A 461,373-nucleotide genomic window follows, 5' to 3' on the forward strand; every position below is an offset into this window, starting at 1 on the left:
GAGTGTCGCAACTATATCAATGGCTATTACAATGTAGTCAGAAGGCATGGGACTAATGGTGGATTGAGTCCCATGATGTACGAACTGAGAAATTAACCCCCGTGTCTACTTTACGGGGGTCATATCACTGCAGTTCCCAGTTCCCAGTTCCCAGTTCCCAGTTCCCGCTCTACTTCTGACTCGCGTACAAATGCAACAAATCCGTAGCAATAGTCGCGGCAGCCAAAGCGGTCATATCAGCATGATCATAAGCCGGGGCGACTTCGACTACATCCATACCCACCAGGTTGATACCTTGTAAGCCCCGGATGATCTTCAGCGCCTTGTCCGATGTTAGCCCGCCACAGACAGGGGTGCCGGTTCCCGGTGCAAACGCCGGATCCAAACAATCAATGTCGAAGGTCAGGTAAACTGGCATATCACCGACGGTATGCTTAATCTTCTCGACAATTTGTTCCACCGACCAGTCGTTGGCTGTTCCTGCATCCAGCACACTAAAGCCGAGTTTGTTGTCGTAGTCAGTACGGATCCCGATCTGAATTGAGTGCTCTGGGTCAATCAAGCCTTCGTTTGGGGCATGGTAGAACATAGTACCGTGGTCAAACTGGCTACCCATATCATAGGTATCGGTATGGGCATCGAAATGGATCAGTGCCATCTTGCCGAATTTCTTCGCATGGGCACGTAGCAGCGGCAGGGTGACAAAGTGGTCACCACCGAATGTCAGCAAGGTTTTGCCAACTTCAAGCAGTGACGTCGCGTGGTTTTCCAAGCGTTCGCACATTTGCCCAGCATCACCGCTGTCAAAAACCAAATCACCGCAATCGGCAATGGTTAGCTTGTCTTTGAGCGCAAATGACCAAGGCCAGCGTTTGCCTTCCCAAGCTAGGTGGGTTGATACTTGGCGGATTGCGTTCGGACCCATACGGCTGCCTGAGCGACCTGTTGTCGCCATATCGAACGGGACGCCGGTGATGATGACATCAGCGTTGGTGGAATGCGGGGCAAACTCTAACGGCCGGCGCAAGAAACCAAAGGCATTTGCCGTTAGCGAATAATCTGGATGAGTTGCAAGGGTTGCCATAAATGGGTCCTGTTAAAGGGCCACCAGTAAGTTGGTGGCCTCATTGTGTTAGTTTGTGTCGTTATGTATTAACGCTGGCTCTGGACATCTTCCAGGTAGGTATAACCATTTAGCCCTTCTTCAAGCTCGCTCAAGATTGCGCTGTGCTCGTGTTCAGGCAGGTGTTGTTTGACCATCTGCTCGTACTGGGCCAAGAAGTTGGCAGAATCAAGACGAACGCTGCGTAGGACGTCTTTGACGCTGTCGCCATGGTCTACACGCTCGATCTCATAGCCGCCTTCCGGCAAGGCACGAACAATCGCAGTATCAGTATCACCAAACAAGTTGTGCAAATCCCCCAAGATTTCTTGGTAGGCACCCACAAGGAAGAACCCCATGCGGTAAGGTGATTCATCACTCCAGGCAGGAACAGCCAATGTACTTTCTATTCCTTGGCCTTCAACATATTGCTCAATGGCACCGTCTGAATCGCAGGTGATGTCTAAGATCACAGCACGACGCTCTGGTTCCTTGTCGAGGTTGCTCAGCGGCAGAATTGGGAAAATCTGGTCGATTCCCCATGCGTCAGGCAATGACTGGAACAGCGAAAAGTTGACAAAGAACTTGTCAGCAAGGCGCTCGTGTAGTTCATCCAGAAGCGGGCGATGGGCCCGGTTCTTCTCTGACAACATTTTCTCAAGCTCATAACAGAGCCTGAGGCTGATTTGCTCGGCCCAGGCGCGTTCTGTAAAGCTCAGCATACCCATAGCAAATTGAGTATGTACTTCAGCCAGATCGCTCTGGTTGTCATGGTAAATCTCAATGAGCGAGCGAGAGTCGGTCAGTGTCATTAGTTCCTGCCACGAATGCCACATGTTATGCAGGATCTGCGGGGCAGTTGCCTCTGGTGGAGTGACAGACTCTTGTTTATACCTTTCTACACCGATGACGTCAGTGATCAGCACTGCATGGTGAGCGGTCAGGTTACGACCAGACTCCGAAATAATTCTTGGCATCGGGATATCGTATTCTTTACAGATATCACCCAAGGTGTAGACCACATTGTTGGCATACTCGCGCAGGCTGTAGTTCATTGAACAACTACTCTGGCTGCGGGTGCCTTCGTAGTCGATAGCCAAGCCACCGCCGACATCGACAGTCGTGATCCCTGCGCCCAGTTTCTTCAATTCGGCATACACCCGGCCAGCTTCACCGACACCATTGCGCACATCGCGGATATTGGCGATCTGCGAGCCAAGGTGGAAGTGGAGCAACTGCAGGCAGTCGAGCATATCGTTGTCACGTAATTGTTCGACAACAGACAGCACTTGGGATGCAGAAAGGCCAAACTTTGACTTCTCACCACCGCTAGCTTGCCATTTCCCCTTACCTTGTGATGACAGGCGAGCACGTAAGCCCAGGCGTGGACGTACACCTAGCTCGATGGCTTCCTGCATGACGGTCTTAAGTTCGGAAAGCTTTTCCAGCACGATGTAAACATCGTGGCCAAGCTTTTCACCGATCAGGGCTAGACGGATATACTCTTTGTCTTTATAGCCGTTACAGACAATCACAGAGCTCGCTTGCTGCGCCATTGCCAGCACAGCCATCAACTCTGGCTTGCTTCCGGCTTCTAAGCCCAATTGGCGTTGTTGTTTGGCATATTGGCTAGCCAAGATCTCGCTGACGACAGCCTCTTGCTGGTTTACCTTGATAGGGTAAACCGCTAGATATTCACCTTGGTACTGGTAGTGGTAAATAGCTTGGTTAAAGACTGTACACAAGGTATCGACCCGGTGATGGAGAATATCGGGAAAACGAACCAAAACCGGTAAAGATGCACCTTTGGCAATTAACTGATCCGCCAACAGTGACAGGGCTATGGTATTAAGCGGGTTCAGGCTGTCCGGCCTTGCCACGACTTCACCTTGTGGGTTGATATCAAAGTAGCCTTGTCCCCAATATGGGATGTTGTAAACGTCACGCGCATTTTTAGTCGTCCAATCACTCATTACATTTTCCTCGGATAGTGATTGGGTACTGACAGTCAATCGGCAGCTGTGGCAAGGCCCAGTCGCAAGACTGTAAGTACCAGGTTAGTTAATACTCATCAGGTAGATGTGCGGAGCGATGGGAATGCAATATGCCCCGCCAACATCCTAGGTGAACCAAATAGGGTTAGACGCTGCCAGCGAGCGTTCGTTGGGCCCGTCTTTGCGACATTCGTTTTTTACGGCGCTCAAGGTGAGGCGACGTGTTTAGCGGTCGGTCTTTCGGGTGGATAGTGGCTGCGATGTCGCACATGTGCAATAGGTTAAGTTCTACTTGCATATCATGCATTGCGATAGGTTTCATTGTCATTCCTAAACGGCCGTGCTGCAGACAGATTTCACGGTATGACAGAACAAGGTGAGGGCGTGTCCCTCGTATACACCTCGCTCGCTTTGTGCCTTTGGGTGCAGGGGGATTAAACAACCGAACGGGGGGTGTGGCAAATAAAATAATTTTGCGGTGATGATGAGGGATTTTTATCGAAAAGGTGGCAGTAGAACGCATAAGGTTTGATGGGGTTAGAAAAAATAAAACCCGGCGAGAGGCCGGGTTTTATTTGTATTCTGTAATCTTGTATAAGATTAACGGGCGCGGAAGACGATGCGGCCTTTGGTTAGGTCGTATGGAGTCAGTTCCACAGTTACCTTGTCACCAGTAAGAATACGGATGTAGTTTTTACGCATTTTGCCAGAAATGTGAGCGGTAACAACGTGACCGTTCTCAAGCTCTACGCGGAACATAGTGTTAGGTAGTGTGTCTAGCACAGTACCTTGCATTTCAATTACGTCTTCTTTTGCCATTGAATCCTCTTAGGCTACCAGCCATTCATCTGATCGGGCTGGATAATGCCTTGAAACTGTTTGAGTGTAAAGTTTAGGCCGCAATTTTACATCTGCGAATGTGCTTTGTCAGCTACTCTGATGCATTAATACGTATTTTATCGTATTTCCCTCAGACAGCGGTGAAAAATGCAGCTTAGTTTTCATCAAAATGTTGCCATCCATGCGCTGTCAGCCTCTCGTAGGGCTTGAAGCGAGTCTTGTAGTTCATCGCTTTGCACTGGTCAATTTGGTAGCCGGGATAGAGCCATCGCCGTCCTGAGCGTTGGCAATATTGGATTTGGTAGAGCACACAGAGCGTACCGAGCGAGAGCGAGCTGTCCGGGTCAAAGAAGCTATATACCGCGCTCATGGCATCATCGAAAACATCGGTAATGGCAATGGCGATAAGTACGTCTTCCTCATAGACATGGAGGAACAGGGTATCCATCCAGGGGGCGGTACAAAACTCGAAGAACTGGGCCTTGTTCGGTGGATACATACTGCCATCAGAATGGCGCTGGGTGATGTACCGCTCATATAGCGGGTACCAATCTGGGTCCAGATCTGTTTTGAACTCCCAACGTAGCTTGGCTATCTGGTTGAGTTGGCGTTTCTGGCTCTTTGATGGGCGAAAAGCAGGGCAGTCAACCCGTAGCGGAACACATGCCTGGCATTGCTGACACATGGGCTTGTAGACGGCACTGCCACTGCGACGGTAACCTGAGGCCAGTAGCACGCTATAGCCAGCCGGTGATAACCAGTGGTGGTCCATCACAACGCCAAGTTGCTCGTCTTGCCCAGGGAGATAGCTGCACGACGATTCCGGGGTCAAACCAATGCGTAAAGGAAGTTTGTTTAAACTGCTCATGATGTTGGGAACGTTAACTCCTGAGTCTGGTAGCACGCATCACTCAGTATGGCATCTCTTTGCAGTTGCAGGAAATGTGTGAACAGATCCCGTTCCATTTCTGCAGCGCCCAAAGAGGCAAGGTGGTCATTCATGATTTGGCAATCAATCAGTTGGCCGCCATGAGCGCTGAAGTGTTCACAAAATAGCCAGAGGGCAATTTTAGAGGCATTGTCAGCTAGCGAGAACATCGACTCGCCGCAGAACACACCGCCCACGCTGATCCCATATAGCCCGCCTACCAGTTTACCGTGCTGCCAGACCTCTACCGAATGACAGTAGCCAAGGTCATGCAGGTGCTGATAGGCTTGGATCATTTCAGGGGTGATCCACGTTTCTTCCGCTTTCCGGGTGCTGGCGCAAAGCTCAATAATATTGTGGCAAGCCTGGTTCAATGTGACTTGGTAGCCAGATTTTCGGTAGAATTTCCGTAAGCTTTTGCTTGGTTGGAATTGATCTGGCAGGAATACGGCCCGAGGGGCAGGGCTCCACCACAGCAAGGGTTCACCTTCGGAAAACCAGGGGAATATTCCCTGCCGGTAGGCACTGACCAGGCGTTCTGGTCGCAGATCACCCCCGAAGGCAAGCAGGCCGTTGGGATCTGCGAGTGCGGTTTCAGGGGCTGGGAAGTCAGTATTGACCGGATCAAGTTCCGGAAGATAAATTGCCATAATTACACTAAATGTAGCTTAATTTACTTGGGAATAAAGCATTTGCCCAAGTGCACAGGTTGCCGGGAAAGAGGATTATACATGATGAGAAAATGGTTAGTGTTATTGTTAATTTTACCTATGGCACTTTCTGCGGCACCGTACAATAGAAATCAGGCGAGAACGGTGAACCAAGTGGTGTTTGGGGCAGTCGATAGTGTCCGTTATATCACCCACCAAGAAGTCATAGAGTCGCAGAGGAATGGCTGGGAAACCTTGCTGGGAGGTGTGATCGGCGGTTTGATTGGTAACCAGTTTGGTGATGGAACTGGCCGTGAGGTTGCTACAGCAGTAGGAGCGGTTGCCGGTGCGGGCATTGCACATAATCGCCAGCCAACTCAACAGATTGTTCAATACCGATTAGTGGAGCTACTCATCAAGGCGGAGGATGGCACCTTGATTGATGTGATTCAAGATGTCGATTCCACCATGCTGTTCCAGCAACAAGACAAGGTCAGGATACTTTATTTTGATAATGGGGTGAGAGTCGATAAGACCTATCCATAAAAGAGGCAGGTATTAAAAAAGCGTGATGGTGTTAACCATCACGCTTTTTTCATTCAGGCTATAGATTACTCTACAGTTAGGATACGCATGTTGTTGGTGCTACCAACGGTATCCATCACGTCACCTTGGGTAACGATCACTAGGTCGCCTGTAGTTAGGAAACCTTTTTCTTTCAGATTTTCCACTGCGTGCTTAGCCGCTTCTAGGCCAGCATCGCTATCACGGTCGAAGTAAACCGGTGTTACACCACGGAATAGTGCTGCGCGGTTTAGTGTGTTTTCGTTACGTGACATAGCGAAAATTGGTTTGCCTGAAGAGATACGAGACATCATCAGTGGCGTACGGCCAGATTCTGTCATAGAGATCATTGCCTTAACGCCTTCCATGTGGTTTGCTGCATACATGGTCGACATGGCAATTGTTTCTTCCGCAGACTCGAAAGTACGTGCTAGGCGGTGGTTAGAAACGTTGATGCTTGGCTCTTTTTCCGCACCCATACAAACGTTAGCCATCGCTGTTACTGTCTCAACAGGGTAGCTACCGGCTGCTGTTTCAGCAGAAAGCATTACTGCATCCGTACCATCAAGAACGGCGTTAGCAACGTCCATGACTTCTGCGCGGGTAGGCATTGGGCTTGTGATCATAGTTTCCATCATCTGGGTTGCTGTGATCACAGTACGGTTAAGGCTACGAGCACGGCGGATCAGTTTCTTCTGAACGCCCACTAGCTCTGGGTCACCGATTTCAACACCAAGGTCACCACGGGCAACCATTACTGCATCAGAAGCCATGATGATGTCATCCATCGCTTCAGTTGTCGCTACAGCTTCAGCGCGCTCAACTTTAGCGACTAGCTTAGCTTCAAGACCTGCTTCCATCGCTAGGCGGCGAGCGTATTTCATGTCTTCGCCGTTACGTGGGAATGATACTGCTAGGTAATCAACGCCCATTTGTGCAGCGGTGATGATGTCAGCTTTGTCTTTGTCTGTTAGTGCTTCAGCAGAAAGGCCACCACCTTTCTTGTTGATGCCTTTGTTGTTTGATAGTGGACCGCCGACGGTAACTTCAGTGTGAACTTTGTTGCCTTCAACTGAAGTGACTTTTAGCTGAACGCGGCCATCGTCAAGAAGCAGGATGTCGCCTGTCTCAACGTCTTTAGGTAGCTCTTTGTAGTCAAGACCAACAGCTTGCTGATCGCCTTCACCTTTTGCTAGGTCGCTGTCTAGGGTGAACTTGTCGCCGATCGCCAATTGAATCTTGCCGTCTTTGAAAGTTGACACACGGATTTTCGGGCCTTGGAGATCGCCTAGGATAGCAACGTGCTTACCTAGTTTAGCGGCGATTTCACGTACAGTTTTAGTGCGTTGGATGTGATCCTCTGGGCTGCCGTGTGAGAAGTTCATTCGCACAACATTCGCACCCGCAGCGATAATCTTTTCTAGATTGTTATCGCGGTCGGTTGCAGGACCCAAAGTAGTAACGATTTTAGTACGTCTTAGCCTTTCAGACATCGGAAACTCCATCTGTATCATTGGTTACCAATGAAACGATTGCTTGTAGAAATCTGCTTCATTGAATTGCGTGAAATTTTACTACATATAAAGGTAGAAAGAAGCTGTTCTTTATCAACAAACTGTAAGAAAAAAACATATTGTCGGACTAGTTGTGGGTGTTTTTTCATCATACAGTGGAAAAATTGCAGATTTTTAATGGGCAACACTGCTCATACTGGCGGGTGTTTGCTTTGTTGGGTGGAGTAATTGTAGTTGATGGGTATGGCTTCAGAGCGACGAATCGGCAGGAGAAAAAAGAAAGGCACCGCCGAAGCGATGCCTTATCAGTCAAGTTTGATGCGATAGTTACAGAAGGTTAAATGATGCCTTCTTTCGTGAAACGAGAATCTTTCAGTGATTCTTTGACACGCTTTAGGTTTTCGCGAAATCCTGCGCCACGGCGGAGTGTGAAGCCTGTCGCCAGCACATCGATGACAGTCATCTGTACGACTCTGCTCGCCATTGGCATGTAGACATCGGTATCTTCAGGCACATCCAAGCAGATAGAGATAGAACACTCACGGTCAAGCGGAGAATCCTTGGCGGTAATGCCGATGACAGTGGCACCGTTTTCGCGGGCCATGCGGGCTACCTCAACCAAACTCTTGGTACGGCCAGTGTGGGAGATCATCACCACAACATCGCCGTCGCTGCAATTAATCACACTCATGCGCTGCATCACAATGTCATCAAAGCAGACAATTGGGATATTGAAGCGGAAGAATTTATTTTGGGCATCGTGAGCGACAGATGCCGATGCGCCTAGGCCAAAGAAAGAGATCTTCTTGGCCTGCGTTAATAGGTCAACAGAACGGTTAACCTGCATTGGATCTAGGCTGTTCTTCGCTACGTCCAAGCATGCCATGGTAGATTCAAAGATTTTAGAGGTGTAAGCATCTGGACCGTCATCTTCTTCGACGTTGCGGTTCACATACGGCGTACCATTGGCTAGGCTCTGGGCAAGGTGCAGTTTAAAATCTGGAAAGCCTTTGGTATCCAGACGACGACAGAAGCGGTTAACTGTAGGCTCACTGACATCCGCCATCTTAGCCAACGTTGCAATGCTCGAGTGAATGGCTGTTTGTGGTGATGCTAGGATAACTTCAGCTACTTTACGCTCTGACTTACTGAAGTTATCAAGATTCTTTTGAATTTTCTCTAGGGTATTCATGGCGGTTACCGCTCGTTACTGAATTTCGTTACTGGCTTACTCGTCGTAGAAAATGCTTTAAGCCGTTTTGATGAAACTATACTACTTTTCATGGATCTGCTCCTAGTAAATCCATGAATATCGCTTTCTCTTTTTATTATAGTTTGACAAAGATCGAGTTTTTTCTTTCAGAACTGAAAAGATTTTTAATCAAAATTACGGTTTGAAGGGCTGATATCGTGTTTTTCTGTAGCTAATTTTCAGTGTGCGGGAATTAATTTACAGGTTGAAATAAATCAAGTTGAAGTTTTGAGCAGCTATTTGAAAATGACTTTCAGGTGTTTGGTAACAGGGGAAAGGGATGAAGAAGGGACAAATTAACAAGGTCAGTATATGTGGTTGTGGCTGGCTTGGGCTACCTTTGGCCGAGCATCTAGCTCAACTAGGGATTGAAACATGGGGCAGCAAGCAAGCGCCAGAGCAAGCGGATAAGTTGGTAGAACAAGGTATTCATGGTGTGGCTCTTTCGCTTCCACAAACCTTAGCTCACCCGGAGACGCTTACACCGCAGATAACGCAGTTCTTTGATACCGACTTGCTTGTCATTAATGTCCCTCCCGGCCGGCATGAAGGGGCAGCGGACGAATTGGTTGCCAAAGTAAAACTACTTTCAGCGACGACTAAGCAGTTTGGTTGCGGTAGAATCGTCTTTATTAGCACGACAGCAGTCTATGGGGACTGTAGTGGTGTAGTTGATGAGTCAACAGTGCCCCGCCCCAATACTCCGTCAGGTAAAGCGCATTATGAGTTAGAGCAGTACCTGCTTGATGAGTGGGGAAGTGAGGCTGTGGTTTTGCGCTTATCTGGCCTCATTGGTCCTAATCGGCATCCGGTACGCTTCTTGTCGGGACGTCAGGGGATTGAAAATGGCAAAGACAAGGTCAACCTTATCCATCAACAAGACTGCATAGCCGCTATTGTGCAATTGGTTCATGGTTGGCCTCGTGAGCGGGTTTTGCATTTAGCATCGCCTGATCACCCGAGCAGGGAAGTTTATTATCGGCAAATGGCTAAGATGGCGGGTTTGCCGCTGCCAGAGTTCGTCGATTCCGTTGAGCGGAACAGCAAAGTGATTGATGCATCGAAAACGCTCGGTTGGCTGTCGTTAACACTACGCCGTGACCAACTACTGAAACTTGCACCAGAGTTGTGAATGCTACTAATCCATGGTATTGGATGGGTGAATCCTTATCAACTCAAGTTGGTAGCTTGAAGGTAAGCATATGTAGGAAATGTAAAAAAAAGCCCACTGAAATTCAGTGGGCGAAAGCTCTATATACACAATTAGGAGTTTAGCAGCAGTGGCATCACTGACTAAAGAAGGGCAGGACGTTCCTATTTCGCCATTAAGTGCTGAAATTCGCTTTTGAACCGCGTCTTTAATCATGAAACATGTAATATATGACTGACGTGTTTTCGATGAGTTCAAAAAAAAATAAAAATAATTTCTGATGACAAAAAAAAGCCCACTGAAACTCAGTGGGCAAAAGCTCTATATACACAATTAGGAGTTTAGCAGCAGTGGCATCACAAATTAAAGAAGGTCAGGACATTCCTATTTTGTCGTTAAGCAATTGATAATTAGCTTATGAACCGCATCTTTAATCATGAATCATGTAATATATGACTGACGTGTTTTCGATTAGTTCAAAAAAATTGAAAATAATTTCTGATGCTAAAAAAAAGCCCACTGAAATTCAGTGGGCGAAAGCTCTATATACACAATTAGGAGTTTAGCAGCAGTGGCATCATAAATTAAAGAAGCGTATCAAGTAGATGATTTATCTAAGTTCCGCGCCTTTAATGTGAATGTCACTATATATGACTAGCCCTAATTGAAATGGTTCAAAAAATTTCTCTTTTTTTATAAACCTGTGGAAAATGGCTACGGGCTACGGGCTACGGGCTACGGGCTACGGGCTACGGGCTACGGGCTACGGGCTATAGAGTGTCTGTTGAGTCGTCGTTCGGTTGGAACCCGCCAGTTGTTGGATAAAAAAAAGCCCACTTCAACTGAGTGGGCAACGCTCTATATACAATTAGGAGTTTAGCAGCAGTGGCATTGTTAGATTAAAGAGTAAATGCAATTTGCGGCCAGCAATTTGTGAAAGTCTTTAATCTGAATGTCACTATATAGGACTAGGTATTTTTCAGTTGGTTCATTAATTTTTTAAAAAATTGCCTGATTTACTTTTAACCCTATGATTTTAAATCATGAAGTAGGCGTGAGCCGTGAAAAAGTGGCACGTATAATAAAGAAAACCCATCTCCATTAGTGGGGACGGGTTTCGAAGAATGTCTTCTAAGAAAAAGCAGTGGCACTAGTTATGACCCGTAGATGTGGACTTTGTTCCAATTTTTTTTCACTTTCTCAGATTTTTTTTATTTGCTTTGTTCTCAACGCTTTTTCATGAGACGGGCTTAAGACAATTTTTATGGCTGCGGCAGGCGAACTCGCCGCCATGGAAAAGATTGATCACCTTCACGACTTTTGGATTAAACCGCGAAATTATCAATGTGTTACAACATGGTGTATATTTGCGACTTGTTAAAAATGTTTCTTAGATGTAAAGTTTAAACAAGTGTTTAATACGGGTGAATGAATATGGCTGGAAAGGGAGAAACCAAGGCACGTATCCTGGATGCTGCCGAGCTACTCTTTGCCGAACACGGCTTCAAAGACACGTCACTGCGAACCATCACCAGCAAAGCTGGGGTGAATCTGGCGTCCGTCAATTATCACTATGGCGATAAGAAAACCTTAGTCCGGGCGGTTCTTGGTCGCTACCTCGAGGCATTTATGCCTGCCTTGCAATCAGAGCTGGAAGTTCTGCTAACGCGTGACGATTTTTCAATGGAAGATGTTTTCCGTTGTATCAAAGATCCATTGCTATCACTGAATGAGTATCGAGCCAGTGGAGCGACCGTGTTTATGTCGCTAATTGGCAGGGGATACACCGATGTCCAGGGCCATTTGCGTTGGTTCATCATGACCCGCTACGAGCAGGTACTGACACTATTTACTACGGCGGTATGCCGCGCCAACCCCTCTTTAGACCCTGAAACCTTATTCTGGCGCTTGCATTTCACCCTCGGTGCATCGGTTTTCACCATGGCCTCATCTACCGCGCTGTGTGAGATTGCCGAAAATGATTTTTCCCGTCAGGTTAAACCAGAAGATTTGATCGAGCGTATGGTGCCATATCTGGCAGCAGGCGTTGCTGCACCCATAGAACAATCGCTTTCGCTTATTAGCGAACAGCCAACAGGAACAAGATAGAAGTATGTAATACCCAATAAAACCAAAAACGATAAAAGTGACAAAAGGACCTGAAACATGAGTACGTTAACCAAGCTAAGAAAACGCTATCTCAGTGATCCCGCATTCAAAATGTTCAAGAAAGTGTTGCCACCACTTTCCGACACAGAACGAGAGGCCATGGAGGCCGGTAGTGTCTGGTGGGATGGGGAGTTGTTTGGCGGAAATCCGAATTGGAACACTCTACTGACCTATCCGCAGCCTAAGTTGAGTGACGAGGAGCAGGCGTTCATCGACAACAAGCTTGAGCCGCTGTTGGATATGCTGAACGACTATCAGATTGTCCAGGAAGATAAGGATCTGCCACCAGAAGTGTGGGAGTATCTGCGCAAAGAGAAATTCTTCTCGCTGATTATCGGTAAAGAATACGGTGGTTTGGACTTTTCCGCCCATGCCAACTCCACCATCGTAACCCGTATTGCCACTAAGAGCCTGAGTGCTGCCGTATCGGTTATGGTGCCAAACTCGTTGGGCCCAGGTGAGCTATTGACCCATTATGGTACCCAGGAGCAGAAAGATTACTGGCTACCTCGCTTAGCCCATGGTGAAGACATTCCATGTTTCGCGTTGACAGGTCCTGAAGCAGGCTCAGATGCCGGCGGGATCCCGGATCAGGGCGTAGTGTGTTATGACGAATACCAAGGTGAAGAGGTACTGGGTATCCGTGTTAGCTGGAACAAGCGTTACATCACTTTGGCACCAGTGGCTACCGTGCTTGGCTTGGCATTCAAACTGCAAGATCCTGACGGCTTGATTGGTGACAAGAAAGAGCTAGGCATTACCTGTGCGTTGATCCCGGCGGATCACCCAGGTGTCGAAATCGGTGAGCGCCATGACCCACTCAACCTTGCATTCATGAATGGCCCGACCCGTGGTAAAGATGTCTTTATCCCGATGGATTGGGTCATTGGCGGACAGGATTATGTCGGTCGTGGTTGGCGAATGCTGGTGGAGTGTTTATCAGCTGGCCGTGGTATTTCACTGCCGGCACTCGGTACAGCGGTAGGTCACCTTACTGCAAGGACAACAGGTGCCTATGCCTATGTGCGTAAGCAGTTTGGGATGTCGATTGGTAACTTCGAAGGTGTTGCGCAGGCGATGGGGCGTATTGGTGGTTTCACCTATATGTTAGAAGCATCCCGGACCCTGACGACGACATCCCTCGATATGGATGAAACACCGGGAATCGTTACGGCGATTGCCAAGTACCACATGACAGAAATGGCCCGTACTATCCTCAATGACGCTATGGACGTCCACGCAGGCCGTGCAATCCAACTTGGGCCTATGAACTACATCGGCCACCACTACTTTGGTATGCCGGTTGCCATTACGGTAGAAGGGGCCAACATTCTGACCCGAAACCTGATGATCTTCGGCCAGGGGGCAACCCGATGCCATCCATACGTTTTGAGCGAGATGGAAGCGGCAGCCAACCCGGATAGCAGGGAAGGGGCCAAGGATTTCGATAAATTGTTGGCTAGCCATATTAGCTTTGCGGTAGGTAATGTAAGCAAATCACTACTCAACGCCTTCAGTGGTTCGCGCTTCAATAGCTCACCGGTCAGCGGTGAAACAGCGAAATACTATAAGCAGTTGTCACGTATGAGCCGGGCGCTGGCCGTCGCTGCTGATTTTGCCATGTTGAGCTTGGGTGGGGAGTTGAAGCGACGCGAGATGGTATCAGCACGCTTGGGTGATGTGTTGAGTCACCTGTACCTGGCGTCTGCAGTGCTTAAGCGTTATGAAGACGAAGGCCGACAGCAACAAGATCTGCCATTTGTCCATTATGGCTTGCAGCACTGCTTGCACCAGTGTGGCGTTGCATTTGACGAAGTACTAGCGAACTTCCCGCGTAAGGGTATTGGCCGTCTGCTGCGCACCTTGCTGTTCCCACTGGGTATTCACTATGCGGCACCAAAAGATGACGTGTCAGTGCAGATTGCCAAGCTATTAATGCGTCCTGGCAAGCAGCGTGACCGCCTGACTCATCTTTGCTATGTCGGCAAGCATGAGGACGACCCGGTAGGTCTGATGGAACGTGCCTTTGTGGCCATGTACGAGGTAAAAGATCTTGAGCGTAAGATTGCCAAGGCCGTCAAAGCTGGTGAGATCCCGCGCAAGGTTCCGTTAACAGAGAAGTTACAAATTGCTCTTGATGCGGGCATCGTCACAGAAGCCGAAGTGAAAAAGATGCAGAATGCTGAGCAACTCAGGCAGAGAGCGATTCAGGTCGACCATTTCTCTGCTGCACATTTCAAAAAAGGCAGCTTGCAACCGGGAAAAGCCGCCTAGGGCTTATAGCCTTTGAACAATAAACCTGGTGTCTCCCATGTGCCACGCAATCGCGTGGCACTTTTTTTGTTCTATTTCTGTGATTTTCCGCGCGGAACACCTCCAACCACTGCTCAATTTAGCGTTTTCGCTCATAAATTTAATGCGATTTTGTCATTTACCTTTTATCCTACTGTCAATTGTGTAAGGGAAGTTGAAAATGATCATCAAACCTAGAATTCGTGGATTTATTTGTACAACGACTCACCCAGTGGGTTGTGAGGAAAACGTCAAAGAGCAGATTGCATACACCAAGGCACAGGGCCCAATTGCCAATGCCCCTAAGCGTGTACTAGTGGTTGGTTCATCAAGCGGCTACGGTCTGTCTTCGCGTATTGCTGCTGCATTCGGTGGCGGTGCTGCAACTATTGGTGTGTTCTTCGAAAAGCCGGGTACTGAAAAGAAACCGGGTACAGCTGGCTGGTACAACTCTGCTGCATTCGACAAGTTTGCCAAAGAAGAAGGCCTGTATTCCAAGAGCTTGAATGGTGATGCGTTCTCTCACGAAGCAAAACAGAAAGTGATTGACCTGATCAAAGAAGATCTGGGTCAGATTGATATGGTGGTTTACTCACTGGCATCTCCAGTCCGTAAAATGCCGGATACAGGCGAAGTGATTCGCTCTACGCTTAAGCCGATGGGCGAAACCTACACGGCAACGGCTGTTGATACCAACAAAGATGTACTGATTGAAGCGAGCATTGAACCTGCGACTGAGCAGGAAGTGGCTGATACAGTTACCGTTATGGGGGGGCAGGATTGGGAACTGTGGATCAATGCCCTGTCTGAAGCTGGTGTGCTGGCTGATGGCTGTAAGACTGTTGCCTACAGCTACATCGGTACTGAAATCACTTGGCCAATTTACTGGCACGGTGCTCTGGGCCAGGCGAAAATGGATCTGGACCGCGCAGCTACCGAGCTGAACGACAAACTGTCTGCGACGGGCGGTTCTGCTAACGTTGCTGTACTGAAAAGTGTTGTGACCCAGGCGAGCTCGGCGATCCCTGTTATGCCTCTTTACATCGCGATGGTCTTTAAGAAGATGCGTGAAGAAGGTGTACACGAAGGTTGTATGGAGCAGATCCACCGTATGTTCACCCAGCGCTTGTTCAAAGAAGATGGCAGCGCACCTGAAGTAGATGGTGAAAACCGTCTGCGTTTGGATGACTGGGAACTGCGTGAAGACATCCAGAAACACTGTCGTGACCTGTGGCCAACCGTAACCAACGAGAACCTATTTGACGTTGCTGATTACCAGCAGTACAAAGATGAGTTCTTGAAGCTGTTTGGCTTTGGCATCGAAGCGGTTGATTACGACGCCGATGTGAACCCAGCCATTGAGTTTGATGTTCAAGACATTTAATGTTGGTTTGAACAGCAAGTAATAAAAAACCGCCAGAACTGGCGGTTTTTTTGTGCTTATGTTTTCAATTGCTTGGGCTGGGTATCAATCCTTTGGCAACTCAATCACAAAGGCAGCGCCTTCAATCGATGCAGTTTTGACATGGATGGTCCCTTTATAGCTCATCACGATCTCATGGCAGACTGATAGGCCAATCCCTTGTCCAGGGTTCAGCTGATCCGCACGCACTCCGCGCTGGAAAATCGCTTCGCGCATTTCTTCAGGTACACCGGGTCCGTCATCTTCAATAATGATGATGTAACGGTCTGGTTTTTCCTGAACAATGACTCTCACCTCAGCAATACAGAAGCGGTAGGCATTTTCCAGCAGGTTACCCAGCAACTCCATCAAATCGCTGCGGTTGACCGGTAGCGTTAACTTGTCGTTAAAGAAGCAGCGTAAAGCGACATCCTTTTCGGTATAGACCTTACTGAGCAAGCGGCTGAAACTGTCAGTCAACGGTTTTAACTCGGTTTTGTCCTTCTGCAGACCTTGCTGGCCTATCATGGCACGCTTTAGCTGGTATTGGACAAGTTCATCCATCTGGCTGATTTGCTCCATCACCCGCTGGTTCAGCTCGAAACGGGGGATCTCCTTGTCATCAAGCAAAGCATTGGTCGCCGCCAAGCGGGTTTTTAGGCTATGTGCCAAATCATCCATGGCATGGCGGTATCGGCCTTTTTGCGCATTACTGATCTCAATCAGGCGGTTGAGAGCCAAGGTCACATCCTGCAATTCCATCGGAAAATCGTCATCCAGCTTGTCACGCTTGGAATCTGTCATTTGATCCAGCTGCGATGCCATTTTACGCAGCGGCTGGAAGCTCCAGTGGAATGCGGCAATCAAGAAGGCAATCGCAATAAGCACAAACAGCCCGAGATAAAAAGTGGTGCGCTTGTGCAACTGGCCTAGGGAAGAGACATAGGAGTCACCTGAACGAAGGACAACTAACTGGTAGATGTTGCCTCCCTCGCGCTCCTGACTCATGTTGTAGGCGATGTAACTGTCGCCCTGATGGGTCTCAACGAGAGTAGGAACTGGTATGTTATCGGGTAGCTCGCTGCAGATATCACCAATATTGGCTTCTTTCGCTTCTTCTGATAGCCAAATAGTGTGATCGGTTTTATCACAGACAACGGACATATAGTCAGTATCCGAAGGATCGACCGAATCTATCCATTTATCGACATCTTTGATCAGGCCCGCGCGGTTAAGCTGGGCAACGACCATCGGCATCTGGGCAACCAGTTCAGACGAGTAGGCCGCCATGTAACTTTGGCTATACAGTTGGTTGATCACCCCGGCAAGGGCTGAGGTGATCAATACAATAATCGCGACCGAAGTGACAAGGACCCGGCGACGAAGCCTTGGTTGAATAATCCTCTTCATTACTGTGCTTGAAGTTCGAAAATATAACCTTGGCCACGGATAGTCGAAATTGGATTTTCCTGGCCGTTATTGGTGAACTTCTTACGCAGGCGGCTGATCATCACTTCAATAGTATTCGGATCACCTTCCTGATCTTCATAAAGCACATCTAGCAGGCGCTGTTTTGATACTACCTGGCGGCTGTGGCGCATTAGGTATTCCAATAGGTCGTATTCAAATGCAGTCAGCTCAAGTAGGTTTTCTTGGATGAAAACTTGTTTAGCAAGGAGATCGACACGAATGTCACCGGCGGTCATTTCAGGCTTCACAAAGCCTGCGCTGCGGCGGACCAGTGCACTGAGTCGAGCGACCATTTCTTCTTTTTGGAAAGGTTTGACGAGATAGTCATCGGCACCGGCTTCAAGCCCGGTCACTTTATCTTGCCAGTTAGAGCGGGCAGTCAAAATAAGAATGGGTAAGCGTAGGCCTTTCTCACGCATATCTTTGATTAGGCTAATACCATCACGATCGGGCAGGCCGATATCAACGATAGCCACATCATTTGGGTAATCTTGAGCAAAAAATAAGCCTTCTTCAGCGGTTCCGGCACACTGAACTTGGTGACCCATCTCACTCAGCTGAGATTTCAAGTGGTGGCTTAGAATCGGGTCGTCTTCAACAATAAGGATACGCATAGTTTTGATTACCAATAGTTTTTCTATCTATTCAATCAATATACTGAATAGAGAGTGAAGTGGCGAATATTTCCTAGCAATTTGTGGTGCTAATCAGGGATATAGGATGAGTTTTTACTCTCTATAGCTTAGATTAAAAGGACTGAATCTGTGCTGACTCGACTGAAGCATGCTGAGCAAAAAAATGCCCCCTGCAGTTTCTGCAGAGGGCACGTTGTTCGTGAAAGGGGGTCTGTTATCAGCTTAAGATAACATAGAGGGTACCGGCTATCGTCAACAAGACGTTGGCGATGGCATAGGTGCCGGCGTAACCCAGAGCAGGAATGGTACTGCGGGCATGCTCATTGATCATATCCATCGCTGGCGCACAGGTACGTGCACCGATAATAGCACCGAACAATAAAGCACGGTTCATCTTGAGTATGTAGGCACCGAATAGGTAAGCTAGCACGACAGGGATGACGCTTACCATCAAACTTGCCGAGAATACCGCTAAGCCAACTTGTGACAGGGAGTCGAACAGGTTCGAACCAGCACTCAGGCCGATACCCACCATAAAGACCATCAAGCCGAGATCTTTGGTCATGTTCAGCGCCCCTTGCGGTACATAGCCGAAGGTTGGGTGGTTGGCTCGTAGGAAGCCAAGCGTAATTCCCGCAACCAATAGGCCGGCAGCACTACCAAGGCCAAACGCGATCTGGCCGAAGGTCATAGTGATGGTGCCCACAAGCAAACCAATGATGAAGAAGCAGCAGAATGCCAGCAAGTCGGCAATCTGGCTGTGTACCGAGATGAAACCAATGCGCTCGGCAAGTCCCATGACACGGCTTTTTTCACCACTGACCTGGAGAATATCCCCCTTACTCAGCAGGATATTGTGATCCATCGGCATTTCAATCTGCGCGCGGACAACGCGGTTGAGGAAACAACCATATTCCGACAGGTTTAGCTCGGACAAGCGTTTGCCCGCGATACTGTCATTCTTTACAACGATCTCTTCTTCAACGATACGCAAATCGAGTAGGTCACGGTCGAATACTTCTTTACCGTTACGGAAACTCGGATCAAGGCGGGCATGGCTATCAGGGTAACCCACCAGTGCGATTTCATCGCCTTCCTGCAAAATCGCGTCACCATCTGGGTTAGCCAGAATACCGTTACGGCGGATACGTTCTATATAGCAGCCTGTTTGGCGGTAGATCCCCAGCTCACGTAGGTTGCGTCCGTCAATCCAGTTGATGAGTTCAGGGCCAACCCGGTAAGCACGGATGATCGGCAGGTATACCTTACGCTGGGCGCTTTCACCGATACCGCGTTCACGGGCAATTTGCTGTGATGATTCTGCCAGGTTCTGCTTCTGTAATTTGGGCATCAGTTTTGCCAGTACAATGACACTGACCAAACCAATCAAGTAGGACATAGCGTAGCCAACACTGATGCTGTCTATGATCTGCTGGATGCTGTCAGGATCGGAAATACTGGATAAGCCGCTTGCCAAGGCATCTTTAGCCCCTACCAGAACAGGAGTTGCCGTTAAAGAGCCGGCCATCAAACCGGTACTTAAACCCAAACCAAGCCCCAAATAGTTGCTCATGGTCACCGTGATGAATATCGCAGATAGAATAACGACCAGCGCCAGCATCAAGTAATGTTTACCGTCACGGAAAAAGATACCAAAGAAGTTGGGACCCGCTTCGATTCCGACACAGAAGATAAACAGCATAAAGCCGATGTTCAGTGCCTCGGCGTCAAAGGTAAAACCGGCGTTACCAAAAAGGAGGGCAGTAATCAGAACCCCGATAGAGTTCCCCAGTTGCATATTCGCAATGCGAATCTTTCCGGCCGAAAGGCCAACAGCAAGTACCACAAAGAGCAACAGAATATCATTCTGATGTAAGAGTGCGGCGACATCGATATTCACAACAGTTTTTTTCCGAGAAGAGTGACCAGCGACAAAGTGGTGAAATTCTAGCTGATTTTATGTTCTCGGCATACCGAAAATGATCACCATTAACAGAAAATTTTCGAATTAATTTGCTGGCAATTAAAGCAATAGATAATAAAAAAGGCTGATATTTCAGCCTTTTTAAGAAAATGTTACTAAACCTGTTGCCTAGTGCTTACTGGAACAGGCCTAGATTTTCTTTTGCGTATGCTTCGAAGTCGGTGTAACCGCCAACGTGCTCTTGATCAACGAAGATCTGTGGCACAGTTTCAACTGGCTTGCCTACTGTTTTTTCTAGATCAGCTTTGCTGATGCCTTCCGCGTGGATATCTACATAGCGGTAGTTAAAATCTTCGCGTTCTTCTTTTAGTTTGTCAGCAAGATCCTTTGCGCGGACACAGAATGGGCAACCCGGACGGCCAAAAATAACAACGAACATAACGACTCTCCTTAAATTTAATAGAGTTACTATATCGTGACTGGCGGTGATGAGAAAGAGGGATTTATCTCTTGCAGCGATAGACAAAACCGATTGAAGGGAAATGACGCAAAATAACAGGTATCAGGGTGACACTTTAAGCAAGGAAATGAAGTGTGACACCTCGCAGAGTATCGCGACGATACTGATATTCAATGGAAAAAAATTGCTCAGAATCAAAAACAGGAATGAGTAACGGGGCACACTCGATAATAATTAATCAAAAATACGGAATGGAGTGCCTATGTTTCAGTTTATGACGGCCACTCGAATTATTTTCGGGGAAGGCGCACTGAATAACTCGCTGTCAACACTCAATCAGTTTGGCTATAGCGTATTGTTGGTAACGGGGCGAGACAGTGCCCGGGCCGAACCATTAATCAGCTATTTCAAGCAACAAGGAATGCGCTATCAGCAAGTGGCTGTTCACGGTGAGCCATTGATAGCCATGGTGGAAGAGATGGCTGCTATGGGACGGAAATTTCGACCGGATATGGTGCTGGCCATTGGGGGCGGCAGTGTACTTGATACAGGCAAGGCTTTGGCTGCGCTGATCCCTAACCAAGGCAGTGTGTACGATTATGTTGAAGTTGTGGGGCGTAATGTTCCCCTGCAAGCCAAACCCATTCCGTTTATCGCAGTACCTACGACAGCGGGAACGGGGGCTGAAGTCAGTAAAAGTGCGGTTCTTCGTTCGGCGCAGGAAAATGTCAAAGTGGGCCTCCGAAGCCCAGATATGCTGCCTGATTTAGCGATTGTTGATCCGACTCTCACCTATGGCATGGATCCGATAATGTCAGGTTGTTGTGGGATGGATGCCTTTACCCACTTGATGGAATCCTATGTTTGTGGCGAACCCAACCCGTTAACCGATATGGTGTGTGAGGAAGGCCTGAGGCGCCTGTCTGGAGCAATTCTCGCAGCCTGTGAGGATGATGATCCTAGGGCCCGATCTGATATGGCTTTTGCCGCCATGCTCGGAGGTATGGCGTTGGCCAATGCCAAATTGGGGGCTGCCCATGGTCTGGCCTCATCACTTGGCGGTAGGCTTCATGCACCCCATGGCTTGATCACGGCCCAGTTAGCCCCTTACGTCATGCAGGAAAATGTCCTGGCTGCACGTGAAGCGGGGAGGGCGGACGTGCTCAATAGATACCGTCAGCTAGCATGTATTTTGACCGGTCGAATGAATGCCGAAATTGTCGATGGCATAGATTGGACTAAACGGACGTTGAAGCGACTGAATTTGCCTTCTGTTACTGAGTATGGATTTTGTGATGTGTTGTTTGACGAAGTGGCGGAAGATGCATTGCTATCAAATTCAATCAAAGGTAATCCGTTGCCCCTGAATAAAGACCGCCTGATGAGTATCCTTAACCAAATTTGCCAATGCAAAGTTAAAGATTCAAGATCACAAGACGATCTTTACAGTCAGGAAAATTAGTATTCGATCCCGGTTATTCCTTGTAACCATATAACAGTGGGGTGAAATAGGGGGGCTATGCTAGAGTGAATGACTCACCGTGAGGCTCACTGTTATAGGGATATGTATGAACCAGACGATCGAAACTATTTTACAGCACCGTTCTATCCGAAAATTTACGGACCAACCGATTGGCGATAGTCAGCGTCATACCATTTTAGATTGCGCAATAGCAGCATCTTCCTCGAGCTTCATTCAGTGTGTCAGCATCATTCGAGTTACCGATCCTGATATGAGAGTGCTGCTGGCTGAATATGCTGGTGGTCAGGAATATGTGGCCAGCGCTGCTGAGTTCTTTGTTTTCTGCGCCGATTACAACCGCCACCAACAAATCTACCCGGAAGCTAAACTGGGCTTTACCGAACAAACCCTTATTGGTGCGGTAGATGCCGCACTTATGGCACAAAATGGATTGCTTGCCGCTGAGTCCCTTGGGTTGGGGGGGGTGTACATTGGTGGGTTGAGAAATAATCCAGACAAAGTTGCGACATTACTGTCTTTGCCTCAGCATGTGTTACCGCTCTTTGGTCTTTGCCTAGGCCACCCAGCACAGTCTCCAGAGGTGAAGCCACGGCTACCACGTTCTATTGTGGTGCATGAAAACAGTTATTCCTCGTTGGATATGGATAAGCTTGCCAGTTACGACCAACACGTAAGGCTATATTACCAAAGCCGTACCGGTGGAAATAAAGATATGTCCTGGAGTGAACAAATCTCAGGCACGCTAAATAAAGAAGCTCGTCCGTTTATGAAGCAGTTTATTGAAGGAAGGGGATTTAGCCTGAAATAAAATGCGACGACATGATAGTTTTCACTTAACGTTATTTGGTAGATAAACGTTTTTGCCTAAATTGATGGGAAAAAACGCGAAAAAGTTGACCTTATGTCAAATTTCAATCAAAACCTGCCGAAAGTCATTGATGAACTTTTTATAAAACATTGAGTCAGATAGAATAGTATCGATAGAAAAGACAATAATAACCAGCCTGGCACATTCAGGCTGGAAAAGAACCGGAACACGAATCTATGAAGTATGTTGGGAAAGTAGCCAGCATGGTGTTGCTTGCTGCTTTGCTCGCTGGCTGCTCCAGCACGCCAGACAATGACAGCAGTTTACCATCGGAAGTAAATGTAGAAGGCGTACTTCAGTCTGCCACTAAAGTGCATCGTCACTGGCGCAATACTCTTGTCGACGCAGAAGATTTGAAGCTATATGCGCCGGAAAGATATGCCACCATGATGGAAAGTTGGCAACGAGCCGATAATCTGTTCAAAGATATCCAGTCTTCTCCTGAACTTGCCAACCAGAGCTATTCGTTATTTTCGTCAGTGACCTACCTGGATCGCTTTTATGGTGATATTGAGGTGGTAGAAAATAACCATACTGAATTAGCCGCTCTAAAGAAGATAGCCAACAAGGTACTTGAGCCTGCAATGGTCCAACTGGCTTATCTTAATTCAATTGATGCCAATGCCCATTACCGCAGTGAGTTTGTTAGGCTTAATCGGTTTTACGGCAACCTTTTTGCGTTTGTCGCTCGCGGCGACCTAAACCGTGCCCGAGAAGAACAGACTGAATTTCTCTCCCGAGCGAAGAGCCTGGAAGTCAGGGTCATCAAACGTATTTATATTACCCCACAAGAAGAAGCCTTACGCCAGTTGCGCCGCGAGGATGTGCGTTACTACGCACCGCTCAGTTACGCGAAGGTAGAAGAGGAAATCAAAGCGGGTAAAGATCTAATCGATAAAGATCCGCGTGCCTTTGATGCCATTAATCAAGTTGTCTCAGCCATTGAATTTGAGCTTGCCCATGCGGCCCACATTGCTGAGGAAGTCAAATACCTTCGTGATCGTAACCGTGATGAATATGAAAGCTATATTCTTGTCATGGAAGGGAAGCTGCTGGGTATCTCGAAAGCGCTGAATGATTCGGATCTACGTGACCGCCCGCTCGCTGAGCAAGCCAAACGTCTAAGTGTGCAAGCTGCTGAGACGCGTGAGCAGTATGAAATAGCCAGCCGTAATCAACAGCCTAACCAGCAACAGACCCAGCTAGAAACCTTAAAAGGGTTGATTCAGGCTCAAAACCAACAGATTGCGATACTTCAAGCTCAGTTATCAGCGGTCGCTCCACCGGTTCCATCCCCAGCGAAGATTTCAGCACAAGATAACTCTGACTTGGCAGAGTCACGACAGACTGATGAAAGCGAACTAGTGACTCACGGCAAGGTTGCTGCTGGTAACCCTGCTGGTGCAGAGGAACAAGCGTCTGAAATTGAGGGGTTAGAAAACAATAATAGTGCTGTCGCCACGAGTAGCAATATAGAGGGTGATGAGCTGGAGATTTAATACTGTCTTCGTATCATGAGTAATTATTGAGCAGTTATAAAAAAGCAGCAGTGATGCTGCTTTTTTTGTGCCTGTAATCTTATGAATTGAGGTAACCGGTGGTTGTGAGTGAGAAAAATCTGGTTTATGACAGATTATGACAAGCAGGTGGTTTTGATTTGATTTTAATTTGCTGATTTTTAATAATTTTCCTCTTTTGGGTGAAAAATTCAAATGCCTGTCAATTACATTTACTAACACTTAGTTGTATTTGAATATTAAAAATGACTTTACATAAAAGTAGAAAATTCCAATTTTTTTTGAGTTTGGTTAAGTTTCGCACGGGTTTTGGCTTGATTTGCCTGTCAGCGTCCTTTAGAATTCGCCGCGCATTGATTGATGCACCCAAATTTTAATCTTTATCATTTTTGTTGAATTACTCCTATTTGAGGAAAACATGTCTACGAAACTAGCTAACCCAGCACCACTAGGTCTTATGGGCTTTGGTATGACTACCATCCTTCTGAACATCCACAATGCGGGCTTTTTCCCTATTGATTCGATGATCCTAGCTATGGGTATTTTTTACGGTGGCTTGAGCCAAGTTATCGTAGGCATGATGTGCTTCAAGCGTGGTGACACGTTCGGTACTACTGCATTTACTTCTTACGGTCTATTCTGGCTGACACTGGTTGGCCTAATCGTAATGCCTTACATGGGTCTACCTGCTAGCCCTGCAAGTTTCATGGGTTGGTACCTACTGCTATGGGGTATCTTCACTGGCTTCATGTTCATTGGTTCACTGTGCTACCCACGTGCTAAGCAGTTCGTTTTCGGTTCACTGACTGTACTGTTCTTCCTACTGGCTGCGCGTGATTTCACTGGCAGCACCCTGATCGGTACTATCGCTGGTTTCGAAGGGATCATCTGTGGTGCAAGTGCTATCTACTTCGCAATGGCACAAGTACTGAACAACGAGTACGGTCGCACTATCTTGCCTGTAGGCGAGCTAAAGAAAGACAAAGCGCTAAAAGCCGCTGCTTAATTAACGCGTATCGCTGATTGTTAGAACCCGCCTTTATGGCGGGTTTTTTTATTCTTGTTCAGCCAGTTCACGGGAATGGGTATAAGCTTATTGCATTGCGTGTAGCTGATGATAAGGATAAGAAAATGGCACAACGTTATGCTGCCCTGATGGGGGCGCTGGTGGCTGATGCTGCCAGCATGGGCACCCACTGGATCTATTCTCCGGAGCGTATCCGGACCCTCCAATCTCTTCCGCATTTTCCTTTTATCGAGCCGGATGCCCACCACTATGAAGGGGTAGAGGGTTACTATGCCCACGACAAACTCACGGCAGGGGAGCTGACAATCTATGGAGAATGGCTAGCCCTCTATATCAGGTTACTGAGCGAGCCTGAGGTCGAGACCCACCGCGTGCAACAGGAAATCTTGGACTACTTTGGGCCCGGCGGCGAGTTTATCGGTTATGTTGATACCCCGACGAAAGCGCTGTTGTTGTCATTGTTCTCTTTACCGCCTGAAGATTGGCCGGAAGACTCCGGTAGCGATGATGATCAAAACCCGGCATTGTGCGCCGTGCCTGCTCTGGTCGCGTTGAAGATGCCATCAGAGAAGTTAGAAAATGAAATAGACCGTATTGTTGGTGTTACCCATCAAAATGAACAGGCACTGGCTTGTGCCAAGGCCTTTGCCAGCGCCCTCAATGAGGCATTGCGCTCCCGGCGGATGGAGCCTGTGCTCAATGTGCTGAAGGTCAAATGCCCCGAGCCGATCATGGAGAAAATTGAGCAGGCGAGAGGGCTCAGTGGTGATGTGAATGATCTCTCCCACGTACTTTCGATAGCCAATAGTGCCTGTCATTTAGCCGATAGCTTGCCAATGGCGGCTTGGATACTGCAGAACAGTTCAAGTTATACCGAGGCGATCCTCAACAACATTGCAGTAGGCGGAGACAGTTGTGGCAGGGGGATTCTAGTTGGAGCGATTGCGGGTGCTTGTTACGGCTTCGGGGATACGCAGGGGATTCCGATTTCGTGGGTGACAACATTGCAATGCGGTGAGGCGCTGGCAGAAGATATTGAGCAGTTGCTGCACAATGCAGGCGGTGCATTCTAAGTCGGGTGCCCTATCCGACAAACAAAAAAAGCTACCCGGGAGGGTAGCTTTTTCATAGTCAAAGCAGCAATTAGCAAATAACTTTAATTGCTAGGCCACCTTGTGAAGTTTCACGGTATTTCGCGTTCATGTCTTTACCGGTTTCAAGCATCGTTTCGATAACTTTGTCCAGAGAAACACGAGGCTCAGAAGAGCGGCGAAGTGCCATACGTGAAGCGTTGATCGCTTTAACTGCTGCGATACCGTTACGCTCGATACATGGAACCTGTACCTGACCTGCTACTGGGTCACAAGTTAGACCTAGATTGTGTTCCATCGCGATTTCAGCTGCCATACATACTTGCTCAGGGCTACCACCCATAAGCTCAGCAAGGCCTGCTGCTGCCATAGAACATGCCACACCAACTTCACCCTGACAGCCAACTTCAGCACCAGAGATTGACGCGTTACGCTTGTAAAGGCCGCCGATTGCGCCAGAAGCAGCAAAGTAACGAGTGTATTCTTTCGGGCCAACTGGCTGGATGAACTTGTCGTAGTAAGCCAATACCGCTGGAATGATACCGCAAGCACCATTAGTTGGTGCGGTAACCACACGGCCACCGGCTGCGTTTTCTTCGTTAACAGCGAAAGCGTACATGTTAACCCAGTCAACAACAGTCATTGGGTCGTTGCTTAGCTTTTCAGTTGTCATCAGCTGCTGGCGAAGCGCTGCTGCACGGCGTGGAACACGCAGTGGACCAGGCAAGATACCTTCTTCGCTCATACCGCGCTCCATACATTCACGCATGGTGCGCCAGATGTTAGCGAAGTAAGTGCTGATTTCATCTTCGGCGTTCATCGCACGCTCGTTGGCCATTACCATTGAGCTGATTGACAAGCCATTTTCCTTACACTGGTTTACTAGCTCTTCTGCCGTAGTAAACATGTAAGGTACTTTTACTGATGATTCACTTGATTTGCCGAAGTTCTCTTCATCAACGATGAAACCACCACCAATAGAGTAGTAAGTCTTGGTGTAAGCGAGTTCTTCACCAATAAAGGCGTTGATGGTCATGCCATTTTCGTGAAGAGGAAGGTTAGTGGTATGGAAGTTCATACCGCCTTCACGAGGGAAATCAACAGTGTGGCAGTGCATGCCAACTGGTAGGCGCTCTGTTTCTTCAACGCGTGCGATAAAGCCTGGGATGCTGTCGATGTCAACATGCTCAGGGCTGTTACCCGCTAGACCCATAATAATTGCGATATCAGTGTGGTGACCTTTACCGGTTAGAGAAAGTGAACCATAAACATCCACGGTAATTTTAGTCACGTCACGAAGCTTGCCCATGGCACGCAGGTCATCGATGAACTCTTTACCTGCTTTCATTGGGCCGACAGTGTGCGAACTGGAAGGACCCACACCGATTTTATAGATATCAAAAACACTGATCATTGCTAATACCTCAGTCAGGGTAACTGTCTAGTTACCGTGAGACTGTATAGTTTTTATCATTCTCGCCCCTTCCTTGGCGAGATAATCAAAACAAAAGAGCAGGGGCAAACGCGTCCTGCTCTTTAGTAGCTCTATTTTACGTAATTTGAGTCAGAAGACTATGCGTTGTAGCACATTTTCTTACAAATACGCTTAGCGCTGGTGAATTATCACTAAGTTGGTGATAACTCGCCTTATAGTGCACCGTAGATTACAGAAGTAATCGCTGCAATACCACATAGCGCTGTGAAAATCTGAGCAGGAGCAGAAGTTTTGTACTTAGCCATTGCTGGTACTTTCTGCATTGCAAAGATTGGCATTAGGAACAGGATAGCGGCAATCATTGGCGCGCCCATTGTTTCAATCATGCCCAGGATGCTTGGGTTTACTACTGCAACAATCCAAGTTGTTACTACGATGAAGCCTAGAGAGATTTTCTCGATCTTGCTCTTTGGCATATCAGAGCGAGACTTAACTAGACCAACTAGACCTTCGTGAGCACCTAGGAAGTGGCCGAAGTAGCTAGAAGTAATCGCCGCGAATGCAACCATAGGACCCATTAGAGAAATCATTGGAGATTCGTGGATGTTTGCTAGGTAAGACAGTACAGAGATGTTCTGTGCTTGTGCATCAGCTAACTGCTCTGGAGATAGAGAAAGTACTACAGAGAATACGAAGAACATTACAAAGCCCATCAGCATCATTGCTGCGCCACCTGTGATCATGTCAGTTTTCTGTACTGCATTTTCACCGTATACACGACGCTGTTCTTTAGAGAACTGAGAGATGATTGGGCTGTGGTTGAATGAGAACACGATGATTGGAATCGCTAGCCAGATGATAGAAGGCATTGAACCCCAGTCTGGGCTAACAGACATCATTGACGCGTTCCAGTCAGGAATCAGGTATACAGAGAGAGCTAGTAGAACGAATACTAGAGGGTAAACCATGGCTGAAGTGGCTTTCAGCATCAGTTCTTTACCGAATACAACACCAGCTGTCATCGCCATGATTAGGCCGCCAGATAGGATCCAGCGTGGAAGAGATTCCATGCCTAGCTGGTTAACCATGAAAGAGTCAACAGTATTGGTAATACCTACACCGTAGATAAGAACGATTGGGTAGATGGCGAAAAAGTAAGCAAAAGTGATGATGTTTGCGCCAGCTTTACCGAAGTGTTCTTCAACAGTATCAGTAATATCTGCGTCTGGGTTTTTAGCAGAAAGAACGAAACGAGCAAGGCTCTTGTGAGCAAACCAAGTCATTGGAAGAGCAAGCAGGGCAAGGATAACAAGAGGCCAGAAACCGCCAGCACCCGCTTTGATTGGCAGGAACAATACGCCCGCGCCAACAGCAGTACCGAATAGAGATAGTGCCCATGTTACGTCTTTATACGTCCATCCTGCTTTTGCAGCGCTAGTCGCTACGGTGCTTGTAGATGTTTGCATGATTATATATCCAAAGTTAATTACGGAACGGAAATTAGGAACGGAGCGCATTTTCGTTATTTATTGCAGGAAAACCTTGATCGAGATCTCGTTCTGTAACGGGGCGAAATTGCAATACAATTTAGTGTGATCTTGATCACACTGGGTGGCGGAGTAAAATTAGGGAAATTATCGTGTCAGATTAGTTTTGCTCATGCCAGAGCTGATCTGATAGTACTTTGAGCATCTGGGCAGTGGCACCCCAGATTGAATACTTGCTGAATGGAACTGAATAAATATTGTGTATTTTTCCATCAAGCGTAACTTTCTGTGTCCTGATATTCATCGGGTTTAATACGTGTTCGATAGGGGCCTCGAACAATTCATCAACTTCGTTTGGATCCAGTTCTGGCCTGTAATTAGGTGAGATAACTGATAAGTACGGTGTGACGATATAACCACTGATGGTCGGTAAGCTAGGCAGCTGTCCAATAATGCTATCACGGTTGCATAAAATACCAGTCTCCTCATGGGTCTCACGCAGAGCAGTATCAATCAAATCAAGATCTTGTGGCTCATAGCGGCCGCCAGGAAAAGAAACTTGGCCTGGATGGTGCTTTAAGTGGTCAGCTCGGCGGGTGAAAATCATACTGAAAGAGCTGTGACGCGGTACAAGGGGGATGAGTACGGCAGCAGGTTTTAAGCGATAGTCTTCGCTGATGTGTTGGCGAACACGTCGGGTATGGCTTTTATCGTAGCTAGCTTGCGGGGCTAGCATAAAGCGGGTGATGATCTGTTGCTGGCAATTCATAAACCTTCCGTGGTGTTACTGTTACGGCATACTTTTAACTATAGATGTTGAAACAGCAACTTAGCGAATTCATTTTTATCTAAGCCGTTTCATCGCTGCGGATCCTTGCAGCGTTAGTTTGATAAGATTATCGATAATTGAAGGCCAAGCCAATAAAAATATTGGCTTGGCCTTTACCTACTTGCAATAAAACATTTGGCTAGTTTTCAAGTACCGGGAGGATCCTGCTCAGTTTATCGAGGGTCTCCTGATACTCGCTGTCTGCCTGGCTATCGGCCACAATACCACCGCCTGCCCAGACATGAAGCTTCTGATCGTTAGCAACCAAGGTGCGGATAGTGATACTGGTGTCCATTTGCCCGCAGCGGCTGATGTAGCCGATACTGCCGCAATAGGCACTGCGGCGGTTCGGTTCCAGCTCTTCGATAATTTCCATTGCCCTGATCTTCGGGGCACCGGTAATAGAACCTCCTGGGAAGCAGGCTCGAAGTAGGTCGGCTGGCGTATATTGTTCATCTAATTCGCCAGTGACGGTACTAACAAGGTGGTGAACCGCCGGGAAGCTTTCTACATCAAACAATAGCGGCACCTTTACCGAGCCCGGCTTGGCTACCCGGCCAATATCATTGCGCAGCAGGTCGACGATCATCAAGTTCTCTGAACGATCCTTCTCTGTTGAACGCAGGTCATCAGCTAAGGCTTTGTCGCGCTCAGGATCGTTATCCCGTGGACGGGTACCTTTGATGGGTTTGGTTTCGATATAGCCTTCACGGTGCTGGAGGAACCTTTCTGGTGAAACGGAGAGGATCGCGCTGTCGCTGGTTCGCAGGAAGCCAGAGAATGGCGCCCCGTTACGTTCTTCCAACAAACGGTATGCCTGCCACTCATCACCTTGATAGTTGGCAGAAAAACGCTGCGTCAAATTGATTTGGTAGCAGTCACCTGATAGCAAATACTGCTGGATTCGATCGAATTTGTTGCAATATTCGTCTTTATCCATGTTGGCTTGCCATGGTGATGTTAACGCAAAAGCAGCAGGGTGTTGCGAACTCGTAGCAGCAGCGCTTTGCTCTGTGGCACTGCGGCTCTGTTGCAGCCACGTTTTACGGCCACTGCCTTCAGGTGACACCAAATAAAGCTGCTTAGTTTGATGGTCAGCAATTAATGCCCAGTCATAAATGCCAACGGCCATGTCTGCGGTCGCAATATCATGCTTGGCTGTGCTGGCGATTTTTTCGACCCTACGGCCAAGGTCATAGCTGAACAACCCGACAGCACCGCCGATAAAAGGCACATCTATCAAAGGGCTTGTCGAAGGAACCAACTGTTCTTGCAGCGACTGGATCAGAGCGAATGGGTCATCACTGCTCGTCTTTTCATCACCATTTGAAAATTTAATATGCGTTGTTTCACCATATGTCTCTAAAGTGGCTAAAGGATCAGCAACTAAAATGTCGAAGCGATTATCTGGGTGATCCGAAGCCGCCGAGCGTAATATCATAGCCCAAGGCTGGCCCGCAAACGATTCAAACCACGTTAGCGAGGCGTCTTTGTGGTAGTCGAGTTGTTCGATACTCAGTTCTGGATGTGATTTACAAATCATTTTCTTTTTTGTGACAGGTGTACGTTTGCCGCATGGCGCGAATTTATCCGCAAGAGTATCATAAACACAGAATTTAATCCGACGCCCAAGGACGTCCTGAGAGCATTATTTTTAGCTGGTAGCACTGAAATAGGCTTGATGGAGAAATGCCATGAGGATCATGGCCGCGTGGTTGCATTTTTCTACTGAGAATGTGAATCACACCCTACACTGGAAGCATAAAAATCGGGCGCCAGGGAATGATAAAAAATCAACGAGGGCAGATATGACCGTCATCCGTAAACAAGATGTAATTAGTAGTGTGGCCGATGCGCTGCAGTACATTTCTTACTACCATCCGCTCGACTTTGTTCAGGCTTTGGAAAAAGCTTACGACAAAGAGCAGAGCCAGGCTGCAAAAGACGCAATTGCTCAGATCCTGATCAACTCGCGTATGTCAGCTGAAGGTCGCCGCCCAATCTGTCAGGATACCGGCATCGTGACCTGCTTCGTCAAAATTGGCATGAATGTACAGTGGGATAGTGATCTGACTGTACAGGAAATGATTGACGAAGGTGTCCGCCAGGCTTATACCAACCCGGATAACCCGCTACGAGCCTCTGTCGTAGCAGACCCTGCCGGTAGCCGTAAAAATACCAAGGACAACGCCCCTGCAGTTGTCCATATTGATATGGTACCTGGCGATAAAGTTGAAATTCAGGTTGCGGCCAAAGGCGGCGGCTCTGAGAACAAGACTAAAATGGTCATGCTTAACCCGTCTGATGATGTCGCAGAATGGGTTGAAAAAACCGTACCTTTGATGGGCGCGGGTTGGTGTCCACCGGGTATGCTGGGTATTGGTATCGGTGGTACTGCTGAGAAAGCGGCGGTATTGGCGAAAGAATCCCTGATGGAATCTATTGATATCCATGAGCTGCAGGAACGCGGTGCACAAAACGCCGAAGAAGAGCTGCGCCTCGATATCTACAACCGTGTAAACAAACTGGGTATTGGTGCACAGGGCCTTGGCGGCCTGACAACTGTGCTTGATGTGAAAATCAAAACGGCCCCGACACATGCAGCTTCCAAGCCTGTTTGTATGATCCCTAACTGTGCGGCAACCCGTCACGTGCACTTTACCCTAGATGGCACAGGCCCAGCTGATCTTCAGCCACCAAAACTGGAAGATTGGCCGGAAGTGACTTGGGAAGTGGGTGACAATGTCCGCCGAGTCAACTTGGATGAAGTGACCAAAGAAGACGTTCAGCAATGGCGCTCTGGTGAAACCGTCCTGCTATCAGGCAAAATTCTGACGGGTCGTGATGCGGCGCACAAGCGTATCCAGGACATGCTGGCAAAAGGCGAAGACTTCCCGGTTGATTTCAAAAACCGCTTTATCTACTACGTTGGCCCTGTTGACGCAGTAGGTGATGAAGTAGTGGGCCCTGCAGGTCCAACAACCTCAACCCGTATGGATAAGTTCACCGACATGATGCTTGAGCAGGCTGGCCTGACCGGTATGATCGGTAAAGCTGAACGCGGCCCTGCAGCGATTGAGTCAATCAAGCAACACAAAGCCGTATACCTAATGGCGGTTGGCGGTGCTGCATACCTTGTAGCAAAAGCTATCAAACAAGCACGTGTCGTCGCGTTTGAAGACTTGGGTATGGAAGCTATCTACGAGTTTGAAGTGGAAGATATGCCTGTTACTGTTGCGGTGGATGCCGAAGGTGTCAACGCTCACCAGACTGGCCCGGATACTTGGAAAGTGAAAATCGCTGAGCTTGAAGGCTAATAGATAGCCTTAACAGGCTCACAAGCGGGTAATTATCAATGTGAAAGGAGCCGTCAGGCTCCTTTTTTATTGCCTGTTGATTGGGTTAGGTATCAGACCGCTTATTGAGTCATATAAAAATAGCTAAATTCACATCAAAAATTCACTCAATCTTACAGATTGAGATTTCTTCATCTGATTATTACTGACTTCTCCTGATTTCCTGCTGTGTCCTATCGTTGTGTCTTAGCTGCTTTGCTAACGTCAGTGCCTTTCTTAATAACCTGTTTTTTGTTGTTTTTCTGCGCTTTGTTTAATTATTGTAGCGACATGTGGACTATAGTATTAACAAGCATTTTGGTGTCATGAGGTATTGCCCTGTGCGATAGGCGCCATAAATAAATACAACAATAATGAAGAATTACAGAGGATCTTATGGGACGCTTGATGTGGGCCCCGGCCTTGTTAGCATTATTGGTACAAGGATGCGGGGATAAAGAAGTCGTCATTCCTGAACCAGACTCCCGGCCAGTGAAACTTGTAGCCGTATCGGTTGGCGACAATGAAACTTTCCGAACCTTTCCTGCGGTTGTTGAGGCCGGCGATAAAGCGGTGTTGGCTTTCCGGGTATCTGGGCAGTTAGACAAGGTACACAGTAATCCGGGAGACATCGTTAAACGTGGCCAGGTACTGGCTCATTTGAATACTGATGAGCTGAGCCTCTTGTTGGAGCAAGCCAAGGCTGACTATGAATTGGCCTACGTTCAATACAAGCGTGACAAAGAGCTGCTGAAAACCAATGTCGTTTCTGAGTTGGATTTCGACCGCTCGGAAGCTGAACTTAACCAAGCCAAGGCCGATCTCGACAAGGCTCAAGCCAACCTTAGTTATGCCAGTCTAGTTGCTCCCTATGATGGTACCTTGTCCTTGTCGCTGGTGGAAAACTACGAGTATATCGCTGCCAAGCAGCCGGTGATGCACATCCAGAGTGCAGGGGTCATCAATGTTACTTTCCAGTTGCCGGACCAACTTCTGGCCCGCTTCCAACATCAAGAGAACGTTGAGCGGGATCCTACCGTCACCTTCGATACCATTCCCGGGCAGACATTCTCTGCTGAATTTAAGGAAATCGATACCGAAGCAGATGAAAAGACCTCGAGCTATAAAGTGACTCTCTTTATGGAACGGCCTGAAGGCTTCAACTTGTTGCCTGGTATGGCAGGGCATGTTCGTGTTGCAATTCCCCATGTCTCAAGTGGCTCTTTACCATCTAGAGCTATTTTGACTGAGGGGGACACAACTTTTGTATGGCGAGTCGACGAGCAGGGGATCGTCAGTAAGGTTCCTGTCCAGCTTGATGAGCGACGTAGGGTCCTGAACGGATTGAACGACGGTGACTTGATTGCGACCTCTGGTGTCAATGAACTGCAGGAAGGGCAAAAAGTCCGTAAGTGGGTTAAGGAGCGGGGACTGTAGGATGAAGATGTTAACGCTAATACCTTGGGTGCTAGGCGGTACTATCCTGCTTGCGGGTTGTGAAAAAGCGACTGTAGAGCCACGCACCGTTGTTTCACCTGTTTCGGTCGCCGAGGTCAGAATGGCTGAGTCAGCACCTCAACTGACTTTTCCTGCTGTAGCCGCTGCTGCCGACAAATCGAGCTTGTCTTTCAGGGTACAGGGAGAAATCAGCTTTATTGCTGTTCGACCTGGTGATCAGGTGAAGAAAGGGCAGCTTTTGGCTCGTCTTGACCCGACTGACTATAAATTGGAAGTTGATGATGCCCAGGCTAAGTTCAATGTGGCCGATAGCCAATATCGTCGTTCGGCGAAACTGGTCAAGCAGGGCTTCTTGCCTCAGTCACAATTTGATGAGTTAAAGGCGGAACGCCGGATAGCTAAAGCCCGTTTGGATTACGCCAAGCTCAATTTAACTTTTACAGAACTGAAAGCCCCATTCTCAGGTGTGATTTCCCGTGTACCGGTTGAACAGTTTGAAAATGTTCAGGTAGGGCAACTGGTTATGAACCTCCACCTTGCTGATCAGGTCGATGTAATTATCCAAGCACCTGATATGATTTATTCGCAAAGCACGGCGGTAGAAGTTCAGGAATCCAAGCCTGGGGCGAAGATTTTGCTTGAGGATGGTGCGGCATACCAAGCATTTCTCAAGGAGTTTACCACTGAGCCGGATCCTGATTTGGGCTCGTTCCTCGTTACCCTAACCATGCCGATGCCTAAAGATCGCTTTATCCTCGATGGGATGGCCGTCGAGGTTAAAATTGATGCTCAGAAGCTTAAGGTTTACCGAAAAGGGGAGCCAGTTATCCCGCTCGAAGCCATTTTCAATGAAGATGGCGATGAATTGGCAATGGACAATAAATTTGTCTGGGTCGTCAATGATGACAATACAGTGAGTAAACGCAAAGTCGTCACCGATAAAGTGGTTCCGCAAGGTGTCAGGCTACTCGAAGGATTGGTGGCGGGTGAGCATATTGTTGTCGAAGGTGCGAATAGATTACGTGAAGGCCAGTCGGTCACCATAGTGGATAAGGAGGCGGGCTGATTATGAAGCAGGATATCGCGAGCTATTTTATTCGGAATAAAGTGATCAGCTGGATGCTGACATTGATCTTCTTGATTGGCGGTACCATGGCCTTTTTCGGGCTTGGGCGGTTGGAAGACCCGGCATTTACTATCAAAGATGCGATGGTGGTCACCGCTTATCCCGGTGCAACGCCGCTTCAGGTTGAAGAAGAGGTGACGTACCCGATAGAAAAAGAAATACAGCAATTGATCTATGTTGATGAGGTCAACTCGGTGTCTAGCCGTGGGCTATCCCAAATCACCGTGACCATGAAGAACAACTATGGGCCGGATGATCTCCCGCAGATTTGGGATGAAATGCGGCGTAAGGTGAACGATCTCAAGCCATCATTGCCGCCAGGGGTGCAGGAGCCGTCGGTTATCGATGATTTTGGTGATGTTTTTGGTATTTTGCTGGCGGTGACTGGCCAAGGTTATAGCTATAAGGAGCTTAGCGACTACGTTGATTACCTGCGCCGTGAAATAGAGTTGGTTGAAGGGGTCGGTAAGGTATCGGTTACTGGTACTCAGCAAGAGCAGGTTTTTATTGAAATCTCATTGCAGCGCTTAAGCAACTTAGGCATTTCACCACAAACCATTTACAGCACATTGGAGACTCAGAACCTGGTCACCAGTGCCGGGGCCGTGAGGATAGGAAGCGAATATATCCGAGTACACCCAACCGGCGAATTCCAAAGCGTTGATGAACTCGGTGATTTGATTATTACCGAGAGTGGCGCAGAAGGGCTGATCTACCTAAAAGATGTGGCAGAAATCAAGCGTGACTTTCAGGAAGTGCCAAGTAACCTGATCAGCTATAACGGCCAGCAAGCATTGCATGTCGGGATTTCCGCGATTGAAGGGGTCAACGTTGTCGATGTCGGTAAGCGTGTGGAAACTCGCTTGAGTGAACTTAAAGAGCAGCAACCAGTCGGTATTGATATAGGCGTGGTATACAGCCAGCCAACAGAGGTAGACAAATCGGTCAGCGGCTTTATCATCAGCCTAGGTCAAGCGGTAGCGATTGTTATTGTTGTCCTGTTGTTCTTTATGGGGCTGCGTTCAGGCTTGCTGATTGGTTTGATCCTCTTGCTTACAGTGTTGGGTACCTTCGTATTCATGAGCTGGCTCGCCATTGACTTGCAGCGGATTTCGCTCGGTGCTTTGGTTATTGCCTTGGGTATGTTGGTGGATAACGCGATAGTGGTGGTCGAAGGGGTGCTGATAGGCATGCAGAAGGGGAGGACCCGGATGCAAGCTGCCTCGGATATTGTAACCCAAACCAAGTGGCCGTTGCTTGGGGCCACTGTCATTGCAGTGATGGCATTTGCACCGATTGGCCTGTCGCAGGACTCGACCGGTGAGTACTGTCGTACGCTGTTTACCGTGCTGTTGGTTTCCTTGATGCTCAGCTGGTTTACCGCGATCTCCCTGACGCCTTTCTTCAGTGATATGTTCTTCAAAAGTGTTAAAACCGGCAATGCTGATCCGGATGCCGATCCTTATGCGGGCAAGATTTTCGTTTTGTACAAGGCATTCCTTGAGTTCTGTATGCGCCGCGCTTGGTTGACGGTGATTGTGCTGGTAGCAATGTTAGGAGCAAGCCTATACGGCTTTACCTTGCTTAAGCAATCTTTCTTCCCGTCATCGACCACGCCAATGTTTATGGTCGATGTCTGGTTACCAGAAGGGACGGATATCCGGGCAACCAATGCGACCTTGGAAGAGCTAGAAGGCATTGTTGCGCAGGATGAGCGGGTTGAATACATCAGCACCAGTGCTGGTAAGGGGTCACAGCGTTTTATGCTGACCTATACCCCGGAGAAGAGCTACTCCTCTTATGGAGAGTTAGTGATTAGGGTTAAGAGTTTTGAAGACGTGCTACCTGTCATGGGGATGATTGGGGGCCTTCTTGATACCAAACACCCAGAGCTTGAGTACAAGCTCAAGCAAATTATGCTAGGTCCATCATCAGGCTCAAAAATTGAAGCCCGCCTAGTCGGCCCAGACCCGACGGTTCTTCGTACGCTCGCTAAGCAGGTTGTGGATATCATGAATGCCGATCCTGGCGCGTTTAATATTCGCCATGATTGGCGTGAGCGGAACAAGGTGATAGAGCCGGTCTTTAATGAAAGTCAGGCCCGCCGTTACGGTATTACCAAGAAAGATGTCGATGACTTATTGCAGATGTCATTCTCTGGCCTAACGGTTGGGGTATACCGAGATGGCACTAATTTGATGCCGATTGTGGCCCGTTTACCTGACGAAGAGCGGGTGGATGTCAGCACCATCGAAGGGATGAAGATTTGGAGCCCGGCAACGCAAGGGTATATTCCCCTGCAACAGGTCATCAATGGCGTCAATATTATTTGGGAAGATCCGCTGATTGCTAGGAAAGACCGCAAGCGGATGCTGACGGTGATGGCCGACCCTGACCCATTGGGTGACGAAACAGCAGCGACCGTGCAGGCACGGATCCAACCTCTTATCGAAGGGCTGGATTATCCGCCGGGCTACTCGCTGGAGTGGGGCGGTGAGTACGAGTCTTCTGCCGATGCGAAAGCTTCGCTGTTCCAGACCATGCCGATGGGCTATTTGGTGATGTTCCTGATCACTATCTTCCTATTCAACAAGGTCAAGGAAGCCCTGATTGTGTGGGCCACGGTGCCACTGGCGGTTATCGGGGTAACGACCGGCTTGCTATTGCTCAATACTCCATTTGGCTTTATGGCATTGCTCGGTTTCCTCAGCTTGTCGGGCATGCTGGTGAAAAACGGTATCGTATTGCTTGATCAGATAGAGATCGAAATTGCCAGTGGTAAGGAGAAATATCAGGCTGTGGTTGATGCGGCGGTGAGTCGTGTGAGGCCGGTATGTATGGCGGCAATCACCACCGTGCTGGGTATGGTGCCGCTGCTACCCGATGTGTTCTTCAAGCCGATGGCGGTAACCATCATGTTTGGTTTGGGTTTTGCGACGGTACTGACCCTGATTGTAGTACCTGTACTATATCGCTTGTTCCACAATGTGGCACTGCCAGGCAGTAGTCCCGTGGCATCGCCGGAACCCGTACATAGCTAGTATCTCGCTGAGATAAAGCAAAGGGGCGCAATATGCGCCCCTTTATATTTGTATCGAGATACTGTGACAGGTTTTAAGCTGTTACTTTCCAGGTCATCTCTTCACCAGCACGGATTGGCACAACAACATCGTTACCGAAGGCCATAGTCTCTGGTACTGCCCAGTTTTCTTTGGTCAGGGTGATGGTATCTGCGTTGCGTGGCAAACCGTAGAAGTCTGGGCCATTGAAGCTTGCAAAAGCTTCAAGTTTGTCCAGTGCACCTGCTTGTTCGAACACTTCAGCGTAAAGCTCGATGGCTGCGTGTGCAGTGTAAGAACCAGCACAACCACAAGCAGATTCTTTGCGGCCTTGCGCGTGAGGGGCAGAGTCAGTGCCTAGGAAGAACTTAGGGCTACCGCTTGTTGCTGCTGCAACCAGTGCTGCCTGGTGAGTATTGCGCTTAAGAATAGGCAGGCAGTAGAAGTGTGGGCGGATACCGCCTACTAGCATGTGGTTACGGTTGAACATCAGGTGGTGGGCCGTGATGGTTGCCGCGACATTAGGGCCTGCGTTGTTAACAAACTCTACCGCATCTTTGGTCGTGATGTGCTCAACCACGATTTTCAGGTTTGGCATCTTCTCAACGATAGGGCCAAGTACTGTATCAAGGAACTGTTTTTCACGGTCGAAGATATCGACTTCGTGAGTCGTTACCTCACCATGGATCAGCAGCAGCATGCCTTCTTCCTGCATCGCTTCCAGCGTTGGGATCAGTTTGTCGATTGAAGTGACACCTGAATCTGAGTTGGTGGTCGCACCGGCTGGGTATAGCTTGGCGGCATAGATATGGCCAGTCGCTTTAGCTTTGCGGATTTCGTCAGGAGTGGTGTTGTCGGTGAGGTAAAGCGTCATTAGAGGAGAGAAATTGCCTTGAGGCTTTTCGGCAAGGATACGGTCACGGTAAGCAAGGGCTGCTTCAGTATCGGTTACCGGCGGGACCAAGTTTGGCATGATGATGGCTCGACCCATGTAGCGGCTGGTATCGCGAACAGTGTCATTGAGCACTTCGCCATCTCGCAAGTGCAAGTGCCAGTCATCAGGACGTGTAATCGTAATAGTCGTCATTGTTGCTTCCCTCCCAAAAAAAATCGACCGATTCTAAAACCTCAATCGGTGCTTGTAAAGCGGCATGTTCAAACTATTGAATTTATTGATGCAGATTGGAGCAAACGATTGCTTGTTTGGGCGATAAAACGGTGGTTTGCAATATTTCTATACTCCCATATGGCAAAAAAGCCAGCTATCAAAACTGGCTTTGGGGAAGGGGTGAAATCACTTTCTCGACTATAGCTTGAAGCGGTGCACCAAATCGTTTTGCTGGTGGGCAAGTTGATCGAGCTTGCTGCTGGCTTCGGCGACTTCTTCCATAGAGCGGTAGTTCGAGTCGGCAATGTGGCTGATATCTTCCAGCGAGCGGGCGATGGAACCGGTAGTGCTACGCTGCTCTTGTGCCGCTTGTGCTATTTGGGCACTCATTTGGCTGATTTCGAGGATAGTCGCCTGAATCTCTTCCATTGCGCTGTTGGCGTCTGAGGCTTGGCTAATGCTGTTATCCATTTCGCTGACGCAACTTTGCATTACTTCAACCGCTAGGCCGGAACTTGACTGCAGGCGCTGGATCATCTGTTCTATCTCGGCTGTAGAGTCCGTGGTTCGCTGGGCGAGCACCCTTACCTCATCGGCCACAACGGCAAAGCCACGGCCTTGGTCGCCGGCACGGGCAGCCTCAATGGCAGCATTCAGTGCCAGTAGGTTGGTCTGGTCGGCGATATTCCTGATCACGTCCAAGATTGAGCCGATATTGCTGCTCATTTGTTGCAAATCAGACACCGCATGGACAGATTTATCTAACCGGGTAGAGAGCTGGTGGGCAGTGTTGATGTTGCGGCTCATTACCTCGCGGCCTGTGGTTGAGGCCTTTTCAACGTCATGCACGCGTTCCATGGTGTTTTGGGCACTGTGGGAAACATCGGTAACCGACTGCTCCATTTCCGTCATGGCGGTAGCGACGGAAGCGGTTTGCTGCCGTTGCTCATGCAGACGGTTCTTCGCTTCTGTTGTCGTTGTCTGGTTCTCTTCTGCAACAGCGGTGAGGTCGCTGGAAGCTTGGCTAAGCCTGCCGAGGATTTCCTGCAGGTTATCAGCTAAGGTATTGATGTAGTTGCCAAGTTTGCTGAATTCCACAAACTGGTTAACTTGGCTACGTTTTGTCATGTCACCCTTTGCTAAGGCTTCCAGAGTAACCAAGGTGGCTTTCAACGGTTTACGAACACTTTGGGCAATGTACCAACCGATGAACAGGGCAAAAAGGGTGGTACCAACGCCGAGGATCGTAGCATTGCGATACCCTTGGCTGTAGGTGCTGTCGGCATTGTTGATTGCGGTTTGCATCTGGGTATTGGCCTGGGCACTGAAGCTACCGAGTAGATCCATGGCCTGATCTATCTCGTTGGCCAAGATGGCAATGTTGTCATAGAGGCGGTTGCGTGCCTCGATATATTGGAAGTGGGCATCCAGTACGCCGCCGGACTGGCCAATATCAATGGTGTACTGCTCAATTGACTTATCGAAAATGGGCTTTAGTTCCGGCATGATAGCCAATAGAGAGCGGTACGCGTTGTTTAGATGGCTGATATTGCGGCGGTTGCTTTTGATTGCCTCATCAATGACAGTGATGTTCTCGGTAGCGAGGGCATCGGAAGTGACAACCTCAGTTTCTTGCAGCTTGACGAAGTAATTCTTAGCAATCATTTTTACCGAGATACTTTCGTGATCATCCACATAGTCCTTCATGCGACTACTCAGGCTGCTGTGCAGTTGCTGGAAGCGCCGTGCTGATTGTTGGCGATCGGCCTGGGCTACCAGTTGGGTGCGGTAGTTGTCCATTGCTGTGCGGGCTTCCTGGAAGTAGCGGTTTTCCAGGGCTATCAAGGCCTCGAGCTGACCGCTCAAGGCTATGTTGTTTTGCGAGGCACTCACCAGTTGCTCGAAAGCGCGGAGAAATTGTTGGTGCGCCTGGCCAAAGTTTTCTTCGTAGGTATCCATCCTCTCTAGATTTTGGCTGGTGAGGAAATCTTTGTAGATTTTATCGGCAGCCAATAACCTGACGCTGACTTGGTTTGACAGTGATACCAAAGGTAAAGATTGGTTGGTGACAATTTGGAGTTGTTGATGGATCCGGTTGGTGCCATCTAGCATCATAACCAGTGTGGCAACAAAGAGTATTACCATTACGGCGATACCGGAGTACATACGTCGTATGACTGAGGTCTGTTTCGTTGTCTTCATAATATCCCTAAACAATACAAGTAAGCGACAGCAGAACTTACTTATGGCAATGTAATACGAAGTTAGAATTATGGTTTTTGTCTTCGTACAAAATGTGACGCCTCAAATTTTAGAAGCAAAAAAAGCGAACAAAATTGCGTCACTATTGACTCGCCACAACAATAAATCCTTGTTATGGCTATTGAGTATCGTGCCAAATAGTAAATGATTTGGCTTCATACATTCTTTGACCGCTGCATCAAAAAATAACTTTGTTATCCCGCAAAATAATGAACCCACTAGAGTTATAGCTCTGATAACGAGGAGCAATATTTCATAAAGAAATCACTTGGAAAGAAAAAAGACTGGAAATAAGATTAAAAACAATGTTCAATATTGCTCTTATCAACGTTGTCGAGCATACTGCAAGTGTAGATTTGATAACGATAAATGGAGCAAGACATGGCTGAAGAAACCATTTTCAGTAAGATTATTCGTAAGGAAATCCCTGCTGATATTCTTTATCAGGACGACTTGGTAACGGCTTTTCGCGACATTAATCCGCGTGCGCCAAGCCATATTTTGATCATCCCGAATAAATTGCTGCCGACCGTCAACGATGTAGAAGCAGAAGACGAGTTGATGATGGGGCGTTTGTTCACGGTTGCTCGCAAATTGGCAGAGCAAGAAGGGGTGGCTGAAGACGGTTACCGCTTGATCATGAACTGTAACCCACACGGTGGCCAAGAAGTGTACCACATTCATATGCACTTACTGGGTGGCCGTCCTCTAGGGCCAATGCTTGTGGGCTAACAAGCTCTTGGGCTAAAAAATACGGCTCGAGCTGATTGGGCCCTCTACCATGAGGGCCAATTTAATGAGTAGGGCTGTTCAATAGTGAACTTAATTCCCAAGATAAAGTCTGATGGCATGTATTTTTAGCATCATTGCTGTTGGTGCTAGGTATTCAGGTTTTGTATACCAAATAGATGGGGATGGTGTTTCTTGTTTTTATCTTTTTGGTAGTGATTAGGGTTAGCGTAAAGATGTTAAAACATGCCGTCGTAGCGGTGTTGTCTCTGGGGTTGGTCGCTTGTGCGAATTTGTCGACCCAGAGCTTATTTAGTCATTATAGTGCGGCAAACAGCAAGACCCATCAGGCAATGCAGCAGGGCTTGTACCAGCAAGCATTGGACGTATTGCCTGATGCGCCTGCTGGCGAAATTCTCGACGGGATGGAAAAAGGCCGGGTAGGCTTTGTGGCTGGTCAGTATCCACAAAGTTTTGGTGCACTGCAGTCAGCTGACAGTGCGGTCAAGGAGCAGCAGCGTCAGGCCAGCATCCAGATCTCCGAAGGGTTTAACCAAGCGGGTGCTCTGCTGACCAATGACAATATGATCACCTACCGTCCTGCCGATTATGAACTGGGCTTTTTACACTTGTACTTGGCACTTAACTACCTTCAGCAAAGTAACCTTGAAGGGGCTTTGGTCGAAGTACGCCGAGCCAACCAAGTGCAAGAAGCTGCTAAGCGGCAGCGAGAAGCGGAATTAAACAAAGCGGCGAAAGAAGCACGCCGCAAAGGAATGGATCAAAATCTCGGTGCAGTGTTGGCGCGTTACCCTGATGTGGGCAGCGAGCTGGGCAACATCCAGAACGGCTATTTGTTCTTTTTATCCGGTGTGCTGTATGAAGCTGATGGCGACCTGAACAGTGCTTATATTGACTATAAGCGGGCCTTGGCTGTCGCACCAAACAATCCATTTGTGGCCGAAACCGTGTTGCGTTTGGCAACGCGGATGAGAATGGACAACGACTTGCCTACTCTCGAAGCCCGCTACGGTAAATACCGAGCTCCTTCTGCAAATACTGGCCGGGTGATTGTCTTTGACGAGCAAGGTGTCGTGTCAGCGAGGGATGGTTGGCGCTTGCCTATCTGGTTGATGGATAGCCGGGGGGATGGGGTGATCTACAACCTTGCATTACCGTACTACCCGAACCCACCCAACAAAATGTATTCGCCCTTGCAGCTCAATGGCAAGCCGATGGTAGACAGCCAGGTTGCCAATGTTAATGGTATGGCCCGTTACAGCTTGCAAGAAGACCTGCCGGTTATTGTGCTACGACAGGCCCTACGGGTGGTAGCGAAAAACGAAGTACGTAAGACGGCAGCTAGTAAAGGTGATGATATTGGTAATGTGTTGACGAATATTTTCAATACCCTCACCGAACAACCAGATACTCGAAGCTGGCAAAGCTTGCCAGCATCAGTGGCGATTGCCCAGCAAGATGTCGCAGCAGGGCAGTATGATTTGGCTTGGAATGGCCATCAGATAGACGTAGACGTAAAAGCAGGCAGAACAACAATGGTTTGGGTGTCACGTCAGGGAAATCAACTGACCGGTTGGTCAGTGTTATTGGGGAATAACTGATGAGAATATTACTTGTATTGGGAATGATCTTGGGCTTGGCAGCTTGTTCAACGACGACGTCGGGGATCAGTATTGAGAGTAGTAACCAGAGTGTGGTGATTGGCAACCCGAATCTCGCTAACCGCCTATCTATAGAGCAAGCCAATGTCTCTGTGGTTAATGGTCTCCTGAAGGCAGGTGTCCCAGTGACCAGCCAGATTGATTCCGATCTCAACCTGCAATACCGCTTTTATTGGTACGACGCGCAGGGCCTTGAAGTGAGTGGCAGTGATAGCCCTTGGCGCCAAGTTGTGCTCCACGGCAAAGATACAATGACATTACAAGCGGTTGCCAGAAGCCCTCAGGCAACCCAATACCGGATTTATATCCGCAAAGCAGATTATTAATTTTGGGATTGGCACTGTAGCGGTGCTGTTTGACAGATAAAGGTAAGACGATGAAAAAAAGCGTAATCGCATTAATGGGTGTAGCAGCATTGATGGGCGGTTGTGCCCAGAAGGTAAGTTACGGCGATGCCCAGCAGGCAGAGACAACAACGATTGAGTTCGGCTCAACAGATTTGCAAAAGATTGCCGGAGAGATGACAGACAGCATGCTGACATCAGGCTCGGTAGCTTACATTACCGGCAATGGCCAACGTCCTATCATTATGGTCGACAGCATCAAGAACAAAACCAGTGAGCACATCGATACTGAGTCCATAACGGATTCGGTTAGCACTAAGTTGCTAAATTCAGGTAAATTCCGCTTCGTCGATATGACGCGCGTTGAAGATGTCCGCAAACAGCTGAACTTCCAAAACGACGATGAGCTGGTTAACCAGAGCACCGCAATTCAATTTGGCCAAATGGTTGGTGCCGAGTACATGCTTTACGGCAATCTGTCGAGCATCGTGAAATCAGCAGGCAGTGACAAAGATGTCTACTACAAAATGACCATGCGTTTGATGGATCTGAAAACAGGTCTTATCGAATGGGCTGATGAAACTGAAATTCGCAAGCAGGAATCAAAGAGCCTTCTAGGCTGGTAAGTGCCCTTAAAGCAAGCAACTAAAGACGATTTGGTGAATGAGTACTGAGACGTTACACGATTTATTTTCGTTCAGGCTACCGGATTATCATTTAGTCAGTGCCGAACCTCTCAGCGGCGGTCTTAGCAACCGCTGCTGGAAGGTGGTGCTTACACACAAGGCAACAGGCGAGCGCCATACGCTGGTATGGCGTCCGCATTCATTTTCCTCGCAAGCCTTCGGAGTCTCTAGGCAACATGAATATCAAGTGTTGCAGAGCACCCTCAAAACACCATGCTTTACTCTTGCGCCAAAACCCTTTGCCCTTTTCAATGAGGGACTGTTGGTTGATTGGGTAGCAGGGCAAACTGCTAGCATAGAGTTTTCCCTAACGACTTTGATGTCCTTGCAAGTGGCCATCCACCAACAACCTTTACCCTCTTGGCGTCTCAACCCTCAACAACGTGGTGCGCATTACTGGCGGTATATGGGTGATGCCACGGGTGATCCCCAGCTTGAACGTATCCATGCTTTCTTCCAAGCTCAGCCAGTGAAAAAGTGGTTCGAAGAGACGTGTTGTCACCATGATTTGGGCTGGTACAACATAATTGTTGCACCTGATGATCGGCATACAGTGATCGATTGGGAATATGCTGCCGCGGGCGATCCCTCATTGGACTTGGCATTGACGGTTGCTGCCAATCAGCTGGAAGCATCAGAAGCTGTCGATATATATTGCCAACAGGTTGGAGTACACGATGTGGTTGCCCAAAGTAGGTGGCATTCTGCGGTTGAATATTGGCATCCCTGGTGTGATTACCTTGCCATGTTATGGTTCTATGTTGGAGCCAATCAATTTGCCTGCGGTGAAAGGCTTGATGAAGACTACCTCCGTGAGGCGGAGTCGTTGAAAGCACTGCTGTGGAATGATCTGCAATTCTCTGATTAGTAATACCTTTTCAAATCTTCTCAACTACAATTAGTAACGCCCTCTAGTTTGTGCGAAATGCAAATGAGTTGGGTCTTTATACTTATATCGTTTTCATGTTTGGCATAACCTCGGCTGCGCCGCATCTAGGGGAGGCAGTTACAATGATCCCTTGTGTCGAACAGGTACGTAAATTGGAAGATGGAACCTAATCGTTGAGTGTGGTGAGGGGGTAGTGATGAGTAAGTTGCTTCCAAAGTGGGCTGGTGTGACTTTGGCAGTCGTCTTGGTTGGGGGGTGTACGACCCGGTTGGCTTACAACAACTTAGATGTCTGGCTGAACTATCGCCTTTCTTCTTATGTTTCCCTCAATTCATCGCAAGAATCCAGCTTTGACCAAGGCGTCGACCGCGCACATTCTCTCCATCGCCGGCAAGAACTCCCCAAAATCCACAGGGCTATCGACCGACTTCAGGGTGACCTCCTTGACCCGATGACATTTGGTCAGATGCAGGAATACTACAACGTGTTTACCCGCTTGGGGCAAGACTCGGCTGCTATTCTTGCTGATCCTATGGCCGATATGTTCGCCAGCTTGAATGATTCTCAGGTTGTCCAGTTCGAGGGGAGCCTGCGCCAGCGGTTTGCTGACTTTGACCGCGAAAGGGACAAGCTGAGCAAACCACAGCAACTGGCCAAGCGCTCGGAGCGGTTGCAGGATTTCACCCGGGACTGGGTTGGCTCTCTGACCAGCAGGCAAGAGGAGATGCTGACAGAACTTGCCGGATACCAGTTGGAGATGTCGCCGATTTTCCGTTCTCTGCGCAATGGCTATTTTGAACGTTGGCAGCAGTTGATGAAAAGCCGAAAACAACCAGCATTCAAAGGACAATTTACCCAATTGATGCGTGATATGGTTGCCTTAAACAGTCCCCAGTACCAATCAGAAATCCGGTTTTACCTCAACCGGCGTTTTGAACTCATGCGTCGGCTTAACCACTCGATGTCGCCACAGCAAAAAGCCTACTTGAACCGCAAGTTGGTCAACCTACGCAAGGATGTAGCACTACTGATTAATCAATAACTAGATGACTGTCTCACCTCTTGTGAAAGTAATGTCAACAAACCCTACAAAACGTGTTAGATTGATTTTACTGATAATCACAATAGGGAATAAAAATGATTATTTATCTGCATGGCTTTGACTCAACAAGCCCGGGCAATCATGAAAAAGTATTGCAGCTTCAGTTCATTGATCCTGATGTGCGTTTTGTGAATTACAGTACCCTACACCCTAAGCATGATATGCAGCATCTTTTGAAAGAAGTGCATAAGCTGAAGGAAGAGTCTGCTGATGAACAACCACTGATCTGTGGAGTGGGGCTTGGTGGATACTGGTCCGAACGGATTGGCTTCTTGTGTGGTATGAAGCAGGTGATTTTCAACCCTAATCTGTACCCAGAGCGCAATATGGAAGGCCGGATTGACCGTCCTGAAGAATACTCCGACATCTCCACTAAGTGTGTGAATGATTTTCGTAAGAAAAATGAAGGCAATTGCCTGTGTATTCTTTCTACCCAAGATGAAATTCTGGATAACAGCCACACCAAAGAGGTTCTAGGTGACTTTTACCAGATTATCTGGGACGAAAAAGAAACCCACAAATTCAAAAAAATCTCTCAGCACCTGCAGACGATAAAAGCATTCAAAGAAAACTCCTGATACGTCTATATCCAATTTCAAGCAGACGGCATATGTCCGTCTGCTCGATGCAATACGCCCATCCTTCCTCCGCGATATCTTGATAAACCCATAAAGGTTGAGTTGTTTTTTTGCCATTTTGGATAACAACACACCGAACATGGTTTTAGGTTTTGATCCTAATCAATTATTTCTTGCCTTGAAATAATATTGGCTTATAATGCAAATCTTAACTTTTTTTGAGATAAATCAAAAAAAGTTTAGTTAATTAAATGAAGAAGATGTTGTAAGCATCCCTCAGTATTCATATTTAAATCATTGAAAGTAAAGAATTATGTTGGCTGGAGCTAACTCGGGCCAGATTAGATTTCGAATTTTAAAATTATAAATTTGTGGAAGGAGTGTCGTGATGACTCGAATTATTGTTGTTGGCGGTGGTGCTGGCGGTCTGGAGCTTGCAACGAAGCTAGGCCGGACTCTTGGGCGTAAGGGACGTGCCAAGGTCACCTTGGTTGACCGTAAGGGAAGCCACCTATGGAAACCTTTGCTGCATGAAGTAGCAACAGGTTCGATGGACGCGGGGGTAGATGCACTTAGCTACCGTGCCCATGCCAAGAACCATTCTTTTGACTTCCAGATGGGCAGCCTCAAAGATATCGATCGTGAGCGTAAGGTGATCACCCTCGCGCCACTTTACGACAAGAAAGATGAGCTGTTGATGCCTGAGCGCGAGCTGGAATATGACATTCTGGTTATGGCCATCGGCTCTACTTCGAATGACTTCAACACTCCGGGTGTGCGTGAAAACTGTATCTTCCTAGACAGTCCTGAGCAGGCGCACCGTTTCCGTACCCAAATGAACAACCAGTTCTTGAAGCTTCACGCCAACAAAGAACAGAAAACGGTTGATATTGCGATTGTCGGTGCTGGTGCAACTGGTGTTGAACTATCTGCTGAGCTGCACAATGCGGTTAAAGAGCTGCAGAACTACGGTTTTGGCGACTTAGATAGCTCTCGCTTGAACGTGAACCTGGTTGAAGCCGGCGAGCGAATTCTCCCTGCGCTGCCTCCGCGTATCTCTTCTGCTGCCCACAGCGAGTTGACCAAACTGGGTGTGAATGTTCGTACCGCAACTATGGTTACCAAAGCCGACGAAACTGGCCTGACAACTAAAGATGGCGACCATATCCCGGCGCAGATCATGGTATGGGCTGCAGGTATCAAGGCACCAGATTTCATCAAGGACATTGCAGGTCTTGAAACTAACCGTATCAACCAGCTGGTTGTTAAGCCGACGCTGCAAACCACACGCGATGATGATATCTATGTGATTGGTGATTTGGCATCTTGTGCTCAGGAAGACGGTAGCTTTGTCCCACCGCGTGCCCAAGCTGCACACCAGATGGCAAGCCGCTGTTTCTCAAACATCGTTGCTAAAATTACGGACCGCGAGCAGAAACCATACGTCTACAGTGATCATGGTTCGCTAGTTTCTCTAAGCCGCTTCTCAACGGTAGGTAGCTTGATGGGTAACTTGACCAAAGGCTCGATGATGGTTGAAGGCCGTATTGCCCGCGTGGTATACATTTCTCTATACCGTATGCACCAGATCGCGTTGCACGGTGTGGTGAAAACCAGCCTGATGATGCTGGTTGGCCGAATTAACCGAGTACTACGCCCTAACTTGAAGCTTCACTAAGCAGCGTTGGGATACGGGCCAATAAAGGAGAGCAATGATGTTCCTGCTGTTTGATGTGTTTGGTACCAAGATGTCCGTACAACGAAAAGACGGCTTTTGGTTACTGTTCAAAGAGTCAGATACCGCAATGCGTGCCCGTGTCTATGATGTGGTGATCCCACCAGAGCTTGAGGAAGCCGATTTGGCGACCTACTTGGCAGATATTTACCATGAGAATGCAACGGCAACCCACTCGGACGTGCGCCGTTGTTAATCCTGTTAGCGATAGCTTACTAGCAACTAAATTGAAAACCGCCAGTTCTGGCGGTTTTTTTGTGCCTGTCGAAAAGTAATCTATTTATTAGCATTTGATAGCAGCGCTAGTCTTGCCCTGGCGGATTAACTGTTATTGCTCAGAAGCTACTAGGTGTTGAGGTGGTGCTATATTTAGTGTGTTGTGCTTCTCCCTGACCGTATACGAGATAGTCCTTCCATCAAGGGCTTAACAGCTTTCAGAAAACACCTACAACTCTGAACGTCAATGAAATGGGGACTGTTAATGATATCTCCAGAAGCAAAAATCAAAGTACAAAACTTTGGCCGATTCCTTTCTAACATGGTAATGCCCAATATCGGCGCGTTCATCGCTTGGGGCTTTATTACCGCACTTTTCATTCCTACGGGTTGGTTACCCAATGAAACGTTGGCCAAGTTGGTAGGGCCAATGATCACCTACCTTTTGCCGCTACTGATCGGCTACACCGGCGGTAAGCTAGTCGCCGGTGAACGTGGTGGGGTAGTTGGTGCCGTTACAACCATGGGGGTGATTGTCGGGACCGATATCCCTATGTTTATGGGGGCGATGATTGTAGGCCCGCTAGGCGGTTGGGCTATCAAGCATTTTGATAAAGCAGTGCACGGTAAGATCAAAAGTGGCTTTGAAATGCTGGTGAACAACTTTTCTGCCGGTATTATCGGGATGCTATGTGCAATCTTGGCCTATTTAATGATTGGCCCGTTTGTCAAAGCCCTTTCGACCGCATTAGCTGCCGGGGTCAACGCCTTGGTTAATGCCGGCCTGCTTCCACTGACCTCTATTTTTGTTGAGCCAGCGAAAGTCCTGTTCCTGAACAATGCGATTAACCATGGGATATTCTCACCACTTGGGATTCAACAGGCCAGTGAAGTTGGTCAGTCGATTTTTTTCTTGATTGAGGCAAACCCAGGTCCCGGGATGGGGTTGTTGCTTGCATATATGGTCTTTGGCCGTGGAGCTGCCAAGCGGTCGGCTGCGGGTGCATCTATTATCCATTTCTTCGGGGGGATACACGAAATATATTTCCCATATGTGTTGATGAACCCGCGCCTTATTCTGGCGGTTATCGCAGGGGGCATGACCGGTGTCTTTACCTTGACAGTGTTTCATGCCGGGTTGGTCTCGCCGGCTTCGCCCGGTTCAATTTTTGCTGTGATGGTGATGACACCCAAAGCCTCTTTCCTTGGTGTGATAGCCTCAATACTTGCGTCTATGGGCGTTTCATTTCTCGTTGCCAGCATCTTAATGAAAACTCAGCGCCTGCCGGATGAAGATGAAGGCGATACCGCGCTGGAAGAAGCCAGTGCCCGTATGCATGACATGAAAACTGAGGCAAAAGGCCATAGGGTGCCTGATACGCAAGCCGCTGATATGGATATGGCCGGGGTATCCAAAATTATTGTGGCTTGTGATGCCGGGATGGGGTCAAGTGCCATGGGGGCGAGTATGTTGCTTAAGAAAGTGGAAGCCGCCGGGCTTGATATTTCGGTAACCAATTGCGCCATTAATAGTTTGCCGGAAGATGTTGATATCGTGGTCACTCACCAAGACTTGACGGACCGCGCCCGCCAACATGCCGCCAAAGCGCATCATATTTCAATAGAAAACTTTTTAGATGCTGGCCTTTACGCCAAGTTGGTTGACAAGATTGTCGCTGACAAGGCCGCTCAGAATATTGATACGGCAGTGGCACCAATAAATAGCGGCCAAGCTGATAACGCTGAAGAAAAGCCTGTGTTTTGCCTCGTTGCCAGTGATATTTTTCTTGGCCTGAGTGCCGCTGATAAAGAAGAAGCGATTCGCTTTGTTGGCAATAAGCTAATAGCCGCAGGCTATGTGGAGCCTGGATACGTTGATGCCATGCTGGAGCGCGAGAAGCAGATATCCACTTACCTCGGGGAGTCGATTGCCATACCCCATGGCACGGTTGAGGCTAAAGATCAGGTACTCAAAACCGGTATTGTCGTTTGTCAGTATCCGGAGGGGATACTCTTTGGTGACGATGAAGATGATATCGCGCGCCTAGTGATTGGCATCGCGGCACAAAACGATGAACATATCCCAGTGATCACAGCAATTACCAATGCGCTGGATGAGTCAGATAATATTGAACGCTTGGCAAATACTCAATCAGTGCAGGATGTGCTTGATATTCTAGCTGTTCGTAAATAGGGGGCTAGCGACTTACATCATAAATGAGTGCCGATATTAACCATATATTATTGATTGGGTAATAACATGACTAGTCGAAATAAATCTTACCAACAGCCGGATCAACCTGTTCCTGCCACCACAATGACTTGGAATATGTATGGTGCTGGGTTGGAGAGCATCGGAAAAGATAATCAGCCTGAGTCATTTCCAGTTCTTGCCCCCTCTGATGATCAGCTACTTATTAGGGTTGATGCTGTCGGGTTATGTTTTTCTGATGTTAAGTTGATTAATCAGGGGGGTAAACACCCTAAGTTATACAATCGTGACCTGCAAAAGGAGCCAACCCGATTGGGGCACGAAGCTACTATTACCATTATGAAGGTTGGCAAAAACTTACAAGGCCAGTTTTCAAGCGGTGAGCGCTACGCGGTACAACCTGATATTTACCAGAACGGCAAGAGTACGGCATATGGCTATACCATTCCCGGCGGCTTGACTCAATTTCACTTAATTGGCCCAGAGATGTTGCACACAGATGCCGGAGCTTGTCTGCTAAAAGTTTCCGATAAGCTGGCATTTGGTGAGTCGGCCTTGCTTGAGCCTTGGGGGTGCGTGTGGGCATCCTATACCCAACGCCGCCGGCTAGAGCCCTTGCCGGGGGGAGTCATGTGGATAGTGGGGCAACCGGGCGATCTGCGCGAATACCAGTTTTCTGCCGGATTGGAATCACCTGAAACGGTTATTTTGACCCATGTACCTGATTCCTTACGTACTCTCGTCGAACAGCAAGCTAGCAAAGTCCTTATCCGAAATGATATTAGCTTCGAGCGTTTGCCTGCTGCCGTCGATGAGCTAACGGGTGGTGCAGGGTTTGATGATATCGTCGTACTGTCGCCAGGTTCGGCGCAGGCTCTGACGAGTATTGCCAAATATGTAGCTCGCCGAGGAACGATGAATATGGTTGGTGACCAGCCTGTAGATGGATTGGTCGATGCTGATGTCGGTCGCTTACATTATGACTATGTGGCTTTTATCGGGAATAGCGGAAGTGATATTGCGAGCTCTTATGGAGAGGCCCGAAATCGTTGCGATTTACGTGAAGGTGGATTAGCTGTGTTCGTTGGGGCGGGGGGCCCGATGGGGCAGATGCATGTCCAGCGTGCCATAGAATTAAAAGGTGGCCCTCGCGAGGTTATTGTGACAGATATCAATGACCAGCGTTTGGCCGAAATAGAGACCCGTTTTGCGAGCCTGACTGAAGCCAATAACTGCAAGCTGTTTACGTATAACCCTACCGCGAGTGATATCAGCTTGCCTGAGTTTGTTCGTACAAAAAGCCAAAACCAAGGGGCCGATGATGTGGTCGTTTGTGTTCCCAACGCAGGTATCATGGCTGAAGCGGCAACATTTATGAAAGACGACGGTATGCTGGTGTTATTTGCCGGGGTGCCCAATGGGACGCTGGCACCACTTGATTTTAGCTCTGTCTATTTGAGCAATGCCCAATATACGGGTACCTCGGGTTTGACCATCGAAGATCAGACTGTCGTGATGAATAACGCTTTATCAGGGAATATTGCCCCAGCCGTTTGTGTAGCTGCTATTGGTGGGATGAACGTAGCCAAGGAAGGGATTCAAGCCATGATTGATGCCCGCTACCCGGGTAAAATTTTGATCTTCCCCCAACTAGAAGAGCTGCCGTTGCTCGGGCTTGATGAATTGGCCATCAAGTTGCCAGAAGTGGCAAAAGCCCTTGGTAAAGGTAATACATGGAACTTTGCTGCAGAGCAGGCACTGTTTGAGTTTTACAACAAGGGGGCGGCATAGCCTGCAAAATACCCACACCCTGCGAAGGTTTCCCTTCGCAGAGGCGCAGGATAACTTTCCGGTCATGCAAAGTAACAGGAAGGTTTTGCTGCTTTAATTGATTTTAAACAGCTCAACATCAAAGATCAGCACCGAGCCCGGTGGGATCGAGCCAATGGCTCTGTTGCCGTAGGCCAGTTCAGCCGGGACAAAGAAGCGTGTCTTCTCGCCCTCAACCATCAGCTGTACACCTTCTGTCCAACCTTTGATTACCTGGTTCAGGCCAAATTGGATAGTCTCGCCGCGTTCAACTGAGCTGTCGAATACCGTGCCGTCTAGTAGCGTACCGTGGTAGTGGACGGTGACTTTGTCGCTCGCTTTCGGGTGTACCGTGCCTGTACCTTCTTGCAGTACCAAGTACTGTAGGCCAGATGCGGTGGTTTGCACTCCCTCTTTGTCCTTGTTCTCTGCCAGGAAGGTTGCACCGGCCTCGATATTTTCAGCGGCAGCTTGCTTGTTGCCTTGGGAGCGCTGCATAAAGAAGATGATAAGCGCAACAAGGGCGATACCCAGAATAATTTTAAACACGTAAGTTCCTCATATCGTGTTGATTCATTGGCTGATAGTAGCAGAGCTTATTGCTGGGTGAAAGGTGGGGGAGAAGAGGTAATATCACTGGGGATGAGCGAGAACAGTAAACCATCGACCGGACCGTCCTGGGTGATGATGCGGTTTCGGGCTGTGCACTCGAAATGGGCTTTGGTAGCGAGGGCTGTACGTTGACTAGCAAGGTTGCCGGTATGGGTCACAATTTCGATCCGTGTCAGGCCGACAGTCTCGAAGGCAAACTGGGCGATAGCTTGGCATGCTTCCTTGGCATAGCCTTGCCGCTGGGCGCTGGAGCGGATCCAGTAACCCATTTCAGCTGAGTTTGTCAGCTCGGATAAATTGCTCAGGGAGGTGCTACCAATAAACGTCTCCGTACTGCGTTCGAAGATAGCAAACTCATAACTGATGTCGTAAGCCCAATTCTGTTGACTGGCATAAATCCACTCATGGGCATCGTGTTGGCTATACTGGGCGTGGCACCAAGGTAGCCAAGGGGTAAGGCTTTGCTGGGAGTGGTGAATAGCCTCGAGCAAATCCAACAGGTCGGCATTTTTGTAGGGGCGAAGCAATAAGCGCTCGCTGGTAAGTTGGTAGTCTGTTTTCATCCTGTCCACAGTCTCCGTCAGTATCTATTGTTAGCATAAACGGGTAAGGCGGAATTGTCGCAGGCGTTGTTTGGATTGTGGCTGAAAATGTGAAAAGGGCTGCGTTTGCAGCCCTTTTTCAATCAGTACTTGCTCGTTGGCGGTTTTAACCGTCGATACGGCGAATTTGGATCACCATACCCATTAGCGGGTGATCAAGGTAGTGGGTTTCACCACTACGCATCTTACGCTGCTGCTCGAATTGGTAAGCCTTAAGGAATTCTTCCACTTTGACTTGCTTCTTCACTTCTTGCAGGTGGCCGATCTGAACATTACCTTCCGGCTCGATTGAGCCTTCCATCGGGTCAAGTGGCTCAGCACCAATAATCACTTCACGGCGGCTAGGCTCCCGAAGCGCAAAGTTGGCTTCGGTGAACAGGAAGTGCTGGACATATACACGTAATGTACCGTCTAGCTCGCGCAGGGACTGCGCTTCTTGCTCAATGTTGTCACTGTCCGTGAGGGACTCTTCGGCGAAGCCATCATTGAATGACTCATCAATAGGCTCACTCGACTGGGCAGATTTCAGGCTGCCATCAGGTAAAAACTGGGCGGAGAAGTCGTCACCTGCCGTAAAGTGAATACGTGGCGCAGCAGCACGGCTCAAATCACCTTGGCGCCAGCCAAAGTGTGCCAGTGGAGTAAAGCCGGCGTGTTGCTTGAGCTTGTTGTACTGTGAGTTGAGCTGAAACTGTGAGGACGGCATTTTGCGTATCCCCCTAGCCTGTAGGCGAGCAGTATCACCAAAGTCGATAGCGCCTTTGAGGTTGATAGGCTTTTGGCTATCAGGCCAAGACTCACTGACTTGCTCAGGCGCAATGTTGCGCTTGAACAGGATCACTTCGATATCAAACTGTCGGGCTGCAAGGCTCGGCCAGCTAATGGCGAACAGCAGCAAATAAATGAGATTTTTCAAGATAATACTCCGCACTTAAGTGCTATCTATTATAGAGCGTTTTCAGCCAACTTTGTTAGAAGACCGTCAACATACTTTATTCTGTCTTTTCTGTCACTCATCGGCGCCATGACTTTCAGCTTGGTCGGGCCTTCCATCCGGAAATGCTGTGGCTGTGATTGCAGCAGGCCAACCAGCAATCCAGGGTCAATATTGGCATTCGGGTTAAACTCGATAAAGCCACCTTTCTCACCAGCTTCAATCTTGCGCACGCCAATGCCTGCAGCTTTGAGCTTGATCTTGTTAAGCACCAAGAGGTTACTGGTTGGGTCCGGTAGCAAGCCAAAGCGGTCGATGAGCTCAACTTTGAGTTCATCCAACGCTTTTTCATCGTTGGCACTCGCTATGCGCTTGTACAAAGACAGTCGGGTATTGATATCTGGAATGAAGTCTTCAGGCAGCAAGGCTGGGAGGCGCAGTTCAACCTCAGTTTGCTGGCGTAGTAGATCATCGAGGGAAGGCTCTTTACCTTCTTTGAGGGCTTCGACAGCCTGCTCAAGCATTTCCATGTAAAGGGTGAAGCCAACCGATTGGATCTGGCCGCTTTGTTCATCACCAAGCAGTTCACCTGCACCACGGATTTCAAGATCATGGGTAGCAAGGGTAAAGCCTGCGCCCAAGTCTTCCAGTGAAGAAATGGCTTCGAGTCGCTTGACCGCATCTTTGGTCATGCGCTTAGGATGCGGTGTAAGCAGATAGGCGTACGCTTGGTGGTGTGAACGGCCGACGCGGCCACGAAGCTGGTGAAGCTGCGCCAAACCAAGGTGGTCGGCACGGTTGATCACTATGGTGTTGGCGGTTGGTACGTCGATACCGGTTTCGATGATGGTGGTACACACCAGCAGGTTGAATCGCTGGTGGTAGAAGTCACTCATGATCTTTTCGAGTTCACGTTCACGCATCTGGCCATGGGCAAAGGTGATACGTGCTTCCGGGATAAGCTTGGCCAAATCCTCGGCAGTTTTCTCTATGGAGTCGACATCATTGTGCAGGAAGTACACCTGGCCACCACGCATGACCTCACGCAATACCGCTTCCCTAACCAGGGCATCGTCCGATTCGCGGACAAAGGTCTTGATAGCCAGACGACGTGCTGGAGGCGTCGCAATAATCGATAGATCTCGCATCCCACTCATCGCCATATTCAGGGTACGAGGAATTGGGGTTGCGGTCAGGGTTAGGATATCGACATCGGCACGGATCGCCTTGAGTTTCTCTTTCTGGCGAACCCCGAAACGGTGTTCTTCATCAACAATCAGTAGGCCCAAATCGTGGTAATCCACCGAGGCATTGAGCAGCTTATGGGTGCCGATCAGGATATCGATTTTGCCCTCGGCCATATCGGCTAAGATCTGTTTCTGCTCCTTGACGGTTTTGAAGCGTGACAATACTTCAACCCGTACCGGTGTATTGGCAAAGCGGTCACGGAAGTTTTCAAAGTGCTGTTGGGCCAACAAGGTGGTCGGTACCAAAACCGTAACCTGCTTGTTGTTGTCGACGGCGACAAAGGCCGCTCGCATCGCCACTTCTGTTTTGCCGAAGCCTACATCACCACAGACCAAACGATCCATGGCTTTAGGCTGGCACATATCTGACAGTACTGCGTTGATAGCCAGCGCTTGGTCGTGGGTTTCCTCGAACGGGAAACCGGTACAGAAATCAGCGTAGGCTTCACGGTCAAGGTTGAACTTGTGGCCAGGCTTCATCTCGCGCTTGGCATAGACATCAAGCAACTCGGCAGCGACATCACGGACTTTCTCTGCCGCTTTCTTGCGGGCTTTGGCCCATGTTTCGCCACCTAGCTTGTGGATAGGGGCGCTATCTTCAGCACCACCGGAGTAGCGGCTTATAAGGTGCAGTGAGGCAACCGGGACATAGAGTTTGGCACCGCCTTGGTATTCCAAGGTGACGTATTCAGTTTTCATCCCGCCGGCTTCTAGGGTTTGTAGCCCTTGATAGCGACCGATGCCATGGTCGATATGGACAACCGGCTGACCGACTTTAAGCTCTGCTAGGTTGCGGATAATCGTGTCGGCATTGACGGATTTCTTCTCGTCGCGACGACGGCGCTGGACCACGCGCTCACCGAGAAGGTCGCTCTCACAGATCAGGGCAACTTCAGGCTGCTCCAAGACAAAGCCTTGCTCTGCTGCACCAATCACCAAGCTGAACTTGCCCGGGGCAGACAAGGCCTCTGTAAGCGTCGGGGCTACAACAGGGCGGAGTTTTATCCGGCCTAGCAGGTCAAGCAGGGCTTCGCGCCGGCCTTCAGAGGCGACTGAAAAGATAATCTTACCCGGGTAGCTTTCCGAGTAGCGGCGAAGCTCGGCCAGTGGCTCTTTGAGCTGGTGATTGATGGTTAGCTCAGGGATCGGCTGTACCGGTAGGTTATAGCGGCCCGCTTTTTCAGGTTCGCTGTCATGGCGAATGCGTACCTGTGGCAATGTTTTGAAATAGCTGAACATTTCATCTTTGGTCAGCCACAGCTCCTTGGGCTCAAGCAGAGGTCGCAAAGGGTCGACCCGGCGTTGGTCGAAGCGGTATTCGGCATCCGTTAGGAATTGGTCAACGGCAGGCTCTAGTGTACCGATAGTGATGAGCAGGCTGTTATCTGGCAGGTAATCGAATAGGGTTTCGGTCTGCTCAAAAAATAGTGGTTGCCAATATTCGATACCCGCAGGCCAGGTCTTTTTGCTGACTTGCTGGTAGATTGATTCCGGCTCGCGACGTGCCTCGAAGCGCTCGCGCCAGCGCATGCGGAAGTTTTCGATGGCAATTTCATCGGTCGGGAATTCGTGTGCAGGCAGTAATCGGATTTGCTCGATTTCACCGGTAGAGCGCTGGTTCTCTGGGTCAAACTGGCGGATTGAATCGACTTCATCATCAAAGAAGTCAATGCGGTAAGGCTGGTTGCTGCCCATCGGGAACAAGTCAATCAGTGAACCACGGCTGGCGTATTCACCATGTTCGATAACCTGATCGACATGGCGGTAGCCCGAGGCTTCAAGCTGCAAGCGCAGTTTATCCAGTGATAGCTTGTCGCCGTTTCGCACCATCAGCGCATGCTGGTGGATGAAGGCCCGTGGGGTCAAACGTTGTAGTAGGGTGCTGATAGGCACCAACACCACCCCGTTAGCCTGCTGCGGTAGGGAGTATAAGCGAGTCAGTCTGTCTGAAATAATATCTTGGTGCGGTGAGAAGTTATCGTAAGGCAAGGTTTCCCAGTCAGGGAACACGCTAACTTCTTGTGCAGTAAACTGGCTAACTTCCGGTTGAAGGCGTAATGCTGTTTGGGTGTCAGGCACCACAGCAAGTATCGGCCCCTGATGATCTTGGGCCAGTTCTGCGACGGAAAGGGCCAGCGCAGCACCAGACACATTACCGATAAATCGGCTGTCACCTGGTTTGGACGGTAATGGAAGAGAGAGAATAGACTGTGCTTTCATGATTAACTTTTATTGTCTGATCGCAGTTGGGCGCGTTGGCGCAGAATTTTTTGTTGAAAGTGCAGGGCGGCTCGGATCAGCAGATCCCTGTCATCTTCCATCAAGCATACGTATTTCAAGGCTACCTCGTAGTTACCATCCTGCTGAGGTTGGCATTGGGTTACTTCAGCATAGGCGTAAACAGCGGCGGCAGGGTTATCGAGGAACAGCTTGAGCCTGACTTTGCTCCCTTCTGCCAATGCTTGCGTTGAAAAGTAGGACAGTTGGCTGGCACCGAACGTATGGGTGACGAAACGCAGTTTGGCGTCATCTTGTTGAGCAAGCACAAAAGAGAGCAACAAGTTGATTTTGTTGTTTTGTGCTGTCAGGTAATTAGAGAGTGCTTTGAATTCATCTTTTTTGAGTTGGGATAGAGAATGCTCTAGCCCTTCATCTAGGCTGCTGCATTCACTGGCAATACGAAACAGGGGCGGGATTTCTTGCTGGAAAGCCAGCATATCGGGAACACTTTCACCGACTGGGAGCGGTTCTACATTGATGGTCAATCCGGCATGGACTGAAAAATACTCGTCCTGATTCATGTCGCACTCGATATAATTTAACTATCCTACGATTATCACTCAGCAATTGCATTGGGACAAGTGAAGCAGGCCTAAGAGCGGGGGTTTTAACCGCTGTTTTTACATTACTTTTACTGCGCTTAATGGTAATCGGAAGCTGCAACAGGTATGCTTTCGAACAGTTTTTATAAGGATGGTATCTTCTTAATCTATGTTTCATCCCGTATCGTTTTTTATCGGGCTGCGGTATCTCAGAGGACGCTCTGGAGATAGGTTCAGCCGTTTCGTTTCCTATATGTCGACCGCGGGTATTACCGTTGGGGTACTCTCCCTCGTGACCGTATTGTCTGTTATGAACGGTTTTGAGCAGCAACTCAAGGAGCGGATCCTAGGTGTGATGCCCCAAGCGGTAATCTCAAGCCAAGATGGCCACCTCTCCCGTACCGAGCAAACGCCAGAAGAGCTCAAGTCAATTCCCCATGTTGATATGGTCTCACCGCTAACCCGCAGTGAAGCCATTTTGCAAAGTGCTAAATCATTGTCTGCAGGTATGCTGCTTGGTGTTGACCCTGAAGCTTTTGAACCGGTGGGTTATTACGTCAACCAAGGCGATATCATGGATCTGGAAGCGGGTAGCTACAAGGTTATCTTGGGCCAGGCGCTTGCCAATCAACTGGGCGTGAAGGTAGGCGACAAGGTACGGCTAATGGTGACCAGTGCCAGCCAGTACACACCACTTGGCCGGATCCCAAGTCAGCGCAACTTTGAAGTCGCGGGTTTGTACAATACCGGCTCAGATGTAGACGGCCAGTTGATATTGACCCACATTGATGATGCCGGGCGCTTGCTAAGGTTTAAGCCGGGCCAAATCACCGGGTGGCGTCTGTTTGTTGATGACCCATTTGTCGTCGCAGAGCTTGCCAACCGACCGTTGCCTGAAGGTATGACTTGGTCGGATTGGCGTGAGCAACGCGGTGAACTGTTCCAGGCAGTCAAAATGGAAAAGAACATGATGGGTCTGATGCTCGGGCTGATTATTGGCGTGGCGGCTTTTAACATCATCTCGGCACTGATTATGGTGGTGATGGAGAAGCAGGCCGAAGTGGCTATTTTGAAAACTCAGGGTATGTCCAGCCGCCAGGTGTTAATGGTCTTCATGGTACAAGGGGCCAGTAGTGGTGTGATAGGTGCGATAATTGGCGGAATTTTAGGTACCTTACTGGCATTAAACCTCAATGCTTTACTGACTGTTCTTGGCGTGAATTTGATATCTGCTGGTGGGCAATTGCCAGTCGTGATCTCTCCACTTCAGATTATTTTAGTTATTGTCGGCGCTATTATTCTTAGTTTGCTGGCAACTGTTTTTCCTTCCTACCGGGCGGCATCGGTTCGTCCAGCTGAGGCACTTCGTTATGAGTAATGCATTATTGGTTTGTCAGGGCTTGAGAAAAGTTTATCGTGAAGCCCAGCTTGAAACAGAGGTGCTCAAAGGGGTGGGTTTCCATCTGGATGCTGGCGAGTTGGTCGGCATCGTTGGGGCATCGGGCTCTGGTAAGAGTACGCTATTGCATTTGCTCGGAGCATTGGATGACCCAAGTGAAGGTGATGTGTTTTTCAAAGGCAAAAAGCTCAATGCCATGAGTGCTAACAAGCAGGCGAAATTGCGCAACCAAGAGATTGGTTTTGTCTACCAGTTCCACCACCTGCTGGCCGATTTCAGTGCGGTGGAGAACGTGGCGATGCCTTTGCTTATCGGTGGAGTAACAGCGGGCAAGGCGCGTTCGCAGGCTCATAGTATCCTAGAGTTGGTTGGCTTGGGGCACAGGTTGGAACATCGCCCGTCCGAACTCAGTGGTGGTGAGCGCCAGCGTGTTGCTATAGCGCGAGCTCTGGTTAACAAGCCTTCGCTGGTACTGGCTGATGAACCAACAGGTAACTTGGATCATAAAACCGCCCTTGAGATTTATGATTTGATGCGCAAGCTCAACAAAGAGTCCGGAACGGCCTTTTTGGTGGTGACCCATGATAATGAGCTTGCAGGTAAGCTTGACCGTTGTATGCACATGCAAGACGGTGAGTTACAGCAGGTAGAGGTGGCTTGATGTTCCGACCACTTTCGCTATTTATTGGTAGCCGTTTCAGCCGTGCCAAACAAAGAAACCGGATGGTTTCTTTTATCTCGATCTCTTCGACTCTTGGTATTGCCGTAGGCGTGGCTGTGATCATCATCGGCCTTTCGGCAATGAATGGATTCGAACGCGAGCTGCAAAACCGCGTATTGTCGGTGATCCCTCATGGAGAGTTGGAGGCGGTCACTCCGCCTTTTGAGGACTGGCAGCCTGTGTTGGATTTGGTGGAGCAGCACCCTCGAGTGACTGCGGCAGCACCGTATGTTCAGTTCACGGCATTGCTTGAAAAAGGCAGCAGCCTCAAAGCGGTTGAAGTACGTGGCGTTGACCCTGAAAAACAGAAAGACGTCAGTGTGCTGCCACAGTTTGTCAAAGACAATGCTTGGGCGAACCTTGAAGCGGGCAAGCAGCAGGTTATTCTGGGCCAAGGGGTGGCAGATAAGCTGGGTATTGGGGTAGGGGACTGGATCACAGCGATGATCCCAAATCCGGACCCAAGCCTGAAGCTAAAAGCACCACACCGCATTCGCCTTCAAGTTGCAGGCCTACTTGCCCTAGCCGGGCAGATTGACCATAACTTTGCCTTGGTGCCTTTGAAAGATGCTCAGCAGTATCTATCGATGGGTGATGGGGTCACCGGTATTGAGCTGAATGTTGATAACGTGCTTGAGGCTCAGAGTATCGTACGGGAAGTCGGCTTTACGCTGCCTGTGTATGTGTACCTGAAAAGCTGGAACCAGAAATACGGTTATCTTTACCGTGACATCCAGATGGTGCGTACCATTATGTATTTGGTCATGGTACTGGTTATTGGGGTGGCTTGCTTTAACATTGTTTCAACCCTGATGATGGCTGTGAAAGACCGTGCCGCAGATATTGCCATTTTGCGTACCATGGGGGCCACTGACCGTTTGATTCGCTCAATATTTGTTTGGCATGGAGTGCTATCCGGTGTTGTGGGGAGCCTTGTGGGGTCATTGCTCGGCTCAATGGTTGCTGTGAACCTGACTACCTTGATTAAAGGCCTTGAAAGCCTGATTGGCCATCAATTCCTTTCTGGTGATATATACTTTGTCGATTTCCTCCCTACTTCATTGTCTATGCACGACGTGATGTTAGTGACAACGACCGCTGTAGTATTGAGCTTCTTGGCAACCTGGTATCCGGCTAAACGTGCTGGGGCTCTACAGCCAGCCACGGTACTGAGTGCTAAATAATGGCACCTTTCCTTCAAGGGAGTACTTTGGGGGAAAGGTAGAGCTTTTGGGTAAAATGTATGGGATGACTTTTATCATTTTGCCAACAGCTTCCAGTTCTGGTTAGAAATATTTGAGCCACCCCTAGCTTAGACTTAAAAATATTGGGCATAAAAAAACCTCGCATCAGCGAGGTTTTTTATTTCTAGGCGGTCAATCCTTGTGGAGGGTTAATACCCTGAACCGGCGTTTTTGCCAGCTTCTCACTACAGAGTAGCGCCACAGGCCGCGGATACCGAAGTAGCCAAGCGCGGAGAAAAAGACAGAACATACCGCACACCCCAATAGGAAAGGAGGCCCAATCTGGTTCATTTGGTGCAGCAGGAATTCCCAGGACAGCTCAAAATGGAACGCTTGGTGTGGGGTGTTCATCAGCCAGGCCCCCACTTTGTAGGCACCATAAAACATCACGGGCATAGTGATAGGGTTGCTGATCCATACCAAGCAAACGGAAAGGGGCAGGTTGACGCTGAAGAAAATGGCGGCGCCGGCAGCCATGATCATCTGGCTGGGAAGAGGTACGAACGCCATAAACAAACCGACCGCAAATGCGCCAGACGCCGAACGGCGGTTGAGGCACCACAAATTTGGGTTGTAAAGCACATTGCCAAATATCTTCAACGCTTTTTGGCGCTTGATGACATCGTGGCTTGGCATTATTCGTTTAATTACTTGTCTTGGCATTGTAATTCTATTGTTCACAGGCAGGCTTGAGATGAACAAAAGCGCTGCCGGGGTTGCACTTGGACTGCTATCGCTTCATTTCTGGCTGGCATTGCCAACCTATCATGGGTTTATTACAGCCTTAATGATAGGCAGTGTAGTGTGTTTCTATTTCCGATGGCGACTTTTGATCTATATCGCGATCGGCGCTTGTTTGGCGAATCTCGCCGCAACATCCTATCTAAAAAACGTCCAACTGACTTTTATTGAGCCGAGGAATATTACCATAGTTGGTGAAGTTAGTAGCCTATTAAATCATAAGAAATTAGATACTTTGTTTGATTTTGTAACGTCAGAATTACGTCAGCAAGGTAAACATTCGAGCAAAACACTGCGTCTAAGGCTCAGTTGGCAAGATCCAGACAATATGCCAGTAATGAAGCAAGGAGAGCGGTGGCAGTTACAGATCAGGCTAAGACCGCCCTCTGGCCGGGTCAATAGCGCTGGTTATGATCGGGAACGGCAATTTGTTGGCCAAGGTATCCATGCGACCGGTGTTGTGCAAAGTGGCCATCGCTTAGAAAATGGTCACAATAGCTTGGCATCATTACGCCAGTCAGCGTTTGACACTGTGGTGGGGTTGACCGAAGGGCTTGAACATCAACGCTACCTGCTGGCATTGGGCTTTGGTTTTCGAGGTGCTTTGCTTGATGAGGACTGGGCACTGCTGCGAGATAGTGGGCTGGCACACCTGATGGCAATATCTGGTTTGCATATAGGTCTTGCCATTATGTTGGGCTGGTGGTGCGGCAGTTTGTTGAGAAATGTATTCGGTGATTGTCCAAGAGGCATCTGGTTACCGCTATGGCTAGGGCTTTGCGCAGGGATGCTGTATGCGTGGCTTGCTGGGTTCACTTTGCCAACCCAGCGAGCTTTGCTGATGAGCCTTATTGCTCTGGTATTATTGCGGGTCCGTATTGTTTGGCCTGGGTGGCAGGTTTTGCTGTTGGTCTTTGCCTTGAGCCTCGCCATGGACCCGCTGGCCTCATACAGCGCCGGGTTTTGGCTGTCCTTTTCAGCTGTCGCAGTCATTGCCGCTGTCCATGCTGGGGGCGTGCGGGCTGATACCCATCGCAACACTTCATTTTTCCAACGTTGTTTGGGCCGGGTGAAGGTGTTGGTGTTGCTCCAATTTGCTTTGCTGGCACTAATGCTTCCGGTGCAATGGGTTTGGTTTGGTGGGTTTTCTCCTTGGGCGCCTGTTATTAACCTGCTGGCAGTCCCTTGGGTGAGTTTGTTCACTGTCCCTTTGGTTCTCGTTGCGATTATTTTCTCCCCGATTGAACCTATAGCCATAATATGTTGGCAACTCGCTGATTTGACACTCACTCCTGTACTAGGAGTGGCACAGTTGGCCCGGGGTGGATGGTGGACGATTGCAGAAAACCAAGAGGTATGGGTCTTGGCGGCTTCAGCCGTTGTTGTGTTGCTCTGGCTGTTACCGTTAAGGCGCTTTACTGCTCTCGTAGCAGTGTTAGTCATTGTCTCTGTGATATGGGATAAGCCAGTGCCGGAAAGCCAAGAAGGCCTAGTGCCATGGCAGGTGGATATGCTTGATGTCGGCCATGGTCTGGCCGTGCTGATATCATCCAACAACCGCAGTGTTCTTTATGACACGGGTAACCGCTGGCCGGGTGGGTCAATTGCTAGTTCAGTCATTGAACCGGTTCTCAAACAAAGGGGCCAAAGCCGATTGGATGGGCTGGTATTGAGCCACGCCGATAGTGACCACGCAGCAGGGGCTGACTATCTCGAGGAAAACTTTGCCCCGATTTGGAAACGGAGCAGTGACTTTCGTGAGGGTTACCAACCCTGTATCCGTGGTGAGCAGTGGCAATGGCAGAGCTTGGACTTTCGGGTATTGTGGCCCCCTAAGCAGGTGAAAAGGGCGGCAAACCCTCATTCGTGCGTGATTGAAATAAAACAGCGGCATAATGGGAATGGAGCGGATGGTCCCTCTTTACTGCTCACCGGGGATATAGATGCGGTTTCTGAATTATTGCTGGCAAGGATAGAGCCTGATTTGTCACCGGATATTCTTTTGGTTCCACATCATGGTAGCCGCAGTTCTTCGACAGCTACTTGGTTAGATCAAATGGGTTGGTTTAGCAAAATGACACCGAGATATGCATTGGTATCGGTGGCGCGGTATAACCCTTGGCAACTTCCTTCTGCTGATGTGCGGCAGCGTTATCGAGAAAGGGGGGCCTATTGGCTTTCGACTGCAGAGTCAGGACAAGTATCCCTGGAGATAAAGGGGGATAGCGTTGAAGTGATACGTTATCGCCAAGATCGAAAGCCAGCATGGTTCCGGCCTGTTTTTCACGATGAATAGAAAGCGCATCCTATTGCATCGATATGGAAAGTTGTTTGAAAAACAAGCGGTATGGTGCATTGGTCAATGAACTTATTTGGTCTCCGGCATTTATGCGAGTAGAATGGAAAAATTGTCTTTAAGAAAAAATGGTTTCCATGACTACTTCGAACGATCAAACCACTTGGGAGACGTTTAAGCGACTGTGGCCCTCAATTAGCCTTTATAAAGCAGGCTTGGCTGTCGCTGTTGTTGCTTTGATTATCAACGCCGCAAGTGATGCATTGATGCTCTCGATGATAAAGCCGCTGATGGATGAAAGTTTCGGTGGCATAGATGGTATTGAGTCGAATTTCCTGGCAATGATGCCAATTTACTTATTGGGTCTGATGATCCTGCGCGGGGTCAGCGGTTTTGTTTCCACCTATTGCCTTGCATGGGTATCTGGCAATGTGGTGATGAGTATGCGCCGCCAGATGTTTAATCACTTCATGAAAATGCCTGTGGGCTTTTTCGATAAAGAGTCCTCAGGCAAATTACTATCGCGCATTACCTATGACTCTGAGCAGGTCGCATCTGCAACGAGTGGTGCTCTGGTCAGCTTAGTCCGCGAAGGTGCAACGATTATCGCCCTGATGGCGATCATGTTTTATAACAGCTGGCAACTGTCGGCAATCCTTCTAGTTATCGCACCTGTTGTTGCTATCAGTATCCGGGTAGTGTCCAAGCGCTTCCGTCGTATTTCCAAAAATATGCAAGATGCGATGGGGTCTGTGACGTCATCTGCGGAGCAAATGCTTAAAGGTCACAAAGTAGTGTTGAGCTACGGTGGTCAGCAAGTTGAGCAGGACCGTTTCGAGAACGTGAGTAACCGTATGCGCCAGCAAACGATGAAACTGGTCTCTGCTCAGGCGATTGCCAATCCAGTTATTCAAGTTATTGCTTCATTAGCGTTGGTGGTTGTACTAATCCTTGCCAATACTGAAGCACTACGCGAGTCGTTGACTCCGGGTACCTTTGCCCTGATCTTTGGTTCTATGTTCGGTCTAATGCGCCCATTGAAGGCGCTGACCAACGTGACTTCTCAGTTCCAGCGCGGTATGGCCGCATGTCAAACCCTGTTTGGTTTGATGGAGTTGGAAACCGAAAAAGACAATGGTCAATATGAAGCCGAGCGCGTGAACGGTGATATCCAAGTCAAAGACGTTACTTTCACTTACCCGACCAAAGACACGCCGGCTCTGAGGAATGTTAACTTTGATTTGCCTGCAGGCCAGACGCTTGCCTTGGTAGGTCGCTCGGGTTCAGGTAAAAGTACCATTGCCAATTTGCTGACCCGTTTTTACGACATTGACTCGGGAAGTATTACCATTGATGGTCACGATATCTGCGATTACAAACTGGCTAACCTGCGTGAGCAGGTGGCGGTTGTTTCCCAGAATGTCCATCTGTTCAACGATACGATTGCCAATAACATTGCTTATGCCAGCGGTGATGCCTACAGCCGGGCAGATATCGAAAAAGCGGCAGAGCTTGCCTATGCCATGGACTTTATTAAAGACATGGATAACGGCCTGGACACTATGATTGGTGAGAACGGTGTTAGCTTGTCCGGTGGGCAGCGCCAGCGTCTAGCTATAGCCCGAGCCCTATTGCGTAATGCCCCAGTATTGATCCTTGATGAGGCCACCTCGGCGCTGGATACTGAGTCGGAGCGAGCAATCCAGTCAGCGCTGGACGAGTTGCAAAAAGACCGTACGGTTCTGGTGATTGCCCACCGATTGTCGACTATAGAAAATGCCGACCAAATTTTGGTGGTTGATGACGGTGAAATCATTGAGCGCGGTGTCCATGCTGAACTGCTGGCACAAGATGGTGCATATGCCCAGTTGCACCGAATCCAGTTTGGTGAATAATGGCTTCGGTAATCGAAAAGATCTGGTTTGAGGGCCACCCGGCAGGGAAGGTGCTAAAACCTTTGCTATGGCCGCTGAGTAAAGTGTTTGGCGCGGTGAGTCGTCGCCGTCGACAACAGTACCAATCGGGCCAGAAAACACCTTACCGCCCATCGGTGCCTGTGGTTATCGTCGGTAATATAACCGCTGGTGGCAATGGTAAAACGCCCGTTGTTGTTTGGTTGGTGGAGCAACTTAAGGCTGCGGGGCTTAAGCCGGGAGTCGTCTCCCGAGGTTATGGTGCAAAAGCACCACATTATCCCTATTTAGTCGATGGCCAGAGCACCACAGCCGAAGCGGGTGATGAGCCTGTTCTTATCTACCGCCGGACCGGAGTGCCGGTTGCCGTTTCCCCTAAACGAGCAGAAGCGGTTCAATTGATTGAGTCAGATGTCGATGTGATCATCACCGACGATGGCCTGCAGCACTATGCGCTGGCAAGGGATATCGAAATCGTGGTGATTGACGGTCAGCGTCGATTTGGTAACCAGCAACTCATTCCTATGGGGCCGTTGCGCGAAGGGTGTGACCGTTTGCAAGAAGTGGATTTCCTCATTTGTAATGGTGGTAACCCTCAAAACGGTGAGATCCCGATGCAATTAGTGCCTTCCGACTTTATCAATCTCGTGACGGGGGAACGTTGTGAAGCAACTCGGTTGCAGGGTGAAGTTGTTGCCATGGCAGGGATTGGTCACCCACCCCGATTTTTTAATACATTAAAACAACTCGGTATTAGCCCGGTGAAATGTCAGCCATTTGCTGATCACCAGGCGTTCGCCGAGCAGGAATTACAACAGCTGTCCGGACAAGGGCAGCACTTAGTCATGACAGAGAAAGATGCGGTGAAATGCCACACTTTCGCCCAGCCTAATTGGTGGTATTTACCGGTAGATGCCGAGATGCCGACCGAGCAGGCTGCAAGCGTGATTAACCGGATCATTGAGGTAAAGGAAGAGTATGGATCATCGTCTGCTTGAAATCGTTGCATGCCCAGTATGCAAAGGTAAATTGAACTTCGACAAAGACAAAAATGAGCTGATCTGCAAATTTGATCGTCTGGCATATCCTATTAAAGATGGTATCCCCGTGCTGCTTGAGCCAGAGGCGCGTACTCTGAGCTCTGAAGAGGTGAAATAATGTCTTTTACTGTGATTATTCCGGCCCGTTACCAGTCATCGCGTTTACCGGGTAAGCCGTTGGCTGATATTGCTGGCAAGCCAATGATCCAGTGGGTTTATGAGCAGGCGAGTAAAGCCTGTGCTGATCAGGTGATTGTAGCTACTGATGATCAGCGCATTGCTGATGCTGTGAAAGGGTTTGGTGGTGAAGTCTGCATGACCCGCAGTGATCATGAGTCGGGCACTGAACGTTTGGCCGAAGTGGTTGAGAAATACCAGTTGGCTGATGATCAAATTGTGGTTAATGTCCAAGGTGACGAGCCGCTGATCCCTGAGAGCATTATCCGACAGGTTGCGACGAACCTTGCAGGCAGCAAGGCACCTATGGCGACATTGGCTGTTGAAATCGACCATGCTGATGAAGTGTTCAATCCAAATGCGGTTAAAGTGGTAACCGATAAAGACGGCTACGCACTTTACTTCAGCCGTGCTTCTATTCCATGGGATCGCGATAACTTCGCTAAGCGTCCGCAGGAAATCCACCAGAACTTGATGCGTCATATAGGTATCTATGCTTATCGTGCAGGGTTTATCAATACCTACATCAACTGGGAGCCGAGCACGCTGGAGAAAATCGAAGCACTAGAGCAACTTCGTGTGTTGTGGTACGGCGAGAAAATCCACGTTGATGTGGCGATTGATGCGCCGCCGGCAGGGGTTGATACGCCTGAAGATCTGGAAAAAGTGCGCCAGCTGGTCGGGTAGCCTTACAGGTTTAATTCGTCCAAATTGATAAGCGGGAGGCAAATGCCTCCCGTTTTTATTATGGGATTAAGGCTCGCTAACTGCTGTGCGGGTTTTGCTTTTGAATATACGCTTCCAGTTGATTGGCATCATTGGCACCACGATCAGCAAGATCCCGAATACTGTCAGCAGATCAGGGATCTCATCAAACCACATCACCCCGAAGGCGGTGACAAACACCAGCCCCGAATACTCTGCCAGGGCAATTTGTCCCGCAGCAGCCTTCTTGTAGCCGATGACCACCAAGGCATGATATCCCAACACAAACAGGTTAATTGCCATGATCCAACCAATATGCCGCCACTCTATGTTGGTCCATTGAGGCAATGCCAACAGTAGCGATAGTGGCAGTGTCATCACGCCGGTCCAGAATAGTGTTGAAATCAGGTGCTGATCTTTTGGCAGTTTACGGATCAAGATATTGCCCAGTCCCATAGCCAAGGCACTACCAAGGCCAACAATCGCTGCCCAGTGGAAATGTTCAGGGCGTAATACTACCAACACACCTGCAAAGCCTATCGTCGTCGCAATAACCTTGGAACGCGGTGGCGTTTCCTTTAGTAAGAAGATGGAAAGCGGCAACATCAACAGAGGCCCGACGTAGAACATGGCATTGGCGGTCGCCAGCGGCAAGAAGGTAATCGCGACCATAGCACAGGCGCTACCCATCAAGATTAATTGGGCACGCCAGAAGGCGATTTTGCAGCACCCCTGCTGGCGTTTTGCCACAGGGAGTTTTAGCCAGAACGGCAGCAGCATGACCACACTGAGCAACTGGCGGATGAAGACATACTGGAAAGTGGGCACTTCACCATTGAGGATTTTCAGAGAAACATCCGAGAAGGAAGCGAGCAAATTTGCAGCAACGAGTAGAACGATGGCTTGGTTGACGGGGTTACGCATTGAAACTCAGTGTGTGAAATAGGGTAAGTAAAAAACTGTTAATGCCATATTGTATGGCAAGAGGCGTATTCTACCGATCGAAACCGAAATTTCACTGAGTATTTTATCTTTTGATTCTAAGAGGGGGGCTTTGATGAATTTTGAATACAAAAATGCCACCCGTCGTTATGAGGGTGGCATTTTTTAGTTCCTAGTTCCTAGTTCCTAGTTCCTACGCTTTCGCTGTTTGCTCTTCGATATCGTCTTCAGCTTCGAACAGGCTATCGTCAGCTTGGCCTAGTACGCGGGAGGTAATTGTACCCGCAGTCATCGCGCCGCTTACGTTGACCGCAGTACGGCCCATATCGATTAGAGGTTCGATAGAGATCAGGAGGCCAGCAAGTGCAACAGGCATATCCAGAGCAGATAGGACAATCAGGGCTGCGAAAGTCGCGCCACCACCAACACCGGCAATACCGAACGAGCTAATGGTTACAATCGCAATCAAGGTCAGCATAAAGCCCGGATCAAGAGGGTTAATACCAACAGTCGGGGCAATCATTACTGCCAGCATCGCTGGGTAAAGACCGGCACAGCCGTTTTGACCCATAGTGGCACCAAATGAAGCCGAGAAGTTCGATACTGCATCGCCATTACCCAGTTTCTTAACCTGAGTTTCAACGTTTAGCGGAATCGTACCGGCGCTCGAGCGCGAAGTGAACGCAAAAGTCAGTACTGGCAGGATTTTCTTCAGGTAACGGATTGGGTTAACGCCAACGAAGGTCACCAGCACAAGGTGCATCACGAGGATGAGCCCAAGGCCGACGTAAGAGGCAACCACAAAGTTAATCAGGCTAAGGATATCGTCATAGTTTGAACCTGCAACAACCTTGGTCATCAGGGCTAGAACACCATAAGGCGTCAGGCTCAGTACCATGCGGACCAGGGTACGGACGACCTCTTGGGCAACATTGATGAAGCGCTCGAAGCTCGCGCCCAGTTCTGGCTGGGTGCGGATCACCGTGAGTCCAGCAACCCCCACAAAGGCTGAGAAAATTACGACAGCAATAGTTGATGTTGGACGGCTACCGGCTAAGTCAGCAAATGGGTTCGCAGGGAAGAAAGAGATAATCATGTCAGCAAAAGACATGGCCTCTACTGACGTCAGGCGAGTTTCCAACATCTCACCACGGGCGATCTCGCGCGCACCCTGAACAATGCCTTCAGCACTTAGGCCAAACATGCTGCTGATAAGGATACCGATAAGGGCAGAAGCGGCTGTCGTTGCCAGCAGGATACCGATACTCAAGCCAGAGATTTTACCCAGTGAGCCAGAATCTTTTACTTTGATAATCGCGCCAATGATGGACACGGTGATCAACGGCATGATGATCATCTTCAACAGGCTCACATAACCGGCGCCAACAATGTTGACGTAGTCCAGCGTGCCAGCGATGACATCACTACCACCACCGTAAATAAGCTGTAGCGCACCACCGAAAAGTACACCTAAACCCAGAGCGGTAAATACTCGCTTGGATAGTGTTTGTTCTGATTTTTGTTGTTTTACCAACAGGGCAATAATAATGGCGAAGACCGCCAAGTTGAGTATCTGGAACATCGAACCTAATCCTACCGTTGTCATTAATTTGCAATTCCGATTTGCAAAGTCATCAATCACTAATTGGCTGCAATAGTATGATGCGACTCGTAAAAGCTGAATCAATTTCGATAGTTTTAGATATGAGTAATGGGTATTTAATAGATCTAAAAATCATATAGCTTAAACGTTAAGCATATTTGGTGAAATATGGGAGAAAAATAGGCTTGGAGCCTTAAGCTCTGGGCAGGAGTTGTCGCTTTGCTAAAGAGATAAGGTGGCTCAGGTGCAGGAAAGGTGACGCTATTAGAATTAGCCCGCCAGCTTATGCAGCCAGCGGGGCGATAATAGAAGGAAGGTATTATTGAGTAGCGATTTCTTCTTCACCTGCCATAGTGCGCAATTCTTGCCACCATTTACCCAGGGTTTCGTGCCAGTAACGTTCAGTCTGCTCGAGATATTTTGCCTGTGGGCGATAGCGTTCCCATGGTTGCTCGATTTTATTACTGGCAAGGAAGTTGGTTGGGGCCGCTGTCGGGCTCAATCCAACTTTATGGAATTCACCCATCGCCCTTGTCATATGGCTTGCCGAAGTCACAATAACGAGCTTGTCATCGCCAACGACAGAGGCGGCTTGGAATGCTTCCTCCCAGGTATCTTTGGCCGTTTCGAGCAGCAAAATGTCGTTTTTATTGACCCCCAACGCCAGGGCAACCTTGGCCATCATTCGGGCTTGACTGATATTGGTACCACCACCGTAGCCTGACAAAATCAGTTTTGAGCCAGGGAATAGGCGATGGATTCGCATCCCTTCGTTCAAACGCATTAGCGCTGTACGTGAAAGTTGTGAGGTGATTGGCATCGCATGATCAATCACATGACCGCTTCCTAGCACCATAACATAGTCCACCGTTTGACCTGAAGGCACGTAAGGCGGGTAGGCTTTTTCCAATGGGCGCAGTAGGCTTGTCGCGACGGGCTGGAAGGAAACGAGGAATATCCCCAAGAAAGCAAAGCTAATGAAAAAGCTTGCCAGTCCTTTGCGGCGGGTAAACCAGAGTATTAGTAGGCCAAACAAGCCAAGCATGAGCATAGCTGGTAGGGGCATAAGAAAAGCAGAGACAATTTTTTTTAGTTCAAACATGCAATGTAGTCCGAAAAATCAGCAGTTGAGCTCGAAAAAGCACCACAAGCCTTTATTCCTTTATCGCTTGTGAGAAAATAAGCCACATTTTTAGAACCGCTATCATAACGTAAAGCTGACGTGATCGAAGATCGAAATTTTGACGACTTAGCGCAAAAATTTGCAAAAAATATTTACGGAACTGGCAAAGGCCAAATCCGTCAAACGGTTGTTTGGGAAGATCTTGAGCAAATTTTAGCCCTATTGAAGAGCGATAAACCACTGCACCTGTTGGATGCGGGTGGGGGTGTTGGCCAACTGTCACAAAAGGTGGCAGAGCTAGGGCATCACGTTACTTTATGTGATCTTTCTAGCGAAATGCTTAAGCTTGCTGAGCAAGATATTGCTAAAAACGGCCTGCTTGAGCAGTATCGATTGGTTCATAGCCCGGTTCAGGAGATCGGGGAGCATCTCGATAGCCAGGTTGATCTGGTCCTGTTCCATGCCGTAATGGAGTGGTTGGCCGATCCGCAGGCAGCGCTAGAGTACCTTCTAGAGCAAGTTAGACCAGGCGGTATTATTTCCGTTATGTTCTACAACTATAATGGCCTGCTGTTTAAGAACTTAATTTGTGGCAACCTGACCCATATTGAAGAAGGGATGCCGCATAGGAAGCGTTTCAAGCTTCAACCACTTCATGGGATCAAACCTGATGAGGTCTACAGTTGGCTTGAAAGCGCAGGTTTTAACATTTTAGGTAAAACCGGAGTACGTACATTCCACGACTATATGCAAACAACCATGGTCGGGGATTACAGTTTTGAACAGGTACTGGCGATGGAGCAAAAACTTTGCCGTCAGGAACCTTATTTGTCTTTGGGCCGGTATATACATGTTTACGCGCAAAAGCCGTTATTAGGTTCAGAGACTGAGAAATACAAAAGCAATAAGGACAACGGATGAGTGAAGTAACCCAGACCGTTCCCGAGTTGGTCAACTGGGTTAAGCAGCATGAGTTTGAGCTTAACCTACCAACCGAACGACTGGCGTTTCTGTTGGCGATTGCCGTGTTGAGCGGCGATCGTTTTGATGAAGAATTAGGGGAAGGTGAATTGATCGATGCATTTCGCATTGTCAGCGATATGTTCGAACAGACACCGGAAACCGTGGCCTTCCGTGCCAACAACGCCATTAATGAGTTGGTTCGCCAACGCCTGATTTCCCGCTTTACCAGTGAGGTCACCGACGGTGCCAGTATTTACCGTTTGAGTCCATTGGCCCTCGGGATCACCGATTATTATGCCCGCCACCGCGAGTATTCAACGCTGAAACTTTCTATTCAGCTTGCTATGGTAGCCGATGAAATTAACAAGGCAGCCACGGCAGCGCAGGAAGGCGGCGACGAGAAACACTGGCGCCAAAACGTTCATGCGGTACTGAAATATTCAGTGGCCGAGATCTTTGACCGTATCGATCTCAACCAACGCACCATGGACGAGCAGCAGCAACAGGTGAAGCAAGATATTGCCGAGCTGCTGAACCAGGACTGGCGCGCAGCAATCAGTAGCTGTGAAACCCTGCTGAACGAAACCTCAAGCACCTTGCGAGAGCTGCAGGATACCTTGCAGGCGGCGGGTGACCAGTTGCAGACCCAGTTGTTGATTATCCAGGAAGAGATTCAGGGCAACCCGGATCTGGAGTTTGTTGATGCCATGGTATTTAACTTGCAAGCCAAGTTGGACCGCATCATCAACTGGGGGCAACAAGCGATTGACTTGTGGATTGGCTACGATCGCCACGTCCATAAATTTATTCGTACTGCTATCGACATGGACAAGAACCGCGCCTTCAGCCAGCGCTTGCGCCAGTCGGTAAAAGACTACTTCGACGCACCGTGGATGCTGACTTATGCCGATGCCGAGCGGTTGCTCGATATGCGTGATGAGGCGTTGGTCCTGCGTGATGATGAAGTGACCGGTATCGTGCCGGAAGAAATGGAATTTGAAGAGCTGGATCTGGTCAATGACCAACTGGCAGAACAAATTGCCGCGATGTTGCAAGCCCATAAAGAAACCGGCGCTGCAATTAACTTGAGTTTGCTTCTTAAAGATTATTTGGCTCAGCACCCACATGCGCAGCATTTCGATATGGCGCGTCTGGTGATTGATCAGGCTGTTCGACTGGGTTATTCCGAGTCGGACTTCAATGCCATCCAGCCTGATTGGGAAGCTATTAATGACTACGGAGCCAAGGTACAAGCAAATGTCATTGACAAATATTGAAGAATTTATGCCTGAAAAGCTGGCCAAGGCGATTGCCAACCCGCTTTTCCCGGCACTGGATAATGCCCTTCGCTCTGGTCGCCATATTTCCAGCGAAGATTTGGACAACCATGCCCTGCTGATTGAATTCGAGCAGGAGCTAGCGATGTTTTACAAGCGCTACAACGCCGAACTGGTTCGTGCACCGGAAGGTTTTTTCTACCTGCGCCCACGCTCGACCTCTTTGATCAGCCGTTCGGTATTGACCGAGCTCGATATGCTGGTGGGTAAGGTATTGTGTTTCCTTTACCTTAGCCCTGAGCGATTGGCGCACGAAGGTATTTTTACTAACCAAGAGCTTTTCGAAGAGCTGATGTCATTGGCTGACGAGAAGAAGCTGATGAAGATGGTAACCAACCGTGCGACAGGCTCTGATCTTGACCGAGAAAAGCTGTTCGATAAGACCAAGACTTCGCTGCGTCGTCTGCGCCGCCTTGGCATGATCATCCCAATTGGTGAAAACGGTAAGTTCCGTATCAGTGAAGCGGTATTCCGTTTCGGTGCTGATGTGCGTGTCGGTGACGATGTGCGTGAAGCGCAAATGCGCCTGATCCGCGACGGTGAAGCGGTTGTGGTGCATCAGCAGGAGCCAAGCCAGTCAAGCTTGCTGCAAACGGATGACACACAAGAACAAGAGTTAGACAAAGCCGGTTTGGAGGGTGAAGCCTAATGGAACGCGGTAAGTATCAATCGTTGACCATGGTCAACTGGAATGGCTTCTTTGCCCGTACATTTGATATCGATAACCTGGTAACTACGCTATCGGGTGGTAATGGTGCCGGTAAGTCGACCACCATGGCGGCATTTATCACATCCCTTATTCCGGATCAGAGCCTGCTCCATTTCCGTAATACCACCGAAGCGGGTAGCTCCAATGCATCCCGTGACAAGGGCCTGCACGGTAAGCTCAAGCCGGGTACCTGTTACTCGGCATTGGATGTGGTGAACTCAAAGAACCAGCGCATCATTTTTGCAGTAAAACTGCAGCAGGTTGCCGGACGTGACAAGAAAGTAGACATCAAGCCGTTCATTATCCAAGGCTTGCCGTCGCACGTTAAACCGACCGAAGTACTGGTAGAGACCCTGTCTGATAACCAGGCACGCGTTCGCCAAATCAACGAAGTTAAAGAGTTGGTAAGCAGTGAATACGAAGGCGTGGTGTTCAAAGCTTTCAACTCAGTGACGGACTACCATGTCCAGATGTTCGAGTTCGGCGTGCTGCCGAAGAAATTGCGTAACAGTACTGACCGCTCTAAATTCTACCGTTTGATCGAAGCCTCGTTATACGGTGGTATCTCCAGTGCGATTACCCGTTCATTGCGCGACTACTTGTTGCCACATAACAGCGGCGTGAAAAAAGCATTTCAGGATATGGAAGCGGCGCTGCGCGAAAACCGTATGACGCTAGAAGCGATCAAGTTGACTCAGAGTGACCGTGACCTGTTTAAGCACCTGATCACTGAAGCGACCAACTACGTGGCGGCTGACTACATGCGCCATGCCAACGAACGTCGCCAGAAGCTGGAAAAAACGCTGGGTTTACGCGGCGAACTAATGGGTTCGCGCAAGAGCTTGGATGATCAGCAGGCTTCTCTGACCAACATGACCGCTGAGTTGGATGAACTGACTGAGCGTGAAGGTGCGCTGGAGCAGGATCACCAAGCGGCTTCTGATCATCTTCAGCTAGTACAAACTGCAGTACGTCAGCAGGAGAAGATTGAACGTTACCGTGAAGATCTGGAAGAGCTGACAGAACGCCTTGAAGAGCAGGTGATGGTGGTTGAAGAAGCCGCCGAGCAACTTGCCATGGCTGAAGAGCAGGCACTACTGACGGAAGAAGAAGTCGATAGCCTGAAAACTCAACTGGCAGATTACCAGCAAGCGCTGGATATGCAGCAGACCCGTGCCCTGCAATACCAGCAAGCGGTACAGGCACTGGAAAAAGCGCGTGATATTACCGGTGAGCACCAGATGCTGGCCGATCAGGCTGTGCCTTACCTTGCCCAGTTGAAACAAGATCAGGAAACCCAAACAACGGCCCTGCTAGCCCTTAAGCACAAACTGGATATGTCGTCGGCAGCGGCGCAGCAGTTTGAAAAAGGCCTGCAGATTGTCACCACAATTGCGGGCTCAATCGAGCGTGCAGAAGCCGGTAGCAAAGCCCGTGAACTGATTGCCAAAGCCCGTCAGCTAGGTGCAATTACTGAGCGTAGCGATCAGCTCAAAGCCCAGTACCGCGACCTTGAGCGTGCAGTGCGTAATCAGCGTCAAGCAATTGAGTTGGCTGAAACCTATGCTAAGCGTTTTGCGGTTGAGCTTGACGGTGAACTGGCACTGGCTGAAGAGCAGGCTCGCCATGAAGCGACCTTGGAAGAGCTGGAGCAACAGCAGGAAGTCTTGGTGGAGCAGCGCAATGACATGCGCCGCCAGGAGCAGCAGCTCACTAGCCAGATCTCAACGCTAGAAGCGGCCGCACCGGCTTGGATTGCCGCTTCTGATGCATTGGAAAAGTTGTCTGAGCAATCAGAGCGTGAGCTTTACGATAGCCAGGCGGTGATGGAAGCGATGCAGCTGACACTGGACAAAGAGCGTGAAGCGTCTGCGACCCGTGACAAGCTGGCTGCCCGCAAGCAACAGATTGATTTGGATATCGAGCGTCTGGCCCAGCCGGGCGGTAGTGATGATTCACGCCTGCGTGCTCTTGCCGATACCTTGGGCGGTAGCCTGCTGTCTGAAATCTACGATGATATTACCCTGGCTGATGCCCCTTACTTCAGTGCCATGTATGGCCCGGCCCGTCACGCTATCGTGGTGCCGGATCTAAAAGGCATCAAAGAAAAGCTTGTTGCGCTGGATGACTGCCCGGATGACCTATACATCATCGAAGGTGATGCTGACTCATTCGACGACAGCGGTTTCGATGTCGATGAGCTAGAAGATGCGGTATGCGTCCACCTTAACGACCGCCAACTGCGTTACTCTCGCTTCCCGAAAGTGCCATTGTTTGGCCGTGCCGCCCGTGAGCAGCGCCTTGAGCACCTTCGTGAGGAGCGTGAACAGCTGGTTGAAGATCACGCTAAGGCGTCTTTCGACTCGCAGAAGCTTCAGCGCTTGTACCAGAGTTTCAACAGTTTTGTTGCTACTCATATGGCTGTTGCCTTTAGCGACGATCCGGAAGCGGCGCTAAAAGTTGCCCGCGATAAGCGTAATCAGGTAAGCCGCCAACTTTCTGAGTCTCAGGCGCAGGAGCAGCAGCAACGCAGCCAGCTAACGGCGGCCCGTGAAGCGCTTAGCCTATTGGGTAAAATCAACCCGTTGGTTAACCTGCTTGAAGATGACACTCTGCAAGCACGCTTTGACGAAGTGCAGCAGCAACTGTCACAGCTGGATGAAGCCCGCCAGTACCTTAACCGCCACGGTAAAGCGATTACTGAACTTGAATCGCTTGTTACGGCTCTCGATGCCGACCCGCAGCAGTTTGATGCCTTGCAGATCAGCTATGATGATGCCGACAAGCAGCTTCAGGCCCTGAAAGCGAAGATCTTCGCCGTTGCCGATTTGGCTGAGCGTCGCCACCACTTTGGCTACGCCGACTCTGTCGACATGCTCAACAAGAGTTCTGAGCTGAATGAGCAGTTAAAAGCCAAGCTAGCCTCGGCTGAGCGTGAGCGTAACCGCTGCCGTGATGCGCTGAAGCAGACGCGTTCACAAGCTAACCAGTACAACCAACTATTGGCGTCACTGAAGAGTTCGCACCAGGCGAAACTGGAAACGGTTCAGGAGTTCGAGCGTGAACTTCAGGAACTGGGGGTGCGCGCCGATGTAGAAGCCGAAGAACGTGCCCGCCTGCGTCGCGATGAGTTGAATGAGCGTTTGCACACTTCGCGTACCCGTCGTAGCCAGCTAGAGAAAGGTATCACCTCTGTTGAGCTGGAAATGAAGGGCTTGGTGAAGCGCCTGCGTAAAGTGGGCAAAGAGTACCAAGAGATCCGTAAGCTTGTGGTTACTGCCAAAGCCGGTTGGTGTGCGGTACTGCGTCTGGCGCGCGAGAGTGACGTTGAGCGTCGCCTGCATCGCCGCGAAATGGCTTACATGTCAGCTGATGAACTGCGCTCGCTATCGGATAAATCCCTAGGTGCATTGCGCTTGGCGGTTGCGGATAACGAGAACCTACGTGATGCACTGCGTGCTTCGGAAGATGTTTCCCGTCCAGAGCGCAAAGTCCTGTTCTATATTGCGGTTTACCAGCACCTACGTGAGCGCATTCGCCATGACATCATCCGTACTGATGATCCGGTTGAAGCGATCGAAGAGATGGAAGTGGAATTGGCGCGTCTTAGTGAGGAGCTAACCGCTCGTGAACAGCGTTTGGCGCTCAGCTCTGACTCGGTAGCAAATATTATTCGCAAGACCATCCAGCGTGAACAGAACCGTATCCGCATGCTCAACCAAGGCCTGCAGAATATCGGGTTTGGCCAGGTCAAAGGTGTGCGCCTGAATGTGAAAGTGCGCGAAACCCATGAGCAGTTGCTAGAAGGCTTGGCCGATCAGCAAGATCAGCACCAGGACTTGTTCGGTAACCACCGCTTGTCATTCTCTGAAGCGATTGCCAAGTTGTTCCAGCGCCTGAACCCGCACATCGATGTTGGTCAGCGCTCACCGCAGGTAATGGGTGAAGAGTTGCTGGACTACCGTAACTACCTAGAGCTGAGCATCGAAGTTAACCGTGGTACAGACGGTTGGCTACAGGCTGAGTCGGGTGCGTTGTCTACCGGTGAAGCGATTGGTACTGGCCAGGCAATCCTGCTGATGGTTGTACAAAGCTGGGAAGAAGAATCCCGTCGCCTGCGTGGCAAAGATATTATCCCATGTCGTCTATTGTTCCTCGATGAGGCCGCGCGATTGGATGGCAAGTCGATTGCAACGCTGTTTGAGCTTTGTGACCGCTTGGATATGCAGCTTCTTATCGCAGCGCCGGAAAATATCAGCCCTGAGAAAGGAACCACATACAAACTAGTGCGTAAGATCTTCAAAGATCGCGAGCACGTGCATGTGGTCGGTCTACGCGGCTTCGGTCAAGAGGCAAAAGCGCCTGCCGACATCCAGACCATGCTGGAGTTGGATCCGGTATAACCGCACTTCAGCTGATTTCAATATAGTAAAGCCGGTCTAATGACCGGCTTTTTTCGTCTTGAAGATAAGAACTTTTTCTCATTACTTAATTACCCTAACGATAAATTTTTTGCCCTTCCATATCCGCCTAAAATTTTAACTGTCAGATTCGGCCACTTGTCAGCCAGAACAAAACAGGGCTTTGCTAGCTGCTCAGTTTTGATCCGGCATGACACAAAAAATACATAGCCAAACACTAAGCGGCCAGCATGTTGGTTTGGTACAGGCCAGTTTTTATTTGTCGTAGGGGTGATGACATGAAAAAAATAATATTACCAGTGCTCGCCACGCTCATTGTGGCCGGGTGTAGTGATTCCGATGGGGCTGCTTCAACTATAGCGAACAATGATGCAGCACCAAACCAGGATGATTCAGTGCCAGTATCGGTGGATGTTTCTATGCCACCGAACGAGGTACCTAAGGGGGCAGATGACCTACAAGCATGTGTAGCCATTGATGCAGTACAAGTAACAGATCTTGCTGGAACCATCATTGAGTGGACAACAAAATCAATGACTGATCCATATGGGGTCAATTCGACACAATGTATCCCAGCAGATTCGGATATCCCAGTTGATAACGATGGCTATCCAAAGTTTATTGTCATCGACTTGTATGATGTCACTGGGGTGGATTTGGTCAATTTGATCTCCGAGCAACTGTTGCCTGTTGGTGAGTATACCGGCATGGCACTCTCTATCCTGCAGGGGAGCTACGGCGACTTCTTGGATACCCCTTATTCCTATGTTGGTAATCCAGTTGACAAGATGAAGATGGATATTGTTGATGACCTGAAGTTTGATGGTCTGGATATCAATATTGACGTACCGACAACCTTCACTATGACGTTTGATCTCAAGAGTATGATCCAATTAGTTGAGCAGGCGTACCAGTTAAAAAGTGAAGGCTTCAAGGTGGTAGACAACATCACTGCTGGTACCTTGTTCGGTGATATTGACGTATCGGCATGTAGCACTTCAGCAAAAGATGCCTATGTGTATCTCTATGAAGCCGATACCCCTGAGTATGGTGATTTAGGCTCAGACTATCCGCCAGTCAAGACAGCTCAAGTCGCTGACGACAACACTTATGAGATGCAGTATGTGCCAGAAGGCGAATACGATGTGGTGTTGGTGTGTGATGCACTGTTGGATCTGCCAAATGAAATTGACCTGGATATCGACCTAGATGGTGATACCTCTTACCACCAAGGCCAGTACATCAGTGCGGGTGAAAAGATCTACCGCAACCTGTAATGTGCTAACTGTTTAAAGTTAAAAGTAAAACCGGAAACAGCCAGATTGCTCTGGCTGTTTTTGTTTGTACAGGGCGATTTACCTGTCTCGATATATTCTTCTGCTATCAAGCTTTTATTCAGCAAATATCCGTATCTTGTAGTATATGTAAATCGGATCTATCTCTCATTTTTGATTTTTAGCTATATTTTTTTGTGAGCGTTAAGTTGCTGACAGGAATAATATTACGCCGAAATGTCATCCTTTCTAGTCTCTGCCGTCTACTATTTAGTGGTTGTTTTTTGACCTTTACTTCTTTAAATTTCATACCCAGAAACCGCAATCGCTTTGAAAGAGACTGAGATATGCCAGCTACTATGACCCTGAAAAACGTTGTATTCGGTGCCATCTTCGGCCTGGTCGCTTTAGGCGCAACAACAGCCAATGCTTCTGTAACCACTTCTCCTGAGCACCACCTGCTGTCTACCTTGAATTATGTAGAGCTTGAAGCTGAGCAGGGTGATAAAAATATGCAGCTGTTTTTGGGGCGTGCTTACCTTGAAGGTAGCAATGGCCTGAAAGCCGACCCGCTAAAAGGCATGTACTGGTTAGAAAAAGCGGCTGTCGATATGCCGGAAGTAAAAACCTTGATTGGCGACCTGTTCAAGAAGGGTGAGGTATTGCCACGCGATCACCAGCAAGCTGTTCATTGGTATACCGAAGCGGCTAACGAAGGCGATGTACCTGCAATGGTTGAGCTTGGTATGTACTATGCGTCAGGCGCGACGGGATCTGTCGACTGCGGCAATGCTATCAAGTGGTTCAACGAAGCGGCCAACGGCGGCTCATTGGAATCAAAGCGTAACTTGGTATGGTTGTATGCGACATGTTCTGACGAGCGTATGCGTGATGGCGAGCGTGCCCTGAAATTGGCTAAGCAAGTGCTAAACCGTAATGGCACAGGTGATGCGGGTGACTACGACAACCTTGCTGCTGCCTATGCTGCATGTGGAGAATTTCGCCGTGCAATCGAAGCACAGCAAACGGCTATCGGTAAGCTAGAAGAGCCAAACGGCCAGCGTTATGCTAACTTTGAGCAGCGTCTGAAGCTATACCAGCAGAATCAGACTATTTACAGCGCAGCATTGTAATTAGCTGATTAACATAGAACAAAAATAAAAAAAGGTGCCTTGTGGCACCTTTTTTTTGTGCTCTTTGAGACGCTGCTCACCAATCCCTTCTACCGGCTGACATTTCCTTAGCAATTCTGAGTCCAGATTCGATCCTTAACTATACTTACAGAAATTAGCTCTTAAGGATTAGGCAACTGCCTTGCTTGAGAGACAAAAAACAAGATAGGTAAAAGGAAAGAAGCAATGAGCAACCCTGAACCCGTCAGCGACAAAGAGAAAGCCAAGTACGAATGGCGCTCTTTTCTGTTTATTACCATTTTTCTATTTCCCATATTGGCCGTCGCTATTGTAGGTGGTTACGGTTTTATCGTGTGGGCAATGCAAGTGTTTTTCCTTGGGCCTCCTGGCCATGGGTGATTTTGATTGCCGAGATATGAGCGCCAGAGTAAAGCTGCAAAGGATATAGGTAGAACACTATGATGAATGCTTTGAAAAAACTGTGGGCGACATTTTGGCGTCCAGCAGTACATATCAGTTTGGGCGTACTGACGCTTGGCGGGTTCATTGCCGGGGTCATTTTTTGGGGGGGCTTCAATACTGCCCTTGAGATGACCAATACTGAGAAGTTCTGTATTGGTTGCCACGAGATGCGTGACAACGTTTACGAAGAGCTTCAAGGGACCGTGCATTGGTCGAATCATTCCGGTGTCAGGGCAACCTGCCCAGATTGCCATGTGCCCCACAATTGGACCGATAAGATCGCCCGGAAAATGCAAGCTAGTAAAGAGGTATACGGTGCAATTTTCGGAACGATCAACACCCGGGAAAAATTTTTGGAAAAACGTCTAGAGCTTGCTAACCACGAGTGGGAGCGTTTTGCTGCCAATGGTTCGTTGGAGTGTAAAAACTGCCACAACTACGACAGCATGAAATGGGATGAAATGTCAGATCTCGCCCGCACCCAAATGCAGCAAGCCGCAGAACGTGATCAGAGCTGTATGGATTGCCACAAAGGGATAGCCCATGAACTGCCTGGCAACATGGAACTCTCCGGCGGTATGGTACAGCAGCTCGTTCAGAAGGCGGGTAATACCTCTTTCAAAGAAGGCGAGAACTATTTTAGTGTCCGTTATCTCCCTATGTTTGAGGATGAAGCCCTGACTATTGATGGTGGCCAGCTCAATCCAGCATCAGAAGTTAAAGTGGTTCAAGTCAAAGACAATGCGGTGCAGGTTGAAATTGCTGGTTGGCGCAAAACCAAAGGTTTTGGCCGGGTGATCAACGAAGACTTCGGCCTCAATATCCCTACCGCAGCGCTGAGTAAGGATGCGGCTTTGAGTGACACCTTGGTGGAGAAATTTGAAGAGAAAGAAGATGAATTAACAGGTTTGGGCTGGCAACGGGTGACAGTGAAACTGTGGATGCCGAAAGAGTCTTTACTTGATGATGTAGAGGAAATCTGGGCTGAGGCAAGACCTGCCTATAACAACAACTGTAGTACTTGTCATACACAGCCTGCAGAAAATCACTTCGATGCGAATACATGGCCGGGTATGTTCAACGGTATGTTGGCGTTCGTCAACCTTGACCGTGATAGTGAAGCCTTAGTGCTGAAATACCTACAAAAACATTCATCAGATTTCTCTGATGGCGGCCATTAAAAGAAGCGAAGCGAGGTAAGAACATGTCTCTGAGTCGACGTCAATTTTTGTCAGGGCTGGTAACCACAAGCGCAGTTGGCGTTATTGGCCCAAGCTTACTCACCTCGGTAGCCCGTGCTGCTGAAGAGGTGTCGTCACCGTATTCGGCAGACGGCATTTGGAAAACCACCGGCTCCCATTGGGGGGCCTTCCGTGCCAAAATTTATAACGGTAAGGTCGTCGAGATAAAACCGCTGGAGCGGGATAAATACCCGACAGATATGATCAATGGAATCAAGGGGATTATCTATAACCCTTCCCGTGTCCGCTATCCAATGATCCGGCTGGATTGGCTCAAGAAGCACAAATACAGCGGTGACACCCGGGGTAACAACCGCTTTGTCCGGGTAACATGGGACGAAGCACTGGATATCTTCTACAACGAGTTGGAGCGGATCCAGAAAGATTACGGCCCATGGGCACTGCATGCCGGGATGACTGGTTGGCGTCAAACCGGCCAGTTCCACAGTTGTGGTAACCACATGCAAAGGGCTGTGGGGATGCATGGTAACTTCATGACCAAGGTGGGGGATTACTCGACTGGTGCAGGTCAAACCATCATGCCTTATGTGCTGGGCTCGACCGAAGTTTACGCCCAGGGGACGTCTTGGCCTGATATTCTGGAAAACAGTAAAACCGTGATCCTGTGGGCTAATGACCCTGTCAAGAATACTCAGGTAGGCTGGCAGTGTGAGACCCATGACTCTTACATGTACTATGAACAGCTCAAGGATAAGGTTGCCAAAGGCGAGATCAAAGTGATCTCGGTCGATCCGGTTAAATCAAAAAGCCAGAACTACTTGGGCTGTGATCAGTTGTACGTGAACCCTCAGACTGACGTACCTTTCATGTTGGCGATCGCCCATACCTTGTACAAGGAGGAGCTCTACGACAAAGCATTTATCGAAACCTATGCCTTGGGCTTTGATGAGTTCATTCCTTATGTGCTGGGTGAAACCAAAGACAACGTCGAGAAAACCCCTGAGTGGGCAGAACCTATCTGTGGTGTGAAGGCTGATGAGATCCGTGAATTCGCACGGTTATTGGCAAAAGACCGTACCCAGATAATCTTTGGCTGGGCGGTACAGCGTCAGCAACATGGTGAGCAGCCATACTGGATGGGGGCGGTTATTGCGACCATGCTGGGCCAGATTGGCTTGCCAGGTGGCGGTATCTCTTATTCCCACCATTACAGTGGGGTGGGGATCCCACCAACAGGGGCTGCAGGACCGGGCGGGTTCCCGCGCAATGTTGATGAGGGTAAGAAACCGAAGTGGGATAATAACGACTTCAAAGGCTACAGCCGGACTATCCCGGTTGCCCGTTGGATTGATGCTATCCTCGAGCCGGGTAAGGAAATTAATTACAACGGTTCAAAAGTGGTGTTACCGGATACCAAGATGCTGGTGGTCAGTGGCTGTAACCCATGGCACCACCACCAAGACCGTAACCGGATGAAAACGGCTTTCCAGAAACTGCAAACTGTGGTGACGATTGATTTTGCCTGGACAGCGACCTGCCGTTTCTCCGATATTGTGCTGCCTGCTTGTACCCAATTTGAGCGAAACGATATCGACTTGTATGGGGCTTATTCGGGTACCGGTGTACTAGCGATGCATAAGTTGGTGGATCCGCTTTACCAGTCACGCACCGACTTTGAGATCTTTACCGACTTCTGTCGCCGTTTTGGCCGCAACAAGGAATATACCCGTGGTATGGATGAAATGGAGTGGGTACGCTCGCTCTATGACGAATGCCGTGAGGCGAATAAAGCCAACTTTGAAATGCCGGAATTTGATGAGTTCTGGGAAGTAGGTGAGGCAGGCTGGGTCGACTTTGGTGAAGGTAAAAACTTTGTCCGTCATGCCGATTTCCGCGAAGACCCTGAGATCAACCCGCTCGGTACACCGTCAGGGTTTATTGAAATCTACAGTCGTAAGATAGCCAGTTATAACTACGAGCACTGTCAAGGCCACCCGATGTGGTTTGAAAAAGCCGAGCGTTCGCACGGTGGGCCGGGCTCAGACAAGTATCCGCTTTGGTTGCAATCTTGCCACCCTGACAAGCGTTTACACTCGCAGATGTGTGAATCGGATGAATACCGGGCCACCTATGCGGTTCAAGATCGTGAGCCGGTGTATATCAGCCCTGAAGATGCCAAAGCCCGTGGTATCAATGATGGTGATCTGGTCAGGGTATTTAACGACCGTGGCCAGTTATTGGCAGGGGCAGTGGTCTCCGATGATTACCCACCGGGTGTAATACGTATTCACGAGGGGGCATGGTATGGACCGCTTAGCGAGAAGTTGGGGGCGATTGATACCTATGGCGATCCTAACACCCTTACTATGGATGTCGGCTCGTCAGAATTAGCCCAGGCAACCAGTGCCAACACCGTAGTGGCAGATATCGAGAAATTCAAAGGTGAGGTACCGCCGGTAACCGCATTTGGTGGTCCGATCATTGAAACTTAAAGTTCTATCCCGCTCTAACCCGCCGCCTATGGCGGGTTAGTTTTACCTTTTTCCAGTCACTGCGAAGTCAGTTCCTGTCTTTTCCCGCTTTATCATCACAATGTACTTTGACACTGGTTTCTGAGATGTAACACAGCGCCGGACTGCAGATTTCCCGTATAATTGATAAATCTGAAAGTGTTAGCAGACAGTTGTAGTTGAACATGAAGCCATACAGACCCAATGATTACACAGTACAAGAGAGAACCGCGCCGGATTACACGGTAGCAGGAGTTGCCTTTGAAGCCGCTGGTGGTGAGGAGGGCGTCCGGGCTTTGGTCGAATCATTCTACCGCCACATGGATACCTTACCGCAGGCGAAGAAAGTGCGCGAGATGCACGATGACGACCTCAGCGAGTCTATTGAGAAGTTGACCACCTTTCTTGTTGGTTGGCTTGGCGGTCCAGCCCGCTACGAAGAGAAGTTCGGCATGATGAACCTACCCGGTGCCCATCGTCATCTTGCTATTGGGGTAGCAGAGAAAGAAGTGTGGTTGCACTGTATGCAAAAAGCGTTGGATGAGCAGGGCTATGACGAACTGTTTAAGCGCCATGTGATGGTCCAGTTGTCGTTCCCTGCCGAAATGTGCCGTAATAGAACCTAGATTCTAGATCCTGAAACCTAGAGTCAAGAACTAAGATCTAGAACCGTTCTTTCATTGCCATGTAGTGTTCACGAATGTGTTCAATCAGGGCTTGGATACGTTTGGGCGGTTGCTTGGTATAAGGGTAGACCGCATAGATCCCCACCACTTTGCCGGCATGTTCCGGCAACAACTCGACCAAATCCCCATTTTGTAGATCGTCATAGACCAAACAGGTCGGCAGGTAGGCGACACCGTTGCCGGCCAGTGCCGCCTTGCGAAGGCCTGCCGCATTGTCGCTGGAGAAGTTACCATTCACTTTCATGGTGTAGGTATCGTCGGTATTACGCAGGAATAGCCAGTCAAACGGCCCCGTACTTTGCTGGGTATAACCGAGGCAGTTATGGTGTTTGAGTGCCTTTGGTGACTCGGGGACGCCGAATTGCTCTAGGTAGCCTGGCGTTGCACAAATCACCCACCTTGAATTGAAAATATGGCGGGCGATCAGGCTGGAATCCTCAAGGTAGCCAGTCCTAATCACCAAGTCATAGTTTTGTGCGACCAAGTCGACAAACTGGTTGTCCATCGACATATCAATGGTTAGGCCGGGATGGTTTTGGCAAAAGTCAGACAGGGCTTTTGACAATAATAACTCGCCGGAGATGGTCGGTACGGAAACACGGATATGTCCCGACAGGGCTTCACTGTACCCGGTTACCGAGTCAAAGGCAGATTGCGCAACCTGACGAACTTCCTTGGCCCGCTGATATAAGATTGAACCCGGTTCGGTCAATGTCAGCCTGCGGGTGGTCCGGTACATCAACTGTACCCCTAACTCTTGCTCAAGTTTGCTGATCCGCTTGCTCACCACGGATTTGGTGATGTTGTTGAGCTCAGCAACCTTGCTGAAAGAGCCGTGCTCGATAACTTGGGCAAAAAGCACCAGATCATCAATCTGCGCCATGAATACCTACTTTTACTGTCTGTTATAGGTCATCAATAATGACATAGGTGGCATAGACTGGGCCATGAACGCCGACCACTTTGATCAGTTCGATATCTGCCGTCGAACTTGGTCCTGATATAAAGTTAACGCAGGACGGTAGCCGCTCCCCTTGCTGGGCTTTCTTGTGCAACTCGGCAGTGGCTTGGGTCAGGCGGGCAACCAATGCACTTTTGGGTACCACAAACACAGAAGCCTCAGGCAGCAAACTGATAGCTCGCCCTTGTGCCGGTTGGCTATACAGCACCATAGTGCCGGATTCAGCCAGCGCCTGCTCGGCATAGACGATACCGACCTTGGCCCGCTCAGCAATCTCGATATTCGGTCCGTAGCCAAGTTGGGTATTCCACACATGGACAACATGCTCTTCAGTATCTAGCTGCTCGGGGTCAAACAATTCGAGCAGGCGCGGATCGGCCGATACCAGCGTTTCGCTTGGCGCTGTTGATGGGTTATTCGTAGGGCTGGCAGCCGTTTCATCTAAACAGTAACCTGCACAAACTTGACGCAGAGTTTCCGTTAGCCCGGCCTGTGTGGTGACTAACGCATGTGCTCCCAGCGCCTTATGGGTGTAATCAATCAGGATTTGCTTGAGCTCATCGCGGCTTTTCCCGGCCATCACGTCGTGATGGCAGGTATAGCGGAGTGCTGGACGTTCAACAGGCGTTGTTTGCCGTGGTCGCCCCAGCTTGGCAGCGATGTTATCGAGAAATCGGTCGCGGTTGATGATATCGCTCATGTTCAAGACTCCGGGGTAGATTGTCTGTTTTTAAACCAGCTACGGAAGGATTGGCCATCTGGCTGGGGAAGATCTCTTGCTTCCGTCCATTCACCGATCGCACCGACCTGCAGGGGTAACTTACCGTTTCTTATCAGACCACTTGCTAGGGTAGCACCGACTTTCACGGTCTTATCCCATAGGATTGGCTTGGCATTGATGATATTGAATGCGGCTACACTCATCCGCTCAGAGAGCGGGGTCATGCCTTGTTCTGCCATTTTCTGCCGGTGCTTGAGCAATAGGTCCGACAGTGGAATTTTAACCGGGCAGACATCATGGCAAGCCTTGCAGAGGCTGCAGGCGTAAGGCAGCTCTTTGAAGTCCTCATAGCCACCGAGTAATGGCGACAATACCGCGCCTATTGGGCCTGAATAGATTGAACCGTATGACTGGCCACCAATATGGCGGTAGGCCGGGCAGGTGTTGACACAGGCGGCACAACGCACGCAGCGCAGGATATCTTTGAACTCCGATCCCAAAATATCAGAGCGACCATTATCAACGATGACTAAATGAAACTCTTCCGGCCCATCAAGTTGCCCCTCTTCCCTCGGGCCAGTCAGGGCGGTGACATAACCGGTCAATGGCAGTCCGACCGCACTGCGGCATAGCAGGCTGATCACTATATCCAACTCTTCGAAGGTCGGGACGATCCGCTCCATACCCATTACCGCAATATGGGTCTTTGGCAAGCTGGTGGCGAGGCGGGCATTCCCCTCGTTGGTCACCAGTGTCACTGTCCCCGATTCGGCTACCGCAAAGTTACACCCGGTTATGCCGATGTCAGCTTCGAGGAAGTCGTGCCGGATATAGTCTCGTACATAGCGGGTGAGGGCTTCTGGCTCCTCACTGCCTTGATAACCAATTTTGTCGCGGAAGATATCGCGGATTTGGTAGCGGTTTTTGTGCAGTGCCGGCACCACGATATGTGACGGGGCGTCGTAGTCATCCACTTGCAAGATATATTCGCCAAGGTCGGTTTCGACCACATCACAGCCATTGCGCTCAATCATCGCATTGAGGCTGATTTCCTCGGTCACCATGGATTTGGATTTGACCACTTTCTTGGCATTCTTTTCCTTGATGATGGATTCGATATAAGCGGTGGCCTCTTCGGCGGTTTGGGCAAAGAACACCTTGCCACCATTACGGCTGACACTTTCGCTCAGTTGGTGGAGGTAGTAATCCAGATGTTCGAGAACATGGTTGCGGATGTCCATACCCATCTCACGCCATTGCTCCCAGTTCCCCAGCTTATCGGCAGCAACCTGACGGTTGGTGAACATCCGGGTTTGCGCATTAGCGACTGATTCACGCATAAAGGTATCTTGCATCTGTACTTCGATACGCTGTTTGAAATGGGTGCTGCTGGTTTTCATCGACATTGTGCTTCCTCCCTCAGCGACTCATCAACACATCAACGATGTGCATGACTTTGATGGGCTTGCCTTCACGGCTGATACGGCCCCCGATATTCATCAGGCAGCTGATATCTGCGCCGATCAGGTAATCAGGTTCGACGGCACTGATATGGCTGACTTTCTCTTTGACCATCTCGCCGGAGATTTCAGACATCTTGACAGAGAAGGTGCCCCCGAAGCCGCAGCAGGTTTCCTGGTGGTTAATAGGAAGCAGGGTCAGCCCTTCTACTTGCTCAAGCAATTTGATGGGTTCTTCACGCACATTGAGCTTGCGGATCAGGCTGCACGAAGGGTGGTATACCGCGCGGCCGTCGAGTTTGGCGCCAAGCTGGGTCACGTCCAATTGGTTGACGATAAACTGGGTGAGTTCGAAAAAGCGGTCTGCAACTTGTTGCGCCCTTAAAGCCCATTCGGGCTCATCAGCTAAATACTCCGGGTAGCGCTTGATAGAGGCGACACAGGATCCGGCTGGAGAAACAATCGGATATTCATTGGCCTCAAAAGCTGTGATGAGGTTTTTCATGCCTTTTTTGCTGTCATTGATGTAGCCGGAGTTGAGTGAAGGTTGGCCACAACAGCCTTGCTGTTCTGGGAAAAGGACCTCACAGCCGAGCTGTTCCAGCAGTAACACACTTTTTTTGGCGACTTCCGCTTTGACGGTATCGCACAGGCAGGTGGCGAATAGATTGACCTTCATACTGGCTCCAGTGCTTGGGGTGAAGTGGCTAGCACGCTAACGCTTCACTCTTTGTAATTTTGTTTACAGGGTGTAACGAAATGTTGTTATAGGAAGAATATTGTAGGGAATCGGGGCCTTTGCGCTACGCTTTTTTGTGGCCATTAATGCGTAAATCAATATGAATTAGATCGAGGAAGTGAAACGGATGTTATTGCCTTAAAAGTTTTAACTTACATAAAACATGTACTTATGTATTTTGCTGTCAAGCTGATGAAAAATAATTAATCAACTTTTGGAAACAATGATTTTGTATCCCTGCACTAATACTGTGGTTAAATTTGCCCCGGCTTAGGCCTTTATCAACGAAGGGCTGAATCCTCTACCGCCGCACCAGTTAATCCATGTTCGTAAAATAACGACAAAATGGTTTATTCCTTTGTTGAAATGAAATTAATTTTCTATATAACTCTTCACTCGGGTCATTGGGGTAATGAGTCGACCTATTAAAAACAGGAATAGGTCGTTATCCGTATTTTCATTTTTCTTTTTATCGGCAATCCGTATTCTATCGTGCCTTTGGAGTGGGTGTGCTCCTAAGGCATTTGCCTGTTGCTGTGTTTTATTTTGTGTGTTGGAAGTTGTATGGAATTTTCTTGGGAAATTATCGGGGCTTTGTTTTTGGTTGCTAGCCTCGCCGGATTTATTGATGCCCTTGCCGGTGGAGGTGGGATGCTGACTGTGCCCGCTTTGTTAGCCGCGGGTCTTCCTCCCGCACAAGCATTGGCGACTAATAAACTACAAAGCTCATTTGGCAGTTTCTCCGCCTCGCTGTATTTTGTCCGCAATGGGTTGGTTAAGCTCAGTGAGATGCGCTTGGCGATTTTGTGTACCTTCATCGGATCTGCTGCGGGCGCGTTGCTTGTCCAGTATATGGACGCCGGCACGCTGACTAAAGTCATTCCGGCCCTGCTGGTGGTGATAGCACTCTATTTTCTGTTTGCCCCTGACGCCGGCGAAGGTGGTGGTAAACCCAAGCTAAGCCAAGCTGGATTTGCATTAACCGTTGGTACTGGGATTGGGTTTTATGACGGCTTTTTTGGTCCCGGTACGGGCTCGTTATTTGCCGTCTGCTTTGTGGTTATCGCTCAGTTGGGTATTGTCGAAGCAACGGCAAAAACCAAAGTCCTCAACTTTACTTCAAACTTTGCGGCCTTGTTGTTTTTTGTTGCTGCCGGCTTGCCGGTTTGGGAGATTGGCCTGGTCATGGCTCTTGGCGGTTTTATCGGGGCAAGATTGGGAGCGAAAGTAGTGGTGACCAAAGGGCGGAAGTTAATCCGCCCACTGGTTGTGACAGTATCCATGGTCATGGCGGTGAAGTTACTGGCTGAAGAACACCCCCAGTGGCTGGATACGATTGTTTCATTTGTCTAACTCTGATTACTTTGGTTGGCATTATGCCGGTCGTATAGCCAACAGACGTCTTTGTTCAAAGTTCAAGCTATTTTGCTTGTTCGCGCTGAGCGCGTTAAGCCACGAGCTCGGCAGAGTCAGCCATTGCCCAGTCAATGCAGGCTTTTGCCAAGATATTGAGTGAATCTAAGCATTGCTCTGGCTGATTAAACACGGTTTCAGCAAGGGCTACGGGGATTTCTGTGCAGCCTAGGATAACGGCGTCTGCGCCTTGTTCGAGCAGGGAATCAAATACCGGTTTCATTAAGCGGTGACCCTGTTCGACATCTCCTGCTTTAACGGCATAGATGCCATCCATCACGGCCTGTTGCTGGTCTTGCTCCGGGGCAACGGCAGCAATTTGTTTTTGGGCCAGTTTGGTCTCGTACATCCTCGTCGTCATCGTTGCTGTAGTGGCCATGATGCCCACTTTTGTGTAGCCACGCAGTTTAGCTTCATCCACCACACTATCGAGAATACTGATCATGTGTACCCGGCAGGTATTGCTCAGCCTCGGGTACCAATAATGGGCGGTATTGCATGGCATAACGATACATTCAGCCCCAGCCTGTTCGAGTTGCTCCATCCCTTGTTTCAGGGCTGGATAGGGATCATCGCCGTTGCTGATCAGGAAAGCGGTACGGTCAGGGATCTGCGGGTTATTACTAACCAGCATAGGAATATGTTGTTGGTCGCTGCAGGCTGGCGTCTGCGCGATGATTTTTTGCATGAACTCGACAGTGGCGAGTGGCCCCATTCCGCCCAATATACCTAATTTCCTGCTCATCTTATTGTTCCTACAGTATTTTCCACTGAGTTCACTATAGGTGAGTGAGGTGGTGGTGAGAAATGCCGTTGCTGAGCCAGTTATGCAGAATCGGTATGGGGAGATGATGGATTTGTGATCTGGCTGGCTTGAAATAACTCTGTATGTGCACTGGGGTTCGCTATACTGCCGCTGCTTGGTTAGGGAAAAACGTGTTGTACCGATATGAATATAGAAAGTAAGTGGTTAGAAGACTTTTTGGTGCTAGCTGAAGTGAGGAACTTCTCCCTAGCCGCAGAAAAACGTAATGTTACCCAGCCTGCATTCAGTCGCCGAATCAAGGCATTGGAGCAGACTGTCGGGGCGGAGTTGATTGATAGAAGCAAGACCCCAGTCGCATTGACCCCTAGTGGCAGGTTGTTCCGTATTACGGCGCGTACCTTGATCAACCAAATGATGGATGGAATAGGTCAGTTATCTGATCTTTCCAAGCTGGGCGGAAACAATGTCCGGGTGGCTGCAGCCCATTCGTTGGCGACCAGTTTGGTGCCGTCGATTCAAACAGAACTGATGGCAGGTAAGCATAAGCCGATATTGAGTGTCGAGGCGATCGATGTCGATGAAGCGATTGAAGAACTTCAAGAAGGTGGCTGTGATATTCTGCTTGCCTTCGATGATGAACTGTTGCGTCTACCACCTTACCAGTCATTGCAAGTAGGGCAGGCTGAGTTGTTGCCTGTCTGTGCCTGTGATGAAGCGGGCAAACCGCTTTATAGTATTACCGCAGAGACTGAAGTCCCTTGGCTAGCTTATAGCCCGAGCTCCTACATGGGGCGGCAGGTTGAAGTGGTCCGGGAGCAAGTGAATTTACAACCGGTGTTTTCATCTTCCATGACAGACTTGCTCAAGACGTTAGCGTTGCAGGGACTGGGCGTCGCCTGGTTGCCGGATTACGCCATTAAGCAGGATTTGGCAAATGGTAAGGTGGCAATACTGGGCGATGAGTCACTGCGCCTTCCTATCACCTATTATGCATACCGTTATCAGGCTCGCTTGCATCCTGCAGGCGAACAGGTGTGGCAGGCTTTGCGCCTCCATGCCCAAAAGCAGATTTAATTTCAGGCTATGAAAATGATAAAAGCGAAGCGCCAACTGGCGCTTCGCTTTTATTTGGGTGACCGGTTGTAACCCAGCTTGCCATTACACAATCATAGGTGCCAACAGGAAGCCGCATACCGTCGAGACCGCCACACCAATCAAGCCTGGCATCAAGAATGGGTGGTCGAAGATATTCTTGCCCATACGGGTTGAACCTGTTGAATCAAACTCAATAGCTGCTAATGATGTTGGGTAGGTCGGAAGGACAAACACACCGGTAACCGCGACGAATGAAGCTAGGATCGCCCAGTGTGGCACCTGCAAGCTCAGCGCCAATGGGATGATCAGAGGCGTTGTCGCTCCTTGCGAAAGTAATAGGGTGCAAGTGCCAAACAGTACCAGTGACAGTAGCATTGGGTAGGATTGCAACAAGGAGCCAGCAAACTCTTTAATTTCAGGTAGGTAGGCGTTCACCATGGTTGAGCCCATCGTCACAATACCTAGGATAACCGCCACTGAGCTCATGCCTGAACGGAAAGTCGTGGTGCGAATGATCTTCTCCGGATCAACTTTACACATAGGAACCATCAAGCAAGCAACCGCGAACATTGAAACAATAATGATATCGCGGGTCGACATCATGCTGCCGTCGGCAAAATGTGGGCGCAGTACAGGGAAAGCGGCATAGATAACAATGGCAATGGTCGCAAGAAGGAATAGCATAACAGAGTATTTGGCTTTCGGTTCAAGGGTGAGGCTTTGTTGTTGTTTCTGCTCCTGAGCCTGCTGTAGGCGGGTGAGGTAAACGGGATCATCTTTAAGCTCACAACCTTGGCGTGACGCAATGAAGGCACCGACCATCGCCGCGATGAATGATGCTGGCAGGCAGACAGCCATGATTTCCAGGAAGCTCACACCGATAGGCTCCATGATGGAAATCATTGCAGCCATCGCGGCAGAAATAGGGGAGCCGGAAATTGCGACTTGTGAAGCCACCACAGCCCCTGCCAGCGGCCGTGAAGGGCGTACGCCGATCTCTTTGGCGACTTCAGAAATCACGGGCAAGGTTGAAAATACCGTGTAACCGGTTCCTGCCATAATGGTCATCAGCCAAGTGATCATTGGTGCTAGGAAGCAGATGTATTTTGGGTTGCGGCGCATTAGGTTGCCGGCATGGTGGACCAGCCAATCCATACCGCCTGCAGCCTGCATGGTCGAGGCCGCAGTCACTACCGCCATGATGATCAGGATGACGTTGACGGCAGGGGCACTTGGCTCAAGGCCAAAGCCGAGGGTGAGAATTGCCAACCCCAATCCCCCTGCTAGCCCAACGCCGAGCCCGCCCATTTTGAGTCCCCAGTATATGCAGCCGAGTACGACCATCAGTTCTAATACTACTAACATTGTTTTCCTGTCCGTTTGAAATGATAAAACCTTGAATTATTTATGGGTATAGTGCGCAAACGAAAAACAGCTGTTAAATGCCGAATATTGCTTTTCAATACCGAATCGGCATAGGCGGAGCCGAGAAACTGGGACGGGGTTAACAGACGGCAATAGATTTCAGTAAATTTGGTCAAAATAGCAACGCGATGAGGTCGTTAACCAGGCAGAAGTTATTATGTTTTTTAACATTATGCATTGGACTTTTTGTGACCTTTGTTTGACCAATTCCAAACTGGAATGGGTTGTGGTCCATCGTTTCGCTGTTCGAGAGTGGGCACAAGTGCTATTTTTCAGCCCCAGAACTCAAGCACTTAACTAAAGAGAAATGTCTAAATGGAGTTGTCATTAGAAGTATTGGGGCTACTGTTTTTAGTAGCTGGACTGGCGGGTTTTATCGATGCGATTGCTGGGGGAGGCGGTTTGCTGACCGTGCCTGCCCTGCTTGCCGCAGGCGTACCACCAACCCAAGCGTTGGCGACGAATAAACTACAGGGTTCATTTGGGAGTTTCTCAGCCTCGCTGTATTTTGTCCGTAATGGTTTGGTGAGTTTGGGTGAAATGCGCAATGCGATCATCTTTACCTTCATCGGTGCAGCCACCGGTGCCGAACTTGTCCAGCGTATTGATGCTGGTGTGCTTACGCAGTTGATCCCCATTTTATTGGTTTGTATTTCGCTGTATTTCCTGTTTGCCCCTCAGGTCGGGCAGGGTGGCGGCCAACCAAAGCTATCTGAGAACCTTTTTGCGCTTTCCGTTGGCACCAGCATTGGCTTCTACGACGGTTTCTTCGGCCCGGGGGCCGGTGCCTTGTATACCATCTGCTTTGTTGCGATTGCCCAATTCGGATTGGTGGAGGCCACGGCACGAACCAAGATTTTGAATTTCACTTCTAACTTTGCCGCCTTACTGTTTTTTATCTTTGCAGGTCTACCGGTATGGGAGATTGGGATCATCATGGCTGTTGGTGGGTTCATCGGTGCGCGGATGGGGGCTAAAGTCGTGATCTCAAAAGGACGAAAACTGATCCGGCCTATGGTGGTGATCACATCAATGGGTATGGCAATCAAATTGCTAGTTGAACAGAATCCGCAATGGTTTCAATAAGCTTACGTGTCCGGGGGGCTTGGAGGCTACTTTGGCGATAGCAAAGCTGCACCGGGCGCGTTAGTTCATCAAGAAATGGAAAATGATGGCAGTGGTGAGGGGCAATTTTGAGTGTATTGACGATAGAAATTGGCACCAGCGCCGCAGCGACACCACTTAATGCCAACTGTGCAGCAGCCGTATAAGAGTCCATTTCCATGTAAGGGGCAATGGCCGCTTTCTGCAAAGAACTAACCTGGTTGGCGTTGGCTGGGTTTTTCAAGTCATTGACTAGCAACTGGCTCGGTTGTTGGTCAAGCGTTTCCCTGCTAACGACCGAAAACGGTTCGTCGAACAAATGGCTAACCGCCAACCCATGTTGAGGAGGTAGGTGGCCAGCGCAGAACCCGACAGCGGCATCGCCTGATTGCACTTTCTCAACAATGATGGGGGTATGGTGGGTGCTGATGGCAAGGTAAGGATCGTGCTGAATATAATCGCCCATTACTGGTGCCAGATAGCCTGCAACCAGAGTTTCTGAGCAGGCTAAATGGATCACGGTGCGATCATTGACATCGAGCTGATCAAATATCTGACCTTTCAGGGCCTTGAACCCCGGCTCGACCGCAGCAATGAGTTGTATTGCGTCGGCAGTCAACTTGATACGACGCCCATCGGGCTCAATCAGCTTCTTGCCAATCCGCTGCTCCAGTTTGGCAATGCGTTTGCTGACCGCACTCTGGCTGAGGTAAAGCCGGCTGCCTGCTTTGCTCATGGTACCTTCTTGGGCCAGTACCAATAGGGTTTCAATGCCTTCGAGTAGCAATCACAATCCCTCTTGAATCGGTGCCGATTAGCGATCGGTTTCTTGCTTGGTAATGCTTCCGACTTCTAGCATCGCGGCTACATCAAGGTGCTCGGCATTCATCATCGAAGAAATGCGCTGTACGGATGATAGCAGTAGCGATTGTTCCCATTCTTCCAAACGCTGGAAGCGGGCAACAAAGTCCTCTTGAAGAGGAGGCGGTGCTTTTGCCAATAATTCTTTACCTTCATCAGTGAGATAGGCGTGGACTTTGCGCTTGTCCAGTTTGCTACGCTCACGGATCACCAAACTACGCTTTTCCAAACGATCAAGGATCGTGGTCGCGGTCGCCTGGCTCATATTGGTGTTATTGGAAAGCTGACGGATAGTCACTTCGCCGGAATCGCGTATTGCGCGCATCAATACCAGCTGCGGGCCTGTCAAACCAGCCAGTTTATTCAATTTGCGCGAATGCAGATCGATGGCCCGGATGATTTGTCGCAGGGCAATCAAGACTTCTTCGTGCTTGTCCATATTACTCTCCTAAATAGTGCTCGGCGAAATTACAACAAACGGGCCAAAGTTGGAAGCCTTACTTTTCATAATGTTGTCTCGATCTGATTTGTCATTGCACACAGAAGCAATCTAATGCTTAGGAAGGGTGTTTACATTTCCTTACAATCTTAGTTATCATTATTGAAATAAAAATAATTCTCACTTTCGTTATCGTTAGTGGTTATAAAACAACTTTCACATGGATGAAATAATAATGAAGACTCAATTCCCTCGTAATTTGATTATGGCTGCATTTTTGGTAGCGCCGGCGATGGCCAGCGCTGCTACTGTTTCTAAAGAGCAGGTAGTCTCCCACTATGCCGATCTTGCCCACAGTGTATTCAGTGACTCGCTGACCACGGCGCAAGGCCTGGATAAGGCTATTGATGCCTTTATCGCATCTCCATCACAAGAGACTCTCGACAAAGCCCGTGCTGCGTGGAAGGCGTCCCGCGTTCCTTACCAGCAATCAGAAGTTTTCCGCTTTGGTAATGCGGTAGTTGATGACTGGGAGGGTCAACTTAATGCATGGCCGCTGGATGAAGGCTTGATCGACTATGTTGCTGATGACTACCAGTATGAACTGGGCAATGAAGGTGCCAAGGCGAATATTGTTGCCAACAAGTCAGTACAGGTAGGTAACCAGCAGGTTGATACGTCCAAAATCACACCGGAGCTATTGGCTGACTTGAATGAAATCGGCGGATCTGAAGCAAATGTAGCCACAGGTTACCATGCGATTGAATTTTTGCTGTGGGGGCAAGACCTGAACGGTACGGATGCTGGGGCTGGTCAGCGACAGTATACAGATTTCGCCTACGGTGAAGACTGTACCAATGGCAACTGTGAGCGCCGCCGTGACTATCTGAAAGCGGCATCTGTATTGCTACAGAATGATTTGAACTGGATGACCCAGCAGTGGTCTCCGGAAGTTAAAGATAACTACCGAGCTGAACTATTAGCTGGTTCAGCGGATAACGGCCTACGCAAAATGCTATTTGGAATGGGGTCACTGTCTTTGGGTGAACTGGCCGGTGAGCGGATGAAAGTAGCACTGGAAGCGAACTCGACGGAAGACGAGCATGATTGTTTCTCTGACAACACCCATAACTCTCATTATTACAACGAGCAGGGTATATACAACGTCTACACCGGCACCTACATGCGAGTGAATGGTACTTTGGTCTCTGGCCCAAGCATTCATGACCTCGTTGCGGATAAAGACAAGGAAGCGGCTAAAGTAATCCAAGCGGATTTCGACCGTGCTCGCAGTCAGGTTTACACCTTGGTTGAGTCTGCTGAAAAGCAAGATCAAGCTTTTGACCAATTGATTGCCGCTGGTAACAAAGAAGGTAATGCTTTGGTGAATAAGTCGATCATGGCATTGGTCCAGCAGACAGCCAGCATTGAGCAAGCTGCTTCCATCATTGGCATCAGCAACCTGAGCCCAGATACGGCTGATCACCAGTTTTAATTCTGGCCAATCCCTTCCTATGACTAAGGGCTCGGTCGAGCCCTTTCGTGATCATAATAATTACAGCTCGAGCGATGAATAATGAAGTTGCCTTTCACGTCTAAAGCAGCCGGATTGCTGCTATTAACATTGATTTCTGTCTCTTCAGCCCAAGCCAAAGACAGTCCATTTTCGGCAGAAGATATCCAGGCTATGAAGTCGGGTGGCGAGACGACCGTCAGAAAAAATGGTGCCAATGCCTTTTCCTTGCCGGCAGCTAACCTGCCGTTGAGCAAGCGTCTTGATTTTAGCGTTGGTAACAGCTTCTTTCGCAATCCATGGGTTCAGGCACCGGCTACCACAGATGCCCGTGATGGACTGGGCCCTCTATTTAATACCAATGGTTGCCAGAACTGCCATATCAAAGATGGCCGAGGCCACCCGCCACAGCAAGGGGACAGCAACGCCGTATCTATGCTGGTCCGTTTAAGTATCCCGGCGCAAACCGCAGAGCAGAAGCAAGCCATCATCAAAAACGGGGTGATCCCCGATCCCATTTATGGCGGACAATTACAAGACTTCTCACTCTCTGGCGCTAAGCCAGAAGGCCAAATTCATCTGACATACCAAGATGTACCGGTAACCATGGGGGATGGCGAAGTGATCACGCTGCGCAAGCCGCAATTGACCATCTCTGACTTGAACTATGGCCCGATGCACCCAGAGGTCATGATGTCTGCACGTGTAGCGCCACCCATGATTGGCTTGGGGTTGCTGGAGTTGATCCCGGAACAAACATTGGAACAGATTGCCAAGGAGCAGCAGGCCGGGGAGCAAGGGATCTCTGGCAAGTTAAACCGGGTGTGGGATGTGGAAGCGCAGGAATTTGCCGTTGGGCGCTTTGGCTGGAAAGCCGGACAGCCTAGTTTGATGCAGCAAAATGCCGCAGCTTTTAATGGCGATCTTGGGCTGACCAGTGAGTTGTTCCCGGTCGAGAACTGTTCTGACATGCAGTTGGTCTGTGAGCAACTGCCTAATGGTGGTGAGCCCGAGGTGAGTCGTAATGTACTGACTTTTGTTGAGTTTTATTCGCGCCACCTGGCTGTTCCCGCGCGGCGCAATGTTAACGATCCGCAAGTTGTTAAAGGTGAGGCATTGTTTGCCGAAGTGGGTTGCCAAAGCTGCCATGTTACCCAAATAAAAACAGCCAAAAGCACTGAAACTCCCGCTTTGTCTGAGCAGTTGATCAACCCTTATACCGATCTTTTACTTCATGACCTGGGTGAGGGGTTGGCGGATCACCGTGGTGAATATCTTGCCAATGGTCGGGAGTGGCGAACTGCTCCGCTATGGGGGCTGGGGTATACCGAGGAAGTTAACGGCCATACCAACCTGCTTCATGACGGCCGGGCACGCAATGTGATGGAAGCGATCCTATGGCATGGCGGCGAAGCGCAAATGAGCCGCGATAAGGTTGTCGCCCTTGCAAAAACAGACCGAGAGGCACTGGTCGCCTTTCTCCATTCGCTCTGAGAGCTAAGTCGATCGAAATAAGCTTGATAGGAGCAAGGTATCAATGAAAGAACGTGTGATTGTCGTGTCGATGTTGTCGGCAGTTGTTTTGGCTGGCTGCAATAGCGATGCCGTTGAGACGAGTAAGGTCATTCATCAGCAACACCTGAGCGCTGCAAACCAGTTTTATTCGGCATCGAGTGAATTGAATAACGCAATGGCCACACTCTGTGTGCAAGGGGATGACAAAAAACTAGAAACGGCTCAACAGGCGTGGACAAAGACCATGCAAAGCTGGATGTCGTTCCAAGGGCGCGAAAAGGGCAGCGAGGATGCGCTGGCACTTAGCTGGCAAATTCAGTTTTGGCCGGACAAGAAAAATACTACTGGGCGTAAGTTGAGCCAGTTATTGAAACAGGATACAGCATGGAGCGCCGAGGATCTTGCGAGCCAGAGTGTTGCGGTACAGGGGCTCGGAGCTGCCGAATGGTTCTTGTATGAACAACCACAGGCACTAAGCTCGCCTGAGGGGTGCCAGTTGGCGATGGCCGTAACAGGCTATATCAACCAGAGTGGTAAGGCCTTGGTGGGTGCTTGGCAAAATAACCCATGGCAAGCGATGACGCCTGAGCTAGCACTTGGTGAGTACCTCGGAGCGCTGAATAACCAGCTGGATTACAGCATTAAAAAAATGCAGCGACCAATGGGTAAACCGGGTCACCCTAAGCCGTATCAGGCTGAGTCCTGGCGCTCTGGCACCTCGATGGTCAACCTCAAGGCTAGCGTAGTGGCCATGCAGGGGCTGTATTTGGCTGAAGGGCATGGGCTGGATCAGTTGCTTCGCGATAAAGGGTATGCCGCGACAGCCGATCGCCTGACCGAGCAGTTTGCCAACCTAGTGACAAGTTGGCCAACAGAGCCGTCGATGACAGCCATGCTGAAAAGTCGGGAGGGATATCGCCAATTGATATCGATTTTTAATGGGTTGGAATATATAAAGTGGACGCTGCAGGATGAAGTCGCGCCGGAGCTAGGGATTGTTGTGGGGTTCAATGCAACCGATGGTGACTGATCAAACTCGGCGTCGGCTGTTGCTGGGCGCTTTGGGCAGCGTTGCGCTGCGCCCTCTGGCTGCCGTTATGGCTGGTGGTTCATTGACAACAGGTGCCCTCACCGGCTGTAGCCATGTTCAACCAGGTGCTTTGGACAATAAGGTGGGTTCATCGCAGGCAACGATTATCGGCTGTAGCCGTCAGTCAGATGGCCGTTTCGGTGTTGTGGTGGCAGATAACAATGGGCTACCGCTTTATCAATTGCCCCTGCCAGGCCGTGGCCATGGGGTAGCGTTGCAGCCAAACGGCAACTTGGCTGCAGCGTTTAGCCGCCGGCCGGGTAGCTATTTACAAGTCTTTGACTATCTAACCGGTCAGGCTTGGCCTATCTACACGGCACCTTCCAACCGGTATTTTTATGGCCATGGGGTGTTTTCAACCGATGGCAAACTGCTGTACACCACAGAAGGTGTTCGCCAAACCAGTGAGGGGATCATCGGTGTCTACGAGCTAGGGAATGCAGGAAGTAGCAAGCTGCAGAAAGTCGCAGAGTTCAGCGGGTTCGGGATCGGGCCCCATGAAGTTGTTCTGGCGGATGACCAAACGCTAGCGGTGGGTGTCGGAGGCGTGCACACTCGAGGACGAACACCGTTGAACCTAGATTCGATGCAACCTGCATTGGTCTATCTTGACCGGGTAACGGGAGAAATCGTCGATAAAGCCGTATTGGCTGACAAGCAACTCAGTATCCGCCACCTCAGTGTGACGGATACCGGGGAGATAGCCTGCGGACAACAGTATCGGGGATTGCCGGAAGATGCTGCGCCTTTGGTGGCGTTGCACCGACGTGGAGAGGGTGAGGTTCTCAAACCGTTACTGGCTGAAGAAGAGCAGTGGCTTAGGTTCAACCATTACATTGCTAGTATTGCTAGCTTGGATGGTTACCTGCTGGCGACATCGCCCCGGGGCAATTGTTACGGGATATGGCAGGAAGCTAGCCGTGAGCTGGTCGAACTAAGGCCTTTGGTGGATGCCTCGGGAGTCGGTGTCAAGGATGGAAAGTGGTTGGTAGGCTCGGGAGCCGGAAAAGTCCTATCAATTAGTCCACCAAGGCAGGTTGCGTCGGTTCAAAGCCCGGTGATGTGGGATAACCATTGGAATATTCTGTAAAATTTTTGAGGAAGCGTTCAAGCACCAAAATGGTGCTGGTAGATTGTTGTCCCAACAATAACAAAATATGTCAAAAATCCTGACAGGTGTCAGGATTTGAAACATTACCAACTGGCAATGGCGGCTAAATTTAGTCCGTTATACATCAAACTTGCCATAATTATGATAACGGCAATGAGGAGTCAGTTGGTAATGTTAAAGCTCAGTCGTCTGGGGCTTGTCCTGATGTGTGTCTTCTCTCAGGTGAACCATGCCGAAGAAGAAACCTGGCCGGTACAGCCTTTATCTGCACGCGATCAACTGGAGCAACAGTTTTCGGATGATATCCTGCAGCAAAAGAAAGCCCGTCAATGGGTTCATGAAGTCGCCAATGACATAGCGGCCATTCGCTATGTGGATGAGTTGGCGGATCTATACCAGAGTATTGGCTTTGTTCCGCTGTGGCAGGATACCTTCACTGCCAGTGATTTCGAGCAGCAGTTACGCATGGTGGTGCTGTCGAATGTCAGTAGTGATTTTAACCGCCGCTATTCTCTTCTCAAGCATTACAAACAAGCAAACGACTGGCGCCAATATGATTTGCTGGCGACTGATACCTTGTTTGCCTACATGAGTTATGTCGAAGGGATCCCAACCTACGGTAAAGGCTGGTTGTTTGGTGCCGGGGTTGATCCTCAGTTGCCAATGCCCTCCGAGGCGACCCTTTCAAGGCTGTATAACGCGATAGACACTGAGCGTTTGCGCTTCTACGTCAACAGCCTCAAACCCGATGATGAAAACTATACTCGGCTGTTGTTGGCGATTGATGCACTCGAGCCCGCAGCCAGTGATAGTTGGCCGGGTTTCTACCAACCTGGGATCATCCGGCTTGGTACCAGGCTGAGAGACCCAGATGCTTTGATCTCCATTCTGGAGCAACTTGGTGATCTGCGGGATTTCGAAGCAGATCAGATCCGTGCAGCGGGAGTGCGTACCTACAATATCGACCTCGCTAACGCGGTGAAAAGCTTCCAGCGCCGTCATGGCTTGAAGGAAGATGGGGTGATCGGCCCACAAACCCGGCAATGGCTGGCGATCTCTCCCCAGTCACGTATTCGGGTCCTGGCCCTCAATGCGCAGCGAACCCGGCTATGGCCATCTGACGCCTCATCACTGTTGGTAGTCAATATTCCAAATTACGAACTCAGCCTATGGCTCAATGATCGCCATGTGCTCGACAGTAAAGTCATTGTCGGTCGGCCAAGTCGCCGGACCCCTTTGATGACTACCAATGTCTCGTCTGTAGTGTTCAATCCATATTGGAATGTGCCGATGTCGATCATGCGCAAGGATATTCTGCCCAAAGCGCGGAGGGATAGGGGATACCTGCATCGCAATGGTTTTGCGGTGATTAGAAGTTGGCAAAGTTCGGAGCAGATCCCCATTCACACTATCGACTGGCGTATTGTCAATGCTAAGCAATTCCCTTATCGCTTGCGGCAGAAACCCGGTCGGAAAAATGCCTTGGGCCTGTATAAATTCAATATGCCTAACGACCAAGCAATCTACCTACATGACACTCCAGCCAAGAGCTTGTTTGCCAAAGAGAGCCGGGCATTTAGCTCGGGCTGCGTCAGGGTTGAGCAGGCTGATAACCTGGCGATGATACTCCTCAACCATTCGGGGGTCTCTGAGCAGCGGGTCAACCAACTTAAGGCACGTACGAAAACCAAGACAGTCGGCTTGTCAAATAAGGTCAAGGTCCAGGTGATTTACCAGACCGCATGGGTCGATAACGAGGGCTTGGTAAACTACCGCAATGATGTTTACGACTATGACAAGTTTGTCGCCATGTCGCAAAACCAAGAATTATTTACATCTCTTTACACTGAATAAAATGCTTTCACGTCAATAATTAGGCGACCTTTGGTTAAAAGGTCGCCAGTTTTTTGTCATTTCAACGTTTGACTGAACAATATCTGAACGTTATCTTGCTCCTCCATTAAGGGAGCCCGGTTGGGGTTGCGTTACTGTGCCTGGAGTAGGCCTGAAGTTAGTTGTTGTTGAGTTATGTCTGAAATTGATTACAAGCGTCGCCAGCTTCTGGCTGCTGGTGGGGTTGCGCTTGGGGCATGCTTACTGCCGAGTTGGGTAGTAGCAAGTCCGTATAAAGCAGGGAGTGCTCGCCAGATCTCGTTGCACAATATCCATACTAGTGAAAACCTTGAAAGCGAGTATTTCAATGGCAAGCTGTATGTGAAAGAAGAACTGCAGAAAATTAACCATATCTGCCGTGATTTCAGACGCAATGAAGTTGCCCATATGGATCGCCGTTTGTTCGATGCGATCACCGAGATCCAAGCAGGACTAGGCCATAAAGGCCAAGTACGTATTATCTCAGGCTACCGTTCGCCAGCGACCAACAAAGCGCTACAGAAGAATGGCGGAGTCGCGACAAAGAGCTATCATATGAAAGGTCAGGCGATTGACTTCAACCTAGAAGGTGTCTCTCTGTCACGAATTCGCAATGCCGCACTTGAACTTCGCCTAGGTGGTGTAGGATATTACCCGCGTAGCGGATTCGTGCATATTGATACGGGCCCTGTGCGTCGCTGGAACGGCTAATCGCTCTGTAGCGAGCGCTTATACAAACCGAATAATTACAAAGCCGACACTTCCTCCCTCTCTTGGTAGTTGTCGGCTTTGCTGTCTCTGCCCTTAGCCTTTTGCTCCCTTCGTCTTCCCACTGTTGTTGCCCTGCTGTTTTTGCTATCCTGCGGCAAGAACTGAAATCGCTAGGAATTATCAATGAGTCTTCAATTTGAAATTGTGCCGGTCACTCCGTTTCAGCAAAACTGCTCAATCATCTGGTGTGATGAAACCAAGGAAGCCGCAATGGTTGATCCGGGAGGTGATATTCACCTTCTGAAAGAAAAAGCGCAGCAATTGGGACTGACAGTGACCAAGCTGATCTTGACCCATGGCCATTTAGACCATGTCGGTGGTACTGAACCGTTGGCAAAAGAGTTGGGTATTCCAGTGGTTGGACCGCACAAGGAAGATGCCTTCTGGCTTCAAGGCCTGCCTCGCCAGAGTGAGATGTTCGGCTTCCCGATGACTGAAGCATTCGATCCAGACCAGTGGCTGGAAGAAGGTGATACGGTAACCGTGGGCAACCAGACGCTGTCTGTCTTGCATACCCCTGGCCATACACCGGGCCATGTGGTGCTATTTAGCAAAGACGCTAACGTAGCGTTTGTTGGTGATGTACTGTTCAAAGGCGGTATCGGCCGTACTGATTTCCCGAAAGGGGATTACCAGACTTTGATTGATTCCATCAAAGGCAAGCTGTGGCCACTTGGCAATGAAGTGACCTTTATCCCTGGCCATGGTCCGATTTCGACCTTTGGCAGCGAGCGTGTATCCAACCCGTTCGTTGCTGACGAGATGTCGCTTTACTAAGCTTTCTCAGTTACTTCTTCAAGGTGCTGGCTTAAGGTACTGTATTCCCAGCCCAGGTTATTCTGGGCTGTTTGCTTTCTGTCCCACAAGAGTTCTTTTTTTCCTTGGAATTTTTGTGACTACTTTCACGTTTCTTCCTCACTTTGGCTGGAATTAGGAAATATTCCTAACTTTCCTAAGTCCGTTTCTCAAGCCACTTTTTCTTTGTCTCCCTAAAATGCCTGGCAATGGTCTTCTTGCACTGTTGCTTATCTGGCGAGTAGGGGCTGTTGAAGCTTTATGGCTAAGTCGTTATTGAAGTTTCAACAGGCCCTATTCGGCAGAAAGAAGAACAGACCTTGCAGCTTTGCCTGCATATAACGTCGAAAAAGTATTGAGGGTGACACATGCTTAAACTTCTTGACCAGGTCAGAAAGCCAACCTTGGATCTGCCTGTAGAAGAGCGCCGTAAAATGTGGTTCAAGCCATTTATGCAATCTTACTTGGTTGTATTTATTGGCTATATGGCCATGTATCTGATCCGTAAAAACTTCAATGTTGCTCAGAACGACATGATCTCTACCTATGGTTTGTCGATGACAGATCTGGGTCTGATCGGTCTGGGTTTCTCCATTACCTACGGTATTGGTAAAACCGTTGTTTCATATTATGCCGATGGAAAGAATACCAAACAGTTTCTTCCTTTCATGTTGATTCTTTCCGGTATTGCGATGTTGGGCTTCAGCGCCAGTATGGGTGGCTCAAGTACCAGCCTGTTCATGATGGTGGCTTTCTATGCCATGAGCGGCTTTTTCCAGAGTACCGGTGGCCCATCAAGTTATTCGACCATCACCAAGTGGACCCCGCGTAACAAGCGTGGTACTTACCTAGGCTTGTGGAACATGTCCCACAACGTTGGTGGTGCCGGTGCGGCCGGTGTTGCCCTGTTTGGTGCCAACTACCTGTTCGACGGCCACGTGATCGGTATGTTCATCTTCCCGTCAATCATCGCATTGGTAGTAGGCTTCTTGGGTTTGCGCTTCGGTAGTGATTCGCCGGAAGCTTATGGCCTGGGTAAAGCTGAAGAGCTATTTGGTGAAGAGATCAGCGAAGAAGATATCAGCGCTGAAGAAAACCAGATGACCAAGCGTGAAATCTTCATGGAATATGTACTGAAGAATAAGATCATTTGGCTACTGTGTTTTGCCAATATCTTCTTGTACATCGTCCGTATCGGTATCGACCAGTGGTCAACGGTATATGCTTACCAAGAGCTTGGTCTGTCGAAAGAAACTGCGATCTCTGGTTTCACCCTGTTCGAAGTGGGTGCGCTAGTGGGTACGCTGATGTGGGGTTACCTATCAGACTTGGCAAACGGTCGCCGTGCATTGGTTGCTTGTGTGTCTTTGGTACTGATCATCTTCAGCCTTGAGTTCTACCAGCATGCTACCAATGAGTACATGTATCTGGGTTCACTGTTCGTGTTGGGCTTCCTGGTATTCGGTCCCCAACTTCTTATCGGTGTGGCGGCAGTTGGCTTCGTACCGAAGAAAGCCATCAGTGTTGCCGATGGTATCAAAGGTACCTTTGCTTACCTGATTGGTGATAGCTTCGCGAAATTGGGTCTAGGTATGATTGCCGATGGTACGCCAATCTTTGGCCTGACTGGCTGGAAAGGCACCTTTGCTGCGCTAGATACCTCTGCAGCGGTATGTATTGTGTTACTAGTCTTCGTTGCCATTGCGGAAGAGAAGAAAATCCGCCGCGAGAAGCGAATGCAGAAGCAGCTTGAGCTAGAAACGGCTTAATTCGGTTTCACGAGATGCTTTTAATGAAAACTGCCCACGGGCAGTTTTTTTATATCTGTAGGATATAAGTAATCAGTTGCATCCTTACTATTTTTGATTAATTACATTTCAGCCTTGTCTCGACTGGGCTGAACAGGTAGTTTATGCCTCTTTTTCGCCTTGGGGGACAAAAAATGATCAACGTTGCTTTGGTTGATGACCATATCATTGTGCGGTCTGGGTTTGCGCAGCTATTGATGTTGGAAGAAGACATCAATGTGGTGGGTGAATTCGGCTCGGCCAAAGATGCCCGCCAAGGCCTACCGGGTTGCCAGGCTAATGTCTGTATTCTTGATATCTCAATGCCAGATGAAAGTGGGTTGTCATTATTGGCGGATTTGCCAGAAGGGATAGCCTGTATCATGCTCAGCGTCCATGATAGCCCATCAGTGGTCGAAAAAGCGTTAGAAGTTGGCGCGAGGGGGTATCTGAGTAAACGCTGTAGCCCCGACGAACTCGTACAGGCAGTGAGGACTGCTGCGGCTGGTGGCTGCTATCTGACGCCGGATATTGCCATCAAGTTGGCGACAACCTCGAAAACGGCCCCATCAGTTTCTCAATTGACTAAGCGTGAACGTCAGGTCGGTGAGCTGCTGGCTACCGGCTTGGATGTCAAAGCGGTCGCCACTGAGCTTGGCCTCAGCCACAAGACTATTCACGTCCACCGCGCTAATGCGATGGACAAGCTGGGTGCCAAGAATAACGTTGAGCTTGCCAAGCATTTCGATACTGAGGTGTTGTAGTGCGCAACTTCGCCCTGACTACTTTGGGCGGGTGGCTGCTTATCACCTGTGCATGGTTTTGCCTTTGGGCCATCGCTTCCTATTTTACCCTCGACCCCGAGTTGGCCGTATTCCTGTTCCCTTTCGCCTTGCGAATGGGGATTGCTTTGCATTGCCCGAAAAAATATTGGGGTGCAGTGTATGGTGCCGAATGGGGGCTGATGCTGGCATTGGCACCGCAGGTAGGAAACCCGTTATGGGGGGCCGCATTGTGTGCCAGTGTCGCGAGTGTACCACTGCTGTGGTTCGCCCATGGTCAGTATTACGGCTCTCAACTCCGTCGCCTGTGTGTGATGGGAGCTGTGATAGGTTTAGCGGCGGTACTCAATGTCGCGATTTCCGGTTGGTTTAGTGAACATAGCTGGATGGTATTGCTGGTGAGTGTGACCGGTGGTTTGATGCTGGTCCCCAGTTGTTACTTGATCTGGAGCTACCTGTTCCAACAAGCTTGGATCCCCCTGACCGTGGATTTGGTATCCCGCCCGGTTGCTTTAAGGGTCCGGCACATCTTTTTATATGCTGGGTTGTTTGTCGCCAGCATCGTGCTACAACTTGGCCTGCCGGATGAAATGCGCCGTTTTGCCCCTTTCTGTTTGGCTATTCCGATCATTTTATTGGCATTCCGTTATGGCTGGCAGGGGGCCTTGCTAGGCACATTGCTCAACAGTGTGGCACTCATCGCTGCCCGCAGCACAGGTAGTAATCTGGAAGTGACAGACTTATTGCTGTCGCTGTCAGCACAGAGCTTGACCGGTATTTTGCTGGGGATGGGGATCCAGCGCCAGCGTGAACTCAACCAGCAGTTACGGTTGCAGCTCAACCGCAACCACAGCCTTTCCCGTCAGTTGGTCAAGGCCGAAGAGTCAGTACGTCGGGAAGTCGCCCGCGAACTGCATGATGAAATCGGCCAGAACATTACCGCAATCCGTACTCAGGCATCCATTATCCAAAGGGTCGAAACAACCCCAGTGGGTGCAAATTGCGCTGGGATGATTGAAAACCTGTCGTTGAATATCTATGACACCACCAAAGGTTTGCTAAGCCAGCTGCGGCCCAAATCCCTCGATGATATGGGGCTCGCTGACTCGCTTGAGCAATTGATTAGAGACTTGGAATGTGAGGCACAGGGTATCGATGCGACGATCACGTGGCATTGCCATGGGCAGCAGCCGGAAATGCTGAGTGATACCCTGAGCGTGACTTTGTATCGCCTTTGCCAGGAAGCGATGAACAATGTGGTCAAGTATGCGCGTGCCAGCCAGCTTGAGCTGACCTTTGTGCTTGGCACCGATACGGTGTCTTTAACCGTTCAGGACAATGGGCGTGGTTTCAGTGTTGATCAGGTGATGCAGATGTCTTCAAAAGGTTTTGGTCTTCAGGGAATGCGTGAACGAGTAGAGGCGCTTGGTGGCGAGATCCAGGTGGAAAGCCATACCTCTGGGTCGCAAACCGGAACCCGTATTGCTATTCAGTTGCCCGTGCTTTGATGAAGCACGGCTTCGCTGCTTAAAATAGATTGAAGTGAGAGTGTATTTGTGGAATCACCGATGTTAGGGGGGGTAAAAACGCCACCTGAACCAGAGGCTAAGTGCCAACCTGACAATGTCGATGCGCGCTATCGCTATTGGCGTTTGCATATCATGCTGACCATGTATGTGGGTTATGCGGTGTTCTACTTTACACGTAAAAACTTCAACTATGCCATGCCGACCATGCTGGTCGATCTTGGCTTGGACAAGTCTGATATCGGCATGATGGGGACGCTGTTCTACATCACCTATGGGGCCTCTAAGTTCCTTTCTGGGGTGATATCTGACCGCTCCAACCCGCGCTATTTCATGGGTATTGGCCTGATGGCAACCGGTGTGGTGAACATCATGTTCGGTTTTGCCGATTCACTGTGGTGGTTGATGACATTATGGGTCTGTAATGCTTGGTTCCAGGGGTGGGGATGGCCACCTTGCTCGAAGCTGATGACCACATGGTATTCCCGTTCGGAGCGTGGTTTTTGGTGGTCGATATGGAATACGGCCCATAATGTTGGCGGGGCCATGATCCCACTGCTGGTGGGTTACTTGACGTTGCACTATAGCTGGCGACTGGGCTTTATTGTACCGGGTGCCATCGCTGTGGTGATTGGTGCCATGCTGTGCTGGCGGCTTCGTGATAAGCCGAATACCCTTGGTTTGCCCACTGTCGGTGAGTGGCGCCAAGACAGGCTTGAACTGACTCATGAGCGTGAGGGGTTTGGCCTTAGCTCACGGGAGATCTTGCGTAAGTATGTCCTTAGCAACAAGTATATATGGCTGCTGGCCTTCAGCTATGTGCTGGTATACGTAGTACGGACTGCCATTAACGACTGGGGTAACCTGTACCTCAGTGAGCAGCAGGGCTATGGCTTGATCCAGGCCAACATGGCATTGTCATTGTTTGAAATCGGTGGCTTTGTTGGCTCGCTGGTTGCTGGCTGGGGATCTGACCGTTTGTTTGGCGGCAACCGGGGGCCGATGAATGTTATTTTTGCGATTGGGATCTTCCTGTCGGTGGCCGCGCTTTGGCTGATGCCGGTGAAGAATTTCGCATTGCTGTCAGGGTGTTTTTTCTCCGTGGGCTTTTTTGTCTTCGGCCCACAAATGCTCATTGGTATGGCTGCAGCAGAGTGCTCGCATAAAGATTCAGTAGGGGCTGCTACGGGTTTTGTCGGCTTATTTGCTTACATGGGGGCGGCGTTGGCTGGCTACCCGTTGGCATTGGTGATGGAATACTTCCATTGGACGGGCTTTTTCGTGGTGATTTCTATTGCGGCCGGGGTGATAGGTTTGTTGTTGATGCCATTTCTTAAAGCCCAGTCGGCATCGGATGCGGCGGTAGCTTAACTTCAAATTTGCTTAGCATAAGTTAGCTTGCCGCGAGGTAGCGCCTTGCCAAACCGGCAAAATCGGCAGCAGGGCGGTCGAGGAAGTCTTCCGAGATAAAAAAGTCGTAACCGATAAGTTCACGGTTATAGTGCATCCGGTTGGCAAGCATGGCTTGAAGCCCCTTGAGTGTATGACCTGTCATTGTGGTGTAGTGGTGATCGTCAAACATAATGTCTTCGATTTCATATGGCGGATTGTCGATGCCTTTGTGAGCCATGATAAGCAGGATCCGCTGATCGATGAGGAGCTTGGTAGCGACTCGTGGGCAAATTGAGTCAATGAACTCCTCGTAGTCTTTAAGCCTTACCCCAACCCAAGGCACGGGTTGGTGCCAGCCATCTTTGGCAATACTGGCTTGGGCGATGCTGTCGATATTTTTCCACCGCGCTAACCATCCCCCGTAATGGCTGTGAAATTGGATATGCATGAAGGTTAGGGTGAACGACAGTTCGGGGCCCTGGGAGTACTTATAGCCAACCAACATCATGATACAAGCACCAATCAATAAGATGGCGACAACTGGCGGGGCAACTGTGGGGAAAATTACGCCGATAAATGTAGCAACGACGAAGCCGGCAATCCCTGCAATAAACAGGTTCGCTTGGTAGGGGGTGATGCCGGTGGTGATATACCTAGTCTTTAAACTGTCACTCATTGCCATTACCGAGCTGGTTTTGATCATCTTAAGTATCGTTGAAATGGCAAAAACGATCACTCAAGAAGTGAAATTATCATGGCTTATGCATCTTTAATTGCATATGTGGATTTATCCAGATGTTTGGCGAAGATGGAGAAAAATCCCTGCAAAATTCCCTAACATCTTTTTATTTCAAGCTTTTTTCTGCCAGTTGGAAATAGTCAAAAATGAGAGGTAGTCGCTTATTTTTGAGTAAAATCATCTTTTGTTGAGGATGAAATAACCGTTCGCTGGCATTTCTCTGACATCCTTGGTATAACACGCGCTTACTTTTTCCCGCTGGAAGTATCAGCCTGTTCTGTTTTCAGGTTGATGAATGGTGGTGACTGAAAGTAGTGCAACGGAGTAGGAAATTTAATGAGAATCTCTCACAAACGTAAAGTTCAGCTGAAACTACAAAAACGCCTTAAGGGCATGGTAGTTGAAGCAAAACCAGCAGCAGTGAAAGCTGTTGTGAAAAAAGCACCAACTGCAGAAACAGTAAAAGCTGCTCCAGCGGCGAAACCTGTTGTTGAAGAGCAGAAGCCAGTAGAAGCGGCAGCCCCGGTTGCTGTAAAAGTGTCTTTGACTCCAAAACAGCAGCAAGTGCTGGATATTGTTGTTAAGAACGCAGAAGGTATCAATCCGAAAGGCATTGGTCTTGAAGCAGGCCAGGAAGACACCAAAGCGGCTTCTTGGGCGACTGGTGCGCTGAAAAAACTGACCGAAGAAGGTTTGGTTGAGCGCATCCAACTGGCGGGCAACAAGGTGCTTTACAAAGCACTTTAATTCCTCTGCTACGGAGCACACTGTGTGATGCAGAGTGATCCGAGCCGGCTTTGGAATTACAGCCAGGCCCGTTCCTGATGCTATCAGGGGCGGGTATTACCTCCCTTTTAAATCAATCCGACATTTCTTCTAAACAACGCTATTCTGCAACGTTTGTAATACTGTCTCAAAAATGCGTTATTTTGTATCTCAATGATAAACGTGTTGCATTCTCCTGTCGTTATGTCTCATCTCTGCTATAACTTATTATAAATAGACACCTATCAGTAACGTCTTGGTTTTCAAGATGTGTTATGCGGAGGCGAGTTTATGACAATGATAAGTGCTAGGGAGTTCTCCGACTGGTTGCGCGTTCGATTCGCTAACGAAGACCAAGGCGTGAGTTTAACTAGGGACGACATAAACCAGTTGACAGGACGTCAGAGCTTTTCGCTAGGATTTGTAAACGACATCCATTATGAACTCATGCAGCATGGTATGGCATTTGTCACTGATACATCACGAGAGACTTTCTATTTGATCCCTGTGACGAACAAACCTTGGCGCGAGCAGTTGGAACATCAATACGAAAGAGAGTTGTTCTGTAACGTGCTACCTCTAGACAAGTCTGGCTAACTATCAAAGCAGATATACGTTACAAAAAAACGGGCGCAGTGCGCCCGTTTTTAGTTTATCTGTTGTCATTGAGCAAAGGTTTATAGAACCGCTGCAATGCCTTTACATAGAGGCTGCATATTTGCTTTGGTCATACCCGCAACGCTGATACGGCCAGAGCCAACAATGTAGATACCGAATTCTTCTTTCAGGCGGTTAACCTGCTCTTTGCTCAGGCCAGAGAACGAGAACATACCGTTCTGGCGCTCGATAAAGCTGAAGTCAGCTTCTACACCCAGATCTTTTAGTGTCTGCACAAACAGAGTACGCATTTCCTGAATGCGGTCACGCATATCGGCGACTTCGATTTCCCATTCGGCACGAAGGGCTGCATCGTTCAGGATTTCAGTCACAATCGCTGCACCGTGTGCTGGTGGGTTTGAGTAGATCACGCGGGCAATGCTTTTCACTTGGCTGAATGCGGTTGTTGCTTCTGCATTATCTTTGGCGACAAGTGTAAATGCACCGACACGCTCGTTATACAGACCAAAGTTTTTCGAGAATGAGCTGGCGATAAGAAGTTCTTCACAAAGGTCAGCAAAAATGCGTAGGCCTTGGGCATCTTCTTCAACACCTTTGGCAAAGCCCTGATAGGCAAAGTCAAACATCGGCAGCAGTTGCTTTTCTTTACATAGATCAGCAAGTTGTTGCCACTGTGGTGCTTGAGGGTCAATACCGGTTGGGTTATGGCAGCAGCCATGTAGAAGTACGACATCACCTGGGGCTGCATTAGCTAGGTCCGCAAGCGCTGCGTCAAAGTCCATGTCTTTGCTCTGCGCATCGTAGTAGCTGTACTGGACGGTTTCAAGGCCAGCTGCGGTGAACACACCATTGTGGTTCGCCCAAGTCGGGTTGCTGATCCACACTTTTACATCACCAAGCTGGCGCTTGATAAACTCGGCCGCCAAACGTAATGCACCTGTACCGCCAGGGGCCTGTGCCGTCTGGGCGCGTTTTGAAGAGATGATTGGAGAGTCGTTGCCAAACAGCAGTTGCTGAACAGCTAGGCCGTATTCTGCCGTGCCAGGAATACTTAGGTAAGACTTGGTGGTTTCTTTTTCTAGCAAAATCGCTTCCGCTTTTTTTACTGTTGCTAGAACAGGGGTATTCCCTGATTCGTCTTTGTAGATACCGACACCAAGGTTAATTTTCTCTGGGCGGGTATCTTTTTTAAACTCTTCAGTTAAACCAAGAATTGGGTCGGCGGGTGCAGCAGAAATTTTCTCAAACATTGTCAATCATCCATGCTGGTAATGGTAAAGGGTCAATATGTTCTTTATACCTTTTATCACCGGGCATTGACAAGAAATTGTAACATCTTGGCCAAATAAAATATGACAGCAACGAAATGTTATTAGTTTTCACTAACATTTGCACAAAGCGTTCAAACTTTCATCATTATCGGCTGCAAGAAAATTACAACAAAAATCATGAATATGCCGATGTTTTGTGCGTCAAATCTCACCATTTTTGTATAAATTTCATCTAAAAACGTAATTAAATTATAAAGCCAGTATGTAAGTGTAACTGTATGTGAAACTGGTCACAGTTGGTAGGGGTGGGGTTGTCATAGCATTGCGTCCCGATGGAAATCGGTCAAATGTGATGATCTTGGTCTGAATTTACGATGTAAACATGGAAAAATCCTGTCTTCACTTCGAATAGCTCAGAAACATACTAAATAACATAAATATGATCATCAGCTTTGTCCGAATGTTGTAAATCTGCTGCAGTATCAATGTGTTTGCAGCAGGCATTATCGGGGAACACTCAATGGAAAAGCCACGCCTTACGTTTTGGCAGATATGGAATATGAGCTTCGGCTTCATGGGGATTCAATTTGGTTTTGGCTTGCAAAATGCCAACGTTAGCCGAATTTTTGAAACCTTGGGGGCAAGCATTGATCAAATCCCTATTCTTTGGATTGCAGCACCACTAACTGGCCTGTTGGTACAGCCTATTATCGGTTATTTCAGTGACCGTACCTGGACGGTATTAGGCCGTCGTAGACCTTATTTCCTCTGTGGAGCTATCGCTTCTTCCTTGGCGTTGATTATCATGCCTTATTCGCCATATTTGTGGGTAGCTGCCGGTATGCTGTGGATCCTAGATGCTTCTATCAACATTTCGATGGAGCCATTCCGGGCATTGGTGGCTGACAACCTGCCGTCGGAGCAGCGTACCCAAGGTTTTGCAGTGCAGACTTTCTTCATCGGTGTGGGGTCGGTAGTTGCTTCGGCAATGCCATACTTGCTGAGTAATGTGTTCGATGTTGCTAACACCGCACCATCAGGTGAAGTTCCGCCATCGGTTAAAATTTCTTTCCTTTGCGGGGCTCTGGTGTTTGTGGCCTCTATTCTTTGGACAGTGCTACGTACTAAAGAATACTCCCCGCAGGAGTTGGCAGCTTTCCATAATGAGGCGCCTGAACAAGAAGAAGAGAAAGCCAGCCTAAAAGCAATTTTTGCGGATATTAAGGCGATGCCAAAGACAATGATGCAATTGGCGGTGGTGCAATTCTTCTCTTGGTTTGCTTTGTTTGCAATGTGGATTTACACCACATCGGCAGTGACGTCACAAATTTTCGGTACCACGGATACTAGCTCTGCATTGTATAACGAAGGGGCGGACTGGGTAGGCCTATGCTTCGCAGCATATAATGGTATCTCAGCGTTAGCCGCGTTCGCCCTACCATGGTTGGCACAGCGTACTAGCCGTAAGTTTGTCCATTGTCTGTCACTGGTTATCGGTGGCCTTAGCTTGATGTCTATCTCGCTTATCCAAAACCCGGCCATGCTGATGGTAAGCATGGTGGGAATTGGTTTGGCATGGGCAAGTATCCTATGTATGCCTTACGCGATTTTGGCGGGCGCATTGCCGGCTAAAAAGATGGGCTTTTACATGGGCGTCTTTAATTTCTTTATCGTATTGCCGCAAATCCTAGCTGCAGGGATCTTGGGGTTTTTCACCCGATGGGCATTCGATGGCAACACCATGATGGCGATTGTTCTGGGTGGCGCCTCGATGATTTTCGCCGGTCTTGTGGTTTGTATTGTCAAAGATGAAGATGAACCCAACAAGGCAGAATTGGGCAGCCAAGCTGAAGTAGTTACTGTCTAAACCTTCCTATACAGGCCAGTGCTTCACTGGCCTGTATTATCTAAATTCGGTACGATTCCCTCAATTGCCAACCGCCTCAAGTTAACTAAATTTTGCAGGGCGCTTTTCCAAAAAGGCACTGACGGCTTCTTTGGCCTCGTCACTTCTGATCCGTTTAATTAGCTCTACGTTTTCGGTTTCAATGGTTTTAAGCAGCCGTTCTTTATCCTGCTGGCTGAGCATACGTTTACTGATCCGCATAGCCCTAGGAGGAAGTTGGCCGATTTGTTCAGCGCATTGGACAGCCAAGTCATCTGGGGTATCGCTGATCTGGTTGATGAAACCAAGAGCGAGCGCCTCATCGGCGGTCATTGGCGCACCGAGCAATAACATTTCTTTGGCTTTTCTCAGGCCGATGATTTTTGTGAACTCCGTGCTTGATGCCATCTCCGGGCATAGCCCTAAATGGACAAACGGCGTCTTGAACACGGCTGTTGGTGAGCAATAAACCACATCGACAAACTGCAGCATAGTAGTACCAATGCCAACCGCTGGGCCTGAAACCGACGCGACGATGGGTATTTCACACTCAACCAATGACTTCATGAAGCGTTCGCCATGAAAATCAGCCATACCCTGCGAGATAGCCACGAAATCTTGCATGTCATTACCGCCACAAAATATTTCTGGCAGGCCGCGTAAGACGATTACCCGTGTTTCCGGTGACTGATTCGCTTGAGTAATGGTATCAGCGAGGGTGTGGTACATGGCTTGGTTAAGGGCATTTTTGGCATCAGGTCGGGTGAGTTGGATATCAAGAATCGATCCATTGTGGGTAATGCGGATGTCCATGTCAGCTTTCCTTAAGTGGTAGGATGAGTTGTTTTTATCTATTAATCATGGACAAAGATAAAGTGGATGACAAAAAATGCGTGAAAAGTGAGATCTCCCCCCACCATTTTTCACCAAAGCTATAGTTACTCGCAGAAGAAAAAAGGGGGTATCTATGATTCATTTCAGGTGGGTAATGATTAGTGGGTTGCTTGTTCTGATGCTGGGAGGCTGTCAGTCCACGGATGAGGGATATGATTGGTCGCCGGGAGATGACATTCAGACCAATGCCAGCGGAGAGGTTGTGGTGCCTGATGCGATTGTCTTGCCAGAGGAAGATATTGAGGCAATTAACAAATTATAATTGTGTTTGTGTTGTATCAAGCCCAATGCCGGTGGCAACTTAGGTATAATCTATCGGTTTAAGAACATCGAATAAGGAATGCAGCCTTGAATACCGACACTGAGAACTTGATTCAGCATGTGTGTGATGCCCTGGCGAAGGTGCGTGAGAGCAAACCTTTGGTTGTTAATGTCACTAACTACGTTGTGATGAACAATACAGCAAACGCACTGCTTGCTGTGGGTGCATCACCAATCATGGCACATAGCCGTGAAGAAATGGCAGAGATGATGGGCTTTGCCGGAGCCTTGGTGATCAACATCGGTACGCTGGATAGCCAGTGGTTGCCGCGTATGATCTATGCGGTGGAGCAAGCTAATGCCAATGGCAAACCTGTTGTCCTTGATCCGGTCGGTTGCGGTGCAAGCCAGTTACGTACTGACGCATCCCGTCAACTGGCCAAACTGGCAGATAACTTGATCATCCGTGGCAATGCGTCGGAAATTATCGCACTGGCTGGTGAGTCTGCACAGAGTAAAGGTGTCGATGCGCTTGATAGCAGCGATGCGGCGGTGAATGCCGCTAAAGCCTTGGCTGAAAGCCATAACTGTACTGTCGTGATTTCCGGAGCCACAGATTATGTTGTCAGCACAGATGGTGTGGTTGCACTGGATAACGGCCACGAAATGATGCCTTTCGTTACAGGCATGGGGTGCTCACATACGGCATTGACCGGTGCGTTTGCTGCCGTTGGCTCCAATGAAGTTAGTGCGGGTATCTCGTCAACAGCAATTCTTGGTGTTGCCGGTGAAATCGCTGCAGCTAAGTCGGCAGGGCCGGGTAGTTTGCAGATGAACTTGTTGGATGCTATCTATCAGCTTGATGAAGATACGTTGAAGACCCGCCTAAAGATTAGCGTGCGATAAGGGGAAAGCCATGTACGATTACCGACTGTACTTGGTGACCGATGAGTATCAGGATATTGAGCAACTGGAGTTTGTGATCCGCGAGGCGATAGCCGGAGGGGTCACCATGGTTCAACTGCGTGAAAAGCATGGTGATATCCGGGCTTTTATCCAGCGGGCGGAAGCCATCAAGCCAATGTTGCAAGAGGCGGGGATCCCGTTGATCATCAATGATCGGGTTGATGTTGCCCTGGCTGTGGATGCTGACGGCGTTCACCTCGGCCAGTCAGATATGCCGGCGGACGTAGCCCGCCGCTTGATTGGCGATGATAAAATCTTGGGACTATCGGTAGAAAATGAACAGCAGCTTGAGGCTGCCCAGTCGCTGCCATTGGATTACCTTGGCTTGAGTGCGATATTTCCCACAACGACCAAAACCGATACCGTTTATGCATGGGGTTTGGAAGGCCTTGCAAAAGCGTCTGCATTTAGCCAGTTGCCGTTAGTCGCAATTGGTGGGATTAACGAGAGTAATATCAGAGCGGTGGTTGAAGCGGGCGCAGACGGTATCGCACTGGTATCTGCGATATGCCATGCTGACTCACCGAAAGACGCGAGCCAGCAGTTATTGGCGCTAATCGGCGGCAATTAAAGGAAGAAGGTGTCGAGATACAATTGCTCGACTTCTTTGCGTGCCCATTCGGTGCGGCGCAAGAACTTCAGGCTTGATTTGATGCTTGGGTCATTGTTGAAACAACGGACTTTGACAATTTGACCCAGCTCTTCCCAACCGTAATGGTCGACTAGCTCCTCGAGGATCCTTTGCAGGGTAAGGCCATGTAATGGGTTATTCGGTTGGTGGTCCATAATGTCTACTTCATTGTGTAATCTGGGGTGGCACTATACCAGCTTGGATTGCGTGAATGAATCTTCGACGTCGAATATCTGTTAGACTACGCATCCCAGCCCCCTCTAAGCAGTATTATGTTGTGGGGGGACCATACCGCAGCAAGCCATATTGGCAAGACTGCATTGATTTTAGGATTTACTGTGCTCAATAACGATATCTTGCGACGCCTTCGCTATACCTTTGATTTTAATGACTCAGCGATGATCAATATTTTTGCTGCTGCTGAGCATGAAGTGACGCGTGAGCAAGTTAGTGATTGGCTAAAAAAAGAGGATGATCCTGCATTTACTAAATGTACGGACCGCGAGCTAGCGATCTTCCTTAATGGCTTAATCAATGAAAAACGTGGCAAGAAAGAAGGGCCACAGCCTGAGCCAGAAGCTCGCTTAACCAACAACATGATATTCATGAAGCTACGCATTGCCCTGAATTACAAAGCGGAAGATATTTTGGAAATCATGAAGAGTGTTGATTTCAACATGAGCAAGCACGAGCTAAGTGCGTTTTTCAGAAAGCCTGACAACAAGCACTACCGCGAGTGTAAAGATCAGATCCTGCGCAACTTCCTGCTAGGGGTGCAATACAAATTCCGCCCGGAAGCAACAGAATAGCCCTGAACTTTAACACGAAAAAAAGGCTGCCCATGGGCAGCCTTTGTTGTTTTACCCAGCAATCTCATCTAGGTTGATTTCTCCCTCATGCTGGTTGAGCAACATCTTCTGGATGTTAAACCCACACAGCATCAAGATCAGGCACCAGTTCAAAAACGGCAGTGTGCCTTTTTCCATACTTTCGGCGAGCTGGGCTGGTTTCCATTGGAAAGCCTCACACAAACTGTCGATGGTGATACCGGTAAAGGTATTGTCACCGATGACTCGTTTGAACTCTTTTTCAGTCGGCATTTCAAAGGCTGTTTTGTTCTTGAACGCAGTTGGCTTGAACGCGCGCATGACTTTTCTTGCATCGACCTCAAGCGGCTGGCCGTTATTCTGGATGTTAGGGCGACCCGCCAAGGCGCAGAGGAAGCACCAGCAAGGGTAGGGGATATCTGAAATATTCTCAGGTTCACGCTTGTAGCGGGACATCCAATCAGAGAGTTTTTTCTCTTGCAGACCCGTTAATTTTGCAAGGGCTGCACCATCGTAGCCATACTCTTTGAGCAGGTTGATAATTTCAGCCACTTCGGAAACGAAGGGTTTTTTCCATTGGTTTGCCGGGGCTAGGGTGACATCTCTGATCATAATGGACTCATAAAGATTAGGGAGGCTTGAGAGGCTCAAGCAGATGGGCATAAGCTTATTCGAAGCTATAAGGGAAGTCTATCTAGCAAAGGCAGCAAGCTATTTTTGCCCTAGCAGTTGTATTAAATCTCACCAGCTAGCTTGTTGAAGGAACAGGGCCGACAGCTTTTTTGTGTTGGCGGCGAAATACAACAAAAGGTAAATAGAGCACCAGATTAAGCCCCAATGCCACCACAACACAGAACGCAATGCTGCTGACATCGAGTGGAATCCCGGGCGTGAAATGGACAAGTACCCGTTGAAGCTCATTGAATCTTGCCGGGTTAAACATATACAGGGTCTTATCGACGAGGTGGCCGTTGGCCAGTATTGCCATGCCTTGCTCCAGCGTGCCATGTTGCCGCAGTACTTTGAGCTTTTGTTCGGCATCGACCCGAACCACAGGGTTGTCTTCCTGAAGTAGCGAGGAAACCATACTTTCGGCACTGTCAAAGCCATGCTGTTGGGCATTGCTACGGTAGGCCTCAACTTGTTGGGTGGCCGCATCGTAAAACCCAGACAGGTACTGCAGATAGTGATCGGCCAGCATAGGGATTTGCAGGGTAGCAATCAACAGCCCACCGAAGACAAGCCTATCTAAAATCCGCTTTATCATATTACCTCCCGACAGCAAGTCACTGAATTCCATCTATATAACAATATATAGCGCATTGCCAAGGAGATATGTCCTAGCGAGGTCAAAAGTGCAGGTACGAAGCCAAGCTGGTATAGCCGGTTCAAAATTAGAAGGTAATGGGAATAAGGGGGGAGGGGAAAGCGAGTTGGAAATATCTATTGGGATGAGTGCCATAAAAAAACAGGACGAGCATAGCTCGTCCTGTGGGTATTTATCAGTGCTCTTCTAATCGAAATTAGAAGTTTGCAGAGCGTGGTGCACGTGGGAACGGGATCACGTCTCGGATGTTAGCCATACCTGTTACGTAAGTCACTAGACGCTCGAAGCCTAGACCGAAGCCTGAATGTGGTACTGTGCCGTAGCGGCGCAGGTCGCGGTACCAGCTCATGTGCTCAGGATCGATGTTCATCTCAACCATGCGCTTGTCCAGTAGCTCTAGGCGCTCTTCACGCTGGGAACCACCGATGATCTCACCGATACCTGGTGCTAGTACGTCCATCGCAGCAACAGTCTTGCCGTCGTCGTTCATACGCATGTAGAAAGCTTTGATGTCTTTCGGGTAGTTCTTAACAACAACCGGTGCTTTGAAGTGCTCTTCTGCTAGGTAGCGCTCGTGCTCAGAAGACATGTCGATGCCCCACTCAACGTCGAACTCGAAGTCACGGCCAGAATCTTTTAGGATCTGGATAGCATCGGTGTAGTCAACCTGTGCAAAGTCAGAGTTAACAAACTGCTCTAGACGCGTAATTGCATCTTTGTTGATACGCTGGGCAAAGAACTCAAGGTCGTCACGACGTTCTTCCAGTACCGCTTTGAACACGTACTTCAGCATGTCTTCAGCAAGCTTGGCAACATCGTCAAGCTCAGCGAATGCAACTTCAGGCTCAACCATCCAGAATTCCGCTAGGTGGCGGCTGGTGTTTGAGTTCTCGGCACGGAAAGTCGGGCCGAAAGTGTACACTTTGCTAAGGGCACAAGCGTAGGCTTCTGCGTTTAGCTGACCAGATACAGTTAGGAACGTTTCTTTGCCGAAGAAGTCTTTATCGAAATCGACTTCGCCAGCGTCTGTCATTGGTGTGTTCACCAAATCAAGCGTTGAAACGCGGAACATTTCACCAGCACCTTCAGCATCAGATGCAGTGATCAGTGGCGCAGACATCCAGAAGAAGCCTTGCTCGTGGTAGAAACGGTGGATAGCTTGAGATAGGCAGTTACGAACACGGGCTACTGCACCAATTACGTTGGTGCGTGGACGAAGGTGCGCGACTTCACGAAGGTACTCGATAGAGTGGCGAGTTTTCGCCATTGGGTAAGTGTCAGCATCTTCAACCCAACCAACAACTTTAACTTCAGTCGCTGCTAGTTCGAAATCCTGACCTTTCGCTGGTGATTCAACAATCTTACCAGTAACCTCAACAGAGCAACCAGTTGTCAGCTTAAGTACTTCTTCCTGGTAATTATTCAACTCATTAGGGACCACGGCCTGAATCGGGTCGAAACAAGAGCCGTCGTAAATGGCAAGGAAAGAGATTCCAGCTTTGGAATCACGACGTGAACGGATCCAGCCGCGAACAGTGACTTCACTGTCAACCGCTAGCTTACCGCTAAGTACGTCTGTTACAGGCGCGTAAGTCATGTGTAAATTATTCTCCGTTAAGGCACTTTATTTGTGTATTGCCAGGGTAGATTGCCCCAAATACACAGTCCAAGGAGACCATATTACCTTTCTTACGTTTAGCATCAACCCTTGTTATTGCCTGAAAGGGTAAATTGATGCAGTAATCGCTCTAATTGTTCTGCCAAGTGTTCAAGATTTACACTAATTTCTTTCGATGCCTGGGCATGGGTAGCGGTATCGTCTGCATGTTGGGTCATGATCCCGACTTTCGAACGGATACCACCCGCCAGTGAGGCCTGACTGGCGCTTTGATTGGCAAAGAGGCCTGTGGTAGCTGACCTCTTGATGTTTATTTACCGTTGAGCGTCATACTGTGCGGCGGTGAGGCCGTAGTAGACTTTGTCATCGAAGCCTTGTTCGAGTTTGTAATAGTCTTTCTGTCGGCCTTCAAGCTGATAGCCACATTTTTCCATTGCTCGGTATGAGCCAATGTTGGCACCGTAGCAATCAGCACTGATTTTGTGTGCACCTAGTTCTTTGAAGCCTAAGTCTGTCATCAATTGGCAAGCTTGAGTGCCGATACCCTGTCCCCATGCATGAGCAGGAAGTTGGTAGCCTACTTCATAGTTTCCTTGGCAGAACATCACCTGGGTAATGGCTGTCATGCCCATGTAACGGTCATGTTGGTCCCGGATGACAAACGTTGGATTATCAGGCCAGACACCGTTACTTATTGCTTCTTGGGTATTCTCAATAATTGGGCCGAAGAAGCCTTGGTATACACTTTCGTCGGCCGGTGCAAAGAACAGGTATTGAGTCACTCTGTCGTCACCGAGCATGGTGATGATGTCGCTTAAATCTGATGGCTGAATTAGGCGAATTGTCAGAGTGCTATGGAATGCGATAGCGTCGCCTTGTTTCAATGCCGAATATGGCACTGGATGTGTCGCTGAATTAGTCATAGTTACCTCGTTATCTGGCATCTATATTAGCGAAGGAACTTTATGAGCGATTGGACTTTTGCGACAAAATATAAAGAAGGCCGTGATTTATTCAAAGTCGCCATAAACGTCGATGGTCAGGTCCCGGTTCTGCAGGTAATTGGCAGGGGTACGCTTGAGCTGCTGTTTGAGCTGCCTGATCAAATGGGATTGGTCGCTAAAACCAAATTGCTGGGAAAATGCTGACCAATCAATGTCTTCATCTTGTTTATAGAGAGCAAGGATCATTAGCTCCAACTTGATCATCAATTGGTACTTTTTGATACTTAGTCCAGTGACCTGACGAAAACTGCGTTCCAGCGTGCGTCTCGAGCAGGCACATAAATCGGCCAGTTGATTGATATCGATGTTGTCCGCCGAAGATTCAGATTGATTGGCTTCCATCGCCGCTATGACTTTCTGTGCGGTGGTGAAGGTTTTATTTATTTGGCTCGAAAAGCATAGGCTTTCAACGTGTTGTTGAATAAAGCTAATAAGGTTTTGTTTCGAGTTGCACTGCCATATTTGCTGCTGGAATTGTCTATCGAAAAGCGGCGTGAGCCAGTCAAACCAGTCACACTGGTTGACTAATGCGTCATTGGACTTGTTAAGCAGGTAAAGCCCTTCTGGACGGAAAGTGATACCAATTCGCTTAAGCGGGGCGGTGTCTCTCAGGGTCAGTATCCGGTCGCTGGCAGTCAGCAAGTGACTCCCTTTGCCCGACAATTGGTCGCTGCCACTTTGATAACAATAAGCTTGCTCTGGCGGGGTAAACAACAAGTGTGCCCTAGGGTTGGGAATAAGCTGTGGTAGTTGTTCGATGGTGTCGCCGTTTTCCACCTCAAGATACCAGACCTGATGAATGAGCCATTCAAAACCATCAAGAGGGTTTTTCCACGTGATCATCTTTACTACCTGATTAGCGATAAATCTCTTTGCTGAATAGTTATTTTAATTTAATCGGGATGAAATGTGTTGTCGGTTTATATAGCGAAAGCCTAGGTCATGTTGAAATGACCTAGGCTTTGTCTTGGATTGGGAAAGAATTAAGGTGCTGGCTGTTCAGGTACCTCAAGGTAGGCACAGGTTTGTCCATCGTTGAGGATAGTCCCGGCTGGAGGGCCTGCTGGTTCTTCTTCTGCTGGTGGCTCTTCGCCTTCAGCAGGAGGGTTTTCACCTTCTGGCGGAGTTTCTTCCTCAGCAGGTGGCGGCGGCTCTACTGGTACCACATTCGGCACTTGGCTGGCATCAATCAGGGTGACGATGTCACTCCAGATCTCACCTTCATCACTGCCGTAGAGCAGAGTTTCGTCGGTTTGCCAACGGCTCTGGTGATTAAATGCTTTGATTGCCAGTTTCAAACCATCGGTATCGGTGATCTGGATCCGCTCATTCATTGAGCCGTCGACCGCTTCGTAATACAGGGTGCCATCATCTTCTATTTTCCATAGAATGTCGAAGTTGAAACCACAGCCACTTCCATCGACATAACTGCCCAAGAAAAAGTCACCTTGGAAGTCGTCACTTAATTTAAGATAACGTGCAGTGTCTGGGTTACTGTGATTACCACCTTCACCCCCTGTGTCACTGGCGAATATCAGGGCTTTATCATCGCTGTTATTCCCCGTTTGGCCAATCAGAAGGGCTTCGGTAAATACTGGATTTCGGCCAAACCAAATCTCCTTACACTGTTGTACCTGAGTGTTGTAGTTAGCCAAGGTTTCTTTGACAACAGGTGTGGTTGTCGCCGGGTCCCAGCCGGAATCACCATCTAGGCAAGCTGCCAACGAGCCAGCTAGGTATTCTTTGGCCATGGTACTGGAAATTTGTGCTTGTTGGCCTTGTTGGCTGAACACTTTAATAGCAAGCAAGTTTCGCTGATACTCATAAGCGTTTAGTGACCAGTAATCGAATTCATCTTCAATATTCGTGTCACCGATAAGCTTCAAGTAGCCCTCTTCGGTAAGAGACCAGTTACGTGAGCCTGTTTCTTCGAGGGTATTGCGGTAATGGTCCCAAGTATTATCAGCGCGTAATACATGGGCGGTAATTTCCCCCTCTTCACTGATCTGGACGAGGGTCTTATCGACAAGGTCATTCACTGATTGAGTGGTAAAGCGTTCATCGCCGCCACATTCGGTGACTGCATTGAGGAATAACCCTTCATTGGCAAAATCGGTGTTGCCGAAAATACATTCACCAAATGGTGGTAGGTTATCGCGGCTTGCTGCCGCAAAGATTTGCGCTTTGGCATCGTTATCAAAGCCTGAGAAATTGAACTCAGCCAACTCGAGCAACACCTCACCGATGTTCACGAAGCCTCGGTCTTCGACAAGAAATAGGTTGCGACCATTGTATGGGTAATCGTCGGCAATTTGTTTGATGATATCGGGCACATCGAACCGGATCACAGGCCTGCCTGATACTGTTGTAGGTGCCCAAACCCCGGTATCTTGGATCGTCCATTCATTGGCTGCAATCCGACTCCAGTAACGGACGGTGAAGAAATCATCGCCGATGAATTCGGCAACAATGTTATCGCTGAGTTTGAAGCCATTTACCTGATCGATAGTAATACCGATATCAAACAATGGTGTTTTGATATCGTCGAGGGAGGTATACCCAGCCTCAGGGGTCAGGATTGGATACGCACGACAGGTATCTTGGTCATTGGTGTTATCACACAATAGGTAGGTTTCACTCTCAGGGCGCCAGGTGAAGTAAAAACCGGAAGAGCCATCGGCGAACGTGGTGTCATCCGGAATATAGCGGGTCAGGTAATGATTCTCCCTGCTCGACAGAAAATCGTGCATTTTCTTCCCTGATAGAGGGTACACCTTAGCCTCTAAGGTTACGCCTCTTTCATCCGAGGTATTCAATGCCGCATCGGTAAGCAGTGCATTACGGTCAGTGGAAAATTGCACCTTGAGGTACTCAAACAGTCCAACCCAACCTTGATTAGTCAGCACTTGGGAGCGGATATCCTCAGAGCCAAAGGCAGTTGAGTTACTTAGGTAGGTGAATACTTCGCTCAGAGAGATATCTTCACTGCCGGATTTGTCCCAGCTGTATTCGGTAATGGTGGTTTCATTGCCGTCATAAGAGGTCGAGTCAGCAAAAATACCTTTGCCCTCATTGCTTTCCGTAGCACTGATCTCCCAGTAACCGTCATTTAGGATAGCCAGAATATTGGCAATGACTGCAGATTGCTCAGTGAAGTAGCGCTCAAGCCTGCCCTCCGTCATGGTCTGTACGATAGTCAGGCTCATTAAATCTTCAAGGGTTAGCCCCTGTACGCCAATTTTAGGGAACAGGGTATCGCGGATATCAATGGCGATCTTGTTGATGTCTTCAAGCGCTAATGCAACAGCACCTTGGGCGCCGGACTCAAATACATCAGTAAATACGCCCCAGCTGGCGTCAGTGGCTACCCGTTGAGCAAGCGCGTAGTAAGTCAAAGAGGATTCAAGAGAAATCGCCAAGCGCTCAGCAGCCAACGGAGTCATGTATAAGCCAGTTGGCAGGTTTTCACCTATGGTAAATTCAGGTACGCCATCTAAGTCGACTAATAGCACTGCGTTTATTCTGGGCCGGGTGCCTGCATCAAGAACATATTTGCCATCGCCTTGAGACTCGAGGCGTGTGATGTTAATTGAATCAAACACTTTCCCTTGGCCATCTAACCAAACGGCAGCAAAGTTCTGTTCGGTCAGGTCTTTTACCGCATTGGCATAGGCGGGCTGTATCAAAGAGAAGCTGGATTGATTGGCAAGGATTATACCGTCGGGTGCATCAACTGAAACTGTAAAGGTGGTGGAAACAGGTACTGGTGTGCCTGCTACAGGAGCGGCGGAACCACCGCTGTCTCCACAAGCAGTAAGCAGCAGACTGCTGATAAACAGCAGGGTATATCCCATATAACTGCGCATAATAAATTCCCCAATAGGTCATGAATCTTTATTGGTATTTGTTTTCTGCTCAGTATAGATAGGACAAAAAGGTGCAAAGTTAAGAAAGGAGATGTGTCTCGTATATAGAGCGGCTGTCCTGAAAATAAGACAGCCTCCCATATATTATATCTGTTTAGGTATCAGCCTATTAGGCGATAGCGAGGTATTTGTGGGTCTGGATGGATAAGCGCCAGTTACGTTTGATACAGGTCTCAATGCATAACTCTGTAGCTCGTGGCTTTTGGCTAATAGGTTGTAGTGCAATATTGACGTCAGATTTAAGATTTTTGCCGTCAATTAATTCATCCAATTGGTCGATATCTTTTTGTGTGCCGACAGGGTGCTTAATTTCATCGGCACGTTCCAGTGCACTTGCTAGTACTGGGAGTTTGGCTTTCATGTTGATTTTCGGCGACACCGTTACCCAGGTGTTTACTGTCGCGAGGACATCTGAAGTACCACTGGTTTCAATTTGGCATTGGAAGCCGGCTTGCTCCAAAGCGGTAGTCAATGGCAGCAAATCGTAGATACAAGGCTCACCCCCGGTGATAACAACGTGCTTGGCGGTGTACCCTTGCTTCTTGAGTAAATTAACGATGCCGTCGGCGTCTATCTCGGTCCAGATTGGAGAGTCTCCGGTTTTCGCCATCACGTCTTCGATAGAACCATGGTCTTGCGGTTCGGCATTCCATGTTTGTTTGGTATCACACCAAGCACAGCCAACAGGGCAGATCTGTAGCCTGACAAAAATGGCGGGTACTCCAGTGAACACACCTTCACCTTGGATTGTTTCAAAGACTTCGTTAATTTTGTACACCGTTAACCTCATGGCGGGGGGATTTTGCGACCGACAATTATCGCAAAATTGCGGGTGGCTGTCTTTATCAAGGTTAATTTTTGTAGTTAAAAAAAAGGCAATAGTTTTGCGATATAATGAGAGCTGGCACAAATATCGTCTTGTTTTTCATGAATCCCCGTGACCATTGTCACGGACTTAACATAATCGGCTTCACAATTAGTTCGCAAAGTAAAAAAATTCAATTTGTATTAAATGATGACAGATTTTATCGGGAGTTTAGGCATGTATGTCGCCCAGCCTGGTCACATCGACCACATCAAAAGAAATAATGCCGGCAGCGTATACAAGCTTATTGACTTGTTTGGCCCAATCTCCCGCATTGAGCTTTCCAAACGCAGCCAATTAGCGCCCGCGAGTATTACTAAAATTACTCGTGAGCTTATTGATGCGCACTTGATCAAAGAAACCGCTATTCAGGAATCTTCTAGCCGGGGGCGGCCTGCTGTCGGTCTGGTGCCTGCTAACGAAGGCTGGCAATTTATGTCCCTTCGCCTCGGGCGGGGGTACTTAACCATTGCCCTTCACGAACTAGGCGGTGATATTTTGGTGGAAGAGCGACAGGATATCGATGTGCTCCACCAAGATGAAGTACTGAAAAAGCTTATCTCTGAAATTCACACTTTCTTTGCCAATCATGTGAGTGAGCTTGATCGTATTACAGCAATTGCAGTCTCGCTGCCCGGTGTCGTCAATGCCGAGGCCGGTACGATTATCCAGATGCCGCACTACGAGGTGCATAACCTCGAACTGGGACCTGCCATTCACCAAGCGACAGGGTTACCCGTGTTTATTGGTAATGATACCCGTTCATGGGCACTGGCCGAAAAACTGTTTGGTAACTCACGTGATGTGGCCAATTCCATCTTGGTGTCGATTCACCACGGTGTTGGTGCCGGTATCGTACTCGATAATGTGGTGCTGCAAGGCCGCATTGGTAATGTCGGTGAGCTAGGCCATATCCAAATTAAACCTTATGGCAAACGTTGTTTTTGTGGCAATCATGGTTGTCTTGAAACCGTCGCCAGTGTGAAAGCCGTTATCGAACAAGTAGAGCAGCGACTTCGCGAAGGGCATCCATCTTCTTTGCATGGCAAAAGCCTGACGATAGAGCGGATCTGTGACGCGGCCATTGCGGGTGATACGTTGGCCCGTCAGGTCATTATCGAATTGGGACACCATTTGGGGCAGGCGATCGCGATCATGGTTAACTTGTTCAACCCGGAGAAGATCCTCATCGGCGGTGAATTCAACCGGGCAAAAGATATCTTGTATCCCGCTATTATGGAGTGTGTACGGAATCAGTCTTTGCCGGTGTATAACCGTGATTTGGTCATCGAACAGAGTTCGTTCTACACACAGGCAACCATGCCTGGGGCGGCTTTGGTGAAGCAGGCCATGTATGACGGCCATTTGCTGATGAAATTGATTGAAGGTTAGTCTTTATTGGTTTTATAAGTCAGCATGTCTTTGTAAAAATTCACATCCACAGACATGTGCTTTGATTGGGTTATATCTTAGCTGTCTCTTTTCAATTGCTCGTCAATGACATTGTGCAGGAACGACAACGCTGCACGGTGGTCATTGCGGCTCATAAACCATTGTTTTTGGTTTGTTTCCAGAGGCAATAACTCTAGCCATCGTTGGCAGACCCAGGTCATATCATTGTAATCGGGCAGGGGATAGTTTTCTGCGTGTTCGGGATATTCTTCAAACAAAGCTTTTAAACTGTTGGAGATGTCCCGGTCGACAAACTTAATTTGACTGGGTGTCCAATTAGACATCGGAGTGACATCGCCAAACCGCAGGCCATCATCTTCTTGCCAATGTTTGTTGATTAAAAACTTTTCAACGCCCCGGATAGTAATACCCAATAGGCCATCAGGAAGTTTTTCGAAATCCGTGATGATCACTCGAGTACCGAAGTGACACAGAGAATCTTCGTCTTTCATGCAGAGACCGAAGCCATTGCCATCACCCATAGCCAGTTTGACCAAACGGGTGTAGCGAGGTTCGAAAATCCGCAATTTACTTATCCCGCCTGGTAGCAGGTAAATCTGTAACGGAAATAGTGGTAATTGCATAGTTCTAGCCTTACTGACGTTATTCATTATAAATACGATCCAATCATAAGTTGGGATTGCTATAACGTTCAGGAAAAGTATAAGCAGACAACCATTAGACGTTGTCTGCTTTTCGATACTACTTAAGTGCTAACTGGATGGCAGATGTAAGAAGGCTAAGTTGTTGTTGGTTAATGATAAAAGGAGGCATTATGTAGACAAGTGTGCCAAAAGGGCGAATCCAGACGCCGCTGTCTACAAAAGTTTCTTGAATAAGGGCCATATCAACGGGTTCATACAGCTCGACAACACCGATGGCACCAAGCCAGCGAACGTCCTTGACCTTATCCAACTTTCCTATCTCGGGAAGTGACTCAGCTAGTTGTTTTTCAATTGATTTCACTTGATGTTGCCAGTGGCCTTGGGCGAGGATATCCAAGCTGGCATTGGCCACGGCGCAGGCCAAAGGGTTGCCCATAAAGGTAGGGCCATGCATAAAGCACCCCGCTTCGCCGCCACATACCGTATTTGCGACATGTGTACTGGTTAGAGTCGCTGAGAGGGTCATGTACCCGCCAGTGAGTGCCTTGCCCACACACATAATATCAGGACTGATACCCGCATGTTCGCAAGCAAATAATTTTCCTGTTCGGCCAAAACCGGTCGCAATTTCATCTGCGATGAGCAATATTCCGTATTCGTCGCATAGCTGACGCACCCTCCGAAGGAAGGTTGGATGGTAAATGCGCATCCCTCCAGCCCCTTGGACAATAGGCTCGATGATCACAGCGGCAACCTCTGTGTGGTGCTGCTCTAGTTGGTAGCGGAAGTCATCAATATCCGATTCCTGCCAGTCGTCAAAAAAGCCACATTCAGGCGATTGGGCGAAGATATGCTCCGGCAGGAACCCTTTATACAGACTGTGCATGGAGTTGTCTGGGTCAGTAACCGACATAGCGGCAAACGTATCACCATGGTAGCCATGTTTCATCGTCAAGAACTTCGGTCGGCGTTCACCTTTGGCATGCCAGTACTGCAAGGCCATCTTTAGGGAAACTTCCACCGCGACGGAACCTGAATCAGCCAGGAATACGTGCTGGAGGGGCTCTGGCGTGATACTAACCAGTTTACGACAAAGCTCAACGGCAGGCTGGTGGGTAATACCGCCGAACATGACATGTGACATTTTGTCGAGTTGCGCTTTGGCAGCCTCGGTCAGAGCGGGGTGGTTATAACCGTGGATGGTTGACCACCATGATGACATCCCATCAATAATTTCCCGTCCATCCTCAAGTTGCAAATACACCCCGTTGGCACTGACGACTGGGTAGCATGGCAGTGGGTTGAGTGTTGAGGTGTAAGGGTGCCAGACGTGCTTCTGGTCAAAATCCAAATCGACTTTATTGTGTGTTTTTTGCACAGTTGTAAACCTTGCTCCTTGTTGGTGGTTGACAGTCTACCGTCTGAAAGTAGACTAGCCAAGTAACAAGAAGCAATGAATGCAAAATCTCAACGGCTCAAATTAGAGCACGTTGAGCACATAATAAGAGGTGATTACACGTGGAAGTACGTCACGACTGGACAGTCGAGGAAGTTCAAGCGCTATTTGATAAGCCATTTATGGATTTGGTGTTTGAAGCCCAGCAGGTACACCGTCAGTACCATGATCCCAACAAGGTACAGGTGAGTACGTTGCTTTCAATCAAAACAGGCGCATGCCCTGAAGATTGCAAGTACTGTCCGCAAAGTGCGCATTACCGTACCGATGTAGAGCGAGAGCGCTTGCTAGAAGTTGAGCGTGTACTGGATGCTGCACAGAAAGCTAAAACCTCTGGCGCGACCCGTTTTTGTATGGGGGCTGCATGGAAAAACCCGAAAGAGCGCGATATGCCGTACCTACTGGATATGGTTCGCGGGGTGAAGTCCATGGGGCTGGAAACCTGTATGACCCTTGGCATGATCACCGGCGAACAAGCTAACGAGCTCGCTGAAGCCGGTTTGGATTATTACAACCATAACCTCGATACCTCGCCGGAATTCTACGGCAATATCATTACAACCCGCACGTATCAAGACCGCCTTGATACCTTGAGCCATGTGCGCGAAGCCGGCATGAAGATCTGCTCCGGCGGCATCATCGGTATGGGTGAAAGTTCCCGTGACAGGGCCGGCTTGCTGGTTGAGCTTGCTAATTTACCGACCCACCCAGAGAGCGTGCCAATTAACATGTTGGTGAAGGTGAAAGGGACACCGCTTGAGTCTGTTGATGATGTCGATCCGTTCGATTTCGTTCGTATCATCGCGGTAGCACGTATCATTATGCCTAAATCGGCGGTGCGTTTATCCGCTGGCCGGGAAGACATGAACGAACAGATGCAGGCATTGTGTTTTATGGCGGGTGCAAACTCGGTATTTTACGGCTGTAAGCTGCTAACGACACCTAATCCGGGTGAAGACAAAGACATGCAGTTGTTTGCCAAGCTAGGGATCAACCGCCAAGAGCAGGCTGCCAAGCCGGATGAGGTGCAGGCTCAGGAATTGTTGGGGCAGGTTGCCCAGCGAGTTGCCGCGCGACCAACCAAGGATGATTTGTTCTACGATGCATCGGTTTAATCAACGCATCGCTACAGCCCTGGGACAAAGGCAGGAACAAGGACTTTACCGTGCCGTGAACTGCCTCCGTCGCGGACGGGATATGTCCGTACAGTTTCGGGAACAGTCATTGCTGAATTTTTCCAGCAATGACTACCTAGGCCTTGCACAAGATCCAGAACTTGTTGCAGCCTGGCAAGACGGGCTATCTCGCTATGGTGCCGGAAGCGGTGCCAGTCCGTTGGTGACAGGTTTTTATTCGCCGCATCAGCATTTGCAATCGCAGTTAGCCGAGTGGTTGGGCTTTGAGCAAGCGCTGTTGTTCAGCAGTGGCTTCAGTGCTAACCAGGCGTTGCTATTTGCCCTGCTTCAGGAGGGCGATCACCTACTACAGGATAAGCTCAACCATGCATCTTTGATAGAAGCGGGGATGCTCTCACCTGCCTCGATGAGGCGCTTTGCCCATAATGACCCTTCTTCTCTCGCCCGTCTGTTGGCTCGTATTCCTGATAGTTCCCCGAAACTCGTTGTGACCGAGGGGGTATTCAGCATGGACGGGGACCTCTCACCGCTTGCCGAGATAGCCCATGTTTGCCAGCAATCCAGCAGTATGTTGGTAGTTGACGATGCCCATGGCTGTGGGGTGCTCGGTGAGTCTGGCCGGGGAAGCTGTGATTTTGCCGGTATCAAGCCCGATATTCTGGTGGTGACGTTCGGCAAAGCGTTTGGCTTGCAAGGCGCGGCAATACTGTGCAGCCATGATGTCGCCGAGTATTTGGTGCAATTTGCTCGCCATTTCATATATTCCACCGCCATGCCGCCCGCACAGGCACATGCTTTGTCAGCGGCGTGTGGCATTATCCAGCGTGATAATTGGCGCCGAGAGAAACTTGCTGAGCATAGCGACAGTTTGGCGCAATACCTATTACCAGACGTCGAGATAGTCAATACGCAAACCCCAATCAAGCCGTTGATGGTGGGGAGCAGTGAGCGGGCAGTCAAATTTGCTGACAAACTACGTCAGCGCGGGTTATGGGTCAGTGCCATCCGGCCACCAACGGTTCCCGCTAATTCTGCAAGATTGCGGATCACCCTGACCGCTGCGCATAAAGACACTGAGATACGTGCGTTAGCACAGGCAATCAATGAGGTATGGCATGAAGAATAATGCAGAAACTGCAGTCCCTTCTTTGGACGATGTCGTTGTTACCGATAAGCAAGCAATCGCCGATGCCTTCGGCAAAGCCGCAAAGCACTATGATCAATCAGCGGCATTCCAGCGGCAGGTAGGCCATCACCTCATGGCGAAATTACCGGCGCTCAATGTCGCGGGTAGCCAAGTTCTGGATCTCGGTTGTGGGACTGGGTATTTCAGCGAGCAGTTACAGCTAAGAGGAATGAGGGTTTGCGCGACGGATTTATCTTGCCAGATGCTTGAGCAGGCAAAGCAACGTTGTGGTGAAGGTGTTACCTATGTGGAGGGGGATGCAGAGCGACTGCCACTCCCAGATAACCAGTTTGATTTTGCCTTCACTAGCCTAGCCTTACAGTGGTGTGATGATCTGTCTGTGCCGCTAAGGGAGTTGCGCCGTGTGGTAAAGCCTGGTGGCCATATCGTCTTTTCTACGCTGGCGGAGGGATCACTGCATGAGCTTTCTTATGCATGGAAACAGGTTGATCAATATCAACATGTAAACCAGTTTCTTTCGCAAAAGGCCATAAAACTTGCGCTGGCGCAAGCGGGGTGTACAGAGGTTGACCTAGAATTCCTGCCAATCACCATGTATTACCGCTCGGCAGTTGACCTTATGAAAGATCTGAAAGGTATAGGGGCAACACATATTCATCAGGGGCGAAAAGCAGGCTTGGCCGGTCGAAAGACGTTTAAGGCATTAGAGAGCGCTTATGATGAGTTTCGACATGAGGATGATCGGCTGCCGGCAACATACCAAGTCTGTTTTGGAGTAATTATTAATGACTAACGCTTTCTTTGTAACAGGTACAGATACTGAAGTAGGTAAAACTGTAGCCTCTCGCGCCATTCTTCATGCTGCAGCTAGCGCGAATATCAAGATGGCGGGTTATAAGCCGGTCGCATCTGGTAGCGCACCGACTGCTAATGGTATGCGTAATTCAGATGCCTTGTATATCCAAGATGCATCGGTTGTAGAGCTAGAGTACGACGAAGTTAACCCATACGCGTTTGAAGCGGCCATTTCCCCGCATTTGGCGGCTGAGCAGGAAGACCGTGTTATCGAGTTTGATGTGCTGTCTAACGGTTTGCAGCACCTCAAACAAAAGTCTGACGTTGTTCTGGTTGAAGGTGCAGGTGGCTGGCGTGTCCCTGTTTCGTGGAACGACTACCTGTCTAGCTGGGTTAAGCAGGAAAAACTGCCAGTTATCTTGGTTGTGGGTGTCAAGCTAGGTTGCTTGAGCCATGCTATCTTGACTGCAGAAGCGATCAAGAACGATGGCTTGGAAGTGGTTGGCTGGGTGGCAAACCGCATTAATCCAGGCACCGAGAATTATGCTGATATCATTCGTATGCTGGAAGAAAACTTACCGGGTAAGAAACTGGGTGAGATTCCATATATGCCGGGTATCAAAAAGCGCAACCTGTCGAACTACATCGACCTGTCACCGCTTAGCCTATAAAGTTTTAGCTTGTGACTAGAGGTTTGATTCCTGAACCTAAATGACAAAAACCTGCCAAACGGCAGGTTTTTTCGTTTAGCTACTCTGTATTTTAGGCTGAGGTATTGTCATGCGATGTGGTGAGCTTCGGTAGGCAGTACCACGCAGCAGAGAACAGGATCAGACTGTACGCTAGCAGCTCAACACCTTCTTCAGCTAAGTTTTTTACACCGCGTATATAATGCTCTTGCATGATCCCCTGCCATAACCCGCCCATGCCGAAGATACGGGCAAACACAAGCAAGGTCACCATAGCACCAAGCATCAGGCTAAAGCTGTTATGCTTCATGTAATCCATAAGAGGCTTTACGGTGCTTTGACGGTGTAGGATAGCGTAACCAATTGCGCTTGAGGCCAGCAGCCAAGCTGGGTATTTCCAAAAACCATGGATAATTTGATCGAGTACGGAGTCCATCTCACGGATAAACATCACACCAAAGAAAGCGGAAACCAGAACGGCGAAACCCCGTTGCTGAGGGTGACGCACTGCAACAATAGCGAAAAGCCCTGATGTGATGAATAAATAGGTTTCTTGCAGAAATTCCGTCCATGAACTTTCACCAATATTATTTTGGATCTGTAGGACATCAAAATGGATGGTGAACGCAGATAGAGCGAGTAGTAGTGCCAGGACCAAGAACAGCGACAGGCTTTGATAAAGGGGTTGGTAAAGTGAGTTTGCCTGTGCCACTTGGGTGGCTGGGGTGGTGGTTGACGGCATAGCGTACCTGCATTCTGTAAGGAAATGTGAAGCGGGCAAGTTTATGCTTGATAGCTGAATCACAACTGAACCGTGATCTTGATCACTTTATAGCGGTATAAACGGCTACAGAGTATAGATAAGAAAAAACCTCTCTTTACAGAGAGGTTTTTAGAAAATCTGATTATAAAAGAAACCTTTAGTTGTTGCCAGTTAGGCCAATAAGGGCTTCTTGAGTCTCAGTAAGCTTTTTGTTATTTCCGTCTAACCCAAGCTCTTTACGCGCTTCTTCTGCAGACATACCAAGATGACAGCGTAGAATGTCAATTGCTACCTGGTAGTTTTCGTGATCGGCCATCATTCCTCCTTGATAATTAATTACCATGCATCATCACTAACTAAATACGACAATAGAATATCTCAGTCGTAGATACAATAAGACTAAAGTCTAAAACTGTCTAGTCCATCTATTGCTCAGTGTTTCATATTTGAATCTAGTATGCCATGTTGTCCATTCCTCACGCGATCTGGTAAGACCACTTCGGCTAGTACTTGATATCCGGCATAAGTGGTCAGGCATTTTCGAGTGATATCTCAAGATGCTCTTTGTTGATTGCACCATTGAGAAAGCCGCTTGTGAGTGCTTCGAAGGGAAAGGAAGCCGGAAGTGTTAACGTGTTGCTTAATCCATATCATCAATGCTCTACGAACCTGTGGATATTAATAGCACCCCGCAGAATGGAAGATTAGATAGCAATAGAGGGACAGTAAATGGAACAAGACAAAGCGTATTCAGTGCTTGAGGCATTGGCAAATGGCGTAGATCCCATAACTGGGGAATGTTTTGCTGATGATTCACCATACAACCAACCGGAAGTAATACGAGCACTGTTTTTTATCCTTCGTAATAAGCCGTTGAAGAAAAAGGCCAAGAAATCTTTGGAGGAGAAGCAGCAGGAGAACCTCGAGAAGGGTTTGCCGATGAACTATGGATTACCTTGGACGCAGGAAAGTGTCGACTCAGTTATCAAGGATTTTCAAGCTAATATAGCAATAGATACGATCGCGGAGAAAATGGCAAGAAAGCCAAACTCAATCATTGGCCTTTTGAAGAAGCAAGGGGTTATCACCGAAGAGCAAGCACTCGCTATGGGGTTGTTATACAGAGCGGTACATGCATGAATGAGTGCAGTAAGTGACGAAAGGCATGTTGCTATCTAATCTCAGCAGAAACGATAACGATACCCCTATAGTACTGGCGGGATGTTGGCGGAGACATATACTGCGTTAAGCCCCAATTAAAGGTGTTTCTATTACCATAAAAAAGATTGTTTAATAGTATTTGATTGTTTAATAACAAAAATGAAACGTAACAATTTTTCACTTTCACTTGTTTTCTGTTTCAACGACCATACTATACATATCAATAACAAATGGATGATGCTCTAGTCGTGTAGAAGGCTTTCACTACTGGGGCAGCAGCACCTTCTTTTCTGGAGAAAGAGTACAATATGAAGCGTATTGCATTGTTTTTGGCAACTAACCTAGCGGTAATGCTGGTTTTCAGTGTTGTCTTGAACGTCGTTTATGCGGTGACAGGCATGCAACCAGGTAGCCTTTCAGGGCTATTGGTTATGGCTGCTTTGTTTGGTTTTGGTGGCTCGTTGTTTTCACTGTTCATGTCGAAGTCTATGGCACTGCGTTCAGTGGGCGGCATGGTCATCGAGCACCCACGCAATGAAACCGAGCACTGGCTAATGGAAACCGTTGCCCGTCAGGCACAGCAGTCGGGCATTGGTATGCCAACCGTTGCGGTTTATGATTCTGCTGATATCAACGCATTTGCTACGGGTGCCAAGCGTGATGACTCACTGGTTGCAGTCTCAACGGGATTGCTTCACAGCATGACCCGTGACGAGGCTGAGGCTGTATTGGCCCACGAAGTTAGCCACATTGCCAATGGTGACATGGTAACCATGACCCTGATGCAGGGTGTGGTGAACACCTTCGTTATCTTTGTATCGCGCTTGGTTGCAGGTGTGATCAGTGGCGTGAACAACAACGATGAAGAAGGTGGAAGCGGTAGCTACATGACTTACTTCATTGTGTCTTCCATCATGGAAGTACTATTCGGCTTCTTGGCAAGTATCCTAACCATGTGGTACAGCCGCCACCGTGAGTTCAAAGCTGATGCTGGCTCGGCACATCTTGTGGGTAAAGAGAAGATGATTGCCGCGCTTGAGCGTTTGAAGATGAGCCACGAGTCGCAGCTTGAAGGTTCGATGATGGCGTTCGGTATTAACGGTAAGAAATCACTTTCTGAGCTGTTTATGACGCACCCACCACTAGACAAGCGTATCGATGCGCTTCGTCGCGGTGAGCACCTGTAATCGGAATTAAAATTCCTCGTAGCACTTGGCTGCGATTGGAATGAAAAAGCCCCCGGTCAACATCTGTGGCCGGGGGCTTTTTGTTTTTGGCTAACAGCCAAGCTAAGTGTTATGCCGCTGCAGGTTGGCGTACCACTGGCTTGTCATTGATTGGAATATGGATAAGCGCTGCAATCAAGGCAAGTACCACAGTAGACCACCAGATTGGCTCGTAGCTACCGTAGTAGTCGTAGATGCGGCCACCGAACCATGCCCCAAGGAAACTGCCGACTTGGTGGGTGAAGAACACCAGACCGTATAATGTCGATAGGTAGCGTGGGCCGAAAATTTGGCGAACCAAGCCAGATGTTAGAGGAACAGTACCCAGCCAACAGAAGCCGATTGCGCCACCGAACAAGGCTGCAGTTTCCGTTGTTACTGGTAAGGTCACAAAGCCTGCGATAACTAGAGTTCGCATCACATATAAGGCAGACATCACATAACGCTTATTGAACTTGTCGCCCATTACGCCCCAGAAGTAGCTGCCGAAGATATTAAAAATACCCACATAGGCTAGAGCCATTGCTGCAGTTGTGCCTGGCAGGCCTTTGTCAGCCAAGTAGCTTGGCAGGTGGGTGGCAATAAACATCACGTGAAAACCGCAGACGAAAAAGCCCATGTGGATCAGCCAGTAACCACGATGGCTGAATGCTTCTTTAAGTGCTTCTTTTAATGTCTGTTCTACTTCCGGTGTTGCAGTGGCGGCCGCTGACTTTTTGTTCGCTTTCATAAAGAAAGAGAACGCCATCATTAGCGCACACAGCATGGCGAATACTTGCAGCGCAGTCTGCCAGTTGAATTCGCTGAGCATGTACTGGGCACCCGGGATCACCGCAAACATACCGAATGACCCTGCGGCAGTGGTTAGGCCAAATGCTTTTGCTGTGTGTTCAGCAGGTACAACGCGTGCAACAGCACCCAGCACGATAACGTAGCTGGTGGCACTCAAACCAAGGCCGACCAAGGCACCTAGTGAGACATAAAGCCAATTTGGCTCAACGGCGATGGAAGTGAGGTAAAGCCCCAAACCATAGGCAATGGCCCCACTCCAAATGACTTTTTGTGCACCCCAGCGGTCAGCGGCCATACCGACAAACGGTTGGAAGACGCCGAACAGCAGGTTCTGAAGGGCGATAGCCAGACTAAAGAATTCACGGCCGGTATCAAAATGCATAGAGATTGGCATCATGAAGATACCGAAAGACTGCCTGATCCCTAGGCTGATAATTAGTGTTCCAATGCCCATCCACACAAGCAGTGGAAAGCGAAAAATACTCATGGTTATAGTCCGGTCAAAGTGTGGTCGTTTGAGTTTTGCTGATGGCAACCGCCGCTCATGGCATGTTCGGCTAGCGAGTCCAACAAAGGCTGGCAATGATGGACACCGACTAAAGTCAGGGCAAGCAGCAATACCATGCGCATCAGTTGGGCTGTCAGAGATTGTGAAAACATCAGAGCCTCAAAGTGCAAAAAAGAGCGGGGATAGTAGTGGAATTCATAACATGACTCAAATGAGAAAAGATCAAACACTCTATGCATAATATGCATGCTAAGCCGCTGCCGAAAATTGTGCTTTTTCAGCATCAAAGCGATTGTTTGGAAACACTTATTTGGTAATTATCCCGAGTGGGGGCGGAGGCGGTAAATTGCCCCTGAATCAGCAGAGAAGTAAAGCCATCCTTGGTGGTCAGTAACAAGTGCCCGGATACGTTCGTCTAACTCTTCAAGCAATCGTTCTTCACCCTTTATACTGCCATTAGCCGTCACAGTGACTCGATTCAAATGACGTAATTTAAGTGCGCCATTGAATAAATTCCCTTGCCAATTTGGAAAGGCGGCGCCTTTGTAAAGCAGTAGGCTACCGGGGGCGATTGAAGGGGTGTATACCTTAAGTGGTGAAACAATCCCCTCTTTTTCTTCCGCTTCCCCGACATCAATTGGCCCCCAGTATTCTTTACCATGTGAAGTCACCGGCCAGCCGTAGTTAGCCCCAGCTTTGACTAAATTGATTTCATCGCCACCACGCGGACCATGTTCGTTGGACCATAGCCGGTTGGTTTCTTGGTCAAACAATAATCCTTGCGGGTTGCGGTGGCCGTAACTCCAAATCTCCGGGAGGGCATTTTTAGTATTGCGGAAAGGGTTATCCTTAGGCACTGAACCATCAAGGTTGAGCCTGAGAATGCTACCAGCATGGGTGGATAGGTCTTGCCCATTGGGGCGGTGGGCCCTATCACCGATAGAAAAGAAGACATGGCCTTGGTTGTCAAAGGCGATGCGACTACCAAAGTGGCGAGAAGCATCACTCAAAGATTGAGTGACCAACAAATCTTGCCATTGGCTTAATTGATTGTTGCTAAGTTGAGCACGGGCAAGTGTGGTCGCCGCTAGCCCATCTATGGTTTTGCTATAAGTGAAATAGTACCAAGCTTGACTGTTCGTCACATCCAGCCGAGAAACATCCATTAGGCCGCCTTGACCATATTGGTTAATGGCAGGTTGGCCCGAGACGGATTGAGCCATGCCGGTTTCGGTATTTAATAGGCGAATTTGCCCATCACGGTAAGTAATGAGCAGTTCCTGTCCGGCGGTAAATGTCATCCCCCATGGGACACCATCCGTTTGTGCAATACGCTCGACCACAAAAGGCATGCCTGCACTGCTGCCCTCAATAACAGCCACCGGTGCAGATAGGGCTCGAGGGGATAATGCCAAGCTCAGTAGGCAAAACAAAGCGGTGAAGACCACTTTTACTTGAGTAGGTAGGTTGCATCCGGACATTCAAATAGCTCCTTGCTTATTGTCGCTTGCTAACAGTAGTTTAGCAGCTTGGAATGCCTTGTCTTTTCGACTTTATGATGATGGCGATGCATGGCTTGCAATGATGGCGGCAAACTGGGTTAACCCCCGCTGCCAATCCTTGGAGTCCCTGTAATTAGCGAAACTCAAACGAAGGCAGTGTGCATAGCGTTGGTTGGTACTGAACATACTTCCCGGAAGAACGCTGATACCATGCTCCAAGGCTTGCTGATAGATAGCCTGCCCATCGGTGTGCTCAGGTAACGTAAGCCAACATAAAAAACCTCCGCTCGGTTGGGTAAGGTGGTAGTGACCTTTTAGCTGTGGATGATGATCCAGTGCTTGGGTAAATAGCTTGTGAAACAGTTTTTGCTTTTTGGCATAACTGCGACGAATTTTACCGAGGTGCTGGCGGTATTTCCCGCTTTCGAGGAACTGTGCAACGGCAGAATGGATCAGGTTCGGGCTGCCCATATTGTCTGTGAGCAGGCGTTTCTCAATGACAGATTGATATTTGCCCGCAACAACCCAGCCGATGCGTAGCCTTGAGTCCAGAGTTTTCGATAAAGAGTTACAGTAGATAACCCGGTCTTCCTGATCGAGGGTTTTCAGGGGGAGTGGACGTTGCTGGTAGGCCAATCCGCCGAACACATCGTCTTCGATAATGGGAATACCGCGGGTCATGGCGAGAAAGCGGAGCCGATCAGCCGTCGACATGACATATCCCGTTGGGTTATTGAAGCTGGGGTTGATCAATATAGCTTTGACAGGCCAACGTTGCAGGGCTTGCTCAAGGGCATCGAGATGAATCCCCGACACAGGGCTGGCGGGGATTTCTATTACTTTTAGGTTCAGTGATTCGAGTAACATCAGGTTACCGAAGTAACTGGCAGATTCGACCAGTACAATATCGCCGTCGTTGGTGATCGCCTGCAGGCTCAAGCTTATAGCTTGTTGGGCGCCATGGGTGACCAATAACGACTGTTTGGATATCGTTACCCCAAGCTCCCTATTGATACCAACTAACTGTTGTAACAGCTTATCGTTGCCGGGTGGGAGTTGGTAGTGGCTGGGTATATGGCTTTGATACCGGCTGTGACGGCCTATCTCAGCGTAAAGGCTATTAATCGCCGGGAAGTCGGTGTCTGGGTGGGCTGATCCCATCGGGAGGATCTCTCGGGAAACAGGGAGCCCCATGATTGTTTTACTTAATGCCATTAAATCGACAAACCCTGGCTCAGGAATCGGCTTGGAACCGCTATGTGGCGTGTTGTTATGACTCACCCGATAGCCGGAGCGGGCAGAGGCTGAGATTTTTTGATTAGCCTCCAATTGTTGGTAGGCACGGATCACCGTGTTCTTGCTGACAGACAACTGTTGGCTCAATTCACGGATAGAGGGAAGGCGTTCTCCGGGCTGGAAACTCTGCTTATCAATTCGCTCCTCTATCCATTGATAGACATATTGGTACTTTTTCTTAAGCTGGTTGTTAGCGCGTGGCGCGATTGACTTGCCGTCTATGTTTAGCTCTTCATTCATACCATCTGTACCCTATAAAACTCCCCAATCTGTCCCTGTTAAGCTTTTTGTACCCGTTTTAAAGTAATCGTTATTGAGGCAAAAGAGAAGAGAGTAGGCCATGATGACGCGATTTATCCCATTCTTGTTTGTGGTGCTTTGGAGCTCCGGTTTTATCGGGGCACGACTGGGTTTACCTTACGCAGAGCCTGCGACTTTTCTCCTGATCCGAATGTTGGCGAACATTGCTGTATTCTTGTTGCTGGTTGTTATCCTGAAGTCTCGCCTCCCGACGGGAAAAGCGCTACTCCATTGCATGGTCGCGGGGCTATTAATCCATGGTTTTTATCTCGGCGGAACCTATATTGCGATTGGTCTAGGGATGCCGGCCGGGCTTTGCTCTTTGTTGGTAGGGTTGCAGCCAATTGTAACCGCTGTTGTGATGTTTGGTTGCGCGGGTGAGCGAATGCGGGTGTCACAGTGGCTGGGTCTGGTGATTGGATTTATCGGGATCAACCTAGTCCTGCAGGGCAATATGGCTTGGCATCAGGACGGTAGCCGGGAAGCTGCTTACCTGTTTACCATCCTTGCACTGATAGGTATTACATTCGGTACGCTCTACCAGAAGAAATTCTGTCAGGGTATAGATATGGTGGGAAGTGCAGTATGGCAATACAGCGCTGCAGCCTTGTTGTTCCTACCCGTTGCCTTGAGTACCGAAACCATGGTGGTTAACTGGACACCGACCTTTATCTTCGCCTTGAGTTGGTTGGTCTTGGTGCTGTCGGTTGTTGCGATTTTATTGCTGCTGTACATGGTTAAGCATGGCGAGTCATCCAAGGTCGCTTCGACATTTTACTTGGTCCCACCGATGACCGCGTTCCAAGCTTGGTTGATTTTTGGTGAAAGCTTTAATGAAGTTGGGGCTATCGGGTTTGTGCTGGCCGCAGTTGCCGTGTTCTTGGTGACCCGAAAGCCCAAATTACAGCCAAGCCTTATGGAGCAATCATCAAAGGTATAGCAGGTGAGGTTAAACAAAAAAGACCAGCACAGTGAGCTGGTCTTTGATGATTTAGGACGGTTATTTTGCCACGTTTCCGGCAACGTTCATGATGTCCCAGGTTCTGGCAAACGGCGGCGCATAGGCAAAGTCGAGCATGCCAAGTTGTTGGGTCGTTAAACCTGCGCTGATGGCAACGGCCATGGCATCGATACGGTGAACGGCCCCTTTTTTGCCTATCATCTGGGCTCCAAGTAGAACTTTGGTGTCAGCATGGTAAATCAACTTCATATGAATATCTGACTGACCATCGCAATAGTTGGTGTGGCACTTATCCTTGATAGTGATCGCTTTGTAATTGATGCCTGCAGCAATCGCCTCTGGCTCGGAAAGCCCAGTACGGCCTGCTTCAAGCGCCAGCACTTTGACACAGCTGGTACCCAGGGAACCGGGGAAAACCAGTGACTTACCGGCAATGTTCTCACCCACTAAGCGGCCAAGCTTATTTGCACCGGTGGCAAGCGGGATATAGACATTGCTCTCAAGCAAGCTGTGCCATATTGAGGCACAGTCTCCGGCTGCCCATACGTCAGTCAAAGATGTGCGACCTTGTTGATCGACGATCAAGGCGCCGTTATCCAGTGTTTCGATGCCTGTCTCACTCAAAAAGGCGGTATTAGGTTTGACACCGGTGCAAACCACCACCAGATCCGTAGAATAAAGTCCTTGGCTGGTTTTGACCGCAGAAACGGTATCGTCGCCCAGAATTTCCTGCAGTGATTCATTGAGGTGTACTTCGACACCGGCAGATTGCAACTCGGATAAAAAGTGTTCACTGATCTCCGGATCAAAGGCATCTGGAATAAGGCGTTCCGCCCGCTCTATCAAACGCACGGTTTTGCCTTGATGCACCATCGCCTCGACAACTTCAAGGCCAATAAAGCCAGAGCCTATCACTGTTACATGCTGGCAGGCAGGGTGATTGATAGCTGTTTTTAGCCTTAGGCCATCGTCCATACGACGTAAGCTGTGTACGCCTTGTTTTTCCAACCCCTTGACGGGTGGGAGTACCTCACTTGCCCCCGTAGCGATCATCAGTCGGTCGTAATGGGTGGTAAAGGTGCCGCTGCCATTATTGACTTCCAGTTTTTTATTTACCGCATCGACTTTTGTCACCCGGTGGCCGGTTTTAACGCTAATACCACGCTCGACAAATTGCTCAGGGGTGAATTCAGCCATGAAGTTATGGTCTTGGAATTCATCGCCAACGAAATAAGGCAGGCCACAGGCGCCGAAGGATATCACTTCCGAGGCTTCAAAAACGGTGATTTCAGCATCACGGTCGACACGGCGGGCCTTAGCGGCAGCGCTCATACCGGCTGCTTCGCCGCCAATAATGATTATTTTCATGGTTCTTACTCTATTGTTGTCCAAGCCAGATACCGACGGGGTAGCCAAGTGTCTGGAATAAAGGGAAACCACTGTTTCCCTCATGTTTTATTCAAGCTAATTGTTGTTTTCGGCTGGATTAGGCCGTGGCATCTTCGCCGTCTAGGTTGACTTCCTCGTCACTATTGAAGATGTCCATATCAGTTTGGCCAAGCACCTTACTGGTTACCGTACCGGCTGTCAGCGAGCCGGAAACGTTCAGCGCAGTTCGGCCCATATCAATCATTGGTTCGATAGAAATCAGCAGGCCTGCAAGGGCGACAGGGAAATCCAGCGCCGATAGGACAATCAGGGCTGCAAATGTTGCGCCGCCACCAATGCCTGCCACACCAAATGAACTTACCGTGATGATGGCTATTAGGGTGATTAGGAAGCCGAAATCCATTGGATTGACACCAACAGTAGGTGCAATCATCACCGCCAGCATGGCAGGGTAGATACCGGCACAACCGTTCTGGCCAATCGTGGAACCGAAAGAGGCCGAGAAGTTAGCGATACCACTTGGAATGCCTAGGTATTTCTCCTGGGTTTGGACATTCATTGGGATAGAACCGGCACTAGAACGGGAAGTGAAAGCGAACAGCAGCACTGGGATGACTTTCTTCAGGTGACGCATTGGGTTCAGGCCTACCATAGCAATAATCGCTAGGTGGATTGCAAACATTAGGAAAATAGCGCCGTAAGAAGCGATAACGAAGTTGGCTAGGTTGACGATATCGGCATAGTTAGAGCCAGAAATCACCTTGGTCATCAACGCAAGGACACCAAATGGCGTTAGGCGCAGTACCAGCGTGACCATTCGCATCACGATGGCTTGTGCAACACTGATAAACTGTTCAAAAGATGCAAACACATCAGGCTTTTTGCGGGCAATCCCCGTAGCAGCAATACCGATGAAGACTGAGAAAATAACGACGGCAATGGTTGAGGTACGGCGGGCACCCGTCATATCCAAAAATGGATTCGCTGGCAGGAATTCAATCATCAACTTGGCGAATGACATAGCTTCAACGGAATGCAGGCGATGCTCCAGAGCTTCACCGCGAGCTATTTCTGCAGCACCAGAGGTCAGGCCTTCGGCTGTCAGACCAAACAGGTTGGCCATAGCAATACCGACCACGGCTGAAATCATGGTAGTGACAATCAGAACGCCGATTGTGAGTCCACTGATTTTACCTAGCGATGTACCACCATTTAAGCGCAGGATGGCAGAAATTATCGAGACCATAACCAATGGAATGATGATCATTTGTAGTAGTTTGACATAGCCAACACCAACAATATCAAAATAGTCGATGCTGGTTTTGATGACATCCGAACCGGCGCCATAGAAAACCTGAAGTGCGCCACCGAAAATAATACCAAGCCCTAAACCTGCGAAGACCCGCTTGGTAAAGGTGACATATTTTGTTTGTAGGCGATATAAAAAGAGAATTAATGCGAGAAATATCGCTAAGTTTACAATAACACTTAATGTCATTTTTCATTCCTTAAAAAGATTAACTTACAAAGCATCATGTTATGTTGAGCATAACGGTGAATTAGTGACTTAAATTTTGTTAATTTCCTATCGGCGTAAAGTGTGGTGTTTTGTACTCATAAGCCCAAAACATATAATTTTTTTTAAAAAGGTAGTTACTGAGTATTTACTGTTTATGGTTTCTGATATGCAAATACACCGTATGTTTAGAGACCCCAAGCTTTTGTGCGACCAAAGTTGGTGACTCCTTTAATTCGAATATGCCACGATCATATAACTGACAAATAATCTCTTTGTTTCTTAGATTACTGGCTAGGTGCGGGTCACTATTCACTTGGGATATCACTTGGCTGATTAAATCCTCGACCGAGGTTGCAAATGTTTCACTATGAATAGGTACTTGGCTTTCTGTTGTGGTTGCCGGCAGGCTGAAGGCTTCAAGTAAACTGGCTATCGGCGCGTTTAAACTGCAGTTTATACACAGCATCCCTATTGGTTGGCCCCTTCGGTTGCAAATTGTAGTCGATGCCGACTTCATCATTTGACCATCTTTGGTACGGGTAAAATACGTACTCCACTTTAAACCGCATTTAGCGTTGAGTTTTTGTAGGGCGAAATCTGTCACAGGAGCTCCAGCTTGCCTACCAGTTACATGCCCATTGGCAATTTTAGTGACTGAGGACTGTAAGTTATTAAATGAATGGAGTACCACTTCACAACTGCTACCAAACAATGCCGCAATGGCATCGACAGCGGGCTCCCATGAGGCAATCAGCAATTCATCCTCGGTTAGTTCATCGGTATGTTGTGCAGTCTTCATATCCATATTCAACTCCTCACTCAACGAAAGGTAATTTACCTCTTTAGAAGTAAAAAAAAGTTGAGTCAGATCGGCTCATGAAGACCTGATTAACAGTAGGTATATATTAGTGCCTAAAATTAGTTGTTGTGCACAAAAATAATGTGCTGAAATATATTATCGCCAACCTATAATTAACAAAATATTAATTATTTGAATATTGCTCAAATAAAAATTCATAGATTATTCAATGATCATCGCTTGAGGTTATATAAAATTATTTTAAATATTAATTTAACTTATGCTTCATGGTTTGGGTTACAAAAAATTGTTTGAGGTTTATGGGCGATAAAAATAAAAGTGGAATTAAATATGATAAAAGTCGTACGTGGTTTATTGAGCATTTCGTTAATAACATTGAAGTTGGTTCGCTCAGCTACGAGGTGATTATTGGTTCAGTTGGCATTAATTGAACATCATTCAATTGTTTGTCATCATAGTGTCAACGATAAGGTATGAGGTTGCATGATGATGAAAAATCTTATGAAGACAGGTCTATTGGGTTTAGCGCTAGGCGGTTCATTGCTTGTTGTCAGCTTAGAGCAAGATGCACCTCATGCGGGAGAGAATGCGATAGGATATTTCGCTAAGGAAACGACCTCCCAAGAGGGAGTTCGCCAAAACCTACTGGTTGAATCCCAACAACTCTATATGACGGAACTGTACCGTGCCCGCGAAAAATTGCAGTTTTTGGGCGAAGAAAACTCAGAGCTGTATCTTTCTATTGAAAATGCGATAGCCCTTAATGAAGAACTCTTTGACGATGCTGGATACTGGCGGGCCCATTACATGAACCCGTCTTCGTAGTCATTACCCAAGCCAAGGTTTAGCTTTGGCTGGTTGTCAGCAGATATGGTGAGAATATCTCCCGGACATTGACCCTGGCCTTCAGCCTGGCGGCGAGCAGGTACAACCCACCAAGTTTGCGGTGGAAGAAGATCGCATCAGCGGGTGGGGTATGCCAATAATTCTCTTTCATACTAAGTGCTGTACCGGCATCACGGATCCGGCGTGCTAAATCTGTCTGGCCAAAATCAAAAACACCATCCGTCATTATTGGCTCACAGGCTTCCAAGCATAACTCAATGACAGCATCTTGCTGTGAGGAAGTTATGGGTTGGCTGAAAAAGCCTATCTGGCGCAGTGCCGTGTTCATCACTGTTTTGTCATGTTCTAGTGCTGCACTGAGTAACAGTTGATAGCCTTGTGAAACATGGGCAGGATAGGCTCGTGTAGCACCGAAATCGAGCAAGACAAGTTGTTGAGACTGGTCGTTGTAAAGGAAATTTGCGAAGTTCGGATCGGTCTGCACCAACCTGAAAGAAAACATCTCCTTGAACAATAATTCGAAAGCAAGCTCCATAACATGGTCGCGGATGTGCTGTGGTTGATTGGTCAGTGACTCAACCGGCAGTCCCTCAACAAATTGCATCGCCAGGATGTTTTCTGTGGTTAAATCATCAAAGACATCCGGTATTTGGTAACGTGAATCAGGCGAGAGTAGTTGCTTGTATTGCTTAAGGAGATCCGCTTCAAGTTTATAGTCTGCTTCGGCATGAAGTTGCTTTTTAGCTTCCTCTAGCAAGTCTTGGTAATCGACATCTTTGGGGAGAAGCCCAGAAACCCGAAGTAGCGTCGCAACATTGTCAACATCACTATCAATACTCTCTTTGATGCCTGGGTATTGGATCTTGAGCGCAATCTTTTCCCCGCTCCAATTGGTGGCAGAATGGACTTGGCCGATGGAAGCGGCTGCAACGGGGTAGAATGAAAAGGTTTGAAATCTGTCTTGCCAGTCGATGTCCCATTCATGCTGCAATACGGCGTTAAGTTGGCTGATAGGCATGGCTTTGGCTTCGGCGCGTAATCGAGCGAGAAGTTCGGTTAACTCTGGTGGCAGTAGATCTCCGGCATCCATTGACAGGAGCTGTCCTACTTTCATTGCGGCCCCGCGTAACTGGGCTAGCTGCTCGGCAACCCTTTTGGCATTACCAGGAGTGAGCAATAACTCACTGGCTTTGGGACGGTTACCTTGGGCAAGTTGCTTTACCCCCTCGGTGACCATACTGCCTGCCACCCGGGTTGCTAATGAGCCGAGCTGACCCAGTCTCGATAGCCTTCCTTTGGGCACCTTTGCATACTCTCTAGCTGTTCCTTGTTTGCCTTTATTGATGATTGTCTCCGTCTTCATATCTCGCTACCCATTAACCTCATTTACTGAGATTACGTGTTGCTGCCGAACTTAGTTCATATAGCAAGGTTAACCGGAACGACTAGGAAGTAAATATTATGTGAAGATTAGGCGGTGTGTAGTACTAGCGCCCAGAAATGGATAATAAAAAGGCCAGCATGTGTGATGCTAGCCTTTAGAGCATGTTTACTTGGCGTTCATACCAAACGTTAGAACGGGTACCAGAAAAGCTGCTCAGCGTGATAGCGGTTGGCGAAACCCAGCGCCAATATCACTGCGATAGTGAACAATACTGCGAAATCTGCTTTGGCCATCGGCTTAAGGCTGTACCAGCTCCGGCGCTTATGTTGGCCGAAACCACGTAATGTCATGGCATTTGAGATCACTTCTGCGCGGTCAAGGCTGGAGAAAATCAATGGCCCGAGGATTTTCGCTACGTTTTTGATACGTGTAAACACTGGGGCATTTTTAGAGATATCAACGCCACGCGCCTGCTGGGCATGCATGATGTTAATGAAGTCCTTGGTGACTTCTGGCAAATAGCGCAATGTTAGGCTAACTGCATAGGCGATACGGTAGGGGACGCCTAGCTTGTTTAAGCTCGCCGAAAACTCCGTTGGGTGGGTCGTAAATACAAACACCAAAGCAACGGGGAACATGCTGAAATATTTCAGTGTGACCGTGACTAAGTAAAACAGGGTTTCCTGAGTGAGTGAATAGTTACCTGGCAGGGTAAGCAACACTGTCTGGGTTCCCATGTACTCCTCGCCCTGTTGTGGCGCAATCAAGAACATAAACAGCGCGTTGAGCAATAGGACGGTGACCGTACCTGTCATGAGGGTTTTGTAGTTGGCAAATGGCACGCGCGAAAGTCGCAGCAATGCAAAGCCGACCAAAATCATGGCAATAATGATACGGACATCAAAGGTCATCAAGACCATGGAGACCCAGGCCATGAACAGGATGAACTTGGTGATCCCGTTTAGCGCATGTAGCGGTGAGCCGGTATTGATATAGCTAATACCGAATTTTATCTTATTGGTTTTCATTAGTTCGAGCCTGCCTCATGCTGGATGAAGCAACGGATAAAGTGATCAATACGTTCGATACCCAAGCAGGAAGCCAGTGTATACAAACTTGTGACGGTCAGGTTCGCTTGCTGGAGTAGAGCCGGTTGGCTAAACACTTCATTGACGGCGGAATCGGCCAACAGTTTGCTGTCAGCGATAACGATAGCGCGCTGGGTGTACTCCAGTACCAAATGCATGTCATGGGAGATGATCAAAATGGTGATCCCAAGCTTTTGGTTTAGCTCCTTGATAAAGCTCATCATCGCCGTGTAGTGGTGGTAGTCCTGACCTGCTGTTGGCTCATCAAGGATCAGCAACTTGGGTTCCAACACCAGAATCGTTGCGATGGTGACACGCTTTTTTTGGCCATAGCTCAACGCGTCGATTGGCCAGTGGCGATAGCGATCCAAGCCACATAGTTTCAGTGTTTCCAATACCTTGGTTTCAACTTCGGACTCAGCCACCCCACGGTTACGTAAGCCTGAGGCAACCTCGTCGAAAATCATATGATGGGAAATCATATGGTTCGGGTTCTGCAATACGATGCCAATATCCTGGCTTCGATCGAAGATAGAGCAGGTTGCTAGGTCTCGGCCTTCAAAGCTGATGCTGCCTGTGTCCGGCTCTAGGACCCCCATGATTAAGCGGGTTATGGTTGATTTCCCTGAACCGTTCTTACCTAAGATAGAGACAAACTCACCTTGGTTTATGGTAAAGCTGACATTATCGAGGGTCTGGCGATCGCCATCGTATGAATAACTGAGGTCTTTGACCTCGAGTAGGGGGGAGCCCTGAGTTTCAGTGGTGACTAGGTCACCTTGCTGAAACCAGTCCATAACCTGCGGCTTGAATCGCTCTATATCGAGTGTCGATAGGTAAGCGGGTTTGTCTGCTTCGTTGATCTCACAACCGGCCGCTTTCAAAGCAGAAAGGTAAAGGGGTTCGCGGATCCCGTGTTTTGCCAACAGTGGGCTGGCTAGCAGTTCGTCTGGTGTCAGGTTGGCAACGATCTCGCCACGCTCCATTAAGATGATGCGATCAGCCTGACAGTGCAGGACATCTTCAAGGCGGTGCTCGATAATGACTACAGTTTTGCCCGTTTCGCGGTGCAGGCGATCAATAATCTCGATGGTTGATTTGCCCGTCTTAGGGTCAAGGCTCGCGAGTGGCTCATCAAATAGCAGGATATCGACATCATCGACCATAACACCCGCAAGGGATACTCGTTGCTTTTGGCCACCACTGAGATCGAAAGGAGACAGATGAAGCATATCGTCTAGCTCCATCATTGTTGCCGTTTCTTCTACCACTTGACGCATTGGGCCTGGAGCCACCATTTGGTTCTCAAGAGCAAAGGCAATATCTTCGCCGATGCTCAAACCAACAAACTGACCATCGGTGTCTTGCAGTACCGTACCAACCATGCCAGTACACTGGTGAAGATCCATGTTCTGGGTTTCTTTGCCATTGATTTTCAGGCTGCCAGTAATATCACCCTTTACCGAGAATGGGATCAAACCATTTAGGCATTGGCCCAAGGTGGATTTGCCGCTACCGCTTGGTCCGACAATGACAACTTTCTCACCCTGATTAATGGTCAGGTTGATGTTTTTTAGGGTTGGCTTTTGTAGCGCCCAATATTTGAATGAGAAGTCTGTAAACTGGATGGACATCGTTTATTCGGCCTCGATCAAGTTGTAGCTTTGTTGCTTGCGTTTGGCGACGGCAGTCAGGATAAAGTGGCCGACAATTGCAATCAGCACGGTGTTACCGGCAGCAATGATAGTTAGCTGCGCCAAAACCTTGGTAAATGGTTCGGCATAGAGGACGGCGTCAAGAAAAGCAGAGCAGCCATAGCCGACGACATTACCGATGAAAGCAAGGATAACGAATAGGCAGAAGTCGAGCTTGGAGAACAGCCCTTTTTCGATTCGTTCTTTGGTGATTTTTGGATAAAAGCCAATAACTAGGCCCACAATACCTGAGCCGAGTACCCAGGTGACCCATACGCCCCAACCAGCAAAAAGGTCGGTCACCCAGTGGCCGATGAAACCGACAAGAAAGCCGACCAGAGGGCCGAAAAGCACCCCGAACAAGGCAAGTACTGCCATTGCGGGTTTGAGAGTGGTATTTGCGAAGACAGGAATACCAAACATAGGTAGACCACCAATACCATATAAGGCTGCACCGATTGCGATGAGCACAACTGTCTTGGCAGAGAGATTCATGACATAACCTTTTAAAGCTCTTGGGTATTTGCTTGTACATTGCCGGCCACAAGGCTGCTTCGCGATATCCAAAAGAAAACCCACATTACGTGTCGGGTTTGTACTGCAAAAATCCATATTTAAGCAAGAGCAGTTATGCCGGCAGGCATAAGGACGCGCCATAATACATGAACAAGGAACAGAAAGGAAACCTCTACATCTAGACGTCTAACTCTTAGCCAGATCTGCCTTTCCTGCTGTTGAGGTGAACATTGCCGAACATTATTACGTAGTAAAAAGGGTGTTGCATGAACAATGAGTTACAGCAACAGGTGCAGATGAGAGTTTTTCTACGGCTTGCCTTTTTAAATAGGCAGTGATGAGCAATACTTTATACAAGAGAGTCATTTTTATCTTGGCCTTCAAAATTGACTCCCCAACAGAAGGAGAGGTATCTCGAAAGGTAGAATATAGCGGTGCAGTTTTTTGCAAATGATTTTTGTAGCTTGCCGAAAAAACAGCAAATTGTAGTAAGTAATTGCTTTTTTTAAGCTTTGGTGAAAAAAATATAAATAGACACTACTTATGGATAGTTGATTTAACTTATTGATTGTCACAATATTATGACAGCTTAGAGCTATCTTTTTGAGATAAATCTAACTAATTGGATAACATGAATATTTCACTTTATTTTTTTCGAAATATAGTAAATACTGCTGTCCGAGCTATTTTATTTTGAAGCTTGTAAAAATTGACAAATCATTGTTTTGTCAAGTCTTAACTTACCGCGAAAACATGCGCTGTTACACAGAAACTGCATGAGATCCGATGGGAAGTTAAGGTAGAATTGGGTAATATCAGTAACAGCTATCCCGCCATCTCGGCTGGGTGCAGAGCCAAATCATATTGGAGATACAGCTTGATTAATGTATTCCTTGTAGATGATCACGAACTGGTTCGCACAGGGATCCGACGTCTGCTTGAAGACGTCCGTGGTATAAAAGTGGTAGGGGAAGCCGACAGTGGTGAAGAAGCCGTAAAGTGGTGCCGTAACTCGCATGCGGACATCATTCTTATGGATATGAACATGCCTGGTATCGGTGGCCTTGAAGCGACACGTAAAATTTTGCGCTTTAGTCCTGATGTCAAAATTATCGTTTTGACGATTCATACAGAAAACCCGTTCCCGACCAAGGTGATGCAGGCAGGCGCAGCAGGTTACCTAACCAAAGGTGCCGGCCCTGACGAAATGATTAATGCAATCCGTATGGTCAACAGCGGGCAGCGTTATATTTCACCAGAAATTGCGCAACAGATGGCATTGAGCCAGTTTGCTCCGGATTCAGAGAACCCTTTCAAAGATCTTTCTGAGCGTGAACTTCAGATTATGATGATGATCACCAAAGGCCAGAAAGTGACCGATATTTCAGAACAACTGAACCTGAGCCCGAAGACTGTAAACAGTTACCGTTACCGTCTATTTAACAAGCTGGACATCAATGGTGATGTTGAGTTGACCCACCTTGCAATTCGCCACGGAATGTTAGACACAGAGACGTTGTAGTGTCGGAACAGTTTGACGCAAAAAGTTTTCTAAAAACAGTAACTCATCAGCCAGGTGTATACCGAATGTATGACTTGGCCGATGAGGTTATCTATGTTGGAAAGGCCAAAGATCTTAAAAAGCGCCTTTCCAGTTACTTCCGGGCCAATGTGGCCGGGGAGAAAACCAGAGCACTGGTTAAAAATATCGCCAAGGTCGATGTCACCGTTACCCATACAGAAACGGAAGCGCTGATCCTTGAGCACAACTACATCAAGCTATACCTGCCTAAATATAATGTCCTGCTCCGGGACGATAAGTCATATCCCTATATTTTCCTCAGTGCTTCTGCTCATCCGCGCCTGTCGATGCACCGGGGTGCCAAGAAGCGCAAAGGTGAGTATTTCGGGCCATATCCAGATGGTGGGGCCGTTAGGGAAAGCTTGCACCTGCTCCAGAAAATCTTCCCAATCCGTCAGTGTGAAGACTCGGTATATGCTAACCGCAGTCGCCCTTGCCTGATGTATCAGATTGGCCGCTGCTTGGGGCCGTGTGTCAAAGGATTGGTGAGCGACGAAGATTACGAAGAGCAGGTTAATTATGTCCGGATGTTCCTAAAGGGCAAGGACCGGCAGGTGATCACGTCGATGGTCGAGAAAATGGAGCTGGCCAGCCAGCAACTAGCATTCGAGAAAGCGGCGACTTACCGTGATCAGATCCAGGCACTAAGGCGTGTGCAGGAGCAACAGTTCGTTAGCCATGATAGTGACGATGATCTTGATGTTGTTGGTATTGCCTATGAAAACGGCATGGCGTGTATCCATGCACTCTATATCCGGCAGGGTAAAATCCTCGGTAGCCGAAGCTATTTCCCGAAAATGCCGGTTGATGCTGAGATCACCGAGGTGCTATCGAGTTTTGTCTCCCAGTTCTACCTCAATCAGGCTGAGGGAAGGGTTATACCGAGTGAAATCCTATTGGGGGAAGCGCTTGGTGACGAACAGGCGGTGATTGCTGAGACGTTGACGGAGTTGGCAGGCCGCAAGATTGTTATTAAATCCAGCACGCGTGGTAATAAAGCCAAGTTCCAACGTTTGGCGCAAACCAATGCCAGAACAGCACTGACGAGTAAGCTGAGCCACCGGATGACTGTTCATCAACGTTTCACTGCCTTGCGCGAAGCGCTACAGCTTAATCGCCTTGAACGGATGGAATGTTTTGATATTAGCCACACCATGGGGGAAAAGACAGTTGCCTCTTGTGTTGTGTTTAACCAAGATGGGCCATTGAAGCAAGAGTATCGTCGCTATAACATTTCAGGTATTACCGGCGGTGATGATTATGCTGCTATGGCACAGGCTTTAGAGCGTAGGTATGGCTCACAAGTCGATCCGGATAGAATTCCTGATATTATTTTTATCGATGGGGGTAGAGGTCAGCTGTCAAGAGCGTATGATGTAGTTAACCCATTGATGGCTGAGTGGCCTAAGCGCTCGATCCTCGTGGGTGTAGCCAAGGGGACCACCCGTAAGCCGGGGTTGGAAACTTTGCTGCTGACAACAGGTGAAGAATTTTCGATGCCTGCAGACTCCCCAGCGTTGCATTTAATTCAACATATCAGGGATGAGAGTCACAATCATGCAATCAGTGGTCACCGTGCCCAGCGTGCAAAAGTGAGAAAACGTAGTGCCTTGGAAGACATCGAGGGGATTGGCCCGAAACGTCGCCAAGCATTGCTCAAGTATATGGGTGGCTTACAGGAACTGAAGAAAGCTAGCAGAGAAGAAATCGCTAAGGTGCCAGGCATCAGTCGTGCCATGGCAGAAAAAATTTATGACGCGCTGAATCATTAGGCCAGCGTGGTACATCTACACAATAAGAACGAACAATTATGCGTTTAACAATTCCGAACATCCTAAGCTTCATACGGTTAATTTTGATTCCATTTTTTGTGATCACCTTTTACCTACCGTATAGCTGGTCCCCATTTGCAACAGCTTTGATTTTCCTGGTAGCCGGTATTACTGATTGGTTTGATGGCTACCTGGCCCGAAAGTTGAACCAGACGACCCGCTTTGGTGCTTTTATCGACCCTGTGGCGGATAAAGTGATGGTTGCAGCGGCTATGGTGCTTGTCGTTGAACACTTCAATTCCGTATGGGTAACTATTCCTGCGATTACCATGATTGGTCGCGAGATCATCATTTCGGCCCTACGTGAGTGGATGGCCGAGCTTGGCAAGCGTTCCAGCGTTGCAGTGTCTTGGGTCGGCAAGGTGAAGACCGGTGCCCAGATGGTCGCATTGCTGCTCTTGCTATGGCATCCGAATGAGTGGTTGGTGTGGATTGGTTACATTGCACTGTATGTGGCGATGATCCTGACATACTGGTCGATGTATATTTATCTCAAAGCGGCCAAGCATGATTTGCTCAATTCGGAGCACCTGTAAGTTTCATCGCATTGGTTTGATGAAGAAAAGCGGCTACTAAGCCGCTTTTCTTTTATCTAAGGAATCTCAACCTCAGAGCATTTAGGCTCATCATTGCCCGATGTCCACGAATAGCCGGCCTTGGATAGGCTTGTTACGCAGAACTGGAAAGTACCAGAGCCTGAGCGGCTACGCCGGGAGTAGAATAATGCCGAACCCGTTTGATCTGTGACTTTTTCCCCGTCACCATCATTAACAATACCAGACCATTCACCGGTAATTGTAACGCCTTCTATTCGTTGCCCGTTGTTATCAGCGACTGTTACGGTTGCTGAAGCTTGGGTAGCTTTATTGTTAAGTGAGATATTGTGGGCAGAGATCGTTAGGCTGTTAGTCGGTGATGGAGGCGGTGGCTCTGGCGAATCAAAATTACAATCACTCCCTTCAGTAAAGCGGACATTCTTGAACTCCCCAAGTACCGGTATCATAGGGTAGGTAAATTCTCCGGCCCAGCCCGAAGCACTTGCATCCACGGGCCACATATTCATCATTATTTTGTGTGTACCGTCAGAGACTTTAGGGGTCGGGTCATTGGATGTACTGATAACGCTATACACCAACTGTTTGTTGATGTACCAATTGATACCTGTTTCACTCCAGTCAAAGGCATAATGGTTGAATGATTTCGATGCATCAAAGCCTAGCTCGATGATTTTTTCGTGGCCGTTGGCATACTGGTCATCATTAGTCCAGAAGTTGAATTGAACCACATTGGTATCATTACCGAGGAACTCTATGTCAATTTCATTGTGCTGGCCATTGCCTCCCCGAACGTTATCGTAAGGGCCCATAAAGGTAAAAAAGGCGCTGACAACACCACTGACGGCTGCAGGCCTCATCTCGACTTCATAACAGCCGTAGCCGTAAAAATTAGAGGTTCGCAGTTCACCTGAAGTGTAGTCATATCCCAGTAATGGGGCATCGCTGAGCACAATGCCCAACCCATCGCTGCTGAAATCCAAGGCTGCTGAAGACCACGCGTTTAAGAATGGAGAACCATTAGCCCATCCGTCAGCGGCCTGCCAATGGCCGGTATCAAACGATGTCAGCGCGTCACTGAAGCTTGGCGCTGAAGTGATTTCAGTGCTGTTTCCTTTACCTGGTGGAGGAGCAGCAAGGCTGATACTGGGGATTAGCAATAGCAAAGATGAAAATATAGAGTAATAACGCATGGAACCCTCATTAAACAACTTAAAAGGCGAGGAAAATATAGTTGAAGATGGTTGTTTCATAGTTGGTAATACTCTGAGAAATGAGAATATCTCATGAGACTTGATGAACTATTGGCCGCTTTGTGTTGTTTTTTAAGACGATTGGTTGAAAATGAATCGAACGATTTGGTTTTTATGATTTTTTTCGTGACACCAAATTTGAGATGTGTAAAATGGCTGCCATACCAACGGGGATGACCCGGAAGGTAACGGCGCGTTGGCAGAGTGGCTATGCAGCGGATTGCAAATCCGTGGACCTCGGTTCGACTCCGGGACGCGCCTCCATTTGCGACACTAGCTCAGTTGGTAGAGCGCAACCTTGCCAAGGTTGAGGTCACGAGTTCGAACCTCGTGTGTCGCTCCAAATTTAGGGAAGATGTGCTCACACGAGGAACCTCGTGTACCAGTCGGCCACGTCTCTCCAAATTTAAAGATGGTGTTTACTGTACTAAACGGCATCGCAAAGAATTGCGTGCCCTGGTGGTGGAATTGGTAGACACAAGGGATTTAAAATCCCTCGACGTTCGCGTTGTGCCGGTTCAAGTCCGGCCCGGGGCACCATCTCATTAGAGCCCACAAGCTTTGCTTGTGGGCTTTTTTGTATCTGCTTTCTAGCATCATTGCTAACCAACAGCCTTCATTTTACCTGCTACTTCACAGTGAATCTGCCTAGGCATCCCGCCGTTTGTTCACGCTATAGAGCCCCCAAATACCCTCATCCAACTTTTGTTCAATTCATGCCTAGCTGCCCATAATTTCTGCACAGCAATAATAACGATGAGAACCGGTTAGTTTGGGAAAGGAACAAAGTATTAGATGCGAACAAAGAAGGGAAGTATGAGTAACGTGCAGTTGAGACACCGGGAAAGAAAAAGCCGTCGTACAAAAAGGGTACGACGGTAAAAGAATGTAGAACTCTTGATAAGGCTTAAATCATCAAGATGGGCACATTATGGCATAATACGCCGTAGTATCAATAAAAATGATGTAAAGATTTGTTTGGATAAGAAAAAGTGCTTTTGTGCTAGCAAGCGTTTGATTGTCATGGTTATAATGAAAAACACCCTGCACTTACTGTTGATAATGTGATATTGGTTGAATAATTTACATGTATTTCGAATGAAAGTATAATTCCTTCACATTGAGAATGTTTTGTTCGTTTAAATCATTCTGCACCATATGGTGGCAATTAGTTACTTTCACTCGGAGCGTTTGAAAGTATTGAAAATAAATCGGTAAGGATAGATGCAACTTAATAACTATGAACCTGAGTTTCTAGCCCACAGAATTAAAACCCTTCGTGAGTTTCGTGGCAAAACACAAATTCAGGTCGCCAAATGTATTAATGTTTCGAGAAGGACCTATATAGACATAGAATCAAACAAATCAGATATTAAGCTGTCGACGCTTTATCGGATTTGTAATTGTCTAAAGTGCGAAATTACCGATGTACTGGGAATCTCAAAAAGAGACAATGATTCGGGTATGGGAAATCGAATTATTGAGATTTTTGAAAACAATGGCTTGATGGTTGTCAATAACTCCAAATAGCATACTCTGCGATAGCCAAGATAAGCGATTAAGACGTATGTCCTAAGCTCATCCTGGCTGCTTATCCTAAGCGACTCTACGCCTCACTCTTGGTGTCAATGAGTGAAATCCCACCTTCTGACAGCATATTTACTATCTTATCTCCTGATAGAAGAGGTTGGCTGGGTTCATGTAAAAGCTCAACAACGTTACAGCCGAGGCAATCTGCAATCTTGAGTAACGTCTTCACTTTCAAAGAGGTCTTGTTGGATTCAATGTCTAGAATTGTCTTTCTCGACACCCCGATACATTGGGCCATATCTGATTGAGTTAATCCTTTGATCTCACGGAGTTGCTTGATATTAAATGCGATTACTTCACAGTAGTAATCATAAGCTAGCATTGTAATAGTCCCTGCTAATTGCGGATGCTGACAAATTAAAATAATTCCGCAGTATTTGATTGTAGTATTTTTATTGTGTACGTTAATTATATTTTGTTACGGTAATTTGTATATTAAAAATAAAACAAATCTACAGTGAATTATTAGAATTGTAGGGGGAGTAACTCAATGTCATCAATTACCCACATGAAGTGATATTTATTGCACGCTTAATTGCACATTAATGAAGAGAAAATAAACCCCACATCAATGGTGGGGTTAGATAATACTATGGCTGTATGGCCTATCGGTGCAGGAGAGCGACAGCTTTGGTCGTTTTTTCGAGGTTATCCTCTACTTGCTCTGGGATTTTTCCAGCGATAGTGGCGTACAGACTATCAATCATTGCCAATTTGACTAAACGTGCCGTGCCGTTTTTGCCCAGCAGGGGTTCGGGAGAGGCTGGGGCATACAGCGGATAATCAGAAAGCTGGGAAAGCTCGGCGTGGTAGTTGTTGGTGATGGAAATAATTTTGGCGCCGGACTGCTTAGCTAAACGGACAGCATCCATCAAGTCAACGGTTTGGCCAGAGTGAGAAACAACCAATACAACATCGCTGCTGCTCAGTACGCTGGCAGACATTAGCATCAGGTGCCTATCGCGAGGAACTGACGCTCGCATACCGAAACGCAACAGCTTATGTTGGAAGTCTTCACAGATGATGGTTGAACCGCCAGCGGCATAAAGCTCGATGTTCTTGGCATTGACGATGGCATCAGCCGCTGCACTTACCATCTTGGCATCAACGAAGTTGAGGATCTCGGTCAGGGCGTTGATAGAGTTCTGCAGCACCTTGGTGATGATCTGCTCGCAAGAATCATCCGGCTCCAACTGCTCACTAGCTAAAAAGGTATCTGACTGGTGCTGGGCATTGAGAGCATCTTTCAATTGCTTGAAGCCGCTGAACCCAAGCTTTTTCGATACTTTCACGATTAAGGCAGTAGATACCCCCAGGCGTTCGGCGACTTCTTTTATAGACGTAGACTTTTGTAAAAAGTGCGGCTTTAAAAAGTTTTCCGCGATCGACTGCTCGGTGCGAGTGAGCGAGGGAAGGCGCATGCGAATATTTGGAATTACTTGGTTAAGATCCACAGACAGTATCATTCCTTTTGAAGCAATCGCATCATTATACATAGTGACCCTCGATTAGTCATGGAGGCTACTGGACGTAGCCTCCTTGGATTAGGCTGACAATTGCCAATGGGTGGCTGCTATCTCTTTGTTGCTTGAGAGCTCAAAGCCAATATTCATCTCTTCACCCAGCCCGAGACCGAAGAAGCGGGATGTCGATACTGCAACACCGCCATTGATAAATACTTCAATTGAAGAGTGATCACGGAGTAGGTGAAGTGAATTCACTGTTCCCTGCCAGATGATGGATTCCCATTCGGCTGTTTTAAGGTTTTTGCGCCAGGTGACGAGCCCATTTGGGTTGGATTCGATATAGAAATCATCAGCAATATCCAGCCTGATGTTGGCCCCCTCTAGTTGTTCAAGGATGAGTTCGGCAGATAGGCCGGAGAATTGCTGGTTAAGCCCAGTAAATTGCAACTGATCATGGCGAAGGGCTTCTAGTTCCTTAACCGGTTTTTGTACAAGGGTATTATCACGAATGGTCAGCTCCCGGGCACAGGTCATCTGGTGGATCCAACCTAGCTCGATAGTGGGTTGGTAGGGCTCAAACTCGTCGGGTTTGCCCATCCAGCCAAACAGAATACGGCGGCCTGCTTCATCTTCGAAAGTTTGCGGGGCATAGAAGTCAAAGCCATGATCCATCAAGACACCATTGCTGTGCTCGAAGCTTGCTGTCTGGTGGTCGAAGTTACCGATATGGTAAGTCACATCAAAGGTTTCAACTTTTTTGCCGCCTTTTTCAACCCAGTTTTTCGGACAGGTGATCAGGACATATTTATCATCAAGTGGTAACAAGTCGGGGCATTCGAGCATGAAATCATCAGATTGTTGGCTGCCAACGCCATCACCAAAGATCTCCCCGATCATTTCCCAGTTGTTGAGATCATCAGAGCGGTAAGTAATGACTTTGCCACGGTAGTTAAGATCTTCAGCACCGAGCACCATGTAAAAGGCATCTTGGTATTGCCAGACTTTAGGATCCCGAACATGGCCGCTGTATCCTTCGGGCAGGGGCAGCACGATCCCTTGCTTTTCAACCTGTTTGCCGGCCTCGAGAGTGGCCCGGCATTGGTATGCGGTCCTTCCGCCTTGTTCAAACTTCACATTACCGGTATAGAAAAGCTCTAGCTTACCGTCGACTACTAGGCCTGAGCCTGAATAACAACCGTGAGTTTCATACTCTTCTGTTGGCGCGAGGGCTAACGGTTGATGGGACCAGTTGATTAAATCTTTACTGGTTGCATGGCCCCAGGCTTTAGCTCCATGCTGGCAGGCTTTAGGGTTCCACTGGTAGAAAAGGTGGTACTCACCGTTGAAGTGGGCAAGACCGTTAGGATCGTTGAGTAAACCAAACTGCGGGGCGAAGTGCCAAGCCGGGCGGAACGGGTCATTAATTGACTGTGATGACTGGTTCATGGCGATGGCAAGTACGTCATTGATGTATCGCTGATCGGCGTTAGCGGTTGTTGTTTTCATTGGATCTCCAAAGCCCCCAGTTAGGGGGCTTTTAACAATTTTATTTATCAAGCATCTTGTCTGAATAACCGAACATCCAAGTCAGTGAGAATGCGGTTGCGATAGCGATAGCATTGACGGCTAGGTAACCGAGCATCTGGCCATTGAGGTAAAGCAGGGCACCCGGAATAACCGTGATTGCCATACCGGTTGCTTTGAGGCCGAACATGACAGCGAAGAAACCACCTACAGCACCACCAATCAATCCCATGATGAAGGGTTTAAAGAAGCGAAGGTTTACACCGTATAGCGCCGGTTCGGTAATACCTAGGAATGCTGATAGCGAAGAAGGCATAGCCAGCGCTTTGAGCTTCTTGTCTTGGGTTTTCAGGCCGACGGCCAAACAAGCTGCACCCTGCGCGGCAATGGCTGCGGTAATGATGGCGTTAAATTCATTGGCCCCAGTGTTTGTCAGCAACTGGATTTCAAGCAGGTTGAAGATGTGGTGGACACCGGTCATAACAACAATCTGCTGGAAGCCACCAATCAAAATACCGCTCAGGCCCAGAGGCAGATCAAGCATGAATTGTGTCGCAGACAGGATAATCAGTTCCAGCCAGTGGAAGATTGGACCGATAACAAACAGCGACGCGGTGATCATGATCAGCAGGGTCAAGAAAGGAGTAACCACCAAGTCCAGAGCTTCCGGTACGATATTGCGGATCCGGCGCTCGAGTTTTGCCCCGACCATACCTGCAATAAATGCTGGAATGACTGAACCTTGGTAGCCAAGTACCGGGATAAAACCGAAGAACATTAGCGGGTCTAGCTCCCCGGAGGCAACCAACCAGGCATTAGGCAGAGCAGGGGAGACCAGCATCATACCCAGTACCAAGCCAATCAGTGGCGTCCCCCCGAACACTCTCGCTGCTGACCAGGCAATAAGCGCTGGCAGGAAGATAAACGCAGTATCCGTTAGGATCTGGGTATAAAGTACAAAATTTTGCGGGATCGTTTCTGGTGTAAGGCCAAATAGCCCCAGAATTTCTTCTTGCATCAGCAAGCCGCGCAGACCCATGAACAGGCCTGTCGCCACAAGTGCAGGAATAATTGGAACGAATACATCACCAAAGGTACGGATAGCACGTTGGAAAGCCGTCCCCTGTTTCTCAGCAGCTTTTCGTTGTTGGTCTTTGTTCGCTACTGTTAATTTCAAACCTTCAATCGCTTCAAATACGCGGTTGACGGTACCGGTACCGAAAATAATTTGGTATTGGCCGCTGTTGAAGAAGGCCCCTTTTACCTTCTCAGTATCTTCAATGCGCTTTTTATCTATCTTGTTTTCATCTGCCACCATTACACGTAAACGTGTGGCGCAGTGCGCTACTGAAACAATATTATCTGCCCCGCCGAGGGAGCCGACAATCTCTTCGGCAATCATTGAATATGACATCTTGTCTACCCTTCACAGTCATTGGTTAACTCCCTATTAAATTATCAGCCAAAAGCCGCTTTAACATCGATCTAAGTCACAGAAAAAACAATTTCGTGAACTTTTTATATTGGTAAATTATTTTGTGAACTTTTATATTTTTTAAATTCAATGCGTTAGAGTTGTGAATGCTATTCTGTAAAATTTATAGTGTTTACAGTGGTAAATTTTTTTGTAAACTATAGCCAGGTTTAGTTATCAGTGAGAGCAAAAATGAAAATCGCTATCGGTTGTGACCACGTAGGCATTGAGCATAAAGATCTAGTAATCAGCCATTTAGAGAGTAAAGGGATTGAAGTTGAAGACTTTGGTGCGTTTACCACTGAACGGACGGATTACCCGCAATATGGTTTGGCAGTGGCTGAAGCTGTCGTGGGTAAGCAAGCTGATCTAGGTATTTTGATTTGTGGTACGGGTGTTGGCATTTCACTGTCAGCGAACAAAGTACCGGGTATTCGTGCAGTGGTATGTAGCGACCCTTACACAGCACAGCTTTCTAAAGAGCACAACAACACCAACATCTTGGCGTTTGGTTCACGGGTGATTGGTATTGAGCTGGCAAAGATGATCATTGATAACTGGCTGAATGCTGAATTTGAAGGTGGACGCCACCAAAACCGCATTAACCAAATCGCAGCGATTGAGGAGAAGTACCATGGCTAAGTTTTGTCCTTCTATGATGTGTGTGGATTTTTCTAAATTGGCTCAAGAGCTGAAAGAGCTAGAAAAAGCCAACGTTGATATGCTGCATATCGACGTGATGGACGGCCACTTTGTGCCAAACTTTGCGTTGGGTCCTGAAGATATCAAAGCGATCCGCGAACTAAGTGATATTGATTATGATGTCCACCTAATGCTTTCAAATCCGGATCAGTTTATCGACCTGTTTGCTTCGCTAGGCCCTAAGTTGATGTATGTTCACGCTGAAGCGCCACCACACCTTCACCGTACCCTAGGTAACATCCAGGCTAAAGGGATCCAGTCGGGTTTGGCGATTAACCCGGGCACACCACTTAGCACGATTGAAGACGTATTGGATGTAACCGATGTGGTATTGGTGATGTCGGTAAATCCTGGTTTCGCGGGTCAAGCATTTATTCCAAACGCCTATAGCCGTATCGAGCGTATTATTTCGATGATTGAAGAGCAGGGTGTAAATACTAAAATTGCCATTGATGGTGCAATTAGCCCTGAAGTGATTGAAAAGCTACAAGACAAGGTAGAGTACTTTGTTCTGGGCACCGCAGGCCTGTTCGGCAAAGAGAAAAGCTACGCCGAAACGATGGACGATCTGCGTACATTAGGTCAGCAAAGCGTAGCGGCTTAATCATAAGACCCAAAAATAATAGACCCGCTAGCCAACAACCTTGGCTAGCGGTTTTTTCATATTAGCCGTTAGCAAAGTGTTGCAGAGGTATACGTTCAGCCAGCAATTTGTTGTAAATGCGGTTACCGATAATTCCTCCTGCCAAACCAGCAATGGCTGCGGCAACAGTAGCCATGAGCAGGGTATGCGGTTCGTTGAAGGCGATCGAGGCGAGTAGGCCCGGTATCGGTGCGGCACTACCTGGAGCGTCATTAATGATACCGAAATAAGCGGCAATAACCCCAGCCAAAGCCCCTCCTATAAAATTAGACATAAAGATAGGTACTGGGTTTCTTGTCACTATATGGGCTTGGGTCAATGGCTCTAGCATGACACTGATCGTGTTACTGGATTTGCCAAGCTTGAGCGAGTGGAAAATATAGCCATTGGTGAATGAACCACCGACACACGCAATCGCCGCGATACCCATAGGTAATCCGGTCAATCCCAGCATGGCGGTCAATGCCATTGAACTCAATGGCGAGGTACATACCATTTTGATCAGGCCGCCGAGCAAGAAGCCCATAGCGATAGGCGACAGTAATGTGGCTTCAGTGATCATACTGGCTAAGGTGCCCATTAACACTTCGAGTCCCGGGCTGATAAAAATACCGACTAACCGGGCAAGTGGGGCAAGGGTCAGCACCCCTAAAATGACATCCACCCCTTCGGGCAGGTATTTTTTGAACAGCGGGGCAGCAAAGGAAAACAGATAGCCGACAATAAAGCCTTCTAGGATACCGAGGTTGGCCATTGCCAGCCCGGTTACGATGCCATACACAGGTTGTACGCCCATTCGCAGCATAACCAGTGTCGCCGCAGCGATACCGCCCATCCCGCCGACCATATTGCCAAAGTCAGCGAGGTAGCTAATACCCAGTAGGTTACCCATGACATATTTATGGATGGCTTCAACCAAAAAAGTCGCAATCGCCGCATCGGCAAGCCCACTCATAGCCGCGCTGCCGTTGGGGGCCTTGAAGCTAAACAACGAAAAAAGACACAGCGCGCCGAGTAGGGCGGCGACACCCATTAAGATTTCCATAATCATTCCTTGTTATTTCAAACGGGATTGGAGAGCTAAATGAGAAATCAGCTGGGGCCAGGATCGGGAATAGAAAGGAGTTGGTGGTGTTTGGCGGTAGAATAAAAGGCGCTGAACAGACCGTTAGCAGCAGCCTGAACTCAGGGTTGGGTTCCTGAGGGAGGGGAGAATCGAACAATGTGTCTCATAGGCATTCCTTAGTAACAGCAATATTCTGCTAAAACAGTAGCATATGAAACTGGTGAATTTGGTGAGCTGCTTCATGTTGTGCTAGTTTTTGCTAAATAATTAGGGGTTTTGTTCTGCTACTGTTAATTTATTGGTCAACGATCTCGAAGTTAGATTTTGACACATAATTCGATTAAATATTTCTGGTATACACATATCTGGTGTGTTACTTTTCAGCGCAATCTCAGATGGACATTCTGGGGCACACTGTATCAAGCGGTATTCGGGCTGATTGCCTCTTGGTACGCCGTAGGTACTAACCTGATTAGGGTTAGTAGAAGGGCATTGATAATGCAGACCTGTAAGAAGAACTCAGGCGCATATTGAAGGAACCCAACTGTGAATACTATTACGCTTAAAACTCTAATCAGCTTTGTCTTACCCAACTGCAGTATTATTACTGAGCCTTGATCTTCCTGATCACATTCACTGGTTTTTAACTTTCTGATCGCATGCTGTCGTTGTTGACGTGTGGCGTCTAGGCAAACGTTTGTCTGGCTAATCAGTTTGTTTTCGGTCACGCCGAGCGCGCAAGCAATCGGTTGTTTATAGTCAATGCATCTATGCAAGATGGCAAGATGCAACTGTGCCGAACCTTGATACCTTCCCAGTTCTCGCTAAATCCACTCCGTCTTTCGCGGGGTGTTTGTTGTGTTGAACAAAAATCATCTTTGACATTGTTATCAATGGGGAAAGGACAAGGGGTACAGTGTTTCAAATGGAAAAGAACATGAGTAATGTGTTTGACCTTGACGAGCTAAAACTCGCGTCGAATGTACCTGTTGTTAATGGTGTTTATGACCTAACACCTGACGAGTTGCTGCTTAGTCAAGAGCATTATGAATCCGAAGTGCGATCGTATCCACGTCGTTTGCCTCTGGCTATTGCCAAGGCTTCAGGTGCGCTAGTCGAAGACAGCCGTGGTCAACTGTTTCTGGACTGCCTTGCTGGTGCCGGTACTTTGGCAATGGGTTATAACCACCCTGAAATTAATCAGGCAATTGTTGATCAGTTGCAAGCCGGCCTGCCATACCAGACATTGGATATCACCACGCCGGTGAAAGATAAGTTCATCAAAGAGTTGATGAACTTCCTACCAGATGAGTTTGCGAAAAATGCACGCATCCAGTTCTGTGGCCCATCGGGTGCCGATGCCGTAGAAGCGGCGATCAAACTGGCTAAGCAAACGACTGGCCGTAATACCATGGCGGCTTTCCACGGCGCTTATCACGGTATGACCAACGGTACCATGGCGATGATGGGTAACCTAGGTACCAAGGCGCGCCGCCAAGGCCTGATGGCCGATGTTCATTTCCTACCTTTCCCATACAGCCTACGCTGCCCGTTTGGCATTCACGGTGATGAGGGTGCCAAGCAGACGCTGCGTTACATCGAGCGCATGCTTAATGACGATGAGAGCGGTGTGCAAAAGCCTGCGGCTATCATTGTTGAGCCAGTACAGGGCGAAGGTGGTGTAATCCCAGCCCCTGCATTCTGGCTACGTGAACTACGCCGTATTACACAAGAGCACGGCATCCTGCTGATCTTTGATGAGATCCAGTGTGGTATCGGTAAGACCGGCTCTAACTTTGCCTTTGAAGAGTCAGGTATCACGCCTGATATCCTATGTTTGTCAAAAGCCGTTGGTGGCGGCTTACCGATGTCTGTACTTATCTTTGATAAGTCAATTGATACTTGGAAGCCAGGCGAGCACACGGGTACCTTCCGTGGTAACCAGTTAGCAATGGCAACCGGTGCAAAAGCGCTTGAGATTATCCGTCGTGACAACCTAGTTGAACATGCTCACAAAGCAGGCCAATACCTACGCGAAGGTTTAGAGCGCATTGCCCAGTACACCGACTGTATTGCCGAAGTACGTGGTAAAGGTTTGATGCTGGGTATTGAAATCTGTAAGCCTGATGGTTCGAAGAACAAATTCGGTGAGCCAGAAGCTGATCCAGAACTGACGATTGCGATTCAGCGTGCAGCGCTTGAGCGTGGTCTGATCATCGAAAAAGGTGGTCGCCAGGGTTCAGTACTGCGTTTCCTACCGCCGCTGATCATCTCTTACGAGCAGCTTGATTTCGCCATTGATGCCCTGAGCAAGGCCATCATTGCGACTGCAGGCCCAGCGAAAGTTAAAGAGCCTGTGATTGCAGAAGCTGCGGATTGGCGCAACCACTTCATCCATACCGGTAAAGGCGGTGCGGATACTTTCGAAGCGGCCTTGAACCAGACTACGCAAGTGCTGAAAAACGTATTCGAAAATACCAAGACACCATACTCAGGTATGGATCCTCAGCAGCTAAAAACCATGATCAACAACATTGATCTGGATAACCAGCAAATGCCTTTGGACTTGGTGATCGAGCAAACTGGTGAGCTGATTGCCAAGAACTCCATCATGGTCCAGCATCCGCACTGTATTGCGCACTTGCACACACCACCATTGCTTCCGGCAGTGGCTGCAGAAGCTTTCATTGCTGCCCTTAACCAGTCGATGGACTCTTGGGATCAGGCAAGCGCGGCAACCTTTGTTGAGCAGAAAGTGGTGGACTGGCTATGTGAGCTTTACCAGCTGGGCAGTCAAGCAGACGGTGTTTTCACCAGTGGCGGTACGCAATCAAACCTAATGGGCTTGTTGCTGGCACGCGATTGGGCGGCAGATACTATTTCTGGTCACAATATCCAGAAGCAAGGTCTACCTGATTACGCAGGCAAAATGCGCATTTTGTGCTCGAAGAAATCACACTTCACCGTGCAGAAATCAGCGTCTCTGATGGGGCTGGGTGAAAATGCTGTGGTAACAGTGGATACCAACCCTGACGGTACTATCAAGCTAGCGTCTTTGGTTAACACCATTGAAACCCTGAAGAACGATGGTTTGCTGCCATTTGCAATGGTTGGTACGGCAGGAACGACTGACCACGGCGCAATTGATGATCTGACCGGTATGGCAGATGTTGCCCAGCAGCACAACCTATGGTTGCACGTCGACGGCGCTTACGGTGGTGCTTTGATTTTGAGCCGCCACAAGACCCGTCTGCACGGCATCGAGAAGGCCGACTCCGTGAGTGTTGACTTCCATAAACTGTTCTATCAGCCAATCAGCTGTGGTGCAGTGCTGATTAAAGATAAAGAAAACTTCAAATACCTTCTTCACCATGCAGATTACCTGAACCGTGAAGATGATTTGCTGCCAAACTTGGTAGACAAGTCAATCGCGACCACCAAACGTTTCGACGCTTTAAAAGTGTTGATGACAATGCAGTGTGTTGGCCCTCAGTCTCTAGGTGCGATGTACGATCACCTACTGAACCAGACACAGCAGGTCGCAGACATGATTAACCAGTCGGCAGAGTTTGAACTGCTGGCAGATCCGGCTCTATCGACAGTGTTGTTCCGTTACATCGGCAACAACGAAGAGTCGGCACTAGATGGAATTAACAAACAACTACGCATTGACGCACTTGTTGAAGGCAAGGCGGTACTGGGTGAAACCGTGGTAGATGGCAAAGTCGCCCTCAAGTTCACGATTTTGAACCCATGTCTGACCCTGTCTGACTTTGAATCATTACTAACAGAAATCAACCAGGTTGCAGCTCAAGCTGAGCGCAAACTAGGTTAATTAATTGGTACGGCACAGCGGGCTTAAACGCTGTGCCGAACACTCACTCATTAAGTTATGGAATAAATAGAAATGGCAATTCTACAGATTGGTGCTGGTGGTGTTGGCTGGGTAGTTGCACATAAAGCAGCTCAGAATAACGAAGTTCTTGGTGATATCACGATTGCTTCTCGCACAATCGGTAAGTGTGAGAAAATCATTGAGTCAATCAAGAAAAAGAACAACTTGAAAGACCCATCCAAGAAACTAGAAGCACGTGCGGTCAATGCCGACGACGTTGATGCACTAGTGGCACTAATCAAAGAAGTTCAGCCTGATCTTGTGATCAACGCTGGTCCTCCATGGGTGAACATGACCATCATGGAAGCCTGTTACCAAGCGAAAGTTTCTTACCTAGATACCTCTGTGGCAGTAGACCTATGTTCTGAAGGTCAGCAAGTACCACAAGCGTACGACTGGCAGTGGGGCTACCGCGAGAAGTTCGAAGAAGCTGGCATCACAGGTATCCTAGGCGCGGGCTTCGATCCGGGCGTAGTTTCTGTATTCGCTGCATACGCAGTGAAGCACCTGTTCGACGAAATCGACACCATTGACGTAATGGACGTTAACGCTGGTGACCACGGTAAGAAGTTCGCAACCAACTTCGACCCAGAAACCAACATGCTGGAAATCCAGGGTGATTCTTTTTACTGGGAAAACGAAGAGTGGAAACAAGTACCGTGTCACTCACGTATGCTTGAGTTCGATTTCCCGCTAGTGGGCTCGCACAAAGTTTACTCGATGGCGCACGATGAAGTTCGTTCAATGCAAGAGTTCATCCCAGCTAAGCGTATCGAATTCTGGATGGGCTTTGGTGACAAGTACCTGAACTACTTCAACTGCATGCGTGATATCGGCCTACTAAGCCCAGATCCGCTAACACTGCACGATGGCACTGTTGTTCAGCCGCTACACGTACTAAAAGCACTACTGCCAGATCCAACGTCTCTAGCTCCGGGCTACACAGGTAAAACCTGTATCGGTACTTGGGTGCAGGGTAAGAAAGACGGCAAAGAGCGCAGCGTGTTCATCTACAACAATGCCGACCACGAAGTTGCTTACGAAGACGTTGAGCACCAAGCGATCTCTTACACCACAGGTGTACCAGCGATCACGGCTGCACTACAGTACTTCCGTGGCAAGTGGGCTGACAAAGGCGTGTTCAACATGGAACAGCTTGACCCAGATCCGTTCCTAGAAACCATGCCTGAAATCGGCCTAGATTGGCATGTTCAGGAGCTGGAAGTTGGTCAGCCTGACATCAAAATCCTGAAATAAGGCCCTGAGCTGGCTGTTTCTCTCCATGGCGGTGTCGGAAGTACTCATTTATGCGTATAAACTCCGTGCTTCCTTCTAGTCCTGAAGAGAAACATCGGCGCTCAGAACCTTATTTTTCGTGAATCAGAGGTGACCTAGTGTTGTCTCAAATTCCGACGATTTGTAATTAAAACCCGAAAATAGGTGGTTAAAGTTAACTGCCTAATTTACTGGGTAATATCAGAAGGGAGCAGCTACTGCTCCCTTCTTGGTGCAATTGACTAGGTCAGATTCATTCGATTGTTTGTTGTTTGTGATATTTTTTTGCTTTGTCCTGTTTGAACACCGTGAGTTACAAAGTAAAAAAATATTACAGGCAACAATCAGGCTGATACGACCTGAGCACGGAAAATAGTAATGACTTTCAAGAAAGAAGAATTGAAAACACCTTACTTCATGATCAATGAAGACAAGTTGATTGCCAACTTGGAAAAAGCCAAGCTGCTCAAAGAGCTTTCAGGTGTAAAACTGGTGTTGGCCCTTAAGTGCTTCTCGACTTGGGGTGTGTTCGACATCATCAAGCCATACCTTGACGGCACAACCAGCAGCGGCCCGTTTGAAGTGAAACTTGGCTACGAAACCTTCGGCGGCGAAACCCATGCTTACAGCGTTGGTTACAGCGAAGATGACGTACGTGAAGTGGCAGATATTTGCGACAAGTTAATCTTCAATTCGCAAAGCCAACTTGCTGCTCACCGCCATATCGTAGAAGGTAAGGCTTCACTAGGCCTTCGCCTAAACCCTGGTGTCAGCTACGCAGGCCAAGACCTGGCAAACCCAGCGCGCCAATTCTCCCGTTTGGGCGTACAGGCTGATCACATCAAGCCGGAAGTATTCGAAAACCTTGATGGCGTAATGTTCCACATGAACTGTGAGAACAAAGATGTTGATGCGTTCATCGGCCTGCTAGATGCTATCTCAGAGCAATTCGGCAGCCATCTGGACAAGCTAGACTGGGTTAGCCTAGGCGGCGGTGTATTCTTCACATGGCCGGGCTATGACATCGAGAAACTGGCGCAAGCCCTGAAAGCTTTCTCCGAGAAACACGGCGTCCAGCTCTACCTTGAGCCGGGCGAAGCGATCATCACCAAAACCACAGACCTTGTTGTCACTGTGGTGGATATCGTCGAAAACGTGAAGAAGACCGCCATTGTCGATTCAGCGACAGAAGCCCACCGCCTAGATACGCTTATCTATGATGAACCTGCCTCTGTGCTGGAAGCCTCAGATAACGGTGAGCACGAATATGTGATTGGTTCATGTTCTTGCTTGGCTGGCGATCAGTTCTGTGTCGCAAACTTTGACCAACCGCTAGAGATCGGACAGAAACTTCACATTATGGATAGCGCCGGCTACACCATGGTGAAACTGAACTGGTTCAACGGCCTGAAAATGCCATCAATCTATTGCGAACGTAGCAATGGCGAGATCCAAATGCTGAACGAGTTCGGCTATGAAGATTTCAAACGTTCATTGTCGCAGTGGTCAGTATCTTAAGAAGATATAAACACCAAGTACCTGATGAAGCCGCCCATTTAGCCATTTAATGGACGGCTTTTTATTAAAACCGACACCGCAGAATATTCCCATCAGAGTCAAAAGAAACGTATAACGTCTGCCAGCTCACCCCGGTATGCTCGAATGTCGCCAGGCAAGTACTATGCTGGATATCGACATTGCTAACTTTCCCAGCACTAATAATCACATCTAATCCCTTAATTTGTCCGGTAATGTGTGAGCTGTACTGAGCATCATATTGGCTGAGTAAAACAATTTTGTTTCTGCCTTGGGTTGCCAGTCGGTCAACCGAGTGGGCAAGTACCGCCAAATCGTGGGCGAGGGGAGCATCATCCTCAGAGTGCGTCTGCTTGATGAGGGATAAGTAAGCAATGGACTCACTGTCTTCCTGTTGTTCAAACACATCTGCTCGAGCTTTGTTCGGGTTGTAGGCAAACACGTCGTTACCTGATTGAGTTATGCCGAAGTCGATATTGCTGGCAAGAATCGCTTGCTCACCCTGAACCCGTACCTCTGGGTTTGTATTTCTAGAGTGATCAGAAATGATGGCCGTGACATATGAGAAAGCCGGGCTGAGGATCGGCTTGTCATGTTGCTGATCTGAATAGAACGCAATATAAGCCGCGTTTTTGTCGGCAGCCTTTCTTGATGCCACACGGTATTGATGGTTTAACCAGTTTGCTGTTTTCTTCGGGGCATATTTTAGCGATTGAGTACCGCTGGGGTTTTGCAGGAGGTAATCAGGTGCTTGGGTGACAAAGCTGATCCCTGTCGTTATCGGTTGATGCTCCTTGGGGCTGCATGCCGTTAATAGGATGGCAGCGATGGCGATTGATCCGACTCGGAAAAGGGTAGTCATGGTCTATTGAAATGTTAAGTGTGACAAAGCTCACTATTTTCTAAGATAAACCTGAAATATACAAGCATTCAAGGATGACGGTAGTGTTTTCAATGAGGAGTTTTCAATGGTGGCGTTCTCATGGGTTCCTGTGTTGATTTATGCAATAACAGCGCTCTTCTTTGATGGAATTATAAACGACTCATGATGGAGTGGTGGCAAAGTGACCGCTTGGTGATATTTCACTAAATTTCTTGTTGACTCGATTAGCTCAATCCGTAGAATGCACCCCATACCGCAGCGGGGAACACCTCGCAGGTATTGAAGGCGCGTTGGCAGAGTGGCTATGCAGCGGATTGCAAATCCGTGGACCTCGGTTCGACTCCGGGACGCGCCTCCATTTGCGACACTAGCTCAGTTGGTAGAGCGCAACCTTGCCAAGGTTGAGGTCACGAGTTCGAACCTCGTGTGTCGCTCCAAATTTAAGAAAAAGCCCTAGCAGAAATGCTGGGGCTTTTTCGTATCTGGCCTTCCCAACCTTTCCTCATACTGCCCGCTTGTTATACTTACTTGAGTAGATTTAATATCAACCACTTAGTTTGAAAACGAACAAGCTAGCTTTGGTATAAGCAGGGAGCAGATATGAAACTCAATTGTGATATGGGTGAGAGCTTTGGCAGTTGGACGATGGGGAAGGATGCCGATGTTATGCCCTATATCGACATGGCCAACATTGCCTGTGGGTTCCACGCCTCAGACCCCGATCATATGGCTAAGACCATACAATTGGCGGTGGAAGATAATGTCGCCATTGGTGCCCATCCTGGCTACGACGACAAGAGTGGGTTCGGGCGTCGTTCCATTCCCCATAGCGCCGAAGAAATTACCCGGTTAGTGGCCTATCAAATTGGCGCGCTCGACGCACTGTGCCAGCTTTACGGTGGTGGTGTTAGCTATGTTAAACCCCATGGTGCCCTGTATAACGATATGATGGCACAGCAGTGGATCTTCGAAGCGATTCTCAGTGCCGTATCTGATTTAAACCAATACCGTACCCCACCGCTAAAACTGATGATCTTAGCCCGGCGTGATAACCAGCACTATACAGAACTCGCAGCACAGCGGAACGTCGAGCTACTGTTCGAAGGCTTTGCTGACAGGGCTTATGATAGCGAGGGCTTTTTGGTGCCAAGATCCCAAGCCGGCTCGGTTTACCATGACAGCCAACGCATCCGCCAGCAGGTTGCTGAGCTAGCCAAAGGGAGAATTACCACTATTGACGGTAAAACATTGACGCTTGATGTCGATACGGTTTGTGTCCACGGTGACAATGACGAATCGATAGCGGTGGTCCGGCAACTTGCTGAGGATCTGGCTAATGTTCAAGGTTGAAGCCGTTTCTGAGTGCAATGCGATTGTCTATTTCGGTGATCAAATTGATCTTTCGCTCACTCCTAAGATCAGCCGTTTTGTTGCCTACCTAGATTCCTTATCGCATCCCGCTCTGATAGAGGTGATCCCCTCATATACTTCGGTGTTGATCCAGTATCGTCCGGATTTATTGACTTACGAGCAGCTTGTCGGTGTTTTGACATCGTTTTCGGCAACATTAGAACAAACGGGCGAAGCGACAGGGGACGAATCTGCGCATAGCGATTATGAGCCAAAGCTGATCTCCCTGCCCGTTTATTACGGGGCAGAGGTAGGCCCTGACTTGGCAGTGTTAGCGCAAGCCAAAGGGCTAAGTGTTGATGAGGTGATAGAACGCCATAGCCAACAAGTTTATACGGTTTGCGCTATTGGGTTTGCGCCGGGGTTTGCCTTTCTCGCATCAGTTGATGAGTCTATCGCCGCCCCTCGGCATACTGAGCCACGTAAGTGGGTGCCAGCAGGTAGTGTGGGCATCGCCAGCCAGCAGACGGCGGTATATCCAAATGATTCACCGGGAGGGTGGCAAATTATTGGTAACTGTCCACAGATATTATTTCAGCCCGACAATTCACCGATGACGCCTTTTCAGGTCGGCGATCAGGTGACTTTTACCCCAATATCCAAAGACGCTTTTTTGGCTCAAGGAGGACAGATATGGTCACAATGGAAGTGATCCGCCCGGGCATGCTCACGCTAATCCAAGATATTGGCCGATACGGTGCTGGCGCTCAGGGTCTTAGCCAGGGAGGCGCAGTTGATTTGCACGCCTATTGCTGGGCCAACTACCTATTAGGTAATAGTGCTAATAGGGCGATGCTGGAAATTACCCTCGGCCAGGCTGAATTTCTGGTTCAGCAAGATTGCCACATCGCAGTGACAGGGGCGGATATGCAGCCGCTACTCGATGGCATGCCTATACCAATGTGGCAAAGCGTTGCAGTAAAAAAAGGGCAGAAACTTGTGTTTGGTTTTGCCCGCTCAGGCCTTAGGGCATACCTTGCTGTACAGGGTGGATTGGATGTTCCTAAGATACTTGGCAGTGCTTCCAGTGTACCGCGCAATCAATTAGGAGGCTTACACCAAGGGAAAGGTCTTGAAAAAGGAGATACCTTATCGGCAAGTCAGGTCGAAATGAGTCTTTTGCAAGAGCAAGAGGGGCAGTCAGTTAGCCGCCAAGCGTCTGCACGGTTTATACCAGACTACAGTAAACCCATTCAGTTGCGGGTGATTGAGTCCTATCAGCACACCAGTTTTCCAGAGAGCGAAAAGCAGCGTTTCTATACAGGTCGCTATACTGTGAGCCAGGAAACTGATCGTATGGGGTGCAAATTATTGGGAGAGCCAATCCATGCCGAAGTTGACGGCATTGTCTCTGAAGGGATAGCGTTGGGAGCGATTCAAATTCCACCTAATGGCCAGCCGATTGTATTGCTCAATGATAGGCAGACCCTTGGTGGGTATCCAAAACTAGGCTGCGTTGCCCGTATTGATTTACCAAGGCTGTCTCAAGCAAGACCGGGTACCGAAGTGATGTTTAAACGTGCTACATTGTCAGAAGTGATTGAGCAATGGCAGCAATTTTCACGCTTTTTCGGCTTATCCCTTTGAACGAGCTTTTGAGAGGTTTTGCAGGTCTATGTATATTTTTGGTTATGGTAGTTTGATTAACCACGCATCCCGCTTGTTAACCGGGCAGGCAAAAGAAGCCCAGCCTGTTACCGTGAATGGGTTACAGCGCCATTGGGGGAAAGTGGATGGCTCTTACCGTATTTCGCCCTTGGTCGCAGCACTGGGTGATGGCCGCTGCAATGGTGTGCTTGTCAGAGTCGATGAAAAGGCATTGAAGCAGTTTGATCACCGTGAAAGGGGCTATCGCCGGATAGAGCTTGATCCGACCCAAGTAGAAACGCACCGTCCATTAGGTGGGGACATACCGGTTTGGGTTTACACCAAGGATGATCATGAGCCCCCCTGCCATCAACAGCCGATCATGCAGACCTATGTCGATACGGTGTTAGCCGGTTGCCTTTCGATATCTGGCAGCTTTGCCAAAACATTTGTCGAGACGACCATTGGCTGGCATCATCCTCTGGAAAATGATCGTCACCAACCCAAATATGGCAACCATGCTGGCGTTCATGATGATCACCTCGAACATATCGATCAACTTCTGGCTCAGGTAAGAACAAAGCACCATCATGGCAAAACCAAATAAAAAAGGCCCAACCAAAACCGTTGAAATCTATTGCGCAGGGTGTAAAACCCAGTTGTATAAATACCGCAAGGGTGGCAAAGGGGCGTTGGTAAAATGCTTTAAGGAGCGGATCGTCAAGGACTTTACCTCGCAAGAAGGAGTCTGCCCTCATTGCGAACAAACTTTTGCCAGAGACACCTTGATACGTGGGACGCCAGCCCTGAAAATGATTGGCGGTAAGGTAACAATGAAATGATCAGCAAAGAGTAATCGTCTACTGATTTGATGTTGCTGTGGAGGAAAACTGATTGGTTGCAGGGCAGACTTGCTTATTGCTGAGTAAAACGGCTTTAAGGTCGAGAATTTTTCGTTTATAGGTAGCACGGACCAGTTGGTAGTCGACGTCTGGCGAAAACCACATGACAAATTTCCTGTCGCTCTTTCTGACTTGTTCAACCCTTATGGTGTTGACGCTACCAAAGTTGGAGTTGATACGCTCCCGACCCTTGACCTGAAAGTAATAGCGGTTTACATCGTCGGTGTCCTGTAGGTTGTATTCGAATTGGGTCTTTCCTTCTATCAAGCTAAGCCTCATCTGACTGCCGATGGCATCAGCATCGAGCAACGGCAGGCTATCACTAGTGAATGATGATACCTTGCCATCGACGGTGACTTTGGATGAACTGCCATCACCGTTGAATGAGACTTCTGTTTTGCCTCCTAGCAAACCTTTAACTTCACGGCGGAAACCTTTCGAGAGAAAGCTCTGCTGATCTTCAGACCAGAAAACTTGGCTTTGTTGGTTAAATCGGGTTTTGGTCGCTAGGACTTCAATATTGCTGTAGGAATTAATTTGGGCTTGTTTGTCTTGCCAGCGTAATACTCTCGTCATTTGGCCTATTTTGAGGTTATTGAAAAATAACTGGTATGTCAGGGTCTTGGTACACTGATGCAAGGCAGGAGAAGGTTCGGCATAGGTCTGAGCGGAGGCGACACTGCTTAGGAAAGCCAATAGGAACAAAAAAAGGTTAACCTGCACACTTACACCTTCGCTATTTAATACCTAGGATAATGTAATTAAGTTAGCAGGGCAGGCGGCAGTTTGCCAAATTGGCCTGCTGCTATAACAGGCCAACAGTTAGGTTATAGCCTCCTGAAAAAAGGACTATTTCAAAAGGCGCTTGAGGATTTTACCTGTTGCGGTCATCGGCAATTCTTCGGCGATGTCAATCAAGCGCGGATACTTGTAATCTGCAAGGCGCTCTTTCCCCCAAGCAACAAGCTCTTTCGCTGTGGTCGTTGCATTTTCCTTCAGGACAACAAAGGCTTTAGCCTCTTCACCGTAAGTCTTATGAGGGACACCAATAACGGCAATCATCTGAATATCTGGATGCGTCATGAAGGTTTCTTCAATATCACGTGGGTAAATGTTGAACCCACCACGGATGATCACTTCTTTCAGGCGGTCGACAACGTAGACATAGCCTTCATCATCCATACGCACGATATCACCGGTATGAAGCCAACCATTAACCACGGTTTTAGCAGTCTCTTCCGGTTTCTGGTAGTAACCTTTCATGACGTTATGGCCGCGGATGAGTAATTCACCTTCTTTGCCTCGGGGGACTTCTTCTCCCTTGTCATCGACAACCTTCATTGCAACGCCCGGCAACGGCTGGCCAATACTGCCTGGCTTGCGCTCATACTCAAGATGGTTAAAGGCGGCGACAGGAGAAGACTCAGACAATCCATAGCCTTCGATGACGGGCACTTTCAGCTTATCTTCGAATTGTTTGAGGATCTCGACTGGCATGGAAGCCCCACCAGAAATAGCGACTTTCAGGTTATCAGCAATTTCGTCTAGCTCAGCGCTGCCATGCTTCTCGGCAAAAGCAAGGAGTCCCATGAACATGGTGGGTACACCTGCCATATGGGTGACTTTATGCTTGTACATTTGCTGGAAAACATTTTTAGGTATGAAGCGAGGGATCAGAACTAATGCGCTACCAGACAATATGGATGTGTTCATGATCAGCGATTGCCCAAAAGTATGGAACAGCGGCAAGATAGCGATGCTGACATCAGAGCCTTTTTGGTTTGTAAGTGCTTGGCAGGCTTGGGCGTTACACAGCATGTTGCTCTGGCTCAGCTCTGCACCTTTGGCACGGCCAGTGGTCCCGGATGTGTACAAGATCACGCAGGTGTCTTCAGCCTTGCGGTAAACGGCCTCAAAATGCGTACTGCCTGAGGTTAGCCATTGGTTAAAGCTGTGGGCTCCCTCTGGTAAAGGGTCACCGCTACCAGACTCAATGGAAATAAAATGTTGGCAGAGAGGCGTTTGCTTGAACCCTTCGAAACAATACTCACCACTTGGCAGGGCACTGTTGCCTTGAAAGCTGATGATAGCAACAGCGTCGGAATCATTAAGGTGGTAGGCCACTTCTGGGCCTTTGAGCATAATATTGAGTGGGACGGTCACTGCGCCCACTTTTTGGATAGCATAATAACCAATCACGAAAGCGGGCATGTTTGGGCAAGATATTGCCACTTTGTCATCCGGCTTGATACCGATTTCACAAAGGTGGTAGGCAATAGCATTGACCATTTCATTTAGGGTTCGGAAATTTAATTTCTCGTCATTGAAAATTAAAGCGGTGTCATTGCCTCGAAAGTCGGCGTTACGTTCGAGGTTGGTGGCTAAGTTGTACATATAATAAGTTGTTGTTGTATTTGATTTTCATTTTAAAGTGTCCACTGGAATACTGCTACTTACCGGAAGTAAAAATATTGTGAGATTAGACATTACGCATATTATCCAGCGGTACTGTCAGATAAATGAGGCAGCTTTGTAAGAGAGATATCAGTCGCAAAATCGTGAATCTTTTTTGTACAAATAAAGAAATTTTAATGACATTTTTATCCTTTATATATCAGGGTCTTATGTTGCTATTGTGAATGTATCAAATAACAGGATAAAAACTGTGGGATTAACTCATTGAAATATATAGCTACGATATTTTCTCCGTAGTTGATATGTATGAACTTTATAAGTCTGTTATTTGACGATTTTCTTAACGCCTCCTATTTTTATTTGGGCCCAATCAACAGAGGTGTGGAAAGATGAAGAAAATGAACTCGGCTTACCGCTTGCAAATCATCAAAGAAGTAGCGACTCGGCGTCGTTTGACGACAGGTGGCGATCCGATGGCATGCCACATTTCTAAAATGATTGAATCCAACAAACAAGAAGCTAATGTTGTCGAGAAACACTACACCGGTTGTCATTATGATGATGCTGCTGGGGGGTGGGTGAGTAATCTGTGGGATCAGAAAAAATAGACACTCATTACACGGGTATATCGAGCGGTTTGTCTCCGCTCGATTGGTATAAACGATAGGGTAATTAGCGCGAAACCCAGATAACTACTGGCACAATAGGGCCGACTCAGGTACATTTCCACCGTCTTGAATTGTTAGGTCGTCCCATGAACTACGTAGAGTTAGATAACTATTCCCGCAAGTGGATTTTCACCCACGCATCAATGCCTGTTGCCGAATCAGACTTGGCCTTAATCAAACCGTTTACCCAAGCACGATCTTCCCAGATTTGGGGCGAGCATGTGAGCCGTCAAAGCCCTGACGCTGATCACTTTGAAAAAGGGGATTGGGCCCATAACGATAAGATCTGGTCTCAGCCTATTGATTGGCAAGCTGCTTGGGATAGTGACGAACCAGAATTGCCGGAAGAAATGGTAGACTTCCTTGATTGGGAAGATAACACGACGGTTTTCTTCTGTTACGAAAAGTACAACGTGATTGAAACTAAGTGGGATGTGTTCAAGCGTAACTGGAAGAACTTTCTCTTCTTTGATGATGGCCCAATGTTGCTAGGTCGCAAAAAATCTCAGGCCGTTTGGTTTAGCTCGAAAGGGACGTTCCGTCTAGCTAACCGTTAATCGCGATTCCATTCTATTTATGTCGCTACCGCTTTAGTTGAAAGTCGAGCGGTAGCGATATGCAATTAATCAAATCTATACCAACTGCTTTATCTTCTTCATTGAACGTAGATCGGATTTGATAATCACAGTTTGCTGGTTTGGGCTATAGGATTCATTGGTCCGCATGCTAGCGCTCTGTGACATCCTCAATGGCAAACAGGATTTGCTGTTGATGGCATAACGGGCGGCTCACTAATTGGAAAGTCCTTACCTCTTGAGAATGGGCCCGGCTCTCTATTGTCAGCTGCTCTATTTCCTTATTATTAACCAGTACATTTTCAAGTATTCGCTCAAAGGCGTCTCTTTCTGACGGCCTGAGTATATCGATAAGTGATTTACTGAAGAGCTGGAAAGAAGAGAGCTCGAACATGGATTGGCAAGCATGGTTGGTCAATGTGATCTTGCCTGATTTATCGACCACCACCAAGGCATGTTGAACGGTTTCAATAACCTCATCGACAAAAGATTTTTCTAATGCCAGTTTCTGCATTGCTGCTCGTAACTCTTTGTCCCGTTGCTGGATGGTTGTGACCAGATTGTTGAAACCCAGCGTGAGCTGGTAAAGTTCGGCGTTGGAAAATTGGTTGTACGGTATAGGTTGGTGTGTATCCCCTTGAATTAAGCGTTGAATACCTTTATTAAGCTCGGTAATAGGTGTAATCACCCAGCGTTGGATTTGGTTGATAAAGCAAAAACTACTGAAAACCAGTATGACTATGAGAAGAAGGCTGATTTCCAATTGAGTTTGGCGCATCTCGTTAAGCTGTTGCAGTGAGACCGCAAGATAAATTTGAGCAATTACTTCCCCGTCAATGGTAACAGGTACAGCAAGATAAAGGTTGTCTTTGCCAATGTGGTAGCCATGTTGGAGAGCTTTTTTTTGTTCAGTTTCGTCTGGTGCTGAGAAAGGCAGTGTTTTGTTTTCATATTCGGCAAACAAGCTGTGATCCGGTAATCTCAGCTTTGCTTTGACAATACGCTCATCAGCTTTGAGTGCGGATAGAATTTCTTTGGCGGCTAGGCGGTCATTGAACAATATAGGAGCCGAGAGGTTACTACCAACGCCTTTGGCGAGTATTTGGGTTCTCGAAATGAAGTTTTCACGCTCAATAGTCAAATAGCTCTGATAGCTAATAAACTGAAAGCCGAGCAATACCAGCAAATTGAATGTCAGAATCGGGAAAGACAAGCGCTGCTTGAGGGTGCGGTTTTTTAACCAATTATTCATTATCATTGCCGTGTTCCCCTTCTTGGTCGGAAACGAGAATAGCGATACGTAGCAGTTGTGAACTGACATTGAGTTGGGCGTTATTGATATTCTCTAGATGCAAAACGGGCTTTACTTGGTAATTCATCGTTCTTAGCTCAATCATTCCACCTTCCCCCATTGTGACTGGAGAGTCGCTGATCGTGAGCAGCCCTTTATATTGTGGGAGTGGGTTGAACTGAGTAATCACATCTTGAGTGACAAACACTAAATCGCACTGTAATGCTGCATCTGTTAACGAGTTGACCGCTTTGATATAGCCTTTAGCATGCTGCTGGCGAAAGAGGGTTTCCAAACTGCGAGTTGTACTGTCTTTTCCAAGGGTACATACCACAAGGTTATTCTTTTGTCCTTCGGGCCAGCGGATGAAGTTCGCTAACCGATACACATAGACAGCTTTTATATCGTGCTCAGCAAAGCTTTGTACGGGATGGTTTTTGCCATACACTGACCAACTAAAGGGCAGGGCAAAGAAAGCAATGGCCGAAGCGAGCGATAGGTAACAGCGTTGTAGCATCAATGTATCCCCCAACTTGCCATCAGGAAGATATTCTGGTCGATTTTGTGCATGAATGGCATGTCTTGGTAGGGAGCCTTACCAAGGGCATCGATGATCAACTCTATTCGAGGCCAGTCGGGTTGTTTTTGCCAGGCAATCCTAGCATCCAAAGTACTGACTGAAGGGGCGTCAAAATATTGATGTGAGCTGGAGATGGCGCTTTTGTGTTTGAACCACAGATCAAGCTGCCAGTTAGGGTTAATTTGCCATAGGCTCTGTACTGATAATAGGTGTGATGGCTGGTTGTTATATCTTAGCTTACTGCCGGAAACCGCATCAGGTTCACAGTTGACATGCCCTGTGCAGGAGGCTGAAGTCTGCATAAAACTATAGCTAGTGAATAGGCTGAGTTCTGGCAATGGCCGCCATTCAATGGCTGTTTCAAATCCATAATTGTCTACAGCTAAGTTATCGCTACTCGTTTGCACCATCACAAACATGTTATCAGGAAGCTGTTTGCCATCTTTACATAGGCCATACACGCAGCGCCATTGGCTGTCGCTCTCCATGAGTAGATTCTTGTATTGGCTGTAAAACAAAGTGCTATCAATCGTTAAGGCGTTAGATGCAAAGTACCGGTGCCCCATATCCAGAGTTAACACTGATTCTGTTTTTAGATCTTTATTCGCTGCCGTGTAGATAATTCCAGGGTGATGGTCTTGGCAATCTTCACTCACACAAACGGATGCCAGGAAATAGCTATCAGTTTTGGTGCTGAGAAATGATGGTGCCACCACAGCACGTGCGGCACCTAGCCAAAATTGTTGTTCGCGGTTTGGCTGGTATAACAATCTCGCTTGGGGTTGCAGTTCTGTGCTGTTATTGAGGCTAAAGTGCTCAACTTTGATCCCTATGGTGGATGTGACCGAATTAGATAGCTCGGACTCCAGTTGGGCATATGTATTTATGATGGTATCTGTACCGACAGGATCAAGGCTGTATCGTCCCCATGGTTCGACACGGTTATAATGACTGTCAGGGTAAGGTTCTGTTCGGCGGTGGATAACACGGGCCCCCCCACCGACAGTTAATTGCTGGCTTGGGCTCAACTGGTGATGGCTGAGTAAGTCAATATCTACAGTATGGAATTTTCCTGCAGCAGAAGGTTCATCTGTGGCGTTGGTATCAGCCCAAAGATTCACTTCATAATAATGAGTATCTTGCCGTTGTTTCCAACGGGTACTGATATAAGCACCTTCAGAGTAAGCATTGAGATCTGTTTGATAGTAATAGCTGTTGAGGTGCGAGGATAAGTCGGCATAAAGCCATTGGTGCTCAGACTTTGTTTGGTATCCACCTACTTGAAAGGTGAAATGCTGATTGTCACCTTTGTAGTCAGTGCGGAGTCCACCACGGATGTTACGCCAGGTATCATCATTATCAATGTAATACTTACCTTTAACGCCTTTCACGAAGCCCCTGGCAGTGAAGTTTTCATTGAATCGGGTACCGTACCGGTAGTTCAATTCCCGGTAGCCATATTCGCCACCCGCTATCTGCCCAAAGTGACCTTGCGTATTTTCGCTATCTTTTGTGATGATATTGATAACACCATTCGCCGCGTTAGCACCCCACATGGTACCTGCAGTGCCACGAATAATTTCAATACGGTCAATGTCTTCAAGCAACGTGTCGATAGTGTGCCAAAAGGTGCCGGACATCAGTGGGCTGTAGACACTCCGCCCATCGATCATCACCAGGAGTTTGTTAAACGACACGTCATTCAGCCCCCGCAATGACACTTGCCAGTTGTATTCGGAAATACGGGTAACTTGTACTCCAGGCGCGAGAGCAAGGGCTTCAGCGATAGAGCGAACCCCACTACGGCGGATTTGTTCATTGGAAATAACATAAACTGCAGTGGGTATATCTTTGAGTGATTGTGGCTTTTTTGCCGCAGACGTTACCTGAATATCCACTAAGCTTAACTCTTCTAAGCTCATAGCCATTAACTGTTCTAAGTCGCTGGCATACCCTTTTGTGACCCATAGGCAACTCAAAACGGGCAGCAATAATTTCTTGCGGTAGGGTAAAAGAAAACCAGAGTAGGTGAGAGTTAGGGGCATAAAGTAGCGACCAGTCAGGGAGCCGTGGATGTTTGGATGATAGATTAAACTGCTGAAATTTAAACACTTATTTATCTTCGATTATAGTTTGCATGATTCCACTGAGGAATAAATTCCGGTAGGCGTTGAAAGGTGAGTATTGGTTGTGGGTATCGTGGAGGGTAAAAAAGCGCTACTAAGATTGATAAGCTGAGAATAGATGAAACACTTGATTTATAAATCGCCTTGATGAGTCAAATTTAACCCGCAACGAACGGGCTTTTGTGGGTAAGGTATGCTCCACAGAAGTGTTTATTTTTGGGAGCAATATCACCAAATGTAAGGTTTGAGGGGCGAGGTTACTTTCTCGTTGTTAACAAACGGCCAATGTTTTGGGTCGCTTTTGACATGTTCTGCTGTGATGAATGAACGGAGTGATGGTTTGAGAACAAGGGTTGTTGCTGGGGTTTGCCAGTTACAATAAATATCCTAGCACCGAGTTTACTGGTTCTGACTTCAATGGGTAATGATGACGGGGTCAAAGTCGCCATCTGGTGTTTATGAAGTTGGCTACCGCTGATATACACGCTCCCTGAGCGTAGATAAACAAAACCTGTCAATTGTTCAGGATCGGGTTCGAAATACCAGCATCCGTATGGAGCGATCATGATATCGAGAAATGTCATTGGAATACTGTAAGTTGCCGGGCTGGCGACATTTTTATACTTCCCAATAATGACTTTGGTTGTTGAATCATGCTCTTCAATCAGGGGGAGTTGCTGGGCGTGTAAATTGATGCAGCTTGCCGGGGACATTTCTACTTTTCCCGCAGGTAGAATACTACCTAGGCAGAATGACTCAATTTGACCGTTTTGCGGGGTCATGATTTCTTTATGAATAATACCATCACCGGAAGTCATGATATGAACATCGCCGCTAGCAAGGGTGACATGGTTGCCGGTTGAGTCGTGATGGCTCAGTTTACCGATGACGGGGTAACTGACGGCATCGACCCCTGAGTGGCTCTCATAATCGAGCCGTTTGGAATGGATTATGGCTTTAGCGGTGAAATGATCCCACTGCACAAATGGATTTAGCTGCTCAAGCTCTGATTGCTTGATAAATGTTGTGTGGAGGCCACTCTTTTTGCCAAAACGGATTTTTTGTACGGTTCTTGTCTTTCTCATGGCATTGACCAATATCGTGATGCGACGTTGAGCATGGTATTCTGATTTATCACATAAAAGAAATATGCTGCAACCATGAAATTGATAAAATAAATCTTAGACCCAAGACAGGGGCTTCACCATGCTAATTCATGAAAAAAAACAAAAAAATGACAAAGTAGAGCTCAAGGAGCAGAAAATAAAACGGAAACCAATCTTGGCTTCCGTCTATATAAATTATTAATAGAATTATTGATTAAAAAGAACGACTATATTGTAAGCCAAACAAGATAGCATCTGCGCGAGTTGTCGCACCTGTGATCGAGGGCGCATCCAAATCAGGGCTCAAGTGTTCATCGAAGGTGACATCCTGGCCAATAAGGTAAGTGAAACCAAAATCGATAGTTTCTTTCGGGTTTAAATGGTAGCTAAAGCCTGCAGATAGCCACTGACGATCGGAGTCTGGAATTGAAATAGATTTCAGCTCGTCTGTTGCTGCAATGTCGTACATATAACCCGCACGCAGTGTCCAATCATTGTTTAGGTAGTAAGTACCGCCCACAGAAATATGGCCCGCATCTTTCCACTGATATTCTTTATCAATTGATTGAGATGGAACGAGGCCGAGCAACATATCTTGTGTCTGAATATTGATGGTATCAAACGTGCTCCACTGAACCCATTGTAGGCTGTAGTGGGCGGCAAATTTTTCATTCAGACGGTGGTAACCTGAAAATTCGGCAATGTCTGGCAAAGGTAACGAGATTTTATCTGTTGGATTGTCACCATCGGCATCGACCGTTGGGCTTGCACGGTAGCTCAGCCCCAAGCGATGATCTTTATTGAACTCGTAAACAACTCCGGCATTCCAACCGAAGGCAGTACCCGTAGCATCGATATCAACAGCAGTAATGCCTTTGTAGCTACGTTTTAGCTCGCCCTTACCATAAATCAGATCGAGTCCAGCCCCTACACTGAAATGCTCAGTAAACCGGTAAGAGAGGCTAGTCCCTAAATTCATGCTTTTTATACTGGTTTTCCCACCAAAAAGGTTGGCAGAAAAATCGTCGTCAAATTCGGTAGCTGTACCGAAGTTAGAATAGGCCGAAAGGCCCCAGGCCCACTTTTCATTGAGCGGCATGACCAAATGTAAATTGGGAACAAAAGAGGTGCCACCTATATCGTCAGTACCTGAGATATCCTCTTGGGTAATAGTAAAGTCAGGGATCTTGATATCGTTATAGGTACCGTTTTTGAGCCTGACGTCCGTGGCAATAACATTGAAACCAAGGGAGAAATTAGCTTCTTTGAACAGTGCCATGGCAGCGGGGTTCCGCGCTGCAACAGAGGCGTTGTCCGCAATCACAGCATCGCCAGCAAAAGCCCGGCCCAAGCCCGTAGCGGATTGGCTGTTTAATTGAAACCCTGCAGCGAAAGCGGGGGCGTTAGAAATCGCAATAGCCGAGACTATAGCACTCGTTAATAGACGCTTCTTGAACATGTGTATATATCTTTTAATTATTGAGTTTGGCACTTTTATGTAGCCATATATTTTGCTGCGATTCTAGAGTGATGATTAATTTAAACAACTCTGACCAGTATGAAATAAAATAGGTGTGTTGCCTTTGTTACGTGGGGTGTTAATAGTGTTGGGTTTATATATAAATAATTAAGTGATGTTGATTTTGATATTTGATTCTATAATGATTTTTTTGTGACATGCGGCAAATTTACTATTTATACTAGGTTGATATATCTAAATTAATTTATATTGATGATAGGATTGTGTTTACAACTCATGAAATAAAAAGATAGCAACATTCTATCTGTGTATGCTTTCATCTCTCGCATTCAGGTTTTTTTTAAAATTAACTTTTTTTTATCATTCTATTTTGTTTGTAAAAACGTCAGACCAGATCAAATTTTCATTTAATTTGAGAATGTTTTAATTATAATGAAAACATAAAAGCAGTTAGTTATTGGTAAATAGGTCTTACCTTTTTGCTCATTTCGCTTATTTTTAAAACAAGAAGCATATAAAGATTATAATTATGAAAAATTATTCCCGCTCTATTATTGCAACGGGCATCGCGTTGGCCTTGGTTGCTTGTAACAATGACTCATCAGTATCTGGCAAAGATAATTTAGAGCCATCGAATATTACAGTACAAATAGGTGACACTCAGGTTAAGGGACTGAATGAATATATTGGAATTACCAACCTGGATAACCAAGCGGAAACTGTTAGTATTGAGGCGTTCAAGGGCATTCGCTATGCAACCGCCAATCGCTTTGAACACAGCCAATTGGTTGAGCCGTCCCAAGGGGTGATAGACGCGACAGCATTTGGTGATATCTGCCCGCAAGCAGGCAGGGAAGGTATGCCTCAATCAGAAGATTGCCTGAGCTTGAATATATGGCGCCCTGCCGGTACTTCTGAGCAAGATACATTGCCTGTGTATGTTTTTATTCACGGTGGCTCATTCGAAAGTGGGGCGGGGTCATTGCCTTTAAACCAAGGTGATACCATTGTTGCACAAAGTGTTTCTGATGTGAGAAGTGATTTAGGTGGCAGAGACCAACCATTCATCGCCGTTACCCTAAATTACCGCCTTGGTCTTCTGGGAAGCTTGTGGGTGGATGGGAAGAAGTCAGAAAATCAAGCGGGTGGTAACTATGGTATCGGGGATCAGAAGCGCGCTTTAGAGTGGGTTAATAAGCACATTCAATCTTTTGGTGGCAATAGTAACAATGTGACAGTCTTTGGCGAAAGTGCCGGGGCGATGTCTATTGGCATTTTACAGCAGGACCCTGTTGTTGCAGGTGGTGAAGATCTCAATGATCCTGAACACAATGGTTATTACCAGCGCGCCATAATGCAAAGTAACCCCTATGGTATCCCATATAAGAGCTATTGTTCTGCAAAAAAAATAAATGATGACATAATTAATATTCTAGAAGAAAGAAGTATACATGATCTTTCAACGTCAGAAATCTTAGAACTTCAGGGGAAAGTAAAAGGCAATCTTCTGTCATACCTCAGAAGTTTTAGGCCTACACCATCTGGTTTTTTACCATTTGCACCTTATATAGAATCAAAAGCTAGAGGAACTTCTTGTCAAACAACGTCAAAAATTACTGGAGAGCATTTAAAAAGCCAGCCCATTGATACAAAATTTAATGTTCCTACAGTAGTTGGTTTTAATACTGATGAGTCTAATATCTTTACCTCTATGTTCGAAGCTCTGTTATATGCAAACATTAAAGATAACAATGGGAGTTATATCTTTGGTGAAGATATAGTTCTCGATAACGGGTTGGACGTTAGGAAGTTTATAGACTCAGAGTCTGTTGGTGGGTTCTATAGTCTATTAATTAAAGTATTTTTTGGCGGAACGGTGAATGTTAACGGTATTCCTTTCCCGATCAGTTGCGATATCCTCAATATTGGAAATTGTAAAGGTGATACTCTTCTTGAAGATTTTGATGCGTATCAGGCCTCGCCAGGTGATACCCTTCAAATGTCCAGTGAAAACGTGCGTAAGACCCGCATGCTGGCCAATGATATGTTATTTACTTGTCCGACGCGAAAAGCGCTGCAGGCCCAACAAGGCGGTGAGCATAATGTCGTTATGTACCAATTTGAGCATGAGTCGCAATTTAACTTCTGGCCATTTAGTGCTTCACCGTTGGCGGCATTGAGCTGCCAGAACCTTGATGGCACGGTGAAAGGCAAAGCCTGCCACGCCGCCGAGTTGCCGTATGTCTTCAACAAAGCCATGAACATTAAGGGCGAGAAGGTACTGACCAATGCGGCGGACAAAAAGCTAATGGCGCATATGTCGCGTAAATGGTTCAGCGACAGCTTGTTTAGCAATGACGTTTCTTGGGACAAGAATTCAGATAACAACGACAAGTTCATCAAGATAAACGCGAACGGCTTTGAGCTGAACAATTACTGGGATCAATCCTATAACGCAAGCCGCTGTGCGGAGTTGGAAGATAAAGGGATGCTTAATTTTTAATTGAGCAAAAAAAAGCGGAAGCCAATAAGGCTTCCGCTTTTTTGATCAGCCTTTACTAATTAGAAGGTACGGCTGTACTGCAGGCCGACCAAAATAGCATCGGAACGAGTAGTTGCAGAAACACCTGTTCCAATTTGTAGCCCACTATCAGTTTCAATGCCCATGAACTCATCGACTTGTGTGTCTTTACCAATCAGGTAAGTTGCACCGAAGCCGATATTCGAGCGTGAGTCAATGTGATAGGTAAAACCAGCTGAAAGCCACTGGCGATCAGAATCTGGGATGGAGATGGACTTAAGCTCGTCAGTGGCGGCAACGTCGTACATGTAACCAGCACGTAGTGTCCAGTCGTTGTTGAGGTAGTATGTACCACCGACCGAGACGTGCCCTGCATCTTTCCATGCATATTCTTTGTTGATATCGGCAATTTGCAGCGAATCGAACGCGCTCCATTGAACCCATTGTACACTGTAGTGCGCGGCAAATTTATTAGTTAAGCGGTGGTAACCAGAAAACTCGGCCATATCAGGCAGTGGCATATCCAGTTTGTTGCTGTTACCGGCTATGGTGTCCACATCGCCTTTGGCCGTAACAGTCGGGCTGTAGCGGTATGAAAGGCCGAAACGGTGATTGTCGTTTAGCTCGTATACCACACCGAAGTTACCACCAACTGCAAAACCAGAAGCATCAACATCAAGAACGTTGAATCTCTGCTCATCACATGACTGATTAGGTCCTATTCCTTGACAGGTTTCGAGGTCAAAATCGCGTTTTAGCTTACCCATGCCGTAGATAAGATCTAGGCCAGCGCCGAAACTCCATTGCTCGTTCAGGCGGTAAGATACACTGGCACCGAAGTTCATGCTCTGGATTTCTGTCGTACCACCAAATACAGAAGCCGCGAAGTCATCTTTGAATTCAGTGCCGGTACCAAAGTTAGAGTATGCAGAAACACCCCATGCCCACTGGTCATTGACCGGTACAACTAAATAAAAGTTAGGAACTACAGCAGTGCTACCGATACCATCAGTACCGGAAATATCAAACTCATTATTACCTGGAATAGGGCCGAAAATAGTATCAGAAATTTTAAATTGATTATAAGTACCGTCTTTGATTCGTACGTCGCTATCAATAACGGTAAAGCCCAATGACATGCTGGTTTCATTAAACATTGCCATGGTTGCTGGGTTTCGTGCCATCGCAGAGGCATTATCAGCGATAACCGCGTCACCGGCAAACGCACGGCCTAGGCCAGTTGCCGATTGGCTATTGAGTTGGAAACCGGCTGCCATAGTTTGTACAGACGTCACAGAAAGTGCAGTGAATACTGCACAGGTTAACAAACGCTTCTTGAACATAGAGAATTCTTTTGTATTTATGTAATTAGTTTTATAGCGAACAATGCCACTGCATATATTCGAGGCGGATTTTAGGTGGCGGGTTAAATACTACAAATCAGACCAGTTGAATTTATAATGTTGTCGATTTGTTGTTGGGCTTAAATATTAATTGGTCGAAAATAAAGATAATTTAATGGTTGTATTTCTACAGTGTTCTTTGCTATAAAATAAAGTAAATACTCTATAATTTTTAATTGGTTAGTACCCGTAAATATATAACTGGCATAAGCTTATGTTTTTTATGTAATGAGAGGCTCTCACCATAACTATAGTGGCGGTAAAGTGTGATTATGCTTTTTGTTTTTATTTTACCTTATTCAGTTGCTGATATTTACAGTGTCCCTTTCAAAATTGATTAATTAATGCCTAGGTATCTCTGCATATTCTTTACTTTGAAATGATCAATAATTGTTATTTATTGCATTATACCGCTTTTAGTTGTTGATTATTAGTACAAGTCAACCATGCCTTATTTATATCTTGTTACAGTTAAAGAGTGCTAAAGCTTAGCCCTAGCACCATTCAACGTACACCACTTTGGCTGCAATGCTATGTTGCTCAAACATCTTAAGCCATCGAATTTGGTTATTCTGCAAGGTATCCCCCGGGCCTTTTACTTCGGCAAGACAGTATTGACCATCTTTGAATAAGGCTAAATCGGGGAAGCCACTACGGTTGTTTCTTGGATCAAATAAGATGCGCTTGAAGATGGCTGTTAAAGCCAATACGGGAATGGCAGAGACTGCTTTTATCAAGATTTCTTCAGTGAACACGCCCCAATGAACCCAATCATTACTTAGCCCTTGCTTGGCGTTATACACCGCTAACCAGTTATCCCATTCTCCGCTTTCAAGATCATTTAGACGCTTATCAATGAGTTGTTTACGCTTTAGGTAGAAATCACTCGAAAACATATCTTTAGGTGAGCGCTGGAAAGGGTTGAGAAATGCACCTTGTTGGGCAGAAAAAATAATGTCCCACATGGCAAGGCCAAACAACCCGCAAAACAGGGTGTTTTCAAGATAATAGGCTTGCCAGCCCTGTTGTTGGTAGTAGGCCGCGACATCAAGTTCAACGCAAAGTTGTTGTTGAATCAACTTGAGTTTTTCACTGTCGAATTTGGGTTTTCTCCTCGGCGGCTGTTTGTCCCCTAACTTGTTGAGTAAACGGTGGTTGAGGACGTCGGCAACATCTGCCTCTTCCTCGTTTTGTGGTGTTGTCAGTACCCGTTTGACTAGATCCAATGCCTGCTTAGTTTCCCCCTGTTTGTCGAGGATCCTGATTTGCCTTTCTCTAGAAGGGGCACGTTCGCTTTGCTGGAAAAGTGTCAGGGCTTGGTCAAGGCGGTTTGAATCATGATTACCTAGTCTTTCAAGATCACGGGCAATATGATTGATAAGGCGTTGGCGTTTTCGCTCCAGTGGTTTCCAATCGAATGCACCGGGCAGATCAGATTGCATTTCAGCGATGGCTTGTGTCTCTTTTGCTTCTTTATGCTGCCAATAGATGTCTGCTTTTTCGGAGAGGGCTAACCAGTTATCAATGTGCTCCCTGTGTTGGAATAGGCGGAAGGCCGTATCAATTGGGTAGTGTTCAAATTGCTGGATACCAATATCAGCCAAGACAAACTGGCTGAGATCCTGATGGGTATTACCAAAAAAGAGTAAGCAGAAAACTGATAAGTGCTCCGCATAATGAACTTTCAGTATTTCACTACTATAGAATGTGAGATCAGGGTGATGCTGGATGACTTGTTCAACAATCTCTGCTTTCTTGGCTTGCTTGCTACCTGAAAGGAAATCGAAAGTGCTGAGAAGCTCAGGCTTAGTGAATAGCTGGCAAAAATCACTATGGGAAATATCGGCGGGTTGCAGTGATATCAGTCCAACATGGTCCAACTCTTCGAAGGCTGTTGCCAAAAGTTTGATTTCAGGATAGTGGATTTTATCGCGTCTAAACAAAGGCCCTTTGCGGGTAAGTAGCCTGATATAGAGGCACTGTGCGGGTTCAGTCAAGGCGAGATAAGTGTTGTACCAAAGTGTTTCTTGCGCAGTCAGCAAATCAGAGTATTGATCGGCAACAGTGCTCACCAAGCAATGGAAGTTATCTCGGTAATAGGTTTCTGGTAAATCTGGGGAGGTTGCTTGGGTATTCATACTGTTAAATAGGTCAGTTTGACGAAACTGATGATTGGGTGACTGAAAGAGCAAGGTAGCATTATGACATTAGAAAACGTACACCATCTATCTATTTCAATGGTTTGAGTATTTGATTATTGATAGCATCTTAGACACTACTCCTCAAATCTACCATTGGATTACCCAGTGAAATCAAAACCTATCCTCCAGTATGTTGTACTTATTTTTCTGGTTGCTATCAGTTTTAACGCTACCGCCGGAAACAGTGCGAGATATTCTGGTCAGCAACCAGACAACATCGTGGGGGCGGTTTGCGTGATACGCAATGGCGATAACTTGATTATGTTATTAGAAGCCATTACCAACAAGCTGTCACTACCTGGGGGGTATATCGATAGCGGGGATACCCCCCAAGAGGCAGCTGCGCGCGAGGCCCTCGAAGAGGCGGGGATTGAAGTAGAAGTCGAGCACCTGATCCAATATCGCGATAGGGCGGCCATCTATGCCTGCCGGGCTAAATCGCCTATTCCTGTTTCATCGTTTAGAGATAGCCGTGGATACCCTATTGTGGCGTCATGGTTTGCCGAGCATTTTGCAACAGAAGTCGAGCGAGTTTACCTCATCGACCCATTATTAACCGAGGCCCGAGAACACCGCTATTCTGAAGATGCAGCCCTTTTACCGCAATGGCTTGCGTCCACTCCTGATAGTGAAGTGAAGGTCTACGACCGTTTTGATTACGACATTAGCCCTTTGCACGAATACGAGCTGGGCTTGATAGGCCAGTTCCAACAAGTTATCTCGACGTGGTCGTCTTTTTCACAGTGGCTTTTTGTTGGTTTGATGCACGCTCTCGCTGTGCTGGGAGGGCCATGGTTTGTCTTCGTCGCACTGGCTTTAATGGCAGGGTATTACCGAACGCGGTTTTTCCTTGAGATTGCTTGCTTGATATTGGTGACCTTGTTTGGCGCATCCTTACTTAAACATGGCTTAATGATGCCCCGTCCGTTTTTCATTGTCCCTGACCTGCAAAAAGTCAATGCACCCGGTTTAGGTTTCCCTAGTGAACAGGTATTGATGACCTCCATGCTGTTTGGGGTATGGGGATACTTGTTGCAGCGCCAGATCAAAACTAAACAGCAAAAAGTGATGATAGCGTTGTTGGTTGTGTTAGTGGTTGCCGGGCAGGGTGTAGCTTGGATCTGGTTTGGCGTTCACTTTATCAGCGATGTGATTATGAGCGTGATGCTCGGCATTGTTATGGTTGCCATGTTTATCTTATGGCGGAGCGATACGTTTAAGGCTTACCGGCAGCTACTGACGAGCCGATGGTTTTGGCTCGGTTTGGGTATACTAACAGGAACTGTGGCGGGTATATCTTTGGTACCTACCCAAGCCTATTTGTGTTCACTTATGCTGGGTATCTTCTTCGGGATCAATTATGCCCTGAAAGTTGACCAGATAACGCCTCCGCTATCGGCCAAGCGACGCTTTGTCGCTTCTTTTGGTGTATTGCTCGGTGCGGTTGGTCTCTCGGGTGCAATGATGGCCATCGCTGCGGTGCAATCATCAACATTGATGGTATTGGGTATCAAGACAAGTGGCTATTTGCTACTGGGGGCTTGGTTAGTTTGCAGTTCGTCATGGCTTCGACAGCAGCTGAGCCGTTAGCCTGCCAGTTACGTAGTATATATGAACAGGGTAGTGGATTGAGCCCGATACTTTTTTTCCCGATCTTGCTGGGGTAAAGTGTGACAACAACCTAATTATAAAGCAATGGAGAGGCCAGTCGTCGTAGGATACGGCGTGATACTGGACAAGGAGAGCAATGTTACCAGCACTGACACACCAAAACGGTACTGAGGAATTGGTACTATCGTTCCTACAAGAACTGGAAAAAGCCGGTTTTAGTGGTGATATAGAAAGCTCGTATGCTAGCCGTCTTGCGGTGGCGACGGATAATAGCGTCTATCAACAACTGCCACAGGCTGTCATTTTTCCTACCAACAACCAAGATTTGGTTACATTGGGCCAACTGGCTCAGACTCAGTCTTTCACCAGTATTACGTTTTCGCCCCGTGGTGGCGGCACAGGCACTAATGGCCAGTCGCTGACCCCTGGTGTTGTGGTGGATTTATCACGGCATATGAATCAGGTGCTGGAAATCAATGCCGAAGAGGGATGGGCAAGGGTACAGACTGGCTTGGTGAAAGATCAGTTTAATGATGCTCTTCGGCCTCATGGTTTCTTTTTCTCTCCAGATCTCTCTACCAGTAACCGGGCAACTATCGGCGGTATGATCAATACCGATGCTTCAGGCCAAGGCTCTCTCAAGTATGGTAAAACCTCAGACCATGTCTTGGGTCTCAAAGCGGTCTTGGTTGATGGTTCAGTGCTGGATACTGAGCCGCTTCAAAGTGATGCTATTCAGTCGTCGCCTGTTGCAAAAGAGTTTGCCAGTCAGGCCCTAAAAGTGTCTGAGCAGGTATGCCGAGAAAAGCGCGAGCAAATTGTAGACAAGTTTCCACCGCTCAATCGTTTCCTGACCGGTTATGACTTAAAAAACGGTTTTGATGAATCACTGGGCCAGTTTGATATCACCCGTCTGCTGTGTGGTTCGGAAGGTTCGTTGGCCTTTATTACCGAAGCCAAGCTGAACCTTACACCGATCCCAGAATCACGTACCCTCGTTAATATCAAATACGATAGCTTTGACTCGGCGCTACGTAATGCCCCTATGATGGTCGAAGCGCAGGCACTGTCGGTAGAGACTGTCGACTCTCGGGTTTTGAATCTCGCGAAGCAAGATATTATCTGGCACACAGTTAGTGAGTTGATCACAGACGTGCCAAACCAAGAAATGCTAGGGATCAATATTGTTGAATATGCCAGTAATGACCCAGCGGAAAACCAGCAGCAAGTTGATGACTTGTGTTTGCGCCTTGATGAGATGCTAGCAAAAAAACAGCATGGCATTATTGGCTACCAAGTTTGTACTGAGCTTGCTGATATCCAGAAAATCTACAATATGCGTAAAAAGGCCGTGGGCTTACTAGGCGCGGCAAAAGGTAGCAAAAAGCCGGTCCCATTTGCTGAGGATACCTGTGTTCCACCGGAAAATTTGGCTGATTTCATTGCTGATTTCCGTCAACTTCTCGATGAGCACCAACTGGATTACGGCATGTTCGGTCACGTTGATGCGGGCGTGTTACATGTTCGTCCTGCGCTAGATATGTGCGATCCCCAGCAAGAGCGCTTGATGAAGCAGATCTCCGATCAGGTGGTTACTTTGGTAGCGAAATATGGCGGCTTGATGTGGGGGGAACACGGTAAAGGCTACCGCTCAGAGTACGGCCCTGACTTTTTTGGTGAAGAGCTATTTACCGAATTACGCCGAATCAAGGCAGCATTTGATCCCGATAACCGGATGAACCCCGGGAAGATTTGTACACCGCTGGAAAGTGACGCTGAGTTAGTCAAAGTGGACGGCGTAAAACGTGGCTACTTTGATCGTCAGATCCCTGTGAGAGTGCGCGATAGCTTTAAACAGGCGATGGAATGTAACGGCAACGGTTTGTGTTTTAACTACGACACGAGTTCGCCAATGTGCCCGTCAATGAAAATATCCGCCGATCGCCGCCATTCCCCGAAAGGGCGTGCAGGCTTGGTACGTGAGTGGCTTCGCCAACTCTCTGAGCAGGGTATTGATCCTGTCGAGCTTGAAAAATCCCTCATGGACAGTTCACCGTCCGTGAAGCAAATCATTGACCGTTTTAGGAATAGCTTTGGGTCTAAACGTAATGACTACGATTTTTCCCATGAAGTCATGGAAGCGATGAATGGTTGTTTGGCATGTAAAGCTTGTGCCAGCCAATGCCCAATCAAAGTCGATGTACCGAGCTTCCGTTCGCGGTTTATGAATATCTATTACAGCCGTTACCAGCGTCCGGCCAAAGATTACCTTGTCGCCTATGTTGAAAGTTACTTGCCTATTATGGCCAAGGCACCAGCAACATTTAATGCGATTATGCGTCCAAACTGGTCGAAAAACCTGACGGCAAAAGCGATTGGCTATGTGGATATGCCTTCGCTATCTGTGCCGACGCTGTTTGAAAGCTTGGATGGCCACCATTCAACGCGCTTTGACCTGCAGTGGCTGCAAGCACTATCGCAGCGTGAGCGTCAGGACTACGTGCTGATCGTCCAAGATCCGTTTACCAGCTACTATGATGCAGAAGTTGTTCGAGACTTGGTATTCCTTGCCGAAAGACTCGGTAAAAAGCCAATGCTGGTACCGTTTAAGCCAAATGGTAAAGCGCAGCATGTAAAAGGGTTCTTACGCCAGTTTGCTAAAACGGCCAAGAGCACAGCTGACTTTCTCAACCAGTTAGCTCAGTTGGGGATCCCTATGATGGGTGTCGATCCAGCCCTTGTCCTGTGTTATCGCGATGAATACAACGAAGTCTTGGGTGACAAGCGCGGAGATTTCGAAGTGCTGACAGCCCATGAATGGTTGCTCCCTTTACTGGCAGAGAAACTCGCAGCACCACAACTAGAAGGTGATGACTGGTATCTGTTTGCGCATTGCACTGAGAAAACAAAATTGCCGAATGCAGAAAAAGAGTGGGGAACCATCTTCCGTCACTTCGGCGCTAACTTGAAGCCAGTTTCAGTGGGTTGCTGTGGAATGGCAGGAACGTTTGGACATGAGAAAGACAAGTTAGAGACATCGAAAGGCGTCTTCGACCTTAGCTGGCAGCCAAATTTGGCCAAGCTGGATCCAGACAGGTGCTTAGCGACAGGTTACTCTTGCCGTAGTCAGGCTAAACGTTTTGAACACATAAAGATGAAGCATCCGGTCCAAGTACTCGTTCGGATATTAACGAGCCAATAGGGCTATATACTGGGTTATCCAACCAGCAATAAATAATGCGGCGCTTGGCCGCATTATCTATTTGTGGGGTTTATTCGTCATCAGGGGAAAGCCATCGGTATACTAACCCTGCGATAAGCGCCCCGAGTAATGGCGCTAACCAGAACAACCATAGCTGAGCCATTGCCCAGTCGCCGACCAACACAGCAGGGCCTGTACTGCGAGCTGGGTTTACTGAAGTGTTGGTGACTGGAATGCTAATCAGGTGGATCAGTGTGAGCGCCAAACCAATCGCTAAGCCTGCCATTGCAGGAGATGCCAACTTGTGGGTTGCGCCAAGAATGACTATCAGGAACATGAATGTCATAACAAACTCACTGATAAAGCCTGACATCATGGAGTAGTTACCGGGGGAGTGGTCGCCATAGCCATTGGACGCGAGTCCGCCTTCGAGGCTGAAGCCGGCCTGACCGCTAGCAATGATATAGAGAACGAATGCCCCAGCGATTGCCCCCAATACTTGAAAGACTATATAGGGGATGACTTCACTGGCAGGGAAGCGACCGCCTGACCACAAGCCGACAGTGACTGCAGGGTTAAGGTGACACCCTGAAATATGGCCAATGGCATAGGCCATTGTGACGACAGTAAGCCCGAAAGCGAGCGATACGCCCAGCAGACCAATTCCGACTTCAGGAAAAGCTGCCGATAAAACAGCACTGCCGCAACCACCGAGTACTAACCAAAAAGTCCCGATGAACTCGGCCACTAGTTTTTTTATCATTTAGGCCTACCTCTAATGAGCTACAACAAACAATTGTGTCCACTGAGTATAGAAACCTTACATTGAGACATAGGCTCAACACTGAAACTGAGGCAGTTGTACTGTAATTAACTAGGCTGGCTTCTATTACAAATCAGGCCACTTTTTCTTTTGATGCTTCAATAGCAGGGTTATCCGATACGATTTTAAGCGAATGATTGCGGGCGATTTCTTGATAGCTGTCTGTCCAACTGATTAATGATAATTCACCGTCAAAGGATTCGGCGATACAGGTGCAGTTTTCAATCCAGTCACCGTCATTGAGGTAGAGGATTTCCTTGTCTTGCACAATCGAGGGATGGTGGATGTGGCCACACACAATGGCATCGACATCTTGTTGGCGGGCATGGTTGATTGCCGCATGGGTAAAACGCTCAATAGCCTGATTGGCTTTATCAACTTTGGATTTCAGATAGCTTGCCAGTGACCAATAGGGCTTGTTACGCAACTTTTGGAAAAGGTGCCACCAACGATTGATAAACAGTAAGAAGTCGTAGCCAACATCGCCAATCATGGCATGGAAGCGGTTGTGGCATACCACACTATCAAATTGATCACCGTGGATAGCAAGGATACGCTTACCGTTTGCTGTGGTGTGTATATAAGCGTCATGTAATTCGACATGGCCGAAGTTGAACTGGACAAACTTCCTAACGGAACTGTCATGGTTCCCCGGGATATAAATAATTCTCGTACCAGCATTGGCTTGTTCTAGTAGCAAGCCAATGATTTGGTTATGGCTTTCCGGCCAGTAGTGTTTGTTTTTCAGAGACCATAAATCAATGATATCGCCGACCAAAATCAGTGTGTCGGCTTGGTTCTTGAGCAGGAAATCCAATAGATAATCGGTTTTGCAGTCTTTGTTGCCCAGATGGATGTCTGATAGCCAAATAGTGCGGTGATGTGTGACGGACATGTCTCAACCTTGAATATCTAGGGTTTATATAACGCTAGAGTGAAAACATGACCTTTTGTTTGAGCTATCGTGACATCCTTATGTCACTTGTATCTAGTTCGACTCCTTGTCTAGATAAGCCTCTAGCTGGGTTGATAGCCATCTTGAGACTTTACCTAACTGAATATGCTTGCCATAGATCACCCCATAAGGTTGCCAGCGCATCGACTGGTAATGGTTGAGTACTTTTATTGTGCCATCGCGCAAGTAGCTATTAATGAGCACGGATGGAACCGTAGACCAGCCGTTGCCATCGAGTACAGCATTACGCAGGTGTTCGTAAAAGGTTAGCGCAATATAGTTGCTTGACGTGGGTGAAACGGCGGTAAGGGTTTGATCTTTAATTGCTGCTAGCACAAATTCTGTCGCATGGGCCAAGTCATCGCTGAGCACTTCGTTAAGGTGGTTAAGGGGGTGATCAGCCCGTGCCACCGACATCATTCTAATCTGTCCCAATTGGGTATATTGGTTGTTTGGCAGGTTATCTGTCGTAGGCAATAAACAGAAAGCCATATCCACCATATTCTGCTCGACCATTTCATCAAGCTCAGGAGGCGGTGCGACATAGATAGAGATGCTGCTATTGGGGTATTTCACACTCAGGTCATGGACTAACTGACGCCAGAATGCCTCTGGGAGGGCATCGTCTCTGGCAATTCGCAACGCGGATTCAACGCCTTCGAGGTGCTGCTGGCACTTGGCTTGGATATCATTGGCGATCATCATGATCCGTTCGGCATCACTTCTTATTGAGTCGCCGATTTCCGTCAGTTGTACTTGGTTGCCGCTACGTTCAAGCAGCGATACACCCAATTCATCTTCGAGTGCACTAAGCGCCGAACTGACTGTCGTACGGTTTTTGCCGCACCGTTTTGCGGCCTCGGTAATCGAGCCTGTTTCGCAGGTATCTAGAAACAGCGCTAATTGACTGAGTTTCATCGCTATCCTGTGTCCTGATTAGGTTGAGAGAGTAAGGGTAATTATCCTTTAACTTCTAAGGAAAGTCAGTGTTAGCGTCAAAAAAGTTGACGCTCAGCGATTATCAGCTTTCGTGGGGCCTCGGTATGATTGCTAGTGAGAACAAAATTGGAAATCAAGCAGGGGTATAGCAACCCTGCACTGAGGTAGTTATGCAATGTAATGTGGCACTGGAGCGCAAGCTTTTACAATTTTCAACATTTTCTGCGCTGTTGTTTGCCGTTTTAGGGATAGGCTTTGGTCTATGGATGGGCTCACTGGTAATTATTTTCGACGGTGCTTATTCATTGGTCAGTTTGGCGTTGACCGTGTTATCCCTGATGGCAGCAGCGTATATCCGCTCGCCATCCCGAAAAGACTCTGAAGCGATCCAGAAGGTTGAGCCAATGGTTATCGCATTCAAAGGGTTAGTAATCACTTTCATGTGCTGTATTTCATTCAGCTCAGCCATTTTGGCAATAATGGATGGTGGTCGAGATATTGATACCGGTTTAGCACTTCTTTTTGGTGTGATTAACGTTGTGGGTTGCTTGGCAACGTATGTCGTGATGAGAAAGTATGGCCAAAAGTCAGGCTCTAACTTGGTGGTTGCAGAATCAAAACAATGGATGATGGATACAGTGATCAGTGGTGCAGTAATGGTCGGCTTTATCTTGGCAACCGTGATGCAGCATATCGGTTTGGCGGCATACTCTGTATATGCTGACCCTGTGATGGTCGTCGTCGCCTCGGTGTACTTTGTGATTGTACCGTTGAAGATGATGATTGGTGCCCTAAAGGAGTTGCGTGGCACCGAAGACTATAAAGCGCTAACTGAAATGCGTTAATAGTTGCAAGTTAACGAAGAGACTGTGGATCGTATTATTGGGTAGGAACTTGTTGGCTCCTACCTTTTTTGTCTCTAGCGTTTGAGCAGCAGGGTATCTTCAATCTCACGGAAAATATGGGCAGTGTTGATCAGTGACGCTGCGGTGAGTCCCGGAACGCCATAGATCTCAACGTCTATCCCGTATTTCGTTTGGACTTTATCAACCAATAGATCAAAGTCGCCATCACCAGATAACAAAATGATACGGTCAACGTCTGGTGCATGCTCCATTACATCGAGAGTGATACCGACGTCCCAATCGCCTTTGGCTGAGCCATCACTGCGTTGGATGAATGGCTTAAGCTTAACGTCGAAGCCAATACCTCGAAGAATATTCTGGAACTGCCGCTGTTTTTCATCACCGCGGTGAATGGCATACGCATAGGCCGCCACAACCTCTCTGCCTTGGGAGGCTTCAGCCCAAAAGGCATTGTAATCAAAGTTACACCCATAGGTGTCTTTGACGGTGTAATAGATGTTTTGTACATCGACAAAAATAGCGACTTTTTCCACGGTAACTCTTATTTGATTGGGCCAAGGGGTAGTATATACCTAAGTGATTGTAATATGTATTCTTCGCAAGGGATAAATTGCAGAGGGTGGCGGAATGGCGAGTCGCTATCTGCTGGCATTAGGCTGTCGTTTGGGTATAAAGTAGGGCAACAAAATCGGTAAGATTGAAGTTAGCTATGAAAAAAACAGTTATTGCCTTGTCCCTTCTTGCTTGCTCGGCTGGAAGTTTTGCCCAAAGTTGTCCGGTCAATGTACCCAATGATATTCATATTTCTGATGAACAAGTCTCGGTATATCAGGGCGGTGAACCTAAACTCTTGATCGATCAAGATAACCAGCTCTTTATTAATGGCGAGCAAGTAGCGCTTTCTGACCAACAGATGCAAGCCTTACAATCTTACAGTGAGCATGTGAAATCATACTTGCCAAAAATGGCAGAGCTAGCCGATCATGGCGCCAGTATTGCCCAAGAAGTCATCGATGAGCTTTCAGCGCATTTTGGAGAGGGTGATGCTTTTGCTGGTGCTGAGCAGTTAGTCGATGAGTACAGCATGAAGGCTAAACAGAAATTTTATCCTGAAGGCGAGTTTGTCATGCCGGCTGATGTGTTTGGGTCGATGGAGACAGATTGGAAGCAAGAGTTTGAAGATGCCCTGAAGCATATCAGTGTTGAATCGGTATCGGGTGTCATTGCTTCACTTTCTGAGGAAATGAAAAGCGGTGAACTGAGCTTTTCTGAATTTCAAACCCAGTTATCTGAGTTGAAAAAGAGTTTACAGGAAAAAATACGACAACGCTCTGGCGAAGTCGCCGAGCAGGCAGGCTCTGTGTGTGAGTCTATCGAAGGCTTGGCTGAAGAAGAGCAGCAACTGCAGAAAGTCATTCCTGAGCTGAAAGATTACCCAATGTTTTATATCTAAGCCTAATGTAAATGAAGCTCTTCTCGTTTAAAGCCCTGCCATGCAGGGCTTTTTCGTAACTAGAGATTCTGGTGAGCTGGGTATAATTGATGGAGAGGGGCTATTTTCTAATGTCGGTTTATTTTTCTCGTGCTTTTTTTCTTATGAACTCTTGTTTGTTGCGTATAAAGTAGGATTTTTCACCTCATCTTGCGAACTTTTGTGCAATAGATCACTAAATAGTGCTTTGATTTCTATAACTAAAAGCGCTTTTTCTCTACATATGGATAATGTTGCATTACACGCGGTCAAAATTTTGACCGGGTGACAAAAAATAAACTTCAAAGGTTATTGAAGTACATGAAAGTACAGCCCAGATTATTAATTTCGATTATATTTCCGCTGGTGATCTCTGTCTTAAGCTTATTAATTTATGTCGGTTACAGCGAATATAAAAATAACCAAAATGCAGCAATTAGCCAGGCAACCTCAAACGTACGCATTGCACGGGAGTATTTGGAGCACCATTTCCATTCGGCACAAAGCCACCTGTACCTTTTAGAGCAACTCTGGGAGGAGAAAAACAGTATTGATGGCCTAATGGGAGCGGCGCAAACGATAGTGAGTGAGAAAAGTAAATACCTCGAGGTGGGTTTGCTCGCTTATGGTAATTACTATGGCACCGACGGTTTTTACAGAGAAGCTGTAGCCCAAAAGGTTGCCAAGCGTCCTTGGTACATGCCCGCTAGAGCGGGGCAAAGTTATATTACGCCCATGTACCTAAGTGGCAGTACAGGAAAGTGGACGGTTGCCTTTGTTGCTGTGCTAGAAACTGTTAAGCAACAGGAAGTTCGGATTATTCTGGAAGTTGATGTCGAAAGCTTGTATGACAACCTGTCGCTGCTCAAAACATTGGATCATGGCTATGTTTATGCGGTTGAGCGGGGGACTGGGAATATAGTCATGCACCCTGATCCAAGTAGGATAGGAACGCCGTCTGTCAGTGTCAGCCGCGATTTGCTGGCTGTTATCGAGGAAGGTAAGGGGGCTGGCATTATTTCCTCTTATGAGTACAAGGATAAGGAAAAATTCAGTGTTTATGAGGTGAATGATTTACATAACTGGATTGTTTTATCTGGCGCGGCTAAGTCTGAAATCATTATGCATACCTTCAGTATCAGTGCCGTTACTCTGTCACTCTTGGTATTCATCCTAATCATTGGTTTGTCTTTCTATATCATTCACCGGGTGCATATTTATGGTAGGCAACTCAGTGAAGTCGAGAGCCTCCCCGAACTGCTCGATGCATTGAAGCAGATGGTTGAAGGGGTTATTGGCTGCCAGTCAATTCACCTATATATGCGAAATGTGTACTCGGGTGATTTTGAATCAGCACAGTGCAAGCATTGTATCTCTGAGAAAGAGTTACGATTGAACTTAGCGTCGAAACTGGGAAGGTTGGCAAAATTGCCAGAGAAGCAACCGGATATCCTATCGGCTTTTCTCGCGCCTGGAAAAGCATGTATTCGAGTGCCATTAACCAAGAATAAACAGTTAATCGGGTTGTTATACATCACTTCTCCTCGTTTGGAGTTGCCGTTCTTTATTAATATGCTTAGGACTTATGCCCAAGGGGCGTTAGGGCATGTCATGCTGGCGTTGAGGATTCAGCAAACCGATGCCATGACAGGTTTGAGGAATAAGAACTACCTGCAGGCTCAAATTGAAAAGCAGCTAAAAGCAGAGGCTAAGTGTTATGTAGCCATGATTGATATTGATGATTTCAAAATCATCAATGATTCCTATGGACATTTATTCGGTGATAAAGTCATCACATCTGTGGCAAATTGCTTGAGAGAGGAAAGTGATCGGCATGCTGTTGTGGCCCGTTATGGAGGTGAAGAGTTTGCTATCTTGTTGCCTGCCAAAGATTTACTGGCCGCTAAAGCAAAGCTGGAGTCCATTCGTTCTAGTGTTTCGGGTGTTGAGATTACTGATGGTCGTAAGTCCTGCCGGGTACATGTGAGTATCGGAGTGGCGGAAGTTAGCGATAACATGGAAAAATCTATAGCCAGAGCCGATCAGGCACTCTACCAAGCGAAGGCCAATGGCAAAAATCAGGTTGTGATTTATTGTTTAAACAGTATGTTACAAACGACTTTTGCCGAGTAGTGAAAATATGATTGGCTAGACAGATCAGGCATTACTGGTCTGATATGGTTGTTATATGAGTCAATATTCATTGTGGTGTTGAGATGCTGAAGCTTGCTGTGATCATTGTACTTTTGTTGCTGGGAGCACTAGTAACTAAGTATCTTGATGAGAAATCGCAACAGAAAATTTTGATTGGCTTCGGTGTGCTGGTGGCACTTGCCGTTGTAGGGCTGATGGCATCGGAGTTGATGCGATAAGCGATTGTAACATGCAGTATGTAAAAGAAAGCCCGCTATCAGCGGGCTTTGATGTTTATCGTGCGCGAGAACGGTTAGGTTTTCCACCGGAGCGTGATTGGCTAGGCTTGCCATTACGCGGTGTATTCCCTTTTCCATTTCCACCTTGTCTTGACTGAGGCTTCGAACCGTTACTCGGGCCTTTGGTGTTCTGGCCGTTTCTGGTATTCGAAGATGTACCGTTTCGGCTACCATTTGGCTTGCTGCCTTGCTTACCAGCTTGGTTGCTTCCTGAGTGGGCCCCATTCTTGCGCTGGCCTCCACGCTTACCATCTTTGCGGATATCAGGCTGGTTAGGGTGTTTGGTTGCAAAGCGCTTCGAACCATGACGGCCTGAGCCACGGCGTTGTGCCGGTGTCATTTCGGCTTCGCTGCCTTCTTCTGGTACTAAACAGTTAGGCCTGTCGCCAATCAAATGCTTTTTGCCCATGCTGATCAGAGCTTCACGGATCAACGGCCAGTTCAGTGGATCATGGTAACGCAACAGGGCCTTGTGCAAACGACGTTGGCGTTCACCTTTGGCAACAAACAAGTCTTCACGCTTTTTGTACTTAACACGCTTGAGCGGGTTCGTTTCCGAGTGATACATCGCTGTAGCATTACACATCGGCGATGGGTAGAAATTCTGTACCTGATCACACTGGAAATCGTTCTTCTTCAGCCATAGAGCCAAATTCAGCATATCTTCATCGGTAGAGCCTGGGTGGGCAGAGATGAAGTAAGGGATCAGGTACTGCTTCTTACCTGCTTCTTTGCTGAATTTCTCGAACATTTCCTTGAAGCGGTCATAGGTGCCCATGCCCGGCTTCATCATCAGATCCAGCGTGCCTTTCTCGGTATGCTCTGGTGCAATCTTCAAGTAGCCACCGACGTGGTGAGTCACCAATTCTTTGACATACTCTGGCGATTCAACCGCAAGGTCATAACGGACACCTGATGCAATCATGATCTTCTTGATGCCGTCGACGTTACGCGCTTTACGGTACAAGTCGATGGTGTGTTTGTGGTCGGTATCCAGCTTTTTACAGATCTCTGGGAAAATACATGACGGGCGGCGGCAGTTCTTCTCGGCACGAGGATCGGAACATCCTAAGCGGTACATGTTCGCCGTCGGGCCACCAAGATCAGAGATAGTACCGGTAAAGCCAGGTACCTTGTCGCGAATTTCTTCCAGCTCATTGAGGATCGATTCTTGAGAGCGGTTTTGGATAATACGGCCTTCGTGCTCAGTGATTGAGCAGAATGAACAACCTCCAAAACAGCCACGCATGATGTTGACACTGGTCTTGATCATGTCATAAGCAGGGATTTTCGCTTTGCCATATGCCGGGTGTGGTACTCGTGCATAAGGCAGGCCGAACACATAATCCATCTCTTCTGTCGTGAGCGGAATAGGCGGGCGGTTAATCCAAAGCTCACGATCTCCATGTTTCTGGACTAAAGCACGAGCAGAGTACGGGTTAGTTTCCAGGTGCATCACACGACTGGCGTGGGCATACAGGATACGGTCGTTACGCAACTTTTCGAAAGAAGGTAGTCGAATAACGGTCGTTTCGGCATCATGGCGAGAAGGTTGGATCTGAACGGGCTTAGCTTCAGGTTCTTGTGCTTTTTCACTTTTGTTAGTGGCACAGGTTTCTTCAGTCGCATACGGGTTAGGCATTGGCATGGCCTTGCCCGGCTTTTCGATGCGGCTAGAGTCGATTTCTTTATAGTGCTCTGGGCGCTCACGCATGATCACTGCAGTACCAGCAATATTGGTCAAATCAGCAATGTTTTCGCCATCAGCAAGGCGATGAGCGACCTCCACCAGTGCACGCTCTGCATTACCAAATAGCAGAATATCGCCTTTGGCATCAAACAGTACTGAGCGACGGACTTTATCGGACCAGTAATCATAGTGGGCTAAGCGGCGCAAACTTGCTTCAATACCACCCAGTACAATCGGGGTATCTTTGTATGCTTCGCGGCAACGCTGAGAATAAACAAGTACTGCACGATCAGGGCGCTTACCCCCTTCGTTATTTGGCGTGTAAGCATCATCATGGCGCAACTTACGATCGGCAGTATAGCGGTTGATCATCGAATCCATGTTACCGGCGGTGATGCCGAAGAACAGGTTAGGTTGCCCCAGTTCCATGAAGGCATCTTTATTGCCCCATTCAGGCTGGGCAATGATACCCACACGGAAGCCTTGTGCTTCAAGCAAACGTCCGATGACGGCCATACCAAAGCTAGGGTGGTCGACGTAGGCATCACCGGTAACGATAATAATGTCACAGCTGTCCCAGCCCAGCGCGTCCATTTCGGCACGGCTAGTCGGTAGGAAAGGTGCAGTACCGTAGCATTCTGCCCAGTACTTTGGATACTCGTTAATTTTGTCTGAAATCATTTGCTTACAGTTTATTTCTCAAAAATATGGCATAGCGGGATAACGTAATATCCTGCCTTTTTGATCATTTATGTCTTTATTACCTATACCAACAAAATAGCAGCGCTGAGGTCTTATCCAGCGCTAGAGAATAGTATAGGGCGTATAAAAGGGGAGCAGTTTACCACGTTCGCTGTGTATTACATCTTTTTTACTTCATTGCGAAACCGTAAGCCTTGAAGGCGCGATTACGTTGAAATATCCCCTTTATCCGTATGTTTATTTGTAGCATGTTGAATAAAGGCTTCACTGAGTGGAGTTTGATGTTTAAGTGGGGCTTTAACGATGTGCCAATTGGTTACGATAGGGAAACTGGCAATGGAGAGTTTTGCCAGTTCTGTACTCGGCTCATCTTCTAAAGCGTATTCCGACAAGATGGTTAGCCCCATACCTGCAATCACACAATGCTTGATGGCTTCGTTGCTTTCAATAACCAGCTTTGGTGTGAATTGGAGGTTGAGTTTTTCAAAATGGGCATCGATAGCGAAACGGGTACCTGAACCGGGTTCACGAGACAGCCAAGGGTAATTTAATAATTCTTTAGGCTCTATGTGCGACTGGCTGGCAAGTGGATGGTGTTTGGGGGCCACAGGATAGAGGCGGTTGGGCAGGAACTGGATAGAATGTGGCTCCATTTGCGGTTCTAAATGGCTAAATAGATAAATGTCATCTAACCCTTGATGATAGCGCTCCACCATTTCTTGCCTATTTCCTACCTTCAAGACGATATCAACTAACGGGTATGTTTGGCAGAAACTGCCTAATAGGTGTGGGATGAAATATTTGGCAGAGGTAACCACAGCAACCTTTAATGTCCCTGCTTTAATTTCTCTTAGGTTAGCCAAATCAATCTCTAGCCTATCCATGGTATCAAAGATCTCATTGGTGTATTTCGCCAAAGTATCAGCAGCTTGGGTAAAGATAAGTTTTTTGCCGACAACATGGTACAAGGGCATGCCGATTAAATCGGTGAGTTGGCGTAACTGAATAGAAACGGTTGGCTGGGTTAAGTTTAAAGCCTGAGCCGCCAAGGTGATTGAACCTAGCTCATAGACACTCAGGAACACACGTAAGTTCCTGATATTTACTATTCGTTGCCTGAGGTGTTGTTGGGACATATATAGATAAAATCCTATGAATGTCATGTCTAATATTAATTATACTTTGGGTATTGAATACTGCATATTTGTTTCAAGCAAGGCACCTATGAAGGTGTTCTGCACCTGAGGAGGCGGTATGAGTTTCAATCAACTTCTTATTCCTATTGCGCCAGAACAGCAACTTGATGACTCGTTTCATCAAGCATTCAAATTTGCCAATCAAATTTCATCCCAAGTGACACTGCTGACTGTTATCGAAGATTTGGCTGAGTTAAAGGAAATCTCACGCTTTTCCTGTACAACACTCGATCTTCTTGATAAATCGACGAAAATTTATCACGGTATCCTCAAGGAGTGGGTTCAGTCACTCAAGCAGGAATATAGCAACATTAAGTTCAAGACCAAGATCCGAATTGGTATCCCGTTCATTGAAATCATCAAAGAGGCGAATGATAGCCAAGCCACGATGGTGATTCTCGACACCCATAGAGAGGCAAAAGAAAAAGCCTGCCAGCGCGGTAGTACGACTCTACATATTATGCGTAAATCGGAAGTGCCTATTTGGTCGATAAGTACAGCACCACGACCGGTGAAAAACATTGTGGCTGCTTTAGACATTTCAAACCAAGACTACCGTGATTTTAACGAGCAGATCCTTGCGCTAGCCGTTGAGTTTTGTTCGATAACCGGCGCGAGTTTAACGGTTTGCCATGCATGGCGGTTGGACTCCGAAGGGTTCCTGAGGAAATGGAGTGGCTATGATGACCTGGACATTGCCCTTTTATCGAAAAAAATGCGCGAAGAAAGACTTGGGCGATTGCGGTCACTGCTTATGCCTTATGAAAACAGCCCGATCCATACCTCAATAAAAGTGCTTGAAGGGGAAACTCGCCAGATTCTTCCGAAATATGTCAATGAAGAAGGGACTGACTTGGTGATACTAGGTTCGTTGTCACGTACCGGCATTGCAGGCTTCTTAATGGGCAATACCGCTGAGTCACTACTTAATGAAATCGGTTGTTCTGTTATTACGCTTAAGCCTGATGACTTTACATCACCGGTATTGGAGGAAAGTGAATAAAGATTATCGCCTAGACATTTCCAAGTTGAGGAACCTCAATATGGCATAGTAGGAGCGGGCGGCGATAATGAGGAGGGAGAGTTATGAAAATTGACAGCAATGATGTGTTATCTGCAAAGCTCCAAGTGATTATCCATTGGGCCGTCAGAGCTCTCTCGATTATCATGGTATTCGTTATCGTCATGGGGGTGCTTGATGTTGCCTGGATACTCTATCAACGCCTGATAACGCCTCCTCAATATATCTTGACTATTTCCGATATGCTGGCGACGTTTGGTGCGTTTATGGCTGTACTCATTGCCATTGAAATATTCATCAATATAACTATTTACCTCCGAGAAAATGTCATTCATGTAAAAATAGTCATGGCAACTGCATTAATGGCCATTGCCCGAAAGGTCATTATTATCGATGTGGAAGAGATGGAAGTCGCCTATTTATATGGTATCGCTGCGGTAGTATTGAGCATGAGTATCGGTTATTGGTTGATTCATCAACTCCCGAGAAAGAGCCATCTCGAGGAGTAATTGAGAGATTGGGTTTATGCAAAATGTGAATATTTCAAACTTTAATGAAGTATTACCCACGCTTGTATTGAAATGTTTCCAGGTAGCTTATTTGTATTTTTAATGATTAGGATAGAAAAGATACGCCCATCATATTGACTAAAAAGTGCTTCGCCATTAAATTGACGCCCATTAGAGTTAATGCTCAAAGGGAATAACAATGAAGAAAAATGGCTTTACACTTATAGAGTTAGTCGTCGTGATCGTGATTTTGGGTATCTTAGCAGTTACTGCTGCGCCACGTTTCTTGAATTTACAGGTTGATGCGCGAAATTCAGCACTGGAAGGTTTGAAAGGTGCTGTGGAAACTGGTCTTGAGACGGGCTTTGGAAAGTTAGCGATAGTTGGCTTAGAAAGCCAATCTTATATAACGAGTAAAGATACAAATAGTAATAAGGGAGTAAGTATTCCAATTCAAGGTTGTGAAAGCAACTCACATCAGCTTTGTATTTTTAAGTACGGTTATCCTGAAGGTGGTTACTACACAATGACCACTTTGGTTGACGGTATTAATAAACACTATGAGCAAGAAAAAGATTGGAACATCACTAGAAAAGATGGTGCGATGATTATCACGGATAAAGAAAATTTGGATTATCCGACAGTTGAGGGTAAAGAACCTACGCTAAAGAATAATAACTGTTATCTACGGTATTTCGATGCAACAGATAAGAATAAAAGCTATCGCTTAGAGATAGTACCTTGCCAGTAGGTTTTACCGAGAAAGATAGCACCCGCTCCCTATAAAGAGCGGGTGTTTTTATATGGGAAGTTTAGCAACCGGAGTCTATGACTTGAGTCTGGAAATCTCCTGAGTTAGCCACGGCTAAAAAGCAGTTGCTGCGTAGTAAATCATCCTTGGATGTACTTGACCCATAAATCACCGCGTTGTTTGTTGGATTTTCAGGCTCTGTTGGCTCGCCCGGGCGAGGAAAACGGGGAATGCCAGGGCGACGTGGTAGATCATCCCAGTCTAAGTCATTGCTTGCAATTTCATTGTAAGTGACATCAAAACCAGTTAAGTCGGTTTTCCAGACCTTATTGAGATTATCAACTGAAGCAACAGGAAGGCCGTTGAAAACGTTGATTATTGAACCGTCTTCTAACGTAATGGCTGACTCTCCTTTTTCACTTCCATCAATGGCAGCTTTAGCAAAAGTGATAGCTGATGCACTTTCAATCGCACCTTGAGCGCCTTGGAGAACGGATTTTCTGGCATCGGACTGGATATCCATGAATTTCGGGGCTGCAGTTACAGCTAAAATGCCAAGTATCACGATGACAACGACAAGTTCGATTAAGGTAAAACCTTTATTATTATCCATTGTACATGTACCTCTATAAACGGACGACGGGTTATCAGGATGCTGTTCTGTTTATATGGTATGTTGTTCTATATATTTTGTATAGCTTTCTATCTATAGGTGTAAGTAATTTGACGCTGCATGTGACTGTGATCACAATTGCTGTATTGCAGTTGATATGTAAGTGATTGAAAGGCTTTGTATGCCAAAAGATGCAGATGTTAACGCAGTTGCAGTGAAATGCTTACATTGGTACCATGAATGAGCTAAAGCGTAACGATTTGGGATACTATGTACACGATTTTTTCGTTACTCAAATGGGTAGTTTTGATTTATTTGGTCAAGACTGGGCGTATCCAAGAATCCACTTTTTTGAAATGGAAGAAAATGACCTTGACTGCGGTCACAATGATCGTGCTGCACTCAACACTGGTCATCCATTTAGTTGAAGGGGTCGATTTACAGAGCAATGGAACTGGCGATGGGTATTACCTAAGAGAAACGTTTTCCGCATTACATAATAAGGAGGCTTAAGCCTCCTTATTTTTTATATCTTATCTTTTTTATAGTTCATATTTTATTTGTTATCTTGTTGATATAAAAAATAAATTTTGAATTGGTTTCGTCTTTCCTAAAACTGCACACTGTTTTCCAACAAATCATTCCGGGAAATATCCGAAGTAAGTTGGAGAACAATCGTATGAAAAAATCACTGTTTGTTATGGGTAGCCTATTGGCTTCTTTGAGCTTCTCGCCAATTGCAATGGCGGATTTGGAAGATTGGCACGAAGAGCGTGTTGAGGAGCGTAGGGAAGAGCGCCGTGAAGACAGACGTGAGGAAAGGCGTGAAGACCGTCAGGAAGAGCGACAAGAGGAACGCCAGGAAGAGCGTAGAGAGGAGCGTCGCGAAGAGAGAAGGGAAGAGCGCCGCGACGATTAATGTTTTTCTGAGTTTGTTGTAGATGCTGCTGAGTAACACAGGTTGTTACTCAGCAGAAATCTTATCAGCCTCAACCCTATTAGGTTTTTAGTTACTCCGGCTATTGAACGGGCTTGAGTCGATATAACTTTAGTTCATAGCCATTGTAGAAGCTGGTTAGCAGGCGGTTTTCACCTGGAATCAACCGCACTGAGCTGACAACGTTAGTGTTCTTATCAAGGTTGTCTTTCAAAGTCGGGTCGTCTGCATTGGCATCAATTTGACGGATCACAATTCGATCATCCACATCTTTCTGGTAGTGGCTGAGGTATTTCACCTCAAATTTCTGATCTTGCTTATCCTGTCCATAGACATTCATCCGGTTGCCATTGAGTTCGACATAAAAACGTAAGCCATTTTCAGCCGTGGTGTACCACATCCCCTCATGCTGGTTAAAGGTCGGCAAGATCCTTTCTTTGGCTGTAATTAACGCGGCAGAAAAAATCAGTATGGTAATGAAGAAGTGGATAATTACTGTTTTATTTTTGAACATACTAGATTCTCGTCGCAGCCATAAAGCGTTTCTTTTACCTTGTCGATGTACTGATAATTGTTTTGTTCCACTAAACGTTCTAGGACTTCAATTTCGCTATCATCAGGAATGAACAGGACGGTTGTATCACCCATACTGTAGGCGGTATCTGTGGGAAGGAACCAATGCAGCATGGCAACGATGACTAAACTGGCACACAAAGCAGAAAGATAGAACCGAACAGACTTTAGATGGGAAAGCGAGTTCCTGTCGTTCTCTACTATTTGGCCTGTATTTGATGGGCTCTGGCTTTGCTGGGAAAGGGTTTTTCCAGTACCTTCAATAGTGTCGTCCAGATTAGAGTTTGCCGCTTCGGGTGCAGGGCTCATGGAGCCAGGATGTTGAAAAGGCGTTGGGTCAGAGGATGCACTTTGCTCTTCACCGAGCGCTTGAGGAGCAACTGAATTTGTTGGCTCAGTTTCATGGTATTCCGGTTCAACAGTCAGCTTATAACCGCGCTTTGGGACCGTTACGATATACGCCTTGCCTAAATCAAACAGTTTGGATCGGAGGCCATTGACTGTTTGGTTGATGGTGAAATCAGAAGCGTAGGTGCCAGCCCAAATGGTATCGGCCAGTTCTTTGCGCAGGGTGACCTCTGGGTAGTTTTGGCAGAGGATTTTTAGCAACTCCATCTCTTTAATTCGGAGCTTATTTAACGCGCCGGTTTGAGTCTGCCGGATGGTCAACTCATTGACAGAGACTTCCAATGTCTGCAATGAGATATAGGGTGATGTAGGTGATTGGTTATTTTGCATATTGTTTGAGTAATAGCTGCGTAGTCAAAAGCCAATATAGAGGAAAAAAATAGTGCTACCGTTAGTTTTCTGTCAAAAACGACGATATTTCAAGCAAATAATTACTAGTATACTACGCATTTTCAAAGTTGATAAAACAGGGTGATAACAACCCTATATTCATCACTTTTTGCTATGAATATGGTTGGTGAGTTCGAGGCTTTTTACCGGAAGGCATGAAATTTAATAACAAGCTCAATGGATGATGTGAAGGCAGTTGAGTGAAATTTAAAAACAAAATTGTGGCGTAAAAAATCCCGATATAACCATGGTTATATCGGGATTTAATTAGCAAGCGAATTGAGTGAGTTAAACCGAATTAGCTGTACATTGGAACCAATGCAACAGTACCGATGATCACTGTCGCTAGGCCACATAGAACCGGCACAGAGGTACGTTTAACTACCTCAAATGGGCTTACGTTACCCATACCAGAGGTTGCCACGATTACACCAGATACTGGAGAAATGGTACGGCCTAGGTTTGATGCTTGTAGCATTGGGATGATAAGGAATGCTGGGCTAAGGCCCATTTTACCTGCTAGTGCTGGAGCAAGCTCTACGAAAGCGTAGAACGGTGCGTTACCAGAACCTGTTGCGATAGCGGCTGCAACAGTCAGGCCTGTTAGTAGTAGCATTAGGGCAAAACCACCGGCACCTGCAGCTTCTGCTAGCCCGATCAGGTTGTCGATAGCACCGATAGACATCAGACCCTGTGCAAATACACCTGCAGCAACCAACAGCATAACAACGCCTTTGAATGCGTCAGCCATACCTTGGTAACACGCTTCCAGATCTTCCAGTGTTTCTTTACCTTTAAAGCGCTTGGTAACGAAATCAACGATAGCACCGATAAAGATAGACATAACAACGATAGTGTAAATATCTAGCGTTAGGCCTGGGATAGTTTCACCGTTGAAAGCAAATACGCCGATGATAGGAAGGAATGGCAAGATAGCGTAGTAAGCGGGTGCTTTTACTTCGATCTCAGAAATATCGACCTTTTCCATGACGATATTTTCTTTCTTATCTAGGTACTTGTTCCAGAAAAATGCCGCTGCCGCCATAACGATGATGGCACAGATAGAAACAGGTAGTACGGTTTCTACCGCAAATACGTGCAATGGTAGGCCAGATTTCTCTGCTGCAACAATGACGTCACCAGAAGTTGGTGACAGGATGATTGCTGCCGGCGAGGCACAGATAGCCACTGCCGCAGGGCGCGAAATACCCATCGCTGTCATCATTGGGAACAGGGTAGCCATCAATAGTACACCCAGACCCGTTGCTGAACTTACCGCAAGAGACATCAAGCACGCTACGATGTAAGCCGCTACTAGCAATACATAAGGTGATTTAATAACAGAAAGTGGTTTCGAGAATTGTTTTACGACCACGTTGTTGGCACCGATGTGCGTCATGTAGGATGCAAAACCACAAAGAAGCATGATTTGCATACCCAGACCGCCCCCGCGGTACTGCAGCATGTATTTCACATATTCTAATGAATCGGTGACAAAGTTACCGGTAGCCTGAATCTTTTCAGGTAGTACGTTATATCCTAAAACGCCGGTAATGAGCAGCAACAAGAGACCTGCTGTTAGTAGAACGCCCGCAGGCTTGTATCCTTTGATGATGAAATAGCCAACAGCAACCGTGACTGCCAAGCCAATCAATAGCTCCAACATGGAAAAAATCCTCTTAAACCACAAAATTAAGAAACAATGTGTCAATTGATAAAATTTTCTTACACATTATTTTCGATAAATTTACCTAAAAAGTGGTGGAGGGACGACAATAATCGGACCAGTTTATGATCTGAAACAGAATTTTGAGTAATGTGTTAATTTTGCGCTACAGCCATGAAAAGATGCGCAACATCATATGTTTGAATGTCGTTAATGATTATATTTTGCTTGTCTTTTAAGCGGTGTAACCTAAACGTAGGTAATACATTGCCTATAGAGGTTAATAACTGATTTACCGTGTTACAAAATGTAAATTTAATTACATTTAGCGATTGTTCTTTACATACTCCATAAAAGCTTTGTCAGCCACTGATAAATAGCCATCTTTACGCCATGCAATAGCGATATTCAAAATGACAGGCTGCTCAAAAGGGATGGGGACAACACCGGACTCATTTTCTGTCACCATGTCCAATAGGGCCGTAACCGCAAAGTCGTTGCGGACAATCTTTAAGATCATCGGCAGTAAGTTCGTTTCAAATGCAATATTGGGTTCAAAGCGGTTTTCTTGGCAAATACGGTCAATGTATTCGCGGTGGAAATAGCCGGGTTTGAACATCACCAAGTCTTGTTCGAAGAAGGTTTTGAAGTCTATGGTGTCGAGGGTTGCCAAGTCATTTTCTGGGTGGACAGCCGCAACCATTTGGGTGGTCAGCAAGTGTTCTGTCGCAAGACGTTCTGGTATGTGGTCGCAATGGATAATGCCTAAATCGAGTTCTTTATCCAGCAGCATCTTACGGATAGTCTCGGTCCCTGCTTCGACGATAGTTAATTTTAGGTTGGGGTATTGGCTTTTGAAGCCCATCAAAATATCAGGTAAGTAATAAGATCCCAGTGAACTCGGTACCCCGAGTTTTACTTCACCTTTGGTCAGTCCTTTCAATTCTTCCATTGCAACGGTGGCGTCATGCACGCTCTGTAGGATCAAGCGAGCATGGCGAAGTAACACCTCACCTTCAGGGGTCAAGGTGACACGGCGTTCATTGCGATCGAATAGAACGATCCCAAGTTGTTCCTCAAATTTTTTCACCGCAATACTCAAAGCTGGCTGGGCAATATGAAGCTTGGCAGCTGCTCGTGTGAAGTTGGCTGTTTCGGCTAGGGTGACAAAGTAATTGAGCTGGCGAATATCCATGGGCTATATATTTTCCTTATAGCTTCAATATTTTTAATATATTTTCACTATTCCTAGTGAATTGCTACCGTTGGATCAGAATTCTTTTTGCTGACAACCGACATGATAGACATTCAAACCACTGAATATCGAAGAGCCAGCTTTGCCTTGTGTTTGGGCTCATTCCTTATTTTCTGCAATCTGTATTTATTTCAGCCAATGCTGCCTTTGATGGCAGAGAACTTCGCGGTATCGGCTACCCGAGTCAATTGGTTGGTGGCCGCTGCGACATTAGCTCTGGCTGTCACGCTTGTACCGTGGGCGGTTTGGTCAGAACGTATCGGCAGACGGCCTGTGATGTTAATCAGCCTCAGCCTGTTACCTGTGATTGGTTTTTTGATGCTAACAGCAGAAAGCTTACTGATGCTTAGTCTAAGCCGTGCCTTGATGGGAGCAGCATTGGCGGGCTTTGCCGCAGTGGCGGTGGCATACATGGCTGAGGAATTTACCTCTCGTGCCCTGATGCTGGCTGTGGGGGGGTATATTAGTGCCAACTCATTAGGCGGGATTGTCGGCAGGATTTCCGGTGGCTTTTTGTCTGAACGCTTTGGTTGGCAAGGTGCCGTGATATTCATGGCTATTTTTAGCTTGTTGGTGGCTATCGCGATTTATTTCCTGTTGCCAGAGCAGCGTAATTTCAAACCCGCTAAAGGCCAGTTGCGCCAGCAAACCTACAGTGTTTTGGTGCACCTTCGTACCCCTGAGTTGTGGCAGGCCATGCTGATTGGTGGCGTTAACTTTGCTTTGTTCGTGAACTTATACTCTGTGATGGGCTTCAGATTAGTTGCTGAACCGTATTCAGTACCAGTCAGTTGGGCATCGATGATTTTCTTGTGTTATCTCAGTGGTACGGTTTCGGCTAAATTAAGCGGGCGCTGGACCCAACGTTTTTCAACGGTACCGGGTATGGTATTGGGAACCTGTATCAGTGCGATGGGGATGTGGGTTGCTTGGTATGAATCTGTCTATGCCATGGTTCTGGGTTTATTGTTAATTAGCTCAGGCTCATTCTTTACCCACTCTTTGGCTTATGGTTGGGTCAGCCAACGAGCCAAAACCGCGAAGGCAACGGCAACAGCCTTGTACTTGGTCCATTATTATGCGGGCGGTAGTTTAGGGGGGTTTTACCTTATCGGTTGCTGGCAGTATTTCGGCTGGACTGGCGTCATCGCGGGCGGCTCTGTCCTCTATATCTTGATGGGCATGCTGTGTTATCGCTTGTACGTAAGAACGGAAGGGAGCTCAGATGCGCCGTTGCCCTCTGAGCCCCATTAAGCCGTTACTTGTATTTGAACTGACCGACAACCCCGTCTAACTGCTCTGCCATTTTGGCAACTTCTTGGCTGCTAGTGCTGGTTTGGCTAACAGCGGTTGCTGTATTAGTTGCTAGCTCCGCAATACGATGGATGTTCTGATCAATTTCTGCGGATACGGCAGCTTGCTGCTCAGAAGCAGACGCGATCTGTAAGCTTCTGTCTGAAATATCAGTGATAGCCTTGAGGATCAAATCCGCAGCTTCTTTCGCTTGCTTGGTATGAGCCACTGTACCTTCAGCCAAAGCTTGGCTGTGCTGCATAGCTGCAACACTTTGGCTGACTGTTTTGAGCAGTTGTTCGATGGTTTGCTCAATCTCTTGTGTCGAGCTGTGAGTGCGCTGAGCAAGCTGGCGCACCTCATCAGCCACCACAGCAAATCCACGACCATGTTCACCTGCTCGAGCGGCCTCAATTGCAGCATTGAGAGCCAATAGATTGGTTTGTTCAGTTATATCCCGGATAACAGATGTCACCTTGTTGATATTCTGGCTTTGCGCTTCCAGTGTTTGGATTTGCGCCTGTGCAGATTGGATTTCATTAGCTAACGCATCGATAGATACGGCGGCTTGCTGGCTGATTTCTTGGCTTTTTACTGCATTATCCTGCCCATTTTGCGCCGCTGTGGCGGTATCACTGATGTTGTTTGCAATTTCACTGCTTGCTGCCAGCAGTTCATTGACCGATGTGGCAACGTTGGCTGATTCACTTTGCTGTTGTTCAGCATTGGCCAAACTGCCTGATGCGGCAGATTTGGACTCGTTGGCCGCTTGGGAGAGTTGAGCGGAAATGTCGGCGATATTGTTGATAATGACTTGGAGCTTACTGGTGAAAAGATCAAAAGAGCGACTAAGCTGGGCAAGTTCATCATTGCCTTGGTCATTCATTCGTACGGTTAAATCGCCTTCACCCTGTGCGATATCTCTCATCATGCGGTTAACGGCATTTAGCCGCTTATTGATGGTTCGGCTGATCACAAACAGTACAAGGGTCATGACCAAAGTAATCACCCCGCCACCGACCAAGAGAATTATTTTTTCTTGGGTCTGCATGTCATGAATAGTATTGATGATTGTGTGTTCTAGTTGGTCAATTTGGCTTTCAACACGTTGAACATTCGTCCTCAACTCACCGTACAGTCCCTGGTTGTAAGTGAGGCCAATATCGGTATAACCCTGTACGAGTTCATCAAACATCATTTGATAGATAGTGATGCTTCTTTTTAGGGTTCTTTGCTCATTTGCTGAGAGGTCGCTAATGGCCAGTGTGGAAAGTAGGGTGTCGAGGTTGTTATTAAAAACCTCGACATGGCTGGGATCTTTGGTGATAAGAAAGTCTTTTTCGTTGCGGCGCAATGTTAACAGCAACCGATAGAGTTTTTCGTGGCCGTTGAGCAACAACAACTCTTCAGTGTCGTTAGCGGCAGAGCGGATATTGCCTCTTAGCCCTTCAGACGGTGTAAGGCCCAGCAGGATAGTTTGATCAGCGATGATATTAAACTGATTGGCATAGCTGTCGAGGGAGTCTTTAACCTGTTCAAACTCGGCATTGTGCTCTTCACCATACTCAGCCAGTAAGGCTTTTACGGTTGCCAATCGAGCATTGAGCTCGATTTGCTTTTGGTTGAATTTCTCAACGTATCCCGCATCAAGACGGGCTAGAAAGTCTTTTTCATGGCGACGTAAGGTCAGTAAGTCAGCATTACTGTGCGCCGTTTCTTGAGCTGCGACCTGGAGGTTATCCAGCTTAATAAATGAAAGAGACTCAACAACACCAAACGTCAGCATGGCGCTGACGAGAAAAAAGCTGGTGAGATAAAGCTTGGCTTTAATTGTTCTAAAGAAATGGGTTTGCATTCCACTCTCCCTGTTTGCTTATAACAACCCGTGCCAGACATACGAGCATGTGTCGGTTAAACGAGACACTGAAGTCTGCTTTGCTATATAACTATAGGATCAGAAATGAAAAAATCCCGAAATTTGCCCTTTATGTTGGGGAACAAGGGCAAGCTCCGGGATGAGGGTGAATGCAGTTTATTAAGCTAAAGCCATAGCCAGCAAGGAAACGGGATGGATAGTTTCTAAATCCGTGTTTTCTTCAATTTGCCATTTACAGGTTTCACAGTCGGTGATGGCGAAATCTGCTTTGGCACGTTTGATTTGATCAAACAGGTTGCTGCCAATGGCCATAGAAGTTTCATAATTTTCTGTTTTGAAGCCATAGGTACCCGCCAGGCCACAACATTGGCTGTCGAGGACTTCAACCTCTAGACCCGGGATCATCTTCAGCAGTTCGATGGTATACAAGCTACCGCCGGTCTTTTCGAGGTGGCATGGCGTATGGTAGACAACCTTTTTGTTGATAGGCTTCATCTTCGGTGCCCGACCGTTCATGAATTCTTTGAGCAAAAAGCGGGTCACATACTCAATCTTGTTGGCGACCTTACTGTTATCCACTTTCAGTACATTCGGGTACTCTTCTTTTAGTGTGAAAGAGCAGGTCGATGAGGTAGAGAGGATAGGTGCATCGTGCTTTTCTACAGCAGCAGAGAAGTTGTCGATATTCAATTTGGCATTTTTTTTCGCTTTGTCGAAAAAGCCGTTGGCAATCAAAGGCACACCACAACATTTTTCTTTGTCCATCAATTGGACGCCGATGCTCATCGCATTCATTACACTGACAAAGTCTTTACCCAGTTGCGGGTGGTTGTAATTGACATAGCAGCCATGGAAGTAATGCACTTGTTTCGGGTACAAAGCTTGGCTGGTGCAGTTCTGCTTGTACCAGCGGCGGAATGTACCGTGAGAATACTTGGGCAGACTCTTGTGGTCATGCACGCCAATTGTTTTGTGCATGATCTTCTTAACCGGCTTCAACCCAGTAATGGAATTGACGATAGGTGCGAAAGGAGTAGCTGCCGATCCCATCAAATCGGTATGGCTCAACACAAAGTCGCGGATAGTTTTAATGTTCATCGGCAACTTAGCATGTTCATCGCGGGCGACAGCAATCATATCGCCGATTTTTACCCCAGAAGGGCAGGCGGTTTCACAGCGCTTACAGTTGGTACACAGCTTCAATGTTTCATCGTAGAAATCTGGACTTTTTATACGCAGGCGTTCACCGTCAGGGCCGCATTGTTTTGGCCCTGGATATTGTGGGTTAGCTTTGGCAACCGGGCAGTAGACAGTACAAACCGTACATTTGATGCATTGGTCGAAGCTAGTATCTTTCTGGAGAAGGCTCATGCGATTGTCCTTTCTTGTTTTGCCTGTGTCTCTGTAACGTGTTCATGCTTGTGCTGATGGGCGGTAATCATCTGCTGGGCCACATAGTAGCCGGTAGAAATTGCCACCCCGGAGCCTGAGCCTTCCTGAACAGGATCATAGTGGGCCAAGATAGCGCCGGCACAGTAAAGGTTCTTGATAACCTGCTGATTGATAGTGGGGTTCAATTGTTTATTGCATTCAACGCCCATCTTCATAAATGGGTGACTTTGTGGCGAGAAAAACTGTGGTTGATACCAGTGGTCACGGTGTGTGCTGTCAGCCATGTCCAAACCAAAGATAGGCTCGCATACCGCATGGCGCTGTGCAGAAAGCCCTTTACTGAAAAAGCTGCCGCTTGCTAGTAGGAAGCTATCGGCTACCAATGGGATATCTTCATGGTTACGGGTGAAGATTTTTTCTAAACAGCCATTGTTAAATTCGCCCTTTAGTACTTCATCTCCAGAAAGTAGCAAACCACCTAAGCGCTTGTAGTGTGACTTCATGGCCTCTTCAAGGCGGATACCCAGCAATGAAGGCGGCATGGTGGGTAGTTCGCAAATCTTGAAGTCGGTCAGGCCTTCGAGCAACTTGATAGTGGCTGCCCCGTCTCCATTGCCAAAGATCGCGGGCAAGACAACGAGGTCTGCTTTACCGACTTGTTGGATCATTGACTTGGCAAAAGCATGCAATTTGGTTTCATCGCGCAGTACGCGTGAGATGTCTATTGAGCGGAATTCACAAGGATTACGCTGCATGTTTTCAAAATCAGGTAGCTCGACAGCTGCAGTTTTGATTTTTACCCCAGCAAAGGCTTGCAGTTTGGACAAGTTGTCAGCCGCCAATTGGGGTTGGAAATCCCGGAAACCATCAACAGTTACCAGGGCTATTTCGGCTAAACCCTCAGCCAATTGATGTTGCGGGAACTGATGGACAGTCTGTTGCGATAGCCAAGTAGAGCGGAAGGTGCCCATTGGAGTGACACGGTAATGGTTCTGCTCATCGGGCTGAGCGGTAAGGTAGACACCGCAGTGCTCCATCATGTCCTGATACCAGTTGATGGCTTCGCGACACTGTAGTTCACCCAACTTACTATAAGGATGGGATGGGCATTGGCTTTTTAATTCTTCAAAAGCAGGGAAAGGGGCGTTAACGGCTTCGCCATTAGGTAGGCGGCTGAGCACATCCACAGAGCCTGAGGAAAAGTGTAGGGCACTTTGTCCAGCAGCGATAACTGCAGTCTTTAGTCCCGCTTCGGCGCAGCGGATAGCGCAACTTAGGCCCGCGACACCGCCGCCGATGATGATGCTATCAAATTTCATTGTGTTACCTCGTCAGCAGGCGTTGATGGTGTTGTTGCGGTGTTTTTGTCTTTTTCTACAGGGGATTGCTGCTCTGGTAGGTCACTAACGCCAAACAGCCCTTCGTAAATCCAGTAGGTAAACTCCCCCTCACGCAGTGCATCGCCCCAGAAAACCGGTTTGATACCTTTCCAGCGCTCTTCAAGAAACTCTTCTAGTAAATGGCTCGCCTTATTGCCCGATGCTTTTCCGTATTCGGAGAACAGGCCAGCGGCACGGTAGGAGCAAAGCTCACCCTGGCAAGGACCCATCCCAATTCGGGTTCGACGGCGGAGATCTACGAGGTTATGAACATCCAGATCTTTGATGGCATATTCCACTTCGCCACAAGTCACCATTTCACATTCACAGATCACTGCCTGACTTTTCTTGTCATTGCTCAGGAACTTCTCGGCACGTTCGCCGTGGCGGTAGATAGCCGATTGATAGACAGGTTTGGCTAGGCTTGCTGCTGCCGGTTTTTTTGGCTCAGCGTGTTCGGAGCCAGGCAAAGGTTTTTCATGGGTGATACATGGAGCGGTGTTGCCCAGTTTTTTCGCCACCAAATCTGTGGTCCATTCCGCCATCATGCGGTAGGTCATCAGTTTGCCGCCGGTGATAGTGACAAAGCCGTCCAAACCGTCACGCTCAGCGTGATCAAGCAGTACGATTCCGCGACTGATATTACGGCCACTGGTATCGCCATCGACGGCAACCAAAGGCCTTACGCCAGCATAAGCACGCAATACACGGGTGTTGGCCATGATAGGGGCAAGTTTGGTTCCTTCCTCAAGCAGGATGTCGATTTCTTTACTGGTCACATGCAGATCATCGATCTTGTCGTAATCGATCCGTTCGGAAGTGGTACCGATAAGCGAAATGGTATCGCCGGGTACAAGAATGTCTGCATCTGACGGCTTGCGGCAGCGGTTGATCACCAAGTTATTGATACGGTAGTCAAGGATCAGTAGTGATCCTTTGGCTGGGAACATCTTGATAGAAAGATCGCCATATTCACAGATTTGCTGTCCCCAGATCCCTGCTGCGTTAATGACTTGCTTGGCACGGATTTCAAAAGATTGTCCGGTCTTCATGTCCAGGCAGTAAACACCACGAACGCTTGCTCCTTCTCTGATGAGGCCAGTGACATGAGTATGGTTGAATAAGCGGGCGCCATGTTCGACGGCATCAAGTACATTTGAAGCTGATAAGCGGAAAGGATCTAGCGTGCCGTCAGGTACTTTTACCGCGCCGATTAATGATGGATTACAATTTGGTTCAAGGCGTAGCGCATCTTTTGGAGAGAGTTGCTCAACATCGATATCAGCTGCCTGACAAGATGAAATAAAGGTCTTTTGAAAATCGAGATCATCGTCAGGTAGGGAAATAAATAGCCCCTGGGTATCTTCAACACAGTGGCGAGCGATGTTTTTCAGGATACGGTTTTCCTGAATACACTCTTTGGCCGATTCCTGATCGGTGACGGCGTATCGGGCGCCGGAGTGGAGCAGGCCATGGTTTCTTCCCGTTGTCCCCGATGCGAGATCATCTTTTTCAACCAGAATGCAGGAGATTCCGCGTAAGGCACAGTCGCGCATAATACCTGTACCGGTTGCGCCGCCGCCAATAATCACAACATCTGTTTCAAACCAACTATTCATGTTCGTTTTCGCTTATTGTTTTGGTTCGTGGATCAGGAAATGGATAATTCCTTCTATTCTATGCTGAGTAATATGCCACTTTTTGTAAGGGTAATATTTGATCGGTCACACAAATATGAGCGTTCGAGCATTCGAGCGCGCATAAATATGATTGTTTGGCTAAAAAGGAAACAAATTTTGCAGGTTGCAGCCATTCGAAAGCCTGAATAGAGGGAATTTCACAGACGGCACGATGAAACGAAAGTGTTTAACTCTTACAAGAGGATGGGGGCTTATGCGATGGCTTTGCGTCTTTCACATAAAATAGGCGTGTAATCGATAGGGTGGTAGCGGCTGCAGTCACGACCAGCATCTTTGCAGTCGTACAAGGCCCTGTCAGCCCGTTCAATTAAAGAGGAGAGGGAGTCGTTGTCACCATAACTGGAAATACCAATGCTGGTGGTAAAGCTAATGGCAGTGCTATCTATTCCGGTATCGACTTCCAGCGCTCGGATACGCATTAACATACGCTCAGCAATCCTTTCCGCGTCATAAGAGGCGCACTTGGGCAAGAAGAGAATGAACTCCTCACCGCCAAATCGACCGAACAAATCTGTTTTGCGAATATGTTGTTGCATGAAGTTGGCAAACTCTTTCAATACCTTGTCGCCAACACCATGGCCCCAGGTGTCATTGATCCGCTTAAACCGGTCGATATCAAAAAGCATAACGGAAAAAGGCTGTTGCTTCTGTATGCAATTGGCAAGTTGCTTGTCCGCTAATTGCAACAGCATACGGCGGTTATAAATGCCAGTCAGTGGATCGAGGGTGGCTTGCCGGTATAGTCGCATTAGCATGTGTAACTTAGAAAGTTGCGACCAAACAACCATCAGGGCCAAGACATTCTGTAGCCAGTAACTGGCAATGTTCTCGGGGCTGAATAAATGGCCTGAGAGATAGTCAACCAGAAGTTGGGTTATTGCCGTGAAGGCAAGCATGCACAGGCTTTCTTTCAAGGTAACCGGCAGGATAGTCAGGATAGCAACGTGAATGATCGGCAGCAGGGTATAGCCGTAAACGAAGCCGCTGTAGACCGTTGGGAAATCTAAAGCCCAAGCTGTATAGAGGTAGAACAAGTTAATGCTGACCACCATCAGGCCCATATACCACTGCGCCCGTTTCAACGTGGTGTGTTGGTGGTTCATCCAGGCAATAGCCAGGAGAAAACTGCCCAATAGCAAACGAGAGCCGGCAATATGCAGATGGGTTGGCTGGGCAAGAAACATTAAATCAAACGGTAGCCACAGAATCACTAATACTCCCCAAACCGAGGACAACATGGTGATTCTGCTGCGCAGATAGCCACTGCGAGTATTCTTGAAGCTAGTGGAATGGGCGCGTGCACTCCAAAGATCGGGAATATATAGCTTGAGAGAGTTAAACGCGTGGTGCAGTGATGACTTCATAGCGTTGGCCCTTGCTACTTCCTGTTAGTCATAGATCCAAACTGCTACTGATCTTTGGTGGTCATAAAGTGCTATTATTCCACAGCGGCATTTATCATTCAGTGATATTGATCCAAAAATCAAGCCACTATTGCCTAGTTTGGTTAGCATTAAAGAAAGTGAAATCACCACACAACAAGATGCATAGTGTGTTTTCCTTGTTGGTATAGAACAGGGTAATTGTTATCATCCACACACTTTGTTTTGCTACATCAAGATAATCCCATGAATGCTGCTTTAATTTTTCTGATCCCTGCCTTGTTGGGTGCCCAGTTGATTCTGACTTTGGTTTTGACCAAAGGAGAAATATGTCCGGGTCAGCGAGGGAGGGTACATAAGACCTTACCTGTTCTCCTTTTGGGTTGGCTAGTCGTCGCACTGGCTCAGCCGTATGCATTCTTACCATTGGCTGCTTTGGGTTATTTCACCTTGAAAGTAAAAACGGGCAAGACCCGTGATGCTGGGCCGCTAAACGTTTTCTATGCAGCGAATGTATTGGCATTTCTTGTTTGGTTTTCGTTGCTACCGACATTAACTCTACCGGTGGCCGTATTGAGTTTGGTCAGCATTGCACTGTTCGGTTCACTGGTTGCCCATATTTTATTGACTCAGGCTAAAACCCGTTTGCAAGCCTTCCACCGCTTGTTGCCATTCGCTGGCTTTATCAGTGCCATGGTGAGCGTCCTTTGCTTGTTGTGGTTATCTTCTCTGCTCGATGAGGGCCAACTGGCGTCGTTGACGACCAATGTGGTTGCGTCTTTGGTGTTGCTTGTTGCAGGCTTGCTTGTCTGGTCAATGCACTTGTTAACGGGAAAAACGGTTAACCGTTGGCAACTGGTGGCTGCTGCTGGCATCTTAGTGCTTTCAGTTAATATGCAGATCGCATTACTATAATTTTCAGGCTATTTAGCCACGGTGAGATTGGTGAAATGTGAGGCGGTCCTTTCTCTTTCCGCCTCATTCTGTCTATGCTTACTCATGAGTGAATACTTACCGAGGGGCAGGCAGTATGGAGATTAACAATCTTTTGAACATGGATGGCAACATCGTTCTAGGTATCGTGAATGAGCGATTACGCCTTGAGTGTTCGACGGTCGAAGAGTTGGTCAGCCGCTATGAGCTAGACTTCAACGAGTTAAACCAAAAAATGGAAGACTTGGGCTACCATTACGATCCTATCAATAACCAATTCAAATAACACCACTCTCTATTTTAGGCTGCATCGGTGAAGGTATTTTTCCGTGATCATGCAGCCTTGATACCTTCCAAATGTGTTTGGCACTGTTGTTTTGCCGTTGCGAAAAAGGCAGATAGATAATGGCGCTCCCGCTCTTGCGCCCTGATTGCAGCGAATAATCGTCGCCATAGGCCATCACCCAAAGGCTTGCTAATAATCAGCCCTTGGCGCGCAAAATCATAAACGGCCCAGTTCGGTAATGCTGCGACGCCGAGTCCAGCCGAGACCATCTGTATCAGCATGAGGGTGTTATCCGCTTGCTTCCAGTTAGCTGGCTCTACTCCTGCGGGTTGCATGAAGTGCTTCACGACATCAAGTCGGCTACGCTGAACCGGGTAGCTCAGCATGGTTTCTTGCGCGAGATCTTCTGGTGAAATAACACTTTTTGATGCGAGGGGAGATTGCGGCGAAACAATGAGGCGCATTTCAAAATCAAACAGAGGCTCGAAATGAATTTCGCTACGGGTTTGGATATCAGAAGTAATAACAAGATCAAGTTCGCCGGCGCTTAGTGCTGGCAGTGGCTCGAAACCAAAACCGGATGAAAAATCCAGGGTGACATTTGGCCAATGTGTTTGGTACTCCTTCAGTGCAGGCATCAACCATTGGAAGCAAGAGTGGCACTCAATCGCCATATGCAGGCGGCCATTAGTATCTTCTTTCAAGCTAGCGAGCTCATGCTCAGCCTTAGCGAGTCGCGGGAAGAGGTCATCGGCAAGCCGCAAAAGGATCTCGCCCTCAGCTGTAAACTTCACCGGGCGGGTTTTGCGCAGGAACAGTTGGCTACCCAGTCGTTGTTCCAAATCTTTTAGCTGGTGGGACAATGCTGACTGGGTCAGGCATAGTGTGTTGGCTGTCGCGGTTAACGATCCGGTGTCCCTCAACACTGTGAGTGTTTTTAAGTGCTTAATTTCAATCAAATCGCTTCCTCATGCTTTCCGCTTGCTGCTGTCCCTATAACGCTTTTTAATGTAACGGTAAACAACGGATGTGTAAACATCTAGACGGCTAAATGCTCTTTTATAGCGAAATAAACAAGCTTATTCATATGAATTTTATTCAAGATAAACATTAATCATAAGAAATTGCTCATAGTCAGGGCGTGAGTCATTGTTAATCCAACAACAGAAAACGAGCATGGACGGATTAATAATGACTGTAAAAACAACGACACACATTTTGGGCTACCCGCGAATTGGTAGCCAGCGTGAACTAAAATTTGCTCAGGAAAAGTACTGGCGGGGTGAGATTTCACAGGCTGAGCTTAAGGAAGTCGGTAGTCTGCTTCGACACCGTCATTGGGGGGAACAAACCGGTGCTGGGCTTGATGTCGTCACGGTAGGTGATTTTGCGTGGTACGACCATGTTTTGGGTACCAGTATGCTGCTGGGCCATTTGCCTAAACGCCACCGTAGTGGCTTTCCGGACCTTGATACGCTTTTCCGGGTTGCTAGGGGCAAAGCACCAACAGGTTGCGCTTGTGCAGCATCAGATATGACTAAGTGGTTCAATACTAACTATCACTATATCGTCCCCGAGTTCAGCGCTGACGATGAATTTAATGTTAGTTGGCCGCAGTTGTTCGAAGAAATCGCTGAAGCGAAACAAGCAGGGCATGCAGTAAAACCGGTTCTACTGGGGCCTGTCTCTTATCTATGGTTGGGTAAAGAAAAAGAGCAAGGTTTTGATAGGCTTTCGCTCTTGCCAAGGTTATTGGCGACGTATCAGCAAATCTTAACCAAACTGGCAAAGCTCGGTGTCGATTGGGTGCAGATTGATGAACCGGTATTGGCATTGGAACTCCCCAAAGAGTGGGCCGATTCATTCAAAATTGCCTATCAGGTGCTTCATGGTGCCCCCAAACTCTTACTGACAACGTATTTTGATAACATTACTCACCAACTGGACGCGATAGTAGGGCTTAAAGTAGATGGCCTTCATGTGGATATCACTGCAGCACCAGAACAACTGGATGAAGTTGTAAAGCGCTTGCCTGAACATTGGGTTCTCTCTGCAGGCGTCGTTAATGGACGAAATGTATGGCGGGCAGATCTCGCGGCTTTGGTTGAAAGGCTGAAGCCAGTTAAAAGGTTGCTGGGTGAGCGCTTATGGTTGGCCTCTTCGTGCTCGTTGCTGCACAGTCCAATGGATCTCGATTTGGAAACCGAAATTGACCCGGAGGTACGGCAGTGGTTAGCGTTTGCTAAGCAAAAATGTCGTGAGTTGACCCTTCTAGCTCAAGCCATTGATGGCAATGATATTGCCATTGATGAATGTGTCCGGTACAGCGCCCCGATCAAAGCGCGAGCAAGCAATGCATTGGTTAACAATGAACTAGTGCGACAGCGTAGTGAAGCTATCACGGACGGTTTGGCTCAAAGAACGTTGCCTTACCAGGAGCGTGCTCGCGTTCAGCGCCAATCGCTAGGGTTGCCGCTACTGCCGACAACAACCATTGGGTCTTTCCCACAAACTAATGAAATTCGTACTCAGCGTCGGGACTTCAAAGCCGGAAGGTTGAGTGAGCAAGATTATGTTACTGCCATGCAGGGGCACATTGGTGATGCGATTGAGCGTCAGATCAAGCTCGACCTAGATGTGTTGGTCCACGGTGAGGCCGAGCGTAATGATATGGTGGAGTACTTTGCCGAGTTGCTTGAAGGGTTTGCCGCCACCCGCTTTGGTTGGGTACAGAGTTACGGCTCACGTTGCGTCAAACCAGCAGTGATTGTGTCTGATATATATCGAGCAAAGCCATTGACCGTTTCTTGGGCGCAATATGCCCAATCATTAACGGATAAGCCTGTTAAAGGCATGCTGACTGGCCCTGTGACCATCTTAGGGTGGACATTCCCACGGGAAGATCTAAGCCGGGAAGCAATTGCTAACCAGATTGCTCTGGCTTTAAGGGATGAAGTGGCAGATCTGCAAGAAACGGGGATTAAGATCATTCAGATTGATGAGCCTGCGATTCGTGAGGGTATGCCTCTGAAGGCTAGCCAGTGGCAGGATTACCTAGACTGGGCAGTTAAAGCTTTCAAGATTTCTGCCGCAAGCGCTGAGCCGCAAACACAGATCCATACCCATATGTGTTATAGCGAGTTTAACGACATGATTGAGTCAGTCGCGGCTTTGGATGCAGATGTGATCACGATTGAGACCTCACGTTCTGATATGGAATTGCTACATGCTTTCGAAGAGTTTGAATACCCGAATGAAATTGGTCCAGGCGTGTATGATATCCACTCGCCGAATATTCCAACGGTTGAGCAGATCGTTGAGTTGATTGAGAAGGCAGAAGCTAAAATTCCAGCAGAGCGTTTGTGGATCAACCCTGATTGCGGTTTGAAAACAAGGAACTGGAATGAAACAGAGGCTGCGCTTACTAATCTGGTTGAAGCAGCGAAAGTGCTGCGGCAGCAGTATCATTTGAAGGCAGTATAGTATCAGGTATTTAAGTTTGAGATAAACACTGAGTAAGCCCCTGAAAACCTCAGGGGCTTTGCATTATTACGAGCGACCTTTAATATCTTCGAAGCTAGGTTTATAGTCCGATTTAGTATATTTAGTTTTTAGCTCAGGGAAATGAGTACGCTCATTTTGGCCCTGTAGCTCTTTACTATTGGGGACATAATTGGATGGTTGGTACTCGACTTTTTGAGGTGATACTTCACTGTTGTCATTGCGGCCTTGGAGCTCGTATGCGACAGCTGAATTAGCAATAAAAAGCCCAACAATAATTAACACGATATTTTTCATAACAGCCTACCTTAGCAAAATTGAAAGGTGTACCGATTTCCTGATTACCAATTACTTGGTACATAAAGCTTAGATGATAAAAAATCGTTATTGTGATGATTTACAAAACTTTAATTTAGTATCTCATCATTAAGTTGTTATTGATAACATATTATATAGTTTTGATGAGCTGATTAGTTAAAACTAACCCATTGAAAAAGTTTATAGTTTGATGGTTTTAGCTAGAGCGGAAGATAAATGAAATGATGGCACAACATAAAACATGAAAGTTTTGTGAATTAATATTAGTGCCATAAAGCGGTATGATACTCCTGCATGAAGCAGGAGTATTGAGTCAACCGTTGGATTGCTTATTCAGCTTCGGTACGAGTGAAGGTTAACGTATGCTCAGTACCGGCTAGCGTTAGCTGGTTACCCGCTACAGTCGCGGTACTCCAGTCCATTAGCGTTGCGCTCATCACGCGCTCTAGTTCCATGGCTGGCTCTGGGCAAGCCATCATGGTCATCCCCATTTTCTCGATGCGAAGCTTACCCTCGTTAAGCTGAGCTTGACCAAAGTAACGGTTACAGCCAGCATGGCCGTTGGCACCTAGATCAGATGATAGCTGAAGGTTAGGGGCCTTGAATGGTTCGGCAAGCTCAAGTGCGTTACCGTCAACCTTATTAAGTACCCAGTTGAAAGAAGCAAGGTCAGTATTCGTAATCATAGCGGTAGTCGGCTCACTTTCAGTGTTTGATGCACAAGCGGCAAGAATCACAGGTACGGCTAAAGCTGCAAGAAAACGTTTCTTCATCATTATAAATTCCCAGAAGTCCTAATAACTGTCCAGCCAAGTATTATTCCCCTGAATACATTAGCTAGAGAATTAATTGTACGTTGTTTTTTATCTTGTTTTACAATATATATCAGATTTTGGTGTGAGGGAATATAAAAAAATCACACTAAACCCTACAATATTCAGGTTTGGTTATGTTTTAGTCCATGAAGAAAACATAAACACTAAACAAGATAGTAGTTTATACGATACAAAAAGAAAAAATGTTAAGCCTGCGTCATTTAATCTTGTTCTTTTTTTATCATATGAAGATGTACATCTTGTTGTGGGAACGGAATGGATATGCCTTCCCTGTCAAAGCGCATTTTCACTTCCCGGGTGACATCCCAGTAGACATCCCAATAGTCTTCGGTTTTGACCCAAGGTCTGACAATGAAATCTACCGAAGAGGAGTTGAGCACATGCAGTTTGATGGTTGGCTCGGGTGAGCGAAGCACCATTGGGTGATCGGCGAGAATCGCCTCAAGGACTTTTTCTGTCTTCTCTACATCGTCGCCATAGCCGATGCCAAAGACCATATCGACACGGCGCACCCTTTCGTGGGTGATATTTTTGATGGTATCACCCCAAATTTTACTGTTCGGAACGATAAGGATTTGGTTATCAAAGGTCTTGATGGTGGTACTGACCAGACTCATATGGCTCACTTTACCGGATGTACCGCCAGCTTCGACAAAATCATCCACATCGAACGGGCGGTAGATCAGCAGCATCATACCGGATGCGAAGTTAGACAGGGTGTCCTGCAAAGCAAAACCGATAATTACACCGGCAACACCGAAACCGGTTAGAACAGGGGCTAGATTCAGCCCAATTTGAGAGAGGGCAATCAAGATACCAATGCACAACACAGTGTTGCCACTAATAGAAATGAAGAAGTCCTTCATCAGCTGCGACATGCGCAAGGTCGGTGAGGAGACCGCACGGGTGACAATCCGCCGGGTGATATTCTTGAAAATCTTGAAGATAAAGATAATGACCAAGAAAACAAACAACTTGAACAGCGCCGCAGGGGTGTTCTGGGCCAACCAGTCTCGGAAGTCTTTGAGGCCATCTGAAAGGAGTGACCACAGCACCTTGATATCTAAAATCTCATTGGTCAGGTTGCCTGAGACAACAAATAACTGTTTGGTATAGTCTGTCGTGTCGATCCCCATCTTGCTAGCAAGGTCGACGATAAACTGTAACCCTTCTATATCCCCGACCACTTGTCTCTGGGCAAGAATGTATTGTAGTTGTAAGGATGCCTTTTCCTCTTCTGCAGCAGATTTGATCTGGCCCGCTAGCATGTTTTCCTGCTGGTTATCAAAGGAGAGTTTGGCTGAAAGAAATTCCAGCCGTTGCTCGATCTCTTTGATGAGTTGGGCTTTTTGCTCATCATCAGGCTTGCCCAGTAATTCCAGCCAACCAAAGTTGGCCCATTGCTCACCGAGAATAGTGTGATAGAAAGCCGTCGTTTCGTGGAGTGTTTTTTGGATGATCAGCTTCTGCTCTTGGTCGGCACTGTCTAAATCGCTTTGTAGCTTGGTGACTTGCTCGGCGAGGAAATCAATGGCGAGGGTGAGGTATTCTATCTGGTCATTAACAAAGCCTATGACTCTCGGGGTGTTCTCTTCCGTGCGGTTGTTGATCAGTTTTTGTAGTTCTGCGCGGATATCTTCGTTCTTTTTCAGCATCTGCATATCAATGATGCTTTTGGCTGTGCCTGTTTTCCCTTGGGATTCCTTATAAAGTTCAGCCATTTCCGATTCCATTTGCTCTATCTTGGCAAATTCATCAGGTTTTGGCTCCGGGGCTGGTTCTGCCTCTTCGGCAAACGAAAACAAGGAGAAGAAAAGGGTGATGATAAGTAGCCAGCGCATACAGGTCGAACTCCGAGAGATACCTACGTAACAATAAACATAGAGAGCAAACGGGGTAGTGCTGGCTTAATTTCTGGAAAGTGAGAAAGAAAAATTGGAAGGGAAGCAGGCAAAAAAAGGCCCCCTACATGAGGGGGCAATATTTACCATCGCTAGTATTAGTGATTTTTTATAAGTTCAATAAAAACAGTAATATAGATCTTTTATCAATGACTTAGATAACCCCGGATTCTGCTATTTTCAGCAATTTACGACGTGTTTTTTCTTCTCTGTCGCCACTTTGTCGCCACTTTTATTATCAATAATTTGCTTAATTACAGGCAGTTAAGAGGGTTCTTAGTGACAGCATCTTGAAGGTGATCAGGCGAGAAATGGCTGTAAACCATAGTCTGTTTTATGTCGCGATGACCAAGGATTCGCTGCAGCACCAAGATGTTTCCTCCATTCATCATAAAGTGGCTGGCGAAGGTATGGCGGAGCACATGGGTAGCTTGTCCTTTAGGGAGTTCAGGAAAGCATTTGCGTAATCGCATATAAACAGGAAAGTAGTTAACAGAGAAAAGAGGGCCATTACCAGGCTTGTGGATAGCATCGTATAGTTCGGCTGAGATAGGCACGGTACGATTACGCTTCCCTTTGGTATTGGTGAAAGTGATTTTGTACTTGGAGAGTTGAGAGCCTTTGAGGTTCGCCGCCTCCATAATGCGAGCTCCGGTAGCCAGGCACACCTTTATTACGTTGGTCATGTCTTCCGGATTGTTCTGGGTACCGACGTAATCAAGCAGGGTACGAATTTCTTCGGGGGAAAGGAAAGCAAGTTCAGATTCATCAACCCTAATTTTCTTCACATCAGCAAACGGGTTAGGTAGCGGCCATTCTTTAATACGAATAAGCTCATTGAACACAGCCTTGAGTAAAGTCAGCTCCAGGTTCTGAGTTTGGGCTGCAATAGAACGTCCATCACCCATTAGGATGTTGGTACGGTTAGCCCGGTATTCGGTGTAATCCTTCGCTTTGCATTTGGCAGCAATAGGGTTGCCCATTTGCTGGCAGATGTTCTGTAGCATCTTGAGGTACATCTTACCGGTTTTTATATTCTTGCCGTGGTAGTGATACCAAAGATCGATAAGGTCAGACAGCCGGCGCTTGTCGTCAGCAGTGCCAAGCCAAGGCTTATCTTCAGCTTCACGTAACGTGTAGCGTTCAAAAGCAGTTGCTTCACCTTTAGTCGCGAACTTCTTTCTTACTCGTTTTCCTTGTCGGCCATGAGGGTAGCATTCGCACATCCAGCTCCCATCTTTTTGTTTTCTAACCGCCATTACCCTTTACCCTGTATGTTCATACAGTTATCATATATGCAATTCCATTCAAATCAATGTCTATTGGTGCAAATAGAAACAAGGGGACATTTCATGCAGTTAGATAAAGCTGTTTACCCTAACCTTGAAGAATCACATCTAAAGCGGTTGCAGTGGGCTGCAGATCATGCAGGCGAAATTGTTCCCTGGAGTGAGCTAAATCGTAAAGACTTCATGATTGCTATGATACCGAAAGGTATCTACAAGCCTGCTGAAAGTAAGTACGCGCTTTCTGTAAAGCAAATAATTAATGGTCCTTATGCTGATAGAACTCCGGTTGATCATGGAGATGGAACTTGGACCTATTACTACTTTCAAGAAGGTCATGAGCCAAGTGAGCGTGATAAGTTTGCAACAAATAGAGGTTTGTTGAAATGCATGGAAGATAAAGTACCTGTCGCTGTAGTGATACAGCAAACTAAGAAACCACAGAAAGTGACCTACTTGGTAAAAGGGGTAGGATTAATCAGTGAGTGGAAGGATGGGTATTTTAAAATTGATGGCTTTAGTGCCCAAGGAAAAGTTAATACAGCCTACACAGATGGCCAGTACCAAACTCAGTTGGAAGGTATTGACAATAAAACAGAAGGTTATGAACCAAGCTCGACAGAAGATGGGCGTGAGAAAACTTTCCAGAGTATCTGTAAGCGAAGAGGACAAAAGCGATTTAGGAACTCGCTAATTCGTGCCTATGGTGGTGCGTGTGCAATCACTGGAACAAACGTTGAAAGTGTATTGGAAGCCGCTCATATCACCCCTTACAACGGAGAGGAATCTAACCATATTACTAATGGAATATTGTTAAGGGCAGATATCCATACTCTATGGGATTTAGGCTTAATTGCTATAGATGAATCTAACTTTACAGTGATTGTTAATGACAGCCTTATGGGGACGGTTTATGAAGAGCTTTCAACCCAAAAAATTAAACTACCAAAAGATGCTAGTGAATGGCCATCAGTTAAATGTTTGTCATATCACAGAAATGAGTTTGATTTATAGATAAGGGATTAATAATGAAGGATGATTTTTATAAAAGGGACGACATGAAGATCCTTGCTTCAGGCTGGGCTATATATATACTCGCTCTAGTTGCAGGATTAAAATTTAATCAATTGGAAGTAATGTTAATCCTATTGGTTTTTAGTTTTACTCTTATTATTAAGTCAACAATATGGTTAAATCAGCCTCATATTAAAAAAGGCTTTATGATGCTACTCAACGGAGTGGCGTTTTCAACTATTTTAGCCGTATTTGTAGCCGAACAAAAAACTGATGTTCAGATTTCGGAATTGTTAGACCCATCATATAAATTGATAATTTTGTTATCGTCAACAGCTTTTGGTGGTGCCGCAGGTGGTCTAATTGCAAGCGAAGCAATGAAATATACACCAGATAAACATGAAAAAGCAGTTTATCAATCAAGTGTTGATGTAAGCAATTTAGAAAAGAAAGTACAGATGCTATCCATATCATTAGCAGTACTTTCTCTTTTAGTTGTAAGTGGATTTGGAGTAATAATTTACTTATTAACTAGATGAAGTTTGTTAATTGTGGAAGCCTGTTTGAGTTAGGCTTCCTCATCAATTCTAATCAGGCCATTAAAGCGCGTCGCCGCCACTTTGATTCCAAGATTTAGTAAAGCCAACAGCAGAAACATCAGCTTTGAAAGAGCGGTATTCAACTTGTACAGTATCTGGTGAGTTACTAAACGCATTCATCATGAACTCTACTCCCTTGTCAGATAAGGCTGTTGTTTGAATCAGAGCCATACCGTCCGCTAATTCACAAGCTTGGTGCATATTAATCGGTTGGCCGTTTACACGAACAACGACGTTGTCAGGCGTATTTTGAGGATCGCAAGAATTATCATTAGCTATTTCTATGAAGCTTAAGTAAAGGCGTTGAGTTCCTTGCTTAGAGTGTGAGATCTCTGCACCAACAACCTTAATAGTTTCAATGTCTTCACCTTTCATCATGAATGTAAGTGTGCTCAGCGGATTTTCTTCAGTCCAAGTTACAGTACGAGTATCCCAGTCAGAAGCAAAAGAAGAACTTGTAAAGGCGCATAATAATGCCGGTAGAAGCGCTCTTTTGTTCATAAAAATTCACCTTTGTCATGTTTTGGTGAATATTAACCCTTGTGATACTAAGGCTTCAATATGCAAAGCCATACAAGAAGCCTCTCTCTTTTATGTAATTCATATGCTTAAAGCTTTTTTATGCTGTGCAATATCACGCAAATCACATGAAATCATTACTAATTCTGGCATTTCACTGCTTCTATCAAGTTAGGCTAAGGGGGCAATTATGATCAGATGGATTTTGAAAATGCTTGGTAGAAATGAAGAATGGTTAGTGTCTGAGTGTGGGCTACTTCAGGTGAGTGTTGATGGACGAGCGATATTGGTGGCGTAATGATGAAGATGATATTTTTGCTGCTTTCCATCGTTCTTTCGGCCAGCGCGCATACTCAAGAAGTTGCCTGGACAGGCATGAAAACAGACAAGCTTATTGCTATTAGTGAGCAAGGGGATAGGGGTTTTCAATATGCAATGATCTATATCCTTGGTGTTGTTGATGGTATGGAAGGGCAAAGGGCTATATACCAAGAGGCAGCTTACAGGGTTGACAATGGCACAACTAATCAAGAGATTACTAGTAAAGTGCTTGAAACCTTAAAACAATTGGGACATCGACGAGAACCCGCAGGTAAGCTCGTGATTCATGCTTATATCAAATCGTATTGTGAAGACTTCATGTATGAGTGAAAAAAATTTGCGTAACAGACTTTATCAAACTAAAGTCACTAATGAGTAAGGTTTAGTATTGCTGAACCAGTCTTTCAAATGCTAAATATATTTTTATTAATAAAGAGTACATTGCATTCCTGCCTATTTCTCTTAAGGCCTTTTACTAGCTACATATAGCGGTACGATACTCTCCGCATGATAAACCAGTATAGATAATCGATGGTATTCTTTTCGTTTGCATAATGCGAGCGTTACCATGCTGCATGAATTTCATGTGGTTACCATTTGTTGCTTTTTAGCAATATCTAATACTGTAATTTATTAGGATTAACTATGCTTATAACTATTTTAATTAGCAAAATCACGGCTGACGTTATTACAGTCATATCAGGCCTTGCTATTGGGGCAACTACATACCATGTAGTTAAAGATGCGACTGATAAAGAAACAGCCCAAGAAATAGGTAAATATGCTAGGAGAAATCTACCTCACAAAGGAGGAGAGTGATATGAACTTTTTATTATTGTCTCTTGCAATAGTTGTCGGTTATGAAATCGCAGCTGAATTAGATAAAGATTAGTTTTACCTCTAAATAAATAAGCCGCTTTCGCGGCTTATTTTTCTATATGACTCAGCTTTTCAATCAGGCTATTGTTGTACTCAACGGCATCGATAGAGTAGTGGGCTCGGCGATGGCAGTTGGGGCAAACAGCAATAACGTTCTTAGGGTGATCGGGGCCACCGTCAGCTAGGCGATGAACATGGTGCGGTTCTAGGTAAGGACCTTTCTTTGATTTAAATGGTGCATCGTCGCCACAACCTTCACATTTACCACCAGATCTTGCTAGAACATAAGCTTTCAAAGCTTCCGAACGGTAGTAGTTAACAACTTTTCTCTCAGATTCCGTAGAAGTTTTAGGTGATGTTTGAAGCGCAGCTTCTCGCAGGTCTTCCAGCGATTTCAGCTTACGAAGCTTTTTCTTAACTTCCTTGGTTGCCTTATCACTTTCAACTTCAGACGTTAGGCTAGTTGGTTCTATAACTGCTTCATCTGAGCTATTCATCATAAGGTGGAAAACAAAAGCATTACGCATATTGCCTTCGCGGTCAGGCTTCTGTTCTTCGTGATAGCCTATGCATTCGGCTTTACCGTTGTAGCGAACGTAAGCTTTCTTTACGTACTCGAAAACATGAATAATGCGGCCAGTTTTCCCACTATCACGAATAGCCTTGTTACCGCGGACCATTTCCATATCACCGACTTGGCCTTCGCCGGTGTAATGAAAAATGCCTTCTTCAGTGAAGTGGTCAGCATAGCCATGCTGCTCACCACCATCACCAGTAAAGATGAAAATGACATCGAAATCAGATGGGGTAGAGATTCCACCCTGGGCTTGGCCTTTATAAGGTCCATGAATCTCAGATTTTCGGTGATAAATTTTACCAATTTCGAAATCAGCCATAATTGCACCTTAGAATATGAGCGTAAATACTTTCACAAAGCTCACTAAGTTGTGGTGTAAGTTCCCAGTCATCTCGTTCATTCATCATTCTGGTTGCAATACGGCAAAGTTTCACTTTATCTTTTATAGTTCCACTATTACTCTCGAAGAATTTACGATCACTTGGTTGTGAAGAAACAAAGGTTTCAAGATAAGCGCCAATTCCAGTCATATTAGCGTAATCATCTTGATTAATTGCATCTAGGTTGAATTTTGATTCACCTTTAGAGTTAAAGCTATTCCATAACTCATTACAAGCTAACTTTAATATAGCTTCTGGAATGTAGTTTTCTATTTCCTTGAAATCCAATAGTTTAAAGCTATCATTAAGATCTCTTTTTAGTTCTTCAACTCTTTTACCTTTAGCTTGTATATCACCATCTGCAAGTAAAAATGCTTTTGAGCAGAGTTTTCTTGCAGAGGTAGTTTCTTCTTCATAATTTTCATCTTCACCAAAATACCAGTGTGTAATATTGCTACCTTGATATTCTGTAAAAATATAATGAAGGTCTTCTTTTAGATTTTTAAGCTTGTTTTTTTTATCATTCTCCTGAAGTTTACAAATATACTTCTTCATATACTCTCGTAAGTATAATTTGTCAGTGATTCCTTCGACCCATATAGAACAATTTGCAAGAAAAACGGATGAAGGCCTTACGCCTAAGTCATATAGCAATTCTGCTTCTTTGGATAAACTATCAATGCATGTGATGTGTTTATCATCTTCTATTTTTTGAAAAACTCTTTGAATGGATATGTCATCACGCTCTTGTACGATATCAATAATGTGATTAGAGTGCGTTGAAATGAAAAATTTATGCTCAGTTTGTGACGCGAGTGTTTCAATAAGACCGCGCTGATAACCTGCGTGTAAATGTGTTTCTGGCTCTTCAATAAAAAATAATGTAGGCCTTGGGGCTGTAAATACAGGAAAGGTAATTATAATAACTGTTTGTAAACCATCACCAAGCTCATAAATAGGACGTTCATCAGCATTTCCAATTTTGATACTTACTACATCTTTGCCTTCTATTGGACTTAAAGTAACTTTTTCATTTTTAAAGAAGTTTTTTGATAGGTAGTATTCATAATTTTCTAGCTTACTACGTTTCTCATACCCTCCCATTAGCAGTTCAACTAAATCTGAGTATATAGAGTAACCTGTGAAAATGATATTTTTAATACGATTGTTTTTTATTATATTTGATATGAATTTATTTTTTTCATTATGGCTACAACTTAAATCATAATCATCGATTGTTCTCTTTAAGTTAAGATCAATATGCTCATCATCTTCTTTCAGATTGTTTAACGGCCTAAGTCCTCTTAATATTGGCAGGTAACATTTGTTAAAGATTATTTCTATTGGTTTAATAAATTCAAATTCAATGTGTTCATCTAAATCTTTAAATATTTCCTTATAGTATGTAGACTCATCCTTTCTATTAGAGAAGCTGAGGCCTTCTCCGGCAGTCATTATGAATTCATCAATTTCTTTTTTAATATTACAAAAATGGCCGCTATCAATTGATTCAGCTGTTGAAACTGCAAGTTCGTTCAGTGTATTATGCAAATAATCTTCCGGGTTTATATAACTCTCATCCTTTATTTTTTTAATATTTTCAACCACATGGCTTTTATAAGATTCAAGTTGCAATGAATCTGAATCAATAGATAATATTTTGTTTTTGTAGATATGTCTAATAAGTCTGCTCTTGCCACTATTATTTGCACCAACAAACAAATTAACTGTTTTTAGGTTTGTCAATGATTGACTGTTTAATGATTCGTTATTAAAGTTTTCTTCTTCAAATTTGTCTATGGTAATTGCATTAATGTACTGAGAATGTTCCATTTTTTTCATATTTTTAGTCATCAATATCAAAAATTTGGCCTAATATTTCAATATTATTAATTGAAATGTCAAAACTATTTTTATCAAAGTTAAATACTACTTTTTCCCCAGGAACTCTATGTAGCTCAAGGATCGTTTTTATTTTATCGAATTCGACGAGATACTTTCCACTAATTACCTTCGTATTGCTCGTATCCACAAACAGCTTCTTTCCTTCATGCTCGACCAGCATCAAGTGTTCAGCATCAGGCATTCCTTCCAGGAACTGCGGATCAAAGAACATCTTGCCTTTATCTAGCAATTCACCGTTATCTAGCAGGAAGTAGGGTAGCTCAACTTTGTCATTTGAAATGCTAGGTTTGCTCGAGTCATACATATCCCCCTCACCAAGTAATAGCCACTTAAGAGAAACACCTGAAGCAAGATGTACTCGTACAGCGATCTCAAACGGTGTTTGGTTACGTGTTCTCCATGTAGACATTGTTCCATTGGATACACCAATGATGTTTGAGAGATCCATCCTATGACTCACTGAATACACTTCTTTAAGTCTATTGATGAAGTCGGCGCCCCCTTGATAATCAAAAGGCTCAATTTTTTGTTGACTTAATTCCATTGACGATCCACCATATAGATATGAGTCAAATGAATTAAATGGTAAGCAATTGACTCAAGCTGAATGAGAACTAACAGATAAGGATACCACCATGGAATCAACTTCAATAGTCTTTAGTGCACCACTTGCCCCCTTTGTCACAGTACAAAAGTTCTCTGATATCACAGGGATAACAATTGGGCAGGTCAACAAAATGCTTCATGAAGGAAAGCTCCCTATCCGTCCTAAAACACCGGGCAAACCCAAAGAAAAACCGCTCATCAACATGGTTGCCCTAATGCGAGAAGCGGATTCATATGTGTTTTAACTAAGTCATTTGAATATAGCAATTGGGATAGGAGCCCACTATGTCTGCAAATGAATGTCCAAAACATACAGCGTTCCTCAACGCTTGCACCACCTTCAGCAACACGCATGTCATTAAGCATCTGGCTGCAAAGTTCGGTTTGGATGCTCAAATGCAGTGCAATAAGTTAGATGCCAACAAACCCCATAAGCTTTTCGCTGAAGAGCTGCTGCTACTCACCAAAGCAACCTATAACCCTGATACAGGGAAAATGGATACCAGCTTGGTCGATGGCCTATTAAGGGAACTCAACCTAACCGCGGTTCCATTGCCAGCTGCCACCGCAGAGCAAGCAACAACATCTTTAACTGATCGCATGTTAGAGATTTCTTCAGCCACCGGTGAGCTCAGTGCTCACACCTTGCAAATCAATGCCACCAATCGAGTTAATCGCCGCACCAAAGAACAAGTCGTGAAGCGCGCGCAATGCGCCGTTCGTGAACTTGTCATGCTAATGAATGAAGTCGAAGGCAAGTTTCAAGCTGTACCAGTGCTTTCCTGTGCGGTCGACGCGTTTGGTTCAATGGCACTACCGGGTCTTTCATAAGGAGATAACCATGGGAAACGCAGCACGAAAACTTGAACAGTCATACCCCAGGCCAGCATCAGAATCGCTAGCTCACTGTCATGAATTACTCAATTGCAAAAGCCTGGCGGGGCTGAGTTACGAGAACCTCGATGAGTCAGTAAAACGCACCTTATGTTTCTCGGCGGGGTTAAAGCAACGCCACATTCCAATGAAGCTCCATGAACTAACACCATTCGAGCGTAAGAAGCTTCACCAAGCCATCAACACATTGGCAGATGCCCTTAAGCCACTCGCTTATCGCTCATTAAAAGAGTTTCGATAATAGCCCGACAAGGGCAGTCATTTGGTTAGGAGAACACCATGAAGAAAGGAAACGGTAAAAGTGAATTAGCATTACAGGCCGAGAAACTAGCAAAAGACTGCACAGCCTTTGCAGAGCAGATGAGCCAAGAACGCGGTTGTTTAGATGTCATCAGCGAAATTACATCATTGGCTTTGAGCAACATTAAGTTCATCCATATACATTTGGGCTTCTATGCGCATACTTCTGCCTTTTGTGTTTCGGTCAATTCAAGAGAAGACAGTTATGAAGTAGCAGAGACAGTTCTCTTATATGGAAAGACTGTATACCTAGATAGGAATAGTTTTGAAGACGACGCCACTCCACTTCAGCAGTTATTAGAAATCGAAGACAAGCTGCTTGAGCTTATCGCTGAAGCAAAAGATAAGCTGGAGGCTGCAGCATGAGCCTCTGTCATATCATGGTGATGGCCGATGAACTCAATCAAACCTTAGATATGGTCGGCCTTGGTCCATCTCAGAAAGATGTATTCGTAAACATCTTCAACTACATCGAAGACGTCACTGGCGAGTGGTTTGCTTTGGATACGGCAAAAGCCCAATCACTCCATGTTGCGCATGATCCTGCATTAATAGACCAAGACGACATCTACGCTGGCTGGTTCGCGTTCTGGATGTGTGTATTCAACAACACAGAAAACGGTAGCGAACTTGAAACCCAAGCCTTGGGCGCGATTCGCGGTTTATTCTTTACCGCTGCCCACAACCGTCAGGTCACACTGCCATCAGCAATTGAAACCTGGTGGCAGCAAACCAACGAACTTCACTTCAATAATTCACTCAACGAGGTATCGGCATGATGACACAAGAGCAGATGTACCAAGAACTTATCGACCGCCTAAACGAGATGACTCAGTGCATGGTTTGCTTTGTTCCCATCCTAGAAGAGCATCGTTACTCATCTGCTGATGCCCTAAGGCAAATCGATATCAGCAACTCAGTTATTGCCGAAGCCAAAGCCATTCAGAAGGAGAACGCATGAACTACTTAGCGGTATTCCTATGTGCTGATGGCGGCATCATTCGAAATGATGAAACCGGCGAAGTGATGAACATGGAAGTGGGTGACTTAGACACTCAACAGCAAGCCATTGTTGAAGCATGCACCAAGTTCGATTGCGAGCACCTAAGAAACGGCGTGATCCGTAAGCGAAGCGGAGCAGGCGGTTTTCTAATTGTCGATGCACAGGAGTTTGTTGAGGTATGACATTTTTAGAAGAAATCAAAAATGCACTCAAGCCAACACAAGAGTGCATGAAATTGGTTGAGTCATATGTACAGCTTGTAGATAAGAAATATGACTCAACTGAATTACGAAGCATGTTACTGAAAGCTGCCGGGAAAGCTCTAAGTTCTGGCCAATATGAAGCTGTAGAGGAAGATGTTAAGACTTTTCTTTCATCACATAAATGGCTTCGTACCCCCTTACAGGAGCACTGTCTTTTAGTAAATCAACTAGACCAAAACTCGAAAGGTCATTCGATAGTTTGAATAGTCCATCAAGGCCGCTAACAGTAATGGTTCGATATGCATTGCCATCTGTACCAACAATAGCGGCTTTATAAGGAACGGAATCAATTCCTTTTTCGTTTAGCTGCAACCATTCAGAAAGTTGGTTATCAATAGCGAGCTTTGTTTCTGAGTTAATTAGTTCTGTTTTCATGAACAATCCTTGTAGGTGGCACATGTCAGACAATCTTATCACAGGGAGTGCAACTGATAGAGTATCAAGGCGACTAAGAGTTGATGTACTGGGTACCAAACGTGATGTCCTAGCTTGGGCTTCAGACAGTGGCAAAATGTAATGGAAGCGACCCACCCAGAACCAGCCAAAGCCTATATTGATTCCTGCCCAGGGCGCACAGCCTTGTGGCGGGATGATTCCACCTGGGCTCAAAACTTGGTTTCTACATTACCTGGTGATCTCGCCAGCTCCCTCTACAAGCAATACGTCTTTCGCTGGGAGAAATATGTAAAGCGCAACGGCCAAAGCCGAAGTGCCAATATCTGGCTACGCCGCCAGGTGCAAATGATCACCAGTGCCATCGCACAGTTTCCAACGTATATCGAAAACCTTCGTAATGAGGTAAAGCGTAGCAAACTAGCCAATGACCTTGCCGCTCAGTGCCACAACATTCTGTCTTCCGGTAGTGAGGCTGGCGCCTCTATGAAGTCGGTATTTGAAGAAATGATGAATATCCCCAATCAGTGGGGTTTCACTGTTGGCGTACCGATGCAGACGATATCCCCTGAAAAGGGAGAAACACCAGCTCAATATGGGCAACGTGTTCAAGAAGTCTTGATGGCAAGCCAAATGGCTCGATTGATTTCCGATGATTGGTGGGCTCGAAAACTAGAAATCGCTTACAAACGTTTTTGCGAACACTGCCGGATTATCGCCGGTAAGGTTCGCAAAGGTGTTTCAGCATATTTAAGCCGTATTGGCTTGCGTGATTACAAAGAACGCAAGCTTGCTAATAAGCGGGCTTTGGCACAAATGATTGCAAAGAACGAGATAACAGGTGAAGAGATTGCCTTGTTAGAAGCTGTTGAGGCATCTGTATCTAACCCTGAAATTCGCCGGCATGAGTTAATGGTAAGAATGCGCGGCTTTGAAGATATCGCGCAGGAACAAGGTTTAATGGGAGGGTTCTTTACTGCTACGGCTCCCAGTAAGTACCACGCCTTTATTAAAGACAAAAAAGGGAAGGCCCACAGCAATCGTAAGTATGCTGGTGCTAACCCAAAACAAACTAACCAATATCTAGGTAAGGTATGGTCACGTGCGCGTGCCAAGCTGAATCGCCTTCACCTTCCAATCATTGGCTTTCGAGTATGTGAACCACACCACGATGGCACACCGCATTGGCACATGTTGTTTTTCTTCCGCCCTGAGCACGAGCAGCTGATTCGCTTTGTGTTAGCAGACTACTTTACCCGTGAAGAGCGTTCTGAACTACGAGTGAGTCATTTCGATATTGGCTACTGGGCTAGCTGCTTTGTTAAAGAAACAGGCCAGCTCTCTCCGATTACTGACCATGACCTTATCGAGCAAACCGCGAAACGCATTAGCCCACGCTTTGACTACAAAGCTATCGACCCAGAAAAGGGGAGCGCCACCGGTTATATCGCCAAGTACATCGCTAAGAATGTCGATGGTTTTAAGGTGGAAGAAGATGAAGAAGCCGGTATGGCAGCCAACGTGACAGCAGAAGCTGTAACAGGGTGGGCGAGTGAGTGGGGGATTCGCCAGTTTCAACAGATAGGTGGGCCTCCGGTTTCTATCTGGCGTGAGTTGCGCCGGCTAGAACAAGATGAGGAAACCAAAGCGGGTATCTCAGCGGCCAAAGAGGCTGGTGTGAAGTATCAGCGGCCAGTGAAATCATTCTTAGAGCTGAAAGCTGAGAAACCCTTGCTGGAAGTCGCCCGAGTAGCGGCCGATTCCGGTAGCTGGAGCATGTTCATTGCAGCCATGGGCGGTTTGTTCTGTCCCCGTAAAGAACAGCCATTGCGCCTTATCTACAAACCACAGGAAAACAAATACGGGGAAGCCGTTGCCAAGTTAAAAGGTATCACCAACCACATCGATCTCACCATGATATCGCGCGCCGATGGTTGGGTAATTGCTAAGAAAGGTGCAGCGTCTGCAAAAAGCGGCGACAGCCGCGCCCCTTGGAGTTCTGTCAATAACTGTACGGAGGATCTCAATGATCCACTGAACGAAGTGAAACGGACTGTTTTCAACCATGTTCAACGGAATGGCATTGAGGTTGATATAGGTGGCGCAGCAGCTATCGCCAGGGGCGACAAGATTAGAACTAACAAAGGTGAGCAGGTATGGCTCGATAAAACGGATATCGGCCTGCAGCTTCGCATTTCGAAGGTAGTTGAAGAGTATGAGGATGGCTGGCCGGGTTGGGACTACGAAGAAATCCCAGAACCGGAACCAGAACGGACTTATGCCGACATCATTAAATCCATCCCAGTACATGCAGGCGGCTTTACCCCGCCAAGCAAGGAGTACTGGACTTCAAAGAAATAGGGAATACCTGATGTATGAGTTTATAGAAATGGCCGTACCTGAAGGCCGGCCAAGTGAAGCGACTCACTTTAACCCAAGGTACCGATTGTGCTGGGAAAAGCTTGTCGAGGATTCAAACAATGTGCAGGTTTATGATCATGTACATAAGAGTTGGGGCCAACCTGTATATCGGCCCGGTGGGCTGCTTATCCAATTACAACAATGAGGAGCGAACTCTATGTGTTTTGATGGTCTAGGGTTGAAGGCCCTTAAAGAACAAATCAAACAGAACGCGGAGAACGCTGCTTCGCAAAATCTCGGAAAGGCTGTCGTTCGTGAAAATCAGTGCACCTCTCACAAAGCCAAACAGGGTGTGGTTTGGGAGAAGAAGCCATCTTCCAAGGGGGAGGAGTGCTCATAACCTGGATGCAATATCGGTGGCTTCGACATCCATTACAGATCTCTAAACGCGGTGTTTTGATTAGAACTTCATCAAAATCAGGTGGTTGTGTCAATTTTTTGCCTATCAGTGCTGTAAACTGCTTACATAATACTGTATATTCATACAGTGCTTTACGCAAGGAGTTATGAAGATGGCGCACTCAATCAGTTGGCAAGCAGTTGATTTCATTGTTGAGGCTTTAGCTGCAAAGACATACGGCGAAGATCGTACCGAAGTGGCTTTGTACCTGATCAAGCTAGTAGTCGAAGACAAGAAAGGGCCGCTTGATGCGACCCAATTGGCGATGGTGCGGGAGCTGTTGGCTGATGCTAAATTGCATGATCTAAAGTGCTATTGATTAGCTTTATTGCATTTATATTAATTGTTTGAGTCAGTCCACCATGTTTCTTTTAACCAAAATTCAGTATCACCAAACTCACCATGTTTCTGCGGTGATTTTATGATCCCCTTTGCTGAATTTGCTTCATTTATTCCATAGATCTTAAAGTGCATTCTTTCAGCAATCTGCTTGTCCTTTGGAATTAGCTTTAAGGTTCTCTCCATTTTATCCCAACGGCCAGAACGTTTTCCTAAAATTGATTCGGGAGTTGTATACATCTCATCTATCCAAACTAGTAAGCTCCCACTTGGTAAAGCACCTTTCCATGTTACTTCTCTATTCTCATTTTCTGGGTGTAAACTTAAACTATAGAAATGAGTATTTGGATTATCTCGTAGATATGGCACTACAGATGTGAATAAGTTTTCAATTGAGTCTGCAGAGGCAAGGTGAATGATGTTTTTTATTTTAAGGTCATGTTTTATTGAAATTAATTTATTTACAACGATCGCCCCCATACTATGTCCAATCACTGTAACTTCTATTTCCTTATCTTTATAAAGTTTATTGTCATTTAAATGATCGGAGAGAAAGGTAATAAATTCTGTTAAAATGCCTCTCCCATTTCTAATATTTGGTTTTTTGTTACCAGCTGGTTTAATATTGCCAGTATTGTTGGAGTTAGAAGGGTTAATAATTTTAAATGATGTAAAATCACTTGGAGTTATGAATTGAGTGTTTGTTCTTCTTAACATCATATCCCAAGCGGGTTTAGGTAGTGTGTATGCAAAAGGAGTTGTAAATATTTTAATAGGGCTAGTTAGAAACCATAATGAACTCCTTCCGATTGAGCTAAACTCACTATCGTTGTTAGTATAGAAGACATACGGTTGTGATTCTTCTTTAGAGTCATCAGTTTCCGAATCTGGAGATTGGTATTTTGTATAGTTAGCACCTATGGTGGAATTAAAAGAGTTAGAACCTACGACTGCCCATGATTTAGGTGTATTAATAATTGAATTGGCCAAATCAGTTAGTAAGTATACAGGCGAGGTAAATATTGCACTATCTGATATTTCGCCTTGTCTTATTCTAGATAAATGATCGTTGTAAGTTGTAAATGGACCTGATTTCCAATTAATAAATATAGGGTAAATACAGCTTTTTTTTATATCTGCAGATTTAGTATAAGCTCTATTGATAGAATCTTTCGTGGTATTTAACCCTCCATGTATATATAAGAGTATTTCTAACTTCTTATTATCTTTACAAGTTATCTCTAAAGATTTTTTTTCGTCCTTACTTAAAGTGCTGAACTTATATATGCTTTCAGTTATATTGCAAAAGTACATACTTATCATATCGGTAATATATCTACCTTCATGTTCTTGTATATACTTTTTCTTGCAGATGGAATGCATACTATCAATAATATCTTTATTGGCTTCTTGATTATTTGAAATTATTATTTTTGTATTGGGTATTAGTTGTTTGCTGCCATGATTTTGTGAAAATCTACTGTCTAAAAGCTCACCATCTTTTGATATTGATATTGCATGAGTTCTTAATTCATTATTTGCTATGTATAACTTTTTATCATTTTCAAGTTCGATATAATTATTTGCGCATGAAGTTAATGTTAATAAGGAAAATACAAGTGAAAGCCTAATTTTCATAATTTATTATCTATTTTTATTATTATTCAATAATATTAATGTTAGACAATTTAGGCATTGGTGACGCTTTGATTTTGAGACAGTTAGGTTAAAGGAGTTTTAGAGTTTGTTTGTGATAGTCTATGACTAAACCCCAGACTCATCACAAACCTAAATCCACATTCTGGGTTACTACACGAACAGTACAAGTCAGCAGAAGTAGCTGAAAACCAGTTGGTCTTCTCGATCCTTGCTTTGCTCCCGCATTCTTTACAATGAATTCGCATAGCCATAGTTAGATATCCCTGTTGATGTTGGAGTACTCTAATACTAACTTATATACTGTTTTTATGTACAGTTAAGTATGTAAGTTTAGACAATGTTTTTTCGTAATATCAATATCTTGATTGATAGCTTCTACTAACTTTCTAGCTAATGGAATCGACTCATTTTTTCTATAAGCTTCATCGTTTTTCAATGGGTCACCAAAGCTAGAAGTACCAGCCGGAATAATGCCAGATAGCCCAGGTGGAAATCGGTGAGCAGCAAGCATGTCTTGAGAGGTGACTGACTTAATGTTGGTAAAGTCATCTTTCGTCGCGATGTCCCCAACAGGGATTATCTTGATACCGTCAGGCTTACCATCTGGGATGTTCACAAACAAAGAACGGAAGTTGCCCACGCCTTTACTGGCCGCCATCGACTCTTCTAACTCTTTCTGTTTGTCTGGGTCTAGGTTGGGGTCGGTAGCATAAAATATAAACCCACAGTGGGCGCCGTTCTTGTAATACTTGCGGCGGAATAAAGTAGCATCCGTATTCAGCTGGGCCGACTGTAAGCCGCCCATGTAATCTGGCACCCCATAGATTTGTTGGTATGGGTCGTACTGCTTTATGAAGATCACATCTTCTTTGCGATAGGTAAGGTGCTCGCCATTGCGCTGCAAGTAAGCAAAATCTCCATTCTTCTTTACCCTAATCCATACGCTGGAAAGCGTGACCAATCGAGTAACTTTGCCTAGCCGGTTACGGATTTTTAGTAGTGGGCAGTCACCAAATAAAAGAAAGTTGTATAACGCAGCTTCTAGGTCTTCACGGCTTAGAACTGATGAAAGTTGGATGAGTTCAGCCGCCATGTTTTTACGGCTAAAAATGATAGGTCCGTGATAAGGGTTCGACTTACTGATTTTTAGCAGCAAAGTTCGGTCGAGTGGGGGAATCCAAAACTCGTTATAGTCATCAAAGAAAATACCTCCGCTTTCATCCATACAGTGCAGAGCATCAAGGCCAGTGATAGTGTCCCAGGTTTCACCGATATTAAAGGCGATGGTCTGAGATGATTTGTTGGTTAGGCTGCGATTGTCTTCCATGACGACTTCCGTTTCGTATTGTGGTTAATAGGCTCATTGATGGCGGCGTGCGCAATGGCAAAGAATGCGTCGGCATGGCCGGTGCTTTCAGTTCGGTCAGCTTTAAATGTCATTTGGTTAGTGCTGCCAGTAACACCGCGCTTGATGGAAAGGAATGAAGCACCAATATCCTTGTGCTCGGCATCCCAGCAAATACGCTGGCTCTCAACCAAATCAATCATTTTGAGTACCAGGCGGTTTTTGCTGTCCACGCTGTAATGAATGGCTTTGGCCTCTCTGGGGAATAGGTTGTGCAGTAAATCAAATACCCCAGCTCCAATCCCTGTTATATCAACGCCGATGTAAGTAACGTGATAGCGCTGAGTGATACGTTTTATTTGCTCTACGTGGTGCTGAAAGTTGAGGCCACGCCAGTGGTGTTTTTCTAATACTCTAAACCTCTCACCATCAAACTGCGGTGGGGCGAGTACGATCAGAGTGGCGTTGTCACGCGTTCGGGCTGGGTCATAGCCTAGCCATACCTCTCGGGCGGCAAATGGTCGGGCGTTCTTCGGTTTGAAGTCTCGCCAGCTAGCGGTATCAACGCCGCAATCTTCCAGTTGTGAGAACTTGAAGACTGACTGCGAATCATCAACGAAGATGCACATGAACAAGTTTTTGAAGTCATCATCGCTGTATTCGTCGCGAAGTTCGTCGATGTCAAACAGGTCACAGCCACCGTTCGCCGCATCCTCGATGGTAACAACGTAACGCCATTGTCTATCTGGACATTGGCGGCCACCATCTCGCATCTCATCGAAGCTTGGAAATTCTTTGTTTTGACGATCTTTCTTTTCACCCTTCCAGGTGTCGCCAGTCCAGAACCCAAAGGCAGGGTGGCCCTTGGCTGATGGCGTACTGAAATAGGTTTTACGCCATTTCTTGTGGGTAGCCATGGCCGAAGCCAATTTGTTTAGGCGTTCAAACTGAGGTATCCAGAAATACTCATCAATGTAGACATGGCCGTGATAACTCTGAGCCGTATTGCTGTTGGTAGAGAGGAACCTGAGTTCGGCATCACCATGTGCGGTATGAAGTGTAATTGGGTTACCGGAAAGCTCAACCCCAAGGAACTGTTTGGCAATAGCGATGATGTAACTACGGAATACTTCCGCCTGGGCTCGTGAGGCCGACAGGAATATTTGAGGATCCCCCGTCAGCACGGCGTTTTCTAATGCTTCACCGGCAAAGTAGTAGGTGGCACCAATCTGGCGAGACTTAAGGATGTTGCGGATACGTTGATGCAGATTGTTCCGCATTTCATGTTGATAGGCAAAGAGGCTGTCGTGCCATGTTTTGAAGTCAGCCTCAGTGAGTTCGCTGACATCATTCTTTTTCTTACGGCCTTTCTTCTTAGTACTAGAGCTGCCCTTATTGGAGCTTTGCTCATTCTTCGCTGAATTGCTGCTATCACTTGGTGATGAGGCCTGTTTTTGTTGAAGTACTCGCTGTTTCTTCAGTTTCACATGCTTTTCAATCAGCATGTCGAGTTCTTTAAGTTGGTTAGGCGTCTTTTCTGCCAGGTCGGTTAACATGACGATACGACGGGCAATTGCTTCATCGACTTCCTCTTCACGAAGCATGTCTCGCCAGTTGTATTTATCAGCCCAATAGTAAATGACTCGGGTGTTTGGTAACCCAAGTTCTTCCCTTATTTCATCTGGTGTCCAACGTCGCAAATAGAGACGTTTGGCCGCTTCGCGGATTTCAGGAGAGTATGCCATGACGCAATCATACAGCTCGGAATCATTCAAATGACGCAGTTTCATTCGGATAAATTCGGATACTGGCTAAATCCGAAATTATCCGAATGAATCAAAATGCTTTTGACTATTTAAGTGCGTATTCTTGCCTTGATTAGATGTGCATTTGAATGAAATTTAGTCATGGATGACATATGGCAGGGAAGCTAAAAACCGGATGGATCCGGGTCGCCACGGAAGGCGACACCATTGATGGAAGGGAAATCAGCAGGCAAGACTTGCTTGATATGGCTGAGAACTATGACCCTGACGTTTATGGTGCAAGGATTTGGCCTGAGCATTGGCGCTGGTATGCCTGTGGTGACGTGTTAGAGGCGAAAGCGGAAGAGGTCGATGGATTGATGCGACTCTTTGCTGTGCTGGCACCAAACATGATGATGGTCGAATTCAATCAACAAGACCAAAAGGTTTATACCTCAATCGAGATTAAACCTAACTTTGCCAACACCGGAAAACCTTACCTAGCGGGTATGGCTATAACCGACCAACCAGCAAGCCTGGGTACTGATCGTATCCGGCTATTTTCCACTTCTAATGATTGCATGTATGCCCAGCCTGAACTGCTAGTTATGGATGAACTGCACGAGGAAGCAGGCGGCATCCGTCGTTTATTTAATTTGTTCTCTGACAAGAGTGCTAGCAACAAGAAGGAAGAACAACCCATGGACAAGGAGCAGTTCAACGCTCTGGCCGAAGCCATTAAACAAGTGGTGGAAGGTCAGGGGCAGCTTCAAGAAACATTGCAGTCTCATTTTGCTGCCAGTGGTGGAGCGCAAACGCCATCCGATGAACCCAAACAACCCGAGAAGCCGGAAGTAGGTATTACTGAAGAGCAGTTCAGCGAACTGACTTCAGCGGTGACCAAGCTAGCTGAAGGGCAAACGGCTATGCAACACCAGTTCAGCCAGTTACTGGAAGAAGACCACAGTAACACCCCTGATGTATCGGGTGGTGACGGCTTTGATTGCAATTCACTGGTTTAAGGAGAAGACATGCTGAATTCAACTGCTCTTAACTACCTAAACCAGTATGCCCAGCAGCTCGCCAAGGCTTACAACGTTTCGAGTGTCGATAACCTTTTCTCGATTACAGGCCCCAAAGAAACCCAGCTTCGAAAAGCGATTCTTGAGTCTGTTGCGTTCCTGAAGCGCATCACCATGAAAGATGTTGACCAAATCATCGGGCAAGCCGTTGAAGTGGGCGCATTGGGGCTGCATACCGGTCGAGTTAAAGATGGCCGTTTTCATAAGAAAGCCAATATTGATGGCACTACCTATGCGTTGGTCGAAACTGACTCTAACTGCTCAATTACTTGGGACACGCTGAGTGTGTGGGCAAACTCGGGTAATGCTGGCGAGTTCATGAAGTTGCTGAACGAGTCTACCAACGAGGCTTTTGCTTTGGATATTTTGCGCATCGGCTTCAACGGTACCAGTGTGGCCGAAGATACCGACCCTGCGCAGAACCCAAATGGCGAAGACGTCAATAAAGGTTGGCAGCAAATCATTAAAGATCAGGCGCCAGACCAAATTGTCGATGTTGATGTGTATCTCGATTACGAAGGTAAGGGGGATTACAAAACGTTGGATGCCATGGGCTCTGACCTTATCAACAACAAGCTTCCGCCACAGTATCGGAACAATCCGAATTTGGTAATTTTGGTTGGTGCTGACTTAGTGGCGGAAGAGTCTGCCCGAATTTATGACGAAGCAGGCACACCAAGTGAGAAGAAAGCGGCTGAACATCTACCGTTCTCTATTGCTGGGCGCCCTGCAGTCGTACCGCCTTTCTTCCCTGGTAAGCGTATGTCCGTAACTATGCTGCCAAACCTGCATGTTTATACCCAGAAAGGCACTCGTCATCGTAAGGCTGAACATGTTCAAGACCGAAAGGCTTATGAGAACAAGTATCTTCGCTGGGAAGGTTATGCCATTGGCAACATGAAGGCATACGCCTCTTTCGATGAAACCAAAGTACACATTGGCGCTAAGCCTGTGGCATAGGTGAAAGATGGCTCGTTACTCACCTTGTCTTCGCGATAACGAAATCAAACAAGCCCGCAGTGAATCGCTGCGGGCAAAGGATACGGGTATCGCGCCTGAAAACTCTAGCTTGCACCTTCAGTTGATTGCGCTTGAGGAAGATATTAAGCGCCTTAAACAGCTAAGCCGCATTGCCGACAAGGTTGCGATGAAGCGCAACGAGTTATTACCAAAGTACATGCCTTATGTTGAGCGCTATCTGGCTGAGGGCGATGTGTTTGCCAACCAGGTATTTGCTTATGTGGTGATCTGGCTGTTCGACACAGAACAGTTTGACCAGGCAATTGAATGGGCATTTTTGTGTATTGAGCAGGGGCAGCCAACCCCGGATAGCGTGAAGCGAGATTGGCCACATTTCGCTGCTGATGTAGTGTTGGCGTGGTGCGAGGTACAGGCCGAGCGGGGCAACAGTGTTGAGCCTTACTGTTCAACTGTTTTTAAGAAAGTCAGTAATGAATGGCGACTCAATGAAAAACTAACCGCTAAATGGTTCAAGTTCTGCGGCCTATTGCTATTGCGGGACATACACGGCAAAGCACTACCGAGTTCAGTAGAGAGCGCTGACAAGTTACAACAGGCCACTGAATTGCTGATGAAGGCACAGGAATTTAACCCTAAATGTGGCGTGAAAACTGTTTTAGACAAAATAGATATGCGCCTGCGGGCGTTGACCGACTCCTAACCCTCCAAGGGTTTCTGGCTGAGGTGTTGACCAGCAATGGAAAACAATAACCGTCGATGCCAGCTAACCCTTAATTATTCAACGGTTCATAAGGTGATAGGCGATGAGCTTTGGCGGTAAATCAAACACGGATGTGAATACCAACGTTCCCGGCAATGGATGGCCGGATTTATCGACCGAAGAGTTTCGTAGGGTTCGCCGTATCCCGACCGTATTTGATAACGACAGCATGGAAATGGCGATTCGTATTGCCTCGAAAGCGGTGAAAAAACAGTTGGTGTCGTTACTGGATGCCGAAGGCCAGCCGCCTCAACTTGATAACGATGACACCGCAATTTATAAGCGTGCGGTTTATGGCCGTGCCCATGGCGATTTGCTGCCAGAATTTGCCACTCAAGACCGCCGCAAAGAAGCCAATAACTTAGCCACCGATAGCCAAGAACAGCAGAATAATTTCATTGCCCAGAGCAATCGAGATACCCGGTTGCTGCTTGGATTGGGTCGTGCATCGGTAGGGGTGATCTGATGGTAGAGGTTTATACCAAAACCAAATTACAGCACCTCACTGAGTACATGCTTGCCCATATGAAAAGCGATGTGCTGGAAAACAAGATTGATGCCTGGCAGGAGTCGGCAACGATTCAGGTGGACGGGGAAGATAGGGGTAACGGTGGGTATGTGGCGGCCCAGTGGCGTTACACCGCAGTGATTTCTATTGAGGAATTTCCTCATCAAAAATGCGACCCAAGGAACATCTTTGCGTTGGTGTCTTGCTGGTTATCTGACTGTGATAGCGAGCGTTATGAATATGAACTTGGTGATCCGCAAGTCAGTGTAGATATGCTTTCGCAGGAAGTAGCGGATGTCGCCATCGAAATAGAAATGATGGAGCCCATTGAGTTGATTCCAGATTTAGACGGTTCAATCACATGGCGTGGGCAGAGCTATCGGGTTCAGACCGTGCCTATTAACTACGCAGAAGAAGCCGAGGTGGGGAATGACCCCGACGATTCAGCTCAATGAACGTGACCGGCTGAATTTTGAAGAGAAGCTAGCATTGCTGGCGATGCCGCCCAAAAAGCGGTTTTGGATACTGAAAACCCTTGGGCGATGGGAAAGAGCAAATGCTAGGCGGCGGATAAGCCAGCAGCGAGATGTCAAAGGTAGGGCATTAAAGCCGAGGCAGAATCGAAAGAAAGGCAAGATTTTGCGGCGAATGGGTAAGGGCTTGGAGCCTTATGTGAAGAACGCCAACCGCCTAGAACTGACTTGGAAGAACAAGCTAACAGGCCGAATTGCTGCCCGGCATCACGCAGGGCAGACACAAAAGGTAACGGCTGCCCAAATGCGAAAACGCTGGGGAAAGCCTAACTACAAGGCTTCATGTACTAAGGGACAAGCTAGGAAGTTACGGGAGCTAGGCTACACGGTACCAAGGAAAAGCGGCAAAGGCCGAAAGAAACCTTCTCTGCGGTACATCATGCAAAGTGTTAGCCATGGTCAGGCAGGGTTACTCATCAGGGAAATGACGAACCAGCCAAGTAAGCAGTCATGGAGCATCCCACTGGCTGAGCGCCAAATATTGGGAAGCCGAGAAAAGGATGTGAATCGCCAGCTTATCAAAATCATGGAGCAGGCACGCAGAAGGAACTGAAACAATGGGAATCGGTAAGGTAGAGGTAAACAACCTCAATTTAGGCCAAGGGACGCCGCCAGAGATTGAACGGCATTTGCTGTATATCGGCACCACCAGTAAGTCTGAACTTCAAGGTAAAGTGACTCGCATTAACGCCATGACCAATTTGGATGATGTGGTGGCTGATGATGCGTTTGGTGACAACGTTCGTGCAGCACAGCTTAACGGGAAACAGAACTGGACTGCTGCAATCTACGGATTGGCTGCAGGTGAAGATGCTGAAACGTGGGCTGAAGCGGTTGATAACGCCAACTTAACAGACAGTTTTGAAGGTATCGCAATTGTTGATCCTGTAACGGACAAAACTGATTTTGATGCGTTGCAGTCAAAGGCCGAAGAGTTGACCAGCAAGCTAGGTCGCTGGGTGTTCATACTTGCTGCATGTAAGGGCATTGATAAACAAGCGCAGACTTGGTCGGACTATGAAACCGCTATGTTGGCTTTGGTGAAAGATGTAGCTGCTCGTTGGGTAGTACCGGTTCCTTTGCTCAATGGAAATAACGTCGGGGTACTTGGTGGCCGGCTGTGCGATCGCTCTGTCACTGTTGCTGATTCACCTATGCGTGTAACGACGGGGTCAGTGCTTAGCCTGAGTGAGATGCCAGTTGATAGTGCGGGCAAAGTTTTAGAAATGTCTACTATCGCCACGTTAGCAGAAGCCCGGTATTCGGTACCGCAATGGTATGCCGATTACGAAGGTATCTATTGGTCTGATGCCATGACGTTGGAAACCAAGACCGGTGATTATCAATACCTGGAGTACGTTCGCCCAGTTCATAAGGCCAATCGTCGTATTCGCTTCAAGGCCATCGGCCGTATTGCAGACCGCATCCTCAACTCAACGCCGCCAAGCATTGAGCTGAACCGTAGCTATTTCCGCAGTGTGTTGTTTGACATGGCCTTCACGACTGAAATCGGCGGTATCACCTTCCCAGGTGAAATCATGACGCCACGTGATGAGGACGTGATGATTACTTGGGAGACCAAAACCAAAGTGATTATCAGCATCATGATCCGTCCGCATAACTGCCCGAAACACATCGTGGTGAATATTGCACTGGATTTGAGTAATGGAGCAGGGAGCTAAGTTATGTCGATGCGTTTATCTGGCAAGAACATGCATTTCACCTTGGGCGATATCAAGCTCAAGGCCCAGAAAGTGACCCTTTCAATTACTGATAACTCTGCAGTCAACAAAACCAGCGGTGTACCTGATGGCTATGTCGATGGCGATGTGGAGGCTTCTGGTGAGCTTGAGTTGACCACGGCGCAATTTAACTTACTCGGTAAAGCTGCCAAGAACGCCGGCGCATGGCGGGCGCTTCCGGCTTTTGATGCCATGTTCTACGGCAAGATTGATAAGGATGAGCTCAAGGTCGAAGCCTTTGGATGCCGTATTAAGCTGTCTGACCTACTTGATATTGATGGTACCGGTGGGAGCGCCTTAGTTCACAAGGTGCCATTTGAAGTATCGAGCCATAAGTTTGTTCGCATCAATGGAACGCCTTATCTGCGTGATGATGAAACCGAAGGCTTGGTTCAGTAAGGGGACGGAATGACAGATGTTATCGACCAAGGCTGCCGTTTCGAAGCCCAATTCACTGAAATGGCGATTGCCAAGCAACGGGCAAGGTATCACCCGATTGAACAACGGGAAAGCGCACATGAATGCGGCGAATGTGGCGAGCCGATTCCCGAAAAACGCCGCGAGAAAGTACCGGGGTGCAAGTACTGCACTTCATGCCAGGAACTAGCAGACAAAGGACGTCTATGAATATCGCGAAACGCTTTATTAACTATGTGATTAAGCCTGTGCTTGATCAGCTTGATGCAGCAGCAGGCGGTCACGGGAAGCTGAACACTGAGGCTGCGATTGCACTCATTATGATGATTGTGGCGCATGAGTCAGGAAAGCTGACTTACTCCAAACAGGTTCGTGGGCCAGCACTGGGTTTCACCCAAATGGAGCCAGCGACTTTCTTCTGGTTGATTGAATGGCTGGGGAAAACGAAACCACATCTACTGGATGCCATGAGTATGTTCGGGGCTATCGGTGAGCATGACCCGCTAATGATGGTGGTATGCCCACAATACGCAGTAGCAGCCGCAAGGATGAATTTACTCCGTTTCCCAGAGTCGCTACCTGCAGCAGATGATTTGGATGGTTTAGCGCGTTATGCCAAGAAGTATTGGAATACATCAGCTGGCAAGGCCACCGAAGCCGATTACAAAAACGCTTACTTACACATGATGGAACAGGAGTAAGGCATGAACTTTATCACTGGCGTTTTACTTAAAACTTTATTGGATGTTTTAAAGGGGCTGTTCTTTCAAATTGGCTGGAAAATCATTTTGGAACGGTTTGCCACTCGCGGTGTGGTTTGGGGGCTGGAAACCCTGAGAAACCTGACCACCAATGATGTTATGCAGGCAACGGTCGATGATGTGATCGCCTCTCTACAGGGTAAACGCCTTAAAGAAATTCCACAGAAGGAATAGGTATGGATCCAAATTGGCTAAATGCGCTGGTAGCTCTGGCATCACTTCTCACATTACTAACCAGCGTGTTAATCGGCTACCTCTTTAGGCTTTCGAAAGAGCTGTCCGATTACAAAACCTATGTGGCACAGCATCACGCCACCAAGGAAGAACTCAAAGATATGGCGGAGAGGTTAGAGCGCCACTTTGATACCGGTTTTGACCGGGTTGTAGAAATGCTTAAACAAGGGAAAGTAGCATGAATGAACAACTAATTACGTTAGTCATTGCCAGCAAGGAGCTAGCGTTTAAGCCATCGGAAGTGGAATACAACGATTATATGAATGAGCTAATGCCAGATAACAAGGTGGCGCCTGCTCATAATTTCTTGTTCAACACGGTTGATGATGGCTGCAAAGAGGCACTGCGAGAAATTACCAATGCAAACCCAGGTGCGGCAGTACAAATCACAGCTGCAGTAATGGCTGAGTATGCGCCGCAGTTGGAAATTTCGGTAAAAAAATAGATGGCCTTGTCGCGGCAATAGATCGTAACGATTACGGCAAGATGCTCGCCTGGCGGCGTAAGTGGTTACCAGGCGAGCCGGATACCGAAGCCAACTTGGCAAGGGCGATCTGGTTAGAGAAGAACTACTGGGAAAACATGCGAATGTCCACGGCGAACGGAGTTGCCAAAGCATTCAGCTCATAAGCAAGGAAGCTGTTATTCATGAGCCTACCGCAAGCATTGATGTTTCAGGTTGGGCTGATTGACAAAATCAGCAAGCCATTGGGAAACATTCAACGTCAATTTAATGATATGGGCCAGAGCTACCGCGATGGCACCCATACCATGATCGTAGGGGCGGCAGGCGTGGCCGGAGCAGGATTAGCATTAAAGGCCGCGCTGATGCCGGCCATTGAAATGGACCGCGTGTTGGGTGAGGTGAAATCACTTGGAGTAGCTGACGAGCAGCTGCAGCAGTTAAGTGACACCGCACTGAACTTTGCTGTGGATTATGGCAAGTCAGCGACGGAGTTCGTGGCGGCTTCTTATGATATTCAGTCTGCAATATCCGGTCTTGCAGGTAATGAGTTGGCTGAATTTACTAAGGCATCGGGTGTGCTGGCCGCAGCGACCAAAGCAGATACCGGCACGATTACCAACTATGTCGGCACCATGTACGGCATCTTTCAAAATACCGCGAACCAAATGGGTAAGGCTGATTGGGTGAATATGCTTGGCGGCCAAACAGCAAAAGCCGTTCAGATGTTCAAGACAACGGGTGATCAGATGTCGGCGGCATTCTCCTCTGTTGGAGCTTCAGCAACCTCGGTTGGCGTGGGTATGACAGAGCAGATGGCGATTCTGGGCACCTTGCAGGCCACTATGTCAGGCAGCGAGGCGGGTACTAAATACCGTTCTTTCCTTGCTGGCGCAGCAAAAGCTCAAGATGCGCTGAATATGTCGTTCACTGATTCCCAAGGCCAGCTACTTCCTATCGTCGATATCCTCAACCAGATCAAAGGTCGTTATGGGGAAACGCTTTCTGTTGCTGAAGGCGCTGAGCTAAGTAAGGCATTCGGAACGAAAGATGCGGTAGCCATGATCCAGCTGTTAATGCAAAACACTGACGGGTTGGCATCTTCCATAAATGACCTAGGTGATGTTAAAGGGTTAGATGTTGCAGAGCATATGGCCGGTGCCATGACCGATCAGTGGGAGCGCTTCGAGCAACTTATCTTCGCGATTCGTGCCTCGTTCGGTCAGGCATTGCTACCAGTGATTCTGCCCGTTGTTCAGGCCATTGCTGATGGCGGCAAAGAGGTTTTGCTCTGGACGAAGCTATTCCCGAACCTGACCAAGTACATCGGCCTTGCTGGCGTTGCCGTCCTGAGCTTAGTGGCAGCCGGAGGCTTGTTCACCATGATGGTCGGTATTGGCAAGCAGGCTATGGTGGCTTTCACCCTGACAATGAAAATTTGGGCGGGGATGAACTTGGTGATCACCAAAGGGTTAGCAGTATTAAAGGCGGCAATGTTGGCGGTCAATATTGTGATGGCAGCGAACCCAATCATTTTGGTAGTAGGTGCTGTAGTAGCGGCCATCGCTGCTGTGGGAGCCCTGATTTATTACTGGGATGATCTCAAAGCCAGCTTTGGTGACACCACTTGGTTCCAAGTGCTTGAGTCGGCAATCACTCTTCTTACCGCACCTTTCCAAGCATTGTTCCAGTTCCTGAAAGGTGGCTGGCAATGGGTAATGAGTGGTTTCACCGATACTAGTGGCTTTGATGGTTTGTTCGCCTTAGCTGATAGCTTGCGAAATATTTTCGGTTCGGTGTTCAGCTGGATAACCGAGCAACTGGGCGGGCTGTGGGATATGGCGAAGAAAGTCATGAATTGGATACCAGGCTTTGGTGGCGATGAGGCCGAAGTGAAATCCCAAGCAGTTCAGCAGGCCACGCCAAGAGCAGCTATCCAACCCGGCGGTGCAGCCAAGAACATAGCTTCGTACACAAGCAGCAGCACGAGTTATGGGCCAATCAGTATTCACGCCCAGCAGATGAACAACCCGCAAGACTTCGCTACAGAAATGGAGTTTATCGCCGGATGATTTATCAAGACCTACTAATCGAAAACGGTGACGTGGTGCTGGATGCAGGTCGTAACCCTGTATTAATTCAAGACCGTGCCGTCATCGCTCAAGACATCAAGCACGCCATTTTGGAAAGCAATTTGGCAGTTGAGCTGATAGCTGAGCGCAGCCCATCTAAAAAAGCAGATATTCGAACCCAGCTTGAGCTGTTGGTAGAAGAGGACGTGCGATTGGTGCCTGGTACCGTGCGACTAGAAGAACCTAAGGAAGGCCTCATTTTTGTTTTCGCCACGACTACAGACTTTGGTGACGTAACTTTGGATATCACAACTTCGGAGACAACCAATGTCTGATATTCCTAAGCCCGATTACGCCGAACTGGTGAAGCAATCCGGTATTCCCACTGATGAGGCGAGTTGGAAAAAAGTGCTGAAAGAAGAGATGGAAAAGGAAGAGTGCATTATCTCTAATGATTCGCCTTTCTCTCCTTTCTGGCGCTTGATTGAATCTGCTGTTGTGAAAGTCACCTTATGGCTCATCAATACACTATTGGTGAGTTATGTTCTGCCAAATATGTTTGTCGCGACTGCAGTAGACCAATGGTTAGATCTACTTGCTTGGCAGTGCAAACTGACTCGCAAAGGGGCAACCAAAGCTAAAGGTTTGATCGCCTTTCAACGTGCTGCCGCAAAAGGCCCAACGTTAGTAATTCCAAAAGATACTTGGATTCAGACCGAACCTATTAACGGCAATATCTACCGAGTTCGTGTGCTTGCTGATACCACGCTGCCAGAAAACGAAACAATGATCATAGCTGAAGTGGAAGCCGAAAATGAAGGCGCAGCCTACAACCTTGGTGAAGGTTACTACCACATTCTACCAACTGCGATACCAGGTGTTGCAGCTGCAACAAACCCAGCTGAATGGCTAACCGAGGCGGGTGCAGACAAAGAAAGCAATGATGAACTTCGATTGCGTATTCGCAACCAGTGGAGCGCGGTGGCGAAATGGCACATTGATGCAGCTTACCGTTCATTGCTAACGAGTCGCGCAGGTATTAACGACGATAACGTGTATTTCGAGCATAACGCACCACGTGGCCCAGGTACCGCCAATTCCTACATTTTGCTTGATACGGGTGAACCATCACCAGAAATGCTTGCTGATTTGAATGCCTATATTCGTGAGCAAGGGCAACACGGTCATGGTGATGATCTGCAGGTGATGGCGATGCCAGAAACGCCGGCCAATATTGTTTGCCGAGTGTGGCCGATTCGCTCACTCACAATGGATGAGCGTACTCAGTTAAAAGCTGCCGTTGAAAAGTTCATCGGGGCGGCTTTCCGCGAGAACACCGACTATTCACCAACCGTAACCAATCCGGTGTTGCGCTTTAGTTTCTCCAAATTAGGGCAAGAGCTACACGGCCAATTCTCTGAGATTGAATCACTCGAGTTCGACAATGCCGATATCATCAACAATCTGACGGTACCACGGATTCAGACGTTGGAGGTATCCATTGAAAATACCTGAGATAAACCTTCACTACTGGATGGGGAGAGGTGAGCTGGCGAAACTCGCTAGAGCCCTTCGCAATTACTGGGAGCATGTGAAAGCCGCATTTGAAATGCCACTGCAGCAACACGACCCACTAACCGCACCGATTGCGCTGGTCAACATACTTGCCTGGCAAAGGGATGTAGAACGACTCGGCCAAGAGCCTGAAGAACTGTTTCGTGTTCGTGTGGCCCATGCTTATGGTTTTGCCCGTGATGCAGGTTCGGTATCCGGCTGGGAAGACATGTTTGCAAAGCTTGGTTATCCGCACATTGCTCAAGATGAAAGGTTAGTGAACGTCGATTGGGATGTAATCAGCTTAAAGATTCGAGACGGTGATTTAACCAATGTCCCGAAGTTATTAGACACAGTAGTGCGTCAATACGGGCGCACCTGTCGTCGTTATCAATACACCAGTTATGTCGAAATGCCGTTGGCCGCGCGAAGCAAGAACGTCGAAGCGCAATACTCAATGTCACACGTTAAAACACGGATAAACGTTGCCGGGTTGCCGAACGTGCTCAATGTCGATTGTGAATATTACCAAGCCACAGTGAAAGGTTAAGGAACAACTAAAGATGGCAAATACCACTGACAAGTCAATTTTAACCGCCGCAGGTAAAGCACTGTTGGCACAGCTCAACGCAGAAGAAAAGCCGCTAATCATCGATAAGATGATTTTCGCCAACTTGCCAAACCGTCCAGAGTTTCCGCAACCTGATGATGTGGTATCCACTGATCATGTCGTTCATCAAGAAGCTGTGGAACAGCGTGGCCGACTCTCTGCAAACTCGGTAATTTACAGCACTACGCTAACCAGTGACGTTGGCCCATTCGACTTCAACTGGACTGGCGCTTACTGCTCTGAATATGGTGTGTTGGTCACAATTGACCACCATGCACTAACACCAAAGACCGCCGATGAACCAGGTGTTGCAGGTAACACACTGGTGCGTTCTGTCGTGTTGGAATACAAAGACATCGCGGAAATCACCAATATCACGGTGGATGCTTCAACTTGGCAATATAACGCCAGCGAGCGTATGAAGAAGATGGACAATGACGTAGCCCAAGCCATCATCGACCAGAACGGCAAAGATTGGTTTATTGAAGATGGTTTTCTGGTAACGCCACAATCCACTGCATTCAATATCAAAGCAGGCGCCGGCTATGTGTCGGGCAACCGTGTAAACCTCGAATTTGATCGCAATGTCCAAGCCCCTAACAAGCCATCATTCATCTACGTAGACGCACACCGCGAAGGAACGCCCATAGGTGAGCAAGTTACATTGTTTGATTTTGTTGTTACCCCAGAAGAGAAAGACGACTACACAGACGCAAATGGCGTGAAGCACTATGTTTGTAAGATTGCACAGGTGATGGCTGATGGAAGTGTTAGTGATTTGAGGCCTGAGGGTGAGAGTGCAGGTAAAAAGTGGGTAGAAACAAATGAAATCGAACAGACACAAATGCTGTCTGGTTCGCAAAAGATACTTGCAGGGAAAATTCAGGACATTGTTGGAAAGTCATTATCAGATGAAACAGCTCTTCAAGTACACGAAAATCAGCAACGCCAGCTTTATGAGTTTTACCCAAGGGGGGCGTTACCGGCAAAAATTATTGATGTAGATGTTGCGTCATCAAAACTAGTCACAGAGTTAGCAACATCATTTTTATTCGGAAGTACACCTTTTGGGCGGTCTAAGACCTTATATGTCAAGCCGACAGGTATTGATGATACAGAACTGTTAAAAGCTGCAATTGAACGTGGTGGAGTTATCGATTTAGGTGCTGAAGGTACTTATTATATCTCTGGTGAGGTTCGAGCAACGATTGATGCCGACGTGAAAATATTAACTCGCGGGGCAAGAATCAAATACAACGGACTGCAGGAAATAAATGATGTTAAGACATTAATCAATATTTCTGGTACTGGAACAGAGATTGTTCAAACCAACGTTACTATTGATGGAGGAATGATCAGTCAGAATAACTTTGTTCCAGTCTGTTTGACCGTCAGAAATGTATTAATGTGGTTAGAAGGTTCGACATGTAGTAATGCAGCTGCAGCAGCAAATCCTGTATCTGTTGGCATATATATGGCATCAAATGATGTTGTTTATACAAACATGTACCAAACAACAAAAGCCTCGTCGTTTGGAGGAACGTATGGCTACGGTGTTGTCTTAGTTGATGTTGAGCACGCTAAGTTGAGCGGAGGGGTTTATGGCAAAAAGGATCAGCCTATCCATCGTCATGCTGTATATGCTTCAACATTTTTAGATGGCTCTGGTGCTTGTGGTACCGTGATTTGCGAAGGTCTACAAACTGAACAAATCATGTATGACGATGAAAATATCGAACCGATCACACACTTTGAATATTGTTATAAAAGTATCGCGTCAAAACGATTTGTTGTTAATGGCACGGTTACAAATGGCGGACAGGGTTTTATTCTTGCAACAACAAGAAAAGGAGCAATTAACAAAGGTTATATCTCGTATGACAATAACACTGTACGAACTAGATCCGTTGGTGTTGCTTTTCACCCTGATTCTGATGAAAACGGGGCGACAGAAGAAAATCAACAGCCGTGGGCACGTTGTACCGGTGGTAGTGGCAATGTAATCATTTTGACGGGTCGTTACGCACGAGCAATGAGATTGCAAATGATCCACAGTGTACATGATCTCAGTACATATATTATTGAAGATACAGTCAATATCACAGCAGCATATAACGCTGAACAGGTTACACCTGAAAACCCAATAGCTCAGTTAGAAATAAACTCTACCATTTGGGATTTTCAGGGTGTTTTTGTTGGTGGTAATGTTGAGTATTTAGATGTTGATTGTTCACATTACAATCCGGTTAATCATCATCCGATTGGCTATACGGCCCCTGTGCTGAGAAAGAGCATAAAAATTGAGCAAAAAAACAAAACGGCAAAATATTATCAACTGGCAGGAAGTCAAGGGTTACAAGATGTCCGGTATTACGAACCTGATTTTGAAGGGGTGATACAGTGCATTGATGGTTCGAGTCAACTGTGGGTTGATGCTAATGGTGTGCTTGTTGCTGGTTTATCTGCTAATAGGCCAAGCTTTGTTAAAGTTTGTCATGCGTATTTTGAAACAGATAATAATCGCTTTGTGTATTGGTCTGGTTCTGAATGGAATACTCAAACGAAGACAAGTACATACCCCTCAGTTGCTACGGCTGATGAAATAAAAGCTCTAGATGACGCCATCCTTGGGTGGGGGGCACAAATTTACTGTACTACGCATCAGAAACCTTATTGGTACGATAAATACAGCAAAAATTTTAAAGATGCCATGAAGAATGAATTGTAATTATGCTAACCCTAAACGGCACTCAACTCCCATTAAAGAACCTACGCATTAGCATTCGTCAGCAATTGGCCGGACAGGATATGTCCGGCCAGACCTCGGCTACCGACCAAGCGGAGACGGGTAGCAAAGGTAAGATTCTGACCGTGAAGGGCGTGATCCCATTTATCAAAAAACAGCTATTAACCAACTTGTTCAGCATGGCAGAAGCGCAAGAGAACGATGCTCGCCAAATCTACCGCATTAGCAACAAAACGGCAGAAGCTTTGAAAATTCGCGAGGTTAAATTTCAAGGCGCTGTTCGTGCTGATGAGCAAGATTCTCACAGGCAATGGAGCGTTTCATTTGAACTGGTAGAGCATCTTTCGGTACCAGAGCGAGTCGAACAACGCCAACCGGATAAACCTGCGGCACAGCAAAAAGTACAAGGAGTGAATACTCCGATTGAAGCTGGTCAAACTGACGATGTTCCGCCAGGTACCGAAGTGGAATTGACAGGTGTTATGAAGGTGCTCAAAGCTGTCGATAATGCTTTGGCCTAACTGAAAGAAGGCGGTGACGTATGACAATAAACAACAAGTTTCTTTGCCGCGCTTACCTTGGTAAAGATAAAGCCAAGGCGAAAAGCCATCGCATTGTCTTTAGTGAAAACACACCAGGTCGCTGTGAACTCTCAGTTGAAGGGAATCCAGAGCCAAATACTATCATCGCCGTGGACTTAGGTTGGGGCGATGATATTACGCGAGTTTTTCTGGGTTACATCGAACGAGTTCAGCCAGCCGAAAAAGGTTGGTCGAAAGTTTTTTGCCGCGAATTAGCGGCAATACTTTACAAGCCACTTAACATCATCATGCGTCACCCAACACTCATGCAGCTTCTTAGCGAAGTGACTAACAAAACGGGCCTTCAATTTGTGGTACCAGAGAAGGCCTACAGCAAAACGGCCATTCCTTGTTTTTATAGTGATGGCAACGGCTATCGAGTCATAGACGAATTAGCCCAAGCGTTCAGCATTGATGGCTTATTCTGGCAGCAACAAGGTAACGGGCAAATCTATGTGGGTAGTTGGAAGGATTCATTCTGGGCAGATAAGCCCGTCACCATACCCACTAAACTTATGACCAACCACACGGCCAACAAATCTGTAAAGATACCGGCTATTCCAAAACTAAAGCCCGGTGTTGTTGTGAATGGCCTTCGGTTAATCGGTGTAGAGTTTGAAGGAACGGAGGCAAAGCTTACATGGATGTAAATGTTATTAAGCGCATTATCTTCCGCTTGTTCCCAGAGCTAACAGGCCAATGGCATTTGCCAAGGTGGGGCAAGGTGGTCGCATTGCCAGAACTGCCAGAAGAAGGTGACTTGTCTGATCGTTTTTATCCTCACTATGCCGTGAATGTTCAGCTACTCGATGAGAAGGGCATGGAATACGAAGATAAACCACCACTGCAGGCGGTAACACTTCCGGTGCCTGGTCTTGGTGATCATGCTGGCCGTTTGGAGCCACCCGCAATTGGTAGCATCGTAGAGTTAGGTTTTATGTTCGGACAACCGGACAAGCCTTTTATTCGTTGCGTTCTTCCGCTTGGCTTCAAGTTACCAGGTATCAAAGAAGGTGAAAGCCGATACCAACAACGCCAAGGTGTTTACCACCTAGTAGACCAAGAAGGAAATTTTGAGCGAAAGACAGATAAAGAAGACAAGCTGGAATGCCTTAACCAACGCATCAAAGTGCTGGAAAACCGTCTAGCCGAAATTGAAGGTGACCACACGGAAACCGTCAAAGGTAATAAGGCAACTAAGGCTAAGAATATCACCGAGGATGCAGACTCGATAAAGATGAATGGTGGTAAAGGAGTATGCACAGGTGCAAGCATTTGCCCGTTTATGGGGAAACCGCATGTAGACGTATCAACCACCGTATTTGCAGGTAAGTAAGATGGCACTAAGCAAAGCATCATTGAAACAGAAATTAGAAAATGAATTGGAAGAACAGGGCTTTGTTCTTGATGGTGAATTCGCTATGGCAGGTAAGATGGCGGAAGCCATTGCTAACGCATTAGTGGACGAAATTACTCAGAATGCCCAAGTGCCAGTCATAGGCGGCAGCTCAGCTGGAGACTACAAAGTAACCTAAGCTAAACGCATACCATATCATCACTAAGCGCCCACCACGGGCGCTTTTCTTATATCTAAAGCCCAATGGCATAGCTACAGCCTAACGCCACGGAATGGAGCAATCAGGTGACGGAATCCGCACTCCTCCTCCCCCTCCTGCGCATTTTGCGAGGAGAATTTTTTTCAGTTTTGTTTTTCCGCAGCTCCATAGGTTTAAGCTGCGTGGTAGTGAACGTTCAAACCGCTTGAATTCTGGGGAGTGAGTGATGTGGAGAGCTATAGAGAACAATAAAGGCGCGTATTTGAAATATCAAAGAATGATCAAAATTTCAGGTTGTTTCATTTTAACAATCTGCAGGAGTAGCACATCTATGATGTTAAGTTGTTGATTCCAATTGCTATTTTGTGTCTATTTGAAGGGTTTTAGATAATCTGGCAGATGATATCATAATCATTAGTTATTTTAAAACAACGTGTTAGTTGAAATCGGGTGCAAGAAAAAACCGAAATCTTCAACACAGGATGCTGTGTAGCCAATAAGTGCTTTCAAGGTAAAATAATACATGTATAATTTATGGTCGCATGATTTTTCAAGGACTTTTTGCTAGTGTCTACACAAATTAATTTAAGTATGATTGTCAGAAGTGTTTGTTGTCTGTTGATAATTAACACTCATACTGGCATGTTAAGTATTCCAATATTAGAGAAGTTTGCCAAAGGTGGTTTTGTTTTAAATGTAATATTTATTACGCTATCTGGTTATTTTCTTGCATTGGGCTTTAATCGGGTTATAACTTCTGAATATTCCTTATTGACATGGTATAAAAGAAGACTTCTTAAAATCATCCCCCCACTGATTACCTCTATCTTTCTTTTTTCATTTGTATTCTATGCTTTGAGTATAAATTTAAATTTAAAAGAAGTTCTATTGTCATTAACAGGGTTAGGTTATTTTTTTAATTCGATACCATTTGGTATCCACCTATGGTTTGTATCTGTAATTTTGATTTGCTATTTATTTTTCCCTTTATCTTACTGGTTGATTAAAAATAGCAAGATTATATCAGTTTTTATTTTGGTTGGAAGCCTTCTATTCTTATCATTACTACATCCTGATATATATAGTAAAATTTCGGGAGAGGTTTTTTTTAGGTTTATTTATCATTTTGTTGTTTTTCAATTTGCCGTTTATTTAGGGATTTACCATGATAGAATTGATTTATTATCAATTCTATCATTTGCATCTATAATCATTGCTGTTGAATACTTAACTGGTTATGCAGGTTTTAAGATAATAGTTCCTTTAGCTATTAGTACATTGATCGTGTTTTTTATTAATGTTACTTCAAATGTTAGGTTTAGTATGAGAGGTGTTGGTTTAATTAATTCAATCTCTTATGAAATATATATTGTACACTATCCTATTCTTCTAATTCTTGTGAAAACTAATTTTGTCGGAAAACCTATTGGGTACGGAATTGTTTTTATTATGTCAATTTTAATTGCATATATTGTCAAAAAGTTTAATGATAAGCTTTTTTTGGTTAATTCCCCATGGTTTAAAAAAGCACTTGCAAAGTGACCCAAGTCTGTAAGAGTCTGTAAGTGATGTACAAGGTCTACTAATGGTAGGCCTTTTTTTACTCCAATATGAGGGAGTAGTAGGATAGTAATATCATTCAGATAACAATACGCCGCCATTTTGTCGCCATCACTCTGATTATGCTAAAACTGAATGATTATAGATGGTTGTATTTAAACAAAAAAAGGCCCCCTACATGAGGGGGCAATATTTACCATCGCTATTATTATTCGTCAAAATACTGCATACGATTTGAGGAAGCGATTAAAAGGCTATTAACCAAAGTCACCGTTGACGTAACCGCGGGTACGGTCGTCTGCAGGCTGGCTGAATAGCACGTCTGTTGAATCGTGCTCAACCAGCTCACCCATCAAGAAGAAGGCAGTACGGTCAGAGATACGACGTGCCTGTTGCATTGAGTGGGTAACGATAACGATGGTGAAGTCTTTCTTCAGAGTCTCCATCAAATCTTCAATTTTCTTAGTCGCAATTGGGTCAAGTGCTGATGTTGGTTCGTCCATCAGGATCACTTCAGGCTCCATAGCGATAGTACGGGCAATACACAGACGTTGCTGCTGACCACCCGACAGGCCGAATGCGTGTGACTTCAAACGGTCTTTTACTTCATCCCAAAGGGCAGCACCGCGTAGAGAGCGCTCTACTACCTCGTCTAGGATTTTCTTGTCTTTAACGCCCTGAGCACGAAGACCGTAAGCAATGTTCTCGTAGATGCTCATTGGGAACGGGTTCGGCTTCTGGAATACCATACCGACTTTGATACGAAGCTGAGCAACGTCGATGTTGCCGTATACGTCTTCGCCATCCATCGATAGTTTGCCTTCGATTTTCACGCCTTCAATTAGGTCGTTCATACGGTTAAGGCAACGAAGTAAGGTTGACTTACCACAGCCAGACGGGCCGATAAGCGCAGTTACCTGACGGTTTGGAATTGGCAGGTTGATTTGCTTAAGTGCCTGATTTTCGCCGTAGTATAGGTCTAGATTTTCAATGCTAAATTTATTCATGGTTCTCTTCCTCAAAAATTAGTAAGTCGCAGTATTGAATCGGCTAGCGATAAGCTTCGTTAGCAAGTTAATAACAAGAACAACAATGATTAGAATGGTGGCGGTTGCATATGCCTGGTTCCATTCGTGAATTGTGTATAGCTCCTGCGTTAGTTTGTACAGGTGAACGGTTAGCGTACGGCCAGAGTCGAACATGCTCTCTGGGATACGGGCAACCATACCTGCAGTCATGAAGACCGGTGCGGATTCACCGATAACACGACCTACACTGAGGATGATGGAGGTAACAATACCCGGCATAGCGCTTGGTAGGATTAGTCTCCAGATGGTGTAAATCTTAGATGCACCCAGACCGTATGAACCTTCACGGTAAGTCTGAGGAACAGCCATTAGTGCTTCTTCAGTTGTACGGATGATAACTGGCAGAATCAGGATACTCAGGGTCAGGGCACCTGACAGGATAGAGTAACCAAAGCCCATTACGACAACGAAGAATGTCATACCGAATAGACCGTAGATAATCGACGGAATACCGGCCAGTGATTCAGTACAGAAACGAATCACTTTAACTAGCTTACTACCTACTTTTGCATATTCAGTCAGGTAGATAGCAGTCATGATACCTAGTGGTGCAGCAACACCGATTGAAGCGGCAACCATGTATAGGGTTGATACGATCATTGGCCAGATACCTGACTCTTGACCGATGGTGGTGTAGTTGCTGGTGATGAATGTCCAGTCAACGTAAGACAGGCCATTGCTTAGGATGTACCAAACTACCCACACTAGGAAGCCAACTGTGATAGAGGCTGCCGACCAGATAAGCGCCAGAGAAATTTTATCTTTCATCTGCTGCTTTTGTGTATTTGTACCTTTAAGAGCCATTGTGATTACCTCGCACGCTCACGGTTCAGATAAAGAAGCGCGCCGTTTAGTACCATGATGAAGACCAGAAGAACGATACCCGTTGCGTAAAGAGCACTTGCGTGCAGGCCAGTTGCGTATGACATTTCAATCGCAATGTTAGCCGTTAGGGTACGGGCTGAGTCCAGCAGGCCTTGTGGCATTGCAGGAGAGTTACCCATTACCATGATAATTGCCATGGTTTCACCCAGTGCACGAGCAACACCCAGGATAACGCCTGTCATGATGCCTGAGCGGGCAGCTGGTACTAGCAGCTTAAAGATAGTGAACATTTGCGATGCACCCAGAGCGTACGAACCTTCTTTGTAGGTACGCGGTACAGCGCGGATTGATGTTTCAGATACCGTGATTACTGTTGGCAGAATCATTACCGCAAGAACGATGATACCGGCCAAGATGGTGTTACCCGCAGGTACTGAGAATACATCTTGAATCAGGGGTACGATGATAACCAGGCCGAAGAAACCGTATACAACAGACGGGATACCAGCCAGTAGTTCAATCATCGGACGGATTGTATTGGCAAGGCGCTTCGGAGCAACCTCGGCAATAAAAATCGCAGTCAGTACGCCAATTGGCACACCCAGGACAACCGCACCTGCAGTAGACACTACAGAAGCTACGATCATCGGAGCGATACCGTAAAGCGCTGGTGGAAGCCAGTTGGTACCGAATACGATAGAACCAACACCGGCTTGGGCAAAGGCATCGTAGCCTTCACGGAAAATAAAGTAGCCAATTAAGATTAGCGATAGAATGCCAAGTGCAGCACTCGATAAAAATAGATATTTAAAAAACAGTTCGCGCCAGTCGACTTTATCTTTTGCTTTAAGCGAAGAGCCTTTAGCTGAACTTTCAATGTTATTTGCGATGGTCATAATTTTACTCCAGATATTGGCTAAACAAGGTTTATCCGAATACCGAGGAATCAACAAAACCCGGCCATCATCATCTGATGATGACCGGTAAATAAAGCGTTTACTTAGTTAACTGCGATGTAGCCTTTGTCAGCAACAATCTTCTGGCCTTCAGCACTCTTAATCCACTTCAGGAAGTCTAGAGCTTCAGCAGAAGGGCGACCTTCTTTGTAAAGTACTAGGAATGGACGCTGTACACCGTACTCACCAGCCTGGATAGCTTCAACAGAAGGCTCGTGGTTGTCGATTGATAGTGGGTTAACAGACTCGTCTACAGAACCTAGAGAGATGTAACCGATAGCAAATGGGTTGTTAGCAACGATAGTTTTCAGCTGGCCGTTACCGCTTGCAACTTGTGCACGCTGAGAGATAGCTGAAACAGAAACATCGTTAACTTTCATTTTTAGGTCCATGATGTCTTCGAAAGCACCACGAGTACCAGAAGCTGTATCACGAGTTGCAACTACGATTGGCTTGTCTTCGCCACCAACTTCTTTCCAGTTAGTGATTTCGCCTTTGTAGATCTTAGTTACTTCTTCTTTAGATAGGTCGTTCACTGGGTTGCTTGGGTGAGCAACAACTGCGATACCGTCGCGAGCAATAACAATTTCTTTAATGTTGTCTGCTTTTTCTGAATCTTTAAGGTCGCGAGAGCTCATACCTAGGTCAGAAGAACCGTCGTGGGCAGCACGAACACCAGCAGATGAACCAGGGCCCTGAACTTCGATTGTTACATCGTGAGATTGTGCGTAGGTCTCACCTAGAACTTCCATGATAGGTGTAACAGAGTTCGAACCTACAACAGAAACAGTTTCAGTTGCGATAGCTGGGTTGAATACCATTGAACCTGCTAGGGCTAGTGCGCCAATAACCTTTGTTTTCATTTTCCTAATCCTTAAAAAGCTGGCCGTATTGCCAATAGGTTTGAATGAACGAGGCCAAGATTAGGGAAGAAGTATGACAGTAATGTTTCAGTACTTTGAACACTCTATGACGGTCTTCATAAATGTTTAATAAGTGTCCAGTTTGATCTCTGTTCCACTTTTCGATGTCGTATGCCGTATTGAAACAAATAGGGCCTATGGGGAGTAAAGCATGCAGTATTGAAGTTTGAACTTTAATGCATTGGTTTTGATATGTCGATTCTGATGTATGGTTTAAAGTTGTGTTGACGATGGTTTTGTCATTACTTCTGTGGGTAAATATATCGCAATCTTGTCTAACCTCGGAGTTAATGTCTTCTTGGTTGGTTTTGTATCTATATTTGTGTGAGAGTATGTATTTATGACACTAATATTACAGTCTCAATAGGCAAGACAAATTCTGCATATCAGTACCATGAAAAAACTTTTTCTAATTTTTTTTCTAGAAAATGCTCGCTTTCATGATTTTGCTGTTTTTGTAACCTCAAAAGTGGCCTTTTCATACTCTTATATGACAGTGAAGGGTGGGGTTAAATGTGAAAGCGGCTTCTTTTATTGCGACAAGTACGCTGAAAGCGTAAATGTCCATGCCACTGTTTCTGCCTCTGTTACAATGTCTACCAGACTGAGCTTCAAGAAAAACATCCATAATGATCAAAAAAGCCCAACAGATGGTGGTGTTCAATGCGTTGACCAACCAGCGTAGCTTTACCAAAGCGGCACAGCTACTTGATATATCCCGTACTCAAGTCAGTAAGCAGGTTCAGCAACTCGAGCAGAGGCTAGGGGTACAGTTAGTACAGCGCACAACCCGTTCTTTTTCCCTCACCGAGGCTGGGGAGAAGTTTGCTGCGCATTGTGCCAGTATCGTCGCCGAGATTAATGAAGCGGAAAGTGAGCTAATCCAGAGCTCTGATAGTATGCAGGGGATCCTCAGGGTTGGCAGTGCCCAGTCTTTCGCCCGGCATCACATAGCGCCATACCTGGCGACGTTCCATCAGCAATTCCCCCAACTTGATGTTGAAATGAGCCTATTTGACCATAGGGTCGATCTTATTGCTGAGCAGTTGGACTTGTGGATTGGTATGACTGACTCACCACCGGAAGGTTTTGTTGCTCGGCATTTGGCCGACTGCCATTTTGTACTTGCTGCCAGCCCGGATTACCTTGCCCGTCAAGGTGTACCTTACCAGCCGAGCGATCTTGACCGTCACAACTGCATTACTTATTACAGCAGGGAGCGTAAGGATAACGTCTGGAGCTTTCAAAAGGATGGTGAGCAGCAAAATATCAAAGTCTCTGGTAATTACCGGGTTGATTCAGCGGATGCGATCCTTGATGCGACATTGGCTGGCCATGGGGTAGGGTATCTGGCGACTTACTTATTGGATAAAGAGTTCCAAGAAGGTCGGTTAGTGCGGCTGATGCCTGATTGGGATTTGTCCCAGCACATGCCTTTATATGCTGTTTACCCTCGTTACCAGTACCTGCCAAAGAAGGTCCAGGCGTTCCTCGATTTTATCCGTGAGCAAATAGGTACGCCTGTGTATTGGGATAAGGTGCTTTAATCGCCAACCTGATAACACAGACGTTATCGTTTTCGTCGCTTTTTCGCTTGGTTAGGGGATAGTATTGTCAACTATAGTGACAATACTATCCCCTATTTGCACCAATCATCCTCTTTAAGCATGATTTGTCTTATAAATAGCCAGATCCAAAGCAGTATGTGGCTAAAGTGTAAATGAGTGTAACAAGTTGATCCTTGTCACAGTTTTATTTCTGAATAGAATGCCTCCGCAATCGTTTACTAACAAATTTGTGGAGTTTGACCATGAGCTATCTGGTCAGTGCACTAGGCGTGATTACGCTTTTTGCGGTTGCAGTTCTATTTTCTGAAAATCGTCGTGAAATTAACTGGCGTACTGTGGGTGGTGCCTTTGCTATCCAGCTGGTTTTTGCAGGCTTTATCTTATATGTGCCTGTTGGCCGTGAGATCCTCAACTCTGTGTCATCGGCGGTTTCTGGAATCATCGACTACGGCCGTGTGGGCACTGAGTTCCTATTTGGTGAACTGGCTCAGTTCAAACTTGGTTTCATCTTCGCGGTCAATGTCCTGCCGACGATTGTCTTCTTCTCAGCACTGATCTCTGTATTGTACTACCTAGGCGTGATGGGCTTTATCATCCGTAGCATCGGTGGTTTGCTTCAGCGTCTACTGGGCACAAGCCGTACAGAATCCATGTCTGCTACTGCGAACATTTTCGTAGGCTCAGTGGAAGCGCCTTTGGTTGTTCGTCCTTACCTTGCCAAAATGAGCCGCTCTGAATTGTTTGCCGTGATGGTTGGCGGCTTGGCCTCAGTTGCTGGTGGTACCTTGGTGGGTTATGCGGGCCTTGGTGTCGATATCAGCTACCTTATTGCTGCTAGCTTTATGTCGGCACCAGCAGGTTTGATGATGGCTAAAATTCTGGTCCCACAAACTGAAATTATCAACGATGACAATGCAGCAGATGACGGTGCTGACGATGAGCCAGTTAACATTATTGATGCAGCAACTCAGGGTGCACTGAGCGGTTTGCAGATTGTTATGGCGGTGGGTGCAAGCTTGTTGGCAATTATCAGTTTGATTGCATTGATCAACGGTGGCCTCGCGCATGTTGGTGACTGGACGGGGATTGACAACCTGAGCCTTGAGCTAATCTTCGGTTACTTGTTTGCACCTGTTGCTTGGCTGATTGGTGTGCCATGGTCTGAAGCGACAGTGGCAGCTAGCCTGATCGGTAAGAAGATTGCAGTGAACGAATTTGTTGCGTTTGCCGATCTTATGGCGGTGAAAGATCAGCTAAGTAACCACTCTCAAGCTATTGTGACCTTTGCCCTTTGTGGTTTTGCTAACCTGACATCAATTGCAATGTTGATGGGTGGGCTAGGTGGCGTCGTGCCAAGCCGACGTCCTGATATTGCCCGTCTAGGCTTCAAAGCGATTTTTGCAGCGACTTTGGCTAACCTGATGAGTGCAACAATTGCCGGTGTGTTTTTGTCTTTCTGATCTGAAAGTTACCGATACATAAAAAGAAAACAGAGTGCGATGCACTCTGTTTTTGTATGTATCGATAGTGCATGCACACTATGATCACTTTGAACTGCAATATAAGACCTAAGGACCATTTGAGTATATGTAGCCAATCCGGTAGTGTCTGTCTCACAAGTGATATAAATCAGATAAAGGCCAAATGATGAAATCTGATGTTGATAAGCTGCTTAATCAACATAACGAACTTATCCACTCTGAAAACAAGAAGGTTGTATCCCATACCCAGCGAGAAGCTGGTGACTGGATCATGCACTCCTTGATGCTTGAAGGCTACGATGTGCCGTTTAAATTCAAGCGTAAGAAAAAGTACCAATCACTGGCTGGGGCAAAGGTGAACTTAACTTATTACCCAGCCACAGAGGTTGTGGCTGGTTTGAGTTTTGAGGTTATGAAAGTGGTCAGGATTAAACGTTCTTAACATAATCTTAGCGTCAGAGTGAACACGAACGTAAGGGTAAGTAACGGAAGTTCCTGTAATATGCAGTGAGATTTGTCTCTGGATCTTTGCTGAATTCCCCTGCCCAGTTTGAGATCCTTTCATCAGTGGCCCAAACGTTCATCATGATCCTCAGTTGGCTATCTCTGGCCGATGGGATGGGGTCACGCTTCGAGTTTTTAACAGTAAAAACGAGGCTCCCGTCCACAAACCACTGAATCGAGTTTTTGGTCCATTTTATGGCATAACGATGGAAGTCTTGCGAGGCATCGAAATCTAAATACACAAGCTGTTCATGGCTTTGGGCATAACGGTCGTCGTTAGTCCAAAAGTTAATTTGTAGCATGTTGGTGTCGTAGCCCAAAAACTCGATATCTATCTCGTTATGCATACCATTGCCACCCTTGGGTTTGTCGAAGGGGCCGGCAAACAGAAAGAAAGAACTGACAACGCCGGGTTCAGCGATAGGTTTCATTTCGACTTCATAACAACCGTAACCGTAAAACTCTTCGCTGCGTAGTTCCCCGGATTGAAAGTCAAACTCATCAATTTCATTGGGGGCGTAGCTTAAGGTGATGGCCATACCTTCATCTGAGTGGCTTATCGCTTCACTTTCCCAGCGTGTATATGATGGAAAACCGTTGCTCCAACCGTGAGACTTCCACCAAAAGGTAGAATCCAACTCTGTAAGGGGATCTTCAAGTGTTGCTTTTGCATTTATGAAGGGGGAAAAGGTGATCATAACGATAAATCCGGTCACTTGACTAAGAGAGCGCAACAGCATCAGTACTGAGTCCTTGTAAAAAAGAAGGTTAGCACTAAAACTAGCAGGATTTTTTTGCTCATTGTCGGCAAAACTGTATTGGTTTTGAGACGAAAATTAAAATATGAGACTCAGTTTGGAAAGCCATTTTCAAAATGCGAACTAGCTAGGGTTAATTAACGGTTGGAAATGACGTTTTTTATACCATAAGGCGCTTAATATCAATGAGTTAGTGTTAATGTTGTAAGCGCTGTTAGGACCACCATTCAAATACATGCCAGTGGGAACGGCTCTGTGAGTCAGGCTGCTGTTAATCACTTTTTCGGCTAATTGCTGGCTGAAATCATCACTCTCAAATAACACACTCAATCCGAAAGCGACTTTATTGCTGAATATCTGTGGATTTTCGACTGGCTTTCCTCCTGGGGCGATACTCAGCCACGGACTGCCGTATATATAAATATTGTTGTAAGAAAACCAAGGTGAACGGCTCATCGCATCTTCAGCAAATACCCAAAAATTCGATTCTGCGGTAGATTTCTTTTTCTGTAGCTGAAATAGGGCTTCCAACTGGTTCCACCATTGTGTTGTTGGGCCGATTTCAATGGCGTAGAGTACATAGGGATCAGTGGTGAAGTAGGGTAGGTTCCTCTTATCAATCAGCAGTTGTATGCCGTCCACAGTCACTTCGCCAATGTCCTCTTGCTTGTAGGCGGTATTGACATCAAAGCCGAAGAGGTCGAATCCTGATGCTGCATATTGTAAGTATCCCAACCGCCCTTCTTGGCGGTAATGGCGCTTTTGGGATGTTTTCAGTTCGCCGTATAAAGTCCCTTGGGAAACGGCTTTGTCCAAATCCCATTTATCTAGGATACGTTTAATATTTGGTGCCAGTTGGGGTTTATGGGCTTGGGCTATCTCAAGCCAAATTAATAGCCTACCAATATCTAATGCCGACCAACCATTGCCGTTTGAACTGCTGTTACTATAGCGTCCTGATGGCTTTGCGGTATGCGTATTGTATTCACGGTTTGGTAAAGCGTTGTCGTAAAGAGGGAGATTGCCAAGGGTATCTAAAGTCTTTTGTAGCTTATTATCTGCTTCTTCTGTTGTCATAAGCTCGAGCCCTTCGGCTGAGAGTATGGCTGCGATGCCACTAGCCACATCCCACATCGTGCTGTGATGGTAGCCTTGAACAGAATTTATGAGCCCAGTCTTTTCATTCCAGTTTTGTTCGAAATAGTAATAGGCTTTTTTAGCCAATAGGTTCTCGTTGCGGCTAAGTTCAATGGGAGCTAGTTGCTCTGAGGTTTTAGTTGTTAGTGATTCTGTTTCAACAGCAGCCGTTTTTAATTCTTCGCCTAAGGCAGATTGAGGCTCTTCTTTTAATATTGGTGGTGCAATAGTACGTCGCTGGAACTCTATATTAGCCTTGGTGACATTATCTTTGTTATGGGTGACGCTACGACCACCATAAAAACTAGGCTCCTGCTCTTCAGTTTCGGTATTGAATGCAGCATACACTGAAAACGACATTAGCCATGTTGTACACAGGACTGTTAAATGTCGTGCTTTCATCATTTTCAATGCTGCTTTGGGCATCCTGTCCGCTTTCCTTTTCGTGACTATCTAATAAGTTATATCGGTTTAACCCCTAGGTTGGGATAGTTTGCGTTGTGTGCAGAGTAAAAATGTGATGGTGGTCTCGTAGTTAACTGCCTGATGTTTAATTAATTATCTGTTATTTCTTTATTGTAATTTTTTTGCTTGTCCTATAATTCATATACCACCAGTGGCGTATGGGAAAAAGTTTTGCTTAAGGAAACGTTAGCAACAGCATTAGCTGCGTGTAAGAAGGATCTGTTTTTTGTCGCCTTGTTCAGCTTGGCGATTAATTTTCTGGTATTGACGCTGCCGGTATATAGCCTGCAATTGTTCGATAGGGTGTTGAGCAGTGCGAGTTTGGATACGTTGATGGCGCTGATGGTGGTTGCCATCGGCTTGTTGACAGCTCAAGCAGTCATAGAGCATGTAAGAACCTTGCTATTGCAGCGTTCAGGGTTGAAATTGGATGTGTCATTGAGCTCTTCACTGTTAGCTGACAGTATTCGCCGCTCGTCCAAAATGAATCGGATAGAAAAGCAGGGCCTACAAGATCTCACAGAGCTCCGTCAATTTCTGGTCACGCCTTCCACTTCAGCCATCTTTGATATCCCGTGGGTGCCACTGTTCTTGTTGATCTTGTTCGTATTGCACCCGTTACTCGGTATTATCGCGTTGGTTGGTTGCCTAGTGTTTTGTGTACTTGCCGTTGTCATGATGCTGTCGGCGAAGAAGCCGAGCGAGCAAGCTCAAGCGCTAAGTATCAAAACGAGCATGGAGCTGAACGACTTTCTAAGGAATGCTCCTACACTAAGGGCGATGGGCATGGCTGATAGTGTCGGTTCTCTGTGGAATCGGCGCAACTTCAAATTATTGGATCTACAGTGGCGGCTCAACGCACGAACTGGGCAATTACTTTCTATCAGCCGTTATTTCAGAACCTTGCTTCAGGCAATTATCCTGACTGCTGGGGTCGTGCTGGTGCTGCAAAATCAGTTGGGTGCCGGGGCGATTATTGCCAGTTCGATCATCATGGCCCGTGTCTTATCACCATTTGAACAGGCGGTGAGCGGTTGGAAAACGTGGTTCAGTGCCTTACAGGCTTATAAAAGATTGAACCAGTATGAAGACAGTCAGTTATCAGAGCCACAGACCGAGTTGCCTGAACCCAAAGGGGAGTTACTGCTCCATAATGTCGGGCTTAAATTCCAACACCAAGGCCAACCGGTACTGCAGAACATCAGTTTTAAGCTCGGAGCCGGGAATGCATTAGCCATTATGGGTAACAGCGGATCTGGCAAATCCACCCTAGCGGCATTGATCATGGGGATCCACAAACCCAGCATGGGCAGCATCAAGATCGATGGTGCTGCAATTGATCTTTGGCCGGAGGAGCAATTTGGCAAGCATATCGGTTATCTACCACAGGAGGTTGGCTTACTAGCAGGCACTGTGGCCGAAAATATCTGTCGTTTTTCCGATGCCCCCGCCGCCGATATTATCCATGCTGCCCGTTTGGCCTGTATCCACGAGCTGATCATCTCTCTGCCGCAAGGTTATGACACGTATTTAGGTGAAGGGGGAGTCCAACTTTCCGGCGGTCAGAAGCAAAGAATAGGACTGGCGAGGGCGATTTTTTCCAACCCCAGTGTGTTGGTTCTTGATGAGCCAAATTCAAACTTGGACCCAGAAGGCGAGGTGGCATTGGCCATCGTGCTGCAGTATTGCAAAGAGAACCAGATCACTGTGGTGATGATCAGCCACCGGCCCGGTTTCTTGCGGCAAATGGATTGGGTTATCGTCCTTAAAGACGGCAAGATAGAAAAAGCAGGCACATGCGATAAGTTCCTCGGGGCAATGTCCGGTGTAGACAATACGACCGAAGCACCTGCAGCAAGTTCCCAGTCGGCAGGCAAAGGAGTCAAGCATGGATGAACAGCGTTTTGATACCCGCAGCATTATTCTGTTTGGCTGTGCATTTTTGGTGGCTACCGTAGGTGGTTTCTTGGTATGGGCACTGACAGCCCCTTTGGACTCGGCCTCAATTGCACAAGGTACGCTGGTGGTTGAGTCCCAGCGCAAGAAAGTACAGCACTTGCAGGGCGGTTGGGTAAAGGCCATTTATGTACAGGAAGGGCAACATGTCGAGACTGGAGATGTGCTGTTGGAGCTCTCCAATACTAAGGCGGAATCAGATTACCGCCGCTTGGTGTTGCGTGCTGCAACTCTGAATGCCCGCCATGACAGGTTAAAAGCCGAGCTTTCCAAAGATCGCCAGATAACATGGACCTACCAAGATCAGCACGACGTCGAGGAGGCCGAGCTTGCCAATATCGTCAACACCCAGCAACTTCAGTTCCAGCAGTCAATACTGCGCCGCGATTTAGCTGAAGGCCAGTATCAACAGAAGAGTATGGTACTGGAAGAGCAGCTGCGAGGAGCGAGCTTCCAGTTGAATGCTATCAACCGGCAGTTGTCATTAGTCACCCAGGAAATCGCGATGACAGCAGGCTTGTTAGAGAAAGGATACGTGTCAAAAACCCGCATGCTCGAGTTACAGCGCTACCAAGCGGGCATTGAAGCGCAAGTTGCCGAATTAACGGCGCAAATTGATGTGTTTGAAGGCCAGCTCCGTACCCTTGAGCAAGACCACCAATCGCAACAGGTTGAGTGGGAGCAGCAGCGCGCTGCCGAGTTGGCAACTGTTGAGCGGGAATGGCGGGATGTGGTTCAGTCGTTAAATGCCGCCAGTGATATTCGCTCCCGAGTGACCATACGAAGTGAACACACAGGGACGGTCGTTGGGCTCAATGTGCACAGCATTGGCGGGGTGATTAACCCCGGCGATGTTATTTTAGAGATTGTTCCAGACAGCGATGAGCTGATTGTCGAAGCTTTGGTGAAGCCGGAAGATATTGATGTAGTGCACAATGGGTTGGAGGCGAGGGTCAGGCTGAGCGCCTACAATGTCAGGCGCACACCACCAGTCCATGGCGAAGTGATATATGTTGCTGCAGACCGATTGCAGCCCAAATCACAGCAGCAGCCGACTGGGTATTTAGTTCGGGTAAAACTAGATAAGGATGAAGTCGCATCTCTTAGCCACATCGAACTCTATCCGGGGATGCCGACAGAAGTCTTTATTTTGCTGGAAGCACAAACCATGTGGGATTACTTCACAGCGCCATTATTTAATTCGTATTACCGAGCATTCAGAGAATCATAATCAGTGGTGAACATATGGAATTTGGAATCGTTTTTTGGTTTCTCTTTTATTTAGCATTCTTCTGCCTGTCGACTTACATTGGCTACCAGAAGGGGAACTTAATCGCCGGTATATTGCTGGGATATGTCCTTGGGCCGATTGGCGCGCTGCTGATATATTTGAGCAAAGACAGAAAGCACATCACCTGCCCATCTTGTCATGCTGAAATCAATAAGCGGTCATACATTTGCCCTAAATGCCATGTAAAAGTCGGGGTCAGTGCAACAGCAGTTCAAGAGGGATGATATGAAAAGAAGAAAAAGTAGGGCAAAGGAATCCTCATCACCCTTGGTTCAGCATGAGCAGGTATCCATGTTTTCTCCGCGTCGGTTAGTCACGCTAGCGGGCATTATTATCGCGGTGCTTGTCGCACAAGTTGGGTACTTCTATTGGCAACTTAATCAAGGGCAGATGGATTCCCTCTCGGTACAAAAACAGCTTGATGAATACGAACAACAGCTATTGGATAAACAAGCGCTGATTGACGAGTTCCAGCAGCAATTATCATCCAAGCAAGCCCAGTTGGAGGAGCAGCAGTTGGTGATAGACGAACTGGACGAGCGGCTGATTGTACTTGATGAGCAGAGCGTTTTCTTCAAGCAGGAAATCAATGCGACCAGTACGCTGTTAGTGGATAAGAACAGTGAAATTGCCGATCTTGAGAAGCAATTTGCAGACTCTCAGAAAGCACTGAAGAAGAAGAGCTCTCAGCTCTACAGTTTACAGCGGCGTTTTGAAAAAGATTTAAATAGTGCAATTGCCAAAGAGCGGAGGAAATTGAATCACTCCCAATTGATGGTTGATCAAGAGCTCGCTCAGCTTAAATCACAAGAAGCAGAAATCAGTGCCAAGATATCCGACGTTGATGAGTGGGAGAGGAAGCGGGAGGAATTTGAGAAGCTATATGCCACTTCGGCTCTAGAAAAGCAGAATGAGGAGCGGGTGAGTAATTTGATGGATCAGTTCAATGAGCTGCGAGTTGATCTCGATGTTGTGAACGAGTGCGATAAAGACTACCTGTACCGCTACAATGAGGCAAAAAGCCTACTCAACCATATTCGAACTTTTATCCAGAAATATGAAATGAAGGAAGAGTTTTATTACTACGTCATTTCCAATGACAGTATGATTAATTCGCAAAATCGAAAACTATGTGTGGCTAACTAACGCCAATTTTATTACCACCTGAGGGCTGACATGAAAAAGTCGCAATGGGCCATTGTTATAGTCGCAATACTGGCGGGGCTATATACATTCAGCCCTAGGGTGGATACGTCCTACTCCTATCAAGAGTTATCGCTACCACAAGATATCGAAGGGTTTATTTCTGAACAGGAGCAGCGGTACCCGGATATTCAGCCTGGCACTGAGAAAAAGATCACTTGGGCTGGGGAGCCAAATCAACGAACGCCATATTCTGTCGTTTATTTACATGGCTTTTCATCCTCACGGCAGGATACTGCTCCGTTGGTACAGCGGGTCGCCAAACAGCTTGGGGCCAACCTCTATGAAACTCGCCTAAAGGGGCATGGCCGGCCAGCGGATACAATGAAATCCGTAACAGTGAATGATTGGCTTAACGATGCTCGCCATGCGTATGACATAGGAGCAAAGCTTGGCGATGAAGTGGTTGTTATCGGTCTCTCAACAGGGGGGACTTTAGCTTTGTGGTTGGCCGCTCAACCTGAGTTGTCCCAACTTGGTTTTACGGTACTCATTTCTCCGAATCTGGGGCCGGCAGATAGTAATGCTGAGCTGCTTTTGTTACCGCTGGGGGATGAGATAGCCAGGTTAGTTGTTGGTGATTACCGTGAATGGAAGCCAGTCAATAAGCAGCAAGCCCAGTTTTGGACAACGCGATATCCTGTTGAAGCGCTGGTGACTATGATGGGAGTTGTTGATGTGGCGCGTAATCAACCCGTGGAACATATTTTGACGCCAGTATTAACGCTTTATTCCGAACAAGACCGTATTGTTGATATTGCTAAAACACAAGCGATGCTGGAACGGTTACCTACATCAAACCGCCAAACAATCGTTATTGCTGATAGTGGTGATAAACTTCAGCATGTTCTCGCTGGGGATATCTTATCGCCAACAACAACGGACCAAGTTGCAAAATCGATTGTTGAATTTATCACAATTAAAAAATAGTTTTTTTGGTATGAAACTTAATCGAGCCTAAGCAGTTTATGTGCTACATGTACTGTATTTTTGTTATCTAAATCACAATGCTAAAGTAATTTATATCAAATAATCCAAATTTATTTGGAAGTATATTATCTATCCTAGAATTGATATGCACATATAATAATTTCAGGATGAAAACGTGTTTAGTCAGATTTGGAATAGGTTGCTTATAAAGCATAAGTTGTTTCTGTTGATCGCGATGCCACTGTGCCTATCGCTTTACTTAGTTAACCGGCAACTTTCACACATTAACCTGCAGGTCTCCTCGCTCGAAAGGGCCCAATATGCTGTTCAGTTTCTAGAAAATTTATCTCAGTACCATTTCTCAAATCGACTCGTTATTGTTGAGAATGAAGCTGTGGCTGATAACTCTTTGGCAAGCGATATACGCAATGATGTAGTGCGATTATTTGGCACTGGCGAAGACGCAAAAGCCGTTAATCTATTACTTGATAGTTATATCGCCAACCTTACTGAAATTAAAAGCGTTCAAGATGGTGATGAGCTGATTGACCTTATTGAGTGGCAAGTTGATATTTATCGCCAGCTTATCCTTGAAGTCGAAAAGATACATTACGCCGAATTGCTAGAATCGGTCGATAATCATTTACGCGCCCTCTACCAACTAGAATGGTTGATGTTCTGGTCACAGGAAGAAGGTTGGTTCAGCCAATGGCTACTTTCTGCAGACAGCCAAGATAGTGCAAGAAGTACCGAAGATATTCTAAATGAGATACGTTTGCTGGCCCAGAACCAGCAGTTGTTCCTCAACCGTTTTCTGGCAATTAATGCCGACCAAAACCAGGTGAAGCTGTTGCTGGATACTTTTTCTGATCCAGTGTTCCAGCAAAGTAACGCCTTCCGGGGACAGTTGTTGGCAAGTGAAAACCTAGCCGACTTTTCTCCCGATGAAATGGCTGCCGGTACCGATGCCCTCAATGCGCGCCTTGCAAGGCTCCAGACAGCGGGAAGGCAAATTGAAGACCAAGTTCGTTTAGAAATTGAACAGTCTATCGCGGCATTTAACAAGCAAAAGAATGTGTTCATTGCTGTTAGCTTGACCTTGTTTGTTGTTGTACTTCTTATCGGTATCAGCCTGACCATGCGCTTAACAGGCAACCTCAAACTGGTTTTGAAAATACTCAATGCCAAGGACAGTGCAGATTCAGACGTGAGTGTGAATGTCAGCGGTAAAGATGAGCTAAGCATTTTCGCCAAGGAAGTAAAACGCCTGACGGTAGAAAGGTTGGAGCAGCGCGAAAAGCTCATCGTTGCCAAAGAAGAGGCAGATGCGGCAAGGAATACTGCTGTTCAGGCCAGTAAGGCAAAAAGTAGCTTTCTTGCCAATATGTCCCATGAAATACGAACACCGCTCAACGGCGTCATTGGTATTTCAGAGGTATTGGCTGATACCAATCTGACTGCTACTCAAAAAGACTATGTCAATACGATTGAAACCTCATCCCACCTTTTATTGAGCTTGATAAATGACATCCTCGATTTTTCGAAGATTGAATCGGGCATGCTACATATCAGTGCGCACTCTACGGCAATCCGTGAAACCATCTACGATATTGCCTCTATTGTGGCCCCTAAGGTCAAAGAGAAGGGGATCAACCTCGATGTCAATATCGATCAGTATGTCCCGAATCGGGTAGCCATCGATGATCACCGTATCCGCCAGGTGTTGATGAACTTCATGTCCAATGCTGTGAAGTTTACCGACAAAGGGACTGTCTCAATTGGTATTAAATGCTTGGAAGAGAAAGACAATGTTGCCCAACTGTTGTTTGAAGTCTCCGATTCGGGCATCGGGATCGACGAGGAGCGCCAATCGAGCATTTTTGAACCTTTTACCCAAGAAGATGAGTCGACTACCCGCCAGTTCGGAGGTACCGGACTCGGCCTTGCAATCAGTGTCCAGTTGATTGAAATGATGGGCGGAAAGATTAGCCTGGATTCGACCAAAGGGGTGGGAAGCCGGTTTTACTTTACCTTGTCCCTGCCGGTTGATGAGAAGCAGATGGAACACCAGTCATCCTATCAAGACGCTGAAGTGATCTTGATAGGCGAAGATGCCTTGAAGTTATCGCGTATTACCAGAGAGCTAGCCTTCCTCGGGGTAAATGTCGATACTCGAGTGGCAGAACCTTCTGCAGTGCCTGCTGCTGGGGTTGGGCATAAGCAAGTCGTTATCATCAGTGAAAATACCCAGTCGACGTTGGCTGAGTTGAATGAAGTGATCGAACAGTTGAACAACGAGAACCGGGCATTGTGTCTGATCCGTAACATGAACAGTGAAGCGACTGATTTCGGCAACAAAATAGAGGCATTGTTGACTCACCCATTGCTGGGTAACCGGCTTCTGAAGGCGTTCCAGCATTGCTACCAAAAAGTCGCGGGAGATCAATCGCAAACCGAACTCTCCGGCCATGAGGTTCAAGCTCCGCATGTCTTGTTGGTGGAAGATAACTTGGTCAATCAAAAGGTGGCCTCTCTCCACCTGCAAAAAGCAGGGTGTACGTTTGATATTGCGAATAATGGCCAGGAAGCTGTTGACCTGTTTACCTGCGGCAACCATTACACCTTCGTGCTGATGGATTGTATGATGCCTGTTATGGATGGCATGCAAGCAACAGAAGAGATCCGAAGCTATGAAAAAGCCCACCAGTTAAGGCGAACGCCGATTATCGCGCTAACAGCAAGTGTGGTTGATGATGATATACAGCAGTGCTTTGACGTAGGGATGGACGATTATGTCCCCAAACCATTCAAAGCAAAGATTTTGCAAGAAAAAATAGCCGATATTGTTGCGCTACCACAGCAAGCAAGTACTGATGCCAGTAGTGGTGAGAAGGGCAGCGAGCCAGAGACGCCAAAGCGTATTTTGCTGGTGGAAGATAATCTGGTTAACCAGAAAGTCGCCTCGCTTCATTTGAAAAAGGCTGGATTTGAGTATGATATCGCCAATAATGGGCAGGAAGCGGTTGATATCTATTCATCCAACCAAGGATTCTCGCTCATCCTGATGGACTGCATGATGCCGGTGAAAGATGGTTTTGAAGCCACCAAGGAGATCCGGGAGTTTGAGAAGCAACAACAGTTAGCAAAAATCCCCATTATTGCCCTGACGGCAAGCGTGGTCGATGACGATATCCAAGCTTGCTTCGATGCCGGAATGGACGCCTATGTACCCAAGCCGGTCCGAAGAGAGAAACTACTCCATGAAATGGAGAATCTCATTTAGCTAGGTGTAATCTGCTAAATGTATTTATAAACCGACAATGGCCTGTGCCACTGTCGGTTTTTTCATTATTGCCACATCACCAAGATGGCAGCGAGGGAGAGCAGTAACAGGGCGGTGATTTCCTTGGTGCTGATACGTTGACCCAGCCAGAAATACGAAATAAAAATCATAAATACGATTTCTATTTGGCCGAGGGTTTTAACATAGGGAACGGCTTGTAGCGACATTGCGCTGAACCAACCAAGTGAGCCGAGAACACTGGTCAAACTGGTCATCACCACCAATTTCGGGCGAGCAAACATAGCTGTCAAGGTGTGACGTTCTTTGACTAACAAGTATGCGGTGATCAGTAGGGTTTGTAGTAGTATGACCAAAAACAGCACCCAGGCAGCACTGAAAGGAAAGGGTAGGCCCAAACTTAAACTGGCTTCGCGTATCCACAGTGACGTCAGGGCAAAGGCGGAGCTACAACTGAGACCTAGCAGGAAGGTTCTTATAGACAACTTACGCCAACCTGACGGGCTACTGAGCAACAATACGCCAACCGTTCCGAGGATGACACCGATCCACCCGGCAAAAGACAAGACGGTACCAAAAAAGAGTACACCAAGAACCGCTGATACGGGAGCCTCGCATTTAGCCAACCCTGCCCCGATTGCGTAGTTTTCTAACTTGAACAGCACCACCATTAGCCCCGTGGCCACAATCTGCATGACAGCAGCGCCAACGACGTAAAAGGTAAATTCACCGCTGAACTGCGGCATAGGGGCTGCCTGCCATTGATAAAGAATTATCAAATACATCAAGGCAAGGGGGCTGGCGAAAATAAAGCGGGCGAGGGTAGTGCCAGCCACGCTTAAATGGCTGCTTAATTTGCTTTGAAAGGCGTTGCGCCAAGACTGGCTCAAGGCTGCTAATAGAGTAAAAGCTATCCAGCTAAATGACATTACGGTTCCATCGTATTGAAAAGCGGCTGCCTAGTGTATCGGACAATATTTCAATATGGAAAGCAGTTTGCTATTGATTGGTGTTTGTTTACAAAAAAAGTCCCGGTATAACCGGGACTTTGATGGGGAGGGTTAAGATTAACGATGTGAGTTATAACTCTGAGCCGTTAAAGCTGATTTCATCGCTCTCGTTGTCACTCCAGATAGTGACCTCTTTGCCTTCGTTGTTAGAGAAGGTGTAACCCTGAAGGGATGTGGTATCGATGTTGCTGGCTTCGTAGGCCGCACGCAGGTCTGCCGACATTTCAGGGGCTTCCGTTGCCATCTCCCAGCCGTAACCTTCGAGATCCAGTTTGCCGGCCCCAGTACAGACAAATTGTCCGCTGCTGGCTTCATCTGCGGTGGTGTTATGAAGGATTTTATCCAAACCAACTTTCAGCTCGGCATCCGTTGCATCAATAACCACAGCTTCAAGCTCTTGGTAGGCGGTTGCTGTCATATCAATGATTTGACCATCACCGGCACTGCCAACCTGTAGCATATCGAAGCCTTCACCACCGCTGAAGTGGACGCTGACGCCATCAGTGCTATCGATGTCATCTTTGTCGAAGACCAAGATATCGTTGCCGCTGCCACCATAAAGTTGGTCCAAGCCGGTGCCACCATCGAGGACATCGTTCCCTTCCTGGCCAAACAAGATATCGTCGCCGGTACCACCATCGAGGTTGTCGTCGCCAATGCCACCGTCAAGGTTATCGTTGTTGCTTCCGCCTTGCAGGGTGTCGTTGCCTTCACCACCTGATAGAGTATCGTTACCGCCGTCACCGATAAGCTTGTCGTCACCCTCTGCGCCAAACAAGGTATCGTTACCACCATCGCCGTCGAGGGTATCGTTACCCGCTTCACCGAACAGGGTATCGTTGTTACCGCCACCCCTCAGGGTATCGTTGCCTTCACCACCGTAAAGGGTATCGTCACCGCTATCGCCTTTCATGAAGTCATTGCCGGCTTCACCACGTAGCAAGTCATTACCAGACCCACCGTACATTGAGTCGTTGCCTTCGCCCCCTTCGAGGGTATCGTTGCCCGATTCGCCATAAAGCTTATCGTTGTCGACCCCACCTTTGAGGACGTCATCGCCACTGCCTGCCTTGAGGGTGTCGTTACCATCACCGCCAACGAGGTTATCAACTCCCCCTCCTGTAGTAATGGTGTCGTTGCCTAGACCACCCACAACGGTATTGTCCCCATCGCCAGCATTGATAGTATCGTCACCGTCTCCACCATCAATGTTGTCGTTGCCTGTTCCAGTTGTGACGCTATCGTTGCCTGCTCCGGCAAGAATAGTATTGATACCGTTGCCGGCATTGATGGTATCGTTACCGTCGCCTGCATCAATTTGGTCATTGCCGCTGCCGGTAGTGATGCTGTCATTGCCTTCACCGGCAGCTACGGTGTTGTTACCGTTGCCAAGGGTAATCGTGTCATCACCGCCAGATAGTTCATTGACAGTGTTGTTACCGTCGCCTGCGACAATAACATCATCACCTTCGCCGCCGTCGATAATGTTGTTGCCCTCACCGGCGTCAATGGAGTCGTTACCCGTGTTGCCCTGGATATTGTCATCACCGGCAAAGGTCTCGATTTTATCGTCTCCCTCACCGCCATCGACGGTGTCATTGCCTGTACCGCCGTAGATAGTATCCTGGCCAGCACCACCTGATAGGGTATTGGTTCCAGCGGTACCGTGAAGTTCATCATCACCTTCGCCGCCGGACAAAGTATCGTCACCTTCACCAGCAAAGAGTTTGTCGTTGCCAAGGCCGCCACTTAACTGGTCATTACCTGCGCCGCCGACCAACGTATCAACGCCTTCGCCGCCAGATAAGATGTCATTGCCTTCGCCACCCTCGATAAGGTCATCGCCAGCACCGCCATCAAGGTTGTCATTACCGGCTGCGCCGTAGAGGGTATCGTTACCGCTACCGGCTGTTGCCGTATCGTTACCTGCACCACCGAATAGGGTGTTAGTACCTTCACCAAGAGAAATAGTGTTGTTGCCATCTTCACCGTAAACGATATCATCGCCTTCGCCGGCATCAACTTTGTCATTACCTTCACCTGCATACAGGGTATCAGCACCGCCGCCGCCTGTGATGGTATCATCGTCTGCACCACCATATAGGGTGTCGCTAGCATCGCTACCGATCAGGGTATCGTCACCCTCACCGCCATAAATTTTGTGGCTTCCCCCTGCGGCTGCAGTCAGCGTATCGTTACCGCCTTCACCCAGAACGGTGTCGGCTCCGTCATCGGTGATGGTGTCATCACCCTCACCACCAGCCAGGAAGTCAGCACCTGCACCACCGATTAGGGTGTCGTTACCCGCCCCGCCGAAGACAGTATCGTCACCTTCGCCGGCATCAATGATGTCATTTCCGGCCCCAGCATCGATATGGTCGGTACCGGTACCGGTGTTGATGGTGTCGGCCCCAGCGCCTGAGAATACCTGATCATCGCCTGTGCCCGTTGTGATTGTGTCGGCATCGGTACCACCGTAGACAGTATCGTTACCTTCGCCAGTGCTGATAGTGTTGTTGCCCGACTCACCATAGACGGTGTCATTACCCGCTCCGGCATCAATGGTGTCGCTACCGGCACCGGCGTAAATGGTGTCATCACCAGCATTGGCTGAAATGGTATCGTTACCTGCGCCGCCACCAAGGATGTCATTTTCATCACCGCTTATCAGCGTATCGTTGCCATCTTCACCATACAGTTCGGAAACGCCGGTTCCGCCGTCAAGGGTATCGTTACCGGTACCCCCAATCAGTACGTCTTTACCCGCACCACCGGAAATCATGTCGTCACCAGCATTACCCAAGACCACATCATCGCCTTCACCGGCCTTGATGGTATCTGAACCGCCGCCAGCCTCGACATAGTCATTACCTATGCCTGTATCTACTTGGTCAGCACCGTCTCCGGCCAGAACCGTATCGTTACCTTCACCGGTTGAGATATTGTCCTCATTGATACCGCCGTAGACGATGTCGTTACCTTCTCCGGTCGTGATGGTATTTTTGCCCGCATCACCAAAAACGGTGTCGTCACCGGTACCAGTGTCGATAACATCATCACCCAAGCCCGCAAAAACGGTGTCGTTACCGGCGTTGGAGGTAATGTTGTCATTACCTGCGCCGCCGCTTAATAGGTCGTTTTCGTCGGCACTGATTAGGGTATCGTCGCCGTCGTCACCGTAAAGCTCTGAGACTCCGGTCCCCCCGTCAAGCACATCATTGCCCGCACCACCAACCAGGATATCTTTACCTTCGCCACCCGATAGGGTGTCATTACCGGTCCCGCCAACTAGGGTATCATCGCCCAGTCCACCAGAGAGTTGGTCATCACCGGTACCGGCAAGTAACAGGTCATTACCTTCGCCACCAGATAGTTTATCGTCACCTGCCGCGCCTTCCAGAGTATCGTTACCCTTGTTGCCGACAAGCACGTCGTTGTCTTCACCGCCGTGTAGATAGTCGTTCTCGTCAGAGCCGGTCAGGGTATCTTCACCTTGTCCGCCGTAAAGGGTAGAAGCATTCAGTCCTGCATTGATGGTGTCATTGCCCGCCTCGCCGAAAAGCTCGTTATTGCCGCTAATACCCTCGATAACATCATCGCCTTCACCGGCGTAGACTTTGTCGTTGCCCGTACCGGCATCAATGCTATCGTTACCAGCACCGGTAAATACTTCATCATCACCTGCACCTGCGGTGATGGTATCGGCTCCTGAGCCTGCGAAAATATCGTCATCACCGCTACCGACTGTGACCGTATTGTCGCCGTCCCCAGCGTAAACGATGTTGTGACCTTCGCCTGCATCAATCTTGTCATTACCTGACTCGGCGTAAACTGTATCGTTGTCGGCACCTGTACTGATGACATTATCGCCTGCACCAGCGTAAACGATATCGTGGCCGTCGCCGGTATCGATTGTGTCGTTGCCAGCATCGGTATATACCGTGTCGTCGCCAGGGCCTGCAGTGATTTGGTTATTGCCGGTTTCACCGAAGATGGTATCGTTACCTTCACCACCATCGATGACATCATTGCCGTCACCGGCATAAACGAAGTCATCGCCAGCCCCAGCCTTGATAATGTCATCACCTTCGTTGGCGTGGAGGTTGTCACTGCCTACACCGCCATCGAGCACATCATTGCCTTCGCCGCCGAATAGGGTGTCATGGCCTTCGCCCCCAGAGAGAACGTCATTGCCTAGACCACCATAGACCTCGTCATCACCTAGGCCACCATCGACGTTGTCATCACCCACTTCACCGAACAGCATGTCGTTGCCTTCGCCGCCAGTGATGGTGTCGTTATCATCACCACCGAGGATAAGGTCATTGTCGGCACCACCGTCGATGATATCGTTACCGGTACCACCCATGATGAAGTCATCTCCGGCACCGCCATCTATTTTGTCGATGCCGGCATCGCCATGGATCTCGTCTTTGCCTTCTCCACCCGACAGGGTATCTTCACCGAGGCCACCGAATAGCTTGTCGTCGCCAGTTCCGCCAGACAAAACATCATTACCGTCATCACCGACTAGGATGTCAGCCCCAGCGCCGCCTTCGATAGTGTCATCGCCCAATTCACCAAGTAGGGTATCGTCGCCATCGCCCCCGTAAAGGGTGTCGTCGCCGTCACTACCAAGCAGGGTATCGTTGCCTTCATCACCATAAAGGATGTCATCACCATTACCGCCAATCAGAACATCATCGCCGGTTCCGCCATGCAGGGTATCGTCATTGATATCCCCATCGAGGAAGTCATTGCCTTCACCGCCATAAATCGTATCTGAGCCCTGCTGTCCGAAGACGGTGTCGTCTCCACTACCACCGTAAATAGTGTCGTCGTAGATGTTGTTGGCAATTACTTCGACGGAATCTATATCAGAAATCGGGTTGCTATCGGGATCGACAAGCTCAAAAGAAATCAGTTCATCAGAGCTAAACTTGTCACTGCTGTAGGTGTACTCAAGCACTATTTCGCCAGACTCGGTCACTGTTGCTGGTACCTTGTCAACAACGGCACCGTTGCTGTCTACAAGCTGTACGAATACTGCGTCATAGGCTTGGCTGGTAGTGAATTTGGCGTTGATCGAGCCAGTGTTATCGACCAGGTAGTTACCTAGACGAACACTGTGAGTTATGGATTCTTCAGGCTCTTGAGGAGCAGTGTATTGGTATACCGGTTGGGCATTACCCCAGTTGTCACCTGCGGCAGGTTCTGCCGGAGACTCTTCGCCGTACTGGACGTCACCGAAGATTGTGTCCGCCCCTTCGTTACCAGATAGCTTATCGCTACCTTCACCGCCAACAACAAAGTCATCGCCGCCTTTTGCTTCCACTTCATCACTACCAGAAAGTACGTCAATGCTATCGGCATTGTCTGTGCCGGTTACTTTGTCGTTGTATTTAGTCCCTTCCATATTGACCTCGCTGTGAAAATTGGTAACTCGATGATTGATATTGGATATACGGCATGATGCATGCCAACTTATTTGCTATAACCGTCCCGGTGATGCCTTTGAGTCTAAGGCGTTGTTTTTATTTGGCTATTTAGGCGAGCAAAAAACATACCTATGCATTAGTGTTTATATGGTGTTGTAAAATCAAGAATAGACGGATTTATAGGCATTGCTATATGGATTTTTGCAAATTGCAGACGCAAATTGCGAAATGTGAGTTAGAAGGAAAAAGAGTAGGCGATAGTGATAGACCCATCTTTAAAACGTCCGGTCCCGTCGGCACGGTCGGAAGAATTCCAGCGGTTTCCTGAGTAGTTATTGTACTGGATGGTAATAGTGCCGGGGCGCCAGTCAAAGTAACCGAAACCGTAGGTGTAGTCAGGGTTCCACGGCTGTTTCTGGGCGCTGTCGAAGTAGTAGAAAGCAGTGCCATTAACATACCAGTTGCCAAAAATAGAGTACTTACAACCTAGACTGAGGGTCTTGTGACCTGTCATATATGAGGTGGTGGCAAGATCGAAGTATTCCGGGGTGTAGTTGAAATCAATTTGACAGCCAATCGCCCCTTCATCGGTAAAGGTTAACCAGCTTTTCACCGGATCGACAACCGGAAACTTCCAGCCTAGCGACCAGGTACCTTGGTTAAAATTAGTGACAGGCTGTTCATCGGTAGCTTTGAACCGGTTACCACCATAGTTGGCGTACATTAGGCTAAAGGTGTAGGGACGCCAGTCGCTGTAGCCAAAAACATAGGTGAAGTCGGGGTTCCAAGGCTGCTGTTGATCAGCATCCCAGTAGTAATAAAGTGTACCGGACACAAACCAGTTGCCCAAAATGGTGTATTTGAGCGAAAGGGTTGTGGTCATATTGGTGTTGGACGGACCGTTAGTGGCATTGGCCGGGATATTGGCTGCTGGGGTTTCCAGTAGTGGATAACCAAAACCAAGGTTGCCGCTCAACCCGTGTAGGAAGGATTTGTCCTTGTTTTCTTCCCACTCTTCTATGGGTAGGTGAAAGGAACTGGATACCCCTTTCCAGATAAGATCAGCTTCACTGGGCTCTTCATCAGTTTCCACTGTCGATATCTTACTGGCTGGAGTCAGCGAGGGCGAGATAGGGGCGGGTGCATGTTTGCGTGTTTCACTCATATACTCATCGGCCATGCAGGGCATAGCGATCAATAGAGGAAATATCACAAAACAGAAGCAACGCAAGCCCATCATCCTTATGTGCCAGAGTGTAAACAGTCACTAGTAGTGGCTGTTTTCGTATACAAAGTAAATCAATTACAAGTAATTTTTTGAGGTAACAAACAGAAAAAGAACAATTTTTTGTTGTGTCTAATAAACCTTACTAGAATGTAGATGTACATAAAAGCGATTGCATATTGGTTGACGTAAAAAAAAATCTTGTGCAACAATGTGTTTATGCTTGGGTGGCATGGTTTACAGGTGATTGGATGAAGAAAATCTTACTGGTTGACGATAACAGAACCATGCTTCTATTTATGGAAAAAGTCCTATCTAAGCGTGGTTTTGACGTCATCACTGCTAGCGATGGTATGCATGCCTTGCAGGTCCTTGAGGAACGGCCAGACATCCAGTTCGTACTTAGCGATTGGATGATGCCAGAGATGGATGGCATTGAGTTGTGTTCCAGGGTGAAGTCGGCGGATTATGGCCGTTACCTGTTTTTCATGCTGCTCTCAGGAAAGGATGATAAGGAATCTATTGTTAGCGGCATCAATGCTGGAGCCGATGATTTTGTTGTTAAAGATACCCATGTTGATGAATTGGTAGCCCGAATTCAGGCCGGCTTCCGCACATTGGCGCTTCATAATGAAATTACAACTAAAAATGAAGCGCTTGATAGTGCCTATGCCACCATGAAGAAAGATTTGGAGTCGGCTGGGGAGTTACTCAAGCGTCTTCTTCCAACAGAAAAAAAGATGTCTGGGGTGGAGTTGAGCTATGTATCAATTCCCAGTGCCCAGATAGGTGGTGATATGCTGGGCTACATGAATCTCGATGAGGAGCATGTGGCTATCTATTTATTAGATGTCGCTGGGCATGGGGTGTCTTCGGCATTGCTGTCATTTTCAGTGCAGCAAAGTATTGCTGTGAGCTCAGGGCACAGTTCAATAGTGAAAACCGCTATTGAAGAGCCGCCGTATTATCGCATCACACCTCCTCATGAGGTCTTAAAGCGGCTTAACGAGCAATACCTTAGTGATGATCATAATTTGCTGTATTTCACTATGGTGTATGCCGTATTGAACATTAAAACAGGGAAAATGGCTTTCTCTATCGCAGGTCATCCACCACTGGTATGGCTGCACTCGAAGTTGGGGGACGCCGAATTTATTGGCCAAGAAAGCTTTGTTGTTGGGGCTTTTGATTTCGTTGATTACGAAACGTCTTACATCCAGCTAGAGCCTGGCGATAAAGTGTGGATGTATTCCGATGGGATCACTGAAGCGGAAAAAGGCAATGAAATGTTTTCGGAAGAGGGTTTCCGGAAAACGGTTGTTGATTTGAAAGATCAGCCAACCACGCTACAAACAGAGTTGTTAGTAAACAATGTAAGAGATTGGCAGCAGGCTGAGCAGTTTGATGATGACGTCAGCGTGCTTGTTGTTGAATGGAAAGGCAATCCAGAAAGGGAGCAGCTATGCAATATGAAACTATCAACCAAGGTCAATGCACAATTCTTCAAATAAAAGAAGAACGCTTTGACGCGAAGTTAGCACCTAGTTTCCGCGAAGAAGTCGAGAAATTGTCTGCAGATATTGGTAGTCATCTCGTGCTTGATTTATCGGAAGTCCGTTTTATGGATAGCAGTGGCCTAGGGGCTGTAATGGCTGTTTATAAAATGCTGCGCGGTAAAAAAATCAGTGTCGTGAATCCACAGCGTGCGGTTAAAGAGCTACTGAAATTAACCCGTATGGACAAGCTGATCACCAGCTTTGACACCATTGAAGATGCAGTCGCAACCATGGCATAAAGGAGTATGGCATGAAAGGAATGATCCTCGCCGCAGGGAAAGGAACACGAGTTAGGCCGATTACCCAAATAATTCCTAAACCGATGATTCCTATTTTGGGTAAGCCCGTGATGGAATCAATGATACAGCTTTTTGCATCACATGGTATTGATAAAATTGTGGTCAATACCAGCCACTTGGCTGAAGTTATCGAAAATTATTTTGGCGATGGCCATCATTTCAATGTCCAGTTGTCATTCTCCTACGAAGGTGAAATTGTTGACGGAAATTTTGTCAGCAAAGCGATGGGTTCTGCTGGAGGGATGAGAAAAATCCAAGATTTCTCAGGCTTTTTTGATGAGACTTTTGTTGTGGTATGCGGCGATGCTTGGATTGATTTGGACTTGACTGAAGCTGTGCGCCGCCACAAAAAAAATGGCGGTATAGCGACTATTGTTACTCGTGATGTCGCGCTGGAAGAAGTGTCAAAATACGGTGTCGTTGTCACTGATAGTTATGGAAAAGTCACTAGCTTCCAAGAAAAACCAGCAATGGAAGAGGCTCTTTCTACCCAAATCAATACTGGCATATATATTTTCGAGCCAGCTATCTTTGATTATATTCCTGCTGAACAGGAATATGATATTGGTAGTGAACTGTTCCCTAAGCTAGTTGAAAGTAATGTTGATTTCTATGCGACGAGTATGGATTTCCAATGGCTTGATGTGGGTAATATCAGTGATATCTGGACGGTGACCAGTGATATTATGAAAGGTAAAGTACCGGGATACCCCATCCCAGGCACTCAAGTGAAACCTGGTATTTGGGTGGGTATCAATACGGTTTTCGATATTGATAGTTGTGATATTACACCTCCTGTTATCGTAAGTAGTGGCTGTGAAATTCAACCCGGTGCGACTATTGAAGGCCCTGTAGTGATTGGTGCCAACAGTAAAGTGGAATCCGGTGCAGTCATTAAGCAAAGCTTGGTCAGTGAATATATCCACGTCGCTGCTTCTGCCTATGTAGAAGAAAAAACGGTGTTTGGAGATTATTTCATTAGCCATGATGGCTATACCCAGTCTCTAAGTGAACTTAAAGCGGTGAATATTCTTAATGACCGGCGTCAAGTGCAACCAATGATGGGTTCCTTGGGCAGTATTTCTACTTATATTCCCTCTGCAACTGGTGAAGAGGAAGACATTCTTAACTAAATAGGTAAGGGCTTACCAATGGATATAGTCACTGAGAGGTTTAGTAAGCAGTACAGTAGTTCTCCAGATGTATCGCGTGATATTGCTGAAGATATGCAGGGATATTTGCGAAACAACCAGGTTTCACAAGAGATTATTGATCAAATTGAATTATGTCTTGTAGAGGTGGTAAATAATGCGTATGAGCATGCCTATCAATATTCAGATGAATTACCGATAGAGTGTTCATGCTTTTTTAACTCCAATAACGAATTGGTCTTTGAAGTGTCAGACTATGGCCAGTCAATGAGCAAGGAGGAGTTTAACCGAGCGGTTAATGGTGAGTTTATTGAGCCCGATCCCGATGATCCTGAAACATGGACCACATCAGGTCGGGGGTTCATTATTGTCGTCCAGCTTACTGATAATCTTGAATATATTCAAAATGGCAATAAGAACACCTTTAAGCTTCTAAAGCGCGCAGAGTAACCATTCATAATAGGGAAAATATGAGAATAATATTATTGATGACGTTATTCTCATTATCTTCTTGTGCTTCTTTTTCGGATAGTAATGACTGGCATGTCAATAAGCAGTCGTTAAATGGAAACTGGCGCCTAGAGATAATTGATGAAAACGACAAATGGGCAGGACAGTACAATGTGACTGTGCCGGGCCATTGGAAAACGTCAGGCATCAATTATTCAGGCGCCGTTTATTATGACCGAAGTTTTCGAATAAATGACTTATCTGACACTAGCCGCTATTGGCTTGAGTTTGATGGCGTTGATTATGAATCGGCGGTAACTATTAATGGAAGGTATATTTCTCGCCAGACCGGTTACTTTATTCCGCATAATATGGAAGTAACAGGTTTGCTCCAATCAGGAGACAATACCCTCAACGTTTGGGTTAACAGCCCGAACGAAAAGCAAACCTCAGACTGGTCGTTACATAAAACCTTGATTAAAGGTGTCCTCAATCACCATGATACCCGCCCAGGTGGTGCTTGGTCAGACAAAGGCCAAGATTGGAACTCGGGGGGGATATGGGGAGAGGTCACTTTAAGGCAAACTGGCCCTGTCGCTGTGGACTCGCTAAAAGTTCGTCCTCGGGTATATCACACCGACAAGCAAATTACTTCAGCTGAGATAGAACTGTCCGTAGATTCCAACCGTGATGAAGTTGTAGCAATAGAGTTGGTGCTGACATCGCCTGATACCAGCAAGGCAGAAACTTATATCTTTGAAGAAATGATTCAAAAAGGGAAAACCAAGCTTGAGCTTTCTATTCCCCAGTCTACCCGCCAACTATGGTGGCCCTGGGATTGGGGCGAACCGGCACTTTATGATCTCACGGTTTCCCTGTCTGTAGGTGACCAACTGACGGATAAGAGAACAGTGGCAGTTGGTTTCCGTGAAGTGGCTTTAGACACAGAAAATAAACAGTTTCTAGTAAACGGCAAACCTTACTTTATTCGGGGGACCAATTACATCGCCAGCCAATGGCTGGGTGAGGTCTCAGATGGGCAGTATCAACAAGATCTTGAGTTGATGAAACAAGCCAACATCAATAGCGTTCGTGTCCATGCCCATGTGGCCGGTAAAGCTTTCTATGAACTGGCTGATAAAGCCGGTATGGTCGTCTGGCAAGATTTCCCTTTGCAGTGGGGCTACAGCGATTCTCCGAGCTTCGCTATAGAAGCTGCCCGCCAAGCTGAAGCCATGACAGATTTACTTTACAACCACCCTTCTATCGCATTCTGGTCCGGCCATAATGAGCCGCCGTGGGATGCTACCTGGATGAAGTATAAGTATCCATCATATCAGCCGAGCCAGAATCAGCTTCTTACTGAGAGTGTCTACCAAGCCTTGAATAAAGCAGGCGATAAAAGGGTAGTGCGCAAGGCTTCCTATACCCATGAGCACCCTTGGCTAGGCTGGTACTCGGGCTCCTACAAGGATTACCGGACTTACCAACCTTCAATGATTGTGAGCGAGTTTGGTGCTCAGGCCATGCCAAGCTGGGCTTTATTGCAGGAAATCCTCGATGGGGATGATGGGTGGCCATTGGTTGAGCAAGTTTTAAACACTCTCAACTACCACAATTATCAGCATCATGAAACAATGAATATTGCTGCTGTGCAACAAGGTGAATCTCTATCACACTTTTGGAATAATTCTCAAGAATATCAAAGGCTAGTGACCAAATACGCCGCTGAGCATCTAAGGTTGAATAAGGGTAAAGGGGTTGCCGCAATCTACCAGTTTATGCTGGTGGACAGTTGGCCTTCGGTCACTTGGTCTGTATTAGATGTCGAAAGGGTGGCAAAGCCGGGCTATTACGCCCTGAAACAGTCATACCAACCGGTATTGGCGATTGCACAAGCCGAACTGACCGCCTTGCAGCCCACACTGACGTTGAGTGTGATTAATGACTCCCTGGTCAGTTTTAATGATGCTTCTTTGGTTGTGACCAACAGCTACAACCAAAAAAGCTGGAAATACGAGGGGCTGAACATTGCTGCCAATTCATTGCTTGAAGTTGCAAATCAGCAACCAATAGATGGCTTGGCTTCCTATTTAACGCTGGAGCTCAGGGATAACAAGGGCGAAACAGTGAGTATTAACCGCTACCTTGCACAGGACTTGGAAGGCTAGATTATGACAAAGGGACTTAGCTATATCATAGGCGCGACGGTGGCGTTCTCAGCTCACAGCGCAGATATCATGGTAAACCAGTCAGGGTACCTCCCGTCAGGGGATAAATTTGCCTATGTATTGGCAGAGCAAGTTAATGATGTGCAATTGATATCGGTCTCTGATGGAAGTGTCGTTGCCGAATTGGCGCGTTCAGGTGAGGTCACCCTGCCTGATGAGCGTAAGGTGACAGCGGTTGATTTTTCAAAGGTAAACAGCAGTGGTTGGTATCAATTGGTAACGGGAAGCAGCCAATCAGTGCCTTTTCAAATCGGTGCAGATGCCTACCAGCCGCTTAACGAGCGTTTGGTCCATGCACTTTACCTCCAACGTTCAGGGATGCCTATCCAAGATATCTCAACGGGGATGAATCGTCCTGAAAGCCATATGCAGGATGGTTTAATGTTCCGGGACGATGCTTTTCACAAGGCCGGCACCAAGCTGGATGTTGTTGGTGGGTGGTATGACGCCGGTGATTTCGGCAAGTATGTCGCAACCACAACTATTACTGTTGCGAGGCTGCTCGAGGCCTATCGCCAAACGCCTCAGCTGTATGCCAAGTCAAAACTACCCGGCAGTGATATACCTGCCATTATCGACGAATCTATCTATGCACTGGATTGGCTGTTGAAGATGCAGCGTGAAGACGGTGCTGTATACCGCAAGGTCTCGGGCGCAAGATGGCCTGCGAAAATTGGCCCTTGGCAAGATAACCAGCCACGCTATATCTATGGTGTCAGCACCCCTGAAACGGCCAAATTTGCAGCGACAATGGCCTTTGCCGCTAGGATCATCAAGCCCTTCGATGCAGACCTATCCCGTCAATACCTCAGTGCTGCTATCCATGCCTCTAACTACCTTTCCGGGCAAGACGAACAATATTTCGACTGGAAAGAGGGGGATGACAGTGGTTCCGGCCCTTACATGAAGAATAAGTTTGATGCCGAAGCGTCTTTGGACACCGATGTAGATGACAGGCTTTGGGCCTATGCCGAGCTTTATATCACCACAGGGCAGGATAAGTTCAAACAAGCTTTCCAGGACAGTTATGACCCGCAATGGATTGATATTTTCGAATGGAAGAACCCTGCGGCGATGGGGGTTTGGCACCTGATTCTCTCTGAGGAAAAAGGGGAGTTCAGGGACCAACTTATCAACGACCTCGACAAGGTTGCTGCCCGTTATATCCAGCAAGCGCAACAGTCACCATTTAGGGTGGCGAACCAGCGTTTTATCTGGGGCTCGAACAAAATGACTGCAGAAGCTGGGATCTTGATTGCTTGGGCTGATTTTGCCAAAGGGCGCTTGGATAACCGGGCCTCAGTTCAGTCACAAATTGATTATTTGTTGGGGGCCAATGCCTTCGATATGAGTTTTGTCACTCACAGTGGCACCTATTCGGTACGCAACCTTCATCACCTGTACCGAATTGCGACAGGCGTCAGCTTACCCGGCTACTTGGTCGGTGGGCCGAATGAAATGGCGCAAGCTGGAGTCGCACCGAAAAATATGGGGATGCTGAGTTATGTCGATAGCGAGAAGTCTTATGCAGTTAATGAGTTCGCGATTGATTACAACGCCAGTCTGATTGGTTTGATTGCCGTGCATCACGCTTACTTTAATCATTATTAACCGGAGTGAGAGCTCATGGATTTTTATTTCAAGGAATTCGAACATCGTAAGCCACCGGAGCCGGTGCCTTACAGCATGTCGAGAGAATTACTCTATCAGTACCTTGCCACCTGTAATCTCACTTTGGGTATCTGGTATCTATGGTGGCGCTGGACCTATGCGCTGAACTATGACGCGATGTGGTTTTCCTTCCCACTTGTTTTTGCTGAGTCCTGTGCCTTTATTGGCTCTGTGCTATTCACATTCAATTTATGGAAGACCAAAGACGAGCCGAAGAAGGCTCCTCCGCATACCATCGATGAGTGTGTAGCAACAGATAGCCCTGAGGCCAATGAAACACGGCCAATCAGTATTGATGTGTTCTTCCCAAGTTATGATGAAGAGCCTGAACTAGTGCGCCTGAGTATCGAAGATGCGCAGAAGATTCGTTACCCGTACGATATTGATATTAAGATCTTTATCTTGGATGACGGTAAGCGCCCATCGATGAAGGCACTGGCTGATGAAATGGGTGTGGAGTACATCACACGGGAAAGCAATATCGGCTTTAAGGCTGGTAACCTGCGAAATGCCCTGGAACAGACTTACGGTGACTTCATTGTTATTTGTGATGCTGATACTCGTCCTTTCCCGACCATACTAGAGCACACCATGGGCTATTTCCGAGACCCTGATGTGGCTTGGGTTCAGACACCGCAATGGTTCTTTGATTTGCCGGAAGGGGAGCGACTACCAAACTGGCTAAACCGTAAACTGGGCAAGTGGGCAGCACCTATTGGCCGTGGGATTGAGAAGTTCTATGGGCCGGTGAAAATTGGCGAAGATCCGTATGTGAATGATCCACAGATGTTCTATGACGTGATCCAGCGCCGCCGTAATTGGGTGAATGCGTCTTTCTGTTGTGGTGCTGGCTCTATCCACCGCCGTGAAGCGGTCATGGAAGCGGCACTGCGTAGTTACAGTGAGCAGATCAGCAAAGAGCACACGGAAATCGAGAAGCAAATCCGCAAGATCACCAAAGAGAAAACGGTGGATCAGGATGTGTCGGATAACCTGCGCCAAGAGATCATTTTCGATACGGAATTTACCCCTTATAAGTTCCACGTATCAGAAGATATCTACACTTCGATTGTGCTCCATTCAGATACTGAGCGTAACTGGCGTTCGGTCCAGCACCCAGAAGTAGAGAGTAAGATGCTGTCGCCGCAGGATCTGCAAACCTGGACGGTTCAGCGCTTTAAGTATTCTGGTGGTTCGATCGATATCTTTATGAACGATAACCCCTTATTTAGAAAAGGGATGAACCTCAAGCAGAAAATGATGTACGGGGCCAGCTTCTGGTCAAACTTGTCGGCAATATGGAACATTATTTTCCTTACCTGTCCGATCATCTACTTCTTGACCAGTATCGCACCGGTAAGTGCCTACGATGTGACTTTCTATCTCCACTTTATCCCGTTTGTCCTGACTGCTGAACTTGCAATGATGGTTGGCACATGGGGAGTGGCTGGTTATAAAGGTAAGACCAACTTCTTGTCCTTCTTCCCTGTCAATATGCGGGCCCTATGGACGGTATTACGGGGCCGGAAAATCAGTTTCCCGGCAACCCCGAAAGAACGCCAGGATGGCACCTTTGGTCACTTGGTCATACCACAGAAGCTGGTATTTGGCCTGAGCCTAATTAGCATGTGCTTTGCTTGGTTTAGCTACTTTACAGGCATGTTCGGCAGTTATTCATTGGGCGGCCTGATATTCAATAGCTTCTGGACAATTAACAACATGATGGCGATGTGGGGAATGATTGCTGCCGCTTACTGGACGCCACCACCAGCGGATAAGACGCAGGAACAGGAATCTGAGGAATTAGAATATGGAATTTAAGCAAGCACTCGTGAATGCACGGCATCATATCGTGTTTTTATTTGGCCTTCTTACTGCGTTGGTGATCGCTTTTAGCATCGAGACCCGTGATCAAGGCCACGTACTTGGTAACATTACTTTTGAGTCTGAAGAAGTTATCCCGGTACGTGAAAGCCGGGTATTGACTGAAGAGGAATATGAGTGGGCAAACACCGCGTGGGTCTATTTTGAAAATAACTATCAGGAAAATACCGGGTTGGTGAATTCGGTAGACGGTTATCCGTCTACCACAATGTGGGATACTGCCTCTTACCTGATGGGCCTACTGGCAGCAGAAAAGCTCAATATTATCAGTAAGAATAAGTTTGAGCTGCGAATGGAGAAAGCGCTGAATACGCTGGCTCGCCTGCCGCTGATTGATGGCAAACTTCCGAACAAAGCCTACAACACCCAAACAGTCGAAATGGTGGATTACCAAAACCGTCCAGTTGAAAACGGAATTGGTTGGTCAGCCATCGATATCGGCCGTATTTTGGTACCGCTGAATATTTTGGTGTGGCAGTACCCGCACTTTAACACTCAGGTCAACGCAGTACTCAATCACTGGGATGTCGGTGTAATGATCAAAGACGGCTACCTTTACGGTTCAAGGCCGCTACAAGATGACGACACAGTGATGGAACTGGTTCAGGAAGGGCGTATCGGGTATGAGGAATATGCCTCAAAAGCGATGTCCCTGATGGGGCGCGACGTATTTAATGCGATGAAATATATCGACTACCTGGAACTGCGTAATATCGATGGTGTTGATATCCCAACCGATTTGCGTGACCCGGCTAAATACCATGCCCATAACTATGTGGTCAGTGAATCCTACATCCTTGATAGCTTGGAGTTTGGTGCCGACAGTGTGTCGAAGATCTTTGCCCACCGTGTCTATAAAGCGCAGGAAAACCGTTTTGAGCGTACCGGCATTCTAACTGCTGTCAGTGAAGATAACGTTGATGAAGCGCCTTACTTTGTTTACAACACCGTATTTTCCGATGGTAAAGAGTGGAATGCGATCACTGACCAAGGTGAAGATGCCTCTCATCTGAAAACACTTTCAACCAAGGCGGCATTTGGCTGGTATGCACTATACGATACGCCATATACCGACCTGCTGATAGAAGATGCAAAAGATTTATTCTCGCAAGAGAAAGGGTGGTATTCAGGCCGCTATGAAATCGATGGCCGAGTCAACAAAGCGATTACCGCCAATACTAACGGGATTGTGCTGGAGTCTCTGGCTTATATAGAAAATGGAGCCTTGCTGAGCGTAGGCGTGAAGTAAGCCGCAACTATGATAGGGAGTATCGAATGCGTTATATCATTGTTTGCCTTTTAGGGGTTTTGGCTACCGGTTGCGGTAACAAATACAATAGTTTTTCTGAAGATGTGGTGGAGCGGAAGAGTCACTGGAACACGCCGAAAGCCCGCCAGGGGAATCTGACGGAACAAGAAATGGATATGGCTCGTATCGCCTGGAAGTATTTTGAAAATAACTATCAGGAGTCGACGGGTTTGGTTAATGCGGTAAACAACTACCCCTCGGTAACATGGTGGGATGCGGCGTCATATATGGCGGGCATGGTAAGCGCATACGAACTAGGGATCATTGACAAAGAGGAATTCAACCGTCGTCTTGTTAGGATTTTGACAACACTTAATACGCTGGATTTGTTTCAGAATGAACTACCGAATAAAGCGTATAATACCCAAACAGCGGCTAAAGTGGACTACGGCAACCAGCCTGGAGAGATTGGCTATTCGGCGCTCGACCTTGGCCGCTTGTTGATTTGGCTACATATCATCAAACATCGTTATCCTGAATATGGCACCAGCATTGACTCGGCATTATTGCGCTGGAATTGGTGTAATGTCGTTGATGAAAACGGCACAATGTTCGGTGCCTTGCTTGAGAAAGACAAGCCGGTACAGTACCTGCAGGAAGGACGCTTGGGCTATGAAGAGTACGCAGCCAAAGGTTTCCAATTGTGGGGCTTTGACACCACCCAGGCATCAATGCCTGAGCCATACAGCACGATAAACCTGTATGGTTACGATGTGCCATATGACACCCGTGATCCGCGTAAACTCAAGGCCCACAGCTATGTGGTAACTGAGAGCTATGTCTTGGATGGTATCGAGCTAGGCTGGGATTTAGTCGATGACCGCACCCCGCACGATTACAAGTTCTCCAACCAGTGGATGGCTGAGTTTGCGTTGCAGATCTACCGTGTTCAGGAAGAGCGTTATAAGCAAACAGGTATTATCACAGCCCGTACCGAGCACCAACTAGCAGGTCCTCCATACTTCGTGTATGACACCATTTATACTGATGGATTTGCTTGGAACACTATCTCAGAAGTCGGTGAGTACTTGCCGCAATTCTCGGCGGTTGCAATAAAAGGGGCGATGGGGATGTGGGTGCTGTGGGATACACCATACACCGATCTATTGTTTGACCATATTTCACATTTGTATGACAGGGAGAAAGGCTTCTACGAAGGGATTTTTGAGAACGGCACCGGTTTGATCAATACCTTTACTTCGAACAATAACGGCATCACCTTGGAGATTTTGCTCTATAAGCAACAAGGTAAACTGCTGACTTATAAGGATGATGTTGCCCCAAGCCTGTGGGAGAAGGCACTGGAATCACCGTTCGGCTATGAAGGACAATGCCTGCCTCGTAAAGGGGCGTTCAACAGCAGGCTGTAATAGCTGTAGTAAGGGATTAGATGTTGAAAAAAGCGGTAATTGTTACCACCTTGCTCTGCCTGACGTCTTGTGGGGTGGTATATCAAGGCGTCCAAAGTGGAATGACCTCAGTAAATGAGTCGCAGATGTTGCGACAGGGACGCTATGGCTCACTTACCGAGCAGGAGCTTGAGTGGGCGCAAATTGCCTGGACGTATGTAGAGAACAACACCAACCTCACTACGGGGTTGGTGAATGCCATTGATAACTATCCTACGACGAACCTTTCTAATTTGGCTGATTACCTTATCGCGTTGATGGCAGCCCGTGAGTTTGAGTTCATTACCAGCAAAGAGCACGATGAACGACTGACCATGGTGCTGACCTTCCTTAACGAAATGCCATTGGGCTTAACTGGAGTTCCTAACAAGGTTTACAGTACCGTTCATGGTCAGATGGTTGATTATGGCGGCCAACCGGGTGAGCTTGGTTGGTCTTCTATCGATATTGGCCGGCTGCTAATTGCACTGGCTATGGTCAAGCAACGTAACCCTGAATTTTCAGAGTATGTCGATAAAGCGGTGCTGCGTTGGAATTTCTGTGAGTTGGTCACTGAGGAAGGAGAGCTTTACGGAGGGGCAATAAACAATGGCAATGTCTTCCGGTACAAGGAAGGCCGCTTGGGTATCGAAGAATACACGGCATACGGGTATTTGGACTGGCAGATAGTGCCTGAAAAAGCCATGCTGTTGGACCCCTATGAGGTTGTTACGATTAACGGTATCGACCTGTTGTTCGATGGCCGCGATCCTCGTGATTATGATGTGTTGCGCCCGGTCTATAGCACGCCTTATTTATTGCTTGGGTTGGAATTTAACTGGGACAAGATTGACGACAGGCAGTCATCGGATGCTAAGCATACCAATCAGGTCCTCTCTGCGATGGCCGATTCCGTCTACCGTATTCAGGAATCCCGCTGGGATATTGACCGTATCTATACTGCCCGTGGCGAGCACGTGGTAACAGGTGAACCGTACTTTGTTTACGACAGCATCTATGCGCTGGGCACGCCATGGATCACTGTGGCAGAGGATGGTAGTGATCATGATGAAAAGGCTCTTGTTTCAACCCGTGTCGCGTTCCAGATGTGGGTACTATGGAAAACGGACTACACCAACCGCCTGATGACATTGGTAAGGGAACTTTATGATCCCGACCGAGGTTGGTATGAGGGCCGTTACGAGCTCACCAGCAGTTACGAGAAAAGTATTTCCCTGCAAACCAATGCCGGGGTGTTGGAAGCATTGCTCTACAAGGCAAACGGTAAGTTATACCAGCCGACCAAAGAGCGTGAGTACCGCGACGTGCAATTTGACTCCCGCTTCTATCATCCGCAAAAGTGCATGGTGGAGACATTCCGATGAATAATGTTTACCGGTTAGTACTTGTTGTTTGCGCCCTTGCCTTAATGCCTTTGCGGGGAAACGCATCTGCCGTGGATGTAGAGCTGAACTACTACACCAAGGCGAATCACTTAGTGAATGCGGGGCGCTACCAGCAAGCATCTGAACAATGGCACCGGCTGACCATTTTATTTTTGAGCTCGGAAGCCAAGTTAGGCCGCAAAAGGATGTGGCAATTTGCCGGTTTGTCCGAAGCATTGGCAGCAATTTCGGCAGACAAAGCCAATGATGCCATGGCTTATCAATATTGGGCTGACAGCACTCGTTACCTTATGACTGGCGGTACCAATTGGAAGCAAATGAGGAAGAAGCTTCACCGTCGCTACGAGCATGCCAATACCTTGCTTTCAACGCAATTGCAGGTCGCTGATTTAGCCTCGAGTATTGATAGTGAGTGGGAAAATGAATTGGCAGTACTACAAAGTTGGGATGAAAAGCTCTCGTTATTTAGCTTTGAAAGCCCCAAACTGGGTTTGGCTGACAGGCAAGTGCAGGCTGCAGGTGTTCAGCCAGTGGCGGCCATACCTGCTGTAAATCCGGTATATCAACCACCGCAGGGAGGGAAGAAACTCAGCGGCTTAAATACCTCTTACAGCAAAGAGCAGCATGTCATTCCAACCGGGGTTCCAGCTGAAACTACAAATCTGGCTAATGGAGACAATAGCCAACCTGAAGACGCTTTAGAACCAGTTGAGCAACAACCCAAACAGGTCGAAGCCATCGCCCCTGAAAGTGAAAAGCCGATCCCCATTCCCACAGAATCATCAGTAAGTCGACATTTTGTCGTCTCTGATGCCGAGGTGAAACTACAAACGGCGCCTGTCATGAGCAAAGGGATTGTTATTTCCGGACCCGCTTCGGCAAAAGTCACTCAAACCGCGAATCCAGATTCGAAAGAGACGGCGACAGAACCTTCGCAAGCCACTGAGCCTGTGATAGACCTTGATTCAGGAAAAGAAGTCAACAAACAAAGCTTATCGGAAGATGTTTCTGAAACTAGGGAAAAAGTGCTGGTTACTCCACTTGAAGAAATTGAATACGAGGAGCAGGACTTGAAGCAATTGGTTACGCCGAAAAAACAAAGTCAGGCTAACTCGGTTGATAAAGGTGTAGAGCAAATGATTATCCCGACTGGTCACTTTGAACAGCCTGAAAAACAGGCTGTGGCCCCTTTGCAGCGTAGGAGCTTTGCGCCTGTCTCACAGTAACTGCCCTGAACTTGCCTTATACCTATCCCCATTATCATTTTTTTGCGCAGAACAAAGCAAATGTTCACTTTGTGACATAAAGCACCTCGAAATCATGCTTTTAGTGCAATTGGTTGCGTAAAAAATTTGTCATTCTTATCGCCATTACTAAGCTTAATTTAAGCCCTGTTGTCGTTGTGGGTGAGTACTTTAGGGAGTGACTAAGAGGGATAAGCAATGACAGCATCAGAAAAAATTGTTCAACAAGCTTTAAACAATGCCAGTGACGTTTTTGACTTGACGGAGTCCCAGCACCAGAAACGATTACTGCAACTTGCCAATACCTTATATTGTTTAACTGACATCACCACAAGCCATTATCAGCAGTTAGCCTCCTCAGAAAGTTGCCCCCTTGAGTTTCGTTTGGCGGTAAAACTTGTGGAGTCCAAACGTTATGTATTGAAGTTAAAGCGCCCATTGCTGGTCGGTGTCGTTTTCGCAATGTGGGGGGAGCATAACCGATTAAATGAAAAAACATCATTGAACCCCAATGGTGAAGACTCCTTACGGGTTAAGATTGAGCAACTCAACTGGATCACCCAAGGTTCGGTCGTAGACTGGCATTTATATCCAGTCGATGACGGCTGTCCCCATAATAGTGCCGGTATAGCTGAACAGATTCTCGCTGAACATCCAGACAAAGATAAAGTGTCTGTATTGAGGCTTGCTGATGAGCTTCCCGTTTCTGAAGGTCCGCTGCAGAACCTTGCGTCAGCAGATGATTCCCGAAAAGGCGGGGCTATTATTCTAGGCTGCCAGCAAGCAATGGCCGATAGAGCTGATTGTGTGATGTACACGGATGCAGATAACTCCGTACATCTCGGTCAGTTAGGATTATTACTAAAACCATATGTTTCTGAAGATGCCAAGGTGGTGCTGGGTAATCGCAAGCACCCTGACTCAATCTTGGTTAAGCAGGAAGAACGTTGGGGTATAGGTATTAAAACATTGCGCCATATGCAACGTATGATTGGGCGTGCAATTTTCAGTAATAACATCAAAGACACGCAAGCGGCGTTCAAGCTATATGATCGCGAGGTCATCAAATATATCCTGGCCAAGCCTTCTGTGTATGATTTTTCCTTTGATACCGACTGGATATTCGCGGCAATGAAAGGGGAGTTCCCCATGTTGACAGTGCCGTTTGCCTTTATTGACTCTGATGCGGAGTCAGCATCAATCACACAGGGTCCAATGACAACTTGGTATACTCTATTAAGTGGCTTGGCGACGGCAGCAAAAGCACGGGACATCGACCATAACCATGAGATGGTTAGGATCTTCGAAGAACATATCCATAGCCACAAAGATCTCGAGTTGATCATTGATACATTACCTGAACAACTTCAAGATATTAAAGATTCAGATATTGGCGATCCATTGATCTTCGCACCCCGGGAAATTGAACTTTGGCTGATGGAGCAAAAACAAGCTGAAGTGGAAAGTATTTCTTAAATTACCGTGTTCATCGAATGAAAAAGCCCAAACTGGATTGCCTAGTTTGGGCTTTGCTTTATTGGGTGGACAATCTGCGTTAGACCGCTGCTTCATCCACTAGGTAGAGAATAGACTGGTAAGGAATCCCACTGTGGTGGGACAAACCGATCTCACAAGTCCGGCTATTACTAAAACCTCGGGTGCAGTCTGCCGGGACTTGCTCTTTTAGTGGCGCGACAGCGGCTTCGTTCAACTCCGGTGTGGTAAAGCCTTTGTCACCCGCCCAGCCACAACACTGGATATGTTCAGGCAATATCACTTTATCGGCGCAAGCATTGGCCAGAGAAACCATGTCAGCTTCCAAGCCCATGCGGCGTGAACTGCAAGTCACGTGTAGCATCACTGTCTCCTGGATAGGGGAAAGAGACAGGTGAGGCAGCAAATAGCGCGACACAAAGCCAACAGGTTCAAGGACTTCTAAAGGCTGAGTAAAGTTTTCGATACTGCGTTTGGCACACGGACTGGTGTCCATTAACACTGGATATGTGCCTTCCTTACTCGCCTGCCAAAGCAATGACTCTAATTCTTTCGCCTTCTGCACAGCAATATCCTTCATCCCCTTGCTATCATAGGGCATACCGCAGCATTGGTTGCTGAGCTTTTCAGGGGTGATCACTTCAAAGCCTGCTTTTTTCAGCAGTGAAAGCGTGACTTCAGTCAGTGGGCGGCTGTCTTGGGCAGAATTCTGCTGGCCCATTGTCCGGCTAGCACAGGAAGGCATGTATACCACTTTCTTGTCTGGGCTTTCGGCTTGTGCCGAAGTGGTATGTAACTGATTAATCTTATGTGGGTTAGATTGCGGATATTCCGGCATCCAAACTGGAGTTGCACCTCCTGTCATTTTGCGCAGCCCATTAGTGATCGCCCCGACAGTTTTGTCTCCAACCAGTTTACGCGCAACCTGATTGCTCTTGAGGCCAACCTTGACCATGGTGGTCGTAGCAGCGAAATGATCCGCAGTCCAGCGTGCTATAGGGGTAAATCGTTGGTATTTTTCGACCCGGAGCTTCTTAACTAAATCGCCGGTATTAATGCCGACCGGGCAACGATCAGCACACAGGCCGGTTGCTGCACAGGTATCGACACCTTGATATTCAAACACTTCCTTGAGTTCATCTACCGGTGGACGCCGGCTGTTGCCTGCAAGGTATTCTCTCTCACGGTGCTGTAATTCACGGTAAAGGACAATGCGCTGACGAGGGGAGAGTGTGAGCGTCCTTGACGGGCAAACCGGTTCACAAAAGCCGCACTCAATACAGCGGTCAACGATTTCATCTGCTGCAGGCATCGGCTTGAGGTTGGAAATATGTGCTTTCTCATCATCATTGATGATCACCCCTGGGTTTAGCAAACCGTCAGGATCAAACAGGGCTTTGATTTGTTTCATCAGGCGATAGCCATCTTTGCCCCATTCAAGCTCGACATAAGGAGCCATATTACGGCCAGTACCGTGTTCGGCTTTTAGTGAGCCTTGATACTTGACGGCAACCAGTTCGGCAACGTCATCCATAAAGCTACCATAGCGGTTCACTTCTGACTCGGCTTCAAAACCTTGGGTAAAGACAAAGTGTAAGTTACCTTCGAGGGCATGGCCGAAGATGATCGCCTCGCGATAGTCATATTTATCAAATAACTGCTGAAGTTCACGTACACCCATTGCAAGGTGCTCGACGGGAAACGCCACATCTTCAATGATTACCGTTGTCCCCGTTTCGCGCACAGCACCTACTGCGGGGAACATGCCTTTTCGAATAGCCCAAAGGCTAGCGATGGTATTGGCATCGGTAGTAAATGGCGTCGAGTGGGTAATAGTAAAGTCTGTCAGAGCCGCCATAACGTCTAAACATTGCTTTTCAAGTTGGTGGCTGCAACTGGCGCGGGTCTCAACCAGTAGAGCGGCTGATTCAAGATCCAGCGCTTGGATATACTCAGGCATACCCGGTTTGTCCGCCACTGACCGCAATGCGCGGCCATCCATCATCTCGACGGCGGAGACGTTGGTTTTGGCTAGCACAGACACGGCTTGGCTAGCGGCTTCGATATCGTTGAATACCAATAGGGCAGAGGCTTTGTGTGGATGCTCGATCACTGTGTTGTAGGTGATGTCGGCGATAAAGCCCAAGGTGCCCTCTGAGCCAATCATCAAGTGTTCAATCACCTCGATGGGATCTTGGTAGTCAACCAAGGCATTTAGCGCATAACCGGTAGTATTTTTCAGCCGGTATTTGTGGCGGATTTTATCAGCCAGTTCAGTATTTTGCTGGGTTTCCTCAACTAAACGCGTGAGACCTTCCAGCAAATCAGGGCGCTTGTTTTTAAAAGCCTCAACGCTCGCTTCATTGGCAGTATCGAGTACGGTACCGTCAGTGAAGACAATAGTCATGCTATCAACGGTTTTGTAGGAGTTTTGGGCTGTACCACAGCACATTCCGCTGGCGTTGTTGGCGGCAATACCGCCGATTTTACAGGTGTTGATAGAAGCGGGATCTGGTCCGATTTTACGTTGGAAAGGCGCGAGGTAGCGGTTAGCATCGGCCCCGATAACACCGGGCTGCAGGCGAATTTTTTCACCTTGTTCAAGAATGCTGTGGCCACGCCATTGGTCGGTTAGGGTAATAAGAACAGAATCTGAAACGGCCTGTCCGGACAAACTTGTGCCTGCAGCACGGAATGTAAAAGGGATGTCCAGCTGGCGGCAGGATTGAATGGTGAAAATGACCTCATCAAGGTTATTAAGGCGCAAAACTACCTGAGGGATAAGGCGGTAGAAACTGGCATCAGTACCATAGGCAAGCCGCTTGGCTTCTTCGGTGATGATCCGTGCTTTATCAATCTGGGTAGCGAGTAGGGCTTCTAGCTGTTGGTATTTATTTTCCATTGCTCATCCTGCATCAGTCGGTATTACTGAACTGTTGAATGCTGTTTCCATCTTACTGATCTCAATCATTATTGTTGGAATGTTTGGCTTGTATTGAGAATCAGGACTACAAAAATTTTATTTGACTATATTGGCTTGGTTCTTGGTTCTTGGTACTTGGTTCTTGTTTCTGGGTCATGGAGGATAAGGCCAGCTATATTGCTGGCCTGTAGTTCTGCTTTGAGTGTTATTAACCCATCAGTACATCCGTGGTGTGTAGGCCATAGATGATAAAGAGGCCAATGATGCCGCTCATCACCAAGTAGTAGAACGTAGGGATAACCGTTTTACGCAAAGTCGCACCTTCACGGCCAAGTAATCCGACAGTGGCAGAGGCAGCAACAACGTTGTGGATAGCAATCATGTTGCCCGCAGCTGCACCAACCGCTTGTAGGGCAACAATGGCGGCACTCGATACTGTCAGTGTCTGGGCGACTTCAAACTGGAACTGGCTGAACATCATATTGGACACCGTATTCGATCCTGCAATGAAAGCGCCCAGTGCACCGATGGTTGCACTCAATGCCGGGAAGAAGTCACCGACGAGTTCAGAAGCAAAGTTAGCGGTGGTTACTGGCATACTGGCCAAGTCAGCGGCATTGACACCTGAGTTAATGAAAATACGCACCATAGGGATGGTGAACACCAAAACGAAGCCTGCACCAATCAGGGTTTTGCTCGATTCCTTGAAGGCTTCACCGAGTGGGCTGAGTTTGCGTGCCTGCATTAGTACAGCAACTATTGCCACGAAGACTAAGATACCGCCCGGCAGGTATAGCGGTTGGATAGAAGCACTGATACCCGTTTCACCGAGGATATTCGAGAACGAAAGGCTGACACTGACTAGAAGGGCTTTAAAGTCGGCGCTGACGCGGCTTGCAACCAGTACCACAGCAAGTAGGACATAAGGTGCCCAGGCTAGTGCAAGGTTCATTGGCTTGTCAGTGGCTTTTAGGTCGATTTTCAGTGAGCCCAACCATTCTGCCGGCCATTTGTCCTCACTTTCAAAGTCCCATTGCTTTTTCGGTACAAGGAAACCTTTCTTGGCTGCAGAGACCACAATAGCTAGACCCAACAAGCCACCAATTAGAGATGGGAACTCAGGACCAAGCAACATGCCAGTCAGGGCGTAAGGTACCGTGAAGGCAACACCAGCAAATAGGGCGAATGGCAAGATATCCAAGCCTTCAGTCCAACTCTTGTTTTTGCCGAAGAAGCGGGTCAGCATCATTGCCATCAGAACCGGCATCAAGGTGCCGATAGTGGCGTGGATCAATGCCACGTTGGTGGTGATTTGCTGCAGGTAGATGTCCCAGTTCGAGCCTTGGCTGAGCAGCGTTTCACCAATGTTGTGAGTATCCAGTCCTTTATTAACACCGACAATAATCGGTGTGCCAACCGCACCAAATGAGACCGGCGTGGATTGGATCATCATGCCCATCAATACAGCGGCAAGTGCAGGGAAACCGATAGCAACCAAAAGAGGGGCTGCAATTGCTGCTGGGGTACCGAAACCAGAGGCACCTTCGATAAAGGAGCCAAAGCACCAAGCAATGATGATAGCTTGTATTCGGCGGTCACTGGATATGTCAGTAAACCCATTACGGATTGTGGTAATTGCGCCGGTATGTTTCAGCGTATTAAGCAGGAATATTGCCCCAAATACGATCCACAATACCGAAACGGTAATGGTCAGCCCCTGTAGCGATGAGGCCAAGACGCGGGTTACCGACATATCCCAACAGAACAGGGCAATAGCCACTGTCAGTAAGAATGCCACAGGCATCGCTCTTTTGGCTGGCCAGTTCAGTCCGACCAGCAGAATAGCGGCAACCACTATTGGTGAAAATGCAACGAGTGCAAGTAGGGTGTCGTTCATGATTATCAGTCCTTCGGATTGCTGTTTTGTAATGCATAACCTATGCATCAATGAACATATTTTGTTGTTTTTGTAGTTGGTTTTGTTAATCGAGTGTGACGATATCGCTTTATTTTTATTTGGTATAGGGAAATAATGAAAAATATTTCTTCCAAAAATGGACTAATAATGGCGAAAGCAGATGACTTGATCTTGTTTGCTCAGGTAGTGGAACATGGCTCTTTCAGTAAAGTTGCGGAGTTGAATTCCCTTACAAACTCAGTGGTTAGTAAAAGAATAGCCCGTTTGGAAGATGATTTGGGGGTACAACTGCTATATCGAACCACCCGTAAACTCACGGTCAGTGAAGCCGGCAAAGTGTTATATTTGGGTTCCAAAAATGTGAAGCAGGCCGCTATGGAAGCTGTAGATGCCGTGAGTGGTTTTGGCGAAAAAGTCAGCGGCCATGTCAAAATGTCTGTACCTACCATATCAGGTGACCTGCTATTGGCTGATGCGGTGGCTGAATTTTGTACCGAGCATCCCGGTTTTACAGTCGATATGTCACTGGATAACCGCTTTGTGGATCTGATTGAAGATGGCTATGACTTGGTGATCCGCACCGGTTATCTGGAAGACTCCAGTTTGATAGCCCGGCATATACTCGATTCGCAGTGGGTGATTTGTGCGGCGCCCAATTACGTTAGCCGAAACGGTCGGCCTGAAAGGCCACAAGACTTGGTCGACCATAATTGCCTGCAATATGCCTACCAGACCACAGGTGCCTCGGAATGGCAGTTTATCGGCGAGCAGGGCAATTATATTCTTAGGGTTAGCGGTAACTTCTCTACCGATAATGCCGCCGCATTGAGAAAAGCGGCACTGGGTGGTTACGGTATCGCCTATGTACCTCGCTGCTTGGTATACCACGATATCATGGAAGGGAAGTTGGTTGATTTATTTCCTGATCAAGTTGGCAAGAAGTTGGGGATCTATGCGGTGTATCCTTACACCCGGCAACCATCTCAAAAGATAAAGTTACTCATAGAGCACATTCGTGCCCGCTATCTGGCGATTCAGCATTTCTTTTAAGAGAATCAGTTAAACAAGATGTTGGTATAGTCTTCCAACTGTTCGTCGGAAAATCGGTCAACGAAACATGCACGTTGCTCTGAGTCGCAATAGACCTTGTTGCTGAATGAGTAACGTGTAGTGTCAAAGTTCTTGCTACCCACCTTGTTGATTAACTCCATCATTTTGTCTTGGGCTTCTTGGCCCAGAAACTCTTTGGTGAATCCCATAGAAATGCCATAACTGTCGACACAAAAACCTGCTTGCCTATCACATATCACTCCTTTGTCAGGTGAAAAGAGGGGTTCATGTATCGTGTGGTTTTCGCTTAGTGCTGAATGGCTAGCGACTAAAAAGCTCAGCGGAAGTAGTAGCGATTTCATAACGCAAACCTGCCTTGATGGGTTTCAACTAGTATTGATCAGATGCGGATCTTTCCCAAGTCAGATGGGCTATTTCGCACCAAGCAATACAAAGCCATACAGGCAGTCACAATAAATTTGCGTAGGTTGGCAGAATGAAGGCATTGAACACAATACTATACTGTCATCAGTTGTAACTATCTGAACTAGGGGCTTTTATGAACTGGTATATCCATGTATTGAAAAATTACGCAGTCTTTAAGGGGCGGGCGCAAAGGCAAGAGTACTGGTACTTCTTTTTATTCAACATCATTATCAGTGTTGCTTTGTCGATGCTGGACTCTGCATTGGGAAACCCTGGAGCTGGTGAAGGCGCTGGAGCTATTGGTACTGTCTATTCGTTAGCAATCCTTATTCCAAGCATTGCTGTTGGTGTTCGTCGCTTGCATGATATCGGCAAAACCGGATGGTGGATGCTGATCGGTTTGATCCCCTTGGTTGGGGTGTTAGTGTTGTTATATTTCTTCGTACAGGACAGCCAACCTGCAGCCAATGAGTACGGGCCGAACCCGAAGGATCCTTCTTCAATTCACCTTACAATGTAATTGAGCGCGGTGGCCTCAACGCTTGTGAGGCTGCCGCTAACTTAGTGTCTGTATTATTTTTGAGAATTGATAAAGATTTCTCACTGCTAAAACACATCTTATTTTCGGCTAATTCTCTTATTTTTAAGGGATAAGTGCTTATCTGGCCATAATGCCACCCTCCGAGATAATCTTCTGCTTCATCTACACTAAAAGCCAGTGTCTAGTGATTTGGTCTAAATATTGCCTATTATCTAGACGTAATCATATAGATTGTTCAGATGGCTAATTAATCAAGAAGTACCACAGAATTACGTGGAGTTGCATGATGAAAATGAACAAAATCGCGCTCTCAATTTTGGCGGTTTGTGTTGGGTTCTCTGCGGGGAGCCTGGCCTCAGGAAAATATGACGACGATTATGATGATGACGATGATAAGTATTATTCGTCATATTCAGATTCTAAGTACGATGACAGTGATGACTCTTCGTCATATTCGGATTCGAAGTATGATGATAGCGATGACTCTTCATCATACTCAAATAAAGGGGATGATGACTCATACTCAGGCAGTTATAGCCACTCTTATTCTTCTACTTATCAGTCCAGCGGCGGCAAAGATTACTCTGGTGATGGTCATTCTGGAGGGGATGGTTATTCAAGCGGTGATGACTCCGATGGCTACAAAGACGATGATGATGGCGATAAGAAACGCTTAGCGCTGAATCTTGTCGGTACCGGTGAGATGTATCCAGATACTGTTCCTCCGTTGGAGAAATATGGGCCGCCTTTAGATGCGATTTGTTTTGATGTGGAGTTGAAGAATATCCATGATGGCGCACATTTAGGCTGGGCAACAGATTGTCTATCTGAAATCGAGGGGGAGCCAGAAAACGGACTTCAACTAATCGGCACGACCTTCTTTTATCTACCCGATGGGCTACTAATTACTAGGGGCCACACTACGGTGCAGCCTGTTCTTAAACCGACAGTTACAGCTGATGGCCAGTATATTTCTCATATTACCGGTGCTTCCAGTGATGAAAACGCGGTTGTTAAAGGTTACGGTGAATATCAATGGCATAAAGGGACTGTACGCCTCTCAGGTATGGTTGACTTAACTGAGTTCGATGGCGATGTAGGCGATCCGATGTTTTTTGACTGTTTGTTTGTGATCGATCTTCACGAGTACAAGCCTGAGTTAAAGACTTGGTATGACTGGTACCGTTACCGTTACTACCGTGATAGTTACTACGAGGAATACCATAGTGACAGCTATTACGGTAAACATGACGATAGCAATGATGGCAGTGACTATGATGATTCAGATGATAGCCATGACTCTTATGACGACAAAGATAAGAGCAATAATGGTAAAGGCTATTACAAGCGCAATAATAATGGCAAAGGAAACAATTATTATTAAGCGGTTATTGTGATTTAATATATAGCTTTAGAAAAACAAAGCCTGAGAAAATTTTCTCAGGCTTTTGAGGTTTAAGGTTAGTAGTTACTTATGTGCAAATGAGTAAGTACGATAACCACCGATAAGGTTTCGAGCCTTGAAGCCATTGTTCACCAACTGGCGGTAAGCGACGTTGCCACGAAGCCCCACGGCACAATAGATAACAATTTCTTTGTTATTCGGTAGTTCACCCATTCGCTGGCGTAACTGATCCACAGGAATATTGATAGCACCTTCCAAATAACCGTTACTCTTTAGTTCGCCAGGGTTGCGGACATCGAGAAGTAGTTGATCTTCAGCTAGGTTATCAATTTCATCATAATGGATAGGTGTCGCATCACCCTTGATGATGTTGTTGGCTACGAAGGCGGCTTGGTTAATGACATCTTTGGCACTGCCGTAAGGTGGTGCATAGGTCAACTCAAGGTGTTGTAGTTGTTCGACGGTCATACCTGCTCGCTGGGCAACAGCCAGTACATCAATACGTTTATCGACGCCATCTTTACCTACAGCTTGCGCGCCTAAAATCTTGCCCGATTTTGGTTCAAACAACAGCTTCAAAGAAACCGTTTCGGCACCTGGGTAGTAGCTAGCATGGCTTGCAGTGTGAACATAGACTTTCTCGTAGGTAGCACCGTCAGCCTGGAGCTGCTTTTCATTTTTACCAGTAGAAGCAACGGCAAGGTCAAACACCTTACAAATCGCCGTTCCTTGTGTGCCTTGGTAGCTTTCGTTTCGGCCCAACATATTGTCAGCAGCCATGCGGCCTTGACGGTTGGCAGGCCCCGCTAGCGGTACCAGGGTTTGCTTACCGGTAACAAAATCCTGATCTTCAATGGCATCACCAACGGCAAAGATACTTGGATCGCTGGTTTGCATTTGTGGCGTCACCCAAATGCCACCTAGCTCACCAATTTTCAGCCCTGCATCTTTGGCTAACTGCGTTTCAGGACGGACACCGATCGCCATAATCAAAATGCCTGTTTCGATGGTGTCGCCATTGTTGAGAGTCAACGTTAGGTTGCTCTGCTCTTCACTGTAGTTAACAGACTCCAGCGCAACACCCAAGCGTAGATCAATGCCTTTATCGCGGATCTCTTGGTGAACAAAGCCTGCCATTTCGCGATCCACAGGCGTCATCACTTGATCGGCCATCTCAACTAAGGTCGTATCGATGCCCAGTTGATGGAAAGCTTCCATCATTTCAAGGCCGATAAAGCCGCCGCCAACTACAGTTGCATGGCTTGGCTTATTGCCATTAAGTGTGGCAATGATCTTATCCATATCAGGGATATTGCGCAGCGAATGGGTCAGCGGGTTATTGATACCAGAAATCGGTGGTATGACAGGCGCAGCGCCAGGGCTGAGTAGCAAGAAGTCGTAACTCTCGATATATTCAGATCCATCGAGGACATTCTTCACTGTTACGGTTTTGGCTTCACGGTCAATGGCGATGACTTCATTCATGACCCTGACATCGACATTGAAGCGGGCAAGGAAGCTCTCCGGTGTCTGAAGAAGCAGTTTGCTGCGGTCTGTTATATCGCCCCCGATATGGTATGGCAGACCACAGTTGGCGAAAGAAACGAACTCCCCGCGTTCAAACATGATGATCTCAGCATCTTCACTTAATCGGCGTGCACGTGCAGCAGCTGATGCACCACCAGCAACACCGCCCACAATCAAAATCTTGGTCATTGCATTCTCCGTCTGCCCTAAAAATAGGGAACTACAGTATCTCGATTCATGATGGTAGCCAATATAAAACATTAAATTAGAAATTGCTAATTTATTTAATTCTAATTTAGTGTTGACTGAATTCTATACTTTAGTATTCTCTAATTAATAGAATGACTGAGTGAGTTTGGAGAAGATGATGGCATTTGAGATCCCATGGGATGCATTAGCTGGTGGGATACTGCTGGGCATATCTGCATCAGGTTTGTTATTGCTTAATGGCCGTATTGCCGGTATCAGCGGGATTGTGTCTGGCTTGTTGACACCCAAGCAAGGTGAAGTTTCATGGCGACTGCTGTTTGTCATTGGCATGTTGGCAAGTGGCCTGCTAGCCCCTGCTGTTGGGTTTACGTTACCAGAAACGTTACCTGTTTCCTCTTTCTTCTGGGTAGGGTTGGCTGGCTTGCTGGTTGGGATAGGTACCAAGGTAGGTAACGGATGTACAAGCGGCCATGGTATTTGCGGTATGGGTCGGTTATCCAAACGATCGATTGTCGCGACATGTATTTTCATGGCTGTTGCTATTGCGACTGTCTTTGTACGATTGCATGTACTTTAATCGGAGGTCACAGATGAAAGCAATGACTCAATGGGTGGCTCTGATGGCGGGCCTGCTTTTTGGCTTGGGGATGATGGTATCAGGTATGGTCGACCCTCATCGCGTTATCGGCTTTTTAGATGTAGCCGGTGCTTGGGACCCTAGTTTGATGTTTGTAATGGGCGGTGCGCTGGCGGTGTTTCTGCCTGTTTACCTGCTGGTGATAAAGAAACGTTCTGCCCCTGTTTGTTCCGAGAAATTCGAGGTTGCTAACAATCCATTGATAGACAAACGATTGGTCACTGGCGCGGCGTTGTTTGGTCTGGGTTGGGGTATTGCTGGTATTTGTCCTGGCCCTGCGGTTACATCGACCTTGGGACTGAATCCATCAATGCTAGTGTTTATAGTGACAATGCTGGTGGGGATGGGGATAGGTACAGCAATCGTTAAGCGATAGAAAAGAAAAGGGCACAGTGAAGTGCCCTTTGTCTTTCGTATCTCATCGTCATGCTAATGACAGCAGCTTACTTTTGATTGGGGTTCACTGATTGAACCACTGTAGATGCTCACTCAGTGAGGCAACACTGCCAACCACGATGAGTGCAGGGCTGACCGCGCCTTTGGCCAACTCTGGTAGCGTCGCCAGAGTGCCACTCAATACCCGTTGCTCTGGGCGGGTGCCGTTTTCGATGATGGCGCAAGGGGTGTCTGCAGCAAGACCGTGGGTGATCAGCTTATCGCAGATATGACCGCTTTGTTTCAGGCCCATATAGAACACCAGCGTGTTGTTGGATTGCGCCAACGATCCCCACTCAATTTCTCTGCCATCCTTTTGTACGTGACCTGTGATGAACTGGACACTCTGGGCATGGTCACGATGGGTGAGGGGGATCCCTGCATAAGCAGTTGCACCGGCTGCGGCTGTAATGCCCGGTACCACTTCGTATTTGATACCGAACTTTGCCAGTTCTTCAAGCTCTTCACCGCCACGACCGAAGATAAAAGAGTCTCCACCTTTCAGACGCACCACACGCTTACCTTGCTGTGCTTTTTGCACCAAAATCTGGTTGATTTGATCTTGCGGGACACAATGAAAGTCGAGCTTTTTGCCGACGTAGATCATCTCGGCGGCGGGATCTGCCATCGCCAAGATATCTTTTGATACCAGCCGGTCATAGACGAGAACATCTGCTGCTCGAATGACGCGTAACCCCTTTACGGTCAGCAAATCTGGGTCGCCCGGTCCTGCGCCGACCAGTGAAACAAAGCCGCTGTTTGATGGTGTGATGTTGGTGCTCATAGCAACGCCTTTCTAGAAATTTGGATATAAAAAGTAACACTCAATGCCTGAACTTAAGGTGTAGATTTAAGACCGAGATTTTTACCCTAAGGAGTTATTACTTTTTATAGCCAAAACAATACAATAGGCTTGTAAATTGGTGTTGGTCCCGAGCAATTGCCCGGGACCAAAATATCATGATTACTTAGTGCCAAATGCAGGTGCTGCATTTACCGCTGAATCACTTTCTACATCGATAGCAGGTGCTGTTTTCGCGTGGGTCAGGTAAAGAGGAACACACGTAAATAGCAGGCCACCGACTAGGTTACCAAGAATGGTTGGTACCAGGTTGAAGCTCAGCCAGGTTGAAATAGTGATATCAGCACCCAGCATCATACCTAGCGGGAACAGGAACATGTTCACAACAGCGTGTTCAAACACTAGCGCGAAGAAGATAAAGATTGGCAGCCACATTGCCGCAATTTTGCCTGCTACGCTTCGTGCTGTCATGTTGCCGATAACACCTAGGCAAACCATCAGGTTACACAGGATACCGCGGACAAAACAGGTGATCCAACCATTGGCACCTAGCTCCTCAAAGCCGACGGTACGTGCTGTTGCTGCCTTAATGAAAGTTTGACCGACAGCGCCAGGTTCTACGCTGAAGTTCATTGTGAAAGAAAGGGCGATAAGGAAAGCAACAAGCAGCGAACCAATCAGGTTACCTAGGCCAACAAGGCCCCAGCAGCGCAGTACTCGGCCCCAGGTAATACCCGGGCGATTTTCGAATTTGGCCAGTGGTGCAAGACCAAATACACCGGTTACCAAGTCATAGCCCATTAGGCTCAAGATACAGAAGCCAACAGGGAATACCAAGGCTCCCACAATACCAATGCCTGTCTGTGTGATGGTGGTGATCGCCACAACAACCGCCAACGAGAGGATAATCCCCGCCATCGTACCACGCAAAATCAGATCGCGTGTTGATGTGCGGATTTTAGCTTCACCCGTATCAATCATTGTTTGAACGAATTCCATCGGTTTTGAATAGGACATCATGTCACTCCAAAAAGTTAAATTAAAATTGAATAGTCAAAGGCTCTCACTCAAGTGATGGGCAAAGAGCCTTTTCGCTATTAAATCTTTGCTATTTAACCGGCTGTATAATTACGCCGCGATTTCGACTTTGCCGTTAGTTACACGGGCATTGAAGGCTTTGATGTTAAAGCGTTCATCTTCCATGCAAGCACCGGTCGACAAGTTGAAGCGTTGCTTCTTCAATGGGCTCGCCACCCAAAGTTCGTCTTGGTGTTGGCAAATCAGGCCGCGTGATAACACATTAGAGCGGGCAAACGGGTCCATATTGCTGATAGCGAACACTTCTTCAGCTTCGCTTGGACGAAAGATAGCAACCTGCTGGCCGTTGAACAGCGCACATACACCAGTACCCGGAGTGATATCTTGGATATCGCAAATTTGTTCAAAAGCCATGATTAGTTCTCCAATTCAACGTGCAGGATATCGCCAACCGCACCTGGGTGTTTTTCTGTGAATGTTGCTGGACGGTGCTGGTCACGCTCGGTGACGAATACTACGTTGTCATCACGCAAGTCAGAGTTGATGAAGTGAGCGAAGCGGGTCAGTTGAGACTCGTCGTTGATTGTCGCCGTCCACTCGCACTCGTACTCATCGACCAACTTGGCAACGTCAGCTTCAAGTTGGGCGTTGATACCCAGTTTGTCTTCCACAATCACTTCACGTAGGTAGTCGACACCACCTTCCATGTTTTCCATCCATACCGAGGTACGCTGAAGTGGTGCAGCAGTGCGGATGTAGAACATCATGAAGCGGTCGATATACTTAATAAGGGTTTCTTGGTCAAGGTCGCTGGCAAGTAGGTCGGCATGGCGAGGCTTCATACCACCGTTACCACATACATACATGTTCCAGCCGGCATCTGTTGCGATGATGCCAAGGTCTTTGCCCTGTGCTTCGGCACATTCACGGGTACAGCCAGAAACACCGAACTTCATCTTGTGCGGGGTACGGATACCCTTGTAGCGGTTTTCGATAAGTGAGCCTAGGCCAACAGAGTCCTGAACGCCGTAGCGACACCAAGTCGAGCCCACACAGGTCTTCGCCATTCGCAATGCTTTGGCGTACGCTTGACCCGTTTCGAATCCTGCATCAATCAGCTTGCGCCAGATTTCAGGAAGGTCATCTTTTTGTGCGCCGAACAGGCCGATACGCTGTGCACCGGTTACCTTGGTGTACAAGCTGTATTCTTCAGCCACGGCAGCAAGGGCACCGAGTGCTTGTGGTGTAACTTCGCCACCAGCCATACGCGGAATCACGGAATAGGTACCGTCTTTCTGGATATTACCCAGGAAGTTGTCGTTGGTGTCGTGCAGTTTAACCAGTTGAGGTTTGAGGATATGTTCACCCCAGCATGAAGCTAGGATAGAACCAACCAGCGGCTTACACACTTCACAGCCGTAGCCTTTACCGTACTTCTCTAGTAGTTCATCGAAGGTTTTGATTTCTTCGATACGGATCAGGTGGAATAGCTCCTGACGTGAATAGGCAAAGTGCTCACAGACATCGTTCTTTACTTCGATGCCGGACTTGGCCAACTCGGCATTTAGAACAGATGTCACAAGCGGAATACAACCGCCACAGCCAGTACCCGCACCTGTTACTGCTTTAACATCAGCCAGAGTGTGGTTGCCATCAGTTACGGCTTGGGCGATTTTTGCCTTGGTAACATCGAAACAAGAACAGATCACAGCGCTATCAGGCAGGGCATCTGCGCCAAGCGATGGCTTTTCGGCACCCGCATGGGCAGGGAGGATCAATGCATCAGGGTGCTCAGGCAGCTCCATTTCATTGAGCATTAGTTGCAGCAGGTCTCCATAGTCAGACGTATCGCCAACCAGTACAGCACCCAATAGCTTCTTGTTATCTTCAGAAACGATCAGGCGCTTATAAACTTCTTGCTCTTCGTTCTGGTAGACAAAGCTCTTGCAGCCAGGTGTACGGCCATTGGCGTCACCGATAGAGCCAACTTTTACGCCAAGCAGTTTTAGCTTGGCACTCATGTCAGCGCCTTCAAATCGGTTGTCTTCACCAATCAGGTGGCTCACTGCAACCTGCGCCATCTTGTAACCCGGGGCAACCAAACCGTAGAACATTTCGTTCCAAGAGGCACATTCACCTATGGCGTAGATGTTTTCGTCTGACGTCTGGCAGAAATCATTGATAGCCACACCACCGCGAGGGGCAACATCCAGCTCCATTTGACGGGCTAGTTTGTCCTGAGGGCGGATACCTGCAGAGAACACAATGAAGTCTGTTTCAAGCTCACTGCCATCTGCAAAGCGCATGACGTTGCGGGCATTAGTGCCTTCTGGCGCGATTTCCAACGTGTTTTTGCTGGTATGGACGTTCACACCCATACGTTCGATTTTCTGGCGTAGTTGGTTACCACCAGCCAGATCTAGCTGCTCTGCCATTAGTTTTGGTGCGAACTCAACAACGTGGGTTTCTACCCCGAGTGCTTTTAGTGCACCAGCGGCTTCAAGGCCAAGCAGGCCGCCACCGATAACAACACCGACTTTGCTTTTCTTGGCGTTGGCTTCGATAGCTTTGAGATCTTCGATAGTACGGTAAACAAAGCAGTCTTTGCTTTCGTGGCCTTTAATAGGTGGAACAAATGGGAATGAGCCAGTAGCGAGGATCAGCTTGTCGTATTGAACTTCACGACCCGTGCTGGAGTAGATGACGCGGTTTTCGCGATTGATGTTAATCGCACGTTCGCCAAGGAGGATGTTGATTGAGTGTTTCTGGTAGAAGCCTTCTTTAACGAGCGAAAGTTCTTCGGCGGTGTGGTGGGAGAAATACGATGACAGATGAACCCTGTCATAGGCGACACGAGGCTCTTCACAGAAGACGGTTACCTCGTAATTGTCCATATTGGCTTTATCGACCAACTCCTCGATAAAGCGATGGCCCACCATTCCGTTGCCGATGATGGCCAGTCTCACTCTGCTCATAAGATCCTCTACTACAAAGTCATAAATTCTGAATGGGATCTTAATGAGACAATGTGTGAATAAATATGACGTAAATCAATTACAGTTTTGAATAACTCTAAAGGGGTAGGCCATTTAAAATCAATGACTTAAAATACATAATATTGTATTACAAGAATAAATATGGAGAATTAATACAATAATTATGAAAGAGATAGCCTTTAAGATGTGTTCTTTTCTTACATATTATGAAGCTTATGTGACAGTCATGTATTTTGCTTCTAATGCCAGAAGGTTGGGTGGATGTCATTTGGGGTTGAAAGAATAAAAACATATAAAAAACATAAATAATATATTAAATCAATTATTTAAGAGAGAGTGGTCGTCGGGGTTTTGCTGCTTTTCATTTAGGATAGCCGAGCGTCTGAAAGCAGTTTAATAAACCGATGGAAATGACAATGATAAAAAATACACAACCTCTATGTCTGGCACTTGTCATTGCGGCTACGCTCACGGCCTGTGATGAAGAAAGTACTTCTGATGCTCGGATGTATGTACCGTACAATCTCGATTCTGTGACTTACCCTAATGACATATTGCTCACCGATGACGATGGCACTATTGAAATGAAGGTAGAGACCAGTGGCGAGGAGGTAGATTACCGAAATTATGAGAATGTATACGGTGCACTGGACGGCTGGTCTACTGGCTACCCTATCATCATTCCTTTAATGGGACCGGAGCATGACGTTGATCCTACGTCTTTGGCTTCAAGCGTGATTATTTTCAATGCAGAAGAGGGGAGCGAGCTGGTTTATGACAAGGATTTTACTGCTGAAATAAACGAAGATGGTGATTTAACGATCCTACCAATGACAGTATTGTCTGGCTCAACGACTTATGTATTAGCGCTGACAGACGGTCTGAAAAATAGCGCTGGAGAAAGTGTTCTTAAAGCTTCAATAAACTACCAAAAGCTTGAAGATGGGGACGACCTTGGGCATTTATTGGGTAATGAGGCCAGCAGTCAGATTCAAAATAACCACAACTTGGTTGCAGACGCGGCAGGTGGTCAGAATATTGTGTACAGTGCGCAATTCACGACCCAGAGTATTTATCCAGTGATGGATGAGGTGGTTAAGAATATAGACCCTAATATTGAGCTCAAAATACCAAGCCCTCTAAGCTCACAAACTGGTGACTCAAAAGCTAGAAAATTGATTAAGGCAAGCTTAACCGTTCCTTATTATTTGGAAATGCCTCAGGCAGATACGTGTATTGTTCCTGAGCTTTATAATGATGTGACCACCGATGCGGTAACCCAAGAGATAATTAAAACGATTGAAGCGAATAAAGTGGCATCTTGTCCGGAGTTATATAGCTGGTGGAAGGGGGCTAATGGTGAGTTTGTTACACGAGATAACCCGACTCCAGTAGCGACCACGACACAGGATGTTGAGGTTGATATTTACGCTCCAGGTGATTGGGATGGAGAGGAGCAATTGCCAGCTGTGATTTTTGTTCATGGTATTACCGGCCATAAAGGAAATGCAGGCTTGATGGCAAATAAGATTGTTGCTGACGGTCGTTTGGTGATAGCCATTGATAATCCACTACATGGTGATCGAGGGGTGAATCTTGATGATGATGCTGAGCCTGAAATAACAGCAACAGACGGCGAGATAAATCAAGATAAAGCCTCTTATCTGAATTTGTTAAGTCCGCTTACTTTACGTGACAATCAGCGCCAAGCGGTGGCTGATCAGCTCGCACTACGAAAAGCGTTAAACAACGCTGATTTTGTTAATAAAGATGATATAAGTTTGGTCGGTCAGTCTTTGGGAGGAATTATTGCGACTATGGTCAGTGATATGTCGCAACATTACCCTGATGATTTGAAGTTTAAGACTGTAAGTCTTGTTGTTCCTGGTATGCACTTAACTGATTTAGTGATGAACTCTCCTTTCCTCGGTGAGGAAGTGGAGGGCGAAATTCGAAACTCTACTGATATTCAGTTAGCCGTAGCAGGTATGGTTGGTGTGTATGATTCTGAGGTGCAAACTAAGGTAGAGGGCTTGAATGCATTAGCTGGATTTAAGGCCGAAAGTGGTGAAAATGCTGAGAAAGCCACTGGTATCGAGGATATGGTTTTCGATATGGTCGCTTCAGAGATGTATCCGGCAGTTCAAGTTGCGGTGGATAGTGGTGACCCTGCTAACTTTATTCAACGTCAACGTGATAACACTCAGCAACCACTTTTGATGATTGAGGCTGCTGGTACTTGTGACCCATATATTTTAGGGGATTGTGTTGTCGAGGGAGGCGATAATTATGACTATATCCCAGATGAAGTGGTCGTGAACTATGTTCCGGGTAAACCGCTAGTTGGCACAGAGCCATTGATTGAGCATTTGAAGTTGTCGGCAATTTCTGAAGGGACTTCGGATACTGAAGAAGGCGAAGTCATTCGTGGTGTGGTTCGTGCAATGCACGGCGGGCACGGTACTTACCTATTCCCATATGAAGGGCCAGCAGTTTGTGTGGAAACTAACCCAGAAGGTATCTGCGAACAATTTCGTCCTATGGGCGAAAAAGATGAAGGTTTCGGAGATTACTTTGTCGAAATTTCCAAATCAACCGGGATGCAGCAAGATGCAGTGGTTAGCTTTATTAACTCAGGTGGTACTTCAGTAACGGTTGAAGGCAGCCCCGTGCATTAATCACAAAAAACTCAATTACTGACGAGTAAATCGCCGAGGGGTAGTCACGAGAGTGATTACCCCTTGCAACTCGGCATGATTTTGGTAAAACAAAACTATCGTTGAGTGAAACAGAGAAACAGGGATGAACGAATCGGCCAAGTCAGTGGCAGAAAAGTTACTAAGTCCAGCAATTTTGGAACAAGTGAAAAAGCAAGGCGCCATCAACGCCCTCGAAGAGGTCTACAGTAAAGCGCGCTATGCACGTTTCACCCGTGTGAAGTGGAGTGGTAACTTCTACGACGGCCTAGTTTTTGACGATGGCAGCACCATCAGTGTTTACCCAGCCTCGTTCAACAAGTTGACGCTTATCGCGGCTAAATCCGGCGAGGTAGTATCAGCTTAAGCCCTATTTCTAAGTGACAACTAACCCTTTGAGCCAATGGCCAAAGGGTTTTTCTTTGCCTGAAATCTTAATTTTCATTATTGGAATATAAGATTTCATGTGCGAGTGTTGAAGTGCTTCTAATGACCATATAAGTTGCTAACTGACCAAACAAAACAAGGGTAATCAGTGGAAGGTTACCTTACTTATAGGGATTTATCGTTGTTGGAGTACGATTAATGAACAATAAAACTGCGGGGAAGATCCATCTATCCTCGGCCTCTTCTTTAGCGAACGCTTGCGCTTGCCTATCTCAACCTGCCAAACCTTCCGCAAACTTCCAGTTTTACGGCTATTTTGCCGCATTCCGATTTAGTCACTAATTCTCTATTGCTGCTTTTTCATCTGCAGCACATTGATAAATAGATTATTTCCCCATTTTTGTTTTCTGCCCTTTAGGTGGCGGAGACACATTATTACGAGACAAAATTGTGAATCTAAAACTGCTTGGTAGTTCTCTTATTATTGCGGGTACGGCACTGGGTGCCGGTATGTTGGCTATCCCTATGGTGTTGGCTCAGTTCGGGCTGGTATGGGGCACGTTGCTGATGCTGGTGATCTGGCTTGGTACAACATACGCTGCCCTTCTCTTGCTTGAAGCCAGTATTAAAGCGGGTGGTGGCCTTGGCATGAATACCATTGCCCGCAAAACGCTAGGTAAAGGTGGCCAACTGGTGACCAATGGCCTGTTGTATGCGCTGCTAGTTTGCCTGTTGATGGCTTACATCATTGGGGCAGGGGATCTGGTACAGAAGCTGCTATCGAGCATCGGCCTTGATCTCAGCCTGATGCAGAGTCAGATTGTCTTTACCTTGGTTGCTGGTGTGGTCGTCGCTGCAGGTACTGCTGTGATTGATAAGCTTAACCGTGCCCTGTTTGCTGTGATGGTCATTATGCTGGTGCTAACGCTACTTTCATTGGTGCCGACTATTTCAATTGAAAACCTGATGGTAGCAACCAGCGACAATAAGATTGACCTGATCAAAACCAGTTCGGTATTGTTCACCAGCTTCGGCTTTATGGTGGTTATCCCATCACTGGTAACTTACAACAAAGAAGCGACCCATAAGCAGCTACGAAACATGGTTGTGATCGGCTCGCTTGTCCCGCTGTTCAGCTACCTACTATGGCTATATGCGGCGATGGGTAACCTAAGTGCAGAGCAGATGGTTGATTTCAATAACGTTTCTGAACTGATTGCGGCACTGGGATCAAGCCACAGCATGATTAACCTGATTCTGTCAGTGTTCACAGGCCTTGCCCTGCTCACTTCTTTCCTTGGCGTGGCAATGGCCCTGTTTGACCAAAACGTGGATACGTTCCGCCAGAACCGAGCAGTGACTTACGTACTGACATTCATCCTACCGTTAGCGGGTGCATTGTTTGCTGCTGATCAGTTCCTTTCTGTACTAGGCTACGCCGGTATTATCTTGGTATTCCTGGCAGTATTTATCCCAATGGCGATGACGATGAAGCTGCGCAAAGAAGATGACAGTACATTTGAGGTCGATGCGTCGGGTGTGCTGTACCAAGCATCAGGTGGCCAGTTGGCGATGGGCTTGAGCTTCCTATTCGGTTGCTTCCTTCTGGCGGCAGAGTTGATTTAATATCGACGAAGTTTTGAAAAACAAATAGGTATAAGGGCGTTTACTGGGTAAACGCCCTTTTTGTTTCTACCTGAATGATGTAAAAGGCAAACAGGCTGGATAGGTAGGATGCGACCAAACAAAACTACCTGTTGAAGTTTTAGCGACCAAACAAAAACTTCTAACTGCTCTATGGAGTACTATTGGGAATAGGATAAAGCAGTGTTTTCCAATGGCATTGATAATACAAACTTTCGTGGTTTGCAGCTATATCTAGCCTTCATCCTGTATATGGCAAAAAAGGCTATCGTTGTAAACTAATGTGTACACTGCATTAGGTAACTTCAAGGGTTGTCTATATGGTTGAATAAAGCGTTTTGAAACAAACACCTTGGGCGCACTTGGGTATACAATGGTGAAAGAAGGATAGAGAGGAGGGACTTATGTCCGGTCAAACTGAAACGCTGTGGGAAAAAGCCAGCCAAGTTTCCGAGCAGGCGTTGGCAGACGGTAGCCTGATGCCGATAGTTACCGATGCCCAAGTGATAGAAGAGCAGGGTATCGCATTTTTAGGCCATGTCGTTACGCCCAATGCAACCAAGAAGTTCCGAGCGACCTCGACCCAAGGCAACCCCTTCCTTCCCTATGAAGAATCACTTTATGTTGCTGATGCCGGGCGAGAGCATGTTTGTTTGTTGAATAAGTTTCCGGTTCTGTCTCCCCATCTGCTTATTTGCTCGAAAGCTTTTGTCCCACAGCAGTCATGCTTAAGCCTCTGTGACTTTGAGGGCTGGTTAAAAGGATTTGATCACCCCGATGTGTTTGGCTTTTACAATAATGGCCCTATTGCTGGAGCAAGCCAAATTCACCGCCATATGCAGTTAGTCCGCTCACCCATCCCACTTGAGCAGGTCATTGCTTCTGGTCAATTGCCTTTTGAGCACCGACTGTTGCCACTGCAAGCGCTGGATGCCAAAGAGTTGTATGCAAACTACCTTTCGATGATGGCTAGCTTGGCATTGTTGCCAGCAACTGAAGGCGAGAATTGCTCTCCTTACAACCTTCTTTTGACGCAGCGTTGGATGTTATTGTTTCCTAGAAGCGCAAATAACATCGATGGTGTCTATGCCAACGGGATCAATTACTCAGGACGTTTTCTGGTCAAGCATGAAGAACAGTTGGCGTGGCTAAAGCAGTACGGGGTGATGAAATACCTTGCCGATTGCAGTCGGCAGGCTTGAGCCGAGACATTCAGTCAGTCCATTTGTCGTAATGGATGGCTTGCTCTAACGGGCGGCGAGACTGCCAACCTCGCTTTTCAAGTTCAGGCTCGTCATGAAAGAAACGGGTATAGCCGAGACAAAGATAGCCAATGATTTCGATATCTTCAGGGATATTGAGCGTGTCTCTAAGTACATTATCATGGAGGATACTGACCCAACCGAGCCCGAGGTTTTCTGCTCTTGCTGCCAACCATAGGTTTTGGACAGCACATACCGCACTATATAAATCCATTTCAGGCTTGATTGTTCTACCAAGTACCACCGGACCTACACGGTTTCTATCACAGGTTACGCAGATACCTACCGGTGCTTCTTCTATCCCTTCTAATTTCAAGGCTTGGTATTTCCCGCGTTTTTCTTGATCAAACATCTGTGCAGACTGCTGGTGAGCTGCGATAAAACCTTGTTTGATTTTGCTTTTGGTCTCAGGGTTGGTCACAACAATAAAGTCCCATGGCTGCATGAAACCGACACTTGGCGCATGGTGGGCAGCTCTAAGAACTCGCTTGAGCACTTTCACGGGGATGGGATTAGGCAAGAATTCACCACGGACATCGCGCCTTGAGAAAATCGTCTTGTATACCGCTTCACGTTCTTGTGGTGTTATTTCCATATGTCGTCGCTCAATCAAGTTAGTACTTTATCAATAGTCATAGCATGATAAGCGGTGCGAGCAAGAGGGGGAAGGGGTTAACGCTACTTGGTTGAAATGATTTCAAAAAGGCAAAAAAAACCCGATAGCTAGGCTATCGGGTTTTATCAGCAATTAAAGCTTACTTAGATAAGAATTACTTCTTAGCTTCGCGCTCTTTAACTTCTGCGATTACCTGCTCAGCAACGTTTGCTGGACATGGTGCGTAGTGTGCGAACTCCATAGAGAACTGACCACGGCCAGAAGTCATAGTACGTAGGTGACCGATGTAGCCGAACATTTCTGATAGAGGAACGTCTGCTTTAATACGAACACCAGTAGTACCAGCTTGCTGGTCTTTGATCATGCCGCGACGACGGTTAAGGTCACCGATTACGTCACCAACGTGGTCTTCTGGAGTGAACACGTCAACGTGCATGATTGGCTCAAGAAGCTGAGCACCAGCTTTAGGCATAGACTGACGGAATGCACCTTTCGCTGCGATTTCGAATGCTACTGCTGATGAGTCAACTGCGTGGAAACCACCGTCGAATAGCTCAACTTCAACGTCAAGAACTGGGAAGCCAGCTAGGACACCGTTGTCCATCATGCCTTCGAAGCCTTTCTCAACTGCAGGCCAGAATTCCTTAGGAACGTTACCGCCAACAACAGTTGAAGAGAACTTGAAGCCAGAACCAACTTCACCTGGCTTGATGCGGTAGTCGATCTTACCGAACTGACCAGAACCACCAGACTGCTTCTTGTGCGTGTAGCTATCTTCAATTGCTTGAGTGATAGTTTCACGGTAAGCAACCTGTGGCTGACCAACGATTAGGTCTACGCCGTAAGTACGCTTAAGGATATCAACCTTGATGTCTAGGTGAAGCTCACCCATACCTTTAAGGATGGTTTCGCCAGTTTCTTCGTCAGTTTCAACCTGGAATGATGGATCTTCTGCAACCATCTTACCGATAGCGATACCCATCTTCTCAGAACCGCCTTTGTCTTTAGGCGTTACTGCGATAGAGATTACTGGAGTTGGGAAGATCATTGGCTCAAGAGTACACTCGTGCTTAACATCACATAGAGTGTGACCAGTTTGAACGTTCTTCATACCAACAACAGCGATGATGTCACCAGCTTGTGCTTCAGTAAGCTCGTTACGGTCATCTGCCTGCATCTCAACCATACGGCCGATACGCTCAGTTTTACCAGTCGCAGAGTTAAGGATAGTGTCACCCTTCTTCATGCGGCCAGAGTAGATACGGATGAACGTTAGTGCACCGAAACGGTCGTCCATGATCTTGAACGCAAGCGCTTTTAGTGGCTCATCAGCAGAAACAGTTGCAACTTCACCAGTTGGCTCACCAGTTTCTTTGTCTGTTAGCGGCTGAGGATCAACTTCTGTTGGAGATGGTAGGTAATCTACAACAGCGTCAAGGATAAGCTGCATACCCTTGTTCTTGAACGCAGAACCACAGAAAGTTGGGAAGAACGCGATGTCACGAGTACCTTTACGGATACAACGCTTGATGTCTTCGATAGAAGGCTCTTCACCTTCCATGTAAGCTTCCATTAGGTCATCGTCCTGCTCAACAGCAGTTTCGATTAGCTCTTCACGGTAAGCTTCAACGTCGTCTACCATGTCAGCTGGAACGTCTTGGATTGTGTAGTTTTCTGGAAGACCAGTCTCATCCCAAACGTACGCTTTACGGCTTAGTAGGTCTACAACACCAACGAAGTCGTCTTCACGACCGATTGGAAGAACCATTACTAGCGGAGTAGCACCAAGAACGTTCTTAACCTGATCAACAACGTTGAAGAAGTCAGCGCCCATACGGTCTAGTTTGTTAACGAAGATCAGACGAGATACTTCTGATTCGTTCGCGTAACGCCAGTTAGTTTCTGACTGAGGCTCAACACCACCAGAACCACAGAATACACCGATACCACCGTCAAGAACTTTAAGAGAACGGTATACTTCAACTGTGAAGTCAACGTGTCCAGGAGTATCGATAACGTTTAGGCGGTGGCCGTTCCAGAAACAGCTAACTGCTGCAGACTGGATTGTAATACCACGCTCAGCTTCCTGCTCCATGAAGTCAGTAGTTGATTCGCCGTCGTGTACTTCACCAGTCTTGTGGATCTGACCAGTAAGCTTAAGGATACGCTCAGTAGTAGTGGTTTTACCCGCATCAACGTGCGCGAAAATACCAATGTTTCTGTATTTAGATAAATCTGCCATTGTTTTTCTCTATAAACAATTAGTGTCACTATTCGGTGGGGGAGTATATCACTGATTCCAACAAACATTACATAGCTCATTTAAGATAAAATGAACATTTGCTTGTTTTTGCTCCGTCTTTTCAGGTTTTCTGGCGTAAACGCTCAATAAACCCACAGGAGCTGCATGTAATAACACATTATGTTTCATCAATCACTGTCAAATTACGCTTTGACAACGGGCTTTTGAGACACACATTGTGATCATTTACCTGCTCATTGTTCACTGAATGTGAACGATGCTAATGCAAAAATGGCAGCCGACATGCCACCAAATCCGCTTAATTCTAGTAGTAAACGCTAAAAGCTACCAGTGGCTTAGGGTAAATTCCCTGACAGTCGAGCATAGGTTGTTACATTATGGTTGCTCGGAAAAATAGATAGCAATGTCTGCCAAATCTTGGTCAGTGAGAACGGAAAGTTGTTGCTTCATCATGTTGCCATATACGCCGGTACGCTCACCTTTTTGATACGCTTTCATGGAGTTATAAAGGTATAGGGCGTTTTGGTTGTTGATATGTGGGTAACCATTCTTTTTGGCCACACCCGTTTGGCCATGACAGAACTGACAGGAAAAAGATTTCATTTTACCGTCCTCATAGTTACCGGAAGGCATCGAGCCTGCAAAGGCGGCTGAGCTGGATAATGTACTTGCTATATAAAGGAAGGAAAAAAGGGTGTTACGTTTCATGGGGTGCTTAGACTTATGATAATTGACCACAAAATAATGCTACTTCCAACCTTTCGCAATAGCGTGGTTACAACCTTTTACTGAAAAAGACTGAGGTAAAGGGCTTGGGGTTATATCTAATGAAATTAGTTGCAATAATTTTGACCACAAGCCATTCGTTTCCCATACTCAAATCATGGGCAAAGGGAGATTAAGTCTATGAAAGGAATTATTTTTACCGAGTTTCTCGATATCGTTGAAAATCGCTTTGGTTTAGAGGTATGCCAGCAGATGCTTGATGATGCCGGGGTTGATGGGATCTACACGGCAGTGGGTAGTTATGATCACCGGGTTTTGGTGAAGATGATTGTCTGTTTGAGTAAAATTACAGGTGTATCTCCTGAAGCGCTACAAGAAGTCTATGGCGAGGCATTATTTACACGTTTGTTAACGACCATGCCACTCGGTAACGGTGATAAACCAACAGGTACTTTCAGCTTCATTGAAAGGGTAGAGCGACACATTCATATTGAAGTGAAAAAGCTTTATCCCAATGCCAATCCACCGCAGTTCGATTTCATATCACAAACCTCAGCCAAGATGGTGCTCGACTATATATCCGCACGTTGTTTTTCCCATGTCTGCCTAGGCTTGATCCGTGGTTGTGTCCAGCACTTCAACGAAGAGATGGATATCGAGATGGAGCCTGTCAACCAAGACCAGAGCCATGTCCGGTTTACGCTGACCCTTAATGCGGGGTAACTATGGGCCTTGAACGCATGGATTTGGAACGCCAAGTTGCTTTGATGCAAAAGAAAATTGACCGGGAGCGTGAAGCAAGGAAAATGGCTGAAACGTTACTGGAGTCAAAAAGTTTAGAGCTCTATCAGACCAAACAGTTGGTAGAGCAGAACCTCGAACAGATGCGAGATCAAGTCGCCAGCGGGTCGGATTTTCTTTCATACCAGCAGAAGATGGATAACTTACTGCTTCGCTTCGGGCATACGTTCCTTAAATACCAACCTTCCTTTGGCATTATCAAAGAATTGCTTGATGCTTTGATTTCCAGCCATGCGGTAAGTGCTTGCGCGGTTAAGATAAGCTGTCAATCAACGCCTGCTCTTAATATTACGTATTGCTCTGAAATCGATGAGAAATGCACGCCTCCCGCCAAGTTGGATACGATTGGTGAGCATTGGGACGAAGGGCATCAGCTACATTGGTTTTCTCTGAGTAACTCGGCGGTAACCGGTTATTTGGTTACCCGTATCGATGAGAGAAGGGAGTGGCATACCACTATCCGTAAGCATATGAACCTAATCGGTGAAATGCTGCGTACGTCGATTGACCGCCAGTTAAAGCTTGAAGATGCTATCCGGGCTAGAAAGTCTGCTGAGGAGTCGGAGAAATCAACCCGTGACTTTTTGGCAATGATAAACCATGAACTGCGAACGCCGTTGAATGGCTTGCTGGGTACTGCAGAGCTTTTATCTGATACCCAATTGGATAACCACCAGAGCGGTTTGTTGTCGACGCTTCATCACTCAGGAGAATTGCTACGGGCGATCATCAACGACTTGCTTGATTACAGCAAGATCAATGCAGGGATGATGGAGTTAGCCATTAAGCCTTTCGATAGTCGCTTGATGACCAATATGCTCAAAGATATTTTCCAGCATCCCGCCAATGAAAAGCAGTTAGATTTTTCGATTCATTTCATGCCGGATACGCCACAGTGGTTGCTGGGGGATGAAGACCGTATCAAGCAAATCTTCGTCAACTTAATTGGTAACGCCATAAAGTTCACCCAGCAGGGATACGTGTCGGTCACTATTGGGTGGCAAGATGAGGCGCTGAGGTTTATGGTGCGCGATTCAGGTTGTGGGATCCCCAAAGATAAAATCGCTACCTTATTCCAACCGTTTACCCAAGTGGATAACTCCAGTAACCGCCAACACGAGGGAACAGGGTTGGGCTTGGCTATTTGTAAAAAGCTGGCTGAGCAAATGAAAGGTTGGATCGACGTTGATAGCGAAGATGGCCGAGGCACAACCTTTACGGTGACTTTGCCGCTGGAAATCAATCAGGTCACGGTTGATGAAAATAAAGGTCAATTGGGCGGTGCAGCATCTATTGATGACCTGTCTATCTTGGTTGTAGAAGATTTGAAAACCAACCAGATGATCATCAAGTTGATGCTAGGTAAGTTCGGCATTACGCCGGCGATTGCCGATAACGGCCAGAAAGCACTAGAAATACTTGAGCAGCAGGATTTTGATATTGTCCTGATGGATTGTCGAATGCCGGTGCTTGATGGTTATGCAACAACTGAGCGTTTGCGCAGCACAGGATATAACAAACCTATCATTGCTTTAACTGCTGGGACCACTAAAGCAGAGCGGGAAGAGTGCTTTACAGCGGGAATGGACGATATTCTCTGCAAGCCTTACCAAAGCGCTGAGCTTAGGGAGATGATAGAAAAATGGGGCACAGAAACTGTCCCCCATTAATGTTCTAGCGTATCTAGGTCTCTGGCCTTAGTGGTTTGAGAACCCTTCACCTTTGGCCATACGGTCATAAAGGATGACATTGACCGCTGCGGCAAGGTTCATGCAACCATTCGTTGGGACATAAATGGTCTCACGGCAAAAGTTGGTAATTTCTTTCTTCAACGTACCGTCTTCAGGGCCAAAGATATAAAACGCGCGCTGGGGGTGCTTATACTCCGGAAGGGGCTTTGCGCCTTCAATCAAATCAACCGCCACTGGCACACAGTCATGAGGGATAATATCTTTCAGGTCTTCAACCCCGATCAGTGGAATATCACGAACTGTGTTTTTGGTGTCGGTGCAAAATTTCTTAGCAAGGTCATAGCGCGTACCTGTGTAAAACACACTATTGACGCCATAGCAGCCAGCGGCACGCATGACAGAACCAACATTTTCAGGGGTTTTGGGATTGAATAGCCCAACACAGGCGTAACCTTTGCTCATAACTTGTATCTTTCCGAAATTTTACAACAGCGCGAGATTATACGTTTTCTCGCAAAAAAGTCAGGGTTTAAGCTTAGCCGCAGCACTTCTTGTACTTTTTACCGCTTCCGCATGAACATGGGTCATTACGGTTTGGGGTTTTCTCAAATACTGTCGTCTTAGGTTTGTTGATCAATGTTTCCAGCTCAACCAGATTTTCTTCTGCTTCTGGATTAACCGTAATCGTGGCAACGATTTGGTGCTGTTCTAGCTGTGCTTCGACTTCAGCTTTTTTCTCATCGCTATTCACAATAAGTTCAAGCGGGTTGACTTCAGTGCCTAACTTCTTGGCTTGCTTGGTATTAAAGCCGTAGCTCTCGTGCTTTGGTTTTTTCTCAATGCGGCCTTTATAGAAGAACTTTGACATAGGGTGATCCTGACAAATGTAGATGAGATTGCGGTCCGTAAACCTGAAAGCGGGCGATATTAACGGCTTCAATAGCTTGTCGCAAGTGATCACAGGTTTTCATATTGGCTATTGAGTGGTTGTTCATTTGTCATTAGTGTCCTATCGTAAACATATACCACAAAATAATTTCATCTAATTCAACGAGTAAGATGGTGCCAGTAAGTATCGTCTGAAACAGATTTTTGCATGGAGGCCTAGATGTACAAAAGCGTCTCATCGTTGCTGGTGGCGATGGTCATTGCCGGTTCCGTATCGGCTGGTGAAGTAATTGAAAGCCGCTCTTTGGTCGGGTTTGGAGCAGCCAAGTATCCCGCTGACTTCACCCATTTTGACTACGTCAATCCTGATGCGCCCAAAGGTGGGCAGGTGACCTACGCTCAGGTCGGCACCTTTGACAGTTTCAACCGCTTTGCCTCTCGGGGTGTTTCGGCGGCGGGTAGTGAGGCAATTTATGACACCTTGTTTGTGTCCTCAGAAGATGAAATTGACAGCTATTATCCCCTCATTGCTGAAAAGGTTCGTTATCCGGAAGATTTCTCCTGGATGGAAGTGGACATTAACCCTAATGCCAAATTCCATGATGGTGAGCCGATCACCGCCGCTGATGTCGCATTTACCTTTGATAAATTCATGAAGGAAGGGGTCGCTCAATACAAGGTCTACTTCAAAGACGTCAAATCGGTGACAGCAAAATCGGAGCGAACGGCACGAATCGAAATGGCAGAGCCTAACCGGGAAGTGTTGTTGGCGTTAGTGCAGGGCATGAACGTATTGCCTGAGCATTACTGGAAAGATAAGAATTTAAGCGAACCGATTAACACCCCGCCTGTCGGCAGTAGTGCCTATAAGATTTCCGATTACAAGTCTGGCCAAAGTGTCACCTATACCTTGGTGAAAGATTATTGGGCGAAAGATTTGCCGGTTAATGTCGGCCGGAACAACTTCCAGACGATCAAGTACGATTATTACCGGGATGAAACCGTCACCTTGGAAGCGTTCAAAGCCGGTGAATATGATATACGCGAAGAGAACGTTGCCAAGTTCTGGGCAACGATGTACCAAGGCCCGAATTTTGATAAGGGATACATTATAAAGGAAGAGATCCCACACCAAATTCCCCAATCGATGCAGGCATTTGTGTTCAATACAGAGCGTAGCTATTTCAGCGACCCTAAAGTACGCGAAGCGCTGTCTTACGCCATGGACTTCGAGTGGATGAACAAGAGCCTGTTCTACAACCAGTACACCCGCAGTCGCAGCTATTTCCAAAATACCGATTATGAAGCCAAAGGCTTGCCTTCCGAAGATGAAGTGGCTGTTCTTGCCCCGGTGAAAGACAAAGTTCCAGCAAGGGTATTTACCGAAGAATACCAACCGCCAGTATCTGATGGCTCGGGCCGTATCCGGGTTCAACTTCGCAAAGCGCTCGCTTTGATGAAAGAAGCCGGATGGGAAGTGCAGAACAAGGTGATGACCAACGTCGAGACGGGGGAAGCCTTTACCTTTGAGTTGTTGATGTATAGCCCGACCACTGAGCGCTTGGCTATTCCCCTTCAGAAGAACCTGAAGTTACTGGGTATAGATATGCGTTTGCGAACTGTTGATACCACCCAGTACATCAAACGCCTGCGGGACAGGGATTTCGACATGGTGTCGGCAGGTTACGGGGCGAACCCTTACCCGAGCCCGAACTTGATGATTGCCTGGAACAGCAACTTTATCGACAGTACCTACAACACTGCAGGGGTTAAAGATCCTGCGATAGATTACCTGACCGAGCAAATTGCCGAAAACCAAGAAAACCCGGATAAGCTGCTAAGTCTTGGCCGGGCACTCGACAGGGTATTACAGTGGAATTTTTACGTGATCCCACAATGGCACATCAGTATGTTCCGGGTTTCCAGCTGGGATAAATTCTCTCGTCCGGATGTTCGTCCAAAATACTCTCTGGGCAGGGATACCTGGTGGATTGATAACGAAAAAGCGGCCAAGTTGCCTGAGAAGCGGCGGTAATTATGTCGGCATATATTATTCGGCGTTTGTTGTTGGTGATCCCCACGCTATGGGCGATCATCACCATCAACTTCTTTGTTATCCAGATTGCGCCAGGTGGCCCGGTTGAACAGGCCGTTGCTCAACTTGAAGGCCATAGCTCAGGTATTATGGAGCGTTTCACCGGAGGCGGCCAGGAGGTCGGTTCGTTGGAGCCCTCTGAAAATGGCTCCGGCTATCGGGGTTCACGCGGGTTAGATCCCGAAGTGGTTGAGGCGATCAAGAAGCAGTTCGGCTTCGATAAGCCGCTGCTAGAGCGTTATTTCGATATGCTCAAGGATTATGCCACCTTCAACTTTGGCGAGAGCCTGTTCAAAGGCGGCAATGTGATCGACTTGATCATTGATCGCTTGCCAGTCTCTATCTCACTAGGGCTTTGGAGCACCCTGATCATCTATCTGGTTTCGATTCCGCTCGGAATCGCCAAAGCCATCAAACACGGCTCGCGGTTCGATGTTTGGAGTAGTGCGGTGGTGATCGTTGGCTATGCGATTCCCGGGTTCTTGTTCGCAATTTTGTTGATTATCTTCTTTGCCAGTGGCAATTATTTCAGTTGGTTCCCATTGCGGGGATTGGTGTCGTCCAATTTTGACCAACTGAACTGGTACCAGCAGATTATTGATTATTTTTGGCACCTAACCTTGCCTATTCTGGCGATGGTGATTGGCGGTTTTGCCACTTTGACCATGCTAACCAAAAACGCCTTCCTCGATGAAATCAATAAGCAGTACGTAGTGACAGCTCGCGCCAAGGGGCTAGATGAGCGCAGCATTTTGTATCGCCATGTTTTTCGCAATGCCATGCTGATTATTATCGCGGGTTTCCCGGCGGCATTCATCAGTATCTTCTTTACCGGTGCGATGCTGATAGAGGTGATGTTCTCACTCGAAGGGATAGGATTGTTAGGGTTTGAGTCGACCATACAGCGAGATTACCCAGTGGTATTTAGCTCTTTGTACATCATGACGCTACTGGGGCTGTTGCTGAACATTATTTCGGATATTACCTATACATTGGTCGATCCACGGATAGATTTTGAGGCACGTTAGTGAAACTTAACCCATTAACCAAGGAACGTTGGGCGAGGTTCCGCGCTCATAAGCGGGGCTATTGGTCATTGTGGATCTTCTCGATCCTGTTTTTCTTCAGCTTGTTCGCCGAACTGGTTGCCAATGACAAACCGCTGGTGATCCAGTTTGAATCGCAGTGGTATTTCCCCATTGTCACCCCTTACTCAGAAACCGAGTTTGGTGGTGAGTTTGATGCTGAAGCCGATTATACCGACCCTTATGTGGCGGACTTGATTGAGGCTGACGGTTTTATGATTTGGCCGTTGATCCGCTTTAGTTACGATACCATTAACTACAACTTGTCTGGCCCGGCCCCGTCGCCGCCGGATAGTGTCAACTGGTTGGGTACCGATGATAAGGGGCGCGATGTGTTGGCCCGGATCATTTATGGTTTTCGAATATCGGTACTGTTTGGCTTTGCTTTGACGATTATTTCCACTGTGATTGGGGTTATTGTTGGGGCTAGTCAGGGCTACTACGGTGGCTGGGTTGATTTGTTTGGCCAGCGTTTTATCGAAGTATGGTCGGGTATGCCGACCCTGTTCCTGCTAATCATCCTCTCCAGTTTCGTTGAGCCTAATTTCTGGTGGCTGCTTGGCATTATGGTGCTGTTCAGTTGGATGGGGTTGGTCGGTGTGGTTCGCGCTGAGTTCCTTCGTTGCCGGAACCTCGATTATGTCAGGGCTGCGCAGGCAATGGGGGTCGGTGATGGGCGAATCATGCTGCGCCATATGTTGCCTAATGCCATGGTGGCGTCATTGACTATGATGCCGTTTATTCTTAGCGGTTCGGTTACCACTTTGACCTCACTGGATTTCCTTGGTTTCGGTTTACCGGCAGGCTCCCCGTCATTGGGTGAGCTATTGGCTCAGGGTAAAACTAACCTGCAAGCCCCATGGTTGGGTTTGTCTGCTTTCGTTGTCCTTTCAATCATGCTGAGCTTGCTGGTGTTTGTCGGTGAAGCTGTGCGTGATGCATTCGATCCCCACCATCAGAGGTAACCATGTCACAGCCTATTATTACTATCGAAAACCTCTCGGTGGGCTTTCAGAGCGGAAAATCAGTTAACCAAGTGACTTATAACGTCAGTTTGGATATTAAACGCGGGGAAACCCTTGCGCTGGTGGGGGAGAGTGGCTCGGGTAAGTCTGTTACGGCGAATGCGATATTGCGCCTGTTACCGAAATCGTCCACCCATTATCTCAGTGGGCACATTCATTATGACGGCATCGATATGATGCGCTGTAGTGAACGTGAAATGCGTGGCTTGCGAGGCAACCGTATCGGGATGATTTTCCAAGAGCCAATGATGTCCTTGAACCCACTGCATAAAATTGGCCGCCAACTTTGTGAAATTCTGGCTATCCACCGGGGTACGCGCCAGCGGGAGGCACAGAAAAAAGCGCTGGAGTGGTTGCAGAAAGTTGGGATAAGAAATCCTGAAAAAAGGTTGGAATCCTACCCCCATGAACTGTCCGGTGGTGAGCGCCAGCGGGTGATGATTGCAATGGCACTTATCAATGAGCCGGAACTGCTAATAGCCGATGAGCCGACAACGGCTTTAGATGTTTCGGTTCAGGCACAAATATTGGATTTGCTTAAAGATCTGCAACGCGAAATGGGCATGGCCATGCTGTTTATTACCCATGACTTGAGTATTGTGCGCAAAATTGCCGATCGTGTCGCGGTAATGCAGATGGGACGTTTGGTCGAAACCAACACCATGACCGAAGTGTTTGAGCGCCCACAAGATCCCTATACCATCAAGCTGATCAACTCCGATCCGAGCGGTGAGCCGGTTCCCGTTGATATGGCGGCGACACCGATGTTTGAGGTAAAAGATTTAAGAGTTTGGTTCCCGGTAAAAGGCGGCGTGTTAAAGCGAGTCAAAGATCATATCAAGGCAGTGACCGATGTGAGCTTTTTACTCCGTACAGGCCACAGTGTCGGTCTGGTGGGAGAGAGCGGTTCGGGCAAGTCGACAACGGGAATGGCAATTCTCAAACTACTGGAAAGTACGGGTGAAATTTTATATCGGGGTGAAGACATCTCGGCGTTTAATCGTAAACAAATGTTGCCCATACGCAGCAAGATGCAAGTTGTTTTCCAAGACCCGTTTTCAGCCTTGAACCCAAGAATGTCGGTGGCGCAAATTATTGGTGAGGGATTGAAAGTGCACCAAAACCTAACGCCAGAGCAAGAAGATAAGGTCATTTGTGATGTGATGCGCGATGTGGAACTCGACCCCGAAACTCGCCACCGTTACCCGAATGAATTCTCGGGAGGCCAGCGCCAGCGTATTGCTATTGCCCGCGCCCTTGTGCTCAAACCATCGTTTATCCTGTTGGATGAACCAACCTCTTCGTTAGATAGAACCGTTCAATTTCAGGTGCTTACATTGCTGAAAGACTTGCAGCAAAAGTATAACTTAACCTACCTCTTTATTAGCCATGACCTCCATGTTGTAAAGTCGCTTTGCCATTACACTCTGGTGCTTCGCCAAGGGCAGGTGGTAGAGCAGGGGGAAACCCAATCTTTGTTTAGTGAGCCGCAACAAGAGTATACAAAGCAATTAGTTGCCTTGTCATAGGTGGTATTACCAGACAAATGTAGCTGGGATGTTATGTGCTTCTCATACATAATGAGGCGCCCAAAAGGCACTGTTCTCATTATCGACTAAAATGTGACCAACTGAAGGTTTTACCTATCACTGCGATAGGCAAAACCTTCTGGTGCTTTTTAGCCGTGTTGATAACATCACAACACAATAAAATGAATAACTTGTCCTGATGGATTCAGGCGAGTGGGAAAGCATTATGGTTAAGCCTGAAAATAATTGTATCGTCATCTTCGGGGCGTCGGGTGACCTGACCCATCGTAAGTTGATCCCAGCCTTCTACCACCTATTCGCGAATGGATTGCTGTCTGAAGAATTCGCTATTTTGGGGGTAAGCCGAACTCACTATTCTGATGATGAGTTCCAGCAGAAATTGAAAGATTCGCTGACAGCCAACGAAAAAGTTGACCCTCAGGTGCTTGATGCTTTCTGTCAACGCCTTCACTACCAAGCTATTGATACCAAGAATGTAGAAGATTACGCCAAACTGAAATCTCGTTTGGATGACATTGAACAGAAGTATCAAACCAACGGTAATACGACCTTCTATTTGGCGACACCGCCGAGCCTCTACAGTGTTATTCCAGAGTGCCTTGCCGCTCATGGCCTCAACAGTGAAGAAAACGGCTGGAAACGCCTGATTGTCGAAAAACCATTCGGCTATGACTTGGCAACTGCCGAGCAGTTAGATAAAGATTTACACGCCCATTTCCAAGAACACCAAATCTACCGCATCGACCACTACCTAGGTAAAGAGACTGTCCAGAACCTACTGGTGTTCCGTTTTGCCAATGGTATGTTCGAGCCGCTTTGGAACCGTAATTTTATTGATTACGTTGAAATCACGGCAGCTGAATTCCTTGGTGTTGAAGAGCGTGGTGGATATTACGATGGTGCGGGTGCCGTTCGTGATATGTTCCAGAACCACTTGTTGCAAGTTTTGGCAATGGTAGGTATGGAGCCGCCGGCTGCTATTAATGCCGACTCAATGCGTGACGAAGTCATGAAGGTATTTAAGAGCCTTCAACCGCTATCTGAAAAAGACCTGCAGAACAACCTTGTATTGGGCCAGTACACAGAATCGGATGTACGTGGTTCCCACCTTAAAGGTTATCGCGAAGAACCGGGCGTGGCAGAAGATTCGCGAACTGAAACCTATGTTGGTTTGAAGATGTTTATCGACAACTGGCGCTGGAACGGTGTGCCATTCTATGTGCGTACTGGTAAACGCTTGCCAACCCGCGTGACTGAAGTGGTTATTCATTTCAAGAAGACGCCTCACCCTGTGTTTGGTGCTAACGCGCCTGAGAATAAACTCATCATTCGTATTCAGCCAGATGAAGGCATCTTGATGAGCTTCGGTCTTAAGCAACCGGGGGCGGGTTTTGAAGCCAAAGAAGTGAGCATGGACTTCCATTACGAGAGTTTGGAAGAGACCCATATGCTGACAGCTTATGAGCGATTGCTGCTAGATTCAATGAAAGGTGATGCAACCTTGTTTGCACGTACCGATGCGGTGAAAGCTTGCTGGCAGTTTGTTCAGCCGATTTTGGACTACAAGGAAAATCCAGAGCACCTATACGGTTACGCGGCAGGTACTTGGGGGCCGAAAGAAGCCGATGAGCTATTGTCACGCGACGATCGCGAATGGCGCTTCCCTTGTAAGAACCTGACAAATACCGACTACTGCGAGCTATAAGTCTCATGAATTACCACGTATTTGAAAATGCCGATCAGGTTGTTCATGCCTTGGCTAACGGCCTAAAGGAATACAGTGAGCTTGGGCGACCAGTTCATATCTCACTGTCCGGTGGTAGCACTCCGTCTCAGCTGTTCGCTTATTTGGCGGGCTCTGAGTTTGCCAAGTCTATCCAGTGGCAGAACCTCCACTTCTGGTGGGGCGACGAACGTTGTGTTGCACCGGAAGACGAGCAGAGTAATTATGGTCAGGCTAAAGCCTTGTTATTCGATCATATTGCAATCCCTGCTGAGAATATCCACCGTATTCGCGGTGAAGAGTTTGCCGCGATGGAAGCGATTCGCTTTGCCCAAGAGATGATTGCAGAAATCCCTGAAAAAGATGGGTTACCTGAATTCGATTGGATCTTGTTGGGTATGGGAACAGATGGTCATACTGCTTCACTGTTCCCGGGGCAAACAGACTACGACACAACAGAAATTGCAGCTATCGCTGCACATCCAGACACTCGCCAGATCCGCGTGACAAAAACCGCGCACCTGCTGGCAAACGCTAAACGTATTACTTACTTGGTTCTAGGTGCAAGTAAATCGGCTGTGATCAAACAGATCGCCGACAATGCACCGGCTGCAGAGGCATACCCTGCAGCTAAAGTCAGCTCAAAGGCTGGTACAACCGAGTGGTATTTAGATTCAGAAGCAGCCAAAGAGCTGGCATAAGGAGAGAAGTAAATGAAAGCTGATATTGGTGTTATCGGTTTGGCCGTGATGGGTCAGAACCTGATCCTAAACATGAACGATAACGGATTTAAAGTGGTTGCTTACAACCGTACTGTGGCGAAAGTTGATGAATTTTTGCAGGGTCCGGCTAAAGACACCAACATTGTCGGTGCGACTTCTCTTGAAGATCTGGTTAGCAAACTAGAATCACCACGTAAGGTGATGTTGATGGTTCGTGCTGGTGCGGTTGTTGATCAGTTCATCGACAACCTAGTCCCACTGCTGGACGAAGGCGATATCATCATTGATGGTGGTAACACTAACTACCCAGACACCAACCGCCGCGTGGCTGAACTACGTGAGAAAGGTATCCGTTATGTGGGTGCTGGTGTATCTGGTGGTGAAGAAGGTGCGCGTTTCGGGCCATCTATTATGCCAGGTGGTGATCCTGAAGCATGGCCACATGTTAAGCCAATCTTCCAGGCGATTGCTGCGAAAACCGACAAAGGTGAAGCGTGCTGTGACTGGGTTGGTAAAGAAGGTGCAGGCCACTTTGTGAAGATGGTTCACAACGGTATCGAATACGGTGACATGCAGCTGATCAGTGAAGCTTACCACTTCATGAAAGAGGGCCTTGGCATGTCACATGATGAGATGCAGGCGACTTTTGCTGAGTGGAACAAGACTGAGCTAGACAGCTACTTGATTGAAATCACAGCAGACATCCTAGGCTACCGTGATGAAGACGGTGAGCCACTGGTTGAGAAGATCCTTGATACTGCTGGCCAAAAAGGCACAGGTAAGTGGACTGGTATCAATGCACTTGACCACGGTATTCCGCTAACGCTGATCACTGATTCTGTATTTGCCCGTTGCCTATCATCACTGAAAGAGCAGCGTGAACATGCCGCTTCTTTGTTCAACAACCCAATCACTGCGGTTGAAGGTGATAAAGCACAGTGGTTGGATGCACTGCGTCAGGCACTGCTAGCGTCTAAGATCATCTCTTACGCTCAAGGCTTTATGTTGATCCGCGAAGCATCAGAATCTAACAACTGGGATCTGAACTACGGTAACGTTGCCCTGATGTGGCGTGGCGGTTGTATTATCCGCAGTGCATTCTTGGGTAATATTCGTGACGCTTTTGAAGCTAACCCTGAGCTTGCTTTCCTCGGTCTTGATAATTACTTCAAGGATATCCTAGAAGGTTGCCTACCAGCATGGCGTAAAGTAGTCGCTAAGTCATTTGAGACCGGTCTACCTATGCCTTGTATGTCTTCAGCGCTTACCTTCCTGAACGGTTACACGACTGCCCGCCTGCCAGCAAATATGCTTCAGGCACAGCGTGACTACTTTGGTGCCCACACTTATGAGCGCACTGATAAACCACGTGGCGAGTTTTACCACACCAACTGGACGGGTACCGGCGGTGATATTTCTTCAACAACCTATGATGTTTAATTAGGTTTCTAAGAAGAAAAGATAGTATTAAGACGCTGAAGTTCAGCGTCTTTTTTTATAAAATAAAAAGCGAAATAATGCTTTAGATGGTTCAAAATATTGGCGAATTAGCTGTCAAATAAAAGTCAAATAACAATTGATAAAATAAATGATAGATATTATGTGACTTGCATCAAAATCAAATAATAAATTGTTTATTAGCTGAATTTATCCTGCCTACGATATTTCTATAGGAAATATCAGGGGCGTGTAATGTGACATTTTTACTGCAAAGAACGTTTGGTTGTCTTTTTTTATTTTTTGTCGTTTTTTCTCCAACAACGTTGGCGGAAAGTTATGCCATTGTCACATCAACACCGACACCACCCGCAGAAAAACTTACCAAAACCAAAGCAAAACTGCTGTTTTCTGGCAAGGTTCACACTATTCCAGGGATTGGAAAAATAGAATTAATCGACTTCCCTTCTGGTAGTGAATACAGAAAGGAGTTTTATCAGAAAATCTTAAGGAAGAGTGAGGGGCAGATGAAAAGGATTTGGTCATCGATAGCTTTCTCTGGCAGAGCGAAACCACCAACCGAGATGAAGTCAGACGATATTGAGTTGGTGCATCAGTGGTTAGAACAAAAGCCATCAGCCATTGGGTATTTGCCTATCAGCGAAATAGGGGGGCTCAATGTACTGCTTGAAATACATTAGTACTGCGTTATTGCTGCTCTCTTCTTTAGCGGTAAAAGCGGTTGAGCTACCTGATTGGTTAGCTTTCTCCGGGTTTGCATCGGTAGCAGCTGCCAAAAGTGATAATGACACGCCATATTATTACACTCGCAATATTACCGATGACTGGTGTTTTGATTGCGACACGATAGTGGGTTTACAAGCTGATATTTTCCCAACAGATTGGCTTCACGCATCGGCACAACTTGTTAAACGTCCTTCTGATAACTTTAGTGATCCTGATCTGGAGTGGGCCTATATTTCCGTTGAACCTATTGCTGACTTGAAAATACGTGCAGGGCGATTACGTTCACCGACGTTTATGTATTCCCAAGTCGTGTTTGTTAACCAAGCTTACCCTTGGGTAAGGCTTCCTGCTGAGGTGTACGATACTACTGGCGGTTTCACCCGCTATGATGGTATCGATGGTTATTACACCTGGGTGCTCAATGATAGTTTGCTGCTTCAGGTACAACCTTATGCCGCATTTAAAACGTCAATTGATGATAATGAAATCAACAATACTTATTACGATGTTGACTTAAAAGAACTGTATGGTTTGCGGCTGGATCTAGAAAGCGATGTTTGGAGCGTCTATCTCAACTATTTTGAAGCTAGGCTCGATATTACCACCGTAGATGATGTGCCACTGGAGGTGAATGAGTTTGATGTGCCGATTAGGTTCGGTAAACGAACGGTGCCGATAGACAGTAAAACTTGGTCTTATGGTCTTAAGTATGACTGGGATGACTTTACGTTTGTTTTCGAGGGGACGACAAGCAAAGATAGCTATTGGGGTGGGTACCTTTCTGTTCTTTATCACTATGATGATTGGACGCCATATGTTGTTTATGGCAAACGGACCGGGGGCGAAGAAGGTAGTAAGGAGCACTCAGATAGCTTTAGTTTGGGAACAAGGTACGACATATTACCGAACCTGGCAGCGGTTGCTGAGTGGCATTATACCAAAGCCAAAGGTGACTCTAGGGGTAGTTTCACATACCCAAGAGGACAAGAACCTGACGACCGCTCGGCAAATATTTTTACCCTAGGTTTGAATTACAGCTTCAACCTTTAGACCATATGAAATACTCGAGTGAAAGGCACGCGATCAGCGTGCCTTTTCATCGTCTTTATGAATAGACTTGTGGAATATAGTCAGCCAAAAACTCAGTCGCGCACATTTTACCGTGGGAGTAATCTTCCAAGATATCATTACGGCTACTCAGCAAGGTTTTGCTTTTCAAACGGCGCTTGGGCGCAATGCGATAAATAAAGCTATCTTCAGGTGGTGAATCTAAAAAGTCATCTACAATGGCCTGGTTATCGAATAAGGTCACGAGTAACTCCAGCGCTTTGGTATTGGAAGGGTCGAAACCAAACCGTTTGGCATGAATCGAGACTAGGTGAAGTGTATCTTCAAGGTACGTTCCCCAACTCTGTTTCTCTTTTTGCTCGCTATCGGCCCCGTTCTGCGAACCTGATAAAGCTTTTATTCTTTGGTCGATAATTCCTTCAAGCCTGCGTTCAAAGTATTTTGCCTGCTGCCTTCGCTTCTTATATAGATGTTGGCAGTGGATATGTTCAAGGCTCTCTTGCAATAGTTTTCGAGAATGGAGTATTTGCTTTTCGTTAAGTTGCTTGTTATCACTTTCCAGCGGCGAGGTTTGAATGACCACGATACGCTTGTATCCATTTTTATATGCTTTAATAACAGGAGTGTTGGCAGCAATCGCACCGTCTATCCATGTTTTCCCATCTATTTCGACTTGTTGTTGGTACAGGATTGGAATGGCACAGGTTGCTCGAAGTACGTTGTACCAATTGTCGGTAAAAATAGGGTAGTAGGCGTCTTCAAGTGATTCTGCATCAGTCAAACAAGCTAATGCTTCTCTCGATTTAAGCTTTTGTTTGCCTTTTTCAATTTGCAAGCTGTCTTTGGTCTCCATCATGGCCTTAAATGCCCAGTCAAGATCCATCTGTTGTTTACGCTTGATAAACTGCTTGAGGTTGAAAAAGCGGGACTTGGTCGTGAAATTTAAAATAAAGTTCAGCCCAAAGCCGCTTTGCCCTGTGACATAAGGAGAAATATTCAGTGCACCGGCTGATGTACCGACATAAAATGAAAATGGATTGAAGTTATATTTCATAAACTGGTCAAGCACACCAGCGGCAAAACTGCCTTTTTGTCCTCCCCCTTGAACCACAAGGGCATAATTGCTCGGCTCATCAAACGCCATAGTTAAACCTATTCAAAACGATCCGTTACTGTTGGCAGCTAACACTGCAAAGTAAGCAAAATTGTAGAGTCTTGAATGGTGCGAGAGTCAAATGGAGCTGTTGGTATAAGCAGGTAAAAAATTCGGTAGAGTCTCTGTATATCAATTGCTTATGAATTGAAAATAGCTGAGATAGTGTTGTGCAAATAACGATATAGCGGGTGATTTCGGTTAGTCTGAAGGTAGCCGCCATAGATGGTAAACTCATTGAACTGGTGGCTCAACGGAGGGGCCGGATAATGGGTTACCCCCTTAAAGTTGTTCGCCGTGCTAATGCTCGAGAACATAATCGCATCAGTTTCTGATACCAATTGGCAAGCGGCCTGAATATTGTAAGAGCGCAACAGAACATGGGGAGTAAGATCCCTGCGTAAATACTCGACTTCGATACTTGTTAGTGGGGTATTCTGTACCGGAGGTGGCAGGATCACCAATGGAAGATCAGCTATTTCATCCCAGTCGTAACTTAAGCTCAGGATAGGATGGTTCTCCCTAGCAATCAGTACTGTTTTTTCGCTAAACAGCGGTTTGAGGTAGATGTCTTGTCCTAACTCCATCTCGTTATCGACAATGCAATAATCAAATTTGCCGCTGAGCATTTCCTCCTGGCTGCTTTCATCCCAGTTGAAAAAAGAAAATGAGGCATTAGGCAGCGCCTTATAGAGTTGGGATATCAGTTTGGCCCCTTGTTCTTCGTAGTAGACCGAATCAGCCACAATGGAAATGTTGCCGTTGAAATCATCACTAGAAAACTCGGCAAAGTCCTCCAGAACGTCCTGAATTGGGCTGAGCATATCATCAACAACGGCTGCCAGTTTGATTGCCATTGCTGATGGTTCGATGCCATGGGCCTTGCGAACAAAGAGCATTTCACCAAATACTTCTTTAAGGCTTGCTAGTCCTCGGCTTGCTGTTGCCTGGGACATACCTAGTTGTTCAGCAGCAAGTTTGGTGCTTTTTTTCTCTACCAGTGCTTTAAGTAGACGCATCAAGTTGAGGTTAAGTTCGTCTAGGCGAGGTTCCATAAATAGCCTTGAAGTTATTGAAATCGTTTTACTGTTATTAACAATAGCGGAAATCATAGCCACTTTCAGTAGCTAGTGGTTGTCTATCCCGCTAAGTTTTAAGAGAAAAACCGCAGCAAAGATGCTGCGGTCTTTAGTTTATTTTCTTTAACTCATCTTCTTTACAGAAGCTTGGTCTTGGTTAGCTCTTTGATGGCTGACAGGATGAAAGTCATCCCCCCCGAAGCAGCAACAATCATCATCAAGTGGCCAAATTCCAATGGACGGGTGTGGAATACCAGTTCGCCAAATGGGCTATACACCAATGCTAGCGACAAGCCACCGGATACGGCGATAGCCAACAGCAGGTACTTATTGGTAAACGGGTTCTTGCGGAACACCGTGGTGAAAGTACGGCTATCGAACAGGTGCCACAACTGCGAGAAAATCAACGTCAGGAAGGCAACTGTTTGTGCATAGTAGGCGCTGTATCCCGCATTTAGTGCCATCGCAAAGCCTGCGTAACTAAGTGCGCCAAGTGCGAGGCCGCGAGTTACGATGCGGTGACCAAGTCCTTCGGAGAAGAAGCCCTGGTTACGCTTGCGCGGCTTCCTTTCCATAAGGTCTTTCTCTTCCGGTTCAACACCTAGGGCAAGGGCTGGAAGACCATCTGAAACCAGATTGACCCAAAGGATCATCAGCGGTGTCAGTGGCAAAATAGCATCTGGCCCCATCAACAAGAACGCAAACAGGATAACCGATACTTCGCCAACGTTGGCGGTCAATGCCTGGCGGATAAACTTACGTAGGTTATCGAAAATCTGACGTCCTTGGCGGACGGCTTTAACGATGGTGCTGAAGTTATCATCCAGTAGGATTAGGTCACCCGAATCTTTGGCAACAGACGTACCGGTAATACCCATGGCAACACCAATATCAGCACGGCGAAGGGCGGGGGCGTCATTTACACCATCACCTGTCATCGAGGCAACCTCGTTGTTTTCTTGCTGCGCTTTTACGATACGTAGTTTGTGCTCAGGAGTCACTCGGGCAAAAACAGCAACCTGAGGACAGATCTGTTGCAGCTCTTTGTCATCGAGTTGGTCAAGCTCTGCGCCTGTTACAACCCTGTCCTTTTCGCTACGGATAATACCGATATCGCGGGCAATAGCTGCAGCGGTTGCAGCATGGTCGCCAGTGATCATCACGGTACGAACACCGGCCTGGTAACACTGTTCTACAGCATCGCGGACTTCCGGACGCGGTGGATCCATAATGCCATAGATACCAAGGATATTGATGTCTTTCTCAAGCTCTGGGTAATCGAGTTCCAGTTCAGCTTTTGACAGTTCACGGAAGCCGACAGCCAGGGTACGAAGGGCTTCGCTACCAAATTGGGCAATAGCCTGCTGGAAGTCAGCTTTGATTTCCATAGAAGCACTTAGGTCATACCCTAGGTTTCCTTCTGATGTAGTCGGAGCTAGCGGGATGTAACCTTTGTCAGTCATGAAGTTGGCTGACTTGTTCAGGACAACATCCGGTGCGCCCTTAAGTGCCAAGAAGTGGTTACCTTCTGGGTCACGAACGATAACTGATGCCATCTTACGGGCAGAGTCAAATGGGAACTTCTTGACGATCTTATAACCGGATGATTCAAGCAGCTCAGATTGTTTCAGGCCGGCTTTGGCTGCCGCCACAATCAGTGCACCCTCTGTAGGGTTACCACGGACTGTCCAGTTACCTTCGGCATTGATGTACTCGGCATCGTTACACAGCGTTGCAATCATCAGGCCTTTGATCATAGCAGGGCTGTCAGCCACATTCAGCTTATGGCCATCAGGGATAAACTCGCCTTTTGGAGCAAAGCCTTTACCAGACACGTTCCAATAGCGGCCAGATACATCGTAAGCCTTCATGACCTGCATCTGGTTCTGGGTCAGGGTACCGGTTTTATCCGAACAGATAACCGTTGTCGAACCCAGTGTTTCAATCGCCGATAGTTGCTTGGCAAGGGCGTTGTTTTTCACCATTTTGGTAGAACCCATCGTCAATACGATAGTCACCACCGTAGGCAGGCCTTCAGGAATAGCGGCAACAGACAAGGAAATACCGGTTGTCAGGATATCCAGCCATGGCATACCGTGGTACAAACCGATACCACAAACAAGGGCTACAACACCGAGGCCAACGAACAGCAGCATCATCGCAAGCGTATCCATACGGGCCTGCATCGGTGATTTGGTTTCTTCGGTTTGGTTCATCATATCAGCGATATGACCGACCTCAGTATCCATACCCGTGGCAGTAACCAGACCAAGACCAGTACCTGTGGTGACAATGGTGGTCATAAAACCCATGTTTTTCTGGTCGCCAATACCAACAGACGGGTCATCGATAGCTTCTATCGTTTTATTGACAGGTTCCGATTCACCGGTGAGGGCTGCTTCATCGATAGATAGGCGGTTTGCCTCAAGCAATCTGACATCAGCAGGTAAAATATCACCGGTATTGATCTTGATGATATCACCAGGCACTAGCTCTTTTGCTGCCACACTGATCCATTGGCTATCGCGAAAAACCTCAGCCTTTGGCGCGGCCATATCTTTGAGGGCTTCCATGCCTTTCTGGGCTTTGAATTCCTGCCAGAAAGAAATACCGGTATTGATGAGGATAATCACGGCGATGGCGATAGCATCAATAAAATGCCCGGTAACCCATGAAACAATGGCACCAATAGCAAGAATAAAGACCAGAGGGTTTTTATATTGCTCTAAATATATCTTCCACCCAGGTGTTGCCTGCTTATCAGATATTTCATTCGGACCGTAACGCTCTAAGCGCGATTGAGCTTCAGAGCTTGAAAGGCCAGTTTCTTTACTACTTTCAAGGATCTCCAGAGAATCAGAACTCTTGACAGAAAACCATTTAGTAATCATGTAATTGTCTCCCATTCGAGTGGTTACGTTGAGAGCAAGTATTTTTCTTCATGTGTTTTACTTATTGATAAGTGTGGGTGTAGCAGTGCTGCAATGCCTGAGAAGCTCCGGCAAAGTAGCACCAAGGTAATAAAGACTTTAAGGTTGCGGAATTAACTAATACCCAAGATGGCATTGACCACCGAGAAATAGATCCACATCCCCGAAATATCGACAATCGAAGCAAGCATAGGGCTTACCAGTACTGCAGGGTCGAGTTTGAACACCCTTGCAATAATTGGAAGTACGCCACCAAGTGTTGTCGACAAGACTATTTGGATAAATAAGGCCATTGCTATAGCCAGCGCGATATCCGAGATATAAAAGTCGCCAAGACTGGTAACATCGCTGAAAATCAAAATGCGTACGACAACCACTGAAGCTACCGCAATAGCCAACACGAGACCGACCCTAAATTCCTTCAGGGCGACCCGTAACCACTGCTTTTGTTGTACCTCACCGGTTGCCAGCGCCCGGATGACAAGCGTAGCGGCTTGAGAGCCTGTGTTGCCGCCTGCTGCGGCAATAACTGGCATATAAACAGCGAGCAATACAAGTTGGCTCAGCGTGTCTTCATACTGGGCAATAATTAATCCAGAGACGATCCCCAGCAGGGCAAGGGTGACAATCCATCCTATTCGCTGTAGTACGTGCTCGCTTACAGAGGTCGTAAGGTAATCACGGTTGGTTTCAGCCTCGGACAGAATAATTCCCAATTGAACCGCGATATGTCTGGCACGTTTGCTATGACCAATTAACTCTAATTGCTCGATTAAATGCTGTACCTGACCATGAGGACAGTGCTGTAAAACGTTGATGACGTGTTCAATGTCTCCCGTGACAAGGTACTCAATTTGTTGTTGGTCATCTAAATCTAGGAAGCGTATAGACTGAATATCAATGTGGTGTCTTGAATAAAGAGGCGTATCTATATCAGTATTCATTTGAGGCCATCAAGTTTTAGTAATGGTTTCAGCTTGCCGTTAAGGTATTAATTGCCAATAGCAAAATGTTTCGGTGAGCTATTTTCAATTTGGATCATATTTAATCGAACAACGTGATCAAAAAAATCACTTTTCCAAAATTGACATAGCTGATGGATACTAGCGTTACCAATGACATTTAAGGCCGTTTCGTTGGTAATTGTTGATAACCTTTTCAGTGATTGGCTAGCTAGGCAAACCTCTGCAATATAGGCACTTTCTTCAATTTGCTGATAGCCGATAACAGTATAAACATGCTCGTCTTTGGTTTTGAAAGCATTATAAGTTGTTGTGTCCGGACAGAACTTGCCGAATAAGTGATTTTGTTCGATATCAAAAACAAAATCTTTAATTTTCCTGTTTGTCATAATGTGATTTCTAGCTAACAACGTAAGTGTGAATACGGTGCCTAAAACAATAACATAAGCCATGGGACCTCAAATTTATTGAAAACAGATAATAATCAAAGAAATTAAAAATAAAAAAAAGACAAATAAAATAGAAGCGAAATTTGTGCATCTGCAAAAAAATCACTTTTAATCGATATTTTGTATCGTTGTCTATCGGACTGATGTCGATAATGCTAAGTGGAATAATTTCAAAGTGAAGGAAATTGAGATATTCAAAATTGAATATCACTGTTTGTTAGAAGTGGTTTTGATTGTTTATTTTGCCGTTTTGATAACTTTACTTTCCCTTTGAAATATTATGTAACACTTGTCGGTTTTTTTGCTTGTTGACTCTCGTGTCATTCGAGACTTTATCATGATCACCGAAATTTGAGAGGTAACTACCTCGCCATAAAGTAAGTGGCTATTTGTACCCCCCAAATCAGCTTGCTTTAATTACATTGCGATTTAGAGAGACTAACAATGAAGAACAATATCCAAGATATTTTTGATGTTCTGAATAACTACATTAGTACTAGAAAAGCTCAGGATTCAGACATGCTATCTCTGTATATCAATATTGATATGAAGAACCCAGCTAACCACAAAGAGCGTCCTGCTTGGCTTATCGAAGTTAGAAACCAGCTTAGCGAGCTAGCTGAGAAATACGGTGATGATATTCTCACTGAAATCGACTCGGAACTAACTTGGAAAGCTGTCGAAAACCGGATTATCGACAAGGTCGAGTCTTTGGACTTGAAAGGGCGTTCTATTGCAATTTTCACCGACTTTGAAGAAGACTTTGTGGTGCAGTTGCCATTGCCTGTGCAGACCAAGGCATACTACGGTATCCCACAGGTAAAGCAGCTACTCTCTCTTCTTCATCGTTACGGAAAGTATCTCGTTATCCTTTTCTCTGAGACTGAGCATCGGATTCTCTCTGTTGATTTGCCGGCAGAGTTGGAAGAGGGAGTATTGGAGTCAGGTATTGATGCCGGTGTCTTCCTAAGGCCAGGTGGCCGTAAGGCACGTACTCAGGCTTCCGAAAGACGAGCACTTGATGCCGAGCGCCGTGTGATCCGTGAGGCTGCCGAAGAGATCAATGCATATTTCTTGGAAACCAGTGAATTCGATCGCATTGTATTTGGCGGTAATTTGAAGATTGCTAACAGTGTTAGCCATGCATTGCACCACACTGTATCGGATAAGGTTGTTTCTATTGAGCCTATCCCGTTCGAAGCGACTCATAGCCAGATCCTAGAAACGGTGAAGATGATTGCTGAGGAATACGAGTCGTTGGAAGACGTGTATAAAATGAAGCAACTTATCATTCGCCGCGAAACATGCGGAAGGGCGGCAGTGGGTAAAGAGGCCGTTCTCGAAGCGCTGTCTTTGGGTCAGGTAAAAACGCTATATATTCCGTACCCGATCGAAAGTGATGAGTTTGACCCGTTACTGATCAAAGGGGTGCAGGCTGGTGCTGATATCGAGCTTGTCCATGGGGAAGCGGCGCAAACGTTGAATTACTTAGGTGGAGCAGGCGCCACTTTGTATTACACATTCGACTAAGTATCGGCTTTAGTTGTTAACTTCATATTGATTTATATTGTTTGAAATAAGGGTAGCCACATTAGACCCATTTAGCGGTTTATTGTGGCTATTATTTAAAATGTCAAAAGATTATTACAAGGCTTGTATCTCGTCTTTAACAGAAGAAGAGCTTTCTGCAATCATTTCTCTATATGCATTGGAATATCACCAAGGCGAAGCTGCTTATGTGGTTGATGAGAATATAGGTGTCTGGTTATCTGATTTAAACTTTGAAGAATTACCTTGCTATAAAAATACACTGGGTATCTACACGATCGAAGAGTCTGTGTTAAAGGCATTGATAAGCAAAGGTCTGTTGACGGCAAGAGAAACGGGCACCAGTGATAAAGGCTCATGTGGTCAGCTGTTTTCCAGTTATCAAATTATCCCAAAAGCAAAATCAAAAATTCGTTCTTGGCTGGCACTACATGAAGTCAAATTGCCGATATTGGTTGATTATAACTATTAATGCCTAACAGGCTTAAGGCATAGATTCATATGCAGGAACAAAGATTAATTATCATATCCATTGCAGTGACCTTCTTCTTTTCTGTGTTTGGTATTGTATGGGGAATATTGGCTGACTCCAGCATGATCACCTTTGATGGTACTTATTCCCTGATCAGCGTCGGCCTCAGCGGCCTATCTCTTATTGTTTTAAAGCTAGTTGCACAATCATCGGAATCGGTTAATTCTAAGTTTCCGTTCGGCAAAGCCCATTTCGAGCCCATGCTGATAGTGTTCAAGTCGCTTACCTTGATAGGAATGTGTGCCTACTCATCGGCAGGCGCAGTATCGGACATTATATCGGGGGGCGCACCAGTTGATCCCGGCCCCGCTATTTTATATGCCGGTATCAGCACAGTTGGCTGTGCAATTATTGCCTTCTTGTTGAGGGAGCGAAATAGGCAAATAGGCTCTGCTATTTTAGAGGCTGAGAAGAACCAATGGGTAGGCGACTTGCTGCTCAGCCTTGGTGTGCTGGCAGGATTTACTGCAGCACTCTTGCTGAAAAATACCCAATGGGGCGTGTTTGTCGATTATGCCGACCCGGTGATGGTACTGGTTGCCTCAAACCTGTTTATCTTTTTGCCGCTGAAAAGCATGCTGGCCGCCGGTAAGGAAATGATGCTGGTGAAAACCAACAACGAACTCCGAATTCCGATAGAGATTGTTGCCGCCGAGTATGCACAAAGACTCAATGCCACCTACAAGTTGAGGATGGTCTCAATAGGCAGGGAGCTGAACATTGAACTCAACTTTATAATGCCACCTAATGATGCGCTTACTGTTAAAGATATGGACACGATTCGCAGTGATATTGCTAAGGTTGCTGACACGCTCAAGAGCAAGCATTGGATTAATGTTAGCTTTACATCTGATCCTGCTTGGGCTTAGCAACGTGATTTGGTACATAGTTGCTACTGGGTAGTGGATAGCCTTTAATACAATTGACCAGCATGATAAGTGCTGGTTTTTTCTTTGGTTTTTGCATTCAATTAAGTTCATATTTCATATTCAATGCCTTTTCAAAACCGAGTTGGCGTAAGTCGAAATGAGGTTAGGCGGCAGCGTAAAATTGTGAGCAAACGGGAATTTTTGGGTTTGTTTGCTTGGTTTTTAAACAGCAAAATAACATTTCCGTAGCAATGGAATTAGATAAATCGACCCAGATCACGCTAACTGGTAGGAGCTTTCTCTGCCGTATGGCGATACTCTCCATTTTATGAGCTGTAGATCACGCTAAATTGCATGATGAAATAAAATATTTAACAATAGGGTTACAATGTGATTATTATACTGACGAAGCATTAACCAATCATACAGGGAGTTTTTTAATGCAGTCGTTAGTAGATTTTCTTAATGGAATAATTTGGAGCCCGGTGCTGATTTATCTGTGCCTGGGCGCAGGTCTGTTTTACTCCATTACCACTCGTTTTGTTCAGCTTCGTCACTTCCGTGAAATGTGGCGCCTACTGTTATCCGGTAAAAGTTCCGCTCAGGGTATTTCCTCTTTCCAGGCATTAGCCGTTTCCCTTTCTGGGCGTGTTGGTACAGGTAACATTGCAGGTGTTGCTGCGGCAATCGGCTTCGGTGGTCCTGGTGCGGTATTCTGGATGTGGGTTGTAGCTTTCCTTGGCGCGGCAACGGCATACAGCGAGTCGGCTCTGGCTCAGATTTACAAAGAAGAAGATGAAGACGGTCAGTTCCGTGGTGGTCCAGCTTACTACATCGAAAAAGCGATGGGCCAGAAGTGGTACGCGTGGATCTTCGCGATTGCGACCATCTTTGCCTGTGGTGTGCTTCTTCCTGGTGTCCAGTCAAACAGTATCGGTAACGCGGTTGAAGCAGCATTTGGCCCTGGTCAGATGATTGAAACCACTATTGGTACAATCAGCCTAGCGAAAATTGTAACCGGTACTTTCGTTTCAATTATCCTAGCCTTCATCATCTTCGGTGGTGTTAAGCGTATTGCGAGCTTCACTCAGGTTGTTGTTCCATTCATGGCGCTAGCCTACATCGTTATTGCTTTCATTATCATCCTACTTAATATCAACATGGTGCCAAGCATCTTCATGATGATTGTCGGTGATGCCTTCACGCCAATGGCAGGTGTTGGTGCTGCAATTGGTTGGGGTGTGAAACGTGGTGTTTACTCTAACGAAGCGGGTCAGGGTACAGGTCCTCACGCTGCAGCGGCTGCTGATGTACAGCACCCGGCGCAACAGGGTCTGGTACAGTCTTTCTCAATCTACATCGATACACTGCTAGTTTGTTCTGCTACTGCGTTCATGATTCTTATCACTGGTGCTTACAACGTACACGGTGGTGCAGAAGGTGCGTTCTTGGTCCAGAACCTAGCGGCAGACATTGGCGCTAACGGCCCAGTCTTTACCCAGATGGCGATTGAAAGCGCAATGCCTGGTATCGGTAAACCGTTCATTGCCTTTGCACTGTTCTTCTTTGCCTTTACTACCATCCTTGCTTACTACTACATTGCAGAAACCAACATTGCTTACATCCGCCGTACAGTGAAAGTCCCGGGTATGATGTTCGTGCTGAAAGTCATCCTAACGGTTGCTGTGTTCTACGGAACAGTGAAGACAGCCAACCTTGCTTGGGCGATGGGTGATGTGGGTGTTGGCCTGATGGCATGGCTGAACATTGTGGGTATCTTGATCATCTTCTTCCTATCGAAGCCAGCACTCAAAGCGCTGAAAGATTACGAAGAACAGCAGAAAGCTGGCGTGACAGAATTTACATTCGACCCTGTTAAGCTTGGTATCAAGAATGCTGATTTCTGGGAGAAGAAATTCCACGGTAAAGTATCTTCAGAGCAAACTGATGGAGATGCAGAGCCAGTGAAGACAACGGTTTAACCGGCGCATTTTCTCGAACTCAAAAATCTTAGTTAACGAAGGGCCATTGGGTATTACCCAGTGGCCCTTTTCTTTTCATCTAGTTACCAAGAAAGTTGTGAGCCAGTATGGGATACCTGATGAGGTATACAGAAATAATTGCTGGCACAATAATACCAAGCGTCAGAAGCTAACGTAACGACCTGCCATTTTGATGACATTATCTAATATAAGTGATTGAAAAATAGTGGTGTCAGGTGCCTGTCGTGTTGGTGTCGTTCTTTATTACCGTGAAGAATAGTACGGTTGATTCAAACAGCAGAAAGGATTCTACGATGATTGTCAGAAAGCTAAGGCTACAGCGAGGTTGGTCTCAGGAACATCTCTCCGAATTATCCGGTTTGAGTGTCCGGACTATCCAGCGTATCGAAAGGGGCCATAAGGCTGGGTTGGAATCGCTAAAATCATTGGCTGCTGTGTTTGAGATATCAGTTACCGATCTTCAGGGAGAGCCAACGATGAACGAGCAAACACACATAAGCGAAAATACACAAATCACCCAAGACGAAATGAAAGTTATCGAACAGGTCAGGGAGATAAAAGGGTTTTACTCCCACTTGATCACCTATGTATTGGTGATTGCCATGCTGTTCGTGATTAACTTTCTGACCGACCCGAGCTATATCTGGGCTTGGTGGCCTGCAATGGGGTGGGGGATAGGGATACTGTCACATGGCTTGAGCGCTTTCGAGGTATTCAACTTCTTTGGTGCTGAGTGGGAGAAACGTCAGATAGAGAAACGGCTAGGTCGAAAGCTATAGTTGCCGGTTGATGTCCGTTACAGGTATTAAAAGAGGCTGTTGGAAATCAGCCTCTTTTTCTTTAAGTAAGGTACGAACCTCAGTGATGTGTCGCTGAGTGCTGGGTACCTTTTTCCTTTTTGATACGAATCATACGGGTCAGCGTAATATCTTTGTCAATAAAGTGGTGCTTGAGCGCGCCTGCCACATGCAGGGCCAAGGTGATCATAACAACTCTTGAAGCATAGAAATGCAGGTTCTTGCCGAGGATATTGAGCCACTCGGTCTTTTCCCCGCCAGCAATCAGTTCGAATGAGAAAAAGGCAACGGGGTGGCCGCCACCGACACTCATAATAATGCCGGATATAGGCATCAAAAGGGTGCTAACGAGCAAGGTATAGTGAACCAGTGTGGCTGCTTTCTCCTGCCATGCCGGGCCTTTAGTTGCGCTTTGGATTGGTCCTTCTTTCAATCGCCAAATTACCCTTAACAAGGCAACAACCAGTACCGCTACCCCGAAAGACTTGTGTAGACCAAGTAATTCAAACTTTTCAGGGCTACGGGGTAGGTCGACCAAGTAAAAGCCTATCGCAAAAGTAGCGATAAAACTGAGTCCGGTCATCCAGTGGAACAGAATGGTTTGGGTAGATTGCGGTTGATTGCTTTTCATCGGGGTAATCCTTTACTTGTTGAGCACTATATTTTGTATATGTTATGGAGGTGTACTGGCGGTAACCGGACACCGAATTGTATATATCCATTATTACTCGGTGGTTATTCAAGTTTTGTTAACCGAAAGTAAAGCTAGGTAAAGGGGGGTAATGAGGGGTAAATGAATGGATCAACGGCTAAGGGCAGGGTAATTCTTGTTTTGGAGTATGCCATTAGATAGAGGAGGTTATAATGTGATGAATGTAAAATCGGTAAAAATAATCAAGTGAGAAACTATGAGCATTAATGTGAAGTGGAGTGGGGACTGTCGTTTTAAGGTTACTACGGAAAACGGCTTTGGTTTTGATGTTGATGCCACGAGTAAACAAGCACCCTGTCCAACAGAAGTTTTACTATCTGCATTAGGCTCTTGCAGTGCGACTGATGTGGTTTTGTTGCTTCAAGAACAAGGATTTGAAGTAGTAAGTTTAGAGAATAAAGTTACTTTTACATTAACGGAAACAGAACCTCGTTTATATAAAACGGCTAACCTTCATTTTGTTGTGGGTGGTAGTGGTTTTTCAGAATCTAATATATTACTAGCAGCTCAAGAAGCGGTCGCAAAGCATTGTCATGTATGTCTTATGTTGAGTCCTACAATAGAAATCACTTGTTCTGCGGAAGTCCGGTAAAGTTTTATTATAACGCTGCCGCGCGTAGCCAGTAATCAGGGCTAACAGAGGGGGCGTTAACGATATTTTGATATGAATAATAGTTGAGTGAGTAAAAAAAGGCCCCAAGTGCAAAGGAGTAACACATGGGGCAAATCAGTCATTACAGTGACATACTTAGGAAAAGTGATGGAAAATTACACTTGGCTTATTGACTTGCCAACAGATGAAGATAATAAAAACACCAATAATAGTGACTGGATGACACGGAGTCATAATTAAATAAAATTAACTATGAAATAACTTGGTGAAGTTAAACGCTCTTCAAATAAGTAATAAGCAAAACTGCAATGTAGGCAGTCTAATCTCTTGAACCATTCCAGAGTCAAGTGATAGAATAAATAAAAGTCCACTTTTTTGACAATGTGAAAATTTCATCATGAAATTTACACTTTGAAGTGTAAGTTGATGTTTTGTTTCGCAATCTAACCCTTAGATACTTTCAAGTTCAACCTTTGCCCGTTTAAACCCTGTTTCTGTACAGTTCCTGAAATATTTATCAACTCTACTATTCGTTTTAAATTTATATGGGTAGTTTAAGTTCACGAGACAGATAAACAATCACATTAAACATCATTAAAACTAAGGTTTTTAATAATCCATATTTATTAATTTCTTGGTTTTATTCCAAAAGATTTATATAGGTAACTACCATGAAAATTAAAACGGTAATTAAGGCGTTTGCATTGCTTTCTATTTCAAGTTCTGCTTTTGCTAGTGTTGTTGTTAATCAGGCAGTGACAGAAGATGAGGTGCTCGCTGCCCAGCATGGTTGGTGTCAGGCATTGGTAGATATCAGCACGACTTATACAGAAAATGGGCATGAAGCGGCTAAAACCTTGGCACAAGAGGTGCTCGAAGGTGCCTACGCATACCAAATGGGAACGGTGTTGTTCAAACCAACCCTGACGGTTAATCCGCAAACCTTCCGCACCACACCAGAAGGCGCACTGTCGTACTTTGTTGGTGGTGATGAAGCCTACCCACAAGATTCTGGTTTTGCACTAAAGAACTGGACGGCATGTGAAATTGAAAACGCGGGTGTCTTCATTACTGGAAACAGTGCGAGCACAATGGGTAAGGTTCATTTCACTGATGGTGAAGGCAACCAGACCAGCGTAGATAAAACGTGGAAATTTGTGAAAGATGATGCCGGTGCACTGCGTATTGCGCTGCATCACTCTTCACTGGAATACGCTGAGTAATATGCTCACTTAGCTTGTATTAACCTACGGGGAGTTACTTTCGTGTAGCTCCCTATTGTTCACCCACAGCGTGATATTAATTATTTAACGGTGCTCCTTTTCCGATAGCTTTAATACACCGTAGCTTTCTCGAGTGACAAGGCCTTTAGCTTCTAGCTTTTTCAATGAACGGATGATTTGATACCGGCTGGCACCCATGTAAGAAGCTAACTTTTCCTGAGTAATTTGTACGCACCGCGATGAGTCCGCTAACGTATTGAGTTGCGCCAATAGACGCTCTTCGAGAGTGTAAATTATCCGCTGTTTATAGACTCTGTGTGCTAGTTTAACTCTCTTCCCCAAGTTTCTGGCGAGAAACTCATATAATTCTGCTTTTGGTAACTTGCTTTGTCTTATCGCTGTGTATGCTAATTGCAACTCAGTAACTTCAGTGATTGACACAGAATATACACCAACCGATCCGGGTTCCATAAATTCGACTTCACCACGCCAGTTTCCAGCTCCTAGTTTAGCCATGGTATAGAGGGTTCCTTGTTGATCAACATAAGATACCTCAACAGTACCAGACAGCATGACACAGATATCTGTCATAGGAACGTTTTGCCCGACAATGATGCTGTCTTTTGGGTAAGTCGTAATGCGGCCAGATTCAAGAAATAGCTTGGTCAAGCCAGGATACTTTTTGGGATCTAGGTACTTAGCGAGTTGAGTTTGATATTCGTCAGGGATACTCATAGTGATTTAGTTTACGGAGATGTTGGTTAGCCAACTTTGTTACGTCCAGTCTAACACGCTTTTTATGGTGTTTGTGCGATTCGCACAGAATTGCGTTTTCTACTGTCCTATTGTTTGTGCGAATTAATAGACGTGTACAAAAGTAAGTATCCATATGAAACTGTATCGAATTGGTCAAATCAGCAAGCTGTATGATGTCAGCGTTGATACATTGCGCCACTATGAAAAAATTGGGCTGCTTGAGCCTGAATTTGTTAAAGACAATGGTTACCGATATTATTCCAACCGCCAGATATGGAAACTCAATGTTATCCGCACCTTGCGCCATTTGGATATTGGTTTACTGGATATCAAAGACCATTTAACAGATAGAACGCTTGGCAAGAGTGAGTCGTTGATTGAATTACAACTGGAAGCTATTGAGCAGCAGCAAGCCGAACTGCAAGGGTTGAAGCAAGATCTCCAGTTAAGACAGAAGCATTTAGTTACGACCAAGCAAACGCCGGGTAATATGGAGATAACACTGCGAACATTACCTGAGCGTAAGTGCTGGGTGAATAGGGTACAGGTTTCCTCTTTCTGGGATGTCGATCGAATGCACAAGGAAATTGAAGCCGATAAGTATGGTGAGGAAACACGCTATACCGGTTTAGGTAATGCCGGAGCACGGATTTCTCAGCGACATTTTGATGCCGGGAAATATGGTATATATAGTGAGAGCTTTATCTTAGATGATAATGGCGATCATACTTTGGAAAGCGGACAGTATATTTGTCTTGATTTCTGGGGACATGATGAAATGAAAGATATCATGCGGCACTACGACAGGGTAAATGCTTATATGGCTGAAAATGGATTGACGATGAACGGCCCTGCGATAGAGTTATACAAAATCGACATCCACGAAACAGATAACCCCGATGAGTTTTTGACTGAGTTGCAAGTGCCGGTGAGATTACAATAAAGCGGTATTCGCAACTTGAAAATAAGGCAGCCAGTTGGCTGCCTTATTCGTTTGTAAGGGAATTGAAAAGCGCTAAACCACGAACTTGTTCATGATTGAGTCTTGCTCTCGCACTTTGGCGATCTGCTCCTCAAGGGCCTGATCAGCAGCTGATGCAGCGTCAGAAACCTGTACGCTCAGCTCTTTGATGTTTAGGGTATTATTATTGATTTCCTCGGCCACCAAACTTTGCTCTTCAGCCGCCGAAGCAATTTGTAGGTTCATATCATTAATTTGCTGGATAGCCCCGCTGATCCTGACTAGAGCATCGTCTGCCTCTTGTGACTTCTCAACGGTAGAAGCGGCAGTCTCTTTACTCATACCCATTACACTCGCTGCCGAACTAGCCCCCGATTGCAGTTGCTCAATCATCTGCCGGATTTCAGTGGTGGACTCTTGTGTCCGTTGCGCAAGGGTACGTACTTCATCTGCAACAACAGCAAAGCCACGGCCTGACTCGCCAGCACGTGCTGCTTCAATAGCAGCATTGAGGGCAAGTAGGTTGGTTTGATCGGCAATTTCATTAATGACTTTTAGGATCGACTCAATGTTGCCAGTCGATACCTCAAGCTGCCTGACGACTTCGACAGCCTCATCAATTTGTGCGGATAAGTCAGAAATAGCATTGGCAGTATGGGAGACAATACGGCCGCCATCTTGTACCGCTTCATCGGCCTGTTGTGCGGCTGTTGCTGCGCCCTGGGCATTGTTGGCAACCTCTACCGATGTCGCCGCCATTTCGTGCATCGCTGTTGCCAGTTGATCCAGCTCTTTGAGTTGGTTGGACATGGCAGAAGCCGACTGCTGCGCACCTGCTGCCGTTTGCTCAGTACCCAATAGAATATCGGTACTGAGAGCTTTAGATTGTAGGATCAGGGTTTGTAGTTTCTCAGTAAATGCATTGAAGCCTTTAGCCAGTTCGGCAAACTCCTGATCGGTGCTGGTCTCAAGACGGCGGGTAAGATCACCCTGACCAGAAGCCACATCTTGAATAGCAGTATTTAGATCAGCAAGCGGTCGCATCAGTATCTTGATCAATAGTAGTAGGGCGATGATACCTGCAACCAAAGCTATAAGTGAGTAGATTATTGCATCGGTACGTAATTCATTAACGGCTGCAAAGGCAATACTTTCATCAAGTACTGCGCCGATATACCACTCTTGACCTGCAATTTGGCTAAATGACAATGTCACGGTCTGACCGTCTAGTTCTGCGTGAACGGCGTCAGACGAAATAGGGTGGTTGCCTATAAAGTTCGTCATTGGCTTGCCGTTATACTGCGCATCGGGGTGGGCGATAGTTGTGCCGTTAGCGTCCACGATGAACAGGTATCCTGCGTTGAATAAGGAAACTTGGTTAACCAGTTCGGCCAGACCCGACAGACTCATATCAAAGAAGATCGCGCCCTCGAACTGGCCATTAGCGATTAACGGACTCGCAATAGAGACCAAAATCTCATTGGTCACAGAGTCAGCGTAAGGAGCGGTGATAATGGTGTCTCGCTTTTGCTTGCTATCAATATACCAAGGGCGTGCTCGAGGCTCCCAAGATGCACCCGGATCCCAACTAGGATCGTTGCTGGTAAAGCTGCCATCTTTTTCGAATCCTAAACCGGTAAGCAAAAAAGTATTTTTGATAGTGGGTTGCTCAATAACGGAATGGATATGATCCAGTGACATATCACTGGTGACTAAGCCGGCGGTATAACTCGCTAATGACTTTTTGCTCTCCAGTTCGGCATTGACGGTATTGCTCATGCCGGAAATGATTTCCTCCATGCTTTGCATAACCAAAGACTGGATTTGATTTTTAGTATTGAAATATTGGTTGGCTGACAGTAGTGCGAGTGCCACCAATAGTATTGCCGATGATGATGCGACAATTTTATGGCTGAACTTCATTGGATCCCTCAACAAGCGCAGATAGTAGAATAGTTATAATGTCGGCATGGTAACGGAATTGTTAATGCAAATCGATGTGTTTTGTGATCTGAGGTTGATAATTTTTGCTGTATTGTTGTGATTTTAAAGAATTATATGCCACCAGATGATTACCTCAATATGGCAATTAAGTATGACTAAGGGGTGCATAATTGATCTTGTTAGTAGCATTACTCAGAAACACTGAGCTTGTTTGAAAATAGTGGAAAATGCTAGTGTAGTGAGAATATCCCAACAAGCTTCGTTATTTAATTTTCCCCCGAATATTTGGACTCATTGATGGCTTCTACGACAAAGTTACTCGCTTCTGATTATGACAAGACCTTCTTTTACAAAACGAATCCAGAGGCGTTAGCAGAAAACCTTGCCGCGGTGTCTCAATGGCAACAACGCGGAAATATCTTTGCGATTAGTACAGGACGAGATGCTGCAAGTATGCTGTATGAGCGTCAAAATAAGGATGTTCAATTTGATTATCTAGTATCGCTAAATGGTTCTCTCATCATAGATCATAATAATACTGTGATATTCAAACAGGCTTTTTCGTCATCATTAGCCTCTGCGCTAGTCGATGATATTCGTGAAGAATTTAACGATGAAATCATCATATCGAATGGATTTGATGGCTGTAATTTCACTCAACGTGAGATGAGCCAGAACGATCCTGTTGCAAGAGAAGTATATCAGCGTAATTTAGCTATTTACTCAAGAAGTATCGAGCAGTCTCTAGAGCATGAAGTGCTATTGGTCGGGTGTTTGGCTAAAGATCAACAACAAGCAAACGCGGTGCGAAGCCGGATTTTAGACAAACATAAAGCCGATGTTGAGGTATTCATAAACCTTAACTATATCAATATTGTTCCCAAAGGGATCTCTAAAGCAAGTGGGCTTGAACTCGTTATGCAGCATGCAAATATTTCTCGTTCAAATGTGACGGTCATTGGAGACGATTACAACGATATTCCAATGTTAGAAGCGTTTCGAGGGTTCGCTGTACCTAACGCCAAAGAAGAACTTATCGCGGTAGCAGAAGACACGGTTGAAAGTGTCGCTGCGCTTATAACTCGACTTAGCTAATACAATAAAGGCAGCCACTAGGCTGCCTTTTATCATTACGGGGAGACTAATGAATTAGTCAATCAAACCGTATTGCTCACGAAGCACTGCAACGATCTCAGCTTTCGGGTTTTCAGAAAGCACGATTTTCTCGCCAGTGACTTTCTCTGCGATATCGGTATATACCTTAGACAAGTTCATCAGTGCTTCCACTGGCAACTCGTTGTCGCGAGCAAGGGCGAAACGCTCATCCATACGGTCTTTGTTCAGTAGGATGTCCGGGTCAGGGAAGTGGTTCAACAGCATCTGGCGGAAACCTTCTTTCGAGTTTTCGATGATTTCGCCGTTGCGGTATGCTTCGCCGTCCCAGATACGTGATGAATCTGGTGTACCCACTTCATCCATATAGATCAGTTTTTCTTTACCTTCGGCATCGGTCACGTAGCCAAACTCAAACTTAGTATCGACAAAGATCTGATCCAAAGCTGCCAGCTCTTTGCTGATCACATCAAAGCCTTCTTCAAGCAACTGCTCGTAACGGCTGATATCGTCTGTGCTACGGAAATTGAATGCCTCGAAGTTGTTAACCAGATCGTCACGGGTTACGTTGACGTCATCAACTTCAGGCACGCCAGGAATACCGGTCAGGATCCCTTTAGTAGAAGGCGTCATCAGTAACTCAGGCAGTTTCTGATCTTTCTTAAGGCCTTCTGGTAGTTCGATACCACAGAAGTTGCGCTCGCCTTGGCTGTATGCACGCCACATTGAGCCTGTGATGTACTGACGGCAAATTGCTTCAACCATAACCGGCTTGGCTTTTTGTACAATCCATACAAACGGGTGGGGGATGTCTAGGATGTGGCTATCAGCTAAACCGTTTTCACGGAACAGTTTGAACCAATGGTTGGAAATTGCATTAAGTGCCGCACCTTTACCTGGGACGCCTTTCAGGCCGCCTTCAGCATGCCAGATGCAGTCGAAAGCAGAGATACGGTCGCTGATTACCATGATAGCCAGTGGTGCATCAGGCTGAACGTTGTAGCCTTTCTCTTGGATAAGGCGACGGCTATCTTCTTCGGTTAACCAGTAGACGGAGCGAACTTTACCGCTATGGACGGGTTTATCAGTTCGGATTGGCAGGTCATCATTTACAGCGAGAACTTGATCAGCAAGGCTCATGGCGAATTCCTATTTCAAAAGTTAAACGAAGGGAAGTAAGGCTAATGCCGGCGATAATAACAGAACTCGGCAGGCCTTTCAGCTAGAAAAGCAAACGTTTGCGCAAATTTATTTTGCATAGATTGAGTGAATTTGTGTGAACCGATTTCAAGTGGTCATATTTTATTCAAGCGGCAGGCTTGAACTGTGGCAAAATCAGGCTCCATTCTTTTGTGCAAGGCCCACTATGACCCGTTATACCAGTGAACAATCGGCATTTATACATCACCAGCACGGGAATGCCCTTTGTATTGCCGGGGCAGGGACGGGGAAGACAACCACCTTAGTGGGCTTGATTGAACAGAAATTGGCAGCAATTCCTGCCCAAGAGATGCTGGTGCTAATGTTCAACCGCGATATTAGGACTGATTTTCAGGCCAAGCTCCGTGATACGGGTATCCAAGCGCAGGTGCCTGTGCATACCTTCCACAGTTTCTGTTTGAAGTTCCTTAACCAGACGGGCTTTATCCGTAATACTGGTTATAAGGTTGACTACCAGAGCGGTGAAAGTGATAAATCGTTGGTTAAGGCCATCTTGCGTGAGCTATCCGGCCTTGAAAAGACCTACCAGCGCCAGCAGATGATCAAAGATCCTAAGACCATTGAGTTGCTGCTGAGCTTTATTGGGTTGGTGAAAGCCTACATGCTCTCGCCGCACGAAGTATTTAAGATTGCTGAAATAAACCGGGATTACCTGTTTATTCTCGATGCCTATGAGCAGTTTGAAAGCCTAAGAAAGAAACAGCGCCTATTGTTTTTTGATGATTGGCTGGTGGAGACCGTCAAACTGCTTGAAAGCGATGATGCTATCCGCGAGCACTTTCATCAGCACTGCAAGCTGGTGGTGGTTGATGAATTTCAGGATATCAACACCGCCCAATACCGATTGCTGAAACAATTGCTTGGTCCGCAAACCCAACTGCTAGCAGTGGGTGATGTCGATCAGTGTATCTATAAGTGGCGGGGTAGCGCACCGCAATTCATGCTCAATTTTGATCAGGATTTCGCCCCTGCAAAAACGTATACCCTGTCACAGACGTTTCGCTTTGGACATAGCCTTGCGCTGGCTGCAAGCCACCTAATTGCCAACAATAAGGAACGCTTCAGCGAGTTTCTGACTGTCTCCGGTGAAGGGATTTCTGATACCCAAGTTGTTGAATGTGGCTCCTCGAGGCAGGTCGGAGAAATTGCGAACACTATCGCGCAATATCTTGCTGATGGCGGGAAGCCGTCTGATGTGGCAATTTTAGTTCGCCGTTGGTCACAAACCCTGCTGTTTGAGCTGGCATTCCTTAGCAAGCAGTTACCCTATCAAATGCCCGTGCCGTCAGTGCTTGCGCATAGCCGAGAGGTAAAGCTGCTGATGGAGTTGGCGACGTTGGCGACACCGCGCTTTTCAGACTTGGCCGTTGCACAGAAGTCGGGCTTGTTGTTTAGCTTGATGTGTTTCCCGCACTGTTATGTGCCGAATAAATCCTTAAAACCGTTATGTGAACAATTGGCGGGAATGGAACCCTCCCAGTGGCTGACCTTTATTGGCCGCTATGAAAAAGCCAATGCCAACTTGAAGTTGGATAATCTCATTGAACGCCTCGATTTGCTGCAACGGTTAATGCGCAAGGGGAGCTTTAAGGCGTCGGACGTCTATAAGCAATACCGTAACGAAAGCGGGCTTGATAGCTGGATTTGGAAAACAGAGGCAACGGCTTCTGAAATCGAAGAAGCCATTGAGAGACTGGACAGTGTTGCCACAGTGCTTGAAGCGATGGATCAGAGCTGTGAAAAGGCTTTGCAGTATTTCGAATATTATACCCAGCAGTCTGGCCAGAAAAGCGCGAATAGCAATGCGGGAGCGAATGGGGCTGAAGAGCAAGACTCCATCCAGTTAACAACTATCTTCCGCGCCAAAGGCTGCGAATATAACCATGTCCATCTGCCGTTTTGGGATAAAGAAGCCTTTCCATATGTGAATAGGGCGTCGGGTACGGTAGGGGCTGATTTGGAAGAAGAACGCCGCTTGGCGTATGTGGCACTGACACGGGCGAAAGAAAAAGCCTTTGTCTATTACACCATGCCGGATAAGCCGTCGGCCAAAGCGACTAATGCCAGCCGGTTTGTACTGGAAGGGAAAATCAACCTGGCACAAGACTTAGGGGCCAAGCTTTACCAGCAAGGGAAGCTACCTTATTACTCTAGCCCGGTAGCAGAAGAGTACTGCCGCCGGATGGGGCGTGAACAGGATGTCGCTGAGCCACCTGTAAAAAAGGTAGTGAAAAGCTCGACAGCGAAGGCAGTCAGTCTTGGTGGCAGTAAACAAACAGATACTGTCGTCAGCATTGATGGCGAATACAGCTATAAGTGGGCGATGCAGCAACCATTGCCGGATAATGCTGAGAAAGTGATTCGAGCGATGGTGAAAACTAAAAATGCCAAATACTTAGATGGCGAGATAAACCGTATTATCAGGGAATTGCAGTCGGTATCGGAGACCAAGAAAAAGGTATTGGTCAATCGATTGATTGTTGCTGCTAATGCGAGAAGTATGGTTCGACGATAGTTTATTTAAGCAAAGATAATATTTAAGCCTCTACGCAAAGTAGAGGCTTAATAAAAATACCGAGGTTAAGTCAGCTTGACTTAGTAATACTCAATACCTTCGCCAGCTTTGATCAATGTGCCTGCTTCGTTTGTCAGGATTCTATCTAGATCGAACAATGAACCGATAGCGGCATTACCGCGTCCGCTGTTAACGAACTGGCAGACTGCATCCACTTTTGGCCCCATAGAGCCGGCAGGGAAGTTGAAGTGGGAAAGCCCTTCTGGTGTGGCGACTTTCATTTCTGCCTGATCGTCTTTACCGTAGTTACGGTAGATAGAGCCGTCAGTCAAAATCACAAATAGATCAGCATTGATTGTTTCTGCCAATAGCTCGGCAGTTAAGTCTTTGTCGATCACACACTCAACACCCACCATTTTGCCATCTTGACGGCAAACCGGTACGCCACCGCCACCGCAAGCTATAACGACATTACCGCTTTTCAGTAGGGTTTCAACTTGCTGCTGCTCAATAATGGCTTTAGGCATAGGCGATGGAACGACACGGCGGAAGTATTGGCCGTCAGCTTTGAATTCCTTGTCGCTCACAGCCATGATTTCTTTGGCGCGCTCTTCGGTGTAAACCGGGCCTACAAACTTGGTTGGGTTGGCAAAAGCCGGGTCGTCTTTGCTGACTTCGGTTTGGGTCACCAAGGTAGCAATCGAAAGGTTAGCATCAATATTACGAAGCTCTTGCTGCAGCATGTAACCAACCATGCCACAGGTCTGTGAGCCCAGTACATCCATTGGATACGGTGTAGTTTCAGGTGAGTATTCCTGATACGCGCTGTTTTGCTCCATCAACAAGCCAACCTGTGGGCCATTGCCGTGCACAATCACTACTTCGTGATCGTTAGCAATTGCAGCAATACTGGCTGCGGCTTTTTGGATATTTTCTCTTTGGTTTTCAGCTGTAAGGGCTTGGCCTCGGGCCAAAAGGGCATTTCCGCCTAGTGCTAAAACTATGCGCATGATCGTATCTCCATTTGTACACCCAAGCGTGTATTGATGACTTGGGAATATGGTTTATATGTATTTATTTGTATTTAATTGTTTTTAATCCAAACTTAGAAATTAGTTTGGTTACAGGTAGATTAAGAAAAAACATTGAGCGTGAATGTGATAATTCTCTAATAATAAATTTCTGTATATTTCACATAAATTCAAACTAGGGCTCAAAGAGTGCGTAAATATCCGAGGCTATGCAGTTTTCTATTTTGTTTCTAAATATTGGTGATATAGCTTAGCAAAAAAAGCGAATAGTTATTTTCGACAATAGAAAGTAAAAAATGTTAATAAGATCACATGAAAGCGTGCGTTATGCCTTGTCATCACCCTGCAGGAAAGTGCAGATGCCACCGATGCATAACTCACTTTACAATCGGATTTTGATAGTTGCATAAGTTTGCTGTATTTCTAACTCAAATTTTGTTAAAAATACTGTTCGATGGAACATGATTATGGAAGACGTTGATTTTTACTGCTTGTCATTCTATGCATATACCTTTTCCTCTTAGAGCGATAACTTTAGGGTTATTCTTCATTTTTTTGTGCGGTTTTATTTCACCTATGGCTCTGGCTGCGGGAAAAAAATCTGCACAACAGTGCTATCTATCCAGCAAAGTAGACAGTGCCGACAACCCCTTTCTCAAGTACTACAACTTATCGTGGGATAACCCTTCTCTGGCTAACAAGCAAAACGTGTATTTGAAACAGCGAATAGAGGATGGGGCTAGCTACAATGAGCAGGCTTTGTATTGGCTAGGGCGATACAACATTGAGCAGGCTGAAGATCTAGCTGATATTGATATCGTTTTTTTCATCGACCAATTGGAAAAAGTCGCCCAGCAATCAGGTGAAGCCTGGATGGAAGCTGAGGTCACGTTCCTCGATGCTTTGACGTTGATGGATCAGCGTGAATATGCCTTGGCACAAGTAAAGTTAGAATCGGTAAAACTGAACGCTGAACACCTCGGTTACCAGTTGTTGTTGGCAAGAAGTTTGAAATGGCTAGCCAACATTGATGTCGAGCGTTCCAATTACAATGATGCCTTGGATAGATACCAAGAGGCTTACGAGATCTTCTCTTCCCGGTCCGATAACCAGCAGTTGGCAAGGCTGCTCTCCAATATCGCCTCGGTGTATATCAATATGGAAGAGTGGGAGACCGCCTCACACTACAGCCAGCGTGCTTTTGAATGGTATGGCCGCAGTGGAATCAATAATGCCTATATTGAATCTATCCTGCATATCAATGCGGGTGTCATAGACAAATACCTTGGCAACGAACGGCAAAGAAAGTTTCATGTTGATAAGGCGTTGAAGCTATCGGCCAAAACCCGTTCGGTGCGTATAAAGACGATTGCATTGATTAACTTGTCAGCTTACTACTTGGATCATGGCGATGAGCCTGCTGCGATGACGGCGGCTGAACAATGCTTGGCTATGGCAAGAAGGCATGGCGGTAAAAACGGTATTTCGGTTGCAAATTGCCATGAGAGTTTGTCCGAAGCGTTTTATTCTTCAGAGCGAACCGAGCAGGCCCTCTACTATGCCAAACTGGCTTTGTCGGTCTACGAGTCGAACCGAATTCAGCACCGAATGATTTATGTCTATGAGTTGTTGGCAAAGATTTACGAAAGTGGGGATGACTATCAGCAAGCCTTGCATTACTTCAAGAAGTATTCTGAGTTAGGGCGAAGCTACCTGTTTGATATCCGCAGGAAAGAGCTATTTGACATGCAAGAACGCTATGACACGCATGTTAAAGAGAAAGAAATCCAGTTGCTTAAGGCAGAAAATGCACTGACCTCATCAAGGTTAGCTGAGAGAAAGGCCAGCGAAAACATGCTAAAACTCGGTACTGCACTGATTATCATCTTGTTGTACTGGTTATATCGCCGTTATTCCATGCTCAATAAAGATAAGCAGGTGCTTGAGCAATCCAATGCACAGCTTGAGACGCAATCAAACAAGGATCCGCTGACGACGCTACATAACCGTCGTTTTCTTGAGCGTTGGCTGAAAAATATGCCTGTTATTGACTACCGCCATGGTGGTTTGGTTGTGGTGATTGATATTGACCACTTCAAGAAATTCAATGATGACTATGGCCATAACGTCGGTGATGAGGTGCTGGTGGAAATGGCCAAGCGCCTCAAAGCGGTAGTGCGCCAACGGGACGTCGTGGTTCGATGGGGTGGTGAAGAGTTCATCATGATCGTATCGTGCCGTGAAAGTGAGAGCGAGCGCGTCCTTCAGCGAATCAAACAACAAATTTCTACCGCAGACTTTTCGCTAAGTTGCGGAGATTACTCGGTAACCGTTTCGATGGGCGCGATCTTTACCAAGAGCGCTACGCAACTCTGCCAAGAGTGGGTATCTTTGTTGCTAAAAGCGGATAGGGCCCTTTACCAAGTGAAGGCATCAGGGCGCAATAACTATAAGTTAGAAACCAGTTATCAGTTATCAACCAGCTCAACAGCAACATGATGTTTGCGCAGCAGGGCTAAGTCACTTTCATCAATGCCTTTATTGGTAACAAGTACCGAGAATTGGTCGAGCCTACCTATGCTGGTAGAGAAAATCTGGCCAAACTTACTGGCATCGGTCAGCACAATATTACGTTGGTTTTTGTTGAGGATGGCATTGGCGACATCAGCCCGCATCATATCCCGGCTGGTAAAGCCGGTATCTGGGTGGAAACCGTCAATGCCAAGGAAAGCTGTGCTGAAGTGGGTGTGCTCAATACACAATCGGGTAAGCGGCCCGACTAGGCTTTCACCCTGTGGTTGATAAATACCACCAAGCAAAATCACATCGCATTTGCTCTCGCGGATCATACCGGCAATATAGGCGCTGGGTGTGATAATCGTGACATCACCACGGTTGGCTAACTCACGGGCCAGCAGGGCGTTGGCGCTGCCACCTTCAATCATGACTGTTTCACCCGGTTGAACTAGTTCAGCGGCGCGTTGGGCAAGTTGCTGCTTGATATCAAACCGCACATTCAGCCTGTCATTCATATCATCGCTTTGCAGTGCAGTGGCTCCGCCATGTACGCGTTTCAAATAGCCCTGTTTTTCTAACTGGGTCAGATCTTGGCGTATCGTTACTTCCGATACGCCAGTATGGCTTGATAACTCGGCGACTAAGACTCTTCTGTTTTGGTTAACGAGTTGCAGGATTTCACTGTGGCGTGGGTTCATGAGGCTTTCAATGTCCTTGTCAGCAATCCCGAAAATGTTGAGGAATAATTTTGCGTTTATTGGAATATAAAGCTTTCGGATTGCTATTTCGATTCAGTTTCTAATGAAAGTTTACCGTTTTTTGCTGGTATTGTCATGGTCAGGGGGACAAGTTGGACCATAGCCCGCACAGGGGCGGGCTATGGTTGTTGCGGGTGATTTACAGGTTATGTTCTGTCCTTGCGATAATGTCATCCTGTGCTTCAGGAGACAGCGCAGTAAAGAACGCTGAATAGCCAGCGACCCTAACCACCAAATCTCGGTATTGGTCTGGGTTCTCTTTCGCTGCTAGCAAGGTATCACGGGAGACAATGTTATATTGCACATGCCAGCCCTTGTGATGGTTGAAGAAAGTACGCAGCAGCATACTCAGCTTGATCTTGTCACTTTCAGAAGCCACTGAAGCAGGGCTCAACTTCTGGTTAAGTAACACACCGCCAAGGATCTTGTCAGTTTTCAGCTTACCGAGTGAGTTGTAGACTGCGGTAGGGCCTTTGACATCAGTACCTGACGATGGGCTCGAGCCTTCTGCGAGCGGGGTTTTGGCACGGCGGCCATCTGGTGTTGCCATGGTTGCAGCACCAAAGGGAACGTTGGCAGAGATGCTTGATGTTCCGGCATAGTAACCACCACCGATAGGCCCTCGACCATGGCGGGTGTTTTTGAAACCTGACAAGGCATCAATATATGCTTGGTAGGCTTCGACCAGCATGTTGTCGACCATATCGTCATCGTTACCAAACTTCGGCGCGAAGTTTTGTAGGCGCAAGCGAAGTTGTTCGCCCTCGCTGCCGGTAAAGTCAGAGGCCAGTGCTTCAGCAAGTTCAGGCTGGCTGATTTGCGGGCTATCAAACACCATATGCTTGATAGCCGCCAAGCTGTTACCTAGGTTGGCAATGCCCACTTGTAGGCCAGATACCCAGTCATACTTGGCACCGCCTTCTTTAACGGTTTTGCCGCGCTCAAGACAGCTATCAACTAGCGATGAGCAGAAAATATCGTGTGCTTGTTGTTCAAGCACGGAGTCGACAATACAGTCAATCTCGATAGATTTGCGGGTGTAATAGGTGACCTGATCCCGCCACGCCTGCATGATATCGTCGAAACTGTCGAAATTACCTTTGGCTAAACTTTTCTCGTGTGGCAGGAAGGTTTGACCGGTTGTCGCATCACGGCCGCCATCAAGTGCTGCCAGCATGATACGGGCGAAGTTCATAAAGCTCATACCGGTACAGCGGTAGCCCCATTTACCCGGTACAGCGGTTTCAATACAACCGATAGCGGAATAGTTATACGCGTCTTCACGTTCAACACCGAGCTTGATGAACTCAGGAATAACGATTTCATCATTATTGAAAGCTGGCATACCGAAACCGCATTTAATGACTTCGATACAATCCATCAGGAAGGATTGATCGAGCCCTTCATGATAGCGCACGCTGAGGTTAGGCTGGGTAGAGCGCAGTTGGCCACAGGTTTCTAGGATTGCCAAAGATAGGGAGTTAACGGCATCTTCCGGTTCGCCTTGGTCATTAAGCTTCTGCCCGCCAATAGTCACGTTCTGGTACAACGGGCTGCCTGCAGACGCCTTTGAGTGGCTGCCTGAGCGGATCTTGTTAACTTCTAGCAGCTTCAACCAGCAACTTTGCAGAAGCTCCATAGCAAAATCACGGCTGATTTGACCTTCCTGCTCAACATCTTTGGCATAGAAAGGGTGCAGGTATTGGTCCATGCGACCAAATGATACTGAGTGACCGTTTGATTCGATCTGAAGCATCAATTGGACGAAATAACAAAGTTGCAGTGCTTGCCAGAAGCTGCGCGGTGGATTGCTGGCGATATGGCGGCAGTTGTTGGCAATCGTCAATAGCTCATCACGGCGCTGCTGGCGCGGATCTTCCTTCGACATGGTTTCAGCCAAGTCAGCGTATTTGTGAATATGCTCTTGGATAGCAGCCAGTACGATTTCGACGGACTTTAGGAATTGATCTTTGTTCAGGTCTTCCCAACGAGAGAGATCAAGTTGGCTGCGGTGATGGCGGGTCTCCTCCAATAGGCCACCTAAACCAATATTCAGCAGTTTCTCGTTATCTACGGCTAAGTGGGCGTCACCCGAAGTCATGTTGCCTTCAGCCTTGATCATGGTTGAGGCGAGGATGGCTTCTTGTTCTTCCGTGAACAGGCCATAGCAGCGATCCTGAACTGTTTTGCCGCGCCAATATGGCGTCAAACCGTGGATAGCTTGTTTGTCTTCTTCGGTTACGGCGAAACCGGCACCTGGGCGATCGGCAAGATCATCGATTTCTGCTTCTAGCCAGCGAACCGTATATTCAGGAAAGATAGGTGCCGCTCGCACCTTGCTGGCTTGGTTACCAATGATCAGTTCATCGTGTTTAATCCAGATACTACGCGTTCTCAAGTGTTCAGCCAGTGCTAATGCGCGTTGGACAACAACCGGTTTATCTTCGTTGTCTTGATAAGCGCGGGTATAGGCCTCGGCACGCTCGGTACAGATAGGCGGCGTTACAATGTTGATTAGCGCATGTTTATGGGCTTGGATGCGTTCAGGTAAGGTATTGAGTTTCATGGTTAACCTCTAATCGTAATCGTCATTGGTTTGAGCGGGTGGGATTCGCCGTAGGCTTTGGCCCGTTCAAGCAGTTTAGGGTTGTTCAATGGCTGGTCTGCACACAGGTAAGGCATATCCAGCAGGTTATATTTGTTAATACCCAGTGTGTGGTAAGGCAGCAGGTGCACAGCCTCACAGCTATCTAACTGGGCAGCAAAATCTATAATGTTGCGAAGTTGGTCATCGCTATCATTGAATCCAGGTACTACTGGTACTCGAATGATCATGCGCTTGGCACGTTCTCCGAGTTGAATAAGGTTTTTGTGGATTCGGCTCAGTGACCCATGGGCCCATGTTTTGAAAATCTCGCTATCGGTGTGCTTGAGATCGGTCAGCCAGCAATCAATAAATGGCAGGGCTTGTTCAACATGTTTCCAAGGGACATGAAGGCAGGTTTCAATCGCGGTGTTGACCCCTTCCTGCTGCAGCCGTTTGGCAATATCACTAACCAGTCCAGCTTGCATCAATGGCTCCCCGCCAGAGAATGTGACGCCGCCTTTGCTTTGTTCATAGAAGGGTTTATCCCTGAGCAGTTGCTGGCATAGTTGCTCTATATCTGACTCTTCACCAACCACGCTAAGGGCTTGGCTTGGGCAAACACCACGAAGAGTCTCGATCGTCTGTTGGCTTAGCTGATCACGTTGGATCTGAATCCTATTGTCTGAATCTCGGAAAATAATATTGCTGTCGCCTTTTGGGTGAGGCGATGCTTGCTGGATACATTGATCGCAATCAGCAAGGCACAGGCGTTCATCAAATAGCAGTGAGAGCTTTTCGCTGCGGCTTTCCGGGTTCTGGCACCATGGGCACGCCAGACTGCATCCCTTCAGGAAAAGGATCGTTCTGATCCCGTCGCCATCATGGGTTGAAAAATGCTGAATATTAAAGTGCATGGATACCTCATTCGTACTCACTCGATACGCAATTCAAACTGCAGTAATAGCCTGCTCATTGGTGTTGGCGTTTTCGAATTTTAGGATTTGCGCCTTTCGTTATTCGAAACAATATAACTTTCGAATAAAATTTAATTTGATTGCGATCAAATTTTATTCGGCTTGGCAGCGTTATAGTGTGCCCAACGAAACACATTGAGGATGACACCATGATTGAGTATTACTTGGACACTGCGGATCTTGCTGAAATTAAACGCTTTAGCCATTGCCTACCGTTACGGGGCATCACGACAAACCCGTCGATTCTTGCTAAAGAAGGTAAAGGACTGAATGAAGTGTTGGCTGGTGCGGCAGAAATCCTTGGTCCTAATGCAAGGTTTCATGCCCAAGTGGTAAGTACGACGGTTGAAGAAATGTTGGCCGAAGCGAAGGCATTAGATGCAATGCCATATGATGTTGTTGTGAAAGTACCTGCAACCGAAGTGGGTTTAGCGGCTATCCGTAAGATGAAAGCAGAGGGCATCCAAGTGCTAGCTACTGCAATTTATAGTGCTTATCAGGGCTTCCTTGCTGCTATGGCTGGCGCTGACTACCTTGCCCCTTACGTGAACCGTATTGATGGAATGGGTACGGATGGCATTGCTATCGTGGCTGACTTGCAGCAACTACTGGATGCTAACCAGTGCCAGAGCAAAATTTTAGCAGCGAGCTTTAAAAATACCCGTCAGGTAACAGAAGTCATGAAACTGGGTATTGGGGCAATTACGGTCCCGACAGATGTCATGGGGCAAATGCTGGCAAACCCAGCCGTACAGCCTGCGGTCAATCAATTCTCGCTTGATTGGCAAGGGCAGTTTGGGACCAAGCTTTCATACGAAAGTTAATTTGATAACAGGGCCTTTGGCCCTGTTTTTGATTTCTACGCCTACAAAGTGAAACCCCGCTCACAGAAGTTTGATTGCATCACCGTGATTTAAATAGGTTTTGATACACTCCGGTTTTGCAAAATCAAAGGGAGTGATCATGGAATCGTCTCATCATACATCTTCATCTATCCATTCCGACTCCTTGAATTTGGCATTATTGTCGAGTGCTGAACTGGCTATGCGTGGGCTTGTACCGGCACTGCCAAAGCCTGATTGGCAAGTTATCATTAAGCCTTTGTCTGAACTGACAACTGAGGTTGATTGTCTTGATGATGACTATCATCAGGTACAGGCGGTGATTGCTGATAACCAGTTGGCGACGTCCCATAATCGGCAGTCTGATCAGGCGAGTGATATTGCGCTGGAAGTGTATGCCGATGGTAAGGTAGCCGCTGTGGCGACATTTAGCCGTTATCTCGAAGACCCCCGCAACCCACGTAAATCTTCAGAGCTGTTTTATGAAGTTACGCTACATACTATTTACGTTAAAGAGGCGTTTCGCCAGCAAGGGCTTGCTGCCAGTTTGTGTGGGTTGATTATCAATATTGCCCGAACTGACTGTGATGGTTTATTCCGTACATTGGCGCAGCATTCCATCCAGTTAAAGCTTTGGTTTTCTGCATTGGCAATCACCCAAGGTGGGGAGGCGATTTGTGATCTGCTCAGTGAAGCCTTTGTTGAAATGGCCGATGATGTCATTGATGACTTGATTGAAGAAGGGGTACCAGTCCGCTATCAAGAACCGATGATATTTGTCGATTGCCTAGCTTGAATAAGCCCTGGAATAAAAGCAGCAGGAAGAAGCTCCCCTAAGCAAAATACTCGTTAGGGGAGAATTGGGTCTAGCTAGTGGTATGACGGCTTAGTCGACGCTTGGCGTTGGCACGCGAGACTAAGTTGTCAAACAATGGGGCAAACAGGTTGGCAAACAAGATTGCCAGCATGATGCCTTCTGGATAAGCAGGATTAACGACCCTGATAAATACCGCCATTACCCCAATAAGGATGCCGTAGGCCCATTTACCCTTGTTAGTAAATGCGGCGGACACGGGGTCTGTCGCCATAAACAACATACCGAAAGCAAACCCGCCCAAGACTAAATGCCACCAGAACGGCATTGAGAACATCGGATTAGAGTCAGAACCTATTAGGTTAAGCAGCGTTGAAGTGATTATCATCCCTGCCAATACACCGGTGACGATCCGCCATGAGGCGATACCCATGAGCATAATCATTAAGCCGCCGATGAGCAGGAACAGGGTTGATACTTCACCAATGGAGCCCGGAATGTTACCGACGAAGGCGTCCATCCATGTAATGGCTTCACCGGTAGCATTGTGCACCATTGCAGTTGAGCCATTTTCTGCCCATTGGCTCAGTGCCGTTGCCCCGGTATATCCGTCGGCGGCGGTCCAGACCATACCACCGGAGATTTCTGCCGGATAGGCAAAGTAAAGGAACGCACGGCCAGCAAGGGCCGGGTTGAGGAAGTTGCGCCCAGTGCCACCGAAGACCTCTTTGGCAACGACGATACCGAAAGTGATACCCAATGCAGCCTGCCACAGCGGGATAGTAGGCGGCAGTATCAACGCGAACAGGATGGATGATACGAAGAAGCCTTCATTTATCTCGTGCTTGCGGATAATCGCAAACAGTACTTCCCAGAAACCACCGACAATGAAAACGGTAATGTAAATAGGGAGGAAATAAAAGGCGCCGAGTAGCATTTTACTCGCCCAACTGGCTGATTCAGCCAAGCTCCCCCCAAGTGCCAGAGTCGCTGAGTATTGCCAGTTTTCACTGACCAACTGCTGGATTTCTTCGGGAGAATATAGGCTGTTTAGCGCGATAACCGTCTGGTGACCGACATTGTATAAGCCCCAGAACATCGCAGGGAAAACCGCTAACCACACCATAATCATGATGCGTTTCAGGTCAATACTATCCCTGACGTGGGTGATCTTATTGGTCACTTGTCCTGGGGTGTAGAGCAATGTCGCAAATGCTTCGTAGAGTGGAAACCACTTTTGGTACTTGCCTCCTGGCTCAAAGGCGTGTTCAAACTTTTCCAGTGTCGACTTTAGACTCATTGTTTAGCCCTCACGAAAAACTGGCAGGGGATTGCCAGCTGATTTATTGCTACTGCTACGGGCTGAGTGGGATTTTCGATTAGCAATGTTTTAACTATAACTCACCTTATGTACTCAGCAAGCTAGTCGAAAAATCTAGTTTCGTGTCTCTTCGCCATATCTTTGCAAGATGAACCATACTGTTAAGCAACGCGTACAAAGCACAGTAGGGGAAGTGTTGTTTTTATCTCAATACTAATCCAAGAAAAAGCGCGTCAGATTAGGTATTAAGGAGAAACCATGAATGAACTCGCGGTCGATCTTGCTAGATTCCAGTTTGCCTTCACTGTTTCTTTTCACATTATTTTTCCGGCTTTCACCATTGGGCTTGCAAGTTACTTAGCTGTTCTTGAAGGCTTGTATCTCAAGACCGGCAAGCATAAATACATCGAGCTCTATCAATACTGGATAAAAATATTTGCCATCAGTTTTGGTATGGGTGTGGTAAGCGGTATCGTGATGAGTTACCAGTTCGGGACCAACTGGAGTGTCTTTTCAGACAAAACGGGCCCGGTATTGGGGCCGTTGATGGGCTACGAGGTTTTCACGGCATTTTTCCTTGAAGCGGGCTTTTTGGGCGTGATGCTTTTTGGTATGAACAGAGTCGGGAAGAAACTTCACTTTATGTCCACCGTCATCGTTGCTATCGGTACTCTGATGTCAGCGTTCTGGATACTTTCGGTTAACAGTTGGATGCAGACTCCTGCGGGGTATTCGATGAATGAGCTAGGGCAGTTCATTCCTGAAGACTGGTGGGCTGTGGTATTCAATCCTTCCTTCCCTTACAGGTTGGTGCACATGGTGCTCGCCGCTTTCTTGACGACGGCGTTTGTTGTCGGGGCAGTAGGGGCCTTTCACTTGCTCAAGTCGCAAAATAACCACCTTGCCAGAACTATGTTCTCAATGGCGCTTTGGATGGCGGCAATTGTTACCCCAATACAGATCGTGGTCGGGGACATGCATGGTCTCAACACCCTTGAACACCAACCGGCAAAAGTGGCGGCAATGGAAGGACATTATGAAACCCAGCAAGGTGCGCCGTTGATATTGTTTGGTTTGCCCAACGAGGAAACCAAAGAAGTCGATTACAAAATCGCGATTCCTCATCTAGGCAGTCTGATCTTGACTCATGAATGGAATGGGGAAGTGAAAGGGCTGGATGCTTTTCCGGAAGAAGACCATCCGCCGGTCGCTATTGTGTTCTGGAGCTTTAGGATCATGGTTGGTATCGGTTTCTTGATGCTGGCTATTGGTCTCTACAGCCTATGGTTGCGTAAAAAAGGCCAGCTCTATCATAACGAATTGTTCCACCGCTGTTGTGTGGCAATGGGGCCGGCAGGCTTCATCGCAATCTTGTGTGGCTGGATCACCACAGAAGTAGGCCGACAACCGTTCACTGTCTATGGCTTGCTCCGCACTTCAGAGTCAATATCTCCAATTGACGCCGCTGCCGTCAGCGTTTCCCTTGCTGCATTTGTATTGGTGTATTTCACCGTGTTTGGTGCTGGTTTCTTCTACTTGCTTCGCCTCATGCGCAAGCCGCCAACAAAATATGTGTTACCACCAAGCCCAGGTGTACCTAAAGTGGGTGATGAAGACGAAGAAAAACAATCGCTGGCAACATCGAACAAATTGAGTATGTGAGGAACAGATATGGACTATGCATTGATATGGTACATCCTGATAGCCATTGCCGTTTTCGCCTATGTCATTCTCGATGGGTTTGACCTCGGGATTGGTATCCTGTTTATCTCGGCCGATTCCACCAAAGAGCGTGATTTGATGATGAATAGTATCGCCCCGGTGTGGGACGGCAACGAGACATGGTTGGTACTTGGTGGTGGCGGCCTGTTTGCCGTCTTCCCCTTGGCGTATGCCGTTGTTATGCCAGCACTGTATGCTCCAATCATGATCATGTTGTTGGGGCTGATATTCCGTGGTGTGGCATTTGAATATCGCTTCAGAACCAAACGCGGCCAGTTTCTTTGGGACAGCTCGTTTTTCATTGGCTCATTAATGGCGACGTTTACCCAGGGGATGATATTAGGCACCCTGTTGCAAGGTGTTACCGTGACCGACAGGGCTTACAGTGGAGGATGGTTCGACTGGTTCACTCCTTTTAGTCTTTACTGTGGTTTTGTTACTGTTGCAGCTTACATGACGCTCGGCGCTTGCTGGCTGTTGATCAAAATGCCCCATGGGATGCATGAGCGATTCTATGTGATAGCCAAGCGCTGCGCGCTAATCATGGTTGTGATGGTGGGTATCCTCAGCCTCTGGCTACCGCTTGGCAATGAGGTTATTGCAGACCGTTGGTTCTCATTCCCACAAGCATTTCTCTTTTTGCTAATACCCGGTTGTTCGGCATATCTGGTTTACCTGCTGTTTAAAGATTTGATGGAGCATAAGCCAGTGCAAGCCTATTTGGTCGTGCTGGGTTTGTTCTTCCTCGCATTCTTGGGGTTCGGGGTTAGTACTTATCCTTACATCGTGCCGCATGCGATTACTTATGCTGATGCCGCCGCGCCGGACACAAGCCTGAAGTTCTTGCTCAGTGGGGCGGTATTCTTATTGCCGCTAATTATTGCCTATACGGCATACTCCTACTGGGTATTCAGAGGCAAACTCAAGGAAGATGAGGGCTATCACTAATGGTTAATCCTTGTTTTAAAAGATGGCTATGGTTTGTTGCTCTCTACCTAGGCGGAATCTTGGCAGTCAGCCTGTTGGCTGTGGTGATAAAGTGGGCGTTAGGCTAACATAATCAACAATAAAAAAGCCGCCAAGTCAGGCGGCTTTATGGTGATGAGTCCGGACGTTACTTATCTCGCTCTACTTCACTAGGCGCTACGTCTGCTGGTGCGTTTGCCTGTGGCACAAACACCTTTCCTAATTGCTTCTCTACAACATCTTCCGGATCAACCAATTGAGTTTTTTCGCCTTTATTGGGCGGGGTCTCTAGGCTTTCATCGTACTGTTGAGGCTTAGGTTTGTGCTCATCAATCCGGTGTTTATGCTCCCGTCCTAGCATTAACAGGCATGGGGTCAATATCAGGGTCAGCAAGGTTGCAAACGCCAATCCGCCAGCAACAGCTGTTGCGAGTTGTGACCACCATTGGGTGCTTGGCGCCCCGAACTCAACTAACCGGTTGATGAGGTCGATATTCATCTCAAGTACCATCGGCAGCAGGCCCAAGATTGTGGTGATTGTGGTTAGCAGTACAGGGCGCAGACGTTGTGCGCCGGTATGCATGATAGCCGTCACTTTGTCCATCCCGCTATGGCGAAGCTGGTTATACGTATCGATCAATACGATGTTGTTGTTCACCACGATACCGGCCAGTGAAATAACCCCGATCCCGGACATGATGATGCCAAACGGCCGCTGGAATATGAGTAGCCCTAAGAACACACCGACAGTCGAGAAAAGTACTGCACTCAAGATCAGCAGCGCTTGGTAGAAGCTGTTGAATTGGGTGATCAAAATCAGTCCCATTACTGCAAGGGCTACCAAGAAGGCATTTTGCAAGAAGGCAGAAGATTTTTCCTGATCTTCATTTTGCCCGCGTACGTTAACCTGTGTTCCTCTGGCAAGAGGCATTTCAGCAATCGCGGCATTAATGACAGGAAGTTGCAGGCTCAGGTTAAAACCTGACGACATATCGGCCATGACTTCAATGACCCGCTTGCCATCGAGACGGTTAATAGTGCCTTGCTTCGGTGATGGGGTAATGCTGGCAAAGTTAGTGATAGGAACCATGCCATACAGGGTTTTTACCCTGAGCTCATCAAAGCGGCCAATATCCCTTTTGTCTTCGGGGTAGCGAACCAGAATGTCGACTTCTTCGTCGGTATCATCCGGCAGGAACTCACCAATCTTCAGCCCATTAGTTACGAATTGAACAGTATTGCCGACTAAGGTGGCATCGCCTCCGAAGCGGGCAGCATCATCGCGATTGATATTGATTTCCCAATCGATCCCTTCTTTATCTGCAGTATCTGAGATATTGGTGAAGGCCTGTTGCGATTCAAGCCAGTACCTAACTTGGCGCACTGCATCGTTCATGTCTTCGGTATTGTTACCTGAAACTTCAATGATGAGATCATGTTCGCTCGGAGGACCAGCTTGAGGGAACTTGAATTCGAGCTCGATTCCAGCAATGTCAGCCGTTTTCTCCCGCATCTCGGCGATGATGTCTTTGATTGGTCGTCTTTCTTGCCAATCCATAGGGTTGAGCTGGATCTGGCCGATTTCATCGCTGCCCCCTGTACGGGTATAGACACTTTTTATTCCATCGGTGCCCATGATGCGCTGCTCAATTTGCTGCATCAACTGGTCTTTCTCGAAGATGGATAAGTCACCATGTGAGCGTGCTTTGATCGTAAAGTGGGGTGGGTCGACTTCAGGGAAGAACACCACTCCGAGACCCGCTTTGCTGTAAGCAAAGCCAACCGCAATTGCGAAGACGAAAGCGGCGATCAAAATCTTAATCGGGTGCTTGATTGCTACTGCCAAGGTTGAAAGGTAAAGCTTGGTGATCCCTTTGGCTTGGCTGAAATCCCCTTTTTCCATCGCAATTTTACGTTCTTGCTCCCGCTTGGTGGTGTACTGCGGTTTACCCAGCACACTGCCGAGTACGGGGACAAACAATAGTGCCATTAATAATGAGGCGGATAAGGTTGCGATCAGGGTTAAGGGCAGGTAGCGCATGAACTCGCCAGTGGTATCCGGCCAAAACAACAATGGAGCGAACGCTGCAAGGGTAGTCGCTGTTGAAGCGGTGATTGGCCATGCCATGCGCTTGGCGGCTTCGCGGTATGCTTGTTTCCGGCCAGTCCCTTCCTGCATTTTCCGGTCGGCATATTCTGTGACAACTATAGCGCCATCTACCAGCATACCTACGGCCATAATCAGCGCAAAAAGCACGATCATATTGACCGTAATACCGCTAACGGCCAGCATCAGTAGGCCTGTAAGGAAAGCCCCGGGAATGGAGACGCCGACCAAGAAAGCGGTTCGGGTACCCAGTATGGCTAAGATGACTATCACAACTAAGATAATGGCCGACAGAATGTTGTTCTGAAGGTCATTGAGCATGGTCTCGACATCATCAGATTGATCGAGCGTATATTCGACTAATAGATTATCGGGCCACTCCTCTAGCTTTTGGGCCTCTTCAACAACGGCTTTGACAATGTTGACCGTTTCAATGATGTTCTCGCCTGCACGCTTTTTGACATCCAGCACCACAGCGGTATCGCCGTTTAGGCGGGCGAAGCTATCAGGGTCACGGTAAGCACGACGTATGGTAGCAACATCACTAAATGTCACGACTTTATTGCCATCGACCTTGATGGGGAGCTCGAGGATATCTTTTAAAGAGTCGAAAACTGAAGGGACCTTGACGGAGAAACGGCCATAGCCGGTATCGACGAAACCAGCTGCCACAACGCGGTTATTACGCGCAACTAGATTGAATACATCCTCTTGGTCAAGGCCGTAGCTTTCCATCAATAGTGGCTCAACGAGTACCTCGACGACATCTTCCCGGTCACCGGCAATATCTACTTCCAGTACTTGTTTGAAGCTCTCTAGTTTGTCTTGCAGCTCTCGGGCAATCTGGATAGTGGTACGCTCGGGTACGGTACCATAGAGAACAAGTGACAATACCGGCTCATAACTGGCGAGGGTGACCTCATGAACGGTTGGCTCATCGGCATCTTCGGGGAGCTTGGGTTTGGCAAGGTCAACGGCCTCACGTACATCGGTTAGGGCGGTATTGATATCAGAGCCGACAATGAACTCAAGCGTGACAGAGGCATGGCCTTCAGACGCAACAGCGCTCATTTCCTTGACGCCTTCGATGGAGCGAAGTTCTTTCTCTAACGGCCTGACTAATAACCGCTCGGCATCAATCGGGCTGATACCCTGATGGTTTACCGAAACATAAATCACTGGGATGGTGATATCCGGGTTAGACTCTTTGGGGATCACCCGATACGTAATAATGCCTGCCAGCAGGATCAGAACCAGCAAGGTGAGCATGGTACGAGAGCGGTTTATTGCCGCATCTATAATGGCAAACATTACTCACTCCCACTTTCTTGAACGGAATTAGGACGCACAGGAATCACGGTGTCACCATCTCTAACAAACCCTTGGCCTGTGGTGATGATATCGACTGTTTTTTCGGTACCGCCCAGCCAAACCCCATCAGGCTCGACGTTGACGATAGAGATAGGTACGAAATGAACTTTATCGTCTTTAGCCAAGGTCTTGATACCTAAGTTACCCGCTTCATCCAATGCCAGCATCGAAGGGGTAATTTTTATTGCAGGCTCAGTGGCTAAGATTAAATCGAGGTTGGCGCTGGTGCCTGCTGTGAGCCTCATCTCTGGATTACTGATTTCTACTTCAATAGGGTAGGTGTTGGTCGATTCGTTGGCGACGGCACCACGGAAGCTAAGCTGACCTGTGGTAGAAAACCCCGTAACCAAGCTGACTTCGGCAGGTTGGCTTTTGTAAATTTTGTCGATATGCCTCTCGCTGACGTCGGCACTGATGACCAGCGGGTCTAAATCAACAATAGAAATGATCGGGTCGCCAACACCTAGGTAATCACCTTTTTCAATATAGAGCAGCTCGATGATACCGTCGAAAGGGGCATAGATTTCGGTATTACCTAGGGCAAGCTCCAAACCTCTTACCTGTGCTTTTGCTTCAATCAGGTTTGCTTCGGCTTGGCTGAATGCCACCTCACCTTGAAGCCCCCTATTTTTTAACGATTTAGAAGCGTTGAATTCTTGGTTTCTGACTTTAAGCAACGCTTTGGCACGAGCAAGCTGCAACTCGCGATCAGCCTTATCGAGTTGGATCAATGGCTGGCCTGCTTTTACCTGTTGCCCTTTGCGCACCAATAAGTTTTCAACCTTACCTGCGACTTCTGCGCCGAGAGTGGCTTTGCGGTTAGGTGCGGTACGCCCATACAAGGAAAGTGTGCGGGTAACAGGTTGGACAGTGAACTGTTCGATAACCACTTTAGCCAGAGGGGGGGCCGTGGCGTTATCAGTACTATGTGTCGTAGAAACAGGTGTGTCAGATGTCGTTGATTGGTGGCCACTAAATAACCAAAGACCGATCCCAAGCAAAATAAATGCGGAGAGTATCCAAGGTTTACGTTGAAATAGTTCCTTGATTGAAATCATCTGTTACTGTCCCTAGTAAGCAAAATATCAGTATGCGTTGTTAATAACAAGTTATCAAAAATGCTTTAACAACAGCTAATTGCATACTAACAATAATCAGCTTGAATGTTAATTTTTAGAATTTGACGTGTCTCGCTTAATACAAATGGAATATTGGTCGCTTATAAATTAAGTGATTTATCAATAGCTAGTGTCAGTATGAAGGAACAAATCACGATATCGGTTTCCTCGATACATGGATCTAAGCACTTCCAGTTGAGCAACAAGGCTCAGCGTAATTTACGTTGGTTAGCAATATCCGCAGTGACGGTGACGCTAACTGCTGTAGGTTGGATGGTGTACCTAAAGTCTGAAGCCGATGACGCGAAATATAAACAAATGGAATTGGAAGCCCAGTCATCAACATTGACTGATGAGCTTGAAGAATTGAAGTCTTTGAAATTCGATCTAGAAGCCGATCTCGATGCTCGCGAAAATCGACTAAGTGGTGTATCGGACCGACTTCATGAGCTTGAAGCTTTATTAGGTGTTGATATTACTGGGGAAGTTGATGCCATCGAGCAGCGATTGGATGTCGCTGCGATTAACTCTGCCGTCCGTACTGCTATTTTGGCGAGCTTGCCAAATGGCGCTCCTGTGGTCAACGCAAGGCAGTCTTCGCAATTTGGCTATCGGATTCACCCGATAACAGGTAAACGGCGGCTACACCGAGGGTTGGATTTTGCCGTAAATACCGGAACGCCTGTGTATGCGCCGGCAGATGGTGTGGTGGAAACTGTTCGTCCTAGTAAAGAAGGTTCGGGTAACTTTTTGCGTCTGCAGCATACCTTTGGTTTTTCTTCTTCCTATTCCCATCTACACAAATTTGCGGTGAAAGCCGGGGACTTTGTTAACAAAGGCGATCTCATTGCCTATTCCGGTAACTCAGGTTTGTCTTCAGGACCTCATTTGCATTACGAGGTGCGTTTCGTGGGGCGGGCGTTGAATCCTCGGCCTTTCGTTGATTGGAGCTTGGACAATTTTGAACATATTTTTGAAGAAGAGAGAAATATTCAATGGGCATCTTTAATAAACAAAGTGGAGCAGCAAGTCAGCAAACAACTACAACTGTCATCGCAGCGGGATGTGATATCCAAGGCGAGCTCAAGCTAAGTTGTGACATGCAAGTTGATGGCAATATTGATGGAACGCTGAAGCTAGAAAAAGGATTGATTGTCAGCCGAAGCGGTTCAATCAAAGGGGAAATCTGGGCAGATAAAATCATCGTTAATGGTGAGATTGAAGGGGTATGCCGTGCCAATGCCATTGAGATCTTAGACAAAGGCGTGGTCTCAGGCAGTATCTATTGCGATAACCTGAGTATTGACCGTGGCGGCAAATTCTTTGGTACGACCTTCCCAGCCGAAACCCAGCATGTTGTTGAATTTACTCCCAAAGGCAAGGCGGAAGACAAAATGGTGAAGGACAAGAATGAGAGCAAAGCTGAGCAACAAAAGCTGAAAAAGGCGCAATAACAGCACCAGTAAAGCGGCTACCCTCTGTCTATACTTAAAACAGTTTCTATTAAGCCGCGTATTTTCATACTGTTATATCATTTTCTAATAGGGTGATGATTGAATTGCGCCGCTTGGTTTGGTTAAACATTCAGACTTTGGGGCGCAATGATTTCTATTAAGCAACTGAGCTATGCACTTGCCGTAGAAAGGACCTTACACTTCAAGAAAGCCGCTGATCTCTGCTGCGTGAGTCAGTCGGCGCTAAGTGCTGCGTTAAGTGAGTTGGAAAGACAGCTCGGACTGCAGATTTTTGAGCGAAATAATAAACAGGTTTTGGTAACACCTATCGGTCACGAAGTCCTCAAGCGGGCTAAAGACATCTTATTGCGGATTGAAGATTTGGAGCATTTGGCTGGTAGCAGAAGTGAACCGCTGAGTTTCCCAATGAGCGTTGGGGTGATCCCAACTGTTGCACCATATCTGCTGCCAAGGATTTTTCCTATTCTCAATGAGCGCTTTCCAGCAGCAGAAATCAATGTAGTGGAAGAGCAGTCCCAGCACTTGGTCGATATGGTCAGGAGCGGCGAAATTGATACCGCAATATTAGCATTGCCATTTTCCTGTGAAGGCTTGCTTAGCTTAGAGTTTTGGCAAGAAGATTTTTACTGGGTCACCCTGAAAGGTACGACGCACTCTCAGCAAACAGAAATCACCAGCGATGAAGTGACCCAAAGCCGTTTGATGTTGTTAAAAGAAGGCCACTGCCTTAAGGATCATGCGCTCGATGTGTGTAAATTGACAGAGCAGCGGGCTAACCATGGTTTCGGTGCGACTAGTTTGAATACGCTGATCCAGATGGTACAGGGGGATTTGGGAACGACCTTGATCCCCGCTATGGCTAAAGAACAGTTAACGGCAGCCAATGATCAATTGTCAGTGATCCACCTGAATGAGCCCAGTCCTCACCGGCGAATTGCGTTCGTTTTTCGCCCCAACTATACCTGCCTGTCGAGTATTGAAGCCTTGGCGGACATCTGCAGAACATCATTACAAACCACTTAACAGTTATCTGTAGTGACCTTTTTGACGTACAAGATATAGATATGTTTGGATAAATTGTGCAGTGAAGCAGTCTTCACGGCTATTGTCATTGCTGATAAGTCTGTTCAAGGTAATCAACAATATCGGTCGATTCAAACATTGATTGATGGGTATTGGGATCCATGAGAAAGGGCACTTGCACATTGCCATGTTGTTTGAAGAAGGCTTCACGCTTGGTGTTAGGCAATGGTTGATAAGGCTTCAGGCTCCAACGCATCGTCGCCGGCCCCATATCTGATACCTGCTGCTTGCCAAGGTTGATCAAAATATACGGCAGTTCCAATTCACACAGTTTTTCGCGTACCGGCCTTGCATATGGGCTGGACTCAAAACTGTACAGGATCAAAGGAAGTTCAGGTTGATTTGATGGTAGGGCATGACTACCAGCGTTCAACCTGACCGTTGCTGCTAGGGTTGAGCTTATCTCGTTAGTGGCTTTACTCAGTAAAGAGGTTGCTGAGCTAACCTGTCCATAATGTTGGTTGAGGTGTTTGAGGATAGCTTTCGCGCCCTGCATGGCTTTGGACTGGTTATTATCTACAAAGACAGGCGGCTGGATACCATCACCTTTGCCAGACTTGGCTTTTAGTGCCTCGAGGTTTTTGCCGCCTTTGGGGCAGGGCACAATCAGGATATCTAAGTTCAACTTGGTCAGCGCTTCGCGGACCTGTCTACATTCGGCATCATTCTCTTGGTCAAACAGCATAAGTGTTTGTTCTGGTTGCTCAGTTGTTTTATCCGCCACGGTGCCTTGCCAGCAGCGATAAGTAGAAGCAAGCAGTGAGGTGGTAACGTTTAGAAACTGATTCATTGTTAACCTAATTCCTTTTGGTAAGAACAACGCATTAAATTAGTAATTTGCTGGTGGGCATATCTATTCTAGTCGATGAAAGACAGAACATTCAGTGATTTAGCTTACATATTGAGTGTGGTGCATGCAGCTGATGCCAACACGAATCCTGCAAGGGCAGTTAACAGAAAGCAAAAAAGCCTGTTCCGAAGAACAGGCTTTTGTATGTGGTGGGCGATACCGGGCTCGAACCAGTGACCCCCTCCTTGTAAGGGAGGTGCTCTCCCAACTGAGCTAATCGCCCGAATAAACGCTTGGGAGCCTCAAAGAGGTAGTGCGTTTATTGGAATTTGGTGGGTCCGGGCGAACTCGAATCGCCGACCCCTACCATGTCAAGGTAGTACTCTAACCAACTGAGCTACGGACCCAAATTTATGTACTTCTTAGCGGTTAAGTAAGAAGTTGGTACGACCGAGTGGACTCGAACCACCGACCCCCACCATGTCAAGGTGGTGCTCTAACCAGCTGAGCTACGGTCGTACTGTCATTATCATGTTTAAGTGATAATGGTGCGTCTGAGTGGACTCGAACCACCGACCCCTACCATGTCAAGGTAGTACTCTAACCAGCTGAGCTACAGACGCATTTTGTGTTCTAAATTAAGCTAGAAATTGGTACGACCGAGTGGACTTGAACCACCGACCCCCACCATGTCAAGGTGGTGCTCTAACCAGCTGAGCTACGGTCGTACTGTCATTATCATGTTTAGGTGATAATGGTGCGTCTGAGTGGACTCGAACCACCGACCCCTACCATGTCAAGGTAGTACTCTAACCAGCTGAGCTACAGACGCATGTTGTGTTCTAGATTAAGCTAGAAATTGGTACGACCGAGTGGACTCGAACCACCGACCCCCACCATGTCAAGGTGGTGCTCTAACCAGCTGAGCTACGGTCGTACTGCGTTCCCGTGGGAACGAGGAGCATATTAGCGAGTGATGATCCCTCGTGCAAGTGTTTGAGTTGGCTTTTTTAAGTTATGGCGACTGTTTGCTTATGCTTTGAGCGCGGCGGATTATTTCTCACCGCCAACGGGGATAAAATTGTGATTTCAATCACTTTTATCAAGTGTCGCGTTCATCCAGTTAGGTCATTGAACTTGTGATAAAACAACACCAGCAGCCATTTTTAGGTGACTGCTGGTGTTCGCTAATAGTGAAAAAGCTATCTTGCTACTGTGGTTTAACTGACTTCAGCGCTTGCAGTTTGTTCAAGTGTTGCAAATAAATCGTTGAATGATTGGGTAAGCTTATGCGAAGGCAGTAAGTGGATCAGCGGTTGCTGGTGGTAGTGTGATTCTTTCATCTTGATAGATAGCGGCAAGTAAGGCTCGAGAATAGGTAAGCCAATATCTTTCAGATCTGCAATAATCTGCGCTGGGAACTTGGCTTGGGCGTTGAACATATTGACGATAACCCCTTCCACTTCAAGCTTAGGGTTATGATCATCACGCAGTTCAGCCACATTGTTGAGCAAGGTCATCAATGCCTGTTGCGAGAAGCTGTCGCAATCGAACGGAATTAACAGCTTATTTGCACCGATAAGCGCAGCTTTGCTGAAGAAATTCAAGTTGGGTGGGGTATCGATATAAATTCGGTCGTATTCCTTGTCTAGCTCATCAAGGGCATCGCGTAGTTTGTAGATTTTATAGCGGCGTTCTAGCTCCGATTCGATTTTTTCAAGTTTCGGGCTGGAAGGAATAATATCGAGGTTTTCAAATGGTGTGGCCTGAGGATAAGACTTGATTGGCGTCGACACCGAGAACCACCCGACAGTTTGGTTTAGCAGCTCAGCAATATTCTTGTTGTTGTCATTATTGATATCAAAGCCAAGGTAATGGCTGCTGTTACCTTGGACATCCAAGTCGATAAGAAGGGTTTTATAGCCTTTAGCGGCACTGATTGCGGCCAGGTTGGCTGTAATACTGGATTTACCAACACCGCCTTTTTGATTGAAGACAACACGACGCATAATGCTTGAACCTACCTTGGTAACTATGTGTAAATGTTTAAAACGAATAGGCTATCTTAGCCTAATATGAGCTGCAATGCTTATTGTAATAACTCGTGGTCGGGTGGCAGAAGCCGTGAAATCCACAAAATGAGTTTGTGTTTCATGTTCGGGCCGTCTTCTTTGTCTTCAGGGAGTGGGGTGATTTGCTTGAACTGCACCAATAAGCGGTAAATGCATTCCACTTTGTCTTTAGATGAAACGGACTTGTCCAAATCATCAAACCCTTGTTTTTGGGCAAAAGCCATGCCCAGTTCAAGTGCTTTTTTTAGCAGCTTTGCATCGTTCTTGTTTTTCTTCATTTCTGGCTCCGCCTAATGTTATTAGTTTTATCTTAGAGCCTGTTGCCACGCATTTATAGCAACATGGCGCATTTCTTTGCGCTGAGTCTTTGAAATTGTTAGCAGAACAGGAGTAACCGCTAGCGAGTTAGTGGATACCCACTTTGATATTGCAGCGTTTGAACGTCCTTTTCCAGAAGCTAACGTGCTTGAGTGTCGCTTGCCTGAAGTTGCGGTGTAATTCTCCGCTAAGATATCGGTCGAAGTAAGGGCCTATCGCTGGGTTTTGGTTTAGTTCCGGATCGAGCAGCTCGCTGAGGGCGGGGGAAATCTGTTGGTATTGCGAATCCAGCTCGGCAAGATAAGGCTGTAGTTCATTGACAAAGAATTTGTAGAAGACATTGCTTAGGTACTCGGCTTGTTGCTGGTTACGGTTTGGACCGCAAATCAGTGCGGATTCGTTATCTTCAAGCATGTTGGTTATGCTATCTAGCCACAAGGTTGAGAGGTGGATAGAAAAGATAAGCTGTCCGAAATAATGGTGTGCGTGAAGTTGTTCTTGGTGTTTGATAAGCCTATCGGCCTGTTTTTCTCCGACACTGCTTCCTGTCTGGATATGTTGCTGGATAAAGGCGAGATAGTTAAATGCGTTTAGGCTTTCATCGAAGCCATAAAATAGGCCCAGTTCGAAGGGTTGATGGTGTATGGTCAATTGCTGCCGCCACTCTTTTTCTGTCGTGAACATATTCCACAGGTGCTGGGCAAGTTGGGCCTGCTTTTGCAGTTTGAATCCTTCAAGCATTGGCAGCACTTCGGAATCTTCCGGCAATACTTCCTGGCAGTGATTGAGCCCATTTAACAGAATAAGCTCGTACCTAAGCTGCCGTGTTTTGTCCTGTACTTTACCGAGTATGGAGTTGCGCTCGGCGATGAGGTTAAACAGGCCGCACTTCCTCAATTCATAAGCATCAAGCAGATCTATACGAATATCTTCAATCGGCAATAAGAGTTCTCTCGGCTCAGGGAATGCCTCTATCTCATCGATATTGATCGTTGCTGGTGAGGTATCAAGGACATTTGCAAGCCTATCGTTATAAGTGTTGAAGCTGCGTTTGGCTGTATTGGGCTCACACCCCGTAAGAGCTAAGAGGAGAATAAGGATTGTGAGTAAATGATGGGGCTTTGTATACATTAATTAGAACTTGTCACTGGCAGTATGATAAGTATACGCAGCAAAACAAAAAGGCGACCATTGGCCGCCTTTAATTCTTGAACTTGCAAGGAAATTTAACTTAGCGCAAAGACATCTGCAGTTGCGCGTCATCATCTTGCTTCTGTACCCAGAACATCCTAGAGGCCAACATAAGTGCTGCAGCTGTTAGGCCGATAATGTTTCCGATCCAGAAGCCATGTGGGCCCATTGGGTCTACTATCCAATCTGTCATGCCGAGTATATAGCCAATCGGCAGGCCGAGGATCCAGTAGGCAATGAAGGTACGGATAAAGATGGCTCGCATGTCCTTGTAGCCCCTTAGTGCACCTGCAGCAACCACCTGGATCGCATCAGTACACTGGTAGATGGCTGCCAAGAACAATAATTGTCCAGCAATCATGATTACTTCACGGTTATTGGTATACATCTCGGCAATAGGTTCGCGGAGTACAACCGTCATTACCGCTGTCATTGCTGCCGTGACAAAAGCCACAATCAAACCACAACGACTAGCAATTTTGGCTTCATTGAAGTCTTGTCGGCCAAGAAGGTGGCCAACTCGAATACTTAGCGCAGCACCTAAACTCATCGGGATCATAAAGATCAGCGACGAGAAGTTACTGGCGACCTGGTGGGCAGCCACTATGGTCGAGCCTAAGGGGGAAATCAGCAATGCAATAGCGGCAAACAGTGAGACTTCAAAGAAGATTGAAGCGGCTACTGGAAAGCCAAGCCGGAACAGGCGGATGACGGCTTTAATCTGCGGCTTCTGCCAGTGGTCGAAAATACCAACGCTACGCAGTTTTTTATTGTAGCGGATGTATATCAACATCGAGAAGAACATCAGCCAGTAGACAATCGCGGTTGCGACACCACAGCCGACACCCCCTAGAGCGGGCGCACCAAACTTGCCGTAAACAAAGATCCAGTTAAGTGGGATATTGCAAGCTAGGCCAATAAAACCGATAACCATAGCAGGCACTGTCATTGAAACCCCTTCGGTGAAGCTTTTCAGGGTTTGGAAGAACAGGAAACCCGGAACGGCAAACAAGACCGCATACAAGTAGCCCGTAGTTTTCTCTGCCAAAGCTTCTTCGACATCCATCATGTCAATCAGGGTGCCAGCGTTATACAACACCAAGATGATAGGAACAGAGATTAATGCGGCAAGCAGAAAGCCGTGCTGGACTTCAAACGGGATTTGATCACGTTTGCCAGACCCATTCAGGGTAGCAACAATAGGCACAAGGGCGATAAGCAGGCCAACGCCAAACAGGATCGCAGGTAGCCAGATACTGGCAGCAACTGATACGGCAGCCATATCTGTTGCACTGACGCCCCCCGCCATAACAGTATCGACAAACCCCATAGATGTTTGAGCAACAGAAGCAATCAGAACAGGGATAGCCAATTTTAGAAGGTGGCGTGTTTCACGCCGGTAGTTGTGCACGAAAGCGCTCCTGATTGAAGTAAAAATAACGCGGGAATTATAACGATTAGATAAAGCGACACAATTCACATTGAGTAAAAAGAGGGTGTAGGGCGATCAATCGTCTAACTCAATCACTGCTCTGTTCTTACCACCTAGCTTCGCCTCATAGAGTAACTTGTCAGCTACCGCATAGGATTTTTGTGGGTTGGCAGTACAGCGGCTTGCGCCAATACTGGTTGAGATAACCACCGATATCCCATCATTCCTGTACGGGGTTTGAGTAAGTGCCGTCAACAACGTCTGGGTGATGGCTTCAACCTCTTTGCGAGATAAGTCTGCTAACCATAACGCAAATTCTTCACCGCCAATGCGACCGAATAGACACTTTTCAGGTAAAACCGCCAGACAGGTTGCCGTGAAATGCTTGAGGATATTGTCTCCCTCAAGGTGCCCATAAGCATCATTGATGTGCTTAAAGTTATCGATATCTAAAATGAGTAGCCAGCCCCTGTGATAAATACACTTCTCATCAAGCTGTTGCCAGAAGTAACGCCTGTTTGCGATGCCCGTTAACGCATCGAAATAGGCCATTTGCTGAAGCTTGGCATTGGCGGTACTGAGGGCTTGGGTACGCTCTTTGACTCGAGCTTCCAACTCTTGATTTTGCTGCGCCAATAGGGCGTTAAGGCGTTTGGTTTCTTGCTGCTGGCTATCAAGCTTGTGAATGGTGAGCTCAAGGTTGTGCTGCATTTTATTGAATGATTTGGCAAGAGTACCCAGATCGTCATCACGGGTAATGGCGATTTGGCTCCCCCAGCGTCCTTGACTGATTTGCTCTGCTGCCTGAGTCAGCGATTGAATCGGTGTGCGAATATGTCCTGCTGCTTTGCGGCCAAGTAAGATTGCAATGATCACCAAAATAATCGTGAGTAGAATAGCTACACGCTGCGCGGTCACCAATTCCGGGGCAAAGTCTGTCATCGGCGAATAAAAAGCAATTTTGACCAAATCACTTTTTGCTAGCGTGTAATCCGTGATAAAACCCGCCCATTCTTGCCCTTTGTGTTCGACCAGTAACAGGCTATTTCCCTTGTTATGATCTTCATTTATCAATTTATTAAGAATAGGGGCTGTACTGTGGCTTATTTTTGTTAGGGCTCCGCCTTTAGGCTGATGGGACTCAGAAGTGCTGGCCAGGATGACTTGGTTCTTGTAAAACAAAACAACATCGCCATGTTCACTGAGCTTACTCTTGCTCAATTCTTGAATAACGGTATTGAGGGTCAAGTCCAGGCCCCATACGCCCAATAGCTTGCCGTTATCATCACGCTGGGCTTTGGAGAGGGTAATACCAAGCAACGAAGGGTCAAAGGCACCGGCGTATATATTACTCCAGACAGGATAGGTCACCTTGGTTGCATTCTGGAACCATTGTTTGGTTCTGACATCGAAGTTAGCGGTTGAATTGATGAGCTCTCCCTTACTGCCGAAATGGTCCGACTCAAAGTGATTCAATTGTCCCGCTTTCCCATTTTCAGTCTCTATCAGGAAATAGCGCTGATTGCCTTGATGCCCTGCTGAAAGTAGTCCGCCTTCCATATTACCAAAGTAGAAATAATCTATTTCGTCGTGATGGTTGAGTACATTGGTAATATGATGAAGCAAGGCAGTTCGGTCCTTAACAACCTCACTCAACTCTGACTGGATGCGCTCTTGATGCTCATAGACTTTATTGGCATCGGTGAAGAATTCATCTAGGTGATTGATAACGGCTTGGCTTGCATGCTGGTAAATATTTTCGATTGTGTGGTGGACAATCCTAACGGCACTTTGGTGCCACAGGAAGCCAATCGGCATTGCGGTTAGGACAACTAACAATGCTAACAACACCTGTATGTGCCTGTTAAGATTATTTCTTAGGTGTGCAAGCATGTTGAGTCCAATACAGTACGGGCTTCAAGAAATGGGTAAATATGTGCTGAGGATATAGGGTTAAACCTAAGAGTGCAATTTGGCTTGCTTTTTACCGAGACAATTTATTGCTAACATGCTGAAAGTTAGCTTATCCGCAGGAGTTGTTATGTTTACCGGAATTGTACAGGGCACCGCAGAAGTTATTGCGATTGAGAAGAAACAAGCGTTCCAAACCCACGTTGTCCGTCTATTTGGCAAGATGCGCGAAGGTTTAGAAATTGGTGCCTCTGTGGCGCATAACGGCTGCTGTTTAACGGTGACCCAACTTGAGGGTGACAATGTTTCATTCGACTTGATGCAAGAGACCCTAGCTGTCACAAACTTAGGTGAGCTAAATGTTGGCGATAAGGTGAACATTGAGCGAGCTGCAAAGTTTGGTGATGAGATTGGTGGCCACTCTATGTCCGGTCATATCAATGCTGTCACGCAGATTGTTGATATCGAAGTCTCGCCAAATAATACGACGATTTGGTTCAACATCCCTGAATCATACAATAAATATATTTTGCGTAAGGGTTATATAGGTTTGGATGGTTGTTCACTGACCATTGGGACTGTGGAAAAAGAGCGTTTTTGTGTCCACCTAATTCCTGAAACTTTGCAAAGAACCTTATTTGGCGCTAAGCAAGTCGGCGCTCAAGTTAATATTGAAATCGACCCACAAACACAAGCCATTGTTGATACTGTTGAAAGGGTATTGGCAGAAAAGGGCCTAGAATAAACCAACAGATTTAGAGCGCAGTGATTCAAATAATGAAAACCCCTACATATTTGTAGGGGTTTTTGTTTTTTTGATGTTGGTGATAATTGAACATCAATATTCAGATATTAAAAAATTTGCTCATCATCAGCATCGACATACAAATTGATGGTTTTATGTAACTCATCAACTTGCATATTTAGATGAATGGCATGGCAACAGGCAGGGCAGTCATCATAAAACTCTTGGCTACCCGCACTGGCATCAAGGGTGATAGGGATGTTGTGGCCGCAATGTGGGCATACCACTATCTGCTCTGAAAAATTCTTCATAGTGTACTCCTTGCAAACTTATGACAAGAATTAGCATCCAATTTGCAATAATTCTCAAGAACACGACCGGTTCAGTTCAATGATTTAACTTTAGCGTTAAGCGTTCGTTTTCGCCTCAAATTAACTATAAAGTTTGAAGTGATAGAAAAAACTGAAAAAGAAGTCACAGTCAGCGATTAGAACCAGAAAAAAGGGTAGACGTTTAAATTTTTGTTTATATTAATAAATTAAAACGTAGGTCAAAGTTGGAACATTTTTGCTGTGAATGTGTGAGGTAAAAAGGTGCAAAAAATATGATGGTTTTATTGGCGCCTTTTTAAAAATATAACCTTACTCAGTAGATGCGAGAAGTTGCTTATTTACTTCGAGTAACGAGTTAAGTTTGTGATCAGCAATGGCCCAGATAAGGTGAATGATCGACAAGCTGTTCCATGGTTTGGGGGTAAAAACGCAAACCGGAGCTAGGTTGCTCCGGTATTGAAGGGTTCAATTTTCACATAAATGATGAGCGGCTGAAATACGCTTATTTCAGCCCGAGTTTGTCCATCATTTGCTCAGCTTGGGTGATGTAACTGCCACCAAATAAATTGCAATGATTAAGCACGTGGTAGAGGTTGTAGAGATCTTTACGTTCCTCGTAACCATCGTCCAGCGGCCAGACGGACTGGTAACCTTCATAGAAACTAGGTGGGAAACCACCAAACAGCTCGGTCATGGCGATATCACACTCGCGATCGCCCCAGTAACTGGCAGGATCAAAAATGATCGGCCCGGTTACAGTGAGGGCGGTATTGCCGTGCCAAAGATCACCGTGGAGCAATGATGGTTTAGGCTGGTGGTGGACAAGAAGATCGATAACCTTACCTGTGATCGTGTCAATGTTGCCAAAGTCGATCCCTTTTTCTGAGCAGAGCTGCAATTGCCATGCAATACGCTGCTCGGCAAAGAAACGGCACCATTTGCGCCGCCACTGGTTGGGTTGCGGGGTCCTGCCCACATAGTTGTCGAGATCAAACCCGTACTCACCTTGATCGCCCCAAGCGTGCATTCTTGCCAACTGTTCGCCAAGTGTATAAGCCGATTGGTTATCAATCACTTTGGTTGGTAAGTAGTTGAGTATGATAAAAGCACGGTCTTTGGTCGCACCAAGGTGGATGAACTGAGGCACCTGAATGCAGTCAGTTTCGTTGAGCATTCTCAAGCTTTCGGCTTCTGTTTCGAACATCACAAGCCGTTCGCGGTCATTGAGCTTGACGAAGTAGCGCTCGCTTTCGTCGCCGATGCAGTAGCATTCATTAATGTCACCGCCTTCAAGCACTTCCTTTTCGCTGATTTTGAATGGTCTATCCAATACCTCAGAAAGTTGGTGAGAAATTGCTTGCCACATAGCATCCTCCACGAAACATCAATATCCAGTTAGGCTCGTTGCCTCTCAACATAGTAGTCTATTTATTGAGCTAATAACTGGGTATTTATCAAGGTTTTAAAGTTTGATGGCTAAATCGAGACATATGAATCTTTGATTAATTTTCTTTTTCCCAAATTAAAAGACCAGTTTGTTGCCGTTGGAGGCAGCAAATGAGAAGCGCTTGATGGTACTTACTCTTGTATTACCTCTTATTCATTGAGGGATTGGCCTGTGTACATAAGGTACTCAACACAAAGGGAATAGAACGCATCAGCCTGGGGCGAAATGGTACGGTCAGCTAAGCGGAATATGCCGATGTCGCGCTTGAGTGGGGGATCGATCAATGGCCGCCATACCAACTTGGTTTCGTTGGTTGGAAAAGCTAATTTAGGCAGTGTGGTGATTCCTATCCCTAGCTCGAGTACCGAAAATAACGAGGTGATGTTTTCAACCGAATAGAGGGCTTTCTCACTGAGCACCCTTGCAGGCGTTGGTTCTAACAGGCTACAAGTCCCGTTGCGGATGAAGGGCTGCTTGAGCAGCGTTTCCCAGTTGACCCCCTGTTCGCACTCTGCCAAAGGATTATCTTGAAGGCAGACCACACCAAGGGGATCAGACAGTAGAGGAGTGAAAGAAATAGCATCGTCTTCAAGCTGTGAGCAATTGCCTAAGGCTAAATCCACTTCACCTGCTAGTAACCGGGCCTCAACGCCTGCGGCATTATCATCTATTAGGCTGACCTCTACCTTAGGATAGCGCTCGCAAAAGGCGGCTAATACGCTTGGAATGAGCTTAGCGGCTACCGAAGGGACACAGGCAATCCTCACTTTCCCTTGCTGGCCAGATGCGATGGCTCTCAAGTCATTATCCAAATCGTGATAAATACTGATAAATTGGGTGACTTTCGGGTAGCAGACTTTGCCAAATGGAGTGAGCTGCGCTTTATGCCCGGTTTCAAATAGCGCTTGCCCTAAAGTGCGTTCCAACTCTTTCACTGACGTTGACAGTGCAGCCTGTGAACGGTTCGCGCGTTTTGCCGCTGCTCTGAACCCACCTTCTTCGACCACCATCACAAAATGAATCATTTGCTGAAGCTTAATTGCCATTGCTACCTCCTTGTGAGCCCTTTATCCATCATGCCTGAACTCAAGTGTTAAATAAAATTTATCAATTGTAAAAAATTAACCGTTAGATATATCAGTACAGCTAGTGCATGATTTAACCAACTTGAAACATCTTGATTACAAAGTGGAGTTGAGCGTGAGCCTTCAAGAAAATAAGCAAGCTGTTAAAACCTCTCTATTTGCATCGAAAGCCCCTCTTGAGTGGGCAATCACCCATAACGGAACGCTTTACACCGCGCAGATCCCTATCGACCAAAACGGGGGGGTGGTGGAAGGCGGTATCGAAGCACAGACCCGCAAAACGTTGGACAACCTTGTTCATACCTTGGAATGCGCAGGTGAATCGCTGGATTCCGTCTTGCAGGTACTGATTTATGTCACCGATAGAGAGTACCTTGCTACCGTCAACAAGGTTTACGCTGAGTACTTCAATGCCCCATACCCAAATCGTGCTGCCATGGTAGTTGCGGGTTTAGCACGGGAAGAAATGTTAGTTGAGCTAGTGGTTTATGCCGCGGTGAAGGAATAAGGAAATGACAATGACAATTCAAGCAGAGCAGTCCCTTTATATCGCAGGTGAGTGGCAGTCAGGCCAGCGCACTGTTGCAAACATCAACCCCTCAGACATCAGCGAGAACTTGGGTGACTTTGCCCAAGCAAGCCAAGCTCAGGTTCAACAAGCGATTGATGCCGCCAATGCGGCGCAGCCTGAGTGGGAGAAAACGCCAATGGAGCGCAAGCTGGCAGCCCTTCAGGCCATTGGTGATGAGCTAATCGCCCGCTGTGACGAACTGGGGCGATTGCTATCTAGTGAGGAAGGTAAGCCGTTTGCGGAAGGCCGTGGCGAGATTTACCGCGCTGGTCAGTTTTTCCAATATTATGCCGCCGAAGTGCTACGTCAGGTTGGTGATACCGCCGCTTCTGTTCGCCCAGGTGTTTCTGTGGAAGTAACACGTGAAGCGGTAGGTACCGTTGCCATCATATCGCCTTGGAATTTCCCGACGGCGACAGCGGCATGGAAGATTGCCCCCGCACTGGCCTTTGGTAACAGCGTAATCTGGAAGCCTGCCAACCTAACACCAGCCAGTGCAGTTGCACTGACTGAAATCATTGCCCGCCAAGGCTTGCCTGCAGGTACGTTTAACCTGGTACTGGGCAGCGGTGCAGAAGTCGGGGATACGCTGATTAACTCACAGCAGATCCAAGCAGTGAGCTTCACCGGTTCGGTGGAAACTGGCCGTAAAGTGGCGGCGGCCACGGCGCCTAATTTTGTCCGCTGTCAGCTTGAAATGGGCAGCAAGAACGCTTTGATTATCGCTGATGATGCCGACATCCAAATCGCTGTTGAAGCAACTATTGCGGGTTCTTTCTCCGGGGCTGGGCAGAAGTGTACGGCTTCATCCCGTTTAGTTGTGATGGACGGTATACACGATGCCTATGTTGAAGCCTTAATCAAGCGTATGAGCGAGTTGAAAGTAGGCCATGCATTGGAAGATGGCATCTTCATGGGGCCGGTGGTTGATGGCAAGCAGCTTGAAGCTAACTTTGGTTGGGTAGAAAAAGCCCGCCAGAGTGGTGCTGAGCTAGCTTTTGGTGGCGAGCGCTTGAATCTGCAGCATGAGGGCTATTACATGTCGCCAACCCTGTTCTTAAACACCCAAAATAGCTGGGAAGTGAACCAAGAAGAGGTTTTCGCGCCTATGGCCTGTGTTATCAAAGTCTCTGATTTGGATGAAGCTATTGCCACTGCTAACGACACACGCTTTGGTCTTACTGGCGGCATTATCACCCAGAGTTTACGTACCAGCGCATTGTTTAAAGAGCAGATTCAAACCGGCTGCGCCATGGTCAACCTTCCCACGGCGGGGACGGATTACCACGTACCTTTTGGCGGCCGTAAAGAGTCGAGCTTTGGCCCTCGCGAGCAAGGTCAGTATGCCAAAGAGTTTTACACCGTAGTGAAAACTGCCTACCAGCGTCCTTACTAAGGAGTAGCCTATGTACCAGCAGGAAATTGTGATTGATGGTTTGCAGTACTGCCATTGGGACCGGGAATACTTCCAGACCTTAAAGGCCAGCGGTATCCATGCCGTCCACGCTACCTTGGTGTACCACGAGAATGCCCGTGAAACCTTGACCCGTTTTGCCGAATGGAACCTGTTGTTCGAACGCAATGCAGATTTGATCATGCCGGTGACTTCGATGGCTGATGTTGAACGCGCCAAGGCACAAGGCAAGGTCGGTATATTGTTCGGGGCACAGAACTGCTCACCAATTGATGACGAAATTGGATTGGTTGAAGTCATGAGGCGTCAGGGCCTTCTGATTATGCAGTTGACCTACAACAACCAAAGCCTGCTGGCGACAGGTTGCTACGAACAAAACGACAACGGTGTGACCCGCTTTGGTAAGCAGGTGATTGAGGAGATGAACCGTGTCGGCATGATCATCGACATGTCGCACAGTGCCGAACGTTCAACCCTTGAAGCGATAGACCTATCGTCACGCCCGATTTGTATCAGCCATGCTAATCCTACTTTCGCTCATGATGCGTTGAGGAATAAATCGGATACGGTCATCAAGGCGCTGACGGCTAGGGGTGGTTTATTGGGCTTTAGCCTCTATCCATTCCATTTACCCAATGGCAGCCAGTGTACCTTGGAAGACTTTTGCCTGATGGTTGCCCGTACCGCAGAAATGGTCGGGGTTGAGCATCTTGGTATCGGTAGTGATTTGTGCCTGAACCAACCGCAATCGGTGCTGGAGTGGATGCGAAACGGCCGTTGGTCGAAAGCGATGGATTACGGTGAAGGTTCAGCAAGCAATTCGGGCTGGCCTGATGCCTTGCCTTGGTTTAGCGGTAGCCGTGGGATGGAAAACATCTACAACGGTCTGATCAAGACAGGTTTCAGTAAAGCCGAAGCTGGCCAAGTCATTGGCGGTAACTGGTTCAACTTCCTGCAAAGCGGTATTGAGCCCGCCGAGCAGTAACACAAGTACATAAAAGGCCTGCCATTCCAATAACTCTAGCAGGCCACCTAATTATCTTTGCCCAGACAAATCCACCAACCGCTGGAGACAATTTATGTCTGACATTATGAACACGGCAAAGGCTGAAACCATTAATACTCAGCCTGCGCAGAATACCACACCCCCTACAACAGAAACCTTAACCGACAAACTCGGCGTCAATAACCCAGTGCTCTGGCTAAGTGGTGGTTTTATCGCTCTGTTTGTCACACTCGCACTCTATGACAATGAATTACTGTCTTCTTTTGTAAATACCGGGTTTGCCTGGTCGGTTAAATACTTTGGCCCTTACTGGCAAATTCTGCTGTTACTCACTTTTTTGATTGGCCTCGCTTTGGCAGCAGGTAGGACAGGGCACGTTAAACTTGGCAATATTGATAAGCCTGAAACCGATGCCTTCCGTTGGATTGCCGTTATGCTGTGTACCCTTCTCGCAGGGGGCGGCGTGTTCTGGGCTGCGGCTGAGCCGATTGCCCACTATGTTAGCGCTCCACCTCTTTACGGCGAGGCTGCAACCCCTTGGCAGCAGGCAATTAACAGCCTTTCGCAGTCATTCATGCATTGGGGTTTCCTTGCATGGGCGATCACAGGATGTCTAACCTCCATCGTGTTGATGCACCTGCACTATGATAAAGGGCTACCGCTAAAACCACGCACTTTGCTTTATCCTTTGCTCGGTGATCGCGCCCTCAAGGGAGCCATTGGCGCAACCATTGATGCTTGCTGCATTATTGCGGTGGCGGCAGGGACAATCGGCCCTATTGGCTTCCTTGGCCTACAAATTAGCTATGCATTGAACGCCCTGTTCGCTATTCCTGATGGTTTTAGTACTCAGCTAATCATTATTCTGTTTGCCATCGCAATCTATACCATCTCGGCCTTGAGCGGCCTTAATCGTGGGATCCAAATCCTCAGCCGCTGGAACATCATCTTAGCCGTTGGCCTTATGCTTTACATCCTGCTGGTCGGCCCGACAAACTTTGTGATTAATGGTTACCTGCAGGGTGTTGGCACCATGCTGGACAATTTCATACCAATGTCTACTTACCGTGGCGATGAAGGCTGGTTAAGCTGGTGGACGGTTTTCTTCTGGGGCTGGTTCCTAGGCTATGGCCCTATGATGGCTATCTTCATTTCGCGTATCTCCCGTGGCCGTACAATTCGCCAGTTAGTCATGACCCATAGTGTGATGGCGCCGCTCGTGACTTGCTTTTGGTTCACCATCGTAGGTGGTACTGGCGTGGCTTTTGAAGTGGCCGACCCTGGCTCAGTCAGTAAAGCGTTTGAAGGTTTCAATCTTCCGGGGGCATTACTGGCTATTACCCAGCAGTTACCGTTCCCGCTGATTGTGTCGATTTTGTTCTTGATCCTGACCACGATCTTCATCGTGACCACAGGTGACTCGATGACTTACACCATCAGTGTGGTGATCAGTGGTGAGACCGAGCCGAATGCTTTCATCCGTACCTTCTGGGGCGTGATGATGGGATTGACGGCACTTATCTTGATTTCCCTTGGCTCCGGCGGTGTATCGGCATTGCAGTCATTCATTGTGATCACCGCGGTACCGGTATCGCTCATACTGCTGCCGTCGCTATGGGATGCCCCTAAAATTGCGATGAAGATGGCAAAAGAGCAAGGGGTCTAACCCTATAGGCTCAAACGGATTGACACGTACTCTATCAACAACATTCCCGGGCGGTAGTTGGACGCCTTAAACCAGAAACATAATTATAAAATTGGTGGTGAGCAATATGGATGCACATCGTTCCCTGAAATCTAATAACACCTTACGCCTGCCAGAAGTGGTTATGGCTCCGGAAAGACTAGGTGCTATGCACCAAAACCGGATTAGTTTTGTCCGTTACTTTATTCGCCAGATGGCGCAGAAAAAGTGGCAGGTAAGCCAACACGATTGGCAACTGTCACCTGAAGGTTACGGTCATGCGATTTATCGGCTTGAAACCCAGCAACACCAGTACCACCTCGTGGTGTTCTGCGATGAAATCAGCGATGAAGAGCGTAATGACCGTGTCATTGCCGAAAAGTGGGATGTCACATTTGCCCTTATTCAGGGAGAGGTTGATACCTCGTTGCTAGAAAGGTTACGAGCTAATGTGCCGTTACAGGAAGCAGGCCGTAACCCTAACAGTGCCTTGGTACTCGCACGTGCCAATAAAAGCGTGCGGGTATTCGAACACCTTGTGTCAAACCTTGCTGAGGGCAATCAGCCAGACCCACAACAGTTGGCGAATGTCGGATATATTCTGCGCACCACTGCGGTATATGGTAACGGAAAGTTCGGGATTGCAGATTTCAAACTGCTGGAAGACAACCCGGATTTCCATCAGTCTTTCAGCGCCCAGATGTGTGCCGTTTATTTACTGCGTGAGTTCAGCCTTGATTGGATTCATTATCTAGCCAAGCAGCGAGGGGGTGAAAAAGCGACAACCTTGCACCGCTCACTGCAGCGCTATCTGGGGGTGGGCAATGCCACCGGATTGGGGATGGCTCCCTACCTGATCAACCACCCTTGTATTGTTGATCAGTGGATGACGACACGGGAGCAAGCCCTCGCTGAGATTTTAGGCCAGCCTTTTGACCGGGCTAAGTTACCTCAGTTAGACCATTTACTGGGACAGGCGGTTATTCACCTAAACCAAGTCGTGACGATTGATGATCACCAACGCTTATTGAACAAGCAAGCCAAAGAAGAGCTAACCACTTTCAGAAATGTTATTGCCAACTTAGCACCAGAGAGCACAACGGATTGGCATGCGCTTGTTGAGCATTCTCAAAGTAGTGGGCTGGAAGCCCAAGAAATCATTCTTTCTTGTTTAATGGAGCTTTACCCCGATATTGCAGACAGTTTTCAAGAGAAAATGAACTGTGATGAGACGTTGGCGCTGACCAGCGGTAAGAAAGTAAAAGATCTTATGTTGGTATTAGAAAGTCGCTACCGCTGGGCTATAGATACTGATTTCCAATTGCCTGAGAACAGCTATTGGTTCTGGTACCGTTCGCAAGACAAAGAAGAGCCGCGCCTTGGCGTTCGTGGTGAAGAGGCAGGTGAAGAGCGGGAATTGCCGCTCGATATTGGTCGTCAGGTATACCGCTTGTATAGCGCTTTACTGCAAAGTGAGCCGCAACAAACCTTGGCCGAGTTTTTGGTCCTGAACCCGCAGTACCGGGGGATTGCCAAGCGAGCATGGACTTTGGGTAACAAAGTCATGGGTGATATCCAGATGAATGTATTGCACAAAGGCTCGCTACCTATGCACTTGTTGCGTTGTAAGTTGGCAGTATTTGGTGCGACCAAGTTCGACCCGCGTTCCGACCGTTGGGTGCAAGTGACGTTTTTCCAAGGCGCTCCTTTGCTGGATGAAATTCACGATGGGGAGTGGCTCTTCCCAATCCTACCATCAAGCCAAGAGTTATCATTGCCCGGTTTAGCAGGAGAAGCAAAATGATTGTATCTCATAATGAGCTAGTGACTGCCGTAAACAAAGCATTCCTAGGGTTACGTCGCTGTTGTGGTGAAGCGGATGTGATAGCAAATATGGTCGCTGACTTGCAACTGGTTGGTCTCAACGGAGTCGGTCATTTCAATAAAGCCGTGCCTTTTTTGGCTAACGAAAAGGATAGCCCGGTTACCTTGGTAAAGCCTACACAGGACAAAATTGAAGTCGACATGGGTGGGGCAAGTTTGGTTTGCCATTTACCTAGTGTGATTGATTATGCGGTCGAACAGATGGTGAAGGTGAAAATACTGACGATCCATGTCAGCAATTGCCACAACCGCTGGCTTGCCTATAGTGAACTGGTAAAACTGTCAGCGAAAGGGTTGGCCTGTAAGGCGCAGTGGTCAAATGGCTCCGATAGGAGAAAGACGCTCTATGTGCTGAATAAAGGCTGTGTATTCCCTGAGTTATACCAGTCCGATGAGCGCTCTGAAGACCATGTTTCAGAAGCCTATGTAAATGTTCATGATATGACTATTGAATTGTCGGTTTCTAACTTCGCTTTTCCCTCTCCGAGTATTCTAGGGTATCAGCAAATCGATTCAGCCAGTTTACGAAATACCTACGTAAACGCTTGGCGTGAGGGGATACAGGTTGACGATGCAGAGTGGAAGAAACTCAAACAAGCTGCCACGGTATTCTTAGTTGAGAACAGTGAAGTTTCTGCCAAAGGGGCGGGGGAGCTCGTTGTCTAACAGCAAAAAATCAAATAGCAATTAACAAGAAATAAGCGCCCCATATTCAATTAATATGGGGCGCTTTTTTATATCCCTACATTATGGGTTGATCATCGCGACTTAAAAGCTAGGCAACAGTTGTGATGGCATTAGCGTGTTGTAATGGGCTTCCAGCAACAGTTCATTGGCTTTTTCGATATCCGGTGCGAAGTAGCGGTCTTTATCGTAGAAGCTCACGCGTGCACGCAGCATTTCCTTCGCTTGCTCCAAACGTTCCGAACTGCGGTTTGGCGAGCGGAAATCCAAGCCTTGTGCTGCTGCAAGCAGCTCAACCGCCAAGATCCCCCGGGTATTCTCCGACATGTCTTTGAGTCTGCGACCGGCAAAAGTGGCCATAGAGACATGGTCTTCTTGGTTTGCTGAAGTCGGCAGGCTATCGACAGAAGCGGGATGGGCGAGGGTCTTGTTCTCGCTGGCCAGTGCCGCTGAAGTCACCTGCGCAATCATAAAGCCGGAGTTCACGCCACCGTTATCGACCAAGAAAGGCGGTAGTTTGCTCAGCCCGCTATCGATTAACAGTGCCATGCGGCGCTCTGACAAGCTTCCAATTTCAGCAATGGCGAGGGCAAGGTTGTCCGCAGCCATGGCAACCGGTTCGGCATGGAAGTTACCCCCCGAAATGATGTCGCCATCTTCGGCAAACACCAATGGGTTGTCAGAAACCGCATTGGCTTCAATCTCGAGAATATCTGCAGAGTGGCGGATCTGCTGCAGGCAAGCCCCCATAACCTGAGGCTGACAACGGAGTGAGTAAGGGTCTTGGACTTTTTCGCACTGCTGGTGCGAAAGGCCAATTTCACTTTCCTTGTCCAGCAGGTGACGATAGGCCATCGCGGCATCAATCTGGCTACGGTGACCGCGTACGCGATGGATTCGCGGGTCAAACGGACGGCGGCTGCCAAGTGCAGCATCAACTGACATAGCACCACAAACGGTGCCCGAAGCATATAGGTCTTCGGCGGCAAACAAGCCTTCAAGCGCAAAAGCGGTAGAAGCTTGTGTACCATTGAGCAGCGCTAAGCCTTCTTTTGGTGCTAAGGTAATAGGTTCTAGGCCTGCTATTTTCAGTGCTGCTGCACCGCTGATAATTTCGCCATTGTGCCTAGCCTGTCCTTCACCTAAAAGCACCGTGCTCATATGAGCCAATGGCGCAAGATCGCCTGATGCTCCAACCGATCCTTTTTGTGGGATACAAGGGTAGACTTCAGCGTTTACTAGCGTGATTAGCGCATCAACCACTTTTGGTCGGATCCCCGAATAACCACGGGCAAGGCTGTTGATCTTCAAGGCCATCATCAGCCTGACGGTATGATCTTCCATGAACTCGCCAATGCCAGCGGCATGGGACAATACAATACTGCGTTGTAGGGTTTCTAGATCTTCTACGGCAATACGGGTGTTGGCAAGCAGGCCAAAACCTGTGTTGATGCCGTAAACGACCCTGTCTTCTGCGATCACCTGCTCAACGGCCTGGGTACTTGCTAACATGTCATCATAAGCTGTGTCGTTAAGTGACAGTGTCACCTTGTGGCGACTGATGTGTCGCAGCTGCTTGAGAGACAGTTTCCCCGGATTGATTTCAATTTGGTACATACAACGTCCTTTTGGTGATCTTATTATTTTTGGGTTGAAGGGATCATCGGTAAGTCTAGGCCTTGTTCTTCGGCACAGTTAACCGCTATGTCGTATCCGGCATCGGCGTGGCGCATTACACCGGTTGCTGGGTCATTGCGAAGTACACGGCCAACACGTTCGGTGGCCTCATCCGTTCCGTCACAGACAATAACCATGCCGGAGTGCTGTGAGAAGCCCATACCTACACCACCACCATGGTGTAGTGATACCCAGGTTGCGCCTGAAGCTGTGTTTAGCAATGCATTAAGTAGTGGCCAATCTGACACAGCGTCAGAACCATCCATCATGCCTTCGGTTTCACGGTTAGGGCTGGCGACCGAGCCGGAATCGAGGTGGTCACGACCAATGACAATCGGTGCTTTCAGCTCACCGCTCTTGACCATTTCATTGAACGCTTTGCCTAGGCGAGCACGATCTTTAAGGCCCACCCAACAGATTCGTGCTGGCAAACCTTGGAACTGGATACGATCACGGGCCATGTCGAGCCAATTGTGTAGGTGGGGATTATCAGGGATCAGCTCTTTCACTTTCTGGTCGGTTTTATAGATATCTTCTGGATCGCCAGAGAGGGCAGCCCAGCGGAAAGGCCCGACACCTTCGCAGAATAGCGGACGGATATAAGCCGGAACGAACCCCGGGAAGTCGAAGGCATTCTCTACACCGACCTCAAAAGCCATCTGGCGGATGTTATTGCCGTAATCTACGGTTGCAGAACCTGCTTTCTGAAGGGCGAGCATCGCTTCTACCTGCACGGCCATAGATGCCTTAGCGGCTTTTACGACCTCGGCTTCATCGCGCTGCCGCATCTCGGCAGCGTGCGCCATGGTCCAACCTTGTGGTAGGTAGCCATTCAATGGGTCATGGGCAGAGGTTTGGTCGGTAGTACAATCAGGCACAATGCCACGTTCTACAACTTCAGGGAAAACATCGGCCGCATTGCCAAGCAGGCCCACAGAAACAGGCTTACCGGTTTGTTTTGCTTCTTCGATAATAGCCAAGGCTTCATCAAGGGAAGTTGCCTTGCAATCAACGTAACCAGTACGTAGTCGGTAGTCGATACGGCTCTCATCACATTCAACGGCAAGCATTGAGAATCCAGCCATAGTGGCTGCAAGAGGCTGAGCACCACCCATACCACCAAGGCCACCGGTTAGGATCCAGCGACCAGAACTGTCACCATTGAAGTGCTGTTTTGCCATGGCAACAAAGGTTTCGTAGGTACCTTGTACGATGCCTTGGGAGCCGATATAGATCCAGCTACCAGCGGTCATTTGGCCGTACATCATCAAGCCTTCTTTATCGAGTTCGTTGAAGTGCTCCCAGTTAGCCCAGTGAGGGACCAAGTTTGAGTTAGCGATCAACACCCTAGGTGCATTGCTGTGGGTCTTGAATACACCAACAGGTTTACCTGATTGAACCAGTAAAGTTTCATCTTCTTCAAGGCGCTTTAGCACCTCAACGATTTTGTCATAGCACTGCCAGTTCCTTGCAGCACGGCCAATGCCGCCATATACCACCAAAGCATGTGGGTGTTCGGCCACGTCAGGATGGAGGTTGTTCATCAACATCCGAAGTGGGGCTTCGGTTAACCATGACTTGGCATTAAGCGTTGTGCCTGTTGGGGCAATAATGGTGCGGCTTTCATCCAAGCGAGGCTGGGTATCGTGTGTCATGTGGCTCTCCTTGCAATGCTGTCACTGTAATGGGTTATAAAGACAGCGGCGTTGATTAACGTAGGGCACGGGCGATGGTCCAGGCCAGTCGCGCTGCGAGTCGTGCAGTTTGGTTGTCGATATCAAATCTCGGGTTTAATTCAGCCATATCAGCAACCAGCACTTTCTTTTCTCCAGAAGGTGTTTCGGCTGCTAATACGGTATTTATTAATGGTTCAATGATGTCTTGCGGTACTCCTCGTGCTGCGGGCGCGCTGACCCCCGGTGCGGTGCTGGCTGGAAACACATCAATGTCGATGGTCAGGTAGAGGTAATCGCATTGGGCGATAAAGTGCTCCAATGACTCTATGATCAAAGGCAAGCGCTGGTGGGTGAGCTCACAGTCGTCGAAATAAAGCACGCCCAACTTGTCGGCTTTTTCATAAAGCGCCTGAGTATTGCCTGCGCGGCTCAAGCCAAGGCAGGCATAGTTGAATGGCCAGCCCTGCAGTTCGCAAAACCGTGCAATTTGCTGGAAAGGTGTCCCCGAACTGCCTTGTTCGGCAGAACCCCCAGAAGGCGGGTTACGCAAATCAAAATGGGCATCGAAATTGATAATGCCAATTTTGGGAACCGGGAGGGTTGTGGCCAAATCATCGGGCTCTATCACACCGTCTTGAGCGTGCTGTTTTTGCAGCAGGTAACTGCCTATACCTTGGAAAGTTCCCCAAGCCACTTCGTGGCCACCGCCGAATACGATCACTTTGTGCTTTTGGCGAAGTGCACGGCAGACATCGGCTCCCAAGCGTTGCTGGGCCTGTTCAAGGTTGCCATCATTGCAGCAAATATCGCCGCCATCATAAACGGGCTCGGTATGGTGCCAGGCTAGGTTTGCCAGCGCTTTTCTAATCGTGATAGGGGCATCATAAGCCCCGGTACGGCCTTTGTTACGGGAAACGCCTTCATCACAGGCAAAGCCGAGCAGCATAATGCCAGCATCGTTGACTTCATCCGCAGGCTTGATCACCTCATGCCAGCGTAATCCTAAGTTACCGTCTTCTGGGTCGCTGCGGCCTTGCCACACTGTCATATCTACTGACATGGGGGACTCCTCCTTATTGCCCTGAACGAGGTAAACTAGCTTGGTTGAACAGTTCACCATTGACTATTCGCGCCTTGAGATCAGGCACACCAAGGCGGTATGACAGCTCGGCTGGGTGCGATAACTGCCAAATGGCTAAATCAGCTTTCATACCCTGACAGATTTGTCCTCGCTGCTCTTGAAGCCCAAGTGCTTTGGCGGCATTGATTGTCACACCGCGTAAGCACTCTTCCGGTGTTAATCGGAACAAGGTGCATGCCATGTTCATCATGGTGCGGATAGAAGCGATGGGAGACGTACCTGGGTTGAAGTCAGTGGAAATTGCCATCGGCACATTCAGCTGACGTAGCTGATCGAGCGGTGGCATCTGGCTTTCACGAAGGAAATAAAATGCGCCGGGAAGCAAGGTCGCGACAGTGCTACAAGCGGCAAGGGCTGCTACACCTTCGTTATCAAGGTACTCAATATGATCAACCGACAAGGCGCCCATTCGAGCGGCCATGGCGCTGCCACCTAAGTTGGAGAGCTGCTCAGTATGCCCCTTAATAGCAAGGCCATGTTTTTGCGCGGCTTGGAAGACTTGCTGGCACTGGTTGGTACTAAAACCAATGCCTTCACAGAATACATCAACGGCATCAGCTAAGTTTTCATTTGCGGCAGCAGGAATGATCTCATCACAAATATATTGGATATAGCTGTCGGGATCACCTGCGTATTCAGGTGGCAGGGCATGGGCAGCGAGCAAGGTCGTCGAAACATTGATATCCGGCATTTCGCCGATGCGACGTGCCACCCGAAGCATTTTCAATTCATCCTCAAGGGTAAGGCCATAGCCCGATTTAATTTCGACTGTCGTTACGCCCTCATTTTTCAGGCCCTGCAGCCGTTCGCACGCCAGTTGGAAAAGGGTTTCTTCTGATGCTTCACGGGTAGCTCGAACGGTAGATAAAATCCCACCACCCGCTTTGGCAATTTGCTCGTAAGGCACGCCATTGAGGCGCTGTTCGAATTCTTCGGCACGGTTGCCGGCAAAGACTAGGTGAGTGTGACAATCTATCAAGCCCGGTGTAACCAGTGCGCCTTGGCAATCAATGACTTCAGGGTGTCCGTGGCAGTCAAAATGCTCTCGGTGCCCAGCATACATAATCATGCCATCCTGAATCCCGATCATCGCATCGCTGATGACTTGGTAGCCATCTTCGCCTGCTAGGGTGACCATATTGATGTTTGTCAGCACTCTATCCATTTCGTGGCCCTGAAGTTATGTCCTGTTACGAACCCATATTGCTCATTTCATGTTTCTAGCAAGGGGTTTAATATTCATAATGTATATACAAATAAATAGGCAATTTCAGAGCGAAATTCAAGGTGGGATGTAAATGAAATGTGATCGTAATTGTAATTAATTGCTGACAATCGTCGGGTTATGAGAGGGATCGCACGTTTGAGCGCTGAGAGGTAGAGGAAAATCGGGTGAGGCCAGAGGCCCTGGGTCATAGGTCCTAGGAAAAGAGGGTCCTTGGTGCTAGGACAAGCTCATTTTGAGAGTTAATTGGGACAAACACAAGATACAGAGGGGAGGGCTTAGCGAAGTCTAAGCTTGCTAGTTTTTGTGTAAATTACAAAGAGTTGATTTCATTAAACTGAGCGGTGGCTTTAACTTGCAGAAAAACATTTTGCATTCATTGATTTATGTAATCATCTTTGGAATGCTGACTATTCTGGAGTTGATATGGAGTATTTCAAATTACAGGTATGGCAAGAAAGCTACAAAATAGCTGCGTGTGTTTATCGTTTAATGAGAGGCTGCAAAGATTATGGCTTTAAAGATCAAATAAGTCGTTCTGCTGTTTCTATACCTTCCAATATTGCAAAAGGTTCCTGTGGTGAACTGCTAACACAACTAATGCTTGCTAGAGAGTTTGGATATATAGAGCCTAATAAAGCCAATGAAGTTATTGAAAACACCCAATTGTTAGGCAAAAAGCTAGCTAAACTCATACAGTACAGAAGCGGCCAAGTCAGAGAAGAGGTAGGGAATTACTCTGATTATTAATCGCTCATATCGTTCAGTACTGCTTTTTTGTTGTTTTTATGTAGGCCGAATTCAAAATTTAGGACCCAGGACCCAGGACCCCGCTTCACATTCCAACCTTCGTTCTTGAACTCAGCTTGTACTTATTGCCCGGATGATAAAGCAGGGCAGTGCTGATCAAATTATTGTTGCTCCAGGTTCGTCGATTCAGTAACAGGCAAGGAGACTGTGGGCTGACTTTAAGTAGCTCTGCAATCCTTGGAGGAGGCAAAAGCGCTTCGACGGTATGTTCAATATCACTGAGTGGGCAGGCTTTGACCAAATATTCATTGGGGGTTTGTTCTGTGAAGTTTTGTTCGATATAAGCCGGTGCATGTTCTGGGTTAACCCAACGCTCTTCGAGTTGTATCGGAGCGCTATTTTCGAAATGAACAATTTGGGTGAAATAGACTTCTGTGCCTTGTCGGACCCCAAGGCGTAGCGCAATATCCTCGGTAGCATGGATAATCGATTGAGAAATCACATCGGAAGAATAATGGTGTCCCCGACTTTTTACTTCTTCAGCAATGTTGCGGATTTCCATCAACGGTGATTCGGCTTTCTTGTTGCAGACAAATGTCCCAAGCCGCGGTGTCCTTTCAAGGAAGCCTTCTTTGACCAACTCTGTGATCGCTTTGTTGGACGTCATACGACTTACCGAGAACTGTTCAGACAACGCCATTTCCGTGGGAATCTTATGGCCCGGAGGCCATTGGCGAGAATGAATCTTTTCTAATAAGTAACTTTTGATCTGCTGATAACGAGGTGACTGAGCCATAACGCTTTTCCTAATTGCCTATACAAATCAAAGCAACAAATTATGTTCATTTCAAGTTTATGTGTGATTTTGCGTGAAGTAACTACAGTATTGGGAGGCTTTAGCAACCTGTGGCGGTATGTATGGCGATAAAAGAACTGCTGTTTCTATCCCGTTTTGAAGCGGATATCTTGGCTGGTAAGAAAATTATCACTATCCGTGATGAAGCCGATAGCCATTATGATGCCGGTAGCCGGGTGAATGGTGTGATTTATGAAGAGGGCAGAGTGTTTTGCCAGTTAGATATCGTCGGCGTTGAACCCGTCTCAATCGATACACTTAATCAGAGCCATGCTGTCCGCGAGAATATGCCGTTACAGCAGTTGCGAGATGTACTCGAAGAGATCTATCCCGGAACCAAAGAACTCTTCGTGGTGAGCTTTCAACTGGTAGCCAAGTGACCCAAAAGAGGCTTGGGCATATTAGAAAAATAAATTGTGGCCTAGCTTTGCAATCTGTCATAGGCCTTTGTTATAGTTGCGGCTTCGCTTAGCGGTTTTGGTCTGCTCAGTATTGCAGTGCCGGACCTCTGGGCTTTCTTTTATTTAGCTCTCATAGCTTTATATTTTTAATTCAACATGTCTTGCTTGGTGTGCAAGACCACTGTGAAAGGATATTTACATGCCTGTAATTACTCTTCCTGACGGCAGTCAGCGTCAATTTGACAACCCAGTTTCTACAATGGAAGTCGCGCAATCGATCGGTCCTGGTCTTGCGAAGGCTACTATTGCCGGTCGTGTTAACGGTAACCGCGTAGATGCGTGTGACCTTATCGAAGAAGATGCGAGCCTTGAAATCATCACGGTTAAAGATGAAGTAGACGGTCTTGAGATCGTTCGTCACTCGTGCGCTCACCTTCTTGGCCATGCTATCAAGCAGCTTTACCCTGAAGCGAAAATGGCGATTGGTCCTACTATCGACAACGGCTTCTACTACGACATCGACCTAGATGAGTCGCTTACGCAAGAAGATCTAGAAAAGATTGAAAAGCGTATGAAAGAGCTGGCGAAGACCAAGTACCAAGTTATCAAGAAAAAGGTAAGCTGGCAGGAAGCGCGTGATACATTCGAATCACGTGGCGAACCGTACAAAATGGAAATCCTAGACGAGAACGTATCTCGTGATGACCGTCCGGGCCTATACCACCACGAAGAATACATCGACATGTGTCGTGGTCCACACGTACCACACATGGGTTTCTGTCAGCACTTCACCCTGCTGAATGTTGCGGGTGCATACTGGCGTGGTAACAGCGACAACAAGATGCTTCAGCGTATCTACGGTACTGCTTTCCACGACAAGAAAGCACTTAAAGCACACCTTACTCGCCTAGAAGAAGCGGCTAAGCGTGACCACCGTAAAATCGGTAAGCAGCTAGACCTATTCCACATGCAGCAAGAAGCACCGGGTATGGTGTTCTGGCACCACAATGGTTGGTCTATCTTCCGTGACCTTGAAGTATTTATCCGTGAAAAACTGACTGAATACGGTTACCAGGAAGTGAAAGGTCCACTAATGATGGACCGCGTGCTTTGGGAACGCTCAGGTCACTGGGACAAGTACGCAGAAGCGATGTTCACGACTTCTTCAGAGAACCGTGAGTACGCTATCAAGCCAATGAACTGCCCAGGCCACGTTCAGATCTTCAACCAAGGTCTGAAATCTTACCGTGACCTACCGCTACGTATGGCTGAGTTCGGCTCATGTCACCGTAACGAGCCGTCAGGCGCACTACACGGCATTATGCGTGTACGTGGCTTTACTCAGGATGATGCCCATATCTTCTGTACAGAAGAGCAGGTACAGGCTGAAGTAACTAGCTGTATCGAAATGGTTTACGATACCTACAAGACATTCGGCTTCGACAACATCGTTGTTAAGCTGTCTACACGCCCTGAGAAGCGCGTAGGTTCTGATGAAATGTGGGATAAAGCTGAGTCAGATCTGAAACTTGCGCTAGAATCAATGGAGATCCCTTACGAGATCCAAGAGGGTGAAGGTGCGTTCTACGGTCCTAAGATTGAATTTACTTTGCACGATTGCCTAGATAGGGCTTGGCAGTGCGGTACAGTTCAGTTAGACTTCGCACTTCCTGAACGTCTAGGTGCAACTTACGTTGGTGAAAATAACGAGCGTCATACGCCAGTTATGATCCACCGTGCTATTCTTGGTTCACTAGAGCGTTTCATCGGTATCCTTATCGAAGAGTATGCTGGCTTCTTCCCAACTTGGTTGGCGCCTCAACAGGCGGTTGTGATGAATATCACTGATGGCCAGGCAGAATATGTTCAACAAGTAGTCGAAAAACTTCAAAAATCTGGAATTCGTGTCAATGCGGACTTGAGAAATGAGAAGATTGGCTTTAAAATTCGCGAACATACTTTGAAGCGAGTGCCTTACATGCTTGTTTGCGGCGACAAAGAAGTTGAAGCAGGCGAGATTGCAGTTCGTACTCGCAAGGGTAAAGATTTGGGTAAATTTAAGATTGACGATCTTGTTGCTTACTTGCAGCAAGAGATTAGCAGTCGCAAGCTCAATATTGTGGAGGAATAAGGTATTAAAGGCGGAAGAAGAACCCAAGCACCAGTTAAGCAGAATGCACATCGTCTGAATGGTGAAATTCGTGGCGTACGCGAAGTACGTCTTACTGGTCTTGACGGTGAGTCAATTGGTGTTGTTTCTATCGAAGAAGCAATGAATACTGCTAATGAAGCTGGTGTTGATCTAGTTGAAATCAGCCCTAATGCCGAGCCACCAGTCTGTCGTGTGATGGACTATGGCAAGTACCTGTTCGAAAAGAGCAAGGCTGCTAAAGAGCAAAAGAAAAAGCAGAAACAAATCCAGGTTAAGGAAGTTAAATTCCGTCCTGGTACAGACGAAGGCGATTATCAGGTAAAACTGCGCAACCTGACTCGCTTTTTAGAAGAGGGCAACAAGGGTAAAGTCACACTGCGTTTCCGCGGTCGTGAAATGGCCCACCAGAGTCTTGGTATCGATCTTCTTAACCGAATTAAAGAAGACCTAGGCGACCTAGCGGTTGTTGAGAGCTTCCCTAATAAGGTTGAAGGTCGTCAAATGACGATGATGCTTGCCCCTAAGAAGAAGTAATTACGGCATTCAAGTAGCAAAAGCGCTGCTTAACCGCAGCGCTTTTTGTTCGCCTGATTACTATGTTATTAACTATCAACAATGCGGAGTCTCATCATGCCTAAGATGAAATCCAACAAAGGTGCTGCTAAGCGTTTCAAGAAAACTGCTGGTGGCTTTAAGTTTAAGCACGCGACTAAGCGTCACATCCTTACTAAACGTACTACTAAGAACAAGCGTCAGCTTCGTCCAAACGCTATCCTTCCTGCATGTGAAGTAGCAGCTGTTGCACGTATGCTTCCGTTCGCTTAATCGTTTTTAGTTTTATATTTTAATTTTAGTTAGGAGTCTCCTATGCCTCGCGTAAAACGTGGTGTACAAGCACGTGCACGTCACAAGAAAGTTCTTAAACAAGCTAAAGGTTACTACGGTGCACGTTCACGTGTTTACCGCGTAGCTTTCCAAGCAGTTACTAAAGCTGGTCAGTACGCTTACCGTGACCGTCGCAACAAGAAACGTACTTTCCGTCAACTATGGATTGCACGTATCAACGCTGCTGCTCGTCAGAACGGTATGTCTTACAGCCGCTTCATCAACGGTCTTAAGAAAGCATCTATCGAGATCGATCGTAAGATCCTTGCTGACATCGCTGTATTCGACAAAGCTACTTTCACAGTACTAGTTGAAAAAGCAAAAGCTGCACTGTAATTTCAGTCAGTTTTGATGTGGAAAGGAGAGCTTCGGCTCTCCTTTTTTCTTTTCGGTTGGACGTAAAATAACACTGAAAAGGCATCGTTAGTCATACTGCCCCAGTAACAACTGGTTTTTTGCCAGCATGACATCCAATCCATTTTGTAATCTCTGATCCCCACCTCCTAGTTTGAGCGCCTTCATCGCGTTGGCTTTCAATATCAATACAGTTTCAATCCTTTTCTCTAATCGTGTGATTTGCTGCCTAAGGCGTAGGGCAGACGTGTGACACTTATCTATTGCTTGTTTTAACCGCCAGCTATGGCGTAGCAGGGACTTAAATGCATCGGTTTCACTCTTCTCTGTATTGTCAGATGAGTGAGAGATCATTGCCTCAATCTCCTGCTCGCAATTACTGTGCTGTGCCTCAAGTGCTTGTTGTTCAATCATAAGCTCTGAGAGCTGATCCTCTTTAGCTTTAAGTGATAGCTTGAGCTTTGGTATTTGCTCCACTAACTGGAGGCAAGTTGTGGTTAGCGAACTGTTGAAAATCATCATCTAGTCTTCAAGTTCATTGAGCAATTGGGCGGTTTTGGCTTCTTCCAGTTTCTGGAGAAGTTTTTTAGATTCAGCCTCGTCACGTACGGCTTTACTTAACGTTATAGTGGCACTGATAAGAAAAAGGCTGCAAATGCTGTAATAGCCCTTGATGAGCAGATCGCCCGGTAGCATCACAATACTAATAATCATTGCAGTAACAGCGATAACAAAAGTGAGTTTTGCATAGTTAACCCAGTATTTATCTTGTGAACCCATAGTTTCTATCCTTTAAATGCCAATCAATTGAACGGTGTTTTATTAAGTTAGTGCAGGTTGAAAAATTGTGCAATAAAAAAGCAGGAAAAATATATTTTGGCATTAACTCTGCGAGGGTCTTGGCACGAAATAGAAATATATGGCCATATCAATTACAAGAGGGTGATAATCTTCCTTGATTTTCCATCAAAAATTGAGATGTGGTATGACTCGAGTACTGGTTACAGGTTTTGAACCTTTTGGCGGACAGGCAATTAACCCAACGGCGTTGATAGTCGAGCAACTTCAAACTGGGGAAGTCCAGCAGAAGATGGAGCAGGGTGGTGTGGTGCTGCAGTCCTGCTTACTGCCCGTCGTACAGGGTGACTCGGTGAAGTCTTGTATTCAAGCAATTGAAGCCTTCAAGCCGGATATTGTGTTTATGCTAGGGCAGGCGTCGGGTAGGGAAAATATCAGCTTTGAAAAAGTAGCCATTAACCTTGATGACTTTCGTATTCCAGATAATGCGGGCAATCAACCCATTGACCAGCCCGTGGTAAGTAAAGGCCCTGCGGCTTATTTTACCCAGTTACCAATCAAGACGTTGATGCAGACCTTGAAACAACAAGGAATAGGGGCAGAGATTTCCTATAGCGCAGGCACTTTTGTATGTAACCACTTGTTTTATGGAATAAGCCATTACCTTATGACACAGGCTCATTCAAATACACAATGCGATTTCATCCACGTACCGTTACTGCCAGAGCAAGTTGAAGCCGAGCAGCAGATCACAGGTAACCAATCACTTCCTTCTATGCCATTAGATGCCATGGTTGAGGGCATCGTACATGCGATTATTACTGCAGCCAGTTTCCCTTCGGAGCAGCAAGTGTCGGCAGGAACCATCAATTAATCCAACCTTGAGAGGATTTGGTGTTTTTTTCACGCAATCCAACGGTTTTCTTACGATTGGGTTTGGATTTAGACGGATGTTTCTTTAGTATGTATCGTTACGCGAATTTATATCTCCCTAAAGGACGCCACCTGTAGGTGGATGAGGAAACGATGCAACATCTAGACGAGATTATTGCCAACGCAACGGCAGCTATCGAGCAGGCTGATTCATTAGTCGCTCTGGACGAAGTCCGTGTCCAGTATCTGGGCAAAAAGGGTGAATTGACCCTTCAACTTCAAGGTTTGGGTAAGCTTCCACCAGAAGAGCGTCGCTCTGCTGGTCAGGAAATCAACAAGGCTAAAGGTGCTGTTCAGCAAGCGATCGTCGCTCGCAAAGACGCACTTCAGCGCGCTGAGCTTGAAGCTAAGCTTGCGGCTGAAACTATCGATGTGACCCTACCGGGTCGTCGCATTGAAAATGGTGGCCTACACCCAGTAACGCGTACAGTTGAGCGTATTGAACAGTTCTTTGGTGAGCTAGGCTTTAACACTGAGTCTGGTCCAGAGATCGAAGATGCATTCCACAACTTCGATGCGCTGAACATTGCTGAGGATCACCCAGCACGTACCGACCACGATACATTCTTCTTCAACCCTGATCTAATGTTGCGTACTCACACGTCTGGCGTTCAGATCCGTACGATGGAAAATGGTAAGCCTCCTTTCCGTTTCATCGCTCCGGGCCGTGTATACCGTAACGACTACGATCAGACGCATACCCCAATGTTCCACCAGGTGGAAGGTATGTTGGTTGATGAGAACGTAAACTTCGCGCAGCTTAAAGGCATCCTTCACGACTTCCTATGCAACTTCTTCGAAGAAGAAGTGGAAGTGCGTTTCCGTCCTTCTTACTTCCCGTTTACAGAGCCTTCTGCTGAAGTTGACGTTAAAGGCAAGAACGGTAAATGGCTTGAGGTACTAGGTTGCGGTATGGTTCACCCGAACGTACTTCGCAGTGTAGGTATCGACCCTGAGAAATACTCTGGTTTTGCATTTGGTATGGGCGTTGAGCGTCTAACTATGCTTCGTTACGGCGTAAACGATCTTCGTGCGTTCTTCGAGAACGACCTTCGTTTCCTAAAACAATTCAAGTAATCCAGAGGTTCATACACTATGAAATTTAGCGAATCTTGGCTTCGTGAGTGGGTAAACCCTGCGGTTACAACTGACGAGCTAACTCACCAAATCACTATGGCTGGCCTAGAGGTAGACGACGTACTACCTGTAGCTGGTACTTTTACTGGCGTTAAAGTTGGTCAGGTTGTTGAGTGCGGCCAGCACCCAGACGCTGACAAACTGCGCGTAACCAAAGTTGATGTTGGTGAAGAAGAACTACTAGACATCGTTTGTGGTGCTTCTAACTGTCGTCAGGGCCTAAAAGTGGCTGTTGCGACTGTTGGCGCAGTACTACCGGGCGATTTCAAAATCAAGAAAGCTAAGCTACGCGGCCAGCCTTCTCACGGCATGCTATGTTCATTCACTGAACTGGGTATCGACGTTGAGTCTGACGGTATCATGGAGCTGGCAGAAGATGCGGTAAACGGTACTGATTTCCGTGAATTCCTAGGTCTAGACGACGTAACTGTTGACGTTGACCTAACGGCTAACCGTGCTGACTGTTTCAGCATCCGTGGTCTTGCGCGTGAAGTTGGCGTTTTGAACCGCGCTGACGTGACTGAGCCTTCTGTTGAAGCAGTTGCTCCGTCTATCGACGACACTGTATCTATCGAAGTTAAAGCACCTGCTGCGTGTCCACGTTACCTTGGCCGTGTGGTTAAGAACGTAAACGTTCAGGCAGAAACGCCACTTTGGATGCAAGAGAAGCTACGTCGTTGTGGTATCCGTTCAATCGATCCGGTTGTCGACATCACTAACTACGTTCTTCTTGAACAAGGCCAGCCAATGCACGCGTTCGATCTAGCGAAGATCGACGGTGGCATCGTGGTTCGTATGGCTGAGCAAGGCGAGAAGCTAACTCTGCTAGACGGTACAGAAGCTGAGCTAAACGCTGATACCCTAGTTGTTGCTGACCATAACAAAGCACTAGCTATCGCTGGTATCTTTGGTGGTGAAGAGTCTGGTGTAACAACCGAGACCAAAGACGTGCTACTAGAGTGTGCATTCTTCGCACCTGACCACATCCGTGGTCGCGCACGTAGCTACGGCCTACACACTGATTCTTCTATGCGTTTCGAGCGTGGTGTGGATTACGCACTACAGGTAAGCGCAATGGAGCGTGCTACTCAGCTTCTAGTTGAAATCTGTGGCGGTGAAGTTGCACCTGTTGTTGCTCAAGAGTCAGACGCTGATCTTCCTAAGCCAAACACAGTGGCACTACGCCGTACTAAGCTAGACAACCTGCTAGGTCACCACATTGCTGATGCTGAAGTGGTAGAAATCCTAGAGCGTCTAGGCCTGACTGTTGAAACAACAGAAGCCGGTTGGACAGCGACTGCACCAACATGGCGTTTCGACATCGCTATCGAGCAGGATCTGATTGAAGAAGTTGGCCGTATCTACGGTTACGACAACATTCCAAACCAGAACCCAGCTGCAGCACTTAAGATGCACGACCACGTTGAAGCGAACCTTCCACTTAAGCGTGTTCGTAACCTACTTGTTGACCGTGGTTACCAAGAAGCGATCACTTACAGCTTCGTTGAGCCAGAGCAGCAGAAACTGATTGTTCCTGGTGTTGAGCCGCTAGTCCTGCCATTCCCAATCTCTGCGGAAATGTCAGCGATGCGCCTTGGCCTAATTCAAGGTCTGCTTAACACGGTTGTTCACAACCAGAAGCGCCAGCAGCCACGTGTTCGCCTGTTCGAATACGGCCTACGTTTCATCCCATGTGAAACGGCTGAGAACGGCATGCGCCAAGAGCCAATGCTGGCTGGTGTTATTGCGGGTACTCGCAGCGAAGAGCACTGGGATATCGAAACCAACACTGTTGATTTCTTCGACCTGAAAGGTGATCTGGAAGCTATCCTTGAGCTTTCTGCTAACGAGAAGGCTTACAGCTTTGCGGCTGCTAAGCACCCAGCTCTTCACCCAGGTCAGTCTGCTGCGATCATCGTAGACGGCAAAGAAGTGGGTGTGATTGGTACGGTTCACCCAGAACTAGAGCGCAAGCTTGGCCTGAACGGCCGTACTATCGTATTCGAAATCGAATGGTCTGCGATCAACACTAAAGTGATCCCAGAAGCAGTAGCGCTTTCTAAGTTCCCTGCAAACCGTCGTGACATCGCGGTTGTTGTTGATGAAGCAGTAGCTTCTGGCGACATCGTTAACGCATGCCTAGAAGCGGGCGGTGAGTTTCTGACTGACGCTAAGCTGTTTGACGTTTACGTAGGTAAAGGCGTTGAAGAAGGCAAGAAGAGCTTGGCAATTGCCCTGACTCTGCAGTCTGTTGAGCGCACACTGGAAGACGCAGACATCGCTGGTTCTGTAGATGCTATCGTTGCTCACGTATCTGAGAAGTTCGGTGCGTCACTGCGTGACTAATCGACTTTCTTAATTGCTATGAAAGCCCTGCCATTTCGGCAGGGCTTTTTTTTGGCCCAAATTCACTGATTGCTAGTTACCTATGACGGTAAAACACATTTGGATTACCGCACATCATTAATGCCGTCAAATGCTAGCCCCCGGACATACTCAGTTGGCGTTAAACGCCGGTGTTTTTAAGTCATTGTTTTATAAAATTGTCTATAGCATTGTGATTTTTTTGATCTGAATCTAAATACGGTAACTTTCTGATAGATAGAGATAATTTCTAAGTTGGGGTGGATTGGTAGCAATTTGTGTTGAAAGTTGGGGGTTTTATAGTAATTTTTGCCGGAATTTATTCGAAATAAGCACAACTGGGTGCATGGAATGAGTCCATTTGTGCTAGTAAAAATCAATTATTTAAAGATAAGTTGACATAAAAAAGTTGGCGGAAATCAGCAAGTTGGCATAAACTTGTCTCTAGTTAGGATTGAGCTCAGTGAGGCTGGCTATTTAAGCGGTTTCTGGCTTCTGCCTGACTCGACTAATTCGCTGTGGGAATGGCCTATGTCTTCCTGCAATCCATTCAATATAGTCTTGAGGGAATTATCTATGGCGCTCACAAAAGCCGATTTGGCTGAGAACCTGTTTGAAAATGTTGGATTGAGCAAACGGGACGCCAAGGATACGGTGGAAGTCTTCTTTGAAGAAATCAGAAAAGCGCTTGAAAGTGGTGAACAGGTAAAGCTATCGGGTTTTGGTAACTTTGACCTTCGCGACAAGAACGAGCGTCCGGGAAGAAATCCAAAAACGGGTGAAGATATCCCAATCTCTGCTCGCCGTGTTGTGACTTTCCGTCCAGGTCAGAAACTTAAAGCTCGCGTAGAAAATATCGAAATCGAAAAGTAATCGCGAATTCAATGAAAAACAGAGCCCGGGTAAGGTGTGTAGAACTTACCCGGGCTTTTTTATGTCAGAAGGAAATTGTGTGTCTGATGTTAAATTTATGTTTTTGTATGGTTTCAAAGTGATTTGTGTAGCGGTAAAATGACTGCATTCCATTAGCTCTGGATTAGCTAATAACATGGAGGTGGTTGATGGGAATGCTACAGCAAATAAAGAAAGGGAAGTTTCTCGAGGCAACACTGGATATGGCTCTACCTGAAGAGTCGGGCTCCTGGGAGACGGAATCGGGCATATCTTGTGAGTTGCTGGGCAGGGGCATTCTAAAAATTTCACCGGTTAGCGGTGACCCTATTTCAGGTTCTTCATCAGCAAAAGATATTGTGCTGTCATCGGGGGTACATGGCGATGAAACCAGCCCTATAGAGCTGTTGCAGCGGTTAATTGAGCAAATTCTTTCTGGCGAAATTCAACCTGTACATCGCCTATTAGTGATAATTGGTCATCCTGAAGCCATTAATCTACATCGCCGTTTTGTCGATGAAAATATGAACCGGCTATTCAAGGTTGAAAATCCTGCAACTAACCCTGACTGCATTCGAGCTAACAGGCTTCAAATAGCGGTGAAGGACTTCTTCCTGCAAGGTGAAAAGGATGAGCAGTCTCGCTGGCATTTGGATTTGCACTGTGCCATTCGTGATTCTGCGCATTACACATTTGCCGTCAGTCCTTATTCTAGTCACCAGACACGCCAGCGCGATCTGTTTGCTTTTCTACAGCACAGTGAAATAGAAGCCGCATTGCTGTCAAACTCCCCATCGCCAACATTTAGTTGGTATAGCGCAGAGTACTTTGGGGCACAAGCCTTAACAATGGAATTGGGTAAAGTCGCTCCTTTCGGCCAGAATGATCTGCAACGCTTGTCCTCTTTTTATCAAGCGATGGTCGAATTGGTAACGCAATTATCGCCTAGCTATCAGTGGCAGGAAGAAAAACTCGCAGTGTATAAAGTGACACGCACGCTGATGAAGCAGAGCGAACACTTTATGCTTAACTTCCCAGATGACCAAGCTAACTTCACCATGTATCCACAGGGAACCCTATTAGGGCGCGATGAGGATATTGAATATTATGTGCTGGAAGAGGGCGAAGCGGTGGTTTTTCCAAATCCTAATGTGGCTATTGGCCAGCGAGCCTGCTTGATGGTCAAGAAGACTGATGTCAGCCCAGAAGGGCAGGTACAAGCGCTGGCATAATCTTTTTGTTACCCCGTTCACTAACAGTTGGCTTTTCATTTATGGAGTGAGGCGGTATGGTAAGGCGTTGTTACTTATTATGCCTTCTCACTCATGCTGTTAAATGATCTTCTTGCACGCCGGCAAGCGCGATGGCGCATTGGTTTTGTCTGCGCTTTTATCGCATTATCTGTTGCGTCTTTTCTCGCGCTTTCCGTGGGAGAAATCTTCATCTGGCCTTGGTCGGCTCAGAGCGGCCTTGAGCAGCAGTTGCTGATACAGCTAAGGATGCCCCGTTTATTAGCTGCAATAGCCGTAGGTGCGTCTTTAGCGGCTTCAGGCGCGGTGCTTCAAGTCTTGTTGGGTAACCCGTTGGCAGAGCCTGGTGTATTAGGTATCTCTGGCGGTGCCAGCCTTGCACTCGTCGTATTGTTATTTGTTCTGCCATTTTCACCCACACCTATTTTAATGATGGTAGCGGCAATGTGTGGGGCGTTTCTGTTTACCCTTATCCTTGTTGGCCTATCGCGGCGAAAACGGGTGTCGACAGCCCGCTTGCTGCTCATTGGCGTGGCGCTGGGCATTTTGTCGGGAGCCGCGGTCACCTGGGCCTTTTATTTTAGCGATGACCTTAACCTTCGCATGCTGATGTATTGGCTGATGGGAAGTGTCGCAGGGGTCAGTTGGGAGCAGCTAACACTTCTTTTGTTTGTTCTGCCTGTGCTGCTTTGGCTTTGTCTTCAGGGGCAGAAGTTGGACTTGTTGATGCTCGGCGAGCACCAGGCAAGACAATTAGGGCTCGATGTAGAAGCGAGTCGCTGGCGTTTAATTCTAGTTGTTTCCCTATTGGTTGGCGCCTCTGTCGCTTTGGCAGGTGTCATCGGCTTTATCGGTTTAGTCGTACCGCATTTATTGCGTTTAGCGTTAGGTACGGAAAACCGCTATCTACTGCCCCTTTCAGCGTTATGCGGTGCCTTGTTGTTGGCTCTTGCTGATACCCTTGCAAGGGTGATGTTACCTGCCGCTGAGTTACCGGTAGGGGTGGTGATTACCAGTTTGGGCGCACCGGTGTTTATTTGGATGCTGATGCGTTCACAGATTGATTAAGAGGTTGTGAATGGAAACAAAACAAGAACCACAACCTGTTGTGCTCTCCGCTAAAAACTTAGCTATGCCGCCAAGGTTGCTGCCTGTTTCATTCTTGGTGCGTCGGGGTGAAATTGTTCACCTGATTGGCCCCAATGGGAGTGGAAAAAGTAGCGCGATTTCTATGCTATCAGGCCTGGTTGAAGCCGAAGGGGAAGTGAGCCTCTCCGGTATAGCGCTCGAAAAACTCGATCTTCCCCGGTTGGCGAGAATGCGCAGTTATTTGTCGCAGCAAGACAAACCAGCCTTTGCCGTAGGGGTCTATCATTATCTGTCTCTATCTCTATCACCATTGGGAGAGCTCCCAACTGACGACGTTCAAGAGGCGATAGATGAAGTTTGCGGCGCGTTGAAGATCGTGGACAAGCTCAATCGTAATATCCAGCAGTTATCCGGTGGTGAATGGCAGCGAGTGAGGCTAGCCGCCGCCTGCCTTCAGGTTTGGCCGACATTGAACCCGGATGCCCAGTTACTGCTATTGGACGAGCCAGCCGCCGCATTGGATATTGGCCAAGAAGCAATCATGTACAAGATTATTCGCCGCTTAGCGGGCAAAGGCATAGCGGTGGTGATGGCTAATCATGATTTGAACCGCACTCTTCGAGAAGCGGATAAAGTCATTTTATTAAATAATGGTTCTTGTGTGGCAAAAGGAACGCCTCAGGACGTCATGACAGTGGACACGTTACAAGCTGTCTTTTCTACTCAAATACAGCGAATTGAACATGACGGTAAATCTTGCCTATTGTTTACAGATTAGTGCTGTTTATTGATTACTGCGTATTGCTTATCAAGGAGATTGAATGAACACACCAAGCTGGGATTTATCTATTGCTTATCAGGATCTCAATGATCCGAAAATCGAACAAGATCTCGCTTCCGTTGAGGCACTTTTTCCTGAGTTGGCAAAGTTGGACTCAACATCCTTGCAGGGGCTGGCTTCAGCGCTGGCAAAACAACAAGCCGAACGGGTCAAGGTCATGACTTTGAGCGCGTTTGTGAATTGTATTTTGTCGGTAGATGCTGCCGATGAGAGTGCCAAAAAACTACTAGGCAAAGTGAATGTCCTGCAATCTCAGCTAGATCAAGCTATGACGCCATTCATGCAAGCGATTGTGAAATTAAGCCTTAAAGAGTTTGATGCTTTGCTTGAAATGGGTGAGGGTGAAGAGGCGTTATCTTCATGGCGTTTCCTGCTCGAGCGTGAACGTTTGCTAAAGCCTCAACAGCTATCGGTGGCTGAAGAGCAGCTACTTACTGCGTTAGATGTTGATGGTAAGCTGGCATGGGGACGCCTCTACGACAATATTACCGGAAGCCTGAAGGTCACTCTGCAATTACCTGATGGCCAGCAAGAGCGGATGGGCTTATCCCAGGCGGCAAGTATTTTATATGGTGGCGATAGCTTGCGTAGGGAGCCTGCTTGGCGCGCTATTTCTACAGCGATGGAAGCACATCAAGAAAGCTTTGCCGCCATTTTGAATGCATTATCGGGGGCTCGCCTTACCGAATACGAGAAGCGTAGTCACTCACAACAAGTACATTTCCTTGACCCGAGCTTGCATACTAGTCGAATTGAAAAAGCGACGTTGGATGCGATGATGACGGTTGCTAAAGACAACCGCCATATCGGCCAAAAAGCGGGCTTGCAAATGGCGCGCTTGTTTGGCACCGATAAGCTTAAACCTTGGGATGAAATGGCTTCAATGCCTGACTTGTCTGGTGGTGATGGCTCCTCATATAGCTTTGCTGAAGGCATCGACATTATCCGTGATGCATTTGCTGAGGTTGACCAGGAAATGGCTGACTTCGTCGATATGATGGTGGAGAAAAAGCTAATCGATGCCGCTCCTCAGCCCAATAAACGCTTGGGTGCCTACTGCACAAAATTTGCCGATAGCAGAACCCCATTGGTCTTTATGACTTGGGGCGGCAGTATGTCGGATGTCCTGACCCTTGCCCATGAGTTAGGCCATGCTTTCCATAACTGGGTGATGAAAGACATGCCATTGGTGCAAACTCGTTACCCGATGACGCTTGCAGAAACGGCTTCGATTTTTGCCGAAAACGTCGTGCGTGATGCCTTGATGGCCAAAGCCGATAGCGAGCAGGAAAAGCTATTGATGCTATGGGAAGAGGCGCAGTCTGCTTTGGCACTGATGGTGAATATCCCGGTACGTTATGAGTTCGAGAAAGCTTATTACGAGCAGCGCAAGGACGGGGAGTTTACCCCTGACCAACTGAAGAAGCTTATGTCTGAAACTTGGCAAGAGTGGTACGGCGAGGCCATGGATGAAACGAACGAGATGTTCTGGGCTAGCAAGCTGCACTTTAGCATCGCTGAAATTAGTTTCTATAACTACCCATATCTGTTTGGTTACCTGTTTAGTAAAGGGGTATATGCACAGCGAGAGGCGAAAGGGGAGAGCTTCTACGGCGACTATAAAGCCTTGCTGTGTGATACGGGCTCAATGACTGCCGAAGAGGTAGTAGAGAAGCACCTTGGTATGGATATCCGTCAGCCTGAGTTCTGGCAGCAGAGCGTAGATATGGTTGCCAAACAGATCGAGGAATTCGCGTCGGTGATCGGCAAGTTCAATGGTTTCCGCAAATAGTATTTCCTTTTTTCTTGAGGGAATACGGATAAATAAAAAAACGGCCTGTATTAACAGGCCGTCGCTTTAACCTAGCAAAAGCAAATAACTCCGAAGAGGAATGTCTAGCGAGAACGTGGTGTTCTCTTAGAAGTTGTAGCGAGCACCAAGCTGGAAGTTGGTTTCTTTGTTGAAGTCGAAATCTAGGCGTGAAACATTCGCTTCTAGGCTAACGTGATCGGTAACTTGTACGTTATTACCAAGACGTAGTTCATACATGGTGTCGTCGTAAGCGGCAAAACGCACAGCAGGCTCTATCATCCACTTATCCATAACTTGGTAGCGTGCGCCCATTTCTCCAGTAAAACCAGAATCTTCAACACCTGCAGTGAAAGTAGTTCCATTGAATTTCGCATCGAATTCGTAGCGAGTTTTTGCGAAACCGGCCATTCCGTAAACGGTGAAATCTTCATTGATAGGCATGTAGTAACCAAGTCCCATTAGACCATTAGAAACCGTAATATCATCAGAAGCGACTGCATCGCCACGCATTTCAACAAAGAAGTTATCTGTAAAATTCCAGCTGCCACGTAGGTAAAGGCCTGCACCGCCATCGGTCATAGAGTTAAGGCCAGAAGGAAGGTCTTTGCTGAACTTACTGATTTGCAAACCACCAGAAATGTAATCGAAGTTCTGGGTCATTGGTTCTTGAGCGTTAGCAGTGAAAGAAGCACCGACAAGTGCAGCCAAAGGTAGTAGCATTAACTTTTTCATGATTTTCCTAAATGTGTCATAGAGGCTAAAAGCCAGATATCTTATGGGCTAGGTTTAACCTGCTCATTTATTGTTGCGGTGAATAGTAACGATCAATAAAACGCTGTTCAATAGCGTTTTTGTGATCCGTACATTTCAATACAATTGGCGTACAGTGTCGGCGTGGTGAGATATAAGAACAAAATGGTAGCAAGAGAAGGGAATTTATCCTCCCTGTTGGAACTTAATGTGCCAGAAAGGGACTAATCCTTACCTCTGGATATTTGGTATGAAGAAGTCGCATAATTAACGTGAATAGCTATCAGCAATTGATAAATAGGGCAAAAGCCAGCATTGGCATTATCGGCTTTGTAGTCGTGTTTTGCTTTGCTTCTACGTTGCAACTCAGGTTGGATGCTTCCGGTTTGCCTGCGAGCACCGTGCCTGAATGGCAGCGTACTTCTTCAACCCCGATGGATAGCGGCAGTGAAACAGGTGTCTGCAGTCTGGGTGAAAAGCTTATTCGCTATCAGGTTTTCTCTAGTGAAGGGGCTGATCCACCGCTTATTCTGTTTACCCATTTTGATCTAGAGTGGTTGCCAGCACCCGTCACTTATTTTTACCGCTATTTTGAAGAGTATATTTTTTTCAAGACGCGGCTTCATTTGCGGCATTGCTGTTTTCTGGAATAAAGCGTTAATGACTTTTAATTGTTAACGTATTTAATCTAGGAAAAAACATGAAAAAATCTATTATTCTGCCGCTAGTAGCAGCTGTGACATTCTCTTATTCGTCTATTAGCTTCGCTGGGTCTTTAAACCAAAACCAGCAAGAGAAGTTGGAGAAGATCGAAGCGGTCTTAGTTGAAAACCCGGACCTGATTGATGGTTTGCTAACAAGCTTGAATCTTTACCTTGATCAGCAAAACCGCCAATCCGAAATGATGGCTAAATATCAGGACTGGATTTACAACAACCCGCAGCATACGACAATCGGCAAGGCCGATGCAGCACTGACCATCGTCAACGTCACGGACTATAACTGCCCATATTGTAAGAAGTTAGATCCGGTCCTCGAGCAGTTAGTTGAGGAAATGCCAAATGATATTCGGGTTGTAAATATCTACGTTCCCCTAAAACAGCAGGATGTGAAGGGACTGGGAACGAGTTCAGCTGAATTCGCATTAAACGTATGGCAGCAGAATAGAGGTGCTTACGAGCAAGTGCATCAGTTGTTGGTAAAACGCCCACAAATGCATGATAAGAACTCTTTAAACCGTATTGCTAAGCATACCGGTACTGAGGGGAGCTTAACGCGTCAAGACGAGACCCGGGCAATGATAGATAAGAACTATCAGATGTTTAGCGAATTAGGTTTGCGAGGTACGCCGGCCATGATCATGGGTACGGAAATCATCCCGGGTTATATGTCTATTGAGCAGCTTCGGCCAATAGTCAAAGCGCAGATTGCAAAGCAGCAAAGCAAAAGTTAATACTTTTTATTTTGCTTGATATTAAGGCGGGTAAATCCCGCCTTTTTCACCTCTTCAACGTACGTATCCCATTTCAATTCCAGATATCCTAGACTCAGCTATTTGCTACTTTAGTCCCAAAATAAGGATATTCATTTCTTCTATTGATACTTCTGAATCATTATTAATGTTGAATAAATCCCTCAAAAACAACAATGATTAAGGAGAGAGGTATGTACCGTGGCTAGCTCAATATATGAAACGGAACAGGCGGCAAAATTCCTGTATCGAGCCACCTTCGGTCCTAAACTCGGAGATGTTGAAAGTTTTTTAAATATGGGGCAAGAGGCCTGGCTCAATGACCAATTTACCCGAAACTGGCGTTTGCATCGTCCTTTGACGGAGCAATACGCAAAGGCCAGCAACGACAACATCAACGAAAATGCCCGCTTGAGTGCGTGGTGGAACCGCAGTCTAACGGCAGGCGACCAACTAAGGCAGCGGGTGGCCTATGCATTAAGCCAGATTTTCGTGGTTTCAAGGAGCGGGGGACCAAACTCTGAAGCCATGGCCGAATACTATGATGTATTGATTAAACATGCTTTTGGCAACTTCCGCGATCTCCTCGAAGCCGTCACGCTAAGCCCGGCGATGGGGAAATTTTTGACTTTGGAAGGTAGCCGCAAGGCCGATGCCGAGAAAAATACCTTCCCGGATGAAAACTACGCCCGGGAGGTAATGCAGTTATTCAGCCTAGGTTTGTGGCAGTTGCAAAATAACGGTATGCCAAAGCTTGATAGCCAGGGTAATAAAGAACCGACCTACACCCAGCAGGATGTAGAAGAGTTGGCAAGGGTACTGACAGGTTGGCGGCGAGATACCTACTTCAAGCCGATGTATGCCGATCACCGTCGCCATGACTTTGGCGAAAAGCGGGTGTTGGGGCAAACTTTCCCAGAGGGCCAGTCGCCAGAGCAAGATTTATCGCAAGCACTCGATCTGTTATTCAATCATCGCAATACTCCAATGTTTATCTCTGTGTTGCTGATAAAAAGGCTGACTATCAGCAATCCTCGCCGTTCTTATGTCCAGCGGGTGGCGGATGTGTTCAAAAATAACGGCAAAGGTGTTCGTGGTGACATGGCTGCAGTAATAAGAGCTATCTTGCTTGATCAGGATATCCTCGACGGAAAAGCAATGGCGGATCATCAAAACCATGGCTCCAATGGCCGTAATTTCGGAAAAGTCAAAGAACCCGTCATCGCAATGGCGAACCTATGCCGTGCTTTTAACGTCAAGAGCAACGATCCAAACCGCTGGTGGGACTTCCCAGGCACCCAGAGTAACTTTGGCCAGGCACCACTTCGAGCCCCTAGCGTATTCAACTTCTATGAACCTGATTATGCACCCAAAGGGGAAATCACGGATAAGCAATTGTCTGCCCCTGAATTTGCCATTCTTTCGATGGACAGTATGCGCCGTATCTCAAACCGGATGTGGACCCTGATACTGTCCCATGACAGCACCAAACAAAAGCATTGGTCTTGGAATCGCTCACAGTTCGAGAATCGGGTGAACAAGCCTGACGAATATATAGCATTACTCAATGAGCGTTTATTTGCCGGATTGATGTCGGCTGAGCTAGCCGGTTTTGTTCGCCAAATGTTGGATGAAATGAGTGCAGCCAATCGTAGTGAGGATCGAAAGATTAACGATACGCTGTTTGCCGTTCAATGTTCGCCAGAATTTCGCTGTCAGGAGTAAATCATGAAATTATCACGTCGACACTTCCTGAAAAGCTCGGTAGCTCTTAGTGCGACCTCGGTTGCGCCATCTCTGACAGGCTTGAATATGGCCCGTGCCTCTGAAGAAGATTACAAAGCGTTGGTTTGTGTCTTCCTGTTTGGCGGCAACGATGCTTACAACATGGTAATCCCCACCACTGACAGTGCCTATCAGGCATACTGGCAAGCAAGGCCCAATTTGGCCATTGACCAAAAAGAGTTGGTTCCCCTCAACATTGCCACAGGTAACGGTATTCAACTGGGGTTGCATCCGGCAATGGAAAGTTTGAAATCTGCTTTTGACGAAGGCAGTGCTACTGCCATTGTTAATTCAGGGCAGTTAGTTGAGCCGATTATAGGCGCGGGTAGCTCAAACGCCAGGGTTCCTGACTTCTTGATGGCGCATAACCTGCAGCAAACTATGTGGCAGTCTGGTGCAGAGAATATGAATGACAAACTGGGTTGGGCCGGTCGCATGGTTGAGGAGATGAACCTGTCTGGCAGTTTATCGCCCCTGATGTCGTTGAACGGCGAGCAGAAATGGCTTCGTAATAACTATGTTGAGCCTTTAGTGATGACCAGTGATGGGGCCGGTAACTATAACGGCATGAACAACAGCGATCGTGTAGGCGCAATGATGCGCCATTTCGAGGAGAAGTTTGCCAATCTGTATGCGGATAACTACTCGACGACTATGGCAAATCGCTACTACGAAAATGATGCATTGGATGAGGCCTTGGCTACTGTTGGGGATCTGGATGGCTTCCCACAAACCAAACTGGGCAATATGCTTCACACCACGGCCAAGTTGATCAAGGTCAGGAGTGCCCCGGAACTCAAGCATAATCGTCAGATCTTTTTTGTCGGTTTGGGTGGATTTGATACCCATAAAGATCAAGCAGAAGCGCATGCGGGATTGCTAGGCCAAGTATCTGATGCGTTGGCAGCCTTTTATATCGAGATGAAACGGCAAGGACTATCGGACAAAGTCACTGCGTTTACCATGTCTGATTTTGGTCGCCGAATCATGGCTAATGAGTCGGGGACTGATCACGGTTGGGCGGGACACCAATTGGTCGTAGGCGGCGCAGTCAAAGGAGGCAAAGCCTATGGCAACTGGCCAGATCTAACGCCGGGTAGTGAATATGACTATAACAATGGTCGCTTGATCCCTGAGATCGCAGCCGATCAAGTCAATGCAACATTGGCAAATTGGTTTGGTTATCAAGGGGATCTGGAAAAGCTATTCCCGTCATTAAAGACATTCCCACAAAATACGTTAGATTTTCTTTAAGCTAGAGAGCCTTTGTGGGAGAGAAAAAGAGCCAGCATGACGCTGGTTCTTTTCGTATGTCACCGTCATACTACAAGCGAAATATAGTCTCCTTGTTATTCTCTTTTATCATCGCATTTTCAAGAAAGTGTTAATTTCTTAAACGGCTAAATGTAAGAATTTTTTATTTGTTACTCTGTTTCCATTCTTCATTCAGATATAAATGAATTGACGGAAAATAAACATTTGCTGTTATCACCCTTTTTATTATTTAGCCGCTTAAAGAAATAGGCGTAAAGACGCTGGTTAAATCAATAAGGAAGAGCAGTGGTAACATCAATTAATGATCCGGTTCAGGCGGCAAAGTTCCTGTATCGGTCGACGTTTGGCCCTAAGAATGGCGATGTCGAAAAGCTTCTTGATTTCGATGGTGGAATAGAGGGTTGGTTTGAAGACCAGTTTTCACGTCAAAATATGCATTTGAACCTCGCTCGAAAAGTGGCGGAGGATACTGGGGAGCCACTCAACGAAAGTGCACGCATGAGTGCCTGGTGGCAGCGTTCTATCGCCGGAGGCGATCAGCTTCGTCAACGGGTCGCCTTCGCCCTTAGTCAGATATTTGTGGTGTCGAATAATGGTGGCCCCGGTGGGGAAGGGCTGGCTTCGTATTACGATGTATTGGTAAGAAATGCATTCTCGCGTTTTGATGAAATATTAAAGGCAGTGACCTTGCACCCTGCGATGGGGCAATTTTTGACCCTTGACGGAAGCCGGGCCCATAATGAGCAAAATAATACGTTTCCGGATGAAAACTATGCCCGTGAAGTGATGCAGTTATTTTCTATTGGGTTATGGCAATTAAATATCAATGGCCAGCCTAAATTAGATAATCAAGGCAAGCCGATCCCTACTTATTCCCAACAAGATGTTGAAGAGCTCTCTCGGGTATTGACTGGTTGGCGCAAAGACAAGGACGCCGATGGTAGTAACAGCAACACCAAGTCCATGATAAATAATCCAGATTGGCATGATGATGGAGCAAAGTCAGTATTAGGTTCTGACTTTGTTGCCGGTCAAAGTGCAGCAGATGATCTGGATCAGGCCATTTCGCTTTTGTACCAACAACCCAATACGCCGGTATTTATCTCAAGGCTGTTAATTCAGCGCTTAACCATCAGTAACCCGCGCCGCGACTATATCGAACGGGTCGCTCGGGTCTTTATTGATGATGGTGAAGGTGTGCGCGGCAACATGAAGGCGGTGATTAAAGCCATTCTTCTTGATGAAGATTTGCTTGAAGGCCGTGCAATGGCCGATCACCAGAATTTTGGCTCTAACCCGCGTAACTTCGGTAAGGTTAAAGAGCCAGTCATTGCAATGACCAACTTTTGCCGGGCATTGAACGTGAAGAGTAATGACTCTCGCCGTTGGTGGGATTTCCCAGGGCTGCAAAATAACTTCGGTCAAGCACCATTGCAGGCCCCGAGCGTATTTAATTTTTATGAGCCTGATTACGCCCCGAAAGGCGAGATTGCCAATAAAGAGCTTACCGCGCCGGAATTCAACATTCACACGATGGATTCCATGCGTCGCATCTCTAACAAAATGTGGGATTTAATTCTATCTCATCGGTACACGGGTGAAAGGCAGTGGACGTGGGATCGCACTCCGCTAGAAAACCGGGTCGAAAAGCCTGAAGAATATATGGCATGGATCAACGAGCGGATCTTCTTTGGGTTGATGTCTGATGATTTACACCACTACCTAGAAAACCTGCTTATCGAGATGACAGCTGACAATATTGGCACCGATAGAAGAACGTTCGCCACGCTGTTTGCTATTCAATGTTCCCCTGATTTTCGTTGCCAAGAGTAGGAGTTACCCAAGATGAAAATGTCACGACGCCACTTTCTAAAAAGCTCTACTGCACTTGGTGCTTTATCGGCTGTACCGGGCTTGTCTGTCAGTAAGCAAGCGGTAGCTGGAGAGGAAGGGTTTAAAGCTCTGGTCTGTATCTTTCTGTTTGGCGGCAACGATGCCTACAACATGGTGGTACCGGTAGATGAGCATTACCAAACGTATAGGGATGCAAGACCGACCTTGGCGGTTGAAAAGCATGAACTGGTAGATATTGGTATTAGCTCCGAAACTGGAGGCAACCGGCCACAGGTAAGGCTGGGACTGCACCCAGCCATGGAAAGCCTGCAGGATATCTATCGCGATAACAACGCCACCGTTATTGTTAACTCTGGTCAGCTTATCGGGCCGATTATCGGAGAAGATAATCCGCACTCTGTCCCTGACTTTTTGATGGCGCATAACCTCCAGCAACAAATGTGGCAGTCCGGCGCTCTTAACATGGAAGATAAACTCGGTTGGGCGGGGCGCATGGTTGAAAGCGTTTATATGTCCCATGACCTATCCCCAATGATGTCGTTGAATGGTGAGCAGAAATGGCTACGCAATGACGTTTATGAGCAAATGGTGATGACCGGTGGTGGTCCCGGTAAATACAATGGATTGGATCAGGGGGAGCGTTTGGATGCGATGAAGTATCACTTCAATCGCCAGTTCAATAACCTGTTCAAAGATAACTATACCGACGTAATGTCGAGCCGATACTTGCAAAATGAAGAGTTGGCTGGGCTGCTGGGAGAGGAAGACGATGATACGGTTCGCTCGTCATTGGGTGAGCAGCTTCACACCACAGCTAAGCTGATTGAAAAGCATGCTGAAATGGGTCACCACCGGCAAATTTATTTTGTAGGTTTGGGAGGTTTTGACACCCACCACAACCAAAAGAATGCCCATCATGCACTATTGGAGCAACTTTCTGATGCGATGGCCGACTTCTACCAAGAGTTAAAAGGCATCAACATGCTGGATAACGTGACGACCTTTACCATGTCTGACTTTGGTCGCCGCCTTATGGCAAATAATACTGGCACCGACCATGGTTGGGCAGGGCATCAGTTGGTAATGGGCGGCGCAGTTAATGGCGGTAAGGCTTATGGTAAGTGGCCTGATTTAACACCGGGCAGCGAATATGACTACAACAATGGCCGTTTGATCCCGGAGATCGCCGCCGATCAGGTTAATGCTTCATTGGCTGAATGGTTTGGGTTTAACGGTGACTTTGATAGTTTATTTCCGTCCCTTGAACCATTTAGCCAAAAAACGATTCCTTTCTTGTCTAAGTAGGTATTTGGCAAACTATCAAAGCAATGTACATGTCGCTCCTAATTAGGAGCGACAACTTACCCCAAGAAAGAAATTAAGTTTAATTGAAAAGCTTTATCGCAAAATGGATCTCGGTCTTCTGCTCGCATTCCATGATATTTTGATACGTGCACATATTATTACCATTGTCTAATTTAGAAGGGGCCCGATAGGTTTGGGTTTTCTCCCAATTAACGTGAGGCTGTAAGGCGTAAAGAATCTCGATGGTGGTTACTTGCCTCAGCAGCGCCTGATCGGCGACATCATTGAAGTTTAAGCCAATAGAGTAGGCTTTGAAGGAAGATAGGAAAAGAAAGATAAATACGTAAAATCTAGACATATTGGTGGCTTCCTTATGCATTGTTGGGTAGCAATACAATTCATTGGGTGTCTCAGCAGCAATATTATTTCCATACTGTCCATTGTAATGACCACTGAGCTGACTTGGCGCACTTATGGTGCATATAGATTGATACCTGCAAACGTACATCACATATCAAAGATATTGTCCCCCAAAGTAAAATGATACTTATGAAAAATAGAGACCAACAGATATTTAAGGTCAATTTTTAACTTATCTTTATAAACCGGTTTTAAAGGTTCTGTAAGAAATACGTCATTAAACTGAATTAGTATCTTTTATCGATTTTTACTATCAAATAGATTTAGGGCTGAGATGAAAAAAGCGGTATTGGCGTTCGTTGTTGCAGGTCTTTTGGCTGGATGTAGCAGCAATAGTAGTGAGAGTAATATAACCCTTGGTGAAAAAGGCAAAGAAGAATATCTCCGCTTTAATGCAGGCGAAGTACATTGGGTAAGTGTTGGGGATCTTATGCCGACGCAAAAGACGATAGGCCAATTACAGAATGGCTATAAGCTTGGTCGCTGGCAGTTTGAGGAAAAGAAACTTTTCGAAGAATTTTGTGAAACCTACGGCCTTCGTGATTCCGTAGAATTCTTTGATGAGAACAGTGACTTTAACGACCCTGACAGTTTCGTCTGTAAAGACCCTCGTGAATCTGACGGTGAAATATCTCAAGACCAAAACGGCGTAGAACGCATTATGGGGTGGGTTAACACGGTTATCGTAGGACCGGATGGTGCCCTTTACCTAACGGACGGCCACCATACTTTCAGCCGTTTTCATGATATGGAAGGTGGCGGAAAAGACACCCGAATATTGGTTCGGGTAGATGAAAATTTCGCCTTCAATGCTGATAACACCCGCTCCGATATGGCAACGTTTTGGCAGAAGATGCAAGAAACCAAAAATGTCTATTTGTTCGATAACGGTAATGCGATTGAGCCAAGCGAGCTACCACAAGACCTAGGGTATGCGAGTGCTACAAATCCAAATGGCCTCATCAACGATGATTACCGTGCGCTTGTTTACTATACCCGTGATATTGGTTGGCACAAAGGCAGTGCGGAGTCTATCCCATTCCTTGAATATTATTGGGCGGAAGAACTGCGCGATGTTATTCAAGTCTCTGACGCCGATACTATTGAAGAATATGTACAGGTAGTACTTGATGCCTCACGCTATATGGTCAGCCTGTCAGACGACTATGTGTTGGGGGGTAGCGGCAAAACAACCGCTGAGCTAGGACAGTTGCCGGAACTAGGGTTGAACGACACACAAAGCATCATCGAAGACACTATTTGTGAGTGGGATAAAGACGATGCCAAGGCAGGGAAATTAAAACTCGGTAAACTGGGTTGGGCGTTCTATCAAAACGGCACTGATATCGAGGACTTCCCATACCCTTGTAATACTTTGAGTGATTACGAGAACCGCTACGACTTATCCCGATAACGTTAAAGTGCCACAATGGTGATGATTGTGGCACTTAGCTTTTTCTCTTCGCCATGGTTTTGTTATGCTTGAAAATACCTGTCTTACCGTCCATGGATAAGGGTTCTCAATGTCCATCACCAACCAGCTGTCTCTGTTTCTCGATGTTGTCCAACAGGGATCGTTTTCAAAAGCTGCCGCCCTGCACGATATGGATAACTCCTCGCTCTCCAAGCAAATCAAAAAGCTCGAAGCGAGCCTTGGGGTTCAGTTGCTAAACCGGTCAACCCGTTCGTTTGCACTCACTCCGGCTGGTGAAGAGATTCTGGGGCAGGCTCATGTGCTGATAGACACGCTCGATAACATTCACAATATTGCTGACTCCTACCAATCGACCCCTAAAGGGACAATTAAAATTACCTCGCCGGTTTTTCTTGGTCAGGAGTACCTGCAACCGGTTATCTCCCAGTTTATGCAGAAATATCCTGATGTTAACGTGACCCTGTCGCTGGATGATAAAAAGGCCGATATTATTGCCGACCATTACGACTTGGCCTTCCGGATAGGTAAGCTGGCAGAGTCTAACTTGATCGCAAAAAAAATTGCCAATACCCATTTTGCGATTATTGCTTCTGAAGCGTTTTTGCAGGGGCATGGTAGGCCAACTACGCCGGAAGAGTTAGTGGAGCTTCCTGCTGTGATTTACAGCAATGCCGATACTACCTTGGATCAATTAGTGATCAGTGAAAAACCGCATGGTGACGACTTCAAAAGCTACAAGATGAAAGGGAGTTATAAGGTCAGTGACGTGCGGATGATGGTCGCTGGTGTCAGGGATGGCTTGGGTTATGCGGTGATTGACCTCTACAACCTCAATCAAAATATCGGCGAGCAGGGGATAGTAACCCTGCTGACGGATTATGTGCTCTCCAGCAAAGACAAAGCGGTGTATGCAGTATATCCACACCGTAAGCAAACCCCACTGGTACGGGAGTTTATTCAGGCATTCCAAGATGACATTGGCGACCCACCACGCTGGGTGAGCCATGTGCCTGGCTATGCATCGATGTATCGCTAGTTAATAGCCATAATAAAAACGGGCGCTCAATGTCATAATGAGCGCCCGTTGATTCATTTGATACTACTCGGGTAATCGCTTAAAACCCTTCTAGTACAATCTTGCCCTTGGCTTTGCCTGTTTCCAAAAACTCATGGGCTTTGCGAAGGTTTGCTGCATTGATCTGACCGAAGTGATCACCGACAGTCGTTTTGATATCACCATTGTCGATCATCGCGGATACTTCGTTGAGTAATTCATGTTGCTCTTGCATATCCTCTGTTTGGAACAGCGAGCGGGTAAACATTAATTCCCAATGAATCGACACACATTTGGTCTTGAAGGGAACAATATCTAACGATGCCGGATCATCAATCAAGGCAAATTGACCTTGGGGTTTGATGACCTTCACGATCTCACCGATGTGCTGTTCGGTGTTGTTAAGGCTCACCACATAGTCAACCTCAGCAAGGCCATGTTTTTCAAATTCTTCACTCAAAGGGTTACGGTGGTTGATGATATGGTCGGCACCCAAGTCCTTGAGCCAATCAATAGTCTCGGGACGAGAAGCGGTTGCAATCAACTCCAGATCGGTGAGTTGTTTGATAAGCTGAACCATAATAGAACCCACACCGCCAGCAGCACCGATGACAAGAATACGCTTGTTTGGGTCTGTTCTGACGACATTGAGGCGGTCGAATAGGAGTTCCCACGCCGTAATCGAAGTGAGCGGCAGGGCTGCAGCATCAGCAAAAGAGAGAGATTGAGGCATCTTGCCAACAATACGCTCATCGACCAACTGAATTTCGGCATAGCTACCTGAGCGAGAAATATCACCGGCATACCAGACTTTGTCACCTGGCTTGAATAATGTCACATTCTCACCGACGGCTTTTACGATACCTGTAGCGTCCCACCCAATGACTTTCCAGCTACCGTCTTCAGCAGGCACCCCTTGGCGTATCTTGTAATCCGCTGGGTTAACTGAGATAGCCTGAACTTCAACCAGCAAGTCATGACCTGTCGCCGTTGGCGTGTCTAACGTAATGTCCTGTAGTGATGCTTCGTCTTGGATTGGTAGATTGCGCTGATAACCGACTGCTTTCATGATGACCTCGAACCGTATGTTTGATGGAAAGTATAATGAAGGTTTGGCAGGTAGTGGGAAAGAGTCAAAAACTCCAATGATTATGGATGAAATTATCCATAATCATTTTCGATATTGCTTGGGACAGATAAGGCTGATGACAGTTAGGCGATCACCACACCAATACTGAGTAAGGCCATGATCATAAGGGTCAGGATACCAATAAGTGGGCCAATGAAACGTAGCCATGAGGAGTAGGCAACCCGTCCAATTGCTAGGCCACCCATTACCACGCCAGAAGTTGGTGTGACGAGGTTAGGAAGCCCTGAAGCGGACTGGAACGCAGTCACAACCAGTTCTCGGCTAACACCTGCAAAGTCTGCAAGAGGGGCAAGTACAGGCATTGAAAGCACGGCTAGGCCAGAAGATGATGGCACAACTAGGCAGAGGACTGCTTCAACCCAATAAATTGCATTGATGAAGGCGATTTCGTTTAAGCCGCCCAATAGACCTTCTGCATAGTTGAGGATGGTATGGGTAATATTGCCGTTGTCCATGACAACAACAAGACCTCGGGCGATGGCGATAATTAATGCGACGCCAAGTAAATCCCTAGCTCCATTAACAAAGCTGTCGGTGATTTCGACTTCAGACAACCGACCGACGAAACCAACAACAAGACTAGAACCAATGAATAGAGCAGACAATTCCGCCATCCACCAACCAGCAGCGGATACGCCCCACATCATTACGGCAAATGTTAGCGCGAAAATGGCAAGCACGGCTTTGCGGGTGTTGGTCAGTTCAGGGGTTTTCTGCTGTTTTCCATGTAGGAAATGATTAAGGTTGTCGTCATGCTGGTGGGCGACGATTGAGCGTGACGGGTCTTGTTTTACACGTTCGGCATAGCGCATGACATAAAATACACACAGTAGCCAGCCAAGGATGAGGATCACGGCACGGAGGGCAAACCCTTCCATGAAATTAATTTCCGCCGCATTAGACGCGATCACAGTGGCAAAGGGGTTTATGGTTGAACCCAAGCAACCTATCCCGGCCCCAACCATGATAATCGCCACGCCAACAATGCTGTCGTAACCTGCTGCAATCATGACGGGAATAAGCAAGGCGTAGAAGGGGATGGTTTCTTCCGCCATGCCATATACAGTGCCGCCGAGGGCAAACAGGCCCATAAGGATCGGGATCATCCATTTCTCACGCCCGGCTAAACGTTTCATTGTGCCCGCGATACCTGCATCAATGGCACCCGTTTCTGTGACTACAGCCAAGAAACCACCAATGACCAGCACAAATAAGGCCACATCAACCGCTCTGGCAACATAGTCAGACGGGTCGTAAAAGCCTTGAATCGGTGCCATCAAGATATCAATGATGCCTTGCGGGTTTGATTCAACGGTCTGGTATGACCCAACAACCGGTACCAATTTACCCAATGTTTCATTGAGTTGCATTTGATATTGACCCGCAGGGATCAGCCAGGTAAGCAGCGCCATTAGCACCGTAAGCAGCATTAAGATGGTGTAGGCAGAGGGGAATTTAAATTTGCTCATTGTTCAGTCCTTTATGGGGCCAATGGCCCCATATTTGTAAAGTGCGCTTACGCTACAAAGTCCATAATTTCTTGGGCTGACAGGTTATCCAGCCCCATTTTTTTCAATGTACGGCCTGTGGTGAAGTAATCTGTATCGTTATAAGCGTTATCAATATGCAGGCAAGCAGTGATCATTGGGGTCTCTACACCGGTTAATTGGGCTAGCTCATAGCAAGGCACCAACAGGTAGGCGGCATCTTCGGTGATGTAGCGGTTACTGGCCGAGTTTGGCGCACTGTTTAGCTTGCCGTGGGTCTCTGAAGTACGGTTGACTTCATAGACGGTTTTGTAATCCATACCGTACAGGGCGTTCATCGCTTCTAATTCAGGTTTTAGGGTAAGGCCAAGAAGCCCACCGATAGTAAGGCGTTCATTTTCCATTGCAGCAGCGGCTTTAGCGGTAGAGACAGAACAGCAATCCTTGTAGTAATTGAATTGGCCATCAAAGTTCTCCAGAAGCCCCATGTTCAGGGTGGTAAGCAATGGGTGACCTCCGAAGTTAATATTCTCAAGGCCCGCTTCAATCACGTTATTCAGCGGGGTAAGAGGAAGTGGCATCACTACTTGAAGGGCATTAATGGCCTCCTGTGTACGTGTTGCCGGGAAAGCGGCGACTGGCAGGAATTCCTTCATACCCAAAATGGCCAGTTGGGCGGGCCCAACAATACGCGTCGCCCAAGGGATTGAAATCGCGTCTACAAAAGTGATATCGAGTTGGCCATACCCCTGCTCATGCTTAATCCTATTCAGTACCAAGGAGCCGTAGTTTCCAGGCATTAGCATAATGATTTGGCCATCACGCAAGTGGGGTAGCATATCGATAAACAGCGGCTCTTGGGCGAAAGAAGGCACAGGAAGAACAAGGATGTCGGCATAAGCCAATGTTTCACCCAGATCCCGGCTTATCTTGTCGATAGGTTCAAACCCGGCGAAAGTAAGCTCTACTTCATTGAAATCGCCTAGGGCCTCAATACCACCGCGTTGTTCAATATCTTGAAGGGGTTGGTCAAAGCCCGGACTGCCATACAGGCAGACATCTGCCCCATGTTTTGTGAAGTGATAGGCTGCTGTTAAGCCAGCATTTCCTGAGCCAATGATCGAGACACGATGAGTCATAATTATTCCTTTTTTGTGTGCGTCGTTATGGCTCCACAGTAAGGAATTATCACCCTTTCTCGCCAATACCAAAGAATTAAACTGCTATGCAAAAAAGTAATGCTACATAATCGGTATTTATTTAATTGATTGATAAATATGATTTTTAACCAATTAAAGAAGAGGTGCCTATTCTCTTCCTAAGTGTGATGTCATTCCAATAGCTATTTATCCAAGTCTCGCATTGGGCCGATTTTTAACTGAACATCCAATGAGTCGGCAAGCAGCATGAATTGCTCGATGAAGTGCTCGGCATGGCGGTGGATGGGTTTGAGTGCCGGGTAGAGGATGTCAAACTCAATGGGGAGGTTGAACACCAGTGGCCGCATCACCACGTTGGGATGCTCGCTATCAATAACGGCAGTAAAAGGGTCGGTAATGGCGATGCCGACACCTTCTTTCACCAAGGCGGCTGCGGTGCTGGCCAGTGACACTTCGATATGCTCAATGGTCGATAAGTTGTACCGTCTTAGCAACGCGTCTATACGGCGCTGTGTGGCATCTTTCTCATGGCGTATTAGCACCTGATCAGCGATGTCATAAATATCGATAACCTTTCTTCTGGCAAGGGGGGAGTTTGCGGGTACCAAGCAGACAGATTCGCATTCGACCCGTTGGGCTTTTACCCCTGAGATAATCTCATCAACGAAGGCAAAGCCAATATCGGTGGTCTGGCTTTGTACTCGTCGAATGACATCTTCTGAACGGTAGGTTTTAAAGCCGAGCTTTAGCTTGGGTGTCTGAGATAGAAAGGTGGCGACAACACGGGGTAAAAAGGCATTGGACAGCAGGGGCATAGCGGCAATGTTCAGGCTGCCAAAATGTGTGGAACGGATAGAGTGGGCTGCCTGATCCAACCCAGCAACAGCATCGAAGACTTTGGCGACTTCAAGGTAAAAGGCCTGTCCTTCATCACTAAGTGCTAGGCGGTTACCTTTGCGAATGAATAATTTAAAGCCTAAGCGTTGTTCTAATGCTGAAAGTAATCGACTGACAGCGGGTTGGCTAAGATGAAGGCGCTCTGCAGCAGCTGTAACGGTTTGGCATTCAATAATGGCTTTAAAAGCATTCAGTTGGCTGAGTTTCATGATAGTGCGAGGTCGTTGGAGTTTGCGCTAAGCTAGCAAAATCAGGGTTTGGTTTCTTTGAACTGGCATTGAATTTCTAGTGTTCAATAACTGCTTGTTGATAATACCAACACTTCCATAAAGCCTGTTTATCAGCTTCATCTATAACCCAAATGGTGCTTTTTGGCGAAAGGAATAGACTAGCGGCTTTTCTCCAATAGCCGTAATTCCATGCAATGTTCTCACTTTGAGCAGCAGCGCTGCCAGTCCTGTTCCCTATCGGGTATGCCTTACCCGCAGCAAATCCAGCAAAAAGATGAAAAGCTTAAACAACTGCTCTCAACAGTCATGCCACAGCAATGGCTCCTAGTTGTTACAAGCGAGGAAACGGGATGTCGCAACAAGGCTAAAATGGTTGTGCTCGGTGCTGCGCATCAGCCAGTGTTGGGGATTGAAGGTGCGGATAACCAGCCAGTTAGTTTATGTGATTGCCCACTGTACCCTGAAGATACGCAGGCATTATTGGCCTATTTGCAGACATGGATTCGAGTGGCAGGTATTCCGCCTTATAACAAGGCGAAAAAGAAGGGTGAACTCAAATACATCCTGCTGACCCGGACTGAATGCAAGGGCGAGTACATGCTGAGGTTTGTGATGCAAAGTCGAAATGCACTTTCGCGGATTGAAGCAAACCTTGAGCGATTGCTTATTGATTGGCCGCAAATAAAGGTTGTGTCGGTAAACCTACAGCCAGTTCATATGGCGCGTTTGGAAGGTGAGGAAGAGATATTCCTTACCGATGCCCAGCATTTGGTCGAGCAATTTAATGATGTACCACTGGTGATCCGGCCAAAGAGCTTTTTCCAGACCAACCCGAAGGTTGCAGAGCAGCTATATGCGACGGCGCGTCAGTGGGTCAGGGAACTTGCTCCTCGTTCTATGTGGGATTTATTCTGCGGCGTAGGTGGCTTTGCCTTGCACTGCGCAAGTGATGTCGAGCGTGTTGTGGGTATCGAGATTGAACCTGAAGCGATTGCTAGTGCCAAGTTTTCAGCATCACAGATCGGAATTAATAACCTCGAGTTTGATGCATTAGATTCTGCTCAATTTTCCCAGTTGCAAGGAAGTGTACCTGAGTTGGTGTTGGTCAATCCGCCACGTCGAGGGTTGGGGCAAGCATTAACTGAGCAACTTATCTCATTGGCGCCGAACTATATTATTTACTCCAGTTGTAATCCTGAGACATTGAAGCAGGACTTACTCAATTTGCAGCCGTATGAGGTTAAGCAATTACAATGGTTTGATATGTTTCCCCATACGGAACATGCGGAAGTCATGGTGTTGCTGAGTCTTCCAGTGACGGTTGCTTAAATCTCCGACTATGCTTGTTGGCATTGTTTGATTAACTCAAAAACACTATGAAACCACAAAGTAT

Annotated in this window: 398 protein-coding genes, 12 tRNA genes and 1 pseudogene (1 of these 411 only partly in view); 236 read left to right on the top strand and 175 right to left on the bottom strand. The window is 47.1% G+C overall.

Translation table 11 applies throughout. From position 1 onward, the window contains the following. Window positions 1–169: 169 nt before the first annotated feature. The 6 genes from speB to aat form a co-directional block, all read right to left on the bottom strand. The gene (gene speB / locus C9J01_RS07045; RefSeq protein ID WP_107297452.1) at window positions 170–1,084 is read right to left on the bottom strand and encodes an agmatinase; all 915 of its coding nucleotides are present in this window, start codon (window positions 1,082–1,084) and stop codon (window positions 170–172) included. A 68-nt stretch (window positions 1,085–1,152) separates the two neighbouring features. After that, a complete protein-coding gene (speA, locus tag C9J01_RS07050) occupies window positions 1,153–3,075 on the bottom strand; it encodes a biosynthetic arginine decarboxylase (RefSeq protein ID WP_107297453.1) in 1,923 nt (640 codons plus the stop codon). A 166-nt stretch (window positions 3,076–3,241) separates the two neighbouring features. Beyond that, entirely contained in the window at window positions 3,242–3,418 is a 177-nt protein-coding gene (locus C9J01_RS29600) for a hypothetical protein (RefSeq protein WP_158264504.1), read from the bottom strand. Window positions 3,419–3,696: 278 nt separating this feature from the next. Then, window positions 3,697–3,915, bottom strand: coding sequence for a translation initiation factor IF-1 (infA, locus tag C9J01_RS07055; protein WP_005298441.1), 219 nt, complete (start codon window positions 3,913–3,915; stop codon window positions 3,697–3,699). A 175-nt stretch (window positions 3,916–4,090) separates the two neighbouring features. Continuing rightward, window positions 4,091–4,804, bottom strand: a complete 714-nt coding sequence (locus C9J01_RS07060; RefSeq protein ID WP_107297454.1) for an arginyltransferase — start codon at window positions 4,802–4,804, stop codon at window positions 4,091–4,093. After that, a complete protein-coding gene (aat, locus tag C9J01_RS07065) occupies window positions 4,801–5,514 on the bottom strand; it encodes a leucyl/phenylalanyl-tRNA--protein transferase (RefSeq protein WP_107297455.1) in 714 nt (237 codons plus the stop codon). Before aat ends, C9J01_RS07060 begins: the two co-directional genes overlap by 4 nt. Window positions 5,515–5,598: 84 nt before the next feature. Between aat and C9J01_RS07070 the strand changes: the two genes are divergently transcribed. Further along, the gene (locus tag C9J01_RS07070) at window positions 5,599–6,060 is read left to right on the top strand and encodes a glycine zipper 2TM domain-containing protein (RefSeq protein WP_107297933.1); all 462 of its coding nucleotides are present in this window, start codon (window positions 5,599–5,601) and stop codon (window positions 6,058–6,060) included. Between the two features lie 65 nt (window positions 6,061–6,125). Here the strand turns inward: C9J01_RS07070 and pyk are convergent, their stop codons facing one another. Together pyk and C9J01_RS07080 are read right to left on the bottom strand one after the other, a co-directional pair. Further along, window positions 6,126–7,571: a pyruvate kinase gene (pyk, locus tag C9J01_RS07075; protein ID WP_107297456.1), complete on the bottom strand. Its 1,446-nt coding sequence runs from the start codon at window positions 7,569–7,571 to the stop codon at window positions 6,126–6,128. 358 nt (window positions 7,572–7,929) lie between these two features. After that, entirely contained in the window at window positions 7,930–8,784 is an 855-nt protein-coding gene (locus C9J01_RS07080) for a MurR/RpiR family transcriptional regulator (protein ID WP_107297457.1), read from the bottom strand. 340 nt (window positions 8,785–9,124) lie between these two features. Between C9J01_RS07080 and C9J01_RS07085 the strand changes: the two genes are divergently transcribed. The 4 genes from C9J01_RS07085 to fabV all read left to right on the top strand — a co-directional run bounded on the left by C9J01_RS07085 (window position 9,125) and on the right by fabV (window position 15,839). Then, a complete protein-coding gene (locus C9J01_RS07085) occupies window positions 9,125–9,976 on the top strand; it encodes an SDR family oxidoreductase (RefSeq protein WP_107297458.1) in 852 nt (283 codons plus the stop codon). 1,452 nt (window positions 9,977–11,428) lie between these two features. Next, on the top strand, window positions 11,429–12,103 hold the full coding sequence (psrA, locus tag C9J01_RS07090) for a TetR family transcriptional repressor PsrA (protein WP_107297459.1): 675 nt from the start codon (window positions 11,429–11,431) through the stop codon (window positions 12,101–12,103). Window positions 12,104–12,160: 57 nt separating this feature from the next. After that, complete coding sequence (locus C9J01_RS07095) at window positions 12,161–14,437, top strand: acyl-CoA dehydrogenase (protein ID WP_107297460.1); 2,277 nt, start codon at window positions 12,161–12,163, stop codon at window positions 14,435–14,437. 199 nt (window positions 14,438–14,636) lie between these two features. Further along, window positions 14,637–15,839, top strand: coding sequence for an enoyl-ACP reductase FabV (gene fabV, locus C9J01_RS07100; RefSeq protein ID WP_107297461.1), 1,203 nt, complete (start codon window positions 14,637–14,639; stop codon window positions 15,837–15,839). A gap of 84 nt (window positions 15,840–15,923) precedes the next feature. Here the strand turns inward: fabV and C9J01_RS07105 are convergent, their stop codons facing one another. The 4 genes from C9J01_RS07105 to C9J01_RS07120 all read right to left on the bottom strand — a co-directional run bounded on the left by C9J01_RS07105 (window position 15,924) and on the right by C9J01_RS07120 (window position 20,325). Further along, entirely contained in the window at window positions 15,924–17,267 is a 1,344-nt protein-coding gene (locus C9J01_RS07105) for an ATP-binding protein (RefSeq protein ID WP_107297462.1), read from the bottom strand. Then, the gene (locus C9J01_RS07110) at window positions 17,267–17,941 is read right to left on the bottom strand and encodes a response regulator (RefSeq protein ID WP_107297463.1); all 675 of its coding nucleotides are present in this window, start codon (window positions 17,939–17,941) and stop codon (window positions 17,267–17,269) included. Before C9J01_RS07110 ends, C9J01_RS07105 begins: the two co-directional genes overlap by 1 nt. 238 nt (window positions 17,942–18,179) lie before the next feature. Beyond that, window positions 18,180–19,862, bottom strand: coding sequence for an aspartate:alanine antiporter (locus C9J01_RS07115; RefSeq protein WP_107297464.1), 1,683 nt, complete (start codon window positions 19,860–19,862; stop codon window positions 18,180–18,182). A gap of 199 nt (window positions 19,863–20,061) precedes the next feature. Further along, complete coding sequence (locus tag C9J01_RS07120) at window positions 20,062–20,325, bottom strand: GrxA family glutaredoxin (protein WP_107297465.1); 264 nt, start codon at window positions 20,323–20,325, stop codon at window positions 20,062–20,064. Window positions 20,326–20,608: 283 nt separating this feature from the next. Here C9J01_RS07120 and C9J01_RS07125 point away from each other — a divergent pair, with 283 nt between their 5' ends. The 5 genes from C9J01_RS07125 to C9J01_RS07145 all read left to right on the top strand — a co-directional run bounded on the left by C9J01_RS07125 (window position 20,609) and on the right by C9J01_RS07145 (window position 26,314). Continuing rightward, window positions 20,609–21,808, top strand: coding sequence for an iron-containing alcohol dehydrogenase (locus tag C9J01_RS07125; protein WP_107297466.1), 1,200 nt, complete (start codon window positions 20,609–20,611; stop codon window positions 21,806–21,808). Between the two features lie 106 nt (window positions 21,809–21,914). After that, window positions 21,915–22,637 (top strand): oxygen-insensitive NADPH nitroreductase, encoded by a 723-nt coding sequence (gene nfsA, locus C9J01_RS07130; protein ID WP_107297467.1) that lies wholly within the window; start codon window positions 21,915–21,917, stop codon window positions 22,635–22,637. A gap of 236 nt (window positions 22,638–22,873) precedes the next feature. Next, on the top strand, window positions 22,874–24,196 hold the full coding sequence (locus tag C9J01_RS07135) for a hypothetical protein (RefSeq protein ID WP_107297468.1): 1,323 nt from the start codon (window positions 22,874–22,876) through the stop codon (window positions 24,194–24,196). Window positions 24,197–24,632: 436 nt separating this feature from the next. Continuing rightward, window positions 24,633–25,220, top strand: a complete 588-nt coding sequence (locus C9J01_RS07140; protein ID WP_039457464.1) for an acetate uptake transporter — start codon at window positions 24,633–24,635, stop codon at window positions 25,218–25,220. Between the two features lie 125 nt (window positions 25,221–25,345). Continuing rightward, window positions 25,346–26,314 (top strand): ADP-ribosylglycohydrolase family protein, encoded by a 969-nt coding sequence (locus tag C9J01_RS07145; RefSeq protein ID WP_107297934.1) that lies wholly within the window; start codon window positions 25,346–25,348, stop codon window positions 26,312–26,314. 70 nt (window positions 26,315–26,384) lie between these two features. Here C9J01_RS07145 and C9J01_RS07150 read toward each other — a convergent pair whose 3' ends face one another. The 4 genes from C9J01_RS07150 to pabB all read right to left on the bottom strand — a co-directional run bounded on the left by C9J01_RS07150 (window position 26,385) and on the right by pabB (window position 31,626). Further along, window positions 26,385–27,746, bottom strand: coding sequence for an L-serine ammonia-lyase (locus C9J01_RS07150; RefSeq protein WP_107297469.1), 1,362 nt, complete (start codon window positions 27,744–27,746; stop codon window positions 26,385–26,387). Between the two features lie 233 nt (window positions 27,747–27,979). Continuing rightward, window positions 27,980–29,233: an aromatic amino acid transport family protein gene (locus C9J01_RS07155; protein ID WP_107297470.1), complete on the bottom strand. Its 1,254-nt coding sequence runs from the start codon at window positions 29,231–29,233 to the stop codon at window positions 27,980–27,982. Window positions 29,234–29,414: 181 nt separating this feature from the next. Continuing rightward, window positions 29,415–30,023 carry a CoA pyrophosphatase gene (locus tag C9J01_RS07160; protein ID WP_107297471.1) on the bottom strand — a complete coding sequence of 203 codons (609 nt, stop codon included), beginning with the start codon at window positions 30,021–30,023 and terminating at the stop codon, window positions 29,415–29,417. A 199-nt stretch (window positions 30,024–30,222) separates the two neighbouring features. After that, window positions 30,223–31,626, bottom strand: a complete 1,404-nt coding sequence (gene pabB, locus C9J01_RS07165) for an aminodeoxychorismate synthase component I (protein ID WP_107297472.1) — start codon at window positions 31,624–31,626, stop codon at window positions 30,223–30,225. 265 nt (window positions 31,627–31,891) lie between these two features. On the opposite strand from pabB, the gene C9J01_RS07170 reads away from it, so the two are divergent. From C9J01_RS07170 to C9J01_RS07185, 4 genes are all read left to right on the top strand, one after another. Next, window positions 31,892–33,400 (top strand): fumarate hydratase, encoded by a 1,509-nt coding sequence (locus tag C9J01_RS07170; RefSeq protein ID WP_107297935.1) that lies wholly within the window; start codon window positions 31,892–31,894, stop codon window positions 33,398–33,400. 414 nt (window positions 33,401–33,814) lie between these two features. After that, window positions 33,815–34,855 (top strand): efflux RND transporter periplasmic adaptor subunit, encoded by a 1,041-nt coding sequence (locus tag C9J01_RS07175; RefSeq protein WP_107297473.1) that lies wholly within the window; start codon window positions 33,815–33,817, stop codon window positions 34,853–34,855. 1 nt (window position 34,856) lies between these two features. Then, on the top strand, window positions 34,857–35,942 hold the full coding sequence (locus C9J01_RS07180) for an efflux RND transporter periplasmic adaptor subunit (protein WP_107297474.1): 1,086 nt from the start codon (window positions 34,857–34,859) through the stop codon (window positions 35,940–35,942). 2 nt (window positions 35,943–35,944) lie between these two features. Next, a complete protein-coding gene (locus C9J01_RS07185; RefSeq protein ID WP_107297475.1) occupies window positions 35,945–39,043 on the top strand; it encodes an efflux RND transporter permease subunit in 3,099 nt (1,032 codons plus the stop codon). Window positions 39,044–39,116: 73 nt separating this feature from the next. Here the strand turns inward: C9J01_RS07185 and pyrC are convergent, their stop codons facing one another. Together pyrC and C9J01_RS07195 are read right to left on the bottom strand one after the other, a co-directional pair. Next, entirely contained in the window at window positions 39,117–40,148 is a 1,032-nt protein-coding gene (gene pyrC / locus C9J01_RS07190) for a dihydroorotase (protein WP_107297476.1), read from the bottom strand. Between the two features lie 219 nt (window positions 40,149–40,367). Continuing rightward, the gene (locus C9J01_RS07195; RefSeq protein ID WP_170114886.1) at window positions 40,368–42,371 is read right to left on the bottom strand and encodes a methyl-accepting chemotaxis protein; all 2,004 of its coding nucleotides are present in this window, start codon (window positions 42,369–42,371) and stop codon (window positions 40,368–40,370) included. Window positions 42,372–42,812: 441 nt separating this feature from the next. Between C9J01_RS07195 and hinT the strand changes: the two genes are divergently transcribed. The 11 genes from hinT to C9J01_RS07250 all read left to right on the top strand — a co-directional run bounded on the left by hinT (window position 42,813) and on the right by C9J01_RS07250 (window position 54,395). Further along, window positions 42,813–43,163 (top strand): purine nucleoside phosphoramidase, encoded by a 351-nt coding sequence (hinT, locus tag C9J01_RS07200; RefSeq protein WP_107297478.1) that lies wholly within the window; start codon window positions 42,813–42,815, stop codon window positions 43,161–43,163. A gap of 233 nt (window positions 43,164–43,396) precedes the next feature. Further along, entirely contained in the window at window positions 43,397–44,782 is a 1,386-nt protein-coding gene (locus tag C9J01_RS07205; protein ID WP_107297936.1) for a COG3014 family protein, read from the top strand. Continuing rightward, window positions 44,782–45,168, top strand: coding sequence for a YcfL family putative periplasmic lipoprotein (locus C9J01_RS07210; RefSeq protein ID WP_107297479.1), 387 nt, complete (start codon window positions 44,782–44,784; stop codon window positions 45,166–45,168). Before C9J01_RS07205 ends, C9J01_RS07210 begins: the two co-directional genes overlap by 1 nt. 50 nt (window positions 45,169–45,218) lie before the next feature. Further along, entirely contained in the window at window positions 45,219–45,812 is a 594-nt protein-coding gene (lpoB, locus tag C9J01_RS07215) for a penicillin-binding protein activator LpoB (RefSeq protein ID WP_107297480.1), read from the top strand. 37 nt (window positions 45,813–45,849) lie between these two features. Next, a complete protein-coding gene (locus C9J01_RS07220) occupies window positions 45,850–46,740 on the top strand; it encodes a phosphotransferase (RefSeq protein WP_107297481.1) in 891 nt (296 codons plus the stop codon). 217 nt (window positions 46,741–46,957) lie between these two features. Next, entirely contained in the window at window positions 46,958–47,803 is an 846-nt protein-coding gene (locus C9J01_RS07225) for a DUF6279 family lipoprotein (protein WP_107297482.1), read from the top strand. A gap of 95 nt (window positions 47,804–47,898) precedes the next feature. Next, window positions 47,899–48,441: an alpha/beta hydrolase YcfP gene (gene ycfP / locus C9J01_RS07230; RefSeq protein ID WP_107297483.1), complete on the top strand. Its 543-nt coding sequence runs from the start codon at window positions 47,899–47,901 to the stop codon at window positions 48,439–48,441. 388 nt (window positions 48,442–48,829) lie between these two features. After that, entirely contained in the window at window positions 48,830–50,119 is a 1,290-nt protein-coding gene (locus tag C9J01_RS07235; protein WP_107297484.1) for an NAD(P)/FAD-dependent oxidoreductase, read from the top strand. Window positions 50,120–50,153: 34 nt separating this feature from the next. Then, the gene (locus C9J01_RS07240) at window positions 50,154–50,372 is read left to right on the top strand and encodes a DUF7661 family protein (RefSeq protein WP_419686461.1); all 219 of its coding nucleotides are present in this window, start codon (window positions 50,154–50,156) and stop codon (window positions 50,370–50,372) included. 285 nt (window positions 50,373–50,657) lie between these two features. Beyond that, window positions 50,658–52,586, top strand: a complete 1,929-nt coding sequence (locus tag C9J01_RS07245; protein WP_107297486.1) for a PTS mannitol transporter subunit IICBA — start codon at window positions 50,658–50,660, stop codon at window positions 52,584–52,586. A 66-nt stretch (window positions 52,587–52,652) separates the two neighbouring features. Then, a complete protein-coding gene (locus C9J01_RS07250; RefSeq protein WP_107297487.1) occupies window positions 52,653–54,395 on the top strand; it encodes an alcohol dehydrogenase catalytic domain-containing protein in 1,743 nt (580 codons plus the stop codon). Between the two features lie 93 nt (window positions 54,396–54,488). On the opposite strand, the gene C9J01_RS07255 is transcribed toward C9J01_RS07250, so the two are convergent. From C9J01_RS07255 to C9J01_RS07275, 5 genes are all read right to left on the bottom strand, one after another. After that, window positions 54,489–54,962 carry a BamJ family beta-barrel-assembly machinery protein gene (locus C9J01_RS07255; protein ID WP_107297488.1) on the bottom strand — a complete coding sequence of 158 codons (474 nt, stop codon included), beginning with the start codon at window positions 54,960–54,962 and terminating at the stop codon, window positions 54,489–54,491. Between the two features lie 47 nt (window positions 54,963–55,009). After that, window positions 55,010–55,588, bottom strand: a complete 579-nt coding sequence (locus tag C9J01_RS07260) for a GNAT family N-acetyltransferase (protein ID WP_107297489.1) — start codon at window positions 55,586–55,588, stop codon at window positions 55,010–55,012. A 145-nt stretch (window positions 55,589–55,733) separates the two neighbouring features. Beyond that, window positions 55,734–56,543 carry a peptidoglycan binding protein CsiV gene (locus C9J01_RS07265; protein WP_107297490.1) on the bottom strand — a complete coding sequence of 270 codons (810 nt, stop codon included), beginning with the start codon at window positions 56,541–56,543 and terminating at the stop codon, window positions 55,734–55,736. 29 nt (window positions 56,544–56,572) lie between these two features. Then, the gene (gene mfd, locus C9J01_RS07270) at window positions 56,573–60,028 is read right to left on the bottom strand and encodes a transcription-repair coupling factor (RefSeq protein WP_107297491.1); all 3,456 of its coding nucleotides are present in this window, start codon (window positions 60,026–60,028) and stop codon (window positions 56,573–56,575) included. Between the two features lie 2 nt (window positions 60,029–60,030). Beyond that, entirely contained in the window at window positions 60,031–60,609 is a 579-nt protein-coding gene (locus C9J01_RS07275) for a PilZ domain-containing protein (protein ID WP_107297492.1), read from the bottom strand. Window positions 60,610–60,799: 190 nt separating this feature from the next. Between C9J01_RS07275 and lolC the strand changes: the two genes are divergently transcribed. The 3 genes from lolC to lolE are packed head-to-tail and all read left to right on the top strand — an operon-like array spanning window position 60,800 to window position 63,934. After that, a complete protein-coding gene (lolC, locus tag C9J01_RS07280; protein ID WP_107297493.1) occupies window positions 60,800–62,008 on the top strand; it encodes a lipoprotein-releasing ABC transporter permease subunit LolC in 1,209 nt (402 codons plus the stop codon). Next, window positions 62,001–62,690: a lipoprotein-releasing ABC transporter ATP-binding protein LolD gene (gene lolD / locus C9J01_RS07285; RefSeq protein ID WP_107297494.1), complete on the top strand. Its 690-nt coding sequence runs from the start codon at window positions 62,001–62,003 to the stop codon at window positions 62,688–62,690. Before lolC ends, lolD begins: the two co-directional genes overlap by 8 nt. Beyond that, window positions 62,690–63,934, top strand: coding sequence for a lipoprotein-releasing ABC transporter permease subunit LolE (lolE, locus tag C9J01_RS07290; RefSeq protein ID WP_107297495.1), 1,245 nt, complete (start codon window positions 62,690–62,692; stop codon window positions 63,932–63,934). Before lolD ends, lolE begins: the two co-directional genes overlap by 1 nt. A gap of 192 nt (window positions 63,935–64,126) precedes the next feature. On the opposite strand, the gene C9J01_RS07295 is transcribed toward lolE, so the two are convergent. Next, entirely contained in the window at window positions 64,127–64,657 is a 531-nt protein-coding gene (locus C9J01_RS07295; protein ID WP_107297496.1) for a DUF2062 domain-containing protein, read from the bottom strand. A 31-nt stretch (window positions 64,658–64,688) separates the two neighbouring features. Here C9J01_RS07295 and C9J01_RS07300 point away from each other — a divergent pair, with 31 nt between their 5' ends. From C9J01_RS07300 to kdsB, 5 genes are all read left to right on the top strand, one after another. Then, window positions 64,689–67,031, top strand: a complete 2,343-nt coding sequence (locus C9J01_RS07300) for a DNA internalization-related competence protein ComEC/Rec2 (RefSeq protein WP_107297497.1) — start codon at window positions 64,689–64,691, stop codon at window positions 67,029–67,031. 137 nt (window positions 67,032–67,168) lie between these two features. Next, complete coding sequence (msbA, locus tag C9J01_RS07305; protein WP_107297498.1) at window positions 67,169–68,926, top strand: lipid A ABC transporter ATP-binding protein/permease MsbA; 1,758 nt, start codon at window positions 67,169–67,171, stop codon at window positions 68,924–68,926. Continuing rightward, on the top strand, window positions 68,926–69,942 hold the full coding sequence (lpxK, locus tag C9J01_RS07310; protein WP_107297499.1) for a tetraacyldisaccharide 4'-kinase: 1,017 nt from the start codon (window positions 68,926–68,928) through the stop codon (window positions 69,940–69,942). Before msbA ends, lpxK begins: the two co-directional genes overlap by 1 nt. Beyond that, complete coding sequence (locus C9J01_RS07315; RefSeq protein ID WP_039468742.1) at window positions 69,923–70,102, top strand: Trm112 family protein; 180 nt, start codon at window positions 69,923–69,925, stop codon at window positions 70,100–70,102. Before lpxK ends, C9J01_RS07315 begins: the two co-directional genes overlap by 20 nt. Next, window positions 70,102–70,848, top strand: coding sequence for a 3-deoxy-manno-octulosonate cytidylyltransferase (gene kdsB / locus C9J01_RS07320; RefSeq protein ID WP_107297500.1), 747 nt, complete (start codon window positions 70,102–70,104; stop codon window positions 70,846–70,848). The genes C9J01_RS07315 and kdsB overlap by 1 nt, the downstream gene beginning before the upstream one ends. 66 nt (window positions 70,849–70,914) lie before the next feature. On the opposite strand, the gene C9J01_RS07325 is transcribed toward kdsB, so the two are convergent. The 3 genes from C9J01_RS07325 to elyC all read right to left on the bottom strand — a co-directional run bounded on the left by C9J01_RS07325 (window position 70,915) and on the right by elyC (window position 74,513). After that, window positions 70,915–71,790 carry a DMT family transporter gene (locus C9J01_RS07325; RefSeq protein WP_107297501.1) on the bottom strand — a complete coding sequence of 292 codons (876 nt, stop codon included), beginning with the start codon at window positions 71,788–71,790 and terminating at the stop codon, window positions 70,915–70,917. 211 nt (window positions 71,791–72,001) lie between these two features. Then, entirely contained in the window at window positions 72,002–73,390 is a 1,389-nt protein-coding gene (locus C9J01_RS07330; protein WP_107297502.1) for an L-cystine transporter, read from the bottom strand. A gap of 340 nt (window positions 73,391–73,730) precedes the next feature. After that, the gene (elyC, locus tag C9J01_RS07335; protein WP_107297503.1) at window positions 73,731–74,513 is read right to left on the bottom strand and encodes an envelope biogenesis factor ElyC; all 783 of its coding nucleotides are present in this window, start codon (window positions 74,511–74,513) and stop codon (window positions 73,731–73,733) included. A 120-nt stretch (window positions 74,514–74,633) separates the two neighbouring features. Between elyC and cmoM the strand changes: the two genes are divergently transcribed. From cmoM to C9J01_RS07385, 10 genes are all read left to right on the top strand, one after another. Beyond that, complete coding sequence (gene cmoM, locus C9J01_RS07340; RefSeq protein WP_107297504.1) at window positions 74,634–75,455, top strand: tRNA uridine 5-oxyacetic acid(34) methyltransferase CmoM; 822 nt, start codon at window positions 74,634–74,636, stop codon at window positions 75,453–75,455. Continuing rightward, the gene (gene mukF, locus C9J01_RS07345; protein WP_107297505.1) at window positions 75,452–76,774 is read left to right on the top strand and encodes a chromosome partition protein MukF; all 1,323 of its coding nucleotides are present in this window, start codon (window positions 75,452–75,454) and stop codon (window positions 76,772–76,774) included. The genes cmoM and mukF overlap by 4 nt, the downstream gene beginning before the upstream one ends. Further along, the gene (gene mukE / locus C9J01_RS07350) at window positions 76,755–77,483 is read left to right on the top strand and encodes a chromosome partition protein MukE (RefSeq protein WP_107297506.1); all 729 of its coding nucleotides are present in this window, start codon (window positions 76,755–76,757) and stop codon (window positions 77,481–77,483) included. Before mukF ends, mukE begins: the two co-directional genes overlap by 20 nt. Further along, complete coding sequence (mukB, locus tag C9J01_RS07355) at window positions 77,483–81,946, top strand: chromosome partition protein MukB (protein WP_107297507.1); 4,464 nt, start codon at window positions 77,483–77,485, stop codon at window positions 81,944–81,946. Before mukE ends, mukB begins: the two co-directional genes overlap by 1 nt. Window positions 81,947–82,242: 296 nt before the next feature. Beyond that, on the top strand, window positions 82,243–83,241 hold the full coding sequence (locus C9J01_RS07360) for a membrane lipoprotein lipid attachment site-containing protein (protein ID WP_107297508.1): 999 nt from the start codon (window positions 82,243–82,245) through the stop codon (window positions 83,239–83,241). 344 nt (window positions 83,242–83,585) lie between these two features. Further along, window positions 83,586–84,371, top strand: coding sequence for a tetratricopeptide repeat protein (locus tag C9J01_RS07365; protein ID WP_107297509.1), 786 nt, complete (start codon window positions 83,586–83,588; stop codon window positions 84,369–84,371). Between the two features lie 225 nt (window positions 84,372–84,596). Then, the gene (gene torE / locus C9J01_RS07370) at window positions 84,597–84,770 is read left to right on the top strand and encodes a trimethylamine N-oxide reductase system protein TorE (protein ID WP_039464313.1); all 174 of its coding nucleotides are present in this window, start codon (window positions 84,597–84,599) and stop codon (window positions 84,768–84,770) included. Window positions 84,771–84,829: 59 nt separating this feature from the next. Continuing rightward, entirely contained in the window at window positions 84,830–86,014 is a 1,185-nt protein-coding gene (gene torC / locus C9J01_RS07375; RefSeq protein WP_107297510.1) for a pentaheme c-type cytochrome TorC, read from the top strand. A gap of 23 nt (window positions 86,015–86,037) precedes the next feature. Continuing rightward, window positions 86,038–88,527, top strand: coding sequence for a trimethylamine-N-oxide reductase TorA (gene torA, locus C9J01_RS07380; protein ID WP_107297511.1), 2,490 nt, complete (start codon window positions 86,038–86,040; stop codon window positions 88,525–88,527). A gap of 203 nt (window positions 88,528–88,730) precedes the next feature. After that, complete coding sequence (locus C9J01_RS07385) at window positions 88,731–89,171, top strand: group II truncated hemoglobin (protein WP_107297512.1); 441 nt, start codon at window positions 88,731–88,733, stop codon at window positions 89,169–89,171. A gap of 37 nt (window positions 89,172–89,208) precedes the next feature. Here the strand turns inward: C9J01_RS07385 and C9J01_RS07390 are convergent, their stop codons facing one another. Genes C9J01_RS07390 through C9J01_RS07405 form a run of 4 tightly spaced genes read right to left on the bottom strand, consistent with a single transcriptional unit; the run spans window position 89,209 to window position 93,052 of the window. Beyond that, a complete protein-coding gene (locus C9J01_RS07390) occupies window positions 89,209–90,114 on the bottom strand; it encodes a LysR family transcriptional regulator (RefSeq protein ID WP_107297513.1) in 906 nt (301 codons plus the stop codon). A gap of 22 nt (window positions 90,115–90,136) precedes the next feature. Next, entirely contained in the window at window positions 90,137–90,892 is a 756-nt protein-coding gene (locus tag C9J01_RS07395; RefSeq protein WP_107297514.1) for a LutC/YkgG family protein, read from the bottom strand. Between the two features lie 2 nt (window positions 90,893–90,894). Next, the gene (locus tag C9J01_RS07400; protein WP_107297515.1) at window positions 90,895–92,319 is read right to left on the bottom strand and encodes a LutB/LldF family L-lactate oxidation iron-sulfur protein; all 1,425 of its coding nucleotides are present in this window, start codon (window positions 92,317–92,319) and stop codon (window positions 90,895–90,897) included. 13 nt (window positions 92,320–92,332) lie between these two features. Next, window positions 92,333–93,052 (bottom strand): (Fe-S)-binding protein, encoded by a 720-nt coding sequence (locus tag C9J01_RS07405; protein ID WP_107297516.1) that lies wholly within the window; start codon window positions 93,050–93,052, stop codon window positions 92,333–92,335. Window positions 93,053–93,676: 624 nt separating this feature from the next. Here C9J01_RS07405 and C9J01_RS07410 point away from each other — a divergent pair. Continuing rightward, entirely contained in the window at window positions 93,677–94,465 is a 789-nt protein-coding gene (locus tag C9J01_RS07410) for a TSUP family transporter (protein WP_107297517.1), read from the top strand. A 94-nt stretch (window positions 94,466–94,559) separates the two neighbouring features. On the opposite strand, the gene cuyB is transcribed toward C9J01_RS07410, so the two are convergent. After that, window positions 94,560–95,270, bottom strand: coding sequence for a cysteate racemase (gene cuyB / locus C9J01_RS07415; protein ID WP_107297518.1), 711 nt, complete (start codon window positions 95,268–95,270; stop codon window positions 94,560–94,562). A 204-nt stretch (window positions 95,271–95,474) separates the two neighbouring features. Here cuyB and C9J01_RS07420 point away from each other — a divergent pair, with 204 nt between their 5' ends. After that, window positions 95,475–96,365 carry a LysR substrate-binding domain-containing protein gene (locus tag C9J01_RS07420; protein WP_107297519.1) on the top strand — a complete coding sequence of 297 codons (891 nt, stop codon included), beginning with the start codon at window positions 95,475–95,477 and terminating at the stop codon, window positions 96,363–96,365. Between the two features lie 84 nt (window positions 96,366–96,449). On the opposite strand, the gene C9J01_RS07425 is transcribed toward C9J01_RS07420, so the two are convergent. Next, entirely contained in the window at window positions 96,450–97,751 is a 1,302-nt protein-coding gene (locus C9J01_RS07425) for an anaerobic C4-dicarboxylate transporter (protein WP_107297520.1), read from the bottom strand. Window positions 97,752–98,126: 375 nt separating this feature from the next. Here C9J01_RS07425 and C9J01_RS07430 point away from each other — a divergent pair, with 375 nt between their 5' ends. Beyond that, window positions 98,127–98,897 (top strand): TSUP family transporter, encoded by a 771-nt coding sequence (locus C9J01_RS07430; protein ID WP_107297521.1) that lies wholly within the window; start codon window positions 98,127–98,129, stop codon window positions 98,895–98,897. On the opposite strand, the gene C9J01_RS07435 is transcribed toward C9J01_RS07430, so the two are convergent. Beyond that, window positions 98,857–99,702, bottom strand: a complete 846-nt coding sequence (locus C9J01_RS07435) for a LysR family transcriptional regulator (RefSeq protein WP_107297522.1) — start codon at window positions 99,700–99,702, stop codon at window positions 98,857–98,859. The two genes, C9J01_RS07430 and C9J01_RS07435, sit on opposite strands and share 41 nt — an antisense overlap. Before the next feature lie 27 nt (window positions 99,703–99,729). Further along, window positions 99,730–100,215, bottom strand: coding sequence for a MarR family winged helix-turn-helix transcriptional regulator (locus C9J01_RS07440; RefSeq protein WP_107297523.1), 486 nt, complete (start codon window positions 100,213–100,215; stop codon window positions 99,730–99,732). 265 nt (window positions 100,216–100,480) lie between these two features. On the opposite strand from C9J01_RS07440, the gene C9J01_RS07445 reads away from it, so the two are divergent. The 11 genes from C9J01_RS07445 (at window position 100,481) to uhpC (ending at window position 114,348) form a co-directional block, all read left to right on the top strand. Next, entirely contained in the window at window positions 100,481–101,710 is a 1,230-nt protein-coding gene (locus C9J01_RS07445) for an imelysin family protein (protein WP_419686621.1), read from the top strand. Between the two features lie 81 nt (window positions 101,711–101,791). After that, complete coding sequence (locus C9J01_RS07450; RefSeq protein WP_237156901.1) at window positions 101,792–103,222, top strand: di-heme oxidoreductase family protein; 1,431 nt, start codon at window positions 101,792–101,794, stop codon at window positions 103,220–103,222. A 43-nt stretch (window positions 103,223–103,265) separates the two neighbouring features. After that, window positions 103,266–104,273, top strand: a complete 1,008-nt coding sequence (locus C9J01_RS07455; RefSeq protein ID WP_107297525.1) for an imelysin family protein — start codon at window positions 103,266–103,268, stop codon at window positions 104,271–104,273. Further along, a complete protein-coding gene (locus tag C9J01_RS07460) occupies window positions 104,254–105,423 on the top strand; it encodes a DUF1513 domain-containing protein (RefSeq protein ID WP_170114888.1) in 1,170 nt (389 codons plus the stop codon). Before C9J01_RS07455 ends, C9J01_RS07460 begins: the two co-directional genes overlap by 20 nt. Window positions 105,424–105,615: 192 nt before the next feature. Then, window positions 105,616–107,298 (top strand): L,D-transpeptidase family protein, encoded by a 1,683-nt coding sequence (locus tag C9J01_RS07465; RefSeq protein ID WP_107297526.1) that lies wholly within the window; start codon window positions 105,616–105,618, stop codon window positions 107,296–107,298. Between the two features lie 174 nt (window positions 107,299–107,472). Continuing rightward, window positions 107,473–108,027, top strand: a complete 555-nt coding sequence (gene mepK, locus C9J01_RS07470; protein ID WP_107297527.1) for a peptidoglycan L,D-endopeptidase MepK — start codon at window positions 107,473–107,475, stop codon at window positions 108,025–108,027. Window positions 108,028–108,210: 183 nt separating this feature from the next. Further along, on the top strand, window positions 108,211–108,864 hold the full coding sequence (locus C9J01_RS07475; RefSeq protein ID WP_107297528.1) for an MBL fold metallo-hydrolase: 654 nt from the start codon (window positions 108,211–108,213) through the stop codon (window positions 108,862–108,864). Window positions 108,865–109,250: 386 nt separating this feature from the next. Then, the gene (gene uhpT / locus C9J01_RS07480; protein ID WP_107297529.1) at window positions 109,251–110,651 is read left to right on the top strand and encodes a hexose-6-phosphate:phosphate antiporter; all 1,401 of its coding nucleotides are present in this window, start codon (window positions 109,251–109,253) and stop codon (window positions 110,649–110,651) included. 173 nt (window positions 110,652–110,824) lie between these two features. Continuing rightward, a complete protein-coding gene (gene uhpA / locus C9J01_RS07485; RefSeq protein WP_107297530.1) occupies window positions 110,825–111,433 on the top strand; it encodes a response regulator transcription factor UhpA in 609 nt (202 codons plus the stop codon). Continuing rightward, on the top strand, window positions 111,433–112,959 hold the full coding sequence (uhpB, locus tag C9J01_RS07490) for a signal transduction histidine-protein kinase/phosphatase UhpB (RefSeq protein ID WP_107297531.1): 1,527 nt from the start codon (window positions 111,433–111,435) through the stop codon (window positions 112,957–112,959). The genes uhpA and uhpB overlap by 1 nt, the downstream gene beginning before the upstream one ends. A gap of 60 nt (window positions 112,960–113,019) precedes the next feature. Further along, the gene (gene uhpC, locus C9J01_RS07495; protein WP_107297532.1) at window positions 113,020–114,348 is read left to right on the top strand and encodes an MFS transporter; all 1,329 of its coding nucleotides are present in this window, start codon (window positions 113,020–113,022) and stop codon (window positions 114,346–114,348) included. Window positions 114,349–114,370: 22 nt separating this feature from the next. On the opposite strand, the gene C9J01_RS07500 is transcribed toward uhpC, so the two are convergent. Then, window positions 114,371–115,072: a DUF2982 domain-containing protein gene (locus C9J01_RS07500; RefSeq protein WP_237156902.1), complete on the bottom strand. Its 702-nt coding sequence runs from the start codon at window positions 115,070–115,072 to the stop codon at window positions 114,371–114,373. Window positions 115,073–115,444: 372 nt separating this feature from the next. Between C9J01_RS07500 and C9J01_RS07505 the strand changes: the two genes are divergently transcribed. After that, on the top strand, window positions 115,445–115,855 hold the full coding sequence (locus tag C9J01_RS07505; RefSeq protein ID WP_107297533.1) for a MarR family transcriptional regulator: 411 nt from the start codon (window positions 115,445–115,447) through the stop codon (window positions 115,853–115,855). Window positions 115,856–116,164: 309 nt separating this feature from the next. Next, the gene (locus C9J01_RS07510) at window positions 116,165–116,470 is read left to right on the top strand and encodes a hypothetical protein (protein WP_107297534.1); all 306 of its coding nucleotides are present in this window, start codon (window positions 116,165–116,167) and stop codon (window positions 116,468–116,470) included. An 80-nt stretch (window positions 116,471–116,550) separates the two neighbouring features. On the opposite strand, the gene C9J01_RS07515 is transcribed toward C9J01_RS07510, so the two are convergent. Beyond that, window positions 116,551–117,741 carry an amino acid aminotransferase gene (locus tag C9J01_RS07515; protein WP_107297535.1) on the bottom strand — a complete coding sequence of 397 codons (1,191 nt, stop codon included), beginning with the start codon at window positions 117,739–117,741 and terminating at the stop codon, window positions 116,551–116,553. A 541-nt stretch (window positions 117,742–118,282) separates the two neighbouring features. Here C9J01_RS07515 and C9J01_RS07520 point away from each other — a divergent pair. Beyond that, on the top strand, window positions 118,283–119,629 hold the full coding sequence (locus tag C9J01_RS07520) for an MFS transporter (protein ID WP_107297536.1): 1,347 nt from the start codon (window positions 118,283–118,285) through the stop codon (window positions 119,627–119,629). Window positions 119,630–119,710: 81 nt separating this feature from the next. Here C9J01_RS07520 and C9J01_RS07525 read toward each other — a convergent pair whose 3' ends face one another. Then, on the bottom strand, window positions 119,711–120,460 hold the full coding sequence (locus tag C9J01_RS07525) for an enoyl-CoA hydratase-related protein (RefSeq protein WP_107297537.1): 750 nt from the start codon (window positions 120,458–120,460) through the stop codon (window positions 119,711–119,713). 154 nt (window positions 120,461–120,614) lie between these two features. Here C9J01_RS07525 and C9J01_RS07530 point away from each other — a divergent pair, with 154 nt between their 5' ends. The 3 genes from C9J01_RS07530 (at window position 120,615) to thiE (ending at window position 122,339) form a co-directional block, all read left to right on the top strand. Further along, window positions 120,615–120,803, top strand: a complete 189-nt coding sequence (locus C9J01_RS07530; RefSeq protein ID WP_107297538.1) for a hypothetical protein — start codon at window positions 120,615–120,617, stop codon at window positions 120,801–120,803. Window positions 120,804–120,910: 107 nt separating this feature from the next. Further along, a complete protein-coding gene (thiM, locus tag C9J01_RS07535; RefSeq protein WP_107297940.1) occupies window positions 120,911–121,708 on the top strand; it encodes a hydroxyethylthiazole kinase in 798 nt (265 codons plus the stop codon). Window positions 121,709–121,718: 10 nt separating this feature from the next. Next, entirely contained in the window at window positions 121,719–122,339 is a 621-nt protein-coding gene (gene thiE, locus C9J01_RS07540; protein ID WP_107297539.1) for a thiamine phosphate synthase, read from the top strand. Here the strand turns inward: thiE and C9J01_RS07545 are convergent. Then, complete coding sequence (locus C9J01_RS07545) at window positions 122,336–122,554, bottom strand: VF530 family protein (protein ID WP_039464239.1); 219 nt, start codon at window positions 122,552–122,554, stop codon at window positions 122,336–122,338. The two genes, thiE and C9J01_RS07545, sit on opposite strands and share 4 nt — an antisense overlap. Window positions 122,555–122,737: 183 nt before the next feature. Here C9J01_RS07545 and C9J01_RS07550 point away from each other — a divergent pair, with 183 nt between their 5' ends. Then, on the top strand, window positions 122,738–123,208 hold the full coding sequence (locus C9J01_RS07550) for a YehS family protein (protein WP_107297941.1): 471 nt from the start codon (window positions 122,738–122,740) through the stop codon (window positions 123,206–123,208). A 51-nt stretch (window positions 123,209–123,259) separates the two neighbouring features. Here the strand turns inward: C9J01_RS07550 and C9J01_RS07555 are convergent, their stop codons facing one another. The 8 genes from C9J01_RS07555 to queE all read right to left on the bottom strand — a co-directional run bounded on the left by C9J01_RS07555 (window position 123,260) and on the right by queE (window position 131,879). Then, a complete protein-coding gene (locus C9J01_RS07555) occupies window positions 123,260–123,838 on the bottom strand; it encodes a hypothetical protein (RefSeq protein ID WP_107297540.1) in 579 nt (192 codons plus the stop codon). 136 nt (window positions 123,839–123,974) lie between these two features. Next, a complete protein-coding gene (locus C9J01_RS07560; protein ID WP_158264505.1) occupies window positions 123,975–124,493 on the bottom strand; it encodes a DUF2937 family protein in 519 nt (172 codons plus the stop codon). Window positions 124,494–124,749: 256 nt separating this feature from the next. Continuing rightward, window positions 124,750–126,150, bottom strand: coding sequence for an asparagine--tRNA ligase (gene asnS, locus C9J01_RS07565; protein WP_107297542.1), 1,401 nt, complete (start codon window positions 126,148–126,150; stop codon window positions 124,750–124,752). A 104-nt stretch (window positions 126,151–126,254) separates the two neighbouring features. Then, window positions 126,255–126,389, bottom strand: a complete 135-nt coding sequence (locus C9J01_RS30000; RefSeq protein ID WP_272898711.1) for a hypothetical protein — start codon at window positions 126,387–126,389, stop codon at window positions 126,255–126,257. A gap of 96 nt (window positions 126,390–126,485) precedes the next feature. Next, window positions 126,486–127,070 carry a GNAT family N-acetyltransferase gene (locus tag C9J01_RS07575; protein WP_107297942.1) on the bottom strand — a complete coding sequence of 195 codons (585 nt, stop codon included), beginning with the start codon at window positions 127,068–127,070 and terminating at the stop codon, window positions 126,486–126,488. Between the two features lie 111 nt (window positions 127,071–127,181). Further along, the gene (locus C9J01_RS07580) at window positions 127,182–128,018 is read right to left on the bottom strand and encodes a helix-turn-helix domain-containing protein (RefSeq protein ID WP_107297543.1); all 837 of its coding nucleotides are present in this window, start codon (window positions 128,016–128,018) and stop codon (window positions 127,182–127,184) included. A 140-nt stretch (window positions 128,019–128,158) separates the two neighbouring features. Next, window positions 128,159–131,041 (bottom strand): hydrogenase expression protein HypA, encoded by a 2,883-nt coding sequence (locus C9J01_RS07585; RefSeq protein ID WP_107297544.1) that lies wholly within the window; start codon window positions 131,039–131,041, stop codon window positions 128,159–128,161. 169 nt (window positions 131,042–131,210) lie between these two features. After that, entirely contained in the window at window positions 131,211–131,879 is a 669-nt protein-coding gene (gene queE / locus C9J01_RS07590) for a 7-carboxy-7-deazaguanine synthase QueE (RefSeq protein WP_107297545.1), read from the bottom strand. Window positions 131,880–132,143: 264 nt separating this feature from the next. Between queE and mlc the strand changes: the two genes are divergently transcribed. Continuing rightward, entirely contained in the window at window positions 132,144–133,358 is a 1,215-nt protein-coding gene (gene mlc / locus C9J01_RS07595; RefSeq protein ID WP_107297546.1) for a sugar metabolism global transcriptional regulator Mlc, read from the top strand. A 77-nt stretch (window positions 133,359–133,435) separates the two neighbouring features. Here the strand turns inward: mlc and C9J01_RS07600 are convergent, their stop codons facing one another. Next, window positions 133,436–134,002 carry an LON peptidase substrate-binding domain-containing protein gene (locus tag C9J01_RS07600; RefSeq protein WP_107297547.1) on the bottom strand — a complete coding sequence of 189 codons (567 nt, stop codon included), beginning with the start codon at window positions 134,000–134,002 and terminating at the stop codon, window positions 133,436–133,438. 118 nt (window positions 134,003–134,120) lie between these two features. Next, window positions 134,121–135,401, bottom strand: a complete 1,281-nt coding sequence (bioA, locus tag C9J01_RS07605) for an adenosylmethionine--8-amino-7-oxononanoate transaminase (protein WP_107297548.1) — start codon at window positions 135,399–135,401, stop codon at window positions 134,121–134,123. A 140-nt stretch (window positions 135,402–135,541) separates the two neighbouring features. Here bioA and bioB point away from each other — a divergent pair, with 140 nt between their 5' ends. From bioB to bioD, 4 genes are read left to right on the top strand one after another with little or no spacing between them, the layout of a single operon-like run. Then, the gene (bioB, locus tag C9J01_RS07610; RefSeq protein ID WP_107297549.1) at window positions 135,542–136,594 is read left to right on the top strand and encodes a biotin synthase BioB; all 1,053 of its coding nucleotides are present in this window, start codon (window positions 135,542–135,544) and stop codon (window positions 136,592–136,594) included. Beyond that, window positions 136,581–137,741, top strand: coding sequence for an 8-amino-7-oxononanoate synthase (gene bioF, locus C9J01_RS07615; protein ID WP_107297550.1), 1,161 nt, complete (start codon window positions 136,581–136,583; stop codon window positions 137,739–137,741). The genes bioB and bioF overlap by 14 nt, the downstream gene beginning before the upstream one ends. After that, on the top strand, window positions 137,731–138,555 hold the full coding sequence (bioC, locus tag C9J01_RS07620; RefSeq protein WP_107297551.1) for a malonyl-ACP O-methyltransferase BioC: 825 nt from the start codon (window positions 137,731–137,733) through the stop codon (window positions 138,553–138,555). The genes bioF and bioC overlap by 11 nt, the downstream gene beginning before the upstream one ends. Next, complete coding sequence (gene bioD / locus C9J01_RS07625; protein ID WP_107297552.1) at window positions 138,548–139,228, top strand: dethiobiotin synthase; 681 nt, start codon at window positions 138,548–138,550, stop codon at window positions 139,226–139,228. Before bioC ends, bioD begins: the two co-directional genes overlap by 8 nt. A gap of 91 nt (window positions 139,229–139,319) precedes the next feature. Here bioD and C9J01_RS07630 read toward each other — a convergent pair whose 3' ends face one another. Next, complete coding sequence (locus tag C9J01_RS07630; RefSeq protein WP_107297553.1) at window positions 139,320–139,988, bottom strand: hypothetical protein; 669 nt, start codon at window positions 139,986–139,988, stop codon at window positions 139,320–139,322. 178 nt (window positions 139,989–140,166) lie between these two features. Then, a complete protein-coding gene (locus C9J01_RS29760) occupies window positions 140,167–140,325 on the bottom strand; it encodes a hypothetical protein (RefSeq protein ID WP_039468590.1) in 159 nt (52 codons plus the stop codon). Between the two features lie 413 nt (window positions 140,326–140,738). Between C9J01_RS29760 and C9J01_RS07635 the strand changes: the two genes are divergently transcribed. Beyond that, window positions 140,739–141,149 carry a hypothetical protein gene (locus C9J01_RS07635; RefSeq protein WP_107297554.1) on the top strand — a complete coding sequence of 137 codons (411 nt, stop codon included), beginning with the start codon at window positions 140,739–140,741 and terminating at the stop codon, window positions 141,147–141,149. Between the two features lie 329 nt (window positions 141,150–141,478). Further along, window positions 141,479–142,357, top strand: a complete 879-nt coding sequence (htpX, locus tag C9J01_RS07640) for a protease HtpX (protein WP_107297555.1) — start codon at window positions 141,479–141,481, stop codon at window positions 142,355–142,357. Between the two features lie 109 nt (window positions 142,358–142,466). Here the strand turns inward: htpX and C9J01_RS07645 are convergent, their stop codons facing one another. The 4 genes from C9J01_RS07645 to C9J01_RS07660 all read right to left on the bottom strand — a co-directional run bounded on the left by C9J01_RS07645 (window position 142,467) and on the right by C9J01_RS07660 (window position 146,734). After that, entirely contained in the window at window positions 142,467–143,675 is a 1,209-nt protein-coding gene (locus C9J01_RS07645; RefSeq protein ID WP_107297556.1) for an MFS transporter, read from the bottom strand. Window positions 143,676–143,677: 2 nt separating this feature from the next. Beyond that, window positions 143,678–143,848, bottom strand: a complete 171-nt coding sequence (locus tag C9J01_RS29765; protein ID WP_170114890.1) for a hypothetical protein — start codon at window positions 143,846–143,848, stop codon at window positions 143,678–143,680. Window positions 143,849–144,013: 165 nt separating this feature from the next. Beyond that, a complete protein-coding gene (locus C9J01_RS07655) occupies window positions 144,014–145,177 on the bottom strand; it encodes a PQQ-dependent sugar dehydrogenase (RefSeq protein ID WP_107297558.1) in 1,164 nt (387 codons plus the stop codon). A gap of 72 nt (window positions 145,178–145,249) precedes the next feature. After that, entirely contained in the window at window positions 145,250–146,734 is a 1,485-nt protein-coding gene (locus tag C9J01_RS07660) for an aminotransferase-like domain-containing protein (RefSeq protein WP_107297559.1), read from the bottom strand. A 100-nt stretch (window positions 146,735–146,834) separates the two neighbouring features. Here C9J01_RS07660 and C9J01_RS07665 point away from each other — a divergent pair, with 100 nt between their 5' ends. Then, the gene (locus C9J01_RS07665) at window positions 146,835–147,734 is read left to right on the top strand and encodes a DMT family transporter (RefSeq protein WP_107297560.1); all 900 of its coding nucleotides are present in this window, start codon (window positions 146,835–146,837) and stop codon (window positions 147,732–147,734) included. Between the two features lie 60 nt (window positions 147,735–147,794). Here the strand turns inward: C9J01_RS07665 and C9J01_RS07670 are convergent, their stop codons facing one another. The 3 genes from C9J01_RS07670 to C9J01_RS07680 all read right to left on the bottom strand — a co-directional run bounded on the left by C9J01_RS07670 (window position 147,795) and on the right by C9J01_RS07680 (window position 151,468). Further along, the gene (locus C9J01_RS07670) at window positions 147,795–149,123 is read right to left on the bottom strand and encodes a CoA-disulfide reductase (RefSeq protein WP_107297561.1); all 1,329 of its coding nucleotides are present in this window, start codon (window positions 149,121–149,123) and stop codon (window positions 147,795–147,797) included. Window positions 149,124–149,241: 118 nt separating this feature from the next. After that, the gene (locus C9J01_RS07675) at window positions 149,242–150,642 is read right to left on the bottom strand and encodes an L-cystine transporter (protein WP_107297562.1); all 1,401 of its coding nucleotides are present in this window, start codon (window positions 150,640–150,642) and stop codon (window positions 149,242–149,244) included. A 166-nt stretch (window positions 150,643–150,808) separates the two neighbouring features. Then, window positions 150,809–151,468 (bottom strand): helix-turn-helix transcriptional regulator, encoded by a 660-nt coding sequence (locus tag C9J01_RS07680; protein WP_201797809.1) that lies wholly within the window; start codon window positions 151,466–151,468, stop codon window positions 150,809–150,811. Window positions 151,469–151,969: 501 nt separating this feature from the next. On the opposite strand from C9J01_RS07680, the gene C9J01_RS07685 reads away from it, so the two are divergent. Beyond that, entirely contained in the window at window positions 151,970–152,308 is a 339-nt protein-coding gene (locus C9J01_RS07685; RefSeq protein ID WP_146157067.1) for a hypothetical protein, read from the top strand. 19 nt (window positions 152,309–152,327) lie between these two features. Here C9J01_RS07685 and C9J01_RS07690 read toward each other — a convergent pair whose 3' ends face one another. The 4 genes from C9J01_RS07690 to C9J01_RS07705 all read right to left on the bottom strand — a co-directional run bounded on the left by C9J01_RS07690 (window position 152,328) and on the right by C9J01_RS07705 (window position 156,990). After that, complete coding sequence (locus C9J01_RS07690; RefSeq protein ID WP_107297564.1) at window positions 152,328–153,692, bottom strand: ABC1 kinase family protein; 1,365 nt, start codon at window positions 153,690–153,692, stop codon at window positions 152,328–152,330. A gap of 209 nt (window positions 153,693–153,901) precedes the next feature. Next, the gene (locus tag C9J01_RS07695) at window positions 153,902–154,741 is read right to left on the bottom strand and encodes an energy-coupling factor transporter transmembrane component T family protein (protein ID WP_107297565.1); all 840 of its coding nucleotides are present in this window, start codon (window positions 154,739–154,741) and stop codon (window positions 153,902–153,904) included. Further along, the gene (locus C9J01_RS07700) at window positions 154,741–156,435 is read right to left on the bottom strand and encodes an ABC transporter ATP-binding protein (protein WP_107297566.1); all 1,695 of its coding nucleotides are present in this window, start codon (window positions 156,433–156,435) and stop codon (window positions 154,741–154,743) included. Before C9J01_RS07700 ends, C9J01_RS07695 begins: the two co-directional genes overlap by 1 nt. Before the next feature lie 3 nt (window positions 156,436–156,438). Further along, window positions 156,439–156,990 (bottom strand): ECF-type riboflavin transporter substrate-binding protein, encoded by a 552-nt coding sequence (locus C9J01_RS07705; protein ID WP_107297567.1) that lies wholly within the window; start codon window positions 156,988–156,990, stop codon window positions 156,439–156,441. Between the two features lie 898 nt (window positions 156,991–157,888). Here C9J01_RS07705 and uvrY point away from each other — a divergent pair. The 3 genes from uvrY to pgsA are packed head-to-tail and all read left to right on the top strand — an operon-like array spanning window position 157,889 to window position 160,961. Next, window positions 157,889–158,533, top strand: coding sequence for a UvrY/SirA/GacA family response regulator transcription factor (gene uvrY, locus C9J01_RS07710; RefSeq protein WP_039468571.1), 645 nt, complete (start codon window positions 157,889–157,891; stop codon window positions 158,531–158,533). After that, entirely contained in the window at window positions 158,533–160,365 is a 1,833-nt protein-coding gene (uvrC, locus tag C9J01_RS07715) for an excinuclease ABC subunit UvrC (protein WP_107297568.1), read from the top strand. Before uvrY ends, uvrC begins: the two co-directional genes overlap by 1 nt. Window positions 160,366–160,403: 38 nt before the next feature. Beyond that, window positions 160,404–160,961, top strand: a complete 558-nt coding sequence (gene pgsA / locus C9J01_RS07720) for a CDP-diacylglycerol--glycerol-3-phosphate 3-phosphatidyltransferase (protein ID WP_107297569.1) — start codon at window positions 160,404–160,406, stop codon at window positions 160,959–160,961. A gap of 56 nt (window positions 160,962–161,017) precedes the next feature. Here the strand turns inward: pgsA and C9J01_RS07725 are convergent, their stop codons facing one another. Beyond that, the gene (locus tag C9J01_RS07725) at window positions 161,018–162,172 is read right to left on the bottom strand and encodes a family 16 glycosylhydrolase (protein WP_158264506.1); all 1,155 of its coding nucleotides are present in this window, start codon (window positions 162,170–162,172) and stop codon (window positions 161,018–161,020) included. 250 nt (window positions 162,173–162,422) lie between these two features. Between C9J01_RS07725 and C9J01_RS07730 the strand changes: the two genes are divergently transcribed. The 4 genes from C9J01_RS07730 (at window position 162,423) to C9J01_RS30160 (ending at window position 163,762) form a co-directional block, all read left to right on the top strand. Further along, window positions 162,423–162,496 (top strand) — tRNA-Cys (locus tag C9J01_RS07730). A gap of 3 nt (window positions 162,497–162,499) precedes the next feature. Then, window positions 162,500–162,575 (top strand) — tRNA-Gly (locus C9J01_RS07735). Window positions 162,576–162,685: 110 nt separating this feature from the next. Beyond that, window positions 162,686–162,772 (top strand) — tRNA-Leu (locus C9J01_RS07740). A gap of 684 nt (window positions 162,773–163,456) precedes the next feature. After that, on the top strand, window positions 163,457–163,762 hold the full coding sequence (locus C9J01_RS30160; protein WP_107297571.1) for a helix-turn-helix transcriptional regulator: 306 nt from the start codon (window positions 163,457–163,459) through the stop codon (window positions 163,760–163,762). A 76-nt stretch (window positions 163,763–163,838) separates the two neighbouring features. Here C9J01_RS30160 and C9J01_RS07750 read toward each other — a convergent pair whose 3' ends face one another. The 4 genes from C9J01_RS07750 to C9J01_RS07765 form a co-directional block, all read right to left on the bottom strand. Continuing rightward, entirely contained in the window at window positions 163,839–164,144 is a 306-nt protein-coding gene (locus C9J01_RS07750) for a helix-turn-helix transcriptional regulator (protein ID WP_237156905.1), read from the bottom strand. A gap of 283 nt (window positions 164,145–164,427) precedes the next feature. After that, entirely contained in the window at window positions 164,428–165,318 is an 891-nt protein-coding gene (locus C9J01_RS07755) for an SIS domain-containing protein (RefSeq protein ID WP_201797810.1), read from the bottom strand. Window positions 165,319–165,366: 48 nt separating this feature from the next. Then, on the bottom strand, window positions 165,367–166,794 hold the full coding sequence (locus tag C9J01_RS07760; RefSeq protein ID WP_107297572.1) for a glycoside hydrolase family 32 protein: 1,428 nt from the start codon (window positions 166,792–166,794) through the stop codon (window positions 165,367–165,369). A 40-nt stretch (window positions 166,795–166,834) separates the two neighbouring features. Then, window positions 166,835–168,226, bottom strand: a complete 1,392-nt coding sequence (locus C9J01_RS07765) for a sucrose-specific PTS transporter subunit IIBC (RefSeq protein ID WP_107297573.1) — start codon at window positions 168,224–168,226, stop codon at window positions 166,835–166,837. Between the two features lie 252 nt (window positions 168,227–168,478). Between C9J01_RS07765 and rpiB the strand changes: the two genes are divergently transcribed. Together rpiB and rpe are read left to right on the top strand one after the other, a co-directional pair. Next, window positions 168,479–168,928 (top strand): ribose 5-phosphate isomerase B, encoded by a 450-nt coding sequence (rpiB, locus tag C9J01_RS07770; RefSeq protein WP_107297574.1) that lies wholly within the window; start codon window positions 168,479–168,481, stop codon window positions 168,926–168,928. Continuing rightward, window positions 168,921–169,592 carry a ribulose-phosphate 3-epimerase gene (rpe, locus tag C9J01_RS07775; protein ID WP_039468557.1) on the top strand — a complete coding sequence of 224 codons (672 nt, stop codon included), beginning with the start codon at window positions 168,921–168,923 and terminating at the stop codon, window positions 169,590–169,592. The genes rpiB and rpe overlap by 8 nt, the downstream gene beginning before the upstream one ends. Window positions 169,593–169,653: 61 nt before the next feature. On the opposite strand, the gene C9J01_RS07780 is transcribed toward rpe, so the two are convergent. Next, entirely contained in the window at window positions 169,654–170,676 is a 1,023-nt protein-coding gene (locus C9J01_RS07780) for a PTS sugar transporter subunit IIC (RefSeq protein WP_107297575.1), read from the bottom strand. A 958-nt stretch (window positions 170,677–171,634) separates the two neighbouring features. Between C9J01_RS07780 and C9J01_RS07790 the strand changes: the two genes are divergently transcribed. From C9J01_RS07790 to nspC, 3 genes are all read left to right on the top strand, one after another. After that, the gene (locus tag C9J01_RS07790) at window positions 171,635–174,532 is read left to right on the top strand and encodes a pyridoxal phosphate-dependent class III aminotransferase (RefSeq protein ID WP_107297577.1); all 2,898 of its coding nucleotides are present in this window, start codon (window positions 171,635–171,637) and stop codon (window positions 174,530–174,532) included. Window positions 174,533–174,604: 72 nt separating this feature from the next. Then, the gene (locus C9J01_RS07795; protein ID WP_107297578.1) at window positions 174,605–175,849 is read left to right on the top strand and encodes a carboxynorspermidine synthase; all 1,245 of its coding nucleotides are present in this window, start codon (window positions 174,605–174,607) and stop codon (window positions 175,847–175,849) included. 396 nt (window positions 175,850–176,245) lie between these two features. Beyond that, window positions 176,246–177,385 carry a carboxynorspermidine decarboxylase gene (gene nspC, locus C9J01_RS07800; RefSeq protein WP_107297579.1) on the top strand — a complete coding sequence of 380 codons (1,140 nt, stop codon included), beginning with the start codon at window positions 176,246–176,248 and terminating at the stop codon, window positions 177,383–177,385. A gap of 64 nt (window positions 177,386–177,449) precedes the next feature. Here nspC and C9J01_RS07805 read toward each other — a convergent pair whose 3' ends face one another. Continuing rightward, the gene (locus C9J01_RS07805; RefSeq protein ID WP_107297580.1) at window positions 177,450–178,265 is read right to left on the bottom strand and encodes a hypothetical protein; all 816 of its coding nucleotides are present in this window, start codon (window positions 178,263–178,265) and stop codon (window positions 177,450–177,452) included. A 305-nt stretch (window positions 178,266–178,570) separates the two neighbouring features. Between C9J01_RS07805 and C9J01_RS07810 the strand changes: the two genes are divergently transcribed. The 7 genes from C9J01_RS07810 to C9J01_RS07840 all read left to right on the top strand — a co-directional run bounded on the left by C9J01_RS07810 (window position 178,571) and on the right by C9J01_RS07840 (window position 182,125). Next, window positions 178,571–178,644 (top strand) — tRNA-Cys (locus tag C9J01_RS07810). 3 nt (window positions 178,645–178,647) lie between these two features. Next, window positions 178,648–178,723 (top strand) — tRNA-Gly (locus tag C9J01_RS07815). Window positions 178,724–178,886: 163 nt separating this feature from the next. Further along, complete coding sequence (locus C9J01_RS07820) at window positions 178,887–179,636, top strand: 5-oxoprolinase subunit PxpA (RefSeq protein WP_107297581.1); 750 nt, start codon at window positions 178,887–178,889, stop codon at window positions 179,634–179,636. Next, window positions 179,623–180,348, top strand: a complete 726-nt coding sequence (gene pxpB / locus C9J01_RS07825) for a 5-oxoprolinase subunit PxpB (protein WP_107297582.1) — start codon at window positions 179,623–179,625, stop codon at window positions 180,346–180,348. Before C9J01_RS07820 ends, pxpB begins: the two co-directional genes overlap by 14 nt. Continuing rightward, window positions 180,330–181,283, top strand: a complete 954-nt coding sequence (locus C9J01_RS07830; RefSeq protein ID WP_107297583.1) for a 5-oxoprolinase subunit C family protein — start codon at window positions 180,330–180,332, stop codon at window positions 181,281–181,283. The genes pxpB and C9J01_RS07830 overlap by 19 nt, the downstream gene beginning before the upstream one ends. A 28-nt stretch (window positions 181,284–181,311) precedes the next feature. Next, complete coding sequence (locus tag C9J01_RS07835) at window positions 181,312–181,890, top strand: gamma-glutamylcyclotransferase family protein (protein WP_107297584.1); 579 nt, start codon at window positions 181,312–181,314, stop codon at window positions 181,888–181,890. Beyond that, on the top strand, window positions 181,874–182,125 hold the full coding sequence (locus C9J01_RS07840) for a hypothetical protein (protein ID WP_107297585.1): 252 nt from the start codon (window positions 181,874–181,876) through the stop codon (window positions 182,123–182,125). The genes C9J01_RS07835 and C9J01_RS07840 overlap by 17 nt, the downstream gene beginning before the upstream one ends. An 18-nt stretch (window positions 182,126–182,143) precedes the next feature. On the opposite strand, the gene C9J01_RS07845 is transcribed toward C9J01_RS07840, so the two are convergent. After that, the gene (locus C9J01_RS07845; RefSeq protein WP_107297586.1) at window positions 182,144–182,908 is read right to left on the bottom strand and encodes a DUF3108 domain-containing protein; all 765 of its coding nucleotides are present in this window, start codon (window positions 182,906–182,908) and stop codon (window positions 182,144–182,146) included. Between the two features lie 126 nt (window positions 182,909–183,034). Beyond that, a complete protein-coding gene (locus tag C9J01_RS07850) occupies window positions 183,035–184,579 on the bottom strand; it encodes a long-chain-fatty-acid--CoA ligase (protein ID WP_107297587.1) in 1,545 nt (514 codons plus the stop codon). Between the two features lie 410 nt (window positions 184,580–184,989). On the opposite strand from C9J01_RS07850, the gene C9J01_RS07855 reads away from it, so the two are divergent. After that, complete coding sequence (locus tag C9J01_RS07855; protein WP_107297588.1) at window positions 184,990–185,208, top strand: hypothetical protein; 219 nt, start codon at window positions 184,990–184,992, stop codon at window positions 185,206–185,208. 146 nt (window positions 185,209–185,354) lie between these two features. After that, window positions 185,355–185,825, top strand: coding sequence for a DUF2947 domain-containing protein (locus C9J01_RS07860; RefSeq protein WP_107297589.1), 471 nt, complete (start codon window positions 185,355–185,357; stop codon window positions 185,823–185,825). Between the two features lie 169 nt (window positions 185,826–185,994). On the opposite strand, the gene C9J01_RS07865 is transcribed toward C9J01_RS07860, so the two are convergent. The 5 genes from C9J01_RS07865 to C9J01_RS07885 all read right to left on the bottom strand — a co-directional run bounded on the left by C9J01_RS07865 (window position 185,995) and on the right by C9J01_RS07885 (window position 192,405). Next, entirely contained in the window at window positions 185,995–187,095 is a 1,101-nt protein-coding gene (locus C9J01_RS07865) for a CHASE sensor domain-containing protein (protein ID WP_158264507.1), read from the bottom strand. Next, a complete protein-coding gene (locus C9J01_RS07870; RefSeq protein ID WP_107297591.1) occupies window positions 187,088–187,651 on the bottom strand; it encodes a YfiR family protein in 564 nt (187 codons plus the stop codon). Before C9J01_RS07870 ends, C9J01_RS07865 begins: the two co-directional genes overlap by 8 nt. Then, window positions 187,651–189,642 (bottom strand): TonB-dependent receptor plug domain-containing protein, encoded by a 1,992-nt coding sequence (locus tag C9J01_RS07875; RefSeq protein ID WP_158264508.1) that lies wholly within the window; start codon window positions 189,640–189,642, stop codon window positions 187,651–187,653. Before C9J01_RS07875 ends, C9J01_RS07870 begins: the two co-directional genes overlap by 1 nt. A 455-nt stretch (window positions 189,643–190,097) precedes the next feature. Beyond that, a complete protein-coding gene (locus C9J01_RS07880) occupies window positions 190,098–190,925 on the bottom strand; it encodes a pirin family protein (RefSeq protein WP_107297593.1) in 828 nt (275 codons plus the stop codon). Between the two features lie 235 nt (window positions 190,926–191,160). Next, window positions 191,161–192,405, bottom strand: a complete 1,245-nt coding sequence (locus C9J01_RS07885; RefSeq protein ID WP_107297594.1) for an outer membrane protein transport protein — start codon at window positions 192,403–192,405, stop codon at window positions 191,161–191,163. A gap of 550 nt (window positions 192,406–192,955) precedes the next feature. Between C9J01_RS07885 and C9J01_RS07890 the strand changes: the two genes are divergently transcribed. Continuing rightward, complete coding sequence (locus C9J01_RS07890; RefSeq protein ID WP_107297595.1) at window positions 192,956–194,929, top strand: carboxylesterase family protein; 1,974 nt, start codon at window positions 192,956–192,958, stop codon at window positions 194,927–194,929. Between the two features lie 59 nt (window positions 194,930–194,988). Here the strand turns inward: C9J01_RS07890 and C9J01_RS07895 are convergent, their stop codons facing one another. Together C9J01_RS07895 and C9J01_RS07900 are read right to left on the bottom strand one after the other, a co-directional pair. Further along, window positions 194,989–196,290, bottom strand: a complete 1,302-nt coding sequence (locus tag C9J01_RS07895) for an outer membrane protein transport protein (RefSeq protein ID WP_107297596.1) — start codon at window positions 196,288–196,290, stop codon at window positions 194,989–194,991. Window positions 196,291–196,844: 554 nt separating this feature from the next. Continuing rightward, window positions 196,845–198,488 (bottom strand): VRR-NUC domain-containing protein, encoded by a 1,644-nt coding sequence (locus C9J01_RS07900; protein ID WP_107297597.1) that lies wholly within the window; start codon window positions 198,486–198,488, stop codon window positions 196,845–196,847. A gap of 168 nt (window positions 198,489–198,656) precedes the next feature. On the opposite strand from C9J01_RS07900, the gene C9J01_RS07905 reads away from it, so the two are divergent. Next, a complete protein-coding gene (locus C9J01_RS07905; RefSeq protein ID WP_107297598.1) occupies window positions 198,657–200,141 on the top strand; it encodes a phosphatase PAP2 family protein in 1,485 nt (494 codons plus the stop codon). A 157-nt stretch (window positions 200,142–200,298) separates the two neighbouring features. Then, the gene (gene ydiJ / locus C9J01_RS07910; RefSeq protein WP_107297599.1) at window positions 200,299–203,364 is read left to right on the top strand and encodes a D-2-hydroxyglutarate dehydrogenase YdiJ; all 3,066 of its coding nucleotides are present in this window, start codon (window positions 200,299–200,301) and stop codon (window positions 203,362–203,364) included. 70 nt (window positions 203,365–203,434) lie between these two features. Here the strand turns inward: ydiJ and aqpZ are convergent, their stop codons facing one another. The 3 genes from aqpZ to C9J01_RS07925 form a co-directional block, all read right to left on the bottom strand. Continuing rightward, the gene (aqpZ, locus tag C9J01_RS07915; RefSeq protein ID WP_336596068.1) at window positions 203,435–204,124 is read right to left on the bottom strand and encodes an aquaporin Z; all 690 of its coding nucleotides are present in this window, start codon (window positions 204,122–204,124) and stop codon (window positions 203,435–203,437) included. 136 nt (window positions 204,125–204,260) lie between these two features. After that, a complete protein-coding gene (locus C9J01_RS07920) occupies window positions 204,261–205,082 on the bottom strand; it encodes a UDP-2,3-diacylglucosamine diphosphatase (protein WP_107297601.1) in 822 nt (273 codons plus the stop codon). A 93-nt stretch (window positions 205,083–205,175) separates the two neighbouring features. Further along, window positions 205,176–206,060, bottom strand: a complete 885-nt coding sequence (locus tag C9J01_RS07925; RefSeq protein WP_107297602.1) for a LysR family transcriptional regulator — start codon at window positions 206,058–206,060, stop codon at window positions 205,176–205,178. A 191-nt stretch (window positions 206,061–206,251) separates the two neighbouring features. On the opposite strand from C9J01_RS07925, the gene C9J01_RS07930 reads away from it, so the two are divergent. Beyond that, on the top strand, window positions 206,252–206,926 hold the full coding sequence (locus tag C9J01_RS07930; protein WP_107297603.1) for a cation efflux transmembrane domain-containing protein: 675 nt from the start codon (window positions 206,252–206,254) through the stop codon (window positions 206,924–206,926). A 74-nt stretch (window positions 206,927–207,000) separates the two neighbouring features. Here C9J01_RS07930 and C9J01_RS07935 read toward each other — a convergent pair whose 3' ends face one another. Then, the gene (locus C9J01_RS07935; RefSeq protein WP_107297604.1) at window positions 207,001–207,480 is read right to left on the bottom strand and encodes a LabA-like NYN domain-containing protein; all 480 of its coding nucleotides are present in this window, start codon (window positions 207,478–207,480) and stop codon (window positions 207,001–207,003) included. 176 nt (window positions 207,481–207,656) lie between these two features. On the opposite strand from C9J01_RS07935, the gene C9J01_RS07940 reads away from it, so the two are divergent. The 3 genes from C9J01_RS07940 to C9J01_RS29770 all read left to right on the top strand — a co-directional run bounded on the left by C9J01_RS07940 (window position 207,657) and on the right by C9J01_RS29770 (window position 210,790). Further along, on the top strand, window positions 207,657–208,400 hold the full coding sequence (locus C9J01_RS07940; RefSeq protein WP_107297605.1) for a DUF2884 family protein: 744 nt from the start codon (window positions 207,657–207,659) through the stop codon (window positions 208,398–208,400). Window positions 208,401–208,739: 339 nt separating this feature from the next. Further along, the gene (locus tag C9J01_RS07945; protein ID WP_107297606.1) at window positions 208,740–210,551 is read left to right on the top strand and encodes a sensor domain-containing diguanylate cyclase; all 1,812 of its coding nucleotides are present in this window, start codon (window positions 208,740–208,742) and stop codon (window positions 210,549–210,551) included. 83 nt (window positions 210,552–210,634) lie between these two features. Further along, a complete protein-coding gene (locus tag C9J01_RS29770) occupies window positions 210,635–210,790 on the top strand; it encodes a hypothetical protein (RefSeq protein ID WP_170114891.1) in 156 nt (51 codons plus the stop codon). A 55-nt stretch (window positions 210,791–210,845) separates the two neighbouring features. Here the strand turns inward: C9J01_RS29770 and C9J01_RS07950 are convergent, their stop codons facing one another. Both C9J01_RS07950 and C9J01_RS07955 read right to left on the bottom strand, forming a co-directional pair. Continuing rightward, entirely contained in the window at window positions 210,846–213,221 is a 2,376-nt protein-coding gene (locus C9J01_RS07950) for a YgiQ family radical SAM protein (RefSeq protein ID WP_107297607.1), read from the bottom strand. A 227-nt stretch (window positions 213,222–213,448) separates the two neighbouring features. After that, complete coding sequence (locus C9J01_RS07955) at window positions 213,449–214,378, bottom strand: LysR family transcriptional regulator (protein ID WP_107297608.1); 930 nt, start codon at window positions 214,376–214,378, stop codon at window positions 213,449–213,451. A 118-nt stretch (window positions 214,379–214,496) separates the two neighbouring features. Here C9J01_RS07955 and C9J01_RS07960 point away from each other — a divergent pair, with 118 nt between their 5' ends. The 3 genes from C9J01_RS07960 to C9J01_RS30005 all read left to right on the top strand — a co-directional run bounded on the left by C9J01_RS07960 (window position 214,497) and on the right by C9J01_RS30005 (window position 216,719). After that, window positions 214,497–215,441, top strand: coding sequence for a universal stress protein (locus C9J01_RS07960; protein ID WP_107297609.1), 945 nt, complete (start codon window positions 214,497–214,499; stop codon window positions 215,439–215,441). Between the two features lie 83 nt (window positions 215,442–215,524). Continuing rightward, on the top strand, window positions 215,525–215,968 hold the full coding sequence (locus tag C9J01_RS07965) for a phosphate-starvation-inducible PsiE family protein (RefSeq protein ID WP_107297610.1): 444 nt from the start codon (window positions 215,525–215,527) through the stop codon (window positions 215,966–215,968). Between the two features lie 199 nt (window positions 215,969–216,167). After that, complete coding sequence (locus C9J01_RS30005) at window positions 216,168–216,719, top strand: type II secretion system protein (protein ID WP_107297611.1); 552 nt, start codon at window positions 216,168–216,170, stop codon at window positions 216,717–216,719. A gap of 61 nt (window positions 216,720–216,780) precedes the next feature. Here C9J01_RS30005 and C9J01_RS30010 read toward each other — a convergent pair whose 3' ends face one another. Beyond that, window positions 216,781–217,332 (bottom strand): type II secretion system protein, encoded by a 552-nt coding sequence (locus tag C9J01_RS30010; protein WP_107297612.1) that lies wholly within the window; start codon window positions 217,330–217,332, stop codon window positions 216,781–216,783. Between the two features lie 679 nt (window positions 217,333–218,011). Between C9J01_RS30010 and C9J01_RS07985 the strand changes: the two genes are divergently transcribed. After that, window positions 218,012–218,251: a hypothetical protein gene (locus tag C9J01_RS07985; protein ID WP_107297614.1), complete on the top strand. Its 240-nt coding sequence runs from the start codon at window positions 218,012–218,014 to the stop codon at window positions 218,249–218,251. 100 nt (window positions 218,252–218,351) lie between these two features. On the opposite strand, the gene C9J01_RS07990 is transcribed toward C9J01_RS07985, so the two are convergent. The 4 genes from C9J01_RS07990 to C9J01_RS08005 all read right to left on the bottom strand — a co-directional run bounded on the left by C9J01_RS07990 (window position 218,352) and on the right by C9J01_RS08005 (window position 222,501). Then, the gene (locus C9J01_RS07990) at window positions 218,352–218,783 is read right to left on the bottom strand and encodes a hypothetical protein (protein WP_107297615.1); all 432 of its coding nucleotides are present in this window, start codon (window positions 218,781–218,783) and stop codon (window positions 218,352–218,354) included. Continuing rightward, entirely contained in the window at window positions 218,762–219,580 is an 819-nt protein-coding gene (locus tag C9J01_RS07995) for a winged helix-turn-helix domain-containing protein (RefSeq protein WP_107297616.1), read from the bottom strand. The genes C9J01_RS07990 and C9J01_RS07995 overlap by 22 nt, the downstream gene beginning before the upstream one ends. 358 nt (window positions 219,581–219,938) lie before the next feature. Then, window positions 219,939–221,306 (bottom strand): anaerobic C4-dicarboxylate transporter DcuC, encoded by a 1,368-nt coding sequence (dcuC, locus tag C9J01_RS08000; RefSeq protein ID WP_107297617.1) that lies wholly within the window; start codon window positions 221,304–221,306, stop codon window positions 219,939–219,941. Window positions 221,307–221,631: 325 nt separating this feature from the next. Continuing rightward, complete coding sequence (locus tag C9J01_RS08005; protein ID WP_107297618.1) at window positions 221,632–222,501, bottom strand: LysR family transcriptional regulator; 870 nt, start codon at window positions 222,499–222,501, stop codon at window positions 221,632–221,634. A gap of 102 nt (window positions 222,502–222,603) precedes the next feature. Between C9J01_RS08005 and C9J01_RS08010 the strand changes: the two genes are divergently transcribed. Continuing rightward, the gene (locus C9J01_RS08010) at window positions 222,604–223,815 is read left to right on the top strand and encodes an MFS transporter (RefSeq protein ID WP_107297619.1); all 1,212 of its coding nucleotides are present in this window, start codon (window positions 222,604–222,606) and stop codon (window positions 223,813–223,815) included. A gap of 4 nt (window positions 223,816–223,819) precedes the next feature. Here the strand turns inward: C9J01_RS08010 and C9J01_RS08015 are convergent, their stop codons facing one another. From C9J01_RS08015 to C9J01_RS08035, 5 genes are all read right to left on the bottom strand, one after another. Further along, on the bottom strand, window positions 223,820–225,709 hold the full coding sequence (locus tag C9J01_RS08015) for a methyl-accepting chemotaxis protein (protein ID WP_107297620.1): 1,890 nt from the start codon (window positions 225,707–225,709) through the stop codon (window positions 223,820–223,822). 180 nt (window positions 225,710–225,889) lie between these two features. Then, window positions 225,890–227,101 carry an anaerobic glycerol-3-phosphate dehydrogenase subunit GlpC gene (glpC, locus tag C9J01_RS08020; protein WP_107297621.1) on the bottom strand — a complete coding sequence of 404 codons (1,212 nt, stop codon included), beginning with the start codon at window positions 227,099–227,101 and terminating at the stop codon, window positions 225,890–225,892. Beyond that, window positions 227,098–228,441, bottom strand: coding sequence for a glycerol-3-phosphate dehydrogenase subunit GlpB (gene glpB / locus C9J01_RS08025; protein ID WP_107297622.1), 1,344 nt, complete (start codon window positions 228,439–228,441; stop codon window positions 227,098–227,100). The genes glpC and glpB overlap by 4 nt, the downstream gene beginning before the upstream one ends. Next, window positions 228,438–230,120 (bottom strand): anaerobic glycerol-3-phosphate dehydrogenase subunit A, encoded by a 1,683-nt coding sequence (gene glpA / locus C9J01_RS08030; protein WP_107297623.1) that lies wholly within the window; start codon window positions 230,118–230,120, stop codon window positions 228,438–228,440. Before glpA ends, glpB begins: the two co-directional genes overlap by 4 nt. Before the next feature lie 272 nt (window positions 230,121–230,392). Next, complete coding sequence (locus tag C9J01_RS08035) at window positions 230,393–231,565, bottom strand: GGDEF domain-containing protein (protein ID WP_107297624.1); 1,173 nt, start codon at window positions 231,563–231,565, stop codon at window positions 230,393–230,395. A gap of 264 nt (window positions 231,566–231,829) precedes the next feature. Here C9J01_RS08035 and C9J01_RS08040 point away from each other — a divergent pair, with 264 nt between their 5' ends. Continuing rightward, the gene (locus C9J01_RS08040; RefSeq protein ID WP_107297625.1) at window positions 231,830–232,498 is read left to right on the top strand and encodes a hypothetical protein; all 669 of its coding nucleotides are present in this window, start codon (window positions 231,830–231,832) and stop codon (window positions 232,496–232,498) included. Window positions 232,499–232,613: 115 nt separating this feature from the next. Continuing rightward, a complete protein-coding gene (locus tag C9J01_RS08045; protein ID WP_044623045.1) occupies window positions 232,614–232,802 on the top strand; it encodes a DUF4250 domain-containing protein in 189 nt (62 codons plus the stop codon). A 47-nt stretch (window positions 232,803–232,849) separates the two neighbouring features. On the opposite strand, the gene metR is transcribed toward C9J01_RS08045, so the two are convergent. Beyond that, window positions 232,850–233,761: an HTH-type transcriptional regulator MetR gene (metR, locus tag C9J01_RS08050; RefSeq protein WP_107297626.1), complete on the bottom strand. Its 912-nt coding sequence runs from the start codon at window positions 233,759–233,761 to the stop codon at window positions 232,850–232,852. A 232-nt stretch (window positions 233,762–233,993) separates the two neighbouring features. Between metR and metE the strand changes: the two genes are divergently transcribed. Continuing rightward, window positions 233,994–236,285 carry a 5-methyltetrahydropteroyltriglutamate--homocysteine S-methyltransferase gene (metE, locus tag C9J01_RS08055; RefSeq protein WP_107297627.1) on the top strand — a complete coding sequence of 764 codons (2,292 nt, stop codon included), beginning with the start codon at window positions 233,994–233,996 and terminating at the stop codon, window positions 236,283–236,285. 66 nt (window positions 236,286–236,351) lie between these two features. Here metE and C9J01_RS08060 read toward each other — a convergent pair whose 3' ends face one another. The 4 genes from C9J01_RS08060 to C9J01_RS08075 form a co-directional block, all read right to left on the bottom strand. Then, a complete protein-coding gene (locus tag C9J01_RS08060) occupies window positions 236,352–236,600 on the bottom strand; it encodes a hypothetical protein (RefSeq protein WP_107297628.1) in 249 nt (82 codons plus the stop codon). 350 nt (window positions 236,601–236,950) lie between these two features. Beyond that, complete coding sequence (locus tag C9J01_RS08065; RefSeq protein WP_107297946.1) at window positions 236,951–237,394, bottom strand: META domain-containing protein; 444 nt, start codon at window positions 237,392–237,394, stop codon at window positions 236,951–236,953. Between the two features lie 263 nt (window positions 237,395–237,657). Beyond that, complete coding sequence (locus C9J01_RS08070) at window positions 237,658–239,298, bottom strand: mechanosensitive ion channel family protein (RefSeq protein ID WP_107297629.1); 1,641 nt, start codon at window positions 239,296–239,298, stop codon at window positions 237,658–237,660. Between the two features lie 314 nt (window positions 239,299–239,612). Next, window positions 239,613–240,617 (bottom strand): phage integrase, encoded by a 1,005-nt coding sequence (locus C9J01_RS08075; protein WP_107297630.1) that lies wholly within the window; start codon window positions 240,615–240,617, stop codon window positions 239,613–239,615. Between the two features lie 93 nt (window positions 240,618–240,710). On the opposite strand from C9J01_RS08075, the gene C9J01_RS08080 reads away from it, so the two are divergent. Next, window positions 240,711–241,658, top strand: a complete 948-nt coding sequence (locus C9J01_RS08080; protein WP_201797811.1) for an HNH endonuclease — start codon at window positions 240,711–240,713, stop codon at window positions 241,656–241,658. A gap of 14 nt (window positions 241,659–241,672) precedes the next feature. After that, a complete protein-coding gene (locus tag C9J01_RS08085) occupies window positions 241,673–242,197 on the top strand; it encodes a hypothetical protein (protein WP_107297632.1) in 525 nt (174 codons plus the stop codon). A gap of 60 nt (window positions 242,198–242,257) precedes the next feature. On the opposite strand, the gene C9J01_RS08090 is transcribed toward C9J01_RS08085, so the two are convergent. Continuing rightward, entirely contained in the window at window positions 242,258–242,758 is a 501-nt protein-coding gene (locus C9J01_RS08090; protein ID WP_107297633.1) for a hypothetical protein, read from the bottom strand. A gap of 315 nt (window positions 242,759–243,073) precedes the next feature. Between C9J01_RS08090 and C9J01_RS08095 the strand changes: the two genes are divergently transcribed. Both C9J01_RS08095 and C9J01_RS29605 read left to right on the top strand, forming a co-directional pair. After that, entirely contained in the window at window positions 243,074–243,427 is a 354-nt protein-coding gene (locus C9J01_RS08095; RefSeq protein WP_107297634.1) for a Rap1a family protein, read from the top strand. Between the two features lie 315 nt (window positions 243,428–243,742). Further along, on the top strand, window positions 243,743–243,916 hold the full coding sequence (locus tag C9J01_RS29605) for a hypothetical protein (RefSeq protein WP_158264509.1): 174 nt from the start codon (window positions 243,743–243,745) through the stop codon (window positions 243,914–243,916). Window positions 243,917–244,023: 107 nt separating this feature from the next. Here the strand turns inward: C9J01_RS29605 and C9J01_RS08100 are convergent, their stop codons facing one another. From C9J01_RS08100 to C9J01_RS08110, 3 genes are read right to left on the bottom strand one after another with little or no spacing between them, the layout of a single operon-like run. Then, window positions 244,024–244,872, bottom strand: coding sequence for an HNH endonuclease (locus C9J01_RS08100; protein WP_107297635.1), 849 nt, complete (start codon window positions 244,870–244,872; stop codon window positions 244,024–244,026). Continuing rightward, window positions 244,865–246,775, bottom strand: a complete 1,911-nt coding sequence (locus tag C9J01_RS08105) for an AAA family ATPase (protein WP_158264510.1) — start codon at window positions 246,773–246,775, stop codon at window positions 244,865–244,867. Before C9J01_RS08105 ends, C9J01_RS08100 begins: the two co-directional genes overlap by 8 nt. Before the next feature lie 4 nt (window positions 246,776–246,779). Then, on the bottom strand, window positions 246,780–247,382 hold the full coding sequence (locus tag C9J01_RS08110) for a phage repressor protein CI (RefSeq protein ID WP_107297637.1): 603 nt from the start codon (window positions 247,380–247,382) through the stop codon (window positions 246,780–246,782). 91 nt (window positions 247,383–247,473) lie between these two features. Here C9J01_RS08110 and C9J01_RS08115 point away from each other — a divergent pair, with 91 nt between their 5' ends. From C9J01_RS08115 to C9J01_RS08145, 7 genes are read left to right on the top strand one after another with little or no spacing between them, the layout of a single operon-like run. After that, complete coding sequence (locus tag C9J01_RS08115; RefSeq protein WP_107297638.1) at window positions 247,474–247,689, top strand: DNA-binding protein; 216 nt, start codon at window positions 247,474–247,476, stop codon at window positions 247,687–247,689. Window positions 247,690–247,729: 40 nt separating this feature from the next. After that, window positions 247,730–248,275, top strand: coding sequence for a phage regulatory CII family protein (locus C9J01_RS08120; protein WP_107297639.1), 546 nt, complete (start codon window positions 247,730–247,732; stop codon window positions 248,273–248,275). Between the two features lie 10 nt (window positions 248,276–248,285). Next, complete coding sequence (locus C9J01_RS08125) at window positions 248,286–248,579, top strand: hypothetical protein (RefSeq protein ID WP_107297640.1); 294 nt, start codon at window positions 248,286–248,288, stop codon at window positions 248,577–248,579. A gap of 38 nt (window positions 248,580–248,617) precedes the next feature. Continuing rightward, on the top strand, window positions 248,618–249,004 hold the full coding sequence (locus tag C9J01_RS08130) for a hypothetical protein (protein ID WP_107297641.1): 387 nt from the start codon (window positions 248,618–248,620) through the stop codon (window positions 249,002–249,004). Beyond that, window positions 249,001–249,417: a hypothetical protein gene (locus C9J01_RS08135; protein WP_107297642.1), complete on the top strand. Its 417-nt coding sequence runs from the start codon at window positions 249,001–249,003 to the stop codon at window positions 249,415–249,417. Before C9J01_RS08130 ends, C9J01_RS08135 begins: the two co-directional genes overlap by 4 nt. Then, a complete protein-coding gene (locus C9J01_RS08140) occupies window positions 249,414–249,599 on the top strand; it encodes a hypothetical protein (RefSeq protein WP_107297643.1) in 186 nt (61 codons plus the stop codon). Before C9J01_RS08135 ends, C9J01_RS08140 begins: the two co-directional genes overlap by 4 nt. Next, entirely contained in the window at window positions 249,596–249,823 is a 228-nt protein-coding gene (locus C9J01_RS08145; RefSeq protein ID WP_107297644.1) for a hypothetical protein, read from the top strand. The genes C9J01_RS08140 and C9J01_RS08145 overlap by 4 nt, the downstream gene beginning before the upstream one ends. A gap of 177 nt (window positions 249,824–250,000) precedes the next feature. Here the strand turns inward: C9J01_RS08145 and C9J01_RS08150 are convergent, their stop codons facing one another. Beyond that, the gene (locus C9J01_RS08150; RefSeq protein WP_107297645.1) at window positions 250,001–250,279 is read right to left on the bottom strand and encodes a hypothetical protein; all 279 of its coding nucleotides are present in this window, start codon (window positions 250,277–250,279) and stop codon (window positions 250,001–250,003) included. Window positions 250,280–250,420: 141 nt separating this feature from the next. Between C9J01_RS08150 and C9J01_RS08155 the strand changes: the two genes are divergently transcribed. Both C9J01_RS08155 and C9J01_RS08170 read left to right on the top strand, forming a co-directional pair. Then, window positions 250,421–252,658 carry a replication endonuclease gene (locus C9J01_RS08155; protein WP_107297646.1) on the top strand — a complete coding sequence of 746 codons (2,238 nt, stop codon included), beginning with the start codon at window positions 250,421–250,423 and terminating at the stop codon, window positions 252,656–252,658. Between the two features lie 572 nt (window positions 252,659–253,230). Beyond that, window positions 253,231–253,437 (top strand): hypothetical protein, encoded by a 207-nt coding sequence (locus tag C9J01_RS08170; RefSeq protein WP_107297649.1) that lies wholly within the window; start codon window positions 253,231–253,233, stop codon window positions 253,435–253,437. A 20-nt stretch (window positions 253,438–253,457) separates the two neighbouring features. Here the strand turns inward: C9J01_RS08170 and C9J01_RS08175 are convergent, their stop codons facing one another. The 4 genes from C9J01_RS08175 to C9J01_RS08190 all read right to left on the bottom strand — a co-directional run bounded on the left by C9J01_RS08175 (window position 253,458) and on the right by C9J01_RS08190 (window position 258,206). After that, entirely contained in the window at window positions 253,458–255,095 is a 1,638-nt protein-coding gene (locus C9J01_RS08175) for a hypothetical protein (protein ID WP_107297650.1), read from the bottom strand. A gap of 83 nt (window positions 255,096–255,178) precedes the next feature. Beyond that, window positions 255,179–255,367 (bottom strand): ogr/Delta-like zinc finger family protein, encoded by a 189-nt coding sequence (locus tag C9J01_RS08180; protein ID WP_419686521.1) that lies wholly within the window; start codon window positions 255,365–255,367, stop codon window positions 255,179–255,181. 65 nt (window positions 255,368–255,432) lie between these two features. Further along, complete coding sequence (locus C9J01_RS08185; RefSeq protein ID WP_201797812.1) at window positions 255,433–256,443, bottom strand: phage portal protein; 1,011 nt, start codon at window positions 256,441–256,443, stop codon at window positions 255,433–255,435. Continuing rightward, the gene (locus C9J01_RS08190; RefSeq protein WP_107297651.1) at window positions 256,422–258,206 is read right to left on the bottom strand and encodes a terminase large subunit domain-containing protein; all 1,785 of its coding nucleotides are present in this window, start codon (window positions 258,204–258,206) and stop codon (window positions 256,422–256,424) included. The genes C9J01_RS08185 and C9J01_RS08190 overlap by 22 nt, the downstream gene beginning before the upstream one ends. Window positions 258,207–258,379: 173 nt before the next feature. On the opposite strand from C9J01_RS08190, the gene C9J01_RS08195 reads away from it, so the two are divergent. From C9J01_RS08195 to C9J01_RS08305, 24 genes are all read left to right on the top strand, one after another. Next, window positions 258,380–259,228 (top strand): GPO family capsid scaffolding protein, encoded by an 849-nt coding sequence (locus C9J01_RS08195; protein WP_107297652.1) that lies wholly within the window; start codon window positions 258,380–258,382, stop codon window positions 259,226–259,228. 9 nt (window positions 259,229–259,237) lie between these two features. After that, window positions 259,238–260,248, top strand: a complete 1,011-nt coding sequence (locus C9J01_RS08200) for a phage major capsid protein, P2 family (protein ID WP_107297653.1) — start codon at window positions 259,238–259,240, stop codon at window positions 260,246–260,248. Between the two features lie 7 nt (window positions 260,249–260,255). Further along, a complete protein-coding gene (gpM, locus tag C9J01_RS08205; protein ID WP_107297654.1) occupies window positions 260,256–260,969 on the top strand; it encodes a phage terminase small subunit in 714 nt (237 codons plus the stop codon). Window positions 260,970–261,072: 103 nt separating this feature from the next. Further along, window positions 261,073–261,495 (top strand): head completion/stabilization protein, encoded by a 423-nt coding sequence (locus C9J01_RS08210; protein ID WP_107297655.1) that lies wholly within the window; start codon window positions 261,073–261,075, stop codon window positions 261,493–261,495. Continuing rightward, the gene (locus tag C9J01_RS08215) at window positions 261,495–261,992 is read left to right on the top strand and encodes a phage tail protein (RefSeq protein ID WP_419686526.1); all 498 of its coding nucleotides are present in this window, start codon (window positions 261,495–261,497) and stop codon (window positions 261,990–261,992) included. The genes C9J01_RS08210 and C9J01_RS08215 overlap by 1 nt, the downstream gene beginning before the upstream one ends. Further along, entirely contained in the window at window positions 261,967–262,623 is a 657-nt protein-coding gene (locus tag C9J01_RS08220; protein WP_107297657.1) for a virion morphogenesis protein, read from the top strand. Before C9J01_RS08215 ends, C9J01_RS08220 begins: the two co-directional genes overlap by 26 nt. Before the next feature lie 4 nt (window positions 262,624–262,627). Further along, complete coding sequence (locus tag C9J01_RS08225; RefSeq protein WP_107297658.1) at window positions 262,628–263,752, top strand: DUF2586 domain-containing protein; 1,125 nt, start codon at window positions 262,628–262,630, stop codon at window positions 263,750–263,752. A 3-nt stretch (window positions 263,753–263,755) separates the two neighbouring features. Then, a complete protein-coding gene (locus tag C9J01_RS08230; protein WP_107297659.1) occupies window positions 263,756–264,211 on the top strand; it encodes a phage protein in 456 nt (151 codons plus the stop codon). 9 nt (window positions 264,212–264,220) lie between these two features. Continuing rightward, window positions 264,221–264,439, top strand: a complete 219-nt coding sequence (locus tag C9J01_RS08235) for a TraR/DksA C4-type zinc finger protein (RefSeq protein ID WP_107297660.1) — start codon at window positions 264,221–264,223, stop codon at window positions 264,437–264,439. Next, entirely contained in the window at window positions 264,436–264,930 is a 495-nt protein-coding gene (locus C9J01_RS08240; protein ID WP_107297661.1) for a hypothetical protein, read from the top strand. Before C9J01_RS08235 ends, C9J01_RS08240 begins: the two co-directional genes overlap by 4 nt. 3 nt (window positions 264,931–264,933) lie before the next feature. Further along, the gene (locus tag C9J01_RS08245; protein ID WP_107297662.1) at window positions 264,934–265,164 is read left to right on the top strand and encodes a hypothetical protein; all 231 of its coding nucleotides are present in this window, start codon (window positions 264,934–264,936) and stop codon (window positions 265,162–265,164) included. 2 nt (window positions 265,165–265,166) lie between these two features. Next, window positions 265,167–265,406 carry a hypothetical protein gene (locus tag C9J01_RS08250; RefSeq protein WP_107297663.1) on the top strand — a complete coding sequence of 80 codons (240 nt, stop codon included), beginning with the start codon at window positions 265,167–265,169 and terminating at the stop codon, window positions 265,404–265,406. Beyond that, window positions 265,403–265,669 carry a putative phage tail assembly chaperone gene (locus C9J01_RS08255; RefSeq protein WP_107297664.1) on the top strand — a complete coding sequence of 89 codons (267 nt, stop codon included), beginning with the start codon at window positions 265,403–265,405 and terminating at the stop codon, window positions 265,667–265,669. Before C9J01_RS08250 ends, C9J01_RS08255 begins: the two co-directional genes overlap by 4 nt. A 41-nt stretch (window positions 265,670–265,710) precedes the next feature. Beyond that, entirely contained in the window at window positions 265,711–265,854 is a 144-nt protein-coding gene (locus tag C9J01_RS29775) for a DUF6890 family protein (RefSeq protein ID WP_170114892.1), read from the top strand. A gap of 18 nt (window positions 265,855–265,872) precedes the next feature. Further along, window positions 265,873–267,759 carry a phage tail tape measure protein gene (locus C9J01_RS08260; RefSeq protein WP_107297665.1) on the top strand — a complete coding sequence of 629 codons (1,887 nt, stop codon included), beginning with the start codon at window positions 265,873–265,875 and terminating at the stop codon, window positions 267,757–267,759. Continuing rightward, entirely contained in the window at window positions 267,756–268,094 is a 339-nt protein-coding gene (locus C9J01_RS08265) for a DUF2590 family protein (RefSeq protein WP_107297666.1), read from the top strand. Before C9J01_RS08260 ends, C9J01_RS08265 begins: the two co-directional genes overlap by 4 nt. Continuing rightward, complete coding sequence (locus tag C9J01_RS08270) at window positions 268,087–269,274, top strand: baseplate J/gp47 family protein (protein ID WP_107297667.1); 1,188 nt, start codon at window positions 268,087–268,089, stop codon at window positions 269,272–269,274. The genes C9J01_RS08265 and C9J01_RS08270 overlap by 8 nt, the downstream gene beginning before the upstream one ends. Next, window positions 269,261–269,863 carry a phage tail protein gene (locus C9J01_RS08275; protein ID WP_107297668.1) on the top strand — a complete coding sequence of 201 codons (603 nt, stop codon included), beginning with the start codon at window positions 269,261–269,263 and terminating at the stop codon, window positions 269,861–269,863. Before C9J01_RS08270 ends, C9J01_RS08275 begins: the two co-directional genes overlap by 14 nt. A gap of 13 nt (window positions 269,864–269,876) precedes the next feature. Continuing rightward, window positions 269,877–272,651, top strand: coding sequence for a phage tail-collar fiber domain-containing protein (locus tag C9J01_RS29850; protein ID WP_237156906.1), 2,775 nt, complete (start codon window positions 269,877–269,879; stop codon window positions 272,649–272,651). A gap of 2 nt (window positions 272,652–272,653) precedes the next feature. Continuing rightward, complete coding sequence (locus tag C9J01_RS08285) at window positions 272,654–273,190, top strand: baseplate complex protein (protein ID WP_107297669.1); 537 nt, start codon at window positions 272,654–272,656, stop codon at window positions 273,188–273,190. Between the two features lie 20 nt (window positions 273,191–273,210). Continuing rightward, window positions 273,211–273,900, top strand: coding sequence for a hypothetical protein (locus C9J01_RS08290; protein ID WP_107297670.1), 690 nt, complete (start codon window positions 273,211–273,213; stop codon window positions 273,898–273,900). Next, window positions 273,891–274,586 carry a hypothetical protein gene (locus tag C9J01_RS08295; protein ID WP_107297671.1) on the top strand — a complete coding sequence of 232 codons (696 nt, stop codon included), beginning with the start codon at window positions 273,891–273,893 and terminating at the stop codon, window positions 274,584–274,586. The genes C9J01_RS08290 and C9J01_RS08295 overlap by 10 nt, the downstream gene beginning before the upstream one ends. 1 nt (window position 274,587) lies before the next feature. Then, the gene (locus tag C9J01_RS08300; RefSeq protein ID WP_107297672.1) at window positions 274,588–274,785 is read left to right on the top strand and encodes a hypothetical protein; all 198 of its coding nucleotides are present in this window, start codon (window positions 274,588–274,590) and stop codon (window positions 274,783–274,785) included. A gap of 588 nt (window positions 274,786–275,373) precedes the next feature. Further along, window positions 275,374–276,348 (top strand): acyltransferase family protein, encoded by a 975-nt coding sequence (locus C9J01_RS08305; protein ID WP_146157068.1) that lies wholly within the window; start codon window positions 275,374–275,376, stop codon window positions 276,346–276,348. Between the two features lie 275 nt (window positions 276,349–276,623). On the opposite strand, the gene pstB is transcribed toward C9J01_RS08305, so the two are convergent. The 4 genes from pstB to C9J01_RS08325 all read right to left on the bottom strand — a co-directional run bounded on the left by pstB (window position 276,624) and on the right by C9J01_RS08325 (window position 280,098). Continuing rightward, window positions 276,624–277,373, bottom strand: coding sequence for a phosphate ABC transporter ATP-binding protein PstB (pstB, locus tag C9J01_RS08310; protein WP_107297674.1), 750 nt, complete (start codon window positions 277,371–277,373; stop codon window positions 276,624–276,626). Window positions 277,374–277,391: 18 nt separating this feature from the next. Beyond that, window positions 277,392–278,258: a phosphate ABC transporter permease PstA gene (gene pstA / locus C9J01_RS08315; RefSeq protein WP_107297675.1), complete on the bottom strand. Its 867-nt coding sequence runs from the start codon at window positions 278,256–278,258 to the stop codon at window positions 277,392–277,394. Between the two features lie 5 nt (window positions 278,259–278,263). Further along, the gene (gene pstC, locus C9J01_RS08320; protein WP_039462572.1) at window positions 278,264–279,175 is read right to left on the bottom strand and encodes a phosphate ABC transporter permease subunit PstC; all 912 of its coding nucleotides are present in this window, start codon (window positions 279,173–279,175) and stop codon (window positions 278,264–278,266) included. A 104-nt stretch (window positions 279,176–279,279) separates the two neighbouring features. Continuing rightward, window positions 279,280–280,098, bottom strand: coding sequence for a phosphate ABC transporter substrate-binding protein (locus tag C9J01_RS08325; RefSeq protein WP_107297676.1), 819 nt, complete (start codon window positions 280,096–280,098; stop codon window positions 279,280–279,282). A gap of 689 nt (window positions 280,099–280,787) precedes the next feature. Between C9J01_RS08325 and C9J01_RS08330 the strand changes: the two genes are divergently transcribed. The 3 genes from C9J01_RS08330 (at window position 280,788) to C9J01_RS08340 (ending at window position 283,649) form a co-directional block, all read left to right on the top strand. Further along, window positions 280,788–281,705, top strand: coding sequence for a LysR family transcriptional regulator (locus C9J01_RS08330; protein WP_107297677.1), 918 nt, complete (start codon window positions 280,788–280,790; stop codon window positions 281,703–281,705). A 263-nt stretch (window positions 281,706–281,968) separates the two neighbouring features. Then, window positions 281,969–283,186: a NupC/NupG family nucleoside CNT transporter gene (locus C9J01_RS08335; RefSeq protein ID WP_107297678.1), complete on the top strand. Its 1,218-nt coding sequence runs from the start codon at window positions 281,969–281,971 to the stop codon at window positions 283,184–283,186. Window positions 283,187–283,373: 187 nt separating this feature from the next. Further along, window positions 283,374–283,649, top strand: a complete 276-nt coding sequence (locus tag C9J01_RS08340; protein ID WP_107297679.1) for a hypothetical protein — start codon at window positions 283,374–283,376, stop codon at window positions 283,647–283,649. Between the two features lie 13 nt (window positions 283,650–283,662). On the opposite strand, the gene C9J01_RS08345 is transcribed toward C9J01_RS08340, so the two are convergent. Together C9J01_RS08345 and C9J01_RS08350 are read right to left on the bottom strand one after the other, a co-directional pair. Then, on the bottom strand, window positions 283,663–284,451 hold the full coding sequence (locus tag C9J01_RS08345) for a family 16 glycosylhydrolase (protein ID WP_107297680.1): 789 nt from the start codon (window positions 284,449–284,451) through the stop codon (window positions 283,663–283,665). Window positions 284,452–284,592: 141 nt separating this feature from the next. Next, window positions 284,593–286,032 carry a DUF3131 domain-containing protein gene (locus C9J01_RS08350; protein WP_107297681.1) on the bottom strand — a complete coding sequence of 480 codons (1,440 nt, stop codon included), beginning with the start codon at window positions 286,030–286,032 and terminating at the stop codon, window positions 284,593–284,595. Between the two features lie 210 nt (window positions 286,033–286,242). Here C9J01_RS08350 and C9J01_RS08355 point away from each other — a divergent pair, with 210 nt between their 5' ends. From C9J01_RS08355 to C9J01_RS08380, 6 genes are all read left to right on the top strand, one after another. Beyond that, window positions 286,243–287,967 carry a type I secretion system permease/ATPase gene (locus C9J01_RS08355; RefSeq protein ID WP_107297682.1) on the top strand — a complete coding sequence of 575 codons (1,725 nt, stop codon included), beginning with the start codon at window positions 286,243–286,245 and terminating at the stop codon, window positions 287,965–287,967. Further along, entirely contained in the window at window positions 287,960–289,258 is a 1,299-nt protein-coding gene (locus C9J01_RS08360; protein ID WP_107297683.1) for an HlyD family type I secretion periplasmic adaptor subunit, read from the top strand. Before C9J01_RS08355 ends, C9J01_RS08360 begins: the two co-directional genes overlap by 8 nt. A 14-nt stretch (window positions 289,259–289,272) precedes the next feature. Next, window positions 289,273–289,542, top strand: a complete 270-nt coding sequence (locus C9J01_RS08365) for a hypothetical protein (protein ID WP_237156907.1) — start codon at window positions 289,273–289,275, stop codon at window positions 289,540–289,542. A gap of 1 nt (window position 289,543) precedes the next feature. Further along, a complete protein-coding gene (locus C9J01_RS08370; protein WP_107297684.1) occupies window positions 289,544–290,464 on the top strand; it encodes a hypothetical protein in 921 nt (306 codons plus the stop codon). A gap of 30 nt (window positions 290,465–290,494) precedes the next feature. Further along, on the top strand, window positions 290,495–291,451 hold the full coding sequence (locus C9J01_RS08375) for an alpha/beta hydrolase (RefSeq protein ID WP_107297685.1): 957 nt from the start codon (window positions 290,495–290,497) through the stop codon (window positions 291,449–291,451). A gap of 235 nt (window positions 291,452–291,686) precedes the next feature. Continuing rightward, window positions 291,687–294,734, top strand: coding sequence for a response regulator (locus tag C9J01_RS08380; protein ID WP_107297950.1), 3,048 nt, complete (start codon window positions 291,687–291,689; stop codon window positions 294,732–294,734). 65 nt (window positions 294,735–294,799) lie between these two features. Here the strand turns inward: C9J01_RS08380 and C9J01_RS08385 are convergent, their stop codons facing one another. From C9J01_RS08385 to C9J01_RS08395, 3 genes are all read right to left on the bottom strand, one after another. Further along, entirely contained in the window at window positions 294,800–295,681 is an 882-nt protein-coding gene (locus C9J01_RS08385) for a DMT family transporter (protein WP_107297686.1), read from the bottom strand. A gap of 151 nt (window positions 295,682–295,832) precedes the next feature. Continuing rightward, window positions 295,833–301,178: a beta strand repeat-containing protein gene (locus tag C9J01_RS08390; protein ID WP_107297687.1), complete on the bottom strand. Its 5,346-nt coding sequence runs from the start codon at window positions 301,176–301,178 to the stop codon at window positions 295,833–295,835. Window positions 301,179–301,435: 257 nt separating this feature from the next. After that, window positions 301,436–302,365: a hypothetical protein gene (locus C9J01_RS08395; RefSeq protein ID WP_237156909.1), complete on the bottom strand. Its 930-nt coding sequence runs from the start codon at window positions 302,363–302,365 to the stop codon at window positions 301,436–301,438. Between the two features lie 311 nt (window positions 302,366–302,676). On the opposite strand from C9J01_RS08395, the gene C9J01_RS08400 reads away from it, so the two are divergent. The 12 genes from C9J01_RS08400 (at window position 302,677) to C9J01_RS08455 (ending at window position 318,490) form a co-directional block, all read left to right on the top strand. Next, complete coding sequence (locus C9J01_RS08400) at window positions 302,677–303,936, top strand: PP2C family protein-serine/threonine phosphatase (protein ID WP_107297688.1); 1,260 nt, start codon at window positions 302,677–302,679, stop codon at window positions 303,934–303,936. Further along, on the top strand, window positions 303,888–304,220 hold the full coding sequence (locus C9J01_RS08405) for an STAS domain-containing protein (RefSeq protein ID WP_107297689.1): 333 nt from the start codon (window positions 303,888–303,890) through the stop codon (window positions 304,218–304,220). The genes C9J01_RS08400 and C9J01_RS08405 overlap by 49 nt, the downstream gene beginning before the upstream one ends. A gap of 11 nt (window positions 304,221–304,231) precedes the next feature. After that, entirely contained in the window at window positions 304,232–305,413 is a 1,182-nt protein-coding gene (locus tag C9J01_RS08410) for a nucleotidyltransferase family protein (protein WP_107297690.1), read from the top strand. 18 nt (window positions 305,414–305,431) lie between these two features. Beyond that, complete coding sequence (locus C9J01_RS08415; protein WP_107297691.1) at window positions 305,432–305,881, top strand: ATP-binding protein; 450 nt, start codon at window positions 305,432–305,434, stop codon at window positions 305,879–305,881. A 20-nt stretch (window positions 305,882–305,901) separates the two neighbouring features. Beyond that, window positions 305,902–308,052, top strand: coding sequence for a glycoside hydrolase family 2 protein (locus C9J01_RS08420; protein ID WP_107297692.1), 2,151 nt, complete (start codon window positions 305,902–305,904; stop codon window positions 308,050–308,052). A gap of 3 nt (window positions 308,053–308,055) precedes the next feature. Next, complete coding sequence (locus C9J01_RS08425; RefSeq protein ID WP_237156910.1) at window positions 308,056–309,723, top strand: glycoside hydrolase family 9 protein; 1,668 nt, start codon at window positions 308,056–308,058, stop codon at window positions 309,721–309,723. A 15-nt stretch (window positions 309,724–309,738) separates the two neighbouring features. Then, the gene (locus C9J01_RS08430) at window positions 309,739–311,604 is read left to right on the top strand and encodes a glycosyltransferase family 2 protein (RefSeq protein ID WP_107297693.1); all 1,866 of its coding nucleotides are present in this window, start codon (window positions 309,739–309,741) and stop codon (window positions 311,602–311,604) included. Next, window positions 311,594–312,916: a DUF3131 domain-containing protein gene (locus C9J01_RS08435; protein ID WP_107297694.1), complete on the top strand. Its 1,323-nt coding sequence runs from the start codon at window positions 311,594–311,596 to the stop codon at window positions 312,914–312,916. The genes C9J01_RS08430 and C9J01_RS08435 overlap by 11 nt, the downstream gene beginning before the upstream one ends. 26 nt (window positions 312,917–312,942) lie before the next feature. Then, entirely contained in the window at window positions 312,943–314,346 is a 1,404-nt protein-coding gene (locus tag C9J01_RS08440) for a DUF3131 domain-containing protein (RefSeq protein WP_107297695.1), read from the top strand. Between the two features lie 20 nt (window positions 314,347–314,366). Further along, the gene (locus C9J01_RS08445; RefSeq protein ID WP_107297696.1) at window positions 314,367–315,749 is read left to right on the top strand and encodes a DUF3131 domain-containing protein; all 1,383 of its coding nucleotides are present in this window, start codon (window positions 314,367–314,369) and stop codon (window positions 315,747–315,749) included. Then, window positions 315,746–316,996 (top strand): hypothetical protein, encoded by a 1,251-nt coding sequence (locus tag C9J01_RS08450; protein ID WP_107297697.1) that lies wholly within the window; start codon window positions 315,746–315,748, stop codon window positions 316,994–316,996. The genes C9J01_RS08445 and C9J01_RS08450 overlap by 4 nt, the downstream gene beginning before the upstream one ends. A gap of 216 nt (window positions 316,997–317,212) precedes the next feature. Beyond that, window positions 317,213–318,490 (top strand): glycosyltransferase, encoded by a 1,278-nt coding sequence (locus tag C9J01_RS08455; protein WP_107297698.1) that lies wholly within the window; start codon window positions 317,213–317,215, stop codon window positions 318,488–318,490. 79 nt (window positions 318,491–318,569) lie between these two features. On the opposite strand, the gene C9J01_RS08460 is transcribed toward C9J01_RS08455, so the two are convergent. Both C9J01_RS08460 and C9J01_RS08465 read right to left on the bottom strand, forming a co-directional pair. Continuing rightward, entirely contained in the window at window positions 318,570–321,410 is a 2,841-nt protein-coding gene (locus tag C9J01_RS08460) for an FAD-binding and (Fe-S)-binding domain-containing protein (protein WP_107297699.1), read from the bottom strand. A 229-nt stretch (window positions 321,411–321,639) separates the two neighbouring features. Then, complete coding sequence (locus tag C9J01_RS08465) at window positions 321,640–323,328, bottom strand: L-lactate permease (protein ID WP_107297700.1); 1,689 nt, start codon at window positions 323,326–323,328, stop codon at window positions 321,640–321,642. A 168-nt stretch (window positions 323,329–323,496) separates the two neighbouring features. On the opposite strand from C9J01_RS08465, the gene C9J01_RS08470 reads away from it, so the two are divergent. Then, window positions 323,497–324,399 (top strand): LysR family transcriptional regulator, encoded by a 903-nt coding sequence (locus C9J01_RS08470; RefSeq protein WP_107297701.1) that lies wholly within the window; start codon window positions 323,497–323,499, stop codon window positions 324,397–324,399. Window positions 324,400–324,404: 5 nt separating this feature from the next. Here C9J01_RS08470 and C9J01_RS08475 read toward each other — a convergent pair whose 3' ends face one another. Further along, window positions 324,405–324,761, bottom strand: coding sequence for a YcgJ family protein (locus C9J01_RS08475; RefSeq protein ID WP_107297702.1), 357 nt, complete (start codon window positions 324,759–324,761; stop codon window positions 324,405–324,407). A gap of 197 nt (window positions 324,762–324,958) precedes the next feature. Between C9J01_RS08475 and C9J01_RS08480 the strand changes: the two genes are divergently transcribed. Continuing rightward, window positions 324,959–325,345 carry a DUF805 domain-containing protein gene (locus C9J01_RS08480; protein ID WP_107297703.1) on the top strand — a complete coding sequence of 129 codons (387 nt, stop codon included), beginning with the start codon at window positions 324,959–324,961 and terminating at the stop codon, window positions 325,343–325,345. Between the two features lie 313 nt (window positions 325,346–325,658). Continuing rightward, entirely contained in the window at window positions 325,659–326,750 is a 1,092-nt protein-coding gene (locus C9J01_RS08485) for a hypothetical protein (RefSeq protein WP_146157069.1), read from the top strand. Between the two features lie 84 nt (window positions 326,751–326,834). On the opposite strand, the gene C9J01_RS08490 is transcribed toward C9J01_RS08485, so the two are convergent. Further along, complete coding sequence (locus tag C9J01_RS08490; protein ID WP_107297705.1) at window positions 326,835–328,487, bottom strand: FAD-dependent oxidoreductase; 1,653 nt, start codon at window positions 328,485–328,487, stop codon at window positions 326,835–326,837. 178 nt (window positions 328,488–328,665) lie between these two features. On the opposite strand from C9J01_RS08490, the gene C9J01_RS08495 reads away from it, so the two are divergent. Beyond that, window positions 328,666–329,085: a YeeE/YedE family protein gene (locus C9J01_RS08495; RefSeq protein WP_107297706.1), complete on the top strand. Its 420-nt coding sequence runs from the start codon at window positions 328,666–328,668 to the stop codon at window positions 329,083–329,085. A 13-nt stretch (window positions 329,086–329,098) separates the two neighbouring features. Beyond that, on the top strand, window positions 329,099–329,521 hold the full coding sequence (locus tag C9J01_RS08500; protein ID WP_107297707.1) for a YeeE/YedE family protein: 423 nt from the start codon (window positions 329,099–329,101) through the stop codon (window positions 329,519–329,521). A gap of 84 nt (window positions 329,522–329,605) precedes the next feature. Here the strand turns inward: C9J01_RS08500 and cobA are convergent, their stop codons facing one another. The 4 genes from cobA to nirB form a co-directional block, all read right to left on the bottom strand. Next, on the bottom strand, window positions 329,606–330,364 hold the full coding sequence (cobA, locus tag C9J01_RS08505; RefSeq protein WP_107297708.1) for a uroporphyrinogen-III C-methyltransferase: 759 nt from the start codon (window positions 330,362–330,364) through the stop codon (window positions 329,606–329,608). A gap of 180 nt (window positions 330,365–330,544) precedes the next feature. Then, window positions 330,545–331,399, bottom strand: coding sequence for a formate/nitrite transporter family protein (locus tag C9J01_RS08510; RefSeq protein ID WP_107297709.1), 855 nt, complete (start codon window positions 331,397–331,399; stop codon window positions 330,545–330,547). A gap of 111 nt (window positions 331,400–331,510) precedes the next feature. Further along, window positions 331,511–331,834 carry a nitrite reductase small subunit NirD gene (gene nirD, locus C9J01_RS08515; RefSeq protein WP_107297710.1) on the bottom strand — a complete coding sequence of 108 codons (324 nt, stop codon included), beginning with the start codon at window positions 331,832–331,834 and terminating at the stop codon, window positions 331,511–331,513. 2 nt (window positions 331,835–331,836) lie between these two features. After that, a complete protein-coding gene (gene nirB / locus C9J01_RS08520; protein ID WP_107297711.1) occupies window positions 331,837–334,395 on the bottom strand; it encodes a nitrite reductase large subunit NirB in 2,559 nt (852 codons plus the stop codon). 437 nt (window positions 334,396–334,832) lie between these two features. On the opposite strand from nirB, the gene C9J01_RS08525 reads away from it, so the two are divergent. From C9J01_RS08525 to C9J01_RS08540, 4 genes are all read left to right on the top strand, one after another. Continuing rightward, window positions 334,833–337,094 (top strand): hypothetical protein, encoded by a 2,262-nt coding sequence (locus tag C9J01_RS08525; RefSeq protein ID WP_158264511.1) that lies wholly within the window; start codon window positions 334,833–334,835, stop codon window positions 337,092–337,094. Window positions 337,095–337,218: 124 nt separating this feature from the next. Further along, entirely contained in the window at window positions 337,219–337,479 is a 261-nt protein-coding gene (locus C9J01_RS08530; protein WP_107297713.1) for a hypothetical protein, read from the top strand. Between the two features lie 470 nt (window positions 337,480–337,949). Beyond that, a complete protein-coding gene (locus C9J01_RS08535) occupies window positions 337,950–339,125 on the top strand; it encodes an amino acid permease (protein ID WP_107297714.1) in 1,176 nt (391 codons plus the stop codon). A gap of 422 nt (window positions 339,126–339,547) precedes the next feature. After that, a complete protein-coding gene (locus C9J01_RS08540) occupies window positions 339,548–340,345 on the top strand; it encodes a DUF4922 domain-containing protein (RefSeq protein ID WP_107297715.1) in 798 nt (265 codons plus the stop codon). Window positions 340,346–340,355: 10 nt separating this feature from the next. Here the strand turns inward: C9J01_RS08540 and bluB are convergent, their stop codons facing one another. The 3 genes from bluB to C9J01_RS08555 all read right to left on the bottom strand — a co-directional run bounded on the left by bluB (window position 340,356) and on the right by C9J01_RS08555 (window position 343,887). Next, on the bottom strand, window positions 340,356–341,000 hold the full coding sequence (bluB, locus tag C9J01_RS08545) for a 5,6-dimethylbenzimidazole synthase (protein ID WP_107297716.1): 645 nt from the start codon (window positions 340,998–341,000) through the stop codon (window positions 340,356–340,358). A gap of 175 nt (window positions 341,001–341,175) precedes the next feature. Further along, window positions 341,176–343,263 (bottom strand): elongation factor G, encoded by a 2,088-nt coding sequence (gene fusA, locus C9J01_RS08550; RefSeq protein WP_107297717.1) that lies wholly within the window; start codon window positions 343,261–343,263, stop codon window positions 341,176–341,178. Between the two features lie 396 nt (window positions 343,264–343,659). Further along, window positions 343,660–343,887, bottom strand: a complete 228-nt coding sequence (locus C9J01_RS08555) for a c-type cytochrome (RefSeq protein WP_336596067.1) — start codon at window positions 343,885–343,887, stop codon at window positions 343,660–343,662. Window positions 343,888–344,190: 303 nt separating this feature from the next. On the opposite strand from C9J01_RS08555, the gene C9J01_RS08560 reads away from it, so the two are divergent. Next, window positions 344,191–344,733: a heme NO-binding domain-containing protein gene (locus tag C9J01_RS08560; protein ID WP_107297719.1), complete on the top strand. Its 543-nt coding sequence runs from the start codon at window positions 344,191–344,193 to the stop codon at window positions 344,731–344,733. Between the two features lie 2 nt (window positions 344,734–344,735). After that, window positions 344,736–346,481: an ATP-binding protein gene (locus C9J01_RS08565; RefSeq protein ID WP_237156911.1), complete on the top strand. Its 1,746-nt coding sequence runs from the start codon at window positions 344,736–344,738 to the stop codon at window positions 346,479–346,481. A 27-nt stretch (window positions 346,482–346,508) separates the two neighbouring features. On the opposite strand, the gene C9J01_RS08570 is transcribed toward C9J01_RS08565, so the two are convergent. Together C9J01_RS08570 and C9J01_RS08575 are read right to left on the bottom strand one after the other, a co-directional pair. Beyond that, window positions 346,509–346,964, bottom strand: a complete 456-nt coding sequence (locus C9J01_RS08570) for an RNA methyltransferase (protein WP_107297720.1) — start codon at window positions 346,962–346,964, stop codon at window positions 346,509–346,511. Between the two features lie 73 nt (window positions 346,965–347,037). Next, entirely contained in the window at window positions 347,038–347,370 is a 333-nt protein-coding gene (locus C9J01_RS08575; protein WP_107297721.1) for a PBPRA1643 family SWIM/SEC-C metal-binding motif protein, read from the bottom strand. Between the two features lie 273 nt (window positions 347,371–347,643). Here C9J01_RS08575 and C9J01_RS08580 point away from each other — a divergent pair, with 273 nt between their 5' ends. From C9J01_RS08580 to C9J01_RS08620, 9 genes are all read left to right on the top strand, one after another. Beyond that, window positions 347,644–349,425 (top strand): extracellular solute-binding protein, encoded by a 1,782-nt coding sequence (locus tag C9J01_RS08580; protein WP_419686624.1) that lies wholly within the window; start codon window positions 347,644–347,646, stop codon window positions 349,423–349,425. 2 nt (window positions 349,426–349,427) lie between these two features. Then, entirely contained in the window at window positions 349,428–350,513 is a 1,086-nt protein-coding gene (locus tag C9J01_RS08585; RefSeq protein WP_107297723.1) for a microcin C ABC transporter permease YejB, read from the top strand. Then, window positions 350,513–351,535, top strand: a complete 1,023-nt coding sequence (locus C9J01_RS08590) for an ABC transporter permease (protein ID WP_107297724.1) — start codon at window positions 350,513–350,515, stop codon at window positions 351,533–351,535. Before C9J01_RS08585 ends, C9J01_RS08590 begins: the two co-directional genes overlap by 1 nt. A 2-nt stretch (window positions 351,536–351,537) precedes the next feature. Then, window positions 351,538–353,124 carry a microcin C ABC transporter ATP-binding protein YejF gene (yejF, locus tag C9J01_RS08595; RefSeq protein ID WP_107297725.1) on the top strand — a complete coding sequence of 529 codons (1,587 nt, stop codon included), beginning with the start codon at window positions 351,538–351,540 and terminating at the stop codon, window positions 353,122–353,124. A 226-nt stretch (window positions 353,125–353,350) separates the two neighbouring features. Next, on the top strand, window positions 353,351–354,850 hold the full coding sequence (gene zwf, locus C9J01_RS08600; protein WP_107297954.1) for a glucose-6-phosphate dehydrogenase: 1,500 nt from the start codon (window positions 353,351–353,353) through the stop codon (window positions 354,848–354,850). A 5-nt stretch (window positions 354,851–354,855) separates the two neighbouring features. Beyond that, a complete protein-coding gene (gene pgl / locus C9J01_RS08605) occupies window positions 354,856–355,569 on the top strand; it encodes a 6-phosphogluconolactonase (protein WP_170114893.1) in 714 nt (237 codons plus the stop codon). A gap of 12 nt (window positions 355,570–355,581) precedes the next feature. Continuing rightward, entirely contained in the window at window positions 355,582–357,030 is a 1,449-nt protein-coding gene (gene gnd / locus C9J01_RS08610; RefSeq protein ID WP_107297727.1) for a decarboxylating NADP(+)-dependent phosphogluconate dehydrogenase, read from the top strand. A gap of 254 nt (window positions 357,031–357,284) precedes the next feature. Further along, window positions 357,285–357,728, top strand: a complete 444-nt coding sequence (locus tag C9J01_RS08615; protein WP_107297728.1) for a hypothetical protein — start codon at window positions 357,285–357,287, stop codon at window positions 357,726–357,728. Further along, window positions 357,706–358,824 (top strand): porin family protein, encoded by a 1,119-nt coding sequence (locus tag C9J01_RS08620; RefSeq protein WP_107297729.1) that lies wholly within the window; start codon window positions 357,706–357,708, stop codon window positions 358,822–358,824. Before C9J01_RS08615 ends, C9J01_RS08620 begins: the two co-directional genes overlap by 23 nt. 55 nt (window positions 358,825–358,879) lie before the next feature. Here the strand turns inward: C9J01_RS08620 and C9J01_RS08625 are convergent, their stop codons facing one another. The 5 genes from C9J01_RS08625 to C9J01_RS08645 form a co-directional block, all read right to left on the bottom strand. Then, entirely contained in the window at window positions 358,880–359,986 is a 1,107-nt protein-coding gene (locus C9J01_RS08625; RefSeq protein WP_107297730.1) for a patatin-like phospholipase family protein, read from the bottom strand. Between the two features lie 149 nt (window positions 359,987–360,135). Next, on the bottom strand, window positions 360,136–361,050 hold the full coding sequence (locus C9J01_RS08630; protein ID WP_107297731.1) for a LysR family transcriptional regulator: 915 nt from the start codon (window positions 361,048–361,050) through the stop codon (window positions 360,136–360,138). 161 nt (window positions 361,051–361,211) lie between these two features. Beyond that, window positions 361,212–363,965: a cation-translocating P-type ATPase gene (locus tag C9J01_RS08635; RefSeq protein WP_107297732.1), complete on the bottom strand. Its 2,754-nt coding sequence runs from the start codon at window positions 363,963–363,965 to the stop codon at window positions 361,212–361,214. Window positions 363,966–364,117: 152 nt separating this feature from the next. After that, complete coding sequence (locus C9J01_RS08640; protein WP_107297733.1) at window positions 364,118–364,948, bottom strand: magnesium transporter; 831 nt, start codon at window positions 364,946–364,948, stop codon at window positions 364,118–364,120. Window positions 364,949–364,995: 47 nt separating this feature from the next. Then, window positions 364,996–365,418, bottom strand: a complete 423-nt coding sequence (locus C9J01_RS08645) for a hypothetical protein (RefSeq protein WP_146157070.1) — start codon at window positions 365,416–365,418, stop codon at window positions 364,996–364,998. 441 nt (window positions 365,419–365,859) lie between these two features. Here C9J01_RS08645 and C9J01_RS08650 point away from each other — a divergent pair, with 441 nt between their 5' ends. From C9J01_RS08650 to C9J01_RS08670, 5 genes are all read left to right on the top strand, one after another. Next, window positions 365,860–366,945, top strand: coding sequence for a baeRF10 domain-containing protein (locus C9J01_RS08650; RefSeq protein WP_107297735.1), 1,086 nt, complete (start codon window positions 365,860–365,862; stop codon window positions 366,943–366,945). A 100-nt stretch (window positions 366,946–367,045) separates the two neighbouring features. After that, complete coding sequence (locus C9J01_RS08655; protein WP_107297736.1) at window positions 367,046–367,435, top strand: hypothetical protein; 390 nt, start codon at window positions 367,046–367,048, stop codon at window positions 367,433–367,435. A gap of 29 nt (window positions 367,436–367,464) precedes the next feature. Next, window positions 367,465–368,364, top strand: a complete 900-nt coding sequence (locus C9J01_RS08660; RefSeq protein WP_107297737.1) for a cation diffusion facilitator family transporter — start codon at window positions 367,465–367,467, stop codon at window positions 368,362–368,364. A gap of 440 nt (window positions 368,365–368,804) precedes the next feature. Next, on the top strand, window positions 368,805–370,346 hold the full coding sequence (locus C9J01_RS08665) for an alanine/glycine:cation symporter family protein (RefSeq protein ID WP_107297738.1): 1,542 nt from the start codon (window positions 368,805–368,807) through the stop codon (window positions 370,344–370,346). Between the two features lie 314 nt (window positions 370,347–370,660). Continuing rightward, on the top strand, window positions 370,661–371,146 hold the full coding sequence (locus C9J01_RS08670; protein ID WP_107297739.1) for a 2TM domain-containing protein: 486 nt from the start codon (window positions 370,661–370,663) through the stop codon (window positions 371,144–371,146). Window positions 371,147–371,225: 79 nt separating this feature from the next. On the opposite strand, the gene C9J01_RS08675 is transcribed toward C9J01_RS08670, so the two are convergent. After that, entirely contained in the window at window positions 371,226–371,795 is a 570-nt protein-coding gene (locus C9J01_RS08675; RefSeq protein ID WP_107297740.1) for a cytochrome b, read from the bottom strand. Between the two features lie 277 nt (window positions 371,796–372,072). Between C9J01_RS08675 and C9J01_RS08680 the strand changes: the two genes are divergently transcribed. Both C9J01_RS08680 and C9J01_RS08685 read left to right on the top strand, forming a co-directional pair. Then, window positions 372,073–372,468, top strand: a complete 396-nt coding sequence (locus tag C9J01_RS08680) for an OsmC family protein (RefSeq protein ID WP_107297741.1) — start codon at window positions 372,073–372,075, stop codon at window positions 372,466–372,468. Window positions 372,469–373,160: 692 nt separating this feature from the next. After that, entirely contained in the window at window positions 373,161–373,712 is a 552-nt protein-coding gene (locus C9J01_RS08685) for a hypothetical protein (RefSeq protein ID WP_107297742.1), read from the top strand. A gap of 84 nt (window positions 373,713–373,796) precedes the next feature. On the opposite strand, the gene C9J01_RS08690 is transcribed toward C9J01_RS08685, so the two are convergent. Beyond that, entirely contained in the window at window positions 373,797–374,447 is a 651-nt protein-coding gene (locus C9J01_RS08690; protein ID WP_107297743.1) for a Crp/Fnr family transcriptional regulator, read from the bottom strand. Between the two features lie 154 nt (window positions 374,448–374,601). Between C9J01_RS08690 and C9J01_RS08695 the strand changes: the two genes are divergently transcribed. Continuing rightward, window positions 374,602–375,411, top strand: a complete 810-nt coding sequence (locus C9J01_RS08695; protein WP_107297744.1) for a MerR family transcriptional regulator — start codon at window positions 374,602–374,604, stop codon at window positions 375,409–375,411. 72 nt (window positions 375,412–375,483) lie between these two features. Here C9J01_RS08695 and C9J01_RS08700 read toward each other — a convergent pair whose 3' ends face one another. Beyond that, entirely contained in the window at window positions 375,484–377,352 is a 1,869-nt protein-coding gene (locus tag C9J01_RS08700) for a methyl-accepting chemotaxis protein (protein WP_107297745.1), read from the bottom strand. A 318-nt stretch (window positions 377,353–377,670) separates the two neighbouring features. Here C9J01_RS08700 and C9J01_RS08705 point away from each other — a divergent pair, with 318 nt between their 5' ends. Further along, a complete protein-coding gene (locus tag C9J01_RS08705; protein WP_107297746.1) occupies window positions 377,671–378,468 on the top strand; it encodes an HAD-IIB family hydrolase in 798 nt (265 codons plus the stop codon). A gap of 54 nt (window positions 378,469–378,522) precedes the next feature. Here the strand turns inward: C9J01_RS08705 and C9J01_RS08710 are convergent, their stop codons facing one another. After that, window positions 378,523–379,626 (bottom strand): phosphoribosylaminoimidazolesuccinocarboxamide synthase, encoded by a 1,104-nt coding sequence (locus C9J01_RS08710; protein WP_107297747.1) that lies wholly within the window; start codon window positions 379,624–379,626, stop codon window positions 378,523–378,525. 226 nt (window positions 379,627–379,852) lie between these two features. Here C9J01_RS08710 and C9J01_RS08715 point away from each other — a divergent pair, with 226 nt between their 5' ends. Then, complete coding sequence (locus C9J01_RS08715) at window positions 379,853–382,222, top strand: ATP-dependent helicase (RefSeq protein WP_107297748.1); 2,370 nt, start codon at window positions 379,853–379,855, stop codon at window positions 382,220–382,222. An 80-nt stretch (window positions 382,223–382,302) separates the two neighbouring features. Here the strand turns inward: C9J01_RS08715 and C9J01_RS08720 are convergent, their stop codons facing one another. Next, entirely contained in the window at window positions 382,303–383,232 is a 930-nt protein-coding gene (locus C9J01_RS08720; RefSeq protein WP_107297749.1) for a carbamate kinase, read from the bottom strand. Window positions 383,233–383,829: 597 nt separating this feature from the next. On the opposite strand from C9J01_RS08720, the gene C9J01_RS08725 reads away from it, so the two are divergent. Further along, entirely contained in the window at window positions 383,830–385,752 is a 1,923-nt protein-coding gene (locus C9J01_RS08725) for a tetratricopeptide repeat-containing diguanylate cyclase (protein ID WP_158264512.1), read from the top strand. Here C9J01_RS08725 and C9J01_RS08730 read toward each other — a convergent pair. The 3 genes from C9J01_RS08730 to C9J01_RS08740 form a co-directional block, all read right to left on the bottom strand. Further along, a complete protein-coding gene (locus tag C9J01_RS08730; protein WP_107297751.1) occupies window positions 385,722–386,468 on the bottom strand; it encodes a DeoR/GlpR family DNA-binding transcription regulator in 747 nt (248 codons plus the stop codon). The genes C9J01_RS08725 and C9J01_RS08730 overlap by 31 nt on opposite strands. A 199-nt stretch (window positions 386,469–386,667) precedes the next feature. Continuing rightward, window positions 386,668–389,094, bottom strand: a complete 2,427-nt coding sequence (locus C9J01_RS08735) for a formate C-acetyltransferase/glycerol dehydratase family glycyl radical enzyme (RefSeq protein ID WP_107297752.1) — start codon at window positions 389,092–389,094, stop codon at window positions 386,668–386,670. 2 nt (window positions 389,095–389,096) lie between these two features. Continuing rightward, window positions 389,097–390,029 (bottom strand): glycyl-radical enzyme activating protein, encoded by a 933-nt coding sequence (locus C9J01_RS08740; RefSeq protein ID WP_107297753.1) that lies wholly within the window; start codon window positions 390,027–390,029, stop codon window positions 389,097–389,099. A gap of 209 nt (window positions 390,030–390,238) precedes the next feature. Between C9J01_RS08740 and C9J01_RS08745 the strand changes: the two genes are divergently transcribed. Both C9J01_RS08745 and C9J01_RS08750 read left to right on the top strand, forming a co-directional pair. After that, complete coding sequence (locus C9J01_RS08745) at window positions 390,239–390,913, top strand: fructose-6-phosphate aldolase (RefSeq protein ID WP_107297754.1); 675 nt, start codon at window positions 390,239–390,241, stop codon at window positions 390,911–390,913. A gap of 139 nt (window positions 390,914–391,052) precedes the next feature. Then, window positions 391,053–391,727, top strand: a complete 675-nt coding sequence (locus tag C9J01_RS08750) for a GNAT family N-acetyltransferase (RefSeq protein WP_107297755.1) — start codon at window positions 391,053–391,055, stop codon at window positions 391,725–391,727. A 70-nt stretch (window positions 391,728–391,797) separates the two neighbouring features. Here the strand turns inward: C9J01_RS08750 and C9J01_RS08755 are convergent, their stop codons facing one another. Next, window positions 391,798–393,045 carry an NADH:ubiquinone reductase (Na(+)-transporting) subunit B gene (locus C9J01_RS08755; RefSeq protein WP_107297756.1) on the bottom strand — a complete coding sequence of 416 codons (1,248 nt, stop codon included), beginning with the start codon at window positions 393,043–393,045 and terminating at the stop codon, window positions 391,798–391,800. Between the two features lie 279 nt (window positions 393,046–393,324). Between C9J01_RS08755 and C9J01_RS08760 the strand changes: the two genes are divergently transcribed. Together C9J01_RS08760 and cydB are read left to right on the top strand one after the other, a co-directional pair. Next, window positions 393,325–394,728: a cytochrome ubiquinol oxidase subunit I gene (locus C9J01_RS08760; protein WP_237156912.1), complete on the top strand. Its 1,404-nt coding sequence runs from the start codon at window positions 393,325–393,327 to the stop codon at window positions 394,726–394,728. Between the two features lie 9 nt (window positions 394,729–394,737). Beyond that, on the top strand, window positions 394,738–395,736 hold the full coding sequence (gene cydB, locus C9J01_RS08765; protein WP_107297757.1) for a cytochrome d ubiquinol oxidase subunit II: 999 nt from the start codon (window positions 394,738–394,740) through the stop codon (window positions 395,734–395,736). A gap of 166 nt (window positions 395,737–395,902) precedes the next feature. Here cydB and C9J01_RS08770 read toward each other — a convergent pair whose 3' ends face one another. Both C9J01_RS08770 and C9J01_RS08775 read right to left on the bottom strand, forming a co-directional pair. Then, window positions 395,903–399,172, bottom strand: a complete 3,270-nt coding sequence (locus tag C9J01_RS08770) for an efflux RND transporter permease subunit (RefSeq protein ID WP_107297758.1) — start codon at window positions 399,170–399,172, stop codon at window positions 395,903–395,905. Then, window positions 399,172–400,290, bottom strand: coding sequence for an efflux RND transporter periplasmic adaptor subunit (locus C9J01_RS08775; protein WP_107297759.1), 1,119 nt, complete (start codon window positions 400,288–400,290; stop codon window positions 399,172–399,174). Before C9J01_RS08775 ends, C9J01_RS08770 begins: the two co-directional genes overlap by 1 nt. 198 nt (window positions 400,291–400,488) lie before the next feature. Between C9J01_RS08775 and C9J01_RS08780 the strand changes: the two genes are divergently transcribed. The 3 genes from C9J01_RS08780 to C9J01_RS08790 all read left to right on the top strand — a co-directional run bounded on the left by C9J01_RS08780 (window position 400,489) and on the right by C9J01_RS08790 (window position 402,848). After that, window positions 400,489–401,442 (top strand): M23 family metallopeptidase, encoded by a 954-nt coding sequence (locus tag C9J01_RS08780; protein WP_107297760.1) that lies wholly within the window; start codon window positions 400,489–400,491, stop codon window positions 401,440–401,442. A gap of 8 nt (window positions 401,443–401,450) precedes the next feature. After that, complete coding sequence (locus tag C9J01_RS08785) at window positions 401,451–401,804, top strand: bactofilin family protein (protein ID WP_237156913.1); 354 nt, start codon at window positions 401,451–401,453, stop codon at window positions 401,802–401,804. 147 nt (window positions 401,805–401,951) lie between these two features. After that, window positions 401,952–402,848, top strand: coding sequence for a hydrogen peroxide-inducible genes activator (locus tag C9J01_RS08790; RefSeq protein WP_107297762.1), 897 nt, complete (start codon window positions 401,952–401,954; stop codon window positions 402,846–402,848). 85 nt (window positions 402,849–402,933) lie between these two features. On the opposite strand, the gene C9J01_RS08795 is transcribed toward C9J01_RS08790, so the two are convergent. The 13 genes from C9J01_RS08795 to C9J01_RS08855 all read right to left on the bottom strand — a co-directional run bounded on the left by C9J01_RS08795 (window position 402,934) and on the right by C9J01_RS08855 (window position 410,550). Further along, window positions 402,934–403,698 carry a glutathione S-transferase N-terminal domain-containing protein gene (locus C9J01_RS08795; protein WP_107297763.1) on the bottom strand — a complete coding sequence of 255 codons (765 nt, stop codon included), beginning with the start codon at window positions 403,696–403,698 and terminating at the stop codon, window positions 402,934–402,936. 207 nt (window positions 403,699–403,905) lie between these two features. Continuing rightward, window positions 403,906–403,981 (bottom strand) — tRNA-Val (locus tag C9J01_RS08800). A gap of 47 nt (window positions 403,982–404,028) precedes the next feature. Further along, a tRNA-Val gene (locus C9J01_RS08805) sits at window positions 404,029–404,105 on the bottom strand. 35 nt (window positions 404,106–404,140) lie between these two features. Further along, a tRNA-Val gene (locus C9J01_RS08810) sits at window positions 404,141–404,217 on the bottom strand. A gap of 27 nt (window positions 404,218–404,244) precedes the next feature. Then, window positions 404,245–404,321: transfer RNA gene (locus C9J01_RS08815), tRNA-Val, on the bottom strand. Between the two features lie 28 nt (window positions 404,322–404,349). Continuing rightward, window positions 404,350–404,426 (bottom strand) — tRNA-Val (locus C9J01_RS08820). 27 nt (window positions 404,427–404,453) lie between these two features. After that, window positions 404,454–404,530: transfer RNA gene (locus C9J01_RS08825), tRNA-Val, on the bottom strand. A gap of 28 nt (window positions 404,531–404,558) precedes the next feature. Continuing rightward, window positions 404,559–404,635 (bottom strand) — tRNA-Val (locus tag C9J01_RS08830). A gap of 283 nt (window positions 404,636–404,918) precedes the next feature. Next, a complete protein-coding gene (locus tag C9J01_RS08835; protein ID WP_107297764.1) occupies window positions 404,919–405,707 on the bottom strand; it encodes a ParA family protein in 789 nt (262 codons plus the stop codon). An 80-nt stretch (window positions 405,708–405,787) separates the two neighbouring features. After that, window positions 405,788–406,048: a DUF5062 family protein gene (locus tag C9J01_RS08840; RefSeq protein WP_107297765.1), complete on the bottom strand. Its 261-nt coding sequence runs from the start codon at window positions 406,046–406,048 to the stop codon at window positions 405,788–405,790. Window positions 406,049–406,175: 127 nt separating this feature from the next. Next, complete coding sequence (locus C9J01_RS08845) at window positions 406,176–407,219, bottom strand: DUF3080 domain-containing protein (RefSeq protein ID WP_107297766.1); 1,044 nt, start codon at window positions 407,217–407,219, stop codon at window positions 406,176–406,178. 100 nt (window positions 407,220–407,319) lie between these two features. Next, on the bottom strand, window positions 407,320–408,690 hold the full coding sequence (locus C9J01_RS08850; protein ID WP_107297767.1) for an MATE family efflux transporter: 1,371 nt from the start codon (window positions 408,688–408,690) through the stop codon (window positions 407,320–407,322). 96 nt (window positions 408,691–408,786) lie between these two features. Continuing rightward, window positions 408,787–410,550, bottom strand: coding sequence for a diguanylate cyclase domain-containing protein (locus tag C9J01_RS08855; protein ID WP_158264513.1), 1,764 nt, complete (start codon window positions 410,548–410,550; stop codon window positions 408,787–408,789). Between the two features lie 202 nt (window positions 410,551–410,752). Here C9J01_RS08855 and C9J01_RS08860 point away from each other — a divergent pair, with 202 nt between their 5' ends. After that, a complete protein-coding gene (locus C9J01_RS08860) occupies window positions 410,753–411,367 on the top strand; it encodes a riboflavin synthase subunit alpha (protein WP_107297769.1) in 615 nt (204 codons plus the stop codon). A 107-nt stretch (window positions 411,368–411,474) separates the two neighbouring features. Here C9J01_RS08860 and C9J01_RS08865 read toward each other — a convergent pair whose 3' ends face one another. The 3 genes from C9J01_RS08865 to C9J01_RS08875 all read right to left on the bottom strand — a co-directional run bounded on the left by C9J01_RS08865 (window position 411,475) and on the right by C9J01_RS08875 (window position 414,192). Further along, window positions 411,475–411,678, bottom strand: coding sequence for a CPXCG motif-containing cysteine-rich protein (locus tag C9J01_RS08865; protein ID WP_107297770.1), 204 nt, complete (start codon window positions 411,676–411,678; stop codon window positions 411,475–411,477). Between the two features lie 523 nt (window positions 411,679–412,201). Further along, window positions 412,202–413,065, bottom strand: coding sequence for a fructosamine kinase family protein (locus C9J01_RS08870; protein WP_107297771.1), 864 nt, complete (start codon window positions 413,063–413,065; stop codon window positions 412,202–412,204). 230 nt (window positions 413,066–413,295) lie between these two features. Then, on the bottom strand, window positions 413,296–414,192 hold the full coding sequence (locus C9J01_RS08875) for a LysR family transcriptional regulator (RefSeq protein ID WP_107297772.1): 897 nt from the start codon (window positions 414,190–414,192) through the stop codon (window positions 413,296–413,298). A gap of 154 nt (window positions 414,193–414,346) precedes the next feature. Here C9J01_RS08875 and C9J01_RS08880 point away from each other — a divergent pair, with 154 nt between their 5' ends. The 6 genes from C9J01_RS08880 to C9J01_RS08905 all read left to right on the top strand — a co-directional run bounded on the left by C9J01_RS08880 (window position 414,347) and on the right by C9J01_RS08905 (window position 421,456). Further along, window positions 414,347–414,739 carry a RidA family protein gene (locus C9J01_RS08880; protein ID WP_107297955.1) on the top strand — a complete coding sequence of 131 codons (393 nt, stop codon included), beginning with the start codon at window positions 414,347–414,349 and terminating at the stop codon, window positions 414,737–414,739. Window positions 414,740–414,743: 4 nt separating this feature from the next. Then, window positions 414,744–416,198 carry an aldehyde dehydrogenase family protein gene (locus C9J01_RS08885; protein ID WP_107297773.1) on the top strand — a complete coding sequence of 485 codons (1,455 nt, stop codon included), beginning with the start codon at window positions 414,744–414,746 and terminating at the stop codon, window positions 416,196–416,198. 10 nt (window positions 416,199–416,208) lie between these two features. Continuing rightward, window positions 416,209–417,201, top strand: coding sequence for a membrane dipeptidase (locus tag C9J01_RS08890; protein ID WP_107297774.1), 993 nt, complete (start codon window positions 416,209–416,211; stop codon window positions 417,199–417,201). 94 nt (window positions 417,202–417,295) lie between these two features. Then, a complete protein-coding gene (locus C9J01_RS08895) occupies window positions 417,296–418,888 on the top strand; it encodes a BCCT family transporter (protein ID WP_107297775.1) in 1,593 nt (530 codons plus the stop codon). Window positions 418,889–418,994: 106 nt separating this feature from the next. Further along, window positions 418,995–420,710 (top strand): hypothetical protein, encoded by a 1,716-nt coding sequence (locus C9J01_RS08900; RefSeq protein ID WP_237156914.1) that lies wholly within the window; start codon window positions 418,995–418,997, stop codon window positions 420,708–420,710. Then, window positions 420,707–421,456 carry a DUF3726 domain-containing protein gene (locus C9J01_RS08905; RefSeq protein ID WP_107297777.1) on the top strand — a complete coding sequence of 250 codons (750 nt, stop codon included), beginning with the start codon at window positions 420,707–420,709 and terminating at the stop codon, window positions 421,454–421,456. The genes C9J01_RS08900 and C9J01_RS08905 overlap by 4 nt, the downstream gene beginning before the upstream one ends. A gap of 102 nt (window positions 421,457–421,558) precedes the next feature. Here C9J01_RS08905 and hutH read toward each other — a convergent pair whose 3' ends face one another. From hutH to hutI, 4 genes are read right to left on the bottom strand one after another with little or no spacing between them, the layout of a single operon-like run. Then, window positions 421,559–423,091 (bottom strand): histidine ammonia-lyase, encoded by a 1,533-nt coding sequence (gene hutH / locus C9J01_RS08910; RefSeq protein WP_107297778.1) that lies wholly within the window; start codon window positions 423,089–423,091, stop codon window positions 421,559–421,561. 23 nt (window positions 423,092–423,114) lie between these two features. Next, window positions 423,115–424,806 (bottom strand): urocanate hydratase, encoded by a 1,692-nt coding sequence (gene hutU, locus C9J01_RS08915; RefSeq protein ID WP_107297779.1) that lies wholly within the window; start codon window positions 424,804–424,806, stop codon window positions 423,115–423,117. A 55-nt stretch (window positions 424,807–424,861) separates the two neighbouring features. Continuing rightward, on the bottom strand, window positions 424,862–425,887 hold the full coding sequence (gene hutG / locus C9J01_RS08920) for a formimidoylglutamase (RefSeq protein WP_107297780.1): 1,026 nt from the start codon (window positions 425,885–425,887) through the stop codon (window positions 424,862–424,864). Between the two features lie 13 nt (window positions 425,888–425,900). After that, the gene (hutI, locus tag C9J01_RS08925) at window positions 425,901–427,133 is read right to left on the bottom strand and encodes an imidazolonepropionase (RefSeq protein WP_107297781.1); all 1,233 of its coding nucleotides are present in this window, start codon (window positions 427,131–427,133) and stop codon (window positions 425,901–425,903) included. A gap of 486 nt (window positions 427,134–427,619) precedes the next feature. Here hutI and C9J01_RS08930 point away from each other — a divergent pair, with 486 nt between their 5' ends. After that, window positions 427,620–427,943, top strand: coding sequence for a four helix bundle protein (locus C9J01_RS08930; RefSeq protein WP_107297782.1), 324 nt, complete (start codon window positions 427,620–427,622; stop codon window positions 427,941–427,943). Between the two features lie 85 nt (window positions 427,944–428,028). On the opposite strand, the gene hutC is transcribed toward C9J01_RS08930, so the two are convergent. Further along, a complete protein-coding gene (gene hutC, locus C9J01_RS08935; protein ID WP_107297783.1) occupies window positions 428,029–428,739 on the bottom strand; it encodes a histidine utilization repressor in 711 nt (236 codons plus the stop codon). A gap of 122 nt (window positions 428,740–428,861) precedes the next feature. On the opposite strand from hutC, the gene yqfB reads away from it, so the two are divergent. From yqfB to rplT, 5 genes are all read left to right on the top strand, one after another. After that, window positions 428,862–429,179: a N(4)-acetylcytidine aminohydrolase gene (yqfB, locus tag C9J01_RS08940; RefSeq protein WP_107297784.1), complete on the top strand. Its 318-nt coding sequence runs from the start codon at window positions 428,862–428,864 to the stop codon at window positions 429,177–429,179. Between the two features lie 220 nt (window positions 429,180–429,399). Next, window positions 429,400–431,331 carry a threonine--tRNA ligase gene (gene thrS, locus C9J01_RS08945; protein ID WP_107297785.1) on the top strand — a complete coding sequence of 644 codons (1,932 nt, stop codon included), beginning with the start codon at window positions 429,400–429,402 and terminating at the stop codon, window positions 431,329–431,331. Between the two features lie 3 nt (window positions 431,332–431,334). Continuing rightward, on the top strand, window positions 431,335–431,886 hold the full coding sequence (gene infC, locus C9J01_RS08950; RefSeq protein WP_082060595.1) for a translation initiation factor IF-3: 552 nt from the start codon (window positions 431,335–431,337) through the stop codon (window positions 431,884–431,886). 96 nt (window positions 431,887–431,982) lie between these two features. Then, window positions 431,983–432,177: a 50S ribosomal protein L35 gene (rpmI, locus tag C9J01_RS08955; RefSeq protein ID WP_007469870.1), complete on the top strand. Its 195-nt coding sequence runs from the start codon at window positions 431,983–431,985 to the stop codon at window positions 432,175–432,177. A 42-nt stretch (window positions 432,178–432,219) separates the two neighbouring features. Beyond that, a complete protein-coding gene (rplT, locus tag C9J01_RS08960; RefSeq protein WP_007469869.1) occupies window positions 432,220–432,573 on the top strand; it encodes a 50S ribosomal protein L20 in 354 nt (117 codons plus the stop codon). A gap of 87 nt (window positions 432,574–432,660) precedes the next feature. Here the strand turns inward: rplT and C9J01_RS08965 are convergent, their stop codons facing one another. Both C9J01_RS08965 and C9J01_RS08970 read right to left on the bottom strand, forming a co-directional pair. Next, window positions 432,661–433,113: a hypothetical protein gene (locus C9J01_RS08965; protein ID WP_107297786.1), complete on the bottom strand. Its 453-nt coding sequence runs from the start codon at window positions 433,111–433,113 to the stop codon at window positions 432,661–432,663. Continuing rightward, on the bottom strand, window positions 433,114–433,371 hold the full coding sequence (locus C9J01_RS08970; RefSeq protein WP_107297787.1) for a YiaA/YiaB family inner membrane protein: 258 nt from the start codon (window positions 433,369–433,371) through the stop codon (window positions 433,114–433,116). Window positions 433,372–433,576: 205 nt separating this feature from the next. Between C9J01_RS08970 and pcp the strand changes: the two genes are divergently transcribed. The 8 genes from pcp to C9J01_RS09010 all read left to right on the top strand — a co-directional run bounded on the left by pcp (window position 433,577) and on the right by C9J01_RS09010 (window position 443,686). Beyond that, window positions 433,577–434,263 (top strand): pyroglutamyl-peptidase I, encoded by a 687-nt coding sequence (gene pcp / locus C9J01_RS08975; RefSeq protein WP_107297788.1) that lies wholly within the window; start codon window positions 433,577–433,579, stop codon window positions 434,261–434,263. Between the two features lie 152 nt (window positions 434,264–434,415). Next, window positions 434,416–435,399, top strand: a complete 984-nt coding sequence (gene pheS, locus C9J01_RS08980; RefSeq protein WP_107297789.1) for a phenylalanine--tRNA ligase subunit alpha — start codon at window positions 434,416–434,418, stop codon at window positions 435,397–435,399. Window positions 435,400–435,417: 18 nt separating this feature from the next. Further along, window positions 435,418–437,805: a phenylalanine--tRNA ligase subunit beta gene (pheT, locus tag C9J01_RS08985; protein ID WP_107297790.1), complete on the top strand. Its 2,388-nt coding sequence runs from the start codon at window positions 435,418–435,420 to the stop codon at window positions 437,803–437,805. A gap of 594 nt (window positions 437,806–438,399) precedes the next feature. Continuing rightward, window positions 438,400–438,696, top strand: a complete 297-nt coding sequence (gene ihfA, locus C9J01_RS08990) for an integration host factor subunit alpha (protein WP_039462335.1) — start codon at window positions 438,400–438,402, stop codon at window positions 438,694–438,696. Between the two features lie 188 nt (window positions 438,697–438,884). Beyond that, a complete protein-coding gene (gene astE, locus C9J01_RS08995) occupies window positions 438,885–439,946 on the top strand; it encodes a succinylglutamate desuccinylase (RefSeq protein WP_107297791.1) in 1,062 nt (353 codons plus the stop codon). A gap of 93 nt (window positions 439,947–440,039) precedes the next feature. Then, window positions 440,040–441,032 carry a vitamin B12 ABC transporter permease BtuC gene (btuC, locus tag C9J01_RS09000; protein ID WP_107297792.1) on the top strand — a complete coding sequence of 331 codons (993 nt, stop codon included), beginning with the start codon at window positions 440,040–440,042 and terminating at the stop codon, window positions 441,030–441,032. Between the two features lie 10 nt (window positions 441,033–441,042). After that, window positions 441,043–441,831, top strand: a complete 789-nt coding sequence (gene btuD / locus C9J01_RS09005; RefSeq protein WP_107297793.1) for a vitamin B12 ABC transporter ATP-binding protein BtuD — start codon at window positions 441,043–441,045, stop codon at window positions 441,829–441,831. A gap of 43 nt (window positions 441,832–441,874) precedes the next feature. After that, window positions 441,875–443,686 (top strand): M3 family oligoendopeptidase, encoded by a 1,812-nt coding sequence (locus tag C9J01_RS09010; protein WP_107297794.1) that lies wholly within the window; start codon window positions 441,875–441,877, stop codon window positions 443,684–443,686. A gap of 126 nt (window positions 443,687–443,812) precedes the next feature. Here C9J01_RS09010 and C9J01_RS09015 read toward each other — a convergent pair whose 3' ends face one another. Continuing rightward, window positions 443,813–444,439, bottom strand: coding sequence for a porin family protein (locus C9J01_RS09015; RefSeq protein ID WP_107297795.1), 627 nt, complete (start codon window positions 444,437–444,439; stop codon window positions 443,813–443,815). Window positions 444,440–444,729: 290 nt separating this feature from the next. Between C9J01_RS09015 and C9J01_RS09020 the strand changes: the two genes are divergently transcribed. From C9J01_RS09020 to C9J01_RS09045, 6 genes are all read left to right on the top strand, one after another. Next, on the top strand, window positions 444,730–445,110 hold the full coding sequence (locus C9J01_RS09020; protein ID WP_107297796.1) for a hypothetical protein: 381 nt from the start codon (window positions 444,730–444,732) through the stop codon (window positions 445,108–445,110). Between the two features lie 47 nt (window positions 445,111–445,157). Further along, a complete protein-coding gene (locus tag C9J01_RS09025) occupies window positions 445,158–445,910 on the top strand; it encodes a DsbA family protein (RefSeq protein WP_107297797.1) in 753 nt (250 codons plus the stop codon). Window positions 445,911–446,129: 219 nt separating this feature from the next. Next, complete coding sequence (locus C9J01_RS09030) at window positions 446,130–447,653, top strand: DUF1800 domain-containing protein (RefSeq protein WP_237156915.1); 1,524 nt, start codon at window positions 446,130–446,132, stop codon at window positions 447,651–447,653. 3 nt (window positions 447,654–447,656) lie between these two features. After that, on the top strand, window positions 447,657–448,967 hold the full coding sequence (locus tag C9J01_RS09035) for a DUF1501 domain-containing protein (RefSeq protein ID WP_107297798.1): 1,311 nt from the start codon (window positions 447,657–447,659) through the stop codon (window positions 448,965–448,967). Between the two features lie 306 nt (window positions 448,968–449,273). Further along, complete coding sequence (locus C9J01_RS09040; protein WP_107297799.1) at window positions 449,274–450,821, top strand: DUF1800 domain-containing protein; 1,548 nt, start codon at window positions 449,274–449,276, stop codon at window positions 450,819–450,821. Between the two features lie 12 nt (window positions 450,822–450,833). Next, window positions 450,834–452,147 carry a DUF1501 domain-containing protein gene (locus C9J01_RS09045; RefSeq protein ID WP_107297800.1) on the top strand — a complete coding sequence of 438 codons (1,314 nt, stop codon included), beginning with the start codon at window positions 450,834–450,836 and terminating at the stop codon, window positions 452,145–452,147. A 79-nt stretch (window positions 452,148–452,226) separates the two neighbouring features. Here C9J01_RS09045 and C9J01_RS09050 read toward each other — a convergent pair whose 3' ends face one another. Then, window positions 452,227–452,505 (bottom strand): hypothetical protein, encoded by a 279-nt coding sequence (locus C9J01_RS09050; RefSeq protein WP_107297801.1) that lies wholly within the window; start codon window positions 452,503–452,505, stop codon window positions 452,227–452,229. 336 nt (window positions 452,506–452,841) lie between these two features. On the opposite strand from C9J01_RS09050, the gene C9J01_RS09055 reads away from it, so the two are divergent. Beyond that, window positions 452,842–453,981: a ParB/Srx family N-terminal domain-containing protein gene (locus tag C9J01_RS09055; protein WP_107297802.1), complete on the top strand. Its 1,140-nt coding sequence runs from the start codon at window positions 452,842–452,844 to the stop codon at window positions 453,979–453,981. 109 nt (window positions 453,982–454,090) lie between these two features. After that, window positions 454,091–455,038 (top strand): LysR family transcriptional regulator, encoded by a 948-nt coding sequence (locus tag C9J01_RS09060; protein WP_107297803.1) that lies wholly within the window; start codon window positions 454,091–454,093, stop codon window positions 455,036–455,038. A 79-nt stretch (window positions 455,039–455,117) separates the two neighbouring features. Here C9J01_RS09060 and C9J01_RS09065 read toward each other — a convergent pair whose 3' ends face one another. The 4 genes from C9J01_RS09065 to C9J01_RS09080 form a co-directional block, all read right to left on the bottom strand. Next, window positions 455,118–456,125, bottom strand: a complete 1,008-nt coding sequence (locus C9J01_RS09065) for a zinc-binding alcohol dehydrogenase family protein (RefSeq protein WP_107297804.1) — start codon at window positions 456,123–456,125, stop codon at window positions 455,118–455,120. A 143-nt stretch (window positions 456,126–456,268) separates the two neighbouring features. Next, window positions 456,269–457,675, bottom strand: coding sequence for a YfcC family protein (locus C9J01_RS09070; protein ID WP_107297805.1), 1,407 nt, complete (start codon window positions 457,673–457,675; stop codon window positions 456,269–456,271). A gap of 47 nt (window positions 457,676–457,722) precedes the next feature. Then, window positions 457,723–458,832 (bottom strand): NAD/NADP-dependent octopine/nopaline dehydrogenase family protein, encoded by a 1,110-nt coding sequence (locus C9J01_RS09075; RefSeq protein ID WP_107297806.1) that lies wholly within the window; start codon window positions 458,830–458,832, stop codon window positions 457,723–457,725. Between the two features lie 203 nt (window positions 458,833–459,035). Beyond that, complete coding sequence (locus C9J01_RS09080) at window positions 459,036–459,959, bottom strand: LysR family transcriptional regulator (RefSeq protein ID WP_107297807.1); 924 nt, start codon at window positions 459,957–459,959, stop codon at window positions 459,036–459,038. Between the two features lie 204 nt (window positions 459,960–460,163). On the opposite strand from C9J01_RS09080, the pseudogene rlmC reads away from it, so the two are divergent. Further along, window positions 460,164–461,309: pseudogene (gene rlmC, locus C9J01_RS09085) on the top strand (23S rRNA (uracil(747)-C(5))-methyltransferase RlmC); the annotation flags it as partial. Between the two features lie 47 nt (window positions 461,310–461,356). Then, window positions 461,357–461,373, top strand: the 5' end (the start) of a protein-coding gene (locus C9J01_RS09090) for a DUF4345 domain-containing protein (RefSeq protein ID WP_107297809.1). 376 nt of this gene lie beyond the right edge of the window; the window shows 17 of its 393 coding nt (coding positions 1–17); the start codon lies at window positions 461,357–461,359; its stop codon lies off the right edge, out of view.

It is taken from the genome of Photobacterium rosenbergii (assembly GCF_003026455.1).
Taxonomy (GTDB): Bacteria; Pseudomonadota; Gammaproteobacteria; order Enterobacterales; family Vibrionaceae; genus Photobacterium; species Photobacterium rosenbergii.

Excerpts from the sequence above, each read along its gene's own strand:
- speB (WP_107297452.1), bottom strand. The coding sequence starts at position 1,084 with ATGGCAACCCTTGCAACTCATCCAGATTATTCGCTAACGGCAAATGCC.
- speA (WP_107297453.1), bottom strand. The coding sequence starts at position 3,075 with ATGAGTGATTGGACGACTAAAAATGCGCGTGACGTTTACAACATCCCA.
- C9J01_RS29600 (WP_158264504.1), bottom strand. The coding sequence starts at position 3,418 with ATGAAACCTATCGCAATGCATGATATGCAAGTAGAACTTAACCTATTG.
- infA (WP_005298441.1), bottom strand. The coding sequence starts at position 3,915 with ATGGCAAAAGAAGACGTAATTGAAATGCAAGGTACTGTGCTAGACACA.
- C9J01_RS07060 (WP_107297454.1), bottom strand. The coding sequence starts at position 4,804 with ATGAGCAGTTTAAACAAACTTCCTTTACGCATTGGTTTGACCCCGGAA.
- aat (WP_107297455.1), bottom strand. The coding sequence starts at position 5,514 with ATGGCAATTTATCTTCCGGAACTTGATCCGGTCAATACTGACTTCCCA.
- C9J01_RS07070 (WP_107297933.1), top strand. The coding sequence starts at position 5,599 with ATGAGAAAATGGTTAGTGTTATTGTTAATTTTACCTATGGCACTTTCT.
- pyk (WP_107297456.1), bottom strand. The coding sequence starts at position 7,571 with ATGTCTGAAAGGCTAAGACGTACTAAAATCGTTACTACTTTGGGTCCT.
- C9J01_RS07080 (WP_107297457.1), bottom strand. The coding sequence starts at position 8,784 with ATGAATACCCTAGAGAAAATTCAAAAGAATCTTGATAACTTCAGTAAG.
- C9J01_RS07085 (WP_107297458.1), top strand. The coding sequence starts at position 9,125 with ATGAAGAAGGGACAAATTAACAAGGTCAGTATATGTGGTTGTGGCTGG.
- psrA (WP_107297459.1), top strand. The coding sequence starts at position 11,429 with ATGGCTGGAAAGGGAGAAACCAAGGCACGTATCCTGGATGCTGCCGAG.
- C9J01_RS07095 (WP_107297460.1), top strand. The coding sequence starts at position 12,161 with ATGAGTACGTTAACCAAGCTAAGAAAACGCTATCTCAGTGATCCCGCA.
- fabV (WP_107297461.1), top strand. The coding sequence starts at position 14,637 with ATGATCATCAAACCTAGAATTCGTGGATTTATTTGTACAACGACTCAC.
- C9J01_RS07105 (WP_107297462.1), bottom strand. The coding sequence starts at position 17,267 with ATGAAGAGGATTATTCAACCAAGGCTTCGTCGCCGGGTCCTTGTCACT.
- C9J01_RS07110 (WP_107297463.1), bottom strand. The coding sequence starts at position 17,941 with ATGCGTATCCTTATTGTTGAAGACGACCCGATTCTAAGCCACCACTTG.
- C9J01_RS07120 (WP_107297465.1), bottom strand. The coding sequence starts at position 20,325 with ATGTTCGTTGTTATTTTTGGCCGTCCGGGTTGCCCATTCTGTGTCCGC.
- C9J01_RS07125 (WP_107297466.1), top strand. The coding sequence starts at position 20,609 with ATGTTTCAGTTTATGACGGCCACTCGAATTATTTTCGGGGAAGGCGCA.
- nfsA (WP_107297467.1), top strand. The coding sequence starts at position 21,915 with ATGAACCAGACGATCGAAACTATTTTACAGCACCGTTCTATCCGAAAA.
- C9J01_RS07135 (WP_107297468.1), top strand. The coding sequence starts at position 22,874 with ATGAAGTATGTTGGGAAAGTAGCCAGCATGGTGTTGCTTGCTGCTTTG.
- C9J01_RS07140 (WP_039457464.1), top strand. The coding sequence starts at position 24,633 with ATGTCTACGAAACTAGCTAACCCAGCACCACTAGGTCTTATGGGCTTT.
- C9J01_RS07145 (WP_107297934.1), top strand. The coding sequence starts at position 25,346 with ATGGCACAACGTTATGCTGCCCTGATGGGGGCGCTGGTGGCTGATGCT.
- C9J01_RS07150 (WP_107297469.1), bottom strand. The coding sequence starts at position 27,746 with ATGATCAGTGTTTTTGATATCTATAAAATCGGTGTGGGTCCTTCCAGT.
- C9J01_RS07155 (WP_107297470.1), bottom strand. The coding sequence starts at position 29,233 with ATGCAAACATCTACAAGCACCGTAGCGACTAGCGCTGCAAAAGCAGGA.
- C9J01_RS07160 (WP_107297471.1), bottom strand. The coding sequence starts at position 30,023 with ATGAATTGCCAGCAACAGATCATCACCCGCTTTATGCTAGCCCCGCAA.
- pabB (WP_107297472.1), bottom strand. The coding sequence starts at position 31,626 with ATGATTTGTAAATCACATCCAGAACTGAGTATCGAACAACTCGACTAC.
- C9J01_RS07170 (WP_107297935.1), top strand. The coding sequence starts at position 31,892 with ATGACCGTCATCCGTAAACAAGATGTAATTAGTAGTGTGGCCGATGCG.
- C9J01_RS07175 (WP_107297473.1), top strand. The coding sequence starts at position 33,815 with ATGGGACGCTTGATGTGGGCCCCGGCCTTGTTAGCATTATTGGTACAA.
- C9J01_RS07180 (WP_107297474.1), top strand. The coding sequence starts at position 34,857 with ATGAAGATGTTAACGCTAATACCTTGGGTGCTAGGCGGTACTATCCTG.
- C9J01_RS07185 (WP_107297475.1), top strand. The coding sequence starts at position 35,945 with ATGAAGCAGGATATCGCGAGCTATTTTATTCGGAATAAAGTGATCAGC.
- pyrC (WP_107297476.1), bottom strand. The coding sequence starts at position 40,148 with ATGACGACTATTACGATTACACGTCCTGATGACTGGCACTTGCACTTG.
- C9J01_RS07195 (WP_170114886.1), bottom strand. The coding sequence starts at position 42,371 with ATGAAGACAACGAAACAGACCTCAGTCATACGACGTATGTACTCCGGT.
- hinT (WP_107297478.1), top strand. The coding sequence starts at position 42,813 with ATGGCTGAAGAAACCATTTTCAGTAAGATTATTCGTAAGGAAATCCCT.
- C9J01_RS07205 (WP_107297936.1), top strand. The coding sequence starts at position 43,397 with ATGTTAAAACATGCCGTCGTAGCGGTGTTGTCTCTGGGGTTGGTCGCT.
- C9J01_RS07210 (WP_107297479.1), top strand. The coding sequence starts at position 44,782 with ATGAGAATATTACTTGTATTGGGAATGATCTTGGGCTTGGCAGCTTGT.
- lpoB (WP_107297480.1), top strand. The coding sequence starts at position 45,219 with ATGAAAAAAAGCGTAATCGCATTAATGGGTGTAGCAGCATTGATGGGC.
- C9J01_RS07220 (WP_107297481.1), top strand. The coding sequence starts at position 45,850 with ATGAGTACTGAGACGTTACACGATTTATTTTCGTTCAGGCTACCGGAT.
- C9J01_RS07225 (WP_107297482.1), top strand. The coding sequence starts at position 46,958 with ATGAGTAAGTTGCTTCCAAAGTGGGCTGGTGTGACTTTGGCAGTCGTC.
- ycfP (WP_107297483.1), top strand. The coding sequence starts at position 47,899 with ATGATTATTTATCTGCATGGCTTTGACTCAACAAGCCCGGGCAATCAT.
- C9J01_RS07235 (WP_107297484.1), top strand. The coding sequence starts at position 48,830 with ATGACTCGAATTATTGTTGTTGGCGGTGGTGCTGGCGGTCTGGAGCTT.
- C9J01_RS07240 (WP_419686461.1), top strand. The coding sequence starts at position 50,154 with ATGATGTTCCTGCTGTTTGATGTGTTTGGTACCAAGATGTCCGTACAA.
- C9J01_RS07245 (WP_107297486.1), top strand. The coding sequence starts at position 50,658 with ATGATATCTCCAGAAGCAAAAATCAAAGTACAAAACTTTGGCCGATTC.
- C9J01_RS07250 (WP_107297487.1), top strand. The coding sequence starts at position 52,653 with ATGACTAGTCGAAATAAATCTTACCAACAGCCGGATCAACCTGTTCCT.
- C9J01_RS07260 (WP_107297489.1), bottom strand. The coding sequence starts at position 55,588 with ATGAAAACAGACTACCAACTTACCAGCGAGCGCTTATTGCTTCGCCCC.
- mfd (WP_107297491.1), bottom strand. The coding sequence starts at position 60,028 with ATGAAAGCACAGTCTATTCTCTCTCTTCCATTACCGTCCAAACCAGGT.
- C9J01_RS07275 (WP_107297492.1), bottom strand. The coding sequence starts at position 60,609 with ATGAATCAGGACGAGTATTTTTCAGTCCATGCCGGATTGACCATCAAT.
- lolC (WP_107297493.1), top strand. The coding sequence starts at position 60,800 with ATGTTTCATCCCGTATCGTTTTTTATCGGGCTGCGGTATCTCAGAGGA.
- lolD (WP_107297494.1), top strand. The coding sequence starts at position 62,001 with ATGAGTAATGCATTATTGGTTTGTCAGGGCTTGAGAAAAGTTTATCGT.
- lolE (WP_107297495.1), top strand. The coding sequence starts at position 62,690 with ATGTTCCGACCACTTTCGCTATTTATTGGTAGCCGTTTCAGCCGTGCC.
- C9J01_RS07295 (WP_107297496.1), bottom strand. The coding sequence starts at position 64,657 with ATGCCAAGACAAGTAATTAAACGAATAATGCCAAGCCACGATGTCATC.
- C9J01_RS07300 (WP_107297497.1), top strand. The coding sequence starts at position 64,689 with ATGAACAAAAGCGCTGCCGGGGTTGCACTTGGACTGCTATCGCTTCAT.
- msbA (WP_107297498.1), top strand. The coding sequence starts at position 67,169 with ATGACTACTTCGAACGATCAAACCACTTGGGAGACGTTTAAGCGACTG.
- lpxK (WP_107297499.1), top strand. The coding sequence starts at position 68,926 with ATGGCTTCGGTAATCGAAAAGATCTGGTTTGAGGGCCACCCGGCAGGG.
- C9J01_RS07315 (WP_039468742.1), top strand. The coding sequence starts at position 69,923 with ATGGATCATCGTCTGCTTGAAATCGTTGCATGCCCAGTATGCAAAGGT.
- kdsB (WP_107297500.1), top strand. The coding sequence starts at position 70,102 with ATGTCTTTTACTGTGATTATTCCGGCCCGTTACCAGTCATCGCGTTTA.
- C9J01_RS07325 (WP_107297501.1), bottom strand. The coding sequence starts at position 71,790 with ATGCGTAACCCCGTCAACCAAGCCATCGTTCTACTCGTTGCTGCAAAT.
- C9J01_RS07330 (WP_107297502.1), bottom strand. The coding sequence starts at position 73,390 with ATGTTCCAGATACTCAACTTGGCGGTCTTCGCCATTATTATTGCCCTG.
- elyC (WP_107297503.1), bottom strand. The coding sequence starts at position 74,513 with ATGTTTGAACTAAAAAAAATTGTCTCTGCTTTTCTTATGCCCCTACCA.
- mukF (WP_107297505.1), top strand. The coding sequence starts at position 75,452 with ATGAGTGAAGTAACCCAGACCGTTCCCGAGTTGGTCAACTGGGTTAAG.
- mukE (WP_107297506.1), top strand. The coding sequence starts at position 76,755 with ATGTCATTGACAAATATTGAAGAATTTATGCCTGAAAAGCTGGCCAAG.
- mukB (WP_107297507.1), top strand. The coding sequence starts at position 77,483 with ATGGAACGCGGTAAGTATCAATCGTTGACCATGGTCAACTGGAATGGC.
- C9J01_RS07360 (WP_107297508.1), top strand. The coding sequence starts at position 82,243 with ATGAAAAAAATAATATTACCAGTGCTCGCCACGCTCATTGTGGCCGGG.
- C9J01_RS07365 (WP_107297509.1), top strand. The coding sequence starts at position 83,586 with ATGCCAGCTACTATGACCCTGAAAAACGTTGTATTCGGTGCCATCTTC.
- torE (WP_039464313.1), top strand. The coding sequence starts at position 84,597 with ATGAGCAACCCTGAACCCGTCAGCGACAAAGAGAAAGCCAAGTACGAA.
- torC (WP_107297510.1), top strand. The coding sequence starts at position 84,830 with ATGATGAATGCTTTGAAAAAACTGTGGGCGACATTTTGGCGTCCAGCA.
- torA (WP_107297511.1), top strand. The coding sequence starts at position 86,038 with ATGTCTCTGAGTCGACGTCAATTTTTGTCAGGGCTGGTAACCACAAGC.
- C9J01_RS07385 (WP_107297512.1), top strand. The coding sequence starts at position 88,731 with ATGAAGCCATACAGACCCAATGATTACACAGTACAAGAGAGAACCGCG.
- C9J01_RS07390 (WP_107297513.1), bottom strand. The coding sequence starts at position 90,114 with ATGGCGCAGATTGATGATCTGGTGCTTTTTGCCCAAGTTATCGAGCAC.
- C9J01_RS07395 (WP_107297514.1), bottom strand. The coding sequence starts at position 90,892 with ATGAGCGATATCATCAACCGCGACCGATTTCTCGATAACATCGCTGCC.
- C9J01_RS07400 (WP_107297515.1), bottom strand. The coding sequence starts at position 92,319 with ATGTCGATGAAAACCAGCAGCACCCATTTCAAACAGCGTATCGAAGTA.
- C9J01_RS07405 (WP_107297516.1), bottom strand. The coding sequence starts at position 93,052 with ATGAAGGTCAATCTATTCGCCACCTGCCTGTGCGATACCGTCAAAGCG.
- C9J01_RS07410 (WP_107297517.1), top strand. The coding sequence starts at position 93,677 with ATGGAATTTTCTTGGGAAATTATCGGGGCTTTGTTTTTGGTTGCTAGC.
- cuyB (WP_107297518.1), bottom strand. The coding sequence starts at position 95,270 with ATGAGCAGGAAATTAGGTATATTGGGCGGAATGGGGCCACTCGCCACT.
- C9J01_RS07420 (WP_107297519.1), top strand. The coding sequence starts at position 95,475 with ATGAATATAGAAAGTAAGTGGTTAGAAGACTTTTTGGTGCTAGCTGAA.
- C9J01_RS07425 (WP_107297520.1), bottom strand. The coding sequence starts at position 97,751 with ATGTTAGTAGTATTAGAACTGATGGTCGTACTCGGCTGCATATACTGG.
- C9J01_RS07430 (WP_107297521.1), top strand. The coding sequence starts at position 98,127 with ATGGAGTTGTCATTAGAAGTATTGGGGCTACTGTTTTTAGTAGCTGGA.
- C9J01_RS07440 (WP_107297523.1), bottom strand. The coding sequence starts at position 100,215 with ATGGACAAGCACGAAGAAGTCTTGATTGCCCTGCGACAAATCATCCGG.
- C9J01_RS07445 (WP_419686621.1), top strand. The coding sequence starts at position 100,481 with ATGGCTGCATTTTTGGTAGCGCCGGCGATGGCCAGCGCTGCTACTGTT.
- C9J01_RS07450 (WP_237156901.1), top strand. The coding sequence starts at position 101,792 with ATGAAGTTGCCTTTCACGTCTAAAGCAGCCGGATTGCTGCTATTAACA.
- C9J01_RS07455 (WP_107297525.1), top strand. The coding sequence starts at position 103,266 with ATGAAAGAACGTGTGATTGTCGTGTCGATGTTGTCGGCAGTTGTTTTG.
- C9J01_RS07460 (WP_170114888.1), top strand. The coding sequence starts at position 104,254 with ATGCAACCGATGGTGACTGATCAAACTCGGCGTCGGCTGTTGCTGGGC.
- C9J01_RS07465 (WP_107297526.1), top strand. The coding sequence starts at position 105,616 with ATGTTAAAGCTCAGTCGTCTGGGGCTTGTCCTGATGTGTGTCTTCTCT.
- mepK (WP_107297527.1), top strand. The coding sequence starts at position 107,473 with ATGTCTGAAATTGATTACAAGCGTCGCCAGCTTCTGGCTGCTGGTGGG.
- C9J01_RS07475 (WP_107297528.1), top strand. The coding sequence starts at position 108,211 with ATGAGTCTTCAATTTGAAATTGTGCCGGTCACTCCGTTTCAGCAAAAC.
- uhpT (WP_107297529.1), top strand. The coding sequence starts at position 109,251 with ATGCTTAAACTTCTTGACCAGGTCAGAAAGCCAACCTTGGATCTGCCT.
- uhpA (WP_107297530.1), top strand. The coding sequence starts at position 110,825 with ATGATCAACGTTGCTTTGGTTGATGACCATATCATTGTGCGGTCTGGG.
- uhpC (WP_107297532.1), top strand. The coding sequence starts at position 113,020 with ATGTTAGGGGGGGTAAAAACGCCACCTGAACCAGAGGCTAAGTGCCAA.
- C9J01_RS07500 (WP_237156902.1), bottom strand. The coding sequence starts at position 115,072 with ATGATCAAAACCAGCTCGGTAATGGCAATGAGTGACAGTTTAAAGACT.
- C9J01_RS07505 (WP_107297533.1), top strand. The coding sequence starts at position 115,445 with ATGAGAATCTCTCACAAACGTAAAGTTCAGCTGAAACTACAAAAACGC.
- C9J01_RS07510 (WP_107297534.1), top strand. The coding sequence starts at position 116,165 with ATGACAATGATAAGTGCTAGGGAGTTCTCCGACTGGTTGCGCGTTCGA.
- C9J01_RS07515 (WP_107297535.1), bottom strand. The coding sequence starts at position 117,741 with ATGTTTGAGAAAATTTCTGCTGCACCCGCCGACCCAATTCTTGGTTTA.
- C9J01_RS07520 (WP_107297536.1), top strand. The coding sequence starts at position 118,283 with ATGGAAAAGCCACGCCTTACGTTTTGGCAGATATGGAATATGAGCTTC.
- C9J01_RS07525 (WP_107297537.1), bottom strand. The coding sequence starts at position 120,460 with ATGGACATCCGCATTACCCACAATGGATCGATTCTTGATATCCAACTC.
- C9J01_RS07530 (WP_107297538.1), top strand. The coding sequence starts at position 120,615 with ATGATTCATTTCAGGTGGGTAATGATTAGTGGGTTGCTTGTTCTGATG.
- thiE (WP_107297539.1), top strand. The coding sequence starts at position 121,719 with ATGTACGATTACCGACTGTACTTGGTGACCGATGAGTATCAGGATATT.
- C9J01_RS07545 (WP_039464239.1), bottom strand. The coding sequence starts at position 122,554 with ATGGACCACCAACCGAATAACCCATTACATGGCCTTACCCTGCAAAGG.
- C9J01_RS07555 (WP_107297540.1), bottom strand. The coding sequence starts at position 123,838 with ATGATCAGAGATGTCACCCTAGCCCCGGCAAACCAATGGAAAAAACCC.
- C9J01_RS07560 (WP_158264505.1), bottom strand. The coding sequence starts at position 124,493 with ATGATAAAGCGGATTTTAGATAGGCTTGTCTTCGGTGGGCTGTTGATT.
- asnS (WP_107297542.1), bottom strand. The coding sequence starts at position 126,150 with ATGACTTACGCGCCTGTAACAGACGTACTTAGCGGTAAGCTAGCGGTT.
- C9J01_RS30000 (WP_272898711.1), bottom strand. The coding sequence starts at position 126,389 with ATGACCCAACATGCAGACGATACCGCTACCCATGCCCAGGCATCGAAA.
- C9J01_RS07580 (WP_107297543.1), bottom strand. The coding sequence starts at position 128,018 with ATGATCACGTGGAAAAACCCTCTTGATGGTTTTGAATGGCTCATTCAT.
- C9J01_RS07585 (WP_107297544.1), bottom strand. The coding sequence starts at position 131,041 with ATGCGCAGTTATATGGGATATACCCTGCTGTTTATCAGCAGTCTGCTG.
- mlc (WP_107297546.1), top strand. The coding sequence starts at position 132,144 with ATGTATGTCGCCCAGCCTGGTCACATCGACCACATCAAAAGAAATAAT.
- C9J01_RS07600 (WP_107297547.1), bottom strand. The coding sequence starts at position 134,002 with ATGCAATTACCACTATTTCCGTTACAGATTTACCTGCTACCAGGCGGG.
- bioF (WP_107297550.1), top strand. The coding sequence starts at position 136,581 with ATGCATCGGTTTAATCAACGCATCGCTACAGCCCTGGGACAAAGGCAG.
- bioC (WP_107297551.1), top strand. The coding sequence starts at position 137,731 with ATGAAGAATAATGCAGAAACTGCAGTCCCTTCTTTGGACGATGTCGTT.
- bioD (WP_107297552.1), top strand. The coding sequence starts at position 138,548 with ATGACTAACGCTTTCTTTGTAACAGGTACAGATACTGAAGTAGGTAAA.
- C9J01_RS07630 (WP_107297553.1), bottom strand. The coding sequence starts at position 139,988 with ATGCCGTCAACCACCACCCCAGCCACCCAAGTGGCACAGGCAAACTCA.
- C9J01_RS29760 (WP_039468590.1), bottom strand. The coding sequence starts at position 140,325 with ATGGCCGATCACGAAAACTACCAGGTAGCAATTGACATTCTACGCTGT.
- C9J01_RS07635 (WP_107297554.1), top strand. The coding sequence starts at position 140,739 with ATGGAACAAGACAAAGCGTATTCAGTGCTTGAGGCATTGGCAAATGGC.
- htpX (WP_107297555.1), top strand. The coding sequence starts at position 141,479 with ATGAAGCGTATTGCATTGTTTTTGGCAACTAACCTAGCGGTAATGCTG.
- C9J01_RS07645 (WP_107297556.1), bottom strand. The coding sequence starts at position 143,675 with ATGAGTATTTTTCGCTTTCCACTGCTTGTGTGGATGGGCATTGGAACA.
- C9J01_RS29765 (WP_170114890.1), bottom strand. The coding sequence starts at position 143,848 with ATGTTTTCACAATCTCTGACAGCCCAACTGATGCGCATGGTATTGCTG.
- C9J01_RS07655 (WP_107297558.1), bottom strand. The coding sequence starts at position 145,177 with ATGTCCGGATGCAACCTACCTACTCAAGTAAAAGTGGTCTTCACCGCT.
- C9J01_RS07660 (WP_107297559.1), bottom strand. The coding sequence starts at position 146,734 with ATGAATGAAGAGCTAAACATAGACGGCAAGTCAATCGCGCCACGCGCT.
- C9J01_RS07665 (WP_107297560.1), top strand. The coding sequence starts at position 146,835 with ATGATGACGCGATTTATCCCATTCTTGTTTGTGGTGCTTTGGAGCTCC.
- C9J01_RS07670 (WP_107297561.1), bottom strand. The coding sequence starts at position 149,123 with ATGAAAATAATCATTATTGGCGGCGAAGCAGCCGGTATGAGCGCTGCC.
- C9J01_RS07675 (WP_107297562.1), bottom strand. The coding sequence starts at position 150,642 with ATGACATTAAGTGTTATTGTAAACTTAGCGATATTTCTCGCATTAATT.
- C9J01_RS07680 (WP_201797809.1), bottom strand. The coding sequence starts at position 151,468 with ATGGATATGAAGACTGCACAACATACCGATGAACTAACCGAGGATGAA.
- C9J01_RS07685 (WP_146157067.1), top strand. The coding sequence starts at position 151,970 with ATGATGAAAAATCTTATGAAGACAGGTCTATTGGGTTTAGCGCTAGGC.
- C9J01_RS07690 (WP_107297564.1), bottom strand. The coding sequence starts at position 153,692 with ATGAAGACGGAGACAATCATCAATAAAGGCAAACAAGGAACAGCTAGA.
- C9J01_RS07695 (WP_107297565.1), bottom strand. The coding sequence starts at position 154,741 with ATGAAAACCAATAAGATAAAATTCGGTATTAGCTATATCAATACCGGC.
- C9J01_RS07700 (WP_107297566.1), bottom strand. The coding sequence starts at position 156,435 with ATGTCCATCCAGTTTACAGACTTCTCATTCAAATATTGGGCGCTACAA.
- C9J01_RS07705 (WP_107297567.1), bottom strand. The coding sequence starts at position 156,990 with ATGAATCTCTCTGCCAAGACAGTTGTGCTCATCGCAATCGGTGCAGCC.
- pgsA (WP_107297569.1), top strand. The coding sequence starts at position 160,404 with ATGCGTTTAACAATTCCGAACATCCTAAGCTTCATACGGTTAATTTTG.
- C9J01_RS07725 (WP_158264506.1), bottom strand. The coding sequence starts at position 162,172 with ATGCGTTATTACTCTATATTTTCATCTTTGCTATTGCTAATCCCCAGT.
- C9J01_RS30160 (WP_107297571.1), top strand. The coding sequence starts at position 163,457 with ATGCAACTTAATAACTATGAACCTGAGTTTCTAGCCCACAGAATTAAA.
- C9J01_RS07750 (WP_237156905.1), bottom strand. The coding sequence starts at position 164,144 with ATGCTAGCTTATGATTACTACTGTGAAGTAATCGCATTTAATATCAAG.
- C9J01_RS07755 (WP_201797810.1), bottom strand. The coding sequence starts at position 165,318 with ATGTATAATGATGCGATTGCTTCAAAAGGAATGATACTGTCTGTGGAT.
- C9J01_RS07760 (WP_107297572.1), bottom strand. The coding sequence starts at position 166,794 with ATGAAAACAACAACCGCTAACGCCGATCAGCGATACATCAATGACGTA.
- C9J01_RS07765 (WP_107297573.1), bottom strand. The coding sequence starts at position 168,226 with ATGTCATATTCAATGATTGCCGAAGAGATTGTCGGCTCCCTCGGCGGG.
- rpiB (WP_107297574.1), top strand. The coding sequence starts at position 168,479 with ATGAAAATCGCTATCGGTTGTGACCACGTAGGCATTGAGCATAAAGAT.
- rpe (WP_039468557.1), top strand. The coding sequence starts at position 168,921 with ATGGCTAAGTTTTGTCCTTCTATGATGTGTGTGGATTTTTCTAAATTG.
- C9J01_RS07780 (WP_107297575.1), bottom strand. The coding sequence starts at position 170,676 with ATGGAAATCTTAATGGGTGTCGCCGCCCTACTCGGCGCGCTGTGTCTT.
- C9J01_RS07790 (WP_107297577.1), top strand. The coding sequence starts at position 171,635 with ATGAGTAATGTGTTTGACCTTGACGAGCTAAAACTCGCGTCGAATGTA.
- C9J01_RS07795 (WP_107297578.1), top strand. The coding sequence starts at position 174,605 with ATGGCAATTCTACAGATTGGTGCTGGTGGTGTTGGCTGGGTAGTTGCA.
- nspC (WP_107297579.1), top strand. The coding sequence starts at position 176,246 with ATGACTTTCAAGAAAGAAGAATTGAAAACACCTTACTTCATGATCAAT.
- C9J01_RS07805 (WP_107297580.1), bottom strand. The coding sequence starts at position 178,265 with ATGACTACCCTTTTCCGAGTCGGATCAATCGCCATCGCTGCCATCCTA.
- C9J01_RS07820 (WP_107297581.1), top strand. The coding sequence starts at position 178,887 with ATGAAACTCAATTGTGATATGGGTGAGAGCTTTGGCAGTTGGACGATG.
- pxpB (WP_107297582.1), top strand. The coding sequence starts at position 179,623 with ATGTTCAAGGTTGAAGCCGTTTCTGAGTGCAATGCGATTGTCTATTTC.
- C9J01_RS07830 (WP_107297583.1), top strand. The coding sequence starts at position 180,330 with ATGGTCACAATGGAAGTGATCCGCCCGGGCATGCTCACGCTAATCCAA.
- C9J01_RS07835 (WP_107297584.1), top strand. The coding sequence starts at position 181,312 with ATGTATATTTTTGGTTATGGTAGTTTGATTAACCACGCATCCCGCTTG.
- C9J01_RS07840 (WP_107297585.1), top strand. The coding sequence starts at position 181,874 with ATGGCAAAACCAAATAAAAAAGGCCCAACCAAAACCGTTGAAATCTAT.
- C9J01_RS07850 (WP_107297587.1), bottom strand. The coding sequence starts at position 184,579 with ATGTACAACTTAGCCACCAACCTCGAACGTAACGCCGACTTTCGAGGC.
- C9J01_RS07855 (WP_107297588.1), top strand. The coding sequence starts at position 184,990 with ATGAAGAAAATGAACTCGGCTTACCGCTTGCAAATCATCAAAGAAGTA.
- C9J01_RS07860 (WP_107297589.1), top strand. The coding sequence starts at position 185,355 with ATGAACTACGTAGAGTTAGATAACTATTCCCGCAAGTGGATTTTCACC.
- C9J01_RS07865 (WP_158264507.1), bottom strand. The coding sequence starts at position 187,095 with ATGAATAATTGGTTAAAAAACCGCACCCTCAAGCAGCGCTTGTCTTTC.
- C9J01_RS07870 (WP_107297591.1), bottom strand. The coding sequence starts at position 187,651 with ATGCTACAACGCTGTTACCTATCGCTCGCTTCGGCCATTGCTTTCTTT.
- C9J01_RS07875 (WP_158264508.1), bottom strand. The coding sequence starts at position 189,642 with ATGGCTATGAGCTTAGAAGAGTTAAGCTTAGTGGATATTCAGGTAACG.
- C9J01_RS07880 (WP_107297593.1), bottom strand. The coding sequence starts at position 190,925 with ATGAGAAAGACAAGAACCGTACAAAAAATCCGTTTTGGCAAAAAGAGT.
- C9J01_RS07885 (WP_107297594.1), bottom strand. The coding sequence starts at position 192,405 with ATGTTCAAGAAGCGTCTATTAACGAGTGCTATAGTCTCGGCTATTGCG.
- C9J01_RS07890 (WP_107297595.1), top strand. The coding sequence starts at position 192,956 with ATGAAAAATTATTCCCGCTCTATTATTGCAACGGGCATCGCGTTGGCC.
- C9J01_RS07895 (WP_107297596.1), bottom strand. The coding sequence starts at position 196,290 with ATGTTCAAGAAGCGTTTGTTAACCTGTGCAGTATTCACTGCACTTTCT.
- C9J01_RS07900 (WP_107297597.1), bottom strand. The coding sequence starts at position 198,488 with ATGAATACCCAAGCAACCTCCCCAGATTTACCAGAAACCTATTACCGA.
- ydiJ (WP_107297599.1), top strand. The coding sequence starts at position 200,299 with ATGTTACCAGCACTGACACACCAAAACGGTACTGAGGAATTGGTACTA.
- C9J01_RS07920 (WP_107297601.1), bottom strand. The coding sequence starts at position 205,082 with ATGTCCGTCACACATCACCGCACTATTTGGCTATCAGACATCCATCTG.
- C9J01_RS07925 (WP_107297602.1), bottom strand. The coding sequence starts at position 206,060 with ATGAAACTCAGTCAATTAGCGCTGTTTCTAGATACCTGCGAAACAGGC.
- C9J01_RS07930 (WP_107297603.1), top strand. The coding sequence starts at position 206,252 with ATGCAATGTAATGTGGCACTGGAGCGCAAGCTTTTACAATTTTCAACA.
- C9J01_RS07940 (WP_107297605.1), top strand. The coding sequence starts at position 207,657 with ATGAAAAAAACAGTTATTGCCTTGTCCCTTCTTGCTTGCTCGGCTGGA.
- C9J01_RS07945 (WP_107297606.1), top strand. The coding sequence starts at position 208,740 with ATGAAAGTACAGCCCAGATTATTAATTTCGATTATATTTCCGCTGGTG.
- C9J01_RS29770 (WP_170114891.1), top strand. The coding sequence starts at position 210,635 with ATGCTGAAGCTTGCTGTGATCATTGTACTTTTGTTGCTGGGAGCACTA.
- C9J01_RS07950 (WP_107297607.1), bottom strand. The coding sequence starts at position 213,221 with ATGATTTCAGACAAAATTAACGAGTATCCAAAGTACTGGGCAGAATGC.
- C9J01_RS07955 (WP_107297608.1), bottom strand. The coding sequence starts at position 214,378 with ATGTCCCAACAACACCTCAGGCAACGAATAGTAAATATCAGGAACTTA.
- C9J01_RS07960 (WP_107297609.1), top strand. The coding sequence starts at position 214,497 with ATGAGTTTCAATCAACTTCTTATTCCTATTGCGCCAGAACAGCAACTT.
- C9J01_RS07965 (WP_107297610.1), top strand. The coding sequence starts at position 215,525 with ATGAAAATTGACAGCAATGATGTGTTATCTGCAAAGCTCCAAGTGATT.
- C9J01_RS30005 (WP_107297611.1), top strand. The coding sequence starts at position 216,168 with ATGAAGAAAAATGGCTTTACACTTATAGAGTTAGTCGTCGTGATCGTG.
- C9J01_RS30010 (WP_107297612.1), bottom strand. The coding sequence starts at position 217,332 with ATGGATAATAATAAAGGTTTTACCTTAATCGAACTTGTCGTTGTCATC.
- C9J01_RS07985 (WP_107297614.1), top strand. The coding sequence starts at position 218,012 with ATGAAAAAATCACTGTTTGTTATGGGTAGCCTATTGGCTTCTTTGAGC.
- C9J01_RS07990 (WP_107297615.1), bottom strand. The coding sequence starts at position 218,783 with ATGTTCAAAAATAAAACAGTAATTATCCACTTCTTCATTACCATACTG.
- C9J01_RS07995 (WP_107297616.1), bottom strand. The coding sequence starts at position 219,580 with ATGCAAAATAACCAATCACCTACATCACCCTATATCTCATTGCAGACA.
- dcuC (WP_107297617.1), bottom strand. The coding sequence starts at position 221,306 with ATGTTGGAGCTATTGATTGGCTTGGCAGTCACGGTTGCTGTTGGCTAT.
- C9J01_RS08005 (WP_107297618.1), bottom strand. The coding sequence starts at position 222,501 with ATGGATATTCGCCAGCTCAATTACTTTGTCACCCTAGCCGAAACAGCC.
- C9J01_RS08010 (WP_107297619.1), top strand. The coding sequence starts at position 222,604 with ATGATAGACATTCAAACCACTGAATATCGAAGAGCCAGCTTTGCCTTG.
- C9J01_RS08015 (WP_107297620.1), bottom strand. The coding sequence starts at position 225,709 with ATGCAAACCCATTTCTTTAGAACAATTAAAGCCAAGCTTTATCTCACC.
- glpC (WP_107297621.1), bottom strand. The coding sequence starts at position 227,101 with ATGAGCCTTCTCCAGAAAGATACTAGCTTCGACCAATGCATCAAATGT.
- glpB (WP_107297622.1), bottom strand. The coding sequence starts at position 228,441 with ATGAAATTTGATAGCATCATCATCGGCGGCGGTGTCGCGGGCCTAAGT.
- glpA (WP_107297623.1), bottom strand. The coding sequence starts at position 230,120 with ATGAATAGTTGGTTTGAAACAGATGTTGTGATTATTGGCGGCGGCGCA.
- C9J01_RS08035 (WP_107297624.1), bottom strand. The coding sequence starts at position 231,565 with ATGAAGTCATCACTGCACCACGCGTTTAACTCTCTCAAGCTATATATT.
- C9J01_RS08040 (WP_107297625.1), top strand. The coding sequence starts at position 231,830 with ATGAATGCTGCTTTAATTTTTCTGATCCCTGCCTTGTTGGGTGCCCAG.
- C9J01_RS08045 (WP_044623045.1), top strand. The coding sequence starts at position 232,614 with ATGGAGATTAACAATCTTTTGAACATGGATGGCAACATCGTTCTAGGT.
- metE (WP_107297627.1), top strand. The coding sequence starts at position 233,994 with ATGACTGTAAAAACAACGACACACATTTTGGGCTACCCGCGAATTGGT.
- C9J01_RS08060 (WP_107297628.1), bottom strand. The coding sequence starts at position 236,600 with ATGAAAAATATCGTGTTAATTATTGTTGGGCTTTTTATTGCTAATTCA.
- C9J01_RS08065 (WP_107297946.1), bottom strand. The coding sequence starts at position 237,394 with ATGAAGAAACGTTTTCTTGCAGCTTTAGCCGTACCTGTGATTCTTGCC.
- C9J01_RS08070 (WP_107297629.1), bottom strand. The coding sequence starts at position 239,298 with ATGCGCTGGCTACTTATCATCACCCTTTTCTTCTCCTTGTTTTCGTTT.
- C9J01_RS08075 (WP_107297630.1), bottom strand. The coding sequence starts at position 240,617 with ATGGCGGTTAGAAAACAAAAAGATGGGAGCTGGATGTGCGAATGCTAC.
- C9J01_RS08080 (WP_201797811.1), top strand. The coding sequence starts at position 240,711 with ATGCAGTTAGATAAAGCTGTTTACCCTAACCTTGAAGAATCACATCTA.
- C9J01_RS08085 (WP_107297632.1), top strand. The coding sequence starts at position 241,673 with ATGAAGGATGATTTTTATAAAAGGGACGACATGAAGATCCTTGCTTCA.
- C9J01_RS08090 (WP_107297633.1), bottom strand. The coding sequence starts at position 242,758 with ATGAACAAAAGAGCGCTTCTACCGGCATTATTATGCGCCTTTACAAGT.
- C9J01_RS08095 (WP_107297634.1), top strand. The coding sequence starts at position 243,074 with ATGATGAAGATGATATTTTTGCTGCTTTCCATCGTTCTTTCGGCCAGC.
- C9J01_RS29605 (WP_158264509.1), top strand. The coding sequence starts at position 243,743 with ATGCTTATAACTATTTTAATTAGCAAAATCACGGCTGACGTTATTACA.
- C9J01_RS08100 (WP_107297635.1), bottom strand. The coding sequence starts at position 244,872 with ATGGCTGATTTCGAAATTGGTAAAATTTATCACCGAAAATCTGAGATT.
- C9J01_RS08105 (WP_158264510.1), bottom strand. The coding sequence starts at position 246,775 with ATGAAAAAAATGGAACATTCTCAGTACATTAATGCAATTACCATAGAC.
- C9J01_RS08110 (WP_107297637.1), bottom strand. The coding sequence starts at position 247,382 with ATGGAATTAAGTCAACAAAAAATTGAGCCTTTTGATTATCAAGGGGGC.
- C9J01_RS08115 (WP_107297638.1), top strand. The coding sequence starts at position 247,474 with ATGGAATCAACTTCAATAGTCTTTAGTGCACCACTTGCCCCCTTTGTC.
- C9J01_RS08120 (WP_107297639.1), top strand. The coding sequence starts at position 247,730 with ATGTCTGCAAATGAATGTCCAAAACATACAGCGTTCCTCAACGCTTGC.
- C9J01_RS08125 (WP_107297640.1), top strand. The coding sequence starts at position 248,286 with ATGGGAAACGCAGCACGAAAACTTGAACAGTCATACCCCAGGCCAGCA.
- C9J01_RS08130 (WP_107297641.1), top strand. The coding sequence starts at position 248,618 with ATGAAGAAAGGAAACGGTAAAAGTGAATTAGCATTACAGGCCGAGAAA.
- C9J01_RS08135 (WP_107297642.1), top strand. The coding sequence starts at position 249,001 with ATGAGCCTCTGTCATATCATGGTGATGGCCGATGAACTCAATCAAACC.
- C9J01_RS08140 (WP_107297643.1), top strand. The coding sequence starts at position 249,414 with ATGATGACACAAGAGCAGATGTACCAAGAACTTATCGACCGCCTAAAC.
- C9J01_RS08145 (WP_107297644.1), top strand. The coding sequence starts at position 249,596 with ATGAACTACTTAGCGGTATTCCTATGTGCTGATGGCGGCATCATTCGA.
- C9J01_RS08150 (WP_107297645.1), bottom strand. The coding sequence starts at position 250,279 with ATGAAAACAGAACTAATTAACTCAGAAACAAAGCTCGCTATTGATAAC.
- C9J01_RS08155 (WP_107297646.1), top strand. The coding sequence starts at position 250,421 with ATGGAAGCGACCCACCCAGAACCAGCCAAAGCCTATATTGATTCCTGC.
- C9J01_RS08170 (WP_107297649.1), top strand. The coding sequence starts at position 253,231 with ATGGCGCACTCAATCAGTTGGCAAGCAGTTGATTTCATTGTTGAGGCT.
- C9J01_RS08175 (WP_107297650.1), bottom strand. The coding sequence starts at position 255,095 with ATGAAAATTAGGCTTTCACTTGTATTTTCCTTATTAACATTAACTTCA.
- C9J01_RS08180 (WP_419686521.1), bottom strand. The coding sequence starts at position 255,367 with ATGGCTATGCGAATTCATTGTAAAGAATGCGGGAGCAAAGCAAGGATC.
- C9J01_RS08185 (WP_201797812.1), bottom strand. The coding sequence starts at position 256,443 with ATGGAAGACAATCGCAGCCTAACCAACAAATCATCTCAGACCATCGCC.
- C9J01_RS08190 (WP_107297651.1), bottom strand. The coding sequence starts at position 258,206 with ATGGCATACTCTCCTGAAATCCGCGAAGCGGCCAAACGTCTCTATTTG.
- C9J01_RS08195 (WP_107297652.1), top strand. The coding sequence starts at position 258,380 with ATGGCAGGGAAGCTAAAAACCGGATGGATCCGGGTCGCCACGGAAGGC.
- C9J01_RS08200 (WP_107297653.1), top strand. The coding sequence starts at position 259,238 with ATGCTGAATTCAACTGCTCTTAACTACCTAAACCAGTATGCCCAGCAG.
- gpM (WP_107297654.1), top strand. The coding sequence starts at position 260,256 with ATGGCTCGTTACTCACCTTGTCTTCGCGATAACGAAATCAAACAAGCC.
- C9J01_RS08210 (WP_107297655.1), top strand. The coding sequence starts at position 261,073 with ATGAGCTTTGGCGGTAAATCAAACACGGATGTGAATACCAACGTTCCC.
- C9J01_RS08215 (WP_419686526.1), top strand. The coding sequence starts at position 261,495 with ATGGTAGAGGTTTATACCAAAACCAAATTACAGCACCTCACTGAGTAC.
- C9J01_RS08220 (WP_107297657.1), top strand. The coding sequence starts at position 261,967 with ATGACCCCGACGATTCAGCTCAATGAACGTGACCGGCTGAATTTTGAA.
- C9J01_RS08225 (WP_107297658.1), top strand. The coding sequence starts at position 262,628 with ATGGGAATCGGTAAGGTAGAGGTAAACAACCTCAATTTAGGCCAAGGG.
- C9J01_RS08230 (WP_107297659.1), top strand. The coding sequence starts at position 263,756 with ATGTCGATGCGTTTATCTGGCAAGAACATGCATTTCACCTTGGGCGAT.
- C9J01_RS08235 (WP_107297660.1), top strand. The coding sequence starts at position 264,221 with ATGACAGATGTTATCGACCAAGGCTGCCGTTTCGAAGCCCAATTCACT.
- C9J01_RS08240 (WP_107297661.1), top strand. The coding sequence starts at position 264,436 with ATGAATATCGCGAAACGCTTTATTAACTATGTGATTAAGCCTGTGCTT.
- C9J01_RS08245 (WP_107297662.1), top strand. The coding sequence starts at position 264,934 with ATGAACTTTATCACTGGCGTTTTACTTAAAACTTTATTGGATGTTTTA.
- C9J01_RS08250 (WP_107297663.1), top strand. The coding sequence starts at position 265,167 with ATGGATCCAAATTGGCTAAATGCGCTGGTAGCTCTGGCATCACTTCTC.
- C9J01_RS08255 (WP_107297664.1), top strand. The coding sequence starts at position 265,403 with ATGAATGAACAACTAATTACGTTAGTCATTGCCAGCAAGGAGCTAGCG.
- C9J01_RS29775 (WP_170114892.1), top strand. The coding sequence starts at position 265,711 with ATGCTCGCCTGGCGGCGTAAGTGGTTACCAGGCGAGCCGGATACCGAA.
- C9J01_RS08260 (WP_107297665.1), top strand. The coding sequence starts at position 265,873 with ATGAGCCTACCGCAAGCATTGATGTTTCAGGTTGGGCTGATTGACAAA.
- C9J01_RS08265 (WP_107297666.1), top strand. The coding sequence starts at position 267,756 with ATGATTTATCAAGACCTACTAATCGAAAACGGTGACGTGGTGCTGGAT.
- C9J01_RS08270 (WP_107297667.1), top strand. The coding sequence starts at position 268,087 with ATGTCTGATATTCCTAAGCCCGATTACGCCGAACTGGTGAAGCAATCC.
- C9J01_RS29850 (WP_237156906.1), top strand. The coding sequence starts at position 269,877 with ATGGCAAATACCACTGACAAGTCAATTTTAACCGCCGCAGGTAAAGCA.
- C9J01_RS08285 (WP_107297669.1), top strand. The coding sequence starts at position 272,654 with ATGCTAACCCTAAACGGCACTCAACTCCCATTAAAGAACCTACGCATT.
- C9J01_RS08290 (WP_107297670.1), top strand. The coding sequence starts at position 273,211 with ATGACAATAAACAACAAGTTTCTTTGCCGCGCTTACCTTGGTAAAGAT.
- C9J01_RS08295 (WP_107297671.1), top strand. The coding sequence starts at position 273,891 with ATGGATGTAAATGTTATTAAGCGCATTATCTTCCGCTTGTTCCCAGAG.
- C9J01_RS08300 (WP_107297672.1), top strand. The coding sequence starts at position 274,588 with ATGGCACTAAGCAAAGCATCATTGAAACAGAAATTAGAAAATGAATTG.
- pstB (WP_107297674.1), bottom strand. The coding sequence starts at position 277,373 with ATGAATAAATTTAGCATTGAAAATCTAGACCTATACTACGGCGAAAAT.
- pstA (WP_107297675.1), bottom strand. The coding sequence starts at position 278,258 with ATGGCTCTTAAAGGTACAAATACACAAAAGCAGCAGATGAAAGATAAA.
- pstC (WP_039462572.1), bottom strand. The coding sequence starts at position 279,175 with ATGACCATCGCAAATAACATTGAAAGTTCAGCTAAAGGCTCTTCGCTT.
- C9J01_RS08325 (WP_107297676.1), bottom strand. The coding sequence starts at position 280,098 with ATGAAAACAAAGGTTATTGGCGCACTAGCCCTAGCAGGTTCAATGGTA.
- C9J01_RS08330 (WP_107297677.1), top strand. The coding sequence starts at position 280,788 with ATGATCAAAAAAGCCCAACAGATGGTGGTGTTCAATGCGTTGACCAAC.
- C9J01_RS08335 (WP_107297678.1), top strand. The coding sequence starts at position 281,969 with ATGAGCTATCTGGTCAGTGCACTAGGCGTGATTACGCTTTTTGCGGTT.
- C9J01_RS08340 (WP_107297679.1), top strand. The coding sequence starts at position 283,374 with ATGAAATCTGATGTTGATAAGCTGCTTAATCAACATAACGAACTTATC.
- C9J01_RS08345 (WP_107297680.1), bottom strand. The coding sequence starts at position 284,451 with ATGCTGTTGCGCTCTCTTAGTCAAGTGACCGGATTTATCGTTATGATC.
- C9J01_RS08350 (WP_107297681.1), bottom strand. The coding sequence starts at position 286,032 with ATGCCCAAAGCAGCATTGAAAATGATGAAAGCACGACATTTAACAGTC.
- C9J01_RS08360 (WP_107297683.1), top strand. The coding sequence starts at position 287,960 with ATGGATGAACAGCGTTTTGATACCCGCAGCATTATTCTGTTTGGCTGT.
- C9J01_RS08365 (WP_237156907.1), top strand. The coding sequence starts at position 289,273 with ATGGAATTTGGAATCGTTTTTTGGTTTCTCTTTTATTTAGCATTCTTC.
- C9J01_RS08370 (WP_107297684.1), top strand. The coding sequence starts at position 289,544 with ATGAAAAGAAGAAAAAGTAGGGCAAAGGAATCCTCATCACCCTTGGTT.
- C9J01_RS08375 (WP_107297685.1), top strand. The coding sequence starts at position 290,495 with ATGAAAAAGTCGCAATGGGCCATTGTTATAGTCGCAATACTGGCGGGG.
- C9J01_RS08380 (WP_107297950.1), top strand. The coding sequence starts at position 291,687 with ATGCCACTGTGCCTATCGCTTTACTTAGTTAACCGGCAACTTTCACAC.
- C9J01_RS08385 (WP_107297686.1), bottom strand. The coding sequence starts at position 295,681 with ATGTCATTTAGCTGGATAGCTTTTACTCTATTAGCAGCCTTGAGCCAG.
- C9J01_RS08390 (WP_107297687.1), bottom strand. The coding sequence starts at position 301,178 with ATGGAAGGGACTAAATACAACGACAAAGTAACCGGCACAGACAATGCC.
- C9J01_RS08395 (WP_237156909.1), bottom strand. The coding sequence starts at position 302,365 with ATGAGTGAAACACGCAAACATGCACCCGCCCCTATCTCGCCCTCGCTG.
- C9J01_RS08400 (WP_107297688.1), top strand. The coding sequence starts at position 302,677 with ATGAAGAAAATCTTACTGGTTGACGATAACAGAACCATGCTTCTATTT.
- C9J01_RS08405 (WP_107297689.1), top strand. The coding sequence starts at position 303,888 with ATGCAATATGAAACTATCAACCAAGGTCAATGCACAATTCTTCAAATA.
- C9J01_RS08410 (WP_107297690.1), top strand. The coding sequence starts at position 304,232 with ATGAAAGGAATGATCCTCGCCGCAGGGAAAGGAACACGAGTTAGGCCG.
- C9J01_RS08415 (WP_107297691.1), top strand. The coding sequence starts at position 305,432 with ATGGATATAGTCACTGAGAGGTTTAGTAAGCAGTACAGTAGTTCTCCA.
- C9J01_RS08420 (WP_107297692.1), top strand. The coding sequence starts at position 305,902 with ATGAGAATAATATTATTGATGACGTTATTCTCATTATCTTCTTGTGCT.
- C9J01_RS08425 (WP_237156910.1), top strand. The coding sequence starts at position 308,056 with ATGACAAAGGGACTTAGCTATATCATAGGCGCGACGGTGGCGTTCTCA.
- C9J01_RS08430 (WP_107297693.1), top strand. The coding sequence starts at position 309,739 with ATGGATTTTTATTTCAAGGAATTCGAACATCGTAAGCCACCGGAGCCG.
- C9J01_RS08435 (WP_107297694.1), top strand. The coding sequence starts at position 311,594 with ATGGAATTTAAGCAAGCACTCGTGAATGCACGGCATCATATCGTGTTT.
- C9J01_RS08440 (WP_107297695.1), top strand. The coding sequence starts at position 312,943 with ATGCGTTATATCATTGTTTGCCTTTTAGGGGTTTTGGCTACCGGTTGC.
- C9J01_RS08445 (WP_107297696.1), top strand. The coding sequence starts at position 314,367 with ATGTTGAAAAAAGCGGTAATTGTTACCACCTTGCTCTGCCTGACGTCT.
- C9J01_RS08450 (WP_107297697.1), top strand. The coding sequence starts at position 315,746 with ATGAATAATGTTTACCGGTTAGTACTTGTTGTTTGCGCCCTTGCCTTA.
- C9J01_RS08455 (WP_107297698.1), top strand. The coding sequence starts at position 317,213 with ATGACAGCATCAGAAAAAATTGTTCAACAAGCTTTAAACAATGCCAGT.
- C9J01_RS08460 (WP_107297699.1), bottom strand. The coding sequence starts at position 321,410 with ATGGAAAATAAATACCAACAGCTAGAAGCCCTACTCGCTACCCAGATT.
- C9J01_RS08465 (WP_107297700.1), bottom strand. The coding sequence starts at position 323,328 with ATGAACGACACCCTACTTGCACTCGTTGCATTTTCACCAATAGTGGTT.
- C9J01_RS08470 (WP_107297701.1), top strand. The coding sequence starts at position 323,497 with ATGGCGAAAGCAGATGACTTGATCTTGTTTGCTCAGGTAGTGGAACAT.
- C9J01_RS08475 (WP_107297702.1), bottom strand. The coding sequence starts at position 324,761 with ATGAAATCGCTACTACTTCCGCTGAGCTTTTTAGTCGCTAGCCATTCA.
- C9J01_RS08480 (WP_107297703.1), top strand. The coding sequence starts at position 324,959 with ATGAACTGGTATATCCATGTATTGAAAAATTACGCAGTCTTTAAGGGG.
- C9J01_RS08485 (WP_146157069.1), top strand. The coding sequence starts at position 325,659 with ATGAACAAAATCGCGCTCTCAATTTTGGCGGTTTGTGTTGGGTTCTCT.
- C9J01_RS08490 (WP_107297705.1), bottom strand. The coding sequence starts at position 328,487 with ATGACCAAGATTTTGATTGTGGGCGGTGTTGCTGGTGGTGCATCAGCT.
- C9J01_RS08495 (WP_107297706.1), top strand. The coding sequence starts at position 328,666 with ATGGCATTTGAGATCCCATGGGATGCATTAGCTGGTGGGATACTGCTG.
- C9J01_RS08500 (WP_107297707.1), top strand. The coding sequence starts at position 329,099 with ATGAAAGCAATGACTCAATGGGTGGCTCTGATGGCGGGCCTGCTTTTT.
- cobA (WP_107297708.1), bottom strand. The coding sequence starts at position 330,364 with ATGAGCACCAACATCACACCATCAAACAGCGGCTTTGTTTCACTGGTC.
- C9J01_RS08510 (WP_107297709.1), bottom strand. The coding sequence starts at position 331,399 with ATGTCCTATTCAAAACCGATGGAATTCGTTCAAACAATGATTGATACG.
- nirD (WP_107297710.1), bottom strand. The coding sequence starts at position 331,834 with ATGGCTTTTGAACAAATTTGCGATATCCAAGATATCACTCCGGGTACT.
- nirB (WP_107297711.1), bottom strand. The coding sequence starts at position 334,395 with ATGAGCAGAGTGAGACTGGCCATCATCGGCAACGGAATGGTGGGCCAT.
- C9J01_RS08525 (WP_158264511.1), top strand. The coding sequence starts at position 334,833 with ATGATAAAAAATACACAACCTCTATGTCTGGCACTTGTCATTGCGGCT.
- C9J01_RS08530 (WP_107297713.1), top strand. The coding sequence starts at position 337,219 with ATGAACGAATCGGCCAAGTCAGTGGCAGAAAAGTTACTAAGTCCAGCA.
- C9J01_RS08540 (WP_107297715.1), top strand. The coding sequence starts at position 339,548 with ATGTCCGGTCAAACTGAAACGCTGTGGGAAAAAGCCAGCCAAGTTTCC.
- bluB (WP_107297716.1), bottom strand. The coding sequence starts at position 341,000 with ATGGAAATAACACCACAAGAACGTGAAGCGGTATACAAGACGATTTTC.
- fusA (WP_107297717.1), bottom strand. The coding sequence starts at position 343,263 with ATGGCAGATTTATCTAAATACAGAAACATTGGTATTTTCGCGCACGTT.
- C9J01_RS08555 (WP_336596067.1), bottom strand. The coding sequence starts at position 343,887 with ATGAAATCTTTTTCCTGTCAGTTCTGTCATGGCCAAACGGGTGTGGCC.
- C9J01_RS08560 (WP_107297719.1), top strand. The coding sequence starts at position 344,191 with ATGAAAGGAATTATTTTTACCGAGTTTCTCGATATCGTTGAAAATCGC.
- C9J01_RS08565 (WP_237156911.1), top strand. The coding sequence starts at position 344,736 with ATGGGCCTTGAACGCATGGATTTGGAACGCCAAGTTGCTTTGATGCAA.
- C9J01_RS08570 (WP_107297720.1), bottom strand. The coding sequence starts at position 346,964 with ATGAGCAAAGGTTACGCCTGTGTTGGGCTATTCAATCCCAAAACCCCT.
- C9J01_RS08575 (WP_107297721.1), bottom strand. The coding sequence starts at position 347,370 with ATGTCAAAGTTCTTCTATAAAGGCCGCATTGAGAAAAAACCAAAGCAC.
- C9J01_RS08580 (WP_419686624.1), top strand. The coding sequence starts at position 347,644 with ATGGTCATTGCCGGTTCCGTATCGGCTGGTGAAGTAATTGAAAGCCGC.
- C9J01_RS08585 (WP_107297723.1), top strand. The coding sequence starts at position 349,428 with ATGTCGGCATATATTATTCGGCGTTTGTTGTTGGTGATCCCCACGCTA.
- yejF (WP_107297725.1), top strand. The coding sequence starts at position 351,538 with ATGTCACAGCCTATTATTACTATCGAAAACCTCTCGGTGGGCTTTCAG.
- zwf (WP_107297954.1), top strand. The coding sequence starts at position 353,351 with ATGGTTAAGCCTGAAAATAATTGTATCGTCATCTTCGGGGCGTCGGGT.
- pgl (WP_170114893.1), top strand. The coding sequence starts at position 354,856 with ATGAATTACCACGTATTTGAAAATGCCGATCAGGTTGTTCATGCCTTG.
- gnd (WP_107297727.1), top strand. The coding sequence starts at position 355,582 with ATGAAAGCTGATATTGGTGTTATCGGTTTGGCCGTGATGGGTCAGAAC.
- C9J01_RS08620 (WP_107297729.1), top strand. The coding sequence starts at position 357,706 with ATGTACTGCTTGAAATACATTAGTACTGCGTTATTGCTGCTCTCTTCT.
- C9J01_RS08625 (WP_107297730.1), bottom strand. The coding sequence starts at position 359,986 with ATGGCGTTTGATGAGCCGAGCAATTATGCCCTTGTGGTTCAAGGGGGA.
- C9J01_RS08630 (WP_107297731.1), bottom strand. The coding sequence starts at position 361,050 with ATGGAACCTCGCCTAGACGAACTTAACCTCAACTTGATGCGTCTACTT.
- C9J01_RS08635 (WP_107297732.1), bottom strand. The coding sequence starts at position 363,965 with ATGATTACTAAATGGTTTTCTGTCAAGAGTTCTGATTCTCTGGAGATC.
- C9J01_RS08640 (WP_107297733.1), bottom strand. The coding sequence starts at position 364,948 with ATGAATACTGATATAGATACGCCTCTTTATTCAAGACACCACATTGAT.
- C9J01_RS08645 (WP_146157070.1), bottom strand. The coding sequence starts at position 365,418 with ATGGCTTATGTTATTGTTTTAGGCACCGTATTCACACTTACGTTGTTA.
- C9J01_RS08650 (WP_107297735.1), top strand. The coding sequence starts at position 365,860 with ATGAAGAACAATATCCAAGATATTTTTGATGTTCTGAATAACTACATT.
- C9J01_RS08655 (WP_107297736.1), top strand. The coding sequence starts at position 367,046 with ATGTCAAAAGATTATTACAAGGCTTGTATCTCGTCTTTAACAGAAGAA.
- C9J01_RS08660 (WP_107297737.1), top strand. The coding sequence starts at position 367,465 with ATGCAGGAACAAAGATTAATTATCATATCCATTGCAGTGACCTTCTTC.
- C9J01_RS08665 (WP_107297738.1), top strand. The coding sequence starts at position 368,805 with ATGCAGTCGTTAGTAGATTTTCTTAATGGAATAATTTGGAGCCCGGTG.
- C9J01_RS08670 (WP_107297739.1), top strand. The coding sequence starts at position 370,661 with ATGATTGTCAGAAAGCTAAGGCTACAGCGAGGTTGGTCTCAGGAACAT.
- C9J01_RS08675 (WP_107297740.1), bottom strand. The coding sequence starts at position 371,795 with ATGAAAAGCAATCAACCGCAATCTACCCAAACCATTCTGTTCCACTGG.
- C9J01_RS08680 (WP_107297741.1), top strand. The coding sequence starts at position 372,073 with ATGAGCATTAATGTGAAGTGGAGTGGGGACTGTCGTTTTAAGGTTACT.
- C9J01_RS08685 (WP_107297742.1), top strand. The coding sequence starts at position 373,161 with ATGAAAATTAAAACGGTAATTAAGGCGTTTGCATTGCTTTCTATTTCA.
- C9J01_RS08690 (WP_107297743.1), bottom strand. The coding sequence starts at position 374,447 with ATGAGTATCCCTGACGAATATCAAACTCAACTCGCTAAGTACCTAGAT.
- C9J01_RS08695 (WP_107297744.1), top strand. The coding sequence starts at position 374,602 with ATGAAACTGTATCGAATTGGTCAAATCAGCAAGCTGTATGATGTCAGC.
- C9J01_RS08700 (WP_107297745.1), bottom strand. The coding sequence starts at position 377,352 with ATGAAGTTCAGCCATAAAATTGTCGCATCATCATCGGCAATACTATTG.
- C9J01_RS08705 (WP_107297746.1), top strand. The coding sequence starts at position 377,671 with ATGGCTTCTACGACAAAGTTACTCGCTTCTGATTATGACAAGACCTTC.
- C9J01_RS08710 (WP_107297747.1), bottom strand. The coding sequence starts at position 379,626 with ATGAGCCTTGCTGATCAAGTTCTCGCTGTAAATGATGACCTGCCAATC.
- C9J01_RS08715 (WP_107297748.1), top strand. The coding sequence starts at position 379,853 with ATGACCCGTTATACCAGTGAACAATCGGCATTTATACATCACCAGCAC.
- C9J01_RS08720 (WP_107297749.1), bottom strand. The coding sequence starts at position 383,232 with ATGCGCATAGTTTTAGCACTAGGCGGAAATGCCCTTTTGGCCCGAGGC.
- C9J01_RS08725 (WP_158264512.1), top strand. The coding sequence starts at position 383,830 with ATGGCTCTGGCTGCGGGAAAAAAATCTGCACAACAGTGCTATCTATCC.
- C9J01_RS08730 (WP_107297751.1), bottom strand. The coding sequence starts at position 386,468 with ATGAACCCACGCCACAGTGAAATCCTGCAACTCGTTAACCAAAACAGA.
- C9J01_RS08735 (WP_107297752.1), bottom strand. The coding sequence starts at position 389,094 with ATGAAACTCAATACCTTACCTGAACGCATCCAAGCCCATAAACATGCG.
- C9J01_RS08740 (WP_107297753.1), bottom strand. The coding sequence starts at position 390,029 with ATGCACTTTAATATTCAGCATTTTTCAACCCATGATGGCGACGGGATC.
- C9J01_RS08745 (WP_107297754.1), top strand. The coding sequence starts at position 390,239 with ATGATTGAGTATTACTTGGACACTGCGGATCTTGCTGAAATTAAACGC.
- C9J01_RS08750 (WP_107297755.1), top strand. The coding sequence starts at position 391,053 with ATGGAATCGTCTCATCATACATCTTCATCTATCCATTCCGACTCCTTG.
- C9J01_RS08755 (WP_107297756.1), bottom strand. The coding sequence starts at position 393,045 with ATGAGTCTAAAGTCGACACTGGAAAAGTTTGAACACGCCTTTGAGCCA.
- C9J01_RS08760 (WP_237156912.1), top strand. The coding sequence starts at position 393,325 with ATGAATGAACTCGCGGTCGATCTTGCTAGATTCCAGTTTGCCTTCACT.
- cydB (WP_107297757.1), top strand. The coding sequence starts at position 394,738 with ATGGACTATGCATTGATATGGTACATCCTGATAGCCATTGCCGTTTTC.
- C9J01_RS08770 (WP_107297758.1), bottom strand. The coding sequence starts at position 399,172 with ATGTTTGCCATTATAGATGCGGCAATAAACCGCTCTCGTACCATGCTC.
- C9J01_RS08775 (WP_107297759.1), bottom strand. The coding sequence starts at position 400,290 with ATGATTTCAATCAAGGAACTATTTCAACGTAAACCTTGGATACTCTCC.
- C9J01_RS08780 (WP_107297760.1), top strand. The coding sequence starts at position 400,489 with ATGAAGGAACAAATCACGATATCGGTTTCCTCGATACATGGATCTAAG.
- C9J01_RS08785 (WP_237156913.1), top strand. The coding sequence starts at position 401,451 with ATGCAAGTTGATGGCAATATTGATGGAACGCTGAAGCTAGAAAAAGGA.
- C9J01_RS08790 (WP_107297762.1), top strand. The coding sequence starts at position 401,952 with ATGATTTCTATTAAGCAACTGAGCTATGCACTTGCCGTAGAAAGGACC.
- C9J01_RS08795 (WP_107297763.1), bottom strand. The coding sequence starts at position 403,698 with ATGAATCAGTTTCTAAACGTTACCACCTCACTGCTTGCTTCTACTTAT.
- C9J01_RS08835 (WP_107297764.1), bottom strand. The coding sequence starts at position 405,707 with ATGCGTCGTGTTGTCTTCAATCAAAAAGGCGGTGTTGGTAAATCCAGT.
- C9J01_RS08840 (WP_107297765.1), bottom strand. The coding sequence starts at position 406,048 with ATGAAGAAAAACAAGAACGATGCAAAGCTGCTAAAAAAAGCACTTGAA.
- C9J01_RS08845 (WP_107297766.1), bottom strand. The coding sequence starts at position 407,219 with ATGTATACAAAGCCCCATCATTTACTCACAATCCTTATTCTCCTCTTA.
- C9J01_RS08860 (WP_107297769.1), top strand. The coding sequence starts at position 410,753 with ATGTTTACCGGAATTGTACAGGGCACCGCAGAAGTTATTGCGATTGAG.
- C9J01_RS08865 (WP_107297770.1), bottom strand. The coding sequence starts at position 411,678 with ATGAAGAATTTTTCAGAGCAGATAGTGGTATGCCCACATTGCGGCCAC.
- C9J01_RS08870 (WP_107297771.1), bottom strand. The coding sequence starts at position 413,065 with ATGTGGCAAGCAATTTCTCACCAACTTTCTGAGGTATTGGATAGACCA.
- C9J01_RS08875 (WP_107297772.1), bottom strand. The coding sequence starts at position 414,192 with ATGGCAATTAAGCTTCAGCAAATGATTCATTTTGTGATGGTGGTCGAA.
- C9J01_RS08885 (WP_107297773.1), top strand. The coding sequence starts at position 414,744 with ATGACAATGACAATTCAAGCAGAGCAGTCCCTTTATATCGCAGGTGAG.
- C9J01_RS08890 (WP_107297774.1), top strand. The coding sequence starts at position 416,209 with ATGTACCAGCAGGAAATTGTGATTGATGGTTTGCAGTACTGCCATTGG.
- C9J01_RS08895 (WP_107297775.1), top strand. The coding sequence starts at position 417,296 with ATGTCTGACATTATGAACACGGCAAAGGCTGAAACCATTAATACTCAG.
- C9J01_RS08900 (WP_237156914.1), top strand. The coding sequence starts at position 418,995 with ATGGATGCACATCGTTCCCTGAAATCTAATAACACCTTACGCCTGCCA.
- C9J01_RS08905 (WP_107297777.1), top strand. The coding sequence starts at position 420,707 with ATGATTGTATCTCATAATGAGCTAGTGACTGCCGTAAACAAAGCATTC.
- hutH (WP_107297778.1), bottom strand. The coding sequence starts at position 423,091 with ATGTACCAAATTGAAATCAATCCGGGGAAACTGTCTCTCAAGCAGCTG.
- hutU (WP_107297779.1), bottom strand. The coding sequence starts at position 424,806 with ATGACACACGATACCCAGCCTCGCTTGGATGAAAGCCGCACCATTATT.
- hutG (WP_107297780.1), bottom strand. The coding sequence starts at position 425,887 with ATGTCAGTAGATATGACAGTGTGGCAAGGCCGCAGCGACCCAGAAGAC.
- hutI (WP_107297781.1), bottom strand. The coding sequence starts at position 427,133 with ATGGATAGAGTGCTGACAAACATCAATATGGTCACCCTAGCAGGCGAA.
- C9J01_RS08930 (WP_107297782.1), top strand. The coding sequence starts at position 427,620 with ATGGAGTATTTCAAATTACAGGTATGGCAAGAAAGCTACAAAATAGCT.
- hutC (WP_107297783.1), bottom strand. The coding sequence starts at position 428,739 with ATGGCTCAGTCACCTCGTTATCAGCAGATCAAAAGTTACTTATTAGAA.
- yqfB (WP_107297784.1), top strand. The coding sequence starts at position 428,862 with ATGGCGATAAAAGAACTGCTGTTTCTATCCCGTTTTGAAGCGGATATC.
- thrS (WP_107297785.1), top strand. The coding sequence starts at position 429,400 with ATGCCTGTAATTACTCTTCCTGACGGCAGTCAGCGTCAATTTGACAAC.
- rpmI (WP_007469870.1), top strand. The coding sequence starts at position 431,983 with ATGCCTAAGATGAAATCCAACAAAGGTGCTGCTAAGCGTTTCAAGAAA.
- rplT (WP_007469869.1), top strand. The coding sequence starts at position 432,220 with ATGCCTCGCGTAAAACGTGGTGTACAAGCACGTGCACGTCACAAGAAA.
- C9J01_RS08965 (WP_107297786.1), bottom strand. The coding sequence starts at position 433,113 with ATGATGATTTTCAACAGTTCGCTAACCACAACTTGCCTCCAGTTAGTG.
- C9J01_RS08970 (WP_107297787.1), bottom strand. The coding sequence starts at position 433,371 with ATGGGTTCACAAGATAAATACTGGGTTAACTATGCAAAACTCACTTTT.
- pcp (WP_107297788.1), top strand. The coding sequence starts at position 433,577 with ATGACTCGAGTACTGGTTACAGGTTTTGAACCTTTTGGCGGACAGGCA.
- pheS (WP_107297789.1), top strand. The coding sequence starts at position 434,416 with ATGCAACATCTAGACGAGATTATTGCCAACGCAACGGCAGCTATCGAG.
- pheT (WP_107297790.1), top strand. The coding sequence starts at position 435,418 with ATGAAATTTAGCGAATCTTGGCTTCGTGAGTGGGTAAACCCTGCGGTT.
- ihfA (WP_039462335.1), top strand. The coding sequence starts at position 438,400 with ATGGCGCTCACAAAAGCCGATTTGGCTGAGAACCTGTTTGAAAATGTT.
- astE (WP_107297791.1), top strand. The coding sequence starts at position 438,885 with ATGGGAATGCTACAGCAAATAAAGAAAGGGAAGTTTCTCGAGGCAACA.
- btuC (WP_107297792.1), top strand. The coding sequence starts at position 440,040 with ATGCTGTTAAATGATCTTCTTGCACGCCGGCAAGCGCGATGGCGCATT.
- btuD (WP_107297793.1), top strand. The coding sequence starts at position 441,043 with ATGGAAACAAAACAAGAACCACAACCTGTTGTGCTCTCCGCTAAAAAC.
- C9J01_RS09010 (WP_107297794.1), top strand. The coding sequence starts at position 441,875 with ATGAACACACCAAGCTGGGATTTATCTATTGCTTATCAGGATCTCAAT.
- C9J01_RS09015 (WP_107297795.1), bottom strand. The coding sequence starts at position 444,439 with ATGAAAAAGTTAATGCTACTACCTTTGGCTGCACTTGTCGGTGCTTCT.
- C9J01_RS09025 (WP_107297797.1), top strand. The coding sequence starts at position 445,158 with ATGAAAAAATCTATTATTCTGCCGCTAGTAGCAGCTGTGACATTCTCT.
- C9J01_RS09035 (WP_107297798.1), top strand. The coding sequence starts at position 447,657 with ATGAAATTATCACGTCGACACTTCCTGAAAAGCTCGGTAGCTCTTAGT.
- C9J01_RS09045 (WP_107297800.1), top strand. The coding sequence starts at position 450,834 with ATGAAAATGTCACGACGCCACTTTCTAAAAAGCTCTACTGCACTTGGT.
- C9J01_RS09050 (WP_107297801.1), bottom strand. The coding sequence starts at position 452,505 with ATGTCTAGATTTTACGTATTTATCTTTCTTTTCCTATCTTCCTTCAAA.
- C9J01_RS09055 (WP_107297802.1), top strand. The coding sequence starts at position 452,842 with ATGAAAAAAGCGGTATTGGCGTTCGTTGTTGCAGGTCTTTTGGCTGGA.
- C9J01_RS09060 (WP_107297803.1), top strand. The coding sequence starts at position 454,091 with ATGTCCATCACCAACCAGCTGTCTCTGTTTCTCGATGTTGTCCAACAG.
- C9J01_RS09065 (WP_107297804.1), bottom strand. The coding sequence starts at position 456,125 with ATGAAAGCAGTCGGTTATCAGCGCAATCTACCAATCCAAGACGAAGCA.
- C9J01_RS09070 (WP_107297805.1), bottom strand. The coding sequence starts at position 457,675 with ATGAGCAAATTTAAATTCCCCTCTGCCTACACCATCTTAATGCTGCTT.
- C9J01_RS09075 (WP_107297806.1), bottom strand. The coding sequence starts at position 458,832 with ATGACTCATCGTGTCTCGATCATTGGCTCAGGAAATGCTGGCTTAACA.
- C9J01_RS09080 (WP_107297807.1), bottom strand. The coding sequence starts at position 459,959 with ATGAAACTCAGCCAACTGAATGCTTTTAAAGCCATTATTGAATGCCAA.